This window comes from Citrobacter sp. Ce119 (assembly GCF_030334525.1).
Classification (GTDB): Bacteria; Pseudomonadota; Gammaproteobacteria; order Enterobacterales; family Enterobacteriaceae; genus Citrobacter; species Citrobacter europaeus.
This window is the reverse complement of the sequence record NZ_JAOWDR010000059.1, coordinates 126,664-588,036: the sequence shown is the minus strand read 5'-3', so window position 1 is coordinate 588,036 and position 461,373 is coordinate 126,664. Positions and strand designations below refer to the sequence as shown.

Genomic DNA, 461,373 nt, shown 5'->3' with positions numbered 1-461,373 from the left:
CGTTCCCGTTGTTTCGCTGTGATCGTAGTCACGTGATTTGAATTAAATAACTATTGTAAATACGAAAATGGTCAGCCAGACAAATGTACTGCTATACCTGACTTAACCCGTGAGCAATTAGCGAATGAATTTCCAAACAGAAGTTGGAATCTTGTCGTAGAGCTTATTCATAGTCAATTCAGCAAGGCGGTGATCTGCTGCTGAGTAAAATACAGCCAGTTCGTTGTCGGACAATTCATATTTATTTTTTTCAATAACGCGCTCAAGTGTGTCAATTGTCTGACAACGTCGCAGGCGCATCAAATAATCAGTTTTAGTTAATGGTTTATCGGACATAACTCTTACCTATGATTGTAATAATTTTTAACAAGACAAACTAACAGGATTAGCCCTGGTGGCATTGACAAAACAGCGAAACAGACGATTACCTGACTTCCGCCATTTCTGCAGATCCTGCGTATTAATACCATAACTGCTGAACAACATAAAAGTGTCATCCAGGTATTCATCTATCTGCGCAATCAGCTTATTGTCTTCATTGTACTTAATTTTATAATTAAGTGCGAAGGTTGCAATATGCTCTATCAGTTCATTGAGCTGCAAGCTGGTGGCAGAGGTAGGGTCATTAACCCAGCCATGGTTACTTTGTTCAAGGTTTGCAAGACAGTCATGATACAGGGTTTCGCAGAGAAATTTAAGCTGCGCGATATCATGTCTTTTGGGTGAGTATTCATCCATAACGCATCCCCTTCTTAGTGGCTTAAACTAACCGAACACCTTTCGGGATGGATACAACAAACTACCTGGAACTTGCCCGCGACTCCTGATGATTTAACTATAATCTACTCTAAAAAAGATTTCATCGTCATATCACGAAAAATTACAATTATGCAAAATTATGATGTCAGGTCATTTTTACATTTTAACAGATACGTACGGCTATTCGGAATGGGACAACTTCTTTATTCTTCGGGCAATCATCGGGTTATCTTGATTAGGTTTAGCAACGCAAGGTAACAGTTGACAATGCCAGTCAAAAGCTAGGAATAATCTTAATATTTATTAAAGTAAATAAGAACTCTCAATGTTTTTTAAGAATAGCCTTTAAGCCTACAGGGATTATATCGCTTATTTACCCCAGAGAAAATAAACGATATCGCAATAAGTGGTTTTTATGATTTTTCCAGAAAAAAGGCCGCTTGCGCGGCCTTATCTTTAGAGAGCTATCAATGATGGTCTACTGAGTGGCTATGCTCAACATCTTCGCTTTTGCGGCTAAAGCGGCGGCGTACCACCACAAAGAACACCGGAACAAAGAAGATAGCCAACACGGTTGCCGTTACCATCCCGCCCATTACGCCTGTACCTACTGCGTTCTGCGCGCCGGAGCCTGCGCCGGAGCTGATTACCAGCGGCATTACGCCCAGAATAAAGGCCAGCGATGTCATCAGGATTGGACGTAAACGCATACGTACCGCGTCCAGCGTCGCCTCTATCAGACCTTTACCTTCTTTATCCATCAAGTCTTTGGCGAATTCGACGATAAGTATCGCGTTCTTCGCCGACAACCCAATGGTTGTGAGCAGGCCTACCTGGAAGTAAACGTCGTTGGTCAGGCCGCGGAACGTCGCCGCCAGCAATGCGCCAATAACACCCAACGGTACTACCAGCATTACGGAGAACGGAATTGACCAGCTCTCGTACAATGCCGCCAGACACAGGAATACGACAATCAGTGAAATGGCATACAGGGCAGGGGCCTGGTTGCCGGACAGTCGTTCCTGGTAGGACATACCGGTCCAGTCATAGCCGATACCGGATGGCAGTTTACTGGCCAGTTGCTCCATCATTGCCATCGCTTCACCGGTACTTTTACCCGGTGCGGCCTGGCCTAAGATTTCCATAGAAGGCAGACCGTTATAGCGTTCCAGACGCGGTGAACCATATTCCCAACGTGAGGTAGAGAAGGCGGAGAACGGCACCATCTGCCCGTCGCTGCCGCGAACATACCAGTTGCCAATATCTTCCGGCAACATACGGTATTTCGCTTCAGACATGACGTAAACTTTCTTCACACGACCACGGTCGATGAAGTCATTCACGTAGCTTCCGCCCCATGCTGCACCCAGCGTTGTATTAATGTCACTAATGGAAACACCCAGAGCCTGCGCTTTTTCCTGATCGATATCGATCTTGAACTGCGGCGTATCTTCCAGACCGTTAGGACGTACGCCGACTAACAGATCGGGATGCTTCGCAACTTCACCAAACAGCTGGTTACGCGCCTGGGTTAGTTTCTCATGACCTAAACCTGCCTGGTCAATCAGCTGGAAGTCGAAACCGGTGGCGGTCCCTAACTCCACAATGGCTGGCAGGTTAAAGGCAAAGACCATTGCGTCTTTAATCTGCGAGAATGCGCCCATCGCACGTTGAGTAATCGCCTCAACCTTGTTCTCTTCGCCAGGACGTTCACTCCAGTCTTTCAGAGAAACGAACGCGATACCGGTGTTCTGACCACGACCAGCAAAGCCAAAGCCGTTAACGGCAAACACCGATTCAACGTTCGCTTTTTCTTTGGTCAGATAGTAATCCGTCATTTCGTCCAGCACCTTCTGGGTACGCTCTTGCGTTGCACCCGCTGGCAGCTGAGCCATTGACAGGAATACCCCCTGGTCTTCATCCGGCAGGAACGAGCTTGGCAGACGAACGAACAGATAGGCCATGCCCACGACGATTATCAGATACAGCGCCAGATAACGACCGGTGCTGCGCAGAATTCCGCCCACGCTGTCGGTGTAATGGTGCGTGCTCTTATCGAACATGCGGTTAAACCAGCCGAAGAAGCCTTTTTTGCCTTCTCCGTGATCGCCTTTAGCAATCGGTTTAAGCATGGTCGCACACAGGGCAGGGGTCAGAATCAATGCCACCAGGACTGACAGCGCCATCGCCGAAACAATGGTGATGGAGAACTGACGGTAAATTGCGCCGGTAGAACCCCCGAAGAAAGCCATCGGGATAAATACCGCTGACAGCACCATCGCGATACCAACCAGTGCGCCCTGAATCTGGCCCATCGATTTACGCGTTGCTTCCTTCGGCGGTAGCCCTTCCTCAGCCATTACACGTTCAACGTTCTCGACCACAACGATGGCATCATCCACCAACAGGCCGATGGCGAGCACCATCCCGAACATCGTCAGCGTGTTTATCGAGAAGCCGAAAATCGCAAGGACGGCAAACGTACCCAATAGCACCACCGGCACGGCGATAGTCGGAATCAGCGTCGCGCGGAAGTTCTGCAGGAACAGATACATTACCAGGAACACGAGAATGATTGCTTCCGCCAGCGTTTTCACTACTTCGTGAATAGAAATTTTCACGAACGGCGTGGTGTCATACGGATAAACGATCTTCAGACCTGACGGGAAGAACGGTTCCATCTTCTTCAGTTCTTCGCGGATAGCGTTGGCGGTGTCCAGGGCGTTAGCGCCTGTCGCCAGCTTGATACCCAGACCGGATGCAGGTTTACCGTTGAACTTCGCAATGATGTCGTAGTTCTCGCCACCCAGTTCGACTTTCGCTACGTCACGCAGACGCACCTGAGAACCGTCCTGATTCACTTTCAGCAAAATTTTGCTGAACTCATCGGCAGAGGTCAGACGGGTTTGCGCGATGATCGACGCGTTAAGCTGCTGGCCTTTCACCGGCGGCGTACCGCCTAACTGACCGGCTGCAACCTGGGCGTTCTGCGCTTTGATGGCGCTGATCACATCAACCGGCGTCAGTTGGAAGTTATTCAGTTTGTTCGGATCCATCCAGATACGCATCGCGTACTGGGAACCGAACAACTGAACGTCACCCACACCTGAAGTACGGCTGATGGCGTCCTTCATGTTGGCGCCCACGTAGTCGGAAATATCCTCCTGCGTCATGGTGCCGTTGGTGTTGATAACACCGACAACCATCAGGAAGCTGCTGGATGATTTCTCAACGCTCACGCCCTGTTGTTGTACTTCCTGCGGCAAAAGCGGCATTGCCAGCTGCAGTTTGTTCTGCACCTGTACCTGTGCGATATCCGCGTCAGTACCAGACTGGAAGGTTAGGGTGATCTGCACGGTACCCGTGGAGTCACTGTTTGAGGACATGTACATCAGGTTATCGATACCGTTCATATTCTGTTCGATAACCTGCGTAACAGTATCCTGTACTGTTTTGGCATCAGCGCCAGGATAGGTCGCGGAGATCGTCACTGCAGGCGGTGCAATAGTTGGATATTGCGCTACCGGCAATTTGAGGATCGCGAGCCCCCCTGCCAACATGATGATAATGGCGATCACCCACGCAAATATTGGGCGATCGATAAAGAAATTAGGCATGTCTTAACGGCTCCTGTTTAAGTTAAGACTTGGACTGTTCAGGCTGGCTACCGCTTGCTGCTTGCTGGTTGTTATCAGCGGTGATTTCCTGCGCTTTTACCTGCGCGCCAGGACGTACTTTTTGCAGCCCAGTGACAATCACGCGGTCGCCCGGTTTAAGTCCATCAGTGACTAACCATTTGTCGCCAATCGCTTGTGAGGCGACAATTTGACGAGTTTCAACTTTGTCGTCTGCACCGACAACCAATGCACTGGCATCGCCACGCGGTGTGCGGGTAACGCCTTGCTGTGGAACCAGTAATGCAGTTGGGTTAGTCCCTTCTTCCAGACGTGCGCGAACGAACATACCTGGCAGTAAGGTGTGATCCGGGTTAGGGAAGATTGCGCGTAACGTAATCGATCCGGTGGTTTGATCAACCGTCACATCAGAAAATTCCAGCGTACCGGACTGCGGGAATTTAATACCGTCATTGGTCACCAGTTCGACTTTCGCTTTACCGTTTTCTTGCTTCAGCGTGCCGTTGGCCAACTCTTGTTTCAGGCGCAGGAAGTCGTTACTTGACTGCGTCACGTCCACATAGATTGGGTCAAGCTGCTGAACGGTCGCCAGTGCGGTCGCCTGACCATTTTGCACCAGAGCGCCTTCAGTAACGGATGACTTACCAATGCGGCCGCTGATCGGCGACGTCACTTTGGTATAGGCCAGATTGATGCGTGCAGTTTCTACCGCGGCTTTCGCGGCGACAACGGCGGCGTTCGCCTGCTGTGCGTCTGCCAGCGCGCTATCGTAATCCTGTTGACTAATGTACTTAGTCCCCAACAGTTTCTGATAACGTTTGACCGTCAGTTGAGCGATATTTGCTGCGGCTTGTGCTTTGGCCAGATCGCCTTTTGCGCTTTCATAAGCGGCCTGGTAAGTAGCAGGATCAATCTGATAGAGAGATACACCCGCTTCGATGTCACCACCTTCCGTGAAATTACGCTTCAGGATAATACCGCTAACCTGAGGACGAACTTCAGCAATGCGATACGCACTGGTGCGACCCGGGAGTTCGGTTGTTATCTGTAGAGGTTCAGTTTTGAGCGTAACAACTCCAACCTCTGGCATCTGCTGGCCCCCTTGTTGGGCCTGTTTGTCGTCACATCCTGTTAGCGCTAAGCTGCCTGAGAGCATCAGAACGACTGCCAGAGGCGTTAACCCTCTGTTTTTGTTCATATGTAAACCTCGAGTGTCCGATTTCAAATTGATCAATGGCTAAAAGCCCATAAACCCATTGCTGCGTTTATATTATCGTCGTGCTATGGTACATACATTCACAAATGTATGTAAATCTAACGCCTGTAAATTCACTGACCTATGGCACGAAAAACCAAACAACAAGCACAGGAAACACGACAGCACATTCTCGATGTCGCTCTGCGTTTGTTTTCGCAACAAGGGGTATCATCCACCTCGCTTGCGGAGATCGCAAAAGCCGCTGGTGTCACGCGCGGCGCAATCTATTGGCATTTCAAAAACAAATCGGATTTATTCAGTGAAATCTGGGAGCTAGCAAAACCTAACATTGATGAGTTAGAGATTGAGTATCAGGCAAAATTCCCCGACGATCCACTATCAGTATTAAGAGAAATTTTAATTTACGTTCTTGAAGCTACCGTGACAGAAGAACGCCGACGTTTGTTGTTGGAAATTATATTCCACAAATGCGAATTTGTCGGGGAAATGGCCTCTGTTCAGTTAGCTCAACGTAGTCTGTGTATTGAAAATTACGACCGTATCGAACAAACATTGCGGCACTGCATGAATGCCAACATGCTGCCAGAAAATTTGAACACGCGTCGCGTGGCGGTGCTGCTGCGTAGCTACGTTACCGGAATTATAGAGAACTGGTTATTTGCCCCAGAATCTTTTGATCTGAAAAAAGAGGCCCGGGAATACATCGCTGTACTGCTGGAGATGTGTCTTCTCTGCCCAAGCCTGCGGGTTAACGTGGCGAAAACCTGCTAACGCTTTGGGTCTGGACCAGGAATTCTCCTGGTCGTTTTGCCTGCTGCTATTCTGCCGGTCACAGCCGTGATATTCTTGCCGCTTGACTATTTTCGGTCACTTTTCCGGTTCAGAAACGTTCATTCTCATGACTATGTTGCAGCTCTATAAACGTTCACAGCATCTTATTGCTATTACCATTCTTTTCTTCATTCTATTGCTATCCTGCCAGTCATCTGCATTTGCGCGGGCGCAACAGAGTGGTGAACTGCCGACGAAAGCGGATATTCAGAGCCAGTTAGACACGCTGAATAAACAAAAAGATCTCTCCGCGCAGGATAAGCTGGTCCAACAAGATCTCATCGATACCATTGCCACGCTGGATAAAATCGATCGCGTGAAGGATGAAACCGTACAGCTTCGGCAGAAAGTTGCCCAGGCGCCGGAAAAAATGCGTCAGGCGACGGATGCGCTAAATTCGCTTAGCGATGTTGATAATGACGATGAAACGCGAAAAACGCTGAGTACGCTCTCCTTACGACAGCTTGAGTCGCGCGTGGCGCAGGTTCTGGATGACCTGCAAAGTTCGCAAAACGATCTTGCCGCTTACAACAGCCAACTGGTGTCGCTGCAGACGCAGCCAGAGCGCGTACAAAATGCGATGTACACTGCGTCGCAACAGATGCAGCAAATTCGCAATCGACTTGATGGCACCAGTGTGGGAGAGGCGGCTTTACGCCCCAGCCAGCAGGTGCTGCTGCAGGCGCAGCAGGCGCTGCTGAATGCGCAGATCGACCAGCAGCGTAAGAGCCTCGAAGGTAATACGGTTTTGCAGGACACCCTGCAAAAACAACGCGATTACGTGACGGCGAACAGTAACCGCCTTGAACATCAGCTTCAGCTCTTGCAAGAAGCGGTGAACAGCAAACGACTGACGTTAACCGAAAAGACGGCGCAGGAGGCGGTAACGCCGGACGAAGCCGAGCGTATCCAGTCCAATCCGTTAGTGAAGCAGGAGCTTGATGTTAACCATCAGCTCAGCCAGCGCCTGATTGCCGCGACTGAAAACGGCAACAGCCTGATGCAGCAAAATATCAAAGTTAAAAACTGGCTTGACCGCGCCCTGCAATCCGAACGCAACATTAAAGAGCAGATCGCCGTTCTGAAAGGCAGTCTGCTGCTGTCGCGCATTTTATATCAGCAACAACAAACGCTGCCGTCGGCAGATGAGCTTGCCGATATGACCAACCGGATCGCCGATTTGCGTCTGGAGCAGTTCGAGGTCAACCAGCAGCGTGATGCGTTGTTCCAGAACGATGCGTTTGTCGCCAAACTGGAAGAAGGGCACAGCAACGAAGTTAATCCTGAAGTCCACGATGCCCTGATGCAGGTCGTGGATATGCGTCGTGAACTGTTGGATCAGCTAAATAAGCAGTTGGGCAACCAGTTGATGATGGCGATTAATCTGCAAATCAACCAGCAACAGTTAATGAGCGTGTCGAAAAACCTGAAAGGGATCCTCACGCAGCAAATTTTCTGGGTTAACAGTAACCGTCCGATGGACTGGGACTGGATCAAAGCCTTCCCACAAACGCTAAAAGACCAGTTTAAGTCGATGAAAATCACGGTGAACTGGGAAAAAGCCTGGCCAGCCGTATTTATTGCGTTCCTGGCAGGGCTGCCGCTGCTGCTTATCGCCGGGTTAATCCGCTGGCGTTTGAGGTGGCTGAAGGATTATCAGGCAAAATTAGCCGCCGCGGTGGGGAACCTGCGTAACGACAGCCAGCTTAATACACCCAAAGCAATTCTGATCGATCTCATCAGAGCCTTGCCGGCATGTCTGATTATCCTCGCGGTGGGCCTGATTTTGCTGACCATGCAGCTGAATATCAGTGACCTGCTGTGGGCGTTTAGCAAGAAGATGACCATCTTCTGGCTGGTGTTTGGTCTGTGCTGGAAGGTGCTGGAAAAAGATGGCGTGGCGATTCGTCATTTTGGCATGCCAGCGCAGCAGACCAGCCACTGGCGCCGCCAGATTGTTCGTATCAGCCTTGCGTTGTTGCCGCTCAACTTCTGGTCGGTCATTGCTGAGCTGTCGCCGCTTAATTTGATGGACGATGTGCTTGGCCAGGTGGTCATTTTCCTCAACCTGCTGCTGATCGCCTTTCTGGTATGGCCAATGTGCCGCGAAAGCTGGCGTGACAAAGAGTCGCATGGTCTACGTCTGGTCACCATTACCGTGCTGTCTATTATTCCGATTGCACTAATGGTGCTGACGGCGACAGGGTATTTCTACACCACGCTGCGCCTGGCCGGTCGTTGGATTGAAACGGTCTATCTGGTTATCCTCTGGAACCTGCTGTACCAGACGGTGCTGCGTGGATTGAGCGTAGCGGCACGCCGTATTGCCTGGCGTCGTGCGCTGGCGCGTCGTCAGAACCTGGTTAAAGAAGGGGCTGAAGGCGCAGAACCACAGGAAGAACCGACCATTGCGCTGGAGCAGGTTAACCAGCAAACGCTGCGTATCACCATGCTGGTGATGGTTGCCCTGTTTGGGGTTCTGTTCTGGGCTATTTGGTCTGATTTGATAACCGTATTCAGCTACCTCGACAGCATAACGCTCTGGCATTACAACGGCACCGAAGCAGGGGCTGCGGTGGTGAAAGACGTCACCATGGGCAGTCTGCTGTTTGCGATTATTGCCTCAATGGTCGCGTGGGCGCTGATCCGTAACTTACCCGGCCTGCTGGAAGTGCTGGTGCTTTCGCGACTGAAGATGCGTCAGGGCGCTTCCTATGCGATCACTACGATCCTTAACTACGCCATCATCGCCATCGGCGCGATGACGGTCTTCGGATCGCTCGGCGTCTCGTGGGATAAGCTACAGTGGCTGGCAGCTGCTCTGTCGGTTGGTCTTGGTTTTGGTCTGCAGGAAATTTTCGGTAACTTTGTTTCCGGTCTGATTATTCTGTTTGAACGTCCGGTCCGCATCGGCGATACCGTGACTATCGGTACGTTTTCAGGAACGGTCAGCAAGATCCGTATCCGTGCCACCACCATTACCGACTTCGATCGCAAAGAAGTGATCATCCCGAACAAAGCATTCGTGACGGAGCGTTTGATTAACTGGTCGCTCTCTGATACCACCACGCGTCTGGTGATCCGCATTGGTGTGGCCTACGGTTCGGATCTGGACAAAGTGAAGAAAGTGTTGCTGCAGGCGGCGATGGAACACCCGAAAGTCATGCACGATCCGGAGCCTGCGGTGTTCTTTACCGCCTTTGGCGCCAGTACGCTGGATCATGAACTGCGTTTATACGTACGTGAACTGCGCGATCGTAGTCATACGGTTGATGAACTTAACCGTGCGGTGGATCGTTTGTGCCGTGAAAACGACATTGATATTGCCTTTAACCAGCTCGAAGTGCACCTGCATAATGCGAAAGGCGACACCGTGACTGAGGTTAAGCGTGACATCATCAAGGGTGACGATCCGACGCCTTCGGTAGGTTAATAGAAAAAATCATCAGGCCCGCGAGCTTTGATTCATTCGTAGGCCTGATAAGTGCAACGCCATCAGGCATTTCAGCTATAGCGCTTTTTTAGAAGAAGAGAGCTGTTTCCTTTCGTAATCCCGTTTAATAATCTCTAGCGCCTTCAGCACTGTTTCAGGCGCAACCTGATTTTCTTCAAGTAAAACAATCAGGTCGACGGCCAGTTTGACCTCGTCTGGGGCGTTCTCTAATGACATAAATTCTCCGGGGATTAGCGGGTTAAACGCGCCAGCACGTTTTCTATTCTTGCCAGTGCATGACGACAACGCGCGAGTCGCGCTTCGAATGCTTCTACTTCACGATGCAGTTTTTGCTGTTCTTCAAAGCCGGTAGCCTGAGCCAGGCGCTCTTTGCGTTCTCGCGTCATTTCAACCAGACGGCGTTCAAACTCCTGGTGTTGTACTCGCTTGCGCTGCCAGCGCGCAAGACCTGGAGATGCGCTGTCCCACTCCCGGAGCGACCAACTGGCGGTTTCACGTGAAATCGCCTCTAACTGTGAGGCAAGGTGTTCCGCAAGCCAGCTAATTTGTGGTAGTTGCTGCTGCTCGACTGCGCGGCGCAGGGCCGCGAGATTATCATCTGCTTCATCCAGACAGGCCTGCAGCAACGTGCTGCGGGTGTGAAACAGATGTCTGTCAAAGCGGGCGCTAAGCGTTGCATGGTGCGCCAGCGGGGCACAACGCTGGCGTAGGCGGTTAAGCTGGTTTTCGAGCGTCTGAAGCAGCATGACGGTTTTCACGACAACACTCCGATGAAAATGAGAACTGTTATGCTAAAGTAGCGATTCTCTGTGTTAAGTACTCATATTATGCAACGCATTATTCTAATCATCATTGGCTGGATAGCGGTAGTGCTAGGTACGCTGGGCGTTGTATTGCCTCTGTTGCCGACGACGCCGTTTATACTTCTGGCTGCCTGGTGTTTTGCCCGCTCATCGCCGCGTTTTCACGACTGGCTGCTGTACCGTTCGTGGTTCGGCGGGTATCTGCGCCACTGGCAAAAACACCGCGCGATGCCGCCGGGAGCGAAGCCGCGCGCTATTTTGTTGATCCTGGTGACGTTTGGTATCTCACTGTGGCTGGTCAATATGATGTGGGTACGCGGCCTGCTGCTGGTCATCCTCGCCTGTTTACTGATTTTTATGTGGCGGATCCCGGTGATTGATGAAAAACAACAAAAGCAGTAAAGCGCAATAAACGCTGTTGCAATTGTCTCCCACAGTCAGTAAATTCGACCGTTTTCGAGCACAGGCGCAGGTGGTCAAAGGTTAAGCAAGTGTAACCTTGACTCATATATAGACACAAAATCATTCAAGATACGTCGAGGATGAAGTGTATAGTGCGCCGTGAAGTAATACTGTATTAATCAGGCACAAACTTATGACCGCGACTGCACAGCAGCTTGAGTTTCTCAAAAATAGCATCAAAAGCATCCACGACTACCCAAAACCGGGCATTCTCTTTCGTGATGTCACCAGTTTACTGGAAGACCCGAAAGCCTACGCCCTCAGCATTGAATTGCTGGTTGAACGCTACAAAAATGCGGGTATCACAAAAGTGGTTGGCACCGAAGCGCGTGGCTTCCTGTTTGGCGCGCCGGTAGCGTTGGGTCTGGGCGTCGGCTTTGTTCCAGTACGCAAACCCGGTAAGCTTCCGCGTGAAGTTATTGCTGAGAGCTATGAACTGGAATACGGCACCGATCAGCTGGAAATCCACGTTGATGCCATCAAACCTGGCGATAAAGTCCTGGTTGTGGATGATCTGCTGGCAACCGGCGGCACGATTGAAGCGACCGTGAAACTGATCCGCCGTCTGGGTGGTGAAGTGACCGATGCCGCTTTTATCATTAACCTGTTTGATCTGGGCGGCGAACAGCGTCTGGAAAAACAGGGGCTGACCTGTTATAGCCTGGTTCCATTCCCGGGCCACTAAGTCGGGCTATCTTATCCCGGTTGAAGTAATACCGAGACACACAACCTCGCCGTCGCTGCGAGGTTGTGTTAGCATTATCCCCCTGTGAATCCACCCTCCAGCCTTTCAGAGCCTGCCAATGAGTTATCAGGTCTTAGCCCGAAAATGGCGCCCACAAACCTTTGCTGACGTCGTCGGCCAGGAACATGTGCTGACGGCACTGGCGAACGGCTTGTCGCTAGGGCGTATTCATCATGCTTATTTGTTTTCCGGCACCCGTGGCGTCGGGAAAACCTCTATCGCCCGTTTGCTGGCGAAGGGATTAAACTGTGAAACCGGCATCACCGCGACGCCGTGCGGCGTGTGCGATAACTGCCGCGAAATCGAGCAGGGGCGTTTTGTCGATCTGATTGAAATCGACGCCGCCTCACGCACCAAAGTCGAAGACACCCGTGACCTGCTGGATAACGTCCAGTATGCGCCTGCGCGCGGTCGCTTTAAGGTCTACTTGATCGACGAAGTGCACATGCTGTCGCGCCACAGTTTTAACGCCTTGCTGAAAACGCTCGAAGAGCCGCCCGCGCACGTTAAGTTCCTGCTGGCGACTACCGATCCGCAGAAGCTGCCGGTGACTATCCTGTCGCGCTGTCTGCAATTCCATCTTAAAGCGTTGGATGTCGATCAGATTCGTCATCAGCTTGAGCATATTCTCAAAGAAGAGCATATCGCGCATGAACCACGTGCGCTGCAACTGCTGGCTCGCGCCGCGGACGGTAGCCTGCGCGATGCGCTGAGTCTGACCGATCAGGCGATCGCCAGCGGCGATGGTCAGGTCTCGACCGACGCGGTCAGCACCATGCTCGGCACGCTGGACGACGACCAGGCGCTCTCGCTTGTTGAAGCGGTTGTGGCTGCGGACGGTGAACGCGTTATGACGCTGGTTAACGATGCCGCTGCGCGTGGAATCGAATGGGAAGCGCTGCTGGTTGAGATGTCGGCTTTGCTGCACCGTATTGCTATGGTTCAACTTTCACCCGCCGCGCTCGGTAGCGATATGGCCGCCATTGAACAGCGTATGCGCGAGCTGGCGCGGATCGTCCCGCCAACCGATGTGCAGCTTTACTACCAGACTCTGTTAATCGGGCGCAAAGAACTGCCGTATGCGCCGGACAGGCGAATGGGCGTCGAAATGACGCTGCTGCGTGCGCTGGCTTTTCATCCGCGCATGCCGCTCCCGGAACCTGAAGTCCAGCGACAGTCGTTTGCCCCGGTCGCACCCACTGCGGTGATGACCCCGACGCAGGTGCAGCAGCAGCCAGCGCCTGCGCAACAGCAACAGAATGTGCCGCTCTCCGATGCCACCAGCCAGGTGCTGGCGGCGCGCAGTCAGTTGCAACGTGCTCAGGGAGCAACCAAACCAAAAAAGAGTGAACCGGCAGCCGCTTCCCGCGCGCGGCCGGTGAATAATGCTGCGCTGGAAAGACTGGCTTCGGTGTCGGAACGTGTTCAGGCGCGTCCGGCAGTTTCTGCGCTGGAAAAAGCGCCAGCGAAGAAAGAAGCGTATCGCTGGAAAGCGACCAATCCTGTTGCAGAAGTTAAAGAAGTCGTCGCCACGCCGAAAGCGCTGAAAAAAGCGCTTGAGCATGAAAAAACGCCGGAGCTGGCGGCAAAGCTTGCGGCTGAAGCCATTGAACGCGACCCGTGGGCTGCGCAGGTAAGCCAGCTCTCGTTGCCAAAACTGGTGGAGCAGGTGGCGCTCAATGCCTGGAAAGAAGAGAATGGCAACGTGGTTTGCCTGCACCTGCGTTCCACGCAGCGACACCTTAATTCCAGCGGCGCGCAGCAAAAACTGGCTGAAGCACTGAGTTCCTTAACGGGGTCAACGGTTGAATTGACCATCGTTGAAGATGATAATCCAGCGGTGCGTACGCCGCTGGAGTGGCGTCAGGCCATTTATGAAGAGAAGCTCGCGCAGGCGCGTGAGTCGATTATTGCGGATAATAACATTCAGACGCTGCGTCGTTTTTTCGATGCGGACCTGGACGAAGAGAGTATTCGCCCCATTTGATCGTGAGCCTAATGGTTTGACGGTCGTCATCCCTTAACGTGATTGAGAGAGAAGCCTATGTTTGGTAAAGGCGGTCTGGGTAACCTGATGAAACAGGCCCAGCAGATGCAAGAAAAAATGCAACAGATGCAGGAAGAAGTCGCCAAGCTGGAAGTGACCGGTGAATCTGGCGCGGGCCTGGTTAAAGTGACCATCAACGGCGCGCACAACTGCCGTCGCGTGGAGATCGATCCAAGCCTGCTGGAAGACGACAAAGAAATGCTGGAAGACCTTGTCGCTGCGGCATTCAACGACGCGGCGCGTCGCATTGAAGAGACGCAGAAAGAGAAGATGGCTTCTGTTTCCTCCGGAATGCAGCTGCCGCCTGGCTTTAAGATGCCGTTCTGATGCAAACCAGCCCGCTGTTAACTCAGCTTATGGAAGCATTGCGCTGTCTGCCGGGCGTTGGCCCGAAGTCTGCGCAGCGCATGGCGTTCACGCTGCTTCAGCGCGATCGCAGCGGCGGGATGCGTCTGGCGCAGGCGTTAACGAAGGCGATGTCGGAAATCGGCCACTGTGCCGATTGCCGCACCTTCACAGAGCAGGACGTCTGCAACATCTGCTCGAACCCGCGTCGCCAGGAGAACGGTCAGATTTGCGTGGTGGAAAGTCCGGCGGACATCTACGCCATTGAGCAAACTGGGCAATTTTCCGGACGTTACTTCGTGCTGATGGGACACCTGTCGCCGCTGGACGGTATTGGCCCTGATGATATCGGGCTGGATCGTCTCGAACAGCGACTGGCGTCTGAGCAAATCAACGAACTGATCCTGGCGACCAATCCCACGGTCGAAGGAGAGGCGACCGCCAACTATATTGCTGAGCTTTGCATGCAGTATGGCGTTGAAGCCAGCCGTATCGCCCATGGCGTTCCGGTAGGCGGCGAGCTGGAAATGGTCGATGGCACCACGCTGTCGCACTCTCTGGCAGGACGACACAAGATTAAATTCTGAACAAACGGAGGCCGCGACGGCGGCTTCCGCTTGAAATCCTTCCCGCTTGTCCCCATTTCACCCTCAACGTGTTTTTACCATTGAAAATGGCATTGTTGAGGTAGATCTACATGAAAGGACAAGAAACTCGTGGTTTTCAGTCAGAAGTAAAACAGCTTCTGCACCTGATGATCCATTCTCTGTATTCCAATAAAGAAATCTTCCTGCGTGAGCTTATCTCTAACGCCTCGGATGCGGCAGACAAGCTGCGTTTCCGCGCTCTGTCTAACCCGGATCTGTATGAAGGTGATGGTGAGCTGCGTGTACGTGTTTCCTTCGATAAAGATAAGCGTACGTTGACCATTGCCGATAACGGCGTGGGGATGAACCGCGATGACGTTATCGATCATCTGGGGACCATTGCAAAATCCGGCACCAAATCTTTCCTCGAATCCATGGGCTCCGATCAGGCGAAAGACAGCCAGTTGATCGGCCAGTTCGGGGTTGGTTTCTACTCTGCGTTCATCGTGGCGGACAAAGTTACCGTACGTACCCGCGCTGCGGGCGATAAACCGGAAAACGGCGTGTTCTGGGAATCTGCGGGCGAAGGCGAGTACACCGTAGCCGACATCACCAAAGACGATCGCGGCACCGAAATCACTCTGCATCTGCGCGAAGGCGAAGACGAGTTCCTGGATGACTGGCGCGTACGTTCCATCATCAGCAAATATTCCGACCATATCGCGCTGCCGGTAGAGATCGAAAAATCCGAAGAGAAAGACGGCGAGACCGTGGTTTCCTGGGAAAAGATCAACAAGGCGCAGGCGCTGTGGACCCGTAACAAGTCGGAAATCAAAGACGACGAGTACAACGAATTCTACAAGCATATCGCCCACGACTTCACTGACCCGCTGACCTGGAGCCACAACCGTGTGGAAGGTAAGCAGGAGTACACCAGCCTGCTGTACATCCCGTCCCAGGCACCGTGGGATATGTGGAACCGCGATCACAAGCATGGGCTGAAACTGTATGTTCAGCGTGTGTTCATCATGGACGACGCCGAGCAGTTCATGCCGAACTATCTGCGCTTTGTGCGCGGCCTGATAGATTCCAACGATCTGCCGCTGAACGTTTCTCGTGAGATCCTGCAGGACAGCACCGTCACCCGTAACCTGCGCAGCGCGCTGACCAAACGCGTACTGCAGATGCTGGAAAAACTGGCGAAAGACGACGCGGAAAAATACCAGACCTTCTGGAAACAGTTCGGCCTGGTGCTGAAAGAAGGACCGGCGGAAGACCATGCCAACCAGGAAACGATCGCTAAGCTGATGCGCTTCGCGTCTACGCACACTGACTCCTCCGCGCAAACCGTGTCGTTGGAAGATTACGTGTCGCGGATGAAAGAAGGGCAGGAGAAAATTTACTACATCACTGCAGACAGCTATGCGGCGGCGAAGAGCAGCCCGCACCTGGAACTGCTGCGTAAGAAAGGCATCGAAGTGCTGCTGCTTTCTGACCGCATCGATGAGTGGATGATGAACTACCTGACCGAGTTCGACGGTAAGGCATTCCAGTCCGTCGCCAAAGCTGACGAGTCCATCGACAAATTGGCGGATGAAGTTGACGAATCGGCAAAAGAAGCGGAAAAAGCGCTGACGCCGTTCGTTGAGCGCGTGAAAACCCTGCTGGGCGACCGCGTAAAAGAAGTGCGACTGACCCACCGCCTGACCGACACGCCGGCCATCGTCACCACCGATGCGGACGAAATGAGCACCCAGATGGCGAAACTGTTCGCCGCTGCGGGCCAGGCCGTACCGGAAGTGAAATACATCTTTGAACTGAACCCGGACCACGTGCTGGTAAAACGCACGGCGGATACCCAGGATGAAGCGCAGTTCAAAGAGTGGGTTGAACTGCTGCTGGATCAGGCGCTGTTTGCCGAGCGCGGCACGCTGGAAGATCCGAACCAGTTCATCCGTCGTATGAACCAGTTGCTGGTGTCCTGATAGCCGTAATGTAATGCCGGATGGCGCTAACGCTAATCCGGCCAACGAGCAGGCAGCTTATGAAAGCCCGATGTGCGTAGCGCCATCGGGCGTTTTTTTATCCTCTCTTTTCTTCATTTTCCTCCGTTAACCGTTTCAGCGTCGGGCGTCTTCCTTGAGCCAATTGCGTGATGGTGGTATCGTTTAGCGCTTTTTAAAAAATATCGACAACCTTTAAGGGGATTTTCGTAATGCGTATCATTCTGCTTGGCGCTCCGGGCGCGGGTAAAGGAACTCAGGCTCAGTTCATCATGGAGAAGTATGGTATTCCGCAAATCTCCACCGGTGATATGCTGCGTGCCGCCGTGAAATCTGGCTCCGAGCTGGGCAAACAAGCGAAAGACATCATGGACGCCGGTAAGCTGGTGACTGATGAGCTGGTGATCGCGCTGGTAAAAGAGCGTATTGCTCAGGAAGACTGCCGTAATGGTTTCCTGCTTGATGGCTTCCCGCGTACTATTCCGCAGGCTGACGCCATGAAAGAAGCAGGCATCAACGTGGACTACGTTCTGGAGTTTGACGTACCTGACGAGCTGATCGTTGACCGTATCGTGGGGCGTCGCGTACACGCTGCTTCTGGCCGCGTTTACCACATCAAATTCAACCCGCCTAAGGTTGAAGGTAAAGACGACGTGACCGGCGAAGAGCTGACCACCCGTAAAGACGATCAGGAAGAGACCGTACGTAAGCGCCTGGTGGAATACCATCAGATGACCGCTCCGCTGATCGGCTATTACTCTAAAGAAGCGCAGGCGGGTAACACCAAATACGCGAAAGTTGACGGCACCCAGGCCGTGGCTGACGTGCGCGCAGCGCTGGAAAAAATCCTCGGTTAATTTTTTAACGCGGTTAATGCCGGATGGTGGTGTATACACCGCCATCCGGCAAATTCTCGTCTTACCTCTCACAGCAATTAGTTCTTCTTTATCGCTTTTCCGCTACAATTATCAACAATTTGAATCGATAAGAGGCGGTAATGCGTCAGACGAAAACCGGTATCCTGCTGGCAAACCTCGGTACTCCCGATGCCCCAACCCCCGAAGCCGTTAAGCGCTATCTGCGCCAGTTTTTAAGCGATCAACGCGTAGTCGATACGTCACCTGTGCTGTGGTGGCCACTGTTGCGCGGCGTTATTTTGCCGCTGCGTGCCCCGCGAGTGGCAAAACTGTACCAGTCAATCTGGATGGAAGACGGTTCCCCGCTGATGGTCTACAGCAAGGCGCAACAGCAGGCGCTGGCACAACGTTTGCCAAATACGCCTGTCGCGCTGGGGATGAGTTATGGTTCGCCGTCGCTCGAAAGCGCGGTTGATGAGCTGCTGGCAAGCGGGGCAGAACACATAGTGGTGTTACCGCTGTACCCGCAATATTCCTGTTCGACGGTAGCGGCGGTCTGGGATGAACTGGCGCGCATCTTAGCGCGTAAACGCGGTATTCCTGGCGTCTCGTTTATTCGTGATTACGCCGATGACAGTAGCTACATTGATGCGCTGGCCAAGAGCGCCCGGGATTCATTTGCTCAGCATGGCGAACCTGATTTACTGCTGCTCTCCTACCACGGCATTCCGCAGCGCTACGCCGATGAAGGCGATGACTACCCGCAGCGCTGTCGCGATACGACGCGTGAGCTGGTTTCAGCGCTTGGTCTGCCGCCGGAAAAAGTCATGATGACCTTCCAGTCTCGCTTTGGCCGCGAACCGTGGCTGACGCCGTATACCGACGAAACGTTAAAAATGCTGGCGGAGAAAGGGACCCGACATATCCAGGTTATGTGTCCGGGCTTTGCGGCCGATTGCCTCGAAACGCTGGAAGAGATAGCGGTACAAAATCGGGAGATTTTCCTCGAGGCTGGCGGTAAGCAATATGAGTATATCCCGGCGCTGAACGCCACGCCGGAACATATCGAAATGATGGTCAATCTGACTGCAGCTTACCGTTAAAGCTGTGCCCTGAAGTAACGCGCGCCCTCCCGCAACGCATCGTCGGCGGTTTTCATCATCCGCGAATAGTGCAGGAAGGCGTGCAGCGTGCCGGGGTACATTTTGTACTGGCAGGGCTGCTGATGCGTCTGTAGCGTCTGGAATAATAAGCGGCTATCGTCAATCAGCGGGTCAAACTCCGCGCCGGCAATAAAACACGGCGGCACATCGCGCGTCAGATCGTTATTAAACAGGCAATAATACGGTGACTCGCGATCGTCGGTGCTACGCAGGTACGCGTTTTCGTACATCTGCAAGTCCTCGCGGGTTAAACCATCCCACGCTCCGCCCATCAGCCGTCGGCTCAGTGAATCCTGCAGGCCGTAAAGTCCATACCACAACAGCACCCCAGCCACCTTGCCGCAGACAATGTGTTTATCCCGCAGCCACAGTGCGCTGGCCAGCGCCAGCATGGCCCCGGCGGAATCACCGGCAAATCCAATATGATCCACATTAAGGGAATAGTCGCCAGCGTGCTGATGAAAATACTGGCAAACGGCGACAATCTCTTCGATGGCTTGCGGGAAACGAGCTTCCGGCGAGAGTGAATAGTCGATACCAATTACCGTGCACTGCGTATAGTGCGCCAGTAAGCGCATAATGCGATCGTGGGTATCCAGATTACCGAGAATAAAACCGCCGCCGTGCAGGTAATATAGCGTCGCCTGGCTATGGGGCTGCGGAGCGTAAATGCGTGTGGCAACGGGGCCGCACGCGGTAGAAATAACGCATTCACGGGTATTCATCTGTGGCGCATCGGCATTCCACAGCTGTCGTTCATGAATATAGTGTTGGCGCTGGGCCACGAAGTCATCGGCAGCGGGCCACGGCGGCAAATCGTCGCGATGAAAATTCACCACGCTTTTCATTTCATCCGAAATTTTGTCGAGTACGGGGATCTTGTTTTCCGGCTTCATAAAACGCTCCTTGTGAAGGTGAGTTATTGTAGAAATTAATCCCGTTTAAACTGCGATCTCACCGTCCGATATTGAAACTCAGCGCCGCATCGCATGCGCAGCAGGGAATGTGCTACCATGCATCGCTCAGTTAACCACCTGTAAAATCGACCATGAAATTTCCCGGTAAACGCAAATCCAAACACTATTTTCCCGTCAGCGCGCGCGATCCGTTGCTGCAACAAATTCAGCCAGAAAATGAAACCAGCGCAGCCTGGGTGGTGGGTATTGACCAGACGCTGGTGGATATAGAAGCCAAAGTGGATGATGGCTTTGTAAAACGTTATGGATTAAGCGCGGGGCATTCTCTGGTGATTGCCGATGATGTCGCAGAAGCGCTCTATCAGGAGCTGGTGCGTGAAAATTTGATCACCCATCAGTTTGCGGGCGGTACTATCGGTAACACGATGCACAACTACTCCGTGCTGGCGGATGACCGCTCGGTGCTGCTGGGCGTGATGTGCAGCAATATCGAGATTGGCAGCTATGCGTACCGCTATTTATGCAATACCTCCAGCCGTACCGATCTGAACTATCTGCAAGGCGTTAATGGACCGATTGGCCGCTGCTTTACGCTGATTGGCGAGTCAGGTGAGCGTACCTTCGCGATCAGCCCAGGGCATATGAATAAGCTACGGGCAGATAGCATCCCTGAATCGGTGATTGCCGGAGCGTCCGCGCTGGTGCTGACGTCCTATCTGGTGCGCTGCGAGCCGGGCGAGCCGATGCCGGAAGCGACCATGAAGGCAATTGAATATGCTAAAAAACACAATGTGCCGGTGGTACTGACGCTGGGCACCAAGTTCGTCATTGCCGATAACCCGCAGTGGTGGCAGGCGTTCCTCAAAGAGCATGTCTCTATTCTGGCGATGAATGAAGAAGAGGCCGAAGCGCTGACAGGCGAGAACGATCCGCTGCTGGCGTCCGACAAAGCGCTGGATTGGGTGGACCTGGTGCTGTGCACCGCGGGTCCGGCGGGTCTGTATATGGCGGGCTTTACGGAAGAAGAAGTTAAACGTAAAACCCAGCATCCGCTGCTGCCCGGGGCTATTGCCGAATTTAACCAGTACGAATTCAGCCGCGCCATGCGCCATAAAGACTGTATCAATCCGCTGCGCGTGTATTCGCACATTGCACCGTATATGGGCGGGCCTGAAAAGATAATGAATACCAACGGCGCGGGTGACGGCGCGCTGGCGGCATTGCTGCATGATATCACCGCCAACAGCTATCACCGCAGTAACGTGCCTAACTCCAGCAAGCACAAGTTCACCTGGCTGACCTATTCGTCGCTAGCCCAGGTGTGTAAATATGCTAATCGCGTGAGTTATCAGGTGCTGAACCAGCATTCACCGCGCCTGACGCGCGGTTTGCCGGAACGTGAAGACAGTCTTGAGGAGTCTTACTGGGACCGTTAAATCAGGCACAGGCCGGATAAGCGACAGCGCTATCCGGCACGTACATTAACTGGCGGTAGCAACTTCACCGGCAGGCGGCGTTTCAATTAGCTCCAGCATGGTACGGGCGATTTCACGCTCACCCATGACGACCTGATTGGCGCCGCGTTCGGTAATATATTCCACCTCATCGTCATAATGCGCGCGGGCGATAATCTCAATCGACGGGCATTTCTCACGTGCAGAAGCGACAATTTCACCCGCTTCATAACCATTGGGAATGGTCAGCAACAGCCAGCGTGCGCAATCCAGATGCGCCAGATTCATAATCTCTTCGTTGGCGGCATTTCCCAGTACTGCGCGGATCCCGCGCTCGCGCAGTTCATCTACCCGGGTACGCGAGGTTTCGATAACCACCAGCGGGATCCCCGCAGCCATCAATTTCTCACCCAGCAGGCTACCGACACGACCAAAGCCAACCAGCAGGGCGTGATTACAGATATCCACCGGAATTTGCTTCTCTTCTTCGATGGCCTCTTCCAGCGTCTGCTCTTCCAGCGTTTCTGTTTTGGCGAGGTATTTTTCTAACACCGCGAACAGCACCGGGTTAAGCATGATGGACAGGATTGCCCCGGCCAGCACCAGATTCTGTCCGGCCTGCGGCAGCAGGTTTAACGCCATTCCCAGACCCGCCAGGATAAAGGCAAATTCACCAATCTGCGCCAGGCTGGTGGCAATGGTGAGCGCCGTACGTTGGGAGTGTCCAAACAGGCGCACCAGGAAATAGGCAGCAAGGGATTTACCAAAGATAATAATCGCCAGCGTGCCCAGCACCGCCAGCGGCTGCTGGATCAGGACTAACGGATCGAACAGCATCCCGACGGAAACGAAGAACAGTACGGCGAACGCATCGCGCAGCGGCAGGGTGTCATGCGCCGCACGGTGACTCAGTTCCGATTCATTCAGCACCATACCGGCGAAGAACGCGCCCAGCGCAAAGGAGACGTCGAACAACTCTACAGCGCCAAAGGCGATACCTAATGCGAGGGCGAGGACCGACAGGGTAAACAGTTCACGTGAACCGGTAGCGGCGCTGCGGGCCATAATCCATGGCACCAGGCGACGACCCACCAGCATCATAATCGCGATAAACGCCACCACCTTACCGATGGTTATGCCCATATCGACGGCCAGCGAGGCGAAGCCGACATCTTCTTTTTCCAGCATTCCGGCGACGGCTGGCAGGAGAACCAGCGTCAGTACCATCATCAGGTCTTCGACAATCAGCCAGCCGATGGCGATTTGCCCGCGCTGGCTGTCAATGAGCTGTCTTTCTTCAAGGGCACGCAGTAGCACCACGGTACTGGCGGTTGATAGACACAGACCAAACACGATCCCTACCATTAACGACCAGCCCATCACCGCTGAAAGCGCCATACCCAGCAGCGTTGCCACCGCTATCTGAGCAATCGCGCCGGGAATGGCGATAGCCTTTACCGCCATCAAATCTTTCAACGAAAAGTGCAACCCCACGCCGAACATCAGCAGGATTACGCCAAGCTCGGCCAGTTCAGGCGCTAACTTGGTATCCGCAACAAAACCAGGTGTAAATGGACCGGCCAGAACGCCCGCTAACAGATATCCCACCAGAGGAGAAATACGTAGTTTATTGGCAATCATGCCTAATATAAAAGCGAGCACAAGGCCGCCGACAATGGTGGTGATAAGCGGGGTGGCGTGATGCATTCCGTCTCCTTTGGTTGCTGTGATGATCCTGAAAACTCAAATTACGAGTAATAGTTTATGACAATTTTGATGTTTATGTTTATGAATAATTATTGAATTTTGAAGAAAACGGGATTTTAGGCGTAAAAAAGCACGGATCGGAAAAGTAAGGTGATATCTGAGAGGTAAAGGCTGATGGCAACTGTAAGTGATGACGGCCAAAATTTACTTTTGGCCGTCAGAAAATCAGGCTTTGTGTCGGTTATCAGGTAAGAATATGGTCAGTATCCCCAGAAGAGGCAGGAAAGCACATATTTTGTAGACCAAATCGATACTGGTATGGTCGGCTACCAGCCCTAACACCGCGGCTCCCAAGCCACCCATGCCGAAGGCAAAACCGAAAAATAGCCCAGAAACCATGCCGATACGCCCAGGAAGCAGCTCTTGTGCGTAGACCAGAATGGCAGAAAACGCCGATGCGAGGATAAAACCAATGATCACGGTTAAAATCCCGGTCCATTCCAGCGTTGCGTAGGGCAAAACGAGGGTAAATGGCGCTACACCGAGGATAGAGCCCCAAATAACATATTTTCTGCCAATTTTATCGCCTAATGGTCCACCAATCACCGTCCCGGCCGCGACGGCAAACAGGAAGGCAAACAGGTGAAACTGGGCATTTTGTACCGATAATCCGAATTTTTGCATCAGATAAAAGGTGTAATAGCTGCTGATGCTCGCCATATAGAAGTATTTGGAGAAAATCAGTACCAGCAGGATGCTTACCGCCAGCACCACTTTATTGCGCGGTAACGGATTTACGATGGCGACTTTCGGTTTTCCTTTACTCATCCGATGCTGCGCAGCGTACCAACGGCTGATTTGCGCCAGGACGACAATCGCTAATAACGCAGCCAGAACAAACCAGGCCACATTACCCTTACCATATGGCGCGATGATGACAGCCGCCAGCAAGGGGCCCAGAGAGCTACCGAAGTTGCCGCCAACCTGGAAAATTGACTGGGCCAGGCCGTGACGACCGCCGGAGGCCATTCGCGCCACGCGGGATGATTCCGGGTGAAACACCGAAGAGCCGGTGCCAACCAGCGCCGCGGCGAGCAACACCATATGGAAGCTGCCGGCCATGGCCAGCAAAACAAGTCCGCTCAGCGTGAAGCACATCCCAATGGGCAGCGACCACGGCATCGGGTATTTGTCCGTCCAGTAACCCACGACCGGTTGCAGCAGCGAGGAAGCTAGCTGGAAGGTCAGGGTAATCATACCTATCTGCATAAACGTCAGTGAGAACTCTGACTGCAACAGCGGATAAATCGCCAGGATCAGCGACTGGATCATATCGTTTAGCAGATGGGAGAGACTGATCGCGCCTAAAATGCCAAATGAGGTGCGTGCTTTAGCAACCGACGCTGACGCGCCAGCCACAGGCTGGGTTTGTTCACTTATTGCCATAGAAAGTCACTTCTGTTTGGGTTGCGATTATGAGGGTAATCTATTTTGTTATTATTACCTGACTAACATACCTGCGGAAGGTGTTTGAAGGAAGTCTCATTTCTGAAAACATTTTCGACTATTATTTCATATCATTGTAATTTCAGTCGTTGATTTTGGCTCAGGGAGAGAAATATGAAGTTTTTGAAACGGGGCGTGGCGCTGGCGTTATTAGCCGCATTTACGCTGGCAGGTCAGCCTGCGCAAGCGTACGAAAAAGATAAAACCTACAAAATTACCATTCTGCATACCAACGATCATCACGGTCACTTCTGGCGCAGTGAATACGGGGAATATGGACTGGCGGCGCAAAAAACGCTGGTGGACGGTATTCGTAAAGAGGTGGCTGAGGAGGGGGGAAGTGTACTGCTGCTTTCCGGTGGCGACATTAATACCGGCGTACCGGAGTCCGATCTGCAGGATGCGGAACCTGATTTTCGCGGGATGAATCTGATTGGCTACGACGCGATGGCGGTCGGAAACCACGAGTTTGATAATCCCATGACCGTTTTGCGTCAGCAGGAAAAATGGTCCAAATTCCCGTTTCTCTCGGCCAATATCTATCAGAAAAGCACCGGCGAACGTTTGTTTAAGCCGTGGGCCATCTTTAAGCGCCAGGATTTAAAAATAGCCGTACTCGGTTTAACCACTGACGATACGGCGAAAATTGGCAACCCCGAATTCTTTACCGATATTGAGTTCCGTAAACCTGCCGATGAAGCCAAACTGGTAATCCAGGAACTGAATATGGGGGAAAAGCCAGACATCATTATCGCGACCACCCATATGGGGCATTATGACAATGGCAATCACGGATCGAACGCCCCTGGCGATGTCGAAATGGCGCGCAGCCTGCCGGCGGGATCGCTGGCGATGATTGTCGGTGGTCACTCGCAGGATCCGGTGTGTATGGCTGCGGAAAACAAGAAGCAGGTTGATTACGTACCGGGTACGCCATGTGCGCCAGACAAGCAAAATGGGATCTGGATTGTGCAGGCGCATGAGTGGGGGAAATACGTGGGCCGGGCGGACTTTGAGTTCCGTAACGGCGAAATGAAAATGGTTAATTACCAGCTCATTCCTGTCAACCTGAAGAAAAAAGTGACCTGGGACAACGGTAAAAGTGAACGCGTACTCTACACCCCAGAAATAGCTGAAAATCAGCAAATGCTTTCGCTGCTGACGCCGTTCCAGAATAAGGGTAAAGCGCAGCTCGACGTGAAAATCGGTAGCGTCAATGCGCGCCTTGAAGGCGATCGGAGCAAAGTCCGTTTCGTGCAGACCAACATGGGGCATTTGCTGCTGGCTGCGCAAATGGCGCGAACCAGCGCTGATTTTGGCGTGATGAGCGGCGGCGGCATCCGTGATTCCATCGAAGGCGGTGATATCACCTATAAAAGCGTGCTGAAGGTACAGCCGTTTGGCAATATCGTGGTATACGCCGACATGAGCGGGAAAGAGGTGATTGACTATCTGACCGCCGTGGCGCAAATGAAGCCGGACTCCGGGGCCTATCCGCAGTTCGCCAACGTCAGCTTTGTGGCGAAAGACGGCAAGCTTAACGATTTGAAAATCAAAGGCGAACCCGTTGACCCAGCCAAAACCTATCGCATGGCAACGCTAAGCTTCAACGCGACCGGCGGCGATGGCTATCCGCGAATTGATAATAAGCCAGGCTATGTGAATACCGGGTTTATTGATGCGGAAGTGTTGAAAGAGTACGTGCAGAAGAACTCACCGCTGGATGCCAGCGCGTATGAGCCGAAGGGCGAAGTTACCTGGCAGTAACAGGGCGAAGTGCCGGATGGCGGTGCTGGCACCTTATCCGGCCTGCTGACTGTAAGAGTCTTCGGTTGTAGGCCTTAAAGCTGCTCGCCATCAGGCATTCATTCTAAAACCGCTTAATCACGGCGTGCGATGTCGGCGAATTTCGCATCCAGAATTTTCGCCAGATCGCCCGCTGCCAGTTCGATATCCAGCCCGCGTTTGCCACCGGAAATATAAATGGTGTCAAACGTTTGGGCGGGAGCGTCGATCAGCGTCGGCAATCTTTTTTTCTGCCCCAGCGGGCTGATGCCGCCGACCAGATAGCCGGTGGTTCGCTGCGCAACCATTGGATCGGCCATATCGACTTTTTTGGCGCCTAATGCTTTGGCGACTTTTTTAAGATCTAATTGACCTGCCACCGGCGTAACGGCCACCGCCAGGTGCTTCATATCGCCATTCACGGCAACCAGCAGCGTTTTGTAAACCTGGTCCGCATTCAGACCTAGCTTGCGCACCACTTCGTCACCAAAGTTCGTCTCGGACGGATCGTGATCGTAGGTGTGGATCTGGAAAGAAATTTTGTTTTTTTCGAGTAATTTAACGGCGGGTGTCATAGCAATTTTCCTGGACCAGACAAAATACGACTCAAGCATACGCCTGATGTCTGTCTAAAAAATAGTACCATCTTGCGCAATAGTATTGGCAGGATGATGACTTTGAGCGACAATCGAACTACACCGACGCTTTAAGCGTTGGGATCATAATAATGATGAAATTCCTCTTTGACGGGCCAATAGAAATATTGGCCATTTTTTTTACCGTAACATCTCCGGCAAATTTCCTTCCCCATACAAATGCAGCGCGCCTACGGCCACGACATAGTGACCGGCGGGCATCGCTCTGAGTCGATCGCGCCAGGCTGCGTTACGCTGATGCATTAAAACGTCATACAGCGACTGGCTAAACGTATTGGGTAGCGTGAGTTCGCTATTGCGCGGCGGCGTTTTAAGCCACCAGCCCATCATCTGTTGGAGCAGTCTGGCATTGGTATGCCAGTGTGTCAGGGTATCGTCCAGTAGAGCCAGGCCGTTATCGGGCAACTGGCATAACAGCTCGATTTGGCTGGATGCGCCTTCCAGTTCGATGACCGGTTTATGCGCCTGTTTTGCCGCATTCAGCAGTTGGTAATCAATCCCGTATTCCGCCCGCAGCCCCAGCTGTTGCGCCTGCGTTGCCTGTAATACCATGGCGATTTGCCACAACGGCTGGGTAGACAGCAGGGAAGGGGAAATCCCCAGTTCGCTGGTGACCTTGTGTAGATTGTCTAACTGCTCCGGGCTGATGCGCTCTTCAAGGGCGGCAAAGGTCGGAAGGTTGGCAAACGGCGCGTCGTCGCCGGAAACATCGGCTTCAACGATCAGCGCATCGGCACGCTTGAGCTTTTTGAGTAATTTGGCAGGCAGAGGCGCCATTTCGCGGCTGCCCATGTGAATGCTGCCTATCAGATGAAAATGGCGGTTGCCGGGCAAGGATATATCGATGGCAGGCCAGGTATAGGGGTTACCGCGTAGCGCGGTGAAAAATGTTTTTACCCGGTACAACAGATCCATACGGCCTCCCTAAGTAGACTTCCATGCTAGCGCGTGGTCCAGGAAGGTGCAATGCGTGAATCGCCGGATGGCGATGCGAAACCCTCTTATCCGGCCTACAAAGTGCAGATAACATTGTAGGTCGGATAAGCGTGAGCGCCATTCGGCAATGGGTTACTCTTTCGGTTTGAAGCGCAGCAGTCGGTTAGCGTTGCTCACCACGGTAATGGAGGAGAGTGCCATCGCCGCCCCGGCAACGACCGGGTTGAGCAGCGTTCCGGTAAACGGCCACAGGATCCCAGCGGCAACCGGAATACCGATGCTGTTATAGATAAACGCGCCGAGCAGATTCTGCTTCATATTACGCAGCGTTGCCCGTGAGATAGACAGCGCATCCGCCACGCCCATCAGACTATGGCGCATTAGCGTAATCGCGGCGGTTTCAATCGCCACATCGCTACCGCCACCCATGGCAATCCCTACATCAGCCTGAGCCAGCGCAGGCGCATCGTTGATCCCGTCACCCACCATGGCAACCTGACGCCCCTGGCTTTGCAGACGCTTAATCGCCTCGGCTTTACCGTCCGGCAGGACGCCCGCAATCACCTCATCAATACCCGCCTCTTTGGCAATGGCGTTGGCGGTCGTTGGATTGTCGCCGGTGAGCATCACCAGACGATACCCGGCGCGATGCAGACGCTGGAGCGCTGCCACGCTGTCGCTACGTAATGGATCACGTACCGCTAACAGAGCCGCCGCGTGACCATCAATCGCCAACAGGACCGGGGTTGAACCCTGGGAAGCCTGAGCGGTAATTTCAGCTTCCATTTCAGTGGTATCTACCTGCTGTTCATTGAGCAACGCCTGGTTGCCCAGCAGCAACGTATGACCTTCCGTCTCACCGCTGACGCCTAACCCACGCAGCGTACGGAAACCGTTGACCTGCGGCAGCGAGATATCACCGGCTCTGTCCAGAATCGCCCTGGCCAGCGGGTGGCTGGAACCCTGTTCAAGGGCTGCAGCCAGACGAATTGCCAGCGCTTCATCGGTGTTGCCAAACGTTTTGATGGCGACAACCTGCGGCTTGCCTTCCGTCAGCGTCCCGGTCTTATCAAACACGATGGTATCCAGCGTGCTGGCGCGCTGCAGCGCATCAGCATCACGTACCAGCACCCCAAACTCCGCGGCACGCCCAACGCCGGAAATAATCGACATCGGCGTTGCCAGACCTAGCGCACAAGGACAGGCAATAATCAGAACGGTGGTGGCAATCACCAGCGTATAAACAATCTGCGGAGCCGGCCCAAAGAAATACCAGATAGCCGCACTGACCAGCGCAATGGCGACCACGACCGGAACGAACACCGAGGAGATGCGGTCGGCCAGTTTACCTATTTCCGGTTTGCTGCTTTGCGCCTGGCGCACCATACGAATAATGCGTGACAGCGTGGTGTGGCTGCCAACGGCGCTGGCGCGGAACAGCACGCTGCCGTCCTGTACGACCGTACCGGCGTGGACGCTATCGCCTTCGCCTTTTTGTTGCGGAATCGGCTCACCGGTCAGCATGGCTTCATCCAGCCAGGCTTCGCCCTGAGTGATTTCGCCATCAACCGGAACGCGATCGCCGGTGGTCAGGCGCAGCAACATTCCCGCCTGAACATCTGCCAGCGGCACGTTCTTTTCACCTTCGTCGGTAACAACACGCGCGGTCGGCGGCGTCAGATCGAGCAATTTTTCCAGTGCTTTGGACGAGCGCTGGCGAGCCCGCGCTTCCAGCATGTGCCCGAGGTTAATCAGACCGATAATCATCGCACTGGCTTCATAATAGAGGTGTCGCGCTTCCATCGGGAACCATTGCGGCCAGAGGTTGACGCTCATGGAATAGAGCCATGCCACCCCCGTACCCAGCGCCACCAGCGTATCCATGGTCGCGGTGCCGTTCATCAGGCTTTTCCACGCATTGCGGTAAAAGTGACCGCCCGCGAAAACCATCACGGCAAGCGTTGCCAGACCAATCGCCAGCCACAGGCTGCGGTTGTCGTCACTCACCATCATGTTATCGCCAATCATTCCCCATACCATGACCGGAATACCCAGCAGCAGCGCGACGGCCGCCTGCCAGCGAAAACGTTTCATGGTTGCCACGGCGGTTTCTTGCTGACGTTCGCGACGCTTAGCATCATCTTCAATGGCTTCTGCGCCGTAACCTGCTTTCTCCACCGCTTTCACTAATTGGTCGGCGGACGCACTGCCCATTACCAGCGCAGTACGTTCCGCCAGATTTACCCGTGCCTGTGTGACACCCGGTACGTTTTGCAGAGCATCTTGTACGCGGATGACACAGCTGGCGCAGCTCATGCCGTTTAACAGCAACTGCTGGCTGTCATCATCAGCCGTAGCTGCCGGAAGCTCGGAAGGGACCGCTGCCAGTGCTTCCGACGGGATTGATGACTCCGTCAGCGGTTTAGCCTTTGGGTGGCTTAACTCCGCGCCGTAACCGGCTTGTTTGATGGTTTCAATCAGCGCTTCTGCACTGGCGCTCCCGGTGATGTGCGCTTCAGTCACGGTGACATCCGCTTGTTCAACATCCGGACGTTGTTCCAGACTTTCTTTGACGCGTTTAACGCAGTGACCGCAGGACAGTCCGTCCAGGGTCAGGTCGATGGTTTGAGACATAACACACTCCTTTATTACGGGATTAACTGACTGTGATAAAGGTTAAACCTTCCAGCAAGGGGAAGGTCAAGGGCGTTTTAAAAAAAGATGAAAAAGCAGGAAAAGGAGAAAAACGGGAACGTCAGGTCAGGACGTTCCCGGTCTGTTATTGATTGAGAACGATAAGCGGCGTTCGATGCTCCGGTTCATTCATCACTGTGAGATCGGCGCCGTACAGCGCATTTAGCGAGGGTTGCAGCAGAACATCCTGTGGGCGACCGTTATCAACTATCCTGCCGCGTTCCATCAATACCACGCGGTCAGCATAGCGCGCTGCAAGATTGAGATCGTGCAGGACGCAGCAGACGCTGAACTGTCGTTCACCTACCAGGCGACGCAGCAGACGAAAAAGATGCTGTTGGTGGTGAATATCCAGGGCAGAGGTGGGTTCATCGAGAAACAACCATTTTGGTCTGGGCTCGGGCTCCCAAAGCTGAACCAGCAGGCGCGCCAGTTGTACCCGTTGTTGTTCTCCTCCCGACAGATGCCGGTAATCGCGCGCGGCCAGCGCCTGGCAGTCGCACAGCGTCATGATGTGCTCCGTTTCATCGCCCGTGTTGCGCGTCCGATACGGATGCCTGCCCATGCGGATGACCTCCTGCACGCTAAACGGGAAGGCCATATGACTGTTCTGGCGCATCACAGCACGGGTTTTTGCCAGCTCGGTGATTGACCACTCGTTCAGCGGCTTGCCAAACAAGCTGCAACGTCCGCTATGGGGCTGCAGATAGCCCGTAAGCTGGCGGAGTAGCGTCGATTTTCCTGCCCCATTCGGGCCAAGAATCGCGATGATTTCTCCATCAGGTAGCGTCAGGGAAACGTCATCGGTCAGTCGTCTGCCCTGAATGTGGTAGACCAGATTTTCAGCGACGATCATGACACCCTCCGGCTACGCAGTATTAACCACAGGAAATACGGTCCACCGATCAGGCTGGTTAACAGGCCAACAGGCATTTCGGCAGGCTGAACAAGAGTGCGGGCCAGCGTATCGGCAATCAGAAGTAAACAGGCGCCGGCCAGCGTAGAGCAGGGAATCAACCAGCGATGATCGGCGCCGGTAGTCATTCTGATCAGATGTGGGATCACCAGGCCAATAAAGCCAATCACGCCGCTGACGGAAACGGCAGCGCCAACCAGGAGCGAGCTGAGCAACAGTAACTGCTGGCGCTTACGTTTGACGTTTACGCCGAGGTAATGCGCCTCTTCATCACCCAATTGCAGCAAATTAAGTGTTCCTGCCATACAGACGGTGACAGCAATGGCTGGAAGAACAAACGTGCTGGCAACCAGCAGCGTCGGCCATTGGGCCTGGCCGAGATTCCCCATCATCCACAGCGTAAGTTGACGTAGCTGCTGTTCGTCACCCACATAGCTCAGCACGCCAATAGCCGAACCGCACAGAGCATTGATAGCGATACCGGCTAACAGCAGTTGCATCATTCCGCCGTGGTTATGACGCTGGCTTATCAGAAAAATAATCGTGCAGACCACCATGCTGCCCGCGACGGCAAAAATCATCTGCTCATACAACACCAGCACCACGGGGAATGAAAAGGGGATAACTATCGCGATGCCGACCATCAGCGCGGAGCCGCTGCTGACGCCAAGCAGGCCGGGATCGGCCATTGGATTGCGAAAAAGCCCCTGCATAATGACCCCTGCCGTAGCCAGCGCAGCACCGACCAAAACGGCCAGCAGCACGCGAGGCAGGCGGATGTTCAACCAGATATCACGGTATTCGTCGTTGAACAGGGCGCTGAAGCTAATATTCAACGCCCCCTGACTGGCACCGAACAGCATCAGAGCGACCAGCAAGAGAGAAAGGCCCGTCAGAATGCTGACGGAAGAAAGCGAGTCCTTAAGCACGCAACGCTCCATAACGTCTTTGCGGCGCGAATTTTCCGCGCCGCGAGGGGTTTACGCGGGTTTCAGTCCCGGCTCAACCAAACTGTAAATCTGGTTATTGAGTGCCGGCGCCGTGGCCAGTTCGTGAATGTGCCTGGCAACATCTGCGCGCATCACAAAGCCATGACACTCTTCGGCCTGTAATCGTTGCGCCAGGCCTGTGGCTTCACCGTTCAGCAAACCGCCGGGGCGGAGAATGGCGTAGTCCAGTTGACTGGTTTGTAGCCAGCTTTCAGCCAACGATTTTTCCCGTACAGCCTGGCCAAATGCGGCCCTGGCACGTGGGGACAAAAAGGCCCAACTGTCGCCACAGCCCAGGGAGGTGACCAGAATCATGCGTTTGATCTCAGCTTTTTCTGCTTCATCAATGACGGTTCTGTGCGCCAGATAATCCTGGGCACCGCCCATGGAGGAGATCACTGTGGCATGCTGACCCGCTGCGCGACAGGCGCAGGCGGTGACCTGGCTGTCGCAGGCATCGCCAATAAAGACCTGCACACCTTTTTCCTGCAGCCCGGCAGCGACCTGGGGATTGCGAACGACAGCAATCACCGGACGATGCTCCGCCAGCGCGAGTTCCAGCGTTTTCGCGCCGACGCCGCGACCACCTGCACCAAAAATGAGCCATGGAGCCATCAGGCATGTTCCTTTAAAGATGAAGACAACGCGTGAAAGGCGCTGACCTGTTCGGCCAGTAGCTGTCGATGCTCATCGCGACCGAGGAAAATTTTGAACATAGCGCTACCCGCCTGGTTGAAGAAGAGAATGGACGCAGTGTCCATTCCCATAAATTTGCGTTCAATCAGGGCAATATGCGTGCAGTTTTCTGCCTTGATATGACCGGTCATGCCTTTTTTGCCGCGCAGGTTGAAGTAACCGTGGCGGTGGAACCCGGAAGGTAATTCACCGGTGAATTCCAGAATGACATCAGCAGTATGGACCAGGGTGGTGACTTTGCCCCATTCGCAGACGTTTTCCCAGACGGTATCAAATTGACTGCCGGAAACCAGCGTCGGGGAAGGGAGGTTTTTCACCACCTCCAGCAATGTAGTGTTGTACTGGGCGGCGATAGCTTCCAGCGTACCGTCCGGCTCAGTTTTCAAAAAATCCTGTAAAGAGACATGGCTCATAATTCACTCCTTTTATGGTTGCTCTACCGCAATGCGCGGCGCGTTAAGTGCCTGAATCAGTTCATCAAGAGACTGCAAAATATTGCTCGCCCAAAAACGCCCTTCATTGGTCAGGCGTACACAGGTGCTGGCATCTCGCGTCAGTCCTGCGTGATGCCATTGGGTCAGTAGCGGGGCCAGTTTTTGTGCATGAGGCGTCAGCTCATCCAGCGGAACGCGGGCCGTCTCAATACCGGCCTGGAGAGTGTGTCGCCACTGGAAACCACGCTCGGCGGTGCGCATCATCATCATTAGCGGTTTTTTTCCGGCGGCGATAGATTCATGCCATGTATTCAGGTTGCGCTCGACCATCCAGGAATAGCCATTGACTGATCCTCCTGCCCCAGAGCCGAATGCCAGACAGTCTGCACCCTGTTTAATCAGCAGGTTGTACAGATTGCGTTCCCGTGTGGTGCGCGCCCAGTGGCTGTTGCTGATGCAGCGCCAGCCCGCGCTGTCCATGAAATCGCAGCCCTGAAGATAGAGATCGCGGCGTTCGGCGGGAGAGGGAACGGTTGTGCGCCCGGTTTCAACCGCTTTGCCTAGCGGTGTATTAGGGATCAGATTCAGCGCATAAAGATCTACGCCGTCGAGGCCGATGTCGCGGGCAATCGCCAGATCCTCGCCCCACAGTTTTGCGTCTTGTCCTGGCAGACCAAACAGCAGATCGCACACCACGGCGGCACGATCCCGTTTTACCAGTCCTTGCATAAAGGCTGTCGCGGTCGGGCCGTCCGAAGTACGCGCCATTTTCTTGCGGATTCGGCTGTTAAAAGACTGAATACCGATCGAAAATCGATTGGCGCCAGCGTCAAGGCAGGCATCGATTCGCGCATCGTCAAAATTGAGCACCCGTCCCTCAATGGTGATTTCGCAGTCCGGCGCCAGCGGCAGCTTGTCGCGCAGCGTGGTGATAATTCTGGCCAGATCCTGTGCAGACAGCGCAGAAGGCGTACCGCCGCCAAAATAGACGGCGTGAATGGGGGCCGACTGATGTAATGCGCTATCAGCTTCCATCTCTATTTCGCGCAACAGCGCGTTGGTGTAGCGGGTGCAGTTGTCTTCTTCAAACCGGTTTTGATAAAAACCGCAGAAAGTACAATGCGTTGCACAAAAAGGGATATGCAAGTACACCAGCCGTTTACGCGGCGGGGTTGGCTGGCTGATGACCTCCTGCCAGGTTTGTGACAATAGCTCTTTGGCAACCGGGATCGCCCCACGCCAGGGCATCGTGGCGCGGCGATCCTTAAATGGCTGACGTCCCTCGAGCGCAAAATGCGCGGTGAGATCCAGCGAGTGTTCAGTTTTCATTCTTCTTAATAAATCCAGTTAGTGAGGCCAGAATTGCTGGTGCAGGGCTTCAACCGCATCGGCGACGCGAGGCCCCATCCCCAGAATCAGCGCCTGGTCTACCGCCACAATGCGCTGGTTTTTCCAGGCTGCAGTATGGGTAATACCGGCAATCGCGCTCAGGCGATCCAGACCGCCATCCACCATTTGCGACGTCACCACGATCACCTCCGGGTTGGCGGCGATCAGTGATTCCGCGCTGTAGCTTTTATACTGCTCATGGGTGGCGACATTTTGTGCGCCGGCGAGGGTCATAATGGCATCGGCAACGCTGCCTTTTCCGGCGACCTGCGGCGCGCTGCCGCCAGCGGAGAGAATGAACATGGCTTTGACCGGCACGTTTTTCGCCGCCACGCTGTGCTGAACACGCTCCAGACGTTGCTGCAGGCGATTGACTAACGCCTCGCCTTGCTCAGGAATGTGCAGTGTTGTAGCCAGTTCTCGAATGTTGGCGTACATCTGTTCGACGGTGGCCGGCACGCGTGGCAACGTCACGACGTTAACCTTTTGCGCTCGCAGCTGATCCAAGACGATTTGGGGACCAGCATCCTGCCAGGTGATAAAGCTGTCCGGATGTAGCGATAAAATGCCCTCGCTGCTTAACTGCTTCCAGTAGCCGATATGCGGGAGTGCGGCAGTTTCAGGCGGATACGAGGTGGTTTCATCAACGCCGACCACCCGGTTGCCGACGCCCATGGCGTATATCAGTTCGCTAAGCGAGCCGCCCGCCACCACCAGGCGGTCGGCGGACTGGGCATTGAAAACGCAGGCGAGGCTCAGTAAGCCAATCATGAGTTTTTTCATTGTCAGAAATTCCACGCAAAGCCAACGGCGGCATTGAAACCAGCGTCTGGAATAGATTCATGCGCGGTTCTGTAACGCTTGTCGGTCAAGTTGTTGAGCGCGAGGTTGACCTGATACTGATCCTGCGGACCGAACTCGGTGTTAAATGCGAGGTTAAGTGTGGCCCAGCCTGGGTAGTTGATTTCCGTGGTGCCGGTATTATCTTTGGCGCTGGACGCCGCGCGGATAAAGACATCGGACGTCAGGTTAGCGACGTTCATCAACCAGGTATGTTTCAAGCCGACGCGGCCGGTCAGCGTGGGTTCGCCGGTATCCCAGGTTTTAAGGGTATTGCCTTCGTACTGACGGCGAATGAGATTACCGCTCAGGTAAGGTGAAACCGCCCAGCCGTTGTATTCTGCGGTGAGTTCCATGCCCCAGGTTTTGGCCCGATCGATGTTGTCGTAGTAGTAATAGCCGCCCCGTGAAGAGGTGGTATTACCGTTGCATACGGGTTGACCTGAACAGGCCAGGCTGGCGATATAGTCTTTGGCTTCGGAGTAATAAATGGCGCCGTCAATCAGCCACATATTCCCTTTATACCGTGCGCCCAGCTCATAGTTATTCGAGTGTTCCGCCTTCAGGTTTGGGTTGCCGTAGGTCACGCTGCCGCCTGCGGACGTCTGCATAAATAGCTGAGTCAGCGTGGGGAAGACATAGCCCTGGGCATATGCAGCCCGGAGTTCAAGATCTTTAAAACCGGAATAGCGTAGGCTGGTTGAGGTCACCAGTTCATCATCGTGAACGGAATTTCCTCCAGTGGATTGCCAGGTGCTGCCGCTGCTTTGCAGGGTTTGCGTATCGTTGCGATTGAGCTTCGAAGACAGCCAGTACTGGCGTGCGCCCACGGTCCACGTCCAGTCATCGGCAAAGCGCCAGTCGTTTTGCGCGAACAATGAGGTGTTGCTTTGCTCCGCTTCGTTGTATGACAGGGTACGGGTTTGCGTATCGAAGAAGCCGGTAGCTGCGGTCTGGCGCGTACTGCCGTCCGCGTCCTGTTTTATTTTGTCATGCTGATATTGAGTGCCAATCACCAGCTCGTTGTTAGCGGGAAGGGTGAAATTGCCCTGCAGCGTTACCCCCTGGGTATACTGTTTGTCGTTGGTATTGGTTTGATTGTTTATCGTCAGCGCTTTAATCGCCGGGCTGGGGATTATCTGGGTCGTTTTGACCCGGTTTTCAAATTTGCGCTCTATTGTCTGGCTGTATGCGTCAAGATGGATTTTCTTCAGGTAATCCCCGTCAGCCGCATAGTCGTAGAAAAGACCGATTTTCTCGCGTTCCAGCTTAGGTATTTTGACGCTAAAGTCGTCGAACTGGCCCTCTGGATCGTCAAACCAGGTTTGAGTAGACAATTTGTAACGATCGAGGGAAAGTCCGATTTTGTGGCGATCGAAGTTGTAGCCAAGCCACATGCCCTGGCCGTTATTACGGAAATTGGTGTCGGGCAATCTTCCATCAGGCGTATCGCGGTCCCCCTGGTCGGAATAGCTGCCATTGATGCGGTAGTCAAAGTTTCCGATGCTGCCCCAGGCCGCAGCTGATTCTTCCCATCCTGCCGTTGCGGAGTTATAGACGGCCTTAACGCTGCCGCCGAGAGGCTTATCGCCGCCTTTTTTGGTAATAAAGTTTACGACGCCGCCAATCGCCTGCGAACCATAGAGGACAGAGTAAGGGCCTTTGACCACTTCAATCCGTTCCAGCGCGGATTCGTCAATCAGCAAACCGGCCCCGTAGTTTTGCCCGGCGCGCTGGTAGCTGACGACCTGGCCGTCTATCAAAATCAGCACCCGCGAAGAGGCTTCGCCACGAATACGGATTTGTTTCCGGCCAGCGAGGGCGTTATCGGTGACTTCAACGCCGGGAATATCTTGTAAATCATCAGCAATAGAAACGCTGGTGGAGTTTTGCAGCGTCTGGCGATCGATAACCTGAATGGTTGCCGGGCTATCCCAGAGACTACTTTCAGAGCGGTTAGCCGTGACGATCACCGTATCATCGCCGGGCGTTGAAGCGTGTGTTGTAGAGGTAGCTGCAGAAGCAGCGCCGGACATGCATAATGTCAGGGCTGAAAGAATAAATGGCCTTTGGTTAATCCGTGGCAACATAAGGGAACCTTTATTGAATGTAAATGATCATCATTATCATTCGCGTTTATATATAAAATTGTTTCCCTTTGTTCAATATGAAAGATGTAGAATCAATGCATCTTTTGATTTGAGTCAATTTTGTGCGGTCAACAAATACTGAAATGTGATCTGTGTCGCGTATAACAATGTGAATCAAAAGGATTTATTCATTTCTTTATTGGCTGAAAATGTGCAGGTCACTCGGGTAAATGATTACGGCAATCTGGGCTATAATGTGGCTCAGCACCAACAAGCACCGCGGGGGAAAAGTGAATATTAGCGATGTTGCGAAAAAAACCGGTTTAACCAGCAAAGCCATTCGCTTTTATGAAGAGAAAGGACTGGTGACGCCGCCGCTGCGTAGTGACAATGGCTATCGCACTTACAACCAACAGCATCTGAATGAACTGACGTTGCTGCGTCAGGCGCGCCAGGTTGGTTTTAACCTGGAAGAGTGCGGCGAGCTGGTAAACTTATTTAACGATCCGGCGCGTCATAGCGCGGATGTGAAAAAGCGTACGTTAGAAAAAGTGGCGGACATTGAGCGGCATATCAGTGAGCTGCAGGCCATGCGCTTGCATTTGCTGGCGCTGGCGGACAGTTGCCCGGGCGATGACAGCGCCGAATGTCCAATCATGGATAATCTCTCCGGCTGCTGCCATCACCAGGCGAAGGCTTAACGGCGAGAAGGATTAAGCATAAACACCACCGTACCGCGATACCACGGGGATTTCTCAAGCTGCGCTTCAGCCTGAGGGTCCCTGCTACCATTTTGTACCAGTCCCAGCTTAAACGGAATGCGCAGACGAGCGAGCGCAGGCAGATACGCCTGATAATTTGTTACCGTGTGACGGCCCTGATAGCTCTGCACCACCAGTTCATCGACCGCCAGCGCGTTCAACGTGGCGACGTCGCCCGTTTTTGCCCAATCCAGTAATCCGGTTACGCCAAGTGCAAATTCAGTGGGTAACCTCTGGCGCAACTGCTGTAGAAAGTGCGCGTAGTCGGCAAGCTGATGGGTCGCCGCGTCAAAATCAACCTGCAGGCCGACAACGTGATTCCCGGCGGCCTGCCAGCGTTGCATCAACCGTATGATACGCGCCGGGATTTCCTCCGGTACGTCGAGCGTGGTAAAGCGTACGGTCAGCCAGATTGACGGAAAAGACAGACGGCTGACCGGCAGTCCGAGACGCTGGAAAACCACGTTACCCGAACGAACCAGTACCTCGCCCTGATGCAGATAGACCGTTTGCGCGTTTTTCAGCTCGTCACTGGCCTTCACTCCGGACCACAGCCAGAAGGCGGGATGCTCACGGGCGGCGACGATATCCGCCGCCTGTGCCTGGCCCAGCAGCAGTGCGGTTACCAGTAGTATTTGAGTTTTTGCGCCCACGGGCTTCCCGGATACTGCGTTTTCAGTTGGGTGAACCAGCCCTTACGCTGCAGTTTATCCACTTCCTCGCCGCCGCACTCGTTAGCGCCTGAAGGCGCATAGCACATGATGGCGCGATACAACGCGAAGCTCTTATCTTCGACTTCAGCGGTGGGCGAGGTGATTACCTGCTGATAGTAGCTTTGTCTGTCGAACTGGCCGAAGGGTTTCTTGCGCGAGATTGCTGATTCAAGCTCGTCATTGCCAGCGCTGTTTTTCCACAGATCAACATGCGTTTGCGTGGTGCGGAAGAATTCGCCTAAGCAGTTCAATGCGTGGGCATCATCCGCTTTTTTGCTCAATACCGTTACCGTTTCATTGAGGCTGCGACACGTATAGCCCGCCTGCGCCGCGTCGCCATTCCAGTCGAATATGCTCAGGTTAACGTCAGCAAACGCTTCGCCAATGACCGGAGGCGTAATCGCGCTGGCCAGTTTTTTGTCATTCAGCCAGTCGCCAAAGCGATCCTCAGTAAGATCCCGCACCAGCAGCGTATGCAGGGCGATGGTACGCTCTTCGTTATTCGGACCGTGGACGGCCTGCTGACGCAGCAGTTCAGGTGTGGCCTGTGTTTTTAGCACCTGCGAGCGAAAGCGCAGGTTGGTCACGGTACTTTCTGGGGCAAAAACTGCCTCCACGTCGCCGCTATAAACCAGGGTCGCAGCGAGCTTAGCCTGCACATACTGCTGCTGTTCGTTGTCCTGACTAAGTTTTAACAACTGCTGCCAGAAATCACGCGCAGCGCTCCAATTCTTCTGGCCCATTAGCGCTTCGCCGTACAGCACCTGTTCGCTGAAGGCGAGAGTATCGTGAGCGGCAAGTTTCTGCGCTGGTGTAACTGCCTGAATAATTGCCGCGTAGTTGCCCGTTGCCTGCCACAGATTCAGTTGCAGATCGCGCCATAGCGGCAATTTTTGGCTCTGTTCAAACACCGGCTTGCTGGCGTCGAGTTGTTCCTGGGTCAACGTAGGTTTACTGTTGTTATCCAGGCGCAGCGCGCGCAGCAGTTCGATATAGCTGACCAGCGGCGCGTCGGGGAAGGCCTCCACCACGGGTCCTTCAAAGAATTGCATACCGAATACATTATCGTATTCGATAACGATTTCACGCAGTTGCTGTGCGTCAGCCGACTGCTGGAGCGTCTGCTCATACAACCCGGCCAACTGCGGCCACGCCTGTAAATACCAGTTTATGCGACGCAACATACCGCGGGTGGAATTGGCGTAGAGTCCTTCCGGCCAGCGTTGCAGATAGTTCTGCGCCTCTTTTTGCGCCTGAGCGGCGTCTTTGAGTTTGATATTGTCGATATTAAATTCGCCGTACTGCCCGTCGCTAAACTTACTGCTTTTGTTCAGTGCTGTGCGCATCAACATGTATTGCGCGGTTTCCATCAGCCAGGGGGAGCCGTTGTGCAACACGATGGTAAAGTCTTGCTCGGCCCCTTCGTAATTTTGATCGTAAAAATGCGCGGCACCGGTCAGATACGTTTTGTACAGAAGTGAAGTCGAATCAGCCGGAAGTGCAGCAAGGGACTCGGCGATCTGTTCTTTGGTCGCGCGCCCCCATAAATCCAGGCGCGCTTGCGCAAGTAATCGGCGCTGGTCGATATTTAACGTCTCGTCCGTCATCAGCGCAGCGATAAACTCGCTTACGCTCTGGCGATTATTCGACACATAACGGTTTTCCAGGTCGGCATCATAGCCGTTTTGTTTGGCAAATAGCGGAGGTTCGATTTCCAGAACAGCCAGTTGCTGACTCAGAGTGGTATCTTCACTTTGCACCGGGGCAACCGCTGGCTGCGGGACAGTCTCATCCCATTGTGGGTGATACGCAAAATAGAAATCGCGGGAGCGGGTGATATCCGCTGGCATCGACTGCACCGGCAGAACAAATGATTTTTCCTGACTCAGCAGCCGCAGCAGGTTGTCGCGGCTGTCGTTTTCAGGGTTAAAGGTCGGCGTGCCTTTCAGCAGGCAGCTGTCGTCGCTCCATTTACAGTCTTCCATATCGAAAGAGGCGAGTGCCTGCGGGGCGGCGGTCAGTAATGTGCAAAGGGCAAAGGCAAGGGGTGTCTTCCTGACCATAGTCTTATTTCCTGTCTTTTTAGTGTGATACCGCTTTAATAATCAGGGTAATTCCCTCAACGGCAATGACCTCAACCTGCGTTCCTGCGCTCAAATCGTCGCGGGCGCTAACGGGCCAGGAGCTGTCGCCGACGCGCATATGTCCGCGACCATTGACCAGGGCGGTTTCCAGAATAAATCGACGGCCAACCAGCTGCTGACCGCGCTGGTTAAGATGGCTGTCGGCGGGTTTCTGCTCTTTCACGCGTTTTGCCAGCCACTTCCACCACAGCCAGGCCGCCAGTAGCGTGAGTACAGCGAACATCGCCCCCTGCCACGCCCAGTCAAGCGGGACGAGCCACACCACCAGGCCAGTAATTACCGCCGCCACGCCGCTCCACAGCAGATAGCCGTTACCGCCCAGCATCTCGGCGGCGAGGAGCAAACCGCCGAGGCTGAGCCAGAAGATGTGCGGGTGTACCAGAATCATCGCTATCATGATTTTTTCCGCTCGCTGGCGCTGTCCTTAACCAGTTCGGCGATCCCGGCAATGGAGCCCATCAGGCTGCTGGCGTCCAGCGGCATCATCACCACTTTGCTGTTATTTGACGAACCGATATGCTGCAGCGCTTCGGTGTATTTCTGCGCCACGAAGTAGTTCACGGCCTGGATATCCCCGGCGGCAATGGCCTCAGAAACCATCTGCGTTGCACGGGCTTCTGCTTCTGCGGAACGTTCACGCGCTTCAGCCTGTAAAAACGCGGACTGACGTTCACCTTCCGCTTTGAGGATTTTCGACTGCTTCTCACCTTCGGCCTTGACGATTTCCGCCTGACGGATCCCTTCTGCTTCAAGAATGTAGGCGCGTTTTGTTCGTTCGGCTTTCATCTGTGCGTTCATGGCGTCGATAAGCTCAGCCGGAGGACGGACGTCGCGGATCTCAATACGGGTGATTTTGATGCCCCAGGGATTGGTGGCCTCATCAACGATGTGCAGCAGGCGCGTGTTGATGTTGTCGCGTTGGGAGAGCATTTCATCGAGTTCCATCGAGCCGAGAACGGTACGAATGTTGGTCATGGTCAGGTTGATGATCGCCAGTTCCAGGTTGCTGACTTCATAAGCCGCTTTCGGCGCGTCGATCACCTGAATAAAGCACACGGCATCAATCGCGACGTTGGCGTTATCTTTGGAGATGACTTCCTGAGAGGGGATATCAAGCACCTGTTCCATCATATTGATCTTACGACCAATGCGGTCCATGAACGGTACAACAAGGCTTAAACCCGGCTGCAGGGTTTTGGTGTAACGGCCAAAACGCTCTACCGTCCACTGGTATCCCTGCGGGACGATTTTGACGCCTGCGCCGACGATGACCAGCGCGACAAAAATAAGAATAGGAATAAAAATGAGCATTGATGAAACCTCCTGTTGTGCTGTCCTTTACTGCTTCATTAGTCAAATTATACCCGATTTATCAAGGTGGGCTCCCCTATAATAAATTACAGAGATAGACTATCTGCACGAAAGAGGTAAAAAAGGGATTGGTAATGGAAGAAAGCAGCATTCTGCTTCAGTTAAAAAATGTCGCATGGCAGGCAGGGGCGACGCAGGTTCTCAATAACATCTGTTTTGATCTCCGCGCCGGAGAATTTAAGTTGATTACCGGCCAGTCCGGGTGCGGTAAAAGTACGTTACTCAAGATAGTCGCGTCGTTAATAAGTCCGAGTTCCGGTGAAATCCTTTTTGAGGGTAAGGAGATAAATACCCTCAAGCCGGAAGCGTATCGTCAGCAGGTCTCTTATTGCGCGCAAACGCCCGCTTTGTTTAGTGATACCGTCTACGACAACCTCATTTTCCCGTGGCAAATTCGCGATAAACGCCCGGAACCGGATGTGTTTCTGGAAGATCTGGCCCGATTTGAGTTACCTGAGGCAATCCTCAAAAAAAATATCAATGAGCTGTCCGGCGGCGAAAAGCAGCGCGTCTCGTTAATTCGTAATTTGCAGTTTCTGCCGAAAATCCTGCTGCTTGATGAAATCACCAGCGCGCTGGATGAAGCCAACAAGCGTAATGTGAACGAATTAATTCACCACTATGTTCGCGATAAGAATATTGCTGTGCTGTGGGTGACGCATGACAAAGATGAAATTGATCATGCGGATAACGTCATAACCCTTCAACCGCACGCCGGTGAAATGCAGGAAGTAAGCAATGAACGAGCATAATATTACCAATGAATCCCTGGCATTAGCGATGATGCTGGTGGTGGTCGCAATACTGATCAGCAACAAAGAAAAGCTGGCGCTGGAAAAAGATATTCTCTGGAGCGTGTGCCGGGCGGTGGTTCAGCTTATTATCGTTGGCTACGTGCTGAAATATATTTTCGGCGTCAACCACAGCATTCTGACCTTATTGATGGTGCTGTTTATTTGCTTTAACGCGGCCTATAACGCGCAAAAGCGCAGTAAATTTATTGATAAGGCTTTTCTCTCGTCGTTTATCGCCATTACGGCGGGGGCGGGGTTAACGCTGGCGGTGCTGGTTCTGTCAGGCTCTATCGAGTTCACGCCGATGCAGGTTATCCCTATTTCCGGCATGATTGCAGGCAATGCGATGGTTGCGGTAGGGCTTTGTTACAACAATCTGGGGCAGCGGTTTAACAGCGAACAGCAGCAAATTCAGGAAAAACTCAGCCTCGGCGCGACGCCGAAAGTGGCCTCCGCGCCGCTGATTCGCGACAGCATTCGTGCCTCGCTGATCCCGACTATCGATTCAGCGAAGACCGTGGGGCTGGTGAGTTTACCGGGGATGATGTCCGGATTGATTTTTGCAGGTATTGATCCGGTAAAAGCGATTAAGTATCAGATTATGGTAACGTTTATGCTGCTTTCGACGGCCAGCCTGTCGACCATTATTGCCTGCTACCTGACCTATCGGAAGTTCTATAATTCACGTCACCAATTAGTTGTAACGCATTTGAAGAAGACGTGATCTGATGCCGGGAGCGGTATTTGTCGAATTTCCAGGCCCGATAAGCGCAAGCGCCATCGGGCAAAATCAAACGGATTAGTACAGCAGCGCGTACAGCTGGCGGCGGTACTTCGAGGCCAGCGCATCGCCCGTACCCAGTGCGGCAAGGATCTCCTGGAAAGTTTTACGCGCCTGGCCGTCGGCTGCAGTAAGATCTTTCTTCAGGTGGCTAAACAGCAACTCCAGCGATTCTTCGTTGCGTCCGACCTGGTGTAACTGAATGGCAAGTTGAGTTGCCAGCGCCGCATCCTGCGGATTGCTGGCGACCTGCTGCTGCAACTGTTGGATTTCCGGCGTATCAGCCGCCTGCTTCAGCAATTCGATCTGTGCCACCAGCCCCTGATAACGGGTGTCCTGATCCTGCAACGGAATGGTTTTCAGCACCGCTTCGGCTTCGTCAGAACGATTGAGGGCGATTTGCGTTTCCGCCAGCAGCAGACCAATTTCGCTGCTCTGGTTGGAGATCTGCCAGGCTTCTTTCAGCAGCGGCAGCGCATCAGCGTGATTACCCGCTTCGATAAATTCGATAGCCTGGCGCGCTTTCAGCTCTTCTTCGCTCGGCAACACTTTTTCCAGCAGCGCACGAATAACCTCTTCCGGCTGCGGGCCCTGGAATCCATCTACCGGCTGACCGTTCTGGAACAGATAAACCGTGGGGATCGCGCGCAGACCAAACTGGGAGGCGATCATCTGTTCAGCGTCACAGTCGAGCTTAGCGAGTATAAACTGGCCGTTGTACTGGGCAGCAAGACTCTCCAGTACCGGTGTTAACTGCAGACAATGCTGGCTGCGCTCAGACCAAAAATAGAACAGGACCGGCGTGGTCATCGACTGTTCAAGGGTCTGCTGTAGGTTCGATTCGTTAATGTTAACAATATTCTGTGTGGACATGGAGTTACTCTCTTTTGTCGATTTCTTGTTACATGGGGGCTGACGCGCGAGCTTCAACTCAACCCTGTAAAATTTTGTCCATTATGCGGCCTGGCAACAGGCGTTTAAGCAGCATCACTGCCCAGGTCACCAGCGTAACTGGATAACGTAGCTTCGGTTTATCGCTCTCAAACGCATGACGCACTTTGGCGACAACCGCTTCTGGTCCCAGCGTAAAACGCGCGGCAATGCCGGGATTTTCCACGGGAGCATCGCTCTGGGTCTGGTTGACGTTTTCAGTAAAGCGGGTGCGGATAGGGCCGGGCTCAATCAGGCTGACCTTAATCCCGCTGTAGCGCAGCTCCATACGCAGTGCGTCGGACCAGGCTTCCAGCGCATATTTGCTGGCGGCATAGGCCCCGCGTCCCGGCGTTGAGATCAATCCCATGACCGATGAGGTCATCACTATACGTCCTTCGCCGTGGGGTAACATAGCGGGCAAAAGGCGCATGGTAAGCTGATGTGCGCCAAAGAAGTTGGCGGAAAACTGCTGCTCCATTTGCTCGCGGCTGATGGTGGGCAGGGGGCCATAGACGCCGTATCCGGCGTTGTTAAAGATCCCATACAAACGATTATCGGTCAGGGCGATCACCTCATCGGCGGCGCGATCCACGCTTTCGGGTGAATCCAGATCCAGCAATACGCCGGTGAATCCCATGCTGTTCATTCGCGCGACATCGTCAGGTTTGCGACAGCCTGCCAGAATTTGAAAACCCTGGCGCTTTAGCTCAAGCGCGCTTTCCAGACCGATTCCGCTGGAACATCCTGTTATTAAGACCGATTTTTGCATAACTTTACCTGTCAGGATCTCCGTTGTTTTACGAGTCGTGATTTACTATATCCGTCATACTTCAAGTTGTCTGTGCGTTGGCTACGCTCGCTCACCCCAGTCACATAGTTATCTATGCTCCTGGGAACTCTCTCACTTGCCGCCTTCATACAACTCGAATTATTTAGGATAGAAAAGGGGTGAGATGTTGCGCCATCCAGTCGGCAATAAACGGCTGGGCGTCACGGTTAGGATGAATACCATCATCCTGCATCCACTGGGGTTTCAGATAAACCTCTTCCATGAAAAAGGGCAGCAGAGGGATATCAAACTCTTTGGCGAGCTTTGGATAAATCGCGCTAAAGGTTTCATTATAACGGCGACCGTAGTTTGCCGGCAGACGAATTTGCATTAATAGCGGTTCGGCATTTGCCGCTTTCACGTCCTGCAAAATCGTGCGCAGAGTTTGTTCGGTTTGCGCAGGCGCAAAGCCGCGCAGGCCATCGTTGCCGCCAAGTTCGACCAGTACCCAACGCGGCTGGTGCTGCTTGAGTAATGCAGGCAGACGGGCCAGGCCCTGCTGCGAGGTGTCGCCGCTGATGCTGGCATTCACCACTGGCGTTTTGGTTTGCCATTTATCATTAAGTAGCGCAGGCCACGCGGCGCTGGCGGACATACGGTATCCGGCGCTCAGGCTGTCACCCAGAATTAATAACGTGTCCGCAGCGGCGGCGCGGAAAGTTAACAGGACCAGGAACAGGAAAGGCCAATGCCAGCGGAAAACATTGTTGAAGTTCATCATCTTAAGAAATCCGTCGGTCAGGGTGATCATGAGCTATCCATCCTTACCGGAGTTGAACTGGTTGTCAAACGCGCCGAGACCATTGCGCTGATTGGCGAGTCGGGATCGGGGAAATCCACGCTGCTGGCGATCCTCGCCGGGCTGGACGATGGCACCAGCGGTGAAGTCAGCCTCGTGGGGCAGGCGCTGCACGCCATGGACGAAGAAGCCCGGGCGCAACTGAGAGCCCGACACGTGGGCTTTGTCTTCCAGTCGTTCATGTTAATTCCGACCCTCAACGCGCTGGAAAACGTCGAATTGCCTGCGCTGTTGCGCGGCGAAAACAGCGGAAAAAGTCGCGATGGGGCAAAAACACTGCTGGAGCAATTGGGACTGGGAAAACGTCTTGATCATCTTCCAGCTCAACTTTCCGGAGGGGAGCAGCAGCGTGTGGCGCTGGCGCGGGCCTTTAACGGTCGCCCTGACGTGCTGTTCGCCGATGAACCAACGGGCAATCTGGACCGCCAGACCGGAGAGAAAATCGCCGACCTGCTGTTTTCTCTGAACCGGGAACACGGCACCACCCTGATACTGGTGACCCATGACCCGCAACTGGCGGCGCGTTGCGATCGGCGTTTACGCCTGGTGAACGGACAGTTGCAGGAGGAGGCATGATTGCACGCTGGTTTTGGCGCGAATGGCGCTCGCCTTCATTACTGATTGTCTGGCTGGCGCTGAGCCTGGCGGTAGCCTGCGTGCTGGCGCTGGGCAATATCAGCGATCGTATGGAAAAAGGGCTAAGCCAGCAAAGTCGTGAGTTTATGGCGGGAGATCGGTCGCTGCAAAGTTCGCGCACCGTGCCGAAAGCGTGGATTGACGAGGCGCGACAGCGTGGCCTGAAGGTGGGCGAACAACTGACCTTTGCCACCATGACCTTTGCCCAGGATACGCCGCAACTGGCGAACGTCAAAGCGGTGGATGAAGTGTATCCGATGTACGGCACATTGCAGACCAATCCGCCGGGGCTGAAACCACAGCCAGGCTCGGTGCTGCTGGCCCCGCGTCTGATGGCGCTGCTCAACTTAAAAATCGGTGATTCCATCGACGTTGGCGATGCCACGCTGCGCATCGCCGGGGAAGTGGTACAGGAGCCGGACTCAGGTTTTAATCCGTTCCAGATAGCGCCGCGCCTGATGATGAACATTGCGGATGTCGAAAAAACGGCGGCAGTCCAGCCGGGAAGCCGCGTGACCTGGCGCTATAAATTTGGCGGGACGCCGTCCCAACTGGAAGCCTATGAAAAATGGCTGCTGCCGCAGTTAAAGCCGGAACAGCGCTGGTACGGGCTGGAGCAGGATGAAGGCGCGCTGGGGAAATCACTGGAGCGTTCGCAACAGTTCCTGCTGCTCTCGGCGCTATTAACGCTGCTGCTGGCGGTGGCCGCGGTTGCCGTGGCGATGAGCCATTATTGCCGCAGCCGTTACGATCTGGTGGCGATTCTGAAAACCCTCGGTGCGGGCAGAGCGCAACTGCGCAGGCTGATTGTTGGTCAGTGGCTGATGGTGCTGGTGCTGTCTGGCGTGACCGGCGGGTTGTTCGGGCTGTTATTTGAGCGCGTGCTGGTCGTGCTGCTCAAACCGGTTCTGCCCGGCGAACTACCGCCTGCCAGCCCCTGGCCGTGGCTATGGGCATTAGGTACCATGACGGTTATTTCGCTGCTGGTGGGGTTACGCCCTTACCGTTTGCTGCTGGAGACGCAGCCGCTGCGGGTGCTGCGCCGTGACGTGGTAGCAAACGTATGGCCGCTGAAGTTTTATTTGCCGGTGGTATTGTTAGTTGTGATTGCACTGCTGGCCGGACTGATGGGCGGAAGCCCGCTGCTGTGGGCGGTGCTGGCTGGCGCGGTAGTGCTGGCGTTGTTGTGCGGGGTACTCGGCTGGATGCTGCTCAACGTGCTGCGCGGTCTGACGCTCACCTCGCTGCCGCTGCGTTTGGCGGTCAGTCGACTGTTGCGCCAGCCGTGGTCAACGCTCAGTCAGCTGTCGGCCTTTTCACTTTCCTTTATGCTGCTTGCGCTGCTGCTGGTGCTGCGCGGCGATCTGCTCGACCGCTGGCAGCAGCAAATGCCGCCGGAAAGCCCGAACTATTTTCTGATCAATATTGCCACCGAGCAGGTGGTTCCGCTGAAGGCTTTCCTGTCTGAGCATCAGGTGATCCCGGAATCGTTCTATCCGATTGTGCGGGCGCGTCTGACGGCGATCAATGAGAAGCCAACCGAAGGCAACCAGGATGAGGCGCTGAACCGCGAGCTTAACCTGACCTGGCAGGATACCCGACCGGATCATAACCCGATAACCGCCGGAAGCTGGCCGCCAAAAGCAGGCGAAGTGTCGATGGAAGAGGGGCTGGCGAAACGGCTGAACGTCAGGCTTGGCGATCGGGTGACCTTTATGGGCGATACTCAGGATTTCAGCGCCAAAGTCAGCAGTCTGCGCAAAGTAGACTGGGAAAGCCTGCGACCTAATTTCTTCTTTATCTTCCCCTCCGGCGCGCTGGACGCTCAGCCGCAAAGCTGGTTAACCAGCTTTCGCTGGGAGAATGGCAACGGCATGCTGACGCAGCTTAACCGTGAATTTCCGACCATCAGCCTGCTGGATATTGGCGCCATCCTCAAACAGGTGGGCCAGGTGCTGGAGCAGGTAAGTAGAGCGCTGGAGGTGATGGTGGTGCTGGTTACCGCCTGCGGCATGTTGCTGCTATTAGCGCAGGTCCAGGTCGGTATGCGCCAGCGTCATCAGGAACTGGTGGTCTGGCGCACGTTGGGAGCAGGCAAGAAATTGCTGCGTACCACGCTGTGGTGCGAGTTCGCCATGCTCGGGATGGTAGCCGGATTGGTGGCAGCCATCGGTGCGGAAACCGCATTGGCGGTGCTGCAAACCAAAGTGTTTGATTTCCCGTGGGAGCCAGACTGGCGACTGTGGGCCGTGTTGCCACTTTGTGGGGCATTGCTGCTTTCTTTATGCGGCGGGTGGCTCGGTTCACGTCTGCTAAAAGGCAAAGCGCTGTTCCGTCAGTTCAGTAGTTGATTCATATCCGTGATGATTACGCACCGGTTTTTTTAATCGGTGCGTTTTTTTATCTATGTAGCACAAATTGACAACTCCTTGATATTTAACAGCACAGAACAATAAAAACCCGACAACACGAGTGTATTAATAAACGTTAATATTTGTATGCTGAATAATTGGCAGGCTATCTATCAAGGTACAAATAATGACTATAAAAAAAACGGCGCTGGCGGTATCGATCGGCGCAGCAGTGGCATTAACGACCTTCGCCTCCCAGGCGGAAATCACGGTCCTGAAACAAGATCCGCAGGCGGGCGACCCGCTGAGCCGTCTTAACTTCACCGTCGGCGGGAGTATTCGTCCGCAGTTCCAGAATATGGCCGGTGACGATGGTAAGAATGGCTACAAACGTAATGGCTTCGACGGCGGGACGCGTTTCCGCTTCGCTGCTGACTACTATCTGTTTGATGACATCAGTTGGGTGAGCTACTACGAGCTGGGCGTTAACTTCCCGGCGATGTTCAACTGGGACAACCACTACGCTAACGGCGCCAACGATACCACGCGTCGTATGCTGTACACCGGTCTGAAGAGCGCGACCTGGGGTACGCTGACCTTCGGTCAACAGAACAGCATTTACTATGATGTGGTTGGTGCGAAAACGGATATCTGGGACTACGACATGATCGGTCAGGCGCCAGGTAACGGTATCAATGGCGACTATGACGGTTCCTATCGTACGCGTAAATCACTGAAGTATAAGAAAACGGTTGGCGATGTCGATCTCTACGCCTCTTATCTGTTCAGCGATGATTACAACCCGAACAACGGTCTGCGCTACAAACGTAAAGGCGGCGGCTCGTTGGGTGTGGATTATCACATCACCGATGACCTGACCTGGGGTACGGCGTGGAACTACACCCGTGCGGAAATGCGTGGCGACACCAGCAAAACCTACGATCAAAACATCGTTGGTACCGCGTTGAGTTGGAAACCGGACAACTGGACCTTCTCGATGGGCGGCGGTTGGTATCAAAACTTCATGACCACCAAAAAAGTGTCTGTTAATGACTACTTTGCCGGTGATGCCTGGGGTCTGGAATACTTCGCGGGTTACACCTTCCCGGTTGGTCAGTATGCGCTGAAATCTGTTCAGCCCTACTTTATGGGAGACCGTATTGAGTATGTGAATGGCCGTAACTACCTGCGTACTGACAACGGTGTGGGTATCAGCTTCCAGCTGGATTACGGTTTCCGTGTTGATTACGAACACGTATTCACCTCCAGCACCGACAATCTGGGTGATATGAACCTGGTTCGTCTGCGTTACGACTTCTAATCGAACGCCTGTCAAACGGAACGCCCGATGCGCTTGCGCTTATCGGGCCTACGGGAGCAGGGTGATCACGTTATTTGTAGGCCGGATAAGGCACTTGTGCCGACATCCGGCTTTTTCATGCCTTCTCTCATTTGAAAACACATTTCGCAACATCATGAAATAATTTCAAGGACAGCAGGTTGTGATCTGTGTCATGTTAACAATCAGCCTGTTAACGGGCCAACAAGAACAACGCCGCAAGAACGGCGTGAGACATGACACCACAACGTTAAAATGGAGAGATTATGGGATTGCGTCAGAGTTTACGCGTCGCGACCGGAGCGCTATTGCTGGCCTGCGGATTACAATTTGCTCATGCGAACAGCGATCCGCATACCATCGTGTTTGGCGTCGCGCCTGGGCCGTACGGTGATATGGTGAAACAGGCCATTGCCCCTACGCTGAAAGAGAAAGGCTATAAGGTCGTGGTGCGCGAATTCAGTGACTACGTGCAACCGAACATGGCGCTATCCAACGGCAGCATCGATGCCAACCTGTTCCAGCATTCACTCTACTTTGACAAATTCACCGCCGATAAAGGACTTAAGCTGAGCAAGCTGATTGTGGTCCCGACGGCCGGGATGGGTTTTTACTCACATAAAATCAAAAGCCTGGATGAGTTGAAAAAAGGGGATGTGATCACGCTGTCCAACGATCCGACCAACCTGGCCCGCGGTCTGCGTTTCCTGCAATCCATTGGCCTTATCACCATCAAAGACAATATCGATCCTACGAAAGCCTCCGAGCGCGATATCGCCAGCAACCCGAAAGGACTGGTGTTTAAACCGCTGGAAGCCGCGCAGCTGCCGCGCACTTTGGACGGTGTGACCGGCGCGTTGGTCAACGGTAACTTTGCCGTGGCGGCAAAACTGGATCTTTCCAGCGCCATCAAGCAAGAGCATCTGGACGAAAATCTGAAAAATATCATTGCGGTACGCAGTGAAGATGCGGATAAACCGTTCGCGAAAGATATTGTTGAAGCGGTGAAATCTCCGGCGTATCGCGCGGTGATTGATGATCCGCAAAACATCTACAGCGCCTTCCAGAAACCGGAATGGATGTCGGCAGCCCAATAATTGCTGCGCACAAGGGTTAACAGGGGCAGCGGCGACTGCCCTTTTCGCATTTCTGAGGTGGCTATGATTGAAATAGAAAAGGTATGCGTGGATTTTAGCGCAGGCCGTGGACCGTCAACCCGGGCGGTTGATGACGTCAGCTTGCGCATCGGCGCAGGTGAGATATTTGGCATTGTCGGGACCAGCGGCGCGGGGAAAAGTACGCTGCTGCGCACCCTGAACGCCTTAACGCGACCGAGTCAGGGAAGCGTGAAGGTGAACGGCGTAGAAATTTCCGCGCTGGAAGGCGCGCATCTACGTAAAGCTCGTCAACGTATCGGGATGATTTTTCAACATTTTAATCTGATGCATACCCGTACCGTGGCGCAAAACGTCGCCTTTAGCCTGAAGGCTGCCGGATGGGAGCGCAGTAAAATTGGCCCGCGCGTTAGCGAAATCCTGGCGCTGGTGGGGCTGTCTGACAAGGCAAACCGCTTTCCGGTTCAGCTCAGCGGCGGGCAAAAGCAGCGTGTGGGTATTGCCCGCGCGATTGCCAATCACCCGGATGTACTGCTATGTGATGAACCTACCTCCGCGCTGGATCTGGAAACCTCGGCCACGATTCTGGCGTTGCTTAAGCAGATCAATCAACAGTTGGGGATCACGATCGTACTGATCACTCACGAGATGAACGTGATCAAATCGATTTGCGATCGCGTGGCGGTGATGTCCGGCGGCAAGGTGGTTGAGTCCGGTGAGGTGTTTGACGTTTTTGCTCACCCACAGCACGCTTTCACGCAGCAACTGGTGTCGCATACCCTCAATTTGACGCTGCCCGAGCGTCTGCGCCAGCATCTGCCCGGTCAACTGCTAAAAATTCTGTTCATTGGCGATTCGGCGGAACAGCCGGTGTTGTCAGAAGTCGCGGTTAAATTTGGCGTGGCGGTGAACATTCTGCACGGCAAAATTGAATATATTGGCGAACGCGCGCTGGGGATTTTGGTGGTGCAACTGACCGCGCCGCATAACCCTTCAGCGGTGGAAGTCGCCGTGGAACATATTCGTCAACGTACTGCACAGGTGGAGGTGATTCGTGGATGATTTATTGCCTGATTTGACGCTGGCGTTTAATGAAACCTTCCAGATGCTGAGCATCTCTACGGTGCTGGCAATTATTGGCGGTCTGCCGCTCGGTTTCCTTATTTTTGTCACCGACCGGCATTTATTCTGGCAAAACCGTTTTGTGTATCTGCTCAGTTCCGTGCTGGTGAATATCATTCGTTCGGTGCCGTTTGTGATCCTGCTGGTGCTGCTGTTGCCGCTAACCCAGTTTTTACTTGGGAATACCATTGGCCCGATTGCGGCGTCGGTCCCACTCTCTGTGGCGGCAATCGCCTTCTATGCCCGTCTGGTCGACAGTGCGCTACGTGAAGTCGATAAAGGCATTATCGAGGCGGCGGAAGCGTTTGGTGCCAGCCCGATGCGCATCATCTGCACTGTTCTGTTACCGGAGGCGAGCGCGGGTCTGCTGCGTGGGTTGACGATAACGCTGGTGAGTCTGATCGGTTACTCCGCGATGGCCGGTATCGTTGGCGGCGGTGGAGTCGGCGACCTGGCGATTCGCTTTGGTTATTACCGCTACGAAACCCAGGTCATGGTCGTTACCGTGGTGGCGCTGATTATTCTGGTGCAGGTCGTTCAGGTGCTGGGCGACTGGCTGGCAAAACGCGCAGATAAGCGCGACAGACACTGATCACTGTGCGTTAAGCCAGTCGGCAACGTCCTGCCAGGTGCCGCGAAAGACGATTTTCGCGGCTTTCTTTTCCAGTTGATAGCGATACATCGGGTCGTAATACTCGTTGAGCAACGGCACCAGCCAGCCCATATGGGCGTCGGTGCTGCCCGTCGCCTGCTGTTCGCGCAGAGCCACGTCGAGCAGGGCGGTCAACTCGGCAAAACGTTGTAAACCCAGGCGACGGCGGATAGCAAACAGGCCGTGGTGCAGATAGTCACTGTACTCCTGCCAGCCCTGGCTCTCGCCATAAGCATGGGTAAAATCGTGGTGCATTCGCACGAAATACTCTTCGCGCAGTCGCTCCAGACGACGCTCAAAAGGATCGTCAACCACCGCTATAGATGCCTGGGTCATACGCTCTCGCAGGCATTCGGGCAGATGATTAGCCCCGATCATGCGGCCTTCATCTTCCAGTACCCACAGGCGTAGAGCCTGACGGCTGTCGGTTTTGAGCATTTCGACCGCCAGCAGGTTTTCAAAACTCGCCTGGCTTAGCTGCGGTTCCACGGTACGTCCAAACGAGGAGCCGCGATGGTGAGCCAGTCCTTCGAGATCCACACCGTTCGGCTGCTGTTGTACCAACTGCGTTTTGCCGTTCCCGGTACAGCCGCCGATTAAGACGATCGGTTTTTGCACCAGTTCTTCAGTCAGTTGAATCGCTGCCTGACGCAATGCTTTATAACCACCTTGTATCAGCGGGTAGTCAATGCCGGACTCGTGCAGCCACTGCTGCACAATATGCGAACGCTGACCGCCGCGTGCGCAGCATAGGTAGCCCGCAGGATTTTGACGACAGGCATCCTGCCAGGCACGTATTCTCTGCTGGCGGGTTTCACCCGAGACCAGTTGATGGCCCAATTCGAGCGCAGCCTCAGGCCCCTGACGTTTATAACAGGTACCCACGGCGGCACGTTCGTCATCGTTCATTAAGGGGAGATTGACTGCCCCCGGCATCGCGCCTTGTTGAAATTCGACGGGGGCGCGTACATCGATTATAGGCGTACCGGCGAGCAGAATTGCGCGATAGTCCGTTCCATCGTTCATGTTTGATCCTGAAAATACAAAACAGCAATGGAGGGGATTTTACGCGCCAGAGGAGGGGCCGGGGAAGGATAAAATCAACTCCCCGGCATTAATGGTTTATTTCAGCTTTGACTGCGCCCAGATGATACCGCTGGCATATTCCGGCGGCAGCAGGGGAATAAGCGCTTCCAGCGTGGCGCTAAGGCGCGCGGTATCGCTGTCGCTCAGGTTCAGGTGACCCACCTTACGCCCTTCACGCACTTCTTTGTCATACCAATGCAGGTGCACCAGCGGTAGCTTCAGCCAGTCGTAGTTCAGGTCGCTGCCGATTAGGTTTACCATCACCGAAGGATTGTTCACCACCGGCGTCGGCAGCGGCAGGCCGGTAATGGCGCGCAGATGCAGTTCAAACTGGCTGATGCTGGCGCCGTTTTGCGTCCAGTGCCCGCTGTTGTGCACGCGGGGAGCCAGTTCGTTAATCAGCAGACCCTCTGGGGTGATGAAACACTCCATTGCCATCACGCCGACATAGCCCAGCTCCTGCATGATGGCAGAGAGCATCGCTTCGGCCTGTTCCTGCTGTCTGGCGTTAGCCTGCGGGAAGACTACGCTGGTGCGCAGAATGCCGTCCTGGTGCAGGTTATGGGTCAGCGGATAGAAGACGGTGCTGCCGTCGTGCGCACGAGCGCCAACCAGGGAGACTTCACCGGAGAAGTTGATTCCCCGCTCAACGATGCATTCGCCGTAGCAATCGTCCGGCAGTTGTTCGATTTCATTTGCGCGCAAACGCCACTGCCCACGACCGTCGTAGCCGCCGACGCGACGCTTCACAATCGCCAACTCGCCGAGTTTGTCAAACACCGCAGACCATTCGCTTTGATCCGCCAGCAGCTGCCATGGCGCGGTCGCCAGGTTGAGTTTGTCAAAAAGCTGTTTTTGCGTCAGACGGTCAGCAATAATCGGGAAGACGTCGCGGTTAACAAACGCCGGATGACGCGCCAGTTCGCGGGTTAGCGCCGTTTCCGGCCAGCGCTCAATCTCAGCGGTGATCACGCTTTGTTGAAAAGGAACGGCAGCCGGTTCAGCGTCCAGCCCGACGGGCCAGACCGCAATGCCCAGCGGCTCGCCGGCCTGGCGCAGCATGCGTCCTAGCTGACCGTTACCGAGTACGCAGACCTGCTTCATGCGACACCTCGCGGGTCCGGGTTCTCCAGCACCTCATCGGTTTGCGCTTTGCGCCAGTCGTTCAGACGCTGGTGTAAGGCTTTGTCGTGTGTTGCCAGAATTTGCGCGGCCAGCAGGGCCGCATTGGCCGCGCCCGCTTTGCCGATCGCCAGCGTGCCCACCGGAATACCGCGAGGCATTTGAACGATGGAATAAAGGCTATCTACGCCGCTCAATGCTGCGCTTTGTACCGGAACGCCTAAAACAGGCACCAACGTTTTCGCCGCAATCATGCCTGGCAAATGTGCAGCACCACCGGCACCGGCAATAATCACCTGATAGCCGTTCTCTTCAGCGCCTTCAGCGAAACTGAACAGTTTGTCTGGGGTACGGTGGGCAGAGACGACCTCAACATGGTGTGGAACGTCCAACATTTCGAAGATTTCGGCGGCGAACTGCATGGTAGCCCAGTCGCTTTTGGACCCCATCACGATGGCGACACGCGCCGGATTATTGCGGGAAGACATGCGTCTGAAAACTCCTGTGGTGCACTACACTCGACTTTTGAGGGCACAGAGAATAGCATAATTCATCGTCAAGGAAAACGATTGCGCGCTTTACACTTCACTCTTCAAGCTGCCTCTTTGTTGGCTGCATCTGCTCACCCCAGTCACTTACTTTTGTAAGCTCCAGGGGATTCACAGATTTGCCGCCTCGATGCAACTCGAATAGTTTTGTGTAAAGAGGAACTGCATATCTGCAGAATTAAAACGGAAATACGATCAGTTCAACGTCGTCTGGTGTGACTTTGATCATCGAACCTTCGCTGTGCCATGCGCCTAATACCACGCGGAAAGCAGGTTGCTCATTGGCAGAAAGTTCGTGGACCGCCGGGCGGTGGGTATGGCCGTGAATTAACCACTGAACCTGATGTTTTTCCATCTCAGCGATAACGGCCTGCTGATTCACATCCATGATCTCCAGCGACTTGCTGCTGTTGGCCGCTTTGCTGTTGGCGCGCATTCTCGCAGCGATTCGCTGGCGAACGAACAGCGGCAGGGCGAGGAACAGTTTCTGTAACCAGGGTTGATGCACTTTGGCGCGAAATGCCTGATAGCCCGCGTCGTCGGTGCATAAGGTGTCGCCATGCATGATCAGCACCCTGCGGCCATACAGGTCGAGCACTTTTTCTTCGGGAAGCAAGGTCATGCCGCTCTCACGGGCAAAACGTTTGCCGAGCAGAAAATCACGGTTGCCGTGAATAAAAAAGCAGGGAACGCCGGAATCCGCCAGCGATTTTATCGCCGCGGCCATTTCATGATGCAGCGGATTAGGATCGTCGTCGCCAATCCAGGCTTCAAACAGGTCACCGAGAATGTACAGCGCATCGGCCTTTCGCGCATCGCCGGCTAAAAAACGCAGAAAACCGGCGGTGATCGCCGGTTCTTCTGTGCAGAGGTGAAGATCTGCAATAAACAGTGTCGTCACGATTACTCGCTGACGGTCACGTTTTCGATGATGACGTCTTCTTTAGGCACATCCTGGTGCATACCGCTGCGACCGGTGGAAACGCCTTTGATTTTATCAACCACGTCCATGCCTTCAACAACTTCAGCGAACACGCAGTAACCCCAACCCTGCATGCTTTCGCCGGAGAAGTTCAGGAAGTCGTTGTCTGCAACGTTGATGAAGAACTGTGCGGTTGCGGAGTGCGGAGCCTGAGTACGCGCCATCGCCAGCGTACCACGGGTGTTTTTCAAACCGTTGTTCGCTTCGTTTTTGATCGCTTCTTTCGTGGCTTTTTGCTTCATGCCTGGCTCGAAACCACCGCCCTGGATCATGAAACCGTTAATAACACGGTGGAAAATGGTGTTGTTGTAAAAACCTTCGCGGCAGTAGTCCAGGAAGTTTTTAACTGTTTCAGGCGCTTTATCATCAAACGTTTTGATTACGATATCGCCGTGATTAGTGTGGAAAGTAACCATTTTTGCATCCTGTTCCGATAGATTGGTGCTTCGACCCCGTCAAGGGTCAGAGTTAGGGGTGTGTTATAGCATAACCGCAAGCTGCGATCACCTCGCAAAGTGTGCTGCTTCCGGTCTAAATTATGGGTATTATACAGACTTTACTATCCACACACGTCTACACGGAATCTTCGATGTTAAAAATCTTTAATACACTGACGCGCCAAAAAGAGGAATTCAAACCTATTCATGCCGGGGAAGTCGGCATGTACGTGTGTGGTATTACCGTTTACGATCTCTGTCATATTGGTCACGGACGTACCTTTGTTTCTTTCGACGTCGTCGCGCGCTATCTGCGCTTCCTCGGCTATAAGCTGAAGTATGTGCGCAACATTACCGATATTGATGACAAAATCATCAAACGCGCGAATGAAAACGGCGAAAGCTTTGTGGCGTTAGTCGACAGAATGATCGCGGAAATGCATAGCGATTTCGACGCGCTGAATATTCTGCGCCCGGACCTGGAGCCGCGCGCTACACACCATATCGCTGAGATTATTGAAATCACTGAACAGCTGATTGCCAAAGGTCACGCTTACGTGGCTGATAACGGCGACGTGATGTTCGACGTGCCGACTGACCCGAATTACGGTCAACTATCACGTCAGGATCTGGAACAGTTGCAGGCGGGTGCGCGCGTTGACGTGGTTGATGTGAAGCACAACCCTATGGACTTCGTGCTGTGGAAAATGTCCAAAGAAGGCGAGCCGAGCTGGCCGTCTCCGTGGGGCGCAGGCCGTCCGGGTTGGCACATTGAGTGTTCGGCAATGAACTGCAAACAGCTGGGCAACCATTTCGATATTCATGGCGGCGGTTCAGACCTGATGTTCCCGCACCATGAAAACGAAATCGCTCAGTCCACCTGCGCGCATGACGGTGAATACGTCAATTACTGGATGCACTCCGGGATGGTAATGGTTGACCGCGAGAAAATGTCCAAATCGCTGGGCAACTTCTTTACCGTGCGCGACGTACTTAAGTACTACGACGCCGAAACCATCCGCTACTTCCTGATGTCGGGTCATTACCGTAGCCAGTTAAACTACAGCGAAGAGAACCTGAAGCAGGCGCGTTCTGCGCTGGAGCGTCTGTATACCGCGCTGCGCGGCACCGACAAATCCGTTGCTCCTGCTGGTGGCGAAGCCTTTGAGGCGCGCTTTATTGAAGCGATGGACGATGACTTCAATACGCCGGAAGCCTACTCAGTGCTGTTTGATATGGCGCGTGAGGTTAACCGTCTGAAGGGTGAAGATATGGCGGCGGCGAACGGCATGGCTGCGCATCTGCGTAAGCTTTCCAGCGTGCTGGGACTACTGGAACAGGATCCAGAAGCGTTCCTGCAAAGCGGTGCGCAGGCGGATGACGGTGAAGTTGCTGAAATTGAAGCGTTAATCCAACAGCGTCTGGACGCCCGTAAGGCGAAAGACTGGGCGGCAGCCGACGCCGCGCGTGACCGTCTCAACGAGATGGGCATCGTGCTGGAAGACGGCCCGCAGGGCACCACCTGGCGTCGTAAGTAACTCTCTATTGCCGGATGGCGTCTAACGCCTTATCCGGCCTACGATGTAATGATCGGTAGGCCTGATAAGCTTAGCGCCATCAGGCACTATTAATGACGTCTATACCACCACAGCACACCCATCATCATCACTCCCGGTAGCCACACCCATAATAATTCCGAAATAATCACCTGGTGCCCGTAAGGGGTCGCGTAGCGTGATAGCGCGAACGGGGCGACTTTAATCACCTGCCACGGCGCGAAGAAGCGTTCATCCGACCACGGCCACAGCCAGCCAACGCCTTTGCCGCCGGTGGTGACCGAATCCAACAGACTGTGCGACAGCAGTGATACCGTCAGGAATAGCCAGCAGCGAATCAATCCCGCCTTAAACCATCGTCGGCCAATCACTACGCAAAGCAGCGGCACGACAAAAGCAAACAGCAGGGAGTGGGTAAAACCACGGTGACCAAACACGTTGCCGTAGGCGACGCCAAGTTTAAAAGACAGTACGTCGGCGTCCGGCAGCATAGCCAGAATGACGCCTGTAAACAGTAATCGCGGGGGGATGACTTTAAGTCCGAGACCTAACCCTAAACAGAGCGGAACGGCTGCGTGCGTGACGATAGTTGGCATGATGATCGCTTCATGTGGAAAAACAACATGCTAACAGTTCACTGTGAAGCGGCGGTGAAGTCATTATCTGAAAAAGAGAGGGGAGGTGGCCGGACAAGAAATGACCTTATCCGGCACCGGGATCACGCTACGACGTTAATGCTGTGGCCTTCAAAGCTGACGGTCTGACCGGCAACGATTTTGCAGCGTTTACGCGTTTCAACAGCGCCATCGACCTTCACTAACCCTTCGCCAATAGCAATTTTTGCCTGAGCACCGCTTTCGCTCCAGCCTTCCAGCTTCAGCAAATCGCAGAGTTCAACGTGTGGGTGTTTACCCAGTGAAAATGTGGCCATTTTAAACGTCCTTTACATCATGATATTCAACACACGCCTGCAGCGTGTTTTCGATAAGTGTGGCGACCGTCATTGGGCCTACGCCGCCGGGTACCGGCGTGATATATGACGCGCGTGCGGCAGCATCTTCAAAGACCACATCGCCAACAACTTTACCATTCTCCAGACGGTTGATGCCGACATCAATCACAATCGCACCTTCTTTGATCCACTCGCCGGGTATAAAGCCAGGTTTGCCGACGGCAACAATCAGCAGGTCAGCATGTTCAACATGGCGGCGCAGATCTTTGGTGAACCGGTGGGTGACGGTGGTGGTGCAGCCTGCCAGCAGCAGCTCCATGCTCATCGGGCGACCAACAATATTCGACGCGCCAATGACGACCGCATTCAGACCGTAGGTGTCGATGTTGTAACGTTCAAGCAGGGTTACAATGCCGCGTGGGGTACACGGACGTAGGCGTGGCGCACGCTGGCACAGGCGACCGACGTTATACGGGTGGAAACCGTCAACGTCTTTATCCGGCGCAATACGCTCCAGCACTTTAACGTTGTCGATACCCGCAGGTAACGGCAGCTGTACCAGGATACCGTCGATGGTGGTATCTGCATTGAGCGTATCGATCAGCTCAAGAAGCTCCGCTTCGCTGGTGGTTTCAGGCAGGTCATAGGAGCGGGAGACAAACCCCACCTCGTCACAGGCTTTGCGTTTACTCGCAACATAAATCTGCGAAGCCGGGTTGCTACCTACCAGCACAACAGCCAGGCCTGGGGCGCGTAATCCAGCCGCTAAACGCGCCTGAACTTTTTGAGCAACCTCAGAGCGCACCTGCTGCGCAATCGTTTTACCGTCAATAATCTTTGCTGCCATCAGAGAGAGGATTCCGTCTGTTACGTTAAACCGAAGGGGATGCCGCTATTTTGTCAGAAGCGGGACGTGCTGTCAGTTTTCGTTTGCGTTTTTACGTGCGATAGGAGGCGTTACTGTCGGCGAAAGGGGTCAGGTCAGAGGCTAAAGCCTTACGGGTAATTAATGAGCATGCTAATTAAAGTTAACGTGAATGAAACAATTCATCACCCTGGTCTTTTCATGGGTAATATGTCGCAAACCAGTCTGTTACGCTTAATTTTGGGTGATTTTACCTCATTTTCACCCAGATTTTTCCTGGGGCCTATTAAGAATTAGCCAGGGCCATTAAAAGGAATTGCAGGTATTTTTCATTAATTGAAATGTTTAATTTATCGCTGTGACGAATAGTCATATTCGCGAAGATAAATTAGTGAATCAAATACTCAGGAGAGTTGGGGTAAACGGTTAGCTAATTCTCTTGCGAGATATATCTTTACAGGATGCAGAGATAATTAGCCTGACATTTAATGTCGATAATGAGTCAAACGGATCCCGCAGGACGCCGGAGCCGGATGTGTGTAATTCAAGGGAAATCCATGAAACGTAAATTAATGACCTCTTCTGTTATTGCCAGCCTGATGTTAGTCGCAGGTGCGGCGGTTGCGGCCGATCCGGTAAGCGTTAGCGGCGGAACTGTGCATTTTGAAGGTGAACTGGTCAATGCAGCCTGTGCAGTCAGTACTCAGTCATCCGATCAGGTTGTCACCTTAGGCCAGTATCGTACTGCAAGTTTTGCCGCAGTGGGTGATACGACGGCACAAATTCCGTTCTCTATCGTCCTGAACGACTGTGACCCGAAAGTTGCCGCAACCGCAGCCGTTGCTTTCTCTGGTCAGTCTGATATTACCAATAACAACCTGCTGGCCGTCACTTCTGCAGACAACGGTACTACTGCCAGCGGCGTCGGGATTGAAATTCTGGACAATACGTCCACCGCGCTGAAGCCGGATGGAGCCACCTTCTCTACCGCTCAGGCGCTGGTTGAAGGGACCAACACCCTGCGTTTCTCTGCGCGTTATAAAGCCACTGCTGCAAGCGCAACGCCGGGTCAGGCAAATGCTGACGCGACGTTCATCATGAAGTACGAATAAGCCGTTTTGATTTGCGCAAGGATGCAGTACGCCTCATTGGATGAGGCAATATCCGGGGATGATGAAGGATGCGGCAGATGATAGGGAAAGGCGTGGCGCTGGCGGGAATGCTGTGCGTAATGCCCGTGTTTGCACATACGGTAATACTGGAAAGTGGCCGCGTCCACCTACGCGGGCAACTGGTCAACGGGGCCTGTACGGTCGCCACTGACAGTCAGAATATGCGGGTGCAAATGGGGCAGTATCGCACTAATGCTTTCTCCGGGACGGGAAGCTTTGCCTCTACCAGCGTACCGTTTTCACTGCGTTTAACCTCGTGCAGTTCTGATGTCTACGACCATGTTGGGATTGCGTTTGCGGGCGTGACGCCAGCGGAAGATCCGCAGGTTTTCCTTGCCAGCGGCGATGCTTCTGCGGCTTCGGGGATCGGTCTGGCATTATTTGACGAGCGCCAACGGCAAATTATTCCAAATGCGCTGCCGCTTCATTATGCGCCGATTATAACGCAAGAGATGACGTTTCATTTCACTGCTCGTTATCGGGCTGTCTCGGAAAATATAACGCCGGGAATGCTTCGTTCAGACGTGTGGTTTACGTTGGTTTATCCCTGATTTATTTCCCAACGATAATCGCATCAAAGGTATTTGTAGCTATGTCTAATTATCTGAAATCAGGTTTTATCCTTTTACTGGCCTTATTTTCTGCTGCCAGTGTTCAGGCTGCCGGCGGTATTGCATTAGGCGCCACTCGCGTTATTTATCCGGCTGATGCCAAACAAACATCCCTGTCTATCAGCAATAGCGATACCAAAGAGCGTTACCTGGTAAATTCCTGGATTGAGAATAGCGCAGGCGTTAAAGAAAAATCATTTGTGGTTACGCCTCCACTGTTTGTCAGCGAGCCCAAAAGCGAAAATACGCTGCGTATCATCTATGCCGGCGAACCGCTGCCCAAAGATCGTGAGTCTCTGTTCTGGATGAATGTGAAAGCCATTCCGTCAGTCAATAAAAACAGCCTTGAGGGCAAAAACGTTCTGCAACTGGCGATTCTGTCACGTATCAAACTTTTCGTCCGTCCGAATAATTTGCCGCAAATCCCAGAAGATGCGCCTGGGATGCTGACGTTTTCCCGTTCCGGTAACCACCTGAAAATCAATAATCCGTCAGCGTATTACGTCACATTGGTCAATCTCAATGTGGGGAAAACAAAGGTCGATAACGTGATGGTTGCGCCGAAAAGCGATGCGCAGATCCAACTACCAACGGGCGTTCAGGGCAACGTCACGTTCCAGACGGTCAATGATTATGGCGCTGTGACTCCGGCCAAAACGGTTAGCGTGCGTTGAGATAACGATGAATAAGACAACGTATTTTCCTGGCCTGTTACCGGGGGTTACGCCACCGCTGGCAGGGGTGGCGTTGTCCACGCTGGCGGCGCTCTTTCCCTCTTTAAGCCATGGGGAAAGCTATTTTAATCCGGCCTTTTTATCTGCGGATACGGCAACCGTGGCGGATTTATCACGCTTTGAAAAAGGCAATCACCAGCCTGAAGGCGTTTATCGCGTGGATATCTGGCGCAACGATGAGTTTGTGGCCACTCAGGATATTCGTTTTGCGACCAGTGCGGGAAAAGCCGGGGAGAAGTCTGGTGGGCTGATGCCGTGTTTTGGACTCGACTGGGTGAAACGCCTTGGCGTCAATATCGCCGCGTTTCCGGCACTCAGTAAGGACCCGAACGATACCTGCATCAATCTGCCTGAAGCGATTCCAGGCAGCGAGATTGCATTTGATTTTTCTACCTTGCGCCTCAACGTCAGCCTGCCGCAAGCGTCGATGTTAAACAGCGCGCGTGGCTATATCCCACCAGAAGAGTGGGATGAAGGGATCCCGGCTGCGCTGGTTAACTACAGTTTTACCGGCAGTCGCGGCAGTGATGCGGACAGCTATTTCCTGAGTATGCTCAGTGGTCTGAACTATGGCCCATGGCGGTTGAGAAATAACGGCGCGTGGAGCTATTCCAGGGGCGATGGATACCATTCACAAAGCTGGAAAAACATCGGTACATGGCTTCAGCGCGCGATTATCCCGCTGAAAGGCGAACTGGTGATGGGCGACAGCAACACCGGCAACGACGTTTTTGACAGCGTCGGGTTTCGCGGTGCGCGGCTCTATTCCTCAGACAGTATGTATCCTGACAGCTTACAAGGCTATGCGCCTACCGTTCGCGGCATTGCGCGTACCGCAGCGAAACTGACCATTCGTCAGAATGGCTATGTGATTTATCAAAGCTATGTTTCACCCGGCGCGTTCTCGATAACCGATCTCAACCCGACGTCATCCAGCGGTGACCTTGAGGTCACTGTGGATGAGAAAGACGGCAGTCAGCAACGCTATACGGTGCCGTACTCAACGGTTCCCTTATTACAGCGAGAAGGGCGTTTCAAGTATGACGTGGTCGCCGGGGATTTTCGCAGTGGCAATAGCCAGCAATCCTCACCGTTCTTTTTCCAGGGAACATTAATTGCCGGGTTACCAGAAGGCTACACCGCATATGGTGGTACGCAGTTGGCTTCACGCTACACCGCGATGGTTTTAGGCACTGGTCGAAATCTCGGGGACTGGGGGGCGGTTTCTGTCGATCTTACCCACGCGCGTAGCCAACTGGCGGATGACAGTACGCACCAGGGGCAGTCTTTGCGTTTCCTGTATGCGAAATCGTTGAACAATTTTGGCACTAACTTCCAGCTGTTGGGGTATCGCTACTCAACGCGTGGCTTCTATACCCTCGATGACGTCGCGTACCGCAGTATGGAAGGCTATGAGTACGAATACGACAGTGAGGGCAATCGCCACGACGTGCCCAATGTGAAGAGCTACCACAACCTGAGCTACAGCAAAAAAGGTCGTTTCCAGATAAACATTTCGCAGAATCTGGGGGATTACGGATCGCTGTATGTCTCGGGTAGCCAGCAAACGTACTGGAATACCTCAGATACCAATACCTGGTACCAGGTAGGCTATGCCAGTGGCTGGCAGGGGATTAGCTATTCACTCTCCTGGTCGTGGAATGAATCGGTTGGCATCTCCGACACCGACCGTATTCTGGCGTTCAATATGTCAGTCCCGTTCAGCCTGCTAAGCGGGCGGCGCTACTCGCGTGACAACGCCCTCGATCGCACCTACGCCACCTTTAATGCCAACCGCAATAGCAACGGACAAAACAGTTGGCAGAGCGGAGTCGGCGGTACGCTGCTGGATGGACGCAACCTGAGCTACAGCGTGAATCAAGGGCACAGTAGCACCAATGGCTATAGTGGAAACGCCAGCGCCAACTGGCAGGCGGCCTATGGCACGCTCGGCGTGGGATACAACTATGACCGCGACCAGCATGACTACAACTGGCAACTCTCCGGCGGCGTGGTGGGTCACGCGGACGGCATTACGCTCAGTCAGCCTCTGGGCGATACCAACGTGCTGATTAAAGCGCCTGGCGCGCAGGGGGTGCGGATAGAAAACCAGACCGGCGTTCAAACCGACTGGCGTGGATACGCGGTGATGCCGTATGCCACCGTCTATCGCTATAACCGCGTCGCGTTAGACACCAATTCCATGAACAACAATACCGATGTGGAAAATAACGTCAGCAGCGTAGTGCCAACGCAAGGGGCGTTGGTGCGGGCGGCGTTTGATACGCGAATCGGCGTGCGGGCACTGATTACCGCGAAATATGCCGGTAAACCCGTGCCGTTTGGTTCCGTTGTGCGGGAGAACACCAGCGGTGTGACCAGTATGGTGGGTGAAGACGGGCAAATTTATCTCAGTGGTCTGCCGCTAAAAGGCGAGTTGCTGATCCAATGGGGAGAAGGCGCAAAAGCTCGCTGCACGGCGCGCTATGCCTTGCCTGAAGAGAGCCTGAAACAGGCGGTGACGATCACGAACGTGACGTGCGAATCTCCAACGGCACGACAGGAATAATACGATGAAACGACAAACGGGTTTGTTACTGGGAAGTGCTTTACTGCTGATGGCCCATTCGTCCTGGGCGACGGTCTGCCAAAACTCGAATGGCACACCAACGGATGTTTTTTACGATCTGTCGAACGTGTTTAACAGCAGCAACAACCAGCCGGGTCAGGTCGTGACGTTACCGGAAAAATCGGGCTGGGTTGGCGTTAATGCCACCTGTCCGGCTGGGACAACGGTAAATTACACCTATAGAAGCTATGTGACTGAACTGCCGGTTCAAAGTACCGAGGGTGGATTTCAGTACCTGAAGCTCAATGACTACCTGCTGGGGGCCATGAGCATCACCGACAGCTACGCTGGGTTGTTTTATCCTCCTCGTAATTATATCCGCATGGGGACTCACCCTAACGTATCTAAGCAGCAGCCTTTTGGCGTAATGGATTCAAAGCTGGTGTTTAAACTCAAAGTGATCCGCCCGTTTATTAACATGGTGCCGATCCCCCGGCAGACGATGTTCAGCGTTTATGTTACGACCAGTACCGGAGATGCGTTAAGCACGCCGGTTTACACCATCAGCTACAGCGGCAAGGTGGAGGTTCCACAAAACTGTGAGGTGAACGCCGGACAGATTGTCGAATTTGATTTTGGTGATATTGGCGCATCACTGTTTAGCAAGGCGGGGGCGGGAAACCGGCCAGAAGGCATTAATCCGCAGACCAAAACGGTGGCGATAAAATGCACCAACGTCGCCGCACAGGCCTACTTAACCATGCGTGTAGAGGCCGAGAAAGCCACCGGGCAAATGATGGTTTCTGATAACTCAGATTTAGGTTTTATTGTCGCCGACGGCAATGGCAGACCGCTGACGCCTAATAATCTGTCCAGCACGATTCCGTTTCAACTGGACGACAACGCCGCGGCAAGCGTGGGCATTCGGGCATGGCCGGTCAGCGTGACGGGCAATAAGCCCACCGAAGGACCCTTTACAGCCCGTGGCTATCTGCGAGTGGATTATGACTAACAAGCAAACGCCCGCCGCAGGGACACTCCTGGCAATGGTGTCTCTGCTGACATTCAGTTCGTTGTGCCATGCCGCTTCGTCGCTGGGAGAAATCAATATTGAACTGCGCGGTAACGTGGTGGACTTTACCTGTGCGGTAATTGCCAGCGACAGCAACAAGTCTGTGGAGCTAGGCACCTGGCCGACAAAGCAGCTTCAGACCAGTGGAGAGACCACGCAACCGGTCGCGTTTACGCTGAAGCTGGAAGGCTGCCCGCCCGGATCCGCTTCGATAACGTTTTCCGGAACACCGGCCCCAGGCACGACGTTGCTGGCGCTTGATGATGCGGTGATGGCGCAAAAGGTGGCGATCGAATTGCATGACAGCGATCGCACGCGATTGCCGCTCGAACAGGCCAGCCAGACCGTGGGGATTGATGAGAACGGCAATGCCACGCTGACCTTTTTCGCCAACTATATCGCGTTAGCAGACGGGGTTCAGCCTGGTCTCGCCAGGGCTGATGCCACGTTTATGATTAACTATAACTAATCAATGTGCTGACAAAACACTCCCGAACGACATCTCGCCGGGAGTGTTATTACATTAATTCATGCATTTTTGCGTAATCAATCAGCTCAACGATGGTGTGTAATCCGAGCTTGGAGTAGATATTCGCCTTGTGAGCGCTAATCGTTTTATTGCTGAGTAACAACTGCTCAGCAATTTCCTTATTGGACAGCCCGTTTGCCAGATAACGCAAAACGGTAACCTCGCGGTTAGAGAGCGGCATGTCATTCAAGACGCCTTTCTGTGCATTTATATTGTTAATGAAATTAAGGGTATCCGAAGGGAAAAAAGAATATCCCGATAAAATCATTTTTACCGCATTGTAGATATCATTGAGATCCTTTCGTTTACTGACAAAACCATTTGCACCGGCCCTGATAGCACGCCCGGCATAAAATGACTCAGATTTTGAGGACAGAAACAGTACCCGAGTTTTCTCCTGCAATGACTTTATTCTTTTGAGTAATGTAAACCCATCAGAGCCAGGTAGTTCAATATCCAGAATGACAAGATCGACCGGGTGCGTGCGCAGGTGTTCTATTGCCGTACGGCTGTCATCGGTTTTCAGCACTACTTGAATATTACTGTTTTTCTCGAGTAGTACTTCTATCGACATTCTGACAATAGGGTGTTCGTCCATAATGATAACGGATGCTGGTTTCATTGTTGTATGCCTCAAACTGTTTGCGTATCTTGCGAATTTGATAAAACATCAGGCGTTATAATATTGTCAAATAGCCAAGAATTGTTCTGAGGGAGAGCCGAATAAATATTATTTCATCCTTGTTTATTCGGTTGTTCTTCTGCAGAACAATGAATTTGTGGAAAATCCATTTCACACCGGGAAAACTAACAATTAATCAGGAAACTGTGGGGATTATACCTGCTCTGTTCTTTCGGAAAAGACTTACAACATCCCGGTTGTTAATGTCAGTTAGGATGTTCTGAAAGATCCAGGTGTCTTAATGGCTATTGGCATTATTTATCTGCAGTTCGAATTATGGCAGATTGAAAAATTTTTTTAAACAGTAAAAACGATATGATAAACTAATTGTTTAGGTTTTGTTAAGGCGGCATTAAGGTGGTTTTATATTGAAATGCACAGAATCTGTAAGGTTTACTGTGACAGTCGCACCAGACATAATACCAGGAATAGTTGTAAATATTAAATTTTTGTAAAAATTAGATCTGTTTTCTTATTCAAGAATAAGTAATTTCTTAAAAAATCTTATGGGACAGGAGGTTATGGTGTTAATTAAAATGAGGAGAGGTAACGTTGAGGCGATGTATCAGATGTAAGAAGCGTTGCCTGCTGGGCAATCCCAGGCGCGTAATCAACTTGTTCAGACGATAGATGATGCGGTGGTAGGGGAGAGTCTGTAACAATGCAATCTTTTTTAATGAGTTACCTTGTAAAAGTAAGGCAATCATCTCCCAATCGAGCTGGTTTATGCGCCTGGAATGAATATAGTTTAGAGCCGGATATAATAAGGCGTGACGCATCTCCGGGAGGCGTAAATTGCGTGACAAGATATAAAATGGACCAGACAGTGAAATAAAAGAGGTAAGGTCTTCATCGCGATTCGATAGCATTATGAAGATTTGAATGTCATTACGCTTCTTAATTAATTGACGCAGACCTTCAAGTATATCGAAATAAGGAGTTGTTAAGCCTTCTATGTCAATCACTAACTGGCTAATTACCGGCTCTTGCATGCTGAGCAACGCCGATTCAACGCTCTGGAAGATCCCCGTGCGAGTGCCTGAAAATAAATGCCGGCTCAGCGCATAGGCCAGATAGTAGTCTGTCGTAATTATCGCCTGAGATATAGTGTCGTCCGGTAATGTGTATTCGAGTTTTTGCGCCAGATACTCGAGCCGGTCAAATACCTGTGAGGTACAGTGGGGATATTGCCAGGTACAGTTAGCGTTTCGTATACGGCGATAGCGGTCCCGGCGTTTTGCGCTGTGCATCCTTTTCCATTCCATTTCTGTTGCGGCAGGTCTGGATAAATTGCTGACTACAAACATCCCTGAACCAAACTTTTGCCAGCGCAAAGGTGAGTTTACTTGTGCCGTTGGGTTTCAGTGCTTCAACAATCATCAGACTGGCAATTGCGTATCCCATCAGAATAATCTGCCGGAAGTTTTCTGATGTCTTACTCAATGCCCAAAAGCTTGTTTTATCCAGTTCAGCCTCTCTCTGAGATTAGATAAAATATTACCGGGTATGTCTTTCTGTTACCCCGGAAATAGTATGGCTCGATAATTCTGGCAGCCTGAAGCCAGGTACAGTAGGAGCCGATACTTAATCGATGATGAGATATTTCTCAATAAAAATTAGGCAGAACTACTCCGACTAATTTTGTAGAAAGTTCAGATGCGCGCGGATGTATCTTAAGAATTGCTGATCGTTTTTCACATGCAGCTTTTTCATAATGCTGCGGCGGGTAGCTTTGGCCTGGAGATCGCTTACCGAGAGCAGGTGGGCCGTTTCGGCTAAGGTATACCCACTGGCGAGAAACATTAAGAACTGACGTTCTTCGATTGAAAAGTTACGAGTGGTGCAGTAATGGCAGATAGTTGCGGGCACGCTATTGCGCAGCGCGCGTTTTTGCAGGATGAGAACCAGTTTTTTGGTTATCTCGTCTACGTCATCTTCCCGATAAATCAGTGGCAGCATGTACAAGCAGGGCCGGAACATCAGCTTATCTTTATCGTTTTTGCTACAGATGACCACCCGGTGTTGGCGCCTGGTGTGGACAGGAACCTGGTAGCAATCGGCGCTGAGCCAATCTTCATCCAGGGAGATAAACGCGATGTCAGCGCGATCGATATCTTCGACCGGTAAAAAGCAAATCTCCTGGTGCCATTGATTTGCCAGATGGGAGATGATGATTTTCAGTCCATGTTCAAAGTGACTGTTTTCTTCCTTGATGGCGATACTTAACATTAAAGAGTTCCTGAACCACGGGAGAGGGGATAAAGGAATGTTAAGCAAAATCATAAATATTCTAAATACATGTATCCCTAAATCTGACGTTTTGCGGGCTGAGTTGTTACCAGGTGATTTCCTGGATACCCTTGAACGAGCAGAAAAAATCAACATTCGTACACTTCGCCAGCAACCGAAACAAAAGGCATTGACTCAGCAAGCGCTGACCGTATAATTCACGCGTTTCATCTGCATGAAGTAATCACTTCGCAATGCGCCCTTAGCTCAGTTGGATAGAGCAACGGCCTTCTAAGCCGTAGGTCGTAGGTTCGAATCCTACAGGGCGTACCATCTCAACATCACTTCAGATGTCCAGCTTCAGCGAATTGCGATGAATTTTCCTTTTCCAACCACGTTTCCACTTCCTTAAGACTGAGTTGTACCTCCTCCCTGAGTGAAAAATCAGCTAACGGCTGTTGTTCAAGTGCGGCACAAACGCTGCTGGCAGAACGCATTCCCATGCTGGCGCAACTGCTTTTTAGCTGATGCGCCAGACGTTTTATCTTCTCGCGATCGTGTGCTGCGCGCGCATTATCAATCTCATCTAATACAGGAAGGGTATGTTGCTTAAAGAGCGCTAACCATTCGTGTACCTTTTGCCATCCCATTAGCTGAATATCTCCGGCTAATTGCTGGGTATCTAACCGTTTGTTGTCATTTTCTGATGCAACCGGGAGAGGCGCGTAACCGTACAAATAATGCATAATTAACCGACTGAGTTCATCCCGGGGAACCGGTTTTTGAATAACGCCGAGAAACAGGGTACTGGTTCTTTGGTTTAGCGTTTCGTCGATGACGTGCGCGCTAAAGCCTATCAGATTTAGCATTGGGTATGCGCAGGTTAACTGCTGCGCCAGCGTGATGCCGTCGATATCCGGAAGATCGAAATCAACCAGGGCGGCATCATAATGGGCGTCTTGCTGCAGTATGGTTAGTGCCGCAGCGGCATTGTCGGCAGCGGTAACCTGTGCGCCATTGAGGGTGAGCATTTCTGTGCTGATGCGCTGCGTGAGAGGGTTATCCTCGATAAGCAGTATGCGTAAACCCTGTAATGATATCGCTCGTGGAACGGATTTCGCTACCGGCATCGCGCCTGCCCGTAATGGCAGACGCAAACGAAAGCAGCTTCCTACCCCTGGTGTGCTGGTGACGCTGAGTTCTCCCAGCATCGCCTGCGCGAGGCTGGCGCTGATGGTGAGTCCAAGCCCGGTTCCCCCACGTTTACCGCTTACCTGAACAAACGGCTGAAAAATGTCGCCCTGACGGGCAGGATCAATCCCGCATCCCGTGTCCTCAACCTCAATGTACCAATCCTGGTCTTCACACCGACTACGCAGGATGATGTGCCCCCGATCGGTAAAGCGCAGTGCGTTGTTTAATAGGTTAGTTATGATTTGCCGGATGCGGCGCGGATCGCCGCGTAAGGAGTCGGGTACGTCGTCGGCAAAATCCATAATCAATGCGACCGGGCGACCCGCAACGCGACTGTGCATGAGCTGAAGCGTACTTTCCAGCAATGGCCTGGGCTCAAAGGGTTCATCACCGATGGCCACATTTTTTCCGCCCGCTTCGATGGCGGAATAGTCAAGAATATCGTTGAGGATGGTCAGCAGAGACTCGCCAGAGTCGGTGATTGCGCGCAGATTCTCCTGATGCTGCGCCAGTGCGGGATTGTCTGAGAGCAACTGCGCAGTGCCGAGGATTCCGTATAGCGGGGTGCGTATTTCATGGCTCATGGCGGCAAGAAACGCCGATTTTGCCTGGTTAGCTTTTTCGGCTTCCGCACGCGCCAGCCGATGTTCAGACACCATCGACCGCAGCTCGGCGGTGCGTGCTTTAACCTGAGCGGCCAAATGTTCGCGGTGGCTATTCAGGGCGTGAACGCTGGCGCGAAAGGCATCCATCAACCGCCCAATGGTGTCCAGTTCGCGAACGCCTGCGGTTTCCGGAAATGGGGAGTCGATATCACCTTCAAGCAGACGCTGTAACGCCTGGGTTTGCTGCGCCAACGGACGCGTGACCGAGCGGTAAACCACGCGCCAAAGAATGAGAATTAACAAGCATAATGATACCGCACCTAACAGCAGCAGCAGCGTTTGCCCGCGCTGGCTGGCCTGTTTGAGATGCGCCAGCCCGGTCTGATTGCGTTGGCCGATGATTTCCACCAACTGACTGACTTCGCTACTGAAACGGGTAAATTGCTCGATATTGTTTTGCGATAAGATCTGTAAGCGGGTAGTAATGTCATTGTCCTGACGATACAGGGCCAGCAGATCGACATAACGGCTAATTGAATTTACTGCGTCGGCAACCTGAGCGCGTACCACCGGATCTTCAATGCGTATTTGTCGGCGATGAAGCACTCTGACGGCGGCATTCAGCTGGTTTTCCAGCGCCGCCAGGTTATTCTGCGCCTGGTTATTCCCCAGATTCATCACCATTTGCTGCACGCGTAGCGCGCTCAGGCGCAGCTCATTCATCTGGTTATAATATTCCAGATCAATATCGATAAGCCTGTCGAGAGCGTGTTCAGCCGCCTGCCCCTGATGGCTTTCAATTAAATCATAAATGCTTGCCTGCGTAGCGCCCGCCGAGGTGGCGGCATTACTGGCCTGCCCGCGCGCCATTTCGGCAACGTTGGCGGTAGCCTCAACAAGTTGTTGGCTGAGTTGTTGCTGTTGCTCGCGCAGTTTCAGCCGTTCGCCAACCATTTCCCCCTGATGGCTTAACGACTGGGCGATCTCTTTTTCCTGTTGTTCAATGGCCGAAGTATCAAAGCCCTGTTCGCGAAGAGTTTTCAGTAATGCGGTTATTTTCAGACTTTGGGCGGTTAACATACGCCCCTGAGCCAGCCACATATTTTCATTATCTGCGGTGGTCAGATTCTGCGCGGAAAACAGTTCCCAGGCGCTGGCTTCGCTGAGCTGGCGCGCCATGTCCATGGTCGGGATCAGCGCCTGGGTATTGGCCTGCTCAACCTGGCTGACAAAACGCAGGTTATACCAGCCTACCAGCGTACTCATGAGGGTCAGCGCCGCCATCAGCGCAAAGCCTATCCACAGTCGTTTGGTCAGAGATAAATTCACTGTCTGGTCGCCACAGATTAAAAAGGTTGAGTCGAAAAGAGGAAAGCAACTAGGATAAAGCCTTATCAATGATGAGGCTATCATGCGCGTATTGGTTTTCCTGCTTATCACGCTTTTTCCCGGTCTGGGTCACGCGACCGTGCCCGCACTACTGCGCTGGCAGGATAGCCAGCAGGCTGTCCCGGCGCCGCAAACGGACGTTACTGCAAACAAAATCTGGAAACTGTGCGCGCTGTATCCCAGCCTGAAGGATTCTTACTGGCTTTCCGTAAATTACGGCATGCTTGAGGCGGCGAAAAAATACGGAGTGAGCCTGAAGGTGCTTGAAGCGGGAGGGTATCGTCAGTTAAACATGCAAAAATCTCAAATCGCTCAGTGCCAGCAATGGGGCGCGGATGCCATTTTGTTAGGCAGCAGCACGACGACTTTTCCAGATTTGCAGACCCAGGTTGGATCGCTGCCTGTTATTGAGGTGGTGAATGCGATCCATGACGCGACGGTAAAGGCGCGGGTTGGGGTTCCGTGGTTTCAGATGGGGTATCAGCCAGGCCGCTATCTGGTTAAGTGGAGCGGCGGTAAACCGCTAAAGGTCTTATTATTGCCCGGGCCTGACGACGCCGGAGGCAGTCGTGAGATGGTGGAAGGATTCCGCCAGGCGATTGCCGGCAGTCAGGTGCACATTGTGGATGTGGCGTTAGGGGATAATGATATTGAAGTTCAGCGCAACCTGTTGCAGGAGATGCTTGAGCGTCACCCGGATGTTGACGTAGTGGCCGGTACGGCAATTGCTGCGGAAGCCGCCATGGGGGAGACGCGGAATCAGGGCACGCCGCTAACCGTAGTCTCTTTTTATCTGTCGCACCAGGTGTATCGCGGGCTTAAACGCGAAAGAATCATAATGGCTGCCAGCGATCAGATGGTCTGGCAAGGTGAACTGGCGATTCAGCAGGCTATCAGGATATTACAAGGGCAACCGGTGTCGGAAAATATCAGCCCACCGATCCTGGTGCTCACCCCGAAAAATGCCGACAGCCAGCATGTTAAGTGCTCGCTGTCACCCGGCGGATTCCGTCCTGTTTATCTGTATCAGTACACGTCAGCCGCTAAAAAATAGCCTTCCCCATGCTGCGTCACCAGTAAATCCGCTCGTAGCTTGTGGCGTAAACGGCGGATCAGCACATCTACGGTGCGTAAGTCTGGATTGTCCACCCGTCGTGCCGAAAGCATGCGCAGTAAACGTTCGCGGCTGAGAATCTCCCCCGGATTGGTGACAAAAGCGACCAGCATTTCATATTCGGCGCGGGTGAGTTTGATCGCCTCTTCACCCAGTTCCAGGGTATGACGAGAGACATTCAGACAATACCCGGCAAACTGATAGCAGTTGTCTTTGGCCTCCGGCTGCGCCTGACGGGCAAGGTCGATCCGCCAGAGCAAGTTTTTCACCCGTACCACCAGTTCACGTAGCTCCAGCGGCTTGGTGACATAATCATCAGCGCCCATTTCCAGGCCAACGATACGGTCAATTTGGTCACTACGGCCCGTTACCAGAATGATCCCTACCGTTGAACGTTCTCGCAGGGCACGGGTCAGCATTAAGCCATTTTCATCCGGGAGGTTAATATCCAACAGAATAAGATCCACAGGGTGCTGCGACAGGATTTCACGCAGGCCGGCTCCGCTGGCGGTGACAGAGACATGATAACCTTCCTGTTCAAAATAAGCCTGTAACCGTGCCTGGGTCACGGGTTCATCTTCAACAATTACAATGTGATGCGACATCCTGGTTGCTGTCTCTTTCTGTTCATATCTGTTCACATTTTGCCGTAAGCCATTCATCCTGACCAGTGTTGCTGTTCACATTTGAGAAATAAGATCCTCTGTAACTAAACCATATAATTACAGGGGCTATTATGCGGGAACTTTGGAGGGCGCTACTCAGACCGAGCGCACGTTGGTCAGTGTTGGCGCTGGTCGTCATCGGGATTGTGGTTGGTATCGCGCTGATCGTTTTGCCGCACGTTGGCATCAAATTAACCAGCTCTACCGAGTTTTGCGTGAGCTGCCACAGCATGCAGCCGGTTTATGAAGAATATAAACAGTCCGCGCATTTTCAGAATGCCTCTGGAGTGCGCGCAGAATGCCATGACTGTCACATTCCTTCAGATATTCCGGGCATGGTGAAGCGTAAGCTGGAAGCAAGCAACGATATTTATCAGACCTTTGTTGCCCACTCTATAGATACGCCTGAAAAATTCGAGGCCAAACGCGCCGAGCTGGCGGAGCGAGAATGGACACGGATGAAAGAGAACAACTCTGCTACCTGCCGCTCCTGTCATAACTATGATGCGATGGATCATGCTAAGCAGCATCCTGAAGCCGCACGCCAGATGAAGATTGCGGCCAAGGACAACCAATCCTGTATCGACTGCCATAAAGGTATCGCGCACCAGCTTCCCGATATGAGCAGTGGTTTCCGCAAACAGTTTGACGAGTTACGCGCCAGGGCGAACGACGATGGCGATACGCTCTACTCTCTGGACATCAAGCCTATTTATGCCGCTAAGGGTGATAAAGAACCTGCTGGCTCACTGCTACCCGCCTCTGAAGTAAAAGTGTTAAAGCGTGATGGTGATTGGCTGCAAATTGAAATTGTGGGCTGGACCGAGAGTAACGGACGCCAGCGCGTGTTGGCGCAACTGCCGGGCAAGCGCATTTTTGTGGCCTCCATTCGTGGTGACATCCAGCAGCACGTGAAAAATCTGGAGCAAACTACCGTCGCGGAAACGAATACGCAGTGGAGCAAGCTGCAGGCCACCGCCTGGATGCAAAAGGGCGATATGGTCAACGACATCAAACCTATCTGGGCCTATGCCGACTCGCTCTATAACGGAACCTGTAACCAATGCCACGGCGCGCCAGAGAAAGAACACTTTGACGCTAACGGCTGGATTGGCACGTTGAACGGCATGATTGGATTTACCAGTCTGGATAAACGTGAAGAACGTACCTTGCTGAAATATTTGCAGATGAATGCCTCTGACACTACGGAGAAGCCGCATGGCGATAAGGGAGAAAGCAATGAAAAATAACGATCTCTTTCAGGCATCTCGCCGACGTTTTCTACTGCAGTTGGGCGGCTTGACCGTAGCCGGTATGTTGGGACCTTCTCTGCTTACGCCCCGTAGCGCCAATGCTGCAGAGGTGCAGGGAGCTGGCGTCAAAGAGGGGATCCTGACCGGTTCTCACTGGGGGGCAATCCGTGCCACTGTTGTTGATGGCCGTTTTATTGAGGCCAAACCGTTTGAGCATGATAAATACCCGTCAAAAATGATCGCCGGACTGCCGGATCACGTACATGGCGGCACGCGTATTCGCTATCCCATGGTCCGCGTCGACTGGTTGCGTAAACGCCATCAGAGCGATACCACACAGCGCGGAGATAACCGCTTTGTGCGCGTTTCGTGGGATGAAGCGCTGGACTTCTTCTATCAGGAGCTGGAGCGCATTCAGAAGACCTATGGTCCGAGCGCGCTGCTGACGGCCAGCGGCTGGCAATCAACCGGCATGTTCCATAATGCTTCCGGGATGCTGGCGCGCGCCATTGCGCTGCATGGCAACAGCGTGGGTACCGGGGGCGACTATTCCACCGGTGCTGCTCAGGTGATCCTGCCGCGCGTGGTCGGGTCAATGGAGGTATATGAACAGCAGACTTCCTGGCCGCTGGTACTGAAAAATAGCAAAACGATTGTGCTGTGGGGTTCCGACCTGATTAAAAATCAGCAGGCGAACTGGTGGTGTCCGGATCATGATGTCTATGAATACTACGAGCAACTGAAGGACAAAGTGGCGCGCGGCGAGATCTCGGTTATCAGCGTTGATCCGGTCATCACCTCGACTCACGACTACCTGGGCCGCGACAAGGTTAAGCACATCGCCGTGAACCCGCAGGCTGATGTGCCGCTACAGCTGGCGCTGGCGCACACGCTCTTTACCGAGAAGCTCTACGATAAGCATTTTCTTGATAACTACTGCGTTGGGTTTGAGCAATTTCTGCCTTATTTGCTGGGCGAAAGTGACGGACAGCCTAAAGATGCGCAGTGGGCGGAAAAAATATGCGGGATTGATGCCGATACGATTCGTGAACTGGCACGGCAGATGGCGGGCGGCAGAACGCAGATTATTGCCGGCTGGTGCGTGCAGCGTATGCAGCACGGGGAGCAGTGGGCATGGATGATTGTGGTGCTGGCCTCAATGCTTGGACAAATCGGCTTACCCGGCGGTGGGTTTGGCTTTGGCTGGCACTACAACGGCGCGGGCACCCCGGGGCGTAAAGGCGTTATCCTGAGCGGATTTTCTGGTTCCACTACCGTTGCGCCTGTACATGACAGCACCGATTTTAAGGGCTACAGCAGCACTATTCCGATCGCACGTTTTATCGATGCGATTCTGGAACCGGGCAAAAAAATTAACTGGAACGGAAAAACCGTCAAGCTGCCGCCGTTAAAGATGTGCGTTTTTGCCGGGACTAACCCTTTCCATCGTCACCAGCAGATCAACCGTATTATTGAAGGCTGGCGTAAGCTGGAAACCGTTATCGCCATCGATAATCAGTGGACGTCGACCTGTCGATTCGCCGATATCGTCTTGCCCGCAACGACCCAGTTTGAGCGTAACGATCTCGACCAGTATGGCAACCACTCTAACCGCGGCATTATCGCTATGAAACAGCTGGTGCAGCCGCAGTTTGAAGCGCGTAATGATTTCGATATTTTCCGCGATCTTTGCCGCCTCTTTAATCGTGAAGAAGCCTTCACCGAAGGGCTGGATGAGATGGGGTGGTTGAAACGGATCTGGCAGGAAGGTAGCCAGCAGGGGAAAGGGCGCGGGGTTCATCTCCCGGCTTTTGACGTTTTCTGGAATCAGCAGGAGTATGTTGAATTCGAACATCCACAGATGTTTGTTCGTCATCAGGCCTTCCGCGAAGATCCCGATCTTGAGCCGTTGGGTACGCCGAGTGGTTTGATCGAGATTTTCTCAAAAACGATTGCCGATATGCAGTATGACGACTGCCAGGGGCATCCGATGTGGTTTGAGAAAATCGAACGTTCCCACGGTGGGCCGGGGTCGCAGCGTTGGCCGCTGCATCTGCAATCGGTTCACCCGGATTTCCGTCTGCACTCGCAGCTTTGTGAATCTGAAGCGCTACGTAAACATTATGCGGTAAGTGGTAAAGAGCCGGTATTTATCAACCCGCAGGATGCCAGCGCAAGGGGGATTCGCAACGGTGATATTGTCCGTGTGTTTAACGCACGTGGACAAGTACTGGCCGGAGCGGTTGTCTCCGATCTTTACACTCCGGGCGTGGCGCGTATTCACGAAGGTGCCTGGTACGATCCTGACAACGGTGGAGAAACCGGGGCGCTGTGTAAATACGGCAATCCGAACGTGTTAACGTTAGATATCGGCACGTCTCAACTGGCGCAGGCAACCAGCGCCCATACTACGCTGGTGGAAATTGAGAAATATACCGGCAAAGTGGATAACGTGACGGCGTTCAGCGGCCCGATAAAAATGGTGGCGCAGTGCGAATATGTCCCGGCAGAGAAGGTGACGTCATGATGAAACGCTCTTCCCTGACCACAGAACAGATAGCCTGCGTTTACGCCTGGCTGGCGCAGTTGTTTTCCCGGGAGCGTGACGACCAAAGCCTGGCGCTTTTACAGGCCAGCGAAATGGCTGAGTGGTTCGCGGTGCTAAAAGATGAACCGTCGCTTGAGGCGGAAGTTCTTTTGCTGGAGGAGAAAATTGCTGCGCTTCAGGTGCGCGAAGACGCTACCCTGGAACTGGCGGCTGATTTTTGCAGCCTGTTTCTGATGTCGGACAAACATGCGGCGTTACCCTATGCGTCGGCTCATCTGGAAGGCGGGCAGAATTACGGAGTTATTAAACAATTGTTATCTGATGCGGGCATGCAGGTAAGCGATACGTTTAGCGAGTCAGCCGATCATCTGGCGATTTTTATCGAACTGTTAAGCCATCTGCATTTTTCTCTCGGAGAGTCCGGGCTTAGCCGCCAGCGTATTGATGCACTGCGCAGAGAAACGCTGGTGGGGCTGTTACGCTGGTTACCGACGTTCACCGCCAAATGCCGCCGCTATGATGACTTTGGTTTCTACGGCGCGCTGAGTCAGCTGTTGCTGGCGTTGGTCAGACTGGATAATCAGAACTGAGTGATGGCCTAAGCCACAAAAAACGGGAGCAAATTCGCTCCCATTTTAACCCTATCACCGCACAACCAGCACTGGGCATTTCGCGTGGCGTACGACGGCTGCCGCCGTTGACCCCAGCAGATATGTGCTAAAACCGGGCTTATGTGAGGCGATGACAATAAGCTCGGCGTCAACCGCTTCCGCTAGCTTGAGGATCTGGTCCTTCGGCGGGCCATAAACGACATGAGTCTGACTCCTGCCAGCAGGAATATTGAACTGCTTAATAATTTCTTCGAGTTTTTCGCTGGCCTTGGCCTGCAGACCACTTCTGTCCGGAAATTCGGTAGAGTAGGCCAGCCCCAGCGAGGCATAAAACGGAACGGTAGGAATAACGGCTAAAAAGTGGACCTTAGCGGTTTTGGCATGCGCCTGGACCTGGGGAACAACATGGCGGGTTAAATCGGTTTCAGAGATATCAATGGGCACCAGAATTGAGCGATACATATTCACTACCTCCTGTTTGTTTACCTCTACCCTGAGTGTAGCGAAAGTTGGCTCTGTATAATAAGTGACCAGATCAAGGTTGCGTGCATAAATGCGCGTCAATGAAAGGCGTGTGTCGCAAGTCTGCTCATAAATGTATATCTGAGCAACACTGCAAGACAGATATCTTCATTAATACGTGTAATCAAAAAACAGAAAAGGGTTCTTTTTTATGTGTTTTCATTATATATTTAATTATATAACGGGTGTCACCAAGGGGTTAATTTCAGCAGCTTTTAATATTTATCAAACTTTTATTCTGATGTTTATTAAATTAATAGTTAATCCAACCTTATGCTTGGTTTAAAATTCTGATTTTAAACGAAATTTGATATTTACATTTCGTTCTCATTAATTATGCGAACCCCTTCAAACTTACCCGCATGCTGATTCTCATTTTCCTCTGTGTTTGATGAATATCAATAAGTAGCCGCGTTAGGGTAATTATTGTCTACCCATTAAAGAGTATTCGTCTTGTGGGAATAAAAGATGAGAAAAATAAATAAAACCATCCTCTGGACGATGCTGCTGTCCATTGTTCTTGGGGCTGTTATCGTTTTGGCAGGGCAATGGACCCTGCACAAAACGTCAAGCACGGAATTCTGTTTATCGTGCCATACAATGCAGGCCCCCTATGAGGAATATACCGGTTCGGTTCACTTTCAGAATCAGAAAGGGATTCGTGCAGAGTGCGCGGATTGTCATATCCCGCAAGGCGGCCTGGATTATCTGGTGGCTAAACTGCGGGCCTCAAAAGATGTTTATCATCAGTTCATAACCAAAAAAATCGATACCCCGGAAAAATTTGAAGAACACCGTCTGGAGATGGCGCAAACCGTCTGGGCACAGCTCAAGGCGAGTGATTCTGCGACCTGCCGTAGCTGTCACAGCATGGACGCGATGGATCTTGCCGCACAAAGCGCAGATGCGCAGAAAATGCACAAAATGGGCATCGCGGAAAAGCAAACCTGTATTGATTGCCACAAAGGCGTCGCCCATTTCCCACCTGAAGTAAAAATGGATGACAGCGCGCTCAAAGGGCTTGAAGCACAGTCAGCCTCCACTCCTGCCTCGGCAACTGAGCTTTATGCCGTAAGCAACACCGCGCTTGGCGATTTGGGAACCGTTTACCCTGCAACAAAAATGCAGGTCCTGAAATCAACGGACAATACGCGACAGGTCGAGATTCGCGGGAGCCAGATGCAGGGAAGTGAACAGGTCATTTACTACGCGGCAGGACAGCGTTTGATTCTTGCCAGCCTGAGTGAAAAAGGTCAGCAGTCGCTGAAAATCCTCTCCGACTGGAAAAAAGATGATTACGGCAATGCGTGGCGAGATGTGGTACTGCAGGGTGAATGGAGCGGTTCCGCTCTCGCCAGCCGCGAACCCATGTGGGATTACGCACGCAAACTCGACAATGTGTATTGCGCGGGCTGCCATGCGCCAATTCCGGCGAATCATTTTACGCTCAACGCCTGGCCTTCAGTAGCGAAAGGGATGGGCGCTCGCACCAATATCAGTGAAACCGAACTGGATATCCTGAGCCGTTACTTCCAGTACAACGCTAAAGACATGAACAAATAAGCGATAAATCAGGAGAAATCATGAAACTCACAAGACGTGACTTTATCAAGACGGCTGGCGCGGCAACCGGGACAATGGCGATTTCTTCGGTGATCCCAATGCCAGCCTGGGCCGAAGGCCAAAATGGCGGAGCGATTCTGACGGCTGCACGTTGGGGTGCGGTATACGTGGAAGTAAAAGACGGCAAAGTGGTTTCCTCAAAAGGGGCATTGCCGAAAACGGTGCCGAACTCGTTACAGCAAACCGCGCCGGATCAGGTTCATACCAATATCCGCGTTAAATATCCGATGGTGCGCAAAAGCTATCTGGAAAACCCGGGTAAAGCGGATGGTAAACGTGGCAACGATCCTTTCGTGCGGGTGAGCTGGGAGCAGGCGCTGAAGCTCATTCATGAGCAGCATAGCCGGATCCGTAGCAGCTATGGGCCGTCCTCAATATTTGCCGGTTCCTATGGCTGGCGCTCCAGCGGCGTTCTGCATAAGGCGCAAACCTTACTGCAACGCTATATGAGCATGGCCGGTGGCTACGCCGGTCATACCGGAGATTATTCAACCGGGGCGGCGCAGGTGATCATGCCTTATGTCGTGGGATCGGTTGAAGTCTATGAGCAGCAAACCACCTGGCCGATGGTGCTTGAGCACAGTCAGGTCGTGGTGCTGTGGGGGATGAACCCGCTCAACACCCTCAAAATTGCCTGGAGCAGCACGGATGAACAGGGGATTGAATACTTTAATCTGCTGAAAAAATCAGGAAAAAGCGTTATCGCCATCGATCCAATGCGTTCTGAAACCATTGAGTTCTTTGGTGATAATGCCACCTGGATTGCGCCACATATGGGGACCGATGTGGCGATGATGTTAGGGATCGCCCATACGCTGGTGAAGAAAAATCTCCATGACAAAGCCTTCCTGGAAAAATACACCACCGGTTATCCGCAGTTTGAGGAATACTTGCTCGGCAAGAGCGATAAAATAGAGAAAACCGCCGAGTGGGCTTCCGGCGTGTGCGGCGTGCCTGCTGAGCAACTGGAAAAACTGGCGGAAATTTTCTCCAGCAATAAAACCATGCTCATGGCAGGTTGGGGGATTCAGCGCCAGCAATACGGTGAGCAAAAACACTGGATGCTGGTGACTCTGGCGGCGATGCTGGGGCAAATTGGTACCGAAGGCGGCGGCTTTGGATTCTCGTATCATTATTCCAACGGCGGTAACCCAACGCGCACGGGTGGGGTATTGCCAGCAATTTCCGCCAAAATTGAGGGGGGGTCATCAGCGGGTAACGACTGGGCGGTTTCCGATGCGGTAACCAGCCTGCCGGTAGCGCGAATTGTTGAAGCGCTGGAAAACCCAGGCGGTAAATATCAGCATAATGGTAAAGAGCAAACCTTCCCGGATATCAAAATGATCTGGTGGGCAGGCGGTGCTAACTTTACCCATCATCAGGATACTAACCGCTTAATTACAGCCTGGCAGAAGCCTGAACTGGTTGTCATCTCTGAGTGCTACTGGACCGCAGCGGCTAAACACGCTGATATAGTCCTGCCGATCACCACCTCGTTTGAGCGTAACGATCTGACCATGACCGGTGATTACAGTAACCAACACCTGGTGCCGATGAAGCAGGTCATCGCGCCGCAGTTTGAATCCCGCAGCGATTTTGACGTATTTGCCGATCTGGCTGAGATGCTCAAGCCGGGAGGTAAGGCGGTCTACACCGAAGGCAAAGACGAAATGGCGTGGCTGAAGCAGTTCTATGATGCCGCGCAAAAAGCCGCCCGCGCCCAACGTGTCGCTATGCCTCAGTTCAACGCGTTCTGGCAGCAGAATAAACTGATCGAAATGCGTGAGAATGAAAAGAATAACAAATATGTGCGCTACGCGGATTTCCGCAGCGATCCGGTGATGAATGCGCTGGGAACGCCGAGCGGTAAGATAGAAATCTACTCGAAAACGATTGAAGGCTATCAATATAAAGATTGTCCGCCGCATGCGTCATGGATTGAACCCGATGAATGGAAAGGAACTGCGGATAAAGATCAACTGCAACTGCTGACTGCGCACCCGGCGCATCGTCTGCATAGCCAGCTGAACTACGCGTCGCTGCGCAAAGAGTACGCTATTGCCAATCGCGAGCCGGTCACCATTCACCCGGATGACGCGAAAGCCAGAGGGATTGCCGAAGGCGATCTGGTCCGCGTATGGAATGCGCGTGGGCAGGTGCTGGTGGGGGCGCACGTTAGTGACGGCATTAAACCGGGAATTATCTGTATCCATGAAGGTGCATGGCCGGATATTGAAAACGGTATCTGTAAAAATGGCGGCGCGAACGTACTGACGGCAGATATCCCGACTTCAAGGCTGGCGAATGGCTGTGCGGGGAATACCAGCCTGGTATACGCAGAAAAATTCACCGGTGAAGCGCCAAAACTCACCGTCTTTGATGAGCCAGCCATTGTCACTATGTAACGAAGGCTGATAAACGGGAGCCGCGAGGTTCCCGTTTTTTATTGCTGTTTTGGCCATGTTTACTGTCGTTACTCTGCCAGCACAATTACATCTCCCGTTGCCGGGGCGTCAGTTCCCGGTAGCCATAATCGCCCCCACGAACCGGTGCAATGACAGCCGAGTAGTTTTTCGGGTTGCTGTTGCTTAATAAATTGTCGGGTTCGCCATAGCTTAGCGGGGGAGGCGGCACGTAAATGAAATCCACCGACGAGGGCGTAAATTTGATTAATGCCGGTAATGTTCTGGCAATGGCGTACGATATTCTCTATTCCCCGATGCCCGCATCCGGTAATGATGACTAACCCGCGCTCCGATTTATATATCAATACGCCTTCATCGCTGATGTAATCCGGTTGGGGCGTCTCCTTACTAATAACACCATAGGCCTGCGGAGTGGGGACACTGATTTCCCCGGACCACAAAAAGCGCTCGCTGATAGTCAGCGGCTCGCGGGTGTATTCCATGATGAGCCGAGAGTAGTCGTTATCACGCGAGAGTTTTTTTATTTTCCTTGTCGTTCCTGCCAGGGTTATTGAAGCGTACCGCTCGCAGGCTATTTGGGGATGGCAAATGATACGGCTGTTATCCGCAAGCCACGGCACGCCGCCGCAGTGATCGTAATGACCGTGCGACAGTACCACGGCGGTCAATTGCGTCAGGTCTACGCCCATTTGTGCGGCGTTAAGTATGTAGCTGTCGTCCGGCCCGGTATCAAACAGTATGCTGGTGGTTTCATCCTGAACTAACAGACTTAACCCAGGCTTTGCCCGTAATGATTTATCCGCGCCCGCCGCACGCCGGTTTTCAAGCAATACCGTGAGGGTTAAAGCCATACCTGTCTCCAGAATTCAAACGGCATACTGTAATGCATGGTTTTTGAGAGCGCTGTGATCGCAGCGCCCTTTGGCGTTATCCGTTATCGTGTAGAGCTTGCCTGCGCACGGTGTTTTTCCGCCTGCTGCTCATGGGCATAGGAATGAGCATTATTTGTCGACTGATGTACTACCATTGCCTTTTCATGTTCATTCATTTGTGAAAATGATTGTGCATGGGGTGACGTCTCTGCCGCATTAACGCCAGCTGAAATAAAAAACGCGATAGCTAAAAAAGAGGACATCTTATTCATCATATTTCTCCTGTATGGGTTTACGGAAGAAATTATAATTGGCGAGGTCGGTCAGCGGCGTGACTGAATTATGACGGTTGTGTCAGACAACAGGTGATGACATATATCTGTCATCACCCGTAATTATTTCGCGTGCTTGGGCAGCGTCAGAATAAATCGGGTAGCAAGCTGATCGGATGAAACCGAGACTTTTCCCTGATGGGCGATGACGATTGATTTCACTATCGCCAGGCCAATACCGCTGCCTTCGCCTTTGCGCTGTCGCGAAGGGTCTACCCGATAAAATCGGTCAAAGAGCCGGGGGAGATGCTGTGGGGGAATGGGGGGGCCAGGATTTTCCACGATTATCTGCACCTGACTGTCCGCCTCTTTCACCCGTACGGTTACCGACTCGCCTTTTGGCGTATAGCGCATAGCATTTGATAGAAGATTGCTCACCGCCCGGCGTAGCATTAACGGATCGCCCGAAACCCAGCACGCGCGTCCTTCAAAACGTAAGCCAACCTCGCGCTCTTCTGCCCAGGCCTCGAAGAAGTCGAACACTTTACCTACCTCATCAGCCAGATTAAGCGCTGTCTTTTCCGGGATGAGCTGATTGTTGTCCGCCTGCGCCAGAAACAGCATGTCGCTGACCATTTTCGACATACGACTAAACTCTTCGAGATTGGAATACAGCACATCTTCCAGCTCTTTTTGGCTGCGGGTCTGGCTGAGCGCAATTTCCGTTTGCGTGACGAGGTTAGTTATTGGCGTGCGGATCTCATGGGCAATATCTGCCGAGAAGTTCGACTGACGTTTAAATACGTCCTCAATGCGCTCGATCATGTGATTAAACGAACTTACCAGCTGTTCCAGCTCAATAGGAACAGCTTGCGGATCGAGGCGTACATCCAAATCTTTTGAGGTGATATTTTGGATGCGGCGACTGACGTTACGGATCGGTTCATGGCCTTTATAGACAGCGAACAGCACGATAAAAACAATCATCATGCTAATCAGTGATGCCGTCATAATCAGTTTGTTTTTCAGGTCGTTAATATAGTGCAGATGAAAATCGATCGATAATGCCAGATACAGCGTATATGCCGGTTTTCCATCGGTAAGCTGTCCTACAGGCAGGCGAATCATTCGCCAGTTAGACGACGTTTTCTGCCCGTGGACATGTCTGGGCGTTTGTAGCGTTGGGCCGGAGATAATAAAAACATCGCTGGCATGGGCATTTTTATCCGGCCTTGCACTGGAAATAAATTGCCGGAGATCGGGTGCATTGGGCGAATGAAAAATGGCTTTCTGATTACTATCTTCCAGAGAAATAATGACGTTCGAGTAACCCGCTACCACGTTTTTTAGCGTTTCCAGACGGCGTGATTCTGGCTCGTTAGGTTGGTTAATAATCCGCTCCAGCGTGGCGCTGATCTCTTGTAGATCATTGATGTCCTGCTCGGCGAAATGGACCTTTACAGAGTGGATCATTATCCAGGCAAAGGCGAAAAATGACGCGATCGTCGCCAGACTGATAAAAAATGTCAGCCGTGTCGCCAGCGAAAAAGGGCGTCGCCATCGTTTACTGGCCATCAGGAACCTCAAGCATATATCCCACGCCGCGCACGGTCTGGATCAGTTTCGGCTCAAAGTCGTTATCGATTTTGGCGCGCAGACGTTTCACGGCCACGTCGATAGCATTGGTATCGCTGTCAAAATTCATATCCCAGACCTGAGACGCGATCAGCGAGCGGGGTAAAACTTCCCCCTGATGGCGCAGGAAAAACTCAAGCAACGTAAACTCTTTGCTGGTCAGGGTGATGCGCGTACCGCTGCGGGTGACTTTTCTGCTGACCAGATCGACCATTAAATCCGCGACCTGAAACTGGCTCTCGACAATCACCGCCGCACCCCGGCGTAGCAGCGTTCTGACCCGTGCCAGCAGCTCGGCGAAGGCGAACGGTTTGACCAGGTAGTCATCCGCGCCTAATTCCAGACCTTTAACCCGATGTTCAATGGTGCCCAGCGCGGTGAGAAGAAGAATTGGCATCCCTTTGTTAGCGGATCGCAGCATCCGCACGATATCCCAGCCGTTTACATCCGGCAGCATGATGTCGAGTATGAGCAGGTCGTAATCACTGGTCATCGCCAGGTGATACCCGTTCAGGCCGTTATCCGCTAAATCCACGACAAAACCCGCTTCCGTCAGGCCTTTCGTCAGGTATTCACCGGTTTTTTTCTCATCTTCGACTATCAAGACCTTCATCGCATTCTCCTTCTCGCACTGGTTGTGCGGACTTTCAATTCTAGGGAAGCGGGATCGGATAGCAATCGGTTATTGGGAAAATGACAGTTTTGTCATTTTCCTGTCACCGGTTAAACAGAGTCAGTTGGTTAAAGTACAACACTATAAATTCCTACACATTTTAGGGTCATCAGTCCGGTCAGGACGAGAAGAACTATGAGCAAATTTAAGCTTCTTACCCTCAGCGCTGTATTCGTTCTCGCCGGTTGTTCATTGGCGCCGGACTATCAGCGTCCGGCATTGCCGGTGCCGCAGCAATTCTCCTTAAGCCAGAATGCGTTGGTTTCTGCGCCGATGGGATATCAGGATACGGGCTGGCGGACTTTCTTCGTTGACCCCCAGGTAAAGGCGCTGATCGGCGAGGCGCTGATTAATAACCGCGATTTACGTATGGCCGTGCTGAAAGTTCAGGAAGCGAGAGCGCAATATGGCGTCACCGACGCTGACCGCTATCCGCAACTCACGGCAGGCTCCAGCGGCACCTACAGCGGTAAATTAAAAGGCGATAGCAGCACCAACCGCGAATTCGAAGCCGGGCTGAATCTCAGTTTTGATCTCGATTTCTTTGGCAGGCTGAAGAATATGAGTGAAGCCGAGCGACAGAACTTCTTTGCCAGCGAAGAGGCGCGTCGGGCGGTGCATATCTCATTAATCTCCAGCGTGTCACAAAGTTACTTCAATCAGCGTCTGGCTTATGCGCAATTGCAAATTGCCGAAGAAACGTTGCAAAACTATCAGCGCTCATACGCTTTTGTGGAGAAACAGTTGCTGACCGGCAGCACCAACGTACTGGCGCTGGAACAGGCGCGCGGCGTAATTGAAAGCACGCGCAGCGAAATCGCGAAGCGTAAAGGTGAACTGGCGCAAGCGAACAATGCGCTGCAGCTGTTGCTGGGTACGTACGGGAAATTACCCAACGACCAGATGCGCAGCGGCGGGGATATTAAACCGGTAACGCTGCCGCCATCGTTGTCATCGCAAATACTGTTGCAGCGCCCGGATATTTTGGAAGCTGAGCACGGATTAATGGCGGCGAATGCCAATATCGGCGCCGCGCGGGCGGCATTTTTCCCGTCGATTACCCTGACCAGTTCAGTTTCCAGTAACAGCAGCGATCTCTCCAGCTTATTTAATGCCGCCAGCGGAATGTGGAATTTTGTTCCCAAAATAGATATTCCAATTTTCAATGCCGGACGTAATCAGTCGAATCTCGACCTCGCCGAAATACGCCAGCAGCAGTCGGTGGTGAATTACGAACAAAAAATTCAGAACGCCTTTAAAGAGGTGGCGGATGCGCTGGTATTGCGCCAAAGCATTGCCGATCAAATTCGCGGTCAGCAGCGTTATCTGACCTCATTGCAAATCACCTTACAGCGCGCCAGAGCGCTTTATCAAAATGGCGCGGTTAGCTATATCGAAGTTCTGGATGCCGAACGTTCCTTATTCGCCACGCAGCAATCACTGCTCGATCTTAATTACGCCCAGCAGGTTAATGAAATTAAGCTGTTTGCTGCCTTAGGCGGCGGTTGGGTGGAGTAATCCTTAATATTAACTTTTCAGGAGCATCAATTATGAATATTACCGCCAAAGCCGTGCTGTTTAGCCTTTTTTCTCTGGTCATGTTTAACGCTCAGGCCAATGAGCATCAGCATGGCGAAATGATGGATATGCAGCCAGCGGCTCAACAGGAACAACTCATTAGCGCCACGGGAGTGATTGAAGCTGTTGATAGGGACAGTAAAAAAATCACGATTAAGCATGACCCTATTCCTGCGGTGAACTGGCCAGCCATGACGATGCGTTTTACGCTGGTTGCCGACACGAAGGCTGATGATATTAAACCCGGCGATAAGGTTGCATTTACGTTTGTTCAGCAGGGAAATCTCTCTGTATTACGTGATATTCACATCAGTAAATAACGTTCTCGCTGGTCTCTTTTATTCTTACCCGGATTCTTCGCAATGCGGGTGAGACTATCGCGCAATGGAAATCACTATGGCGTCTTTAAATATTAAAACTACCGCGCTTATTCTCGCAGGCATGATTGCCGGTGGGGTTATTTCTGTCGGTATTTATACTTATTATTCATCCGCACAAGCAACGGCTGAAACCGGGCAGGCTGCGCCAAAAGAAGACAGAAAAGTTTTGTTTTGGTACGACCCCATGTACCCGAACACGCGCTTTGATAAGCCGGGTAAATCGCCATTTATGGATATGGATCTTATCCCGAAATATGCCGATGAAGAGACCGCGAGCGCGTCAGCGCCTGGCGTACGAATCGATCCCACCCAGACCCAGAATTTGGGGCTAAAAACAGAACCTGTGCGCCGTGGGCCGCTGCACTACGCGCAAACTTTCCCGGCTAACGTTAGCTATAACGAATACCAGTTCGTTATTGTCCAGGCACGCTCCGCAGGCTTTATCGAAAAGGTTTACCCGCTAACCGTGGGCGACAAAATTAAGCAAGGCGCGCCGCTTATCGACCTGACGATTCCCGACTGGGTTGAGGCGCAGAGCGAATATTTATTGCTGCGTGAGACCGGCGGTAGCGCGACACAGGTGGAAGGCATTCTGGAGAGGTTACGCCTGGCCGGTATGCCTGAAGCGGATATTCAGCGCTTAAAATCGACGCGTAAAATTCAAACCCGCTTCACCCTGAAAGCCCCCATTGATGGGGTGATCACTGCATTCGATTTGCGTACCGGTATGAACATTTCCAAAGACAATGTGGTCGCGAAAATTCAGGGCATGGACCCAGTATGGGTCAGCGCGTCGGTCCCGGAATCTATTGCCTGGCTGATTAAAGACGCCTCGCAATTTAGCATCACTGTGCCAGCCTGGCCGGACAAGACTTTCACCATCAGCAAATGGAATATCTTACCCAGCGTCGATGCCACCACGCGGACGTTGCAGATCCGTTTGCAGGTCGAAAACCGCGACGAGGCGCTCAAACCGGGGATGAATGCCTACCTGCAACTGAAAACGCAAAGTAAGCCGATGTTGCTGATCCCGTCTAAAGCGTTAATTGATACGGGTACCGAACAGCGGGTGATTACCGTTGATCATGAAGGTCGATTTGTGCCGAAGCAGGTTTCGGTATTCCATGAATCACAGGGACTAACGGCTATTCGCTCCGGCCTGAGCGAAGGTGAAAAAGTGGTGTCCAGCGGTCTGTTCCTGATCGACTCCGAGGCGAATATCTCCGGCGCGCTGGATCGTATGCGCGCCCAGAATAGCGGTGCACAAGACGCAGTCGCTAGCCCAGCCCCGGCGGCCCATTCACACTGAGGATATGATAAATGATTGAATGGATTATCCGCCGCTCAGTAGCAAACCGTTTTCTGGTAATGATGGGGGCGCTGTTTCTCAGTATCTGGGGAACCTGGACCATCATCAATACCCCGGTTGATGCGCTGCCCGATCTCTCTGATGTTCAGGTGATCGTCAAAACCAGTTATCCGGGGCAGGCGCCGCAAATCGTTGAGAATCAGGTGACCTACCCGTTAACCACCACCATGCTGTCAGTTCCGGGCGCGAAGACGGTGCGCGGCTTCTCGCAGTTTGGCGATTCCTATGTATACGTCATTTTCGAGGATGGCACCGATCCTTACTGGGCGCGCTCGCGCGTGCTGGAGTATCTCAACCAGGTTCAGGGCAAATTACCGGCAGGCGTTAGCGCGGAAATGGGGCCGGACGCCACGGGCGTCGGCTGGATTTTTGAATACGCGCTGGTCGATCGCAGCGGGAAACATGACCTGGCGGAATTACGTTCTCTGCAGGACTGGTTTTTAAAGTATGAGTTAAAAACGATTCCGAACGTGGCTGAAGTAGCCTCGGTAGGCGGCGTGGTTAAACAGTACCAGGTCGTTATCGACCCGATGAAGCTCACGCAATATGGCATTAGCCTGGCGGAGGTGAAATCTGCGCTGGACACGTCGAATCAGGAAGCGGGCGGTTCGTCAGTTGAGATGGCTGAAGCGGAATACATGGTTCGCGCCAGTGGCTATCTGCAAACGCTTGATGATTTCAATAACATCGTCCTGAAAACAGGGGCCGACGGTGTGCCTGTTTACCTGCACGATGTCGCGCGCGTGCAGATTGGGCCGGAAATGCGCCGTGGGATCGCCGAGCTCAATGGTGAAGGCGAAGTGGCGGGCGGGGTGGTTATCCTGCGTTCCGGTAAAAATGCGCGTGAAGTTATCTCCGCTGTTAAAGCCAAACTCGACACGTTAAAAAGTAGCCTGCCGGAAGGCGTGGAGGTAGTTACAACATACGATCGCAGTCAGCTCATCGATCGCGCCATTGATAACCTGAGCTATAAGCTGCTGGAAGAGTTTATCGTTGTTGCACTGGTGTGCGCTCTGTTTCTGTGGCATTTGCGTTCGGCGCTGGTGGCGATTATTTCCCTGCCGCTGGGGTTGTGTATCGCGTTTATTGTGATGCATTTCCAGGGACTGAACGCCAATATCATGTCGCTTGGGGGAATCGCCATTGCCGTCGGGGCGATGGTCGATGCCGCGATCGTGATGATTGAAAACGCCCATAAGCGGCTGGAAGAGTGGGGGCATCAGCATCCGGATGAAAAACTGGATAACGCAACGCGCTGGAAGGTCATTACCGACGCCTCGGTAGAAGTCGGCCCGGCGTTGTTCATCAGCCTGCTGATTATCACCCTGTCATTTATCCCTATTTTCACGCTTGAGGGGCAAGAGGGGCGACTGTTTGGCCCGCTGGCGTTCACCAAAACATATGCCATGGCAGGCGCGGCGTTTCTGGCCATTGTGGTAATTCCAATCCTGATGGGATTCTGGATCCGTGGCAAGATTCCGGCGGAAAGCAGCAACCCGCTAAACCGCTTCCTGATCCGTATTTACCATCCGCTGCTGTTGAAGGTGCTGCACTGGCCTAAAACTACCCTCCTGGTTGCGGTGCTTTCAATACTGACGGTGATCTACCCGCTGAATAAAGTTGGTGGGGAATTCCTGCCGCAGATTAACGAAGGCGATTTACTGTATATGCCTTCAACCTTGCCAGGAATTTCGGCGGCGCAGGCGGCGGATATGCTGCAAAAAACCGATAAGCTGATCATGACCGTTCCGGAAGTCGCACGCGTGTTTGGTAAAACCGGTAAGGCGGAAACCGCAACGGATTCCGCGCCGCTGGAAATGGTTGAAACGACAATCCAACTGAAGCCGCAGGATCAGTGGCGTCCGGGAATGACGATGGACAAAATCATCGCCGAGCTGGACAAAACCGTGCGCTTGCCGGGGTTGGCGAACCTGTGGGTTCCGCCTATCCGTAACCGTATCGACATGCTCTCTACCGGTATCAAAAGCCCAATTGGCATTAAGGTGTCAGGTAACGTTCTGACTGATATCGACGCCACGGCGGAACAAATCGAAGAGGTGGCCAGAACCGTACCGGGCGTCTCTTCGGCGCTGGCTGAGCGTCTGGTGGGAGGGCGCTATATCAACGTAGACATCAATCGGGAGAAAGCAGCGCGTTATGGCATGACCGTAGGCGCAGTGCAGCTGTTTGTCACCTCAGCGGTGGGGGGCGCGATGGTGGGCGAAACGGTGGAAGGGATTGCACGTTATCCTATCAACCTGCGCTATGCGCAGAGCTATCGCGATAGCCCAGAAGCGCTGCGTAATCTGCCGATTCTGACGCCCATGAAGCAGCAAATTACGCTGGCAGATGTTGCAGATGTGACGGTAGTTTCTGGTCCGTCAATGTTAAAAACTGAAGATGCGCGACCAACCAGCTGGATTTATATCGACGCCCGCGACCGTGACATGGTTTCGGTGGTGAACGATCTGAAAAAGGCTATTGCTGAAAACGTACAGTTAAAACCGGGGACCAGCGTGGCTTTTTCCGGGCAGTTCGAGCTGCTTGAACGCGCCAGCCATAAGCTCAAACTGATGGTGCCGATGACGCTGATGATTATCTTCGTTCTGCTTTATCTGGCTTTCCGTCGCTTTGGCGAGGCGCTGCTGATTATCACCAGCGTCCCCTTTGCGCTGGTGGGCGGCATCTGGTTTCTCTACTGGATGGGGTTTCATATGTCGGTTGCAACCGGAACCGGGTTTATTGCGCTCGCCGGCGTTGCCGCAGAATTTGGCGTGGTGATGCTGATGTATCTGCGTCACGCCATTGAAGCTGAACCTGCACTGGAAAATCCGCAAACCTTTACCGCTGATAAGCTGGATGAGGCGTTGTATCACGGCGCGGTGCTGCGTGTGCGTCCGAAAGCGATGACCGTGGCGGTAATTATCGCGGGTTTGCTACCCATCTTGTGGGGGACGGGGGCAGGCTCAGAAGTCATGAGCCGTATAGCCGCACCGATGATTGGCGGTATGATTACTGCGCCATTGCTGTCGCTGTTCATTATCCCGGCAGCTTATAAGCTGATGTGGCTGCACAGGCATCGCAGCCAAAAGTAATGCTCTGAAGCGCTCGCCTGCGTCGGTTTGGTCGCCGAAGCAGGCGTAGCTTTATGCTTCCAGGGCTTTCACGCGTTTGCGGTACTCGCCCGGCGTGCAGCCAAATTCCCGTAAAAAGACTTTATGGAACGACGATTCGCTGGCGTAGCCTACCGACTCGGCGACGACAATCAAAGGCTGCGACCCGCGTGACAACATCTGGGCGGCGAATTGCAGACGTAAGGTGGTTAACACCGCCAGCGGTGTGGAATTTGACACTTCACGGAATAGCTGTGCGAAGCTGGCCCGCGACATATGTGCCCGTTTTGCCAGCTCTTCAACGGTCCAGGCAAAAGCCGGTGACTCCAGCATCAGGAATACCACGGCCCCCAGTTTGGGATGCAGCAATAAATTCAACACGTTCTGTGCGGGCGTCGCTTGGGTTAGCCACTCGCGAACGGCGAGTGTGAACAGTGTGGCGCATTGTTGGCTACATACTACACTGGAGCCCGGCAGCGCACTCATGGATTCCTGTTGCATCAGTGCGATCATAGCCTTGAGCCAGTGGCTGACGGGGCTGTTTTCATCAGGCGCCAGAACCAGAACTTCCGGCAGCGCAGTTAAAAAGTAACGAGAGGAAGCATGCAGTCGCAGGCTACCGCATACGATATGCGTTTGTTCATCGCCGGACTGGCACAACCGGTGCGCGGAGTTTTGCGGCAGGATAACAAGAGTGCCTGGCCGCAGGGTGAATGATGTCCCGTCGGGCATCTCCAGTAGGACGGCTCCCTGAGTGACCGTATGCCAGCGGATAACGGACAACTCTCCCGCCGCGTGTGGCAACTGCCAGTCTCTGCTCAGTAGACAGTTCTTGTCGATCGAGCCTTGCGGGTCGTTAAGCATCAGTAATCGGCTAAGGGTATCCATGAAGACTCCTGAACAGTTTTATTTATTGTTTGTTGAAACGGCATTATCTCTTTAATTAGTTATTATTTTAATACCTTCAAAGTGTTAGTGTGTTTTTTCATTCTATAAACGTTAGTCATCTTTAATGATGATTTAGACGATTTGACAGTTAATCGCGCGTTATGGATACGTTGTTTTGTCAGGGTTCAACCTATACTTCAGTTCATCAAACGAACAGTGACCTGGCGGAGAGACAGCATGAATCAGTATCAGGCGATTATTATCGGATTTGGCAAAGCAGGGAAAACGCTGGCGGCTACCCTGGCGAAAACGGGCTGGCGTGTGGCGATTATTGAACAGTCAAACACCATGTATGGTGGGACATGCATCAATATCGGCTGCATTCCAACCAAAACCATGGTACATGATGCTGAACTTCAGCATGACTTTGCTGCGGCCATGCAGCGCAAGGCCTCCGTTGTCAGCTTTTTGCGTGATAAAAACTTCCATAATCTTGCCGATCTGGAAAACGTGGATGTGATTGAAGGGCGGGCCGAATTCGTTGATAACCATACCGTGCGGGTCATGCAGTCAACCGACGCGATTGAGCTAAGCGGTGAGAAGATCTTTATTAATACCGGCGCGCAGTCAACGATTCCGGACGTAGAAGGATTAACGACTACACCGGGTGTGTTTGACAGCACTGGTCTGTTGAATTTGACGCAACGTCCTGAGCGTTTAGGTATTTTGGGCGGCGGTTATATTGGCGTTGAATTCGCATCGATGTTTGCCAACTTCGGCAGTAAGGTCACTATTTATGAAGCGGCCCCGCAGTTTTTACCCCGCGAAGATCGGGATATTGCTGACGCTATCGCTAATATTCTATGCGACAAAGGGGTTGAGATTATCCTCAATGCCAGGGTTCAGGCGGTTTCATCCGAGGACGGCGAGGTACGGCTGCAAATGCCGGAAGGCGCACACACAGTGGATGCGCTGCTGGTGGCATCGGGTCGCAAACCTGCAACTGAAAATCTACAGTTGCAGAACGCGGGTGTGGATGTAAATGACCGTGGCGCCATTATTGTGAATAAATACCTGCGTACCTCGGCAGACAATATTTGGGCAATGGGCGATGTCACGGGGGGATTACAATTTACCTATATCTCGCTGGATGATTTTCGCATTGTGCGTGACAACCTGTTAGGCGAGGGATTACGTCATACCGGCGATCGCCAAAACGTACCGTATTCCGTCTTTATGACGCCACCGCTTTCCCGCGTGGGGATGACCGAAGAACAGGCTCGCGCCAGCGGCGCGGCGATGCAGGTAGTTACACTACCTGTTGCGGCTATCCCGCGTGCACGGGTGATGGATGATACGCGTGGTGTCCTTAAAGCGGTGGTGGATAGCGAAACGAAACAAATATTAGGCGTATCGCTGCTGTGCGTGGATTCTCATGAGATGATTAATATCATTAAAACCGTAATGGACGCGGGTTTACCGTATACCACATTGCGCGATCAAATATTTACGCATCCGAGCATGAGTGAATCACTGAACGATCTCTTTTCTCTCGTTAAATAATAAAAGCGTAGTCTGCATGTTTGCCCCGCCCGTGTGGGGCTTTTTTTATCTATTTATCGGCTGGATACTAATTGACAGTTATTCTGGCGTGATGGATGAAATGAAATAAGTCGACGTATTTTATTATATTGCTACTGAAACTACTGGTTAATGGAAATACACATGAACATGTTTAAAAGTATCTTACTAATGACCGCGTTATTGACTGCGCCGGTGACATTTTCCGCATTGGCGCAAACCGAGGTTGCCCACGTTAGCGTGTCTGGCATAGCGGATTCACCTTCCGTGATAGAGGATGCTATTGCGAAACTGGCTCAGGAAAATAATGCAACTTCCTGGAAAATAACCTCAATGCGCATTGATAGCAGTACTCACGCAACGGCAATTTTGTACAAGTGAGGAGAGTCTGAATGGAAAAATATCTGCATTTACTCAGTAAGGGCGATAGAATTGGATTAACCCTAATTCGCCTGAGCATTGCAATTGTTTTTATCTGGATTGGCTTATTAAAGTTTGTACCTTACGAGGCCGACAGCATTACGCCGTTTGTCGCCAATAGCCCGGTAATGTCATTTTTTTATGAACATCCAGAAGAGTATAAGCAGCATTTAACCCACGAAGGTGAGTTTAAGCCGCAGGAACGTGAGTGGCAGACTGCGAATAATACGTATACGTTTTCCAATGGTCTGGGCGTAGTCGAGGTGCTTATCGCTTTGCTGGTGCTGGCTAATCCTGTTAGCCGTTGGTTGGGATTAATTGGCGGCGTTCTGGCATTTGCTACACCAATTGTAACCTTATCATTTTTAATAACCACGCCTGAAGCATGGGTAATGCCGCTGGGTGATTTACACCACGGATTTCCATACTTGTCAGGCGCCGGGCGGTTGGTGTTAAAAGATACGTTAATGTTGGCGGGAGCAGTGATGATCATCGCAGACTCATCCCGTTCAATAATTAAGCAGCGATATTGAATTTTTAACGTTGTACCCTCTGTAAGATAGTAAGCCACTATAGTTAGATTCGGTAATTACCGGGCCAGCAGGATGCTGGCTTTTTTTCTGCCTTAAGGGAAATTTATTTAATATGTATGAGTTGCAATTATTCAGTTTATAAGAATAACGAGTCAGAGCTATATTTTTGACTAATGATACAGTGTCGTAAGTATTTTTTCTTTCTTCTTGTAAAAGCGTGCCACCCCGCGTACGGCATAGCCCTCCCGCCAGGATAGCTCCATTTTTCTCAAATTTTATCTATGCAATTCTTGCTATTTGTTATCTCAAAACCACACTTCAAAAAAGATTGTTATTCACTTTTGTTATAGTTAATCAACAAGTTCGTGTGGTTTTAGGCATGTCTTAAGCTAGAATTAATCCTGATTAAACGTTTTTACGTATCAATAAATGACTAAAGATAGTTAAAAACTTAATTTTTAACCAACTGTTTGACATGGAATCCACTATGGTAATTAAGCACCAGGGGTGGATGCTGATCTCGCGTTTTGTGAGTAACCAAAAGCGAGACATATCTTAAATATGGAAATAAGGGTTTTAGAATGAGCTTTGGATTAGCAAAGGAAAACAAGTTTGAAATCATAGCTACCCTTCGAGAAGAGCTGCACAAGAAAACGAAACTGGAAGTCTTATGCGAAAACAGTAGCGTTATCACGCAGTTAGAGAAGGTCGATTTCGAGCGGTTTGTGATCTCCGGGCACGAAGACATTGTTCCTGAAAAGGTCCAATACTTTATCCTGCACAGCGAAAGCGGGATTGTGAAATTTAGTGCCAGATTCGAACAAACCTCATCAGCAGGTGCGGAAGCAGGATTATCCTACCTCATCCCGGATATGATTTTCTTTGCCCAGCAGCGACAAAATCAGCGTTTTTCCTTCCTGAAGGGTTACGACTTTTTCTGTTTTGGTCGTTACAAAAACGGAGAAAACTACTCTCTGAAGATTAAAAACATCTCGCAGGGCGGTTGTGCATTAATTGTTAAAGATGTGAACTCCCGTTTTCTTTATAAAGATGCGGTGATTAAAAATGCCACACTGGATTTTGATACGTTTGGCAGTTTACAGCTGGATTTAAAAGTGATCGATGTCGTCATGATCAATGAATTTGATGATGATAATCAATTGTATTCCTGTCATCAGATCTCATGCGGGTTCGATTTTAAAAACCGTCGCGAAGAGACTGAGGTCGAGAAAATTATTATTAAATTTTTAATGAGTAACAAGATTAGAAGCTTATAAGGAGCGGTGAACAGGATGTTGATGTGTGGCAGTGATAATTTTGTAGGCAACGGTCTGTTTACCTACCTGACAAGCAAACATGTACCGATACAAACATTCCCGTTTGAGGATATGTTGCATCAGACATCATTATGCCAGCATCAAACCATGGTTTTTAATATCATTGATAATGAACAACCGTGTTCAGCGATCGTGCAGTTTCTGAATAAAAACCGCTTTAAGTTTTATAATAACGTCGTGGTAATTGTTGCTGATAGCCTGGTGGCAAAATTATGCGTCGAGTTGTTATATGTTGAAAAAACAATAGTTTTGACTGAGAAATCTTCGCTGCGTGATTTCGGTCAACTGGCGTCGTTAACGGTCGGGAAATGGAATCCCCGACTATATCGTTCGCAGAAAAGATTAACCGAGAGAGAACAGCAGATCCTGAATTTGTTGGTAAGCGGTTATTCCGCTAAAGAAATTTCAGAGTTAGTTAGTCTGAACTATAAAACTATTCAGGCGCATAAGATGCGGGTCGTCGCCAAGCTGGGACTGACCAATACCTCTGAGTTAAATAAATTAATTGTCAGATTTACCCATCGTATGTCTTTTTTACCCTAAGTTGGCCATTCTTTTCTGATGTAACACACCTAATAGTAGATACAATTCGGGAGTGATGTTGACTGGTTTTTAATTTCTATGATTTATTGAGGGGGAGCGGAATGTTTAATTCCAGTGAGGTGCTAACTGCGCTTGAAAGGGCATTGAATACCAGTCAGCTTTATATGGTTTATCAGCCTATTTTTAACTTGCGTACTCAGAGTATTAGTGGGTTTGAAGCATTAATGCGTTGGAATAGCCCTCAGATGGGTATGATCTCTCCCGATGTTTTTATTACATTACTGGAAGACAGCGGCAATATCATTTCAATTGAAGATATGGTTATCCACACTCCCTGGGATGTGGCAACCTGTTGGCCAGACCCCCTTGTACTATCAGTCAATATTTCCGCGCTTGAATTTTGCGATCCTCTGTTACCCCAACGTGTCAGAAAAAACCTTACCGCCTGCGGACTGCCGCCCCATCGATGCCAGATAGAGGTCACGGAAACGTCGCCGCTGTGCGACAGTCAGATAGCGGCTAAAAATATGATGGAGTTGAAGGCGATAGGGGTCAAACTTGCCCTTGATGATTTTGGAACCGGCCACGCTAATCTTAACTATCTGTTGAAATATCCTTTTGATACCTTAAAAATTGACAAGGAATTTGTCACCGGCATTGAACCCGACACCCGCTCAACAAAGATTGTGGAGGGTATCATTTCACTGGCGCATAATTTTGGGATTGAAGTTCTGGCCGAAGGGGTGGAAACCCAGTCCGAACTGGACCGCCTGATGCAGATTGGTTGTGACAAAATTCAAGGCTTTTTCATTTCTCCTCCGGTGTTGGCAGAAGAGATCCCTACACTCTTAGTACAATATAATCATTAATCCCTCCTTTTTACGTTTCCCAAACCCTTGATTGTGCCGCGTTGCCGGTAAGTCCGCAGACCTGAAAGCGTAGCGCATCAGGCCGCCCTGAAAGACAAAAAAAAGCCCCCTGTAGAACAGAGGGCGGGTAAGTTTATATCTGCTTAGAACGATTTCTTAAAGCCGATAGAGGCATTGACCGGCGCTTCAACCTGCGACTTACTGCCGCCGTTGCTGAATTGCGTACCCAATTCACCGTAGACCTGCAGGTTTCTGTCGATAGACCATGACAGACCGGCGGCAACTTCAGTGCTGGAGTACTGTTGTGAAGATTCCAGCGTGGTGGTGGCGACCGCATTGCTAAAGTGCGTTTTGTCTTTTGACCCCAGTCCCTGCCAGACGTTGACCCTACCGTACGGCTGGAATTTGCCATGGTTGGTGTCATAGTCTGCGACCAGGCGCACGCCCAGACGAGCGGTAAAGGAATCAGCGGTATCCATTTTCACTTTCGTTTGGGTCACACCATCGAGATGCCCGTTATCGAAGTCGCTGTATTGATAGATCAACTGCGCCTGAGGTTCCAGACTCCATGCGCTGGCGCCCAAACGGAATGATTTACCCACTTCTGTCGACGCCGTCAGCGTGTTGCCTCTGACGGTATACGATCCGTTATTGCCGGTCGCCGCCAGGCGGGATTTATGGTTACCGTATTGCAGGACGTTATCAACATACATTCCGTCGCCCGAGAACCAGGTGGCATAGCCGCCGACATAAAACGCGTTGTCGTCGATGTTACCGCCTTTGCCGTCGCTGCCTGTCTTCGTGCCTTTCACGTTGCTGTCGATGTCAAGAATGCTGGTATACAGTCCGGCTTTCCAACTGTCGTTAGCATACATGTCAACGCCGACCTGAATACCCATGGTATGGGAGCTGGTTTGTGTCCCGGCCGCATCATCCAGTTTGGTTTTTCCGGAGTAACCAATCATTCTTGCCCAGGCGCGATTATCTTCATCAATACCCGGTTTAACTTCGTCGCCCATACGCTGGTGCATGTTGCCTAGCAGGCTGATGTCGCCCTGACGAACGACGCTGGCGAGACCAGAATACAGCATAGTTTCTGGACGATATTCGCTTCTCAGGTACCAGTTTTCACCCTGACCTTGAGCATTACCCGCATGCAGTTGATACTCAAATGCGCCAGCAGCCATACGGTCGGCGGCAAGATGGAAGGCGTCACGCGACGTTTGGGCCGTGGTGGTCGCGCCATTGAGCGCCGTCACCACTTCGATGCCATCGCCAATGGTCGGCGCGCCGAGACCAGAGCCGTCGACATCCAGCAGCGTACTACCGCTGGCTTTACCGCCATCGATAATCAGACGGTCGGCAATGCCTGCGCCGCTACCATTCTGGATTGCCGCCATGTTGATAGTCCCTTTTTCGCCGGTGTAATCCCCTTTGACGGTTAACGTTGTGCCAGTCTGCTGGCCGATGAGTGAAACATCGCCGCCGTTGCTCAGGCCCGCTACCGTCTGGTTGTAACCCTGCGTGTTCAGGGTGGTGTCAGCGACAACGTAGTGGTGTGACGCACTACTCAGGGTGTTGGTGTTACCCGCCCGCAGTACGCCGTTGGCAATCAGCGTTGCGCCGCTGTAGCTGTTTTCACCTTGTAGCTCCGTCACACCGCTACCGGTCTGATGCAACTGGCCTTCGCCGCTGATATTACCGGTCAGCGCCAGGGTATCGCCACGATTAACATTGAGTACGCCGTTATCAACGATATCCCCCTGAATGCTACCGATATTACCGCCGTTACCCAGCTGTAAAACGCCTTGTTCGATGGTGGTGCCACCGGTATAGGTGTTATCCAGCGTCAGAGTCAGGGAGCCTTTACCGGTTTTGGTCAACTGACCGTTACCTTCGACTTCCGTTAGCAGGGAAACGTTATGTCCGTTGGTATCGAATGTCCCGCCGCCGGATTCCAGCGTCACCTGACGGGCAGTATCAAACGCTTCGCCATATTTCAGCGTACCGCCATTAAAAGTAATTCCCGTTTCTGGCGCGCCAAGGTTGGTATCGCCCGCCACCTGCAGCGTCCCTGAAGTGATGGTGGTTCCACCGCTATAGGTATTGTCGCCAGTGAGGATGAGCGTACCAAGATCGCCTTTATTCAGGCCGCCGGTACCGCGGATCACGCTGTCGATAGTGGCGGTGTAGTTAGCGCCGTCTACTGTGCCATCGCCGACGCGAATCAGCGTGTTGGCCGTATCGGTGGTAATGGCCTCACCGCCTACGCGATAACCATCGGTAGCGAACTGTGCGCCGCTAATGATAACGTCGCCTTTGCTGTTATCGACGGTGACGTTGCCCGCTTCACCCTGGAAGACGGCAAACGCGGCATCGGTAAACGGTGCGTTCAGCGCGCCTTCTGGCGTTGATTCATCCGTAGTCCAGTTGTCGTTACCCTGGCTTGATTGCCAGATACCGTCGCCGCCGTTGATGACGCCGTTGTTTTTCCACTCGCCATTCTCACCGCCGGTGCCGTCCCAGAAGCGCAGCGTCAGTCCGGCATGGTTGACCAGGTTAACCTGGTTTTTAACCGAGGTTTGAACGTACAGGCTGTCTGCGGCTTCCGGCGCGTTGGCAATGTCCATCACATTGTTGGTCAAGGTGCCGGTGTAGTTGATGACACGATAAACGCCAACGTCAAAACTACCGCCCGGAGAGGTCTCGATATTGAGCTTACCGTCGAGCGTCAGATCGCCATTCACATCAATCAGGTCGTTGAAAGCTCCGCCAGGGGTATAGGCCTGACCAAACTGGTAATCAAGCTGTGCGTTATCGCTGAGCGTCAGTGAACCGGTAGTGAGTTTACCCACGCTGTTGATGGCGGCACCTGCGGTAATATGGCCATCGTCCAGCACATCAACCGCGCCGCCGATAATACCGTTACCGCCGAGCGTTGCCCCTGATTTCACTGTCACCTGACCGGTTGCGGCAGACTGATTACCGTTGACCAGCAGCACACCTTCATTGACGTCCGTGGCGCCGGTCCAGGTATTATCGCCGGTCAGCGTTAATGTGCCGTCGCCGATTTTCACCAGACTGCCGCCGTTGCCGCTGATAATGCCGCTAATGGTGTCATCAAGATGCAAATTACCCAGCGACAATTCTTTATTCCCCAGTTCAACGTTACCCGCACCGGACAACGAACCGATAGACGTAGCGCTGTCGACTGCGCTGATATCGACCTTGCCACCCGCCAGGTTTTTAACGACGGTATCTTCAGCCATCGCCTGGTCGGCTAAGGTCATCAGTCCGCTGTTATTCACCGTAGCATTGCCGCCGCTGGCGTTTTCTTCCAGCGCCAGGGTGCTGTCTTGTGACACGTTAACCTTCGCGTTGCCCGCGGTAGCGTTGTTGGTTAACACCGCTTTTGCTGCGCCCGTCAGGTTCAGTTTTGCGCTCGCAGCGGTGACGTTATCTGCCAGCGTTAACAGGCTGTCGGCAATGTTCATGGTCAGGGACTGCAGACTGGTATCCGTTCCGCTGACATTGAGCGTCGCCCCCTTATTGACGTTCACAGTGCTGCTTTCATTGCTACCAAAGGCCCCGGTTTTGCTGACGTTGACCGTTACATTGTTGGCATTTCCGGTACCGGCAATTTCGGTATCGCCTTTGTAGCTGTTCGCGCGGTCGAGCGACAGGGTGCTGCCCGCATCGCTTGAACTGCTGGTGACTTTCAGTTTACCGTCGCCGGTAATCTCACCTGTTGGCGTGAAGTGGTGTGAATTGAGGTCGAACACCGCCGCGTTATCATGTGCTCCCAGCTCAATGGTGCGATTGCTGGTCAGGTCCGCGCCCATTTGCAGCGTGGAGCCATTGTTGATAGCTAAGTCGGTTCCGCTCTGGCCGAGGTTGCTGTCGGAGGAAATCTGCAACGTACCGCCATCAATGCGCGTGCCGCCACGATACTCGTTATCGCCGCTGAGGATCAGACGACCAAGGTCGGTTTTCACCAGCGTCAGCTTGTCAGTCGTGCTGGCTTCGCGGATAACGGACTCAATGGTCGCGGTGTAGTTTTGCCCCGCGCCACCGGCGCCAACGCGCAGCAGCAGTTCACCGGTTCCAGGCGTCTGGCCTGCGTGGGTCGCGTTTTCCGTGGTGGCATAAGCGTTAAGCGCATCGCCTTTAACGACATAGCCATCGGCGTCAAACTGTGCCCCGGAGAAGTTAACTTCTCCCACGGCGTTATCAACGGTAACGGTTCCGCCTTTGGTGGTGAAGACAGCAAAGGACTTCTGCGCCCAAGGGGCGTTACCTTCACCGGTTGCTGTGGTCCAGTTGTTATCACCCTGGCTGCCGATCGCCATCCATTTGCCATCGCCACCGTCAATTTTGTTGTCGCCTTCAATGCCCGACGCGCCGTGGCTCTGATTGACGGTTGCGCCGTCCCAGAACTGCAGGGTAACGCCGTTGGCGTTCACCAGGTTGACCTGTTTGTCGATGGAGGTCTGGACAAAAATATTGCTCTTATCCTGGCTATCCGGTATCGCGCCTAATTCCAGCGTCTGGTTATTCAGCGTGCCGCCGTAGTTATAAATACGGTACACACCCGGTCCGAAGTTGCCGCCCTGTGAAGTCGTCACATCCAGGGTTCCGTCCAGTTGCAGATCGCCTGCGACGTTAATCAGATCGTTTAGCGCACCGCCTGGCGTATATGCCTTGCCCAGTTCAAAAGCGGAGGTCGTTTTGCTGCCGAGCTGCAGATTACCGTTGATGGATAACGTACCCGCACCGCCGTCACCGGCGCTGAGGGTCGTGGCATCGTTCATCAGCACGTTGCCGCCGATAACGCCATTGCCGCCAAGTGTGGATGTGCCGCTGACGGTGGTGGCGCCGCGCGCTGCGCTTTGATCGCCATTGACCAGCAGCGTACCGTCAGTGACAGTGGTCTCACCGGTATAGGTGTTGTTGCCGTTCAGTCGGGTAATGCCGCTACCGATTTGCTGTAGCGCCCCGATGCCGGAGATCACACCATTGAGCAGCACGGTGTTGGCGCGGTTAATCGCCAGAACGCCGTTGTCGATAATGTCAGACACGGCGCTGACTTCGCCTTCATTTCCGCCGTCACCTAACTGCAGCGTACCAGTTTGATCAATGGTGGTAGAGCCGGTGTAGCTGTTGTTGGCGGTAAATACCGTAGTACCGCCTGCCGCACGTTCGAATTTCCCGTCGCCGCTGATGATGCCGCGATAGATCTGTGCTGCTGACGTATCCCCCTGGGTATCGAAGATAACCTTGCTGCCTGCGCCCTGGGTGGTGATATCGTAATCGCCAATGCTTGCGGCAGTACTGGTTGGCTCGACGTGGTCGCCGGTGCGCAGCGTTGCGCCATTGTTTACGGCGATGGTTTTGCTCGCCAGATTAAGGTTTTCAACGACGCGCACATCCGCATTTGACCCGCTAATGGTCAGTGAATCCCAGCCGGTGCCAATATTGGTGCCGGTATTTAGGTTGTCGCTGGCCAGCGTACCAATCTTCGCATCTTTCGTATCGGTGAAGGTGAGGGCGTTGCCTGTACCCGCAGCGGTCATGATGTGGCGCGTTTTATCCAGCGTCACATTGCCAATGTTGGCCTTATTGTTACCACCGGTACCCGCGAAATTCACTTCGCCGGCATAGGAGCCACTGCGCCAGTTGAAGGTGTCCGCACCTTCGCCTGTGTTGATTACACCACTGGTCACACCGCCGCTGATATCAATGGTGTCGTTACCTTTACCAGACTGAATGGCTACCGCCGTGTCGTTGATAGCCTGCAGGGTTCCCGTGTTGGTAATGGTTTTGCTGCTATCGCCGCTGGCGTCGATCACCGGTGATGTGGTGCTGGCCGAGATAATCTTGCCGCTGTTGGTTAATGCGCTGACGTTTTTCGCGATGATCGCCGAACCGCCTGCGCTATCATGCACGTTGATGTCAGCATTGGTGGTGACACGACCGTCCGTATTGGCGCGAATCCCGCTCCCTTCACTGTTTTGTACTTCAATGGTGTAGCCTTTGCCGATAGTAAGGTCGCCCGTCACCGCATCGCCATTGCGTTGTTCAAAAGCGAAGCCGGTACCTTTACCATTGACGTTAAGGATGTTGTTCAGCCCATCTTTCATGTTCAGCGCCACGCTGGTACGGATCCCCGGGCCATCGTTGGCATTGATGGTCACGTCATTGAGCGTGATATCGGTATTGTTGGCATCGTTTTGAATACCGGCACCCGTCCCTTTAGCGCTGATAGTCACACCTTTTGCAGCCAGCTTACCCGCTCCCGTCTCGAGACGAATGCCGTCTGCTGAACCATTGGTCGTGATGGCATCGCCGGCATTACCGGTAATACTCAGGCTTGCACCATTGGTCAGCAGAACCCCTGCGGTTCCGTCATCAACGGTTACCTGGCCCAGTTTTTTAATCTGTGCGCTGTCACCTGAAGCCCGTACGCCGATGCCGTTGCTGACGTGCAGGGCGCTGGAGGCGTTATTGGTTAAACTCCCGCCTTTTTGAACATCAACACCGATGCTGTCGACGCTGGCCAGATCGATAATCGCTTTGGTATCGAGGATCAGGTTGCCCAGATTTCTCGCCACATAGGCGATAACCTTGTTGCCGCTGACTTCAGAGGTGATCTTCGCGTCCGAGGTGAGGGTGGTGCTCGTGGCATTACCCTGCGTATTGCCATTCAATTGATGCGCCTGACCATCCACAACCCCGGCAACGGTTCTTTCACCGGTCAGATTAATGGTGGTTTTATCGCTGATAGTTCCTTTCGCGCCGCCCTCGATAACCAGTGCCGCGGAGTCGGTACCCTGAACGGTGAACGTTGCTTCACCAGTATCTACGCTACTGCCAGCCCCGGTGGCGAGAACGCCAACAGAATTGTTACCGCTGAGAGTCAGATTCAGGTTGGAAGTGGACTGATCTTTCGGGTTAGTGGTATTACCGGCCAGCAATGCGCCATTGGCGATACGGAAAATGGTGGTGCGATCCTGACCGTTGTCATTCATCACCGCCTGACCAATATTGGCGGTAGCGCCTTTACCATACAGGTAATAACCAATCTGATCGGTGCTGTTGAATGACGGGCTACTCAGGCTGTCAACGTTAGCGATGGCGTTATCACGCACGTGTACGCCGATGTTACCGGCCTTATCCAGCGTGATGTTGGAGTAAACGTTGACCACTGCCTGGCCGTTAGCGCCGCCTTCTGCCCAGATGGCGTAGTTACGGTTACCGACGCCGCCTTCTCCGTCCACCACGATAGAGCCTGCCGCGCTGGTGGTGACTTCGGCATTTTTGTTATTGGCGCTAACGTGGATCCCCACGTTGTTGGTGCCATTTACGTTAATCTTGCCGTCGTTGCGGATTTCCTGATTATTTTCCGCGCCACTGTCGCGTACGGAAATGCCGTAGTTCTTACTGCTACCTCCTTCAGAACCGCCATTGATCACGATGTTGCCGGTATTGAGGACGTTGCCCGTGGCATTCCCGACCAGAATCCCCGCGGCGTTACGTATGCCGGTTCCCAGCGTGATAAGGCCGTTGTTAATAACTTCTTTAGCACTCTTGGTCATAATACCAGCGCTCAGGCTGGAACCGCCCGCCATGGTGACATCTTTAGACGGATCGCTTGCGTCGCGACCAAGATAAATTGAGGCATTCTGAGCGTTGGTAAAGGTGGCATTCCCGGCGACTTCTACGCCATAAGCGGTGCCTTTGGCAAAGGATGCACCGCTTTTACGCCCATCTACGACGTTGATATCGCCGTTGTTGACCCCTTGCGCATCGTCAGACAATTGCATACCAATAGCCAGCGTCAGCGAAGAGTCGGGTACGTCTTTGCTCCAGGGATCGGCTGCCGACGCGGTACCAAAGTTATCGGTGGTGATCGCCTGGTTGATGGTGCCATTGTTCGCTATCTGGCTGGCGCCTTGCCCCTGCATGCCAAATGCGCCATAGCTGTTGACGTTTTGGTTGCCGTCTTTGTCGATAAACAGCCCGGAATTGATGATCCCGTTGTTGGTTGCCGTAGCGTCTTTTGCCAGCATGCCAATCGCCAGACTCTGTCCGGTAGAAGTACGTAATGCGTTCAGTTGGCCGAGGTTGTTGATAACCCCGCCATCAATGGCTTTCATGACGCCATTAATACTGCCGTCAACGGCAATAATCGCATCTTGGTTCAGGGTGCCGGTGGTGCCTGCACCGTTGGCGTAAATAGCATGCAGCTCACCGCGGCCAGCGGTCGCGTTATTGCTATGTGACAAGCCGTCGGTCCAGACGTCGTAATCCCAGGTGAGCACGTCTGAGGGCTTGCTGGAGTTGATAAGATCATCAATCAGCTCGGCATATTTCGTTTGTGCGGCGGTGGAGGTAGTGACAACATTTGCATCCAGCCACAGCTGGATTTGGCTGACTTTTTCGCCTTCCGGGTTTTCTGCTGCATCGCTGCTGTTGCCCAACAGCCAGTCGTTAAAATCGGCCAGATCCTGCGTGTTGGTAATGCTAAATGTGCGCTCACCCGTTTCGACGACATTGCCGTCTGTATCATAACCGTAGGTCATGAGCTTCACATCATCGCCAAACACAGAGGTTTGCGCCGAGCCGGCGAAGGTTTTTTCAGGAATAACCGGAGCAGCGTTAAATTTTATGTAGTTATCGGATTGCCAGTTAACCTGGCTACCAGCGTCCTGAGCCTCCAGTAAGGAGGAGTCTTTGGCCAGCAACTCGATAGTATTGGCTTTGTCGCGGACATTGAGCGTGTCGTTGCCAATATCCAGATTGGCTATGGAGCCATTTGTCGCCAGCGCGATGCCAAATTGTTTATAGATTTTAGACAACGTTGGATCGTAGGTGTTTAATGCCGAATCGCCAATCTGCGATTCGGTAAGGAAATTATTTAAGTCATTGGTGTTAAAGACTTTAATAGTTGTAGGTTCGCCAGGGAAGGCCGGGTCGTTAATATCAAATTCTGTGCTTTGTGATGGTGTCGACGATTGGTTATACGTCAGGTATTCCGCCAGTTCTTCAGCGGTAGTAATCGTTTTTACGCCCTGGTCAGGGCTGGTGGCCTGCAGGGTGATTTTGCCGGTTTGCAGTAGCTCTCTGATGGTCGTTGATTCAACAACACCACTTTGGCCTGGGGCAATCGTTGGGATCGCGCCGCTGATATTGAGCGCCTGACCAGCAGTGATATCTTTATATAAGAATCCGTAGTCGTGGATACCCTCATAATCTCCAACGGAAATACCTGCCTGGTAGTCGGTGAAAATATTGTGCTCACCGATATCGATAATCGGATCAGCGGAAGCCGGCATTGAAGCAGCGCTTAATGCGCCGGCCGCCAGTACGGCGACAGTTTTACGCGAGCTGCTTTTTTTCTTTCCTTTAGTTAATTCGGAAACGACCACCCAGATACCGAGTACCGCGTTCCAAATAATGCTGTAAACTTTGTTCATATATAACCCTCGTCTACATTCCTGTTATGTATGTGTTAATACGTTGAGTTGTTGGCTATGGTTGGCACGCGGATGTGCTACCCGGTAATAGATTTCGGAAAATAGGGTTCCTTTCCGTGCGATGCGGAATTAAAAATTTGAGCAGAAAGAAAACCTTTTAAATGGTAAGCGTGATAATCGTCCTTAAAAAGTCAGTTATGGCTGGCTATAGTGGGAAATGGTGTACTTGAGTCGCGAGTTATTTTTGCCGAGTTTTCTGGCAATGTTGCTTTTGTACGCCCCGATGGTTTTTTCACTTTTTTGTGATGCTCCGGCGATTTGCGTCAGTGACCAACCCCGGGCCAGCATCATCATTACGCTGAATTCGTTTGCTGTGATTTTATTGTGTAGTTCTTTGTTATTGCTTGGTTTTTTGTTTTGTGTAATACGCGTTACGGCATGCAGTAACCGATCAAGGCTGGCGTCTTGATCGAGAAACAGCATGTTCTTCCCGCAAACGGTTTGAAAAATAGAAAAAGTAGCTTCATCTGCCAATACAATGATTCTTGTGGCAGGGCGTAAAGCCATGTTGCGGATAATCCTGGCATATTTTAAAAAATCTGTGTTGTCAGGATTAATAATGATGCAATCCGTTTCATAAGGGATTATGTTGACGGCAGAAAGCGTCTGAGAGGAGTAATACGCGATATCAATATATAATGATGAACCACGTAGGATTTCTCGCATGCCTAGCCAGGGGTAAATTGAGTCACCCAAAAAAATAGCCTTAGACATAACGATCTCCTTGAAATTTTGATGCAGGCGACCGCCTCTTTTTTTAAGAAGAAAAAGAGTTTCTTGCGACGCATGAAATGTTAATTAAATCTCGTATAACGTTCTCTGGTGTGAACGCATCCTTATTTATTACAGATTCCACAGATATTTCTGTATTAATTCGAATCATTAACTATTCTTAAAGTAGATATTACACTTTGTTAAAATTTAAGATAAATCGTTTATTTCAGCTCTGCGTAAATGATTGATAGATTTCGCTTATGGATCACGCTAATAATGATTGAGTGATATCGATAAAGACAGGTTATTCCTATTCATTGTGCAGGGGATTTATATGGAAAACTTTATATTTCATACAGATACCTGTTTTTCTTGATGAGATGATTGGTGACCAGGAGAATTCTTAATCAAGACCAGGACAAAGAGAAGGGGAGCCAGGGGGAAGAGAGAAATATCGCTCAATTTGTAGTTATCGACCTGAAATTAGAATTTTCAGGTCGATAATTCTTAGTGGTGTTAAGTTTTTAGGGAATTATCCTATTTTGGGCTTTTTGTGCTTAATTTTAAAATCTCACCTGAAGAGGTTATTTTTTCTGATTGCATTGCTGATAACGCTTAGCCCGCCAACAGGTCCTGTTCAACCTGATGCACCTGTTGTTCCAGCGTATTGCGGATTTCCGTAAGCGCCCGTTGTTGATCGCAGAAGTAGGCCTCTTTATCTGTGACGGAGGTGGCAAGCCGCCAGGCGTTCTCAGCTTCCAGTTCGGTAATTTCTTTGAGCAGCGCATTAATTTGTTCTCTGAGCTGCTGTATTTTGCTGCGTAAATGCTGCAGATCGTTCAATCGGTCACTCGCCATCATCGGTTCGAGGCCACTTTGTAATTGAGTCAGTAGCGCCCGAACGGCGGCAAGATCGGCATTTTGGCGCGCCTGGTTAAGCTGAACCATCATCTGATGCGCTTTCTCTTTCAGACAATCTGCCACCACATCCGGATGACAAAGACGGCTGGCCTGACGCCACAGGCGTTTTAACTCGTTACGTTCATCAGATGAAAGTCGCTGGTCACGGTTATAACGATGTTGCGCATCCTGCTGCTGCTCCTGAAATTCATCATATTCATGGCTGGTCTCTTCCTGAGCCTGGCGGGTTGCGCTGTCGTCCTGGCGAGAAAAGTCGTTTTCCAACTCACGAATCTCCGCCAGCAGGGCGGTAATCAGTTCCGTTTGTTGCTGAATACGTTGGCGTGTTTCCACCGATTCGCGCGAATCTGAATTAAGGTTCATCCAGTGCTGCTTGAGCCTGGCAAGTTGATCAACAGCCTGGGAAATATAGTGCTGACAGGACTGATAGTCTTTTTCCCGACGTTTTCGCTCCGCTTCCTGTTTACGCTGGGCGCTGGCGGCGAGCTGTTTACGTAACTCGAGGATCCGGCTCATTAGCGGTCCAAGGCGAAGATGATACAGATCGTTGAAATCATCGAGGATTTGAATGCGCGTGTTGCGCTTATCGATCAGGTCACGCAGCTGTGTTTCGAGCGCTTTAAGTTCCAGCTTACTGGCGGCAATGGCGGGATCCTGCCACGTAGAGACTGCCCGTTGAGATTGCAGCCAGGCTGAGATTTCACGCAGGGCATCACTAAAGCGTCGTTCTTCGATCGCCTGCACAATGGTGCCTGGCACGACGGATAAAGGCTCATTTTTCAGATGTTCTACCTGCTGGAAAATAATTTCCTCATCTTCCAGTTCAATAGCGCTTTTGACGATTTCCAGTCGTTTAATGATCTTATTCATGACAGTCGTTGCCTGGCCTGGCTCAAAAACGAGTGACTAAAACACAGCCGGTTCACCCGTTTGAAAATGTTAGAAAAACAGTAAAGCGCATTCTGTGGCCTGCGATGCCTTTTCGTCCAGAATAATTCACTGTAATTATGAAAAACCGGAAGTCGCGCGCACCTGTTTGCATCTTCAAACCTCTGTTTCATGTTTTTTATTATCGGGTAATTATTCTTGATTCAAAAAAGATAATGCGTATAGTTCTCATTCTCTTTTGTTATTAACTCTCTGTATTACTTCTGGTAAGGATCCCGACAATGAAAAAAACAACATCCGCGCTGGCATTGCTGATTGCTGCGGCGTTAAGCGGTTGTGCGGCGCACTCCACGCCAGCCAGCAACGTCAGCGTTACGGAAAAAACAGCACAACCTGCCGTTACCGATGTACAGCAACGCGCGCTGGCGGATGGGTTATATGAAATGGCGCTTAGCCCGGCAGGGGATGCGTTGTACGTTGCCAGCGCCGAAGGATTTAAAGATGTGCAGGGCGGCGTGGTTTACAAGTTGGATCCGAAAACGCTCAAAACGCTTGGATTGAGTCATACCGATATGAAAAACTTTGGTATGGCTATCTCGCCGGACGGTAAAACGGTGTATGTCACCAACTCACTGGACGGTGGCCTGAGCGCGCTGAATACCGCTGACGGCAAGGTGAAAAATCGCGTATTGTTCCCGGAACGTAACCCAGAAGGTTTCCCGTATGGTGCCCGTCAGGTGCTGTTGCATAACGGTTTGCTCTATATTGGCGCCGTGGCGGATCCGGCGGTGATTTGGGTGGTTGATGCCGAAACCCTGAAGCTGAAAACCCGCATTAAAAACACGGGTAAATGGATGACCGGACTGCATTATTCAGCGGTGACGCAGCGAATTTATGCAGCTAACGGCGGCGGTGAAATTCTCGTCATCAACCCGCGTAATCAGCGTGTTGAGAAACGCTGGCAGCCGCTGGGTGAACAACCTGCGCTGCTGCTGAATATGGCGGAGGACGCACAAACGGGTCGTCTGTTTGTCACCGACAACTCAAAAGCGAAAACCACTCTGGTTCTGGATATTCATACGGGTAACCTGCTGAAAAAACTGGATGTGGGTGATTCGCTGGCGGTGAAATTCAACGCAAAACGCAACGAAATCTATATTACGCAGCGTGATTCAGGGAAATTGCTCAGCCTGAATGCGACTGATTACAGCGTGAAGAAAAGTTGGGATTTACCCCCTAACCCAAACAGCCTGCTGCTCTCGGCGGATGGACAAACGCTGTTTGTGACGGTGAAGCAAAAATTTAATAAAGACCACTCTACGTCTGCGCCAGATAACGTGGTACGTATTGACTTGAATAAACAATAACAACTCGCCTTCTTTTTATTGTTTTTCTCCCGAGCCTCGGTGCGTTGGGCAAGGAAGCCCGGCGCATCCAATCGATTGCGCCTTGCGACAACCAGGTTGAAATGTTAAAAGAAGCCCCTTCAATAAAAACGACACAGGGGAAGGGCGTGAAAAACGCGTCAACTGCATCTGACACCAGCGTGTCTGATGCCGCGTCGACGAACGAGCCGACGCTTCAACGAGGGTTGCAAAACCGCCATATTCAGTTAATTGCGCTGGGCGGTGCAATTGGTACGGGCCTGTTTTTGGGCATTGGTCCGGCTATTCAGATGGCGGGACCTGCGGTGTTACTGGGTTACGGCGTTGCCGGGATCATCGCTTTTCTGATTATGCGTCAACTGGGCGAAATGGTAGTGGAAGAACCCGTTTCCGGATCCTTCGCTCATTTTGCCTATAAATATTGGGGACCGTTCGCGGGTTTTCTGTCCGGCTGGAACTACTGGGTGATGTTTGTGCTGGTCGGTATGGCGGAACTTACAGCGGCCGGGATCTATATGCAGTACTGGTTGCCCGATGTCCCAACCTGGATTTGGGCCGCGGCATTTTTCGTGATCATCAATGCCGTCAACCTGGTCAACGTACGTCTGTATGGCGAAACGGAATTCTGGTTCGCGCTGATTAAAGTGCTGGCCATTATCGGCATGATTGGTTTTGGCGTGTGGATGCTGTTTTCCGGTAACGGCGGGGAACATGCAAGCATCGATAACCTGTGGCGTTACAACGGCTTTTTTGCTACCGGCTGGAACGGATTAATTCTGTCGCTGGCGGTGATTATGTTCTCCTTTGGCGGACTGGAGCTTATCGGGATTACTGCCGCAGAAGCGCAGGACCCGCAGAAAAGCATTCCAAAGGCGGTAAACCAGGTGGTGTACCGTATTCTGCTGTTTTACATCGGTTCTCTGGTGGTGCTGTTAGCGCTCTACCCGTGGGTAGAGGTGAAATCCAACAGCAGCCCGTTTGTGATGATTTTCCATAATCTTGACAGCAACGTGGTGGCTTCTGCGCTGAACTTTGTCATTCTTGTGGCTTCGCTGTCGGTGTATAACAGTGGTGTTTACTCTAACAGTCGTATGCTATTTGGTCTCTCGGTTCAGGGGAACGCGCCGAAGTTCTTAACCCGCGTCAGCCGTCGTGGCGTACCGGTGAACTCACTGATCCTCTCCGGCGCTATTACGTCACTGGTGGTCCTGATCAACTATGTTCTGCCGCAAAAGGCCTTTAGCCTGCTGATGGCGCTGGTGGTGGCGACGTTACTGCTGAACTGGATTATGATCTGCCTGGCGCATCTGCGGTTCCGGGCGGCGATGCGACGTAAGGGACGTGACACGCAGTTTAAAGCACTGCTGTACCCGGCAGGGAACTACCTGTGTATTGCTTTCCTTGGCATGATTCTGGTGCTGATGTGTACGATGGATGAAATGCGCCTGTCAGCTATCCTGCTGCCGGTGTGGATCCTGTTCCTGTTTGTTGCCTTCAAACTGTTGCGTCGTAAACCTCGCTAAGCTATGGCCGATCTCATATTAATAATGGGATCGGCCATTTTCTCTCTGTCCGGTTTATCGCTGAAACGCGCCAGACAGTGCGCGAATATCGTTTCCGGTAGGCGACTGATGAATGCGTAAACCAAACTCTTCGACCACGGCAAAGATATGGTCGAAGATATCAGCCTGAATACTTTCATATTCCAGCCAGACTACCGTATTAGTAAAGGCATAAATTTCGATCGGTAAACCGTGATCGTCCGGCGCAAGCTGGCGTACCATTAACGTCATATCTTTGCGAATACGCGGATGATGACGCAAATATTCGTTCAGATAAGCGCGGAAGGTGCCAATATTCGTCATCTGGCGGTGATTCAATACCGATTCAGGCGCATCTAATTGCTGATTCCACTCGTCAATTTCCTGGTGGCGTGTTGTTAAATACGGTTTCAGCAGGTGGGCTTTATGCAGACGCTGGCGCTCATCCTCATCAAGAAAATGGATGCTGGTGGCATCGATGCTGATGCTGCGTTTTATTCTCCGCCCACCGGAAGCCGACATTCCACTCCAGTTTTTAAAAGAGTCTGAGACCAGTGACCAGGTTGGGATAGTGGTGATGGTGTTATCCCAGTTGCGCACTTTCACGGTGGTTAAGCCAATATCAATAACCGCGCCATCGGCACCATATTTCGGCATTTCCAGCCAGTCACCCAACTTCAACATATCGTTGGCTGAAAGTTGTATTCCGGCAACCAGTCCGAGGATTGGATCTTTAAACACCAGCATTAACACGGCGGCCATGGCGCCCAGACCGCTTATCAGTATTGCCGGTGACTGACCAATCAGCAGGGAAATCATCAATATTCCGACGAGAATTGCGCTGATGAGTTTGATGCCCTGGAATATGCCTTTTAGCGGTAATTGCGATGCGGCAGGGAGTTTTTGCGACAGATTGAGAATAACGTCCAGCAGGGAAAACAGGGACAGCAGGGCGTACATCATGATCCACAACTGAGCGCAGGTCACTAATATTTCTGCTGCTTCGCTGCCTTTCTGTAGCCAGAGTGCGGCCTGTATATTGACAATGATACCCTGCAGGGTGAATGCCAGCCGGTGAAATAACTTGTTCTGCGTGATGATTTGTAGCCACAGGCGGGAGCTGGCGCTGGCACGCTTTTCAAATGCGCGTAATACCACCCAGTGCAAAATAACGTGAACAATAATGGCGGTGATAAAAATAATGCCAAAAATCATCACCAATGAGGTGGTGTGATTTATTTCAATGCCGAGTTCTTCTACCTGAGATATCAATTCCTGCATAACGTCTCCTTAATAAACAGCGGTCTATGATGACCGCTGTGCGGAGCTTATGCAAATGCGGAGGATTAGACTTCCGTCAGCGTCGTTTCCAGCGGCAGACGAGATTTCGGCAGTGCGGCGTTGAAATCTTCTACGCTGTGATGACCCACCGGAACCACCACTACGCTGGTGAAACCTTTCTCTTTCAGGCCAAATTCTGCATCCATGACCGCTGAATCAAAGCCTTCGATCGGCACAGCATCCAGGCCCATAGCCGCAACGCCCAGCAGGAAGTTACCGACGTTGAGGTACACCTGTTTTGCCATCCAGTGGTTGTCATCCTTCAGCTCTTTGCGATGCATGTCGGCAAAGAAGGTACGGCCTTTATGGTTTGCGGCTTTAGCTTCAGGCGTAGCGAAACGACCATCGCTCTCTTCTTGATCCACCACGCGCTCCAGCCACGCATCGTCCATCGCCGTTTTGGCGCAGAACACCACAACGTGGGAAGCATCCAGCATTTTGCGTTCGTTGAATACAAAACCGCCGGCTGCGGATTTAGCTACACGCGCTTTACCTTCGTCAGTGCTGGCGACAATAAAGTGCCATGGCTGAGAGTTGGTGCTGGACGGGCTAAACTGCAGCAGCGTTTTTAATTTTTCGGCCTGCTCAGCGGTCAGCTTTTTATTCGGATCGAATGCCTTAGTGGAGTAACGTTTTAAGGCGACAGAAACAATATCCATAACTACTCCTGGTGATTTTTTATACCCTGCGGGTGCGTTTTGTTTCAGCAGGGTACAGGGTTAGCGGGAAAAAGATAAGACAGGAAAATGCAAAAACACTTATCGGGGTTAACGATAAATCAACCTGGACGTAGACGTTTTTGATCCCGCTTCGCCAGACCGTCTACGACGCGGTGCCATGAATCATTCACCAGCTCTGCCAGTAATGATTCGGTAATGTCGTCGCCAGGGTAGACCGAGATCCAGTGTTTTTTATTCATGTGATAGCCGGGTTTAATGCTGGGGTAGATCTGCTGGTTTAACAGTGACTTCTGCGGGTCTGATTTTAGGTTAACCAGCGGGCGTCCGCGAAGCTCAGTGACCAGCATAAAAATTTTGCCGCCGACTTTGAAGACGTCGTATTCCGGGCCGAATGGCCAGCAGTGTTCGGTAAAAGGCTGTTCGAGCGCCAGGCGCTTCGCACAGGCATGCAGGGTCTGGCCGTCCATTATTTTTCCTCGCGGGTCAGTGCGCGCCACATGGCTTCAAACCCCATCGATATATAGTCTTTTGCGCGGGCCGCGTCGCGGGCGGCGAACTCCATGGTGGTCTCCGCCAGAGAAAGAAACAACGCGTCGCCAAAGGCGCGATACTCGTCAGACATAAACTCGGGTCGTACGGAACGATGACAAAGATCGCGTAATTCCGGGAACATATCGTCAGCCTGTTGTTCTGTTTCTTTGCTGATTTTCTCGCTGACGGCCAACTGGCGAATCGTGCGATGCCCGCAGGTGTGGTTCAGGCCCCAGCTAATGTAGCTGTTCCAGATGTAGTGAGTCATGGTTTTGGCATCGGTCACTGAGCGATCCAGATTTGCCATCATCGACTGACATAGATCTTGCTTCAAAAAGAGGTAAAGCTCGTTGATCAAATCATCTTTGGTCGCGAAATAGCGAAACAAGGTTCCCTCCGCAACCCCTGCATTGCGGGCTATCACGGCGGTAGAGGCCGCAATACCTGATTGTGCAAATGCTGTGGTTGCAGCTTCCAGTAATGCCAGTTTTTTGTCTTCACTCTTCGGACGAGCCACTACACTTTACCCTTAAGTCTGTAAAAAACATGATTGAATCACGGCCTTTGCTGCACCGCAACGGCGAATGTCAAAGATTGAAAATCATCTTGACGGCGAACTTTCGATTTCTATAATGAGTGCTTACTCACTCATAATCAAGAGTCAGTCGCGCAAACCAGCGGAAAGGGGGCGCGTTTAAGGTCAGGATATGAAGCGTCTCACAGTTTGTGTGGTTGTTATTATGCTTATTGCCGCAGCTGCAAGTTTACCGTTTGTACTCAATGCCGGGTTTGGTCAGGCACCGCAAGGGGCACAACTGAGTCAGGTTGAACAGTCACCACACTATCGTGATGGACAGTTTCATAACCAGGTGCCGACACCGGGCTATACCGGCAACAAAGGTATGCTGGCGGCCTGGTGGGAGTTTCTGGTTGCAAAGCGTGAAAATGCGCGTCCGGCGCAGCCGTTACCGCTGGTGGCGACCGATCTCGCCGGGCTTGCGCCGCTGCAGGATACGCTGGTCTGGCTCGGCCACTCCTCGTGGTATTTACAGCTGGCGGGTCAGCGTATCTTGATTGATCCGGTGTTTAGCAATTATGCCGCACCGTTTTCATTCCTGAATAAAGCCTTCGCCGGAGATTATCCGTGGAGTGCGCAGACGATGCCGGAGATCGATCTGCTCATCATCTCGCACGATCACTATGACCATCTGGATCTCGCCACTATCAAGGCGCTAATGCCGAAAATTAAGCGGGTGATTACGCCGCTCGGCGTCGGATCGCATCTGCGTTACTGGGGGATGCGCAGCGAGATAATCGAAGAGCGCGACTGGAATCAGTCTGTCAGAGTGACGGATTCGCTGATCGTTCATGTGCTGCCTGCTCGTCATTTCTCGGGACGCGGTATCAAGCGCAACCAAACGCTATGGGCGAGCTTCATGTTCGAAACGCCGGAGCAGAACGTTTATTACAGTGGCGATTCCGGCTATGGACCGCATTTCAAAGCCATTGGCGAGCAGTTTGGCTCGGTTGACCTGGCGATTATGGAGAACGGTCAGTATGACCAGGACTGGAAGTTTATTCACATGATGCCGGAAGAGACGGCACAGGCCGCGGCAGATTTGCATGCGAAAGCCGTGTTGCCAGGGCATGCCGGCCGTTTCGTTCTGGCGAAACATACCTGGGATGATCCTTACAAACGACTGGCGCTTGCCAGCCGTCATCAGGATTACCGCCTGCTGACGCCCATGCTGGGTGAACCGGTAGTACTGTCCGAACCGGACCAACCGTTTACGGCCTGGTGGCAACAGGCGACTCAATGAATACAGGGGAGAGCATGATGACGATTTCTGCTCAGGTAATTGATACGATTGTTGAATGGATTGATGAGAATTTGAATCAGCCATTGCGCATTGATGATATTGCGCGCCATGCGGGATATTCCAAATGGCACCTGCAGCGTCTCTTTATGCAGTACAAAGGTGAAAGCCTCGGGCGTTACATCCGTGAGCGTAAGCTGCTGCTGGCGGCGCGCGATCTACGCGATACCGACCAGAAAGTGTACGACATTTGTTTGAAGTACGGATTTGATTCGCAGCAGACCTTTACGCGTATTTTCACCCGAACGTTCAGCCAGCCGCCGGGTGCTTATCGCAAAGAAAATCATAGCCGAACGCATTAACGACGAAGAGTTCTCGCGGGCCTAATCCGCCAGCGAGAACCAGTGCCGCCAGATGAAGCGCAACAGCAAATACTCAAGCACCCCCAGCAGTAAAAACCACAGGCAATACAGCAAAGTATAAAACTGGTTGAGATCCATCAGATGAAAGGTGGTGACGACCTTTTGCGCCAACAGCAGGCCAAGCGAGGGGGCGGGTAGCAGCAGGCAGGACAAAAAAGCCAGCAGCAGGATCCCTGCGACGGTCATCAGTGATTCAAGCGGATGTTTCATAGCATTGTTAAACTTGAGTTAAAAAGCCATTGTCCGGGATCTCTGCGGGCAACGCAAATTCCCACGCTTATAACCCTGCCCAAATCTCACAATGCTTTTTCACCAGACCACTCAACGACCCGCCGTCGGCGACGAAATCACGCATATTTTGTGCTTCATCATGACCATTTTTAACCTGCAGGCCTATAGCTTCAATCGCGCTGGCCGCGCCCACTTTATCTGCAGAGGTAGCGATATTCTCCAGTAGCCGCAATGTGTCATCTGACAAGCGGCAGCCGTCGCCGGTGTTGACGTCGGTGACGATTCCCGCCATACCAAAGCGGCAAGCCTGGAAACGGTTGAATTTATACAGCAGGTAATCACGCTCCTGGTGTTTGAACGGGCGTTTGGTGAGTAACCAGTGGGCGGTAGCCTGAATAAGTCCTGCCATATTGACTGCATGATCAAGGGTCAGCGACGTATCCATTACCCGAACCTCTACTGTGCCAAAGTGCGGGCTGGGGCGGATATCCCAGTGTAAATCTTTAATGCTGTCAATCATGCTGGTGTAAGCCAGCCGACGGAATAGCCCCTCGAATTCCTGCCAGTTATTCACCCATGGCATCGGGCCATTATCGGGAAATCCGGAGAATATATTTAGTCGCGCGCAAGCAAACCGCGTGTCGGACGTCTGCATATAAGGTGAGGCGGCGGAGAGCGCAATAAAATGGGGAACAAACCGCGACAGCCCGTGCAGGAGATAAATGGCATCATCGCCGTTTGCGCAGCCGATATGCACATGCTGGCCGAACACTGTCGCCTGCTGGATAAGATAGCCAAAATTTTCCAGGTTGCGTCGATAGCGTTCGTCATCGCACACTTCCTGACGTTGCCATTTTTGAAATGGATGCGTACCACCACCACAGATGGCGAGGTGATGCTTTGCAGCAACCCGCGAGATTACCTGCTGCATGGCGGATAATTCAGCACTCGCCTGGTCGATATCGCGACAAACCCCGGTCGCCATCTCCAGCATACTTTCCGTGATATCGTGCTTTACTTCTCCGGCGGTAAGCAGCGGCTTTACGGCGTCAATCAACCGGGAAGAATCCTGGCTCAGGTCGTAGCCCGGAGGATTGACTACCTGCATTTCCAGCTCAATGCCTAACGTGAAAGGGTCAGAAACATGAAAATCGGGTAGTGGCATAGGGTTCTCTTCAGCGTTGATTGAATCCTTAGAGTATAGAAGCGCTGCTGATTTTCTGTTCGTTGTCAAAATCTTCTGGCGACGCTTTGAAGGCGAAATGGCCGGTGTTATAACTATTTTTTACTTCGCAAAAGGGGTTGAAAGGTGCCGGAACTAAATCTTTATGGACAGACCGTCGGCGATGTTGTGCCGGGCTGGAATGGCGCCGCCGTGCTGCCACGGGAAACGCTTACAGGGCAATATTGTCGACTGGTTCCTCTGGATGCCGACAGCCATGCTGCCGATCTGTTTGATGCTTATGCGCAGGCACCGGACGATCGCGACTGGACCTGGCTTGCCAGCTCTCGCCCCACAAGCGTTGAGGCCGCAGCTTGCTGGGTACAGGGGAAAGCTACTGATGCATCTCTGGTTCCCTATGCCGTCATTGAGCAGCGTTCCGGACGTGCCGTTGGACTGGTGTGCTTTATGGCAATTGAACGAGAGCACGGTTCGGTCGAAATTGGTCATGTGACCTGGTCACCGCGCATGAAAAATACGGTACTCGGCACCGAAAGTATCTGGCTGCTGCTGCGCCAGGCGTTTGCGTTGGGCTATCGTCGCGTGGAGTGGAAATGTGATTCCCTGAACACGGCTTCCCGTCGGGCGGCTGAGCGCCTTGGGTTTATCTTCGAAGGACGCTTTCGCCAGAAGATTGTGCGCAAGGGGCGTAATCGCGACAGCGACTGGTTATCGATGATTGACGGCGAATGGCCCCAGTGTGACGCCGTGTTACAGCGCTGGCTGGCTGCCGACAACTTTGATGAAAACGGCCGGCAACGAAAAACGCTGGCTGCCTGTAGCGGAGAATAAATTAATGCCCGCAGCTAACCATGGCTGCGGGCGTAATGCTGTTTACCAACAGATAAATCCACCATCTACAACCAGGTCTACACCGGTGCAAAATGAAGCAGCATCGCTGGCCAGAAAGAGTGCCGGGCCCGCCATCTCTTCCACTTTTGCCATGCGCTGAATCGGCGTCTGGCTTTCAAACTCCCGCGTCTGATGAACCATTTCCGGTCGAGTGTTCATCGGTGTGGCGGTATATCCAGGGCTGATAGAATTCACGCGGATCCCTTTTCCAATCCACTCCATCGCCAGGCTTTTTGACAGATGAATGACCCCAGCCTTAGCGCTATTGTAATGGGCTTGTTCAAGACCTCGGTTAACAATAATTCCGGACATGGATGCGATGTTAATAATCGAGCCACCACCGGATTCCAGCATCAGCTCCGCTTCGGCTTTACAGGAATTCCACACGCCAGTGAGGTTAATGTCGATAACGCGTTGCCACTGCTCGCTTTCCATTTCCAGCGCTGGGTTGGCGTTGGCAATGCCTGCGGCATTGACCGCAATATCCAGACGACCAAAGCGTTCCTTCGCCAGGGCTACCGCGGCGCGAAGGTCGCTAAGCTGACGGACATCACCCGTATAGAGCGCAGCCTGGGCGCCAATAGCGGTAATAGTATCAACGGTCGCGTTCAGCCCGCCGTCTTCGCGCAAATCAAAACAGACTACGTGTGCGCCCGCGCTGGCGAGTGCGCAGGCGATAGTCTGACCGATGCCGCTGCCTGCGCCAGTAACAAAAGCGACGCGCCCCTCAAGATTAAACAGTTGTTGAGCAAAATCTTTTGCAATCATAGTGATGACTCTCTTAACAGATACCCTGGCGGGCATTAAGACATAATCAGGCCGCCATCGATGTTGATGGTTTGTCCGGTGAGATAACGCGCATCGTCAGAGGCGAGAAAAGCGACCAGCCCGGCGACATCTTCAGGTTTGCCCGCGCGTTTCATTGGGATGCCTTTAACCCATTCCGCCATCAGTTCACCTTTGCCATAGCGTTTTTCATCTGTACTGAGAATCTCGCCCCAGACACGATCGTTGTAATCCCACATTTCGCTTTCGATTATCCCCGGGCAAAAGGCGTTGACGGTGATATTCCATGGCGCTAACTCATGGGCCAGACTTTGCGTAATGCCAATTACGCCCATCTTGCTGGCGGCGTAGTGTGGGGTATAGATGAAACCCTGACGTCCCTGACCGGAAGAGGTATTAATCAGGCAGCCCTGGTTTTGCTTAACCATATATTTTGCGGCTTCCCGGCAGCAGAGCCATACGCCAGTGGTATTTACGGCGAGGACTTTTTCGAAATCTGCTTTCGGCATGCGGTCGAAATAGTCGATGGTGATAACACCCGCGTTTTGAATTGAGACATCAATGGTGCCAAAGCGCGCTGCGGCCTGCTCGTACAGAGATTGCACCTGCGCTTCATTGGTGACATCCACCTGCAAAGATAAAATATCTGCCTGATAGCGCTGACGAAGCTGTTCCGCTGTTTCGTGGACGCGCTCTGCATTAGATACCATCACCAGATTTGCGCCGTCGCGGGCAAAACGTTCGGCGATACCTGCGCCAATCCCTCGACAAGCACCAGTGATGACAATTGTCTTACCATGAAAATCACGTTGCATATTTTTATCCCCTGTATGGGCCGGGCAAAAGATGCCCGGCGGAATGTTGCTGCTTAACTGGATACGGTATTTACTGAGGGTGCTGCCGCCAGCTTTTCGTCGTGGCGACGCATCAGAATGACTTTGTTCTGCAGCTTTTGCTGGAACTGATCGACAACAACGGCGGTGACGATAACCACACCTTTGATGACCATTTGCCAGAAGTCGCTGACGCCCATCATCACCATGCCATCGGCGAGGAAGACAATTACGAAGGCACCGATAATGGAGCCGGAGACACGTCCACGTCCTCCCGCGAGGGCCGTTCCACCCAGCACAGTTGCGCCAATGGCATCCATCTCAAACATGTTGCCGGTCATCGGATGTGCGGTTTGCAGTTGTGAAGCCACAATCAGCCCAACAAAAGCGGCACACAGACCGGAGAAGGCGTAGACAAAGATCTTCGCTTTTACGATAGGGACACCCGCCAGACGTGCGGCGGATTCGTTCCCTCCAATCGCGTAGATGTAGCGGCCTAATGGGGTTTTGGTGGTTACCCAGTAGCCCAGCAACAGGAAGGCAATCATCAGCCAGATAGGAAGATAAATCCCCAACAAAGTACCTGAACCCAGCGTGGCAAAACCGGTATTGCCCAGCGCATCCATGCCGTTCAGATTTGGGTAAGTGCTGCCGTCGTTAAACAGAAGAGCAGACCCTCTGGCAACGTACATCATGCCGAGCGTACAGATAAACGGTGCAACGCCGAAACGCGTGATGACGGCACCGTTGACAAAACCAACGACAACGCCGAAGAGGGCAACACAGATTATGACCTCTGGTACGTTGAAGAAGATGATGTTGCCACCCCAGATGGGCAGACCGTTGGTAAGCAAGGCGCCTGCAACCATACCGCAAATACCCGCTACCGCCCCGACGGACAGATCGATACCGCCAGTCAGTATCACCAGCGTCATACCAATTGCCAGTAAGCCTGTGATGGCGACGTGCTGGGTCATGATCAACAGGTTAGAGGTGGTCAGGAAATTAGGTACCATCACGCTAAAGAATGCGATAACCAGCAGCAGTGCGATAAACGTTCTGGCCTTCAGCAGGTACATATAAATCATATATTTCTGGTTCATGATGGATTCCAGCCTGATTAATCTTGAGGTGTAGAAGCCGCGATTAATGCCTCGCGGGTGACCGCATGACGGGGGACATCAGCGGTGATTCGGCCATCGGCCATCACCAGAATACGGTCCGCCAGCGCCATCACTTCGTCCAGCTCTGATGAAGAGAACATCACCGCCAGCCCTTGCTGCGCCATTTTGCCAATAAGGTGATACACGTCGGTTTTCGCGCCCACATCAATGCCTCGGGTAGGTTCGTCAAGGAAAACCACCTGCGGTTGCGTCATCAATGCCTTACCCAGCACCACTTTTTGCTGATTACCGCCGCTTAATGAGGTGATAGGCAATTCGGGATCGCTCACTTTGATAGCCAGTTGCTGGATCATTGCCTTCACACTGGCCTGCTCTTTGTGCGGGTTCAGCCATTTCCAGGCACGGCGAAAGCCTTGCAGGCTGAAGTCAGACAGCGTCATGTTGGACTGAATCGACATCATCTGAACAACGCCTTCACCCTGTCGGTCTTCAGGCACCAGCGCCAGCCCCTTTTTAAGACGTGACTGAAAATGGGCTTTATCAATGCATTCGCCGTTAAGCTGCACGCTCCCACTCTGGCAGGGCATGAGTCCCACCAGTCCTTTGAACAGTTCAGTTCGTCCTGCGCCCAGCAGACCATAGATTCCGATGACTTCGCCTTTACTGAGGCTAAACGTCACGTCATTAAGCTTATAGCCACCGCTCGGATGAAGGGCTGTGAGACCCTGTACGGATAGAACCGTTTCACCTTTTGGTGCGGGTTGATAATCAAAATGTTTTTTCTTATCACCTACCATTTGTTCAATGATCCACGGAATACTGGCATCATTGACTGGACGTTCACTGATAAAACGGCCGTCGCGGAAAATCGTGATGTAATCGCCAATTTCCATCAACTCTTCCAGACGGTGGGATATATAGATGATGGTGACGCCGCGTCGTTTGAGTTGCTCAATGACGTTAAACAACACTTTCACCTCAGACTGGCTGAGGGCGGAGGTCGGTTCATCCATGATTAAAACACGGGTGTCTTTGGAGAGCGCACGCGCAATCTCGACCAGTTGCTGATGACCGATCCCTAGTTCTTCCAGTGGCGTATACGGATCAACATCCAGTTCGAGTCTTTCCAGTAAGGATTTTGCCAGAGCGTATTGGTATTTTTCGTTGATTTTCCCTTTCTGAAAAAACTCGTTTGCCATGAAAATATTATCCATGACATTCATGTTTGGGAATAAATTCAACTCCTGAAAAATAATACTGATACCCAGTTTTTCGGCCTGATGGGTCGAATTTAATGTAACGGGTGTGCCATCCATAATAATTTGCCCGGAAGAAGGGCTTTCGACACCAGCAAGCATTTTCATCATGGTGGACTTACCCGCACCATTTTCTCCGATCAGCACGTTTACTTTATTCCGATATACCCGATAGTTGACGCTATCTAACGCCACTACCCCAGGGTAAACACGCGATAAATCGTGTGTTTCGATAATAACTTCAGATTCGACGGAATGAGGAGTGACGATATCTTGCTGCTGCATGTTATTGTCCTCCTACAGATTCAATTTTCGCTGGTGTAATATCCGGGATGGATCCTGGAATCTCCCACTCAGAAAAAACACCATAAACGTGTACTGACTCGCCGGTTTTAAGCTGCGCAGATTGGAGCATCTTTATTGCTTGTTCGTTAATTCCCCGACCATATTCACCAAATAATACCTGGTCATTGAAATCACTATAACTTGCGCCTTTAAAGGCATCGCGTAATTGTGTGCCGCGTAGCGTCGGACCAATCTGTACAATAATGTTGTTGCCGCTTTTATCGGCGATAGTCATTTTCCCATTGCGAGAGGCGGTATCCAGAGTGCTAATTTTTCCCTCAACTTTAACGTAAAAGATGCAGGGATTCTCTTCCTGGGAACGATAGCCGAGGTTTTTACAGGCGCTATCAAAATCTTTTTCAGCTTGCAAGGCCATCAGTAAATCAGCCACCGGACGAGCCTGCCCGACAATTTGCGGGACAATTTTGTTTTGCCACGTTTGATCTATATTGGCCATGTGTGGATTCGGTGGCGACTTGAGGTCCGCAAGTTCCTGCTGCGAGACGATGCGGCATCCTCCCACGGTCAACACGACCAGCGCAAGCCAGGCTTTTTTAGACATAATATTCTCCTCTGCGCCTCCTGAGAGGCGCAACAACCCGGGATCAGGACTTGATATTGAAATCCTGTACTTTATCTGCGTTTTCTTTAGTGATAAGAATTCCGCGGAACATGACGCGTTGTTTTTCTGGTTTTATGCCTTTTTGCAGGTAGTTATCCAGATCGGTAACCCCTTGTGCTGCGATAGCCTGTGCCTGGAGCATGACGGTTGCCTGTAGAGTGCCAGCCTTCACCGCATCACGTTCGTCGTTGCTGCCGTCGATACCGACCACGACCACGTCGCTGCGGTTCGCCGCTTTTAATGCAGCAATAGCGCCCAGTGCTACTGGACCGTTACCGCAGATAATACCTTTCACGTCCGGGTGAGCTTGTAGGATGCTGTCCATAATACGTTTACCGTCGATAAGCGTACCTTTGGCATCCTGTCTGGCAACACTAACCATATCCGGGAACTGATCGATAACCTGGTGGAAGGATTTGGAGCGCGTAACACAATTATTATCGGCAAGGTTACACGTCAGTTCAGCATATTTACCTTTTTCGCCCATCTTCTCGACGAAAATATTTGCAACTTCGGAACCAGCCTGGAAGTTATTGTGGGTAATTTGCACCAGTGCAACATCATCAACGGGAATTTCACGGTTGATTAATATGACGGGAATTCCAGCTTTTTTCGCTTTTTCAATTGCCGCGACGCTGGCCGTTGAATCTGCATTATCCAGAACGATACCCTGGACTTTTTTGCCGATTGCTGTATCAATCAATTCATTCTGTTTTTTCACATCTTCACTGTGCGACAAAATTGTAGTTTTGTAGCCCAGTTCTTGGGCTTTTTCACTGGCACCTTTTGCTTCTGAGGCGTAATACGGATTATCCAGTGAATTCACCATAATCATGATTGTCCCTTTTTCCGCTGCATGAGCAGTAAAAGACAAAGCAGTCAGGGTTGCAGCAGTTAACAGCGTTAAACGTAATTTCATGACAATGTTCTCTCTGTGTTGTTATTGTCGGGTACGGTGAAACAACGTAAAGCTTGAATTTTTTATGGTCCGGTATCCTCCTGTATATGTGGTAAATAACGTCGCGCTTTTTCCCTGGTGAGGCGTCAGGCGGACGAGGCCGGTTTCCATAATGTTCTGTTTACCGCATGGCGCCATTCCTGCCATCTTTTTTGCAACCGATGATGGCGATCCATGTCGGGTTGAAATGTGCTATGTACGGTTAAAAAAGCTTTTAAATCAGTCAGTGAGCCAGGGTAAAGCGCTTTACGCGCCAGTAATGCCGCGCCAATGGCGGAAAGTTCTGGCACATCGCTACGCATAACCGGATAACCAAGCAAGTCTGCCTGGTATTGCATTAGCCAGTCGTTTTTAGTGGGGCCACCGTCAACCATTAATGCAGTTAACTTGAAATCATCGTGCTGCTGCATGGCAACTACAACATCGGCGATTTGATAGGTAATCGACTCAAGTGCGGCACGAATGAGATGTGCTCGTTTAACTCCCCGGCTGAGTCCGCAGATGACTCCACGGGCACTGTCGTCCCACCATGGCGCGCCAAGCCCGGTCAGTGCTGGCACAAAATAAACGCCGAGGGTTGAATCAACGGTGGCGGGAAGGGTGTTGAGTTCGTAGGTCAGTTCGGCATCAGAAAGTTCGCTCAGACCCGTACTGTCTGCCATCCATGCCACCGCATCACCCGTGTGCGGGATATTGCCTTCCAGTCCGTATATGATGCTGTTTCCATCGTGCCAGGCGATGGTGGTAGCCAGTGCGTCAATATCACATTGGGCTGATTTGACCGGCGCCATCACCGATGACCCGGTACCGTAAGTTGCTTTAACGCATCCCATTTCGCCAAGAGCATGGCCAAACAGAGCGGCATGTGAGTCACCCACCATCGACATCACAGGAATGCCGTCTGGAATGCCATTCAGTCCACGTGTATGACCAAATAATCCACTGGAGGGTTTTATTTCCGGTAAGGCGGCGCGTGGAATGTGGAAGAGTGCCAGCATGGCTTCATCCCACTCCCCAGAGTGCAGGTTTAGCAACTGTGTGCGGGCGGCGTTGGAATAGTCACAGCAGAAGGCTTCACCAGCGGTTAAATTCCAAAGCAACCAACTGTCGATCGTTCCCAGGCAAATTTGTCCCTGCGCAGCCAGCTGTGGCCCATCGGTCACGGATTCCAGTAGCCAGCGCATTTTTGATGCGGAAAAAAGGGGGGCGATTGGCAGACCTGTGGTTGATTTTATCAGTTGTTCTTTATTTTCATGCCGCAGCTCCTCGCAGTAAGCCGCGCTGCGCGTACATTGCCAGGTGATTGCGGAATTTAGAGGTCTGCCAGTCTGACGATACCAGCCTATGGCGGTTTCACGCTGATTACTAATAGCCAGTGCCGCGACGTTTTCAGCACCAACATGATTCACAGCTTTGGCAATGACGCCAATAGAAGCATCAATCAACACCTCGCCAGATTGTTCAACCCAGCCATCCCGAGGGGTCTGAATCGCCAGTGGCTGAGAAAACTTTGCGACCACATTGCCCTGTGCATCAAGCGCGACTGCTTTGGCGTTAGTTGTGCCTTCATCCAGCGCAATAATGAACTCTTTCTTCGCTGCACACATAGATTATCTCCTGAGTCACATTGCGTCCCGGTTTGGAGGATAAAGCCCCTCTCATTGTCGCGTCATTACTACATCAGGCCTGGCTGTGACATCGTTTTTTTAATTATTGAATATATATTCGGTGTTGATTATTTATTTAATACCTTAGCTACAATCTTTCCGTTGGGCTACAGAAAAAATCATCAATTGTGCTGAGAATCACACTTACATAGACGGGATAATAACAGAAAGAAGAATAAATTAAGGCGAGGTGAAACCTTTCAGTTCATTGAAATATATAGATTTTAGTCACAGCCTTTGCTTTTTATCTTTCGTGCAAAGGCTATCAGCGAATCGAGGATCAGGAGGTGACCAGCATCCGGGCGGTAGGATAGTCGGTAATAAGCACGTCGATATAACCTCCGTTCAACGCCCCTTTAATTGCCGCGACTTTGTCTGTACCGCCAGCAAGGGCCACGACATTCGGGCATTTTTTTACCTTGTCCAGGGCCATGCCAATTACGGGATCTTCGTCATCTTGCAATACCGGCTGGCCCTTGTTGTCGTAGTAATGCAGGCAAATGTCTCCGACCGCGCCGCGATCAGCCAGTACCTGCAACATATCTTCGTGGTAGTAGTTGCCTGATGTTTTCAGCAATTGGGACGGTTCGAGGATCCCGACGCCAACAATGGCGATGTCTACGTTATCAAAGCGTGAAATCACATCGGCGACATCTTTGCTGGCAACGAGACGATTTTTCTCTTCAACCGAGCCTTCGATACTCTGCGAAGGCAGCAGCCAGGCTTCACAATTCAGATGTTGTGCCAGCGTCTGCGTCAGTATTGTGGCCTGTACGTTGCCGTTAGGACCCACGCCGCCCAACAATTGAATTACGCCGCCGGCTTTCAGGTTCTGCGTATGGACTTCATCCACCATCGCTCGGATCGTCGAACTCCATGAGGAAACGCCCACCAGATCTTTGGGGCGCAGTCGGGTTTCCAGATAGTGGGCTGCGGCAGAACCAATGGCGCGTTTGATGGTGTGGTCGCTGGCATCCTCTTCGGTATCGACCACAATGGCCTGCTTAATGCCGTAACGTTCCTCGATCCCTTTTTCAAGATTCAGGAAGATATTTGAGGGCTGGACAACGCTGATTTTCACCACCCCTTCTTTCTGACAGCGGGTGATGGCGCGGGAGATAAACGACTGAGAAAGCGAGAGAAGTTGAGCAATATCGGACTGTTTGCGTCCTTCAAGATAGTAAAGGGTAGCGATTTTAACCAATAGCCGTTGTTCGTCCTGCTTAGCCATATATTTCCTCGAAAATCATTTACGTACCGCCATTATCTTAATGCGTTTTATCATACGCGAAAATTGAAGACAGGTAAGTGTGATAAAGCTCTAACTTTAACCAATCCTCCAAAACAGCTATGGACAAAAACGAAAATTAGGTTGCATAATTGAATAAAGAATCATTTATGAATATATATTCATGGTGGTTACAGGTCAACTTATTATTACCAGCGTCAGTGTGGTCGCGGTAAGGAGGCAGAATGCTCCTGAGTATGAAACAACGGCGTAAGCCCGAAGATGTGACGTATGGGAAATTCTGGTTTTTTTAGTCCCATACGGAATAAATATTCCATATTGAAAATAAATTCAGAGGTGCTAAATGAATCCCTGGAACTATGATATCCAGACTCTTGAGCGCAAAGCGCGGGCGGTTCGCCGTCACATCGTTAGATTAAATGCTAACAGCCCTGCGGGTGGGCATACTGGTGCGGACTTGTCTCAAGTTGAGCTGTTGACGGCACTCTATTTTCGTATACTTAATGTCGCTCCGGAGCGTATCGCTGATGAGGCTCGGGATATCTACATCCAGTCTAAAGGTCACGCGGTAGGCTGTTACTACTGCGTTCTGGCGGAGGCGGGTTTTTTTCCCGTTGACTGGCTGGAAACCTATCAACATGCCAATTCCCATCTTCCCGGACACCCGGTGCGCCAGAAAACGCCGGGTATTGAACTGAATACCGGTGCTCTTGGCCACGGTTTACCTGTTGCGGTGGGACTGGCTCTGGCTGCGAAGAAAAGTAACAGTTCACGCCGCATCTTTTTAATCACAGGCGATGGCGAACTGGCCGAAGGAAGTAACTGGGAAGCGGCGCTGGCTGCTGCTCATTATGGCCTCGATAACCTGATCATAATTAATGACAAGAACAATCTTCAATTAGCCGGACCGACTCGCGAAATCATGAATACCGATCCGCTTGCCGCAAAATGGCAGGCATTTGGTATGACGGTGACTGAGTGTCAGGGGAATGATATGGCGTCGGTTGTCGCCACGCTGGAAGGACTTAAGCAGGATGGCAAACCTAACGTCATCATTGCCAATACCACGAAAGGCGCGGGTATATCGTTTATCCAGGGGCGCCCTGAATGGCACCATCGGGTGCCAAAAGGTGAAGAGATCGAACTGGCTCTGGAGGAGTTAAAAGATGAGTAATGCAGAACACCTCGCGAACGTCATGGTTCAGGCGTTCATTGATGCAGTGGAACAAGGTGTTGACCTGGTGCCGGTCGTAGCGGACTCGACATCAACCGCGAAAATTGCTCCTTTTATAAAGCAGTTTCCCGGTCGCCTGGTCAACGTAGGTATTGCCGAACAAAGCATGGTTGGAACGGCGGCAGGACTTGCACTTGGCGGTAAGGTCGCCGTCACCTGTAACGCTGCGCCATTTCTTATCTCCCGTGCCAATGAGCAAATTAAAGTCGATGTTTGCTACAACAATACCAATGTGAAGCTATTCGGTCTTAATGCTGGTGCCAGCTATGGCCCGCTGGCGAGCACTCACCATTCGATCGATGATATTGCCATTATGCGAGGCTTCGGCAATATCCAGATTTTCGCCCCATCTTCGCCACGAGAGTGCCGACAGATTATCGATTATGCGATTGGCTATCAGGGACCGGTATATATTCGTCTTGATGGAAAAGCACTGCCGGAACTTCATGACGAGAGTTACCGTTTTGTTCCGGGGGCGGTGTTGACGCTGCGTGAAGGGGAGCATGTGGCGCTGGTGGCAACGGGCTCGACAGTTCATGAAATTGTTGATGCCGCTGCGCTGTTGGCTGATGCCGGTATTCAGGCGAAGGTGGTCAGTGTACCTTCAATTCGACCATGTGATACCAAAGCCCTGTTGTCAGCACTACAGGGCAGCAAAGCGGTGATTACCGTAGAAGAGCACAACATTAATGGTGGGTTGGGAAGCCTGGTGGCAGAAGTGCTGGCTGAGGGCGGAGTCGGGGCGGTGTTAAAGCGTTTAGGCATTCCGGATGGAGAGTATGCAGCGGCAGCGGATCGTGGCTGGCTACGTCAGCATCATGGTTTTGACGCCGCAGCTATCGCTGCTCAGGCGCGAGAACTGCTGTGACGTTCACACTGTTGCCAGTGTGATTACATCATTACCCGAGAACCGCCATTGCACGCGATACGCCTGGCTGTGAGCACGTAGTATCATTTGGTTGTGTTGCAACTCAACGATTTGATACTGCGTAAATTCGGCGACTGATTGTTGTGACGCCTGGGTTGCTTTAAAGGCACTTTCTTTGGCGGAAAATGCCAGCGTGAGAGCCTGCTCCACAGACAGACCGCTATTAGCCAACCACGCTTTTTCTGTATTGGTGACAATACTACTTACCAGTTCGTTCGCCATTTGCTGCGTAAAAATAGTTTCTATATCCAGCCCGACGGGATGCGTTGATACCGCCGCCAGGGCGATTGTTCCGCTATGACTGATGCTGCCAAACAGATTTTGCGGCCACAACGGTTGGCGTTGCGCGCCGATGCCGGGTACGGTTTTGTGACCAAACTCACGCAGCGCGTGTACTGCGGCAATACGCCCAGCTAAGTGCTCAGCTTTACGCTTACGTCCACAGGACTGAAGCTGAGTGTGGTGGGGGAGCCAGAGCAGGTCGTGCTCATGGACGCTGGCGGGATCGAACTCGACAATGTGCAGCGTGTGGTCTGCGAAAGTGAGCGGTGTGTGCGTGGTGTGCATGATAGTTATAATTTCCCTCTCCCCGCAGCGAGGAGAGGGAAAACGTTATCAGAAGTGCGTGTTAACGCTCATGAACCACGTCCGGCCCGGTTCGTTATAGGTGTATGCGCCAGCGCCCGCCATATAGTTCCCGGTTACAATATCTCCCGTGGTCTGGGCATTACCTTCACGCCACAGACGTTTGTCGAAGACGTTATCCACGCCGCCAGTCAGGCTGACGTTTTTCGTCACATCCCAGGTCGCGCTCAGGCCGACGATGCTGTACGGGCTGACTTCATTCGCCGAACTACCGGTTACCGGTTTACCCTGGTAATCGTACTTCTTCGGCTGCTGTTTGCCGTACCAGGTGAAGGTGGACTGCAGCGACAAATCTTCGCGTGCCTGCCAGCTCAGAGTCGAGTTCAGCGTGTACTCAGGAATAATCGACAGGCGTTCGCCGGTCTCTTTATTCTTACTTTGCAGCATGTAAGTGATGTTGTTGGTCCAGTTAACGGTTTCGCTAACCGGCACGTTCAACGTACCTTCCAGGCCCTCAACCACCGCTTTAGGAATGTTTTCCCACTGGTAGATATCGGTGTAAGTTGTCTTCCCTTTGTTGGTGATAGACGTTCTGTCGAACGGTACCGTACCTGCTTCAATTTTGTTGCGATAATCGTTGCGGAACCAGGTTACCCCAGCCAGCCAGCCGTCGCGCTTGAACTCAAGACCAATCTCTTTGTTGATACTGGTTTCGGCCTTCAGATCGTCGTTGCCCATCATGTAGCAACCAATACCGGTCGCGGAACCGGTGGCGTAGCAACCCTGCCCCTTGCTGTACAGAATGTAGTTCGGGTTAAGTTGATACAGGCTTGGCGCTTTATAGGCGCGCGCGATGCCCATTTTCAGCGTAAAGTCGTCACCCAGACCCTGAGACAGGTTCAGGGACGGACTCCAGTTGTCGCCGACGATGCTGTGATGGTCGAAACGCAGACCTGGCGTCAGCATCGTGCTGTCGGTCAGCTCCATGTTATTTTCAGCAAACAGAGAGAAAATCTCTGCATCTGAGTACGGGCTACGGTTAGTGCTGCTGGCCCCTGGAATATCACCGCCCATAAAGGTCTGTGAATTAGATAACATGTCTTTCATGCGCTGCTGGTTCCATTCGGTACCAAGCGTCAGATTTTGGTTAACCAGCAGATCTAACGGAATGCTGACCTCACTGTGCAGCATGACGTCACTCAGGTCGGCGTCGAGATATTTTTGTGACGCATTCGGGTCGAAAATCCCTTCAGTACCACCTGCCAGGCCTTCCGGTGTACGGGAGTTACGCGTGTGTTCGTACTGCACCCAGTTGCTGGTGGTGACGCCGTTATCCCAGCCGCCGTTCCAGGTCAGAGAGTAGTTCTGGCGGTAAAGACGGTTGGTCTCTTTCCCGTAGTTATCTTTCACCAGTTGGTTGGTGTTGGTGTTTTGGGTGTCACCCGCATACAGGTTGCCCTGGCGGCTATAGCCGGCTTCCAGTTCCAGTGACTGGAGCGGGGCGAAATCCCAGCGAACCACGCCGTTAATGTCTTTGTTGATTACCCCTTCACGACCGGCGGGTAAGGTGTTGGAGTAGGTGCCGGTACGTTCAGACTGATGGCCCTGGTTGATGTCCCACGCGTCGGCCTGAGTTTTATCGAGATTACCGTACAGACGGAAGCTGAAATCCCCGCCCAATGGGCCATTCAGGCTAAAGTTGGTCCGCTTGGTCGAACCTTCATCTTTGTGTTCCGGGGCATTGAAATAGGTATCCCAGGAGCCGTGCCATTCATTGCTGCCTTTTTTGGTGATGATATTCACCACGCCGCCAGCCGCACCGTTGCCATAGCGTGCCGCGGCAGGACCGCGCAGCACTTCAATACGTTCGATCATTTCCGGTGGGACCCAGGCGGTATCGCCGCGGGTATCACGCTCGCCGCGCCAGCCCTGGCGTACGGAGTTACGGCTGGTAACCGGTTTACCGTCGATCAGAATCAGGGTGTTTTCTGGCCCCATGCCGCGGATATCGATCTGACGGTTGTTGCCGCGCTGTCCGCTGGTTGAGTTACCGGTCAGGTTAACGCCAGGCATGGTACGGATGATTTCCGACACATCGCGAGCGGGAGGATTCTTACGAATCTCATCAGCGGTAATGGTTGAAACGCCCGGCGCCTGCAGGTTCTGCTGGGCAGCGGTAACGACGATGGTGTCTTCATGAGAGACTGCGGCGCTATCGGTTTGATCTTCTGCCATTGCTGGCAGGGCTACCCCGTAAATCCCTAAATTGACCAATAAGGCCAGTGAATGAATCTTGTTGTTCATTGTATGTCCTGCTGTTCTTTTAGCCACGAGTTCCAATGTGCCGTGTTGCGGCATTTGGCCTGATGTCGCCCGCATCCGCGTAAACCCTCCATTCCAGAAAAAGTACGCAGCGCCAGGTCGGTTTATAAGTGGTGAAAAACTGTGCGCGCTTCCCACAGCGCGACAATACGCTATTGCAAATGCAAATAGTTATCAATAATATTATCAATGTATTTCACGCTAGATCATAAAATTTCACGATAAACATGGGGTTATGGCGGTGACGACGTTAAAGATGGGAAGCGAGGCGTGGTGGCAGTCAAAAAAAGGCCCGGAGTGGGAGCGTGAAGACAACGGAAATTATCGGGTAACCTTCTGGTGGCGTGACCCGCAGGGAACGGAGAAAGAGTCAGCCATTCATCACGTTTGGGTTTATATCACCGGCGTCACCGACCACCATCAAAATGCTACCCCTCAGTCGATGCGACGCATTGATGGAACGAATATTTGGTGCTGGAGTGTTTCCCTCAGCGCCAACTGGCGTGGCAGTTACTGTTTTATCCCAACAGCGCGCAACGATATTTTTGCACCGCAGGCGCTGGGCGACACCCCTGACCGAACCGCGCTGCGTGAAGGCTGGCGGCAATTACTGCCGCAGGCTATTGCTGACCCCCTTAATTCGCAGAGCTGGCAGGGCGGTCGTGGCCACGCGGTGTCTGCGCTGGAAATGCCGGAGGCACCCGTACAGCCAGGATGGGATCGACCTGAAAACCCCGATTCACCCGCAGTGTGTCTGCAATGGCGTAGCGCCAGGCTCGGCAATACGCGTCGCGTATGGGTGTTTACCACCGGTGATGCTCAACCCGAAACGCGTCCGTTGGCTATCCTGCTGGACGGACAGTTTTGGGCGCAGAGTATGCCGGTCTGGCCTGCGCTAACTTCACTTACGCATCGTGGGCACCTTCCTCCTGCCGTTTATCTCCTGATTGATGCCATCGACACGGCTCACCGTAGCCGCGAACTGCCGTGTAACGCGGATTTTTGGTTGGCGGTACAAGAGGAGCTGTTGCCGCTGGTGAAGACGACAACCGCGTTCAGTGATGACCCGCAGCGCACGGTGGTCGCCGGACAAAGTTTTGGCGGATTGTCATCGCTGTATGCCGGGCTAAACTGGCCCGCGCGCTTTGGCTGCGTACTCAGCCAGTCGGGCTCTTACTGGTGGCCGCATCGCGGTGGTTATCAGGATGGGACGATCGTTGAGCAACTGAAGAGCGGGAAGGTCAGTGCTCAGGGGCTGCGTATTGTCCTGGAAGCCGGGATCCGCGAGCCCATTATTTTTCGCGCTAATCAGGCGCTATATGCCCAGTTACCCTCTGCACCACAGTCTATTTTCTGGCGTCAGGTTGATGGCGGACACGATGCGCTTTGCTGGCGCGGCGGTTTGATGCAAGGGCTGATAACGCTCTGGCAACCGCTTACTGACACGATTTAACCGGACGACGTTCCACGACAGGAGTTGAGTATGGAATTCAGTAACCCCTTCGATAATCCGCAGGGCCAGTTTTACATTCTGCAAAATCCCCAACGTCAGTTTAGCCTTTGGCCGCGACAATGCTCACTTCCTGCTGGTTGGACGGTCGCGTGCGAACCCCAATCCCAGGAAGCCTGCCAGCAATGGCTGGATGCAAACTGGACCACGCTGACGCCAGCAAATTACGTCGATGTGCAGGAGGCTCCATGACTCAGCGTTTACCATTAGTCGCGGCTCAGCCGGGGATCTGGATGGCGGAAAAACTCTCCACATTGCCCTCGGCATGGAGCGTGGCGCACTACGTAGAATTAACCGGCGAACTGGACGCGCCGTTACTGGCAAAAGCGGTTGTGGCGGGTCTGGAGCAGGCAGATACCCTACGGATGCGGTTTAGCGAAGATAACGGCGAGGTCTGGCAATGGGTAGACCCTGCGCTCGCCTTTGCGCAACCCGACGTTATTGACTTGCGTGAAAAATCCAATCCCCATGAGGCGGCACGAGCGTTGATGCAGGCAGACCTGCAGCAGGACATACGTGCTGATAGCAGCAAACCGCTGGTTTTTCACCTGCTCATTCAGGTGGGAGACAAGCGCTGGTATTGGTATCAGCGTTACCATCATCTGCTGGTTGATGGCTTCAGTTTCCCGGCCATTACCCGCCAGATAGCCGCGATTTACCGTGCATGGCTGCATGGCGAGTCCACGCCAGAATCACCTTTTACGCCATTTGCTGAGGTGGTGGAAGAGTATCAACAGTATCGTCAGAGTGATGCCTGGCAACGCGACGGCGCCTTCTGGAGCGAGCAACGAAAGCAACTCCCACCTCCGGCATCGCTATCTGATAAACCACTGCCGGGGCGGTCAGCCAGCGCGGATATCATTCGTCTGAAGTTAACCGCGCCTGAAGGGGAGTTTCGCCGGCTTGCGGCACGTATGCCTGACGTTCAGCGTGCGGATCTGGCCCTCGCGCTGGTGGCGTTGTGGCTGGGACGTTTGTGCAGCCGAATGGATTATGCAGCCGGGTTTATCTTTATGCGGCGCATGGGATCGGCGGCGCTGACGTCCAGCGGACCCGTTTTAAACGTTTTGCCATTTGGTGTGCAACTGGATGCGGCAGAAAGCTTGCCTGCGCTTGCACAACGACTGGCCGGACAGTTAAAGAAAATGCGCCGACATCAGCGTTATGATGCCGAGCAAATTGTTCGCGACAGCGGGCGCGCAGCCGGTGCTGAACCTCTGTTTGGCCCGGTGCTGAACGTGAAAATATTCGACTATCAGCTCAATATTCCCGGCGTGCAGGCGCGAACTCATACGCTGGCGACGGGGCCGGTGAACGATCTTGAGCTGGCGCTGTTCCCGGATGAAAACGGCGGTCTGAGTATTGAAATCCTGGCCAATAAACAACGTTATGAAGCCGAGACGCTGGCGCAGCATGCATCACGTTTAATCGGGCTTATCGAGCAGTTTGCCGACAATCCGGCGCTATGCTGCGGCGACGCCGGGATGCTGTTGCCAACAGAACATGAGCGGCTGGCGAAGATTAACGACACCACCGTGGAGATCCCGTCCACTACGCTGAGCGCGCTGGTGGCGCAGCAGGCTGATAAAACGCCGGATGCCCCGGCGCTGGCCGATGCCCGTTATCAGTTTAGCTATCGCGAAATGCGCCAGCAGGTCGTGGCGCTGGCGCAGCTTCTGCGCGAGCGTGGCGTCCGCCCTGGCGACAGCGTAGCCGTGGCATTACCGCGTTCCGTGTTCCTGACGCTGGCATTGCACGGCATTGTTGAGGCGGGAGCCGCCTGGCTGCCATTGGATACCGGATACCCGGACGATCGCCTGAGGATGATGCTCGAAGACGCAAAACCGAAATTGCTGATCGCGACCGAAGAGCAACTGGCGCGCTTTAGCGATATTCCGGCGCTGGAAAGTCTGTGCTACAACGCGCCGCTGCCAGCAGAAGATGCAGCTCCGCTGGCGCTATCTCAACCCAATCATACGGCCTATATCATTTTTACTTCCGGTTCTACCGGCAGACCAAAAGGGGTAATGGTTGGGCAAACCGCCATCGTTAACCGTTTGCTGTGGATGCAAAATCACTACCCGCTGGCCGCAGATGATGTGGTGGCGCAAAAAACGCCATGCAGTTTTGACGTCTCGGTATGGGAGTTTTTCTGGCCGTTTATTGCCGGGGCAAAACTGGTAATGGCGGAACCTGAGGCGCACCGCGATCCGCTGGCGATGCAGCAATTCTTTGCCCAATACGGGGTGACGACCACGCACTTCGTTCCTTCGATGCTGGCCGCTTTTGTCGCTTCACTGACGCCGGAAACCGCGCGGGAGAGTTGCGCCTCGCTGAAACGGGTATTCTGCAGCGGTGAAGCCTTGCCTGCAGATTTATGTCGCGAGTGGGAGCAGTTGACTCGTGCGCCACTGCACAATTTATACGGGCCAACGGAAGCGGCGGTCGATGTGAGCTGGTATCCGGCCTGTGGGGATGAACTTGCCGCCGTAACCGGCAACAGCGTGCCGATTGGTTATCCGGTATGGAATACAGGTTTACGCATCCTGGATGCCATGATGCGCCCGGTGCCTTTCGGCGTGGCGGGTGACCTGTATCTGACGGGGATCCAACTGGCGCAAGGATACCTGGGGCGAGCGGATCTGACCGCAAGCCGCTTTATCGCCGATCCGTTTAACGCCGGCGAACGCATGTACCGTACCGGGGATGTGGCGCGCTGGCTGGAAAATGGCGCGGTGGAATACCTTGGGCGCAGCGATGACCAGCTTAAAATTCGCGGACAACGCATTGAGCTTGGTGAGATTGATCGGGTGATGCAGCAGTTGCCTGATGTCGAGCATGCCGTTGCCCATGCCTGCGTATTCAACCAGGCGGCGGCGACAGGCGGCGATGCGCGTCAACTGGTGGGGTATCTGGTGTCGCAATCGGGGTTACCGCTGGATACGTCCGCATTGCGGGACAGTCTGCGTGAAAAACTGCCTGCGCATATGGTGCCAACGGTATTGTTGCAACTGGCGGAGCTACCGCTTAGCGCGAACGGTAAACTGGATCGTAAAGCGCTGCCGATGCCGCAGTTGACGTCGCGTACTTCCGGGCGCGCGCCGCGTACAGGGACTGAAACTACCATCGCACAGTCTTTTGCGGCTTTGCTGAGTTGCGAGGTGAATGACGTGGAGGCGGACTTCTTTGCGCTTGGTGGTCATTCGTTGCTGGCGATGAAGCTGGCAGCGCAGTTGAGCCGGGCTTTTGAGCGTCAGGTGACGCCTGGGCAGATAATGGTGGCTTCTACCGTTGAACAACTGAGCGCACTGCTGGAGAGCAATGATGATGAGCAGTCGCAGCGTCTGGGATTTGAGACGCTGCTGCCGCTGCGCCAAAGTCACGGGCCAACGCTGTTTTGCTTCCATCCGGCGTCGGGTTTTGCCTGGCAGTTTAGCGTGCTGTCGCGCTACCTCAGCCCGCAATGGTCGATTACCGGCATTCAGTCTCCACGGCCGGATGGCCCTATGCAAACGGCGGAGAACCTTGATGCGGTATGTGAACATCATTTGGCAACGCTGCTCAGCCAGCAGCCTCATGGTCCCTACTATTTATTAGGTTACTCGCTGGGAGGCACGCTGGCGCAGGGGATTGCCGCGCGCTTACATGCCAGAGGAGAGACAGTTGCATTCCTGGGACTGCTCGATACCTGGCCGCCGGAAACGCAAAACTGGCAGGATAAAGAGGCCAATGGGTTAGATCCAGCGGTACTGGCGGAGATCGCGCGCGAGCGTGAAGCGTTTCTGGCTGCGCAGCAGGGTAATGCGTCAGAGACCTTATTTAACGCAATCGAAGGTAACTACGCCGATGCGGTTCGCCTGCTCACCACGGCACACAGCGTGCCGTTTGCTGGTCACGCCACGCTGTTCGTCGCTGAGCGTACCTTAGTGCCGGGAGTCAGTCCGGAGCGCAGCTGGTCGCCGTGGATATCCAGTCTGGATGTCTATCGTCAGGACTGCGCGCACGTTGATATCATAACCCCTGAGGCGTTTGAGAAGATTGGGCCAGTCATGTGTGACCTGCTCAAAGACATTCAGTAAATGGTCTCGCCACCTCTGCGGAGGTGGCGGTGTTTACCTGTTCGCCGTACGTCCTAATGGCACCACTAACGGCGTTCCGGCAACCGGATCGTCGATAATCATACAGCGCAGACCGTAGATTTTTTCAATAAGCTGCGCGGTGACTATCTCCTTTGGCGCACCCTCGGCAATAATTTTTCCGTCACGCAGCGCAATCAGATGCGTCGCATAGCGACAGGCCTGATTGAGGTCGTGCAGAACGGCGGCCAGCGTATAACCTTTCTCCCGATTGAGCTCACTCAGCAGCTCCAGCAAATCGATCTGATGGCTGATATCCAGCCAGGTGGTGGGTTCATCAAGCAGCATAATCGACGTTTCCTGCGCCAGCACCATCGCAATCCATGCGCGCTGGCGTTGTCCACCGGAAAGGGTATCCACACTTTGTGATGCAAGATGTGTGATACCCGTCGCCTGCATTGCGTTAGATACCGCGATTTCATCTTCATTGCGCCAGCGGGTAAACAATGGCTGGTGCGGGTAGCGCCCGCGGGCAACCAGTTCCTGTACCGTAATATCACCCGGCGTGGTGGCGTTTTGCGCCAGCAAACCTATTCTGCGGGCAACCTCTTTGCTGGCATAGTGCTGAATATGCTCGCCGTCGAGCCAGACCTTGCCATGCGCGGGCGTCATCAAACGACTCAGCGTGCGCAGTAGCGTTGATTTCCCGCAGCCGTTTGGCCCGATGATTGCGGTGAAGTGACCGTCGGGAATCGACACATTGAGGTTTTCCGCCACGGTAAACTTGCCATAACCCAGCGTTAACTGGTCGCCACGCAAACGGGCTACTGATTCGATCATTTTTTGCGGGACTCCTGAATTAACAAGACGATAAGATAAATACCGCCGAGGCTTACGGTGACAACGCCCACCGGAAGCTGATAAGGCATAAAGAGCTGTTGGGCGCATAAATCAGCCATCAGCAGCAGCAACGCGCCGCACAACGCCGACAGGGTTAATCCCCAGCGCGATGTGCCGCTAATCCGCCGCGCGATATGCGGGGCGACAAGGGCAATAAACGAGATTGGACCTGCCAGCGCGGTGGCGGAAGCGGTCAGTACAACCGCTACCAGCATCATCATCAGACGTGAGCGTTCTACACTGACGCCAAGCGCGCAGGCGCTGTCATCACCCATTTCCAGCAAACGCATCCGGCGTACCAGCAGCGTGGCGCACACCAGCATGATGATAATCAGTGGGGCAGAAGGCCAGGTCTTGGCCCAGGTCAGGCCATTGAGCGAACCGGCGTTCCACAGCCCGGCCGTCAGCGCGGTTTCTAATGATGCTTTCAGCAATAGCCAGGTGTTGAACGCGACCAGCATAGCGCGTATGCCGATACCAATAATAATCAGCCGGAAGGTGTCGATACCATTGCGCCAGGCGAGCGCCCAGACTATCAGAGAGGTCAGGACCCCACCCAGCATGGCTGCCAGCGCGATAGCGGTAAGATGCTGTCCGAACAGTACCATTGCCACCAGCACACCGCTCCAGGCCCCGGTATTGAAACCCATCACATCCGGGCTACCCAGCGGGTTGCGCATCAGCGACTGAAATATTGCGCCGCTCACGCCGAGTGCCGCGCCAATCAATAGCGCCATGAGCACGCGTGGTAAACGCCATTCGGTCACCACCAGTGTAATGCTACGCGGCGCATCGCCGAGCAGGGCAGCAATAATTTGCTGGGTTTCCAGCGTAACGACGCCGCTACGCAGGCTCCACAAGCCAACGGCGAGACATCCTACAACCAGCAGCAGGCTGCTGATTATCAGGCGGCGAGGGAGGTGCATCATGCGCCACCTCCACGCGGTTTCCGCCGTACCAGAAAGATAAGCACCGGCGCGCCGATGAAGGCGCTGACCACCGAAACGCGCAGCTCACCGGGGACAATCAGACGACCGATGATATCGGCAATCAGTAACAGAGAAGGGGTTGCCAGCAGGGTTACGGGCAGTGACCAGCGGTGATCAGCCCCCACCAACCAGCGCGCCATATGCGGCATCATCAGGCCAATAAAAGCGATAGGGCCGACAATCGCGGTTGCACTGCCGCACAATACGGTAATCACCAGCAGGCCAATAAACTGCGTGCGAGCGACTTTACTGCCAAGCGCGGTAGCGGTGTCGCTGCCAAGGCTCAGACTATTCAGTGCCCGGCTGAGGAATAACGCGACAGCCGCAGCAATCAGTACCGGTACCAGAACAACCTTTAGCGTTTGCAGGCTACGGATATCCAGTGAACCGGCCTGCCAGAAACGCAACTGGTCGTAGACGTCCGGATTGAGCAGGGCGATGCCGGTAGATAATCCTTCCAGCACCGCGCCCAGCGCTACGCCCGCCAGCGTCAGACGTACCGGGCTTAACTGTCCGCCGCCCTGGCTACCGGTAAATGCAACGATCAGTGATGCGGCCAGCGCCCCGCAAAAGGCCATCAGCAGTTGCTCTTGCGCAGAGGAAAAGCCGAACAGCGCGGCTCCCAGCACAATAGCGAAGCTGGCGCCAGAGTTGACGCCCAGAATACCGGGATCGGCGAGAGGGTTACGCGTGAGCGTTTGCATTAATGCGCCAGCCAGGCCAAGCGCGCCACCCGCGAGCAGCCCCGCCAGCGTGCGCGGCAGGCGCGCGTCCAGCACGATGGTGCAATCAGCGCTTTGACAACTGCCGGTGAGCGCATCCAGCACCACGGAGGCAGGTAGCGACTTGGCGCCAATAACCAGACTTAATACCGTGGTGAGAACAAGTAATAACAATAGTCCGGGCACGGCGAAGGCGCGTGTCGCGGAAACAGAGCATGACATATCAACTTCCCTGATAATGATAGTAATTATCGTTATCGATCTTATTTGGATATGTTAGCATGTGCAGCCATCGAATGGATATTGAAAAAGTACCTGGTAAGGCTCTGTAATGAATCGACAATCCTGGCTGCTCAATCTCAGCCTGTTAAAGACCCACCCTGCATTTCGCGCCGTCTTCCTCGCCCGTTTTATTTCCATTGTCTCTCTGGGGCTACTCGGCGTGGCGGTTCCGGTACAGATCCAGATGATGACTCAGTCGACCTGGCAGGTAGGTTTATCGGTGACGCTGACCGGCAGCGCAATGTTTATTGGCCTGATGGTGGGCGGGGTGCTGGCCGATCGCTATGAGCGTAAAAAAGTGATCCTGCTGGCGCGTGGAACCTGCGGCGTCGGCTTTATTGGTCTATGTCTGAATGCGCTGCTGCCCGAACCATCGTTACTGGCCATTTATCTGCTTGGCTTATGGGACGGTTTCTTTGCCTCGTTGGGCGTAACCGCTTTGCTGGCGGCAACGCCGGCGCTGGTCGGGCGCGAGAATTTGATGCAGGCCGGGGCAATTACCATGCTGACGGTACGCCTGGGTTCGGTAATTTCGCCGATGCTTGGCGGGGTGCTGCTCGCGACCGGCGGCGTGGCCTGGAACTACGGGCTGGCGGCGGCGGGTACTTTCATTACCTTGCTGCCGTTGTTGAGTCTTCCCGCGTTGCCGCCTCCGCCACAGCCGCGTGAGCATCCGCTGAAATCGCTGCTGGCAGCATTTCGCTTTCTGCTTGCCAGCCCGTTAATTGGCGGCATTGCGCTGCTCGGCGGTCTGCTGACTATGGCGAGCGCCGTGCGCGTGCTGTATCCGGCGTTGGCAATTAACTGGCACATGTCGAGCGCGCAAATTGGTCTGCTGTATGCCGCCATTCCTCTTGGCGCGGCAGTGGGGGCATTGACCAGCGGACAGTTGGCGCACAGCGTTCGTCCGGGACTGATCATGCTGGCATCAACCGTAGCGTCGTTCCTGGCAATTGGTCTGTTTGGCTTGATGCCGGTCTGGCAGCTTGGGGTTGTCTGCCTGGCGCTGTTCGGCTGGTTGAGTGCGGTCAGCTCTTTGTTGCAATACACCCTGTTACAGACGCAGACGCCGGAAGCAATGCTTGGGCGAATTAACGGTTTGTGGACGGCGCAGAACGTTACCGGCGATGCGATTGGCGCGGCGCTGTTAGGTGGTCTGGGCGCGATAATGACGCCGGTCGCTTCGGCAAGCGTGAGTGGCTTTGGGCTGGTGATTATCGGTCTGCTACTGCTGCTGCTGTTGGGTGAAGTGCGCCGATTCCGACAAATGCCCGTGAATGCCAGCTAACGTTATGCCCAGGGGAGGCCGGATAAGGCATTAGCCGTATCCGGCGCGGGCGATTAAAACAGAGCCGACAGACGCTGCAGCAGCAACGTCGCGCTGTAGTAGTCGAGACGGAAGGTTTCCGTACCCAGAGCATAAACACGTTTATTCTGCACGGCTGGCAGATGCGCCAGAAGCGGATTGGCATAAATGGCATCGACATCTTTGCTGTCGCCAGCAAACAGGAACAGCGCTTCGCCGTTCAGGCCAGCCGCCAGGTTCTCACCGCCAAGCTGGATGATATCGTGGCGTTTGCCCTGACTCTGGCTGGTGTGCAAATCGGCAGGCAACGGGGCCAGAGTGAAACCTAATTGCTCCATCAGTTTGCCCTGCGCCGACTCAGGGGTCCACAGGTTGGCGCTGTGCGCCGCGGCGGTATACACCAGCGCGCTGACCGGTTGCGGCGGCAGGGTGATACGTTGCTTAACCGCCTGCAGTTGCTTATCAAACTCGGCAATACGGGATGCCGCCTGTTGTTCCTGACCGGTAATTTCACCTAACTGGGTCAGCAGCGACTGCCAGCTTTTATCGTCGTAATTAATGATGAGCGTTGGCGCAATGGTGGACAGCTGATCGTAAAGCGCGAGGGCTGAATCGCCCCCAGTGGCGCTTATCAGAATCAGATCCGGCATTTGTGCCGCTACGGCCTCAGCGCTCGGTTCCCCGATGTACAAACGGCTCAGTTTGCGCGCCTTTGCCACTTCGCTCCACTGGCGTAAAAAGCCCTGTGCATCGCCGATGCGGTTGTTCGGCGTAGTGGCACCGCTGGCGATGACCGGAGCATCAATCGCCAGCAGCGAGCCGGTGAGGGTGACGCTGGTGGAGACAATTCGCTGTGGCTTATGCTCCAGCGTATGCGTGCCGCGACTGTCGGTAACCTGACGCGGCCAGTCGGCGGCATGACCTGAAGAAATTCCTGAAATAGATAAACCAGCCAGTAAGAGCACGGTGCGACAAAAAGAGGGGAGACTCACGTATCAGCATCCTGTTATCAGTATAAGTAATGCTTCTCATTTTCATTGTTAGCGGGCAAGGATGCAAGCCAAAGTCGCACATTGTGCTACCACAAGAGTTGACATACCGGCGCTTTGCTTTTAGGTTAGCGACCGAAAATATAAATGATAATCATTATTAGAGTCTTTATCATTTTTGGAGGATGATATGGATACGTCACTGGCCGAGGAAAAAACGCAGACTATGCCGACGCTCGCTCCCGACAGTTTTTTCTTTATGTCGCCGTATCGTAGTTTTACGACGTCAGGATGCTTCGCCCGCTACGCGGAACCGGCAATTGATGGCGATTCGCCAGACAGCCCATTCCAACAAAAAATGCATGCACTGTTTGCGGATGCCAAATCGCAGGGTATCGCGAACCCCATCATGGTAGGGGCGATTCCTTTTGATACCCGCCAGCCGTCATCGCTGTTTATTCCCCGCTCGTGGCAGACGTTCTCCCGAACGGCGAAGCAGCAGTCATCACGTTACTTTAACGCGCATCAGTCGCTGAACGTTGTTGAACGTCAATCGATCCCGGAACAGGATTTCTTTGAAGATATGGTCAGCCGGGCGGCTGCGCTGACGGCAACCCCGGAAGTCGACAAAGTGGTGTTGTCACGCCTGATCGATATCACCACCGATGCCAGCATTGACAGTGGCGCGCTGCTGGAGCGCCTGGTGGCGCAAAATCCGGCCAGCTACAATTTCCATGTGCCTCTGGAAGACGGCGGCGTATTGATTGGCGCCAGCCCGGAACTGCTGTTGCGCAAAGAAGGCGATCGTTTTAGCTCACTGCCGCTGGCAGGCTCGGCACGTCGTCAGCCAGATGATGTGCTGGACCGAGAGGCGGGGATCCGCCTGCTGGCCTCCGAGAAGGATCGCCATGAGCACGAACTGGTGACGCAGGCGATGAAAACCGTACTGCGCGATCGCAGTCGTGAACTGCAATTGCCTTCTTCACCGCAACTGGTTACCACGCCAACGCTCTGGCACCTTGGCACACCGTTTGAAGGTAAAGCCAACGCGCAGGAAAACGCCCTGACGCTGGCGTGTCTGCTGCATCCGACGCCTGCGCTGAGCGGTTTCCCACATCAGGTTGCACGCAACATTATCGCCGAGCTGGAGCCGTTCGATCGCGAACTGTTCGGCGGCATTGTTGGCTGGTGCGATGCCGAAGGTAACGGTGAATGGGTGGTGACGATCCGCTGCGCGAAGCTGCTGCGTAATCAGGTTCGTTTCTTTGCTGGCGCCGGGATTGTTCCTGCCTCTTCTCCGGTTGCGGAATGGCGTGAAACGGGGGCCAAGCTCTCCACGATGTTGAATGTTTTTGGACTGCATTAAGAGCCTTATTGACCAGGCTTCTGAGGAGCGATAATGAGTATTCCTTTCACCCGCTGGCCGGAGGAGTTTGCCCGCCGCTATCGTGAAAAAGGTTACTGGCAGGATTTGCCGCTGACCGACATTCTGACCCGTCACGCAGAAAGCGATCATACGGCGGTAATTGATGGTGAACGCCATCTGAGCTATCGCCAGCTAAATCAGGCCGCTGACAATCTCGCCTGCAGCCTGCGCCGTCAGGGGATCAAACCCGGTGAAACCGCGCTGGTACAACTGGGCAATGTGGCTGAGCTGTATATCACCTTCTTTGCGCTGCTCAAGCTGGGCGTAGCCCCGGTGCTGGCGTTATTCAGCCATCAGCGTAACGAACTAAACGCCTATGCCAAACAGATTGAACCGGCGCTGCTGATTGCCGATCGCCAGCATGCGCTGTTTAGCGGGGACGATTTTCTAAACGCTTTTGTGGCTGAACACAATTCAGTGCGCGTGGTGCAACTGCGTAATGATGAAGGTGAACACAATCTACAAACGGCGATAAGCCAACCTGCGACTGATTTTACCGCCACGCCGTCGCCCGCTGATGAGGTGGCGTACTTCCAGCTTTCCGGCGGGACGACCGGGACGCCAAAGCTAATACCTCGTACCCATAACGATTACTACTACAGTGTGCGTCGCAGCAATGAGATTTGCCGCTTCACCGGGGAAACGCGTTATCTGTGCGCGATCCCGGCGGCGCATAACTATGCCATGAGTTCGCCTGGCGCGCTGGGCGTATTCCTGGCCGGCGGCACCGTGGTGCTGGCGGATGACCCGAGCGCAACCCTCTGTTTCCCGCTAATAGAACGGCATCAGGTTAACGTCACGGCGCTGGTACCGCCTGCGGTGAGCCTGTGGTTGCAGGCTATTGCGGAATGGGGCAGCAATGCGCAATTGGCTTCGCTGACGCTGTTGCAGGTTGGTGGGGCACGTCTTTCCGCCACGCTTGCGGCGCGTATTCCTGCAGAGATTGGCTGCCAGCTGCAGCAGGTCTTCGGCATGGCGGAAGGGCTGGTGAACTACACCCGTCTGGATGATAGCCCGGAGCGCATCATCAATACCCAGGGTCGCCCAATGTGTCCCGATGATGAAGTTTGGGTGGCGGACGCTGACGGCAACCCATTAGCCCAGGGTGAAACCGGACGCCTGATGACGCGTGGCCCTTACACCTTCCGCGGCTACTTCAAAAGTCCAGAGCACAATGCCAGCGCCTTTGACGCCAACGGTTTTTATTGTTCCGGCGATCTGATCGCTATCGATCCGGATGGTTATATCACCGTTCAGGGACGCGAGAAGGATCAGATCAACCGTGGTGGGGAGAAGATCGCTGCTGAAGAGATTGAAAACCTGCTGCTGCGCCATCCATCGGTGATCCATGCCGCGTTGGTCAGTATGGATGACGAACTGATGGGCGAGAAAAGCTGTGCCTGGCTGGTGGTAAAAGAGCCGCTGCGCGCGGTGCTGGTGCGTCGTTTTCTACGTGAACAGGGCGTGGCGGAATTCAAATTACCTGACCGCGTTGAATGCGTTGAGTCATTACCGCTGACCCCGGTTGGGAAAGTGGATAAAAAACAATTACGTCAGTGGCTGGCAGCACGTTCACTGGCCTGAAGGAGAAAAAGAGATGGCAATTCCTAAACTGCAGGCTTATGCGCTACCCACGGCGCTTGATGTTCCGGTGAACAAGGTCGACTGGGCGTTTGACCCTGAACGCGCCGCGCTGCTGATCCACGACATGCAGGATTATTTTATCGGCTTTTGGGGTGATAACTGCCCGATGATGGAGCAGGTTGTCGCTAACATCGCCGCACTGCGTCAGTACTGTAAAGAGCATAACATTCCGGTGTATTACACCGCTCAGCCGAAAGAACAGAGTGATGAAGACCGCGCTCTGCTCAATGATATGTGGGGACCGGGTCTGACGCGTTCACCGGAACAGCAAAAGATTGTTGAGGCGCTGGCCCCGGATGAAGCGGATACCATTCTGGTGAAATGGCGTTACAGCGCATTTCATCGCTCCCCGCTGGAACAGATGCTCAAGGAAACCGGTCGTAATCAACTGATCATTACCGGGGTGTATGCGCATATCGGCTGTATGACCACCGCAACGGACGCCTTTATGCGTGATATCAAGCCGTTTATGGTTGCCGATGCGCTGGCGGACTTTAGCCGTGACGAGCACCTGATGTCGCTGAAATACGTGGCAGGGCGTTCCGGGCGCGTAGTGATGACTCAGGAATTATTACCGACCCCGGTCCCGGCCACTAAGGATGCGTTGCGCAGCGTTATTCTGCCGCTGCTGGACGAGTCTGAAGAGCCGATGGATGATGAAAACCTGATCGACTACGGGCTGGATTCTGTGCGCATGATGGCGTTGGCGGCGCGCTGGCGTAAAGTTCATGGCGACATTGATTTCGTGATGTTGGCGAAAAATCCGACCATTGACGCCTGGTGGACGCTGCTCTCCCGCGAGGTGAAGTAATGGCCGGATTTGATTTTGCAGGGAAAACCGTCTGGGTCACCGGCGCGGGAAAAGGCATTGGTTACACTACGGCACTGGCATTTGTGAAAGCAGGTGCGCAGGTGACTGGCTTCGATCGTGAATTTCCTCAGGATAACTACCCGTTTGCGACCGAAGTGCTGGATGTGGCCGATGCCGGGCAGGTGGCTGAGGTGTGCCAGCGCGTCCTTAAAGCGTGCGAGCGGCTGGATGTGTTGGTCAATGCCGCAGGTATTTTGCGTATGGGGGCTACCGATGCGCTGAGCGCTGAGGAGTGGCAGCAGACGTTTGCGGTAAACGTTGGCGGGGCGTTCAATCTGTTTCAGCAGACGATGGCGCAGTTTCGTCGCCAGCAGGGCGGGGCGATCGTGACCGTCGCGTCGGATGCTGCGCACACACCGCGTATCGGCATGAGCGCCTACGGCGCGTCAAAAGCCGCGTTGAAAAGCCTGGCGCTGACCGTCGGACTTGAGCTGGCGGGTAGCGGTGTGCGTTGTAATGTGGTTTCACCAGGCTCGACCGACACTGACATGCAGCGTACGTTGTGGGTCAGTGATGACGCGGAGCAACAGCGCATTCGTGGGTTTGGCGAGCAGTTCAAGCTTGGTATTCCGCTGGGGAAAATCGCCCGGCCGCAGGAAATCACCAACACCATTTTATTTCTCGCCTCTGACCTTGCCAGCCACATTACGCTGCAGGATATCGTGGTGGACGGCGGCTCTACGCTGGGGGCATGACCATGATCTGGAAACGTCATTTAACGCTGGATGAACTGAATGCTACCAGTCAGAACACGATGGTGGCGCATCTTGGCATGGTTTATACCCGACTGGGGGATGATGTGCTGGAAGCCGAAATGCCGGTGGATAGCCGCACGCATCAGCCGTTTGGCCTGCTGCACGGCGGCGCGTCGGCGGCTCTGGCGGAAACACTGGGTTCGATGGCGGGTTATCTGATGACGCGCGACGGGCAGTGCGTGGTGGGGACGGAACTGAACGCTACCCATCATCGGGCGGTTGCGCAGGGGAAAGTGCGCGGTGTCTGCCAGCCGCTGCACCTCGGGCGTCAGAGTCAAAGCTGGGAAATCGTTATCTTTGATGAACAGGGACGACGCTGTTGCACCTGTCGTTTAGGCACTGCAGTGATGGGGTGAAGATAAGCGCGTCGTTTAGACGCGCTTCGTGACACCAGTTACCAGCTATAGCGCAGATTAAAACTCCCGTTGAGATCGCGGTAGTCGTTATTACCTTTCTGACCTGCCGCCTGGACGCTGACGTTCCACTGGCTATTGAGATTCGCCTGAATTCCCACTTTTAGCTCGCTGCGATCGGCAGGAAGATCCTGTTTTACCGTTGCGTTATCAAATGATACGGCCAGATCGTCGGTGGAGTGTAGCCAGTTAATCTCTGCGAATGGCCGGACGGTTGCATCGACGAATGAAAGCTGGCTATCAATTCGCAGACCAAGACGTGTGGTCCAGCTATCGCCATTTTGCCCGTCTATGCGTGTACCATTTGTCTCAACGCTATCTGCCTCGTAGCGTTGCCAGATAACCTGCGCCTGTGGCGTCAGGCTTACTGTGTTAGCGCTGCTCATATTCATGTCGTAGCGATAACCGCTTTCCAGCGAAATCGCGTGAGCCAGGGAGTCGTAATGCGTTGAACCGGCATTGCCATTCTCGACGCTGTTATTGTAGAAGCCATACTGATACCACGTATCAACATACCAGCCGCGATGTTGCCGGGCATCAGAGAACCAGGTGGCATACGCGCCAAGATTGTAACCGTCGATATCGCCTGTGGCTGTAAACTGACTGCCATCCGCGCCACGATTTCCGGTGCTGTCGGTACTGCCGTCAAGGTAACTGGCCATCAGGCCAAACGTGATGCTTTGCTGATCATCGCGCCAGGTTGCAATGTCGCTGCCAAGCTGAAACTGGGTGTAATCGCTGTCCATGTCGATATTGCCGTTTACAGCCGATGTGTTCGTTTTTCCGCCTTTCATTCGCGCCCAGACGCTTCCTTCGGCCGAGCGGTACTGGCTCCCTTCACGATCGAACAGCGTTTGCATCTGCAGGCTACGCACCAGCCACTGGTTGCCCAGATAAGCGCCTATATCGGCGCGATATTGTGGATTTGACGGGGTAACGTCGCTACCGCCGTCATCAGGATCAACCGGTGTGACGTCGCTGCCGCCGTCATCAGGATCGACCGGTGTGACGTCGCTGCCGCCGTCATCAGGGTCAACCGGTGTGACGTCGCTGTCGCCGTCATCAGGATCAACCGGTGTCACGTCGCTGTCGTCAGGATCGATCGGAGTGACGTCATCATCCGGGTCGTCGGGTGTTTCTGCTTTGGAACGCAAATACCAGCTTTCGTTATCTTCATACAGACGATACTCATACAGGCCGATTTGAATCTGATTGCCAAGAGAAAACGCGTTATCTGATGACACCCCACCGACGTCAACAATCTCGATACCTTGATCGGTATATGCACCCACGCCATCCACATTATTGATGTAGAGCGTGGTGCTGCCGTTAACATTACCCGAGACAATGAGCTGGTCGGTTGGTGAATTATCATCGCCTAAACTGGCGTTAAGTGAGAGCTGACCGCCGTTGCCCGTGTAGTCGCCGTTGATGATTAACGCATTCCCGGGAGTCGAACCACTGCTGCGGATTACGCCCTGGTTGGTCACATTGCCATTAACGATAAACTGGCTGTCTGGCGTTGTGCTATCGCCAAAACTTAGCAGGCCGAGGTTATTCACCGCGCCGTTGATTACCCCGTTGCCGCCGAGGGTGGCTCCGGCTTTGACATTGACGCTCTGCTTGCTGCCTTCAGCGCCGATAGCGCCCGATTCAGTCAACCACAGCGCTCCCTGCTGAATGTCTGTGACTCCGCTCCAGGTATTCTTTGCGGTAAGGGTGAGCGTGCCGTCTCCTTTTTTGGTCAGACTTTTACCGTCCCATCCATTGGTGGCGTTGGGTGAGGTATCTGCCAGCAACCCATTGACGGTAAATGTCTGGCCCGCGTCAAGGGTAAACGTACCGTGTGCAGGCGTAGAGACCGCGGCGGAGTCTCCGGCGTACCAACTGAGCCCCACGCCCAATTCATATTGGGTATTATCAAGGGCGTTAACCTGACCAGAAATCGCGATATAGTCGGGTAGGGTATCCGGATCGGTTGAGATCGAAGCGAAATCGCTCACGATTGCGGAGTCGGCATCAATTAGCGTAACCGTGTCGATGTCTGCCAGTTGATTGTCTGAGGTCAGCGCGTTGAGATCCAGCGCATTACCCGAATTGCTGATGTGTAGATCGCCGCCGGGATTAACCTGTCCGCCGGTAATTAGCGGGTTAGCGGACCGACTGGCCAGCGCCGCGGCGCTTAAATCGACGCTGAGAATACTGCTTTCTTTCAGCGTGACCGCGTCAGCATGCACGGTGCTGTAAGTTCCGGCTGCGTGGTCTGCCACCAGCTCAAGGGTTCCTGCGTTAGTCAGCGTCGTGAGCGTGGAATCATCGGTAACCCGCCACAGGCTCTGGTCGGCAAGGTTAAGGTTGAGGATTGAATCAATACCCTGGTCGTTGAAGCTTTCATTAACCGAGGTTGCCCCGGCGAAATAAGAATCCGCGTCCATATTGAGGTTGATATATCCCCAGCCGCTGTTAACGATGTCGCCGGTTATGGTCATTTTCCCTGAGCCATTTACCGTCCCGCCAGGTAGAACATTCCCGCCCGAAGAAACTTTCGGATTCCAGATGGCAACGCCGCCGTCGGCGATAATGGTGGTATCGCCCGTCAGATTCACGATACCGCCTTCTTGCACTATCACGCCGTAACCACTGCCGTTAGCGCCGGTCATATCAATAGTCAGGTTCTCACCATTGATGATGCCTGCATGGGTAAAATCCCCATTGCCGATGGCCCAAAGACCGTAAGGATCGTTACCGCTCATGATGATATCCGTATTGGATATATTGATCGTCGCGCCGCTGTATTGGGCTGATGCGCCATAGCCGTTCACCGCGTAGATAGTGTTTCGCCGTTCTGCGGAACCGTTGAAATTTATGGTTGTCGGGGCGCTGTAAGGGGTGTTGGCCACAATACCGTTGGTCGTGTGACCTGTGGAATTTCTTCCATCAATAGTACTGCCTTCGCCAATGTTGGCGACGGCGGCATGCATGCTGCTCATTAGTGTAAGGGCGGTGGACTGCGCGGTCGTGACGGTCAGATTTTTGGCATTGAATTCACTGTATCCTCGGCCGGTCAGGTAAATTGTGGATGCAGTCCCGTTTGCGCTAATGGCGCTGTCTGACCCTAAATCAACCACGCCGCCTTCTATTCGAAGCCCTTCCGTCTTCTGGCCGGTGACGTCAATGGTGAGATTGTTGGCCTTTACTGTCCCAATGGCATCATCTTTGCTGGTTGCTGAATAATCATCAACAACCATCCCGTATCCTTCGTAGAAACCGTGCAAGGTAATGGTGGAATCATTGCCAAAATCCACGTTGCCGCTGATGTCCGCGCCCGTACCGTTTGCGCGCTCGGTAGAGGTTGTGGAAAGGGTGATATCAAGGCTATCTGCCGTAAAATAACTTTGTGAACCAGAAACGAGTCCATATGCCGTACCTCCAGGCATTGAGAGCGTAATTGCGCTGTTCTTGCCCAGATTAACTTGGCTGTATTGCCCCTCCTGGATACCATAAATCGTGGTGCCTGTTCCTGCCTCTGATACGGTGAAATCAATGTTCAGCCCGTTCGCGTTAACCTGGGTGTTTTTTCCAAGATAGAGCGCGCTGCCGCCGGCTGTGCCGCTGGTTAATTCTATGCGGCTGTCATCCCCAAAATTGAGCGTGGTACCATTTGCCCAGTATGTGTCGATACCGACAGCCTTACCGGTTGCTTCGGTGTTAACCTGGATTAATCCAGCATTCATGGTTAACGTATTATTGTCGTCATAGAAATAGACGCCCGTCGCATTACCATTTTGGGATTCGGTGACAATTTTACTCTTGTTGCCGAAATTCAGCGTGGCGTTTTCTGTATGAACGTTAATTCCGTAAGCATCTTTTTTACTAATGGTATTAATTGATATATTCTCGGCGTTTATATTTGTACCTGGACTGGTGTTGTTAATATAAAGACCTGTGGTTGATGCTGTTTTCGCCGTTCCTGTGTCCGTAACGTTAATCTGTGTACCGTTACCTAAATTATTACTGGCGCTGTTATCAAGCTTTACCCCAACAGAACCACTATCCCCGGTAACGTTAATGGTGGCTTTACCATTAATCTGTACGCCTTGCCCCCCTGAGGACAGGCTTTCGATACCCGTGGTGCCATCAACAGACGTCACTGTATCGCCATCATTTAAACTGATGGTTTCACCGCTAAGCGGACCGTAGTCGCTGGCATGAACGCAGTTTGCCGTTAATCCAACCACCGATAACACCAGGCCCGCGACGGTTGCGCGGACCCGATGATCGCCCTGCGAGAGTTCTGACGTCACCACAAACATATTTCTCGCGATATTCCAGACGATGCGATAGCATTTATTCATAATTTATATCCTTATATGGCCATCCTGAACAACCTGGCGCTGAAAATTCTGCTGGATTAATTTTATTTTTTATGTGAGTGATTTTGTCATTAAAACTGGTGGTGCGGGTATATTCTTTATTTTGAAATCGGTGATTAAAATGAAATAAAGCACTAACTGCATACAAAATCAGGATAGTCTGAATCCATGAGTGCATAATCGTATAAGTTGAGAAATTCAGGTTAATATTGTTAATTAATATCCTTATTAATAATAAAAATATTAAGTGACACGCTCTGCATCATGCCGGGAGGAGATGTGGACAAAACATTGAGGGGTTGGCACATAGCGCGCAATTTTTTCAGTTGTCTCTGCGTTGATAGTGATCAAGTTAACAATACAATGTAAAAAATCAGTGATATATCCGCTTTACATGGTTGTCAGGTTGTTAAATCAAGAAAAGATGTTATAGAAACAAAATGTAACATCTCTCTGACCAGGATAACGGATACAACTATGAACAAATCAGGGAAGTACCTCGTCTGGACATTGCTCTCCGTAGTGGGAGCATTTGCCCTCGGCTATATCGCATTAAACCGTGGTGAACAGATCAACGCGTTGTGGATAGTCGTGGCGTCGGTCTGTGTCTACCTAATCGCTTACCGTTTTTATGGCCTGTACATTGCGAAAAATGTACTGGCGCTGGACCCGACGCGTATGACGCCAGCCGTGCGTCATAACGATGGTCTGGACTATGTTCCTACCGATAAAAAAGTGCTGTTTGGTCACCATTTTGCGGCGATTGCCGGAGCGGGTCCGTTAGTTGGACCTGTGCTGGCGGCGCAAATGGGCTATCTGCCAGGTATGATCTGGCTGCTCGCCGGGGTAGTGCTGGCGGGAGCTGTGCAGGATTTCATGGTGCTGTTTGTTTCTACCCGTCGCGATGGTCGTTCCCTTGGCGAACTGGTGAAAGAAGAGATGGGCCCTACGGCGGGCGTTATTGCGCTGGTAGCCTGTTTTATGATCATGGTGATTATCCTTGCGGTACTGGCGATGATCGTCGTGAAAGCGCTGACCCACAGCCCATGGGGCACTTACACCGTCGCGTTTACCATTCCGCTGGCGATCTTTATGGGGATCTACCTGCGTTATCTGCGCCCGGGCCGCATTGGTGAAGTGTCGGTCATCGGTCTGGTATTCCTGGTGTTTGCTATTATTTCCGGCGGCTGGGTCGCTGAAAGCCCGACCTGGGCGCCGTACTTTGACTTTACCGGAGTACAACTGACGTGGATGCTGGTGGGCTACGGCTTTGTCGCTGCCGTGCTGCCGGTATGGCTGCTGCTGGCGCCGCGTGATTATCTTTCTACTTTCCTGAAAATCGGCACCATTGTTGGTCTGGCGGTAGGGATTCTGATCATGCGTCCGACGCTGACCATGCCTGCGCTGACTAAGTTTGTTGATGGTACTGGCCCGGTCTGGACTGGTAACCTGTTCCCGTTCCTGTTTATTACCATTGCCTGTGGCGCGGTATCGGGCTTCCATGCGCTGATCGCTTCCGGTACCACGCCGAAGATGCTGGCGAATGAAGGGCAGGCCTGCTTTATCGGCTACGGCGGGATGCTGATGGAATCCTTTGTCGCCATCATGGCGCTGGTTTCTGCGTGTATCATCGATCCGGGCGTGTACTTTGCGATGAACAGCCCGATGGCGGTGCTGGCTCCGGCGGGGACGGTTGACGTAGTCGCTTCTGCGGCGCAGGTGGTCAGCAGTTGGGGCTTTGCCATTACGCCGGACACCCTGCATCAAATCGCCAATGAAGTCGGTGAACAATCCATTATCTCCCGCGCAGGCGGAGCGCCGACGCTGGCTGTAGGGATGGCGTACATTCTGCACGGCGCGCTGGGTGGTATGATGGATGTGGCGTTCTGGTATCACTTCGCCATTCTGTTTGAAGCGCTGTTTATTCTGACGGCGGTAGATGCCGGTACACGTGCCGCGCGCTTTATGCTGCAGGATCTGCTGGGCGTGGTGTCACCGAGTCTGAAACGTACCGATTCGCTGCCTGCGAACCTGCTGGCTACAGCGCTGTGCGTGTTGGCCTGGGGTTACTTCTTGCACCAGGGGGTGGTGGATCCACTGGGCGGTATTAATACTCTGTGGCCGCTGTTTGGTATCGCCAACCAGATGCTGGCCGGTATGGCGCTGATGCTCTGTGCGGTGGTGTTGTTCAAGATGAAACGTCAGCGCTACGCATGGGTGGCGCTGGTGCCAACGGCATGGCTGCTGATTTGTACCCTGACCGCTGGCTGGCAGAAAGCGTTTAGCCCGGATGCGAAAATCGGCTTCCTGGCTATCGCCAACAAATTCCAGGCGATGATCGACAGCGGCAACATTCCGGCGCAGTACACCCAGTCGCAGCTGACGCAACTGGTATTTAATAACCGACTGGATGCGGGACTGACCATCTTTTTCATGGTGGTCGTTGTGGTGCTGGGTCTGTTCTCCATCAGAACTGCGCTGGCAGCGCTGAAAGAGGACAAACCGACGTCGAAAGAAACGCCGTACGAACCGATGCCTGAGAATGTCGAAGAGATCGTGGCGCAAGCGAAAGGCGCGCACTAATATTCTCTTAACCAACGAGCCCTCTCCTGAACGGGGAGGGCGTTTGTACGACAGGGAAACACTATGTTTGAAACGCTCTCCAAAGCTGGGAAATATTTAGGTCAAACCGCCCGATTAATGATAGGTGTGCCGGATTACGACAACTATGTTGAACATATGCGCGTCACGCATCCGGACCAGATGCCAATGACCTATGAAGAATTTTTCCGCGAGCGTCAGGATGCGCGCTATGGGGGGAAAGGCGGCGCGAAGTGCTGTTAATTTTTTGCCGGATGCGCTGACGCTTATCCGGCCTACAACAATGCTTTGACCGTAGGCCTGATAAGGCGAAGCCGCCATCAGGCAACCCGCACCCTAATCACACCGTAAACGACTCTACCTTTTCGAACGCTGCGCGCAGGGTCTGCGGCGTTAACGTTACCGGCAGCGCGTGAATGGACTCCACAGGGCGCAGAGTGTGCGCGATAACCTTATCGAGTTCGACGCGGTTATTGATGTTCACTTCCAGTTGAGCTAATCGGGTTGGCAGGTTGAAGCGCTGATAAGCGGTAATCAACTGCGCCAGCACATCATCTTGTCCCAGCAGCGCGCTCTGCACCAGTATGCCGTACGCCACTTTGGTGCCGTGTAAAAACTTCTCCGTTTGCGGGAGGACGGTCAGGCCATTGTGTACCGAATGCGCGGCCGCCACGCGGGTATAGCGCTCGCCCAGACCGCCAACCATGCCGCCTCCGGCAATAATAGCATCCACCACATCGCAAAACGTTCGGCTTAGCGTGCCTTGTTGTTTGTCTGCCAGCGCCTGCTCGCTGCTTTCCAGCAGGACGTCGCGGATCGTCTGCGCAGCATGGATACCCAGACGCACGGTAAGCGGCAGGGTTTCCGGTTGAGGTGCGAGCACGACGGCCTCGTACCATTTCGCCAGCGTGTCGCCAATCCCCGCCAGTAAGTATTCTTCTGGCGCATGGAGAACGATCTCGGGTTCTACCAGTACGAGGAAGTTGGCATCCGCGAAAATTTCAAAATGTAGCGCCTGTCCAGCATCGTTATACCAGACGGAGAGCGGTGTCCAGGCGGCGCAGGTCGCCGCGATAGTAGGAATACCGACAAAAGGCAGACCCAGACGACGGGCCAGCGCTTTGGCCGTGTCGAGCAATGTTCCGCCGCCCACGCCAATCACCACGCTGCGATTCTCTCCTGACTCTTTTGCCAGTTGAGCGACATCTGTTTCACTGCAATGACCCGTAAACAGCAGACGTTTAGCCCCGGCAAGATGAAAGGCCTCTGGCAGATAAGGTCGGGCTGCATCGATGGCGCGCTGACCATATACCCAGACGGCGCGTGAGAGTTGATCCCCGGTGAAAAAATCGTTGAGTCTCGACAGGCTGCCGGGATGGGAAAAATAGTTGGCCGGGCCGGTGACGACGCGAATCTCGGTATTACTCATGTTGTGTTGTCCTTTTGGCTGTCCTGTCCAGGCAGGTTATTTTTATATAGACGTCTGAACGTCTTGATTGCCAAATACTAGCATCGTGCTATAGTGGCTTCAACCACAACATCACATGCTGGGATAACTATAATGAGTAATAACCCGCTGATTCCGCAAAGCAAACTGCCTAATCTGGGCACCACTATTTTCACGCAAATGAGCGCGCTGGCGCAGCAGCACCAGGCCATTAACCTCTCGCAGGGATTTCCTGATTTTGATGGTCCGCTCTTTTTACAAGAACGTCTGGCGTATCACGTCGCGCATGGCGCAAACCAGTATGCGCCGATGACGGGCGTACTGCCGCTGCGCGAAGCTATTGCGGATAAAACCGCGCAGCTGTACGGCTATAAACCTGATGCGAATAGCGAAGTGACCGTCACTGCGGGGGCTACAGAAGCATTGTACGCCGCGATTACGGCATTGGTTCGGCCTGGCGATGAGGTGATATGTTTTGACCCGAGCTACGACAGCTATGCGCCCGCGATCGAATTATCCGGCGGCGTGGTCAAACGCATCGCGCTGCAACCGCCGTCTTTTCGCGTCGACTGGCAGGAATTTAGCGCGTTACTTAGCGAACGGACCCGGCTGGTGATCCTTAATACACCGCACAATCCTTCCGCCAGCGTGTGGCATCACGCCGATTTCGATGCCCTGTGGCAGGCGATTAAAGAACGCGATATTTTTGTCATCAGCGATGAAGTGTATGAACATATCTGCTTCGCCGGACAGGGACATGCCAGCGTGCTGGCGCATCCACAGCTGCGTGAACGTGCCGTTGCCGTTTCATCGTTTGGTAAAACTTATCATATGACCGGCTGGAAAGTCGGCTACTGCGTAGCGCCTGCCGCCATTAGCGCGGAATTGCGCAAGGTACACCAGTATCTGACGTTTTCCGTCAATACGCCGGCACAGCTGGCTCTGGCGGATATGCTGCGCGAAGATCCCACGCATTATCGTGAGTTGCCAGCCTTTTATCAGAAAAAACGCGATGTACTGGTAAATGCGCTGCGTGAAAGCCGGCTGGAAATTCTGCCGTGTGAAGGCACGTATTTTCTGCTGGTTGATTACAGCGCCGTCTCCACGCTTGGCGACGTTGAGTTTTGTCAGTGGCTGACCAAAGAAGTGGGCGTTGCGGCGATCCCGCTATCGGTTTTCTGCGCCGATCCTTTCCCGCATAAGCTGATTCGCCTATGTTTTGCCAAGCAGGAATCGACGCTGATAGCGGCAGCCGAACGTCTGGTTTCGCTGTAGCTATTTAACCGTCCAGGCTTTGGAGAAGCGACGGTCGGCAAATAATTCTTGCAGGCCGTTAATTTGTTTCAGGCGTAAAACCTCGTCACTATCCATGCCGAGATCTTTGCCAATTTTTTCTTCACTCCAGCCCAGCAATGATAATTCACGGACGATTTCGGACATGGCATGAATTTGGTGACGTCCGCGAGCGCGGTTATGGCGGATGGTCGCAGCCATACGCTCATGACGCTCACGCTCTAAACAGGAGACCGGCAAATATCCTTTTAGCCTTGTGCGCAGCGAGGCTTTGGCTTTCCCTAGTTCATGGCGGTGGAAACCATCGACAATTTCGTATTCTTCAGCCGTGGAGTGGACCACCACGATGGGTTGCGTGAATCCGTCAGCTTCCAGAGATTTCAGCAGCAGCTTTTTCTCCGGTGGCGCAACGTTATTGGGATTGTAGTCATTGGGTGAGATGTGATCATTTTTAACCCACAGCACGCAGTCTACAGGCTCTTCGCGAAAAGGACTGACGCTGTGTATCGCCTGTCTGAATTCATTGATGGCTTCAATTCTCTCTTTTTCTGACAGATCAGAAAGAAAGCCAACGAGTTCCTGAGTTAATCGTTGTTGCATAAGATCCCCCATTCCTGGCGTTTGGTTTTCATGCGTTCGTTATAACGTTGGTAGTTTTTGGGTTTTGTTGGGCTGAATGACAGCGCCCGACACCAGTAGTCGTTATTCAGCAGGACTTTACAGATACGCCGCCACGACGGGATATCCGTTGAGCCAATATCTCGTTCCTGAGTTTGCGGAATATTTTCCATGCCCTTTTTCTTATACCACTGCAAATAGACGGCGATTTTATTGCGATAATGTTCGGCGGTCGTTTCCGGCATGCTGTTGAGCAGCAGCATGGCATATTCCTGCCAGCTTAAATGTTCGGGTTTCAATATTTTTCGATGACCATAAAAATGGTTATCGAGACCCGCATAAATCCCGCCGCTTTTTACGCCGCTGACGCGCGCGCACATTGTCGCCCAGCGTTCAGGCTCAATAACATGGTAGAGCCAAAGTCCCTGACGCTGCTCTGGCCCAAAGGGTTCGCAGATGCGCATATATCGTGTAGGAACACCGGCCTGATACATCAGGTTATACAAGGGGTTGCATGGCAACTGGGTTTTAGCAAACCAGGTCCAGATGTCGGCGGTTTTCCAGTCATAAAGTGGATAAATATACCAGGTATGCCCGCCGGGGGCGCTGGTGGTCCAGGGTTTATCATCGGCAAAGCGTTGCTTTTGCGAATTAGCAATGGCGACAAAACGATTATATGACTCATCGGCGCGGATCCCGACCATCATCGCGGCTGGTCGTTTCTCTGAATACCAGTCAGCGAACTCGCGAACAAATTGTTCAAACGTCATGCCGGGCTGGTAAAAAGAGAAATACTCAGGATCGGTTATGGCATCTTCCGGAGGCTGGCGAACCCACGGCGTGCCCGGTTCCCAACACTGCCATTCAGGTTGAAATTGGGAGAGGGAATTTTGCGTAGTGAGCGGTAATGCGACCCAATAAAAGCGTTCGATGACATCGGAATAACGTTCGCGAAGCGCCTGTACATAGTCGATAGTGCAGGAAAACTGGGCTTCCCAGTCGATAAATAACACGTCAATTTTTTTACCTGACTGGCGGGCGCTTATGGCCGTCAGGTGTAACATCAACCCAGAATCTTTACCCCCAGAGAAAGAAACGCAAATGCGTGGCAGAGCCTCAAGCGTCCAGGCAATACGTTCCTGTGCGGCTTCGAGAACGTTTTGATTCAGTGGTATTTTATAAACAGACATATCAAGTCCATATCCAGATTTTATTATTTACAGCTATAGTAAATACTTTCAATAAGATATGCTAATTTCACCAGGATGCAATACTTAAACATATTCACGGTTTAAATATTGCCGTCTAATTTATAAAAAATATATATTGTTGCGTTGTTATTTACAGAGCCTATGGGGTGATCGTTTTAATGTACTCAGCAAATGATTTGTTATTAAGTGAGGAGCGATTATACATTAGAAATAGCTTAACTGATGGTAATTTGAAATCAACACTGATCTCTTTCAGGTTAAGCGCAGCGGCGTTTTGCTTATAAACTATTTTGGGAAGGATGCCAATAATATCCGTGCTGGCAATAATATTGGCAATAGAAGTCAATGAATCACTACTAAAACCTATTTTACGGTTGAGAAAGAGATTATTAGCTGCTGACTGTTGCTCCTGGACGCCAGATTGAGTTGTGATAAACAGTGTAAACTGCTCGCGCATGATTTCTTCAAGCGTACTGTGTTCAACCATTCTGGGATGATTCCTGCTGCATACTAAAACACTTTCAACTGTTTTAAACAGGGTACATACGATAGAGCGGTTGTGCACAGGTACTGTCGAGATGATTAGATCAGCCTTGCGGTACGCCAGAATATTTTCTGCGGTTTCTGTCGACATTAATATATCGTGGTGTTCAATTTCGACATCGGAGTTTTTTCTTAATGAGTTTATTAATTCCGTTACGCCCAGCGTGGTGGTGATTTGTGGACTGTAGATTACGAATTTATTTTTCAGACTGGAACCGTGCATAATATTAATGGTTTGTTCCAGTTTATTTAGATTTTGCTCAAGGTGCTGATGAAGATTGACGCCTGTCACCGTAGGCGTAATGCCTTTGCCGGAGCGAATAAACAAAGGGTCGTTAAACTGCGTACGCAGTCGTTGTAATGACTGGCTTACGGCTGATGGTGTGATGTACAACGTTTCTGCAGCTTTGCTGATGCTCAAATGTTGATATATGCATTCAAATATAACCAGCAGATTGAGATCGAACTTTTTGAGGTCATAGAGGTTAGCCATGCATACCTTCCTGTGATGGTAATGTATTGAAAAATTCAATTGTGGAATAGTTTAAATGCTAGTTATTCTTGGAATTTATGTTTCTGTGCTTAATGAATAATTAACTTTAGCTAAAATAGCACAGATTGCGTAATTTTTACCAGCAAAGTTAATTCTAATGAGTGATTGAAATGAGAACGATAACAATCACTCATCTTGTTACCTTTATTTATTTCCCATGATAATATTTAATTTTTCTTTATCCGGTAAGCCTACTTCCTGTTGTAACGTATCGTCTTTACTCATGTAATAGATAGCCGGCGTTACGTTGGCCCCCAAATCATCCATCAACTTTTGGTTGATATTCAGTACCTTCATTTGCTCCGCAGGGACCGAAGCCGGGATTTCCAGCTTCATTTTCCCACCGGATGCCTCATAGTCATGCCAGGTTTTGGCCGGATCTTTGGCTGCCAGAATTGCAGCAGCGGTGGCCGGACTTTCAGGTTTTATTACGCCAACCAATAATGTACGCAACTGAACTTTACCGGCGTCCACCCATGGACGCGCCTGCTGCCAGAACTGTTTGCAATAGGGACAGAAAGGATCGGCAAACACGTAGACGATGACCGGGGCCTCTTTTTTCCCGTCCAGAATCCATGCTGCTTTTTCCATTCGCTGCCACATTTCTCGTCCGGCAGGAGCATAGATCTCTTTTTCGATTAGCGCATTGCTGAGATTTTCGCCTTTTTCGTTGTACATGTAGCCGGAGATGGCATGTTTACCGTCAGGCGTGACATAGATAGTGACCCCCATGTCCTGGTATTTTCCCAGATAGCCTTTCATTCCTCCCGGCGCGTCGAAGGGTTTCAGGATAGTAATACCCTGTTTCTCAATAGCTTTAACGGGTGCAGGCAGTTCTTCGGCATGCACCACTGCAGGGAGCAGGGTTAACAGTAAGGTACGTTTAAACATTGATTTTCCTTATAAAATCAGAAGGAAAGGGGACTTAGTTGCAAAACCTATCGCAGCCATAGGTAAGATCGACCGTCCGTCGATTGCCCTTTCTTGAGTTGGGTGATGTAATCCCAATCGCTGTTACGACCTTTGTTAAGGTAATGTAGAGCGCAACACATAGCCAGCCCTGCTGGCACTGACGTTACCTGCGGGTAGCTCGGGTAATGAGGCTCCCTGCAAAGGGGGCCTTTTTTACTTTCACCTTTAGGTTCACAACATGTGTTTGAGTGGGTTGTTAGTTATCGCTTATTGATTTGATAAAGGAAACGCATTAGCCCTGCGAAGAGATTTTCGTTAACTTATCTCTCAACGAAAACACGGAGGAAGTACAGATGTCTTTGATTAATACCAAAATTAAACCTTTCAAAAACCAGGCGTTCAAAAACGGTGAGTTCATCGAAGTAACCGAGAAAGATACCGAAGGTCGCTGGAGCGTCTTCTTCTTCTACCCGGCTGACTTCACTTTCGTATGCCCGACCGAACTGGGCGACGTTGCAGACCATTACGAAGAACTGCAGAAACTGGGCGTAGATGTGTATTCCGTATCTACTGACACCCACTTCACCCACAAAGCATGGCACAGCAGCTCTGACACTATCGCGAAAATCAAATACGCGATGATCGGCGACCCGACTGGCGCTCTGACCCGTAACTTCGACAACATGCGTGAAGATGAAGGTCTGGCTGACCGCGCAACCTTCGTTGTTGACCCGCAGGGTATCATCCAGGCAATCGAAGTTACCGCTGAAGGTATCGGCCGTGATGCGTCTGACCTGCTGCGCAAAATCAAAGCGGCTCAGTACGTCGCTTCTCACCCAGGTGAAGTTTGCCCGGCAAAATGGAAAGAAGGTGAAGCCACGTTAGCCCCATCTCTGGACCTGGTCGGTAAAATCTAAAATTCGCTACGCCTTTCGCGCTACAGGTGCGTTGGCTACGCTTAATCACCCCGGTCACTTACTTATGTAAGCTCCCGGGGATTCATAAGCTTGCCGCCTGCCTGTAACACGAAATTCTTGCGAATTAATTCTTAAGCGGGTGCGTCGTGCCCGTTTTATTCCAACACCATGATGCAAACGTATTCAGACTGCCTGAACGAGGCCGCTTGCATGATGATGTTTTCAGAGAGGGAAGAAGAATGCTCGACACAAATATGAAAACCCAGCTCAGGGCTTACCTTGAGAAACTGACCAAACCTGTTGAGCTGATTGCTACGCTGGATGACAGCGCTAAATCGGCAGAAATTAAGGAACTGCTGACTGAAATTGCTGAACTGTCAGAAAAAGTCACCTTTAAAGAAGACAATACTCTGGCGGTACGTAAGCCATCGTTCCTGATTACCAATCCTGGTTCTCACCAGGGGCCGCGCTTTGCCGGTTCTCCGCTGGGCCATGAGTTTACCTCGCTGGTACTGGCGCTGTTGTGGACTGGCGGTCATCCGTCAAAAGAGGCGCAGGCGCTGCTGGAGCAGATCCGCGATCTCGACGGTGATTTTGAATTTGAAACCTATTATTCGCTCTCCTGCCATAACTGTCCGGATGTGGTACAGGCGCTGAACCTGATGTCGGTATTGAACCCACGCATCAAGCATACGGCGATTGACGGCGGTACATTCCAGAACGAAATCACCGATCGTAATGTGATGGGCGTTCCGGCGGTATATATGAACGGCAAAGAGTTTGGCCAGGGTCGTATGACGCTGACTGAGATTGTCGCGAAAGTGGATACTGGCGCAGAAAAACGTGCGGCCGAAGAGCTGAATAAGCGAGATGCCTACGATGTGTTGATTGTTGGCTCCGGTCCTGCGGGAGCGGCTGCGGCGGTGTACTCTGCACGTAAAGGTATTCGCACCGGTCTGATGGGCGAACGCTTTGGCGGTCAGGTTCTTGATACCGTTGATATTGAAAACTACATCTCGGTACCGAAAACTGAAGGCCAGAAACTGGCGGGCGCGCTGAAAGCACACGTTGATGATTATGATGTTGATGTGATCGACAGCCAGAGCGCAAGCAAACTGGTTCCGGCGGCGCAGGAAGGCGGTTTGCACCAGATTGAAACGGCATCCGGCGCGGTGCTGAAAGCGCGCAGCATTATCATCGCCACCGGCGCGAAATGGCGCAACATGAACGTTCCGGGCGAAGATCAGTATCGCACCAAAGGCGTAACTTACTGCCCGCACTGCGATGGCCCGCTATTTAAGGGCAAGCGCGTGGCGGTGATTGGCGGCGGTAACTCTGGTGTTGAAGCAGCTATTGACCTCGCAGGCATTGTTGAACATGTGACGCTGCTGGAGTTTGCTCCTGAAATGAAGGCTGATCAGGTGCTGCAGAATAAGCTTCGCAGCCTGAAAAACGTCGACATCATTCTGAATGCGCAAACGACAGAAGTGAAAGGCGATGGCAGCAAAGTCACTGGTCTGGAGTATCGCGACCGCGTGAGTGGCGATGTTCACAGCGTGGAACTGGCAGGTATCTTTGTACAGATTGGTCTGTTGCCAAACACCAACTGGCTGGAAGGTGCCGTTGAACGTAATCGCATGGGTGAAATCATCATCGATGCCAAATGTGAAACCAGCGTGAAGGGCGTTTTCGCCGCCGGTGACTGCACCACCGTACCGTATAAGCAGATCATCATCGCGACCGGTGAAGGCGCGAAGGCCTCGTTGAGTTCGTTTGATTATCTGATTCGCACGACAGTAGCATAAAAAAGTAAGACTCACCTGCAATGTCAAAACCGCCAGTCATCCGCTGGCGGTTTTTTATTTCCACGCTCTCATATTGTCAATTCTTGAAACAATTAACCGCATAAAACATTCACTTAATTAGTCTGATCATTAGTTTTATCAAAGAAAGATTAGACGTTTTCTTTATTATATTAACCTGCATTATGTTTTCATTTGTTGTATGAATAAATGGTTGGTTAATTCATGGGTGAAATATATGAAACCCTGACGATCTTTGAATCGACAGGGTTGTTGTTGCGTGATTTTTTTATTTCTCACGATAGTCACACGCTGAAAGCGGCTTATTCAGCTTTGGATACAAATGCCTCGCTGCTAACAGAGCAGGAGTGGCTGGAAGCGGAGTATGACTTCAATGCGCTATTTGTCGGGCCGCAGACGCTAAAGGCCGCGCCATTCGCTTCGGTTTATCTCGAAGAAGATGCCCTCGTAATGGGTAAATCAACGCTGAGCATGCGGGAATTTATGGCAAACATAGGTTTGTCTATAAGTCATGTAAATAACATCCCGGATGATCATATTTCCTGTGTATTGGAATTGGCGGTTTTATTATCGGCTAATGCCAGAACATCAGCAGAATACCAGGTCGCCCTTACTCAATATGTAAGTGAGTATATAGCGATATGGGTGCCCGAGTATATAGAAAAAATAAATATAAATGCACAGACCGCCACGCTGAAAACCGTCGCGGAAAGGTTGTCTTCTTGGCTTGATGAATTAAACACGAGAGTATCAATATGAGTAATGAACCGGGAATTCTGAACAGACGTTCATTTTTGAAAGGCTTAATTGCCCTTGGAACAGTGGCTGCCCTGCCAGGGGGATTGCTGACTTCACGCTGCGCATTGGCGCAACCGCCCATTCCGTTTAACCCCAAAACCTACAAAATTTCTCGCAACGCCTGTCCGCGTAACTGCTATGACACCTGTAGCCTGAAAACCTGGGTCAAGGATGACGTTATCACCTTTGTGGAAGGCGCGCCTGAGTCAACGTTTACGCACGGAACACCGTGTGTAAAAGGTCTGACTTATCCTCGCCGGGTATATAGCCCGGATCGCATTAAATATCCGATGATTCAGGATGTTCGTGGCAGCGGTAACTGGCGTCGTATCTCCTGGGACGAAGCAATGCAGCGCATTGCAACCAAGATGCTGGAGATCAAAAAGAAAGACGGCTCAATGCTTGGGCTGGCGCTGTCAAAATACTCAGGCAATCTTGGGGTGATGGGCTATGCCGTTGAAGGGATGATGTCTTCGCTGGGTTACACCACCCGTTTTGCCGGGACGCCTTGCTGGCCAGCGGGTATCGATGCCCAGAACTACGACATGGGCGACATGTGGTGTAACGACCCGGAAGATTTTGTTAAAGCAAAATACATCATCATCTGGGGCGCTAACCCGGCATGGTGCTCTATGCACACCATGAAGTACATCTATCAGGCGCGGGAGAAAGGCGCAAAAGTGGTCGTTATCGATCCGCTGTTAACGCAAACCGCCGCGAAAGCCGATCTCTATTTACGTGTTCGTCCAGGCTCTGATGGCGCCCTGGCGCTGGGCATGGCGCGCCACCTGGTGGATAAAGGTTTGGTGGATCAGAATTTCGTCACTCACTATTCCCACGGATACCCGGAATTCGAAGCGTATCTACGCAACAGTGTGACCGTAGAGTGGGCTGCTGAAATTTGTGGTCTGTCGGCGGATGTGATTCGCCAGTTGGCGGAAGAGTTTACGGCGGTTAATCCTGCCACCGTGTGGATTGGCTACGGCATGCAGCGCCATGTTAACGGCGGCGCTAACGTACGTGCGATCGATGCCTTTGTGGCGATGACCGGCAATATTGGTATTGAGGGCGGCGGCGCTCGCTACGGCCATCTGCAGACATGGGGCTATAACTACCACGGAATGATGCAAAAGCCTCCTGCAGGTTCTGTCGGCATGAAAGGCGCTGGTGGTCCGGTGGGCGAGTTTGTTAGCGATAGCGGTGAGAAGAGCGAATACTCCGATCGTGCGCTGAACATCAACCAAACGGCGCAGGGGATCCTCGACGCCAGTGAACCGCCGGTACGTATGCTGTGGGTGGCCTCTAAAAACCCATTTGCTCAGGATTTCGACCGCAACAAGATGATCAAAGCGTTTGATAAACTGGAAATGGTGGTTTGTGTCGACCAGTTCTTCAACGAAACCGTCCAGCATGCGGATATCGTGCTGCCCGTCACAACAACTTTTGAGCAATGGGATGTCTCTTCGTCCTATTGGCACTATTGGTTATCCGTCAACGAACCGGCTATTAAACCGCTGTATGAGTGCAAGAGCGATCCTGAAATAGCGGCGCTGTTGTCCAAAACCATCAATAAACTGGAACCCGGTTCATGTACCTTCCCGCAGGAGTTTGATGCTAAACGTTGGTTGGATCAGGAATTCAATGAGGGAATGGGCAAACAGTTCGGCATAGCGGGCTGGAATGACCTGCTGGAAGGACCCCGCAAAGCAAAAATGGTCAGCAGCGCGGCCTGGTTCGATCGCAAATTCAAAACGCCGTCAGGCAAGTATGAGTTTAAATCAGAACGCTGCGCGGAAAACGGTCACACGGCTTTGCCTGAATATAAAGCGGGTGCGCAGGGAGCGCTGCCGTTCCACCTGTTTACACCTCACCTGCAGTACGGTCTGCACTCGCAGTTTGTCAATTTGGACTGGATGCAGGTTTTCTGGCCAGAACCCTTTGTCTATATCCACCCGCTTGCTGCGCAGAAAAAGGGCATCACTGAGGGCGCTCACGTCAAAGTTTTCAACGAGGCGGGTCATGTTGAGCTGCGCGCCAAAATCACCACCAACGTGCCGGAAGATTTTCTTGTGATGTACGAGTCCTGGTTCAATAAGCTTAGTTACAACGTACAGAATGTGGTTAAAGATACGCCAGCCGATATGGGGAAAATGGCGACAGGCGCACCTGGTGCGGCCATTCACAGTCAATTTGTAGATATTACTCTGTCAGGAAATGAAGGAGCAGCGGCATGAGACGCGCGTTTTTAGTTAATAGCGATAAGTGCATCGGCTGCCGTGGCTGTGCGATGGCGTGTAAAAGTTTTAACCAGCTGGAGCCAGAACGTTTCTGGCGCTATGTCTACCCGCTGGATAAAGAAATTTATCCGCATGAGGAGCGAGCGTTCTATTCGCTGGCCTGTAACCACTGCGAAAATCCGGCCTGCCTGGCAGCTTGTCCGGTAGAGGCGTACACCAAACGTGAGGATGGGGTTGTCGTGCATAACCCGGAACGTTGTATCGGATGCAAAAACTGTATCCGCAACTGTCCATACGGTGCGCCGCGCTTTAATGAAGAAACGAAAAAAGCGGAAAAATGCAGCATGTGCTACGAGCGTCTTGATGTTGGCATGCAGCCGGCGTGCGTGAATGCCTGTCCGGTAGGTGCGCTGACGCTTATTGACCTCGATGCCGATCCGATACCTGACAATGCGGTGCAGTATCCGCCGGGATTCCCGCGTATGCCGCAGCTTAATCCTGGCACGCGTTTTATCCTCGCGCGTCAACCGAAGCAACCGGAGGGCAAGTAATGGAAAAGTATGAACTTCCTCTGGTTATTTTTACCGTCTTGAGCCAGATGTCGGTCGGTATAACGCTCATTCTGACGCTGCGCGCGTTGCAAGGAAAACTGGAAAGCAAACGCCTGTACTGGTTGGTTAGCGGGCTGATTCTGGCAGCGGCTTCCGTGGCGGCGGTATTGCACCTTGCGCATCCGGATCGCGCCTACAACGCCCTGATCAACCTGCAGCACGCCTGGCTCAGCCGTGAAATTCTCGGCGCAACGTTATACGGCGCGGCGGTGGGCGTGACGTTTTTGGCAAAAGGACATAAAGTGCCGGCGGTTCTGGCTTCTGTTCTCGGGATCGCACTGGTGGCGGTTCAGGGGATGACCTATGCCGCCCCGGCAATGGTGGCGATCGCCAACGGTCTGACAATGCTGCTGTTTTTCATTACGGTGTGGGTGATGGGCTGCGCGGCGATTCCGCTGCTTAATCTCGCGCCTGCCGTTGCCGCATTGCGCCAGGGAATTATTGTTTGTATGGCGGTCATGATTGCCGCGCCTGTTATCTGGCTAAGCGGCGGCACTATCATGCAGATGACGGCGCATGCCTGGCTGACGTCGCCGCTTTATCTCGCAAGCCTGGTGTGTCTGGCGGTGGCCTTTGCGCTCAGCCGCCAGGGCGAGCGTCGTGCAAAAGCGCTCTTTGTCCTGCTGTTTGTTGGCGTATTCCTGAGTCGTTTGACGTTCTTTGGCGATACGGTCAGCACTATCGTCAATATCGGTCATTTGTACTGATCGTGAGGTAATAAAAACCCCTGTCAGGCGTTAACCTGGCAGGGGTTTTCTTTAGTAACGGTGAGGCTGTTAACGCACGACCAGCACCGGCAGCGTCGCGTGGCGAACTACGCTGGAAGCATTTGAGCCGAGCAGATGGGTGCTGATTGATGGGTTACGCGATCCAATGACGACCACATCCGCATTCAACTCTTCACCCAACTCGTTGACCACGTCACGGACGCTGCCAAAGCGGACGTGTTGTTTAATACGGGAAGGATCGATGCTGAAGTGACCAACCATCGTTTGTAGACGGGTTTCCGCTTCGTGTTGCAGATGCTCTTCAAAACGACGGACATCGGCCGCAAAGCGGTGCAGGCTTAAGCTCGCTGAGCCTGGCAGCACATGCAGCAGATGGATAACCCCTTTATCCTGGGCCAGAAATTCTGCATGGCGAATAGCCTTGTCGCTCAGTTCCATTTCGAATACATCAACAGGCATTATGATTGTGTTGTACATAAACATTCTCCTTGTCATTACATGAACACATAACAGCATAGTATTAAAAATGATTCTGTCAGTCACGACACAGATTTATGTTTTGCGAACAGGAAAGAAAGCGAGGAGCAGGGAAATCTAACCGGAAAGAGGATGCGGATGCATCCCCTGTAAGATAAAGCGCGTGGCTTTGATAAGACAGAGTTAGCGCAGGTAGTCGCCTGCAGCTTCAGGCTGGTACTCAAGCTCGATGACTTCGAGGTGCGTTGAGGTCCCGCCAGGCAGTTCCCAGTGAATAGTGTCGCCAACGCGCAGGCCCAGAAGTGCAGCGCCGACAGGGGCCATTACCGAAAGCTGTGTGCTGCTGTCAGTCATATTGGCCGGATACACCAGGGTACGCACACGGACTTCGCCATCACTCAGATTGCGGAATTTCACGCGGCTGTTCATGGTTACGACATCGTGCGGCATGGTTTCTGGAGAACACATTTGGGCACGATCCAGCTCGGCGTTCAGGGCGTCGGCAATCGGTAAACCAGCAAACGCAGGTTGCTCCAACAGGCGGTCAATGCGTTCCGCATCGAGGTCGTTAATGATGATAGTTGGTCTGGACATTTATTACTCCATGTCGTCGAAACTGCGGGTGCGCAGGTAAATAATCCCAAAAGAAAACCCTCACCGTCAGGCGGCAAGGGTTTAGCTTTTATGATGATACTGAGACTTACCCCATGTTTGAAGTGATTTAGTTCACATTCAGGTAAATCATCAATTTTGTCGCATATAGTGTGATTTTAGCCGAAAAACGTGATCGTTCTCCAATTTGCATTATGCTTTTTAAGCGCTCGCTACGGGCGCGTCAAACAACTCAGTGTTCCGCGACAGGAGATCTCATGAGCGAGTACGACAAACTTACCTTGAAAGACGGCAGCTATTTGCATTTTAAAGACTGGGGAAGTGGACAGCCTATCGTCTTCAGCCATGGTTGGCCGTTGACGGCAGATGCGTTTGAAGATCAGATGCTGTTCCTCGGGTCGAAAGGATTTCGTGTAATCGCCCATGACAGGCGTGGGCATGGGCGTTCGGCCCAACCCTGGGATGGCCACAATATGGATCAGTATGCTGACGATCTGGCTGAACTGACCGCGCATCTCAATCTTAAAGATGCTGTTCATGTCGGACACTCTACCGGCGGTGGGGAAGTGGCGCGCTACATAGGTCGCCATGGAACGCAGCGGGTGGCAAAAGCGGTGTTAATCGGCGCGGTGACGCCCATTATGATCAAGACCGACTTTAATCCAAATGGCGTGCCGAAAGAGGTGTTTGATGGCATCCGTGAAGGGGTGATAAACGATCGCGCTGCCTTTTTCTATGAACTGACCGCAGCATTCTATGGCTACAACCGCCCGGGTGCGAACGAGTCAAAAGCCGTTCGCGAAAGCTTTGTTGAACAGGGCTTACAAGGTTCCATCAAAGCGTTGTACGACTGTATTCACGCGTTTTCAGAAACCGACCTGCGTGAGGACCTCAAAAAAATGACCATTCCGACGCTGGTTATCCACGGTGATGACGATCAGATTGTCCCGTTTGAAACCTGCGGAAAGGTCGCGGCGGAAATACTGCCGGACTCGCAGCTGAAGGTGTATGTCGGCGGCTCGCATGGTATTTGCACCACCCATAAACAACAGATCAACGGCGATCTGCTCAACTTTATTCAATCGTAATCTTTTGAGAACGTATAACGCTGATCCGCCCGATGGGGATCAGCGTTATGCCCGGTCGCGAGTTTCAGTATCCCACTTTATCGATAATAAACTGTTTACCGCAGTTACCCGGATGCGGCTGCGGTAAGAATGACTGTGGGGATAACGTCTGGTTGATGGTGTCGGCCTTCAGGGACAACTGGATCTCGGTGAGATACGCCGGATTGCCGTGGCAGCTTAGCTTCACGGCTTTGACGCTCTCTTGGCCCCAGCTTTTGGCGATGGCGGCGTCAAATGCGCTACGGCTGACGGTTTTGCCGTAGTTTTCCGCCAGGAACTTGCCCGCCTCACTGTTCTTAACCTCGTTATTTAGCCGTACCATCGTGCCGAAATACTCGTCGGGATCAAAGCCGAAACAGGCGCCATGTTTGGCATACTCGTAACGTTCCAGACAAGTTCTCCCGCCTGCGCCGGGCATTACGGCGCTGAGTTTTGCCGCGCTTTCCAGCGACAGCCCGGTTTCGGGGGCCGCGCATTTACGGCTGGCGCGTGCTTCAGGCAGGTTGGGAATAGGGCGAGTCGCGCAGCCAAAGCGCATCCAGCGGCGGTTGTCTACTCCACGGGCGGCGATGGATTTTGGCAGGCTGGGCCATAAACCGTGAACGGTCAGGAAATCTGCTTTGTTCGCGCTCTCTTTTTGCAGACGACATTCGTCAGGCTCCTGACGATTACGCTCGTGTTGACTCTGACAAAATCCGGTTTGCCAGGAGAGGGCCAGCACGTAGCTGTCAAAATCAGCGTACTGTTTTGCCAGAAGTTCATCGGCCTGAGCCGCAGAAACGGGCAGCAGGAGTGCTGCCAGCAACGAAGAATAACGCCATGTTGATGTCATGATGATTTCGGATACTTATATAAATTCTGAATATCATCTATTTAATCATAAAAAATGCCAGTCAGGTTTAGCTGACTGGCATCATTTTCATCAGGCGTGAACCAGGATGATTAGCTCCACATTGCCAGAATCGGCCAGCCGACCAGCAGAAGCATAGAGATGTAGATAACGCCGAAGATAGCACCCAGACGCCAGTAGTCTTTGGACTTCACATAACCACAGCCGTAGATGATAACGCCAGGGCCCGTTGCATACGGAGTCAGACAGCCCATGATACCGATAGACAGTACCAGCAGGATACACAGGTGTTCCATTGGAACGCCCGGGATGCCTTTACCGACGGCCAGAATAACCGGCAGCATGGTGGCAGTGTGTGCAGAAAGGCTGGCAAACAGGTAGTGAGCAAAATAGAACACCAGCACCAGAACGATCACGGTCGCGTTAGGCGAGAAGCCTTCCAGGTGCGTGCTCATGGTGTTGGCGAACCAGTCGATGAAGCCTGAACGGGTTAAACCATTCGCCATAACGACCAGCGTGGCGAGGTTGACCAGGGTGTTCCATGCGCTGTTATAGCGGGTAATGTCTTTCCACGGTACCACGTGCAGCGCCAGCATCAGGGACACGGCGAGCAGGCCTACTGCGGTTGCATCAATCAGTTTACCACCGAAGACCCACAGACCCAGGCTGAGCAGAACCAGACCGATCAGGGTCAGCTCTTTGCGCGTCAGTTTACCCATGGTTTTCAGTTCATCACCGGCCCATGCGGCAACTTCAGCACTGTGAGTGACTTCTGGCTTGTACAGAACATAGGACAGCCACGGAGCAACGATCAGCAAAATAATACCCACCGGCAGGAAGCTGAGGAACCATTGCAGCCAGCTGATTTGAATACCGGCAATTTTGTTGACGAATTCCAGACCCAGCACGTTAGGCGCAGCGCCGGTAACGAACATAGAGGAGCTCAGGCTGGTACTGATGACCATCATCCACATCAGATATCCGCCGATACGGCGCGCGGAAGGATCGTTCGGGAATGACTTAAACAGCGGCGGCAGGTTTTTAATTACCGGGAATACGGTGCCACCGGTACGCGCGGTGTTGGACGGTGTAAACGGCGCCAGCAGAATGTCGATGATAACAATCGCATAGCCCAGCGTCAGGGTACGTTTACCCATGAATTTCACCAGGAACAGTGCGATACGACGACCCAGACCGGTGACTTCATAACCCAGTGCGAAGATAAACGCACCGAACACCAACCACACGGTGGTGCTGGAGAAGCCTGCCAGACCCCATTTCAGCGCTTGCTTACCCGCTTTAAACGCCGGGTCGGCCAGTTCGGAAGCATCAAACAGCAGATAGTTGCTGCCGATAACGCAGATCGTGACGGCGATAAAGCTGATCGCTGTTGCCGGAATTGGCTCAAGGATCATACCTACGATCATCGCCACAAATACAGCAAAGTAGTGCCAGGCCTGTGGGGGCATTCCATCGGGTACAGGGATAAGAAACATGACGCCCATTACAACCAGCGGGGCCAATAACTTCCATATTTTATCTTTTGCTAAAGACATGTGTGTGATTCTCCGGAAAGGATCTTTAATTGTGATAATGATGAACTTGTGAAATCTGAGCTAAGAACCAGGTGACGATCAGCAGATCGGCGCAGCCTCCAGGACTGAGGTTGCGTTCAATGCACTGTTGGTCGAACTGGCGCAGGTATTCGAGATCGGCAGGGGTGCGAACTCCCCCTTGCTGCAACAGGGAGGTGGCCTGCTGCTGTAGCCAACGCAGACCTTCTGCGCCGCCACGTGAAGCCACGTTGGTGTCGCCGTTGATAGACATCAGCAGCAATAATGTGTCGAGTAACGCCAGTTCAGGGTCGCGGCCCTGAGTCAGCAGTGCGCGGTAATGCGGCAGGGCATGCTGGATGACTAGCGGGTACCCCGCTTCGGCTTCGCCCCGTGCGCCGGTTAATCCCAATTGCTGATAAAGACGTTGGCCAGCCGTGAGTTGTTGATTGTTCTGGCGCAGTTCGCGCTCGGTCAGGCCACGGCAAAATGTTGCTGCCGTAGAGCAAATGGTTTCAGCGGTGACAGTCAGTTGGAGCTGGTGTAGGCGGCCAATGGCGGCGCACAGCAGCCCCAGTGAAAAGATGCTCCCTTTATGGGTGTTTACCCCGGCGGTGGCGCGAAACATATCGGCTTCGCAGGCCATGCCCAGCGGACGCAGTCCTTTCAGCACATCTTCAGGCGACAGCTGCGCGCTAAACGCCCCATATTCAATAAAACGTGGTAGCCATGCCTGAATCGCTTCAGCACTGCGATGAAAATCTTCCAGCGCCATATCTTTATGCGCGCCGTTGTTAATACGATCCACCAGACCGGGTTTGGGCGACAGGTTGACTTCAGTCAACATAGCCCGCCACGCAAGCGTTGCGTAAGCATCAGGCAGATCCAGAGGAAGGACAGCGTTATTGGTTGATGTTGCGGGAATCGGCATCATGCAGCAGTGCCTCCATCTGAGAAAGTAAGTCGGAAAGCGCGTGGGTTTTACCCCGCGCACAGTCGGCAGCACTTTGCTCGCACAACAGACAGCGGCGGGCAGGGAGTGCGAAATGACGCCGGGACAGAATTTCCCCTTCAGGGGTCAGGACATCGATGTCCCATAACCGTCCCAGCGGATGTGAATGCTCAAGTTCAATCGTGGCGAGCTTGAGGTCGTGGGCCGGAGCCTCAACAGACAAAAGACCTTCCGGACCGCTGGCTGAAACCAGCGCCGTTTGCTCCCTGACAATCCAGGCGGATTTTTCCGCCAGCGCGAGCAGGGCGGTGACGCCGTGATTAAAGATGCGACGAGTTAATTCGCTGTCTTTAATCGGACCCGGTGCGACCACGGTAAACGAGACCAGCGCCGCGTGGTGGCGGGTCAGCCAGGCATGTTGCCTTGCTTGCCTCTCATCACGGCTGGCGAGCAGCTCGGGAATAGAAACCGCGTGTTGGGTGGCGTGTTCAGGGAGCAGGTGCATGGCTTATTCCTTCACCTGATGCACAACGTCAATCACCGAGCCATCGCGGTAACGCACAACGGCAATCACGCGGTCGGTAAAGTCGATAGCGCGTGGCTGACCGGTGAGCTGCTGTGCGCGTTCGCGCAGCCATTCAATGGAAACCACTTTCATACCGGCTTCTTTCAGACGTTCTGCCAGTTCCGGACGCGCAGGGTTAACGGCGATACCGTGGTCAGTGACCAGAATGTCTACGCTGGAGCCTGGCGTTACGCAGGTCAGCACGTTATCAACCAGCGTCGGGATGCGCCCACGAACCAGCGGAGCGACGATGATGGAAAGCGCAGCCGCAACCGCGGTATCGCAGTGACCACCGGATGCGCCGCGCAGTACGCCGTCAGAACCGGTCAGTACGTTCACGTTGAAGCTGGTATCAACTTCCAGCGCGCTCAGCACCACGACGTCCAGACGATCGACAGATGCGCCTTTCGAGCCCCAGTTGGCATACTGGTTAGCGCTGATCTCAATGTGGTTTGGGTTGCGGGCCAGAGACTCCGCCGCGTTACGGTCAAAGCTCTGTACGTCCAGCAGTTTGCGGATCAGGCCTTTTTCGTGCAGATCAACGATGGTCGCGGTGATGCCGCCCAGCGCAAAGTCAGCGCGGATATCGCGGCTGCGCATTTTGTCTTCCAGGAAACGTGTAACGGCCAGAGAAGCGCCGCCGGTTCCTGTCTGCAGTGAAAAGCCTTCATTGAAGTAACCGGAGTTAGCAATGACGTCTGCCGCACTTCGGGCGATTAACAGTTCACGCGGGTTGGTGGTCATGCGGGTCGCATCGGCACCGATTTTGTCCGCATCGCCGACCTGGTCGATCTGCACGATCAGATCCACCTGATCTTGTGTAATGCTGGCCGGGTTATGCGGATAGGTCAGCAGCTGTTCAGTCAGCAGGACAACCTGTTTCGCGTTTTCGGCATCGACGCGGGCATAGCCCAGTGAGCCGCAGCACGCTTTACCGGTATAACCGTTGGCGTTGCCAAACGGGTCGCAGGACGGTACGCCGAGGAACGCCACATCAATGCTGAGTTCGCCGCTTTGTACCAGGTGTACACGGCCGCCGTGGGAGTGAATCTGTACCGGCTCGGCCAGCAGGCCACGTGAGATCTCTTCCGCCAGCGGACCACGCAGGCCGGAGGTATAAATACGGCTAACCACGCCCTGGCGGATGTGCTCAACCAGCGGAGCATGGCAGTCGCTCAGTGAGCTGGAGGCCAGCGTCAGATTTTTAAAGCCCATACTGGCGATGGCGTCCATCACCAGGTTAATCGTCAGATCGCCGCCGCGGAAAGCGTGGTGAAAAGAGATGGTCATGCCGTCCTGTAAACCGGAACGGCGAATGGCGTCTTCCAGGTTAGCGCACAGCTTTTTGTCGCGCGGTTTTTGCGCCTGCAGTTCTACTTTTGCGGTGCTCTGATAAGCGGAAAGCTCACTTTCTGCATGACGGCTCCAGGTCGCCACGCGATCCTGGCGTTGAGACTGTTCGATTTTCTGCGTCATTTTTTTGCCTTATTCTTCGCGAATGCCGGAAAGTTCTGCACGGGAGATAACCAGAAGGGCGCGCTCGATAACCGGGCTGTCGACCATTTTGCCGTTCAGGGAAACTACGCCACGGCCTTCGCGAGCGGCGGCTTCAGCGGCTTCTACCACCAGGCGCGCGTGAGCCAGCTCTTTACGCGTCGGGGCGTACAGGTTGTGCAGTAGTTCGATCTGGCGCGGGTTGATGAGCGACTTGCCGTCAAAACCCAACTGCTTGATGTGTGAGGCTTCGTGCAGGAAACCTGCTTCGTTGTTGGCATCGGAATACACGGTGTCGAACGCCTGAATGCCGGCAGAGCGTGCCGCCTGCAAAATAGAGCAGCGGGCAAACAGCAGTTCAGTCCCTTCCGGGGAGCGTTCAGTGCGCAAGTTACGCACATAATCTTCCGCGCCCAGGGCAATACCGATCAGGCGCTCGGAAGCGTGGGCAATTTCTACCGCACGGGTAATGCCTAACGGCGATTCAATAGCGGCTAACAGACCAGTGCTGCCGGGTTCACGGCCACAGGCTTTCTCGATACGCAGGATTTCGCTTTCGATGTCGATAACATCCTGCGCGGTATCGGTCTTCGGTAAACGCACGATGTCTGCGCCGCCACGTACCACGGCTTCGAGATCGTTAATGCCCCATTCGGAGTCGAGGGCGTTTACGCGCACGATAGTTTCAACGTCGTGATACAGCGGATGCTGCAGCGCGTGGTACACCATACGACGAGCAGTATCTTTCTCGCGCAACGCGACGGAGTCTTCGAGGTCGAACATCAGCGCATCTGCCGGGTAGATGAACGAGTTGCTGACCATGGCGGCATTGGCACCCGGTACGAACAGCATGCTGCGGCGGGTACGGGTTTTACGTTGCTGCAAAGATTCGCTAATCACTGGCAATCCTCCCATGGCAGTGCCGGAATACCGCCAGCGCGGGCCAGTAGTGCTTCCAGTCGCGCACGTAAAATGCAGTCCAGTGCGCCTTTATCATCAACATTTAATTGCACGCCGCGTACGTTGTAGCGGGACAGAACGTCCAGGATGGTGGCCCGAATGGCATCACCGAACTGCTTTTCGACGCTACTGTTAACCTGCAGGTCAATATCCTGCGAATCGAGCGGGGCGATGCGAATCATCACATCACCGGACTCGAGTGTGCCTGCGACGGCTGCCTGGTTTATTTTCATTTTTCACCTGTTGCTAATGCGGGGGTATTTTGGCGGACTGCCGCACCCGATGAGGCTCGCTCAACCATGCTTTGCAGATAATGCAGCGTGGCGTCAGGGACCAGGGATGCGATAGCCGTGAGATCTTTTTTAACCAGCAGCTTGCGCACCCAGGAGGCGGAAATCGGCATCTCCTGGAAGCACAGCCGCTCAATTTCCACCAGTTCAATCGGTGGGGCGGGAAGCGTTGGGGTCTCCAGCCAGTAGCGCATATCATTGTTGTACTGGGAGGTGACGGTGCAATACGGCTCCGTACCGACGAAGCGGTGCGTAACGCCGAGAGCCGGGGCCAGATACTGGCGGAAGATTTTCAGGTCTATTTCGGTGTAGCAGTGGTTAATAACGCTCTGCTCTTTGATGAAGTAGCACGGGAACGTGGCGCGGGAAATGATGTATTCCGAACCGCGATGTACGGTTAAACGTGGAATGTCTTTGGTCCCTTTAAGCACCAGATCCAGTCGGTCTTCATACGGAAAACGCGAGGTATCTTCTTTCACCAAAAACAGATGCAGCCAGTCGCATTGCGCGGCCGCCTGTTGGATCAGAAAACGGTGTCCGTTGGTGAAGGGGTTGGCGTTCATGACGATACAACCAATTTTTTTCCCTTCACGACGCTGTTTCGCCAGTGATTCTGCATAGCGTTTCAGACGTGTGGTGCTGTTTTCCATGAGCACCATAATGCCGGGGACGCTGGTCAGAGTAGAAAAACCACACTGCTTAAACAGCGACTCGTACTCGGTTTTTGTATAGATGAAGAGGTGCGTGCAGTGGCGCTCATAGGCGAGGTTGATTAACTCGGTCGCCAGCGTCAGCGCTAAGCCTTCACCCCTTACGGATTCGCAGATGGCGACGCATTTTATGATATTGCCGGCAATGCCGCCGCAGGCGATCAGGCGGTCATCACGGGTAACGGTGATAAATACTTCGACGGTGGTATCAACGCTCAAATCATTCTCTTTCAGAAATTGCGCGATAGCCGCCATCTTTTTATTTTCTGAGCGTTTAACTTGCGTGAATATATTATTACCGAACATAGTAAATAGAGCCCCGATGCTATATTTGTTACTGGGTTTCTGTTTTTGTTGCCCTGTTTAGCAACCTGATAACGTTTTGTTTGCAATTGAAGGGGGTGTTTTTTTATTACGACGTATTTCTTTTTTCCCCTGCTGCATACATCGTAAGGAGTATTTTGGAGGTAATTTTTGATTTATTTCACAATAAGTTAGAAGGTTTTAATGTGTTTTATGGTTTTAAGTTTTTTAATTAATTTAACTCCGAAATAGCGTGTGGTTTTAATTTGTTTAATTGATTTAAGGTGGGGAATCTGCAACGATCCTGTTTTATACCGTGACTTGTAAATAAAACATTTTCATTACAACTACAATAAAAAATAAGTTTCGGATAACGTCGCTGAGGAAGAAATATGGCAAAGCAGAAAAATAAAACACGGTTTCCTTTTTTTCGCAGTCTGGCGTTTCCACTGCGTATCTTTCTGCTTATTTTGGTCGTTTCTGTTTTTATTATCGCCGCGTTAGCACAATACTTCACCGCCAGCTTTGAAGATTATCTGGCAACGCATGTCCGCGATATGGCGATGAATCAGGCCAAAATCATCGCCTCTAACGACAGTATCATCACGGCGGTGAAGCATCGTGATTACAAGCGTCTGGCGACCATTGCCGATAAACTGCAGAGCGGGACAGACTTCGACTATGTGGTTATCGGAGATACCCACTCTATCCGTCTTTATCATCCGAATCCGGAAAAAATTGGCTACCCGATGCAGTTCACGAAACCCGGCGCGCTGGAAAAAGGGGAGAGTTACTTTATTACCGGCAAAGGGTCAATCGGGATGGCGATGCGTGCCAAAACGCCCATCTTTGATGACGATGGCAAAATCATTGGCGTGGTCTCAATTGGCTATCTGATCAGTAAAATTGATAGCTGGCGCTCTGACTTCTTACTCCCAATGGCAGGCGTGTTTATCCTGCTGTTGCTGGTACTTATGCTGCTCTCCTGGTTTTTTGCCGCCCATATTCGACGGCAGATGCTGGGGATGGAGCCCAAACAAATCGCGCGGGTGGTGCGTCAGCAGGAAGCGCTATTTAGCTCGGTGTATGAAGGATTGATCGCCGTGGATCCTGATGGGTATATCACCGCCATAAACCGCAGCGCGAGGAAAATGCTGGGGCTGTCTTCGCCTGGGCGAAAGTGGCTGGGAAAACCGGTGAGTGAGGTGGTTCAGCCGGCTGACTTTTTCATCCAGCAGATTGCGGAACAACGACAGGACGCGATGGTGAACTTTAATGGCCTGAGCGTTATCGCTAACCGTGAGGCGATTCGCTCCGGCGATGAACTGCTTGGAGCAATCATCAGTTTTCGTAGTAAAGATGAAATTGCTACCCTTAATGCGCAATTAACGCAGATCAAACAGTATGTAGAGAGCCTGAGGACGCTGCGTCATGAGCACCTGAACTGGATGTCGACCATTAACGGCCTGCTGCAAATGAAAGAATATGATCGGGTACTGGCAATGGTGCAGGGGGAGTCACAGGCACAGCAGCAACTGATTGACAGCCTGCGCGGCGCGTTTGCCGATCGTCAGGTAGCCGGTCTGTTATTTGGCAAGGTGCAGCGCGCGCGGGAGTTGGGCCTTACCATGACCATCGTTCCAGGCAGCCAACTGCATCAACTTCCCGAGGGGCTGGACAGCACAGAGTTTGCAGCAATTGTTGGCAATCTGCTTGATAATGCATTTGAAGCGAGCTTGCGCACCCAGCAAGGCAACAAGGTCGTCGAGCTCTATTTAAGCGATGAAGGAGATGACGTGATCATCGAAGTTGCCGATCAGGGATGCGGTGTACCGGAAGCATTGCGTGAAAAAATATTTGAGCAGGGTGTGAGCACCCGTACCGATGAACCCGGTGAACATGGCATCGGTTTGTATCTGATTGCAAGTTATGTGAGGCGCTGTAACGGGGTGATTACGCTCGAAGATAACACTCCCTGCGGCACTTTATTTTCTTTATTTCTTCCGAAAGTGAAAAAAAATAATGACGGAACCATTAACGCTGTTGATCGTTGAGGATGAAACGCTACTGGCGGAAATGCATGCTGAATATATCCGCCATATACCGGGCTTTAGCCAGATATGGCTGGCGGGTAATCTTGCGCAGGCGAGGATGATGATTGAGCGTTTTAAGCCCGGTCTGATACTGCTCGACAACTACTTGCCGGACGGCAAGGGAATTACGTTGTTGCATGAGCTAACCCAGGCGCGATATCCGGGGGGCGTGGTGTTTACCACGGCGGCCAGCGACATGGAAACGGTCTCCGAGGCTGTGCGCAGCGGCGCGTTCGATTACCTGGTCAAACCCATTGCCTACGAGCGTCTGGGACAGACGCTGACGCGCTATCAACAGCGCAGACGCATGCTGGCCGGTAATGACAGTGCCAGCCAAAAGCAGATTGATGAAATGTTCAATGCCTACGCGCGCGGCGAGCCGAAAGGCGATTTGCCGACCGGCATTGACGCCTTAACGCTGAATGCGGTGTTGAAATTATTTGCCGATCCGACGGTACATCATACTGCGGAAACGATCGCTCAGGCGCTCACTATCAGCCGTACAACTTCCAGGCGTTACCTGGAATACTGCGCCAGCCGTCATTTGATTATTGCGGAGATTATTCACGGTAAGGTAGGCAGGCCGCAGCGTATTTATCACGGCGGCTAAATGCTGATTTCTGACGTAGGCCGGATAAGATGCTTTAGCATCGCCATCCGGCAACGGGTTGAAATGCCGGATGCGGCGTAAACGCCTTATCCGGCCTACATTTAGCTGAGTGTCAGCCGCCAACGACGGCCGAAGAAGAGCCAGGTACCATCACTTCAGTGGCGATAATCACCACCAGTAGTCCAACCAGGACCGGAACCGAGGTACGTTTCACCACTTCGAACGGAGAAATCTTTGCCATGCCTGCGACAGCCACAACCACGCCGGAAACCGGGGAAATTGTGCGCCCAAGGTTTGATGCCTGCAGCATCGGGATAACAAGATAAGCCGGGTTAATGCCGGAAGAATGTGCCAGCTTAGGGATCATCTCAACGAAGGCATAGAACGGGGCGTTACCGGAGCCTGTAGTCATTGCTGCCAGCATCGTCAGGATCACCAGCACCATCATCAGAATAATGCTTGCTGAGCCAAACGAGGTAGCGATAGAGATCAGACTCTGGATAAAGCCGATTGTGCTCAGACCCTGGGCAAAAACCCCCGCCGCGACTAACAGCATTACCACGTTAGCAAAGGCATCCGCCATGCCACGGTAGGCGACTTCCAGGCCAGAGAAAACCTTCTGGGTGTTGAATCCGCGAACGAACTCCAGGACCGCAGCGATGAGCATGCACAGCACCAGAATTGTAATAATATGCAGCTGTGGACCCCATTTACCATCGAAAATCAGGACGCCAACGATCGGGGTAAACGGCAGGATTGCGTAAAACGAAGGGGCGGTAGTGGTGATTTCAGCCACATCTAACATTTCATGAGAAATGTTCTCTTTTTTATCCAGATAACGCTGCCAGAAAAAGTGGGCAATCGCCATAGCAATGATGGCGGCAATGGAAATGGGCAGCGTGGTTTTAAACGCGAAATCGATCAGCGGCATTTCCGCAGCTTTGGCAGCCAGCACCACATCACCGGATGTAGGAGAAAGGATGATTGCAGCGGGAGAGGCACAAATGGCCGCCGCGGCGCCACGGCTGATCCCAACGTTAACCATCACCGGGAACAGCGTTGCCATCAGCAATACGCCCAGGCCGGTAGCTGACGAGACTGCCAGCGACATCAGGCAGGCGACAAAATAGGCGGCAATCATCAACAGATAAGGTGAGTTGATATATTGCAGCGGTTTGGAGGCCAGCTTAACTACCATATCGTTCGCGCCAATATGGGTCATATAGGCGGCAAAACCACACAGCATCATAATCATCATGCCGAGATCGCCACCGCGGCTCATCAGCAAAATTTTAATATATTCAACAATGTCTGTTGCCGTATAGCCCGTCGTTGCTGCGCTGGAAGGCAGAACTTTATGACCCATCAGCGCACTGATAATCAGTAAAACCAGACCGCCAACAAACAGTACGCCTGTCGCGGAATAACCTTTAATGATGTAGCGCGCTACACCCACAATAACCACAACTCCAATAAGGAGTTCAATAAATGTCAACATTGTTTCCCCTGTCGCATTGCTGCCCAGAAAGTAAAAAAACTAAAAAAAGTAAAAAGTGGTGACAGAATGTGCCTAATAAAACGATAACTCTTGCTGATTGAAATCAATAAAAATACGGATTCAAGCGATGGCTAAGCCATTTTTTCAGCATCGTGGTTAAAAAAGAATCTCACAATAAAAAACTGTGAAGCGCGGCGTTGGCGTGTCTGTTTTGTGGTAATATTGATAATTAATTGTTATTTTGTTGTTGTCTTATTTGGCGTTTTCTGGAGGGAAGAGCTATTTATTGGCAATAAAGAGAAAATTGTTCCTATGAAATGACTCAATAAATAAAGGGATAATTATCTTAAAATTTATAAGCTGAGGAATATTCTGATTTTTTATCTGCGTTTTTTTGTTAAGCTAACATTAAGGTTGGGTTTGCTATAATTAATAATAAATCCCAGGATGGTAATTAAGTTGTGATTGTCGCTAAACGATATTTTCTCATTTTTTCATTTCTTTTTATTCAGTTAGCTTTCATTCCCCAGGGTGCTGCTGAAGACAAAGGCTGGTTCGCTACTTTTAAAGATAATGTCAGTGAGACCTGGCAGCAGCCGGAACATTATGATCTGTATGTACCTGCTATTACCTGGCATGCACGTTTTGCCTACGATAAAGACAAAACGGATCGCTACAATGAACGCCCATGGGGGGCAGGATTTGGCCAATCCCGTTGGGATGATAAAGGTAACTGGCACGGGCTCTATATAATGGCCTTTAAGGATTCCTACAATAAATGGGAACCGATCGGCGGCTATGGCTGGGAAAAAACCTGGCGGCCGCTGGCCGATGAAAACTTCCATACAGGTCTCGGTTTTACCGCCGGTTTTACCGCGCGTGATAACTGGAACTACATTCCTGTACCCGTGCTGTTACCGCTGGCATCAATTGGCTATGGTCCGGCAACGTTTCAGATGACCTACATTCCAGGAACGTATAACAACGGCAACGTCTACTTTGCCTGGATGCGTTTCCAGTTTTGATAGACTACCTGTATTGTCAGGTGGTTTATTAAAAATACTTTTAAAAACATATTGTTATGAAGTTTAACTGAAAAATAACGCGACATTTATCACTTTTTGATAAAGTTCGACTGGACAAAGTGCACCACAATTGTTGTACTGATACCCGACACAGCATTTGTGTCTATTTTTCATGTAAAGGTAATTTTGATGTCTAAGATTAAAGGTAACGTTAAGTGGTTTAATGAGTCCAAAGGATTCGGTTTCATTACTCCGGAAGATGGCAGCAAAGACGTGTTCGTACACTTCTCTGCAATCCAGACCAATGGTTTTAAAACTCTGGCTGAAGGTCAGCGTGTAGAGTTCGAAATCACTAACGGTGCCAAAGGCCCTTCTGCTGCAAACGTAATCGCTCTGTAAGCATACGACAGCAAGCATTCAAAACCCGCTTAATTGCGGGTTTTTTTCGCTCTAATGTGCGGGCGAGGCAGAAACCAGCCAGAATGCGAGGGCGGTCATCGCGAATGACCCCAATAGATTCACCAGCACATTCACCATAGCCCAACCAAAGCGTCCTTCCTGTAGCAAAAACACCACTTCTGCAGAGAAAGTGGAAAATGTTGTTAGTCCCCCGCAAAAGCCAGTGGTAATCAGTACCTTCCACATTGGGTCAATGTTTGTCATGCGATTAAACCATGCCAGGCCCATACCAATGATAAATGCCCCAATTAAGTTTGCAGCCAGCGTACCGAATGGAATGGCCTGATGCAGCGGGTTAAACCGCATGCTCAGCATCCATCTTGCTACGCTACCTGTACCACCACCAATAAAAACCGCTAAAAGGAGTTGTAACACTGCGTAATCCTGCTATTTGATTGTATAGAGAGTGAGTGTAACGCTGAATAATCGTTGTTGGCGAGCTTAACAAAGTTTTCTGGAGGGAATATGTTCGTTGCTGCAGGGCAATTTGCCGTGGGCCCTTCATGGGAGAAAAATGCAGAAACCTGTGCCTTACTGATGTCTCAGGCAGCAGGCGAGGGAGCATCGCTACTGGTATTACCGGAGGCATTGCTGGCGCGTGACGATTTTGACCCTGACATGTCAGTGAAATCAGCCCAACTGTTAGAAGGTGGGTTTCTGACGCGTTTGTTGCGAGAAAGTGCGCAAAATGAGATGACAACAATCCTGACCATTCATGTTCCCTCTGTGCCTGGTCGTGCCTATAACATGCTGGTGGCATTACGGGCAGGGCAGGTTGTGGCCCATTACGCGAAATTACATCTCTATGACGCCTTTTCCATTCAAGAATCACGTAATGTGGATGCAGGGGACGCCATCGCGCCGCTGCTGGACGTAGACGGATTAAAAGTAGGGCTAATGACCTGCTATGACCTGCGCTTCCCCGAGCTGGCGCTGGCGCACGCGCTGCAGGGGGCTGAAATCCTCGTTTTACCCGCGGCCTGGGTGCGGGGATCGTTAAAAGAGCATCACTGGGCTACACTTTTGGCAGCAAGAGCGCTGGATGCCACGTGTTATCTGGTGGCGGCTGGAGAGTGCGGTAACAAGAATATTGGCCAAAGTCGGGTTATCGATCCTTTAGGCGTGACCATTGCAGCAGCGGCAGAAACGCCCGCGCTAATCATAGCCGAGGTTTCCGGCGAGAGGGTGAGGCAGGTCAGGGCGCAACTTCCGGTATTAAGTAACCGACGCTTTGCGCCACCGCAATTATTATGACGTTTTTTTAAACAAGGCTTGATTCACCTTGTTACAGATTGCTATTGTGTGCGCGCGTCGAAAGGCCGTTAATATTCTCAGGTTAATATGGCGCTTTATGCAGCCTGGTTTAAGTCAAGAAGGTATCTATGGGTGAGATTAGTATTACCAAACTGCTGGTGGTTGCCGCACTGGTTGTTCTGCTGTTTGGTACCAAGAAGTTACGTACACTGGGTGGAGACCTGGGAACGGCAATCAAGGGCTTCAAGAAAGCGATGAACGACGATAATGCCGATGCCAAGAGAGAGGCTGATGGTAGCGTTCAGGCTGAGAAGCTTTCTCATAAAGAGTAATGTCAGGAGCATGATGCTCATACTGCAAACTCTGAATGAAAAAAAACCGGCGATTTGCCGGTTTTTTTATTGCTGATATGTAAGTGATTATTACACGATTACTTCACTTCCAGCCCTTTGGCTTGCATGTCAGCATGGTATGAAGAGCGAACGAATGGACCACACGCAGCATGGGTAAAGCCCATAGCCATAGCTTCTGCTTTCATCTCATCGAACTCATCCGGGCTTACATAGCGTTGCACCGGCAGGTGATGGCGGCTTGGCTGTAAATACTGCCCCAGCGTCAGCATAGTCACGCCATGGCTGCGCAGGTCGCGCATGACCTCAATGATTTCAGCATTGGTTTCGCCCAGACCCACCATCAGACCCGACTTGGTCGGAATCTCCGGATGTGCTTCCTTGAAACGTTCCAGAAGCTTCAGCGACCAGTTATAGTCAGCCCCAGGGCGTACATTGCGATAAATACGCGGTACGTTTTCGAGGTTGTGGTTAAACACGTCCGGCGGTGTGGCGGTGAGGATATCCAGCGCGCGATCCATACGACCACGGAAGTCAGGCACCAGCGTTTCGATTTTAATCGACGGGCTTTTCTCACGAATAGCGGTGATGCAGTCAGCAAAGTGCTGGGCGCCGCCGTCACGCAGATCGTCGCGGTCAACGGAGGTAATGACCACATAGCGCAGCGCCATGTCCGCAATTGTCTGAGCCAGTTTTAACGGCTCGTTAGCATCAGGAGCAACCGGACGGCCATGGGCAACGTCGCAGAATGGGCAACGGCGGGTACAGATTGCGCCGAGGATCATAAAGGTTGCAGTGCCGTGATTGAAACATTCAGCCAGGTTAGGGCAGGAAGCTTCTTCGCAGACAGAGTGCAGGCCATTTTTGCGCATTGCCGCTTTGATGCCCTGGATGCGAGTGGAGTCCGCTGGCAGTTTTATTTTCATCCATTCCGGTTTACGCAGCAGGGCTTCACGCTCTGTTGCCACATTTTTTACCGGGATAAGAGCCATCTTATCGGCATCGCGGTATTTAACACCGCGTTCCATCACAATGGGTTTACTCATAGCTTGCGTGTTCCAGTTGCGAATTACGAAGGAAAGCGTTTCAATTCAAGGGAATGTTGCATTTATCAACTATTTTTGAATTAGTGATACGCAGTATATCATTGAAACGGGCCAGAAAGCAGCCTGACAGGCTGGCAAAATGTAAAATAGTTGTTGTTTTGTGCCATTTGCCACAACATATGCCGTGGCAAAGTATGACCGCATTTTTAGTCCGCAACGTATTCGTGCGGTGGGTTACCCAACAGCGCCAGAATGTTGGCCAGCAGGCGTGGGCGAATGCTCTCAGTGGTGGCCGCGCTATCCCACTGCGATACTTTTGCCATCTCCATTCCGGCATAACCACAAGGATTGATACGCAGGAAAGGCGACAAGTCCATATCCACGTTAAGCGCTAAGCCGTGAAATGAACATCCTTTACGAATACGTAACCCCAAAGAGCAGATTTTCTTCTCTCCAACGTAAACGCCAGGCGCATCGGCTCGCGGGTGAGCGTCAATGCCGATTTCCGCCAGGGTATTGACGACGGTTTGCTCTAACAGCGTAACCAGTTCGCGAACGCCAAGTTTACGACGCTTCAGGTTTAACAGCACATACATGACCTGCTGGCCCGGCCCGTGGTAGGTCACCTGGCCGCCACGATCGCTCTGGATCACCGGAATATCTCCGGGCATCAGTACGTGTTCTGCTTTACCTGCCTGACCCTGGGTAAAGACAGGATAATGCTCTACCAGCCAGATTTCATCATGGCTGTTTTCATCGCGGGTATCGGTAAATTCGTGCATGGCCAGAGAGACTGGCTCGTAAGGTTGAAGACCGAGCTGGCGGACCAGAATTTTATCCTGATACAAAACGGCATCTCCGTAAATACTCACACAGAGTAGAGAATGTTAAAGAGGGGAAAAGTATATCACAGGAGGGAGGGGTTACCCGAGCGGGGATGCAGCGGGTAACCGACAGGTTTTTACAGCACCATGCGTACGATATCGATGTTACCTAATTCTTCGTACAGCGTTTCAACCTGCTCAATGTGTGTAGCAGTGATGGTGATAGAGACCGAGTGGTAGTTGCCTTTGCTGCTCGGTTTTACCGTCGGAGAGTAATCACCTGGCGCATGGCGCTGTACCACTTCAACCACCTGATCAACCAGCTCAGGCAACGCCTGCCCCATTACTTTGTAAGTAAATGGAGTAGGGAATTCAAGCAGTTCGTTAAGTTTGGTTTTCATGTCAGCTCCGGCGTTACATCAAAAAATAATAACTCCCACAGTGCGTGGGAGTTATCAGGATACCTAGTATATGGGGACGTAAATCACACTTTCAAGTGTTCGATTTTTAGCCAAACCAGTGATGGAACATTAATTTAATGTAATCAATGATTTTCCCAAAGAAGTTGCCTTCAGGGATTTCCTGCAGAACCACCAGCGGGCGCTGCTCAATGGTTTTGCCATCCAACTGGAAGTTGATAGTACCGACAACCTGATTTTTCTGCAGCGGTGCGTGCAGTTCAGTGGTGTTCAGCACATAGCTTGCTTTCAGATCTTTCATGCGACCGCGTGGAATGGTCAGATAGACGTCTTTATCAACACCTAACGACGCACGATCGGTGTTACCAAACCAGGCAGGTTCTGAGGCAAATTCTTTACCTACTTTCAGCGGGTTGACGGTTTCGAAGAAACGGAAGCCCCAGGTCAGCAGTTTTTTACTTTCGGTTTCGCGGCCTTTATAGGTGCGACCACCCATGACGGCGGAGATCAGACGCATCTGGCCTTCAGTTGCTGATGCAACGAGGTTATAGCCAGCCTTATCGGTGTGACCGGTTTTGATACCGTCGACATTCAGGCTGTTATCCCACAGCAGGCCGTTGCGGTTTAGCTGACGAATGCCGTTAAAGGTGAACTCTTTTTCTTTATAGATAGAGTATTCGTTAGGCACGTCACGAATTAGCGCCTGACCAATCATCGCCATGTCGCGAGCCGAGCTGTACTGGCCGTCAGCATCAAGACCATGAACGGTCTGGAAGTGGGTGTTTTTCAGGCCCAGCGCATTCACATAGCTGTTCATCAGTCCGACGAAAGCATCCTGGCTACCGGCGGCGAAGTCCGCCATTGCCACGCACGCGTCGTTTCCGGATTGCAGGTTAATGCCACGGATCAGCTGAGAAACAGGAACCTGCATGCCTGGCTTAAGGAACATCAGCGATGAACCTTTGAAGACCGGGTTGCCCGTAGCCCATGCGTCATTACCGACGGTAACCAGATCGGTTTCTTTGAATTTCCCGGCTTTCATCGCCTGGCCGATGACGTAGCTGGTCATCATTTTGGTCAGGCTGGCGGGATCGCGGCGAGTATCGGCGTTCTGTTCTGCGAGAACCTTACCTGAATTGTAATCAATCAGGATATACGACTCCGCATCGATCTGCGGAACGCCCGGGATCATGGTTTTAATATTCAGGTCATCGGCATGGGCAGCAGAGAGAGAGGCTGCGCAGAGAGCCGCGGTGAGCGCCATACGCTGCACGAAACGAGCGGAAAAAGTGGTCTTCATGGTCTGAACTACGACGTCCGTGATGAAATTAAAAAAAGTGCCCTACTATAGCAAATGCATAACTGGCAGGCATCTGACTTTCCGCGTGACTTTGTTAATGTCATTTACAGAAACTGACAGTTCAGATACCTGATTTACGTTATTACACGCCGGTGATGAAGGACTGTAATTGCGCCTCGGATTGAAGACGCTGCTGCAATGCGGAAGCTTCAGTTTTGCTGGCGAACGGCCCCATCTGGATACGCCAGACTGCGCCGTTTTGTACTACCCGGCCAGGGACGCCAAACTGCTGGCTTAAACGCTTTTGATACTGCTGTGCGCGCGACTGCTCGCTGACAGCGCCAACCTGCACCACGTAGCGTCCGTTAGCGGTTGCCGCTGGAGCAGGTGCTGCGACGGCTGCTGGTGTCGCTGCCGGTGCGGTGGTAGTCGGTTGTGGCGCCGGGGTCGGCTCGCTGCCTTCCAGCACACCTGCTGCGAGCGTGGTCGGCGCACCGAGGAATCCACCGCTGTTGACTGGCGCGCCGGTTGGATCATCGCTTTTCAGCGTGGAATTGCTGATTGGACGAATATCACCTTGCGGCTGACCTGCATCCGATGGCGAAGGCATGCTTCCCATATTGCCGCCACCGCTTAAATCTGGACGTGCCGGCAGGGCATAAGTTTGTTTCGCGACCGTAGTACAAGCCATTCCCGGCCCCGACAAGGAACCATCCTGGGCGACGATGATCGGGTCGATACGTACTTTGGTGTTGTTGGAGGTGTTCAGACGATCGGCAGCGGCACGCGAAAGTGAAATCACGCGATCGTTGCCATAAGGGCCGCGATCGTTAATGCGTACGACGATCATCCTGCCGTTTGCCAGGTTGGTAATTCTGGCATAGCTTGGGACTGGCAACGTCGGATGCGCAGCGGTCAGTTGCATCGGGTCGAACGCTTCGCCAGACGCGGTTAAATTGCTTCCGGGTTCCGCATCATAAATAGCGGCGAGCCCGGCCTGACTAAAGCGGGAGGGATCCTGGACGATTTTGTAGCTTTTACCATCACGCTGGTAGTCCTGATTCGCCGTTGGGTTCAGGGGTTCAAAGCGCGGATCGGCCCCGCTGATTTCAACAATCGGACCATTACACACCGCAGGCTGCGGCGCGACAGCAACCTGTTGCTGACCATCATCACTCGAACACGCCGCGAGCATTCCTGCTGCGATGCAGATACCAAGCCACTGCTTACGCATTGCGTACCCCTTACACGCTTTTCGACAACATTTTTCTATGGGTGTGGATCGACATAACAATCCCGAACCCGGCCATCAGCACGATAAGTGCCGAGCCTCCGTAACTGACCAGTGGGAGTGGAACCCCAACCACGGGCAGAATACCGCTCACCATACCAATATTTACGAAGACATAAACGAATAATATCAACATTAAGCCACCCGCCATGACGCGACCAAAGGTGGTTTGCGCGCGAGCAGCGATCCATAATCCGCGCATAATCAGCAAAATGTACAGCGTCAGCAGAATCAATATCCCCACCAGACCCAGCTCTTCCGCCAGGACTGCGAAGATAAAGTCCGTGTGGCGCTCCGGTAAAAACTCAAGCTGCGACTGCGTACCATGCAGCCAGCCCTTGCCGCGTAGCCCGCCAGAGCCAATAGCAATTTTAGACTGAATGATGTGATAGCCCGCGCCCAGCGGGTCGGTTTCCGGGTCGAGCAGCATCATGACGCGCTGACGCTGATAATCATGCATCAGGAAGAACCACAGTATCGGAATAAACGCTGCGACCAGAACCACCGCAACGCCGATTAAGCGCCAGCTCAAACCAGAAAGGAACAGGACAAACAGACCTGAAAGGGCAACCAGAATTGAGGTGCCGAGGTCAGGCTGGGCTGCGACCAGCAGCGTGGGCATAAAAATCAGCACCAGCGCAATGGCGGTATTTTTTAGCGATGGCGGGCAAACGTCTCGGTTAATAAAGCGCGCGACCATCAGTGGCACGGCGATTTTGGCGATTTCTGAGGGCTGAAAACGCACAATACCTAAATCCAGCCAGCGCTGCGCGCCTTTGGAAATGGCGCCGAAGGCGTCTACCGCCACCAACAGAATAATGCAGAAGATATAGAGATAGGGCGCCCAGCCCTCATAAACCCGGGGCGGAATTTGCGCCATCACGACCATGATGACCAGACCCATTGCGATTTGACCGACCTTGCGCTCCATCATGCCAATATCCTGGCCGCTGGCGCTCCAGATGACCAGTGAGCTGTAGACCAGCAGAGCCAGCAAAATCAGTAACATGGTGGGATCGATGTGGATTTTGTCCCAGAATGTTTTTTTGTTCGGATTATCCGTCACGATTATTGGTCCTCCGCTGCTGCAACCGCGGGGTTTTCTGCAGGCAGATTGGTGTTGTTGTCGCCCAACATAATGTGGTCAAGGATTTGGCGCATAATAGTGCCCACCGCCGGACCCGCACCGCCGTTTTCAAGGATCATGGCGACAGCGACCTGGGGTTTATCATAAGGGGCGAAGGCCGTCATCAGCTTGTGGTCACGTAAACGCTCGGCGATCTTATGTGCGTTATAGGTTTCATTGGCTTTCAGGCCAAAGACCTGTGCGGTACCGGATTTCGCCGCAATTTTGTAAGGCGCGCCAGCAAAATACTTGTGCGCAGTCCCGTTAGGGCGGTTCGCGACACCATACATACCGTCTTTCGCGATTTCCCAATAACCGGAATGAATATCGCCAACGGGCGGTTCGTGCGGCTGTACCCACGGCACCTGCTTGCCGTCTTCTGCCGTACTCATCAGCAGATGCGGGACTTTTACCAAACCGTCGTTGATAAGGATCATCAGCGCTTTACTCATCTGGATAGGGGTTGCAGTCCAGTAACCCTGACCGATGCCGACGGGAATGGTATCACCCTGGTACCATGGTTTTTTAAACCGTTTTTGCTTCCACTCGCGGGTTGGCATATTGCCGGAACGTTCTTCGGCAAGATCGATACCCGTGTATTGGCCGTAGCCAAACTTGCTCATCCACTCTGAAAGCCGGTCTATCCCCATATCATAGGCGATTTGATAGAAAAACGTATCTGCGGACTCTTCCAGAGAACGGGTGATGTTCAGATGACCGTGCCCCCACTTTTTCCAGTCGCGGTAACGTTTCTCAGAGCCCGGTAGCTGCCACCAGCCCGGATCGAACAGGCCGGTGTTGCGGGTAATGACGCCTGCGCTTAACGCAGAAACAGCGACGTAAGGTTTTACCGTCGAAGCAGGGGGGTAAACGCCCTGCGTGGCGCGGTTAACTAATGGGGTATTCGGATCATTGAGCAACCCGGAGTAATCTTTGCTGGAGATGCCATCTACAAACAGGTTCGGGTCGTAGCTCGGCATGGATACCAGCGCCAGAACGCCACCGGTACGCGGATCGGTAACCACCACGGCGGCACGACTGCCCGCCAGCAGCGTTTCAATGTACTGCTGGAGTTTCAAATCCAGAGTGAGATAGATATCGTGCCCGGCCTGCGGGGCCACTTCTTTCAGCTGGCGAATGACGCGGCCGCGGTTGTTCACTTCAACTTCTTCATAACCGGTCTGGCCGTGAAGGACGTCTTCGTAATAACGTTCAATACCCAGCTTGCCGATGTCGTGCGTCGCCGCGTAGTTAGCCAGCTTGCCGTCTTTGTCCAGGCGGTCCACGTCTTTATCGTTGATCTTCGATACGTAGCCAATCACGTGGGTTAGCGCAGAGCCGTAGGGGTAATAGCGACGTTTATAGCCTTTAACTTCGACGCCCGGAAAGCGATATTGATTAACGGCAAACCGTGCGACCTGAACTTCAGTCAGGTTGGTTTTTACCGGAATAGAGGTGAAACGGTGTGAACGGGCGCGCTCTTTTTTAAAGGCGGCAATATCATCGTCCGTCAGGTCTACGACGTTACGCAGCGCGTCGAGCGTATCCTGAATGTTGTCGACCTTTTCCGGCATCATTTCTATCTGATAAATGGTGCGGTTAAGGGCGAGCGGAATGCCGTTGCGGTCATAAATGATGCCGCGACTTGGCGCGATAGGGACCAGTTTGATACGGTTTTCGTTCGAGCGAGTCTGATAATCAGTAAAGCGAACGATTTGCAGATTATAAAGGTTGGCGATCAGCACGCCGGTGAGCAGCAAAATCCCCAAAAAAGCGACCAGCGCCCGGCGCACAAACAGCGCGGACTCAGCCGAATAGTCGCGAAAAGAATTCTGTAGTTTCATCCGCTGCTTAATCTACTCAAGAATCAATGATCACTCACGGTGATAAGGATGGTTGGTGGTAATGCTCCACGCCCTGTACAGACTCTCCGCTACCAGAACCCGAACAAGAGGGTGAGGAAGGGTTAACGCAGAGAGTGACCAGCTTTGTTCCGCTGCCGCTTTACAGGCGGGAGAGAGCCCTTCTGGCCCGCCAATCAACAGGCTGACGTCACGACCGTCCAGTTTCCAGCGCTCCAGTTCGGTCGCCAGCTGCGGCGTATCCCAGGGTTTCCCGGGGATATCAAGGGTGACGATGCGGTTTTTGCCGGCTGCGGCCAGCATCTGCTCACCCTCTTTGTCGAGAATGCGTTTAATGTCCGCGTTCTTGCCGCGTTTTCCTGCCGGGATTTCGATCAGCTCAAAGGGCATATCTTTCGGAAACCGACGCAGATACTCGGTAAATCCGGTTTGCACCCAGTCAGGCATTTTCGTTCCCACAGCGACAAGTTGCAGCTTCACGCATTAACTCCAGAGTTTTTCCAGTTCATACAGGCGACGACTCTCTTCCTGCATCACGTGGACAATCACATCGCCGAGGTCAACGACGATCCAGTCAGCGACATTCTCGCCTTCCACGCCGAGCGGCAGCAGGCCAGCAGTGCGGGACTCCTGAACAACGTGATCTGCGATAGACATAACGTGACGGCTGGATGTGCCGGTGCAGATAATCATGCAATCAGTGATGCTGGACTTGCCCTGAACGTCTAAGGCGATGATGTCTTGACCTTTCAGGTCATCAATTTTGTCGATTACAAAATCCTGGAGTGCTTTACCCTGCAAGTGTTCCCCCTGGGTGAAAAGAGTTAAAAACGTCTGTTAGTATACCTGAACCAGAGGCGATATCGGGACAAATGTCTCCGAAAGCGCTTGTGAAGTGCGCTATCATCCCATCCCACGCTACAGAATGCATCGCCATTTTTGTAAAACAATTTCTGCAAAGCTCTGAAGGGCGGGAAAAGTCAGGTTGCGGAGAATAACAGCCTGTCATGGGGTGTCAATGGGAGAGAGCCCCTTCGAGATAAAAAACAGCGCTTTCACTCCCCGTCGTGCCATACGGCACGGCTGTTGAGCACTTTCAGAACCGCAAAATCGTCACAAAAATCAATTGCGCTCCAGCAGCCTTGTTCGACGCGGAAATGCCACATTGCCGCTGCTGGCATGGATAGCAGACGGGCGATCAATACGCTCAGTACGCCCTGATGACTCACCACCAGCAGATTCTGGCAGGCTTTGTAATCAGCGAGTTGCGCAATGAAGCGTTCCACGCGCAGGGAAAATGCCTGAAAACCTTCGCCATTTGTGGGCGTCGCATTCTGCCAGTCGTTACACCACACGGCGTAGTTTTCGGCGTCTTCGCGCGCCAGATCGCGATGATGGCGCATTTCCCAGTCACCAAAAAACATTTCATTGAGTTCAGGCATATTGCGCACCGCAACCTCGCGATCCCCTAAGACCAACTGTGTTGTATGGCGGGCGCGTTCCAGCTCGCTGCACAAAACGTTGTCGACAGGCACATTGCGTAACAGCCTACCCAGCGTTTGCGCCTGAGCGATCCCCCGTTCCGTTAGCGGTGTGGGGGCGTGGCCACTGTATAAACCAGCGACATTGGCTTCGGTTTCTCCATGACGTACTAACCAGAGTCTCATGTTTTCCTCATCAGGCTATTCGCACAAAATATGATGTTTGCCCTGATTGCGCAGAGATTTTTCACTAAAATACCCTCTTTTACGTGGAGCGGCACGATGTCTTTATTGAAGAGCGCGCATGGTGGTAATACCCGAGAAGCCGCCGAATTGTTGGGCATCTCGCCTGAGCATTTGCTGGATTTTAGCGCGAATATTAATCCGTTGGGTATGCCGGCAAGTTTAAAACGCGCGATCATCGACAACCTGGACTGCGCGGAGCGTTACCCGGATGTCGATTACGCTAAACTGCATGCGGCGCTGGCGGAGCATCATCAGATTCCGGCCTCGTGGATCCTGGCTGGAAACGGCGAGACCGAGTCTATTTTTACCCTGGTGCATGGCCTGAAGCCACGCCACGCGATGATCGTGACGCCCGGGTTTGCGGAATATCGTCGGGCGCTGCAATGGGGAGACTGTACGATCCATGAGTTTGCGCTGCGCGAAGACGACGGCTGGCAGCTTACCGATGCGATCCTCGATGCGTTAACCTCAGAGCTGGACTGCCTGTTTCTCTGTACGCCCAACAATCCCACCGGGTTACTACCGGATAACCGCCTGCTACGTGAGATTGCCGCACGTTGTGAGCGGCTTGGGATCGCTCTGATCCTCGATGAAGCCTTTATCGATTTTATTGCCGGGGAGCCGGGGTTTATTCCGCTGCTGCGGGATAACCCACATATTTGGGTGCTGCGCTCTCTCACCAAGTTCTATGCGATACCGGGGCTGCGTCTGGGGTATCTGGTCAACAGTCACGAGCAGGCCGTTGCACAAATGCGCAGCCGACAAATGCCGTGGTCAATTAATACGTTTGCTGCCCTGGCAGGCGAGATTATCTTACGCGATAGCGCATATCAGCAGGCAACGTGGAAGTGGCTGGAACAAGAGGGGGCGCGGTTTGATCAACAGCTGCAAGAATTGCCCGGCCTGACGACGTATCCCGGCCGGGCAAATTATCGTTTATTACGCTGCGATTGCGCGGATATTGATTTGCAACGCGCGTTGCTGGAACAACACGTCCTGATTCGCAGTTGTGCTAATTATCCGGGGCTGGATGCGCGCTATTATCGGGTAGCCGTTCGCAGCCTGGAAGAGAATAACCGCCTGTTGACGGCCTTACGCAAGGTGCTTAGCGGTACAATCCCTGCTGATTGATATAGTCAAGCACTGCGCCTGGCATCAGGTCGTCGCACGGCTCGCCTTTTTCCAGACGCTCACGGATGAGCGTGGCGGAGATGTTAAACCACGGCGTTTCGGCCAGGTAAATTTTTCCGCAAGGCAGGTTGTGCAGGTCATCTGCTGAATGGGTCAGATGATCCTCCAGCCATTGCTGGTGTTTTTCCTGCGCCATTTCGAGCGGATAGCCCGGACGTCGGCACACGATAAGATGGGTATTCCCCAGAATGGTGTGGTAGTCATGCCAGGAAGGGAAGGTAAGCAGTGAATCCTGACCAATGATAAACGCTAATGGCACGTTTGGGCCTTGCTCCTCGCGCCACTCTTTTAGCGTTTGTGCGGTGTAGGAAGCGGTATCGCGTTTCAGTTCGCGTTCATCCAGGGAAAATAGCGGCTTGTCAGCAATGGCCAGTTCAACCATACGCTTACGTTGCTCACCGGACGCTTCAGGTTGCGCACGATGCGGCGGGACGTTATTGGGCATGATGATGACCCGGGAAAGCCCAATCAGATTCGCCAGAATTTCAACCGGTTTAAGATGACCATAATGCACCGGATCAAAGGTGCCACCGAACAGAGCCTGCAATGATTTCATATCAACCATCAATAAAAACATCGGCCAGCGATTTATGACAGAGCAAAAGGGAAAGTCCCTCAAGTTCTGCCCACACTGACTGACCATAGTCTTGTTTAAGCGTAATTTCCGTACGCGTTAACAGCGTTACCGCCTGACGCAGTTGCGCGGGGTTCAGCCGGTTTAGCGCATCGCCCATCATACCCCGGCGATTCTGCCACACCCGGTGTTTATCAAACAACGAGCGCAAAGGCGTATGGGCCGACTGCCGTTTTAAGTTAACCAGCAACAGCAACTCTCGCTGTATCGTACGCAACAAAATAACCGGCTCACTGCCTTCCAGGCGTAGCTGCTGCAGAATGTGCAGCGCGCGTTTGCTTTTGCCCATCAGCAGCGCGTCCACCCAGTGGAACGGGGTAAAGTGCGCGGCATCATTAACGGCTTTCTCCACGCGAGGCAGCGTTAGCTTGCCATCTGGCCAAAGCAGCGCTAGCCGTTCCAGCGCTTGCGCCAGTGCTAGCAGATTACCTTCATAGCAATAGCACAACAGCTGATTGGCTGCGTCATCCAGTTGCAGATTGTTAAGCTTTGCTCTGGCGGCGACCCAGCGCGGGAGCTGTGCTTGCTCCGGCGTCTGGCAGCTAACCTGAACCGCGTTTTTCGCCAGCCCGGTATACCATGCGCCGTTTTCCTGCGCCCTGGTGAGTTTGTTGCCGCGAACAATCAACAGCAGATCGTCATGTAGCAAAGTGACGAGTGAAGCAAGCTGTTCGTTAATGGCGGCATTCGGGCCATTTTCTGGCAATTGCAAAAGCAGGGTTTGACGACTGGCAAACAGGCTCATCGCCTGGCAGAGTGAAAAAATCTCTCCCCAGTCGGTGCTGTTGTCCAGAGTGAAAGCATGGTGTTCTTCGAATCCTTGCGTTGCTGCAGCCTGACGGATGGCGTCCTGGCTTTCCTGCAATAAGAGAGGATCGTTACCTAAGAGTAAATACGCCGCGCGCAGCCCTTCATCGAGCTGTGCGCGGAGTTGTTCAGGGTACAACTTGAGCATCAGTTACCCAGCGTGGTGGAAACACGCGCCGGAGATGACGCAGGCGTCGCGGCTTTATTCACCGCAGGCTCAGCATCAGCATTGGATGACTGAGTATCGGCCAGATGTACGCTCGGCAGCTTACGAATCAACTGCTCAGCCGCTTTGTCATACATCTCTTTGATAATCATGTCCTGCTCGTTATCCTTCGCCAGTGCAGCCTGTGGGTTGTCAAAGAACGAGCGATAAACTTTGGCGCTGATTGGATAAATATCATGACCTGGGATCAGCACGGTTGCGCTTACGGACATCACCATCTGGTATTCAGCCGTTTGACCGTTCTGGAATACCGATGCCGTATCCTGCGAAATGCTGACCGCGCCAAGGCGTAAGGACGTCACATCTTTACGCATTGTACCGTCTTCAAGCAGCGTAACGCCGTTCAGACGTAGCTGATTACGAACCGCGCGGCTTAACGGGCCGTTCGGATCGCCAGTGTTCAGGATCATGGTTTTCATTGAGGGTGGAACCTGCGTAGTACTACGCAGATGCCAGCCGCACCCGGCGGTGACAAGCACCGCCAGAGATAACAACAATGTTGTCAGAAGTCGCACGCTTCCTCCCGCGCTTAGCCAACGACCAGATTGAGGAGTTTACCCGGTACATAAATCACTTTACGTACGGTAACGCCATCAAGATATTTTGCTACCAGTTGCTCCTGGCCAGCACGCTCACGAACCTGCTCTTCAGTGGCGTTTACCGGAACGGTGATTTTTCCACGTACTTTACCGTTTACCTGGACCACAACCAGCGTTGAGTCTTCAACCATTGCCGCTTCGTCCGCCACCGGCCACGGCGCGTTGTCGATATCGCCTTCGCCTTTCAGCGCCTGCCACAGGGTGAAGCAAACGTGCGGGGTGAACGGGTTGAGCATGCGTACAACAGCCAGCAAGGCTTCCTGCATCAGGGCTCTGTCTTGTTCGTCTTCCTGCGGTGCTTTCGCCAGCTTGTTCATCAGCTCCATAATCGCCGCAATCGCGGTGTTAAAGGTCTGACGACGACCGATATCATCGGTGACTTTAGCAATAGTTTTGTGCACGTCGCGACGCAGCGCTTTTTGATCTTCGCTCAGCGCATCGGCGTTCAGGGCTGCAACATCCCCCTGAGAAGTATGTTCGTAAACCAGTTTCCAGACACGTTTCAGGAAGCGGTTTGCCCCTTCAACGCCGGATTCCTGCCATTCGAGCGTCATATCAGCCGGAGAAGCGAACATCATGAACAGACGAACGGTGTCAGCACCGTAGCGTTCAACCATAACCTGCGGGTCGATACCGTTATTTTTCGACTTGGACATTTTGCTCATGCCGGTATACACCAGCTCATGGCCTTCTGCGTCCTTCGCCTTAACGATACGACCTTTTTCGTCACGCTCAACGATGGCATCAACCGGAGAAACCCAGTTACGTTCACCGTTTGCGCCAACATAGTAGAACGCGTCAGCCAGCACCATCCCCTGACACAGCAGCTGTTTAGCTGGTTCATCAGAGTTAACCATGCCTGCATCGCGCATCAGTTTGTGGAAGAAGCGGAAGTAGAGCAGGTGCATGATGGCGTGTTCAATACCGCCAATGTAGATATCAACCGGCAGCCAGTAGTTAGCGGCGTCGGAATCCAGCATGCCTTCCTGATACTGCGGGCAGGTGTAGCGCGCGTAGTACCAGGACGACTCCATAAAGGTATCGAAGGTATCGGTTTCACGCAGGGCAGGCATACCGTTAACGGTGGTTTTCGCCCACTCCGGATCGGCTTTGATTGGGCTGGTAATGCCGTCCATAACCACGTCTTCCGGCAGAATAACCGGCAACTGGTCTTCTGGCGTAGGCAGTACGGTACCGTCTTCCAGCGTCACCATCGGAATCGGCGCACCCCAGTAACGTTGACGGGAAACACCCCAGTCACGCAGACGGTAGTTAACTTTACGCTCACCCACGCCTTTGGCTACCAGCTTGTCAGCAATGGCGTTGAAGGCCGCTTCGAAGTCGAGGCCGTCAAACTCACCGGAGTTAAACAGCACGCCTTTTTCGGTCAGCGCCTGTTCTGACAGGTCCGGCTCTGCGCCTTCAGCGGTCAGAATTACCGGCTTGATGGTCAGGCCATATTTGGTGGCAAATTCGTAATCGCGCTGATCGTGGCCCGGAACGGCCATGACTGCGCCCGTACCGTATTCCATCAGGACGAAGTTTGCTGCCCAAACGGGGATCTCTTCGCCAGTCAGCGGGTGAACGGCTTTAAAGCCAGTATCGACGCCTTTTTTCTCCATGGTCGCCATTTCAGCTTCTGCAACCTTGGTGTTGCGGCATTCGTCAATGAAGGCGGCCAGTTCAGGATTATTTGCAGCGGCTTTCTGCGCCAGCGGATGACCTGCGGCAACGGCCAGGTAGGTCGCACCCATAAAGGTGTCCGGGCGGGTGGTGTAAACGGTCAGCGTATTCTCATAACCATTCACATCAAAGGTGATTTCCACGCCTTCAGAACGGCCAATCCAGTTGCGCTGCATGGTCTTAACGGTGTCAGGCCAGTGGTCCAGGTTATCCAGATCGCGCAGCAGTTCGTCAGCGTAGGCGGTGATTTTAATGAACCACTGTGGGATCTCTTTACGCTCAACTTTGGTATCGCAACGCCAGCAGCAGCCGTCGATAACCTGTTCGTTCGCCAGAACGGTCTGGTCGTTCGGGCACCAGTTGACCGCAGAGGTTTTCTTGTACACCAGGCCTTTTTTGTACAGCTCGGTGAAGAACTTCTGTTCCCAGCGGTAGTATTCCGGGGTGCAGGTCGCCAGCTCACGGCTCCAGTCATAACCGAAACCCAGCATTTTGAGCTGGTTTTTCATGTAAGCGATGTTGTCGTACGTCCACGGTGCCGGCGCGGTGTTATTTTTAACCGCAGCGCCTTCCGCAGGCAGGCCGAACGCATCCCAGCCAATTGGCTGCAGTACGTTTTTGCCCAGCATACGCTGGTAGCGGGCGATCACGTCACCGATGGTGTAGTTACGTACGTGGCCCATGTGTAGTCGACCAGAAGGATAGGGAAGCATAGACAGGCAGTAATACTTCTCTTTGCTCTCGTCTTCGGTAACTTCAAATGTGCGCTTCTCATCCCAGTGAAGCTGTACTTTGGATTCTATCTCTTCCGGGCGGTATTGCTCTTGCATGGCAGCCAGTGGTCCTGTTTTCAATACAGCTACAAACGTAGCTCTAGATGTGGTGTTTCAGATCCGCATAGCATAGCCCAAACGCCCGCGCCAAAACAGCCTTTCGCGCATTCAGCGTTGAATTCCCGCAAGGATAATTCTTGCACGAATTTACACACTCTGTGGACAGTCTTGCAAAGCGTAGCGTAAATAACGTCTATTATTATAGACAGTTAACGACCCAGGAGGCGAAGCGATGAACAAGGTTGCTCAATATTACCGTGAACTGGTGGCTTCACTGAGCGAACGTCTGCGTAATGGCGAACGCGATATCGATGCGTTGGTGGAGCAGGCGCGTCAACGAGTTATGCAGACCGGGGAGTTAACGCGAACCGAGGTGGAAGAGGTCACCCGGGCAGTCAGACGTGACCTGGAAGAGTTTGCTCTGAGCTATGAAGAAAGCCTCGATGAGGAGACAGACAGCGTCTTTATGCGGGTTATCAAAGAGAGTATCTGGCAGGAACTGGCCGATATTACCGATAAAACGCAGCTCGAATGGCGCGAAGTGTTCCAGGACCTCAGTCATCACGGGGTTTATCACAGCGGCGAGGTGGTCGGATTAGGTAATCTGGTCTGCGAGAAGTGCCACTTCCATTTGGCGGTTTACACCCCGGATGTGCTGCCGTTATGTCCGAAATGCGGACACGATCAGTTCCAGCGCCGACCGTTTGAGCCGTAATCGCTTATTGCCGGATGGCGACGCAAAGCGTCTTATCCGGCCTACAAATTGCACGATTTTGTAGGCTGGATCAGCGTTAGCGCCATCCGGCGTGTATTAGGCGTAAAACTTCAGCCGTTCTGCCAGCAAATCGACAAACCCCTGGCGATCAACATCCACCATCACGGTGGCGTTTGGCTTATTGCCGCTCAGGAAGTAGTAGTCCACCACGGTCATTCCCTGGGTATATTTACCCTGAGTCTCCACGCCAACCCAACGATCAACGGTGGTAAACAGTTCTGGTTTCAGCAGCCAGGCAATGGTGCATGGGTCATGCAGCGGTGCGCCGATGAATCCCCACTTTTCATCTTTGTGATATTCAAAGAAGAAGTCGAGTAGTTCTGCAACAATCGTCGAAATGGGATTGCCGATAGCGCGGAATCGTTCGGTATCTTCGCGATGTATTTGCGCTTTATGCGTGACGTCCAGACCAGCCATCACCACTGGAATGCCAGACTGGAATACGATTTCAGCGGCTTCAGGATCCACGAAAATATTGAACTCGGCGGCAGGGGTCCAGTTTCCGAGGCCCATTGCGCCGCCCATAATCACGATACGGGCGATTTTGGCGTGCAGCTCAGGATGGCTATTCAGAAGCAATGCTACGTTAGTTTGCGGCCCGGTGGAGACAATGGCCACCGGTTCCGGGCTGTCCCGCAGGGTTTTTGCCATCAGTTCCACAGCGGTACAGTCAAGTGGCGCAAAAGCGGGTTCCGGCAGCGCGGGGCCATCCAGCCCACTCTCACCGTGGACGTTATCGGCAATAATCAGATCGCGCATCAGTGGTTTCACTGCGCCACCGGCCACTGGGATATCCGTACGGTTGAGTAACGTTAACATGCGTAATACGTTACGCAGCGTTTTGTCGGGCGTCTGGTTACCGGCAGATGAGGTTATCGCTTTCACATCCAGTTCAGGTGAGGCGAGGGCGAGAACAATTGCGATAGCGTCGTCATGACCTGGATCGCAATCAAACAGGATAGGAAGTGCCATTGTTGCTCCTTGTAAGTGGGACTTTGTGACAAGGTTAACGCTGGGCTGTACCTGTTTCGAGAAGTGAAGAGATAAATCGTGAGGTGGCGCGCACATGGAGGTGCGCGCCAGCAAGATTAATGCAGGATTTTCGCGAGGAAGTCTTTGGCGCGGTCTGATTTCGGATTGGCGAAGAACTCTTCTTTCGGCGAGTCTTCAACAATTTTCCCTTCATCCATGAAGATCACCCGGTTCGCCACTTTACGCGCAAAGCCCATTTCGTGGGTGACTACCATCATGGTCATCCCTTCATTGGCCAGTTCAACCATGACGTCCAGCACTTCGTTGATCATTTCAGGATCAAGCGCTGATGTCGGTTCGTCAAACAGCATGGCGATAGGATCCATACACAGCGCCCTGGCAATGGCGACACGCTGTTGTTGGCCCCCGGAGAGCTGAGCCGGAAACTTATCGGCGTGCGCTGACAGACCAACGCGTTCCAGTAACTTTTGCGCTTTGTCGCGGGCCGGCTTTTTATCGCGTTTAAGCACTTTTACCTGCGCCAGAGTCAGGTTCTCAATGATCGACAGGTGGGGGAACAGTTCAAAGTGCTGGAACACCATACCAACGCGTGAACGCAGTTTAGCCAAATCGGTTTTTTTATCATTCACCACGGTGCCATCAACGGTGATAACGCCCTGTTGTACCGGCTCCAGCCCGTTCACCGTTTTGATAAGCGTTGATTTACCTGAGCCTGACGGGCCGCAGACCACCACCACTTCCCCTTTTTTCACTTCCGTGGAGCAGTCGGTCAGCACCTGAAAGTGACCATACCATTTAGAAACATTTTTCAGGGTAATCATTAAACTGTCCTTTTCTTCAAATAGCTGACCAACAACGATGCGCTCAGACTGAATACAAAATAAACGGCGCCAGCAAACAGGATCATTTCAACCTGCGTGCCGTCACGCTCGCCAATGGTGGAGGCGGTACGGAAGAAGTCTGCCAGACTTAATACATAAACCAGCGAGGTGTCCTGGAAGAGTACGATGCCCTGGGTGAGCAGCAGCGGCACCATTGCGCGGAATGCCTGCGGCAGAATGATGAGCTTCATCGACTGCCAGTGGGTCATCCCCAGCGCCAGCGCGGCGCTGGATTGCCCACGAGAAATACTCTGGATACCGGCACGGATAATCTCGGAATAGTATGCGGCTTCAAACATCGAAAACGCGACCATTGCTGAGATCAGGCGAATATCGGTTTTTGGCGACAGACCCAGTACGTTTTGCAGGAAGCCTGGCACAATCAGGTAGAACCACAGCAGCACCATTACCAGTGGAATGGAACGGAACACGTTGACGTAGCCTTTCGCAAACCAGGCAATAGGTGCGAAGCTGGACAAACGCATCACTGCAAGGATGGTTCCCCAGACAATACCAATGACCACTGCCGTAACGGTGATTTTCAGCGTGATAATCAGCCCATCCAGCAAATACGGCAGGGAAGGGACGATAGAACTCCAGTCAAATTCGTACATTATTTGCCTCCCAAATTGCCAGGCAGGCGGATTTTACGTTCAACGAGATTCATCACCAGCATGATGACGGCGTTAATCAGGACGTAGGCCAGAGTGATGGCGGTAAACGATTCCCATGCGTGGGCGGAGTAATCCAGCAGCTTACCCGCCTGCGCCGCCATATCGACCAGGCCGATAGTGGAGGCGATCGCGGAGTTCTTCACCAGGTTCATCATCTCTGAGGTCATTGGCGGAACAATCACGCGGTAAGCGTTTGGCAGCAGCACATAACGGTAGGCCTGCGGCAACGTTAGCCCCATCGCCAGCGCAGCGTTTTTCTGCCCACGAGGCAGAGACTGAATAGCGGCACGAACCTGTTCACAGACGCGCGCGGCGGTAAACAGCCCCAGACAGAGCATCGATGAGAGGAAGAACTGGATGTTGGGATCCAACTCAGCTTTGAACCACATCCCAATGTTTTCCGGCAGCAGTTCGGGAATGACCAGATACCAGGTAAAAAACTGGACGATGAGCGGAACGTTACGAAACAGCTCAACGTACAGCGTGCCGATCCCAGAAAGGAAACGATTTGGAACGGTACGTAAGATGCCGAATAAAGAGCCTATGAGGAAAGCGATAATCCAGGCGGTGATGGATAACGCGACCGTGACCTGGAAACCACTCCAGAGCCAGCCGAGATAGGTGGTGTTGCCGAACGGGGCTTGTTGTAAAAAAATACCCCAGTTCCAGTCTATAGACATAAATCTACTCCAGAAAAAAAAGGGTAGCAGCGCTACCCTCGAAGATTGTTATTCGGCGTTTTGCGGTTTTCAGGCCTGATGGGGAACGACCATCAGGCTTATAGTCTGTCCGTGCCGAGTAGCAATCGAGAGGGCAAGGTGAACTCGCCCCATTTATTTTAGTTAGTTAAGCGCTTTATCATTCGGTTCTTTGAACAGGGCTTTCATCTCGTCCGACAGTTCGAAATTCATGTTCAGGTTCTTCGGTGGAATTGGATTTTTAAACCACTTATCAAACCATTTCTCAGCATCGCCTGAGGTCTGCGCCTTGGCGATAGTGTCGTCCATCAGCTTTTTGAACTCAGGGTCATCTTTGCGCAGCATACAGCCGTAGGCTTCCTGAGACTGCGGTTTGCCGACGATCTCCCAGTTGTCTGGTTTCTTCGCCTTCGCGCGCTCGCCAGCCAGCAGGGCGTCATCCATCATAAAGGCAACGGCGCGGCCGCTTTCCAGAGTACGGAAAGAGTCACCGTGGTCTTTCGCGCTGATGATGCGCATATCCATTTTTTGTTCTTCGTTCAGCTTGTGCAGCAGCACTTCTGAGGTGGTACCCGAGGTCACGACTACGGCTTTACCTTTCAGATCGGCGAAATCTTTGACGTCGCCGCCTTTTTTCGCCAGCAGACGAGTGCCGACAACGAAAATGGTGTCAGAGAAAGCCGCTTGTTTTTGGCGCTCGACGTTGTTGGTGGTGGAGCCACATTCAAAGTCAAAGGTGCCGTTTTGCAGCAGCGGGATACGGTTTTGTGAAGTAATCGGGATCAGTTTCACCTGCAGGTCAGGCTTGTTCAGCTTTTTCTTCACGGCTTCAACGATTGCGTTGGAGTAATCCTGTGAATAACCGACCACTTTTTGCTGATTATCGTAGTAAGAGAACGGTACCGATGATTCACGGTGGCCGACCACAATCACGCCGTTTTTGGCGATCTTGTCCAGCGTGCTGCCTGCCGCTGGTACTGCGTCTTCTGCGTGCGCCAGGCCGGCGGACATTCCCATAACCAGCATGGCAGTGGCGAGCTTACGTAATTGCATATCCAACTCCTTTATCGTCTGCGCCAGTGACGCATTGATACCCATTGTGATGTTGTTATTGTTTGCTACTAAAACGTGCAGTCTTGTATGTGTTTGTTAACATTTAGTTTGGATGAATGTAAAGAATTTGCTGTGTTATTGTTTATTTTTGCGAAGTGCGCCGCACCATTTGGGGGCAAAAATATCTTGTTGCACTTTTCAGGTGCTACCGGCGCTCAACTTTGGTGCGACCAGGTTGCACATTCAGCCAAAACAGCGTTTGCCTTGTAGAACAAAGCAATAGACGTGCCAGAATGGGAAGAGAGATGTGTTTTGGGCCGGATAAACGAGACGTTATCCGGCCAGGAGAGGTGGATTACTTACGACGTTGGCGCAGGCTCATTACCACAGCACCAAAGCCAAACAGCGCGGTAAGCAGCCAGAGCGGCCAGTTACCGGTTCGGGCATAAGGGGTTAAGCCCGTCGTTGGCGTCACGCTGGTGGTCAGAACCTGGCGGGTAAACTGCGGGATCATCGCCTGAATCTCACCCTGTGGACCAATCACCGCCGTAATACCGTTATTGGTGCTACGCAGCAGGGGACGCGCCAGCTCGAGGGAACGCATCCGCGCCATCTGGAAGTGCTGCCACGGGCCAATGGATTTACCAAACCAGGCATCGTTGGAGATAGTCAGCAGGTAGTCCGTATCCGGGCGGAAGTTATCACGTACCTGTTCGCCAAGAATGATTTCGTAGCAGATGGCTGCCGTCAGCTTAAAGCCGTGCGCATGCAGTTGTGGCTGCACATAAGGGCCACGGCTGAACGAAGACATTGGCAGGTCAAAAAACGGCGCTAACGGGCGCAGGATTGATTCCAGTGGAACAAACTCGCCAAATGGTACCAAATGGTTTTTGTTATAGCGGTTGCTGGAGTCGTAGCTGTACGGACTGTCTTTACCCAACGTGATGATGGTGTTGTAGGTGTCGTAACGATTCTGCTTGTTCAGCCGCGCGTCTACAATACCGGTAATCAGCGTGCTGTTTTTCGATTTCAGCAGGTCATCCATCATGCTCAGAAAACGCTGCTGGTTAATTTCCAGGTCCGGAATAGCGGATTCTGGCCAGATGATTAGCTGTGATTTGCCCATTTCGGGCTGGGTGGCGTCGAGATAAATCTTCAGAGTGTTGAGTAACTGACCTTCATCCCATTTGAGCGACTGAGGAATGTCACCCTGCACCATCGAAACCTGAGTGGTTTTTTCCGGCTCAAGCGTGAACCACTGGATATAGCGCAGCGGAAAGGGCAGGGCGAATAGCACGACGCCGACGACCAGCGGACGCCAGTTACGCGTCACCAGCGCCAGCGCCAGCAGACCGCTAACCATCATCAGCAGGAAGTTAATCGCCTCAACACCCATTACCGGCGCCAGTCCTTTTAACGGACCGTCGATCTGGCTGTAACCAAACTGCAGCCATGGGAAGCCGGTCAGTACCCAGCCGCGCAGGAATTCAGTGATTTGCCAGACTACCGGCGCGGCAATCGCCACGCGTAGCCAGGTGGTTTTCGGCCACAGACGCGCCAAAACGCCGGCAAACAGGCCGGTGTAGAGGGAAAGGTATGCGGCAAGCAGAACCACGAGGAAGACGTTAACCGGGCCCGGCATACCGCCAAACTGCGCGATGCTGACGTAAACCCAATTGATGCCGGAGCCAAACAGCCCCAGCCCCCAAAAGTAGCCGATAGCGGCAGACTGGAGCGGGCGGCGGTTGAAGGTGAGAGCCTGCAGGCCCATCAGCGAAACGATCGCGGCTGGCCAGATGTCATACGGAGAGAAAGCCAGCGTCCCGCAGGCACCGAATAATAACGCCAGCAGCAGGCGAATGCGCTGGCGTTCAATTAATGGGGCAAATGCCATGTAGTCTTAGATCCAGTTTCGGGTTTATTCGTCCAGTTTGGGCTGGGGTGAGTCGTCCGGAATTCTGACATGAACCTGAATAATACGACGGCTGTCGGCCATTGCCACTTTGAACTGGTAACCATCAATGTCGATAGTCTCCCCGCGCGCGGGAAGATGCCCAAAGGCCTGCATGACCAACCCGCCGATGGTGTCGACTTCTTCATCGCTGAAATGCGTGCCGAAAGCTTCGTTGAAGTCTTCAATCGGCGCCAGTGCGCGAATAGTCCAGGTGTGGCGGCTGAGCTGACGGAAATCAATATCGTCTTCTTCGTCGTACTCATCTTCAATTTCACCCACGATCAGTTCAAGGATGTCCTCAATGGTCACCAGACCTGAGACACCACCGAATTCGTCGATGACGATAGCCATATGATAACGCTGGGAGCGGAACTCTTTCAGCATGCGGTCAACCCGCTTGCTTTCAGGGACGACAACCGCCTGGCGTAACACTTTCTCCATGCTGAAGGCTTCGGCATCGCTGCGCATAAACGGCAGCAGATCTTTGGCCATCAGAATCCCTTCGATGTGATCTTTGTCTTCGCTGATCACCGGGAAACGCGAGTGGGCAGACTCGATGATGACATCGAGACATTCGTCCAGGGTCTGGTTGCGTTTCAGGGTAATCATCTGAGAGCGAGGGATCATGATGTCGCGCACGCGTTGGTCCGCAATGTCCATCACCCCTTCGAGCATATCGCGCGTATCTTCATCGATAAGGTCGTTTTGCCCGGAATCACGGATCAGCTCCAACAGTTCGTCGCGGTTTTTCGGTTCACCGTGGAAAAGTTGGCTCAGTAACAGGGAAAAAAATCCCTTTTTGCTGGTTAAGGTGTCACTACTGTGTGAATTGTCGTCGCTCATGGCGTCGTATGGGTTCTCATGTTAGTTAATCCAAAGCGCGTCATGCGTGTACTCAGCTGTTGACGGCATGTTTCTTCAACGTACTTCGAGTCAGGTCGACAGTATAAGGCGCAATACCTGATGACGGCTGCGCCTTTTCAGGCCTACCAGACTTCGAAATACTTATTCTTTCTCGGCAATGTACGGATCCTCATAGCCCAGAGCAAGCATAATCTCTGTTTCTAAGGATTCCATCTCTTCCGCTTCATCGTCTTCGATATGGTCGTAGCCGAGTAAATGCAGGCTACCGTGCACCACCATGTGCGCCCAGTGGGCCTCAAGCGGTTTGCCTTGCTCCTGCGCTTCTTTCTCGACGACCTGACGGCAGATGATCAAATCGCCCAGCAAAGGCATCTCAATGCCCGGTGGTGCTTCAAATGGGAATGAGAGCACGTTGGTTGATTTATCTTTCCCGCGATAGGTCAGGTTCAGCTCGTGACTTTCCGTGTCATCGACCAGACGAATGGTCACCTCTGACTCTTCCTGAAACTGCGGGATCACCGCATCCAGCCAGCCCTGAAACTGACTTTCTGTTGGTAAACCGGATTCGTCTTCACATGCCAGCTGTAAATCGAGAATAACCTGACTCATTTTTGTTCCTGCTCCTGAGCTTCACGCTTGCGTTCTGCTGCCTGCTCGGCTTTGCGTTTCTGTTCTGCTTCTTCCCAGGCTTCATACGCCGTGACGATACGGGCAACCACCGGATGGCGAACCACGTCTTCGCTATGGAAGAAATTGAAACTAATTTCGTCGACTTCAGCCAGCACTTCAATAGCATGACGCAGACCGGATTTGGTGCTACGCGGCAGGTCAATCTGGGTGATATCGCCAGTGATGACCGCTTTGGAGTTAAAGCCGATACGGGTCAGGAACATTTTCATCTGTTCGATGGTGGTGTTCTGGCTTTCATCAAGAATGATGAACGCATCATTTAACGTACGACCGCGCATATAGGCCAGCGGCGCAACCTCAATGACGTTACGCTCAATCAGTTTTTCGACCTTCTCAAAACCGAGCATTTCGAATAGCGCGTCATACAGCGGTCGTAAATACGGATCGACTTTCTGGCTGAGATCTCCCGGCAGGAAACCGAGTTTTTCACCCGCTTCAACTGCCGGACGGGTCAGCAGAATTCGACGGATCTCCTGACGCTCAAGCGCATCGACCGCAGCGGCAACCGCGAGATACGTTTTACCCGTACCCGCAGGGCCAACGCCAAAGGTGATGTCGTGGTCGAGGATATTCGCAATGTACTGTGCCTGGTTTGGCGTACGCGGCTTGATTACCCCGCGCTTGGTTTTGATATTCACCGCTTTGCCAAATTCCGGCACGCTGTCAGCGCTTTGCTCAAGCACACGCGCTTCTTTAATTGCCAGATGAATTTGTTCAGGCTCAATGTCCTGCGTCTGACCGCGCATTGGGGCGGTATCGACATACAGGCTGCGTAAAATATCTGCCGCTGCGGTGACGCAAATTGGGCGACCGGTCAGCTTAAAGTGGTTATCACGACGGTTAATTTCGATGCCGAGACGACGTTCCAGCTGTTTGATGTTGTCATCAAAGGGGCCGCAAAGGCTCAACAGGCGGGCGTTGTCTGCGGGTTCAAGGGTGATTTCGCGAGTGTCTATGTTCAAACTGTTCCTCTTATGCATGTCTCGCCGGACGCTGAACATTTACCGGCATCTAAGGAAATTATTCACGCCATGGGGGAAAGGCGCAAGCATTGCAATAAATATGGGGATGACAGGGCTGATTACAAGGCCCGCTGGAGCAGCGAGCCTGGGAGTGTTGGCCCGATAAGCATAGCGCCATCGGGCCTTGTTTACGTTTTTCAGCAGGATTAAGGCTGATAAATACCGACGCCCAGATCGTTTTCTTTGCGGGTACGCGCAATAACCGACTCAGGGGATTCTGCGATGCGCAGGCCCATTTCGTCCTCGGTGCGCACCACTTTACCGCGCAGGGAGTTAGTCCAGACATCGGTAATTTCTACATCAACAAACTTACCGACCATCTCCGGAGTGCCTTCAAAGTTCACCACACGGTTATTTTCGGTACGGCCTGACAGTTCCATGATGCTCTTACGCGATGTGCCTTCAACCAGAATGCGCTGGGTCGTGCCGACCATACGACGGCTCCAGGCCATGGCTTGCTGGTTAATACGCTCCTGCAGAATATACAGACGCTGTTTTTTCTCTTCTTCCGGCACGTCGTCAACCATATCGGCAGCAGGGGTGCCAGGACGCGCAGAGAAGATAAAGCTGTAGCTCATGTCAAAGTTGACGTCAGCGATAAGCTTCATGGTCTGCTCGAAATCCTGCGTGGTTTCACCCGGGAAACCAACAATGAAGTCAGAACTAATCTGGATATCCGGACGCGCTGCGCGCAGTTTGCGGATGATCGCTTTATATTCCAACGCGGTATGGGTGCGCCCCATCAGATTCAGCACGCGATCTGAACCGCTCTGTACCGGCAGGTGCAGGAAGCTCACCAGTTCCGGCGTATCACGATAAACTTCAACGATATCATCGGTGAATTCGATCGGATGGCTGGTGGTGAAGCGGATACGGTCAATGCCGTCGATCGCCGCGACCAGACGCAGCAGATCGGCAAACGATCCTGTCGTGCCGTCGTAGTTCTCACCACGCCAGGCGTTCACGTTTTGCCCCAGCAGGTTCACTTCACGCACGCCTTGCGCCGCAAGCTGGGCAATTTCAAACAGGATATCATCCGCCGGACGGCTGACTTCCTCACCGCGGGTGTATGGCACCACGCAGTAAGTACAATATTTATTACAACCTTCCATGATGGACACAAACGCGCTTGGGCCTTCAGCACGCGGCTCCGGCAGACGGTCGAACTTTTCGATCTCCGGGAAACTGATATCAACCACCGGGCTACGGGTGGTGCTTCCACGCACTTTGTTGATCATTTCCGGCAGACGGTGCAGGGTTTGCGGGCCAAAAATAATATCGACATAGTGGGCGCGCTGGCGAATGTGGTCGCCTTCCTGAGACGCAACACAACCACCGACACCGATGATGAGCTTGGGATTCTTCTCTTTTAACAGCTTCCAGCGACCCAACTGATGGAAGACTTTTTCCTGAGCCTTCTCACGGATAGAGCAGGTATTCAGCAGCAGCACATCCGCTTCTTCGGCCACGTCGGTCAGTTGATACCCATGAGTGGCATCCAGCAGATCGGCCATCTTCGATGAATCGTATTCGTTCATCTGACAGCCCCAGGTTTTAATATGGAGTTTTTTGGTCATCGACTTGCTCTTGCGAAATTGTGGCTGAAATGCAGGGCGCATAGTGTACTGCTTTGGCGCGGTTGTGACCAGTATGACGGATGTCAGCCTCAAGGGGTAAAAAATCCTGTAAACTTACGCAATACATGTAACAGGATAATTGACCATGACAAATCAACCAACGGAAATTGCCATTGTCGGCGGGGGGATGGTCGGCGGCGCGCTGGCGCTGGGACTGGCGCAGCATGGATTTGCGGTAACGGTCATTGAACATGCCGTTCCTGCGCCGTTTGTGGCAGACGGACAGCCTGATGTCAGAATTTCGGCCATTAGCTCTGCCTCGGTGTCGCTGCTGAAGGGGCTGGGCGTCTGGGATACAGTTCAAGGGATGCGCAGCCATCCTTATCGTCGTCTGGAAACGTGGGAATGGGAAAATGCCCATGTGATGTTTGATGCCGCCGAGCTTAAGCTACCCTTGCTGGGTTATATGGTGGAAAACACGGTTCTGCAACAGGCACTCTGGCAGGCGCTGGAAGCCCACCCTAAAGTCACGTTGCGCGTGCCTGCGTCGCTTCTCTCTTTGCATCAACATAACGATCGACATGAGCTTGAACTGGCAGGCGGTGAAAAGATCAGCGCCAGGCTGGTCATCGGTGCGGATGGCGCAAATTCTCAGGTGCGGAAAATGGCAGGGATTGGTATCCATGCCTGGCAATACGCGCAGTCCTGTATGTTGATTACCGTGCAATGCGAGAATTCACCGGGAGACAGCACCTGGCAGCAATTTACCCCAGACGGTCCGCGCGCGTTTTTACCGCTGTTCGATAACTGGGCCTCGCTGGTGTGGTATGACTCACCGGCGCGAATCCGTCAGTTGCAGGGGTTAAGCATGTCGCAACTGCAGGCGGAGATCGCCAAACATTTCCCTACACGACTCGGTAACGTAACGCCTGTGGCTGCGGGGGCATTCCCGCTTACGCGCCGTCACGCGCTGCAATATGTGCAGCCAGGCCTTGCGCTGGTAGGTGATGCCGCGCATACCATTCACCCGCTGGCGGGGCAGGGCGTTAATCTGGGGTTCCGTGATGTGGATGCGCTGATTGATGTGCTGGTGAATGCGCGCAGCTATGGCGAGTCCTGGGCTAGTCAGCCGGTGCTGAAGCGTTATCAGAACCGTCGTATGACTGACAATTTCATCATGCAAAGCGGCATGGATCTGTTTTACGCCGGATTTAGCAACAACCTGCAGCCGCTACGTATCATGCGTAATCTCGGGTTAATGGCCGCAGAGCGCGCAGGCGTGCTGAAGCGTCAGGCGCTGAAGTATGCGTTAGGATTGTAGCTCGAGTGGTGCCTGATGGCGCTACGCTTATCAGGCCTACGAGTCATGTAGGTCGGGTAAGGCTTGCCGTCACCCGGTGTTAGAAAAGCAAAAAGCTCGCCGAAGCGAGCTTTTTTAATATGGCTGGGGTACGAGGATTCGAACCTCGGAATGCTGGTATCAGAAACCAGAGCCTTACCGCTTGGCGATACCCCAACGGGCGCACCCACTGAGTGGATGACTTTTTGAAATTGGCTGGGGTACGAGGATTCGAACCTCGGAATGCTGGTATCAGAAACCAGAGCCTTACCGCTTGGCGATACCCCAACAATTTTTTGGATTTACCGAACGAGTCGATACGTCCTTAATATGGTGGCTACGACGGGATTCGAACCTGTGACCCCATCATTATGAGTGATGTGCTCTAACCAGCTGAGCTACGTAGCCAAATACTAACATATTCTTCGATGGCTGGGGTACCTGGATTCGAACCAGGGAATGCCGGTATCAAAAACCGGTGCCTTACCGCTTGGCGATACCCCAATGACCGTTGCGGTGAACCGCTATATCGAAGAAAAAATGGCTGGGGTACCTGGATTCGAACCAGGGAATGCCGGTATCAAAAACCGGTGCCTTACCGCTTGGCGATACCCCATCCGTGCAACGCTTACGGGTGAATGGTGCGGGAGGCGAGACTTGAACTCGCACACCTTGCGGCGCCAGAACCTAAATCTGGTGCGTCTACCAATTTCGCCACTCCCGCAAAAAAGATGGTGGCTACGACGGGATTCGAACCTGTGACCCCATCATTATGAGTGATGTGCTCTAACCAGCTGAGCTACGTAGCCATCTTTTTTTCGCGTAACCTTATCGGCGTTGCGGGGCGCATTATGCGTATTGAGCCTTGAAGCGTCAACCCCTTTTTCATTGAAAATAGCTGTAATGTGACTGTTTGGTTAGGTTGCGAACAGCATGGCGCAATATTCGGCAATTATTAGTTATTAATTGTTTTTTTGCACAGAAAACAGACATAAAAAAAGAGCCCTGCAGGGCTCTTTTCTAAGGATTGACTTATTTGTACGCGGACTGATGCACGCCAACCGCACGACCAGATGGATCGTTCATGGTTTTAAACGCCTCATCCCATTCGATCGCTTTGGCAGAAGAACAGGCAACCGACGGCCCGCCCGGTACGCATTCCGCAGCGCTCGCAACCGGGAACAGCTCTTCGAAAATCTCACGGTACAAGTACGCTTCTTTCGACGATGGCGTGTTGTAAGGGAAGCGGAAGCTGGCGGTTTCCAGTTGTTGGTCAGAAACTTGCTCAGCAGCCACCTCTTTCAAGGTATCAATCCAGCTGTAACCGACACCATCAGAGAACTGCTCTTTCTGACGCCATGCGACGCTTGCCGGCAGGTAGGACTCAAAACATTCGCGCAGAACGTGTTTTTCCATTTTGCCGTTGCCGCACATTTTATCCTGTGGGTTGATGCGCATCGCCACATCAAGGAATTTCTTATCCAGGAAAGGCACGCGAGCTTCAACCCCCCAGGCTGACATCGCTTTGTTGGCTCGGGCGCAGTCGAACATATGCAGCGCCTGCAGCTTGCGCACGGTTTCTTCGTGCAGTTCTTTTGCATCTGGCGCTTTGTGGAAATAGAGATAGCCGCCAAATACTTCGTCAGAGCCTTCACCCGACAGCACCATTTTAATGCCCATCGCTTTAATTTTACGCGACATTAAGTACATTGGCGTCGAGGCGCGAATCGTCGTGACATCGTAAGTTTCGATGTGATAAATCACGTCGCGGATAGCATCCAGGCCTTCCTGCACGGTGAAGTGGATCTCATGGTGCACGGTACCCAGATGGTTCGCTACTTCCTGTGCGGCTTTCAGATCCGGTGCGCCTTCCAGGCCGACTGCGAAGGAGTGCAACTGTGGCCACCAGGCTTCGCTACGTTCCTGATCTTCAACACGGCGCGCCGCGTATTTTTTAGTGATCGCGGAAATGACGGAGGAATCCAGACCGCCGGACAGCAGTACTCCATAAGGAACATCTGACATCAGGTGGCTTTTCACCGCATCTTCCAGCGCCTGACGCAGCTCGTTTTTATCGGTAACGTTGTCTTTTACCGCATCATATTCAAACCAGTCGCGCTGGTAATACTGACGAATTTCGCCGTCTTTACTCCATAAATAGCTACCGGCCGGGAATTCTTTGATTGTGCGGCACACGGGAACCAGGGCTTTCATTTCAGACGCGACGTAGAAGTTACCGTGCTCGTCGTAACCCATATACAGTGGGATGATCCCGATATGATCGCGGCCGATCAGATAAGCGTCTTGCTCGCTGTCATACAGGGCAAAAGCAAACATGCCTTGCAGGTCATCCAGAAACTCTGGGCCTTTTTCCTGATACAGCGCGAGGATAACTTCGCAGTCGGAACCCGTCTGGAACTGATAGCGATCGCCGTACTCAGCGCGCAGCGCCTGGTGGTTATAAATTTCACCGTTAACCGCCAGGATATGCGTTTTCTTCACGTTGTACAGCGGCTGAGCACCGGCGTTGACGTCGACGATGGACAGACGTTCGTGTGCCAGAATGGCGTTATCACTGGCGTAAATTCCCGACCAGTCCGGGCCGCGATGGCGCATCAGACGAGACAATTCCAGGGCTTTTTTACGCAGTTCAACTGCGTCAGTTTTAATATCGAATACGCCAAAAATAGAACACATAACCTTCTCCGTTAACCTGTTGCGTGATGCTTTTTATGTTTGCTTGATAAAGAAAATGCCGCAAAGCTGGAGAGGGCGCAAGCGAATTACGGGCCAGAAAATAAAAAACGCAATGGTCATTGTGGATTGGTGAAAAAAGATTACAGAATAGACGTGTTTATTGACGAATCGGTATTTTTATGGCGGTTTTATTAAATGAAAGGGTTTCCGTATGCAGGATAAGGTATTGATACCGCCAACCGGCAATAACGCCGCAAATTTGCCGAACAAGACGAACTCACGTCTTATCCGGCCTGCGAATCAAATCACATCAATTTCAGCGACGGACGGGTAAATCCAGCTTGGTCTGAACGGCATGCTGTCAATGTCGTCGAGCGTCGAAACGCCAGACAATACCAGGATGGTTTCGAGACCGGCCTGGAAGCCCGCCAGAATGTCGGTACGCAGGTTGTCGCCAACGATAACGGTCTCTTCCGAGTGCGCCTGCATTTTATTGAGCGCCGCGCGAATAATCCACGGGCTGGGCTTGCCGACATAAAACGGCTTGCGGCCAGATATTTTTTCGATACCCGCGCACAGCGCACCGCAGGCGGGATAAAAGCCGCGACCGTGAGTATCCGGGTTTGTGGCAATGAAACGCGCGCCGTTGGCCACAAAATATGCCGCTTTATGCATCATGTCCCAGTTATAGGAACGCGTCTCGCCAACAATCACAAAATCGGGGTTCACGTCGGTAATGGTAAATCCGGCTTTATACAGTTCGTGAATTAACGCGCCTTCACCCACCACATAGGCTTTTTTCCCTTCCTGGCGGCGTAGAAAGTCAGCGGTAGCCATGGCGGAAGTATAAAAGACGCTATCAGGGACATTTACACCCGCGGTGGCGAAGCGGTTCGCCAGATCTTGCCCGGTCTGTGAAGGGTAATTGGTCAGCAGAACTAACGGCAGGCCTTTTTCCAGGATCCCAGTCAGAAATTCTGCCGCACCTGGTACGGCAACATTGTCGTGCATCAGCACGCCGTCGATATCACAAATTACATTCTTAATGGCCATGGACAATCCGACATTAAAAAAAGAAGGCATTACTATACACAAAATACACTACATCATTCGAGTTGCATCAAGGCGGCAAGTCTGCGAACCCCTGGAGCTTACTGAAGTAAGTGACCGGGGTGAGCAGATGCAGCTAACGCAGAGGCAGCTCGAAGGATGACGTGTATTAGTTTTCCAGCAAACGTTGCAGCAGTGTACCGTTGAGCATCGCACGCTTCACCAACGCAAAGGCGCCAATGGCAGAGCGGTGATCCAGCGTGGAACGAACCACCGGTAAATTGTGGCGAAACGCTTTCAACGCCTGCGTGTTGATACAGCTTTCTATTGCAGGCAGCAGCACTTTATCAGCCTCGGTAATTTCGCCCGCAATGACGATTTTTTGTGGGTTAAACAGGTTGATAGCGATGGCGATGGTTTTACCCAGGTGGCGACCAACGTGCTCAATGACTTCTGCTGCCAGATTATCGCCTTTATTTGCCGCCTTACAGATAGCTTTAATGCTGCAATCATCCAGCGTTAGCCGGCTTGGATAACCCTGTTTCAATAAGTTCTGCACGCGGTGTTCGATGGAGGCATTGGCGGCAATGGTTTCCAGACAGCCGAAGTTACCGCAGTGACAGCGCTCACCCAGCGGTTCAACCTGAATGTGACCAATCTCGCCCACGTTGCCATTGCGACCGATGAAAATTCGGCCATTGGAAATAATTCCCGCCCCGGTTCCGCGGTGAACTCGCACCAAAATGGAGTCTTCGCAATCCTGACTTGCCCCGAAATAGTGCTCAGCCAGCGCCAGACTGCGGATATCGTGACCGACAAAGCAGGTAACCTTGAAGCGTTTTTCGAGCGCTTCGACCAGCCCCCAGTTTTCGACCTGAATGTGCGGCATATAGCGGATGACGCCGCTTTCAGGATCAACCAGGCCAGGCAGAATGACGGAAATCGCAATCAGCTCACGGATTTTCCGCTGGCAGCTCTCAATAAACGTTGCAATGGTGTTGAGCAGGGCATGCTCCAGCGTTTCCTGGGTGCGCTCCGGGAGAGGGTAATGCTCTTCGGCGACCACTTTACTGCTCATATCATAGAGCGTGAGCGTCGTGTCGTGACGGCCCAGGCGTACGCCGATGGCGTGGAAGTTGCGGGTTTCGGTGACGATAGAGATAGCGCGGCGGCCTCCGGTGGAGGCCTGCTGATCGACTTCTTTGATCAGCCCGCGTTCGATCAACTGACGCGTAATTTTGGTTACGCTGGCGGGGGCAAGCTGGCTTTGCTCGGCAATTTGAATTCGCGAGATTGGCCCATGCTGGTCAATCAGGCGATAAACCGCCGCGCTGTTAAGCTGTTTTACGAGATCAACATTACCTATTTGAGCTTGTCCGCCTGGTGTCATTCTTTCTCTTACTCAGTAACGACCTCGTTGCCATTAACGATGGTCTTGATGATTTTAAAGTCGTGCGTGAACGCAGTCAGGTTGGCTACTTTGCCTGGCGCGATGCTGCCGAGTTGTTTGTCGACGCCAATGGCGCGAGCAGGGTAGAGCGTTGCCATGCGTAAGACTTCGTCGAGAGCGATATTCGCATGTTCGACCAGATTGCGTACGCCTTCAATCATGGTTAATGATGAACCGCTCAACGTACCGTTCTCATCAACGCACAATCCATTCCGGTAGTATATTGTTTTACCAGCGAAAATGAACTGTTCAATGTTTGCACCTGCCGGCGCGGTCGCATCGGTGACCAGGCACAGCTTGTCGCCTTTCAGGCGTTTGGCATTACGAATGTTAACGTAGTCAACGTGCAGGCCATCGGCGATGATACCGCAATAGATATCGGCTTCATCAAGAATCGCACCCGCCAGACCGGGCTCACGGCCGGTAATATACGGCATCGCGTTGAACAGATGTGTCGCAAAGGTGATGCCTGCGCGGAAGCCGATTTTTGCTTCTTTTACCGTCGCATTTGAGTGACCTGCAGAAACAACAATACCTGCATTTACCAGTTTGGTGATGACCTCGACCGGGACCATTTCTGGCGCCAGCGTCACTTTGGTGATCACATCGGCATTATCGCACAGGAAATCGACCAGCGCAGCGTCCGGCTGACGGACAAATCCCGGATTATGAGTACCTTTTTTCACCAGATTCAGCCACGGACCTTCAAGATGAAGCCCTAATGCCTGATTCGGGTGTTTCGCCAGGTATTCACGCATAACGCGAACGCCTTGTTTCATCAGGTCATCGCTGGTGGTAATAAGCGTTGGCAGGTAGCTGGTGCAGCCGGATTTTTCATTGGCTTTCTGCATGATTTCCAGCGTCTCAACGGTCACGGCTTCTGCCGTATCGTTAAACTGTACGCCGCCGCAGCCGTTTAGCTGTACATCAATAAAACCGGGGGAAACAATGGCCCCATTCAGTGAGCGCTGTTCAATTCCTGACGGTAACTCAGCCAGTGGGCAAACGCTGTCAATCAGGCCATTGGCGACAACAATCGCATGGTCATCAAGAATTTCGTGACCGGTAAAGATCCGGCCCTGGGTTAAAGCATACATTCCGACCCCCGATTTCAAAAAATGCCGCCCTGCAACTTATCGACAGGGCGGAGACATCAATTACAGACCTTTAATATTTTCCGCTTCTAACTCGTTAAAGTATTTCAGCGTTTTCACTTTCAGTTCCATGGTGGAAGGCTCATCGCACACCACAACGGCTTTCGGATGCAGCTGCAGACAGCTGATGGTCCACATGTGGTTAACGTTGCCTTCAACGGCAGCTTGCAGCGCCTGCGCCTTCTGGTGACCCAGTACCAGGATCATCACTTCTTCGGCATCCAGCAGGGTGCCCACGCCAACGGTCAGGGCGTATTTAGGCACCTGGCTTACGTCGCCGTCAAAGAAGCGTGAGTTAGCAACACGCGTGTCGTGAGTCAGCGTTTTGATGCGAGTACGGGAAGCCAAAGAGGAGGCCGGTTCGTTGAACGCGATGTGACCATCGTTGCCTACACCGCCCATAAACAGGTGGATTTTACCGTAAGAACGAATTTTTTCTTCATACTGGCGGCATTCTGCATCAATATCGGGCGCGTTACCATTGAGGAGGTTGATGTTTTCTGCTGGAATATCAACGTGATCAAAGAAGTTGCGATGCATGAAGCTATGGTAGCTTTCCGGATGTTCTTTCGGCAGGCCAACATATTCATCCATATTGAAAGTTACAACATGTTTGAAGCTCACCTGGCCCGCTTTGTGCATTTCAACCAATGCTTTATAAGCTGTCAGCGGAGTACCGCCAGTCGGCAGGCCCAGAACGAACGGACGATCTGCCGTTGGTTTGAACGCGTTAATACGGTTAACGATATGGCGAGCAGCCCATTTGCCGACTTGTTCAGCGGTATTCAGGGGGATCAGTCTCATTCTTCACCTCAAAAGTAAATGTAAGCAGTTGGCGGATTGAGTCTCTGTGCAGTATTAAGCGTAACCTGGTTTTGCATCGGTAAGGATCAATCCGTTTCGATTTTTTGAATGATAAAATAAGTTTTCGTAGTTAGCCAGTGGAAGGGAGGCTTAATAACGATATTTGGTGACTGAAATCACAAAAAACACGCGTTTAATTTGCGATACGAATTAAATTTTCACACACTCTGAATGTAGATGAATGGTTAATATCGTTGCTCCAGAATCTTGCTGTCAGGAATGGTCGCACAATAAAAATATGGCTTCAAAGAAGCCTAATCGGGGTCTCGTAGGGGGAATAAAATGAATATTTTAGGTTTTTTCCAGCGGCTGGGTAGGGCGTTACAGCTCCCCATCGCTGTGCTGCCAGTCGCGGCACTGCTGCTGCGATTCGGCCAACCAGATTTACTTAACGTACCCTTCATCGCGCAAGCGGGTGGGGCCATCTTTGATAACCTCGCGTTAATTTTCGCTATCGGTGTGGCTTCCAGCTGGTCAAAAGACAGCGCGGGCGCGGCAGCGTTGGCGGGTGCGGTCGGTTATTTCATATTGACCAAAGCAATGGTGACCATTAACCCGGCCATCAATATGGGTGTGCTGGCGGGTATCATCACCGGTCTGGTCGGCGGTGCGGTGTATAACCGTTGGTCTGGTATCAAACTGCCTGACTTCCTGAGCTTCTTTGGCGGCAAACGCTTTGTGCCGATCGCCACTGGCTTCTTCTGTCTGGTGCTGGCTGCTATCTTCGGCTACGTGTGGCCACCGGTGCAGAACGCCATCCATGCGGGTGGTGAGTGGATTGTGGGCGCAGGCGCACTGGGTTCCGGTATCTTTGGTTTCATCAACCGTCTGTTGATCCCAACCGGTCTGCATCAGGTTCTGAACACCATCGCCTGGTTCCAGATTGGCGAATTTACTAACGCCGCTGGTACCGTATTCCACGGTGACATCAACCGCTTCTACGCGGGTGACGGCACTGCGGGTATGTTCATGTCTGGTTTCTTCCCGATCATGATGTTTGGTCTGCCGGGTGCGGCGCTGGCGATGTACTTCGCGGCTCCGAAAGCACGTCGTCCGATGGTTGGCGGTATGCTGCTGTCCGTTGCGATCACTGCATTCCTGACCGGTGTTACCGAGCCGCTGGAATTCCTGTTCATGTTCCTGGCTCCACTGCTGTACCTCCTGCACGCACTGTTAACAGGTATCAGCCTGTTCGTTGCAACACTGCTGGGTATCCACGCAGGCTTCTCCTTCTCCGCAGGTGCTATCGACTACGTGTTGATGTACAACCTGCCGGCAGCAAGTAAGAACGTCTGGATGCTGGTTGCGATGGGTCTGGTGTTCTTCGTTATCTACTTTGTGTTGTTCAGCGCGGTTATCCGTATGTTTAACCTGAAAACGCCGGGCCGCGAAGATAAAGAAGACGACATCGTTACTGAAGAAGCCAACAGCAACACTGAAGAAGGTTTGGCTCAACTGGCAACCAGCTACATTGCAGCGGTTGGCGGTACCGATAACCTGAAAGCGATTGATGCCTGTATCACTCGTCTGCGTCTGACCGTTGCCGATTCCGGTCGCGTAAACGATGCGATGTGTAAACGTTTAGGTGCATCTGGAGTGGTTAAGCTGAACAAGCAAACTATCCAGGTCATTGTGGGTGCGAAAGCTGAATCCATCGGCGACGAAATGAAAAAAGTTGTCGCGCGTGGCCCGGTGGCGGCAGCGTCTGGCGAAACTGCGCCAGCAGCAGCGACTCCGGTTGCAAAACCGCAGGCTGTAGCAAACGCAGCAACCGTTGAAGCGCTGGTTTCTCCGATTACCGGTGACGTCGTTGCGCTGGAGCAGGTTCCTGATGAAGCCTTCGCCAGCAAAGCGGTAGGCGACGGCGTGGCGGTGAAACCAACGGATAAAATCGTGGTTGCTCCGGCTGCGGGCACCATCGTGAAAATCTTCAACACTAACCATGCGTTCTGTCTGGAAACCGTGAAAGGCGCGGAAATCGTGGTCCATATGGGTATCGATACCGTCGCGCTGGAAGGTAAAGGCTTTAAGCGTCTGGTTGAAGAAGGCGCGGAAGTGACTGCAGGCCAACCGATTCTGGAAATGGACCTGGAGTACCTGAACGCCAACGCACGTTCCATGATTAGCCCGGTTGTGTGCAGCAACAGCGATGATTTCGGCGCTCTGGTCATTAAAGCCGAAGGTCATGTGGTTGCCGGTCAAACACCACTGTATGAGATTAAAGGTAAATAACTGCTCCTGAGTAAAGTGAGTTAAGTGCCTTAAGCGGCGGGGGATCTTCCTCCGCCGCTTTTTTTTGCAGCAAATACCCTCATATATCCTGTTGAAACACCTTTTTTGTGCAACTAATAGTTGTCTCCTGACGTCGCTTATAAGATCATGTTCCGTTATACGTTGTTTACGCTTTGAGGAATCCACGATGAGTGAGGCTGAAGCCCGCCCGAGTAACTTTATTCGTCAGATCATCGATGAAGATCTGGCCAGTGGTAAGCACACCACTATCCATACACGTTTTCCGCCGGAGCCAAATGGCTATCTGCACATTGGCCACGCGAAATCCATTTGTCTGAACTTTGGCATTGCGCAAGATTACCAGGGCCAGTGCAACCTGCGTTTTGATGATACGAACCCGGTTAAAGAAGATATCGAGTACGTTGAGTCGATTAAAAACGACGTTGAATGGTTAGGTTTCCACTGGACTGGCGATATTCGCTACTCTTCGGATTACTTCGATCAGCTTCACGCCTATGCGGTAGAGCTTATTAATAAAGGTCTGGCATACGTTGACGAACTGTCAGCGGACGAAATCCGCGAATACCGTGGCACGTTGACTCAGCCTGGCAAAAACAGCCCGTACCGCGATCGTAGCGTCGAAGAGAACCTGGCGCTGTTCGAAAAAATGCGTACCGGGGGTTTTGAAGAAGGTAAAGCCTGCCTGCGCGCGAAAATCGATATGGCTTCGCCGTTTATCGTAATGCGCGATCCGGTGCTGTATCGTATTAAATTCGCCGAACACCACCAGACCGGCAACAAGTGGTGCATCTACCCGATGTACGACTTTACCCACTGCATCAGCGATGCGCTGGAAGGCATTACGCATTCACTGTGTACGCTGGAGTTCCAGGATAACCGTCGTCTGTACGACTGGGTGCTGGACAACATCACTATTCCGGTTCATCCGCGCCAGTACGAATTCTCGCGCCTGAATCTGGAATACACCGTGATGTCCAAGCGCAAGCTGAATCTGCTGGTGACTGACAAGCACGTTGAAGGCTGGGACGATCCGCGTATGCCAACGATCTCTGGTCTGCGTCGTCGTGGTTACACCGCCGCCGCTATCCGTGAGTTTTGCAAACGTATTGGCGTGACCAAGCAGGACAACACCATTGAGATCGCTTCTCTGGAATCCTGTATTCGCGAAGATCTGAATGAAAACGCCCCGCGCGCGATGGCGGTTATCGATCCGGTGAAACTGGTTATCGAAAACTACCCGCAGGGCGAAAGCGAGCTGGTTACCATGCCTAACCATCCGAATAAACCGGAAATGGGCAGCCGTGAAGTGCCGTTCAGCGGTGAAATTTGGATCGATCGCGCAGACTTCCGTGAAGAAGCCAACAAGCAGTACAAGCGTCTGGTGATGGGCAAAGAAGTACGTCTGCGTAACGCTTACGTGATCAAGGCCGAGCGTGTAGAGAAAGATGCGGAAGGGAATATCACCACCATTTTCTGCACTTACGATGCGGACACTCTGAGCAAAGATCCAGCCGATGGTCGTAAAGTAAAAGGCGTTATTCATTGGGTAAGCGCGTCCCATGCGCTGCCGATTGAAATCCGTCTGTACGACCGCCTGTTTAGCGTACCAAATCCAGGTGCGGCGGAAGATTTCCTGTCCGTCATCAACCCGGAGTCGCTGGTCATTAAACACGGCTACGGCGAGCCATCACTGCAGGCCGCGGTTGCAGGCAAGGCGTTCCAGTTTGAACGTGAAGGCTACTTCTGCCTCGACAGCCGCTATGCAACGGCTGACAAGCTGGTGTTTAACCGCACCGTTGGTCTGCGTGATACGTGGGCTAAAGTGGGCGAATAAGCTGCCTCATATCCTGTCTAAACGCCGCTTCATGCGGCGTTTTTTTTCGCAAAAAAACCGTGCGCCAGGCTCCGTTTGCGGAGCGAATTAATTACATGTCTGTAATAATGGATTGGCTGAATGTTTTTGCGTTTAAATAACTTACCTCAATATGAAATGGGCTGAAACCGATTTCATCTCCATGGAAAACAAGCCTTTTTTTCATTTTCTCAACGCTTTTTTATCTCCCAATGAAAATGTAACAGAAAGCAATGAAATATGTGCGGTTGCTCATACTATTACATACTCGTTACAGAAAGAGATTGATAATTCGCGTCGCGAAAAATAGTCTATTCATTGTAGTCACTGAGGTTTTCTTAGCGCTACTTTTTTAATTTTTGTTTTTTCGCTGACCGCTTTTATCGGCAGCATTTAATACCCAATGGATTTCGAGTTGCATCAAGGCGGCGACGCAGCGAATTCCCGGGAGCGTACATCAGTACGTGACTGGGATGAGCGAGGAAAGCCAACGCAGATGCGGCTTGAAAGACGAAGGGTTATACGTCAAAGAGGATTAACATATGCGTACGTTTAGTGGCAAACGTAGTACGCTGGCGCTGGCTATCGCCGGTATCACAGCAATGTCGGGTTTTGTTGTTGCTCCCCAGGTACACGCCGAAGGTTTCATTGATGATTCCACTTTAACCGGCGGCATCTATTACTGGCAGCGTGAGCGTGACCGTAAAGATGTGACCGATCATGACAAATACAAAACCAACCTTTCTCACTCCACCTGGAACGCTAACCTCGACTTCCAGTCCGGTTATGCGGCCGATATGTTTGGTATTGATATCGCAGCATTCACCGCTATTGAAATGAACGAAAGTAGCGAAAGCGGCCATCCAAACGAAATCGCATTCTCTTCAAAAAATAAAGGCTATGACGAAGATTACTCCGGCGATAAAAGCGGAATTAGTCTTTATAAAGCAGCAGCCAAATTTAAATACGGCCCAACCTGGGCGCGTGCCGGTTACATTCAACCAACCGGACAGACTCTGTTGGCTCCGCACTGGAGCTTTATGCCAGGGACCTATCAGGGTGCTGAAGCCGGTGCCAACTTCGACTATGGTGATGCGGGTGCACTGAGCTTCTCCTATATGTGGGCCAACGAATATAAAGCACCGTGGCACACCGAAGTCGATAAATTCTATCAGGCTGATAAAAAGACCAGCGTAGATTACCTGCACTCAATCGGCGCGAAATATGACTTCAAAAATAACCTGTTGCTGGAAGCGGCATTTGGTCAGTCTGAAGGCTACGTCGATCAGTACTTCGCAAAAGCCAGCTACAAATTCGATTTAGGCGGTAACCCGTTTACCACCAGCTACCAGTTCTACGGCGCGCGTGACAAAGTTGATGACCGCACCGTGAACGATATTTATGACGGTACGGCCTGGCTGCAGGCGTTGACCTTCGGCTACAAAGTGGCGGAAGTGGTTGACCTGCGTCTGGAAGGGACCTGGGTTAAAGCGGACGGGCAGCAGGGTTACTTCCTGCAACGTATGACGCCGACCTACGCCTCATCCAACGGTCGCCTTGATGTCTGGTGGGATAACCGTTCCGACTTCAACGCCAACGGCGAAAAGGCAGTCTTCTTCGGCGCAATGTATGACCTGAAGAACTGGAACCTGCCGGGCTGGGCAGTGGGCGCGTCCTACGTTTACGCATGGGATGCCAAACCTTCTACCTGGCAGCTCAACCCGGATGCGTACTACGACAAAAACCGGACTATCGAAGAGTCTTCTTACAGCCTGGATGCGGTTTATACCCTGCAGGACGGTCGTGCGAAGGGCACCATGTTTAAACTGCACTTCACCCAGTACGACAACCATTCAGATATTCCGAGCTGGGGCGGTGGTTACGGCAACATCTTCCAGGATGAGCGTGACGTGAAATTCATCGTTATTGCTCCGTTCACCATCTTCTAATGCCAACAGCGGCAGGCCTGGCGCCTGCCGCATCGTTGAGGAAAGTGTTATGAAAAAACTGATACTCATCGCCGTTATGGCATCAGGGCTGGTGGCTTGTGCACAATCCCCTGCGCCGAAAGAAGACAGCCGTCTGAAAGAAGCCTACAGCGCGTGTATTAATACCGCGCAAGGATCGCCGGAGAAAATAGAAGCCTGCCAAAGCGTGTTGAATGTGCTGAAGAAAGAAAAGCAGCACCAGCAGTTTGCCAATGAAGAAAGCGTACGCGTACTGGATTATCAGCAGTGTATCCAGGCCACGCGCACGGGTAACGATCAGTCTGTTAATGCTGATTGCAACAAAGTCTGGCAGGAAATTCGTAGCAAGAATACTGCGCAGTAAATCGAAAAATGAAAATACAACGGGCGGAGAATTTTTCCGCCCGTTTGCTTTTCAGAGCTTATGTTCCACCGGTTGATAACCCCGACTCAGCCGCACAAACAGCATTGCCGTGGCGGCGAGTCCGCAAAGTGCCGCGCACATCAGCCACCATCCTGGTGAGCTTTTATCCCCGGTGAGCTGAACCAGCGCTGTGGATATGACCGGCGTTAGGCCGCCAAAAATCGCCGTGGCAAGACTGAATGCCAGTGAAAAGCCCACCGTACGCACATAGACCGGCATCACCTCGGTGAGTGCGGCTACCATTGCCCCGTTATACATCCCAAAAAAGAACGAGAACCAAAGCAGGACCAGCGTCATGCGCATAAAGTCTGGTGCGGCGGTGAGCCAGTGCATTACCGGCCAGGTGGTGATCAGTGCGAGTACGGTAATCCCCATCAACACTGGACGACGACCAATTCGGTCAGAAATTGCCCCGCCAATCGGCAGCCAGATAAAGTTAGAAATACCGACCAGCATGGTGACTACCAGGCTGTCGCGCGCGCTCAGGTGGAGTACAGCCCTGCCGTAGGTCGGGGTGTAGACGGTAATGAAATAGAACGTGGTGGTGGTCATCGCTACCAGCAGCGTACCCGCAGCAATGAGGCGCCAGTTTTTGATGATAGTGGTGAAAATTTCCCTGGTGTCGGGCCGATGTGTTCGTTGTAAAAATGCGTCGGTCTCCTGAAGCGAACGGCGCAGGACGAAGATCAAAGGAATAATCATGCAACCAATAAAGAAAGGAATGCGCCAACCCCATTCAGAGATCTCATCGTGCCCCAGCGTGGCGTTCAGGCCGTAACCAATCAATGCCGCTACCACAATCGCGACCTGTTGGCTGGCGGACTGCCAGCTTGTGTAAAAGCCTTTATTGCCAGGCGTGGCGATTTCAGACAGATAAACCGAGACGCCGCCCAGCTCCACGCCCGCAGAGAAGCCCTGTAATAATCGACCGACTAATACCAGCACAGGAGCCAGCAGGCCAATACTTTGATAACCGGGAACCAGGGCAATCAGCAGGGTACCGCAGCCCATAATCGCCAGCGTCACCATCAGTCCTTTGCGGCGACCAATTCTGTCGATGTAAGCGCCCAGCACGATTGCCCCAACCGGTCGCATTAAGAAACCCGAGCCGAATACTGCGAAGGTCAACATGAGCCCGGCAAATTCACTCTCCGCAGGAAAGAAAGTCCTGGCGATATAGGTGGCGTAAAAACCGAACAGAAAAAAGTCGAACTGTTCGAGAAAATTACCGCTGGTTACCCGCAGTATTGCGCCGAAAGTTCCGGCGCGCGATGGTTGTTGTGTCATTGGGTTTGCTCCACTGTCTTATCATAATATTTATAGAGGTAAGAGTTTGCGGGTTAGTCGCCTGTGACCCCCGCCTGTTTGCCGCGCCGTTTCTCAATCGCCCACTTGAGTAAGGCTGCGCAGCGGTAAAATCCATGGGCAAATTTTCCGTAAGGAATGGTCAGAAAAAGCGCCATGACCACACCGAGATGAATGGCCAGTAAAATAGCCATCCATGAAGTGTCTCTTCCCGCCAGCAGCGCCAGACCGGTCAGACTGGTCAGCAGCAGCAGCAAAATAAAACCGCGATCCATCGGTTTCTGCCTTGCGTCGCCATGTAGCGGTGAGCGTTTGAGATTGAGCCATAGCAAGCCAGCCGGGCCGACAACCAGGCCAATGCCACCCAACGTGCCCAGCATCACCGGAACGCTGAAGAACGGATAGGGCGCTTCTATGCCGGCAAAGTAGTGATAGCCCGTTGCGACCACGGTGGCGGCAAAGCAGAGCATAAAACCGTAGAAGGTGAAGTGATGGAAACGGCGGCGCATCAGGGTGAAGGCATCATCCGCTTCGTTACACCCTTTGCCGTGGCCACCATCGAGATATTTCAGCGTCAGCGCATCGTGTGAGGCTTCAGCAATCTCGGCGGAACGCGGCATACCCGGAGAGATCTCGCGCCAGAAGCGGATCACGCCCGCCATCAGCAAACCGATCGCCAGAATAAAGACCGAACCAAACATCCAGGCCAGCAGGTTATGCGGGAAAATTTGATAGAAATCCCCAGCCAGCGGAGGATGGAATAGTGAACCTTTCAAACCGATGGCGAGAAGTAAAAACAGGATCAGACCGAAAACCAGCGCCAGCGTCACGGTGACGCCTGCGCGACGATAAAGCGCGCCAAAGGCGGCGGGTTGCGCGTAGTGCTGATAGGTTTCGAGCCGGACTTCCGCCATCGCTTTCGGTACGTTGATGGCAAATTCATGAGGTGGGGCATACTGACACGCGTGCAGGCAAGCGCCGCAGTTATGGCACAAGTTTGCCAGATAATTGATATCCGCTTTACCGAATTCCAGGCGCTGCGTCATGGCCGGGAACACGGCGCAAAATCCTTCACAATAGCGACAGGCATTGCAGACCTGCATCACGCGTTCAACTTCCGCTTCCGGTTCAGTGATAATTTGCGCTTCGATAATCAGTTTCTCAAGCTGCCTCATGACGAGTCTCCTTACGTGCGGCCAGCGCGGCTTCTTTTCCGGCAATACGGCCAAAGGTTGTGCCGATTGACATGCCCACACCTGCGGTGTAACCCTTGCCCAGCACGTTGCCTGCCATCATCTCTCCGGCGACGAACAGGTTACGGCTTGGTTGCCCGGCAAAGTGAACGGCAGCGCGCTCGTTCACTTTTAACCCGAGATAGGTGAAGGTGATCCCTGGCCGCAGGGCATAGCCGTAGTATGGCGGCTGGTCCAGCGGTCGTGCCCAGTGCGTTTTCGCGGGTAGCAAATCTTTGGTGGCGCAGTTATCCAGAACGGTATGGTCGAACTGGCCGGGCTGGCAGGCGTTGTTGTATTCCGTCACGGTGTGAGTAAAGCGTTCGGCATCCAGTCCTAACTGAAGGGCCAGCTCTGCCAGCGTATTGGCCTGTGCGCCAGGAAAGACCGGAGGCATGAAGTGGCCGATGGCTTTACTGTCGATGATGGAGTAACCAATCTGCCCTGGCTGTTGAGCGACCAGACGTCCCCAGATGGCGTAGCGTTTCGGCCAGAAATCTTCGCCTTCATCATAAAAACGCTCAGCGTCACGGTTGACGACTATGCCGAGCGAAACACAGTCCACGCGTGTACAAATCCCGCCGTCATATAATGGCGCTCTGGCGTCAATGGCTACGCAGTGTGACTGGGAGGGTTCGCCGATAATGTCGGCTCCGGCATCCATCATAAATTTGAGCAGTACGCCCTGGTTAAAGCGCGTACCGCGAATCAGGAAGTTATCCGCGGGCCATTCGCCGCGCTCGTTCTCTCCCCACGCTTCTCGTAGCCATTCGCGGTTAGACTCAAACCCGCCCGCGGCAAGCACGCAGGACTTAGCGGTGATGCGCTCTTCGCCTGCCAACGCTGCCACGAACTCGCCGTTGTGCAATTCAAGCGCCTGCACCGGTGTGTTATAGCGGATTTGTACGCCCAGCTTTTCTGCGCTGCGATAATAGGCATTCACGAGAGCTTTACCGCCCCCCATAAAAAAAGCGTTGGTTCGTGCCACGTGTAAAGCGCCAGAGAGTGGAGGCTGAAAATTGACGCCGTGCTGGCGCATCCAGTCGCGGCAATGTGATGAGGTACGGATCACCAGACGCGCCAGGGCTTCGTTGGTTTTTCCTTCTGTGACGCGCTGCAGGTCTTGCCAGAACTCCTCTTCCGGATAGCTTTCCACCAGCACATCCTGCGGCGCATCATGCATACAGCGCAGATTACGCGTGTGTTGGGAATTTCCCCCACGCCATTCCCGGGGAGCCGCTTCGAGTAGTAAAACGGAAGCGCCTTGCTCCCGGGCGGTAAGGGCAGCGCATAAGGCAGCATTGCCACCGCCAATCACCAGAACATCAACCATCGTATACTCCATTACCATTTAACTAATTGTTAAATTTGTAATTGAAATGTATACGTACGGCTTGTGCGGGCGCTATGACGTAGCGCTAAAGAGGGCTTTAGTTATTGTAAAGGATGGCACCTGGCCAGCTTCCGGCTTCCACCAGTTGATGCATAACTTTCGTCAGTACCACACGGGCGGCGAGGCCTGCCGGGGTAAGTTCATCGTCAGAGAGACTGACCAGAAAGTTGGGGCGGCTAAGTATCGGATTATGGACGCCGATCACTCTTAGCGTCTCTTTATCGAGATGGGAAATCGCCGCTCCGGGTTGAAGAGTGGCGCCAATGCCACTGCGCACGGCGCGCATCAGCAGCGCCAGACCATCAATTTCTGTAGCGATCTCAATGTTCAGCGCGTGTTCCTGACTAATTGCCTCCAGCCTGCCGCGCAGACCGTGGCCAGGGCTTGGCATTATCAATGGAATACTCGCCAGTTGGGCAGGCGCAATATTGTCATCGGCAATATCAGCCAGTAGGGTATGGGTCCCAATCAAAAACAGCCGTTCTTCGAGAATCGGTCTGGCACTCCAGCGCAGGATCTTTTCTTTTTGAAACACCACAGCCAGATCAATCTGGCGGGTATTAATCATCCGTTCCAGATTACCAGAGAGACTTTCCACCACGTGCAGGCGAACATCGCTATAGCTTTCCCGCATGGCGTGAATAAAAGGCATACCGAGAACGGAAGCGGTACTGGGAGCCATACCGACGCTGACGTGCCCGGAAAGCCGGGACTCTCGTGCGGCGAGGATCGCATCGTCTGCGTGACGGAGCGCCAGCTGCGCCTGGGAGTAAAAAGCCAGTCCGGCGCTGGTCGGCGACACGCCTCGCGAGGTGCGCTGCAGCAGGCGAATAGCGAGTTCGTTTTCCAGACGCGACATTTGCTGGCTGAGTGCCGAAACCCCGATATTGAGATCGAGCGCCGCGCTACCCATGCTGCCGGTTTCTACAATGCGCACAAAATAGCGTAGCTGGCGAAGTTCCATTTCGACTCTCCGGAAGGGGCAATTGATTTTTACATTAAAGCAACACAGGAGCGGAGGGAAGGGGAAAAGGGCAGGTAACGCCCATAAAAAAAGCCAACCGGAGGGTTGGCTTTTCAGAAAGCATTACATTATTTGCCGTCGTGGGCGTGCTCATCTTCGCGGCAATCGCCTTCGGCGCAGTGACCGTAAAGATAGAGGCTATGGTTAGTTAAGCGAATGCCATGTTTAGCCGCAATCTCACGCTGGCGGGCTTCGATGGAATCATCGCTGAACTCGACCACTTTGCCGCAGTCAAGGCAGATGAGGTGATCGTGATGATGCTGTTGAGTCAGTTCGAAGACGGATTTACCACCTTCAAAATTATGGCGGGTCACGATACCGGCATCATCAAACTGGTTCAGCACGCGATACACGGTCGCCAGACCAATTTCTTCACCCATATCGATCAGGCGTTTGTATAAGTCTTCCGCACTGACGTGATGGTTATCCGGTTCCTGAAGAACTTCCAGAATTTTTAAACGAGGAAGCGTTACTTTCAGGCCAGCCTTCTTTAATGCGGTATTGTTGTCAGTCATGCGGAATCTGTCCTGTAGCTAAACGATTCACTTCATTAACAGAAGTGACAGAAATTGCACTTGAGATAATGCGATTCATTATAGAACTGCCATGGCTAAATGAAAACTGCAAGTCTCTGGCATATATTGTTAATCAAAACGTGGTATCGCCGACAAACACACTGTGCAACACCCGATTGGCATCCAGCCATTGTACAGGGTCAGACGAAAAAGTTACAAATTTGTAGCAATTATTTTGATTGGTTTTATCTATTGATGCGGCGCAGATGGAAATCTGCGCCGCACGAAATCAGGCATTGATGATTTCGTCGAGGTGCAGCTCTTCAGAGATCTGCTTAACCCATTTTTCTACGCGCTCAGCGGTCAGTTCAGGCTGGCGATCTTCATCGATAGCCAGACCGACAAAGTGGTCGTCGTCAGCCAGACCTTTGGACGCTTCAAAGTGATAACCCGCTGTCGGCCAGTGACCAACGATGGTTGCGCCGCGCGGTTCGATGATGTCGCGAATTGTGCCTAACGCATCGCAGAAATATTCTGCGTAATCTTCCTGGTCGCCGCAGCCGAACAATGCAACCAGTTTGCCGTTAAAATCAATGTCTTCGAGGGTAGGGAAGAAATCGTCCCAGTCACACTGCGCTTCACCGTAGTACCAGGTTGGAATGCCGAGCAGCAGAATGTCATACCCTTCGAGGTCTTCTTTGCTGCTTTTTGCAATGTCATGAACATCGGCAACGTCTTTACCAAGCTGTTTTTGAATCATTTTTGCGATGTTTTCGGTGTTACCGGTGTCGCTGCCGAAAAAGATGCCAGTGATTGCCATGAGTAAAATAACCTCTTGAAACTTATTGAAATGGTGGTGGCGCATTGCCCACGGATAAGGGCAATCATAGCAGAACAGTCAGGCATGCGGAAACAGCAAACACGCGGGACTGCACTCTGTGCTACACGATTTATGATTTAGAGCAGAAATTCAGACTATGCCTGACCGCGCAATGCGCTGAGTTGGGCCATCAGCATCTCTTCGATGAGTTCACTGCGACTCATATTGCGCGCCTCGGCCAGCTCGTTCAGAGCGTCAACGGCATCAGCGTTCAGTTTCAGTTCGACACGCTTAAGCCCGCGAACTTTATCGCGTTTAAGCTGATTACGTTTGTTAATACGTAACTGTTCATCACGCGAGAGCGGATTAGTTTTGGGTCGTCCCGGGCGACGCTCCTGCGCGAACAGATCTAATGTCGTACGGTCCGTTTGTTCTTTGGCCATGATCTTGGTGACTTCGGGGAAACAATCAGCCAGGCGTCTGCCCGGATGGATAGCGCGCCATAATACATCAGCAGGGGGGACACGCCAACGCCCACGCGCGTAATCGCGCGCAGACGCTGAGTTTTTAATCAGTTAGCCTGCTCGTCCAGATAACGACGGATGGCGCGCAGCACCGCCTCCGGTTTTTCTGCATGCACCCAATGACCCGCGCCAGCAATAACGTGCGCCCGAGCCTGCGGGAATTGCGCCAGCAGCTGTTCGCGATACGCTTCGGTAACATACGGTGAATTGCCGCCAGGGATAAACAGCGCCGGGTGCTCCCACGGCGGAATGGTCTCCCAACCGACGATATGGGGATATTGATCCCACAGCACGGGAACGTTAAAACGCCACTCGCCGTCGACAAATGATTTCAGCAGAAATTGGATAACGCCTTCTTCTTGCAGATGTTGACGCATGACGCTCGCCGCCTGCTGACGCGAAGTGGCCTGCGCATCGGTTACAGCATTGATTGCCGCAAAAATCTCATCGTGACGGCGCACATGATAGTCAACGGGGGCGATGTCGATGGCCACCAGCCGTTCGACACGCTCCGGGGCCAGTGCGGTCAACGCCATGACGGCTTTACCCCCCATCGAGTGACCAATAAAGATCGCTTTATCTATCTGCCGATCGTCCAGCGTATCCAGCAGATCTTGCGCCATGGCCGGATAATTCATCTCAGGCGAGCGAGGGGAGAGGCCATGATTTCGCATATCAACCTGGATGATATCGTGATCGGCTACCAGGGAGCGCGCCAGGATCCCCAGGTTATCCAGACTGCCAAACAGGCCGTGAACCAGGACGATGGGAGAATTATTGTGCAGGTTTTGCGCAGATTGCGCTCGGATATTCAATTTCATGGCAAAGTTCTTTTTTTCACACTCACGGGTTAGGGTATCATGTTGACCATTCTGCCACATGGCTGCAACAACTACGGTTACTCCGAGTTTTGCCCGCCACCAGGCTTGACGCTATCCGCTGTTGGGATTTGTCTTTACACTACGCGTGTTGACCCAACAACTTGTATTCAGCTAAACACTGCACTGGATTAAGATGAAAACGATTGAAGTTGATGATGAACTCTATAGCTATATTGCCAGCCACACCAAGCATATCGGCGAGAGCGCATCCGACATTTTACGGCGTATGTTGAAATTTTCCGCCGCATCACAGCCTGTCACTCCGGTAGTTAAAGAAGTCCGCGCTGTGCAAGCCGTCGTGGAAGCGAAGCCGGTTAACCCCGTAAAAGATAAAGTGCGCGCCATGCGTGAACTGCTGCTGTCCGACGAATACGCGGAGCAGAAGAAAGCAGTAAATCGCTTTATGCTGGTGCTGTCTACACTCTATTCACTGGATCAAAACGCGTTCGCCGAAGCAACAGAATCGTTGCATGGTCGTACGCGCGTTTATTTTGCAGCGGATGAACAGACGCTGCTGAAAAATGGTAATCAAACCAAACCAAAACACGTGCCAGGCACGCCGTACTGGGTGATCACCAATACCAATACCGGCCGTAAATGCAGCATGGTTGAGCACATCATGCAGTCAATGCAATTCCCTGCGGAATTGATTGAAAAGGTTTGCGGAACAATTTAATCCTTGCATTAGAAGGACCAGGCAATGGCAATCCACAACCGTGCAGGTCAACCTGCGCAACAGAGTGATTTGATTAACGTCGCCCAACTGACGGCACAGTACTATGTACTGAAACCAACGGCAGGGAACGCTGAGCACGCCGTCAAGTTCGGTACGTCCGGACATCGCGGTAGTGCAGGTCGTCATAGTTTTAACGAGCCGCATATTCTGGCTATCGCTCAGGCGATTGCTGAAGAACGTGCGAAGAACGGGATTACTGGCCCGTGCTATGTGGGCAAGGATACCCACGCGCTGTCTGAACCGGCTTTTATCTCTGTACTGGAAGTGCTGGCGGCGAACGGCGTTGACGTCATCGTGCAGGAAAATAACGGCTTTACGCCAACCCCTGCCGTGTCGAACGCTATCCTGGTCCACAACAAAAAAGGCGGCCCGCTGGCGGACGGCATTGTGATTACGCCGTCCCACAACCCACCGGAAGATGGCGGCATTAAATACAACCCGCCAAACGGTGGTCCGGCAGATACCAACGTCACCAAAGTGGTGGAAGACAGGGCTAACGCCCTGTTGGCTGACGGTCTGCAAGGCGTGAAGCGTATGTCGCTGGACGCTGCGCTGGCATCGGGTCATGTCAAAGAGCAGGACCTGGTTCAGCCGTTTGTTGAAGGACTGGCTGACATCGTCGACATGGCGGCAATCCAGAAAGCTGGCCTGACCTTGGGTGTCGATCCGCTGGGCGGTTCCGGTATCGAATACTGGAAACGTATTGCGAAGCACTACAACCTGAACCTGACTATCGTTAACGATCACGTTGATCAAACTTTCCGTTTCATGCATCTCGACAAAGATGGCGCAATCCGTATGGACTGCTCCTCCGAGTGCGCGATGGCGGGCCTGTTGGCGCTGCGCGACAAGTTCGATTTGGCTTTTGCTAACGATCCGGACTACGACCGTCACGGTATCGTCACCCCGGCAGGGCTGATGAACCCGAACCACTACCTGGCGGTGGCGATCAACTACCTGTTCCAGCACCGTCCGCAATGGGGCAAAGACGTTGCCGTCGGTAAGACGCTGGTGTCATCGGCGATGATTGACCGCGTGGTGAATGATTTAGGGCGTAAACTGGTCGAAGTTCCGGTTGGCTTTAAATGGTTCGTTGATGGTCTGTTTGACGGCAGCTTTGGCTTTGGTGGTGAAGAGAGCGCGGGGGCTTCTTTCCTGCGCTTCGACGGTACACCGTGGTCGACCGACAAAGACGGTATCATCATGTGCCTGCTGGCGGCAGAAATTACCGCTGTGACCGGTAAGAACCCGCAGGAGCACTACAATGAGCTGGCTGCTCGCTTTGGCGCGCCAAGCTACAACCGCCTGCAGGCGAGCGCGACCTCCGCGCAGAAAGCGGCGCTGTCTAAGCTGTCTCCGGAAATGGTGAGCGCCAGCACGCTGGCGGGCGACCCGATCACTGCGCGTCTGACGGCGGCACCGGGCAACGGTGCTTCTATCGGTGGTCTGAAAGTGATGACTGACAACGGCTGGTTTGCCGCGCGTCCGTCAGGTACGGAAGACGCTTATAAAATCTACTGCGAGAGCTTCCTGGGTGAAGAACACCGCAAGCAGATCGAAAAAGAAGCCGTTGAGATCGTCAGTGAAGTGTTGAAGAACGCGTAAACCGCAGGCCGGATAAGACGTAAGCGTCGTGATCCGGTATGAATGATGAAAAAGCCGGATCGCGCATAAGCTGATCCGGCTTTTTTATTCGGCTTAGATTCACGGCATAAACCGATAACCGATCCCGGTTTCGGTCAGAAAATGACGCGGGCGGGCCGGATCCAGTTCCAGCTTCTGGCGCAAGTGTCCCATGTAAATTCGCAGATAATGACTGTGTTCGACGGCGTTTGGCCCCCAAACCTGATTTAACAACTGGCGTTGCGTTAGTACCTTCCCGGCATTATTCAGCAGTACCGCTAACAGACGAAACTCAATCGGCGTCAAATGAATTTCCTCGTCATCTCGGTGTACGAGGCGGGCGGCGAGATCCACTTTTACATTGGCAAAATGCACCACCGGTTCGGGAGATGCGCCGCTGGCGTGACGACGCAATGCCACGCGTAATCGTGCCTGTAGCTCACCAATACCAAAGGGTTTACTGAGATAGTCATCGGCACCGGCATCCAGGGCGGCGATTTTATCGCTCTCTTCGCTGCGGGCAGAGAGCACAATTACCGGGATTGCGCTCCATTGTCGCAGGTCGCGAATAAAATCAATACCGTCGCCGTCCGGCAGGCCGAGATCGAGAATGATGAGATCGGGTTTTCGCGTGGCAGCTTCCAGCAGACCACGTTGCAGCGTTTCCGCTTCATATACACGCAGGCCATCAGTTTCCAGCGCGGTGCGCAGAAAACGGCGGATGGCCTGTTCATCTTCAACAATCAGTACGTTCGTCACATATCCTCATGAAAATCTTCAAGTTCAGGGGGGATTTCCTGGGGCAGTGTAACACGAAAACTCGCTCCTCCCTGGGCACGATTATGGGCGGAAATCGTACCGCCGTGCACGTCCACAATCGCCTGGCAAATTGCCAGTCCCAGTCCAACGCCCGGTACCGATGACTCTTTGTTTCCCCGGGAAAACTTGTCAAAAACTTGTTGTTCCATACCCGACGGAATACCCGGCCCATTATCCCAGACGTCCAGCTGCAGGTGTTCACCATCGACGCTGGCATCAATACCGATTTGCGCCGCTGGACCTGCGTATTTAACTGCGTTTTCCAGCAGATTAATCAGCACCCGTTCAAAGAGTGGGCCATCGACGTGGATCAGCGTCAACGGTGCTGGTAGCGACAAATTAATAGGAGCAGAGAGTCCTGGCTCCAGCATCTGCAGGGCGCTGCCGACCACCTCTTCCAGTGTTAACCACTCCTTCTTAAGATTAAAGCCGCCAGACTGAATTCGCGCCATATCCAGCAGGTTATTAACCAGTCGGGTCGTATTCAGGACGTGCTGGCGAATCTCACTGGCCTGGCGCGCGTGCGGAGATCCTTCGCTTGCCAGATCCAACGTTAAGATCTCTGCCTGACCAAACAGCACCGTTAACGGTGTACGTAAATCGTGGGAAAGGGCAGCGAGCAAGGCATTGCGAATACTTTCGCGCTCGCTGGCAAACCGGGCCTGCTCTTCGCTGGCGGTTAGCGTCAGGCGCTCCAGCGCGCTGGCAACAAGCAAGGTGAAAGTTTCCAGCAGGCGTTGCTGTTCGGGGATCATTAGCTGGCGTAAATTTCCCGGTTCCACCACCAGCAGCCCATGCGTTTTGTCAGCACTTTTTAACGGTAAAATTTGATACGGCACACCTGGCAACGTGTCAGTACCTGCGCCAGCCGGTTGCCCTTTATCAAAGCTCCATTGGGCAATGGCATCATCCCACGGCGTCATGCCCTGTTGATGAGTGAGAGGGGCCAGCTTACCGTTCTCACCGGGCAGTAAAACCTGGCTGCGGGCCTGGAACGTTGAGGCAATAAACTGTTCGCTGGTGGCGGCAATATCTTGCTGACTACGCCCAACGGCCAGCGCTTTCGACATCTCATACAAATGGCGCGTACGTTGTTCACGATAACGGGCCACCCGCGCCTGATAACGCACTCCGGCGGTCAGATTACCAATAACCAGCCCTACCGTGAGCATCACGGCGAAGGTGAGCAGGTACTGGACATCGGAAACGGCCAGCGTGCCACGCGGAGCAATAAAGAAGAGATCGAAGCTGGCGACGTTAATAAAAGTTGCCAGCACCGACGGCCAGCGTCCGTAAAAGAGGGCGATAACCACCACGCCCAATAAATAGATCATCACCAGGTTGGCGGCGTCAAAGGCCATCAACCACTGCATGGCAATCACTGTAATAATGGCGCACAGCGCGACGGCAAGCACGCAACCCTGAATTTGTACCCGCCATTTATCCTTAAATGTGCGGCTATCTGCAGTTTGCGGCACAGAGCGCGAAGGTGGCTCATCGAGCGCAACAATCATCAGGTCGAGATCCGGTGCGCGATGGGCCAGTTTGTCGGCAAAAGAGTCGCTGCGCCACCAGCGACGCGTAGTTGGACGCCCGAGGACAATTTTTCCCAGATTATGCTCACGGGCGTAACGGATCACCGCTTTGTCTTCGGTAGGGTCGGAAAGGGTGGCGGTTTCTGCACCCAGCTCCTGGGCTAACCGCAGAGCGCTTAGGATTGCCCGGCGCTGTTTTTCGGGCAGTCGGTGCAGCGCTGGCGTTTCGACATACACTGCATGCCAGACGCTGCCGAGGCGCGCTGCCAGACGCGCGGCAGCACGCACCAGTTTTTCGCTGCCGGTATTGTGTCCAATGCACAGTAAAATGGCGTCGCGGGTATGCCAGACTTTCTCCTCTCCCGGACGTCCACGCCAGGCGCGCATCTGATCGTCTACCCGATCGGCCGTGCGGCGCAAGGCCAGTTCACGGAGCGCGATCAGATTACCTTTGCGAAAGAAATGCTCGATGGCTCTTTCTGCCTGACCGACGATATAGACCTTGCCTTCATTCAAGCGCTGGCGCAAATCATCGGGGGGAAGATCGACCAGCACGACATCGTCGGCGGCATCGAAAAAAGGATCGGGGACGGTTTCGCGCACCTGAATACCGGTAACGCCGCTGACCACATCATTGAGACTTTCCAGATGCTGCACGTTGACGGTAGTAAAAACGTCAATACCGGCTTCCAGCAGCTCTTCAATGTCCTGCCAGCGTTTTGGATGGCGCGAGCCTGGCGCATTACTGTGCGCCAGTTCATCCATTAAAATGAGCGCCGGACGGCGGGCCAGCGCCGCGTCGAGATCGAACTCGCTGATATGACGACCATGGCGCGCCTGTCGCTTTAGCGGCAGGATGCTGAGACCGTCCAGTAGCGCGGCGGTCTCTTTACGTCCGTGGGTTTCCACCACGCCAATCAGCACATCTAACCCCTGCGCCCGCAGCCGCTGGGCCTCTGCCAGCATGGCCCAGGTTTTGCCGACGCCCGCGCAGGCGCCGAAGAAAATTTTCAGTTTTCCGCGGTGCGGGGCGGTGGTCTGCTCCAGCAGGCGATCGGGATTGGGGCGTAAGGGTTCGCTATGCATGTCCTTTTTCTCAGTGCTTATCCAGCGCTAAATTAAGTTCCACCAGGTTCACCACCGGCTGGCCGATAAAACTGACCAACGGCTTTTGCGTATATTGTGCAACCAGGCGCGTGACCTCTTCAACGCTGAGGTTGCGAGCCTGCGCCACGCGGGGGATTTGCCAGGCTACCGCGGCTGGCGTCAGGTTGTTGTCCAGCCCGCTGGAAGATGCCGTTACCAGCTCTACCGGAACGGCAGGATTTGCCTGCGGGTTGGCGGCACGCAGCGCGGCTATCCGGCTTTGCAGCTGTTTATCCAGTTCCGGGTTGCTGACGGCCAGATTACTGCCGCCAGAAGCCATGGGATTATAGGGCATTTCCGCCGTCGCAGACGGACGCCCCTGAAAATAACCCGCGGCGGTAAAATGTTGCCCAATAAGTTCAGAACCGCGAACAACCTGATCTTCGCGGATCAACGAGCCGTTAGCCTGGTGGGGAAACCACCACTGCCCCAGCGCGGTGGTCAGCAGCGGGTATGCCCCGCCGGTAATAAGCATCAGGAAAATCAAAGTTGATAATGCAGGACGTAATCCATTCATCTGAAACCTCACACCAGACCCAGCAGGGTCAGCAGTAAATCAATTGCTTTGATACCGATAAACGGCACAACCAGACCACCCAGACCATAGATCCACAAATTACGGCGCAACATCGCCGAGGCGGATAATGGTTTGTAGCTCACGCCCTTAAGCGCCAGTGGGATCAGAAAGACGATAACCAGTGCGTTAAAGATAACCGCGCTGAGGATCGCCGAGTCCGGCGAATGCAGACTCATCACGTTAAGTGCATTGAGCTGCGGATAGGTGGCGGCGAACGCGGCCGGGATAATGGCGAAATACTTCGCCACGTCGTTGGCGATACTGAAGGTGGTCAGCGAACCGCGCGTCATCAGCATCTGTTTACCAATGTGCACCACTTCAATCAGTTTGGTGGGGTTGGAATCGAGATCCACCATGTTGCCTGCTTCTTTCGCCGCCTGGGTTCCTGAGTTCATGGCGACTGCCACGTCGGCTTGCGCCAGCGCCGGGGCGTCGTTGGTTCCATCGCCGGTCATCGCCACCAGACGACCTTCCGACTGATACTGACGAATCAGCGCCAGCTTGGCTTCCGGCGTGGCCTCCGCTAAGAAATCATCCACCCCGGCTTCAGCGGCGATCGCGGCGGCGGTCAGGCGGTTGTCGCCGGTGATCATCACCGTTTTAATCCCCATTTTGCGCAGTTGGGCAAAACGTTCTTTGATCCCGCCTTTCACAATATCTTTCAGGGCTATCACGCCCAGTACGCGGGAGCCTTCGGCCACCACCAGCGGCGTAGCGCCAAGGCGGGCAACGTTCTCGACCTTCTGCTCCACGTCGGCGGGGAAATGGCCGCCGTTGGCTTCGACGTGACGACGGATGGCATCAACCGACCCTTTGCGGATCATTCGGTTGTCGATGTTGATCCCGCTCATCCGGCTTTGGGCGGTAAACGGCACAAAGGTAGCGTGCAGCGATTGCACGTCGCGGATACGCAGATTGAAGCGCTGTTTAGCCAGGATAACGATGCTGCGGCCTTCCGGCGTTTCATCGGCCAGCGATGAAAGCTGAGCGGCGTCGGCCAGCGTTTTTTCATCCACGCCGTGGGCAGGCAGAAAATCCGAAGCCTGGCGATTACCCAGCGTAATGGTGCCGGTTTTATCCAGCAGCAGTACGTCCACGTCACCCGCGGCCTCTACTGCGCGTCCGCTGGTGGCGATAACGTTCGCACCCAGCATGCGGCTCATCCCGGCGACACCAATCGCAGAGAGCAGCCCGCCTATCGTGGTGGGAATCAAACACACTAACAGGGCAACCAGCACCGTGACGCTGACCGCGCTCCCGCCCCAGGCGGAGAACGGCCACAGGGTGGCGGTCGCCAGTAAAAAGATAATGGTCAGGGCAATCAGCAGGATCGTCAGGGCGATCTCATTGGGCGTTTTACGCCGCTGCGCGCCTTCAACCATGGCGATCATCCGGTCGAGGAACGTTTCGCCGGGGTTTACGCTGCATTCGATTACCAGCCAGTCGGAGAGGATGCGGGTCCCGCCGGTGACGGAGGCGAAATCGCCACCGGATTCACGAATCACCGGCGCGGACTCACCGGTAATGGCGCTTTCATCTACCGACGCGCCACCTTCGATCACCTCGCCGTCACACGGGATAATATCGCCCGCTTCCACCAGCACGATATCGCCTTTACGTAAATCATCGGCAGGAACGTGATCCATGGCCGAGCCGTATTTAGGTTCGCGAAGTTTGCGGGCAAAGGCGGTTTTTTTAACACCTTTCAGACTGTTAGCCTGCGCCTTACTGCGTCCTTCCGCCAGCGCCTCAGCAAAGTTGGCGAACAAAACGGTAATCCACAGCCACAGACTTATCGCCCCGGTAAACCACGGATTGCCCTGCATATGGCTCGTTGCCATCGCCACTGTTAACAAGGTCGTTAACAGACTGCCCAGCCAGACGATAAACATCACCGGATTACGCCATTGGGTATGGGGGCTTAATTTTTTTACGGCGTCCATCAGCGCCTGTGCGACCAGAGAGGGTTCGAACAGCGCCAGTTGCTTGCGACTCATAGTAATGTGCTCCGCATCACTCAGTGTAATGACAGGTATTCTGCGACCGGACCAAGCGCCAGGGCAGGAACAAAGGTGAGAGCGCCAACCAGTAACACCGTACCGATTAACAACCCGACAAACAGTGCGCCGTGGGTAGGTAGCGTGCCCGGGCTTGCTGGCTGGATCTTTTTACTGACCAGCGACCCGGCGATAGCCATCACGGGAACGATCACGCCAAAGCGACCGAAGAACATGCACAGAGCCAGCAGGCAGTTCCAGAACGGGCTATTGGCGCTTAATCCGGCAAAGGCGCTACCGTTGTTGTTGGAAGCAGACGACACGGCATACAACACTTCACTAAAGCCGTGTGGACCTGGGTTAAGCATGGCGCTGCGCCCGGCATCGCTCATCATGGCGATCGCCGTACCGAGCAGTACCAGCGCAGGGGTGACCAGAATCGCCAGCGCGGTCATTTTCATTTCGCGCACGTCGATTTTCTTACCCAGATACTCCGGCGTACGACCAATCATCAGCCCGGCGATAAATACCGCCAGTAGCACAAACAGCAGCATGCCGTACAGACCTGAGCCGACTCCGCCGAAGACGACTTCGCCAATCTGCATTAGCCACATCGGCACCATCCCACCCAGTGCGGTAAAGGAGTCATGCATCGCATCGACAGCGCCGCAGGAGGCGGCTGTCGTGACGACGGCAAACAGACTCGTGGCCAGCACGCCAAAGCGGCTCTCTTTGCCTTCCATGTTGATATTGCTGTCTGCACCGAATGTCATCAGGTGCGGGTTGCCCTGAACTTCAGCCCACATTACTACGGCCACACAGACCACAAAAATCACCGACATAGCCCACAGCAGGGTCCGGCCCTGGCGACGATCGCCCACCACATCACCAAAGGCAAAACACAGCGCGGTGGGAATTAAGAAAATAGCCAGCATCTGCACCAGGTTGGTCAATGCGGTAGGGTTTTCAAACGGATGCGATGAGTTGGCATTAAAGAAACCGCCCCCGTTAGTGCCAAGCATCTTAATAGCTTCCTGGGAAGCGACAGGCCCCATCGGCAGCAGTTGTTTTACCCCTTCGAGAGTAGTGATGGGCTGATAGGGCAATACGTTTTGCAACGTGCCTTGCTGAATGAAGAACAGCGCAATGAGTAACGCAACAGGGACCAGGATCCACAGCGTAATGCGAACCAGATCGACCCATGCGTTGCCCAGCGTGTTGATACTCTGGCGCGAAAAGGCGCGGGTCAGGGCAAAAATCACCGCTATCCCGGTCGCCGCTGACAGGAAGTTCTGCACGGTCAACCCGGCCATCTGGCTGAAATAGCTTAAGGTGGTTTCGCCAGCATAGGATTGCCAGTTGGTATTAGTGACAAAACTCACCGCCGTGTTGAGCGCCAGATCCCATGAAAGCCCCGGTAGCTGCTGAGGGTTGAGCGGCAGCAGATTTTGCGCCATCAGCATCGAAAACAGGACCAGCAGACCCAGCACATTGAGCGCGAGGATTGCCAGCAGATACTGCCGCCAGTTCATCTCCTGCTGCGAGATGCCCAGACCACGCCAGAGCCAACTCTCCACGCCAGCGAGGCCTGGCAGGGACGTATTATTGATGAGTCGAGCCAGCCCAAACCCCAGCGGTCTGGCAATGACAAACAGCACCAGCAAGAAACTGGCAATGAGTAAAAATCCTTGTGCCGCCATCAGAACGCCTCCGCATTAATCAGGGCATACACCAGATAACCTAATAAGAAAATGACCAGCACAATGCCGGTTATCACGCCTGCACTCACAGTGCACCTCCAGTGGCATAAATGTGATAACCAGAGCGTAGATTTTTGCTTGCAAAGATTTCGCAAAAATCAGCGGGCGGGGTGTAAAAAAAGTATAAAAATGGCAAAGACCATTATTTAACTAATGGTTAGTATTAATTTAACTTTTATGTAACTTAATTACGATTTTAAGCTAAACGGAGCATCAATAGACAAAAATAAGTGGTCGGATGAGTAGCAAAATTACACACAAGGCGGTATTATTTTCATCAGTTAACCAAGTTTATTTTTCTGGTGCCATTCACCGAACAGATATATGGGAGAGGATTATGGACCTTTATAAAGAGTATCCAGCACACATTGTTTTCTTACGCCGTACCTTTGCCGTTGTGGCGGGCGTGCTGGCGCTACCGGTCATGCTGTTCTGGAAAGACCGCGCCCGTTTTTACAGCTATCTGCATCGCGTCTGGTCCAAAACCAGTGATAAACCGGTGTGGATGGAACAGGCTGAAAAAGTTAGCTGCGATTTCTACTGACAGTTTGCGAAGCCCAAAAAGCCGCTGATATCAGCGGCTTTTTTGTGCACTGAAACTAGAGATAGTTGCTGCGGCGTTCTCTGAGCGAGAGGGGAGAAGCCGTTGGTTGTCTGCTGTCCGGCATGCGGATGGACTTCAGATACAGTGAAAGTACCGAGACGGACTTTGGGGTATTAGGCATTCCCATTTTCTTCATCAGGTTACATTTGTGACTACTGATGGTTTTGCAGTTTTTATTTTTAATTTTCGAGATTTCTGAAACCGTAAAGCCCTCGGAAAGCATCATCAGAATTTGCGACTCGAGTCCGGTTAGCTGAGGTTTCAACCCATAGCTTTCTTCATCATTATTGTGCAGTAACGTGTTTACGATTACCGGATGAAGTTCCTTTAAAGTTATATTTCGTGGCAGGTATAAGCATGAGATGTTAAACACAGAATAAAGGACATTCATCATTATCAGATCGCTGAGGATGATTAAGTTTTTAGCGCCACTTTTCAACATTCTATTCTTCAGATAAAAAATGTCATCATAGATGATATCTTTCTCATCTATCGCAGCAATCGTGAGTAACTCATTGCTGTTTTCTTTGATCTCACTGAAACGTCGATAAAAAACAATTTTACTGTAAAAGAAACAGTCAAGAAGCGAGGCAATGCCCAGCGATGTATACTGGCATGTTCCAACTATTATAATTGTGTTTGTAGTCTTTTTATTCATAAATTACCCCATCCATAGATAAATTTTATCAGCATTTGCAGATTACAATAAACCTACTAAATTATTCCAGTGATAAGCATGTTGAGATAATCCAGGCGTAGACTTTTGGTGGTTGATTTTGCAGTGAATCCAGGATTAGTCTTAAAAGGATGTTTATGTAACTCTTTGAAAGATAATGGTGCCTGTTGAGATTTGTTTCGTATTTTGAATGATTTCTTATTTAATAATTCACGTATATTATTTATCGATTTATTACGTTAACATTTTTATCGGTCTTTAATCGGGCCATTTTTGCTTTTTACGAAATTAAAAATGGATAAAGGGAGGCTGCATATGCAGAAAATGGCAATCATTACCGCATCTGGGAAAAGTACGTCTGTGCCTGCTGGGGGAAATCACGTTAAAATTATTCAACCAGGAACGACGGTTAAAATTACTGTGGCAAAGGAGATGATTAGCGGGTCACAGAAAGAGGGTAACAATCTTGTTTTGGTGGAGAAAAACGGGTCGAAGATAACAATTGAAGATTTCTTTAAAACGGACGGCACTTTAAAAAATAAGCTGATTCTTGAGGATGGTGGAAAAGCGTATGAAGCAAAATATAATGCCGAAAATTTTGCTGGGCTGGCTTTCTTCCCGGTAAAACAAGCAGTAGATGAAAATACTGATAGTGGGGAAATGAATACAGCCGTCTGGCTGGTGCCACTGCTGGTCGCTGCCGCCGCAGGTATTGGTATCGCCATTTATAACAACAAGGATGATGGTAATTCGCACGATAACAAATCCAGTGACAGCAAAGAAAAGCAGGCATTAAGCGATGCGCAAAAAGATGTTGTGAATAAAGACAACACGTTTATCAATGCGCAAAAGACGCTGGCTGAAGCGGTGAAAGCGATGCAGGCTAATCCGTCAGTTGCAACTATCAAAGCGGTTGAGGAGGCAAGCGCGGCGGTGAAAACCGCGATGGATGCAATGAATAAGGCCAATACAACGCTGAAAACGGCGGTTGATGCGGCAAAAGCCAAAGGGATTGATACTACTGCGGCAGAAAAAATCCAAAAACAGGCGGCAGAGGATGCGACCAGTGCGAAAAACGCCATCGACAAAGCGGCTGAACTGGTCAAAACGGCGATCGCCTTAATCGATGAAAGTGCGCAAGCTATTGCCGGACAGGTCAAACTTGACTATCAATCTGCCAGTGATGCAGCCACGATTGCCAACAAACAGCCAGCTCAGAGCGCCATAGAAGTATCGAAAGCTAAGTTGACCGCTGCCGATGCCTCGCTGGGTAAACTGTATACACAGATTGAGCAATTATCGCAGCTAATTGCGAACGCGAAAGTGCAGGGGTTTAACGTAGATAATGCCGCTGCGCGTCTGAAGGATTTACAGGAACAATACGCTTCGTTCAGTATGGAGAGTACAGCGCTGGCTGACTCTGTTGCTCAGGCGGAGCAAAGTCTGCTGGATCTGAATGCGGCGCGTATGGCCGTTGACGCGGCAAACGAAGCGGTGAAACAGGCGGTAGCGCAGAAGTCGCAGGCCGCAGAGAAACTGGCCTCTGCCCTTGCGTTGAAAGAAGAAGTCCTGAAAAACAATCAGCTTGATCGCGTTGATGAAGTGAATAAGGCTATCGCTGCGGCAAATAAAAGCCTGGAGGCGGCGCGTCAGGCTACAGAAGCAGCTAATGCCGCAGCGACAAAGGCGAATGCTGATATTAATAAGCTCAATCCTGCGATTGATCCTGCGATAAAACCGCAGAACGTTACGCCGCTTGATATGCCTGATGTGAAACCGATTGATAAAGGCCTGCAAGTTGATGATAACAAAACGTTTGTTGAGTCCGTACAGGCCTTTATCAAGAGCCTGGTTGATTCGGTTAACAGCGTCTGGACGACGATTGCGAATTCAAAATCACTGGCATTTCTCAGTAATGTCATTTCTGAGATTACCGCCGGATTTAAAACCGTTAGTGAAGTCCTGGGTGAAAAAGTTGTCTCTGCCGTAAAAGCGATCAAAACAATAGAAAAAGCTTTAGTCGAGATCTTCATCAATAAACCAATTGAATTTATTAAAGATATACTGAAAGTTACCGGACAGAAGATTGCTGAAGCTATCGGTGAAACGGTCTCGGCGATTAAAACAGGGTTCGAGAACCTCGTTTCGAATGTGGGTAAAAATATCGCCGATGCTTTAAAAGGTATGAGTCTGACTGATTGGGTCAATCCGCTCAAATGGAACGCTCTGGTTGGTGAAGTGATTTCTAAGACCGCAGGTAATATCGTAAAAAGCATAGCCGATTTGGTGATGTCGTTACCGACAAAAATTATTGATTTCTTCACTGATGCTATCACTAAATATGCCGGGATAATTAGTGATAAAATCAAGAGTGAACTCAGTGTCGCTAAAGAAGCGATAACTAATGTTCTGAAAACGCTATTTGATGGCTTTATTAAAAATCCAATCGATAAACTGCTCACGCCAGTCCTTGATAAAATTAAGGAATTCATCAGTCATCCCGTTGAGTCGATTCAAAAATTGCTGTCAACGATTACCGATCTGGCGAAGGATGCTTTTAATATTATCAAGGATATCATTAAATTACCTGGTGAGTGGCTTAAGGATTCCTTCCAGTTGATTAAGGATATCTATAACTCATTTAAAGGCGATAGCGTTAAAAATGGCGATGGCAGTGAATTGCATAAATTAATGGACAAGATACTTCACGATCAACAATCTGACGCTGCAAAGGTCGTCAGCGCATTACTGAAATCTGACGCCAGCAGCGGCGACATTAACTTAAGCAAACTGCTCCCGGAATCTTTAACGAATAAGATCCAGTCCGCACCAGAGTCCAGTTCGTCTTCAGTAACTCATTATCACACAGCCTCAGCAATGGATGACATGCACTCGTCACTTCCTGTCGCTGCGTAATAAAAGGTATGCGTGTTTCAACTAATGGAACACGCAATACCTTGCGGTTACTCAATTCGTACTGAATAAGGGAAACAACATTCATGGAAACTCGCCATTTACCGCGAGCGGCATTGCTGTTGGCGATCGTCACGTCATGTGTATTCAAAAGTCATAGTGCGCAGGTGGCGACATGGCCCGTTATATTTGAGGATGCTGCAGAACCCAATACGTCAGAAACCCAACCGGAGCCTCTGTTTCGCCCTGCGGTAGGGGCCGTGGAAAAACGTAGTGGTGAAAGACAAAAAACCGCAGTGGCTTCTTCCGGTGTACCGGTTAAAGGGCATGACATAACGCTTGCCGAGGCGGTGCAACTGGCAATGGGCTGGCATCCGGTGATTAAACGTGCAGAGCGCGAATATGTGCAGAGTAAAGAGTCAGTCAATGAAGCGAAGGCCGGGTGGTATCCCTCTCTTAGCGCCAGAGTAAAATCCGGCCTCGAGCAGGATAATTACAGGCGAGAAGATAGCAAATCGAATACGTTAGCGCTGAACGCCAGCCAGACGCTGTTTGATTTTGGGAAAATCGCCAGCAAAGTCGATCTCGCGGATGCGACGACACAGCGTTCGGGGTCTAACCTTGAGAAAAGTATTAATGATATTGCTTATGAGACGGCGACCAGTTTTACCCAGGCAATTCGTTATCAGCAGTTAACTGAAATTGCCCAGGGACAGGTTGCAGGTCTCCAGCTTATTAACCGTCTGGCTGAAAAAAGAGCCTCATTAGGGGCTAGCGCGGAATCTGACTATTCCCAGTCGAAGGTCCGGCTGGCAGCCGCTATTGCCCTGCAACATGATTATGAGGCGCAAGCCCGACGTTGGAATGCGAACCTGGATATCGTCACCAACGCTTCTGTTTCTACTGCCCTGAATATGCACATGCCGCAGACGATGGACACAGCTTGCCATCGTGTTGATATCGAAGAGTTAACCTCGCCTGCTATCGAACTGGCGCAGGCGCAAATTAAGATGGCGAAACAGCAGGTTAATGCCTTTAAAGCGGAATATTATCCGACGATTTCACTTAACCCAGTCTGGGAATATGAGCTGGAAAACCAGAACGATAATCGTGGGAATCGGGCTAAAAAGGGCGAGTGGGGGATCTTTGTTAACGTGAGTGCGCCACTGTATGAAGGCGGGGCACGTATATCGCGTACTCAACAGGCGGAACAGGCGTTGCTCGCGTCACAATTTAATCTGGATACCGAAAAGACGGAGGCCCGGCGTAAAATTGTCGAGTCGACCAGCCAGATTTCCAGCCTGTATGAAAGTATGAAGGCTAAGCAAGTACGGGAGAAAGAGGCTATCCGCACGCGTGACCTCTATAAATTACAATATCTGGAACTGGGTAATCGTTCATTTTCCGATTTACTTAGCGCCGAATCTGAAATTCATCAAACCAGAATGGATATATTAAACAGCCAATTTACCGTGTCGTCGCTGTCAATTGAATGTCTCTATTATTCCGGAAGTCTGGTGCGTTATTTTTCTCAATAAGAGGCTCAATGGAATGACATCATCCAGTACCGTTGATATGTCTTGTACAATTAAAGACAAAGACGTTGAATATTATTATTTCCAGTTGTGGCAAGAAGCCATTGTACAGATTGCCCATCATTATCGTCTTGATATTTCAGAACAGAATATTTTAGTTGCCTCGCAGTGGTACCAGGAGTGTAAGAAAGAAGATGTATTAAAAACGATGGCCAGACAAGCTGGACTGCTGATGAAGTGCACGCCAGTGACGCAATTCCAGTTCAGCACCTGGCTGTTGCCTGTGGTTATCGAAATGCGTGATGGACGCTTTGCGTTGGTTAAAAATATTGAAAATAACCAAAACGTTACTTGCGCCTACGTTGACGAACAAGGGTTGTTGACGACCTTCACCCGTGAGGAGCTTCTCGAGGCCGGCCTGCGTGTGATATTGCTGCGACCGTTAACTAATTCGGCAGATCCGCGCGTCGATGACTATATCCGCCCTGTGGAAAAACATTGGGCGTGGCAGATTATTTTTCAGGACATGCGTCCCTATTATTACGTTATTCTGGGGTCACTTTTTATAAATATTCTAGGTCTGGCTGGGATTACCTACTCAATGCAGACCTATGACCGTATTATTCCAGCGCAGTCCTGGCCTACGCTGTGGGTGCTTTTTTCTGGCGTTATATTAGCGTTTGTTTTTGATCTGATATTACGCCTGATGCGCTATAGCATTATTGATATCGTGGGTAAACGAGCAGACCTGCGTATTGCCGATCGGGTGTTTGGTCGCGTATTGCGTATTCATTCCGCCCATCGTCCGCAGTCTACCGGAACATTTATTTCGCAGGTGCGTGAATTGGATCAGATCCGGGAGATGATTACCTCCACGACCGTGGTTGCGATGGCCGATCTACCCTTTTTCTTTCTGTTCTTAGTGGTGATCTATCTGTTGGGAGGCATTCTGTTTCTGGTCCCGTTGGCTGGAATGATCCTGATGGTGCTGCCGGGTTTTTTATGTCAGAAAAAACTCGCATTGCTGGCGCGTAGTGCAATGCGTGAATCAAACCTGCGTAGCGCGATGCTAGTCGAAAGCATTCAAGGGCTGGATGATGTGAAATCCCTGCAGGCGGAATATCGTTTTCAACAGCAATGGTTGAATTATACCGCAACCACGGCCAGCAGCAGTCTGGACCTCAAACACCTGACGCACAAACTTACCTCGTGGTCTTATCTGATTCAAAACGCTGTGTTTGTTTGTGTTGTTGCTGTGGGGACGCCTTTGGCGATGAATGGTGAATTGTCTACCGGTGCGCTGGTTGCCGCGTCAATCCTCAGTTCGCGGATGATGGCGCCTGTCGCACAGGTCGCCAATATCCTGACGCGCTGGCAGCAAACAAAGGTCGCCATTGTCGGATTAGACAGCATCATGAAATTACCAACGGATGACGCCCGTGGCGGCAGGCGGGTACACAAACCCTATTTACGTGGCCATTTTGTGCTAAAGGATACGGCGTTTCGTTATCACACCACTAGTCGTCAGAACGCGATCGCTATTGACGATCTGGAGATTAAGGCCGGCGAGAAGATTGCTCTGTTGGGACGAAATGGTTCCGGAAAATCTTCACTATTGAATGCGTTGGCAGGAAATATGTTGTGTGTTAACGGCGTAACGACGCTGGACAACATTCGGCTTGATAACCTCGATCCCGGAGATTTACACCGTGACATCGGTTTGTTGTCCCAACGCTCACGCTTGTTTCACGGTTCAATTCGGGAAAATCTGGCGCTCGGAATGCCGCTTGCCAGCGATGAAGAGCTTGAAGCGGCGCTGGAGAAAACAGGGGCGCTCACTTTTATCAATCAGCTTGCGGATGGGCTGGATCATCTGATAGCCGAAGGCGGAATAGGTTTGTCGGGAGGACAGCAGCAGGCGCTGTTGCTCAGTCGTCTGATTCTCCGCGATCCGCAGATCGTATTATTGGATGAACCCACAGCCGCAATGGATGAAGAGACCGAAGCCGAGTTTATCCGTCGAATGAAACCGTGGATGGCCGGGAAGACGGTTATCATCGCTACCCATCGAAAAAGAGTGCTTGAACTGATCGAGCGCACCATCGTTATGTCGCAAGGAAGCATAGTAATAGACGCCCCTCGCGAGCAGTTTTTTGGTGAGTATTCCCAGGAGGCTGAAGCATGAACAAGGGTAACAAGAGGGGGATCCGTGGTTTGTGGCGACAGGTTGCTGACGGTGTTGTCTTCACCCGGCGCATTCTTCTGCAACATAAATCAGATCCTTCGGATGCTGTAATTGACAATGCTCTCTCGCTGGATCATGAGAACGAACTGACGCTCAGTGGCGCGAAATGGATAGTATTTTGCGTAGTATTTTTTTTGCTGCTTTTTGCATTGTGGGCCTCATTTTTCAGCATTGAAGAAGTCACCAAAGGCAATGGAAAAGTTATTCCCAGTTCACGAGAGCAGATTATTCAGTCGCTGGATGGCGGTATTCTGCAACGCATTCATGTTAAAGAGGGGCAAATTATCCAGGCGGGGGAAGTATTGGCGCAACTGGATAGCGTGCGGACCGCCTCCAGCCTGAAAGAATTTGAAGCTAAATACCGCGCAATGCTGGCCCAGCAGGCGCGACTGAATGCGGAAGTGAATGACAATGAACTGGTATTTTCTGACGAGCTGGATCTGTATCCTGAGTTAATGACGGCGGAAACTCGCTTGTATACCTCACGTAAAACACAGTTTGCTGATGCGATTAAAAATATTCAGGATGCGCGTCGATTAATTAACAATGAGTTGTCGATTAATTCCCGCCTGGCTCAGGAAGGCGCTTCCAGCACCGTTGATGTTATTCGTTTGAAACGTCAATTGGTGGATTTGAATATGAAAGAGGAAGAGCTGCGCGGTAACTATTATTTGCGGTCACGCGAAGAACTGGCAAAAGTGTCAGCGGAGATTGCCTCGCTAAAGCATGCTCTGCGTGGTCGCTCCGACTTAGTGGCTAAATCAACGCTGCGTTCACCCGTTCGTGGCATCGTGAAAGATATTCAAAATAATACTGTTGGTGGTGTTATTCCGCCTAACGGTGTTTTGATGCATATCGTTCCACTGGATGACACGTTACTGATTGAGGCGCAAATATTGCCGCGTGACATTGCGTTTATTCATCCAGACCAGAAGGCGAAAGTTAAAATCACCGCTTATGACTATGCCATTTATGGTGGTCTGGATGGCAAGGTAGTGACTATTTCTCCCGATACTATTAAGGATGAACGCAAGCCGGATTTAGTTTACTACCGGGTTTTAATTAGAACCGACCGCGATCATCTTCTTAATAAACGTCAGCAGAAATTGTTTATTTCTCCAGGTATGGTGGCTTCCGTTGACATTGTTACCGGTAGTAAAACGGTCGCCCGCTATTTAATTAAACCATTCAATAAAGTAAATGAAGCTTTGCGGGAAAGATAATTGACCTGCAGATACTAATATAAGGATGACTAAAATGACGACAACAGCAAAAGAGGTGATGGTTGGTGATAAGACGCTTACCGTTGTGCAACTGGAGCCCTGGCAGCGTCTGGCGTTTATTGCTGATTTACAGAAAGATTTCCTGGCACCTCTGCTTAAAAATGCAGAAACAAACGATCTGAATATGCTTTTTTCTGGGGGTAAAAATGGCGATTTTGACGTGATGGCATTGATTTCAGCGTTTTCTGGTTCTCTTGACGGTCAGCGTATTGAGAAATGGACCCGCCGTGTGCTGACGGAGGGCATGGTCATCTATACGCGCCCTGACGGTCAGCGGGCAAAGCTCAGCTTTGGCGAACTGAATAAGTTTTTCACCCACCCCAGCCAAATTATTCTGCTACTAAAAGAGGTTATCGTCTGGAATCTGGCCGATTTCAACCAATTGATGGGCACCTTCACGCCGAAAGCGACCACGGTGGTGAAAGAGAGGGAATAACCGTTAAAAACCCTTTTTGCTCATGATAGCTACACTTAACTCAGTAATGAGATAAGGGTTGTCATGAGCGAGACAGTCCCTGTTGGCATCAGGGATTGTTTGTCGTGGGGTGATTTTGAACCTGCATTGCCTGAAATGGGGAGAGGGTGACAGATACCCCCCCGACAAGAGGAGTGACTTTCAGTCTGCGACAGTAACTGTGGTCCAACCGCTGCTTGCACCATTAACATTACTCAAACACTATATGGCGCAATAGCCGGGTGCTTATCTTTCAGGACTGCGCTATTTCAATCCCTGGCCAGAGGTAATGGGTCTGCGCTACGGGCGTTAAGTCTTTTTCTTCAGGAGTATTATGACCACGCATCTGGTCTGGTTTCGACGTGATTTACGTCTGCATGACAACCTCGCGCTGGCGGCGGCTTGTCGGGATCGTTCTGCACAGGTTTTGGCGCTATATATCTCGACGCCTGAACAGTGGAAGGCACACGAAATGGCCCCACGTCAGGCGGCATTTATCAGCGCCCAGCTAAATGCGTTGCAAACGGCGCTGGCAGAAAAAGGCATTCCGCTTTTGTTTCATGAAGTCGCCGATTTTGCGGGCAGCGTGGAAATCGTCAAAAACGTCTGCGCAGAGCATGGCGTTAGCCGATTATTTTATAACTATCAGTACGAAATTAACGAACGCCAGCGTGATGCTGCCGTCGAGAAGTCATTACCTCATGCGGTGTGTGAAGGGTTTGACGACAGCGTGATCCTGCCTCCGGGGGCGGTCATGACCGGCAATCACGAGATGTATAAAGTTTTTACGCCGTTTAAAAATGCCTGGCTGAAGCGGATTAAAGACGGTGTTCCAGAATGCGTTAGCGCGCCGACGGTGAGAGAAAAAGGCGCTCTTGATGCTCCGTTAACACCTATAACACTGGGCTACCCGCAGCAAGATTTTGATGCGCAGCTGTTTGCGGCGGAAGAAAAATTGGCTATCGCGCAATTACGCCAGTTTTGCCTGCAGGCTGCGGGAGAATATGAGCAGTTGCGTGATTTCCCGGCGGTTGAGGGCACCAGTCGATTATCTGCGAGCCTGGCGACGGGAGGATTGTCGCCGCGCCAGTGTCTGAATCGACTGCTTACAGAGCAACCTCAGGCGCTTGAGGGCGGGGCTGGCAGCGTCTGGCTGAACGAGCTTATCTGGCGTGAATTTTATCGTCATCTGATGACTTACCATCCGGCGCTGTGTCGGCATCAACCCTTTATCCGCTGGACCGAACGCGTGCAATGGCAAAATAACCCTGCGCATTTGCAGGCCTGGCAAACGGGAAAAACGGGGTATCCGATTGTGGATGCGGCGATGCGCCAGCTCAACGCCACGGGCTGGATGCATAATCGTTTACGCATGATTGCGGCCAGTTTTTTGGTGAAAGACCTGCTGATCGACTGGCGTAAAGGCGAACAGTATTTTATGTCGCAACTGATAGATGGCGACCTGGCGGCCAATAACGGCGGCTGGCAGTGGGCTGCCTCAACCGGAACCGACGCTGCGCCGTATTTCCGTATCTTTAACCCCACAACTCAGGGCGAAAAATTTGATCGTGACGGTGAGTTTATCCGCCAGTGGCTGCCGGAACTGCGCGACGTGCCGGGTAAAGCTATTCATGACCCGTGGACGTGGGCTGAAAAAACGCAGGTGACGCTTAACTATCCTCGTCAGATTGTCGATCATAAACAAGCCAGACTGGCGACGCTGGCGGCATATGAGACGGCGCGTAAAGAGTAAAGGCATGGTGGATTTTGCGTAATGCCTTCCAGCAGAATGAAAGTGTTGCGGTCTGGGGCTTTTAGCGCTGAAGCGTGCGCGCAAGGTTGTTAATGCCCTGATGCAGATGCTTTTATCTGGCAGTAAAGTTCCGTCATCTTCATTCAGGTGATGGAACTTGATGACAATGCCAACAACCTCCACACCGCACGATGCGGTGTTTAAAACGTTTTTACATCACCCCGAAACCGCGCGGGATTTTCTCGACATTCACCTGCCAGCTGAACTGCGGACGCTTTGCGATTTGAATTCGCTGAAGCTGGAGTCAGAAAGTTTTATTGAAGCGGATTTACGTTCGCGCTACTCCGACGTGCTCTGGTCTTTGCACACACGCAACGGTGACGGTTATGTCTATGTGGTGATAGAGCATCAAAGTTCAGCCGAGCCGCATATGGCTTTTCGTCTGTTGCGTTATGCGATGGCGGCGATGCAGCGCCATCTGGACGCAGGGCATAAGGAACTGCCACTAGTGATACCGATGCTCTTTTATCATGGCTGCCGAAGCCCCTATCCGCACTCATTGTGCTGGCTGGATGCCTTTGCCGACCCCGTGGCGGCAAGACAGCTTTATTCCAGCGCATTTCCGTTGGTAGACATAACGGTGGTACCCGATGATGAGATCATGGCTCACAGACGAATGGCGCTGCTGGAATTAATGCAAAAACATATCCGTCAGCGGAATTTGCTGGGGCTGGTAGAGCAACTGGCCACGCTGCTCCTTACTGGATGCGCTAATGACACGCAATTACAGGCGATGTTTAATTACATCCTACAATCTGGCGACGAATCTCGTTTTAATGAATTTATGCAGGAGATAGCGCAACGGATCCCCCAACATAAGGAGAGGCTGATGACTATTGCAGAGCGGTTACGGTTAGATGGATTACAGGAAGGGTTACAGCAGGGATTACAGCAGGGATTACAGCAGGGATTACAGCAGGGTAAACAAGAAGCCGCATTACGTATAGCGCAAACAATGTTGGAGCAGAAAATAGATCGCGAAATGGTGCTACTGGTTACAGGTCTTACTGAAGAGGAACTCGCAGCCATTCATGCATAATTACCTGAAAAAACAGGCCCGAATCTTATCACATCATCGGGCCTGTACACTCAGGACTCTACCGCTAACGCACGGTTTCTGAATTTCAGCGACTGGTACAGCCAAATCAGCAGCACCAGCACCACGCAGGCCAGTGCGCCCCAGGTAATTTCGCTAAAGACATCAATGTATGCATTGATGGAGTAGTTGATAGCGCCCGCAGCGTCAAACGAACCTTGCGAGGTCTGATCGGCGATAACGCCTGCCAGGTAGTTGGCGATGGCGCCGGAAAGCAGCATATAAATGCCGGTTAACACGCCGGTTACACCAGGGATCTCAATACGCGTAATTTGCGACATTGCCACCGGGTCAATAAACAGTTCGGCAAAGCCCATGACCGCCAGTCCCAGTACCATCAACGGCATGGAAGAGTGGCCGTAAGCCGCGGACCAGCGAGCGCTCAAGGTCAGAATACAGAAGCCTGCGCTCATTAAACCGAGCCCGAGAGCAAATTTACCCCAGATTCGTACGGTACGATTGCCGCCAACGCTTTCTTTGAGCACCCAGGCCAGCACGATACCGCAGAGCATCACGGCAAAAGCGTTAACCGACTGGAACATCGCAGTAGGGACGGAATACCCCAGAATATCGCGGTTAACGAAGCGGTCGATATACAGGCTGATCGAGCTTCCGCCCTGTTGAGCAAAGGCCCAGAACAACAAGCTGAAGAAGGTCAGTGTGACGATAAGCCCCAGCTCTTTGCGCTGCTTCTGAGTCTGCGCCTGGCGATAAATCTTTGCCAGAACAGCGAGGCCAATAACAGTGGCAACGATCAGGGCGTAAACGGACCACTCTTTCCAGAACAGGACAGTAATCAGCAGCGGTGCTGCAACCAGCAGAACTAACAGCCAGGCCCAGTTTGGCAGCACATATTTTTTCGCACACAGGACGGCCTTGTTGACACCGGTAGTATGGGCGAAATGGCGATTACCGCATAAGAAAATCACCAGCCCCGCCAGCATACCAATCGCGGCCAGCGCAAAACCCATCGCCCAACTGTACTCTTCCTGCACGTAGCCGCAGGCAATGGGCGCGATGATTGAACCAATATTCCCGGCAGCGTAGAGCAGAGAGAATCCACCGTCGCGGCGCGGATCTTCAGGTTGATACAATTCGCCCAGCAGGCAACTGATGTTGGATTTAAACAGACCATAGCCGCAGACAATTATCGCCAGAGACAAATAGAGGAACGCTGGAGCCATTTCGCTGGCGCCCAATACCAGATGCCCCACCGCCATTAAAAATGCGCCTATCATTACCGCCATCCGGTTGCCGAGCACTTTATCGGCCAGGTATCCCCCAAGAATCGGCGTGACGTAGACCAGCGAGCAGTAGGCGCTGAACAGTTCATAAGCGTGATTATCGTCGTACTTAAGCTGGTTAGTGAGATACAGGATCAGTAGCGCACGCATACCGTAAAAACTGAAGTATTCCCAAATTTGTAGCGCGACGACGTAATAAATCGCCCGTGGTTGAGATGCTTGTTTATTCATTATTTTCTCGAAGTAAATGCCTCACGACAGGCTGAACGTGCTGCGCGAGTGTGTTTCCTTAAAGTTGTAACTTTGATACAGATCTGATTATTTTTGCAATATGCTGTCTGATTGCATAAATATACATGAATTAGATCGCGTAGTGGTAAGCAAATCACGTTCAAAGCAGGTGTGATTGTTTCTTGATGTGTCAGTGAAATGGCTATCGACGAACGCAGGCGAGGACGCTATTTTAACCTAAGCTGTGTAGCTGTTTGAGCAAGCAGAATTTATGACTACGAGGACGATGATGAAAAACACCGAACTGGAACAACTGATCAACGACAAACTGAACAGCGCCGCCATTAGCGACTACGCGCCGAATGGTTTGCAGGTTGAGGGCAAAGAGACGGTGCATAAAATCGTGACCGGCGTGACCGCAAGTCAGGCGTTGCTGGACGAGGCAGTGCGCCTTGAGGCGGATGCGGTCATCGTTCATCACGGTTATTTCTGGAAAGGCGAATCTCCGGTAATTCGCGGCATGAAGCGGCATCGTCTGAAAACGCTGTTGGAAAATGATATCAACCTGTATGGCTGGCACCTGCCGCTGGATGCCCACCCGGAACTGGGGAATAACGCGCAGTTGGCCGCGCTGTTAGGGATTACCGTAATGGGTGAAATCGAGCCGTTGGTGCCATGGGGGGAACTCTCCATGCCGGTTCCGGGACTGGAGCTGGCATCGTGGATTGAAGCGCGTTTAGGCCGTAAACCGTTATGGTGTGGTGATACCGGGCCGGAGAAAGTTCAGCGCGTCGCCTGGTGTACAGGCGGCGGTCAAAGTTTTATTGATAGCGCAGCCCGATTTGGCGTCGATGCCTTTATCACCGGTGAAGTCTCAGAGCAAACCATTCACTCAGCCCGCGAGCAGGGGCTGCATTTTTATGCTGCCGGTCACCATGCGACCGAACGCGGCGGCATTCGCGCTTTAAGCGAGTGGCTGAATGAAAACACCGATCTGGACGTAACATTTATCGATATTCCTAATCCAGCCTAATAAAGAGGGACGAAAGTGCAGCGAGCGCGTTGTTATCTGTTAGGTGAAACGGCGGTGGTTCTTGAGCTGGAACCGCCCATTACGCTGGCGACTCAGAAACGCATCTGGCGTCTGGCCCAGCGTCTGGTTGATGCCCCGAATGTGCTTGAAGCTATTCCGGGCATGAACAATATCACGGTGACCTTGCGCGACCCGCAAACGCTGGCGCTGGATGCGATTGAACGCCTGCAGCGCTGGTGGGAAGAGAGTGAGGCGTTGGAACCGGATTCGCGCTTTATAGAAATTCCCGTGACCTATGGCGGTGAGTTTGGCCCCGATCTGGCTGAGGTCGTCCGGCACAGCGGATTAAGCGACAAGCAGGTTGTGGAACTTCATGCATCGGTTGATTACGTGGTGTGGTTTATCGGCTTTCAGCCGGGATTTCCCTATCTTGGGAGCTTACCTGAACAACTCCATACCCCAAGGCGTGCGGAACCTCGCCTGATTGTTCCGGCAGGTTCAGTGGGTATTGGCGGATCCCAAACGGGCGTTTATCCGCTTTCCACGCCAGGCGGATGGCAACTGATTGGTCGTACCCCCGTTGCGTTATTTGATCCAAAACGAGAGGAACCAATTCTGTTACGGGCTGGCGATACCGTGCGTTTTGTCCCGCAGAAGGAGGGGATATGTTAAACATTATTCGCGCGGGCATGTACACCTCAGTACAGGACGGGGGACGCCATAATTTTCGTCAATCCGGAATCAGTCACTGTGGCGCACTGGATAAACCGGCGCTGAACGTCGCTAACCTGCTGGTGGGTAATGATGCGAATGCTGCAGCGCTGGAAATTACGCTGGGGCAACTGGTGGTGGAATTTGAAACCGATGGCTGGTTTGCCCTGACCGGTGCGGGATGCGAAGCGCATCTGGATAATTCTCCCGTGTGGAGCGGATGGCGGCTACCGATGAAAGCCGGCCAGCGCCTGACGCTAAAACGGCCGCATCACGGTATGCGCAGCTACCTGGCGGTTGCGGGCGGCTTTGATGTCCCCGAAGTCATGGGCTCGCGCAGTACCGATCTTAAAGTTGGCATTGGCGGGCTGGAAGGGCGTTTGCTGCGCGATGGCGATCGGCTGGCAATTGGCGTATCTACCCGGCAATTCAGCGGACCGCAGGGTGTAAAACAGCTCATGTGGGGCAACCATATTCGTGCGCTTCCCGGACCTGAATATCAGGAGTTTGACGAGGTATCACAGGCTTCTTTCTGGCGCTCGCCGTGGCAGCTTAGCCCACAAAGTAACCGTATGGGGTACCGCCTGCAGGGGCAGCCGCTGACGCGCATGACCGATCGTGAACTGCTGTCACATGGTTTGCTCCCCGGCGTGGTACAGGTTCCGCACAATGGTCAGCCGATCGTGCTGATGAACGATGCCCAGACGACGGGCGGCTATCCGCGCATCGCCTGTATCATTGAAGCGGATATGTATCATCTGGCGCAGATCCCGCTCGGCCAGCCGATTCATTTTGTGCAGTGTTCGCTGGAGGAAGCGCTTAAGGCGCGACAGGAACGGCAGCGTTACCTGGAACAATTAACATGGCGACTTAACAATGAAAATTGATCTCAACGCGGACCTCGGTGAGGGATGCGCTAACGATGCGGCGCTGCTGCAACTGGTGTCTTCAGCCAATATTGCCTGTGGGTTTCACGCCGGAGATGCGCAAACCATGCTCTTAAGCGTGCGCGAAGCGCTAAAAAATGGCGTGGCGATAGGCGCGCATCCGAGCTTTCCGGATCGGGAAAATTTTGGCCGTAGCGCCATGACCCTGCCCGCACAAACGGTGTATGCGCAGACGCTGTATCAAATTGGCGCCCTGGCTGCCATCACGCAGGCGGAGGGCGGCGTAATGCGTCATGTCAAACCGCACGGTATGCTTTATAACCAGGCGGCGAAAGATCCTCAGTTGGCTGATGCGATTGCGAAAGCGGTTCATGCCTGCGATCCATCGCTGGTTCTGGTAGGACTGGCAGGAAGCGAACTGATTCGTGCCGCAGAACACTATGGCCTGGTAACGCGTCAGGAAGTTTTTGCCGATCGGGGTTATCAGGCCGATGGCAGTCTGGTGCCGCGTAACCAGCCGGGAGCACTGATTGAGGATGAAGAGCAGGCGCTGGCGCAAACGTTAGAAATGGTGCAATCCGGCAGAGTAAAAAGCCAGAGTGGAACATGGGCGAGCGTGACGGCCCAGACGGTATGCATTCATGGGGATGGCGAGCACGCACTCGCTTTTGCCCGTCGCTTGCGTAGCGCCTTTAATGCATGCAATATTCAAATTAGCGCATAAATTTTTATATAAAACAATAATATATTACACAACAACATAAGGGATTTAATTATGGGAGAGGCTATTTCTCTCTGGCCATTGACGGGTATCGCCGTCATTGTGGTCGGATTTCTTTTACGTTTTAACCCGGTATTGGTGGTCATTATTGCCGGGATCGTCACGGGACTGGCGGCGCATATGCCGGTAGCCACCATCCTTGAGAAACTGGGTGAAGGTTTTCTTAACACCCGCAACCTGCCGTTTATCCTGCTGATCCCGCTGGCGGTTATTGGCCTGCTGGAACGTCACGGACTCAAAGAGCGCGCTCAGGCGTGGATTGCAAAAATCCGCAGCGCCACCAGTGGCCGTCTGCTTATTGTCTACCTGTTCATACGCGAAGCGACCGCCGCGTTAGGACTGACCAGTTTGGGGGGGCATCCACAGATGGTGCGTCCGCTGCTGGCGCCGATGGCGGAAGGGGCTGCTGAAAAAAATCATGGTGAGATACCGGGCGCGGTACGCTATCGCCTGCGCGCAATGTCAGCTGCGACCGATAACGTTGGGCTGTTTTTCGGGGAAGATATCTTTGTTGCCTTCGGTGCCATCATATTCATGCACAACTTTATGCTGGAGTCTGGTGGGATCCAGACCGAACCGTTGCATATCGCCTTGTGGGGGATCCCAACGGCAATTTGTGCCTTTCTGATCCACGGCACGCGTCTGTGGCGTCTGGATAGCTATTTGCAACGTGAGGTGGCGAAAGCGAATGCCGCAGCGAAAGGAGAAGCGAAATGAATTTTCAACAAAGCTATCTCTATTGGCTGGCGGGAGCGGTATTACTGATTGTGGCGCTGATGTCGTGGCAGGACAAGGCGAACCCGCGCCGCTTCACTACAGGCCTGTTTTGGGGCATATACGGCGTATTGTTTTTGCTTGGCGACTGGACATACTCGCTGTTTGGCGACAAACGCGCGGTGCATATTGCCGTTGGTGTTGCGGTGGTCGTTCTGGCCCTGATCGCCGGTTTTGGCGGCGTGAAGCTGGGAAGCTACCATCAACGGACGCCGCAACAGCGAGAAGAAAGCGCCAGTCGCCTGGGCAACCGCCTGTTTTTCCCGGCGCTGGCGATTCCGGTAGTAACGGTGATCGGCGTGCTGATGTTCAACCATATTCCGGGCTTACAGGATGCGCTGTTTGGGCCGGGTAATCACGCCACGCTGGTGACGCTTTTTTCCATGACAGCGGGCTCGTTGATTGGTCTGGCGATGGCGATAAAAATGACCCATGAGCGGGTGCATCAGCCGATTCAGGAGGCGCGCCGTCTGCTGGATTCCATCGGCTGGGCGTTCATCCTGCCGCAAATCCTCGCCACGCTCGGGCTGTTGTTTACGGCGGCTGGCGTAGGCAGCGGCATTTCATATCTGACGCAGGAATATCTGGCGGTAGACAGTCGCTTTATCGCGGTGGCGGTGTACACCATCGGCATGGCATTGCTGACCATGGTGATGGGCAATGCATTTGCTGCTTTCCCGATCGTGACCGCTGGGATTGGTATTCCGATCCTCGTACTGCAACACGGCGGCAATCCAGCGGTAATGGCGGCGATTGGTATGTTCTCCGGCTATTGCGGGACACTGATGACGCCGATGGCGGCGAACTTTAACATTGTCCCTGCTGCGCTGCTGGAGCTGCCGGATAAAAACGCGGTGATTAAAGCGCAGGTGCCAACCGGCATACTGCTGCTGTTGGTCAACGTGTTCCTGATGTATTTCCTGATGTTCTTGTAAGGTGACAGGATGAAAACAGTACTCATCACGGGATTTGAACCCTTTGGCGGCGAGTCAGTTAACCCTTCCTGGGAAGTGGTCTCGGGACTCGACAATGCTATTATCGGTGGATGCCGCGTCGTTGCCCGCCAGCTGCCGTGCGTCTTTGGCGAATCTCTTGCCGTACTCAATGGCGCGATTGATGCGCTGTCGCCATCGTTGGTGCTGGCTGTGGGGCAGGCGGGCGGGCGCTCGGATATCACCGTGGAGCGCGTGGCGATCAACGTTGATGATGCACGTATTGCGGATAACCAGGGACAACAGCCGGTAGATGTGCCGATTGTCGTCGATGGTCCTGCGGCATGGTTTAGTACGTTGCCGATCAAAGCGATGGTTGTGGCTATGCGCAACGCGGGAATTCCGGCCTCGGTTTCCCAGACCGCAGGTACCTTTGTGTGTAACCACGTAATGTATGGTCTGCTGCATAAATTACGCGACGTGCCGGCGGTGAAGGGCGGTTTTATTCATATCCCTTATCTGCCGCAACAAGCTGCACAGCATCCCGGAGCGCCAAGTATGGCGGCTGAAACCGTTCGCCGGGCGCTGGAAGTCGCCATTGCCACCGCCTTGCAGGTGGAAAGCGATATCACAGTGACGGGCGGCGCAACACATTAACAAAGGACAGTATTATGCCTGAAGGCCCGGAGATCCGCCGCGCGGCGGATAACCTGGAGGCGGCAGTCAAAGGCAAACCCCTGACGGATGTCTGGTTTGCCTTTGAGCAGTTAAAACCGTATCAATCTCAACTAATTGGGCAGAGTGTTACTCAGCTTGAAACGCGAGGGAAAGCACTGCTGACTCATTTTTCTAATGGTCTGACGCTGTACAGTCACAATCAGCTCTACGGCGTGTGGCGAGTCGTGGATACTGGCAAAATCCCGCAGACTTCGCGGGTTCTGCGTGTCAGGCTGCAAACAGCCGATAAAACCATCCTGCTCTATAGCGCGTCTGATATCGAAATGCTGACGCCAGAGCAGCTTACCACTCATCCGTTCCTGCAACGAGTTGGGCCGGATGTGCTGGATTTACGTTTAACGCCCGATGAGGTTAAAGCGCGTCTGTTATCTCCGCGTTTTCGTAATCGCCAGTTTTCTGGCCTGCTACTGGACCAGGCGTTTCTGGCGGGATTAGGTAACTACCTGCGGGTAGAGATCCTTTGGCAGGTAGGGTTGACCGGGCAGCATAAAGCGTCTCAGCTTAATGACGAACAGTTGAATACGCTGGCGCGTGCGCTGCTTGATATTCCTCGTCTGTCCTATAATACCCGTGGGCTGGTGGATGAGAACAAACACCACGGTGCGTTGTTTCGCTTTAAGGTCTTTCACCGGGACGGTGAAGCCTGCGAGCGCTGTGGTGGAATCATCGAAAAAACGACGCTCTCTTCGCGCCCTTTTTACTGGTGTCCGGGATGTCAGAAGTAGATCTATACCGAAGCATACGTTTTGCGATATTGCAGCGGGGTTTTACCCATGTTTTTGCGAAAACAGGTAATAAACCAGGCGTATTCGGAGAAACCAACCTGAGCAGCAATATCGCGTACCGAGCTATTGGTATGTAACAGCAGTTCGCAGGCCTGACGAATGCGGCGCATCATCAGGTATTCCTGAATCGTACCGCCGGTTTCTTCGTGAAAACGGCGGGAGGCATGGCCCCGCGAGCACCCCATCTCGCTGGCGATATCTTCCAGCGAGCAGCGCTGGTGAAAGTGTGTTTCGATCCAGCGGATAATGCTGACCGAAAATGTATTTTGTCCCGTGGCCTGCGCCTGATGTGGCAGCAGGCTAATGAGCTGCATCACCAGAAATGCGCTGTCGCTGATGCTGAAGGTCTGACTTTTGAGCTGTTCTTCAAAACGGCTCAGCAACGTTTCAATCACCGGTTGAACGTCACCGACGTCAAACACCCGTGCTTTCTCTCCCCTGGCGCACAGCTGACGCAGTAGCATTTGCTGCCGAGGAAAATCCCGCAGGTACTGCTCAATTTGTGGAGCATTAAAGTGCAGCGTCGTGCGGTGATAAATATTACGTGCATCCTGTTCGACAAACACTTTATGCAACTTTCCCGGCGGGAAAATAAAAATACGCCCGGGTTTGACGGTGTACTGTTGGTGCTCCATAAGCGCGATGCCTACTCCCTGAGAAACCGACAATATCTCCACACACTGGTGCCAGTGATAGTAGTTGGCTGGCATATCCTTCATACGATTAAAGTAAATCGACTTGTCGTTGAGGTTTATATGCTCAAGATAACTACTGTCTTCCGTCCGCTGCATTTATGTCTCGCCTGTTCATGTGAACATACTTAAGTTTTTATCACTGTAATCGAATTTTCTCCGCAAAATGCAGATGAATGTTGTACTTCATCACCAGCGTTGTGTGGAAATACGACGATTATCACATTTGTATGTCAGCTCAAATCCTTATTATGCGCCCAATACTTCATCAAATGAAACGAGGTTTCATTATGCGAGCAAGGCAAGAGTATGCAGAAAAGGCGCGGCAATGGTTGGCATCAGCCATTCCTCATCTCTCATGCGATAACACGCGTTTGGACGTGGGCGAAACGTCCGCACAATATCCAATGGACATCGCCGGTATGGAGGGGTTTGCACGTCTGTTATGGATCCTTTCACCGCTGTTAAGCGCAGGAGACGCGGGTGAGTATCGTGAGGCTTTTATTCGCGGTATTCGCCATGGCTGTGACCCCGAACATCCAAACTATTGGGGTAATCTGGTCGATAACGATCAGCGCTGCGTGGAAATGGCTGCCTTTGGCGTAGCGCTGGCGCTGCCGAATACCGGATTATGGGATGCGTTAACCGCCGATGAGCAGGATAATCTGGAGCGCTGGTTACGACAAAGTGCTGATATCCAAATCCCGGATAATAACTGGCACTTCTTCCCGGTATTGGTGCAGGTCGGTCTTAAATGTGTCGGACGCCACTATGACATGATGGTCATTGATAAGCATCTGAACGCGATTGAGCCATTCTGGCTTGGTAACGGCTGGTATTCCGACGGTGCAGGTAAACCGCGCGATTACTATATCTCCAGCGGGTTTCATTTTTACAGTTTGCTGTACAGCCATCTTATGCAGGACGCTGATCCTGAACGTTGCCTGCGCTATCGCCAGCGCGCGCGTCAGTTTGCCAGAGATTACATCTATTACTTTACCAGTGACGGGGATGCAATTCCGTTTGGCCGCAGCCTGACTTACCGTTTTGTTCAGGTTGCGTTCTGGAGCGCCGTCGTCTGGACAGGATTGGATGTCTTTACGATCCCTATCGTCAAAGGCGTGATTTTACGCCACCTCGACTGGTGGTTAGCGCAGCCTTTCATTGGCCCGGATGGTTTATTCACGCTGGGATATACCTACCCGAATCTGGTGATGACCGAAGACTACAACAGCCCATGCTCACCCTGGTGGGCATGTAAGGCGTTGCTGATTCTGGCGCTGCCGGAACAGAGCGCATTCTGGCAAGCCGAGTCAGCCCCGTTGCCTGAACCTGAGCCGATTCATCCGATAAAGGAAGCCGGACAATTTATCGTTCATGATGATGCAAACCGACACGCCTGGATGCTGATGTCCGGGCAGTACGACCGCAATAACTTTGTCAATTTCGATGCCAAATACGGCAAATTTGCTTACTCCAGCCACTTCGGTTTTACCCTGGAGCGCGGTCATTATGGTCTGAACCATGCTGCCTGTGATTCGATGCTGGTGTTCAGCGAACAGGATAACTACTGGCGTGGACGTCGTGAGTGCGACGCTGTTGAAATGACGGATGCGTTAATCCGAAGCCGTTGGCACCCGTGGTCAAACGTCGTCGTCACGACCTGGCTAATCCCGTTTCAGCAAGGACATATTCGCATTCATCGCGTTGAAACTGCGCGCCAGCTTGACTGTGTCGAGGGGGGATTCGCGCTTAACCGGCATCAACTCATCGATACCAAAACTGCACCGCACGGGGTCACGCTTCGTGCCAGCTCCGGCGTATGCCAGATAACCGATCTGTTGGCAGAGCGTCAACCGGAGATCGTCACAACGCCACCCAACAGCAACATTCTGTATGCATCACCGGGGGAGATCCCCTGTCTTCGTAGCACGCTTACGCCGGGCACGCACTGGCTGGCCTGCGCCGTCAACGCCACATCGTTTTCCTCGCTGTCACCTGCGGCAGCAATGGCGTTCGACCGTGAGAATCAGGTGCTAACGCTGGGTGTGAAAACGCTGGAAATCATTTAACTGACGCATGTGCGGAGAAAAATAATGACTAACCCTGTTCAGTCGACGCGCTCGGCTTACATCAAACTGAGTCTGTTTGTATTTCTGTTTACCTTTACCTGGGCGGCCAGTTTTGGCCTGTATGCTATCTGGCTGGGAGATAAAGCCGGGTTGGATGGTGTGGAGATCGGCACGGTATTTGCCGTGAACGGCGTTTTTGCGGTAGTTATCAAACCTGTTTACGGTTACATCATGGACAAAATGGGCATGAAAAAACATCTGCTCTATTTTGTCTGCCTCGTTTCGGCCCTGATGGCGCCATTTTTCATCTGGTGTTACCTGCCGCTATTACAAACGCATTTTATCAGCGGGATGATCGTCGGTGCGCTTTTTTTCAGCCTCGGCTGGTATGCGGGGGTGGCGGCGGAAGAGTCCTATGTTGACCGTTTCAGCCGTTTGTACGCGATGGAGTTTGGCCGGATCCGCATGTGGGCCGCGCTGGGATGGGCAACGGCGTCTTCATTCTCTGGGTATCTCTACAATATTTCGCCCAAAATCAACTTTGTAATCAGTAGCGTTTCCGCGCTGTGCATGTTTGCGGTTCTGCTGACGCTGAAAGTTGATCACTTTGGCCAGGAAGAGAATGACGTCCTGTCGAAAGAGAAGATTGTCATTGGCGATGTGTTCGAGTTGCTGCGCAATAAGAAATTCTGGACCTTTGCGCTGTATATCGCGGGAGTGGCATGGATGATGTTTATTGCCGAACAGCAGTTCTCTCGCTATTTCGTCACCTTCTTTAGCACTAAAGAAGAAGGCAACGCCATGTTTGGCTACATGAGTACCGCGCAGTCAGCCGCAGAGTTTTTCGGCATGATGCTGGTGCCTGCCATTATTAATCGCATTGGCGCTAAGCAGGGGATGATCCTGACCGGTCTTGTGATCAGTCTGCGTTTGATTATTTCCGGATTAACTAACGATCCGCTGATCATCTGCCTGGTGAAGCCTTTGTATGGGATTGAAATCGCCCTGATTCTGGTGTCGGTCTTCAAATACATTGCCGAACATTTCGACAAACGCGTTAACGCCACGATGTACCTGTTGGGCTATCAGGCCATGATTTACGTCGGTTCTATTGTCGTGGCACCGCCCGCCGGCTATGCCTACCAAAAAATTGGTTTTGAGCATACCTATCTGATTATGGGCGTGGTTGCTCTGGTATTTACCGGAATCTCCGCCATCACGCTTTCTACTTGCTATCAGCACAAAAAAAACACTGCAGCCCCTGTCCATGGGCAAGAAGCCACCCATTAAAGTGAAGAAAACGAGAGAATTATGTCTGTGACTATCCGTAAAGAACCGATCGTTCCTGTTGTCCTGCGAAGCGGCGAGCGCGCTGCTATTGCGCAGAAGATTCGCCGCGCTTTACCGGTCATTTTATCTGCTATCGATCGTAACAGCGATTATTTTGGCACGCGTTTTCCGGATGCGGCATGTGAAAATGGTCGCTACCCAATTATCGATAATCAGGAATGGACCACCAGTTTCTGGACTGGCCAGCTGTGGCTGGCGTGGGAATGGACGCGTAATGATGCGTATCGTACGTTGGCCGAACAACATGTCCGTTCTTTTGGCGAACGTATTGCCAGTAGGGATCATACCAATCACCACGATCTGGGTTTTCTGTACAGCCTTTCATGTATAGCGGCCAATAAACTAACCGGCAATCGCGAGGCGACTTATATCGCGCAGCAGGCGGCAGAAGTGCTGATGGAACGCTATCACGAGAAATGCGGCATTATTCAGGCGTGGGGCGAACTGGATAATCCGGAGCAGCAGGGCAGGATGATTATAGACTGCAATATGAATCTGCCCTTGCTGTATCAGGCAAGCGCCAGCACCGGCGATCCACGCTATGCTGAAGCGGCGAAAAATCATATAGAGCAGGCGCGACGTTATATTGTGCGCGAGGACGGCTCAACGTTTCATACGTACTATATGGATGTGCGCACCGGGGAACCGCGGTTTGGCAATACGCATCAGGGTTTTTCCGATGATTCCTGCTGGTCGCGCGGGCAGGCATGGGGTGTTTATGGCTTTCTGCTGAATTATCTCTATACCGGAGATGAGCGGCTTCTGGAACTGAGCCAGACGCTGGCAAATTACTTTATTAATCGTTTGCCGGAAGATCTTATCTGTTATTGGGATTTGGCGCTTACCGATCCCAACAGTGAAAGGGATAGCTCTGCCAGCGCGATTCTCGCCTGCGCGCTGCTGGAGCTGGTAAAACAGCTACCGGCAACCCATCCGGAACGTGAAAGTTATGAAGCGTTGGCATTAAGGATGATTGCGCGAATGCTTGATGATTATCTAAATGCTGCGCATGAAGCAGGCGAAGGATTATTAAAACACTCTGTTTATTATTTTAAAGGTAACGTCGGTGTGGATGAGTGCTGCGCGTGGGGGGATTATTTCCTGATGGAAGCGATGACCCGTGCAATATCCTGCTGGAAAAGTTACTGGTAATATTCCGCTCCCTCGGTTAAATATTCAGGCTATTGATTTAGCAGGGGGGGATTTTATCTCTGTACGGCGAGGAAAATATAATGAAAAGCAATAATATTAATACAGCCATATTAATGGCTGCACTGGTCATGCCTGTAACTGGCGCTATGGCCGCGGAAAATAATACGACTACTGCCCCTCAGGCGAGATCGACACCCTTTACTACCGTGTATTTTGCACCGCGTACGCAGTACCGTACGGCCAGCAAAGGTTTTTTGCAGCGGTTAATGTTAACCGGGGTGGTACAGGACTCAGACAGTATATTTAAAAGCATGTACTGGAGTTTTGAAACCGATGCCGATCTTGGTAAAAATATGGACCAGTGGAAAAGCAGCTATCAGGAAGCCGAGTTTAACAAGCCTTTTGCTCTGGGTGATAGTGACTTCTGGCTTGAGCCCGGCGTGGTGTTTCACTGGGAGTCTGCAGGTTCACGTGTCGACCCTTATATTGGTATTGGCTATCATTTTGACCCAACGCTGGGGGCTGTACTACGCTACCGATATAACCATCAAAACCATGACAGCGAAACGCTGCAAGGCGACTGGGATGACTCTTCAGAGCACCGCGTTGATATTTATTTAACCAAGTATTTTACGCCAAATTTCTGGGTGCAATATAATCCAACGTATTACAGTAAAACCCATGGCGATAAATTTGAGTATGCTAACGGCAAGAATCATACTCTGCAGCATAACTTTGTATTTAATTTTCATGCCACACCGCGGTTTTATCCATTTTTTGAATTAGGCTATCTTGATAAATATAAAGATGGTGATGATACAAAAAATGAATATCAAATCAGGGTAGGGTTTAAATATAACTTAAACTAATTCCGGCTTACGATGATAATTGCTTTGGCGCGTGCACTGAAATAAACCGCGCCACCGCCGGGCCGGTTAATAAAATGCTGAACAGCCGCAGGGTTTGCATCGCCATGATCAACGCCATATCGGCGTGACTCCCTGCGGCAATCACCGCAACAGAATCCACCCCACCGGGACTGGTCGCCAGATAGGCGGTGAGAAAATCTATCTGCATGTAATGCGCCAGCCCCCAGGCCATAGCGGCGCAGATCGCCATCAGTGAAAAAATGGACAACAGGATCTGCGGTAAGGGGCGCAACGCCGTTAAGAAAATCTGCTTGTCAAAGCCAAGGCCGATTTGCCAGCCGATGGCCATATAAGCTATTGCCAGCAGCCATTCCGGCAGTTCAATCACCATTACGCCACTGGCATTCAGCAGTGCGCCTGCCAGCATAGGCAGCAACATCGCGCCTGAGGGGATGCGCAGTAAGCGCCCGGCTATACCGGCAACGGCGGCCAGCGCCAGGGTACTGAACAGATTACCGCTCAGTGGCGGAAACCAGACGATTTGTTCACTGACCGCCTGCGCCTGATCGCCCATCATCAATCGGGTGACCAGCGCTGCTGCCCCGACCACCAACAGTACGCGCAGATACTGCATAAACGCCACCAGCCGGATGTCGGCGCCAAATTCCTGGGCCATCGCGACCATCGCCGCCGCGCCGCCAGGCGAAGAACCCCACGCGCCGGTGTTCCCCGGTAGATTACTGTAGCGCACCAGCAGCCAGCCGATTACCGCGCTGCTGATAAGGGTCGCCAGCAGGACAACAATCACCATCGGCCAGTGGGCCGCAAGGGTTGTGAAGATTGAACCGGTCAGATTTTGGGCAATCATGCAGCCGAGAATCGCCTGCGCACCAAGAAATGTGCAGCGGGGAGGGTGCAGCGAAATGCCGCGCATACTGAAGATGATGCCGACGATCATCGAACCGAGCAGCAATGGTCCTGGAAGATGGATAAACAGAAAGAGCAGGGAAAGAAGGAGCGATAGCAGAAACAACAGGCTCCACTGCAAAACAGGCATCCCATGCTCCTGAGTGAAATGACGGAAATCTCAGTAAATCATAGAGAAAGCGCGATGAGAATAAAATAATGTGGATCAAGAAAAAACAGGTCGGATTCTGGCGTTACTGCCTTATCCGACCCGGGAGAATTAATAGCTGAAAGCCGGACAGGCGCAAGCGCCATCCGGCAGACAATTAACGCTTAATTGCAGATTTAAAATCGCGCTTGTCGTAGCCGGTGTACAGCTGACGCGGACGAGCGATTTTCATGCCGTCGGTGTGCATTTCGTTCCAGTGCGCAATCCAGCCAACGGTACGCGCCATGGCGAAGATAACGGTGAACATGGAGGACGGAATACCCATCGCTTTCAGGATGATGCCGGAGTAGAAGTCTACATTCGGGTAGAGTTTCTTCTCGATGAAGTACGGGTCGTTGAGCGCAATGTGCTCAAGTTCCATCGCCACTTCCAGCAGATCGTCTTTGGTGCCCAATTCTTTCAGCACTTCGTGGCAGGTTTCACGCATGACGGTAGCGCGCGGGTCATAGTTTTTGTAAACACGGTGACCAAAGCCCATCAGGCGGAAGGAATCATTCTTGTCTTTCGCGCGGCGAACAAATTCCGGAATGTGTTTAACAGAGCTGATTTCTTCCAGCATTTTCAGCGCAGCTTCGTTTGCGCCGCCGTGTGCCGGTCCCCACAGGGAAGCAATACCGGCCGCGATGCAGGCAAACGGGTTAGCGCCAGAAGAGCCCGCGGTACGTACGGTAGAGGTTGAGGCGTTCTGTTCGTGGTCAGCGTGCAGGATTAAGATACGGTCCATTGCGCGTTCCAGAATCGGATTGACTTCGTATTTTTCGCACGGCGTGGAGAACATCATGTTCAGGAAGTTACCGGCGTAAGAGAGGTCATTACGCGGGTACACGAACGGCTGTCCAATGGAATATTTATAACACATTGCTGCCATGGTTGGCATTTTGGACAGCAGACGGAAAGCGGCGATTTCACGGTGACGCGGATTATTCACATCCAGCGAGTCGTGGTAGAACGCAGCCAGCGCCCCGGTAACACCGCACATAACGGCCATCGGGTGAGAGTCGCGGCGGAAACCGTGGAACAGACGGGTGATCTGCTCGTGGATCATGGTATGGCGAGTGACTGTGGTTTTGAACTCGTCGTACTCTTCCTGCGTCGGTTTTTCACCGTACAGCAGGATGTAACACACTTCCAGATAGTTAGACTCGGTCGCCAACTGATCAATCGGGAAGCCGCGATGCAACAAAATACCTTCGTCACCATCAATGAAAGTAATTTTGGATTCGCAGGATGCGGTAGAGGTGAAACCTGGGTCAAAAGTAAACATCCCTTTTGAGCCAAGGCTACGAATATCAATAACATCTTGACCGAGCGTACCTTTCAGCACATCCAGTTCAATAGCAGCGTCACCATTTAGAGTGAGTTTTGCTTTAGTATCAGCCATTTACGGTCTCCTTAGCGCCTTATTGCTTAAGACTGCCGGAACTTAAATCTGCCTTCGTACATCAATAAACCGTTACCAGTTTGTTATTTGGCTCGCCGCTCTGCGAAAGAGGGGATGACCTGGGTACAGAGCTATGGGCGCTTGCAGGTAAAACGGTCTTTTCATGGCGAATAAACTGCAAATCAAGAACTTAGCAATCCGAATTATTAAACCTGTCTATCACTAATAACTGTCCTGACGGTATTGGTCAATACTTCCACACTGTTACATAACTAAATCTCCGGTGAAAGAGTGACCCCATAACTTTTACGCATTATATGCTTTTTCTGGTGTCGTTTGTAACAACTTTGTTTAATGATTGTCAAATCAGATGATTAAAAATTAAAATAATGTTGTTATCGTGACCTATGTCACTGTTCGGGATAAAACCCGACAAACTATATGTAGGTTAATTGTAATGATTTTGTGAACGTCCTATACTGCCGCCAGGTCTCCGGAATACCCTGCAATCCCGAGCCAACCAGCGTTGTATCGTGTCGTTTTAGCATCTGGAAGCAGTGTTTTATATGACGCGTAGTTATAGTAAGGACGCTGTCTGACCCGCACGCAGACCGGAGGAAGGAAATCCCGTCGTCTTTCAGGCTACAGGTGTCTTCATCTTCTGTACCCGAAGTCCAAAGGGAATAATAAGAACAGCATGTGGGCGTTATTCATGATAAGAAATGTGAAAAAACAAAGACCTGTCAATCTGGATCTGCAAACGATCCGGTTCCCAATCACGGCGATAGCGTCCATTCTCCATCGCGTATCCGGAGTGATCACCTTCGTGGCGGTCGGGATTCTGTTGTGGTTATTGGGTACCAGCCTTTCCTCCCCTGAAGGTTTCCTCATCGCGTCATCCATTATGAATAACTTCTTTGTGGAGTTAATTCTGTGGGGGATCCTGATTGCGCTGGCATATCACGCCGTAATGGGCATTCGCCATCTGTTGATGGATTTTGGCTATATCGAAGAAACCCTCGAAGCAGGGACACGCTCCGCCAAAATTTGTTTCGTTATCATTGTCGTGCTTTCACTTCTCGCAGGAGTCCTCGTATGGTAAGCAACGCCTCCGCATTAGGACGCAACGGCGTACATGACTTCATTCTGGTCCGTGCTACCGCTATCGTTCTGACGTTATACATCATCTATATGGTCGGCTTCTTCGCCACCAGCGGCGAGCTGACGTTTGAAGTCTGGACCGGTTTCTTCTCATCGGCATTCACCAAAGTCTTCACCCTGCTGGCACTTTTCTCCATCTTGATTCATGCCTGGATCGGCATGTGGCAGGTGTTGACCGACTACGTTAAACCTCTGGCTGTGCGCCTGATTCTGCAACTGGCTATCGTCGTTGCGCTGGTGGTTTACGTCATTTATGGATTTGTTGTGGTGTGGGGTGTGTAATGAAACTGCCAGTCAGAGAATTTGATGCTGTTGTGATTGGTGCCGGCGGCGCAGGTATGCGCGCGGCGCTGCAAATTTCCCAGAGCGGTCAGACCTGTGCGCTGCTCTCCAAAGTGTTCCCAACCCGTTCCCATACCGTATCCGCGCAAGGTGGCATCACCGTTGCGCTCGGTAATACCCATGAAGATAACTGGGAATGGCACATGTACGACACCGTTAAAGGGTCGGACTACATTGGTGACCAGGACGCTATTGAATATATGTGTAAAACCGGTCCGGAAGCGATTCTGGAGCTGGACCACATGGGGCTGCCGTTCTCTCGCCTCGACAATGGCACAATTTATCAACGTCCGTTTGGCGGCCAGTCGAAGAACTTCGGCGGCGAGCAGGCGGCACGTACCGCGGCAGCGGCAGACCGTACCGGTCATGCGCTGTTGCACACGCTGTATCAGCAGAACCTGAAAAACCACACCACAATTTTCTCCGAGTGGTATGCGCTGGACCTGGTGAAAAACGCCGATGGCGCCGTTGTCGGTTGTACCGCGCTGTGTATCGAAACCGGTGAAGTGGTTTACTTCAAAGCCCGCGCAACCGTGCTGGCGACCGGCGGTGCTGGTCGTATTTATCAGTCCACCACCAATGCCCACATCAACACCGGTGACGGCGTGGGTATGGCTATCCGCGCTGGCGTGCCGGTGCAGGATATGGAGATGTGGCAGTTTCACCCAACCGGCATCGCCGGCGCAGGCGTTCTGGTAACAGAAGGCTGCCGTGGTGAAGGTGGCTACCTGCTGAACAAACACGGCGAGCGCTTTATGGAGCGTTATGCCCCGAACGCGAAAGACCTGGCGGGTCGTGACGTGGTGGCGCGTTCCATCATGATCGAAATCCGTGAAGGTCGCGGCTGCGACGGCCCGTGGGGTCCGCATGCCAAATTGAAACTCGACCACCTGGGTAAAGAAGTGCTGGAATCCCGTCTGCCGGGCATTCTCGAACTGTCTCGTACCTTTGCTCACGTTGACCCGGTCAAAGAGCCGATTCCGGTTATCCCAACCTGCCACTATATGATGGGCGGTATTCCGACCAAAGTGACTGGCCAGGCGCTGACTGTAAACGAACAGGGCGAAGATGTGGTGATCCCGGGGCTGTTTGCTGTCGGCGAAATCGCGTGCGTGTCGGTTCACGGCGCCAACCGTCTGGGCGGCAACTCGCTGCTGGACCTGGTGGTATTTGGTCGTGCGGTGGGGCTGCATCTGCAGGAATCTATCGCTGAGCAGGGTGACCTGCTGGATGCGACCGAAGATGAAATCGATGCTTCTCTGGCGCGTCTGAATCGCTGGAACGGTAACCGCAACGGTGAAGACCCGGTGGCAATTCGCAAAGCGCTGCAGGAATGTATGCAGCACAACTTCTCGGTATTCCGCGAAGGCGATGCGATGGCGAAAGGTCTGGAAGAGCTGAAAGCGATCCGCGAACGTCTGAAAAATGCCCGCCTGGACGATACCTCCAGCGAGTTCAACACCCAGCGCGTTGAGTGTCTGGAGCTGGATAACCTGATGGAGACCGCGTACGCCACTGCAGTATCTGCAAACTTCCGTACCGAAAGCCGTGGCGCGCATAGCCGCTTCGACTTCCCGGAACGTGATGATGAAAACTGGCTGTGCCATTCCCTGTACCTGCCAGAGTCGGAATCCATGACGCGACGTCAAGTCAATATGGAACCGAAGCTGCGCCCGGCATTCCCGCCGAAGATTCGTACTTATTAATGCGGAGACAGGACAATGAAACTCGAGTTTTCAGTTTATCGCTATAACCCGGATGTTGACGACGCTCCGCACATGCAGGATTACACCCTGGAGGCAGAAGAAGGGCGCGACATGATGCTGCTGGATGCATTGATGCAGTTGAAAGAAAAAGATCCGTCGCTGTCGTTTCGTCGCTCCTGCCGTGAAGGGGTTTGTGGCTCCGACGGTCTGAACATGAACGGCAAAAATGGACTGGCCTGTATCACACCTATTTCTGCGCTGAATCAGCCGGGCAAGAAAATTGTCATTCGCCCGCTGCCAGGTTTACCGGTTGTGCGCGATTTGGTGGTAGACATGGGGCAATTCTACGCACAGTATGAGAAGATTAAGCCTTACTTGTTGAATAATGGGAAAAATCCGCCGGCTCGTGAGCATTTACAAATGCCTGAGCAGCGTGAGAAGCTCGATGGGCTGTATGAATGTATTTTGTGTGCATGCTGCTCAACGTCCTGCCCATCATTCTGGTGGAACCCAGACAAGTTTATTGGCCCGGCAGGCCTGCTGGCAGCGTATCGCTTCTTAATTGATAGCCGCGATACCGAGACCGACAGCCGCCTGGAAGGTTTAAGTGACGCTTTCAGCGTATTCCGCTGCCATAGCATCATGAACTGCGTCAGCGTATGTCCGAAAGGGCTGAACCCGACGCGCGCCATCGGCCATATTAAGTCGATGCTGCTCAAACGTAGTGCGTAAGTTGTTGTAGTGGTTGCCGGATGGCGACGTAGCGTCTTATCCGGCCTACAGGTGAAATCCCGTAGGCCTGATAAGCTAAGCGCCATCAGGCAATATAAGTGCAGGAAACCTCTAAAAACTGCCTCTTATCTCTGACAGTTTTTAAAGGTTCCTTCGCGAGCCAAATAAAAAGAGCTCGCAAGTGAACCCCGGCACGCACATCGGTGTGCGTGGTAGTATCCACGGCGAAATACTCGTCATAGATCACGTTGCATGTGCGTTGGCTGCACTTGCTCACCCCGGTCACTTACTGGATGTAAGCTCCCGGGGATTCGCAAGCTTGCCGCCTTCCTGAAACGTGATCTATTTAGAGTATTAAATAAGCAGAAAAGATGCTTAAGGGATCACGATGCAGAACAGCGCTTTGAAAGCCTGGTTGGACTCTTCTTACCTCTCTGGTTCTAACCAGAGCTGGATAGAACAGCTCTATGAAGACTTCTTAACCGACCCTGACTCGGTAGATGCTAACTGGCGTTCGACGTTCCAGCAGTTACCTGGTACCGGAGTCAAACCGGATCAACTCCACTCAAAAACACGTGATTATTTCCGTCGACAGGCGTTGATTACCCCACGTTACTCTTCTTCTATTTCCGACCCTGATGCCAATGTGAAGCAGGTTAAAGTCCTGCAGCTCATTAACGCCTATCGTTTCCGCGGTCATCAGCATGCGAATCTCGATCCGCTGGGACTGTGGCAACAAGAAAATGTGGCCGATCTGGACCCGTCTTTCCACGATCTGACCGATGCGGATTTCCAGGAAAGCTTTAACGTAGGTTCTTTTGCCGGCGGCAAAGACACGATGAAGCTGAGCGACCTGGTTGTCGCGCTGAAACAAACCTACTGCGGCCCGATTGGCGCCGAGTATATGCACATCACCAGCACCGAAGAAAAACGCTGGCTTCAGCAGCGTATCGAGTCTGGCCGTGCCGCGTTCAGTAGTGAAGAGAAAAAACGCTTCCTTAGCGAACTGACCGCAGCAGAAGGTCTGGAACGCTACCTGGGCGCTAAGTTCCCGGGCGCAAAACGCTTCTCGCTGGAAGGCGGTGATGCGTTAATCCCAATGCTCAAAGAGATGATCCGCCACGCTGGTAACAGCGGTACCCGTGAAGTGGTGCTGGGCATGGCGCACCGTGGTCGTCTGAACGTTCTGGTTAACGTGCTGGGCAAACGCCCGCAGGAACTGTTCGACGAATTTGCGGGCAAACATAAAGAACACCTCGGCACTGGCGACGTGAAGTACCACATGGGCTTCTCATCGGATATCGAAACCGAAGGCGGTCTGGTGCATTTGGCGCTGGCGTTTAACCCATCGCACCTGGAAATCGTTAGCCCGGTGGTTATCGGTTCCGTACGCGCACGTCTGGACAGGCTGGACGAGCCGAGCAGCAATAAAGTCCTGCCAATCACCATTCACGGTGACGCGGCAGTTACCGGGCAGGGCGTAGTTCAGGAAACCCTGAACATGTCGAAAGCGCGTGGTTACGAAGTGGGCGGTACCGTTCGCATCGTCATCAACAACCAGGTGGGCTTTACTACCTCTAACCCGCTGGATGCGCGTTCCACACCATACTGCACCGACATCGGTAAGATGGTTCAGGCGCCGATTTTCCACGTCAACGCGGATGACCCGGAAGCGGTCGCTTTCGTGACGCGTCTGGCGCTGGATTTCCGTAATACCTTTAAACGCGATGTCTTCATCGATCTGGTGTGCTACCGCCGTCACGGCCACAACGAAGCTGACGAGCCGAGCGCAACCCAGCCGCTGATGTATCAGAAAATCAAAAAGCATCCGACCCCGCGTAAAATCTACGCTGACAAGCTGGAAGCGGACAACGTCGCCACGCTGGAAGATGCGACCGAAATGGTCAATCTGTATCGTGACGCGCTGGATGCTGGTGAATGCGTGGTGAAAGAGTGGCGTCCAATGAATATGCACTCCTTCACCTGGTCGCCGTACCTCAACCATGAGTGGGATGAAAACTACCCGAACAAAGTTGAGATGAAGCGTCTGCAGGAGCTGGCAAAACGCATCAGCACCGTGCCTGAAGCGGTTGAAATGCAGTCGCGTGTTGCCAAAATTTACGGCGACCGTCAGGCCATGGCCGCAGGCGAGAAGCTGTTCGACTGGGGCGGCGCAGAGAATCTGGCCTACGCCACGCTGGTCGACGAAGGCATTCCGGTTCGTCTGTCGGGTGAAGATTCCGGTCGCGGAACCTTCTTCCACCGTCACGCGGTGATTCACAACCAGGCGAACGGTTCAACCTACACGCCGCTGCAGCATGTGCATAACGGACAGGGCACGTTCCGCGTATGGGACTCAGTACTGTCTGAAGAAGCCGTGTTAGCGTTCGAGTACGGTTATGCCACCGCAGAACCGCGTACGCTGACCATCTGGGAAGCGCAGTTTGGCGACTTCGCCAACGGTGCGCAGGTGGTTATCGACCAGTTCATCTCTTCCGGCGAGCAGAAATGGGGCCGTATGTGTGGTCTGGTTATGCTGCTGCCGCACGGCTATGAAGGTCAGGGTCCGGAGCACTCCTCCGCGCGTCTGGAACGTTATCTGCAACTTTGCGCTGAGCAAAACATGCAGGTTTGCGTCCCGTCTACCCCGGCACAGGTTTACCACATGCTGCGTCGTCAGGCGCTGCGCGGTATGCGCCGTCCGCTGGTGGTGATGTCACCGAAGTCGCTGCTGCGTCATCCGCTGGCGGTGTCTACGCTGGACGAACTGGCAAATGGCGCCTTCCTGCCAGCCATTGGCGAAGTCGATGAACTTGATCCTAAAGGCGTGAAGCGTGTCGTGATGTGTTCTGGTAAGGTTTATTACGACCTGCTGGAGCAACGCCGCAAAAACGACCAAAAAGATGTCGCCATTGTGCGCATCGAACAGCTCTATCCGTTCCCGCATAAAGCGGTGCAGGAAGCGCTGAAACCGTTTGCTCATGTACATGATTTTGTCTGGTGCCAGGAAGAGCCGCTCAACCAGGGCGCATGGTACTGCAGCCAGCATCATTTCCGTGAAGTAATTCCATTTGGGTCAGCTCTGCGTTATGCAGGTCGCCCGGCCTCTGCCTCTCCGGCAGTAGGATATATGTCTGTTCACCAGAAGCAGCAGCAAGATCTGGTTAATGACGCGCTGAACGTCGATTAAATAAAGGATAAATAATGAGTAGCGTAGATATTCTTGTTCCCGACCTGCCTGAATCCGTAGCGGATGCAACGGTTGCAACCTGGCACAAAAAACCGGGCGATGCAGTACGTCGTGATGAAGTACTGGTAGAAATCGAAACTGACAAAGTGGTACTGGAAGTACCGGCATCAGCGGACGGTATTCTTGATGCGGTTCTGGAAGATGAAGGGACGACCGTCACTTCTCGCCAGATCCTCGGTCGCCTGCGTGAAGGCAACAGCACCGGTAAAGAGACCAGTGCCAAGTCTGAAGAAAAAGATTCTACCCCGGCGCAGCGCCAGCAGGCATCTCTTGCTGAGCAGAATAACGATGCCCTGAGCCCGGCGATCCGTCGCCTGCTGGGTGAGCATAACCTCGAAGCCAGCGCTATCAACGGCACCGGCGTTGGCGGTCGTATCACCCGTGAAGATGTTGAAAAACATCTGGCCAAAGCTCCGGCTGCGAAAGCAGAAGCAAAAGCACCGGCAGCAGCACCAGCCGCACAGCCTGCGCTGGGCGCTCGTGGTGAAAAACGTGTTCCGATGACCCGTCTGCGCAAACGCGTAGCCGAGCGTCTGCTGGAAGCGAAAAACTCCACCGCCATGCTGACCACGTTCAACGAAGTCAACATGAAGCCAATCATGGATCTGCGTAAGCAGTACGGCGACGCGTTCGAAAAACGCCACGGTATCCGTCTGGGCTTTATGTCTTTCTACGTGAAAGCGGTCGTTGAAGCGCTGAAACGCTATCCGGAAGTGAACGCGTCCATCGACGGCGATGACGTGGTTTACCACAACTACTTTGATGTTAGCATGGCGGTTTCCACGCCGCGTGGCCTGGTCACGCCGGTCCTGCGTGATGTGGATCTGCTGGGTATGGCTGATATCGAGAAAAATATCAAAGAACTGGCAGTTAAAGGTCGCGACGGCAAGCTGACGGTCGAAGATCTGACGGGCGGTAACTTCACCATCACTAACGGTGGCGTGTTCGGTTCCCTGATGTCTACGCCGATCATCAACCCACCGCAGAGCGCCATCCTGGGTATGCATGCCATCAAAGATCGTCCGATGGCCGTAGACGGCAAGGTTGAAATCCTGCCGATGATGTATCTGGCGCTGTCTTATGACCACCGTCTGATCGATGGTCGTGAGTCAGTGGGCTTCCTGGTAACCATTAAAGAGTTGCTGGAAGATCCAACGCGTCTGCTGCTGGACGTGTAGTTAATAAGAGTATCACCTGCCCCGTAGGTCTGGACGCTTATCAGGCCTACGGGTAAAAGATAACGATTACCTGAAGGATGGACAGAACACATGAACTTACATGAATATCAGGCAAAACAACTTTTTGCCCGCTATGGCTTACCGGCACCGGTGGGTTATGCCTGTACTACTCCGCGTGAAGCCGAAGAAGCTGCATCAAAAATTGGCGCAGGCCCGTGGGTAGTGAAATGTCAGGTTCACGCTGGTGGCCGTGGTAAAGCGGGCGGTGTGAAGGTGGTAAACAGCAAAGAAGACATTCGCGCTTTTGCTGAGCACTGGCTGGGTAAACGTCTGGTTACTTACCAGACAGACGCCCATGGTCAACCGGTAAATCAGATTCTGGTTGAAGCCGCGACCGACATTGGTAAAGAACTCTACCTCGGCGCAGTTGTTGACCGTAGCTCCCGTCGCGTGGTCTTCATGGCCTCCACCGAAGGCGGCGTGGAAATCGAAAAAGTGGCGGAAGAAACCCCGCACCTGATCCACAAAGTGGCGCTCGATCCGCTGGCAGGTCCGATGCCTTACCAGGGCCGTGAGCTGGCGTTCAAACTGGGCCTGGAAGGTAAGCAGGTTCAACAGTTCACCAAGATCTTCATGGGTCTGGCGACTATCTTCCTGGAGCGCGACCTGGCGCTGATCGAAATTAACCCGCTGGTGGTGACCAAACAGGGTGACCTGATCTGCCTCGACGGCAAACTGGGCGCTGACGGCAACGCGCTGTTCCGCCAGGCTGACCTGCGTGAAATGCGCGACCAGTCTCAGGAAGATCCGCGTGAAGCGCAGGCTGCACAGTGGGAACTGAACTACGTCGCACTGGACGGCAACATCGGTTGTATGGTTAACGGCGCGGGCCTGGCAATGGGCACCATGGACATCGTTAAGCTGCACGGCGGCGAACCGGCTAACTTCCTCGACGTGGGCGGCGGTGCGACCAAAGAGCGTGTAACCGAAGCGTTCAAAATTATTCTCTCTGACGACAATGTTAAAGCCGTACTGGTTAACATCTTCGGCGGTATCGTACGTTGCGACCTGATCGCTGACGGTATCATCGGCGCGGTAGCAGAAGTGGGCGTTAACGTTCCGGTCGTGGTCCGTCTGGAAGGTAACAACGCTGAACTCGGCGCGAAAAAACTGGCTGATAGCGGCCTGAATATTATTGCAGCGAAAAGTCTGACGGATGCAGCTCAGCAGGTTGTTGCCGCAGTGGAGGGGAAATAATGTCAGTTTTAATTAATAAAGATACCAAGGTTATCTGCCAGGGCTTCACCGGTAGCCAGGGGACATTCCACTCTGAACAAGCGATTGCTTACGGAACACAAATGGTCGGCGGTGTAACGCCTGGCAAAGGCGGCACCACGCACCTGGGGCTGCCGGTGTTTAACACCGTACGTGAAGCGGTAGAAGCGACCGGCGCCACCGCCACCGTTATCTACGTTCCGGCACCGTTCTGCAAAGACTCCATTCTGGAAGCGATTGATGCAGGCATCAAACTGATCATCACCATCACCGAAGGCATCCCGACGCTGGATATGCTGACCGTGAAAGTGAAGCTCGATGAAGCCGGCGTGCGCATGATCGGCCCGAACTGCCCAGGCGTTATCACCCCGGGCGAATGCAAAATCGGCATCATGCCGGGCCATATTCATAAGCCGGGTAAAGTGGGCATCGTTTCCCGTTCCGGTACGCTGACCTATGAAGCGGTTAAGCAGACCACCGACTACGGTTTCGGCCAGTCTACCTGTGTGGGCATCGGCGGCGACCCGATCCCTGGCTCTAACTTCATCGACATCCTGAAGCTGTTCCAGGAAGATCCGCAGACTGAAGCGATCGTCATGATCGGTGAGATCGGCGGCAGCGCGGAAGAAGAAGCGGCGGCTTATATCAAAGATCACGTGACCAAGCCGGTTGTGGGCTACATCGCTGGCGTTACCGCGCCGAAAGGCAAACGTATGGGACACGCGGGGGCAATCATCGCAGGTGGTAAAGGTACGGCGGATGAGAAATTTGCTGCGCTGGAAGCCGCAGGCGTGAAAACTGTTCGTAGCCTGGCCGATATTGGCGAAGCGCTGAAAACCGTTATTAAGTAAGAACTAAAAAAAACAGCCCTGACTCTCTGCATAGTCAAGGGCTGGTCCCGTTTCGACATGGTTGGCCATCTGATGATGGCCTTTTTTTTGCCCGTAACTCAGCTTTCCGCCAGCGCCTTCAGCCAGCGAATGCCGCTTTCCGGTGAGGTCATTACCGGTACCGGCGGGGCAGGGAGCTGCCGTAACACCCGCGCCATCGAGGCCTGCGCCAGCATCACGACATCCGCCTGGCTAAAGGCGCTCTGTAATCCTTCACTGACGATACGGTCATGGGTGTCCATATCTCCTGCTAACAGCGCATGGAAGGCGTCTTCCATTAATATCGGCGTGATAGTGCGCTGCTGACCGCTCTGTTGGACTTTGCGCTGCACGTAATCCAGCGTCGGCTTCAGCGTGGTGGCGACGGTAGCCAGCACGGCGATCCGCTCGCCTTTTTCAATCGCCTCTTCCACCATCGCGCAGTCAATGCGCGCGAGCTGGAGTGTGGTCATAAACTGGCATTGTTCCACCGCAGTACCAATTGAGGAACAGGCGGTAATAAAGATATCGCAGTCCGCCTTTTCAGCAATATGCACATAGTCGGCGATACGAGCGGCAATATCTGGCGTCACGCCCTGGGCCTTCATTACCTGCTTGATCATGGATTCTTCAACCAGGTGCATAACTTCCACGTCCGGCATAATGTCGGCGATCAGTTGTTGCATCATCGCAAGCGTGGCTGCACTGGTATGCAGCATGGCGACTTTTTTCATTGGGCAATCTCCTTGAGTAACGTTTCCGCGACGGCCAGCGCCGCATCATGATCTTCCTGTGCGGATAAACCGCCTACCGCGACGGCTCCGAGGCATTTCCCTTGGTGCAGAATCGGGATCCCGCCCGGCAGCGCTGTAAAACGCGGGTCGGCAAAATAGCTAATATCCAGTTGCTCTTTCTGCAGACGCTGTAAAAATGCCTGCGTTGTGCAACCCAGGCGGCTACTGGTGCGCGCTTTACGCTGGGTTAACTCGATGGTTAACAGTTTGGCGTTATCCATCCGCGCAAAGCTAAGCAGTTCTCCATTGGTATCGCATACGGCCACGCTTAATGGGCGATCTGCGTAACATGTTTCGGCGAGCTCTAGCGCACAGGTTACGGCGCGCAGGGCGTGTCCCAGAGTGAGAGTTTTCATCGTGATTATCCTTTCGACAGATTTTCGCAAGCGGGTTGAACGGGATCTTTGGCTGCAGCTGCCTGCGCCTGTCTGGCGTCTTTTTTGCGCCAGTAGTTGGCGAGCAGCGAGCCGCTAACGTTGCCCAGCGGTGTCATCACCGCTGATGCGAGGCCAACGGTTGCCAGTTTGCCCATCGCCGCGGCAAGCCCGGACGCCATACCGCCGTTTTGCAGTCCGACTTCAAAGGCCACGGTACGGGCAGACTGCACGTCCATGCGGAAGATCCAGCGGCTCATCAGATAGCCAATCAGGAAACCACCGAGGTTGTGCATCAACATGGCGAAGCAGAGCAGGAAGCCGACCTGTACCAGGTTGTCGCGTCCGGCTGCGGCTGCGGTGGTGGTAAAGAAAATGATCCCCATCATTGAGATGGTTGGCATGACCTTCTTCACGCCCGCCACGCGGCCATACAGCCAGTTGTAGAACAATGCCCAGACGAAACCGCCTGCCATGAAGTTGAGGACTACCGCGTACATCTGCGCTTCGGCGCTGGCGTGACCAAACAGCGCGTCCCAGCCGCCGGCAATCATATACAGCAGCCAAAGTGCGCCGATCCCGGCAAGCACCTGCACAACACGGCGACCGCGTACGCCTGCATAGGTTTTCAGATAGTCATGCAGAATTGCCGCGCCGATGGGAATTAATACGATTTTCACCACGTCCATCACCATCGCGGTGAGCTGGATATCGATCATCGAACCCGCCAGCAGATTAACCCACAGCGGCGTCATCACCGTTGCCGCCAGCGTTGAGACGGCGGCGATTGACACCGCCAGCGCGAGGTTGGCGTTGGCGATGTAAACCATCACCGTCGACGAGAGACCGCTGGGGCAAGCGCCAATCAATAAAATGCCTACCGCGACTTCAGGCGGAAAATTGAATACCAGAGTGATGGTCAGGCCGAGCAGGGGCATGATCACGAAATGGCAGAAGGTACCGATAAACACGGCCCACGGCATTTTGGCGACATCAATAAAATCCTGGATTGTTAGTTTAGTGCCCATGCTGAACATGGTGGCCTGAATCACGAGGAACACGATCCATTTATGGGTGATATTGAAACCGCCCCAGACGATCAGATCCGTAGACCAGGTCATGGCGGCAACAAAACCGGCGATGATCCACAGCGTAAACTGATAGCTGCGTAAACCAGGCCAGTAGCCTGCACCGGCGGCGAATCCGGCGGTGAACATCACCAGCCCCGGCTGCCACAGGGACGCGGACTGGATGAGTGCGCCGATAATCGCCAGCGCCGCGCCCGCAACGCTGACGCCGAGTCCGGTTTTGTGAATAACAGTGGTCATAGTCATGTTGAAATGTCCTTGCTGTTGTTATTGCTGCCGGGGAGGAATAGATAACATGCGCCGCGCAATTTCCGGTGTGGCGACTTTTTTATCCATACTCTGAATGAGCGTAGCGAGTTTGGCGACCTGCTGATAATTATGCTGCGCTTTTTCTTCGGTGCTTAAATAATAACTATCTTCAAAGCCGATTCGCACTTCACTGGCCCCCATAGCGACGGCAGCAGCGATAATATCGAAATTCTTTCTGCCAAAATGGGTAATTCCCCATAAGGCGTCGCGTGGAATCATGCTACGCAAAGCAATTAATGCGTCAACGGTAGCAGGCGTACTGCCGCGGTGACCGAGAACGATATTAAAGAGCATGGGTTTTTGAAATTTTATTTTATCTTCAAGCATCAGGATGTTATTAATCATGCCGATTTCAAAAACTTCAAACTCTGGAATAATATGGCGTTCGGTTATTTGCCGGGAACAATATTCCACATCCGGAGCGGGATTAAAGTACACCGCATCACCAAGGTTGACGGAACCGACGTTCAGCGAAGCCATTTCCACGCCGGGGCAGTCCAGTGGCGCGCAGCGTTCGGCGATGGACATTGAAGAGACGCCGCCGGTAGAAGCCTGAATAATCAGGTCCGAATGGCGCATTACGCGGTCGATGGTTGCCTGAAAGTCGGTAGTATCTGGTGTCAGGCGTCCTTGTTTATCGCGAACGTGTAGATGCACGATGGACGCGCCATGTTCTACGCTGGCGAGTATTTCCTGCGCCAGTTCTTCGGGTATAACTCTGGGGCAATCCGCGGCAACAGGTGCCAGCGAAATAATAACAGTATCCGACATTTTTTCCTCCGGTACAGAGATATTAAAATTATAGGTAAGGCGTCATCCATTTTAATGAGTCGGGCCCTGATGTTGACGGTTGATATTCACAGCCAATCCAGTCCTGGTAATTCATTTTTCTTATAAAATCAAATAACCATGTTTCATTTAATTCCCCGGTTCCCGGTTCATGACGATAAGGAACAGAAGCGATTTGAAAATGTTTAATAAGGGTAAAATAGCGTTCGATATTTTTCGCCACGTTGCCATGAATTTTCTGACAGTGGTAAATATCAAACTGTAAGCCGATATTTTTCCTGGCAACTTCGTGAATAATTGACTCGGCCAGCGGAAAACTGTCAATAAAATAACCGGGCATATCCTGCGAATTTAATGGTTCAATCAGTACATCGATTTTCGCGTCTGCCATCACATCGCAGGCGATGCGCAGCCGGTTCGTCAGGAGATCGCGCTGGGCGTGTAGCGTCAGGTCGTCGCAGCGCAAGCCGGCCATAACGTGAACCCGGCGACAGCCCAGCGCCGTGGCATAATCGCGCGCTACGTTCAGGCTATGGCGAAATTCTTTGTCTCGATCGGGCTGTGCGGCCAGCCCTCGTTCACCTTGCGCCCAGTTGCCAGCCGGGGCGTTCATCAGCACAACCGGCAGGGATGTTTCCCGCTGAGCGGCTCGCAAATGCTCCAGCGGGTGCTGCCAGAGAAACAGCCCTTCTACGCCGCGAAAACCGGCCGCCTGCGCCGCCGCAAATCGCGCCGCTATCGGTAAATCTGTAAACAACCAGTCTAGATTAGCCGCTAACTTCAGCATGGCGCGCACCCTCCCGGCCATCAACCAGATGCAGCTTAACGCCCTGACTGGCAATAGTTTGCTGAGCGTTCTCCGGTAACCGATTATCAGAAATAATGTCGGTCAACTGCTGCAGACCGCAGATGTGAAACATGCCGTATTTGCCAAACTTACTGCTGTCGCAGACCAGCACCCGACGCCGGGAGACGGTGAGCACCGCTTCTTTGACCGAGGCTTTCCCTTCACTCGGTGTCGACATACCGCGTTCGGTATCCCATGACGAGGAGCTCAGAAACGCCACGTCAATATTAATGGTACGCAGAAAACTGGCGGCGCTTTTTCCAAGACATGAGCGGTTACGTTGATCCACCAGACCGCCGGTGTGATAGAGCGTAATGTGCGGCATATCCATCAAGTAGTGGCTGATGGAAAAATCGTTGGTGACTACCGTCAGATTGAAACAGTGGCTGGCGGCGACCGCTTTCGCCACTTCAAACAACGACGTTCCGGCATCCAGATACAGCGTTTGTCCGGGCTCAATGAGCATTGCGGCAAGCTGGCCCATTTTGCGCTTCACGTCATGATTCAACTCAGCTTTTTCCCGCCATGGCAGTTCCGATTTCAACAGGTTATTGAGCTTCACACCGCCGTTAATGGCGATAACTTTGCCTTCTTCTTCCAGCAATTGAATGTCGCGGCGCACGGTCATATGCGACACGCTCATCAAATCTGCCAGTTCATTAAATGAGGCGGCATTTTTTTCGTGCACGTAGCGGTAGATAAAATCACGTCGTTGCTCGGGGATCATCATCTCACCTCACGCTTGTCGGGAATGTTCAAGTTCGGCCACCGCCTCTTCTGAGAGCGGAACATAGCCGAGCGGTTTTAACGTCAGCCAGATGCGGGCGCTGTCTTCCAGCTCTTCGGCGTTAAACACTGCCTCACGCAGCGAGCGACCGCTTACTACCGGCCCGTGGTTGGCCAGCAGCGCTGCCGTATGGTCTGCTGCAATTTCACTCAGCGCGCTGGCAATACCTTCATGGCCTGGCTTGAAATAAGGCAGCAGCGGCAACTGCCCGACGCGCATCACGTAGTACGGCGTTAATGGCGGCAGACAGTTTTCCGGCGTGGTGCACGGCAGGCAGGAGAGCGCGGTCAGCCATGGAGAATGCAGGTGCACGACCGCGCCGCAGGATGGGCGATGCCGATACCACGCCAGATGCATGGGCACCTCTTTTGAGGGGCTGTCACCGCTTAGATGAACGCCGTTGGCATCAAGCCGACTTAGCGTGGCCGGATTAAGCTCGCCCAGACAGGAGTTGGTCGGGGTCACCAGATAGCCGCCATCCGGCAGTTTGGCGCTGAGATTGCCGGAACCGCCGCTACTGTAGCCGCGCATAAACAGGGAACGGCCATAATGGACGAGTAGTTCGCGCAGTTGGTGTTCACTCACCGGATTCATAATGCGTACTCCTGGGCAGTAAAAAAGAAATCTTCGTCACCAAAGTTGCCTGACTTCAGCGCCAGCGCCAGACCGGAAGAAAAGACCCACGGCACGCCTGGCGCGATGGCTTTGCCAACGGAAAGACGCTTCACCTGCAAGGCTTCCACCACGGTGCCGGATGTTTCTCCGCCTGCGACAATAAAAGTGTTTACACCTGCAGCCTGTAGCCTGGCGCTCAGTCGGGCAAAAGCGTGTTCGATTGCCTGGCTGGCAGCCTGTTCGCCGTACTCCTGTTGAATGCGTGTGAGTACGTCTGGCGGTTGGGTGGCGTATATCATCGGCGCGAATGGGTCGTTGATATGCGTCATCGTCCAGGCACACAGTTCATCGGTGTAGCGTTCTGCATCAGACAGGCAGCGAGCGACATCGAGTACTCGAGATGCTGCCGCGGCCTTATAACGAGTAACCTGACGATTGCTCATCGCCGAGCAACTACCGGAGAACACCACCGTTTTGGCAGGCAGTGGAAAAGCGTCCGACGGCTGGGGTTGCTGACCTCTGGCGCAGGCGGCCAGCGCGCCGCCAAGCCCGGAGCCCCCGGCTAACAGAGGACTGGCATGGAGTGCTTGCGCCAGCGTGTTGAGATCTGCTTCATCCAGCGTATCGACGATAATGTGACGCATACCTTCAGCCTGAAGTTGGGCCAGAGCGTTAGTGACCGCTTCCACACCTTGATGCAGCGTCCTGAGGTTGATGCAGCCAACCGCGCCTGGCGTTTGCGCGCTCAGCAGGCGCGGCAGGCTGGCATCGGTCATGGGATTGAGCGGATGCTTTTCCATTCCGGACTCGTTAAGCAGTACGCCGTTTACAAAAAGATGGCCGTGCACCACCGTGCGCCCGTTTTGCGGCAGGGCGGGGCAGTGGACGATCACAGGAGTCTGCAGGTCGTTCATCAACGCATCGCTGACTGGTCCAATGTTGCCTGTTGGCGTGGAGTCAAACGTTGAACAATATTTAAAATAGATCTGGCGGACGCCTGCCTTTTGTTTCAGCCAGCGGGCACAGGACAGAGACTGTGCGACGGCCTGTTCTGCGGGTAAAGAGCGACTTTTTAGCGAGATGACGATAGCGTCAACCTCTTCATTCCAGCATTGAGCGGGATCAGGCATTCCAGGCAATAGCGCAACGCGCCACCCCTGCTGCGCCATAAAGCTTGCAATGTCCGTTGCGCCGGTGAAATCGTCGGCGATAACGCCTGTGGTGACGGCCATGGATCAACTCCGTTCAGATTGTTTGCTAATTGAACATATTATTCAGGAGGGCCTTTCACATTCACATGATGATTATCACAAATAAGCACATCATTGATTCACAGTAAAAATGAGTAATCTATTGAAAATAATAGAGATAGATGTTGAGTGTTGCGAAAAGAGTCTCACAAGAGAGTGTGAAGATTCGTTAATCTTTGAGAAAGTGAAGTCAGCGGTGTGCAACGGAGTATTATCGTGGTCGCATAATTCTCTTGCCGATTGATCATAATCATCTGCATAAATGAGATTATTTTTTGCGGTGAGCATCATTCTTTCTTGAGACTAAATTTTGCATATTAGCGACTTTAATATTGTTAATGCCGGAGGATAACGTGCCGCTGAAAATCCAGGATGACTATTTACAACGTTTTTTCTCTATCGCAGAACTCTTCTCCCGTGCAACCGGGTTAGCTACGGTCGTCGTTGATATTAATGGTAAGGCGGTGTCTAAGTGTCATAATTTTAATTCGTTTTGCTCATTAATGCGTGCGGATGAACGCTATCGAGCGGGTTGCCAAAAATGCGACAAGTATTGTGCTTTTGAGGCGTTAAAACAGCTTAAACCCAGAATACTCACCTGTCATGCGGGACTAAGCCTGTTCTCGATGCCATTAATTCGAGAGGGGCATCTTTACGGTTTTATTATCTGCGGGCAGGTGCGGGTAAAGTTTCAGGAATATAAGGCTATCGTTATTGATAATAAATTCTCATGGGTTGATAACCCCATGCTTAAAGCTGAGTGGGGCCAGTCTGCGGTAGTGGATAATAATGCGCTGGCGGCAGCAGCAAATTTGTTAAGTTTTATTGTTGATAATTTTGAGAAACAACAGTTGATTACTGAGGAGATTTCAGTTCCGCCAACCCGTTACGCTCGTCATTATTTTACTGAACCTTCGCGTCACGAGAAAAAACTTATGGCGGCGCTGCGTTACATTGATGAAAATCTGTATGGTGAATTGTCTTTGGAAGCCGTCGCTGCTCATGTTTGTTTAAGCGCAAACTATTTCAGCCGGTTTTTCAAGAAACGCCAGGGCGTTAATTTTAAAACCTGGGTAAGTCAGAAAAGAATGCAAAAAGCGGGGGAGTTATTACACGATCCGGTTCATTCTATAGACAGTATTGCGCGGAAACTGCAATACGCACAAACCAGCTACTTTTGCCGCGTTTTTCGGGCGGCGCATCAAACGTCGCCCCAGTCTTTTCGTCACGCCAGACTTTCGCAGTAAAGGTTTTCTGGCAGTGTGATGGCTTCAGGTATAAAAGAGAGCCGATCGCTCAGGGTCACTACATCACCGATGACAATCAGCGCCGGTGGAAGGATGTTTGCTTCCTGAGCTTTACTCAGTAATGAACCGAGCGTACAGGTCAGGCGGCGTTGATTTTCTCGGGTCGCGGACATAATTAGCGCGGCGGGCGTGTCTGCTGATTTCCCACCCATCAACAGCTCTTCACAGATAAACGCCAGATTGGCGATACCCATGACGATGACCAACGTACCGTTAAGCTTCGCCAGTTGACGCCAGTCCTGCTGCTGATTGCCTTCCCGTGTATGACCCGTTACCACGTGAAAGCCAGAGGCAAAATCGCGATGTGTCACTGGGATCCCGGCATAGGTCAGGCCACCAATAGTAGAACTAATACCCGGTACGACTTCGAAAGGGATGCCAGTCTCAACCAGGTCCTCTACCTCTTCAGCCCCACGGCCAAAAACATAGGGATCACCACCTTTGAGGCGCACGATGTTGTGATGCGTGTGGGCATACTGGACCAGCAGAGCATTGATTTCATCCTGGGGAACACAATGGAAGCCTGGGTTTTTGCCGACATTCACGAGCAGGCAATCAGGTAATGCCCATTCCAAAATTTTAGGATTGACCAGCCGATCGTAAATAATGACGTCAGCCTGTTTAATGCACATCATCGCTTTGAGAGTCAGTAATGAAATATCACCGGGACCTGCTCCAACGAGCCAGACCTTTCCGAAAGTTTTCACAGTGTGTCCTTTATCACGTCTATCAAAAAGTGGCAGAAACTACATCAAGGAATGATTAAAAGCAGTCGTTTGCCCGTAAGTTATAACGTGAAATTATCCAGAATTATCGCATGGATAATATTGATTAATCTCGCAAAGTTTTTTCTGCAATAAACAAGATGACTTGAAAAATTATTAAGAACTTATTGGCACTATTTACTTAGGTTTAACCTTATTTAAATTGTGTTTATTGTTGTGCTTGAGTATTATTGGTTAATATTTATCCGCCATCAGTGTGAGTAAATCATGGATTGGATCAATGACATCAATGGATAAAATAAAATATAACTCTCGATGCTTATCTGGGTGTCTTGAATTATTTTTTATTTATTAAACTATTTTTGTACGCTGCATATGGAAGAGGTTATGAGAGGAAAAATACCCAAGACGGAGTTGCTGGTAACTTTTGAAGTGGTTGCGCGTCACGAAAGTTATACCCGGGCAGCCGAAGAGTTGGCTTTAACACAAAGTGCTGTTTTCCGCCAGGTGAATGCGCTGGAGGATTTTCTTAATACCGCGCTATTTAATCATGCGAAAAAACGTATTTTTTTAAATGCGGCCGGCAAACATTATTTAAATATCGTTAAGGAAACGTTAAATAAGCTCGAGCGCGATACGACCACAATAATGACCTGGCAGCCGACCGTACAGGTTATTGAGCTGGCGGTGAATCCGACGTTCAGTACGCACTGGCTGATCCCAAACCTGCGCGAGTTTAACAAACTCAATCCAGATATTATCGTAAACATCCATTCGCTGGCGAATAAGGGTGATTTTCTCAATCGTGAGTATGACGCGGCAATTATGCGCGAAGACTTCTACTCGCCGTGGTCAGGGGTTGAGTATCTGTTTGAAGAGGAAATTCTGCCGGTATGCAGCCGCTGTCTGCTGGCCGAACCGGAACGGAAACTGGCTGTTGAAGAGCTGCTGAACGAATACCCGCTCTTGCACCAGAGCACACGAATCAAAGGCTGGCAGGAATGGTTTGCGCTGTCCGACGTCAGCAGCCCGCTGGTCAATAAAGGCCCGAGATTTGATCTGTTGTCGATGCTGATTGCGGCGGTCCGTTCTAATCTTGGGGTTGCGCTGCTTCCCCGTTTTGCCATTCAGCACGATCTGGATAGTGGTGATATGGTCATTCCTTGCGATGTTCCGATGCGCACCGGGAACCGTTTCATCATGACGTGGCGTGAAGAGAAATCGGAGTCCGCGCATTTACAGATCTTCCGCGACTGGCTGTTGAATAAATCCGTGGTATCGGCTGCCTGATGGTGGCTTATCAGGCCTACAAGATTGGTAGGCCGGATAAGACGCCTTAGCATCGTCTCCGGCAAAAGAACAACTACCAGTCGATCCCAACCTGTGCCTGAATTCCACTGTCAAACGCGTGCTTGACCGGGCGAATTTCACTGACCGTATCGGCCAGCTCCAGCAACAGCGCATGGCATCCGCGCCCGGTAACGATGACGCTTTGCTCCGCAGGGCGATTTTCGATAGCGCTGATGACCTCCTGGGTATCCAGATAGTGGTAAGCCAGCATGTAGGTGAGCTCATCCAGCACCACTAGATCGTACTGCGCATCAGCCAGCATGCGCTTACTTTCCTGCCAGACTACCGTCGCCGCCTCAATATCCGCTTGCCGATTTTGGGTTTCCCAGGTAAATCCGGTGCCCATAATATGAAATTCGACGCCGAGAGGTTGCAGCGTGTTGTACTCGCCATTATCCCACTGGCCCTTAATAAACTGCGCGATGCCAACGGTTTTTCCGTGACCAACCGCGCGTGTTGCTGTGCCAAAGGCTGCGGTGGATTTGCCTTTACCGTTGCCAGTGAAGACCATCAGGATCCCTTTTTTCTCCGTTGCCGCCGCCACGCGGGTATCAACTTGTTCTTTCAGTTTCTGCTGACGCTGGCGGTGCCTGTCATTATTGGCTCGCGCTTCCATGATGACTCCTTAATGTCCTGCCGGACAGGTTGCGCAGCGATGCTGCTGTTCAAACTGGCTAAAGAAATTATTGCCTTTGTCATCCACCAATACGAAGGCAGGCATATTTTTAACTTCCATCATCCACACCGCTTCCATTCCCAGCTCTGGATACTCAAGGCACTGCAGGCTTTTCACGTACTGCTGAGCCAGCAGGGCTGCGGCACCGCCAATGCTGCCGAGGCTAAATCCACCGTGTTTGTGGCAGGCATCAGTGACCTGCTGGCTGCGGTTACCCTTGGTGAGCATAATGAGGCTGCCGCCTTGCGCCTGGAAAGCATCGACATACCCATCCATACGCCCGCCGGTGGTGGGACCCATTGAGCCACAGGCCTGATTTTCCGGGGTTTTGGCGGGACCTGCGTAATAAACGATATGCTTTTTCATGTATTCCGGCATCGGTTCGCCGTTATCCAGTCGCGCTTTGATGTTAGCGTGGGCGATATCGCGAGCGACAACAATCGGGCCGCTTAACGACAAACGCGTGCCTATTGGCAGGGTGGAGAGATCATGCAGGATCTCGCGCAGCGGACGATTCAGATCCAGTTGTACGGTCTGGGCACCGTTTTCTACTCGCTGTGAATCAGGAATGAATTTGCCCGGATTATGCTCGAGTTTCTCCAGCCAGATTCCGTGTTTGTTAATTTTGGCCTTGATGTTGCGGTCGGCTGAGCAGGAGAGGGCCATCGCGATAGGGCAGGATCCGCCGTGACGTGGCAGGCGAATAACCCGGATATCGTGGGCAAAGTATTTGCCGCCAAACTGCGCGCCGATGCCAAATTCACGGCTGGCATTGAGCAGCTCGGCTTCCAGTGCTGTATCGCGGAATGCCTGACCCAGTTCGTTGCCGCTGGTGGGCAGGTTATCGTAATATTTGGTTGAAGCCAGTTTGGCAACCTTGAGCGCCTGGTCGGCGGACAAGCCGCCAACGACGAAAGCGATGTGATACGGCGGGCAGGCGGCTGTGCCCAGTGATTTCATTTTTTCGATCAGAAACGCGGTGAGTTTTTCCGGCTGCAGAATGGATTTTGTTTCCTGGTACAGCGCCGCTTTGTTGGCAGAGCCACCGCCTTTGTTGACGAACAGGAAACGGTATTCGTTGCCCGGCGTGGCGCTAATGTCGATTTGTGCCGGCAGGTTAGTCTGGGTATTGACCTCGGTATACATGTCCAGCGGGGCATTTTGCGAATAACGCAGGTTGTTTTCGATGAAGGTGGTGTACACGCCTTTGCTTAATGCTTCTGCGTCATCGCCGCCAGTCCAGACATGTTGTCCTTTGCAGGCCACAATGGTTGCTGTCCCGGTATCCTGACAGTTGGGCAGGACGCCTTTGGCCGAAACTTCAGCATTGCGGAGCAGTTGTAATGCGACGTACTTATCGTTACTGCTGGCCTGAGGGTCGTGCAGAATGCTGGCAATTTGTTTTAAATGTCCGGCGCGCAGGAAAAATGAAGCCTCATAAAACGCCTGCTGTGCTAATAAGGTTAACGCTTCTGGCGCAACCTTAATCACTTCCTCTCCGTCTAACTCCGAGACCGTTACGTGCTGGTTACTCAGTAATTCATATTCTGTATTATCTTTACTCTGAACAAAGAGTTCCTGCCAGACAAATGGTTTAGACATGTTTACTTCTCACCTCTTCATTTTTGCCGCATCACGGCGTAAATAAATGCGCTACTCGTAGGCCGGATAAGCGAAGCGTCATCCGGCATCAAGTTATTTTGCTAAAAAGACATTGGCCTGCGTCGCTTCAGCGACGTATTCGATTGTTTTCTGGGCGCGAACGCTGTTACCGGCTTCATCCAGCGGCGGAGAATAGACGGCAATCGCATATTCCCCCGGGACAATGGCCACCATTCCGCCGCCGACGCCGCTTTTCGCCGGGATGCCAACGGTGTACAGCCATTTACCGCTGCCGTCGTACAGTCCGGCAATCGCCATTTCTGCCAGCACCTGTGGAACATATTTTTCATTCAACAACTGCTTGCCGTTGAATGGAGATTTGCCTTTGTTCGCCAGTACAGCACCCATTTTGGCCAGTTGCTCAACGGTGATATCTACCGAGCACTGGCGGGTATAAATTTCGACGGCTTCGTCAGTGTTGCCATAGAAGCTGTTATAGGATTCCATCAGCTTCGCCAGCGCCTGATTGTGCTGGTTGGTTTCCATCTCGGATTGGAAAACCGGCTCGTTAACCGTGAGTTTGGCATCGGCCCAGACGTTCAGGTTGTCGAGGATTTTGTTCCAGCGATCGGTTTTGTCTTTGGCTTCAATCAGGCTTACGGCGCTCATCGCCCCGGCGTTAACCAGCGGGTTCTCTGGCGCGCCTTTGGTTAGCTCAACCGCTAAACCGGAGTTGAAAGGCATGCCGGTGGCATTGGCCCCGAGTTTATCCAGCACGACCTGAGGACCGTGCTGTTCCATGGCGAGCGCCATGGTGAATACTTTACTCAGGGATTCCATTGGGAAGGGTTTGTTAACATCGCCAACCTGATAGATCTTGCCGTCCACCGTGGCAATGGTGATGGCAAAATTATTCGGGCTGTAGGTCGCCAGGGCAGGGATGTAGTCGGCGACTTTACCATCGTTGTTACTTTTATATTTTTGATGTGCCTGGTCGATAAGCTTTGCGTAATCCGGCGTGGTTTGCGCGAGAGTCGTTGCGCTAAACAAAACGCTGAAGGAAAAAATACTCACGCCGAGAAGAGTTTTAGTCATGGTGCTTTCCTGTTGGTGTGCTCATCTTGGTGCCGGATGGCGGCGTACCGCCTTATCCGGCCTACGGATAGTTAAACGTTATGTAGGCCGGATAAGCGCAAGCGCCATCCGGCATTAACGTAGTATCAGGACAAAGCGACTTCTGTTTCGGTAACCGGGCGTTCCTGCTCCGGGGTCTTCACTGGCGCTGTTCCACGGCAACCCTGGCCGAAGTGTTCACCTTCCCAACGGCCCACGATGGCAGCACCCATTGCGTTACTCATGACGTTGGTGGCGGAACGACCCATATCGAGGAACGGATCGACGCCCATCAGCAGGATCAGACCGGCTTCCGGGATATTGAACTGATTCAGGGTTGCGGCGATAACCACCATGGATGCACGCGGTACGCCCGCCATCCCTTTAGAGGTCAGCATCAGGATTAACAGCATGGTAATTTGCTCGCCCATGCTCAGTTCGATGTTGCACGCCTGGGCAATAAAGACGGTAGCAAAGGAGCAGTACGCCATGGATCCGACCAGGTTAAAGGAGTAACCGATAGGCAGAACGAAGCTGGCGATTTTTGAAGAAACACCGAATTTTTCCAGCTTGTCCAGCGTGCCCGGGAAGGCGGCTTCAGAACTGGAGGTCGTAAAGGCCAGCAGCGCCGGCTCGAGGATTGATTTCGTTAAACGTGCGATGCAAGGCCCGACTATCATAGTTGACAGGCCAATCAGGATCGCCCACAGCATACCCAGCGTCAGGTAGAACTCACCCATAAAGATCCCGGCGCTGACCATCACGCCCAGACCACGTTCGGCAATCAGACCTGAAATAGCGGCAAAAACGGTCAGTGGCGCAAACAGCATGACGTAGCCAGTCAGTTTCAGCATGACGTGCACCAGTGAATCCAGAACCTTCACAATCGGTTCGGCTTTTTCACCAATTGCGGCCAGGCTGCAACCGAGGAAAATTGAGAACACCACGATCTGCAGAATTTCGTTACGCGCCATTGCGTCGACAATACTGGTCGGCACTGCGTGCGAGATGAACACTTTCAGCGTAAACGGCTCTGATTTAACGGCGGCAACAGCTCCGACGTCATGCGGAACAAAGTTGATGCCAGCGCCTGGCTGGAAAATATTAACGATAACCAGACCCAGTGCAATTGACACCAGAGAGGCGCAAATAAACAGGAAGAAGGTTTTCGAAAATATACGTCCCAGCGTTTTGGCATCGCCCATTTTGGCAATACCAACAACCAGAGTTGAAATAACCAATGGCGCGATAATCATTTTCACCATGCGTAAAAATATAGTGGTGAAAATGGAAATATCTGCTGCATAGGATTTTGCTGTTTCAGCCGCGGCCATATTATTTATGGCCACCCCGGCAATCATGCCGAGTATCAGGCCTAATATGATCATCTTCGTTAAACTTATTTTCTTCATGTGTACTCCATCGGATAAAGGCTGGTAATTGGAATTGTGTAGGGTGGTGCGCGCCTGAGCCTGGACAGCAGCTCAGACGCACGCCTGTTGTGACCAACCGCATGAATAATTCGAAGCACTGTGATACCGCTGAATTCTGTGCTCCAATGGTTGTTATTGTGTTTTTTGTTACAAGTCGAACTCAATACTTAATAATGGGGCGTGTTGCTGCGCACCATAAACATCATTGTCACCAACGTTGCCGGAAATAATATCGCGCGGCATGACTATTTTTACGGCATTCGCCGGATCGAACCACACGATATTATGAATAAAGTCTGGTTCAACATTATATAAACTGGCAATCAGCTGCGGCGTTAATTGCTCGCAGGCTTTTACCCGCTGATAGTCTTCCCTGGTTTTAAATAAAATATCTAAAACCAGTTCGTACGGTCCGGCGTTTTTGGAGCGAATAACCTGCGCCAGTGAACAAATTGAGTGTTTCATGCCTGAACTCCTTCTGGCGTCACCTGTTCAATGTGGAAATCAAAACGCAGCGCATCGCTCGCTTCAATCAGGTGATAGATCGAGAACTCATACACCGGTCCACTTTGAATATCAGATGGCGAGAACGGGAAGGCGAGGTTGCCCGCAGTCGCAATACGATTTTCATAGCCGTAATGCAGCAGGGTAGAGCGCACCAGCGAGCAAACGCTGTTGGCGATATCCTGCGTCGGCGCAACGACATCCAGTAAAATCCCCAGTTCATGACCGGCGGTTTTCATTGGTTCATGGTTGCCCATCACGCCGTTCTTACCATACAGGTGGAATGTCATGCGGATACTGTCGTCATTCAGTGAGAGGTTACGCGCAACGCTTGCCTGTACCTCTTCGAGAATGGTGTCAATCCCGGCAATCATAATCGGGTCGCGCGTTCCGGCGATGGTCAGGCAGCGGAAGCCAACCTGACGCGCGCCTTCCAGTTTCAATGCATACGGTGTTTCTTCATGACGTGAACCGCTGACATACACCTCACCCTCGTTAACCTGGGTAAAGGTGCACGCTTTCAGGTTCAGTACGCCGCCTGGTCCTGGCAGGAAGTACGGATCGGACTTCTCATACAGCGTGTGCGCCGCCGCGGACGTTTCTGTGAACTTACGCTTGGGATTGAACGCCTTCAGCGTAAAGCCGTTGTCGTCAATGATCCCCATCGCACAATCTGAGCCAGAGCCTGGGGTGGCAGCAATGGCAGCACACTCAAGGATCTTACCGCAATGAAGCGCCAGACCTTCATCAAAGCCCTGCATTATCGGCAGCGCGGCGAAGCAGGCGGGATCGTAGGCGCGTCCGCCCAGGACCACCTGCGCGCCAGCTTCTAGCGCACGCTGAAAAGGCTCGACGCCCATCTGCGCGACAATGTAGGTGCTCTCTTCAATTGCCTCGTGAGTTAATTCAGGCACAAAATCGAGCGCAGTAATCTTGCCGTTATCCAGTGCCTGATGGACGATTTCTTTGTCGACATCAGACGGGATCAGCGCCATTGAGAAGGTCAGTTTTTCTTCCTGTGCGATCTCATGGATTATCTGGCGACACCACTCCAGATGCGGCGCTGCGCCAGAACCACCGGCGGTGCCGATCACGACAGGGATGTTGTTCTTAACGCCCGCCACAATCATATAGCGCAGATCGCGTTTCACGCCGGCCCGGTCGGTAAAGGGTTTACCTGCCCCCAGGTAGTGGGGGCCTGGATCGGAGGAACCTGCGTCAACAGCAATAAGATCCGGTGACTCTTCCATGGCTTTACGAAAACTTTCTTCCGGGAAGCCATAACCCAGGATAGCCGTAGGCGATAAGATCTTAAATGTGCGTGCCATCTCTTAATCCTTAGTTTGCAACAACGCGATGGTGCGATTCATCTCGTTAAACACGATGTTGAGACCTTCATCGAAACCCATACCCGGTTTAACCAGCATGCGCATTGGACGCGCGGCAAGTGCCACGTGTACGCAGGTGCGGGCACTGATTTCCGTTTCGTTACAGGTACCGCCCTGATAGGCTTCCATGGCGTGTTTGTTGCAGTACAGCACTGCATCAACAATGTTATGAATGCCGCCAAGATCTGGAGTCTTGATCTGTACCATGTGGCAGCTGCCCGCATCGGTAAAGTCCACGATATCCTGATAGGTGTTACACCATTCGTCGGCGACAATTTTCACGCCGGAACCCAGACGAGTCAGCTCTTTGGTGATGGCGGTCAACATGCGGATCTGATCCGGCTTGTTACCGGCATCAACCGGACCTTCGATATACAGCGGCAGACCCTGGGCTTCGACTTCCAGGCTGGCGATGTATTCAGCGCAGCGCACCGGATCCATATCGAAGATCAGACCGATCGTGCCGTACACATCAATGTGCAGCGTCGGGTGATAACGTTCGCTGGTGCGCAGGCTTAAGATGCGGTCGGATAACCAACGTACATACTCACGCAGTTTTTCGCCTTTAAAGCCCAGCTTCTCTTCCACGTTGTTGATCAGCGCATGCGGCAGGACGTCCACACCTTTAAGGATCATCTTATCAACGGCGATATAACGGTCGTCGCCGCTCTGACCAAATAATGGAATGGCTTCCGGCACGCACGGCAGTTGCCATTCATCGCAAACCACTTCAGTTTTCAGACGACCGGTAGCCAGCGCCGCAGCGTCGAGCAGCGCCTGAGACAAACCATAGCGGACGGCGGTATGCAGCAGATGACCGTCAATACGCAGTTGGTCAAAGAAACGGGCGTTCGGCAGGAACGCATCAACGTCACGGCCTTCCAGCAGCGGTTTGATGTGATCGTTGAGGAACGGAATAAAGTTTTCAGCCAGGAACAGCGGGTCACGACCGCCTGCGCCTGAATATTGCACCGCTGCGCAATCGCCCACCGCTACCGCGCCATTTTCCAGAATCAGCTGCACGGAAACGCATTCACCCGCCTGACGAACAGAGGTAAATCCAGGCGTTACCGGATCGCCGGTATAGATAAACCCGTCATGACCGGCGCCATTTTTGATGGCCTGCTGATCGTCAAAATAAAACGAGGAGTAGCCAGCGGTGAAAAGGGCCTTTTTGATTTTCATTATGGTCTTCCTATTAATTTACTGTGGGATACGGCGTTGATGTCATCAATGACCATCTGGAAAGAAGGCTTGCGGCCTTCAAAATGTGCGCGCTCTGCGACATAGTCGTGGTGCAGGGCGAGAATATCTTTCGGCAGCGGAACGGCACCGGCTTCAAGAATACGGATTGCGCCTGTGTTATCGCGAACAGGCAGGATCTTACCGGCGTTACAGGCGGCAGGAGCGAAAGGTACATCCAGCACGCCAGCTTCAAAGGCCAGCACCGTGCCGCGCGCAATGTCGCCATTGCCCAGCTCGAAGACTTTTTTCAGTACCGCGCGGACTTCGCTCTTAATCAGATCTACTTCCTGTTCCACGGCAGCGCACTGCGGGAATTTCTGGTCGCTGACCATGTTGAGCATCTGGCGTGACGCTTTCAGGCCCTGAGCGTTAGCTGCTGCCGTTGGGATACCGAACGCTTCGTGCGGGCTTTTGGTGATCACTTTTGTAGCGCCCGACATACCTGCAACCGCTGCGCCCCAGGCGATAACGGAGAAGGCTTTCGCTTCATCTTCCGGGAATCCGCCCATCCACTGGTGGAAAACGGTGCTCAGTTCGTAATCGTCGAAGCCGTGGTTATGGAAGTATTCGTGAGACAGTTCGCGCAGCGCCTGAATAGCGGCGATATCCTGCGTCAGGCTGCCGACCTGGCCGTAGCCGACGGTAATTGACTTCACGCCTTGTTCCAGCGCCAGAAGACCTTCGATAATGGCCACCGAATGGGATATAAACGGCGGGATCAGAGTGCCGGTCAGCGGGCCAAACGGTTCACGGTTGATGCGAATGCCGTTCTCTTCATACAGGCCCATCAGGCGGTCGCAGTACTGCCAGTCGCGGATGGATTTTTCCAGGGTGACGCGTTTAGCGTAAGGGATGTTGTAGGAGATACCGCCGCCTTCGTAGCTGGTAAAGCCACTGGCCATTGCGATTTCTGCCAGCAGGCGCGCATCCGGCGTACCGTGGCGAACCTGGATCGGTTTTTCCAGCGATTCAGTCATCCGGCGGCAGGCAGCAACCCCGTGATTGACAACCGGTAAACCATTCAGTTTGGAAGTACCTGCTTCGATAGATTTCTGGATCCCGACAGCGGCTTCTTCATAGCGGTTCAGACGGGTATAGGCATCGATTGTGCTCGGCAGGAGGTCGCACTCTTCCTGCAATGTTTTGAGCAGCGCAATATGCTCATCCATTAATGCTACGCCTGCGCGCGGCTGGCTCAGGGTTTTTCCTTCCTGATCGGCCTTCAGCAAGGCAAGGGAGAAGCGCTTTTTATCTGGAATTGATTGCTGGTACTTCACGCCATCTTCGAAGTTCTCAACGTCTTTGCCGGTTTCCCAGGTTTGTAACACCTGATGCCTTTCGGTCATGAATTCGTCATGGGTCAATTTTTTATTTCGAAGTTCCATTCGTAGCTGCCTTAAGTTTTATAGGGTTAAACACTGAATGCTGGTGCGAGCAGCGGCTTGCGGGTACAGCCTGGCGACGTTTGCCAGTAGCGGGAGCAGGCCATTTGAATCGCGGTAATACTCAAACTGATTCGGTAACAGAATTCTTTTACCCTGGTCGTCCAGCTCCCGGTATTTGAGCCAGTTATGGATATCGAACTGGCTGGCGCGAGAGAGCCATCCCCCTGAACCGACGACTTTGCGTACGGTGGTGAGATCGCGACCCATCTGTAAATCCACGTTACCCACGCAGGTGCAAACCTGCTTTTTAGTGCCCGCGTGGCGCTCAGCGGCATAGCCCACGCACAAACCTGCCAGCAGGGTGTCGAAATATTTCTCCTCCTCGCTGAGTGGCAGGTAATCCGGTTGCCCAACCAGGTGACGCAGGTAGCGGTAAAACGCTTCCTCGCGCTGCGGTTGTTGGGCGAAGATGACTTTCACCATTTCCTGCGTGCTTTCTCCCACCACGACGGCGGAAACGCGCATTCCCAGGTCGCCTTCAACGGTACGTTTAACGAACGGTTCAGGAACACCATGCAGGACGGTATCGGGGGAGAGGGTATTCGCGCTGGCCGAATAGACATCCGTGGTGGCTCCGCCCATATCAATCAGCATGAATTCCTTCCATGCGCTGTCGTAATCGCTAATGGCTTTAACTAACTCATATACCGTCCATGGCGTCGGCATTGGCTCTTCGCCTGTTTCGCCGACAATGACGTCCAGACCTTTGCCTTTGACAATGCGTGACAAGAACACATCGCAAATCGCCTGGCGCGCGGCAAACGGATTCGGGTGATCGAGGTCTGGCAGAATGTTGTCTACCGTGGTCAGATCCTTATGTCCGAGAATCGTTTGTATTTCGTCCTGAATGTCCCGGTTTCCGGCGTAGATAATGGCGCAATCAAGCTTTGAGCCTGCCAGCGCGTGCGCATTCGCCAGGCCATAGCTTTCTTCGCCACCGTCTGTACCGCCGGTAAACAGCAGAATGTCTGGGGGGGAAGATTCCAGCTCCTGAATGTCATGACGGTTGAGCTTGTACGAATAATATTGCGCGATTTTCGCTCCTGCCGAATGGGCGGTAACTTTGGCCGATTCCAGCGTAATGGAAGGCACCAGCCCCATTGCTGCAACGGCGAGTCCACCTTTGGCCGAAGAAGAGTATTTCAACTGCACTTCACCACTTTTCAGTAACGGGCGAGCATCGGCAACGTTCAGCACCTGATTCAGGCTGGCAAAAAAACCGTCTGCCAGATGATGTGTGGTGGTTGGGGTCAGGACATGGTTTACCAGGGTTAATTCTTCGCCTTCATGGGCGAAGAGGGCAGCCTTGGTCCATGTCGAGCCGATATCGACAGAAACTGTTTGCATCAGATAGCCTCTTCCAGGCAACGCTGCTCAAGGCCATTGTGTTGGTGAATATCATTAGTGATAAGCGCGCAGACATCTTCCAGGTCATGGCTTGGTGCGAAGACGCGGTTAAATCCCATCTCTTTAAACTTCACTTCCACATCGGCGAAGTCATGCTTACCGACGACCAGGTTGCCGCCGACGTACAGCAGAATGTCGCCGAGGCCACGTTCTATGCAGCGCTCACGTAACCCGAGGCAGTCAATGTCGCCGTGACCGTAGATAGAGGACACCACGATGGCATCGGCGCCTGTTTCAATCGCGGCATCAATATATTCATCCTGGCTCACCATCACCCCGAGGTTGATTACGTGAAAATCATGAGCTGTAAAAACGCGATCCAGAACTTTATTACCTACTGCATGGCAGTCAGCACCGATGACGCCAATAACAAGTGTAGATTTCTTCATGGGTAATCCTCTGTAGGGCTGATGGTCAATAAGTGAAAATTGTTTTCTAATATTTAGAACATGGATTGTGGCAACCTCTTAATAGGGTTGAAGTTTCTGTGGAAGCGGAAAAGGAAGCAATTGATCTATTTTCAAAATATCCTGCGCAAAATGATTGTTATATTATTTTTTTATAAAATCACTTTACTATCAGTGTCTTATGATTTGTTTTTGCGATGATTTTTAATTTGTTAGGAAATTGGGTAATAAATAACTTGCCATGTTTGTGATCGAAATCTTATTTTGTTGCGCGCCTCGTTTATGCACCATTTTTAATAATTTAAAAAATCACATTTACTAAATAACTTGTGAACGGGATAACGGTTTTTTATTTTTTAATCTTATATGTCATAATTATCTTTTGTTAAATTTAGGATAAAAATGATAATGAATTGTTTGTGGCATATTTAAACATTGCCATATAAGAGAAGAAGATAGGTGAATGATAACTTTAAGTGATGATTTAAGCGGAACGGCTGCGCTCTGCGGGAGAACGCCAAACGCAATGCGTCTGTCAATGAGCTACGCTTTCGCTTCAATTTGAGATAGTTACATCTTGGTGTTAATTATAAGTGAAATTTAAATGAACAATTTGTATGAAATAACAAATCCATGACTTGCTAAACAAAAAACTGTGAGCTACCCAGCAATAGTGACTCTTTATCTGCGGACAATTTTGTCAGCCAGGCGAGTTAAAAGATCGTGTAGATTTAAATAAATAACCTATCATTTGTAGTAACGGCAATTACTCATTGAAAAACATGTTGTTAACATGATGTTCACTAGTCATCTTACTGCTAAACACTATTAACATTAAATTTGAAAATTGATTTAAATCAATGTTTAAAACTTGGTAAACGGCATCAAAAGAGGTTAAATTGCTGCAGATCAAATTGGTCTGAAGGTGGTAAATTAGCTATAAATTGATCACTATCGAAAAATGCAAATTTACCTCGATAAAAACCTGTTTATTGTAAGGATTTTACGGCGTAATATAATTGCGGGATCAATTTGAGTGTTTTATTAACATGTTTGTAACCTTTCATCATTGTCCTTTCTTCAAATGAGAGGAAAGGGCAGCGGTGGGGGGAAGCAGATAAATTTGTATTGGGGCATGCGTGTGACCCTTTCTAACGGGGTTCACTCTCGGAGTCTTCATGCGATGAGCAAGGAGTCATGATGTTAGATATAGTCGAACTGTCGCGCTTACAGTTTGCCTTGACCGCGATGTACCACTTCCTGTTTGTGCCACTGACGCTCGGTATGGCGTTCTTGCTGGCCATCATGGAAACGGTCTACGTCCTTTCCGGCAAACAGATTTATAAAGATATGACCAAGTTCTGGGGCAAGTTGTTTGGTATCAACTTCGCTCTGGGTGTGGCAACCGGTCTGACCATGGAGTTCCAGTTCGGGACTAACTGGTCCTACTACTCCCACTATGTAGGGGATATTTTCGGTGCGCCGCTGGCGATCGAAGGTTTGATGGCCTTCTTCCTCGAATCCACCTTTGTAGGTCTGTTCTTCTTCGGCTGGGACCGTTTGGGTAAAGTCCAGCATATGTGCGTCACCTGGCTGGTAGCTCTGGGTTCTAACCTGTCCGCGCTGTGGATTCTGGTTGCGAACGGCTGGATGCAAAACCCAATCGCCGCGGATTTCAATTTCGAAACCATGCGTATGGAGATGCTGAGCTTCTCTGAACTGGTGCTCAACCCGGTTGCACAGGTGAAATTTGTTCACACTGTGGCATCTGGTTATGTCTGTGGCGCGATGTTCGTTCTGGGGATCAGCTCCTACTATATGCTGCGCGGTCGTGACTTCGCGTTCGCTAAACGTTCTTTTGCCATCGCCGCCAGCTTTGGTATGGCTGCAATTCTGTCTGTTATCGTTCTGGGTGATGAATCCGGTTACGAAATGGGCGACGTGCAGAAAACCAAACTCGCTGCGATTGAAGCAGAATGGGAAACTCAGCCTGCACCGGCTTCCTTTACGCTGTTCGGTATTCCGGACCAGGATGCGCAGGAAAACCATTTTGCGATTCAAATTCCTTATGCGCTGGGCATCATTGCCACCCGCTCTGTTGATACACCGGTCATTGGTCTGAAAGATCTGATGGTGCAGCACGAAGAGCGCATCCGTAACGGGATGAAAGCGTATCAACTGCTGGAAGAGCTGCGTGCTGGTACGACCGATCAGGCCGTTCGCGATCAGTTCAACAGCATGAAGAAAGACCTGGGTTATGGTCTGCTGCTGAAACGCTATACGGATAACGTCACCGACGCGACCGAAGCGCAAATTCAGCAGGCAACGAAAGATTCTATTCCTCGCGTTGCGCCGCTGTACTTCGCATTCCGTATCATGGTGGCATGCGGCATTCTGATGCTGGCAATCATCGCTGTGTCCTTCTGGACCGTACTTCGTAACCGTATCGGTGAGAAAAAATGGCTGCTGCGCACTGCGCTGTATGCGATTCCTCTGCCGTGGATTGCGATCGAATCCGGTTGGTTTGTCGCAGAGTACGGTCGTCAACCGTGGGCGATTGGTGAAGTGTTACCAACAGCCGTAGCGAACTCTTCGCTGACCGCTGGCGACCTCATCTTCTCGATGCTGTTGATTTGCGGCCTGTATACCCTGTTCCTGGTGGCTGAACTGTATCTGATGTTCAAGTTCGCACGCCTTGGGCCGAGTAGCCTGAAAACCGGTCGTTATCACTACGAGCAGTCCACTGTGACTTCTCAGCCGGCACGCTAAGACAGGAGTCGTCAAATGATCGATTATGAAGTATTGCGTTTTATCTGGTGGCTGCTGGTTGGCATTCTGCTGATTGGTTTCGCGGTCACTGATGGCTTCGACATGGGGGTGGGCATGCTCACCCGTTTCCTCGGCCGTAATGATACCGAGCGTCGAATTATGATTAACTCCATCGCCCCACACTGGGACGGTAACCAGGTTTGGCTCATCACCGCAGGCGGCGCACTGTTCGCAGCCTGGCCGATGGTGTATGCCGCCGCGTTCTCCGGCTTCTATGTGGCGATGATTCTGGTACTGGCATCGTTGTTCTTCCGTCCGGTCGGTTTTGATTACCGCTCCAAGATTGAAGACATGCGCTGGCGCAACATGTGGGACTGGGGCATCTTCATTGGTAGCTTCGTTCCACCGCTGGTTATTGGCGTGGCATTCGGCAACCTGCTGCAAGGGGTTCCGTTCCACGTAGACGACTACATGCGTCTGTACTACACCGGTAACTTCTTCCAGTTGCTGAATCCGTTTGGTCTGCTGGCGGGTGTCGTGAGTGTTGGGATGATCATCACCCAGGGCGCGACCTATCTGCAGATGCGTACGGTAGGTGAGCTGCATCTGCGTGCACGTGCAACTTCGCAGGTTGCGGCACTGGTGACTCTGGTCTGCTTCGCGCTGGCCGGTGTATGGGTGATTTACGGTATTGACGGTTATGTTGTGACCTCCGCACTGGATCACCATGCCGCCTCAAACCCGCTGACCAAAGAAGTGGCTCGCGAGGCTGGCGCATGGATGGTGAACTTTAATAACGCACCTATCCTGTGGCTGGTTCCTGCACTGGGCGTCGTTCTGCCGCTGTTGACTATCCTGACTTCTCGTATGGAGAAAGGGGCATGGGCGTTCGTCTTCTCCTCACTGACGTTAGCCTGCATCATCCTGACTGCCGGTATCGCAATGTTCCCGTTTGTGATGCCATCCAGCACCATGATGAACGCAAGCCTGACTATGTGGGATGCCACCTCCAGCCAGCTTACATTGAACCTGATGACCTGGGTCGCGGCGGTGTTTGTACCCATCATTCTGTTGTACACCGGCTGGTGCTACTGGAAGATGTTCGGTCGCATCACTAAAGAAGATATTGAAAGCAACACCCACTCTCTGTACTAAGTAAGGAGCTTAAAATGTGGTATTTCGCATGGATTTTGGGAACGCTTCTTGCCTGTGCATTTGGGATAATCACAGCGCTGGCGCTTGAGCACGTTGAATCAGGCAAAGCCGGACAAGAAGATAGCTGATGACCAACATTATCGCGATGGTATACAACGCGATGGACAAGCGCCCCCTGCGGGCGCTTTCCTTTGTGCTGGCAATCGTGTTGGCTGGCTGCATATTCTGGGATCCGTCACGTTTTGCGGCCAAAACCAGTGAGCTTGAAATCTGGCATGGTTTCCTGCTGATGTGGGCGGTCTGCGCAGGCATTATTCACGGCGTTGGCTTCCGTCCTCGCGCGGTGCACTGGCAGGGCATCTTCTGCCCGCTGATCGCGGATATCGTCCTCATTGTTGGACTGTTTTTCTTCTTCTTTTGAATAAGAAACATCCTTAAATATTTATGGGCTTGCATAAGCCCATAATTTTTTACTCTCCGTTTACTTTCCCCCATTCCAAAGCACCATTCCCGCGCGTATAGTAGCGAAGTTTGAAAGCACTAACCTTTTGTTGCATTACCGGGATGTACAGTGAAGACAGCGCGATATACAACGACATTCTTGATGCATCGCGGCGGCAAGAACGCGAGTCACCAGGCGCTTACCAGGGTAAGCAACTGGTGTGAGTGGGCGAAGCCAACAAAGAGGCAGTAGGAATGAATAAGTATATGTTTCGATGGCCGGTTCGTGTCTACTATGAAGATACCGATGCCGGTGGGGTGGTTTACCACGCCAGCTACGTCGCTTTTTATGAAAGAGCTCGTACAGAGATGCTGCGTCATCATCACTTCAGTCAGCAGGTCCTGTTGGCCGAACGTGTAGCCTTTGTGGTGCGCAAGATGACCCTCGAGTATTTTGCGCCTGCCCGGCTCGACGATATGCTCGAAGTTCAAACCGAAATTACGTCAATGCGTGGCACCTCATTGGTTTTCACGCAACGCATTGTCAACGCAGAGAACACCGTGCTGAATGAAGCCGAAGTTCTGATCGTTTGCGTTGATCCACTCAAAATGAAGCCTCGTGCGCTTCCCAAGTCTATTGTCGCGGAGTTTAAGCAGTGACTGACATGAATATCCTTGATTTGTTCCTGAAGGCAAGCCTTCTGGTTAAACTTATCATGTTGATTTTGATTGGTTTCTCAATCGCATCCTGGGCCATTATTATCCAGCGGACCCGTATTCTTAATGCTGCTTCACGTGAAGCCGAAGCATTTGAAGACAAGTTCTGGTCTGGCATTGAATTGTCGCGTCTGTATCAGGAAAGCCAGGGGCGTCGTGATAATCTGGCGGGCTCAGAGCAAATTTTCTATAGCGGATTCAAAGAGTTTGCGCGTCTGCATCGGGCGAATAGCCATGCGCCGGAAGCGGTCGTTGAAGGAGCATCCCGTGCGATGCGTATCTCGATGAACCGTGAACTGGAAACGCTGGAAACGCATATTCCATTCCTCGGCACCGTCGGCTCCATCAGCCCGTATATCGGTCTGTTCGGTACCGTTTGGGGGATCATGCACGCATTTATCGCGCTGGGCGCGGTAAAACAGGCCACGCTGCAAATGGTCGCGCCGGGTATCGCGGAAGCGTTGATCGCCACGGCTATCGGTCTGTTTGCGGCAATCCCGGCGGTTATGGCTTACAACCGACTGAATCAGCGCGTGAACAAGCTGGAACTGAATTACGACAACTTTATGGAAGAGTTCACCGCGATTCTGCACCGCCAGGCGTTTACCGTTAGCGAGAGCAACAAGGGGTAAGCCATGGCCAGAACGCGTGGACGAGGTCGTCGCGAACTCAAGTCCGAAATCAATATTGTACCGCTGCTCGACGTACTGCTGGTGCTGTTGCTGATCTTTATGGCAACCGCGCCGATCATTACGCAGAGTGTGGAAGTCGACCTGCCGGATGCGACCGAATCGCAAGCCGTCAGCAGTAACGACGAACCGCCGGTCATTATTGAGGTTTCCGGTATTGGGCAATACAGCGTGGTCGTTGAGAAAGACAGGATGGATCAACTGCCGCCGGAGCAGGTTATCGCGGAAGCGAAAAGCCGCCTGCAAACCAATCCGAAAACGGTCTTTTTAATCGGTGGTGCGAAAGACGTGCCTTATGATGAAATAATTAAAGCGCTGAACTTGTTACACAGTGCAGGCGTAAAATCGGTTGGCTTGATGACGCAGCCAATCTGATGACCGCGTTTTGCTGGCTTGAAAGATAGCGCGTAACAGGCGAACAGTTTTTTGGGAACCGAGAGTGTCAAAGGCAACCGAACAAAACGACAAGCTCAAAAGGGCGATAATTATTTCAGCGGTGCTGCATGTCATTTTATTTGCAGTACTGATCTGGAGTTCGTTCGATGAGCACATTGATGCTTCAGCTGGCGGCGGTGGCGGTTCGTCCATCGACGCCGTTATGGTCGATCCTGGCGCCGTTGTGCAACAGTACGACAGGCAGCAGCAGCAGCAGGCAAGTGCGAAACGTGCAGAAGAACAGCGTGAAAAACAGGCGCAGCAGCAAGCTGAGGAACTTCGCGAGAAGCAGGCGGCTGAGCAAGAGCGACTGAAGCAGCTGGAAAAAGAACGTTTAGCCGCGCAGGAAAAAGTGCGCGAACAGGCGGAACAGCAAAAGCAGGCCGAAGCCGCCGCCGCGAAAGCGCAAGAGCAACAGAAACAGGCTGAAGAAGCTGCGGCGAAGGCTGCTGCAGATGCGAAGGCCAAAGCTGATGCTCAGGCGAAACAAGCGGCAGATGCTGCGAAGAAAGCCGCTGCGGACGCACAGAAAAAAGCTGAGGCTGAAGCCGCTAAATCCGCCGCTGATGCGAAGAAAGCTGCAGAAGCACAAGCTGCTAAGGCAGCAGCAGACGCTGCGAAGAAAGCGCAGGCTGAGGCCGCTAAGCAAGCTGCAGCCGAGAAAGCTGCCGCTGAGAAAGCAGAAAAAGCCGCCGCCGCGAAAGCTGCCGCTGCTGAAAAAGCGGCGGCTGATAAGAAAGCCGCGGCTGAAAAAGCAGCTGCAGATAAAAAAGCTGCAGCCGAGAAAGCCGCTGCCGATAAGAAAGCTGCGGCTGATAAAGCGGCTGCTGCGAAAAAGGCTGCGGCCGAAAAAGCCGCAGCAGCCTCTGGCGTTGACGACTTGTTAGGTGACCTAAGCTCCGGTAAGAATGCACCGAAATCGGGTGGTGGAGCGAAAGGAAGCGGTCAACCGGCGAAAGATAGTGGTACAAGTGGTGCTAATGGCGGTGCATCTGGCGCTGATATCAGTGCTTACGCATCTCAAATTCGTAATGCGATCCAGAGTCGTCTGTATGGTGCCGATTTGTATGCAGGTAAATCTTGCGTATTACATATCAAGTTAGCACCCGATGGTCTGTTACTGGATGTGACCGAAGAGGGCGGAGATCCGGCATTGTGCCAGGCTGCGCTGACGGCTGCGAAAACAGCCAGAATTCCTAAACCGCCTAGCCAGGCTGTTTATGAAAAAGTAAAAGATGCCAAACTGGACTTTAAACTGTAATAACGCCCCCTGAGAATTCAGGGGAAACGGTCTAAGGTTGAGACAGAGTTCTGGTAGTTTTGTGTATTTGAGTTTGTTAACATTCTGCTAAATTATCGTGGGCTTTCCGTCCAGATAAGGGAGATATGATGAAGCAGGCATTACGAGTAGCATTTGGTTTTCTGATGCTGTGGGCAGCGGTGCTGCACGCAGAAGTACGTATCGAGATCACCCAGGGGGTGGACTCGGCACGCCCGATTGGTGTTGTCCCCTTCCAGTGGGCAGGGCCGGGTGCTGCACCTGAAGATATCGGTGGCATCGTAGGCGCTGACCTGCGTAACAGCGGTAAATTTAATCCGTTAGACCGCTCTCGTCTGCCTCAGCAGCCGGGTACCGCGCAGGAAGTTCAACCTGCCGCATGGTCTGCGCTGGGTATTGATGCCGTGGTCGTCGGTCAGGTTACACCGAATCCGGATGGTTCCTACAGCGTCGCTTATCAACTGGTAGATACCGGTGGCGCGCCGGGTACCGTACTGGCGCAGAATACTTATAAAGTGAACAAGCAGTGGCTGCGTTATGCGGGCCATACTGCCAGTGACGAAGTGTTTGAAAAACTGACCGGTATTAAAGGTGCATTCCGTACCCGTATCGCTTATGTTGTTCAGACTAACGGCGGTCAGTTCCCGTACGAATTACGTGTGTCTGACTACGATGGTTACAACCAGTTCGTGGTACACCGTTCTCCGCAGCCGCTGATGTCACCGGCGTGGTCTCCGGACGGTTCAAAACTGGCATACGTCACTTTCGAAAGCGGTCGTTCTGCACTGGTTATTCAGACGTTGTCTAATGGCGCGGTTCGTCAGGTAGCGTCGTTCCCACGTCACAACGGTGCACCTGCGTTTTCTCCGGATGGCAGCAAACTGGCGTTTGCCCTGTCTAAAACCGGTAGCCTGAACCTGTATGTTATGGACATTGGTTCCGGTCAGATCCGTCAGGTTACGGATGGTCGTAGTAACAACACGGAACCTACCTGGTTCCCGGACAGCCAAAACCTGGCCTTTACCTCTGACCAGGCCGGTCGTCCGCAGGTATATAAAGTTAACGTCAACGGCGGTGCTCCGCAGCGTATTACCTGGGAAGGTTCGCAAAACCAGGATGCAGATGTGAGCAGCGACGGTAAGTTTATGGTAATGGTAAGCTCTGCCAATGGTCAGCAGCACATTGCCAAACAAGATCTGGTAGCGGGTGGCGTACAAGTCCTGTCGTCAACGTTCCTGGATGAAACGCCAAGTCTGGCACCTAACGGCACTATGGTAATCTACAGCTCTTCTCAGGGGATGGGATCCGTGCTGAATTTGGTTTCTACAGATGGGCGTTTCAAAGCGCGTCTTCCGGCAACTGATGGTCAGGTTAAATTCCCTGCCTGGTCGCCGTATCTGTGATAATAAATAATTGATTAATAAAGGAATCATTGAAATGCAACTGAACAAAGTGCTGAAAGGGCTGATGATTGCTCTGCCTGTTATGGCTATTGCAGCGTGTTCTTCTAACAAGAACGCCAGCAATGACGGCAGCGAAGGCATGCTGGGTGCCGGCACTGGTATGGATGCAAACGGCAGCGGCAACATGTCTTCTGAAGAGCAAGCGCGTCTTCAGATGCAACAGCTGCAGCAGAACAACATCGTTTACTTCGATCTGGACAAGTACGATATCCGTTCTGACTTCGCTGCAATGCTGGATGCTCACGCTAACTTCCTGCGTAGCAACCCATCTTACAAAGTCACCGTAGAAGGTCATGCGGACGAACGTGGTACGCCTGAGTACAACATCTCCCTGGGTGAGCGTCGTGCGAACGCCGTTAAGATGTACCTGCAGGGTAAAGGCGTTTCTGCTGACCAGATCTCCATCGTTTCTTACGGTAAAGAAAAACCTGCAGTACTGGGTCATGACGAAGCGGCTTACGCCAAAAACCGTCGCGCCGTACTGGTTTACTAAGAGAATTGCATGAGCAGTAACTTCAGACATCATCTGTTGAGTCTGTCGTTACTGGTTGGCATAGCGGCCCCCTGGGCCGCTTTTGCACAGGCGCCAATCAGTAGTGTCGGCTCTGGCTCGGTCGAAGACCGTGTCACTCAACTCGAGCGTATTTCTAACGCTCACAGTCAGCTTTTAACCCAACTCCAGCAACAACTCTCCGATAATCAGTCCGATATTGATTCCCTGCGTGGTCAAATTCAGGAAAATCAGTATCAACTGAATCAGGTTGTTGAGCGCCAGAAGCAAATATTGCTGCAGATGAATAATCTTGGCAGCGGTAGTGCGCCTGCGGCACAGTCTACGAGTGGCGATCAGAGTGGGGCGGTAACTCCTACACCTGATGCGGGAGCTGCGGCAACGTCAGGGGCTCCCGTGCAAACTGGCGATGCGAATACCGATTACAATGCAGCAATTGCCCTGGTACAGGATAAATCCCGCCAGGATGACGCGATTGAAGCATTCCAGAACTTCATCAAAAAGTACCCAGACTCTACTTACCTGCCAAATGCGAATTACTGGCTGGGTCAGTTGAATTACAACAAGGGTAAAAAGGATGATGCTGCGTTCTATTTTGCTTCGGTAGTTAAAAACTTCCCAAAATCACCTAAGGCTGCAGACGCGATGTATAAAGTCGGCGTTATCATGCAGGACAAAGGTGACACAGCAAAAGCTAAAGCGGTTTATCAGCAGGTTATCACTAAATATCCTGGCACTGATGGCGCGAAACAAGCGCAAAAACGCCTTGGCGCGATGTAATGACCACCATGCGACCAGAAATCGTGTTATTTCTGGTCGTGTCGTGTGATTCCTAAGCAGTTGAGTTATTTACATCGAAATTTTTGTTGCGCTAAAATCTGAAATCAGTAATATATGCCGCCGTTGCCAAGGGATATCAAACAGCCCGAAAGCGGCGAAAAAAGTGGGTCGTTAGCTCAGTTGGTAGAGCAGTTGACTTTTAATCAATTGGTCGCAGGTTCGAATCCTGCACGACCCACCACTAACTCAGTTAGTAAGTAGTATCCAGCGTAGTATCGGGTGATTAGCTCAGCTGGGAGAGCACCTCCCTTACAAGGAGGGGGTCGGCGGTTCGATCCCGTCATCACCCACCACTCGGGGCGTTAGCTCAGTTGGTAGAGCAGTTGACTTTTAATCAATTGGTCGCAGGTTCGAATCCTGCACGCCCCACCAACTTTAACATCGTACTCAGATGTTAAACGTGAAGGATAACGTTGCTTTAGCAACGGCCCGTTAGGGCGAGACGAAGTCGAGTTATCCTGCACGCCCCACCACTATTTTGGTGGTTTCGAGTAAAAATTTTTCAGGTTACATCCGAGCGGGTCGTTAGCTCAGTTGGTAGAGCAGTTGACTTTTAATCAATTGGTCGCAGGTTCGAATCCTGCACGACCCACCAATGTTTCTGGTGAAAGCAATAGTAAACCGTGAAGGATAACGTTGCGTAAGCAACGGCCCGTAGGGCGAGGCGAAGCCGAGTCATCCTGCACGACCCACCATCCTGAATAATTGAAGTAGTACACCCCATATGGGGGCGTTAGCTCAGTTGGTAGAGCAGTTGACTTTTAATCAATTGGTCGCAGGTTCGAATCCTGCACGCCCCACCAGTGTAAAAAGGCGCCCTAAAGGCGCCTTTTTGCTATCTGCGATTTATAAGATTCGAACCTGCTTGCCTGATGCGCTTCGCTTATCAGGCCTACGGGTGCCAAATGTAGGCCGGATAAGACGCCAGTCGCCATCCGGCACTCATCACACGCAATTATTGTGACTTTTCTGCGCCAATTCGCTATCTTGTTTAGCATATAAAACAAATCAAACCGAATATGGCGTGCGTCACGCTTTTAATCGGTTATTTCGTTAAGCCAGTAAAACGAGAAAGCAAGATGAGCGTGATGTTTGATCCAGAAGCAGCAATTTATCCGTTTCCGCCGAAACCAGCGCCGCTGAGTGTGGATGAAAAGCAATTTTATCGTGAAAAAATCAAGCGCCTGCTGAAAGAGCGTGATGCCGTTATGGTCGCGCACTATTACACCGATCCTGAAATTCAGCAGTTGGCAGAAGAGACCGGCGGCTGTATCTCCGATTCTCTGGAGATGGCGCGGTTTGGTGCAAAACATTCTGCCTCTACGCTGCTGGTTGCCGGCGTGAGGTTTATGGGAGAAACCGCCAAAATTCTCAGCCCGGAAAAGACTATCCTGATGCCGACCTTACAGGCGGAATGTTCATTAGATCTGGGCTGTCCGATTGACGCGTTCAGCGCATTTTGCGACGCGCATCCGGATCGTACCGTGGTGGTTTACGCTAATACCTCAGCCGCCGTTAAAGCACGTGCGGACTGGGTTGTCACTTCCAGTATCGCAGTAGAACTTATTGAGCATCTTGATAGTTTAGGTCAAAAAATCATCTGGGCCCCGGACAGGCATCTGGGCAACTACGTGCAAAAACAGACCGGTGCAGACGTTCTTTGTTGGCAGGGAGCTTGTATCGTCCACGATGAGTTTAAAACCCAGGCTTTAACACGCATGAAAGGGCTTTACCCTGATGCCGCTGTGCTGGTGCACCCGGAGTCCCCTCAGTCTATCGTAGATATGGCTGATGCGGTTGGCTCAACCAGCCAGCTAATTAATGCAGCAAAATCGTTACCGCACAAGCAGCTGATTGTGGCGACTGACCGGGGCATTTTTTACAAAATGCAGCAAGCCGTTCCGGATAAAGAGCTACTTGAAGCTCCGACGGCCGGTGAGGGGGCAACTTGTCGCAGCTGCGCGCATTGTCCGTGGATGGCGATGAACGGCCTCAAGGCGATTGCTGAGGGCCTGGAGGAGGGTGGTGCGGCTCATGAGATACATGTTGATGCCGCACTGCGAGAAGGGGCGTTGTTGCCGTTAAACCGTATGTTGGAATTTGCGGCTACACTTCGAGCTTAATTATTTATTTTTTTGCTCTGGGGGAAAAGATGGACTTTTTTAGCACGCAGAACATTCTGGTACATATTCCGATTGGCGCGGGCGGTTACGATCTGTCATGGATCGAAGCCGTGGGGACGATCGCCGGGTTGCTGTGTATTGGCCTCGCGAGTCTTGAGAAAATCAGCAATTACTTCTTTGGTCTGATAAACGTCACGTTGTTTGCGATTATCTTCTTTCAGATCCAACTCTATGCCAGCCTGTTGCTGCAAGTTTTCTTCTTTGCCGCCAACATCTACGGCTGGTATGCCTGGTCCCGGCAAACCAACCAGCATGAAGCGGAACTGAAAATTCGCTGGCTGCCGTTACCAAAAGCGATCGGCTGGCTGGCGGCTTGCGTGGTGGCGATTGGCCTGATGTCGGTCTATATCGATCCGGTCTTTGCGTTCCTGACCCGTATCGCGGTGAACATCATGCAGGCATTGGGATTACAGGTTGTTGTGCCTGAACTGCAACCCGATGCATTCCCGTTCTGGGACTCCTGCATGATGGTGCTGTCGATTGCGGCGATGATCCTGATGACGCGTAAATACGTTGAAAACTGGCTGCTGTGGGTGATCATTAACGTCATCAGCGTGGTGATCTTTGCCCTGCAAGGCGTATATGCCATGTCGCTGGAATATGTGATCCTGACGGTTATCGCCCTGAACGGTAGCAGGATGTGGATTAATAGCGCGCGTGAGCGGGGTTCCCACGCGCTGTCCCATTAATGGTGGTGATGTGAATGGCCGGACACGCCCTGATACAGGTGGCAGTCCGGCCCATTGCACGGCTGATACTCCATCTGGATCGTCGCATGCTCAATCTGGTAGTGATGGATAAGGAAATGTTGAATACGCTCCAGCAGCGCATCGTGATCGTGCGGCGGGATCACCTGCACATGCAGCGTCATCACCGGTTTTTCACCCACCATCCAGACATGGACATGGTGTACGTTGCGCACTTCAGGGATGTCCCGGCTGAGATGGCGCTGTAGTGCGGCGATATCCAGCGCCAGCGGGGCGCCTTCCAGTAATTCATTAACGCTATCTTTTAATAATCGCCAGGCACTGCGCAGCACCAGCACGGAAACCAGGATCGACAGGATCGGATCCGCAGGCGTCCAGCCCGTCCAGATGATAATCAGTGCCGCGATAATTGCCCCAACAGAACCGAGTAAATCGCCCATCACATGCAGCGCTGCGGCGCGGACGTTCAGGTTTTTCTCTTCACTGCCGCGATGTAAAACCCAAAAAGCGAGCACGTTGGCCAGTAGGCCTGCGACAGCTATAACCATCATCATGCCGCCAGCCACAGGGCGAGGCGTCTGGAAGCGTTCAACCGCCTCCCAGACGATTAAAATGGTGATAACGACCAATGCGATGGCATTAACAAATGCAGCCAGCGTCGTGAGCCTCAGCCAACCGAAGGTGTGGCGGATTGTGGGTGGGCGGCGGGAAAACTGGACCGCCAGCAACGCGAAAAGGAGCGCTGCGGCATCCGTGAGCATATGCCCGGCGTCGGCCAGCAAGGCCAGCGAGCCGGAGAGTATTCCCCCCACCACTTCAACCAACATAAATCCGGCTGTAATGCAAAATGCGAACATCAGTCGGCGGGCATTATTGTCCTTCGGTTGCTCAGAGGAAGTATGAGTATGTGCGTGCGCCATTATGCCATCCCTTTGTTATTCTCATCTTTACTGTATGCCATGATACCGTTTTTGGGATGATAAAATTAAAAAGGAGAGCTATTGCTCTCCCGTTATTAGCTTTATTTTCAGCGTTACTGGGTGGTGCCGTCAGTTTTGGTATCAACATCATTATTGATGCCGTTTCCGGTCTCAACCTTCTTATTCACATCGGGGCAGCGGCCGTCTTTACACATGGTATTTTTGTGCACCTCGTCTTTGGTCATCCCCTCATGGTTCATTGACGAACCGTCCGGGTGAAGCATTGTGCCACCTGAATTCACGTTACTGTTGTCGACATTATTTGGCGCTACGTTTTCGCGGGCGTCAGGGGCGACTTGTCCGGCGTCAGCCGAGGAATTTGCCTGGCCGTTATTGGACTGAGCGTTGGTGTCCGCAGCCAGCGCCGCGCCGCTGGCGAGGCTGAGTGTAGCGGTAAGAAAGAGTGAAGCGAGCTTTGTCATATGCATAATATGCTCCTGTTAAGGTCGATATGTCGGATAACGTCTTCCAACAGTGCATGTGGCAGATACATCATCAATATGTGGTTAATAGTTTTGCTGTTGAAATTAAAACCAGCATAGAATCTTGAAAATTATGAAAATTAAAGCTGTTACAGTTATAAATTGTAGATTGGATCTCGTTTTTCGCTACTTTATTGCGTTTTTTTGGCCAATTCCAGGATTAATCCGTCCAAAGTGTAAAACCCCGTTTACACTTTATGACTGAAGATATAGATTGGAGGGATTGCATTCATTTATATAAGTATGGCAACGCTGGAATAATCATGAATTATCAGAACGACGATTTACGCATCAAAGAGATCAACGAGTTATTACCGCCAGTCGCACTGCTGGAAAAATTCCCCGCTACTGAAAATGCCGCAAATACGGTGGCTCATGCCCGTAAGGCGATTCATAAAATTCTGAAAGGAAGCGACGATCGCCTGCTGGTGGTGATTGGACCGTGTTCAATTCATGATCCGGCCGCTGCCAAAGAGTATGCCGCTCGCCTGCTGGCGCTGCGCGAAGAGTTAAAAGGCGAGCTTGAAATTGTCATGCGCGTCTATTTTGAAAAGCCACGTACTACCGTTGGCTGGAAAGGGCTTATCAACGATCCGCACATGGACAACAGCTTCCAGATCAACGATGGGCTGCGCATTGCGCGTAAACTGCTGCTGGATATCAACGACAGCGGATTGCCGGCTGCGGGTGAATTCCTCGATATGATCACCCCGCAATATCTCGCCGACCTGATGAGCTGGGGCGCGATTGGGGCACGAACTACTGAATCTCAGGTGCACCGTGAACTAGCATCTGGTCTGTCTTGCCCGGTTGGTTTTAAAAATGGTACCGATGGCACCATCAAAGTGGCGATTGATGCAATCAACGCCGCAGGAGCGCCACACTGCTTCCTGTCGGTGACCAAATGGGGTCATTCGGCGATCGTGAATACCAGTGGCAATGGCGATTGCCATATCATTCTGCGCGGCGGCAAAGAGCCGAACTACAGCGCTCAGCATGTTGCCGAGGTGAAAGAAGGTCTGATCAAGGCAGGACTCTCAGCGCAAGTGATGATCGACTTTAGCCATGCCAACTCCAGCAAGCAGTTCAAAAAGCAGATGGATGTTGCGAAAGATGTTTGCGGGCAAGTCGCCGGTGGCGAAAAAGCGATTATCGGCGTGATGATCGAAAGCCATCTGGTAGAAGGCAACCAGAACCCGGATAGCGGCGAACCGCTGACCTACGGTAAGAGTATCACCGACGCCTGCATTGGTTGGGAAGATACCGATGCGGTGCTGCGCCAACTGGCGGATGCGGTAAAAGCGCGCCGCGGTTAAGTTTTAATGCCTCTCTCATAGGCAAAAAAAAGCGCGGATAATCCGCGCTTTTTGTATCCTGCGAAGAAATTACTTCGCTTTACCCTGGTTCGCCACGGCGGCGGCTTTTGCTGCGATCTCGTCAGCGTTACCCAGATAGTAGTGTTTGATCGGCTTGAAGTTTTCGTCGAACTCATACACCAGCGGTACGCCGGTCGGGATGTTCAGTTCAAGGATCTCATCTTCACCCATGTTATCCAGATATTTCACCAGCGCACGCAGAGAGTTGCCGTGAGCGGCAATAATCACACGCTCACCGCTTTTCATGCGCGGCAGAATGGTTTCATTCCAGTAAGGGATAACACGATCGATGGTCAGCGCCAGGCTTTCGGTAACCGGTAACTCTTTGTCGGTCAGCTTCGCATAACGCGGATCGTGACCCGGATAACGCTCGTCGTCTTTGGTCAGTTCTGGCGGGGTAACCGCAAAGCCGCGACGCCATTGCTTAACCTGCTCATCACCGTATTTTTCTGCGGTTTCCGCTTTGTTCAGACCCTGCAGCGCGCCGTAATGACGTTCATTCAGTTTCCAGGATTTCTCAACCGGCAGCCACGCCTGATCCAGTTCGTCCAGTACGTTCCACAGGGTGTGGATGGCACGTTTCAGCACAGAGGTATAAGCAAAATCGAAGCTGTAGCCTTCCTCTTTCAGCAGTTTACCTGCCGCTTTTGCTTCGCCTACACCTTTCTCGGACAGATCAACGTCATACCAACCGGTAAAACGGTTCTCGTTGTTCCACTGACTTTCACCGTGACGTACCAGAACCAGCTTAGTTACAGCCATACACTCACTCCTATAAATCATATTGAATGATAATAATTCTCATTATATTGCCGTAATTCGTCAGCGGCAATGCTTACGCATAACCATAGCGAAAATAGCGCCACAGTGTAAGGTTCTTGTGAATTCAAGGTTGCGATTTTGTCTTTGAGTGGTGGGGATTTGAGCGGGTCTGTTGTGATAAACAAGCAACAGGCCCGATACGTTACGTCATCGGGCCTGTGACGGGGAAGGCTCAGACGGGAATAAACTGATATTCCGTTACGCTGGCGTACTCGTCCCCCGGACGCAGGAAGCAGTCCGGCTGTGGCCACTCTGGATGGTTCGGGCTATCAGGCAGAAACTCACTTTCCAGCGCCAGACCTTGCCAGTCTTCGTAGGCGTCTGGCCCACGAGATGGCGTACCGCCGAGGAAGTTGCCGGAGTAAAACTGCAATGCCGGGGCCGAGGTGTAGACCACCATTTGCAGTTTTTCATCCTGTGACCATAGCTGAGCCACCGGTGTACGTGCATTACCCTGAGCCTGAAGCAGGAAGGCATGATCGTAACCTTTCACCTTGCGCTGATCGTCATCGGCCAGAAATTCACTGCTGATGATTTTAGGCGTGCGAAAATCGAAAGTGCTACCGGCGACGGATTTCAGTCCATCATGCGGGATGCCCATTTCGTCCACCGGTAAGTACTCGTCCGCCAGAATTTGCAACTTATGCTGGCGCACATCCGTTTTATCGCCGTCGAGATTAAAGTAGACGTGATTTGTCAGATTTACCGGGCAGGGCTTATCGACCGTGGCGCGGTAGGTTATCGAAATACGATTATCGTCAGTCAGGCGATACTGCGCGGTAGCGCATAGATTACCAGGGAAGCCCTGATCGCCATCTTCAGACGTTAAGGCGAACAGTACCTGACGGTCATTCTGATTGACTATCTGCCAGCGGCGTTTGTCGAAACCATCCGGCCCGCCGTGCAGTTGGTTGTCGCCCTGACTTGGTATTAATTCGACGGTTTCGCCGGCAAAGGTATAACGACTGTTGGCGATACGGTTAGCGTAGCGACCAATCGAGGCCCCCAAAAATGCAGCCTGTTCCGGGTATTGTTCCGGGCTGGCGCACCCGAGTATGGCTTCGCGCACGCTACCATCGCTAAGCGGAATACGCGCAGAGAGCAGGGTTGCGCCCCAGTCCATGAGCGTGACCACCATCCCTGCGTCATTGCGCAGGGTGAGCAGGCGAAACGGCTGACCGTCCGGAGCCTGCACAGGGATTTCGTTTAACATTGTCCAGCTCCTTGAGAAGGTTTGCAGACGTAGAATGTTTCTTTGATACCGGTTTTTGCTTCGTACTGCTCGGCGACAGCCTGCTGAACGGCAGGTACCAAATCTTGCGGGATCAGCGCCACGATGCAGCCGCCGAAGCCGCCGCCAGTCATACGTACACCGCCTTTATCGCCGATGGTCGCTTTGACAATCTCTACCAGAGTATCAATTTGCGGCACGGTAATTTCAAAGTCATCGCGCATTGAGGCGTGAGATTCCGCCATCAGTTGGCCCATACGCAGCAGGTCGCCTTTTTCCAGCGCCTGCGCGGCTTCAACGGTACGCGCATTTTCTGTGATGACGTGGCGGACGCGTTTGGCGACAATCGGATCCAGTTCGTGGGCGACGGCGTTAAACGCTTCAAGGCTGACATCACGCAGCGCTGGTTGCTGGAAGAAACGCGCGCCGGTTTCACACTGTTCGCGACGAGTGTTGTATTCGCTGCCGACCAATGTGCGTTTAAAGTTGCTGTTGATGATTACCACCGCGACACCCTCAGGCATCGAAACGGCTTTAGTGCCCAGCGTACGACAGTCGATCAGCAACGCATGATCTTTCTTGCCAAGCGCAGAGATCAACTGATCCATAATGCCGCAGTTACAACCGACAAACTGGTTTTCAGCTTCCTGACCATTCAGGGCAATCTGCGCGCCGTCGAGCGGCAGATGATAGAGCTGCTGGAATACCGTACCAACAGCGACTTCCAGCGAGGCGGAAGAGCTTAAACCCGCACCCTGCGGGACGTTACCGCTAATCACCAGATCCGCGCCGCCAAAAGCATTATTGCGCTTTTGTAGATGTTTCACCACGCCACGCACGTAGTTTGACCACTGCTGGGTGTCATGGGCGATAATCGGCGCATCGAGAGAGAACTCATCAATCTGATTGTCGTAATCAGCGGCGACTACGCGGACTTTTCGATCGTCGCGCGCCGCACAGCTGATGACGGTCTGATAGTCGATGGCGCAGGGCAGAACGAAGCCGTCGTTATAATCGGTATGTTCGCCGATCAGGTTTACGCGACCCGGCGCCTGAATAATATGGGTGGCAGGGTAGCCAAACGTTTCTGCAAACAGAGATTGTGTTTTTTCTTTCAGACTCATTATTTAAACTCCGGATTCGCGAAAATGGATGTCGCTGACTGCACGCAGTCGCTCAGCCGCTTGTTCTGCCGTCAGGTCACGCTGGGTCTCCGCCAGCATTTCATAACCGACCATAAATTTACGCACGGTCGCAGAACGCAGCAGCGGCGGGTAAAAGTGTGCGTGCAACTGCCAGTGTTCGTTTTCTTCACCGTTAAACGGTGCGCCGTGCCAGCCCATAGAATAGGGGAATGAGCACTGGAACAGGTTGTCGTAACGACTGGTCAGTTTTTTCAACGCCAGCGCCAGGTCTGTACGCTGTTCATCGGTCAAATCAGTAATACGCAGCACGTGCGCTTTCGGCAGCAGCAGCGTTTCGAACGGCCACGCGGCCCAGTAAGGTACAACTGCCAGCCAGTGCTCGGTTTCAACGACCGTACGGCTGCCGTCCGCCAGTTCACGCTGGACGTAATCAACGAGCATCGGCGCGCCTTGTTCGGCGAAGTACGCTTTCTGCAGGCGATCTTCACGTTCGGCTTCGTTAGGCAAAAAGCTGTTGGCCCAAATTTGTCCGTGTGGGTGCGGGTTCGAGCACCCCATCGCTGCGCCTTTATTCTCAAAGACCTGCACCCAGGGATAGGTTTTGCCTAAGTCTTCAGTCTGCTCCTGCCACGTTTTTACGATTTCTGTCAGCGCAGGGACGCTGAGTTCCGGCAGCGTTTTGCTGTGATCGGGTGAGAAGCAAATCACGCGGCTGGTACCGCGCGCGCTCTGGCAGCGCATCAACGGATCGTGACTGTCCGGCGCGTCCGGGGTATCGGACATCAGCGCCGCAAAGTCATTGGTGAAGACATAGGTCCCGGTGTAATCCGGGTTTTTGTCACCGGTAACGCGCGTATTACCAGCGCACAGGAAGCAGTCCGGGTCATGCGCAGGCAGTACCTGCTTAGACGGGGTTTCCTGCGCCCCTTGCCAGGGGCGTTTGGCGCGATGCGGTGATACGAGGATCCACTGCCCGGTGAGTGGGTTAAAACGACGATGTGGATGATCGACAGGATTGAATTGCGTCATGATTGGTCCTTAATCCGAATATCCTTGTGGGTGGCGTGACTGCCAGTGCCAGGTGTCTTGTGCCATTTCATCCAGAGTGCGGGTCACGCGCCAGTTGAGCTCGCGATCGGCTTTGCTGGCATCAGCCCAGTAGGCCGGAAGATCGCCATCACGGCGCGGAGCGAAATGGTAATTAATGGGTTTACCGCAGGCTTTGCTGAAGGCGTTGACCACGTCCAGCACGCTGCTGCCGATGCCTGCCCCAAGGTTGTAAATATGTACACCCTGTCTGCCAGCCAGCTTTTCCATGGCGGCAACGTGGCCGTCGGCGAGATCCATCACGTGGATGTAGTCGCGAACGCCGGTGCCATCTTCAGTGGGGTAGTCGTTGCCAAATATGGCAAGGGATTCGCGGCGACCTACGGCAACCTGTGCGATGTATGGCATCAGGTTGTTTGGAATACCTTGCGGATCTTCCCCCATATCTCCCGACGGATGAGCGCCAACCGGGTTGAAGTAGCGCAGCAAGGCGATGCTCCAGTCGGGCTGTGCTTTTTGCAGGTCGGTGAGGATCTGTTCCACCATCAGCTTACTTTTGCCGTACGGACTTTGCGGCGTGCCGGTGGGGAAGCTTTCAACATAAGGAATTTTCGGTTGATCGCCATAGACGGTCGCGGAGGAGCTGAAAATGAAGTTTTTCACGTTGGCGGCGCGCATTGCATTCACCAGACGCAGAGTGCCGTTGACGTTGTTATCATAATACTCCAGCGGCTTGGCAACGGATTCTCCCACGGCTTTTAAACCAGCAAAGTGGATGACCGTGTCAATGGCATGATCGTGCAGAATTTCGGTTATCAGCGCCTCGTTGCGGATATCTCCTTCCACGAAAGTTGGATGCTTGCCGCCTAAACGCTCGATGACGGGCAGAACGCTACGCTTGCTGTTGCAGAGATTATCCAGAATCACTACTTCGTGACCGTTTTTCAGCAACTGCACGCAAGTGTGGCTTCCAATGTAACCGCTACCACCTGTAACCAATACTCTCATAATTCGCTCCGTTAAGCCTATGGTATGCAATAACCATAGCATAACAAAGATGCGAAAAGTGTGACATGGAATAAAATAGTGGAATCGTTTACACACTGGCATTTTCAGGTGTACGTAGTGGTTATTATATTTTAAATCATTACGTTAGATTGTTTTCTCAGCGTTTGTCTGAAAAAAAGGCCAGAAAAAGGGCGTATTCAACGCCCTGGTATGAAAATTAACGCAGAGAGGTTTGTCGATAGGTGTAGATATCGCCCTCGGGGACAAACTCCAGTCGATGGGTAATACAGGCTGGGGCATCTTCGGCATGATGAGAGACGAACAGCAGTTGAGTTTCACCTTCACCGATTAGCACATCCACAAACCGACGAATCAGTTGGCGATTGAGAGGATCTAATCCTTGCAAAGGCTCATCAAGAATCAACAACGTAGGATGTTTAACTAATGCGCGAACAATCAATGCCAGCCGCTGCTGTCCCCAGGAAAGACTATGAAACGGCGCATCCGCGGTACGCTTATCGATGCCCAGGATTTCCAGCCACTGCTGTACCAGCTTGTGCTGCCTGTCGGAGACGGCCTGATAAATGCCGATTGAATCAAAATAACCAGAGAGAATAACGTTGCGTACCGTCGTACTTACCCGGTAATCCAGATGCAGGCTGCTGCTGACGTAACCGATGTGTTTTTTGATATCCCAGATAGTTTCACCGCTGCCCCGACGGCGGCCAAACAGGGTCAGGTCGTTGCTGTAACCCTGGGGATGATCGCCGGTGATTAAACTGAGCAAGGTTGATTTTCCCGCACCGTTGGGGCCGACAATTTGCCAGTGTTCCCGCGGATTTACCCGCCAGCTCAGATGATGAAGGATAGGGCGATCGTTATACGAGACGGTGCCATCGTTAAGCACAATTCGCGGCGCGTTTTCTGACAATGTGCGCCGCACCGAAGGCTCATCCGGCTCGGGTAACTGAATGCCTTCCAGCCGCTCGCTATGGGCAAGCTGAGCGATTAATGCTTGTTGCAGAAGGTCGGTTTTTGCGCCGGTGTCCGTCAGCGTGCAATCGGCAAGTACGCCAGCAAACTGCACGAATTCGGGAATTTCATCAAAACGATTAAGCACCATCACCAGCGTTAAACCGGCCTGGTGCAGTTCAGCGAGCAGTTCTGCTAACTGCCGACGGGACGCCACGTCCAGCCCGTCAAAGGGTTCATCCAGGATCAGTAAATCTGGCGAGGACATTAACGCCTGGCAGAGCAGGGTTTTACGTGTTTCACCGGTCGAAAGGTATTTGAAACGTCTGTTAAGCAGAGCTGAAATGCCAAACTGCTGCGCCAGCACAGCGCAGCGGGCGGGATCGTTGACCTCATCCTGAATGATTTCAGCGGTGGTGCGCCCGGTGTCGTCTTCGCCGGGGCTAAGAAGGTCGGTGTTGTTTCGCTGCCATTCGTCGCTGACCAGCTTTTGGAGTTGCTCAAAAGAGAGTCGGGTAATACGCGCGAACTGACAGTGGCGCTCGCCTTTCAGGAGCGGCAACTCTCCCGCCAGCGCGCGGGCCAGCGCGGATTTCCCGCTACCGTTAGAACCAACAAACGCCCAGCTATCACCCGCGTTTAACGTCAACGCATCTATCTGGAGCATTTTTGTGTCGCTAAGACGAAACGTGCCTTGCGAAATTTGCAACGATGACATTTTGTATCCCATTATTTGCAGCGATTAATAACAGGGATACGTGTTCTTCAGGCTGATGTCAATTAACTCAGCACAGTGTGGCGATAATCACCCGGTCAGCATTAAACCATGCGGTGACGTTAGCGCCTTCTTGCAGCGTTGTGGCGTCCTGGGCCGGGACAGTGGCGCACAGCGTCTGGCCGTCTGGTAACGTCATCAGCACTTCACACTGTTCCGCTCCGCGTTCTATATGGCTGATCGTACCCTGCAACTGGTTATCGGCGGCCTGGGCAATGGCGTCGTCCTGAGTAATTCCTACCCATGGTGCTTTCAGCAGAATCAACACTTCTTTACCTTCCTCCAGGCCCAGACGCTCGCCGCTTTGCGCAGTGATCGCGACTTTCAGGCGCGTTTCGCCATCGGCCAACAGCACGTCGACATGCTGTTGAACCTGATCGTGGTCGCGGGCGGTTATTGTGCCAAACCACTGGTTACGGGCGCTGGTTTGCAGTGAAAAACGAGAGATAGCCGCCAGCAGGCTATTGAGCGGCAGCGCATCGTCATCGCTCAAAACATCAAAGGCTTTTTGTTGGATTTGCGCCAGTAAATCGTACAGCTGGATTAAGCGTTGGCCGTAGCGTGTTAACACCGCGCCGCCGCCGCCTTTGCCGCCTGTTGCGCGCTCAACCAGCGTCTGCTCGCTGAGCTGGTTCATTTCATTAATCGCATCCCAGGCGCTCTTGTAGCTAATACCTGCATCCTTCGCGCCCTGACTGATGGAGCCGGAAAGCGCAATGTGCTTAAGCAGAGAAATGCGACGGGGATCGGCAAACAGTTTTTGCTGAAGTTTCAGCGTAAGAAGGATTTCGGCCTGCATCACAAGCTCCTGGCAAAAAAGGGTATTGTGACGGAAAACCGCGCCTGAGCAAAGCCGACCGCACAAAAGGGGAGTGCTTTTCTGCGTTATGTGGTTAGAATACAGCTAAGGACTATATCTGGAGTTGACCATGTTAGAGTTATTGAAAAGTCTGGTATTCGCCGTAATCATGGTACCTGTGGTAATGGCCATCATTCTGGGTCTGATTTACGGACTGGGTGAAGTGTTCAACATTTTCTCCGGTATCGGTCAGAAAGACCAGTCCAGACAGAATCATTGATTCCCCAAACGCCCGCTCAGTCGGGCGTTTATATTTTTCGCCTGCCAACCCGTTTTCGCTGACTACAGTTTCTCAAGATCCTGCTTTCCCTGCCGATATTTTCTTTGTCTAACCTCTAATTGGTATCAATAACCTCTGGGAAAATCCTGATTTACTCGTTATATTTGCGCCTACATAACGAAACGCAAAGGAGTTACAGATGGCACGTACATGGTTACGCTTGTTTGCAGGGGCAACACTTTCTCTTACCGTTGCCGGGCATGCGCTGGCGGATGAAGGCAAAATTACGGTGTTTGCCGCGGCTTCACTGACCAACGCGATGCAGGACATTGCGACGCAATACAAAAAAGAGAAGAACGTTGATGTTGTCTCCTCTTTTGCCTCTTCATCCACACTGGCGCGTCAGATTGAAGCAGGCGCACCGGCCGATCTGTTTATTTCTGCCGATCAGAAATGGATGGATTACGCGGTAGACAAAAAGTCGATTGATACCGCAACGCGTGCAACGCTGTTAGGTAACAGCCTGGTGGTGGTCGCGCCGAAAGCCAGTGCACAGAAAGACTTCACTATTGACAGCAAAACCAACTGGACCAGCCTGTTGAACGGTGGACGTCTGGCCGTTGGCGATCCGGAACATGTTCCGGCGGGCATTTATGCCAAAGAAGCGCTGCAAAAACTGGGTGCATGGGATACCCTGGCCCCGAAACTGGCACCTGCTGAAGATGTGCGCGGTGCGCTGGCGCTGGTAGAGCGTAACGAAGCGCCGCTGGGTATCGTCTATGGTTCCGATGCCGTCGCCAGCAAAGGCGTAAAAGTCGTTGCGACTTTCCCGGAAGATTCGCACAAAAAAGTGGAATACCCTATCGCGATTGTTGATGGGCACAAAAACGCAACGGTTAGCGCGTTCTATGATTACCTGAAAGGACCGCAGGCTGCTGAAATCTTTAAACGTTATGGATTTACGACCAAGTAATGATACTGACCGATCCTGAATGGCAGGCCGTCATACTGAGCCTGAAAGTTTCTTCCCTGGCCGTCTTGTTTAGCCTGCCGTTTGGGATCTTCTTTGCCTGGCTGCTTGTGCGATGCAAGTTCCCGGGCAAAGCACTGCTCGACAGCGTTCTGCATTTGCCGCTGGTTCTGCCGCCGGTGGTGGTGGGCTATCTGCTGTTGATTGCTATGGGGCGGCGCGGATTCATTGGCGAATGGCTGTACGACTGGTTTGGCATCACCTTTGCCTTTAGCTGGCGCGGTGCGGTGCTGGCCGCAGCGGTGATGTCCTTCCCTCTGATGGTAAGGGCTATTCGTCTGGCGTTGGAAGGTGTTGACGTCAAACTGGAGCAGGCGGCCCGCACGCTGGGAGCCGGACGCTGGCGCGTATTTATGACCATTACGCTACCGCTGATGCTACCCGGCATTATTGTCGGTACGGTGCTGGCGTTTGCGCGTTCCCTCGGGGAATTCGGCGCAACAATTACCTTTGTCTCCAATATTCCTGGCGAAACCCGCACTATCCCTTCGGCGATGTATACCTTGATCCAGACCCCCGGCGGCGAAAGCGCGGCGGCAAGGTTATGTATTATTTCTATTGTGTTAGCGCTGATTTCACTGCTGATCTCTGAATGGCTGGCGCGTATTAGCCGTGAACGGACGGGGCGATAACCATGCTGGAACTTAATTTCTCTCAGACGCTGGGAACGCATTGCCTGACGCTCAACGAAACGCTGCCAGCCAGCGGGATCACCGCTATTTTCGGTGTTTCCGGCGCGGGAAAAACCTCACTGATTAACGCCATCAGCGGTCTGACCCAGCCGCAGTCCGGGCGTATCGTGCTCAACGGTCGGGTCTTAAACGACGTCGAGAACGGTGTCTGTTTAACGCCTGAAAAACGCCGGGTGGGCTATGTTTTCCAGGATGCGCGCCTGTTCCCGCATTATAAAGTACGCGGTAACCTGCGTTATGGAATGGCGAAAAGCATGGCCGGACAGTTTGACAAGCTGGTGGCGCTGTTGGGCATTGAGCCGCTGCTTGACCGTCTGCCCGGCGGTCTTTCTGGTGGCGAAAAGCAGCGCGTCGCGATCGGCCGGGCGTTGCTTACCGCGCCGGAACTGTTGCTGCTTGATGAGCCGTTAGCCTCGCTGGATATTCCGCGTAAGCGCGAACTGCTGCCTTATCTGCAACGCCTGGCGCGAGAAATCAATATTCCGATGCTGTACGTCAGCCACTCGCTCGATGAAATCTTGCACCTGGCGGACAAAGTGATGGTACTGGAAAACGGGCAGGTCAAAGCGTTTGGTTCGCTGGAAGATGTCTGGGGCAGCAGCGTGATGCACCCCTGGCTGCCTAAGGAACAGCAAAGCAGCATTCTGAAAGTCAGCGTGCTGGAACATCATCCACACTACGCGATGACCGCGTTGGCGCTTGGCGATCAGCATTTGTGGGTCAATAAGCTGGATCAACCGCTGCAAACCGCGCTGCGTATTCGTATTCAGGCATCTGATGTTTCACTGGTGCTCCAACCGCCGCAGCAGACCAGTATTCGTAACGTTCTCCGGGCGAAAGTCGCGCAGTGCTATGACGATAACGGCCAGGTGGAAGTTCAGCTTGAAGTTGGCGGCAGGACGCTGTGGGCGAGGATTAGCCCATGGGCCAGGGATGAACTGGGTATCAAACCTGGCCTGTGGCTGTACGCGCAAATTAAGAGCGTGTCGATTACCGCCTGATTACAGCAGGTGCGAGTAAATAAATTTCGCGATGCTGTCGGTGGTGTTGTCACCAATCACGATGTTGGCGCGGGCTTTTACCGCGTCATCCGCATTGCCCATCGCCACGCCAGTGCCTGCGGCTTCCAGCATGCTGATATCGTTGAAGTTATCACCAAAGGCAATCACGTTTTCCATTGATCCGCCCTGTGCTTCAATCCATTGGGTAAGGCGTCGTCCTTTGCTGTTGCCTTTACGGGCAATGTCGACCTGATCGTGCCAGGACCATTCACACTCCAGCCCCAACTGTTGCTCGACGTACTGACCAAACTGCTGCAGTTTCGGAATATCTTCGTCGGTCAGCGCAAATTTCCAGACGGCGTTAACGTCATGTGCGGCCTGTGCCAGCGAAGGCACCTGGGTGAAGGTTGGGCGCTGTTCCGGCGGCAGAGTTTGCGCCCAGTTAGCGGTACGTACTACATGCCCGGTCGGGCGCTCATACAGCATGGCCTCATCGACATACATCAGCCCGTGGATCTGATGTTCATCCAGCATTTCGATCAGCTGTAATGCCTGGTCTACCGGAAGAGGATCGGAATCCAGTACCTTTTTTGCCTGATAATCATACAAGTAGGTGCCGTTACAGCAAATTGCAGGTGTATCCAGCGCCAGTGCCTGATAAAAAGGATGAATAGCAACGTGATGGCGACCTGTGACAATGATAAGTTGGTATCCTGCTTCTCTGGCGCGCGAGAGCGCTTCCAGAGAGGATGGCAGCAAGGTTTTTTTCGGGGTCAACAGGGTACCGTCTAAATCCAGGGCAATCACGCGTGCGGTCATAGTTTTTTCCAGATTAAGGTTGAGAATTTCGTCTGCTGGAATGGTACACCGAGACGGGAGCCGGACAAAATTCTGAGCCTTAATTAAGCATTCACCGTTAAAAGCGTCTACCTTAGGCGTGTGTCAGGCAATTGCAGCCACCTGCCAAAAAGCAAAGGAGTATTCATGAAGCAAACCGTTTATACCGCCAGCCCTGAAAGTCAGCAAATCCACGTCTGGAGCCTGAATCACGATGGTTCTCTGACGCTGACGCAGGTGGTTGATGTGCCGGGTCAGGTACAGCCGATGGTCGTCAGCCCGGATAAGCGCTACCTGTATGTAGGCGTGCGCCCGGAGTTTCGCGTGTTGGCTTACCGTATTGCGCCTGATGACGGTGCGCTGACTTTCGCGGCGGAGTCTGCGCTGCCGGGCAGCCCGACGCATATTTCTACCGATCATCAGGGACGTTTCGTGTTCGTTGGCTCTTATAACGCTGGCAGCGTGAGCGTCACGCGTCTGGAAGATGGTCTGCCGGTGGAACTGGTTGACGTGGTTGAAGGTCTGGATGGCTGTCACTCGGCCAACATCTCTCCGGATAACCGTATTCTGTGGGTTCCTGCGTTGAAGCAGGATCGTATCTGCCTGTTTGAGGTAAGCGATGATGGTCATCTGGTCGCGCAGGAACCGGCTGAAGTAAACACCGTTGAAGGTGCGGGCCCACGTCATATGGCGTTCCATCCGAATAAACAATATGCCTACTGTGTGAATGAACTGAACAGCTCCGTTGACGTCTGGGAGCTGAAAGATCCGTACGGTAAGATCGAGTGCGTGCAGACGCTGGATATGATGCCTGCTGATTTCGCTGATACCCGTTGGGCCGCAGATATTCACATCACGCCGGATGGGCGTCATCTGTATGCCTGCGATCGCACCGCCAGCCTGATTACGGTCTTTAGCGTGTCTGAAGATGGCAGCGTGCTGACCAAAGAGGGTTTCCAGCCTACCGAGACTCAGCCGCGCGGTTTTAATGTCGACCACAGTGGTAAATACCTGATTGCCGCCGGGCAAAAATCGCACCATATCGCGGTGTACGAGATTGCAGGCGAGCAAGGGCTGCTGACAGAGAAAGGACGTTATGCGGTAGGTCAGGGCCCAATGTGGGTCGTGGTTAACGCGTATTAATTCTGCGTCGAATGCCGGATGAGCATCCGGCATACTGCCCGGCAGAGCATGATTCTGCCGGGTTTACATAAGAGAATGACGTTTACTTCTTAGGTTCAGCAACCACTTTACTACCGATACCGCGGTTGTTGTATTCCCACATGCGGTTGAAATTGGTGTCGTTCAGGTTACGCTGGATTTCACCTTTATCATCTTCTGCACCTGTATTTCCGGCAAACGGGTGTTTTGCGATAACGCTGTCAGCCCATGGTTTTGCCATGTTAAAGCCTTCGTTAATTACGCTGTCACGAATCACGACCTGACCGTTAGTGTTGGAATCGACATCCAGCGAACGGCCCAGTTGCGCCACGCCATCACCACTTGCCGTGAAGCGGCTATTGATAGCCAGGAAACCGTAGTAGATGTTTGACAGGGTAGCCGGTGCGAACACATAGGCTTCCTGCTGGGTACGGGAATTCACTACACGGAATTCGGTGTTATCGAACACCACTGCGCCGCGACCGGACACAATATCCACATCGCCTTCAATGTAGCTGTTGGTAACCAGCGTACGCGGCTGACGATCGTTTTCCAGACGGTTTTGCACACCGCTGTTGGTGACGAAGAAGGTATTCTGGCGGCCCAGGATGTTAACCTTGTTAATCTGCACTTTATCGCCATCGGTACGCAGCGCAACGGCCGGGTGGTTGCCCGCATCAACGCTGTCACCGAGGTTGTTCTCGATGGTCAGGTTTTGCAATTGCAGACCGTTATTTTGCGACCAGACGACGGCGGAACACATCACGCCAATATTTGCGCCACGTTTGTTCTGGCAATTATCAAACATATACCACGCAGGTTTACCCGGCATGTATTTACCGCCCGGGTTCACCGTACGACGCCAGTCTGCGGTGCTCATGTCACCGTCAATGGCCTGGCCGATTTTTACATCCAGCGGTTTTTCGCCCATACCGTACAGCGTCAGGCTACCCGTTGCTGCCGGAATGTATACCGTACCCTGATACTCGCCCGGCATAATCGCGATGTACTGACGTTTGTTAGTACGTTTGATGATTGCCGCATCAACCGCAGCCTGAATGCTGGTATGGGTGACGCCCTGAGTGCCTGCCGGGCCAACGACGAAGTCAGGCTGCGCAGGCAAAGAAATAGCAGAAGGGCTCCACGGCGCGGTGTTTGGCGTCAGTGCGGAAAAATAGTGCGCAGCAACGAAGTTTTTCGCTTCATTGGCCGACAGGATCGGGCGCGAAGAGGTGCCTGGCGCGGTCTGATCGGAAGGAATTTGATCGGGCGGCGTAGAGCTACAGGCGGTCAGCGTCACGCCAAAAGCCATAGCCAGCGCCAGACGGGAAACTGATGATATGTTCACAGGTTGCTCCGGGCTTTGAAAGTTATCCATTGAAGCCTGCTTTTTTATACTAAGTTGAGCGAAACGGGAAGGTTAAAAGGTAAAAAGTTGTTTTTATCACCACAAAGCCCGGCGCGGAGAGTCCTTATATCACAAATACATAACAATTACGGTCCTTCAGGTTGACAACATCCCTATAATCAAAAATAAATGTCTATACAACCTATGACAAGTGGTGAGTCGAATGCAGCAATTCTTCCCTGATGATGTTATCTGGCGCAATGTTCGTCTGGCGACTATGGATCCTGAACGAGGCACCCCGTATGGGCTGGTGGATGGCCATGCGCTGATCGTCCGCCAGGGTAAGATTCGCGATATCGTCCCGGAGTCATCGTTATATCTGACTCATGATAATACCTTTGATATGCAGGGCAGATTGATTACGCCTGGCCTGATTGACTGCCATACGCATCTGGTTTTTGGCGGAAACCGCGCAGGTGAATGGGAGCAACGGCTAAACGGTGTCTCCTACCAGCAGATAAGCGCCGAGGGCGGGGGGATTAATGCCACCGTGTCGGCGACCCGCAGCGCCACGGATGAACAACTCTTACACGTAGCCCATCAGCGGATGGAACAGTTGATCAAAGAAGGCGTTACGCTGCTGGAAATAAAATCGGGTTACGGCCTGGATTTACAGACAGAAGAGAAAATATTGCGCGTGGCGGCGGCGCTGGCGGCAGAGAATATCGTTGAAATCAGCCCGACGCTGTTGGCTGCGCATGCGACTCCAGCGGAATACCGTGATGACCCTGACGGCTATATTACGCTGGTTTGCGAGACCATTTTGCCGCAGTTGTGGGAACAAGGGCTTTTCGAGACCGTCGACCTGTTCTGTGAAAGCGTTGGTTTTTCGTTGGCGCAGAGTGAGCGGGTGTTTCAGGCTGCGCAGGCGCTGGGCATCCCGATTAAAGGTCATGTCGAACAACTGTCATTGCTTGGTGGTGCGCAATTAGTAAGCCGCTACCACGGGCTATCCGCCGATCATATTGAATACCTCGATGAAGCGGGCGTGGCGGCGATGAGCCAAAGCGGTACGGTCGGCGTGCTGCTGCCCGGCGCGTTCTATTTCCTCAAAGAGCAGCAGCGCCCACCGGTAGCGTTGCTGCGACAATATCAGGTACCGATGGCGGTAGCGACAGATTTTAACCCCGGTACCAGTCCGTTTATTAGCCTGCACTGGGCGATGAATATGGCCTGTGTTCAGTTTGGCCTAACGCCGGAAGAAGCATGGGCGGGCGTAACCCGTCATGCGGCCCGGGCACTGGGGCGTCATGCCACTCACGGTCAATTGAAGGCCGGGTTTGTGGCCGATTTTGTGGTGTGGGACGCAACTCTCCCGGTCGAGATCTTGTATGAACCCGGACGCAACCCGCTCTACCAACGCGTATTCAAAGGACAAATAGCATGACTAACTGGCAACCTGCTTCACCTGCGCTGTGGCAGGGACGTGATGACCGCGCCGAATCGCCGAATGCGCTGCGCCTGTTTCAGACTATCACCCTGAGCCCGACGTTTAGCCCGGAAATGTATCGCGAGCAGATAGCGTTGCTTGGTTTTGCCTGTGATGAAGGCGTGAAACGTAATCAGGGGCGCACGGGAGCTGCCGGAGCGCCAGACGCGCTGCGTAAAGCGCTGGCGAATTTAGCCAGTCACGACGGGCATCAGCGGCTGGTGGATCTGGGAAATATTGTGGCGCAGGCTCCCGATCTTGAGGGCGCGCAGCAGGCGTTACGCAATGCGGTACAGCGCTGTCAGCAGGAGAACATGCGTACCTTCGTTCTGGGTGGAGGACACGAAACCGCCTTTGCGCACGGCGCTGGCGTACTGGATGCGTTCCCTCAGGCGAAAGTGGGGATAGTCAACTTCGATGCGCATCTCGATTTGCGCCATGCCGGGCAGGCCACGTCCGGTACGCCGTTTCGCCAACTGGCGCAACTGTGCGACGAACAGCAGCGTGAATTTCACTATGCCTGTATCGGCGTCAGCCGGGCGGCAAATACCCAGGCGCTATGGGATGAAGCCCAGCGACTCGGTGTGACCGTAGTGGAGGATCTGCATTGTGATACGGCGCAGGCTCAGCTGGCGCAGTTTGCCGCCAACCTGGATGTCGTCTATCTGACTATCGACCTCGACGTGATGCCAGTATGGGAAATGCCCGGCGTGTCGGCCCCCGCCGCGCTTGGCGTACCGTTGGCGACGCTGCTGAGACTGATTGAGCCCCTGTGCCGTAGCGGTAAACTACAGGCGGTGGATATGGTTGAATTTAATCCACGCTTTGACGATGATGGCAGGGCGGCGCGGGTTGCGGCGCGATTAGGCTGGCAAATCGCACACTGGTGGCACTGACATACCTGATGGCGTTGCGCTTATCAGGTTCGGGTAATGCCTGTAAACTGTACCCACTCACATTCTCAGCTTAAGGAAGGCTCACGCATGCTCCCATCCCGTTCTGCTCCGGCTCCTTTTTACGAAAAGGTCAAACAGGAGATCAGCGAAAAAATTGCCAGTGGTATCTGGCAACCTCACGATCGCATTCCGTCTGAGGCTGAGCTGGTGGCGCAGTATGGTTTCAGCCGCATGACCATCAACCGTGCGCTGCGTGAGTTAACGGATGAAGGTCTACTGGTGCGTTTACAGGGCGTGGGGACGTTTGTCGCCGAACCAAAAGGCCAGTCCGCGCTGTTTGAAATCCGCAGCATCGCGGATGAAATCAACGCCCGTCAGCATCAGCACCGGTGCGAAGTGCTGACGCTGGAAAGAACCCAGGCAAACGCGCAGCAGGCTTTGGTGTTAAACGTCAAAGAAGGCACCTCCATTTTTCACTCTGTCATGGTGCACTTCGAGAACGATTTGCCAGTGCAGATTGAGGATCGCTGCGTGAATGCCGAAATTGTGCCGGAGTATCTGGCGCAGGATTACAGCCAGACCACGCCGCACGCTTACCTGTCGCTGATAGCCCCTTTAACGGAAGGTGAACATATTGTTGAAGCGGTGCGTGCCAGCGCCGAAGAATGTGTACTGCTGAATATCAAAGAACACGATCCCTGCCTGCTAATCCGTCGTAAAACCTGGTCTGCGTCATCCATTGTATCTCATGCCCGTTTGCTGTTCCCGGGTTCCCGCTATCGTCTGCAAGGGCGCTTCATGTCCTGAAAATCGTGATTGCTGCCGCAGTATGGCAAAAATGTAGCTCAGTTGTTAACTGCGATCTTGCGTTTAATTGTATAGACAAGTATATACTTTTAGCTAATGTGACCGTTAATCGTAGGCCTGATAAGACGCGTTAGCGTCGCCATCAGGCGCTGTGCCGGATGGCGGCGTACACGCCTGATCCGGCCTACATTCAGCCTGAGGAGTTTTCTGTCATGTCCCATAGCAAATATCGTCAGCAGGATATTCGTGCCCCACGTGGCACTGCCTTAACGGCCAAAAGCTGGCTGACCGAAGCGCCATTGCGCATGTTAATGAACAATCTCGATCCCGACGTGGCGGAAAATCCCCATGAGTTGGTGGTTTACGGCGGGATCGGTCGTGCGGCGCGGGACTGGGAGTGCTATGACGCCATCGTCAACGCGCTGACCAAACTGGAGACCGATGAGACCCTGCTGGTCCAGTCCGGTAAACCGGTTGGCGTGTTCAAAACTCATGACAATGCGCCGCGCGTGCTGATTGCTAACTCCAACCTGGTGCCGCATTGGGCTACCTGGGAACACTTCAACGAACTGGACGCCAAAGGGCTGGCGATGTACGGCCAGATGACCGCCGGAAGCTGGATCTACATCGGCAGCCAGGGCATCGTGCAGGGGACTTATGAAACCTTCGTTGAGGCCGGGCGTCAGCATTATCAGGGGAATCTGAGCGGACGCTGGGTACTGACCGCCGGACTGGGCGGTATGGGCGGGGCGCAGCCGTTAGCCGCTACGCTGGCAGGCGCTTGTTCGCTGAACATTGAATGCCAGCAAAGCCGAATCGATTTCCGTCTGCGTACCCGCTACGTGGACGAGCAGGCGACATCGCTTGACGACGCGCTGGCGCGTATCGACAAGTATACCCGTGAGGGTAAAGCGGTCTCTATCGCGCTATGCGCTAACGCCGCCGACGTTGTACCGGAAATGGTGAAACGCGGTGTGCGCCCGGATATGGTCACCGACCAGACCAGCGCCCACGATCCGCTGCATGGTTATCTGCCGTCCGGCTGGAGCTGGGAAGAATACCAGGCGAAAGCGGTGTCCGATCCTCAGGGCACGGTACAGGCGGCGAAACGTTCAATGGCAACGCACGTCGAGGCGATGCTGGCTTTCAGCAAAATGGGCGTGCCGACGTTTGATTACGGCAACAACATTCGTCAGATGGCCAAAGAGATGGGCGTGGAAAACGCCTTTGATTTCCCTGGCTTCGTACCTGCTTATATTCGCCCCCTGTTCTGTCGCGGCATAGGGCCATTCCGTTGGGTGGCGCTGTCCGGCGATCCGCAGGATATTTATAAGACAGATGCCAAAGTGAAAGAGATCGTGGCTGATGATAAGCATCTTCATCACTGGCTGGATATGGCGCGTGAGCGGATTAACTTCCAGGGCTTACCGGCGCGTATCTGCTGGGTCGGCCTGGAGTGGCGTCAGAAACTGGGGCTGGCGTTTAATGAAATGGTGCGCAGTGGTGAAGTATCTGCGCCGATTGTTATTGGTCGCGATCATCTGGACTCCGGCTCTGTTGCCAGCCCGAACCGCGAAACCGAAGCTATGCGCGACGGGTCAGACGCCGTATCCGACTGGCCGCTGCTGAACGCGCTGCTTAACACTGCCAGCGGCGCGACCTGGGTATCGCTGCATCATGGCGGCGGGGTCGGCATGGGCTTCTCCCAGCATGCCGGGATGGTCATTGTTTGCGATGGCACCGATGAAGCAGCCGCGCGTATCGCCCGGGTATTGCATAACGATCCGGCCACTGGAGTAATGCGTCACGCTGACGCCGGGTATGATATTGCGGTTGAGTGCGCCGTCGAAGAAGGGCTGAATTTGCCGATGGTTGCTGCGACGCAGGAGAAACGCTGATATGAACGCCATGACACTCACGCCGGGCCATCTGAGTTTTACCCAGCTACGCGACATCTGGCAGCAGCCGGTTAAACTGAGCCTGGATGCCGGAGCGATTGATGCTATCAACGCCAGCGTCGCCTGCGTCAATAATATTGTCGCTGAAGGCCGTACGGCATATGGCATTAATACCGGCTTTGGCCTGCTGGCCCAAACCCGTATCGCCACGGAAGATTTACAGAATTTACAGCGTTCGCTGGTGCTTTCCCATGCGGCAGGCGTTGGCGAGGCGCTGGACGACGCGATGGTTCGCCTGATTATGGTGCTGAAAATCAACAGCCTGGCGCGTGGTTTTTCCGGCATTCGCTTGAACGTGATTGAGGCGCTGATTGCGCTGGTAAATGCTGAGGTGTATCCGCTGATCCCGGCGAAAGGATCGGTGGGCGCTTCAGGCGATTTGGCCCCGCTGGCGCATATGTCTCTGACGTTGCTGGGTGAAGGTAAAGCGCGCTGGCAGGGGGAATGGCTCCCGGCGACCGAGGCGCTGAAAAAGGCCGGGCTGGAGCCGATAACGCTGGAAGCGAAAGAAGGGCTGGCACTGCTCAACGGAACTCAGGCGTCCACCGCCTTTGCCCTGCGCGGGTTAATTGAAGCTCAGGAGCTGTTCGCGTCTGCGACGGTGTGCGGGGCGTTAACCACCGAAGCTGTGCTCGGTTCCCGCCGCCCGTTTGATGCCCGCATTCATGCGGCGCGAGGACAGCGGGGGCAGATTGATGCCGCTGCACTTTATCGCCATGTGTTGACCGACACCAGCGCGCTTTCCCAGTCGCATCATAACTGTGAAAAAGTGCAGGATCCGTATTCTCTGCGCTGTCAGCCGCAGGTGATGGGGGCGTGTCTGACGCAAATGCGCCAGGTATTGGATGTCCTGCTGGTGGAAGCTAACGCGGTTTCCGACAACCCGCTGGTGTTTGCCGAAGAGGGCGATGTGATTTCAGGCGGCAACTTCCATGCCGAACCGGTGGCGATGGCGGCAGATAACCTGGCGCTGGCGATTGCGGAAATCGGCGCGTTATCAGAGCGGCGCATTGCGCTGATGATGGACAAACATATGTCGCAGTTGCCGCCGTTCCTGGTGAAAAACGGTGGGGTTAACTCCGGCTTTATGATTGCTCAGGTAACCGCCGCCGCGCTGGCGAGCGAGAACAAAGCGCTGGCGCATCCGCACAGCGTGGACAGCTTGCCGACCTCCGCCAACCAGGAAGATCACGTATCTATGGCGCCTGCGGCGGGTCGCAGATTGTGGGAGATGGCGGCGAATACGCGCGGCGTGATTGCCGTGGAGTGGCTGGCGGCGTGCCAGGGGATCGACCTGCGCGAAGGGTTAACCTCAAGTCCGCTGCTGGAGCAGGCGCGTCAGGCATTACGTGAACAAGTTGCCCACTATACCCAGGACCGCTTTTTCGCCCCGGATATTGAGTGCGCGACCGAATTGTTAGCGCAAGGAACGTTGCTGAAATTGTTGCCTGAATTTCTGTAGAAAATTGCCTGATGGCGACGCTGACGCATCTTATCAGGCCTACTGTCTGCTTTGTTGTGCCGGATGAGGCGAAGCCGACATCCGGCACAACAAAGCTTAGCTAAACATCGCCGTAATCGAGGCGCTGGCGAGCGAATGGAAGTGAACGTTAAATCCGACCATCGCGCCGCTGGCGTCTTCATCGACATCAATACGCTCCACATCCAGCGCGTGAACCGTGAAGATATAGCGATGGGTTTCCCCCTTCGGCGGCGCTGCTCCACCATAACCGGCTTTACCAAAATCCGTACGGGTCTGAATCACGCCATCCGGCACTGCAACCAGCCCGGAGCCGAATCCTTGCGTCAGTACGCGGGTATCAGCCGGCAGATTTACCACCACCCAATGCCACCAGCCGGAGCCAGTTGGCGCATCAGGATCAAAGCAGGTCACGACAAAGCTTTTGGTTCCTGCGGGCACGTCATCCCACGCCAGATGTGGGGAAATATTATCCCCGTCATACCCCATGCCGTTAAAGACGTGGCGATGTCCAAGCTTATCGCCATCGCGCAGATCGTTACTGATTAGTTTCATGCTGACTCCTCTCGTTAGCCAAAAAGTGTAGCCAGAAACCGTGGAGCTTACCGCTGATTAATCGCTAAAAAATGTTGCACTGCGCACAGCCTCGTTCACGGCCAGGGTCAGGCGACGCAACTGATCGGGCTTGATAATGTACGGCGGCATCAGATAAATCAGTTTACCAAATGGTCGTACCCAGACGCCCTGTTCGACAAAGAACTTCTGTAACGCCGCCATATTCACCGGATGGGTGGTTTCGATGACGCCGATGGCGCCGAGTACGCGTACGTCCGCTACCCAACTGGAATCCGCCGCCGGGGCAAGTTCTGCCCGCAGCTGCGCTTCAATGGCCGCGACCTGCGAGCGCCACTCGCCGGTTTCGAGTAACGACAGGCTGGCGGAGGCGACGGCGCAGGCCAGCGGATTGCCCATAAAGGTTGGGCCGTGCATGAAGCAGCCCGCTTCGCCGTTGCTGATGGTTTCTGCGACCTGACGCGTGGTCAGGGTTGCTGAAAGAGTCATTGTCCCACCGGTTAACGCTTTACCCAGGCACAAAATGTCCGGAGTGATGTCGGCGTGCTCGCAGGCAAACAGCTTACCTGTACGGCCAAATCCGGTGGCGATTTCATCAGCAATCAGCAGGATCCCTTCACGGTCGCACATTTTACGGATGCGCTTTAACCATTCGGGATGATACATGCGCATACCGCCAGCGCCCTGTACGATTGGCTCAAGGATCACCGCCGCAATCTCGTGGCGATGCGCGGCCATCAGGCGGGCAAAAGGCACCATATCCAGTTCGTCCCACTCGCCGCCCATGCGGCTTTGCGGGGCGGGTGCAAACAGGTTTTCCGGCAGATATCCCTTCCACAGACTGTGCATCGAGTTGTCGGGATCGCAGACCGACATCGCGCCGAAGGTATCGCCATGGTAGCCGTTACGAAACGTCAGGAAACGCTGACGGGATTCGCCTTTAGCCTGCCAGTATTGCAGCGCCATTTTCATTGCGACTTCTACGGCGACCGACCCTGAATCCGCGAGAAAAACACACTCCAGCGCCTCTGGCGTCATCGCCACCAACTGACGGCACAGCGCAATGGCCGGGGCATGGGTAATGCCGCCAAACATCACATGCGACATGGCATCAATCTGCGTTTTCATCGCGGCGTTCAGCTGTGGGTGATTGTAACCGTGGATAGCCGCCCACCAGGACGACATGCCGTCAATCAGCTTCTCACCGCTGGCTAAAATCAATTCACAGCCTTCGGCACGCGCCACCGGATAAACCGGCAGCGGGGAGGTCATGGAGGTGTAAGGGTGCCAGATATGGCGTTGGTCAAACGCAAGATCGTCCGTTGTCATAATCGACTTGTAAACCAAATTAAAAAGATTTAGGTTTACGAGTCTACACCAAACTAACAACGAAACGTATACCAATATGGCTCATTCTTCTCGCTGGACAATGTCGCAAGTCACCGAATTATTTCAAAAACCGCTGCTGGATCTGCTATTTGAAGCGCAGCAGGTTCATCGTCAGCACTTCGATCCGCAGCAGGTTCAGGTCAGTACGCTGCTGTCGATTAAGACCGGCGCCTGCCCGGAGGACTGCAAATACTGCCCGCAAAGTTCCCGCTATAAAACCGGTCTGGAAACGGAGCGTTTGATGGAGGTTGAACAGGTACTGGACTCGGCGCGTAAGGCGAAACAGGCCGGTTCAACGCGGTTTTGCATGGGCGCGGCGTGGAAGAACCCTCACGAACGCGATATGCCTTACCTGGAACAGATGGTTCAGGGCGTGAAAGCGTTGGGGCTGGAAGCCTGTATGACGCTGGGCACGCTGGACGAAACTCAGGCCCAGCGCCTGGCCAATGCGGGTCTGGACTACTACAACCACAACCTCGACACCTCGCCGGAATTCTACGGCAATATTATCACCACTCGTTCGTACCAGGAGCGCCTGGATACGCTGGATAAAGTGCGTGAGGCGGGCATTAAAGTCTGTTCCGGCGGAATTGTGGGGCTGGGGGAAACGGTGACCGATCGCGCGGGTTTACTGCTGCAATTAGCTAATCTGCCGACGCCGCCGGAAAGCGTGCCGATCAATATGCTGGTAAAAGTGAAGGGCACGCCGCTCGCCGATAATGACGACGTAGATGCCTTTGATTTCATTCGTACTATTGCCGTGGCGCGCATCATGATGCCGACCTCGTACGTGCGTCTTTCTGCCGGGCGCGAGCAAATGAACGAACAAACCCAGGCAATGTGCTTTATGGCCGGGGCCAACTCGATTTTCTACGGCTGCAAACTGCTTACTACACCCAATCCGAACGAAGACAAAGATTTACTGTTGTTTCGCAAGCTGGGCCTTAATCCGCAGCAAACGGCGGTACTGGCGGGCGATAACGAACAGCAGCAACGCCTGGAGCAGGCGCTGCGTACTCCGGATACTGACGATTACTACAACGCGGCAACCGTATGACCTGGCAGCAAAAAATAGACGATGCGCTAACGGCGCGTCGTCGTGCTGATGCGTGGCGTCAGCGCTATGCAGTGACGCAGGGCACCGGTCGCTGGCTGCAGGCTGATGGTCGCCAGTATCTGAATTTCTCCAGCAACGACTACCTTGGCTTGAGCCACCATCCGCAGATTATCTGCGCGTGGCAGCAGGGTGCTGAGCGTTTTGGCGTCGGTAGCGGCGGCTCGGGCCATGTCAGCGGTTATTCCGTTGCTCATCAGGCACTGGAAGAAGAGCTGGCGCAGTGGCTCGGCTACTCCCGGGCGCTGCTGTTTATCTCCGGTTTTGCCGCTAATCAGGCGGTCATTGCCGCATTGATGGGAAAAGAGGATCGGATTGTTGCAGACCGGCTCAGCCATGCTTCGCTGCTGGAAGCTGCCAGCCTTAGCCCCGCCGTGTTACGTCGCTTTACCCATAACGACTCGCAACATCTGGAGCGTTTGCTGACTACTCCCTGTCCGGGGCAGCAGCTCGTGGTGACTGAAGGCGTGTTCAGCATGGACGGCGACAGCGCGCCGCTGGCTGAAATTCACGCGGTGGCGAAACGGCATAACGCGTGGCTGCTGGTGGATGACGCACACGGGATCGGCGTGTGCGGCGAGGAAGGGCGCGGCTCCTGCTCTCGACAGCAGGTAAAACCTGAGCTGTTAGTGGTGACGTTTGGCAAAGGGTTTGGCGTTAGCGGCGCAGCAATCCTGTGTTCCGATAGCGTAGCCGATTATCTGCTGCAGTTTGCCCGGCATCTGATCTACAGCACCAGTATGCCCCCGGCACAGGCTCAGGCCTTGCGCGCCGCGCTGGCGGTGATCCGCAGCCGCGAAGGCGATGAGCGCAGAGAAAAGCTGGCGATGCTGATCCAGCGTTTTCGTGCTGGGATTAATACGCCGGACTTAACGCTGGCGCATTCAGACAGCGCTATTCAGCCGCTGATCGTTGGCGATAACCATAAGGCCTTGCAACTGGCACAGACGTTACGGCAACAGGGATGCTGGGTGACGGCGATTCGTCCACCGACGGTGCCGGCGGGTACGGCCAGGCTGCGGCTTACGCTGACTCAGGCGCATGAAGCCCAGGATATCGACAGCTTACTGGAGGTGCTGCATGGCGCAGATCAATAAGCAGGCGATTGCCGCGGCGTTTGGTCGTGCGGCCACGCACTATGAGCAACACGCTGAGCTTCAGCGTCAGAGCGCCGATGCGTTACTGGCGCGACTCGATGGTCGGGTGTTCTCTCAGGTACTGGATGCGGGCTGTGGGCCAGGACGTATGAGTCGTTACTGGCGGGAGCAGGGGAGCGAGGTCTGCGCGCTGGATCTGTCGGCGCAAATGCTGACGCAAGCGCAGCGTCATGATGTCGCCCACCGCTATCTGCTGGCGGATATCGAAGCCATTCCGCAGGCCGCCGGTACTTTCGACCTGGCCTGGAGCAATCTGGCCGTACAGTGGTGCAGCGACTTTCGAGGCGCATTAAGCGAGCTTTACCGTGTGGTGCGCCCTTGCGGGGTGGTGGCGTTTAGTACTCTGGCGCAGGGTTCAATGCCGGAGCTTCGTCAGGCCTGGCAGGCGGTTGACGATCGGGAGCATGCCAACCGTTTTTTGCCCGTGGAACAACTGGAAAACGCGCTGCATGGCTGGGATGCGGAATACCAGTCTCATGCCGTCACGCTGTGGTTTGATGATGCGCTGAGCGCCATGCGCTCGCTAAAAGGCATCGGCGCGACGCATTTGCATGATGGACGCGAGCAGCGCGTGCTTACCCGTTCGCAGTTGCGTCAGCTACAGCTAGCCTGGCCCTGTCAGCAGGGGAAATATCCGCTGACTTATCAACTATTTTTGGGAGTGATTCAACGTGACTAACACCTATTTTGTCACCGGGACGGATACTGAGGTGGGTAAAACTATCGCCAGTTGTGCGCTGCTTCAGGCGGCGGGACAGCTGGGGTTACGAACCGTTGGTTATAAACCCGTGGCGTCAGGCAGTGAAATGACGACTGAAGGTCTGCGTAATAGCGATGCCCTGGCATTACAGCGCAACAGCGTTGTGCCGGTGGATTATGCGGCTATCAACCCCTATACCTTCGCAGAACCTACCTCACCGCATATCATCAGCGCTGACGAAGGCCGCCCGATTCAGGCCTCAGTGATATCTGCAGGTTTACGCGCGCTGGAAGAGCAGGCTGAGTGGGTGCTGGTGGAGGGCGCTGGCGGGTGGTTTACGCCGCTTTCGCCAACGCTGAGTTTTGCTGACTGGGTAACAGCAGAGCAACTGCCGGTGATTCTGGTGGTTGGCGTTAAGCTCGGGTGCATCAACCACGCTATGCTGACCGCCCAGGCGGTGCAGCAGGCCGGACTGAAGCTTGCCGGATGGGTTGCCAATGATGTGACGCCACCCGGCAAGCGTCATGCTGAATATATGGCAACGCTCAGACGTGTACTTGCGGCTCCAATGCTGGGGGAAATTCCCTGGCTGGCAGAAGAGCCGGAGCAGGCATCGACAGGGCGTTATATCGATCTTAGCGTTTTATCTCTGGCGTCCCCCAGTCATTGATTAACGGGTCGCCGAACGGTGTTATTTCCCCCTGAGCCACGTTGCGCCCCCGGTGTAACAAGCAGTAGCAGTCGGCGACCCGACGAATAAACGGCAGGCTCTGCTCCGCGAGCATAATGGCGATGCCAAGCTCCTGGCTTAGCCTCACAATCAGGTTTCCCAACTTGTGGATATACGCCTGGCCACTGCCTCGCGTGGGCTCATCGAGGATCAGCAGGCGCGGGCGAGTGACCAGCGCGCTGGCGAGCGCAAGCTGGTGCTGATTATCCTCTGATAATGCCGCTCCTTTGGCCTGACGCAGTACAAACAGCTGTGGAAACAGGCGGTAAATATCGCTGCTGTTCATCGTTTCGCTTTCTTCAACAGCCTGGCGGGCAATATGCAGATTTTCCTCGACCGTCAGTTGCGAAAAAATCCGTCTTTCTTGTGAAACGGAGTTAATACCCAGCGCAATGCGATTTGCCGCCGGGATCGGACTCAGATCGCGTGGCGGCGCGCCTGCCTGATGCCAGAACATGGTGCCGCTTTCGATCGGTAGGTTGCCGATGATGCAATTGGCCAGCGTAGTCTTTCCCATCCCCGGAAGCCCCAGCACGCCGGTACATTTGCCGGGCAGCAGGTCGAGATCCACATCCCACAATGAGTGCTGATTGCCGTAATAGTGATTCACTGCGCGAAGACTCAACATAGATTTCTCCATCATGATGTTATCCGGCACACGGACAGGTCGTCGGAAGAAAACTGCAATTCTCTTGCCAGAAGAGGGCTTCGGGACAAAAACAGTGGGATAACATGCTAAGTGGGTCGAAATATCTGGTTTGTCAGAAGGAGAGCGCTGTTTTGTGCACATTACCAGTGCCTGGCGGTGCCGTGATGGTGCAGGCAGGAAAATGATGAAAATGCGAGCAAGATCCCGGCCATTCCAGGCCGCTTCGTTAGCTGATAAATATCAAAAAATAGCGATAATTTTTTTTTATGCCACCGGAAAAGGGAGTAAGGGCGTTTTTGCCAGGCTACAGTCCATACGGGCTGGAGGCAGTTATCCACTATTCCTGTGGATAACCTTGTGTATTAGAGTTAGAAAACACAATGTAAGCGAGAGAAGACGCGGCCTGCGACTAAATTGGTGCGAAAGACGGCTCGGGATAATAGTCATTAAATTACAGGATGTTAGATAAAATCAATGGCTGTCGCAGAAGTGTCATGCGTTGCCACAAAACTTTCATCGAGTGGCTTGACAAATGTTAAAAAAGTCATTGCTTTGGGGATAACGCATTTTTACTGGTGTTTTATCTCGCCTGAGGCCAAATTTTAGTCGCCCGTCACGGCCGTTCTGATGGCGTATCAGAAATATTATGGCGCGTTACTGTTTTTTCATCCAGTATATTTTACTGGCAAAATATACCACTGCGAGTAAAATTACACACCTGCCCGCCCATTGCTTCAGGTAGCTGCTCATGAGTAAACCGTTCAAACTAAATTCCGCTTTTAAACCCTCTGGCGATCAGCCTGAGGCAATTCGTCGTCTGGAAGAAGGGCTGGAGGATGGTCTGGCGCATCAGACGCTGCTGGGGGTGACAGGGTCGGGGAAGACATTCACCATCGCTAACGTGATTGCGGACTTGCAGCGTCCTACCATGGTGCTGGCGCCCAATAAGACGCTTGCCGCGCAGCTGTATGGAGAGATGAAAGAATTCTTCCCGGATAACGCGGTTGAGTATTTCGTCTCCTACTACGACTATTATCAGCCGGAAGCCTACGTGCCAAGTTCTGACACCTTCATCGAGAAGGATGCCTCGGTCAACGAACACATTGAGCAGATGCGTCTGTCGGCGACCAAAGCGCTGCTGGAACGTCGTGACGTCGTTGTTGTGGCGTCGGTTTCCGCTATCTATGGTCTGGGTGACCCGGATCTGTATCTGAAAATGATGCTGCATCTGACGGTGGGGATGATTATCGACCAGCGCGCGATCCTGCGCCGCCTGGCGGAACTGCAGTATACCCGCAACGATCAGGCATTCCAGCGCGGAACCTTCCGCGTGCGCGGTGAAGTGATCGACATTTTCCCGGCAGAATCCGACGACATCGCGCTGCGTGTGGAACTGTTTGATGAAGAGGTCGAACGTTTATCGCTGTTTGACCCGCTAACCGGGCAGGTCGAATCCACTATTTCGCGCTACACCATTTATCCTAAAACGCACTATGTGACGCCGCGTGAACGTATCGTGCAGGCGATGGAAGAAATCAAAGTTGAACTGGCAGAGCGGCGTAAAATTCTGCTGGCAAATAACAAACTGCTCGAAGAGCAGCGGCTCAGCCAGCGTACGCAGTTCGATCTGGAAATGATGAACGAGCTGGGTTACTGCTCGGGGATTGAAAACTATTCCCGCTATCTCTCCGGGCGTGGCCCCGGCGAGCCGCCGCCGACGCTGTTTGATTACCTGCCTGCCGATGGTCTGCTGGTGGTGGATGAATCCCACGTCACTATTCCGCAAATTGGCGGCATGTACCGCGGTGACCGGGCGCGTAAAGAGACTCTGGTCGAGTACGGTTTCCGTCTGCCGTCGGCGCTGGATAACCGTCCACTTAAATTTGAAGAGTTCGAGGCGTTGGCACCGCAGACCATCTACGTCTCAGCGACACCGGGCAACTATGAGCTGGAGAAATCCGGTGATGAAGTGGTCGATCAGGTCGTACGACCGACCGGCCTGCTGGATCCGGTTATTGAGGTGCGTCCGGTGGCGACGCAGGTCGACGATCTGCTGTCTGAGATCCGCATTCGTGCGGCGATTAACGAACGTGTGCTGGTCACCACGCTCACCAAACGGATGGCGGAGGATCTCACCGAGTACCTCGAAGAGCACGGTGAACGGGTGCGTTATTTGCACTCTGACATCGATACCGTGGAACGTATGGAAATCATTCGTGACCTGCGTCTGGGTGAGTTTGACGTGCTGGTGGGTATCAACCTGTTACGTGAAGGTCTGGACATGCCTGAGGTCTCACTGGTGGCGATTCTGGACGCAGACAAAGAAGGGTTCCTGCGTTCTGAACGTTCGCTTATCCAGACCATCGGTCGTGCGGCGCGTAATATCAACGGTAAGGCGATTCTCTACGGCGATAAAATTACCGCCTCAATGGCCAAAGCGATTGGTGAAACCGAACGTCGTCGTGAGAAACAGCAACTCTACAACGAAGAACACGGTATTACGCCGCAGGGCCTGAACAAGAAAGTGGTCGATATTCTGGCGTTGGGTCAGAATATCGCGAAGACCAAAGCGAAAGGCAAAGGGAAGTCACGCGCAGGCGCGAAGTCTGAAGTTGTCGAGCTGGATATGACACCAAAAGCGCTGCAGCAGAAGATTCACGAGCTGGAAGGGCAGATGATGCAGCACGCGCAGAATCTCGAATTTGAAGAGGCAGCGACGATCCGCGACCAGTTGCATCAACTGCGCGAGTTGTTTATTGCGGCATCGTAAGGCGGTGTCGGATGCGGGGTGGATAGCATTCGTAGGCCGGATGCCGGAGCAAATCGTTTTGTAGGCCTGATAAGCAAAGCGCATCAGGCATTGTTTGATGCCGGAGCAATTCGTTTTGTAGGCCTGATAAGCGCAGCGCATCAGGCAAATACGTTCAACCTAACGCCTGTACCGCTTTCTCCAGCGCGTTGTGCAATAGCTGGCGGTCATGGCGGTAGGGAATATCGCTGGCTTCCAGCACCTCCTGAATAACCACGCGGTCGGAAACGGTGGATACATCTACTTTCGGGCCCACAACCACCGCATCAATCACTTTTCTGCCAACATACTGTTCAATGATTGCCAGCTTATCGTTAAGCGTCAGGCCGGCTGCTGGCAGGCTTAACTCGCGGCCCAGATTGCCGATGTACACCATCGGAGCGGGAGTGCGACGTAATGCCTGCGCCAGTTCGTCGAGCAGCAGGAGCGGCATCAGGCTGGTGTAAAAACTGCCGGGACCTATCAGAATCAAATCCGCTTCAGCGATAGCTTCTACCGCCTCCCGCGTGGTGGGAACTTTTGGCGACAGCATCAGTTCCTGAGGTGGGATGGTAAGCTGATCGATATTCACTTCGCCATAAACTTCATGCCCCTGATCGTCGATAGCCATCAGATCTACCGGCAGCTCCGACATCGGAATTAAATGCGCGTCAACTTTCAGCAGACTACGAATTAAATTGATAGCCTCCAGAGGCCGCACGCTGAGGTGATCGAGCGCCTTTAACATCAGGTTTCCGAGGTTATGCCCGGAAAGTTCGCCATTACCGCCAAAACGATACTCAAACATGGCGGATGCAACGCTGGGTTGAGTGATTAACTGGTTCAGACAGTTACGCATGTCTCCCCAGGCAATCCCGCCTTCAGAGCGGCGAATACGACCTGTCGACCCGCCGTTATCGGTCGTGGTGACGATACCCGTCAGGCGCGAACCTAAAGGGGAAAGTGAGGAGAGAACGCGTCCCAGTCCATGCCCTCCGCCGAGAGCGACAACGCGGTCCAGATCTGCCAGCGTGCGAGTGCGCATAAATTTTCCTGATATCAATTAATCGGCGCTACAGTAACGTAAATAGCGTGTTTTCAGCAATTATCCAGTCGGCATCTGCCGTAATTTTTTTCTGCCATCTACTCCTTTCTGACGAGATCCACCTGACGGCAAGATGATGTATATCAATGCAAAACTGTGGTTTTTGCTTATTCTGTAGCGAAATTGCACGATCATGTCGTTATGTATGTATTTATATAGCGAAAGTGTACATGGCAAAAGCGTCATTTACACGCTAGTATCGGCATAACCACTAAGTACTCTAAATAATTTGAGTTGCCGAAAGCCAACGCATCTGCAACACAAAGTATGACGAGTATAAACACTCTAGCCTCTGCACCTGGGTCAAATGATACGGTGCTTTGGCCGTGACAATACTTGAAAAAGTTTGTCACCAGGGCGCAGGAAGAAATGACTACGTCTCCCGTATTTGGAAAGGTGTACATGGGCTCTCAACTTACCGATGCTTTCGCACGTAAGTTTTACTACTTACGTTTGTCGATTACCGATGTGTGTAACTTTCGTTGCACCTACTGCCTGCCGGATGGCTATAAGCCCGGTGGGGTCACCAATAACGGCTTTCTGACCGTTGATGAAATTCGCCGCGTTACGCGCGCATTCGCCAGCCTGGGAACGGAAAAAGTGCGTCTGACGGGGGGCGAACCGTCTCTTCGTCGCGACTTCACTGACATTATCGCCGCCGTGCGCGAAAACGACGCCATCCGTCAGATTGCGGTAACCACCAATGGTTATCGTCTGGCGCGCGATGCTGCTGCCTGGCGCGATGCCGGACTGACCGCGCTTAACGTCAGCGTCGACAGCCTCGATGCCCGCCAGTTTCACGCCATTACCGGGCAGGACAAATTTCAGCAGGTGATGGCGGGCATTGACGCCGCCTTTGAAGCCGGTTTTGAAAAAGTGAAAGTCAACACCGTGCTGATGCGCGACGTGAATCATCATCAACTGGACACCTTCCTGGCGTGGGTTCAGCCCCGTCCTATCCAACTGCGCTTTATTGAACTGATGGAAACGGGCGAGGGCAGTTCTCTCTTCCGTAAACACCATATTTCAGGCCAGGTACTGCGCGATGAGCTGTTGCGTCGCGGCTGGATCCACCAGATTCGACAGCGCAGCGACGGCCCGGCTCAGGTTTTCTGTCATCCTGACTATGCCGGCGAAATTGGTCTGATCATGCCTTATGAGAAAGACTTCTGCGCCACCTGCAACCGTCTGCGCGTTTCATCTGTCGGCAAGCTTCATCTGTGTTTATTCGGTGAAGGCGGCGTAAGCCTGCGAGATTTGCTGGAAAACGACGCTCAGCAGCCAGCGCTGGAAGAACGCATTTCAGCCGCGCTGCTGGAGAAAAAGCAGACCCATTTCCTGCATCAGAACAATACCGGTATTACGCAAAACTTATCTTACATTGGCGGCTGATCGCTAAAAGGAGTTTTTCATGAGTCAGGTAAGCGCTGAATTTATCCCGACACGCATTGCTATTCTTACCGTTTCAAGCCGTCGCGGCGAAGAGGATGATACCTCCGGCCATTATCTGCGTGACTCGGCGCAAGAAGCGGGTCATCAGATTGTCGACAAGGCGATTGTCAAAGAGAACCGCTACGCCATCCGTGCCCAGGTTTCTGCCTGGATTGCCAGTGACGATGTTCAGGTGGTGCTTATTACCGGCGGCACTGGGTTAACCGAAGGGGACCAGGCGCCAGAAGCGCTGCAGCCGCTGTTCGACAGAGAAGTCGAAGGGTTTGGTGAAGTATTCCGTATGCTGTCGTTTGAAGAGATTGGCACCGCGACGCTGCAATCCCGGGCGATTGCCGGAGTAGCCAATAAAACGCTGATTTTCGCCATGCCGGGGTCGACGAAAGCGTGTCGTACCGCCTGGGAAAATATCATTGCGCCGCAGCTCGATGCCCGTACGCGTCCGTGTAATTTCCACCCACATTTGAAGAAATAAGTATGTCGCAACTGACTCATATTAACGCCGCTGGCGAAGCGCATATGGTGGATGTCTCCGCCAAGGCGGAAACCGTACGCGAGGCGCGTGCAGAAGCATTCGTGACCATGCGTAGCGAAACGCTGGCGATGATTATCGACGGCAGCCACCATAAGGGCGACGTTTTCGCCACGGCGCGTATTGCCGGTATCCAGGCTGCCAAACGCACCTGGGATCTTATCCCGTTGTGTCATCCGCTGATGTTGAGCAAGGTTGAAGTCAATCTGCACGCTGAACCGGAACATAACCGCGTACGTATTGAAACGCTGTGTCGCCTGACCGGTAAAACCGGCGTTGAAATGGAAGCGTTAACGGCGGCCTCCGTGGCGGCGTTGACCATCTACGATATGTGCAAAGCGGTGCAAAAGGATATGGTGATTGGGCCGGTGCGTCTGCTGGCAAAAAGCGGCGGAAAATCGGGCGATTTTAAGGTGGATGCGCATGATTAAGGTTCTTTTCTTTGCTCAGGTACGGGAACTGGTGAACACGGATGCGTTAGAGGTTGCTGCCGGGTATGCAACGGTAGAAGCCCTGCGCCAGCATCTGGCAGCGCAAAGCGATCGCTGGGCGCTAGCCCTGGAAGACGGTAAGCTGCTGGCGGCGGTAAACCAGACGCTGGTCAGTTTTGACCATCCCCTTAACGCGGGTGACGAAGTGGCTTTCTTCCCGCCGGTAACCGGAGGCTAAGATGGCTGAAACGCGAATTGTTGTTGGCCCTGCGCCGTTCAGCGTTGGGGATGAGTATCCCTGGCTGGCCGAGCGTGATGAAGACGGCGCGGTCGTCACTTTCACCGGTAAAGTGCGCAATCACAATCTCGGTGATAGCGTGCGGGCGTTAACGCTGGAACACTATCCGGGAATGACTGAAAAAGCGCTGGCGGAGATTGTCGACGAGGCGCGTTCGCGCTGGCCGCTGGGTCGGGTGACGGTAATTCATCGCATTGGCGAACTGTGGCCGGGTGACGAAATCGTTTTTGTTGGCGTGACCAGTGCGCATCGCAGCAGCGCGTTTGATGCCGGGCAGTTCATTATGGATTACCTGAAAACTCGCGCGCCGTTCTGGAAGCGCGAGGCTACGCCGGAAGGTGAGCGCTGGGTTGATGCCCGCGACAGTGATAAGCTAGCAGCAAAACGCTGGTAGAGTACAATTGTTGTAGGCTCATACTGATTCAGGAGATTGTCATGGACCGATTCCCACGATCCGATTCTATTGTACAGGCCCGTTCCGGCCTGCAAACGTATATGGCGCAGGTGTACGGCTGGATGACCTGCGGACTGTTGCTGACGGCGTTTATCGCCTGGTATGCGGCAAATACGCCCGCGGTGATGATGTTTGTCTTCTCCAGCAAAATCACCTTCTTTGGCCTGATCATCGCTCAACTGGCGCTGGTGTTTGTCCTGTCCGGCATGGTGCAAAGGCTCAGCGCAGGTATGGCGACAACGTTGTTTATGCTCTATTCGGCATTAACTGGTTTGACGCTATCAAGCATTTTTATCGTCTATACCTACTCGTCTATCGCCAGCACCTTCGTGGTCACCGGCGGGATGTTCGGGATCATGAGTCTGTATGGCTACACCACCAAACGCGATTTGAGCGGCTTCGGCAATATGCTGTTCATGGCGCTGATCGGTATTGTGCTGGCCTCGCTGGTTAACTTCTGGCTCAAGAGCGAAGCGCTGATGTGGGCGGTAACCTATATCGGGGTGATTGTGTTTGTTGGCCTGACCGCCTATGACACGCAGAAGCTGAAAAATATCGGTGAGCAGATCGACCTGCGCGACAGCTCCAATCTGCGTAAATACGCGATTCTTGGAGCCCTAACGCTGTATCTGGACTTCATCAACCTGTTCCTGATGCTGCTGCGTATTTTCGGCAATCGTCGTTAATCGTCTGTTGCCGGATGGCGCTGCGCTTATCCGTCCTACAGTTGTGTATCGAAAGTAGGCCGGATAAGGCGTTAAGCCGCATCCGGCAAATCATTTCGCCATCGCCTTCTCGTTTTTTACCCGCAGCTTTTTCGCCCGACTCTCCAGCAGCAAATAACACACCAGCGCCAGCAGTAGCGGAATAAAATAGTACAGCACGCGATACGCGAGCAGCGCGGCAATGATCGTGCCCTGAGACGTGTCCTCTCCTGCCAGCAGCGCCATAAACACCGCCTCCAGCACGCCAATTCCCGCCGGAATATGTACGATAACGCCGGCAATACTGCTCACCAGTAGCACGCCCAGCACGAAGAAATAGTTAATATTCTGACCCAGCAACAACCAGATAATCGCCCCCATTACCATCCAGTTAGCCCCGGATATCGCCATTTGTGCGAGGGCAAATTTCCAGGAGGGTAGCACCAGTTTTTGGCCCTTGATGGTGATGTGGCGATGTTTAGCGAAGGCGCAAAACCACAGATAAACGCCAATTATCAACAGCAGCGCAATGCCTAAGATACGCAGCGTACCTTCATCGATATACCAGTGCGCGGGCAGTTCGACGACGCCGAAAGTAAAAATAAAACCGCCCAGCAGAATATAGCCCAGCCAGTTGGTGGTAATGCTCAGTGAAAAAATTCGGGTAATTGTGCTCCCCGGCAACCCGAGACGCGAGTAGAGCCGATAGCGCATCCCAATACCGCCCACCCAGGTGCTTAACGTCAGGTTGAAGGCGTAACAGATAAACGACACCAGCATGACCTGGCGTTTTGCCAGCTTGTGCCCACAGTAGTAGCGCCCGAGCAGGTCATAACAGCCGTAAAGTAAATAACTGACGATCACCAGCCCCACGGCACTGAGCAGGGCAATCCGGTTATAATCGCGGATTACCGTCCATACTTCCTGCCAGTTGACCTTGCTGGCATAAACGACCAGCAATACGATCACCGCAATAAAAAAAAGCCATGTGAGGATCTTTTTCGCTGACCGCCAGCGTCGGTGGTTTTTTGTCATCAGGTTTTCCCTCCTGCATCCTCAGTTTGTATACGGTCCTGGGTTTCCAGAGCGGGCTGTGCGGGCGGCTCTACCTCGGCCAGAAGCGGGGTATGCGCCGGCAGCCAGCCGACCAGCGCCGGGAAGTGGCGTAAGAAGTGGAAGGCCAGCACGCTCTTTGTCAGGTTCCACCAGGTGCGTTTTGGCAGCATAGATTCGTCAACCCGCTTGCAGTCCTTGGCAATAATGGGATTCAGGTTGTCACGCAGAGTCTGGTTAAATGTGCGGTCATGAATAATCAGATTTGCTTCCAGATTCAGCGACAGGCTCAGCGGATCGAGATTGCTGGAGCCCACCGTCGCCCAGTGATCGTCCATCAGCGCTACTTTGCCATGCAGAGGTTTACGACGGTATTCATAGACATGGACGCCGCCCTTGACCAGATAGTTATACAACAGGCGGGCGCCCACTTTTACAATCGGCATGTCCGGTTCGCCCTGCACGATGAGTTTTACCCGGACGCCGCGCCGCGCTGCTTTACGCAGGGCATGCAGCAGGCGATATCCGGGAAAGAAATAGGCATTGGCGATAATCACTTCCCGCCGGGCCTGGGTCAGCATTTTCAGATAATGGCGTTCAATATCATCGCGATGCTCTTCGTTATCGCGCCAGACAAACAGCGCCTGCGCTTCGCCGGGACGATGATTGTCGATTGCCCGGTGATGACGTCGCCACCAGCGGCGTACGGCGCTTTGCCCGGGCAGGTTTTCCAGTGCAAAATTCAGAATGTCAGCAACGACTGGACCTTCAACGCGCACGGCGTAATCCTGCTTGGCCTCAGGGCCGTAATCAGACATATGTTCAGCGGAGTAATTGATGCCGCCGACAAAGGCAACACGATCATCAATGACCACAATTTTGCGATGCATACGGCGAAAGAGATTGGTGCGCATTCCAAACAAACGTGGACGCGGATCGTAGTAGCGGAAAACAACGCCGGCTACGGTGAGCTCTTCGACAAAACTGTCGCTAAGATCCGGCGAGCCGTAGCCATCCAGCAGCACCTCTGCTTTGATTCCTCGCTGGGCGGCCCCGAGTAGCGCGGCATGCAGCTGTTTTCCGACCGCATCCTCAAACCAGATAAAGGTTTCGAGGATAATTTTTTGCTGTGCCTGCTCAATGGCCTCAAAGACGGCGGGATAAAATTGATCGCCGTTTTCCAGCAGTTGTATTTGATTGCCTTCACGCCAGCCATATTTCATAAATGAATCTCCGCACTCAGGGGGGCATGATCGGACAAATGTCGCCAGTGGCGCAGCGCCAGCGTCGTTGGAGTACTGGCATTGGCGTTTTTCACGTAGATCCTGTCCAGACGCAGCAGGGGAAACTGCACCGGAAAGGTTCGCGCCGGGCGACCGTGGGCGCGGGTAAAAATCTCATCAAGGCCGGCCCTGGCTTTCAACGGGCGATTGGCCGTTTGCCGCCAGTCATTAAAATCTCCGGCGATCACCACGGGCTCCGTGTCGGGCAGGGCGTTGACCCAGTCTGCCAGCATAGCGAGCTGAGCCTGGCGGTGAGCTTCACGTAAACCGAGATGCACGCACATCACATGGATGGGGTGGGAGAGCATTGGCGGTACGATTCGGCAGTAAAGGACCCCGCGCTTTTCACTCGCGCCGACGGAAACATCACGATTTTCATAATGCTCAATGGGATACCGCGACAGCACCGCATTACCGTGATGTCCCTGCGGGTATACGGCGTTACGCCCGTAGGCGAAGTCGCTCCACATCGTGTCCGCCAGAAATTCGTAGTGGCTGGTATCCGGCCAGTTCTCAATATGCAACGAATGAGCTTCGTGCGCGCCCATGACTTCCTGCAGACACACAATGTCTGCACCAACCGTTCTGACAGCCTCCCGTAGCTCAGGCAAAATAAAACGCCGGTTGAAGGCGGTGAACCCTTTGTGAGTATTAATGGTGAGCACATTGAATGAAAATTGAACTCCCGATCCGCTCATGAGCCTCCCGATGGCGTCACTTCCTAAATAAAATAGTGTAGTCGTCGTCACAAAAAGATGCGGTGTTGCGGAATTTTCCGTAAAGTCCGGTACTCTGAACAATTAGTCGAAAATCCTTCAGGAGAATAGCCATGAGGTGGCAACAACGTGTTCGTGTCGCAACGGGTCTAAGTTGCTGGCAGATAGTGTTGCATTTACTGGTAGTGGCGTTGCTGGTAATGGGCTGGATGAGCGGCACGCTGGTGCGCGTCGGCCTGGGATTATGCGTCGTTTACGGCGTAACGGTTTTATTAATGCTGGCCTTGCAACGTCACCATGAACAGCGCTGGCGCGACGTCGCTGACGTGCTGGAAGAGCTGACTACCACGTGGTATTTCGGTGCCGCAATGATCGTACTGTGGCTGCTGTCGCGTGTGTTGCAAAATAACGTCTTGCTGGCACTGGCGGGGCTGGTGATCCTTGCCGGACCCGCCGTGGTCTCGCTGCTGGCGAAAGACAAAAAGCTACATCACCTTGCGTCTAAACATCGCATACGCCGCTGAGCCGGTCGTGGCCGCTATCACTAATAGCGGCCACAAACTTCCCCAGACAATCTGCAGACTCGCATCCTTCAGGTAAATTTGTTTGGTGATGTCCGTAAAATGACGGATTGGGTTTATCCACGTCAGATTCTGCAACCAGACCGGCATGTTTTCGACCGGTGAAACATAGCCCGAGAGTAAAATCGCTGGCATCATAAACACAAACACCCCGATAAATGCCTGCTGCTGGGTGGCGCACAGCGATGAAATCAGCAGACCAAAGCCGACCAGCGACAGCCCGTAAATTACCATCGTGAAATAGAACAACCCCAGTGAACCGGCAAATGGGATGTGATAAGCCCAGATGCCGATCGCCAGCACAATGGTGGCCTGAAAAGTTGCCACAATTAACGCAGGCACCGCTTTGCCGATGAAAATCTGCCAGGTGGTAAGCGGGGAAACCAGCAGTTGATCCAGCGTGCCTTGCTCGCGCTCGCGGGCAACCGAGAGCGAGGTGACGATCATTACGCCGATAGTGGTGATCATGGCGATCAGCGACGGAACCACAAACCATTTATAATCCAGATTCGGGTTATACCAGTTACGCACTACCAGCTCGCTGTTGTTCGGCTTCGGCTTGCCGTCCATCAGCTTCTGCTGATACTCCTTAACGATTTGCTGCAGGTAATTCGCGGCAATTTGCGCGCTGTTGGAGTTACGTCCGTCGAGGATAATTTGCATGGGAGCCTGCTGGAAGGTATCCAGATTACGCGAAAAGTTAGCCGGGAAACGCACCAACAGCAGGGCTTTTTGCGTGTCGATGGTGGGCTGGATCTCCTGCGGACTTTTCAGCAGCAGAACATGCGTAAAGGCGCTGGCGCGGGCGAAGCGCTGGGTGAGCTCCACCGAATGTTTACCGTTATCTTCGTTATAGATAGCGATAGTCGCGTTGGTGACTTCCAGCGTTGCCGCGAACGGGAACAGGATAACCTGAATCAGCACCGGTAAAATCAGAATGGCTCGCGTCTGCGGTTCGCGTAACAGCGATTGCAGCTCTTTGCGAATTAATGTCCATAATCGATGAAACATGCCCGTCCCCTTAATCCAGCCGACGTTTGGTTTTAAGCCACGTCAGGCCGATAAACATTACTGCCGAAGCGATTAAAAACAGCACGTTGACAATCAGCACTACCGGAATATTTCCCGCCAGAAACAGGCTTTGCAGGGTGCTGACGAAATAACGAGCCGGAATAATGTAGGTCACCGCCCGAATAATCGCGGGCATGCTGTCTATCTGGAAGATAAAACCCGACAGCATAATCGAGGGCAGGAAGGCGGCATTCAGCGCGACCTGCGCGGCGTTAAACTGGTTGCGAGTGATGGTGGAAATAAGCAACCCCATGCCGAGCGTACTGAGCAGAAACAGGCTGGTAATAAAAAACAGGATCAGCAACGAGCCACGATAGGGCACGCCAAGAATAAACACCGATACCAGCATACACAGCAGCATCGCCAGCATGCCCAGAAAGTAATAGGGGATCAGTTTGCACAGTAGGAGTTCGACGCGGGTGACTTCGGTAGACAGCAGCGCTTCCATGGTTCCGCGCTCCCATTCGCGTGCCACCACTAATGAGGTGAGGATGGCGCCAATGACCGTCATTATGATGGTTACTGCCCCAGGAATAATAAAGTGCTGGCTGATGGCCGCCGGGTTAAACCAATAGCGGGTCTGCACATCGATCAATGGCTTGAACGATTCTCCACGATCTTCCGCCCGCTGTTGCTGCCAGATTTGCCAGATGCCTTCGACATAACCCTGCACAAAGTTGGCGGTATTCGGCTCACTGCCGTCGGTAATCACCTGGATCGGCGCCACGTCGTTGGGCCGCGCCATCTGCTGGGCGAAATCCACCGGGATCACCACCAGCCCGCGAATGCGCCCGGCCTGCATTTTCTCAATCAGTTCCTGACGGTTATCGCTGATGGTGGCGTCAATATAGGGCGAACCGGTCATAGTATGGGTAAAATCCAGCGCCTCTTCGCTTTGCTGTTCGAGCAAAATCCCTACCCGCAGCTTGCTGGTGTCGAGGTTGATCCCGTAGCCGAAGATAAACAGCAGCAGCAGCGGGATCACCACCGCAATCAGCCAACTGCTGGGATCGCGGACGATCTGGCGCATCTCTTTTACGCACAGCGCACGTACGCGACGCCAGGAGAGAGCGGAGTTACTCATGCGTATGCTCCTTATCCCAGTCATTGATTAGCGTAATAAACGCCTGCTCCATGGTCGGATCCGGCGTGTCGCTGTCGGCAGCCTGAGCTTTCAGGTCGTCCGGCGTACCGCTGGCAATCAGTTTGCCGCGATACACCAACCCGATGCGATCGCAGTATTCCGCCTCATCCATAAAGTGGGTGGTCACCATCACCGTGACGCCTTTTTCCACCATGCTGTTGATATGCAACCAGAACTCGCGGCGGGTGAGGGGATCGACCCCGGAAGTGGGTTCATCAAGGAACAGAATGTCGGGTTCATGCATCAGTGAGCAGGCCAGCGCCAGACGCTGCTTAAAGCCCAGCGGCAATTCGTCGGTGGCGTGGGAGGCGATGCTCTTCAGGCCGAATGCCTCGCTCATACGGTCAATTTTCTCTTTCTGCGCCCGACCGCGCAGGCCGTAGACACCGGAGAAAAAGCGCAGATTCTGTTCAACCGTCAGGTTGCCATACAGGGAGAATTTCTGCGCCATATAGCCCAGATGCTGACGCGCTTTGCCGGAGCTGACTTTCAGATCCATATCCAGCACCAGCGCTTTGCCGGAAGTGGGGACCAGCAGGCCGCACATCATTTTAAACGTGGTAGACTTACCGGCGCCGTTGGGTCCTAACAGACCAAAAATCTCGCCGCGCTGCACGGCAAAGTCTACGTGGTCGGTAGCGGCAAAATCGCCAAATTTCTTGGTCAGCGCTTTGGCCTCGATCACCGTTTCGCCAGGCGTGCCTTCCACGGTATGCAGGATAGCCCCCAGCGGGGACTCTGATGTTCCGGCCCCACCGAGTAAATCGATAAAAGCATCTTCGAAGCGCGGCGCAGTTTCGTTGATGGTTATCTCCGGCATGCCGTCAGCGCGTTGAATCTGCTGAGCTGTAGCCTCTTTTTTCAGGATTAAACGGACTGATTTCCCCTGAATCATCCCATCGCTGACCTGCGGCAGTTTTAATGCGCGTTGCAGCAGCCGGCGGTTGTTTTCCTGCGGACTGCTCATCAGGAAGCTGCGACCTGCCATGGTTTGCGTAAGCTGAGTGGGATCGCCCTGGTATAATAATTCCCCTTCGTTCATCAACAGCACATCACGGCATTGTTCAGCCTCATCCAGATAGGATGTACTCCAGAGGATCAGCATGCCGTCCCCGGCCAGTTCGTGGACCATTTGCCACAGTTCGCGACGGGAAATAGGGTCGACGCCGACGCCTGGCTCATCCAGCAGCAACACTTTGGGTTCGCCGACCAGCGTACAGGCAAGCCCGAGCTTCTGTTTCATGCCACCGGAAAGCTTGCCAGCCAGTCGTCCGGTAAACGGCCCCAGCGAGGTGAATTCCAGTAGCCGGGCAAAGGTTTTTTCTCGCGTTTCACCGGTGACGCTGCGCAAATCAGCATAGAGATTGAGGTTCTCCATGACCGTCAAATCTTCATACAGACCAAATTTCTGCGGCATATAGCCGAGCACTGCATGCAGCGCGCTGTCGTCTCTGATGGGATCAAAACCAATCACCGCAGCACTTCCGGCATCGGGTTTTAACAACCCCGCCAGCATTCGCATCAGCGTAGTTTTGCCCGCGCCGTCGGGTCCGACAAGTCCGGTCACGTAGCCCGCATGGACGGTGCAGTCGAGTGGGGCGACAGCCGGTTTTTCCATTCCGGCAAAGTTTTTCGTCAGCCCTTTAAGCGTAATGACGGCGTCATTCATGCCGTGCCTCATCGGCAAACTTAATTGTTACCGGCATTCCCTGGCGTAGCGCATCGTCCGCGTCGGTGACGACAATTCGCAGTCGATAAACCAGGTCGGTGCGCAGGTCAGGGGTCTCAACCGTTTTCGGCGTAAACTCGGCGGTAGGGGATACGAAGCCGATTTTACCGTGATACGGTTTGTCCGGGCGACCATCGGTATAGAGCTGGATTTCTCGTCCTGGCTGCGCCTGGCTCAGATTTCGTTCGTCAACGTAGGCGCGAACCCATACCGGACGCGTGAGCGACAGCGTCAGTACCGTGCCCCCTTCGTTCAGCATGCTGCCGGGTTCAACCGCACGGGTGAGAAGCGTGCCATCTGACGGCGAGGTCAGCGTGGTGTCATGCAAATTAAGCTCTGCCTGCGCCAGCTCGGCCTGGGCCTGTTCGAGCGCGGCTTTTGCCTGTTCGATGTCCTGTACACGATTACCGCTGCGATATTGCGTGAGCTTATCCTGCGCGGATTTCAGTGAGGCCAGCGCCTGATCCCGTGATGAACGGGCGTTTTCCAGATCGTTGGCGGAAATGGTGCGGCTTTTCCACAATCCTACCTGCCGATTGTAAAAGTTCTGCGCGTAATCATAGGCCGCCTGCGCCTGTTTGACAGCCGCCGCGGTTTGCGCGATCTCTTCTTCGCGATATCCTGCCAGCATCAGATCGTATTGCGCCTGCGCAGCGGCAACATTGGCTTTTGCCTGCATTAATGCGTTTTCATACGGCGCGCGATCCAGTTCGCCCAGCACCTGACCGGCGGTAATCGCATCGCCTTCGTCAACAGCCAGCGAGGCCAGCCTGCCGCCGACGCGAAAACTCAGGTTGACGCTACGGATGTCGACATTGCCGTACAGCGTCAGGCCGTTATCTTGCCGGCTTTGATACCACCACGTTCCACCGGCAATCACGGCAACGAGGGCCGCGATGACCAGCCCGAGAACGACAGGTTTTTTCATGACTCCAGACTCCTTTGCGTTAAACCTTGCAGAATAAGATCGATGTGACAGGTGATCGTTTGGTCAATCAGCGCGGTTTTATCCTCATCAAATTGTGACCAGCCCGTACGCAACAGAATGGTTTCTTTCCCCAGACGAAAGGCCAGCACTTCGCCGAGTATGGCGTGGGTGTGCAGAATCATTTGGGTATCGTTGGCATCGCCGCCGGTATAGGCGGCAATCAGGCGTGTCAGGTGTGTATGCAGCGGATTGATAACCTGGTCGTGCACCAGTTGATAAGCCGCGGTGGGGGAAAGCTGTTCACGCGAGATAAATTTGCTCAGGTTAACGGTGTCGTCCTGAGTTAACAGCATGATCATATTTTTGCAGGCGCGCAGGATCAGTTCGCGCATCGCGCCGCGATCAGGCTCCGGCTGCGCAAACAGACGCTCGGCTTCTTCAGCGTGCGGGCGAAACTGTGAGCCGATAAAATCTGCAATCCACTGGGCGCAGGCGAGATATAAATCCTCTTTTGAGCCAAAATAGTAGGTGATGGCCGCAATATTTTGCCCGGCCTGAGCGGCGATATCGCGCGTGGTGGCATGTAGACCATACTCGCCAAACTGCGCCAGCGCGGCGGCAATGAGCTGATTTTTCGCCTGTTCACCTTTGGTTGTCATGGTGGGTGTATTCATGGCACAACTCTAATCTTAATCAATCGATTGATTAAGATTATGACTGATGTGCAACCTTGTCCAGTCCAGACCGTTATTTTCCTGCACAGGGATAATTTATGCGGCACATCACAAAAACTGCTACACTCCGCCCCTTCATGACATTGTGGTTTTTGTCATCTCTATTATATGTATCTCCCTGAAAACGACACCGGTAACGGTCAGGGTGGTTCGGAGTTGTTATGTCTTTTGATTCCCTTGGTTTAAACCCTGATATTTTACGTGCCGTTGCCGAGCAGGGTTACCGTGAACCTACCCCTATTCAGCAGCAGGCGATCCCTGCCGTGCTGGAAGGCCGCGATCTGATGGCCAGCGCCCAGACCGGCACGGGGAAAACGGCAGGTTTTACCCTGCCGCTGTTGCAGCACCTGATTACTCATCAGCCGCATGGTAAAAGCCGTCGTCCGGTTCGTGCGCTGATCCTTACGCCAACCCGCGAACTGGCAGCCCAGATTGGCGAAAACGTCCGTGATTACAGTAAGTATCTGAATATTCGCTCGCTGGTGGTTTTCGGCGGCGTCAGTATTAACCCGCAGATGATGAAGCTGCGTGGCGGCGTGGATGTGCTGATTGCCACTCCGGGTCGTTTGCTCGATCTGGAGCACCAGAATGCGGTGAAACTGGATCAGGTTGAAATCCTGGTGCTGGATGAAGCTGACCGCATGCTGGATATGGGCTTTATTCACGACATTCGTCGCGTTCTGGCGAAATTGCCGGCAAAACGTCAGAACCTGCTGTTCTCAGCCACGTTCTCTGACGATATCAAGTCGCTGGCCGAAAAGCTGCTGCACAATCCGCTGGAAATCGAAGTGGCGCGTCGTAATACCGCGTCCGAGCAGGTGACTCAGCACGTTCATTTCGTCGATAAGAAGCGTAAACGCGAACTGTTGTCGCAGATGATAGGTCAGGGCAACTGGCAGCAGGTGCTGGTGTTTACCCGTACCAAACACGGTGCGAACCATCTGGCGGAACAGCTGAATAAAGACGGTATCCGCAGCGCGGCGATCCACGGTAACAAATCTCAGGGAGCGCGTACGCGTGCGCTGGCTGATTTTAAATCCGGTGATATTCGCGTGCTGGTGGCGACCGACATTGCCGCGCGCGGCCTGGACATTGAAGAATTGCCGCATGTGGTGAACTACGAGTTGCCAAACGTCCCGGAAGATTACGTGCACCGTATTGGTCGTACCGGTCGTGCGGCCGCTACTGGCGAAGCGTTGTCTCTGGTGTGCGTCGATGAACATAAGCTGTTGCGCGACATCGAGAAGCTGCTGAAAAAAGAGATCCCGCGTATTGCAACGCCAGGCTATGAGCCAGACCCGTCCATCAAAGCCGAGCCGATCCAGAATGGTCGCCAGCAGCGTGGCGGCGGCGGCCGTGGTCAGGGTGGAGCAGGGCGTGGCCAACAGCCGCGTCGTCAGGATGGCGGTGCGCCAAAAGCGAAACCGCGTAGCGGCGAAGGCAAACCGGCAGGCGACAAGCCTCGTCCACCGCGCCGTCCGCGCAAACCTTCTACAGCGCAGTAATTCCCTTACTGTATGGCTGTATAAACACGCTATCCGGTCTACACACTGTGTAAGCCGGATAGGTCAATCACTCCCCCGAATTTTGCGATTTCAGCACGATCGAGCAGGTATATCGTCCTGCCGGGTGAATCGAAATCGTCGTCTCAAATACTTTCCCGTTCCTGTCCAGATAACGACGCACAATTCTCATCGCTGGCGAATCAGGCGCTACATTGAGAATCTTTGCCACCTTTTTGGGCACTCCGACAGCCGTAATTGTCTGATGCACCTCATGACTTTTGATACCGTAATGCGTTTCGATCAAATCGCTGATTAATGAGTGTGGATCGTCACGGATGTACGTGCGCAACTTGGCGTAATCCGTGCTGGCATAGCTGTCCGTCCAGCAGATTGGCGCGTCGGGGTTGTGCGCATCTTCGCGAGTGCTGGCAATGTGCAGCCATCGAGAACCTGGCGGGCAGCCAATCATCTGGGACAACTCTATGTCCGCCACAATCTCATCGATTTTCTTGATGACGCGCAGATTGTTTTTGGCCAGCAGCAACAGATCCTCAAGATGCGATAGCGGGTGATTGACGCCGTTCGCCTTAGGTTCGCAAACGCGAGTACCCGCACCTTTACGCCGTGAAATCAGACCTTGCTCTGTTAATTCCCTTAACGCCTCACGCATGGTGTGGCGGCTGACCTGCCATGTTTCGCACAGTTCCATTTCCGTAGGAAACAGCGAGCCGGGGGCGAAGGTTCCCACCGCAATTTGCTGCGCCAGTTCACGTGCTATTCGCTTGTACAGAGATTCTTTCATCGCAGTTTCATCAAAATATTAGTGATCTTTATCACGAAAATTTGTACGGACTATTCCCTACATTTCTTATGAATACTATAAATGTCCGTACATTTAAATGTACGGACATTTTGTTATGTCTGGACATTATGGCGACGTTTGGACATTCAACAAACTGCCGTAAACACGCATCTTATCATTATCAGATTTTCCAGGGGGATTTATGGCTTCGAATGTACTTGATTCTGTTCTGTTCAGGGATTCTTTCGGTACACCGGCGATGCGCGCGGTGTTTGACGATCGCGAACTGGTGCGCAAATACGTGGAAGTGGAAGTGGCATTAGCCAAAGCCCAGGCACGCTGCGGTGTGATACCCGAGGCTGCGGCGCTGGAAATTGCTGAAAAATGTAATGCCGACACGCTCGATTTCGATTTATTGCGCCACGAAACCGAAATCGTGGGTTATCCGATCCTACCGCTGGTCCACCAGATTTCTAAACAGGCTGGCGAGTCCGGCGGTTATGTGCACTGGGGGGCAACCACTCAGGACATTATGGACACCGCAGTAGTGCTGCAAATTCGTGATGCTTTTGCGCTCATTGAATCCGATATGGACAAACTCCGCGCCACGCTGGCCGATCTTTCACGCCGCTACCGTGATACGCCGATGGCCGGGAGAACCCATTTACAACAGGCTTTGCCGGTGACATTCGGTTACAAAGCGGCCATCTGGCTGGATATGTTTGAACGCCACGCGGAACGTCTTACCCAGGCGCGTCCTCGTGTATTGGTTGGCGAATTTGCGGGGGCGGCCGGTACGCTGGCATCGCTGGGGGATAAAGGGCTGGCGGTACAAAAAGCGATGATGGAAGAGCTTGGTCTGAATGTTCCAACCTCCACCTGGCACGTCGCGCGTGATGGTTTTGCCGAAGCGGTGAACCTGTTAGCGGTGATTACCGGGTCGCTGGGTAAGATTGCCTACGACGTAATGCTGCTGGCAGCTAACGAGTTTGGTGAGCTGTATGAGCCGTTTGTTAAAGGGCGTGGCGCCAGCAGTACCATGCCGCAGAAACGCAACCCTATTTCCAGCGAGCTGATGCTGGCCTGTGCCAAAGGTGTTCGCCAACAGGCAGGGTTGATGCTTGATGCGATGGTACAAGATCTGGAGCGTGCAACCGGGCCGTGGCATGCCGAATGGATTGCCATCCCGGAAAGTTTCGTTCTCAGCGCGGGGGCGTTGCATCAGGCCAATTTTATGCTGGCGGGGCTGGTGGTCGATGAAGCGGCGATGAAACGTAACCTCGGTATGACCAACGGATTGATTGTAGCTGAGGCAGTCATGATGGGATTGGCCCCGTACATCGGTCGTCAGGATGCACATGACGTGGTGTACGACGCCTGCCGTATCGTCAACGAACAGGGTGGGCGATTGGCTGATGTGCTGAATGCGATGCCCTCTGTCTCTGAACGACTGGACCCACAGTTGATTGAAAAACTGACCGACCCGGCAAATTACCTTGGAATGGCACCGGCGATGGTGGATCAGGTATTAGCAAGATATATGTCGCGGAAATGAACGTTCTCGGGCTAATGGAATAAGGATATTTTTATGTCAACGAATTCTGTCACGGGAAAATCCATTCTGTCGTTCCTGATACCGCTGGCGATAGGCGCGATCGTTTGGTTTTATCCCGTACCTGATGGTCTGACGCCTCAGGCCTGGCATATGTTCGCGATATTTGCCGCGACCATTGCCGCCATTCTTACTCAGCCGCTCCCTTCGGGGGCGGTGATGTTGGTTGCACTTTGTGTGGTTATTTTCACCAAAACATTACCAGAGGCAAAGGCGCTGTCAGGGTTTGCGTCCGGTACGGTATGGCTCATTTTCTGTGCTTACGTCTTGTCTCTGGGGTTTGTAACGTCAGGACTGGGGAAACGTATCGCGTATAAAATGTTATCGCTCTTTGGTGGTAGCAGCCTGGGTATCGCTTACTCACTGGGGGTTTCCGATCTGATTATGGCCCCGGCAATGCCGTCAGTAACCGCGCGGTCCGGGGGCATTATTTTTCCCATCACTCGTTCCATCAATGATGTATTGGGTTCCGCTCCAGGGGTTACTGGCAAGCGCATTGGCGATTTCTTAACCATGGTGTGCTTCCAGTTTACGCCGATTACCGGGGCGATTTTCCTCACCGGGATGGCGGCGAATCCGCTGGTAGCCAGTCTGGCTAAATCGTCATTGGGTATAGAGATAACCTGGGGCGGATGGTTTATTTCCGCAGTGGTTCCTGCGATGGTCTGTTTCTGCCTGATGCCACTTCTGGTTTACAAGTTATTGGATCCCGAGCTTAAGCGTACGCCAGAGGCAAAAGCGATGGGTAAGCAGGCGCTCGGTGAACTCGGTTCGATGAGCAGCAATGAGAAAAAGGTTGCGTTTGGGTTTGTGCTGGCGCTGGTTGGCTGGGGCACTAGCTTGATTACTGGATTGTCTGCCACATCTGTCGGACTGGGGCTGGCTGCTTATCTGTTCGCCTCGGGTGCCGTTAGCTGGAAAAGCCTGCTTAATGACCATGCGGCATGGGATACGGTAATCTGGTTTAGCGTTATAATTAGTCTGGCGACCGGACTTGCCGATCTGGGCTTTATTAAATGGATGACCGTAAAGCTAGGCAGCGGTATTCAAGGGTTTGGCGCGATCGAGTCCTTTATTGTCCTGGGGATCCTTTACATTTACGTCCATTATCTCTTTGCTACGGCTACCGGGCACGTGGCTGCGCTGTATGCCCCTTTCGCGGCCACGGCGATCGCTGCAGGTGCGCCGCCGATGATGGTCGCTATTTGCTTCGGTATCTTTAGTAACCTGATGTGGGGGAATACCGAGTATGGCGGCGGACCTGGCCCTATTTATTTTGCCCAGGGCTATTTTGAACGGCCGCGCTTTTACAAGATTAACCTCTGTGTGGTGACGGCAAATGTGATCATCATTTTTGCCGTGGGCATGCTGTGGTGGAAGCTGCTGGGGTACTATTAATCGACACGTTTATTCGGCCTGCAATGAACCTGGCTGTAGGCCGGATAGCATGTAAGCCGCCATCCGGAAATTTAAGTCAAAGCTGCGAAGCGCTTTCCAGAATGGGGGAAAAAGGTACATTCAACGACTGAAATGTGCCACAATAGTGGCTGTTTATACAGTACTTCAGGTTTTCTCATGGCACTAACGGCTGCGTTAAAAGCGCAAATCGCCGCCTGGTATAAGGCGCTTCAGGAACAGATCCCCGACTTTATCCCCCGTGCGCCGCAGCGGCAGATGATTGCTGACGTTGCGAAAACACTCTCCGGGGAAGAAGGGCGACATCTGGCGATTGAAGCGCCGACCGGGGTGGGGAAAACTCTGTCTTATCTGATTCCCGGTATTGCCATAGCGCGTGAAGAACAAAAAACGCTGGTGGTTAGTACCGCCAACGTCGCTTTGCAGGATCAGATCTACAGCAAAGATTTACCGCTGCTACGCAAAATTATCCCTGACCTGCGTTTTACCGCCGCGTTTGGTCGCGGACGCTATGTCTGTCCGCGTAACTTAGCGGCGCTGGCCAGTACCGAACCCAATCAGCAGGATCTACTGGCCTTTCTCGACGACGATCTGACGCCCAATAACCAGGAAGAACAAAAGCGCTGCGCCAGGCTAAAAGGCGATCTCGACAGCTACAAGTGGGACGGGCTGCGCGATCACACCGATATCGCTATCGACGACGGACTCTGGCAACGGCTGAGCACTGATAAAGCCAGCTGTCTGAACCGTAACTGTCACTACTATCGTGAATGCCCTTTTTTTGTTGCCCGCAGGGAGATTCAGGAAGCCGAAGTGGTGGTTGCCAACCACGCGCTGGTGATGGCGGCCATGGAAAGCGAAGCCGTTTTGCCGGAGCCGAAAAACCTGCTATTGGTGCTTGATGAAGGCCACCATTTGCCCGACGTCGCGCGCGATGCGCTGGAGATGAGCGCAGAAATCAGCGCCCCCTGGTACCGACTGCAGTTGGATCTGTTTTGCAAATTAGTGGCTACCTGCCTGGAGCAGTTTCGGCCAAAAACCACGCCTCCGTTGGCGAATGCCGAGCGTCTGAATGGTCACTGTGAGGAACTGTATGAGCTGATTTCCTCGCTCAATAACATTCTTAATCTGTACATGCCGGCTACCCAGGAAGCGGAACACCGCTTCGCGATGGGGGAGCTACCTGCGGAAGTGATGGAGATTTGTCAGCGTCTGGCAAAACTAACGGAAATGCTGCGCGGTCTGGCGGAACTGTTCCTCAACGATCTCAGCGAAAAAACCGGCACTCACGATATTGTGCGTCTGCATCGGGTTATTTTGCAGATGAATCGGGCGCTGGGCATGTTTGAGGCACAAAGCAAATTGTGGCGGCTGGCATCGCTCGCGCAATCATCGGGCGCGCCGGTGAGTAAATGGGCGACGCGCGAGGTGCGTGACGGGCAGATCCACGTCTGGTTTCACTGCGTGGGGATCCGCGTGAGCGATCAGCTCGAACGACTGCTGTGGCGCAGCGTACCGCATATTATTGTCACTTCCGCCACGCTACGCTCGCTCAACAGCTTCTCGCGTCTGCAGGAAATGAGCGGCCTGAAGGAAAAAGCAGGGGACCGGTTTGTTGCGCTGGATTCACCGTTTAATCACGTTGAACAGGGCAGAATCGTCATTCCGCAGATGCGCTACGAACCGCTAATTGAAAACGAAGAGCAGCATATCGCGGAAATGGCCGCCTACTTCCGCGAACAGCTGGAAAGCAAGAAGCATCAGGGGATGTTGGTACTCTTTGCCAGCGGCCGGGCGATGCAGCGTTTTCTGGAGCACGTTACCGATCTGCGCCTACTGTTGCTGGTTCAGGGCGACCAGCCGCGCTATCGTCTGGTGGAGCTGCACCGCAAGCGGGTGACCAACGGCGAGCGTAGCGTGCTGGTTGGGCTGCAATCTTTTGCCGAAGGTCTGGACTTGAAAGGCGACCTGCTGACTCAGGTGCATATTCACAAAATTGCTTTTCCGCCTATCGACAGCCCGGTGGTGATCACCGAGGGCGAGTGGTTGAAAAGCCTGAACCGCTACCCCTTCGAGGTGCAGAGCCTGCCCGCGGCGTCGTTCAATTTGATCCAGCAGGTAGGGCGACTCATCCGTAGCCATAGTTGCTGGGGAGAAGTGGTTATTTATGATAAGCGTTTATTGACCAAAAACTATGGCAAGCGTTTACTGAATGCATTACCCATATTTCCGATAGAGCAACCTGCTGTGCCAGACGTTATAGTAAAACCAAAAGAAAAAGCGAAACCCACACGCCGCCGTCGGCGTTAACGACGCGAGCAACAGGCAAGGAGTTAACGATGGATTACCGCAAAATCATTAAAGAGATTGGGCGAGGAAAAAATCACGCGCGTGACCTGGATAAGGATACTGCTCGCGGACTGTATACCCATATGATGAACGGCGACGTACCTGACCTTGAAATGGGCGGGGTACTGATTGCGCTACGTATTAAAGGCGAAGGCGAAGCGGAGATGCTGGGCTTTTACGAAGCGATGCAAAACCACACCATTCGCCTGACTCCGCCGGTAGCGAAACCCATGCCGATTGTCATTCCCAGTTATAATGGCGCGCGCAAGCAGGCGAATTTGACTCCGCTGCTGGCGATTTTACTGCATAAGCTCGGCTTTCCGGTGGTGGTACATGGCGTCAGCGAGGATCCAACCCGCGTGCTGACAGAAACCATTTTCGAGCTGATGGGAATTGCGCCGACGCTGCATGCCGGGCAGGCGCAGGCAAAGCTGGATGGTCATGAGCCGGTGTTTATCCCGGTGAGCGCGCTGTGTCCTCCGCTGGAGAAACAGCTGGCGATGCGCTGGCGAATGGGCGTGCGTAACAGTGCGCACACGCTGGCTAAATTAGCCACGCCGTTTGCTGAAGATGCCGCGCTGCGTCTTTCCAGCGTGTCCCACCCGGAATACGTTTCGCGCGTGGCGAAGTTCTTCGGCGATATCGGTGGGCGTGGCCTGTTGATGCACGGTACCGAGGGCGAAGTGTATGCCAACCCGCAGCGCTGCCCGCAGATAAGTCTGATAGATTCATCCGGTGTGCGAGTGTTACAGGACCGACAGAGCGAGATGCCTGATGAGCCGGTACCGCTACCGGTAGCAAAAGACCCGGAAACCACCGCGCGCTGGATTGAGCGTTGTCTGGCGGGCAGTGAGCCTGTTCCGGCATCGTTGAAAATCCAGATGGCCTGCTGCCTGGTGGCAACCGGTGAATCCGCCTCACTGGCTGAAGGACTTGCCCGCGTCGAGCAAAGTTTCTAATTAATTTGTTATCCCGACGGGCCATTTACCAGGCCTGTCGGTTCTCTCATTTCAGCAACGTGAAATTTCTGCACGTTTATTGACCTCCGGAGCGCCGTGGCGCAGCATAGTTTGTTGAAAAATAAGAAACACAACAAACACGCGACACAACAGGAGATAACAATGAACAGTGGACATCGCTTCCATGTGCCAACGCTGCACGCCTTTATCCAGGCCGTTTTTCATCAGATGGGAAGCAATGAGCAGGAGGCGAGGCTGGTGGCAGATCATCTGATAGCCTCTAACCTTGCTGGTCACGACTCCCACGGCATCGGCATGATCCCAAGCTATATTCGCTCATTCTCACAAGGGTACCTGCAGATCAACCGTCATGCCAAAGTGGTCAAAGATGCGGGAGCGGTGATAACGTTTGACGGCGACTGTGCGTTTGGTCAGGTGGCGGCGCACGAGGCAATCACGCATGGAATCGAAAAAGCGCGCCAGTACGGTATCGCCGCCGTGGCATTACATAATTCGCACCATATCGGACGCATTGGCTACTGGGCGGAACAATGTGCGGCGGCAGGTTTTGTTTCGGTGCACTTTGTGAATGTGGTAGGTATCCCGATGGTCGCACCGTTTCATGGCCGCGATAGCCGTTTTGGCACCAATCCCTTCTGCGTTGTGTTCCCGCGTAAAAATACTTTCCCGTTGTTGTTGGACTATGCGACCAGCGCCATCGCGTTTGGCAAAACCCGTGTGGCATGGCATAAGGGCGAACCGGTGGCACCTGGATGCCTGATTGACGCAAATGGAGTGCCTACGACCGATCCTGCCGTAATGCAGGTTTCTCCGCTGGGGTCGTTACTGACATTCGCCCAACATAAGGGTTATGCGCTGGCGGCGATGTGCGAAATTATGGGCGGGGCGCTTTCTGGCGGTAAAACAACACATGAAGAAAGCCTGCAGACCAGCGCGGATGCCATCATTAACTGCATGACGACCATCATTATAAATCCTCAACTGTTCGGCGCGCCGGACTGTGATAACCAGGTTGCGGCATTTGCTGAGTGGGTGAAAGCGTCTCCGCATGCTGAAGGTGCCCCGATCCTGTTACCAGGGGAGTGGGAGGTGAATACGCGTGAGGAACGGCTGGCGCAAGGTATTCCGCTGGATGCCGGGAGCTGGAAAGCGATTTGCGAGGCGGCGCTGCAAATAGGGATGCCAGACGTCGTGTTACAGGAGTTCCGTCAACGTCTGGAACACTAAGCAAAAAAAAGCCCGTCCAGTGGCGGACGGGCAAACAAAGGGTAACAAACAGGGTCAATGAGGGTTGGAGCATTGGGTCGTACAGGTAATTTCTCGGTTATTTATAGATAACCGCGGTGCCGCTCATTTTATCTTTGCCGATAGCGGAAGTGATGCTGTATCCCGTTGCGCCAGCAGCATTTGCTTTCTCAGCGAGTTTGGCTTCCAGGCCGTCCAGCGTAGTGGCGCCGTCAGCAGATACCACACCAATTTTGTTCATGTTTTGTGCCTGAGTAGAGGAAACCGGCTCGGCAGCGAAAACGCCAAATGACAGGGTAGACAGAGCGATGGCGGCAACAGCAAATTTGATATTTTTCATGATTAATTTCTCGCAGGGTTGTTCTGTTAGTCAGTGTTCTTTAAGAAGACGTTGTTTCGTCGATGTGAGAAGTATCACGTTTTTTTATGCGAGATAAAATCGAATAGAATTGACGGCATCAATCAAAAAAATTGAATGACAAATAACTTATTGAATATTAATAAATTCGAAAGAGGGATTTACAGTTCTTGTCATTGCGCTTTACAGAGACACCGACAACGGCACATTTTGCTACACAGAGTGCAAAAAAGCGTGCTCGTAAAGGAAATTGTATACGCTAAAGCTTTTGGTAAAGATAAGTCAGCGTAGCTGGCTGTCTTTTGAACCTCTGCGATTATATCCTGAAAATGCCGCACTATGTGAATCTTTATCCTGTTGGCAAGTGATGCACAAGCGTACGCCTGGCACGGCCTCACGTCTGGCCTGAGGGATAGGATTGCCACATTCTTCGCATTCATACAGACTTTCCCCCGTCGGTAATTCACCGCGGGCGCGGGCTACAGCATCTTCAATAGTATTGTTGATCTGTTCGTTAACCGCGTCATCATTTGCCCATCCGGATGCCATGCTTACCTCCTGCTGATGTCTACAGAATAAGTATAGCGAATGTGATGGCTGAAAAACGACCACGCGTTACCACTATCAGATTTCAGACCATTCGCGCAGCAGGTTATGGTAGAGATTGAGAAGCGAGAGGATCTCGCTACTCTCCCCATGACGTGTTTTCAGGGACTGGATGTTTTTATCCAGTTCAAAAAGCATGGCGCGATTTTTGTCGTCACGGATCATCGACTGGATCCACATAAATGACGCCACACGAACGCCTTGGGTCACCGGCGTGACGCAGTGCAGGCTGCTGGAAGGGTAAAGCACCAGATCGCCCGCCGGCAGCTTTACCGCATGCTGGCCGTAGGTATCATTGACCAACAACTCTCCTCCTTCATAATCATCAGGATTACTCAGGAATAAGGTGGCGGAAAGATCTGTGCGCATCCAGCCGTTTTCCGGATGGCTACGCACCGCGCCGTCAACGTGAAAACCGTAAGTCTCGTTGTCCTGGTAGCGATTAAACAGCGGTGTGGAGAGTGTTTTCGGTAATGCTGCGGCGAAGAATAGTGCGCTGCTATTCACCGCAGTTTGTACCGCCTGTTGTAAAACGCCATAACGCGCACTTTGCGTATCCACCTGCTGGTTGTTTTTAACCTGTGCGCCCTGAGCGCCGGTGGTTGCACGGCCATCAACCCAGTCGGCAGCGTCCAACTGTTCGCGAAACCAGGCAACATCCTGCGCTGTCAGAACGCCGGGAATGTGGTACATCATCAGTGTTTCTCCTGAAAGTGGGGCTGACGCCCCACGTAAAAGATCAGAAATGCATATTTGCAGTGAGCAGGAAGGTTCTTGGCTCGCCCGGATGGTAACGGTATCCACTCTTGTTAATGGAGGATACGTAATCGGTGTCGAACAGGTTATAGACGTTTAGCTGGAAATCGAGATTGCGATTCACGCGATAGCCCAGTTTGGCGTCGGCGACCCAGTAACCTTCAGTGTAGGATGGCGTACCGACCGCACCGTCGGAACCGCGATGCATGCTGCCCACGTAACGAGCGCCCGCGCCAACAGAGATATCATCGGTAGCCTGATACTGGTTCCACAGCGTGAACGCATGTTCAGGCGTATACGGCAGGGATGAAGACCCATCCTGAGCAACGTTTTTACCATTGTGGATGGTAGCGCGTTGCTGGGTGTAGCCACCAATAACCTGCCATGCGGGGGTGATGTTGCCTGCTACCGAGAGCTCGTAGCCTTCAACGCGTTTCTCTCCGTACTGGGAATATGTTCCGTCGTCGTTCTGCTCAACTTCGTTCTCAATATCCGTGCGGAAAATCGCGGCGGTTAACAGCAGGCGCTTATCCAGCACCTCCCATTTGGTGCCGATCTCGCTGGTTTTCGCTTTCTGCGGTTTGAAATCGGTACGGTTCGCACTGTTACCGCTGCCGCCCTGGGCAAGGGCAAAGTTGCTGCCGCCTGGCGGTTGCTGAGAAACGGCATAGTTGATGTACACGTTACCATTATCGGTCAGGTGATACAGCGCACCCGCTTTCCAGTTAACCAGATTGCCTGATTTGGCTGTATCCACAGTGGTGACCGGGGAACCTTTGACCACACCTGTCGGGCACGCGACAGCGCCACGCCCGGAGGCGCCGCAAGCGGTGGCGCTGTCATATTCAGTGCGGTAATTGTCGAGGCGAATACCACCGTTTAGCTCAAACTCACGGGTAACTTGTAGCGTATCAAAAGCGTATATACCGAAGGTATCGGTTTGTCCGTTAGCGTTGGCGCCGTTACGCGACAATCCGCCGATATTCACATTGCTGTCGGGATGATAGATATTCACCGGTGGTGGGGTGATCGGCGCCACGCCATAATTGGTTTGCGTTTCGCGCGTTAGCTCCACGCCGGTACTGATGTCGTGACCGATGGATCCCGTGTAAAACTTTGAGGTCAGATTAGTCTGGTTGGTGAGGATTTTATTGCTGACATCTTTGGTATTTGCCAGGCGTGACCAGGTCCAGGTATCGACACTACTGGTTGGTTGAGTGATGTTAGACGCGCCGCCCATCACCGCCGTCATCAGATAATCTTGTTTAATACGCGACCAGCGGGTGGTGTTGCGAATAGTGGTGCTGTCGTTCAGGTCATGTTCAAAACGCATCGTTGCGGTATCGGTCGTCGAATCGTCGTAATCCGAGTTGGTGCCGTAGAAGTTATGCGTATCTACTTTTCCTGAATGATTCAGTGCAGAAGTCCCCGCGGATGGTGCGGAATACCCCGGCAGGCCAATGGTAGGGATACCGCCATCCGGCGTGTTGTGCTGGGTGACATGAAGATAGTTCAGGTACAGTCGGTTCTCAGTCCCTAAGCCAAAAGCGAGAGAGGGGGCCACACCATAACGTTCATTCTTAACATTATCGCGACCCGCATCATGGGTTTTTTCACCCATCAGGTTTAAACGTGCGGCGGTGGTCTCGCCGATGACCTGGTTAATGTCCAGCGTACCACGACGGAACCAGGCGCTACCGACGCTGGCTGACGCATCGATCCCGGAATCGGTGCGCGGCTGTTTGCTGATCATATTGATGGAACCCGTCGGCGCGCTACGTCCATAGTCGGTACCGGAAGGACCTTTGATCACTTCCACCTGTTCTGTATTGAAGGTGTCGCGCGTGACGCTGCCAATATCACGAACACCGTCGATATAAATACTGTTCGAGGTATCCGCACCACGCATGTAAACCGCGTCGCCTGTGCTGGAGTTTCCGTTCTCACCGGCAAAAAATGCGCCAACGCCCGGTACGTTTTTCAGCGCATCGGTCAGATTTGTTGCGCCTTGATCCTTAATCACCTGCTCAGAAATCACCGTCATGGTGCGGGTGGTATCCGCTACCGGGCGGGAGAATTTAGGATCGGCAGACTGCGTTGGGGCGTACAGCGAAGGTTTGGCCGCTTCAACAACCAGAGTGTCTTCTTGTTTTTTATCCTGATTGCCCGCGGCGACAGCCTGAGCTACCGGGGACAGACCAATGCACAGACCGGCAAAAAAAGTCAGTGAGTGAAAACTACTGGACGGCAAGTTGCGATTTTTATCCATGTTAATGAGTGACTTATTATTGTTTGAGTAAACGGTTTCACTCGCGCGAAGGGACATCTCTATGGATGTTATACCCTGCAGGCCTCGCGGAAGTGGACTTGTAATTGATAATGATTTTGATAAGCATTACTAATCAGTGCGACGTTTTAGCATTCATCACTTCAAAAATAAATACATTTGTTTACATTGGATTCAAAATTACTACACGGTGATTACAATTCGCACCGGGAATGACGTGAATTGCGGACAGCTAACTGCATTCGGGATGAATGCAGTTGGGCTAAGGTGAGGGGGTTACTTATAGATAGTTGCGGTGCCGTACATCTGGTTTTTACCGCCCGCAGAATTGACGACAAAGCCTTTGGCGCCTTGCTCTTTCGCTTTCTCAGCCAGCTTGTCTTCGAGATCGCTCAGGTTAGAGGCGCCGGTAGCGAAAACTGTGCCGGAAGCCTGTAGCTGACCGGTAGCAGGGCTGGTGTAGGGCTGTGCAGCAAAGGACGCAAATGTCATGCCGGTCAGGACGGTAGCGGCAAGTAATGTGAGGCATTTCTTCATAGTGATATCCTCTGAAAAACAACAGGTGTGCCTGATAAGTTTAGGTCGTCAGCACAGGACATTTACCGCAAAAAACTGGTGAAGACCTGTCTGTTTTTTGAACAAATGGCAAGGCATTAAACAGGCGTGAAAAATCAAATTTCCTTGTTGCATGTGTTTACCGCGTGGCGTTATGCGGGTATCTTACGCCGCTGTTAAAAGGAGAATGCTATGTCCGCCCAGAAACCGGGATTACACCCACGCAACCGCCACAACGGCCGTTATGATCTTGCGACTTTATGCCAGGTTACGCCCGAGCTGACGCAATTTCTCACCCTCACGCCCGGCGGCGAGCAGAGTGTTGATTTCGCGAATCCGCAGGCAGTGAAGGCGCTCAATAAAGCACTGCTGGCGCATTTTTATGCGGTGAAACACTGGGATATTCCAGACGGTTTTCTGTGCCCGCCGGTTCCTGGTCGTGCAGACTATATCCACCATTTGGCCGATCTGTTAGGTGAAACCAATGGAACCATTCCGGCAAATGCGAGCGTACTGGACGTGGGAGTAGGGGCCAACTGTATTTATCCGCTGATCGGCGTGCATGAATACGGCTGGCGATTCACCGGGAGTGAGACCAGCAACGAAGCGTTTAACAGCGCTCAGGCGATCGTAAATGCCAATCCGGGGTTAACCCGTGCTATTCGCCTGCGTCACCAGAAAGATGTTACGGCAATCTTCAACGGTATCATTCACAAAAATGAGCAGTATGAAGCCACATTGTGTAACCCGCCATTCCATGATTCTGCGGCCTCAGCCCGCGCCGGAAGCGAGCGCAAGCGCCGTAACCTGGGCCAGGATAAAGATGATGCGCTGAACTTTGGTGGACAGCAGCAGGAGCTGTGGTGTGAAGGCGGCGAAGTGGCGTTCATCAAAAAAATGATCGCCGAAAGCCAGGCCTTTGGACGTCAGGTGATGTGGTTCACCACGCTGGTTTCGCGCGGTGAGAATTTGCCGCCGTTGTACCATGCATTAACGGATGCGGGCGCGGTGAAAGTCGTCAAGAAAGAGATGGCCCAGGGGCAAAAGCAGAGCCGCTTTATTGCCTGGACCTTTATGGATAACGATCAGCGCCGACGTTTTATGGCGCGTAAACGCTAAAGCGTGGGCTCGGTTGGCGGCAGCGGTTCGCTTGCCGTCGATACAGGGCCATTCACCGGTGCAGGCAAGACCTGATACGTTTGTACCGGGGCGCGTATGTTGGCCAAATCGAAGTATTTCTTCACCTGGCTGTCAAGGGCAAAACGTACCGTCCACTGCTTCAGCGGTAAAGTAGTAAACGAGACCCTGAGCGTGAAAGCCGTATTGGTTAATCCCACGATCCCGGCAAACGACGGTTCGCCGATAATAAGCCCGCGGATATCTTCTTTTTCCATCACCGCAGCAACCGCGTCTTTCAACGCCTGATTCGCTTTATCCGCATCCTCATGACGGTCTACGTCGTAATTGGCGACGACCGATCCAATTCCACGCACAAAGTTGGCGAAGGTCGTTATCGATGACCAGGGAATGATATGGTACGCCCCGGTGTCCTGACGCACGCCCACAGAGCGGATGGACATTCGTTCAACCGTACCGGTGAGTGGGCCGATGGTCACCAGGTCGCCGGTGTTCATACCATTTTCGAACTGAATAAAGATCCCAGTAATAATATCTTTTACCAGCGTTTGCGAGCCGAAAGAGATAGCCAGCCCCAACGCCCCGGCCCCGGCCAGTAAGGGGGCGATATTGACGCCAATTTCGGACAGCACAATCATGATGGTGATCGTGCTGATTATTACCGCCAGCGCATTGCGAAACAGCGTCAGCAAAGTGCGGGTTCTGGCGCTGGGTAGCGGGCGGCCATGAATATCGGAAGCCAGACGATTTTCAATCAGGCTGGCAAGGATCGTCCAGCCGATGGCGGAGAAGAATAAAATCAGCGCGATACGGATCAGAATATCCACCGTTTTTTCTCCTGCGCCGTAATGCAGCCAGTTCCAGAAGTCGAACAGTCCCCAGGCATTCAATAGCAGCATCACCGCAACGCACACCGTCAGGATCCTGGCCACGCTTAACGCCGTCGACAGCCAGCCATTCAGTCGTTTTTGTAATTCCGGATAGCTGCGCTGGGTGTGTGGCGAAAGGGTAATAGTCTTGGCTATCCAGCGGGAAAACATGCCGGACACAAAGGCAGCAATCCCGATAATCACGAGGCTGCGCAGCGTAGCGCCCATCATGAATTTCAGGCTGTTGCCAGGATCAAATAGCGAGAAGAAAAACAGCACAATGAAGTAGGCGCTGGCCAGCCAATGCCACACCAGCGCAAAAGCGCGGATAAACAGGCTGAAGAAAGCTAACGATCTTTCCGCCAGATTCTGTAAATGCTGTGTTATCTCTTTCTTGTTTCTGAAAATCAGGTACAGCGCCCATAGCGTAATACACAGCATGATGATGACGTTTGCCATCGCGCCGACCTGCACGTTGACCTGATTGGAGATAATGGGAACGGCAACGATCAGTCCGTAACCAATCAGACTGCTCAACGAACTCAAACGGCGATTCCAGTAGCGAGCACCAGCATCCTGAATGTTAAACGGGCGCAGTTCAGCCACCGTTGGGCAAAATATCAGACGTAGAATGGCTTTGAAGAATTCAATCAGGGCAAAGGCATTGAGAAACAGGCTTTGCTGAAAGGCGATCGTGCGACTGCCGGTGTTCATTCGGTCGCTCAGTATTTGCCCGACAAACAATGTCAGCGCCAGCAGAAGCAAATCGATAATGAATGCGCCGATTATCATCGCCGGAAGCTGGAGCCAGTTGCTGCGTTCACGGTTTTTCCGTCGTGCCCATTGCCCCATTTTGCGATACAGCGGAAGCGCGCACAGGCGAATCAACCAGAAAAAACCGAACACTGACGCCGCCAGCATTAAAAAATGGGTCAGGGCATTGGTGAAAGTTTGTGGGTTAAAACTCTTATGCGGTGCGTCGGTAATATTACGGTAAAGTTGGGCAAAGCGGCTGGAGAGCGCCTCACCGTAGTGCCGTGTGACATCCGTGACGTTTTCCAGCACCGTTTTTTCTTCTGTTAATGTGGGTGGAACAATGGTTGGCACAGGCTCGGCAGGGGGCGCTGTCGCCACTTTGCGTAACTGATCGATCAGTTCCTGACGTGAGGCGTCATTTTCCAGCACATCCGCCAGTGCGCCGTAGGCCGCTTTCTTCTGTTCAACATCCGGCTCTTTCGTTGGCGCGGCTTGTGCGTTGGTTGACGTTGGCGAGGTGACGCCAGGTATCGTCACCGCCTGAGCCGGAATACTAAGCAGACAAACAAAGATGAACAGGATCCAGCGCATGACTCCTCCCATGAGAAAATAAATTCAAAAGGATAAGTATAGATGTCAGGGCGGGGGAGAAATGAAATGAGAGGATTCTGGTGAAAAACCTCCCTTCGGGCGAAGGGAGGCTGAACTATCAGGAAACGTGCTGCAAAAATTCCTGTAAGCGTTGGCTGGGCGGATTTTCAATCAGGGCCTGCGGATTACCGTCTTCGGCAATACGTCCCTTATCAATGAAAATCAGGCGTGAAGCCACTTTTTCGGCAAAGCCGATTTCGTGGGTTACAATCACCATGGTCATCCCTTCTTCCGCCAGATCCTGCATAACTTTCAGAACTTCATGACGCAGTTCCGGGTCCAGCGCTGAGGTTGGCTCATCAAACAGCATCATTTTCGGCTTCACCGCCAACGCACGGGCGATAGCCACACGCTGTTGTTGACCACCGGACAGTTCAGAAGGGTAGTGATGCGCACGCTCAGCCAGACCCACTTTCGCCAGCAGCTCTTTAGCCAGTTTCTCAGCCTGCTCTTTATTCGCCCCGCGTACGCGCTGCGGTCCGAACATGACGTTTTCCAGCGCCGTCAGATGCGGGAACAGATAGAACTGCTGAAACACCATCCCAGCTTCCTGGCGGATTAACCGCTCGTCTACCTTCGGATCGTTTACTTTCAGACCATCGACGATCAAATCGCCGGAGGTGATTTCTTCCAGTTTGTTAATACAGCGCAGCAGGGTAGATTTACCGGACCCGGACGGACCGATAATCACCACCACTTCGCCCTGCTGAATGTTCAGGTCAATATTGTGCAGCACCTGAGTTGGACCAAAGTGCTTAGAAACGTTTTTAAATTCAATCACAGGATTTTCATCCTTCTTTCCAGACGACGCAGAATGAAGCTCAGCACCAGCGTAATGATCAGATAGAACACCGCAACGGCGCTCCAGATTTCCAGTGCGCGGAAGTTACCGGCAATGATTTCCTGGCCCTGACGGGTCAGTTCAGCGACGCCAATGACAATAAACAGCGAGGTATCTTTTATGCTGATTATCCACTGGTTACCCAGCGGCGGCAGCATACGACGCAGTGCGAGAGGCAAAATTACGTGGCGGATAGTCTCTGTGCGTGAAAGTCCAAGCGCCAGTCCGGCTTCGCTGAATCCTTTATGGATTGAGAGCACCGCACCGCGGGTGATTTCCGCAATATAGGCCCCGGAGTTGATCATGATGGTGACAACGGCGGCGCTAAAGGGATCAATGCGTAAATCGTTAAATGCCATTGGCAGGGCGAAGTAAATAAACATCACCTGCACAACGATTGGCGTACCGCGAATGACTTCGATAAACACCAGCGCTACGTGGTTGGCTATCCAACCGCCGAAAGTACGTGCAAACCCCGCTGCAAGCCCGATTACCAGACCGCCAGCCAGACCGAGGACCGAAATCCACAGGGTCATTTTGGCGCCTTCAATCAAAAGCGGGATGGCGGGCCAGATGGCACTCCAGTCAAACTGCATATGTCGTTCCTGTTACCGTGGTGTAAATATTCAAATGCCTGTTTTACCGGATTCACTGTGTGGTTATTCGGCCTACAGGTCTCAAAAATCCCGGCGTAAGCCCGGTAAGCATCGCGCTACCGGGCAACGCTGTCGGTTATTATTTAGGTTCAGTACCGAACCATTTTTTGTAGATTTCGTTATACGTGCCGTTCTCTTTCAGCGTTTTCAGCGCGCCGTTCACTTTCTCGCGCAGTTCATCGCTGCCTTTCGGGAAGGCGATACCGTACTGCTGGGCTTCCAGGGATTCACCTACGGCTTTGAACTGGCCGTTACCCGCAGTTTTGATGAAGTAAAGAATGTTTGGAGTGTCGTGCAGCACGGCGTCTGCGCGGTTGGTGCCCAGTTCCATATACGCGTTATCGATATTCGGGAACTGACGCAGGTCTTTGGTTTTGATGTTAGCTTTTGCGTAATCAACGGAACCGGTGCCGCTCTTCACAGCGACGACTTTACCATCCAGATCTTTCACGCTTTTCACGTCGTTATTATTCGCTTTGACCATCACTAACAGACCGCTTTTGTAGTAGCCGTCAGAGAAGTCGATCGCTTTTTTACGCTCATCAGTGATGGTGATACCCGCCAGTGCCAGGTCGATATTTTTGGTTTGCAGAGCCGGGATGATGCCGCTGAAATCCATTGGTTTCAGTTCATAATCCAGCTTCAGTTCTTTGGCCACGGCAGCCCACAGATCCACATCAAAACCAACGTATTTGTCACCCTGTTTGAATTCGAACGGTACAAACGCGGTGTCGGTTGCGACAACCAGTTTCTTATCTGCGGCATGGGAGGACACCGCAAAAGCCAGGGTAAGTGCAGCCAGTGAAACTTTTAATACAGACTTCATAGGATTTCCTTTTATATCCACGGGGCGATCCCCTGCGAGAACATATGGCTTAATGAAAAAATCGTGCCAATTTTGCAACTCATTGTTTTAACAAGAAGGTGTCTTGTTTCTCTGCACAATAAGTAGGGCAAAGCGGGCGATCTGCACTATTTTGGGGCACTCATTTGGTGCGCGCCTGACACGGTGCAAACGGTATGACTATTTAGCGTAAAAATTGTTGATAAAACAATCTTTCGTTAACGATTGTGTGAGGTGATTATTACAATTAATTTACTTTGGGGTGACGAATGATCAATGTTATGCACCATAGAAGTGCAAAACCCCCGCCAGGGCGAGGGTTATATAGGTAATTCTTATGTCTGCTGTTATTCAATATTGGCTTCGATAAACCACAGGAATTTGTCGAGATCGCGTGACGCGGCGGTGAAGATATCTGCAGTATCTTCGTCTTTAGCTTCGCTAATGGCTTTACGTACGCTATTCGCGACGACGGCATAACGATCGGCCAGCTCTTTTAAGTGGTCCTGCACGCTATGGATATCCAGCGGGTAGCTTTTCAGAGGCGTTTTGCTGTTAATCACCTGGGTTGTACCCAGTGCGACTCCGCCCAACTGTACGGCGCGCTCAGCCATGGTGTCGAGGTGATCGGTCAGGGCTGTGCGGAAGCCATCCAGCATTTCATGTACGGCAATAAAGTTGGTGCCGCGCATGTTCCAGTGAGCCTGTTTGGTGATCAACGACAGGTCGATGAACTGGATCACTTGCTGATTCAGCAGCTCTACGGTCGCTTTCTTTTCGCTATCTGTCACATCGTTGCGGGTATATAGGAGGGCAGATGCTTTTGTTTTTACCAATTTTGCGGTACTCATATTTTCATATCCTCTTGATATTTATGTCCCAGCTCTTCAACGGGATTAAGTATAGCGCTAAATTTGGATTTGTTTTTCCGATCTTGCCTATCACTTTAATAGCGAAGAGAGATGTTGGTATAAAATAATTAATGAAATCATGGTGATATGATGGTTGTTGCCGGGGCGATGTTATTTTTATGTTAATGTAAAAAGTAAAAGAAATATGCGGATGAGAAAAATATATTTATTAGAATAATTATCACGCAGATTTACAATTGGATATTCTGCATGATTATGCAAACCATGCAGAATATTAAGTGGTTAATTCACGTCAACTTGCTTAATTTGCGGTTCTTTGCGAATAGTGAGCGTAGACCCCATTGATGCGACGATAATGGCGCCCAAAGCGAGCGTCTGGATAAGCGTCAGCGTTTCACCGAGGAAGATCATTCCGGAAACCGCTGCCAGTGCGGGCTCCATGCTCATCAGCGTCCCAAAAGTACGGGTTGGCAGCCGCGTCAATGCAATCATCTCCAGCGAGTAGGGAAGCGCAGTGGAGAGGACCGCAATGGCGAGGCCTAACGGCAGAATGGACCAGTGCCACAGGGCATCTCCAGCCTGGATCGCGCCGATGGGGACAAAAACCAGCGCCGCAATTAATGACCCAACCGCAACGGTCGCCGGACCATGTTCCGCGCCTGCACGCTGCCCGGTAAGAATATAGATTGCCCAACAGGCGCCAGCCCCCAGCGCCAGCGCGGCGCCGGTTAAATCCACGTGAGAAACGTCCTGACCTAACGGCAGCAGGAACCACAGCCCGAGAACAGCCAGTGCAACCCAGATGAAATCCACCGGACGCCGGGATGAAAACAGCGCTACCGCGAGCGGACCGGTAAACTCCAGCGCCACGGCAATTCCCAATGGCACGGTCTGGATTGACAGGTAGAAGAGATAGTTCATCCCGCCCAGAGACAGGCCATAAAACAGCAGGGGCAGGCGCTGTTCTTTGGCGAATCGCAAACGCCAGGGTTTAAAGAAGGCGATAAGGATGAGGGTGCCCAACGCAAGGCGCAACGCGGTAACGCCCGGCGCGCCAACGAGCGGGAACAGCGATTTCGCCAGAGATGCTCCGCTTTGAATGGATGACATAGCAATGAGCAAAACCAAAATAGGCAACCAGACTGGCGCTTTACGTGACGACCCCGGCATCCTTTCTCCTGTCAATGATGATTACACGCCTTCATCTGCGCGACGTTGCAGTTTTGCTACGACACGGATGACTTTATGTATAGAAAAGTAAAACAGCGAGTGTAATGGAAATACGCATCGCTGGTTGACTATTCGTTGAAAAAAAAAGTGCTCAGTTCCGTACAATGGCATGAAAATGATGGATTAATAATCTGTGTGATTAGGATTAATCTGGATGAATGTGCCATATTGTGCGCGCAATAATGGCATTTTACGTTAGAAAAGTGATGTTAATTGAAAGAGATAGCGGGTTTCTGAAATGTTCTGTTACATGAAAGACCCCGTTAGACATCGCGAATCGCAAAGAGTTTCCCATCAATTTTTGGTATATTTAAAACTTAAGATTTACTTGAAGCACATTTGAGGTGGTTATGAAAAAAATTGCATGTCTTTCAGCACTGGCCGCTGTTCTGGCTTTCTCCGCAGGTACTGCAGTAGCTGCTACTTCTACCGTTACCGGTGGTTACGCTCAGAGCGATGCTCAGGGCGCAGCGAACAAAATGAACGGTTTCAACCTGAAGTATCGCTACGAGCAGGACAACAACCCGCTGGGTGTTATCGGTTCCTTCACTTACACTGAAAAAGATCGTACCGATGCTTCTGGCGACTACAACAAAACCCAGTACTACGGCATCACTGCTGGTCCGGCTTACCGTCTGAACGACTGGGCAAGCATCTACGGTGTAGTGGGTGTTGGTTACGGTAAATTCCAGAACGCAGCATCCCCGGCTGACAACCACACCACCAGCGACTACGGTTTCTCTTACGGTGCTGGTCTGCAGTTCAACCCGATCGAAAACGTTGCTCTGGACTTCTCCTACGAGCAGAGCCGTATTCGTAGCGTTGACGTTGGCACCTGGATCGCTGGCGTGGGTTACCGCTTCTAATCACTCCGGTGATATGAAAAATCCGCCTTTTAGGGCGGATTTTTTTTGCGTGTAATTTAGAGATTAACGAGATTTGGTCTCAAAGATATCGGTACCAAGATGGTTGTAATCCACCTTCTGCAGTTTGAAGTTGGTGATGTACACCGGGCCGGCCTTTTTCTCTGAAATAAAGCGGTAGCTGTTGGTAATTTCCTTTGCGCTTATCCCTGTCCACTGTGAGAAAAAACTGAGGAAATCATTCGCAGAGCGACGGGCTTTAATCACCCGATGCGCTTTATCATCGCTCGACAGCACCATGAAAGGCACCTGGAAATTCTGCTGGAACTGATCGTCATGCGCCAGGTACTGCACCTCTTTTCCTCGCTCTTTAAACGCGAGGCCATGATCGGAAAAATAGACCATCGAGAAGCTGGTACCGCTGTTACGTAGCTGATCGTATAGCTGACGCAGCAGGTCATCCGTCTGCGTCATAGTGTACAGGTAGCAGGATGTCTCTTTTGACTGGACGAAGGTCTCGTATTTACCCTGCGTACGGTCGCAGGCCTGTGGATGTGAGCCCATTAAATGCAGCACGATGAGCTGTGGCTGGGTTCGCTCGGTTGCCAGCACCTGGGCGGTCATCTTCAACAGCGCTTCGTCACGGGTGTTTTTATCCGCTTCGAAATCACCGCTTTTGAGAAACTGAACTTCATCAGCGCGTTTCGCGATGCTGGCGATGGCCGTATCGTATTCACCAATCTGTCCCTGATTGGAAAACCACCACGTCTGGAATCCCGCTCGGTTGGCCAGGGTGACAAAGTTATCCTGGAACTGGGGCTTATTGTCGACCACCCGATTCAGCGTCAGGCCGAGTGATTTTTGCGTCGAACCGCTTGCCGCAATGTAATCCGCGAAGATGTAGCCGTTAACGGAGCTGGCAAACGGGGTGTTATCCCAGTGGCCGCCAAACGCGCCTAACGCATCGCGGCGGGCGCTTTCGCCGATCACCACGACGTAGGTGTGATACTTCGGCTTGACGGCGGTTACCGTCCAGCTGTCTTTTACGCTCGACAGTTTCGCCATACGCTCTTGTTCATCGAGCACTTCGTTGTTATTGACGATAACGTCCTTGGCAAAGCGGAAAACCGGATAGCCAGTATCTTTCAGCTTGAACACGCCGCCCCAGGCCAGGTTTTGCATCGGGGTAACAAAGAATGCGACAACGCTGAACAGCAAACAAACGCTGTCGAACTTGTTCCAGCCACGCTGCTGTACATCTTTTTTACGGCGTACGGCGATAACGCCGAGGGCGAAAATAAATACCCCAACCAGATAACTGTACCAGGGGAAGATGGTCAGGATTTCAGTAGACTCTTCCATATTGGTTGAGTGCAGCGCCAGCAAAGTATTGAAGTTCGGCGCACCATAAGCCTGGCCGAACGGAAAGTACATTGCCGCAATGAGTGAGCAAATGCCAATCAGTGCTTTCTGCACGCGCGGCGCGCTACGCCACAGCAGCATCAATATACAGGTGAAAGCAACGCTATAGAGCAGGCTAAGCGGATAGCCCAGCGCAAGGTTGATCAGCAGAGACTGTAAGAAATAGAGGCCAGTCCACGGACTAATTGCCCGGCTACGAGCAATGATTGAATCTTTGAGGGTTAAATTCATATGCCACTGTTACAAAAACGCCATGTGCTTACCCTGGCGCTAAGGGTCATTGCCTGCCTGAGAGAGCGAGAAGAGGGATAGGGTCCGCATCCGCGAGCCGCAATATACGCAGGGCTGCGAAAAGATAGAGTGTGCGCAGGAGAAGGTCAACTACTACAAAGAAATTGTTTTGCGAGGGACGTGGCAAAACTGACAAAAAGAAGGGTTATTAGCAGGAAAACGATCGCCGTATCCGAGTTACGGCAGGAAAAAGAAGCGGCGTACCGCGACGCCGCATTATTTTTCTGAAGGTTTATCCTGCTCTGGTTTGCTGTTAATCATGTCGCACAGCATAGAGATAAGCATTAACCGTACTTTAAAGGGAGAGTGGCTAAACACGCGTATACACCTCTTAAATTCATTCATATAAACCTCCTGACTTCACGATCCCATCAGTCCTTGAGGGATGTCTTTATTATATACAGATATAGCACAGGCTATATTATATAGCTATTGCTAAAACGTTAATTTTTTGTGCCCACGCAACTCTGGTTTACAATGAGCGCTCTCTAATCAGATGCCGTTAACGCGTCACAGGAACGAGGAAGCATAATGAGTCGTCGCGCAGGTACGCCAACAACAAAAAAAGTGACGCAATTGGTGAATGTCGAAGAACACGTTGAAGGATTTCGTCAGGTCCGGGAGGCACATCGCCGTGAGCTGATTGATGACTACGTAGAGCTGATTTCCGATCTCATTATTGAGGTTGGTGAAGCGCGCCAGGTAGATATGGCCGCGCGGCTTGGGGTTTCCCAGCCGACGGTTGCTAAAATGCTTAAGCGTCTTGCTTCAGTCGGATTGATTGAAATGATCCCCTGGCGAGGCGTGTTTTTAACCGCAGAAGGTGAGCGACTGGCTCAGGAGAGTCGGGAGCGTCATCAGATTGTAGAGAATTTCCTGTTGATGTTAGGTATCAGCCCGGAAATTGCCCGTCGCGACGCTGAGGGAATGGAGCACCACGTCAGTAAGGAAACGCTGGAAGCTTTTAGCCGGTTTACGCAACAGCAAGGAACAGGCTCTGAATGAGTTTTCCTTTATTACGCGCCCTACAGCGCGATCGTTTTTTTCAGTTGTTAATCATCGTCGGGATTGTACTAAGCCTGTTTACGCCATTTGCGCCCCGGTCGTGGCCTGGGGCGATTGACTGGCACACGATTATCACGCTTAGCGGGCTGATGTTACTGACCAAAGGGGTGGAGCTAAGCGGTTACTTCGATGTGTTAGGGCGCAAGATGACCCGCCGCTTCAATACTGAACGCCAATTGGCGATATTTATGGTGCTGGCGGCGGCGCTGCTGTCGACGTTTCTGACCAACGATGTTGCGCTGTTTATTGTGGTTCCGCTGACCATCACCCTGAAAAAATTGTGCGCCATTCCGGTGAATCGCCTGATTATCTTTGAGGCGCTGGCGGTAAACGCCGGATCGTTACTCACGCCAATAGGCAATCCACAAAACATTCTGATGTGGGGACGCTCAGGCTTATCGTTTAGCGCGTTTATCTGGCAAATGGCACCGCTTGCGGGGGCCATGATGCTGACGCTGGTGGTGCTGTGCTGGTTCAGTTTCCCACACAAAGCCTTGCACTATCATACCGGTACGTGCGCGCCTGACTGGCAACCGCGCCTGGTGTGGGGCTGTCTTGCGTTGTATATCATCTTCCTGACGGCACTGGAGTTAAAACATGGGCTGTGGGGCCTGGCGGTTGTGGCGGCAGGTTTCATGGTGCTGGCTCGCCGCGTGATCCTCAGCGTGGACTGGACGTTGCTGTTGGTGTTTATGGCGATGTTCATTGATGTGCATTTGCTGACGCAGCTCCCGGCCTTACAGGGGATGACCCATCAGATTGGCACCCTCTCAGCGCCGGGGCTTTGGTTGACCGCCATTGGCCTGTCGCAGTTTATCAGTAATGTTCCCAGTACGATTTTGCTGCTGAACTACGTCCCGCCAACGCTGCTGTTAGCCTGGGCGGTCAATGTGGGCGGCTTTGGGCTGTTGCCGGGGTCGCTGGCGAATCTTATTGCTTTACGGATGGCAAACGACCGACGGATCTGGTGGCGTTTTCATTGGTATTCGGTGCCGATGCTGATATGGGCGGCGCTGGTGGGATATGGTTTGTTGTTACTAATGTAATAGCGGCATTGAGGCAATAAAAAAGGCGGATGAATTATCCGCCTTTTTCGTGTCAGGTATGTGCTTAGTTCAGACGAACCGGCATACCTGAACGGTTCTGAACCGCCTGCTCAACGACGGCCTGATCGACGTCAGACTGACCGGTGATGCTGGTAATGCTCTTGTTCAGCGTAATCGGTACGATTTCCCCGCCCTCAAACTGTGCTTCAGTAGTAGACAGTGGGTTATGTACCTCGATGTAACGGCTGCCGTCTGGTTCGGTAGTGGCTTTTACCGGCTCATCGATAAACTGTACGCGGGTGCCGACTGGTACATTTTCAAACAGGAATTTGATGTCGTCGTTACGCAGACGCACGCAACCGTGGCTGACGCGTAAGCCGACGCCGAAGTTAGCATTGGTGCCGTGGATGGCATACAGACGACCAATATACAGCGCGTACAGACCCATCGGGTTATCCGGACCTGCCGGAACAACGGCTGGCAGCGGTTCACCCGCAGCGCGGTATTCCGCATGCATTTTCGCCGTTGGCGTCCAGGTTGGACCCGCTTTTTTACGTTCTACTTTAGTAGTCCAGTTGATTGGCGTGTCTTTGCCCAACTGGCCGATACCAATCGGCAGAACAATAACGGTGTTGGTGCCTTTCGGGTAATAGTACAGGCGCATTTCAGCGCTGTTGATAACAATACCTTCATGCACGGTATCCGGCAGGATCAACTGCTGAGGAATGTTCAGCACCGTGCCGCCTTTCGGCAGGAAGGTATCCACGCCCGGGTTGGCTTCCAGCATGTTAGACAGACCCATCTGATACTCCGCCGCAAAATATTCCAGCGGTTGGGTGTTGCCTTCAGGAATCGTGATGACCTGGTTTTGCCCAATTAAACGGCTGCCATCGGTAGGCAGCGGGTACGTGACGGCAGAAGCTGTGTTACAAAAACCAACTATTGCGAGTGCCGCCGCGAAAAGCGTTGTTAATTTCATATTCATGTTCATGTATGCGAGATTCAGTGCCAGGCAGGCTAGTGGGTTGAGATTTATGTAGTGTTGGGCACGCATTATATGTGCAATCTGAGCAACAAGGAATTCGGATGTGTACTAAATCACATTTTTTTCCTTTTACTCTCATTTTAGCCCTTCAGCATCAGGGGGCGATCTTATTGCAGACTTATGGCATAATAAGCGGTTTGTCACATATTTCTTTCTCTTTCAGGATACGCCAGTGTTAGTTTCCAGCAACGTCACCATGCAGTTCGGCAGTAAGCCGCTGTTTGAAAATATTTCCGTCAAATTTGGCGGCGGCAACCGTTACGGCCTGATTGGCGCGAACGGTAGCGGTAAATCTACTTTTATGAAAATTCTCGGCGGCGACCTCGAACCGACGCTGGGCAACGTTTCCCTCGATCCGAACGAGCGCATCGGTAAGCTGCGTCAGGATCAGTTCGCCTTTGAAGAGTTCACCGTGCTTGACACCGTGATCATGGGTCACGGCGAACTGTGGGAAGTGAAGCAGGAGCGCGATCGCATTTACGCCCTGGCTGAGATGAGCGAAGAAGATGGCTACAAAGTTGCTGACCTTGAAGTTCAGTATGGCGAAATGGACGGCTACTCTGCGGAAGCGCGCGCGGGTGAACTGCTGCTGGGCGTCGGTATTCCGGTAGAACAGCATTACGGCCCGATGAGCGAAGTCGCGCCCGGCTGGAAGCTGCGTGTGCTTCTGGCGCAGGCGCTGTTCTCTAACCCGGACATTCTGCTGCTCGACGAACCAACGAACAACCTGGATATCGACACCATCCGCTGGCTGGAGCAGACGCTGAACGAGCGTGACAGCACCATGATCATCATTTCGCACGACCGTCACTTCCTGAACATGGTCTGCACGCACATGGCGGATCTGGACTACGGTGAACTGCGCGTTTATCCGGGTAACTACGACGAATACATGACGGCGGCAACCCAGGCGCGTGAACGTCTGCTGGCTGATAACGCCAAGAAGAAAGCACAGATTGCCGATCTGCAATCCTTCGTCAGCCGCTTTAGCGCCAACGCGTCTAAATCTCGACAGGCGACTTCTCGTGCGCGTCAGATTGATAAGATTAAGCTCGACGAAGTGAAAGCGTCCAGCCGTCAGAACCCGTTCATTCGCTTCGAACAGGATAAGAAACTGTTCCGTAACGCGCTGGAAGTGGAAGCGCTGGCGAAAGGTTTTGATGAAGGCCCGCTGTTTAAAAACTTCAACCTGCTGCTGGAAGTGGGGGAGAAGGTTGCCATCATTGGCGCCAACGGCGTGGGTAAATCCACCATGCTGAAAACGTTAGTTGGCGATTTGCAGCCGGACAACGGTACCGTTAAGTGGTCTGAAAACGCCCAGGTCGGTTACTACGCGCAGGATCATGAATACGAGTTCGAAAACGATCTGACCGTTTTCGAATGGATGAGCCAGTGGAAACAAGAAGGCGATGATGAGCAGGTTGTGCGCAGCTTCCTTGGCCGTCTGCTGTTCAGTCAGGACGATATCAAGAAACCTGCGAAAGTGCTCTCCGGTGGTGAAAAAGGCCGCATGCTGTTCGGTAAACTGATGATGCAGAAACCGAATATCCTGGTCATGGATGAACCAACCAACCACCTGGATATGGAATCTATCGAGTCGCTGAATATGGCGCTGGAAATGTACCAGGGCACGCTGATCTTCGTTTCTCACGACCGTGAGTTTGTCAGCTCGCTGGCCACCCGCGTGATTGAAATTACGCCGGAACGCGTGATCGACTTCACCGGTAACTACGAAGATTATCTGCGTAGTAAAGGCGTCGAATAATTTTCCCGCCGTCTTTCGCGTTACAGGTGTGTTGGCTACACCTGTAACGCGAGATTCTTAGGGAAAAGGGTATAAGTTACAGATTAAATAATCCCCAACGCGCGTTTACCGTGGATATTCAAATCCTCCAGCGTGAAGCGTCCTTCCCAGTTAGTTTCATAATCCTCACGCGGGAAATCACCCGGCGACGCGCCTTTTTCCAGTGCGGCTTTCACTTTGTGGGCATAAGCCAGATTCTTTTCGCACATTGGTGCGGCAGGAATGTACATCACGTTGCCCCAGCCCTGCTGATTTTCCACCGGGGCGACGGAGTGAATCACGTCGCAATGCCACCAGACGGAGTCTCCGGCGTCCAGTTGCGGAATGCTGGTTAATGCCTCAATCAGCAGCGGATGCCATTGTGTGGAAATCGGCAGGACTCTGCCGGGCGCGACGCCGCAAAGTTCATCTTCCGGCACATCATCAAGCAATGGGCGTAACAGCACATATGCCATCGCTTCAGGAATAGGGACCACGTGCAGCAATCCCTGACCCGGCAGCATATCGGACAGTGCAGTCCAGCCCTGGAAGGTACGGAAGACCGAACATTTGGTGGTGTTATCCACCGTGTACTCTTCTACCTCGGTGCGATGCGCCGCCTGCCATGGATCATAATCTTCCAGCTTACCATTGAAAACATTAGCAAAGACCTGCTGATACGCCGGAAGAAGCCAACGCTCCAGCGCGCCGGAATCCGTATGCGCACCCAGCCCTTTGGACGTCGTTCCCGGCGGGCGACGGCGTATCCGGTCAGGGTAGATAACGCTGACATCCGGGTTAAACCATTGCTTACCTGCGCTTGAAAATGTCCAAAGACGATTAAGGAAAGACTGTGCATTGGCCATTTCTTCACTCTGACGGGCCTGCATCTGCGCCAGGGACCAGTAGATGGGGTAGATTTCAGGCCGCGATGCGCTCAGGGTACCAAAGAAATTATCGCCCGGTCCTTTATAGACATCGTCAAAATGGTTGCGGTCCAGATAGTCCAGCATTGACCGATCCCAATCGAGGGCCTGTTCTCGAGGGAAATGGCCTTTAATCACCGCGCATCCGCGACGCTTAATTTCTTCACGCTGCTCTGCACTTACGCGACCCGCGTTGATATCTGCATAAGACACCACGGGCCAAACCGGGGAGCCTTGCGCTTTGAGGGCGTTGATTTCCGCCACGCGATTGGCAATGGCATCGCTCAACTGATTGAAAATCAACTGAACATCTCCAAGCTGTTCACGCAGTTGCTGTTTCATCTGCCGGATTGTCGCTTTGTGATCGGCGGGCAACGTGTCGCTGGTAAAAGTAAAAGCCATATCCACCTCACATTAACTTTCATTCGAAACTCATTTAACTTACAGATGATAATATAAGTTAAAATTTAGTTATCGCAAGTTTAAAACTTGATGGAGTGAGCAAAATGGAAAAAGAGTGAAAACCGGGGTAAGGGATACCCCGGTTGGCAGGATTAGATGTTAAAAGGCGAAGTGTTATCCAGCACCGCCTGAATCACGTTCAGCGCGCCCTGATGGTTGTTGTCGTCGGTCTGATAGCGAGCAATCGCTTTGATACTCTCTGCAGCGTTGGCCATAGCGAAAGAGTAGCGTGCCATTTTCAGCATTTCCGCGTCATTACCGCTATCGCCAATCGCGACCACGTTTTGCGGTGACAGGTTCCAGCGCTTTAGCAGACGGCTGATCCCGTTGGCTTTATGTAAACCAGGAATGATCAGGTCGATAAACCCAAAGCCGCTGGTAACGGGCTTCATAATACCGTCAAGGGCTGAATGAAGGTGATCGATAACTAATGGGATCTGTTGGTCAGGTAGATTTAGCGAGAACTTGAACAGTACATCGTCGATGTCCTGATAATCCTTCACGGGTTTCAGGCGATGATAGTGTTTTGACATCAACGCGACAAAGGACTCTGGGGCATTTTCGCTAACGTAGGCGCTTTGCAGGCCGCAAGCCACAAAGTTGAGATGCTTATCTTTTAGCAGTTCGCCAATAACAATGCGGGATTCGTGGCGGGTTAGCTCACCGTGAAACAGCTGTTTGCCATGTTCAAAGACTAACGCCCCGTTCTCGGCGACAAAAGAAATCTCATCTTTGAGCTCCGGGAAAAAAGAGATCAACTGGTAATACTGGTTGCCGCTGGCCACGACAAATTCGATATCTCGTTTTTTTAGTTCCTGATACTGCGCCATAAAACGTGCACGATCGTATTGCTTGGCATCGTCGAGAAAAGTTCCGTCCATATCGGTGACGATAACTTTGATGGTCATATTTGCTCCTGGCTTATAACTGCAACCAGAAACATTCTAATAACAATGTGACCTGTGGCACAAATTTAATTTCGAATGAAAGTAAAAGGCCGGGTGACAGCTTCGCCTTACCCGGCTAAGGGGGAGATATGAAGGCCCGGTAAGCGCAGCGTCACCGGGCGGGGGTTTTACAACATGTGTTCAGTACGGGCGATGATATCGTCCTGCGCATCCGGAGACAGCGCGGTGAAGAAGGCGGAATAACCTGCTACACGGACCACCAGGTCGCGGTACTGATCCGGGTGTTTTTTGGCTTCCAGCAGCGTTTCACGCGAGACAATGTTGTACTGAATATGCCAGCCTTTGTGCTCTTCAAAGAAGGTACGCAGCAGGATCATCAGCTTTTGCTTATCGGATTCATTCTCCAGCGTGGCCGGGTTCAGTTTCTGATTTAACAACACACCGCCGAGGATTGAACCGGTCGGCAGTTTTCCCACCGAGCCAATTACCGCCGTTGGGCCGAGATGGTCCGTCCCGGAGGCCGGACTTGCGCCTTCCGCCAGCGGGGTGTACGCCTTACGGCCATCCGGCGTTGCCATCGTTGCCGCGCCAAACGGTACGTTTGCGGAGATAGACGAGGTGCCGGCGTAGTAATTGCCGCCAACCGGGCCACGTCCGTAACGCGGATTATGATACTGTTTCAATTCACTGATATAGGTCTGATAAGCGCGGGCCAGCAGCGTATCAACGCTATCGTCATCGTTGCCGTATTTCGGCGCGCCGTTGATCAGTCGCTGGCGTAATTGCTCATGGGTCAGACCGTCAAAATCGTCGGCCAGCGCGGCGGCCAGCTGTTGCTGACCGATAGCACCTTGTTCAAAGACCAGTTTCTTCACAGCCGCCAGACTGTTGCCGAGGTTGGCGATACCCACTTGCAAACCTGATACCCAGTCATACTTCGCGCCGCCTTGCTTAATGCTTTTCGCGCGCTCGATGCAGTCGTCTACCAGCGCGGAGCAGAGAATATCATGTACATTCTCTTCCAGCATGGTGTCGACGACATACTCGATTTCGATAGATTTACGCGTGTAGTAGCGAATCTGCGCATCCCAGGCGTCCATCACTTCGTCGAAATTGTTGAAGTTACCGGCTGAGAGCGCTTTTTCCTGTGGCAGGAAGACTTTGCCGCTGGTGGCATCACGACCACCTTCCAGCGCCGCCAGCATTACGCGGGCAAAGTTAATAAAGCTCATGCCGGTGCAGCGGTAGCCCCATTTGCCGCCAACGGCGGTTTCGATGCAACCAATAGCTGCATAGTCATAGGCGTCCTGCGGTTCAATGCCAAGCTTAATGAATTCCGGGATGACGATTTCATCGTTGTTAAAGGCTGGCATCCCGAAGCCGCAGCGGATCACCTGCACGCAGGCATCCAGGAAGTCATTACTCATCCCTGCGTGATAACGCACGCTCAGGTTGGGCTGCGTAGAACGCAGTCGGCCGCAGGATTCCAGAATCGCGTAGGAGAGCGGGTTGACGGCATCCATCGCCTGACCGTTAACCAGATTCTGTCCACCAATGGTCACGTTCTGATACAGCGGGCTGCCCGCCGATGCTTTGGAGTGGGAACCGGAGCGGATTTTGTTCACTTCCAGCAGCTTCAGCCAGCAGCTGTGCAGCAGCTCAATGGCGTGCTCGCGATCGAGGCTCTGGTTCAGTTCTACGTCACGACGATAGAACGGATAGAGATACTGATCCATACGACCAAACGACACCGAGTGACCGTTAGATTCAATTTGCAGGATCAACTGAATGAAATAGCACAACTGCAGCGCCTGCCAGAACGTTTTTGGCGGCTCATGGGCGATCACATCGCAGTTTTCCGCAATGGTCAGCAGTTCATCACGACGGCTGGCGCGAGTTTCTGTGGACGCCATTTTACGTGCCAGCGTGGCGAAGCGCTCAATGTGCAGGCTGACGGCCTCCAGCACGATACCTATCGCTTTCAGGAACTGATCGCCATGGAGGTCTTCCAGACATGTCAGATTGATGCGGGAACGACGTTCATCGACTTTGTGGCGTAGGCCGTCGAGACCTTTTTCCAGCAGCAGCGGGAAGTTTACCGCCAGGTGTGCGTCGCCGGAGGTCATGTTACCTTCGGCTTTGATAATGCCGGTTTCCAGCAGCCCTTTCTGTTCGTCGGTAAACATCCCGTAGCAGCGATCCTGCACGGTCTGACCACGCCACCACGGACACACCTCGTGCAATACACGTTTATTCTCCTCGCTTACCGAGAAACCTGCGCCCGGCCTGTCGGCGAGGTCGTCGATCTCTTTTTCAATCCAGGAGACGGTGTATTCCGGGAAGATAGGCGCAGCACGTACTTCACTCGCCTGGTTGCCAACGATCAGCTCGTCATGCTTAATCCAGATGGTACGTTCCGCCAGATGATGGGCCAGCGCCAGCGCGCGGCGAACCGGGATGGGTTTATCCAGATGCTGTTGGTACATCTCGGTATAGTGCTGGGCGCGCTCGGTACAAACCGGCGGCTTTACGATGTGGATCAGGGCCGTTTTATGCGCTTTGATACGGTCGCTGAGTGTGTCCAGTTTCAGTGTGGTCATGGCGATTATCCTCGTAGGGTCGCGGTTAAACCTTTAAGGCTGGCGTACTGCTGGGCAAATTCGAGCAGTGCAGGCGCATCAAGCGGTTTATCCGGTGCGTTGTAGGGTTGACTGAGTAAGTGGTATTTGTTGATGCCCAGGGTGTGGTAGGGCAAAAAATGGATCTCACCGACGTGAAGCTCGTCGGCGGCAAAATCGGTAATGGCTTGAATAGCGGCTTCGTTAGCGTTGAATCCCTGAATCAGCGGTACGCGGATGATCATTTTTTTACCAGCGGCGGCCAGTTTTTTTAGATTTTCCAGTACGCGAGAGGCACGCCCATCGGTCCACTGTTTAAACGGGGCGTCGGCCACATGTTTTAAATCGGCCAGGAACAGATCGACGTCAGGTAATGACGGTTCAATATACTTCCACGGAACATGCAGACACGTTTCTACCGCCGTATGAATGCCGGCATCGTGGCTGGCTTTGAGCAACGCTGTCGCCAGCTCAGGCTGCATAAACGGTTCTCCGCCGGATAAGGTGAGGCCCCCTCCGCTGCGGTCGTAAAACGGTTTGTCACGCAATACGGTCGCCATGATCTCGTCCACACTTTTTATCTCTCCGCAGACGGTCAGTGCCTGCGTCGGACAGCAGTGGGTCAACGCGGTAAGCGCGTCATCGGTCAGTTTTTCGCGATGAATCAGCAATCCGCTTAGCGCCCGTTCAATCACCTCCGATGCTGCCTGAGCACAAAGATCGCAACCCTCGAGGCACAAACGCGCGTCATAGAGCAGATCCTGCGTGCGTGCGCGGCTTTCCGGATTCTGGCACCACCGACAGCCCAGGGAGCATCCCTTAAGGAACACCACGGTACGGATCCCGGGACCATCATGCGTGGAATAGCGCTGGATATTGAAAATCATAAGCGGCCTCTTTTCTTTCGTATAAAGATTAAATTACTTTCGAATGAAAGTTATATTGACGTGCGTCAACTAACTGTGAGGTTTCGCCGTGCTACCTTTTATCCATGCAATTATTCGTTTGAGGAAAGGTTATGGAACTCTATTTAGATACGTCTGACGTTGCCGCGGTAAAAGCGCTGGCGCGTGTTTTTCCGCTGGCAGGGGTGACCACTAACCCAAGCATTGTGGCGGCAGGTAAGCAGACGCTGGAGGTGTTACTGCCGCAACTGCAGGAGGCGATGGGAGGGCAAGGACGACTGTTTGCTCAGGTAATGGCGACCACCGCCGAAGGTATGGTCAGCGATGCGCGTAAACTGCGGGCAATCATCGCGGATATCGTAGTTAAAGTGCCGGTGACGGCAGAAGGTCTGACGGCCATTAAATTGCTGAAAGAAGAGGGCATCCCGACGCTGGGTACCGCCGTATACGGCGCCGCTCAAGGGCTATTCGCTGCGCTGGCGGGGGCGGAATACGTGGCGCCCTACGTTAACCGCGTGGATGCGCAGGGGGGAGACGGCATTCAGACGGTGAACGATCTGCAGGCCTTATTGAAAATGCATGCCCCACACGCCAAAGTCCTGGCAGCCAGTTTCAAAACACCGCGTCAGGCGCTGGATTGCCTGCTGGCGGGTTGCGAGTCCATCACGCTGCCGCTGGATGTCGCTCAGCAGATGATTAGCTCTCCGGCCGTTGATGCCGCCGTAGCGAAGTTCGAGCACGACTGGCAGAGTGCATTCGGTCGTACATCGATCTGATGCTGTTGCCGGGTGGCGCTAACGCTTACCTGGCCTACGTTCGAGCCGTTGTAGGTCGGGTAAGCGNCGCCACCCGACTTTATTACCGACTACAAACCTCACACCCCGGGTTACGCATCAGCTTCATTTCGCGAAACTGGCAGGTCATGGCGTCGTACATGACGATTTTTCCCGACGCCGGTTTACCGTAGTTTGCCAGCAGCTTAATGGCCTCCATCGCTTGTAATGAGCCGATCACGCCGATCAGCGGGGCCATCACTCCGGCCTCGACGCAGGTCAGGGCATTTTCACCGAACAGACGGCTCAGGCAGCGGTAGCAGGGCTCCCCTTCCTGATACGTAAATACGGTAATTTGTCCTTCCATGCGAATTGCCGCACCAGAAACCAGCGGAACCCTGGCGGCAAAGCATCCGGCATTCAGTTGATTGCGGATGCTGACGTTATCCGTACAGTCCAGCACCAAATCGTGCCCGGCAATAAGCGCGTGAATCTCGCTATCTTCCAGCAGAGCATTCACCGGCGTAATGGCGATGTATGGATTAATCCGCGTCAGTGCGTCGCGGGCGGAGAGCACCTTTGGCTGTCCAACGGTCGCATCGCTGTGCAGTGTCTGGCGCTGGAGGTTCGACACGGAGACCGTGTCAAAGTCGAGCAGGGTTAAATGCCCGACGCCAGCGCCCGCAAGGTACTGGGTTGCTGCACATCCCAGCCCCCCCAGACCAACGACCAGTACCCGCGCCTCCTTGAGCGCTTCCTGGCCTTCAAAATCGAAGCCGCGCAGAATGATTTGCCGGTTATAGCGCATCATCTCCTGGTCGCTGAGTTCCGCCATTACAGGCCTCCAAACAGTGCGTTAAACGGCTCGACCTCAACCCATTCTCCGGCTTCGACGTTACCGCGATCGCGCTCCAGCACGATAAAACAGTTGCCGAGGCTAAAGGAGCTAAAAATATGCGAGCCCTGATGTCCGGTGGTGGTGACTTCCAGTTCGCCTTCTGCGGTGCGCTGCAACACACCGCGCTGAAAATCCAGACGGCCAGGCGTTTTCTTCAGGCGTGATGCGGTACGTACGCGCTGGCGCGCAGGCAGCCCGCAGGCGGTGTTGCCGCTGAGTTTTGCCAGCAGCGGTTGTACCAGTTGATAAAAGGTGAGGGCTGCAGACACCGGGTTACCCGGCAGGCCGCAAAACCAACTGTTGCTCAGTTTGCCAAAGGCGAACGGTTTGCCCGGTTTGATGGCCAACTTCCAGAAGGCAATTTCTCCCAGCTCTTCCAGAATGGTTTTGGTGTAATCCGCTTCGCCTACGGAAACGCCGCCGGAACTGATGACGACATCGGCCTGGCTGTCGGCTTCGATAAACGCGGCGCGTAGCGCGTTGGGATCGTCGCGAATGATCCCCAGGTTGATCACTTCGCAGCCCAACTGCTGCAGCATCAGGTGAACGGTCAGACGGTTGGTGTCATAAATCTGTCCGTCGCCCAGCGGTTGACCCGGCAACTGCAGCTCATCGCCTGTAGAGAACAGCGCCACGCGGACTTTACGCACAACGGGGACTTCGGCAATACCGAGCGAAGCCAGCACGGGAAGCTCGGCGGTGGTCAGGCGCGTCCCGGAGGGAAACACCACCGCGCCATTGGCAATATCTTCGCCGCGCAAACGAATATTTTGTCCGCTGCGGACCTCGGCGGTAAAACGCACACCGTCGTCGGTTTGTTCCGTTTGCTCCTGCATCACCACCGCGTCACAACCGACAGGCACCGGGGCGCCAGTCATAATGCGGATGCAGGTTCCCGCAGGCCACTCGCCATGGAAAGGCTGACCGGCAAAAGCTTTGCCTGCCACAGCCAGAGGCTGGTCAGACTGTAAATCGGCTAATCGCACCGCATAGCCATCCATTGCCGAGTTATCGAATCCCGGCACATCAATCGGGGAGACGACATCGGTGGCCAGAATGCGGCCAAAGCATTGAACCAGCGGCAGCGTTTCAACAGCGGTAAGCGGGGTAATACGCGACAGCATCTGAGAGAGAGCCGTTTCAAGCGGCATCAGTCCGGCGGTAAATTCCATGAGAAGACTCCTGCGGGGCAAAATCGAATCCGCTCATTATGTCAGAAAATGGACGCGGACAGTATGCCACCTCAGTCTTAGGTGCTGGCCTTTACCTTTACATGACGTCTGCATCTTTCTATATTCAAAAATCGAATCAATAAGTCACAGAAATTCTGATATTTATAACCCCGGTATCTGCCACCTGATGGACGAAAAAAATGGGTAAAGCAGTCATTGCAATTCACGGCGGCGCAGGGGCTATCACCCGTTCGCAGCTGAGCCAGGAGCAAGAGTTGCGTTATATACAGGCGCTGTCGGATATTGTTGAAACCGGCCAGCGGATGCTTGAGGACGGTCGTAACGCACTGGATGTAGTGACCGAAGCCGTGCGCTTGCTGGAAGAGTGTCCGTTGTTTAATGCCGGAATTGGCGCGGTATATACCCGTGATGAAACCCATGAACTGGACGCCTGCGTGATGGACGGCAATACGCTGAATGCGGGAGCCGTCGCCGGGGTCAGTCATCTGAGAAATCCGATTCTCGCGGCGCGCCTGGTGATGGAACACAGCCCGCACGTCATGATGATCGGTGAAGGGGCTGAAAAATTTGCCATTGCGCACGGTATGGAGCACGTATCGGCGGATATTTTCTCGACGCCAGAACGCTATGCTCAACTGCTGGCGGCGCAAGCGGCAGGTGAAACGCTACTGGATCATAGCGCGAGCCCACTGGATGAAAACACCAAAATGGGTACCGTGGGGGCGGTCGCGCTGGATATGTATGGCAATCTGGCGGCGGCAACATCGACCGGCGGAATGACCAACAAATTACCCGGTCGGGTGGGGGACAGTCCACTGGTCGGCGCAGGCTGTTATGCCAATAATGCAAGTGTGGCTGTCTCCTGCACCGGAACCGGGGAAGTCTTTATTCGTGCGCTGGCGGCCTATGATATTGCGGCGTTGATGGACTACGGCGGCCTGAGTTTATCGGAGGCGTGTGAACGCGTAGTAATGGAAAAATTACCGGCGCTCGGCGGCAGCGGCGGTTTAATTGCCATCGACCACGAGGGCAACGTCGCCCTGCCATTTAACAGCGAAGGCATGTATCGCGCCTGGGGATACGCAGGCGATACGCCAACCACCGGTATTTATCGGGAAAAAGGAGATACCGTTGCCACACAGTGATGAGCTTGACGCCAGCGACGTGCTGGCAGTCAACAATCTGAATATTGCCTTTGAACAGGAGCAGCAGCGCGTCAGTGCGGTGCGCAATCTGTCATTTCGCCTGAAGCGTGGCGAAACGCTGGCGATCGTGGGCGAATCCGGTTCAGGAAAATCGGTAACAGCCTTGTCGCTGATGCGTCTGATTGAACAGGCAGGCGGCGAGGTGAGTTGCGATGAAATGCTGCTACGACGCCGTAACCGACAGGTTATTGAGCTGGGTGAGCAGAGCGCGTCGCAGATGCGTCACGTACGCGGCGCGGATATCGCCATGATCTTCCAGGAGCCGATGACATCGCTCAATCCGGTATTCACCGTGGGTGAGCAGATTGCCGAGTCAATCCGTTTGCATCAGGGGGCCAGTCACGAAGAGGCGATGGTGGAAGCTAAACGGATGCTCGATCAGGTCCGTATCCCTGAGGCGAAGGCGATTTTATCGCGTTATCCGCACCAGCTTTCCGGCGGCATGCGTCAGCGGGTGATGATCGCCATGGCGCTGTCTTGTCGCCCTGCGGTTTTAATTGCCGATGAGCCGACCACCGCGCTGGATGTCACTATCCAGGCGCAGATCCTGCAACTGATAAAAGTGTTGCAGCAGGATATGTCGATGGGCGTGATTTTTATTACCCACGATATGGGCGTCGTGGCGGATATTGCCGATCGCGTGCTGGTGATGTATCAGGGTGAGGCAGTAGAAACCGGCAGCGTTGAGCAGATTTTTCATGCTCCCCAGCACCCCTATACCAAAGCGCTGTTGGCCGCTGTGCCGCAGCTTGGCGCGATGTGTGGACAAGAGTATCCGCGCCGTTTCCCACTTATATCATTACACGATCCCAGTCATGTAGAACCGCAGACCGAGCAGGACACCGTGGTTGAAGGCGAGCCTATTCTGCAGGTACGTAATCTGGTAACGCGTTTTCCTTTGCGCAGCGGCATTCTTAATCGGGTGACTCGCGAGGTGCATGCGGTTGAAAACGTCAGCTTTGACCTGTGGCCCGGAGAAACGCTCTCGCTGGTGGGGGAGTCGGGTTGCGGGAAATCCACCACCGGGCGGGCGCTACTGCGTCTGGTAGAGTCTCAGCGTGGAGAAATCATCTTCAATGGCCAGCGTATCGATACCCTGGCCGCCAGTAAGCTACAGCCGCTGCGTCGGGATATTCAGTTTATCTTCCAGGACCCCTATGCTTCGCTCGATCCGCGTCAGACCGTAGGATATTCCATTTTAGAGCCGTTGCGCGTGCATGGATTACTGCAAGGGGATGCGGCGGCAAAACGAGTTGCCTGGCTGCTGAAGCGCGTAGGATTGCTCCCTGAGCATGCCTGGCGCTATCCGCACGAGTTTTCCGGTGGTCAGCGTCAGCGTATCTGCATTGCCCGGGCGCTGGCGCTCAATCCCAAGGTGATCATTGCCGATGAATCCGTTTCGGCGCTGGATGTCTCGATTCGCGGGCAAATTATCAACCTGTTGCTCGACCTGCAGCGTGAACTGGGGATCGCATACCTGTTTATTTCCCACGATATGGCGGTGGTGGAGCGGATCAGTCACCGTGTGGCGGTAATGTACCTTGGGCAGATTGTCGAGATCGGCTCCCGGCGCGCGGTGTTTGAAAATCCGCAGCACCCATACACCCGCAAACTGATGGCGGCGGTCCCGGTTGCCGATCCATCGCATCACCGGCCCCAGCGCGTGCTGTTGTCGGATGATATCCCCAGTAATATCCGCAAACGCGGCGAAGAGATTCCCCCCGTTTCACTACAGTTAGTTGGCCCGGGGCATTATGTCGCGCGTGGGCAACCAGAAAATGCGCTTTCGCGTTTATAACAGGCAGGCAGGGTTTAAGGAGAATAACATGACAAAAATTGTTGCTCGAAAATGGCTGGTTGCTGTGGGTGTGGCCTCTGCGCTGGCCGCAACACCTGGCTGGGCCGCCAAGGATGTGGTGGTGGCGGTAGGATCTAATTTCACCACGCTCGACCCCTACGACGCGAACGACACGCTGTCGCAGGCGGTAGCGAAGTCGTTTTATCAGGGGCTGTTTGGCCTTGATAAAGAGATGAAGCTGAAAAACGTGCTGGCGGAGAGCTATACGGTTTCTGATGATGGCCTGACTTACACCCTTAAGCTGCGTCAGGGCGTGAAGTTTCAGGATGGCACTGACTTCAACGCCGATGCGGTTAAAGCTAACCTCGACCGGGCCAGTAATCCGGAAAACCATCTGAAACGTTACAATCTGTATAAGAATATCGATAAAACCGAAGTCGTCGATCCGTCGACGGTGAAGATTACGCTGAAACAGCCGTTCTCTGCCTTTATCAATATTCTGGCGCATCCGGCAACGGCGATGATTTCTCCCGCCGCGCTGGAGAAATACGGTAAGGAGATAGGTTTCCACCCAGTGGGGACCGGGCCGTACCAGCTTGATACCTGGAATCAGACGGATTTTGTGAAGGTTAAGAAGTTCGTGGGCTACTGGCAGCAAGGGCTGCCAAAGCTGGATACGATTACATGGCGTCCAGTGACCGACAACAACACGCGTGCGGCCATGCTGCAGACCGGGGAAGCGCAGTTTGCTTTCCCGATCCCTTACGAGCAGGCGGCGTTACTGGCGAAGAACAAAAACCTGGAACTGGTGGCTAGTCCGTCTATCATGCAGCGTTATATCAGCATGAACGTCACGCAAAAACCATTCGACAACCCGAAGGTGCGTGAAGCGCTGAATTATGCCATCAACCGCCAGGCGCTGGTGAAAGTGGCTTTTGCCGGTTACGCGACGCCGGCAACCGGCGTTCTCCCCCCGTCGATAGCCTATGCGCAAAGCTATACGCCATGGCCATACGACCCGGCGAAAGCGCGCGAACTGCTGAAAGAAGCAGGTTATCCGAACGGTTTTACCACCACGTTATGGTCTTCGCATAACCACAGTACGGCGCAGAAAGTGCTGCAATTTACCCAGCAGCAGCTGGCGCAGGTGGGTATTAAGGCTCAGGTAACAGCGATGGATGCCGGACAACGCGCCGCGGAAGTTGAAGGAAAAGCGCAAAAAGAGAGCGGAGTACGGATGTTCTACACCGGCTGGTCTGCCTCTACGGGTGAAGCTGACTGGGCGTTGTCACCGCTGTTTGCATCACAAAACTGGCCGCCGACTCTGTTTAATACGGCGTTCTACAGCAACAAGCAGGTGGACAGTGATTTAGCGGCAGCGTTGCAAACCAACGATCCTGCGCAGAAAGCGAAGCTGTACAAGGATGCGCAGGATACTATCTGGAAAGAGTCGCCGTGGATCCCGCTGGTAGTGGAAAAACTGATTTCGGCGCACAGCACCAGGTTGACCGGGTTCTGGATTATGCCGGATACCGGATTTAGCTTTGATGATGCGGATTTAAAATAAGCTATTCATTCGGCCCCGCAGCCCAGGGGCCGACGAAGGGAGTGTGATGCTTAACTATGTTTTCAAGCGCCTGCTGGGGTTGATTCCAACTCTGTTGATTGTTGCGGTGCTGGTGTTTTTATTTGTTCACCTGCTACCCGGCGATCCGGCCCGGCTGATTGCCGGACCGGAAGCTGACGCCGAGGTGATTGAACTGGTGCGCAAGCAACTGGGTCTGGACCAGCCGCTGCATGTTCAGTTCTGGCATTACATGACCAATGTATTGCAAGGCGATTTTGGGACCTCGATGGTTTCTCGTCGCCCGGTTTCAGAAGAGATAGCCAGTCGTTTTATGCCATCGCTATGGCTGACTATTGCCAGTATGGCGTGGGCGGTGTTATTTGGCATGACGGCAGGGATTATTGCCGCGGTATGGCGCAATCGCTGGCCGGACAGATTGAGTATGACGCTGGCGGTCACCGGGATCTCGTTCCCGGCATTTGCGCTTGGCATGCTGCTCATGCAGATATTCTCCGTTGAGCTCGGTTGGTTACCCACCGTTGGTGCTGACACCTGGCTGCACTATATCCTCCCGTCTATTACGCTGGGCGCGGCGGTGGCTGCGGTGCTGGCCCGGTTTACCCGCGCGTCGTTTGTCGATGTGCTCAGTGAAGATTATATGCGGACCGCGCGGGCTAAAGGAGTGAGTGAAACCTGGGTGGTGTTAAAACATGGTCTGCGTAATGCGATGATCCCGGTGGTCACCATGATGGGGCTACAGTTTGGCTTTTTGCTCGGCGGATCTATTGTGGTTGAGAAGGTATTCAACTGGCCAGGGCTTGGGCGGCTGTTGGTGGACTCAGTTGAAATGCGCGACTACCCGGTGATTCAGGCCGAGGTGCTGTTGTTTTCTCTGGAGTTTATTCTTATTAACTTAGTGGTGGATGTGCTCTACGCCGCCATTAATCCGGCTATCAGGTACAAGTAAGGATGCGATTTTTTAACTGGCGCCGACAGGCGATTTTAAATGCGATGCCCCTTGTTAAGCCTGAGCAAATCCGCACGCCGTGGCATGAATTCTGGCGTCGTTTCCGCCGTCAGCGCATGGCGATGTTTGCGGGGCTGTTTGTCCTGTTGCTGATAGCGGTGGCGATTTTTGCGCGCTGGCTGACGCCATTTGATGCCGAGAACTACTTCGATTATGACCGTCTGAATGACGGACCGTCGATGCTGCACTGGTTTGGGGTTGACTCACTGGGACGGGATATCTTTAGCCGCGTGCTGGTTGGCGCGCAAATCTCGCTGGCGGCAGGGGTCTTTGCCGTGTTTATTGGTGCGGCGATTGGCACGGTGTTGGGTCTGCTGGCAGGATACTATGAAGGCTGGTGGGACAGACTGATTATGCGTATCTGCGACGTGCTGTTCGCCTTTCCGGGGATTTTGCTGGCGATAGCCGTCGTCGCCGTGTTGGGCAGCGGCATTGCGAACGTGATCATTGCCGTGGCCGTTTTCTCCATTCCTGCCTTCGCACGCCTGGTGCGCGGAAATACGCTGGTGCTGAAGCAGCAGACCTTTATTGAGTCTGCGCGCAGTATTGGCGCCAGCGATGCGACCATCATTTTTAACCATATCCTGCCGGGTACGGTTTCATCGATAGTGGTCTTTTTTACCATGCGAATTGGCACGTCGATTATCTCTGCCGCGAGCTTGTCATTTCTGGGCTTGGGTGCGCAGCCGCCGACCCCGGAGTGGGGGGCCATGCTCAATGAAGCACGCGCTGATATGGTGATCGCGCCGCACGTGGCGATTTTCCCCGCAGTGGCGATATTCCTGACGGTGCTGGCGTTTAACCTGCTGGGAGATGGTCTGCGCGACGCGCTGGACCCGAAAATTAAAGGGTAAATCACAGGCCTGATAAGACGCATTGGCATCGTTATCAGGCCTTGCCGGATGCGGCGAAACGCCTAATCCGGTCTGCAGTTGGCTTACGCTTATTTAAACGCGGGTGCCCCACAGATCGTATTCATCTGCGTTTTCGACTTTCACGCGGATGATATCGCCAGGTTTCACCTTAGTTTCGCCATTCAGGTATACCGCGCCGTCGATTTCCGGGGCGTCAGCCATACTGCGACCAATCGCGCCTTCTTCGTCAACTTCATCAACGATAACCAGAATTTCGCGGCCCACTTTCTCCTGCAAGCGTTCAGCAGAGATCTGCTGTTGCAACTGCATAAAGCGGTTCCAGCGTTCTTCTTTCACCTCTTCCGGGATTTGGTCCGGAAGATCATTGGCGCCAGCGCCTTCTACCGGGCTGTATTTAAAGCAGCCCACGCGATCCAGACGTGCTTCCTTCAGGAAGTCGAGCAGCATCTGGAAGTCTTCTTCCGTTTCACCCGGGAAACCGACAATGAAGGTGGAGCGCAGCGTCAGTTCAGGGCAGATTTCACGCCACTGCTTGATGCGCGCCAGCTGTCTGTCCACGGAACCTGGGCGTTTCATCAGTTTAAGAATACGCGGGCTGGCATGCTGCAGCGGGATGTCCAGATACGGCAGGATTTTGCCTTCCGCCATCAGTGGGATCACGTCATCAACGTGCGGGTAGGGATAGACGTAATGCAAACGCGTCCAGATCCCCAGTTTTGATAACTGCTCGCACAGATCAACCATGCTGGTTTTGACCGGCTCGCCGTTATGGAAACCGGTGCGATGCTTCACATCCACGCCGTAGGCGGAGGTATCCTGAGAAATGACCAGGATCTCTTTTACGCCTGCATCCACCAGACGTTTGGCTTCGCTGAGGACGTCGCCAATCGGGCGGCTCACCAGATCGCCACGCATCGACGGAATAATGCAGAACGTGCAGCGGTGGTTGCAGCCTTCAGAAATTTTCAGATAGGCATAATGGCGCGGAGTCAGCTTGACCCCCTGCTCAGGAACCAGACTCTGAAACGGGTTGTGCTTAGGTTTTGGCACATAGTGGTGAACGTGCTCCAGAACCTGTTCGTAGCTGTGCGGCCCGGTGATTTCCAGTACCTTTGGGTGAACTTCACGGATCTGATCGACTTTCGCGCCCAGACAGCCGGTGACGATCACCTTGCCGTTTTCGTTCAGCGCTTCGCCGATTGCTTCCAGGGACTCCTGAACCGCGCTGTCGATAAAACCGCAGGTGTTAACGATAACCATATCCGCGTCGTCGTAGCTTGGCACAACATCATAGCCTTCGGTACGAAGTTCGGTCAGGATGCGCTCGGAATCGACGAGGTTTTTCGGACAACCTAGTGATATAAAACCAATTTTTGCCATTTTCTTATACTGTACATTGCTCGTAATCGGGCGATTATACAGATGCCTTCACGGTACATCTATATCTGATCAGCATAAGACCGGGAGAATAAGGACCAATACCCATAAATAGTGGATCGGTTAGCGGAAGGTGTTTAGCGAGTCTAATTCCGGCTTTAAGTGCCACTTCTTGGCTGTAGAAATTAATTATCGTAAATTTTATCTCGTCGAGCGTTATTAATGAGGTTAAATTTGAAAGATATTGTTTTGCAGTCGAAACTTGAAATGGCGAAAACTCTTTATGCTAATGGTGTGAGTTTATATTATATCTCACTGGCTACAGGCTTAAGTTGGCGTGTATTAATGACAGAATTAACGTTTATCGCCAGTCATGAAATTATTCGGCAAAAAACTGACGCTCGCAAACCCAGAGTTTAAATAATTCACCTGTCTATTACCCATCCTGCAAAATTTGAAAGGTAACGTTAATATGTATATTTCGCCACTACCGCTCGCGACGGACTCTGATGTTGATAAACTGAGAGACGATATTGCTAATAAACTCTTATTTACTGTTGGCAAAGATCCCGCCATCGCGACGAAGCGGGAGTGGCTTAATGCGACGTTATATGCGGTTCGCGATCGAATGGTCGAGCGTTGGCACCGTTCTAATCGGGCTCAATTCTCTCAGGATGCGCGCCAGGTTTATTATCTGTCGATGGAGTTTTTAATTGGCCGCACGCTGTCGAATGCGCTGCTGTCGTTAGGTATTTACGATGAAATCAGAAGCGCGCTGGAGGCAATGGGACTTGAACTGGAAGAGTTGATTGACGAAGAAAACGATCCCGGACTTGGGAATGGCGGTCTTGGTCGTCTGGCGGCTTGTTTCCTTGATTCTCTGGCAACGCTTGGCCTGCCGGGATGTGGATACGGCATTCGCTATAACTACGGTATGTTTAAACAAAATATCGTCAACGGCGTACAAAAAGAGTCGCTGGACTATTGGTTAGAATACGGTAATCCGTGGGAATTCAAACGTCATAATACACATTATAAAGTGCGTTTTGGCGGGCGACTGCAACAAGAAGGGAATAAAACCCGCTGGCTTGAAACTGAAGATATTCTGGCGGTGGCCCATGACCAAATTATTCCCGGCTATGCGACGGATACCACCAACACATTACGGTTGTGGAACGTTCAGGTAAATAGTGAGGTTAATGCGGGCAAACTAAATCAGCAGGAAGACTTTGCTACGGAAGTGGAAAACAAATACCACTTTGATCGGATCTCGCGAGTACTGTACCCGGATGATTCGACCGATGCAGGACGTGAGCTGCGTTTACGCCAGGCCTATTTCCTGGCATCGGCTACGATTCAGGACATCCTGAGCCGTCATTATCAGTTGCACCGCACATACGATAATCTGTGCGATAAAATCGCGATTCACCTCAATGATACGCATCCAGTGCTGGCGATCCCTGAGCTGATGCGTTTGCTGATTGATCATCACCAGTTTAGTTGGGATAACGCGTTTGACGTGACCTGTCAGATTTTTTCTTATACCAACCATACATTGATGAGTGAGGCGCTGGAAACCTGGCCGGTAGAAATGTTAAGTCGAATTTTGCCGCGTCATTTGCAGATTATTTTTGAGATAAACGATCGCTTCCTGAAGACGTTACAGGAGCGCTATCGCGATGACAGCGAACTGTTGCAGCGCGTATCGCTGATTGATGAATCTAATGGGCGCGTGGTGCGCATGGCCTGGCTGGCGGTGGTTGTCAGTCATAAGGTAAATGGCGTGTCGGCGTTGCATTCAAAGCTGATGACCGACTCCCTGTTTGCTGACTTTGCGCGTATCTTTCCTTTGCGTTTCACCAACGTAACCAACGGTGTTACGGCGCGGCGTTGGTTGGCGCTGGCAAACCCTGCGCTAGCCAATGTACTGGATGATAATATTGGTGAAAGCTGGCGGACCCAATTAATGCAATTAGGCGAGTTGAAGCAGTATATAGACTATCCGACGGTGAATGAGGCGGTACGCCGGGCGAAGCATGAAAATAAGCAGCGACTGGCGCAACATATTGCCAGCCATTACGGCGTGGTGGTGGATCCAAATGCGCTGTTTGATGTGCAGGTGAAACGTATTCACGAATACAAGCGGCAGCTTATGAATGTGCTTCACGTGATCACGCGCTATAACCGGATTAAAGCCGCGCCGGATGCCAATTGGGTTCCACGTGTCAATATTTTTGCCGGAAAAGCCGCCTCGTCTTACTACATGGCGAAGCAAATTATTCGCTTAATTAACGATGTGGCGCAGCTAGTCAATAATGACCCGCAAACAGGCGGCAAACTGAAGGTGGTCTTTATTCCGGATTACAGCGTTAGTCTTGCTCAGCTAATTATTCCGGCTGCCGATCTGTCAGAACAAATTTCCCTGGCCGGGACGGAAGCCTCCGGGACCAGCAATATGAAATTTGGTATGAATGGCGCGTTGACCATTGGCACGCTCGACGGTGCGAATATTGAAATGCGCGAATATGTTGGGGAAGATAACATCTTCATCTTTGGTAACACGGCTAATCAGGTTGAAGCCTTACGATGTGATGGCTATGACCCGCGACGGATCTTTGAAAATGATGAAGAACTGCACCAGGCGCTGACGCAAATCGGTACAGGTATGTTCAGCCCGCAGGAGCCTGGACGTTACAGAGACGTGCTGGATTCATTGATCAACTTTGGTGACAACTACCAGGTGTTGGCGGATTACCGCAGCTATGTGGACTGCCAGGATGCGGTGGATGAGTTGTATCGAACTCCTCGCGAGTGGACGACAAAGACGATGCATAATATTGCCAACATGGGGTATTTCTCATCGGACAGAACGGTGCAGGAATATGCCGACCATATCTGGCGCATAGCTAAAATTCGCGTATAGCAATTTCCCTAACGCTGGGCCTCCCTGGATTTTATAACAGGGAGGCAGTTTGCAAATCGGCGAGAATGGGGGAGAGGATCTTATGGGTATTGCTGTCTTTGCGCGATGAAGCAAACACACTAAATTGCGGCAGGGGAAACGGCGTGTTTATTTTTTTCAGCCCATACAGATGAGCATGTGTTGCAAATACCTTTTCCGGGATCACCCCTATACAATGGGTATTGGAGACAATCGTCAGTATCGCCGTAAATGATGAGGTAAGCAGGCAGCGCTCCCCGGTTCTGAATTTTTTATCCACAATGCTGCGATGGTAAATGATTTTTTCATTCTTGGTATTATAACCCACCAGGTTCGCGTTTCTGAATTGCGCTTCACTAATGGTGCTGCCGTATAAAGCGTTATTTTTTGATGCCGCCAGTACCAGCCGCATATCGCATATTTTCTGGCATGAAAGGCTTGCTGACTCAACGGAAAAAGTTGAAAAAACGGCATCTGCCTGGCGCATATTCAATAACTCAATAATGCTCTGTTCATTCAGGTCGGCGGTGAGGTGCAGGAGACTGATATCGGCGTCGGTATCGATTATCCTGGCGGTAACTTCAGGAATGACGATAGGGGAAATAAAAGATTCCGTGTAGAGCGTTAGCCTTTTTTTGGCGGCAGGCGTGGAAAGCGGCATCAGCGACGACAGTTTGTCGATAATTGGGATTGTATTATCATAAAGCTCATCAGAGTAGACCGTCGGTAACAGCGCATTTCCGCTGCGGACGAACAGATTATCCCCCATCATTTCTCGCAGTTTTCTCAGGGACTGGCTGACGGCAGAGGGCGAAATGTTCAACATGTCCGCGACCCTGGAAATGCTGCCGACGCTATAGATCAAGCAGAAAATCGTCAGTAGATTGAGATCAATTTTTGATAGCGTGCGAATTTTCTCTGCATCATTTGCTTTCGACATACACCCCTCATAATCAGCGCCACGGCAGTAATCACATCAGGTATAGCAAAAAATGTCAGGCCAGTCAGACACTGACCATTTTCGCTGAGCACACCGTCTGGAGTTGTAACATTGTAAATTATGTTAATCAATTGAGCTTTGTTGATGTAGGACATCTATTTGTTCAAAAAACAACCATACTATTAAGTTGCACCATGGTTGGAAAGAGGAGGAACAAAGTATGGTTGTTGACAGACTGAGAACCGATCTTCTCAACAAATTGATAAACGCCCGTATCGAACTTGCCGCTTATCTGCTGTTGAGAAAAGCGAAAGGCTACATGTCAGTTAGCGAGAGCGATCGTCTGCGTGATAATTTTTTTGTGCTGAATCGCGAATTGCACGAACAATCACAGCTTCACGGTATGCATCTTGATCAGGAAGAGTGGAATGCCCTTCATCGTGCTGAAGGGGCGTTAGCCGCCGCAGCTGTTTGTCTTATGAGTGGACATCACGATTGTCCAACCTTCATCGCCGTTAACGCAGAGAAACTGGAAAACTGCCTGACAACGCTGACGCTGAGTATCCAGTGTTTGCAATCTTATCCAACGCTGGAACACGTCTGAATCAGGGGGAGGGCGCTCCCCCTTTTCGTTAAGATTATGTAAATATGGCAGGATAATTCCCCTTGCTGGCTACGCTTTATGCAGAGCTATTCAGGAGGTGTTATGCGTCGACTCTTTCTCTGTACTATTCCACTTGCGCTATTTTCCACTTATGCCGCCGCGGTAAAAGTGGAAGTGCTGCAAACCAAACTCGATCACCCGTGGTCGCTGGCTTTTTTACCCGACAATCGCGGTATGCTCATTACGCTTAAAGGCGGCCAGCTTCGACTCTGGCAGCCAGATAAGGGGATTTCCGACCCACTGACCGGCGTGCCCAAAGTCTGGGCAAATGGTCAGGGAGGACTGCTTGATGTGGCGTTAGCACCGGATTTTGCACAATCTCGCCGGGTATGGCTGAGCTTTGCTGAAGCTGATAGTGAAGGTAAAGCCGGCACGGCGGTAGGTTACGGGCGGCTGAGCGACGATCTCAAACATCTGCAAGGATTCCAGACCGTTTTTCGCCAACAGCCGAAGCTATCTACCGGAAACCATTTTGGCGGACGTATGGTATTTGATGGTAACGGCTATCTGTTTATTGGCCTCGGTGAGAATAACCAACGAGCCAGCGCACAGGATCTGGATAAGCTGCAGGGTAAGGTGGTACGACTGACCGACGAGGGGAAAATTCCGCCGGATAATCCGTTTGTGGGCAAGACAGGGGAGCGGGCAGAGATTTGGTCATATGGTATCCGCAATCCGCAGGGCATGGCGATGAATCCCTGGAGCGATACCCTGTGGCTCAATGAGCATGGTCCACGCGGGGGCGATGAAATCAATATCCCGGAGAAAGGGAAAAACTACGGCTGGCCGATCGCGACCTGGGGTGTTAACTACAGCGGTCTTAAAATTCCGGAAGCAAAAGGTCAAATTGTTGCTGGCACTGAGCAACCCATCTTTTACTGGGAAAAGTCACCGGCAGTCAGTGGAATGGCTTTTTATAACAGCGACGCCTTCCCTCAGTGGCGGCAGAAGTTGTTCATCGGCGCGTTGAAAGATAAAGAACTGATTGTGCTGAGCGTCAAAGGGAATACCGTCACCGAAGACGGTCGTCTTTTACAGGAACGGGGGCAGCGGATCCGTGATGTCCGCGTCGGACCAGACGGTTATTTATATGTATTAACCGACGAGTCCGACGGGGAATTACTAAAAGTGAGTCCCTGACCTGGTTAGCTGACCGGGATCATCACGACTTTTTGAAACGCCGGGCGCTCGGTCAGTTGTTGATACCAGCGCTCCAGATGTGGGCGTGGGGTCCAGCTCAGGCCAACATTGAACAGGTTGTAGATGAACGGCGCAACGGCAATATCTGCGGTACCAAATTCAGCTCCGGAGAACCATGACTGGTCCGCCAGCGCGTTATCCAGAATGGCAAACAGGTTATCGCAAACCTGAGCGCCCGCCTCGATGGCCGCCGTGTCGCGCTGATCGGCAGGTGTTCTGACCAGACCAAATAAGATAACCCGATGCGCAGGGCTTAGCGTCTGGTTCGCCCAGTCCATCCATTTTTCACCGACAGCGCGCGCAGCCGGAGCATCAATCCACAAACGCTTTTGTCCGTACTGAGCGGCCAGATAGCGGACAATGGTATTGGATTCCCACAGAACAACGCCCGTTTCATCATCGCGTAGCAGCGGGACAAGTCCGTTGGGGTTCAGTGCCAGATAGTCGGCATCGCGGTTACCGCCATGCTGTCCGCCCGCCAGAATTTGGTTATACGGCAGTTCCAGTTCCTCGAGCGTCCACAATACTTTTTTTACGTTGGTCGAGTTATTGCGACCCCACAGTGTAATCATAGTAACCCCGCAAATTAATTGAGCAGCTTTATGGCTGCAGATGCCATCTGACGAGCTCACATGGTGGGGTAAACCTAATATTTACGCAACAAAGTCTAAAAAAATCGTGCCAGGAGCAGCGCAGCGCGGCGTTATTGCATAAACTTTAAAAACTTTACCAACTTACGGTTTCTTTAAGCTCGTTAGTGCGTTATTACTCACCGCACTTATTTTACACGTCATCCATCAGACCTTTTCTGCATGGGTTGGCCGAGGTCGTTTGGCCGGTTTTGTGTAAACACGGTGTGGTATGACGTGGTTTTTTGGAATGGATACTCGGGTGGCATTTATGACGCAATACTTCTCTTCACTTCGCAGCTTTGCTGCAGGTTCTGCACTCTTAATCCTCTTGGCGCCGACCGTACAGGCGGCGGAGCAACCGACGGCCCCACCGAGCGTGGACGCGCGCGCGTGGATCCTGATGGATTACGCCAGCGGCAAAGTGCTGGCGGAAGGTAATGCTGATGAGAAACTGGACCCTGCCAGTCTGACCAAAATCATGACCAGCTATGTGGTTGGTCAGGCGCTAAAGGCCGGGAAAATTAACCTCAACGACATGGTCACGGTGGGCAAAGACGCCTGGGCAACCGGTAACCCGGCCCTGCGCGGTTCGTCGGTCATGTTCCTCAAACCTGGCGATCAGGTTGCGGTGTCCGATCTGAACAAAGGCGTTATTATTCAGTCCGGGAACGATGCCTGTATTGCACTTGCTGATTACGTTGCCGGTAGTCAGGAATCCTTCATTGGCCTGATGAACGGCTACGCGAAAAAACTGGGGCTGACCAACACCACTTTCCAGACGGTGCATGGCCTGGATGCCGCAGGACAGTTCAGTACCGCACGTGATATGGCGCTGCTCGGGAAAGCGCTCATCCACGATGTACCGGAAGAGTATGCTATCCACAAAGAGAAAGAGTTTACCTTTAATAAAATCCGCCAGCCGAACCGCAACCGTCTGTTGTGGAGTACCAACCTGAACGTGGACGGTATGAAAACCGGGACCACTGCCGGGGCGGGATACAACCTGGTGGCTTCCGCAACTCAGGGCGATATGCGCCTGATCTCCGTGGTGCTGGGAGCGAAAACCGACCGCATTCGTTTTAATGAGTCAGAAAAGCTGCTGACCTGGGGCTTCCGCTTCTTTGAAACCGTTACGCCGATCAAGCCGGATGCGACTTTCGTGACCCAGCGCGTCTGGTTTGGTGATAAGAGCGAAGTTAATTTGGGCGCTGGAGAAGCGGGTTCGGTGACCATCCCGCGTGGTCAGCTCAAAAACCTGAAGGCCAGCTTTACCCTCACCGAGCCACAGTTAACCGCGCCGCTGAAGAAAGGTCAGGTTGTGGGCACTATCGACTTCCAGTTGAACGGGAAATCCATCGAGCAGCGTCCGCTGATGGTGATGGAAGACGTTGAAGAGGGCGGATTCTTTAGCCGCATGTGGGACTTTGTGATGATGAAATTCCACCAGTGGTTTGGTGGCTGGTTCTCTTAATCTTCGCGTTTGCCGGATGACGCTATCGCCATCCGGCAGCATCTCTTAATAAATCAGCTTTATACGTTGCGCTTTCGCGTACTCAACAAACGCCTCGTCAGGACGGCTGTCGCTGATGATGGTATCAAAGCATTTTACTTCACCCATCCTCGCAGGGCGCACCTTACCAAATTTGCTGTGATCGACCACCAGCACGTGATGCTGCGCCATCGACATCGCCCAGTGTTTCACCGGCAGCTCTTCCAGGTTAAAACAGGTCGCGCCTTTCTCAATATGAACGCCTGCCGCGGAATAAAAGGCGATATCCGGACACAGATTGTTCAGCGTTTCCTGGAAATCGAGCGGTTTGAAAATCGCGTTGCTGGCATGGAATTCGCCACCACACAGAATAACGCGGCACTGCGGTTTTTCCTGCAACACCAGAAACGTATTTAACGAGTAGCAGATTGCGGTGAAAGGCACTTCATTGTCGATGGCTTCAATGATCCACGGCGTGGTGGTGCCACAGTCGAAAAAGATGGTCTGGTGCGCCTGAACGAGGCTTGCCGCCTGTAGGGCGGCGCGGCGTTTTTCATCAACCAGCCGGGATTTTTGATCGCTGATTAAATAGTGATTTGCGCTGCGGGGTTCCAGAACAATATAGCCCCCGAGCAGGACGACGGGAGCATCGTTATTATTCAGGTCGCGACGAATGGTCATCTCGGATACACCCAGCAGCGTCGCGGCTTCTTTGAGGTGTAATTTATCGCTGCGTTTCAGCGCCTGCAGTAATTGACCAATACGCTCATCGCGTCGAGTTTCCATAGTTCCCCTGGAGAGTAGAATAAGTGCTCTGTGCCGCGCTTAATATTACTCTTTTTACCGTGGGTTAGTCACGCACCCAGCCTTTACGGATGGGCAGAGCGAAGCAGGCGCGATAGCAATTTTGCAAGCCGAGATACAGGGGTGCGCCAAAGCGCTGCCAGATCATCTGGGCACTCAGACAGCCAATCAGTCCGGCGAGTAATCCTCCCAGCATATCCAGCGGCCAGTGTACGCCAAGGTAGACCCGCGACCAGGCAATTGCTACGGCAACGCCCATCAGCAGAGCGCCCGTCCAAAGGCGATGCCAGAACAGGAAAGCGAGGGCAAAGGTAAAGATAACCGTACCGTGATCGCTCGGGAAAGAGTCATCCGCTGCATGATGCAGGAAGTTGTAACCGATGTGGTTAACAAACGGACGATCGTGGGGGAACAGATGTCCCATCAGCCATGAAATCGTCAGCCCGACGATGAGCGCAATCGCCATTTTGATGACCAACTGACGCTGGAGCATAACCTGGTCGCGCGGTCCCCAAAGCCAAAGTACAACGGCTAACAATGGCACGATGTTAATCAGGTCTTTGGCAATAAAAATCGCCAGCGATATCATCCATTGCGCAGAGTCCGGCGTGGCATTGATGAGATAAAAAAGTGAGTTGTTCAGATTTTCCAGCATAACGTCCAGACTCAGTGTAATCGTTTAAAGGCCCATAGGGGGGAGAGCATAAAATTGCTTTCACGGAATAAAAAGCGGTCTTGTCTTATTTGTCTGCTAAATGACTATTTTTAAGACAGTTAATGAGACTTATTGAGCATGATAGCGGCCTCAACTTAAATTAACCTTAAAGCAAAATGTTCTTGAGCAAATGAGTGTAAAAATGTGCGCATTTTGCTTTCAAATCACATAATTCACTATCACCAGTACGGCGCATTTATTACACTTTGCGCGATTTTTCTATAGTTAAGAGATTGCATGCAGAACCGTTTATCTTCAGGCGCCCGTTTGGGGCGTCAGGCATTACTTTTCCCTCTCTGTCTGGTGCTTTACGAATTCTCTACTTATATCGGCAACGATATGATCCAGCCCGGAATGTTGGCGGTGGTGGAGCAATATAACGCCGGATTAGATTGGGTACCCACATCGATGACCGCCTATCTGGCTGGCGGCATGTTTTTGCAGTGGTTGTTAGGACCGCTGTCGGATCGTATTGGACGTCGCCCGGTGATGTTAACCGGTGTGCTGTGGTTCATTGTGACCTGCCTTGCGACCCTGCTTGCGCAGAATATTGAGCAGTTTACCTTCCTGCGTTTTTTACAAGGGATAAGCCTGTGCTTTATTGGCGCGGTGGGTTACGCCGCAATTCAGGAATCTTTTGAAGAAGCGGTGTGCATAAAAATAACCGCGTTGATGGCAAACGTAGCGCTGATTGCGCCACTTCTGGGTCCGTTGGTCGGCGCAGCCTGGGTACATATTCTGCCGTGGGAAGGGATGTTTATCCTGTTTGCCGCTCTTGCCGCCATCTCCTTTTTTGGTCTGCAACGGGCGATGCCGGAAACGGCAACCCGACTTGGCGAAAAGTTATCCATTAAAGAGCTGGGCAAAGATTATAAGTTGGTGCTGAGGAATGTGCGCTTCGTGGCTGGTGCGTTGGCATTGGGGTTTGTCAGCCTGCCGTTACTGGCGTGGATTGCGCAGTCGCCGATTATCATCATTAGCGGTGAACATCTCAGCAGCTACGAATATGGCCTGTTGCAGGTGCCGATTTTTGGCGCGCTGATTGCCGGTAACCTGGTTCTGGCGCGCCTGACTTCGCGCAAAACCGTACGTTCGCTGATTATCATGGGCGGCTGGCCAATCGCCGTCGGGCTGGTGATTGCCGCAGCGGCTACGGTGGTATCATCCCATGCATATCTATGGATGACGGCAGGTTTGAGCATCTATGCGTTTGGCATTGGCGTGGCGAATGCGGGACTGGTACGTCTGACGCTGTTCGCCAGTGAAATGAGTAAAGGTACGGTTTCCGCCGCCATGGGGATGTTGCAGATGCTGATTTTTACCGTTGGTATCGAGTTGAGTAAACACGCTTATCTGCTGGGAGGGAACGGTTTGTTCAGCCTGTTCAATCTGGCAAGCGGCGTACTGTGGCTGATTCTGATGGTTATCTTCCTGAAAGATAAACGGGTAGGGGATTCACGGGAAGGTTAAAGCCCGGTTGCCCGGGCCTGGCGACAACTTAGTGGTGATCGTCAATCTGATGTTCGATAACCATCCCTTCACCGACGCTTGCAACATGTCGCGCATAAGGATGTGCGCGATAAACAGGAGCCGGGGCAGGTGCCGGAGCAACATACACCGTTTGCGGCGCGGAAGTCACACTGACCGCCTGCGGAACGCTGACGGAAGAGGGTACAACCACCACCTTGTAACCGCTGGGAACGTCAACAGTAACGCTTTGCGCAAATGCTGTTCCCGCAAAACCCAGCAACAATGTCGCCATCAGTATACTTTTCTTCATAATCCGCTCGCCTGAAATATTCACCGGAAGTAATAATCCAGTGGGTTAATTTGAGGCGGATTATGAATAGATCATGCCATTATTTTGTTGCCGTCTGTGCTGAGGCATTAATGCGTAAACGGTGCTTCATTCTTTAACACGCGGTCGATAATATCCAGCACAGCCTCTTCGTTGTTCGACCCCGCGCGATATTTAGCCGCCTGGATAACCGGCTCATGGGCGTTGGCCATTGCAAAACTAAATCCTGCCTGACGCAGCATCTCAATATCATTTCCGCCATCGCCAAACACAACAACCTCATCGTCGTTAATATTCCAGCGGTGTTGCAGCAGGCGCAGACCATTTGCCTTATGCACGCCGGGAATAATTAAATCGATACTGCCGTAGCCGGTATGCACCGGCACCATAATGTCGCCAATGGCTTCATGCAGATCAGCCTGCACCTGCGGGATACGGTCGTCGGAAATATTCAACCCGAACTTGAAGAAAACGTCGTTAAGATCGTCAAAATTATCTACAAATTCAAGACGATGATAATACATGGCGGAAACAGTTTTATGCTCGTCGCTGTACTGCTTCAGCGTATAGGCGCTGCTTTTACCACAGGCGATAATGTCGATGTCCGTGCGGGTCAGCAGATGCTGCACGATGGCATGAAAATCGTCTTTCGCCAGCTCGCCGTTAAAAACATCTTCGCCTTCACTGACCACCCAACCGCCGTTTTCGGCAACAAAAGAGATTTCACTGGCCAGTTCAGGGAAAAAGGAGATGAGCTGGTAATACTGGTTGCCGCTGGCGACCACGAAGCGGATCCCTTGTTCTTTCATCTGACGATATTGCGCCATAAAGCGCTCACGGTTATAGGTTTTTTGGTCGCTTAAAAATGTGCCGTCCATGTCGACCGCAATTAATTTGATACTCATTAGCTGTTCTCCATCACAGTGGTATTTTTGAGATCTGGTTTCGCCACCGCTTTTGCGACGATGGCGGCGACAAGCACCAGCGCCAGCACCACCAGCATAGCGCTGCGCAGGCCGTAGTGTTCACCCAGGTAGCCCAGCAGTGGCGGTCCTACCAGGAACGCCAGATAGCCGGTCGTTGCGACAACGCTGACGCGGGTTGGCGCATCGGGGCCGGTGTCGCTGGCAGCCGAAATGGTCAACGGGAAGCCCAGTGATGCGCCGAGTCCCCACAGAATAACGGAAACACCTGCCACCCAGGAGCTGTCGACAAAAATAATCAGGCTAATTCCGAGTGCGCCCATCAGCGCACTGGCACGCACCACCGCGACGCGGCTATAGCGGTCGATGAACCAGCCGCCGGTAAATCGTCCAACGGTCATACCCAACGTAAAGCCGGCATAAATCAGCGAGCCTGATGTCGGGCTAAATCCATGTCCGTCCACCATTAGCAGCGGAAGCCAGTCGTTGGCGGAACCCTCAGCAAATGCCATCGCCAGCACCACGACGCCAATCAGCAATAGCTGGATATCGCGATAAAAAGGCAACCCTTTTTCGCCGGAGTGAGTTCCGTCAGCGGCATTTTTACCCGTGCCGTCAGGAATCGCTTTGATAGCGATGAAGATAGGGGGGATTGCAACCATCGCCGCCAGCAGAATATGCGCGGTCGCTGGGACGCTGAAGGCGGTAAGCATCATTCCGACCCCTGCACCTGCCAGCGTTCCCAGGCTGTAAAAACCGTGCATCATCGGCAGCACGGTTTTATTCATTTCGCGCTCAACTGCCGCACCTTCGACGTTGATGGCGACTTCTGCCGCGCCAAAACTGGCACCAAATACGCCCAGGCCAAACGCGAAAAGCCAGGCGGAATGCAGCCAGAGCGCCCCGCTGAGGATTGCCATTCCGAGAACTGCGCAAGACATGGTGGTGCGGATCACTTTACGCGTGCCAAATCGTTTCACCAGCCAGGCCGAACAAAGAATGCCACTCATCGAACCGATAGAGAGTCCAAATAGCACCGCGCCCATTTCAGCGGTGGAGATGGAGAGAATATCTCTGATGGCAGGGGTACGCGTTGCCCAGGAGGCCATTAATAATCCTGGTAAAAAGAAGAACGTGAACAGCGCCCAGGTACGACGTCTTAAGGCTTTGCGTGATGAGATGCCAGTCATGAATTCGAGCCAAAGAAAAGAGGAAAGAAGACAACATTAGCAAGGTTGTGTACATTTGTACACAAATGCAAGAAGAGGTAATGCAGTGCGACGTGCGAACGATCCGCAGCGGCGGGAAAAAATAGTTCAGGCAACTCTGGATGCGGTAATAGCCCATGGTATTCATGCGGTTACACATCGCAAGATTGCGACAATTGCTCAGGTGCCCCTAGGGTCTATGACCTATTACTTTTCGGGTATCGATGAGCTTTTGATGGAGGCGTTTGGCCGTTTTACTGACAGGATGCTGCTGCAGTATCAGGCCTTTTTTGCCGACGTTAAGGATGCGTCGCAGGCTTGCCAGGCTATTACCGATATGATTTACAGCTCTCAGGTCACCACGCCTGACAACATGGAGCTCATGTATCAGTTATATGCCTTCGCCAGCCGTAAACCGGCGCTAAAAACGGTGATGCAAAACTGGATGCTACGCAGCCAACAAACGCTGGAGCAGTGGTTTGACCCGGTGACGGCGCGGGCGCTGGATGCGTTTATTGAAGGGATGACGCTGCATTTTGTCACGGACAAAAAACCGCTGCAGCGAGAAGATATTTTGCTGATGGTGGAGCGTATAGCGGGCTTGTCCGCGACAGTCAGCTCTGGGTAGCGCCCCCGGTAATATTCACCACCGTGGCGGTGATTGCTGCTGCATGGTCTGAAGCCAGAAAGGTCATTACCTCAGCAATTTGAGCAAGCGTAGGCAGGCGCCCGAGCATGGTGCTTTGCGCCGCGCCCGCTAACAATTGATCGACGGTTATACCCATTGATTGCGCTTTTGCGGAGAAAATCTCTCCGGTATACGAGCCGGCCGCTACCGCGTCCACAATCGCATGTGATCGCACGCCGACGACCCGAACATTTGCCGGCCCCAGTTCGCTGGCGAGCGCTTTAATAAATGCCTCTGTTCCCGCACAGCCGACGATGTGACCCAGATGTCCAGGCATCGCCATCGGGGCCGCGGGCGCGACAACGGTGAGAATGACACCCGCTCGATCGCCGCCCATGTGCGGCGTTACAGATTTTGCGATATTGAACTGCGCCGAGAGGAAAGGGGTGATACCGCCCATATACTCAGGGAGGGATAATGCCTCAATGCGCTTACCCTGCTCATGCATAAAGCCGGTCGCGTTAACTACCACATCTATTCCACCGGTTTGCTGCGCAAGTTGAGTAATTTGTTTTGATGCGTCGTGTTCGTCGAGTACATCGGTGATAAAGGTATCGACGGTACCGCCTGCTGTTCGAAGGCGACTGGCCGTCCAATCCAGCTTTTCCTGACTGCGCGCGCCCAGGTACACATGGGCACCTTCGCGCGCCATGGCCTGCGCAACCGCACTACCAATAGCCCCGCTGCCACCGAAGATCACCGCGACTTTGCCTGCGAGCAACATAGCTTACTCCCGTCACCATTAAGCACCGAGTAAAAGTATGTGCCATAACCGGCGTGCTGCAAATATAGGGCGACATTTCCTGGGAGGAAGGAGGGAGGCAAAATACAGGCAACAAAAAACCCATCAACCTTGAACCAAAACGGCGGGGTTGATGGGCTCCACAAATTGGGGACATCAAAGAAAAGCAGTGGCAATAGTTATGACTGACGCCTTGAAGAAAAGTTCTGCTTACCTGCAAAAAATTTTCGTTAAAGGGTAAATCTCAGCGCTAACCAAGGCCAGGCCAGACAATGACGATGAGTGTCCCCGCTAATGTCAGCAGAACGTTGGCAATCGCGTAGGTCCCGGCATAGCCTAATGCGGGGATGTTACTGCGAGCCGTGTCGCTGATGATTTCCATTGCCGGAGCGCAGGTACGCGCGCCCATCATGGCGCCAAACAGCAGGGCGCGGTTCATACGTAATACGTAAGCACCGAACAAGAAACAGATGACAACCGGCACCAGGCTGACCACCAGACCGGCAATCAGCATTTGACCACCGACAACGCCAAGGCCATTGCCAATGCCGCTGCCCGCGCTTAAACCGACGCCTGCCATAAATACCATCAGGCCAAACTCTTTGACCATGTTCAACGCCCCCTGCGGGATATAGCCAAACGTTGGGTGGTTGGCACGCAGGAAGCCCAGCATGATCCCGGCGAACAGCAGTCCAGCCGCATTCCCGATGCCGAAGCTGAAATTACTGAACTGGAAGGTGATCATCCCGATCATCAGACCGATGATAAAGAAGGCGCAGAAGGCCAGGAGATCGGTCACCTGACTGTGAATGGAAATGAAGCCGATACGGTCGGCAATGGTTTTCACGCGGCGGGCATCCCCACTGACCTGTAGCACATCACCTTTATTAAGCACGACGTTGTCATCGATAGGCATTTCAATCTGGCTACGGATCACGCGGTTGAGGAAACAGCCGTGGTCGGTCAATTTCAACTGGGCCAGGCGACGGCCAACGGCATTGTGGTTTTTCACCACAATTTCTTCAGTGACGATGCGCATATCGAGCAGATCGCGATCGAACACCTCTTTCCCATTACGGAAGCTGGGGTCGAGGCGGGCATGTGCGTCCGGATAACCCACCAGGGCTATTTCATCGCCCATTTGCAGTACCGCGTCGCCATCCGGGTTGGCCAGGATGCCGTTGCGACGGATGCGTTCAATATAACAACCGGTCTGGCGATAGATACCCAGTTCGCGCAGATTTTTGCCATCGGCCCATGCCACCAGCTCCGGACCAACGCGATAGGCGCGGATCACCGGCAGATACACTTTGCGGTTGGCGTCTGTGTCCAGACCCCGTTCACGTGCGATTTGTTGGGCGCTGGTTTGCAGGTCCTGATGCTGAAGTTTTGGCAAGTAACGCGCACCAACAATCAGACTGACCAGACCAATCAAATAGGTGAGGGCGTAGCCGAGGCTCAGGTTATCAAGGGCGGTTGAAAGCGATGTTCCCGACATTCCCGAATGGCGCAAGGTGTCACCTGCGCCGACCAGCACCGGCGTGGAGGTCATCGAGCCAGCCAGCATACCCGCCGTCAGGCCGATGTCCCAGCCAAATAGCTTACCCAGCCCCAGGGCGATCAGCATTGCGCTACCGACCATCACCAGAGCAAGCATTAGATAATTTTTCCCATCGCGAAAAAAAATCGAAAAAAAGTTGGGGCCGGCTTCGACGCCGACACAAAAAATAAACAGCATAAAGCCGAGATTTAATGCGTCAGTGTTAATACTAAAGTGCTGCTGACCTAATAATAGGGACACCACTAAAACGCCAATGGAATTACCGAGTTGGACTGAACCCAGGCGTAATTTACCCAGACACAGGCCCAGTGCCAGGACCACAAATAATAACAGGATGTAATTCCCATTTAACAAATCTGCGACGTTTATATTCACGGAGACTAACTTCTTGTTTACTAGTAAGCTATTGAAAGAAATGGCAATTTACGCTAATGTTTTTGCCAGAAATTAAGGGGGCGACAGCTTCGTACACAGCCCCGAATAATGCAGCGTAACAATATATGCGGCTAGTTTAATCTCATTACGTATCAACGGCTATAAGAATCGTGTGAGTGTGTTTTTGGCATGGAATGCCAGGTTACTTTATCTGACTGGACGCCTGCGGGCGAAAAGAGTGTTCGATAGAGAATGTGTCAGGAGGAACGATTGAAACATAAGCAAAGTTGGGCGGGTGCGGTCTGCTGCTTTGTGCTCTTTATTGTGGTGTGTCTTTCATTAACGCTGAACGTGAAAGGGGCATTCAGGGCGGCAGGGCATCCTGAGGTCGGATTGTTGTTTTTTATCCTGCCTGGTGCTGCAGCAAGTTTTTTCTCCCATCGTCGGGAGGTGCTCAAACCCCTTCTTGGTGCCATGTTGGCGGCGCCGTGCTGTCTGTTACTGATGCGGTTCGTTTTTATGCCGACGCGTTCATTGTGGCAAGAGCTGGCGTGGTTGTTTAGTGCGGTGTTTTGGTGCGCGCTTGGCGCATTATGTTTTTTGTTTATCAGTAGCCTGTTCAATCAGCATCAACGACGGAAAAAGAACTGATGACGCCCTCCAGCGGAGGGCGTAGAAACAGCTATCAGGCGAACAGATTCATGTTCTCTTTTGCCCACGCTTCAAAATCCGTGCAGCCGCCGATGTGTTTTTGATCAACAAAAATCTGCGGAACGGTTTCGACTGGCTTACCTACCGTCTTTTCCAGATCGGCTTTCGTAATACCTTCGGCATGGATATCAATGTAGCGGAAGTTAAAATCGTCATGCTCATTGCTTAATTTTTCTGCTAATTCTTTTGCGCGCACGCAATACGGGCACCCTGGACGACCAAAAATAACGGCAAACATCTCTCTCTCCTCGAACTTATCAGGCCGGATGGCAATACTGTTTATGATGCCGCGATTTGTGACGGATGAAAAGCAGGTTCAGCCTGTTGCTTTGATATCCTCAAGCTATAACTGTTAAACACGACAAGCCGGAACGTTTTATAATGAAAGCCATTTTGCCGGGAGGCCGCTTATGCGCACAATTGGTACATTACCCAAAAGCGTATTGATGCTGGAAATCATAGGGATGGTTTTGTTATCGCTGGCGTTGCTATCGCTTAACGATTACCTCTCTTTACCCGCGCCGCTTAGCAGTCCGTTAGCCTGCGTGGTGATGATATTTCTGGGTGTGCTGCTGATGCTCCCCGCTGCGGTGGTATTAACGTGGCGTATTGCTCAACGGCTTGCGCCGCAGCTGATGTCACGAGCCCCCGGCGATTCTTCCCGTTCAGACAGAGAAAAAAGAGATGACGCCAACCATTGATCTACTTCGTAGCCATCGTTCCATTCGCCATTTCACCGATGATACCATTTCGGATGCGCAGCGAGAGGCGATAATTGCCGCCGCTCAGGGTACATCAAGTTCCAGTTTTTTACAGTGCTCGACGATTGTTCGCATAACGGATAAAGCCCTGCGTGAATCACTGGCTACTTTATCCGGTGGACAAAAACATGTGGCGCAGGCCGCTGAATTCTGGGTATTTTGCGCTGATTTTAATCGCCATTTGCAGATTTGCCCTGACGCGCAACTCGGGTTGGCGGAACAACTGCTGCTGGGCGTGGTTGATACCGCGATGATGGCGCAAAACGCGCTAACAGCTGCAGAGTCTTTGGGGCTTGGCGGCGTGTTTATTGGCGGCCTGCGTAACAACATTGAGCCAGTCACCGAACTGCTGAAGCTTCCGCAACACGTTCTGCCGCTGTTTGGGCTGTGTCTCGGCTGGCCTGCCGATAACCCGGATATCAAGCCGCGTCTGCCCGCATCGCTTGTGGTGCACGAAAACCAGTATCAGCCGCTCAATAAAGAGGCTTTGTCGCAATATGATGAGCAGCTCGCGCAGTACTATCTGACCCGAGGCAGTAATACGCGCCGTGACACCTGGAGCGACCATATTCGCCGTACCATCATTAAAGAAAGTCGCCCCTTTATCCTGGAATATTTGCATAAACAGGGATGGGCCACGCGCTAAAGATTTTAACCCAGTGTATGATACGCCAGCTTTTACCAGGTCATTCAGAGAGGTGCAGGGTGAAAATTGCCATTTTATCCCGGGACGGAACGCTCTATTCTTGTAAACGCCTGCGTGAAGCGGCGATGCATCGCGGTCACCTGGTAGAAATTATCGATCCCCTTTCTTGCTATATGAACATTAGCCCGGCGGCGTCCTCTATTCATTACAAGGGCCGGCAGCTTCCCCATTTCGACGCGGTGATCCCAAGGATTGGTTCAGCGATTACCTTTTACGGTACGGCGGCGTTGCGCCAGTTTGAGATGCTGGGTAGCTATCCGCTGAATGAATCAGTAGCGATTACACGGGCGCGCGACAAGCTGCGTTCGCTGCAGTTGCTGGCGCGTCAGGGCATCGATTTACCCATCACCGGGATCGCCCACTCTCCGGACGATACCAGCGATATGATTGATATGGTTGGCGGCGCGCCGCTGGTGGTGAAGCTGGTTGAAGGCACGCAGGGGATTGGCGTGGTACTGGCGGAAACGCGCCAGGCCGCAGAAAGCGTGGTGGATGCCTTTCGTGGGTTGAATGCCCATATTCTGGTTCAGGAATATATCAAAGAAGCGAAAGGGCGAGATATTCGCTGTTTCGTGGTAGGTGACGAGGTGGTGGCGGCCATTGAGCGCCGGGCGAAAGAGGGCGATTTTCGTTCTAATCTCCATCGCGGCGGGGTTGCCACGATTGCGAACATTACGCCGCGCGAAAGAGAAATTGCGCTCAAAGCCGCTCAGACAATGGGCCTGGACGTTGCAGGCGTTGATATTCTGCGCGCTGAACGTGGGCCGCTGGTTATGGAAGTCAACGCGTCTCCCGGACTTGAAGGGGTGGAGAAAACCACCGGAATAGATATTGCAGGCAAGATGATCCAGTGGATCGAGCGTCACGCTACGCCTGAATTTTGCCTTAAAATCGGCGGCTAAGCACAATATCGATTTCGATCGTGGTATGACACGATCTTTTTGCGTAAGCTGTGCCGGTATTTTTTTCATCAATAGAGGTCGCACATTATTATGACATCACTGGTCGTTCCCACTCTGGATACGTTGCGTCAATGGCTCGACGACCTGGGCATGAGTTTTTTTGAATGCGATACCTGTCAGGCGCTGCATTTGCCGCATATGCAGAATTTTGACGGCATCTTTGATGCAAAAGTTGATTTGGTCGATAACGTCATTCTGTTTTCCGCGATGGCGGAAGTCAGACCTTCTGCACTGCTGCCACTGGCCGCCGACCTGTCTGCGATTAATGCCAGTTCACTGACGGTGAAAGCCTTTCTGGATATGCAGGATGATAATCTGCCAAAGCTGGTGGTTTGCCAGTCTTTATCCGTTACGCCAGGCGTGACGTTTGAGCAGTTTGAATATTTTGTTCGCCAGAGTGAAGAGCAAATATCGATGGTGATCCTCGAAGCCGGTGCGCATCAGCTGTTATTTAACGCTGAAGAAGATGCGCAAAACAGCAGCGCTGAAGTTCATTTCCTCCATTAATTCTTCCTGAATCTGGACATATATTGCGCAGCCGCTGCCAGAGCGGTTGCGTATTGCCCGTTTTTATTCTGCGTTTAACCTTTCATTAAAGAATTATTCACCTCGATTCAGCGCATTCCGCTTTATGTCATAGACAATTCTTGCATAAAAAATTGATAAAAGACGTTTTTTAATCTGGGCTATATCCACAATTCCTGGCTAAAGTTATTCTTGCGAAGCTTACCAACGCCATCATTTAAACAGCCCCTTGTGACCTGAGCTGCGGCCACAATGTATGTTGAATGCATAGGCGGATGCCAGCGAGCAATAGCGGCGTGAGGAGAGGCCTCTCTTTTCATTGGTGCCGCATGAAAGAATATGCACGTTTCTTGCATATGATTAGAGTGTGACATTTTTGTTCGTTTGTTAACGAACTTTCAGAAGGAAAGAGATTATGACCGCCTTAAATAAAAAATGGTTATCAGGCCTGGTTGCGGGCACTCTGATGGCTATCTCTGCCGGTACGCTCGCTGCTGAACAAAAAACGCTGCATATTTATAACTGGTCTGATTATATTGCCCCGGATACGGTGGCTAATTTTGAAAAAGAGACCGGAATTAAGGTTATCTATGACGTATTTGATTCCAATGAAGTGCTGGAAGGTAAGCTCATGGCTGGCAGTACCGGCTTTGACCTTGTTGTTCCATCCGCCAGTTTCCTTGAGCGTCAACTGACTGCAGGCGTCTTTCAGCCGCTGGATAAGAGCAAATTGCCGGGCTGGAAAAACCTCGATCCTGAACTGCTAAAGCTGGTGGGTAAACACGATCCGGACAACAAGTTTGCGATGCCGTACATGTGGGCCACGACCGGCATTGGCTATAACGTGGATAAAGTCAAAGCGGTGCTGGGGCCGGATGCGCCGGTTGATAGCTGGGATTTGATCCTCAAGCCAGAAAATCTGGAAAAACTCAAAAGCTGCGGCGTCTCTTTCCTTGATGCTCCCGAAGAGGTGTTCGCCACGGTGCTGAACTATTTGGGTAAAGACCCAAACAGTACCAAAGCGGATGATTACACCGGGCCGGCAACGGATCTGCTGCTAAAACTGCGTCCGAATATTCGCTATTTCCACTCCTCGCAGTACATCAACGACCTGGCAAACGGTGATACCTGCGTCGCGATCGGCTGGGCCGGGGACGTATGGCAGGCAGCAAACCGTGCGAAAGAAGCGAAAAATGGCGTCAATATCTCATTCTCCATTCCTAAAGAAGGTGCAATGGCGTTCTTTGACGTGTTCGCGATGCCAGCCGATGCGAAAAACAAAGATGAAGCCTATCAGTTCCTTAACTACCTGCTGCGCCCTGATGTGATTGCGCATATTTCCGACCACGTGTTCTATGCCAATGCCAACAAAGAAGCGACAGCACTGGTCAGCCAGGAAGTTCGTGACAACCCGGGCATTTACCCGCCTGCGGATGTTCGCGCCAAGCTGTTCACGCTGAAAGTTCAGGATCCGAAGATCGATCGTGTCCGTACTCGCGCCTGGACGAAGGTAAAAAGCGGAAAATAACCTGATGTATGGGACGTGACCCGGCAGGATTTACGCCTGCCGGGCAGTATCGATCCCGGACACACAAAACCCGGCAATACGCACCACCGTGGTGCGTTATTTGCACCGTTTCTTTGTTTTATGCCGGAGAGCACCTGAGTGAATGATGCAACCCCACGCCCACAAGCGAAAATCCGCAAGGCGCTGACCCCGCTGCTTGAAATTCGCAATCTGACCAAGTCATTTGACGGTCAGCACGCCGTTGATGACGTCAATCTTACTATCTACAAAGGTGAAATATTTGCTCTGCTCGGCGCGTCCGGCTGTGGCAAATCGACCCTGCTGCGGATGCTGGCGGGATTTGAACAGCCGACAACCGGGCAAATTATGCTTGATGGCGTCGATTTAGCGCACGTTCCGCCTTATCTACGTCCGATTAATATGATGTTTCAATCCTATGCCTTGTTTCCGCATATGACGGTAGAGCAAAACATTGCCTTTGGCCTCAAGCAGGACAAACTGCCGAAGGCTGAAATCGCCAGCCGGGTGAATGAGATGCTGGGCCTGGTGCATATGCAGGAGTTTGCCAAACGTAAACCGCATCAGCTTTCTGGCGGTCAACGCCAGCGTGTGGCGTTGGCGCGTAGCCTGGCGAAAAGGCCGAAGCTGCTGCTGTTGGATGAACCGATGGGAGCGCTGGATAAAAAGCTCCGTGACCGCATGCAACTGGAAGTGGTGGATATTCTTGAACGCGTCGGCGTGACCTGCGTGATGGTGACGCACGATCAGGAAGAAGCCATGACGATGGCGGGGCGCATTGCGATCATGAACCGTGGCAAATTTGTCCAGATCGGCGAACCGGAAGAGATCTACGAGCATCCGACCACGCGTTACAGCGCAGAGTTTATCGGTTCGGTTAACGTCTTTGAGGGGCTGCTGAAAGAACGGCAGGAAGATGGTCTGGTTATTGAGTCTCCAGGTCTGGTGCATCCACTGAAAGTTGACGCCGATGCTTCTGTTGTCGATAACGTCCCGGTGTATGTTGCGCTGCGCCCGGAAAAAATTATGCTCTGCGAAGCTCCTCCGCCAGAGGGATATAACTTCGCGGTAGGCGAAGTGGTGCACATTGCCTACCTGGGTGATTTGTCGGTGTACCACGTACGTTTGAAAAGTGGCCAAATGCTGAGCGCTCAGCTACAAAATGAACATCGTTATCGCAAAGGATTACCAACCTGGGGTGACGAAGTCCGTTTATGTTGGGATGCGGACAGTTGTGTGGTGTTGACGGTTTAAGGAGCGAAGATGAGTACACTTGAACCTCCGGCACGCGTAGATAAAGCGGGGCGATTCACGCTGTTTATGTCGCGGCTGCAAATGAAGCACGGGCGCAAGCTGGTGATCGCGCTGCCGTATGTGTGGCTATTGCTCCTGTTCCTGCTGCCGTTTCTGATCGTCTTCAAAATCAGTTTGGCTGAAATGGCGCGCGCTATTCCACCGTATACCGACCTCGTTTCATGGGCTGATGGTCAGCTCTCCATCACGCTCAACTTAGGAAATTTCCTGCAACTGACGGACGATCCGCTCTATTTTGATGCGTACCTGCAATCGTTGCAGGTGGCGGGAGTTTCGACTGTCTGTTGCCTGCTGCTGGGGTATCCGCTGGCATGGGCGGTCGCGCACAGCAAGCCCTCGACGCGCAATATTCTGTTGCTGCTGGTGATCCTGCCGTCCTGGACGTCGTTTTTGATTCGTGTTTACGCCTGGATGGGGATCCTGAAAAATAACGGCGTGTTGAACAACTTCCTGATGTGGCTGGGTGTTATCGACCAGCCGTTGACGATCCTGCATACCAATCTGGCGGTTTATATCGGTATTGTTTACGCCTATTTGCCCTTTATGGTGCTGCCGATTTATACCGCGCTGACGCGTATTGATTACTCGCTGGTGGAAGCGGCGCTCGATTTAGGCGCCCGACCGTTGAAAACCTTCTTTAGCGTGATCGTGCCGTTGACCAAGGGCGGGATTATCGCAGGGTCAATGCTGGTGTTTATTCCGGCTGTTGGGGAGTTTGTGATCCCGGAACTGCTGGGTGGCCCGGACAGCATTATGATTGGCCGTGTACTTTGGCAGGAGTTTTTCAATAACCGCGACTGGCCGGTGGCTTCTGCCGTCGCCATTATTATGTTGTTGCTACTGATTGTGCCGATCATGTGGTTCCACAAATATCAGCAAAAAAGCGTGGGGGAACACGGATGAATAACTTACCGGTCGTTCGCTCGCCGTGGCGTATTTTTATCCTGGTGCTGGGCTTTACCTTCCTGTACGCGCCGATGCTGATGTTGGTCATCTATTCGTTTAACAGCTCGAAGCTGGTGACGGTATGGGCGGGTTGGTCAACCCGTTGGTATGGTGAGCTTTTCCACGATAGCGCGATGATAAGCGCCGTCGGCATGAGCTTAACGATTGCCGCGGGCGCTGCAACGATGGCGGCAATCCTCGGAACCATAGCCGCCGTGGTCATGGTGCGCTTTGGTCGTTTTCGTGGTTCGAATGGTTTCGCCTTTATGATCACCGCGCCGCTGGTTATGCCCGATGTCATTACCGGTTTGTCGCTGCTGCTGCTGTTTGTGGCACTGGCGCACGCCATCGGCTGGCCTGCGGATCGCGGTATGTTGACCATCTGGCTGGCGCACGTCACCTTCTGCACGGCCTATGTCGCGGTGGTCATCTCTTCACGTTTGCGCGAACTGGATCACTCCATTGAAGAAGCGGCAATGGACCTTGGTGCCACGCCGCTGAAGGTCTTTTTCGTCATCACGCTGCCGATGATTATGCCGGCGGTGATCTCCGGGTGGCTGCTGGCCTTTACGCTGTCGCTCGATGACCTGGTTATTGCCAGCTTTGTCTCTGGTCCTGGCGCCACAACGTTACCGATGCTGGTGTTCTCCAGCGTACGTATGGGGGTTAATCCGGAGATCAACGCGCTGGCGACGCTGATACTTGGCGTGGTAGGAATTATCGGATTTATCGCGTGGTATCTGATGGCGCGAACAGAAAAACAACGGATTCGCGATATCCAACGTGCAAGACGTGGCTGAAAAAACTAAAATCTGCCAACCTGTCTATACGGCGCAGCTGTGGTGGCTGCGCCGTTTTCATGGAAGACGACGCGTTGGGATTTTTTAAGAAATCATCCACATCACATGCCCGCTTAAACGTCCCTGCTTTGGTGCAGGTGGCGGCGCTGGCTATTATTATGATCCGCTGTCTCGATCTGTTGATGATTTTTAATACGCTCGGGTTTCGCGGAACCAGCGAATTTATTCATCGCAGCGTACAGACCTGGAATTTGACGCTGGTGTTTCTGGGTAGCCTGGTGCTGCTGTTTGTCGAAATTTACTGCGCATTTTCGCTGGTCAAAGGACGAAACTGGGCGCGCTGGATCTATCTGCTGACCCAGATTATCGCTAGCGTCTATCTGTGGGCGGCTTCGTTGGGCTACGGATACCCGGAACTGTTCAGTATTGCGGGGGAGTCCAGGCGTGAAATCCTGCGTACGCTGGTGATGCAAAAATTGCCGGATATACTGGTGTTACTACTGCTGTTTGTTCCTGCGTCCAGCAGACGGTTCTTCCGTTTGCAATAACGTTAATACCCTAAATAATTCGAGTTACAGGAAGGCGGCAAGAGAATGAATCCCCAGGAGCTTACATAAGTAAGTGACTGGGGGGAGTGAGCACAGCCAACGCACCTGTAACTTGAAGTATGACGGGTATATAATCTTGGCCCCCTGTTAATTTGTAGGTTTTTGTATGCAGTGCGCACTTTATGACGCCGAACGCTGTCGCTCCTGTCAGTGGATAACACAGCCAGTCGCCGATCAACTCCTCTCAAAAACAGCCGATCTGCAGAATCTACTGGCTGATTATCCGGTCGGAGAATGGTGCGCGCCGGTCAGCGGCCCGGAAAGCGCTTTTCGTAATAAAGCCAAAATGGTGGTCAGCGGCAGCGTGGAAAAACCGCTGCTGGGGATGCTGCATCGTGACGGTACGCCGGAGGATTTGTGCGACTGTCCGCTCTATCCTGCGTCTTTTGCGCCCGTATTTGCCGCGCTCAAACCGTTTATCGCCCGTGCGGGGTTAACGCCCTATAACGTGGCGCGTAAACGCGGGGAGCTGAAGTATCTGCTGTTAACGGAAAGCCGGTTCGATGGCGGCATGATGCTGCGTTTTGTCCTGCGTTCCGAGGCAAAACTGGCCCAACTGCGCGCGGCGCTGCCATGGTTACAGGCACAGCTGCCGCAGTTAAAAGTGATCACCGCCAATATTCAGCCTGTGCATATGGCGATTATGGAAGGGGAGAGTGAAATCTTCCTGACGGAACGACAGGCGCTGGCGGAACGCTTTAACGATGTGCCGTTGTGGATCCGCCCGCAGAGCTTTTTCCAGACCAACCCGGTGGTGGCGGGGCATTTATATGCCACGGCGCGCGACTGGGTGCGTCAGCTTCCGGTTAATCATATGTGGGATCTGTTTTGCGGCGTCGGGGGCTTTGGTCTGCACTGCGCCACACCGCAGATGAAACTGACGGGGATTGAAATTGCACCAGAGGCGATTGCCTGTGCGAAACAGTCTGCGCAGGAGCTTGGGCTGCAGAATCTGCATTTTCAGGCGCTGGATTCGACCCAGTTTGCTACCGCCCAGGGCGAAGTGCCTGACCTGGTGCTGGTGAATCCGCCGCGTCGGGGGATTGGAAAGCCGCTGTGTGATTTTCTTTCCCGCATGGCGCCGCGTTTTATCGTTTATTCCAGCTGTAATGCCCAAACCATGGCGAAGGATATTCGCGAGTTGTCTGGATATCGCATTGAACGTGTCCAGCTTTTCGATATGTTTCCACACACCGCGCACTACGAAGTATTAACGCTTCTCAGCCGACAAAACTAACTTGCCTGATGGCGCTTCGCTTATCAGGCCTACAGGCTGTTCGTCATTAGTAGGTTTATTAAGCGAAGCGCCGTATCCGGCAAATGCAACATGCGAAAAAAAAGCCCGTACTTGCGTACGAGCTCTTCTTAAAATATGGCGGTGAGGCGGGGATTGACTCGCTTCGCTCGCCCCTTTGGGGCAGCCCGTTCGCTGCGCTCCCGGTCTGTCCAACTGGCTACGCCAGTAGTCGAACCCCGGTCGGGGTTTCTCATCCCCCCGCAGATGTGCAACATGCGAAAAAAAAGCCCGTACTTGCGTACGAGCTCTTCTTAAAATATGGCGGTGAGGCGGGGATTCGAACCCCGGATACGTTGCCGTATACACACTTTCCAGGCGTGCTCCTTCAGCCACTCGGACACCTCACCATATTGTATTGCTGCCTGACCGCTTGGGGGGCAACGGGGCGCTACTATAGGGAGTTGCGCTAAAACGGTCAAGCAGAATTTACGTGTTCACTCTCGTTTGGTTACGCAATGTACACATTCCTCCGCCCGGGCTGGCGCGGAGGATAGGATTAGCGCTGAGAGTCCAGTTTTTCGCCGTTAGTCACGACTTCCTGAGCTTTGCCGTAGCTCTCGATCAGCAGCTGATAAGCCGGGAAGACTTTGGTATACACTTCCGCCCATTCGGCGGCGTCTTCACGGTTCCATGTACCCTGAATTTCAGAAGCGACGGCGGCAGTATCCATTGGCACGACACCAGCCTGAACAACGCGAGCCAGGGTGATTTCCTGCGCCATTTTGCTGTAAGTACCGGAAGCGTCTATCACAGCGAAAACCTTGTAGCCTTCCGCAACCGCGCTGATGGCCGGGAAAGCCATGCACACGCTGGTAATCGTACCGGCGATAATCAGCGTTTTACGCCCCGTCGCTTTGACCGCTTTCACGAAGTCCTCGTTATCCCAGGCGTTGATTTCACCTTTACGCGCCACGTATTGGGCATGCGGCGCATTGGCGTGGATCTCTGGAATCAATGGACCGTTAGGCCCCTGTGGTACGGATGCCGTGGTAATCACCGGCATCTTTGCCAGGGTCGCCATTTTAGCCAGCGCGGCGGCACGCGCACGCAGTTCTGGCATTGGCATATCGCCGACGGTCTGGAACAGCCCGCTCTGATGATCGATAAGCAGCATGACGGAATCATTCACATCGATGACCGGACGTGAGCCATTAAAGTTTGCAGGACTGGACATATTCTTCTCCTTCGATTCAGATTTGGCCAAAGCGGCCGGAGTTAAAATCGCGTACGGCTTCAGCGATTTCTTGTTTCGTGTTCATCACAAACGGACCGTAACCCACAATCGGCTCGTTCAACGGCTCGCCAGACAGCAGCAGCACGCTGGCGTCGCTGGTGGCTTCAATGTGTAGCGTCTTGCCCTGCTGGCTTAGCACCACCAGTTGCGCTTCGCTGGCAGACGTGGTGCCGTTTACGGTGATATTGCCTTTTAATACCACCAGGGCGGTGCTCCATCCTTCAGGCTGGGACAACGTAAGCTGATGATTACGTTGCAGGCGCATATCCCAGACGTTCAGCGGCGAAAAAGTATGTGCCGGGCCTTTCGTATCCTGATAGCTGCCTGCAATCACACGAACGCTGCCTGCTTCATTGGGCAGGGCGACGGTCGGAATAACATCGCTGCTGATGCCCTGATAACCCGGTACGGCCATTTTGTCTTTTGCCGGTAGATTGACCCACAGTTGCACCATTTCCAGTTCGCCACCCTGACGGGTAAATTCAGGTGAATGGAACTCTTCGTGTAATATTCCTGCACCGGCAGTCATCCACTGCACGTCGCCGGGGCCGATAATGCCGCCGCGACCGGTTGAATCACGGTGTTCAACTTCGCCGCTGTAAACGATGGTCACCGTCTCAAAACCACGGTGCGGGTGTTCGCCTACGCCGCGTTTTTCGTTACCCGGAGTGAATGTATGCGGACCGGCGTAATCCAGCAGCAGGAACGGGCTTAGTTGCTCAGCATGAGACTGGTAAGAGAACATCGAGCGGACCGGAAATCCATCGCCAACCCAGTGTGGGCGAGGTGCGGTGTAGACGCCTGTTACTTGTTTCATATGTGTCTCCTCTAAGGCGTTGTCTTGATGTGAATAAGCTTATATTCATGACAGCGAGCTGAGTAGTAGCTAAAATAATCCTCACTGTCTCATTAATAGGACAATAAAATGACGAAGCCGGATCTCAATGATTTTGCATGGTTTGTGCATGTTGTAGAGGAAGGGGGATTTGCAGCGGCGGGTAGGGCGCTTGATGAACCAAAATCAAAACTGAGCCGACGTATAGCGCAACTGGAAGAGAGGCTGGGAGTCCGACTGATTCAGCGAACCACCCGCCAGTTTAACGTGACGGAAGTTGGGCAAACCTTTTACGAACACTGTAAGGCGATGTTGGTTGAAGCGCAGGCGGCGCAGGATGCCATCGCCGCGTTACAGGTTGAACCGCGTGGGATTGTGAAGCTGACTTGTCCTGTTACGTTGCTGCATGTGCATATCGGGCCAATGCTTGCCCGTTTTATGGCGCGTTATCCTGACGTATCCGTACAACTGGAGGCCACTAACCGCCGCGTGGACGTTGTTGGAGAAGGCCTGGACGTGGCGATCCGCGTCAGGCCCCGGCCATTTGAGGATAGCGATCTGGTGATGCGCGTGCTGGCGGACAGGGGACATCGTTTATATGCCAGTCCGCAGTTAATTGAGCAAATGGGGGCGCTACACTCTCCGGCGGAGCTGACACGCTGGCCGGGCCTGAGTCTGGCCTCAGGTAAACATGTGCATCGGTGGGAGTTATTTGGCCCGCAGGGTGCGCGGGCAGAGGTACATTTCACGCCGCGAATGATTACCACCGATATGCTGGCGTTACGTGAAGCCGCAGTCGCTGGCGTAGGTGTTGTGCAACTTCCGCAGTTGATGGTAAAAGATCAATTAGCCGAGGGTGAACTGGTCGCGTTGCTTGACGGCTGGGAACCTAAGCGAGAAATTATTCACGCCGTCTTCCCATCACGCAGGGGATTATTACCTTCAGTGCGCGCATTAGTGGATTTCTTAACGGAAGAATATGCGCGGATGATTGAGGATTAAATACCTGACCTCAGCCCACAAAAAAGGCCGGTTAAACCGACCTTTTATAATCTGGACGCCATTCGGGCGTTAAAAACAATCAGCGACTACGGAAGACAATGCGGCCTTTGCTCAGGTCGTACGGGGTCAGCTCAACAGTCACTTTGTCGCCCGTCAGGATGCGGATATAGTTTTTACGCATTTTACCGGAGATGTGTGCAGTAACCACGTGACCGTTTTCTAACTCTACGCGGAACATGGTATTAGGTAACGTATCGAGAACGGTACCCTGCATTTCAATATTGTCTTCTTTGGCCATCTAATCCTCTGGGGTATCACTACCGTAATTTGAACCGGCAAGATAATGCCGAAGTTCTTTTAATAAGTAAAGATTTGTGCGTTTAAAACACAGCAAATCGGGTTTGGCGCATTACTCTAACCACACAGCAAAGCTGCACTTAAAGCGCAACGTGTAAGGGAACGAGGAGATAAACGATAGGCGTTGCCTGACGCGAACTGTTCCTTAACGGCGGCGGGGTAATGGGCTAAACCAACTCTGCGCGACAATTATAACACCCCGACAAAAAATGTGCCGAAAACATTCACCTCTGAGGTAAAAATAACGTCCTGGGAACCCAGAAATGGCTCGGTAGCCGCTGCTGACGCAGTCTGCTCAGGTGCTCAAGGTACTCCCGACGCGGTGTTTCGACCGCCCCCAGCGAAGCTGTGTGGCTATTTAATACCTGGCAGTCGATTAATTTTCCGCCCTGACGGATAAATTCAGCGCAAAAAACAAGCAGTGCGGTTTTGGACGCATTTTCCTGACGGCTGAACATCGATTCGCCACAAAACAACGTGCCTTGCGCCACACCATACATACCGCCCACTAATTCATTGTGTCGCCACACTTCAATAGAGTGCGCATGCCCCAGTTCGTGCAGGCGATGGTATGCGTCCACCACATCATGCGTTATCCAGGTGCCTTCCTCCCGGTCATTCGCGCAGCCTTCAATCACCTGACCAAACGCGTAATTGAGCGTCACGCGATAAGGCGAATTTTTATGAAAGCGTTTCATGCTGCGGCTGAGGTGAAATTTCTCGGGCCAAAGAATAGCGCGCGGATCGGGCGACCACCAGAGGATGGGGTCGCCGGGTGAAAACCATGGGAAAATACCGCGCTGGTAGGCCATCAGCAGGCGGGCGGGACTGAGATCGCCGCCAAGCGCCAACAAACCGTTAGGCTCGCGTAAAGCGCCTTCCGGTGACGGGAAGGCTATAGAATGGCGGGACAGTTGCACCAGGCGCATGACAGCGAAACTCCACTACGCGAGTTTGATCGTTCAATAATAGCTTACAGACGTTGCTTAAACTGGTAATAACGCCCCTGCCTGGCTAACAGATCTGCGTGATTACCTTGCTCAATAATTTGTCCGTTGTCCATTACTATTATTTGATCAAAACGCGACAACCCGCGCAGGCGGTGTGTCACCATCAGTACGGTTTTATTGCGCATGACATCGCTAATTAATTCAAGCATTTGGCTTTCCGTTGTGGCATCAAGCCCTTCGGTAGGTTCATCCAGCAGCATTAGCGGAGCATCGTGCAATAAGGCGCGGGCGATAGCCAGACGACGGAGCTCACCGCCAGAAAGCTGACGACCGCCTTCACCCAGCCAGGCGTTGAGTCCATCATTCTCAAGCAGTTTGTCCAGACCGACGCGGCGCAACATCGCGGCTAATGCGTCATCGTCGGCGTGCGGTGCCGCCAGCAGCAGGTTATCGCGAAGGGTTGCGCTGAACAGGTGTACGCGCTGCGGCACGACGCTGATGCACTGGCGCAGCGTGGCTTCACTAAGGGTAGCAATCGGCTGCTCGTTAATCAGGATTTCGCCACCCTGCGGATCCCATGCGCGGGTCAACAATTGCAGCAGCGTTGATTTGCCGCAGCCGGTACGACCAAGAATCGCAATGTGTTCACCGGGTGAGGCTTGCAGGGAAAGGGTATCGAGCGCTTTTTGTGCCTGACCCGGGTAGCTGAATGACACATCGCGTAGCGTAAGGGTGACCTGCTCAGGAACCGGAGAGCCGGCATCCGGGAAGGTAACTTCTGGCTGCTGTTCGGTTAACTCGGTGATGCGCAGCGCGGAGGCAATGACCTGACCGAGATGCTGAAACGCACCGGTGACTGGCGCCAACGCTTCGAACGCCGCCAGCGCACAGAAAACAAACAGCGCGATCAGTGCGCCTGGCTGGGTGTTGCCGCCCACGCCGCCTGAGGCCATCCATAACATCATTATTACCGCCAGCGCGCCAACTAACAGCATGACCGCCTGTGACAGCGCGGTTAATTCAGACTGGCGTCGCTGGGCTTCGTGCCACTGTAACTCGGTGGCTTCCATTTGAGCGCGGTAGCGTTCACTGGCGCCAAAAATGGTCAATTCAGCCTGGCCTTGCAGCCAGGACGTTAACTGCTGACGATATTGTCCACGCAGATGCGTCAGACTTTGTCCGGTGCTCTTGCCTGCCTGATAAAAGAGCGGGGGCAGGATAAATAAGGTCAGCAGCATAATACCGCCGAGAGTGATAGCCAGCGTGAAATCGAGAACGCTTAGCCCCAGTGTAACTACCATAATGACGACAAAAGCGCCCACTAGCGGAGAGAGTACGCGTAAGTACAGATGATCGAGCGTGTCGACATCTGCTACGATGCGGTTGAGCAATTCCCCCTGTCCATAACGAGACAGGCCAGCAGGCGAGAGCGGCAAGAGTTTGCTGAAGGTATAAATACGCAAATGTTGCAGCACGCGGAACGTGGCGTCGTGGCTGACCAGGCGCTCGAAATAACGCCCCGCGGTACGGGTGATTGCTGCACCACGTACGCCTGCGGCAGGAAGCATATAGTTAAAGCTGTAAATCCCGGTGACACCAACCACCGCAGAAGCCGACAGGAACCAACCTGAAAGCGTCAGCAAACCAATACTTGCCAGCAGCGTGACGATCGCCAGAACGATCCCCAGCGTTAACATCCATTTGTGACGTTTATACAGCGTCAGATAAGGTAGCAAAGCGCGCATTCAGATATCCTCCTGACGATGAGCCAGTAATGTCGCAAAAGCCCCGTTGGCTGAGCTAAGTTCGGTCCCGGTACCTTGTTCAACGATCTGCCCGTCCTGCATCACCCAGATAGCGTCCCAGTCGGTAAGATCTTCCAACTGGTGTGTCACCATCAGCGTGGTCTGGCGGCGTGATGCCGCGTTCAACGCCTGCATCACGCGTTGTTCGCTGTGCGCATCAAGGCTGGCGGCGGGTTCGTCCAGCAGCAGTAACTGACAGGGATTGAGTAAGGCGCGAGCCACGGCAACGCGTTGCGCTTGTCCGACGGAAAGTCGAGCCGCCTGATCGCCTACTGGCGTATCCACGCCCTGCGGAAGCAGGGGTAAAAACTCGCTGACCCAGGCGCTGTCGAGTGCGGCCTGTAGCTGCTCCTCGCTGGCATCGGGGCGAGCCAGCAGCACGTTTTCACGTAACGTGGCGGCTGGAAGCTGCGGGTTTTGCCCGACCCATGACAGTTGTTTACGCCAGCAATCAGGCGACAGATCACGTAGCTCAAAGCCGTTAATTCGCAGCGATCCCTGATAAGAGAGGAAACCAGACAGGACATTGAGCAGCGAACTTTTGCCGGAACCGCTGCGTCCAACCAGTACAGCGCGTTGACCGGCTGCCAGGGTAAAGTTGAGCGGCCCGGCCAACACTTTGCCTTCCGGCGAGGTGATGACCAGATCTTGCGCTTCAATTGAAACGGCGTCTTTCGTCGCCAGCTCAATGTCGCCACGCTCTGGATGAGCCAGCGGGGTTTCCATAAAGGTTTTCAGGCTGTCTGCTGCACCAACGGCTTGCGCTTTGGCGTGATAAAAGGTGCCCAGATCGCGCAGTGGCTGGAAAAATTCCGGCGCAAGAATGAGCGCGAGGAAGCCAGCAGCCAACGTGACGCCCGTCCCGTAGTGGCCGAAATCGAGCTCTCCGAGGTAGGAAAAACCGAAGTAAACCGCGACCAACGCAATAGAAAGCGATGTAAAGAACTCAAGGACACCGGATGACAGGAATGCCAGGCGCAGGACTTCCATGGTGCGCTGGCGGAAATCCTGTGACGCAGCGCGGATGCTTTCCGTTTCGGCTTCACCACGACCAAATATTCTTAGCGTCTCCATGCCCCGCAGACGATCAAGAAAATGGCCGCTGAGACGAGCAAGAGCCTGAAAATTGCGGCGGTTAGCATCGGCTGCGCCCATACCGACCATTGCCATAAACAATGGGATCAGCGGAGCTGTTCCGAGCAGTATAAGAGCGGCCACCCAGTTTGACGGGAACACCGCAGCCACAATCAATAACGGGACGCATACGGCCAGCGCCATTTGCGGCAGATAACGCGCATAGTAGTCATGCATATCGTCAATCTGCTCCAGGATAAGCGTAGCCCAGCTCCCGGCTGGTTTACCCTGTATCCAGGCAGGACCTGCCTGTTGCAGACGGTCAAGCACCTGGCGGCGAATTTCAAAGCGAATATGCTGCCCTGCGTGAAACCCGACCCGCTCGCGTAACCAGACGACCCATGCCCGCAGGATGAAAATCAATACCAGCACGATGAAAGGAAGCAGAAGCGCCTCTCGGGGAATATTGGCCATTATCATATGGTCCAGAATTCGGGCCATGAGCCAGGCCTGAGCGACGATTAACAGACCGCTCACGAATCCCAACAGGCGTGAAATGTTCAGCCATCGTTGGGAAATTACACTTTGCTGTTTTAACCAGCGGGTCAGCTCTTTTTGACGGGTTTTATTCATTGCACGCTTAGCAGGTGAGTTATTGGAATTTTTGGGCAGGGCAATGTTACAACGAGGCAAAAATAAAGGCGACTTATAGTCGCCTTTTTTACTTTTGTTACTGATTTGTAAAACTTATTTGCAAGCGTCCGCCAGGCCGTCGAGATAACGTTCGGCATCAAGCGCAGCCATACAGCCCGTGCCCGCAGAGGTGATCGCCTGGCGATAAATATGGTCCATCACGTCACCGGCTGCGAAGACACCCGGAATGCTGGTTTGTGTGGCATTACCGTGAATACCGGACTGAACTTTGATGTAGCCATTTTCCAGCTCAAGCTGACCGTCAAAAATGGCGGTATTCGGGCTGTGACCGATAGCGACAAACAAACCGGCAACGTCCAGTGACTCCACGTTGTCAGTGTTTTGCGTATCGCGCAGACGCAGTCCGGTAACGCCCATTTGATCGCCGGTCACTTCTTCCAGCGTGCGGTGGGTGTGCAGCACGATGTTGCCGTTTTCAACTTTATCCATCAAACGTTTGATGAGAATTTTTTCGGCGCGGAAGCTGTCGCGGCGGTGAATCAAATGCACTTCAGATGCGATATTTGCCAGATACAGCGCTTCTTCAACAGCGGTGTTGCCGCCGCCGATCACCGCAACTTTTTGGCTACGGTAGAAGAAACCGTCGCAGGTCGCGCAGGCGGAAACGCCACGGCCTTTGAATGCTTCTTCCGAGGGTAGACCCAGATAACGCGCTGAAGCGCCGGTAGCGATGATCAACGCGTCACAGGTGTATTCACCGCTGTCGCCGGTCAGACGGAAAGGACGATTTTGCAGATCAACTTTGCTGATGTGATCAAAAATGATTTCAGTATCAAATTTGGTCGCATGTTCGTGCATACGCTCCATCAGTAGGGGGCCCGTGAGATCGTGCGGATCGCCAGGCCAGTTTTCCACTTCTGTCGTTGTGGTCAACTGACCACCTTTTTCCATACCGGTAATCAGTACCGGTTGCAGGTTAGCGCGAGCAGCGTAGACCGCAGCGGTATATCCTGCAGGGCCAGAGCCCAGAATAAGAAGTTTACTGTGTTTGGTTGCGCCCATGAGATCCCCATAGTTGTTGGCAGGCAATGAGCAGGATTGTAGGGAATTTGCAGGCGTAAAAAAAGAGTATGGCGATTTTGTTAACAATATGTGTAATAGCAGAAACCGATGAGCGGGTGGATTAGGCGTAATACTATAACGATTTCTACTTAAAATCGGTCAGTTATAAGGTGATAAAATGACGATTTTCCATCACTGCGAATGAATAACTGGCATGTTGTACTAAAAATCGATGTTTTGCTTTGACAATCACCTGCTGTTTTGCGAAAACATTCAAGGAAGAAAAAAACTGTGTCATGTATATGCTGCATAATCATGCATGTAGATACCATGTTTACCGTGTTAGCGAAATCTACGCATGGTGTGGACAGATGCCATTCGTGATGTCGATAGCCGCCGACAGGCAACGGTCTTCTCACCATAAGCCCAGGCATTGCGAACCGAAAATCCCTCTGGGTTGCGGTTTATTTTGATGGGTAGCGGCTCTGAACAGTGATGTTGGTAGAGTCAGGCAGGAGTAGGGAAGGAATACAGAGAGACAATAATAATGGTAGATAGTAAGAAGCGCCCTGGCAAAGATCTCGACCGTATCGATCGTAACATTCTTAATGAGCTGCAAAAGGATGGGCGTATTTCTAACGTCGAGCTTTCTAAACGTGTGGGACTTTCACCAACGCCCTGCCTTGAGCGTGTGCGTCGGTTGGAAAGACAGGGTTTCATTCAGGGCTATACAGCGCTGTTAAACCCACATTATCTGGATGCATCACTTCTGGTTTTTGTTGAGATTACTCTGAATCGTGGCGCCCCGGATGTGTTTGAACAATTTAACTCTGCGGTACAAAAACTTGAAGAAATTCAAGAGTGTCATTTGGTTTCCGGTGATTTCGACTATTTGCTGAAAACACGCGTACCGGATATGTCGGCATATCGTAAGCTGTTAGGGGAAACCCTGCTGCGTCTGCCTGGCGTGAATGACACACGTACCTATGTAGTAATGGAAGAAGTCAAACAGAGCAATCGTCTGGTAATTAAGACGCGCTAACACGGAACAGGTGCAAAATCGACGCAGTTTGATTACACTCCTGTTAATCCATACAGCAACAGTGCCGGGGTGACCCGGTGCTGTTGTCCGTTTTAGCATCGGGCAGGAAAAGCCTGAAACCTGGAGAGCCGTTTTTGAGCCAGGAATACACTGAAGACAAAGACGTCACATTGACGAAGTTAAGCAGCGGGCGCCGACTTCTGGAAGCGCTACTGATTCTTATTGCCCTTTTTGCCGTCTGGTTGATGGCTGCCTTACTCAGCTTTAACCCTTCGGATCCCAGTTGGTCGCAAACCGCGTGGCACGAACCTATCCATAATCTGGGCGGAATACCCGGAGCATGGCTGGCGGACACGCTGTTCTTTATTTTCGGCGTCATGGCCTACACCATTCCCGTCATCATTGTCGGCGGCTGCTGGTTTGCATGGCGACACCAGGCCAGCGACGAATACATCGATTATTTTGCCGTTTCGCTGCGCATTATTGGCGTTTTGGCACTGATTCTCACCTCCTGCGGGCTTGCCGCAATCAATGCCGATGACATCTGGTATTTCGCCTCTGGCGGCGTGATCGGCAGTCTGCTCAGTACGACGCTGCAACCCTTACTGCACAGCAGCGGCGGTACGCTGACGCTATTGTGCATTTGGGCTGCGGGATTAACGCTGTTTACCGGCTGGTCGTGGGTGAGTATTGCGGAAAAACTGGGCGGTTGGTTACTCAATATCCTGACCTTTGCCAGCAACCGTACCCGCCGCGACGATACCTGGGTCGATGACGAAGAATATGAAGATGAAGACGAGTCTGTCGATGCCGCTGATGGCAAACCCCATGAATCGCGCCGGGCTCGTATTCTGCGCGGTGCGTTAGCGCGTCGTAAGCGTCTGGCGGAGAAATTTACCAACCCGCTTGGCCGTCATACCGATGCGGCGCTGTTCTCCGGCAAACGCATGGATGATGAAGACGAAATTGAATACAGCGCCCGTGGCGTTGTTGCCGATCCTAACGATGTGCTGTTTTCTGGTAATCGCGCGACGCTGCCTGAATATGACGAACTCGACCCACTGCTGAATGGTCATTCGGTGACAGAGCCAGTAGCCGCCGCCGCGGCAGCTACAACGGCCGCGCAGGCCTGGAGCGCGCCGGTTGATCCGCTGCTGCAAACATCGCCCGTGACCAGCACTGTTCTGGAACAACAGGCCCCAGCCGTAGCCTGGCAAACCGCGCCTGGCCCGCAAACCGGTGATGCGGTGATTGCACCAGCGCCAGAAGGTTATCCGCAGCCAACCCAGTACGCGCAACCACCGGTACAACAGCAGTATGAGCCATGGCAGCAGCCGGTTGTGGAGCAGAATTCGCAGCCGCAATATTACGCGCCACAGACCGCTGAACCCGCTTATGCGCAACCCGTTGCGCCGCAACCGCAGGCGTTCACCACGGAGCAAAACTGGCAACCTGAATCCACTTTTCAGCCGGAACCTGTGCAACAACCTGTGTATCAGCAGGAAGCAACCTTTCAACAAAATTCCACGCTCCAGCAGCCTGTTTATCAGCCGGAGCCCGTGCCGCAACCTGTGTATCAGCAGGAATCAACTCTTCAACAGAACAATACGTTCGAGCAGCCTGTAGTTGAACAACCTCCTGTGGTGGAATCTGAACCGCTGCTAGAAGAGGTTAAACCGACTCGTCCGCCGCTCTACTATTTTGAAGAAGTGGAAGAGAAACGTGCGCGCGAGCGCGAGCAACTGGCTGCCTGGTATCAACCGATACCAGAGCCTGTTCAGGAGCCTGAACGTGTTAAGCCGTCTATGCCATCTATGCCGACGGCTGCATCCATTCCGCCCGTTGAGTCTGTTGCTGCCGTTGCGCCGCTGGCTGCCGGATTAAAAAGCGCCGCATTGGGGGCGGGCGCCGCTGCCGCAGCACCTGTCTTTAGCCTTGCGGGTAGCGGTGCGCCGCGTCCACAGGTGAAAGAGGGTATTGGTCCGCAGTTACCGCGTCCGAATCGTGTGCGCGTACCTACTCGTCGGGAATTGGCGTCGTATGGCATCAAATTGCCGTCACAGCGTATGGCTGAAGAGAAAGCGCGCGAAGAGCAGCTTGATACAGATGCGTACAGTGACGATGAAATTGATGCGATGCAGCAAGATGAGCTGGCGCGTCAGTTTGCCCAATCGCAGCAGCACCGCTATGGCGAAGAGTATCAGGATGATACCAATCACACTGATGACGAAGATTCAGCCGCAGAAGCGGAACTGGCTCGCCAGTTTGCCTCTTCCCAACAGCAACGCTATTCCGGTGAACAGCCTGCCGGGGCAAATCCGTTCTCGCTCGATGACTTTGAATTTTCGCCGATGAAAACGCTGGTGGATGAGGGCCCGCATGAGCCGTTGTTTACGCCAGGCGTAATGCCGGAGTCTGCGCCACAGTACCAGGAACCTGTCGCACCGCAGCAGCATTATCAGCAACCGACGCAGCCAGTCGCACCGCAGCAGCATTATCAGCAACCGGCGCAGCCAGTCGCACCGCAGCAGCATTATCAGCAACCGGCGCAGCCAGTCGCACCGCAGCAGCAATATCCGCAACCGGCGCAGCCAGTCGCAGCGCAGCAGCATTATCAGCAACCGGCGCAGCCAGTCGCACCGCAGCAGCATTATCAGCAACCGGCGCAGCCAGTCGCTCCGCAGCAGCACTATCAGCAGCCAGCACAGCCGGCTACACCGCCAACGCAGGATAGTCTGATCCATCCGCTCCTGATGCGTAATGGCGACAGTCGTCCGGCGCACCGTCCAAGTACGCCGCTGCCATCGTTAGATTTGCTCACACCGCCGCCGAGCGAAGTTGAGCCGATAGATACTTTCGCGCTGGAGCAAATGGCACGTCTGGTGGAAGCGCGTCTGGCGGATTTCCGCATTAAAGCCGATGTGGTGAACTACTCTCCAGGCCCGGTGATTACCCGCTTTGAGCTTAATCTGGCTCCTGGGGTTAAAGCGGCGCGTATTTCTAACCTGTCGCGAGATCTGGCGCGTTCGTTGTCCACCGCGGCGGTACGTGTGGTTGAGGTTATACCAGGCAAACCGTATGTCGGACTGGAGTTACCGAATAAAAAACGTCAAACCGTTTATCTGCGTGAAGTGCTGGATAACGCTAAATTCCGTGATAACTCATCTCCGCTGACCGTGGTGCTGGGTAAAGATATTGCGGGCGAACCGGTGGTGGCCGATCTGGCAAAAATGCCGCACCTGCTGGTAGCAGGGACAACCGGATCCGGTAAGTCTGTTGGGGTGAACGCCATGATCCTCAGCATGCTGTACAAGGCGCAGCCGGAAGACGTTCGCTTTATCATGATTGACCCGAAAATGCTGGAACTGTCGGTTTATGAAGGCATTCCGCATCTGCTGACAGAAGTCGTGACCGACATGAAAGATGCTGCTAACGCCTTGCGCTGGAGCGTCAATGAAATGGAACGTCGCTACAAGCTGATGTCAGCGCTTGGCGTGCGTAACCTTGCTGGTTATAACGAGAAAATCGCCGAAGCCGCCCGCATGGGACGTCCGATTCCGGACCCGTACTGGAAGCCGGGCGACAGCATGGATGTTCAGCATCCGGTGTTGGAAAAACTGCCGTATATCGTTGTGCTGGTGGATGAATTCGCCGACCTGATGATGACAGTTGGCAAAAAGGTGGAAGAACTGATTGCTCGTCTGGCGCAAAAAGCGCGTGCGGCGGGGATCCACCTGGTGCTGGCAACCCAGCGGCCGTCGGTTGACGTTATCACCGGTCTGATTAAAGCAAACATCCCGACGCGTATCGCTTTTACCGTGTCGAGCAAAATTGACTCGCGTACCATCCTTGACCAGGGCGGAGCGGAATCGCTGTTGGGTATGGGTGACATGCTTTATTCCGCACCGAACTCGACGATCCCAGTGCGTGTTCACGGCGCCTTTGTCCGCGATGAAGAAGTTCACGCAGTGGTTCAGGACTGGAAAGCGCGCGGTCGTCCACAGTACGTCGACGGCATTACTTCTGACAGCGAAAGCGAAGGCGGCGGTGGCGGCTTTGATGGTGGCGAAGAGTTGGATCCGCTGTTCGATCAGGCGGTAAACTTTGTGACCCAGAAACGCAAAGCCTCAATCTCCGGCGTCCAGCGTCAGTTCCGTATCGGATACAACCGAGCGGCGCGCATCATCGAGCAGATGGAAGCGCAGGGTATTGTCAGCGAACAAGGGCATAATGGTAATCGTGAAGTGCTGGCTCCGCCGCCCTTCGAATGATTGCAAAGTTAAGTAATTCAGTATTTTCTACTTTCCTCATGCTGATTTTTGGCCTGAAATGGATAGCAGAGGGATCTCCCCGTTGGGAGTGACGTATTTTGAGGAATAACGATGAAAAGAATCGCAATCACCTGTGCATTACTGTCGAGCTTTATGGTGAGCAGCGTCTGGGCTGACGCTGCCAGCGACCTGAAAAGCCGCCTGGATAAAGTCAGTAGCTTCCATGCCAGCTTTACTCAGAAGGTCACGGACGGTAGCGGCGCGGCGGTGCAGGAAGGTCAGGGTGACTTATGGGTTAAACGTCCTAATCTGTTTAACTGGCATATGACGCAACCTGATGAGAGCATCCTGGTTTCCGATGGTAAAACGCTGTGGTTCTTCAACCCGTTTGTTGAGCAGGCGACTGCGACCTGGCTGAAAGACGCTACGGGCAATACGCCATTTATGCTGATTGCGCGTAACCAGGCAAGTGACTGGCAGCAGTACAACATTAAGCAAAACGGCGATGATTTCGTGCTGACGCCAAAAACCAGCAGCGGCAACCTGAAGCAGTTTACTATCAATGTTGGGCGTGACGGGACTATCCACCAGTTTAGCGCCGTTGAACAAGACGATCAGCGCAGCAGCTATCAGCTGAAATCTCAGCAGAATGGTGCGATTGAACCCTCTAAATTCACCTTTACCCCGCCGCAAGGTGTAACGGTTGACGATCAACGTAAGTAGAGGCGTGTGAGTGAGCAATCTGTCGCTCGACTTTTCTGATAATACTTTTCAGCCACTGGCCGCGCGTATGCGGCCAGAAAATTTAGCGCAGTATATCGGCCAGCAGCATCTGCTGGCTGCGGGTAAACCCTTGCCGCGCGCTATCGAGGCCGGACATCTGCACTCCATGATTTTATGGGGGCCGCCGGGGACGGGGAAAACTACGCTTGCCGAAGTTATTGCCCGTTACGCTAACGCCGATGTCGAACGAATTTCGGCAGTGACCTCTGGTGTAAAAGAAATTCGTGAAGCGATTGAGCGTGCGCGTCAGAATCGTAACGCGGGCCGGCGTACGATCCTGTTTGTGGATGAAGTTCACCGTTTTAATAAAAGCCAACAGGATGCGTTTTTACCGCATATTGAAGACGGTACCATCACGTTTATTGGCGCAACCACTGAAAACCCCTCGTTTGAGCTGAACTCGGCGCTGCTGTCGCGTGCGCGCGTTTACTTACTGAAATCGTTAACCACCGACGATATTGAACAAGTGCTGGACCAGGCGATGTCAGACAAAGCGCGGGGTTACGGCGGCCAGGATATCGTACTGCCTCCAGAGACGCGTCGGGCGATTGCTGAACTGGTCAATGGTGACGCGCGTCGGGCGCTGAATACGCTGGAAATGATGGCCGATATGGCCGAAGTTGATGATTCTGGCAAGCGCGTATTGAAGGCCGAGTTGCTCACTGAAATTGCCGGTGAACGCAGCGCGCGTTTCGATAATAAAGGCGATCGTTTTTACGATCTCATCTCCGCATTACACAAGTCGGTACGCGGCAGCGCCCCGGATGCGGCGCTTTATTG

General features: G+C 52.7%; 409 protein-coding genes, 14 tRNA genes, 1 pseudogene, 1 riboswitch and 1 other annotated feature (1 of these 426 only partly in view). Of the genes and pseudogenes, 199 read left to right on the top strand and 225 right to left on the bottom strand.

Annotated features, from left to right (window positions below; genetic code table 11):
• Positions 1-117 precede the first annotated feature (117 nt).
• The 4 genes from hha to acrA all read right to left on the bottom strand — a co-directional run bounded on the left by hha (position 118) and on the right by acrA (position 5,592).
• Complete coding sequence (gene hha / locus OGV80_RS19755; protein ID WP_002892050.1) at positions 118-336, bottom strand: hemolysin expression-modulating protein Hha; 219 nt, start codon at positions 334-336, stop codon at positions 118-120.
• Between the two features lie 27 nt (positions 337-363).
• Positions 364-738 carry an Hha toxicity modulator TomB gene (tomB, locus tag OGV80_RS19750; RefSeq protein WP_003021733.1) on the bottom strand — a complete coding sequence of 125 codons (375 nt, stop codon included), beginning with the start codon at positions 736-738 and terminating at the stop codon, positions 364-366.
• 488 nt (positions 739-1,226) lie between these two features.
• Positions 1,227-4,376: an efflux RND transporter permease AcrB gene (acrB, locus tag OGV80_RS19745; RefSeq protein WP_043015417.1), complete on the bottom strand. Its 3,150-nt coding sequence runs from the start codon at positions 4,374-4,376 to the stop codon at positions 1,227-1,229.
• Positions 4,377-4,398: 22 nt separating this feature from the next.
• Positions 4,399-5,592, bottom strand: coding sequence for a multidrug efflux RND transporter periplasmic adaptor subunit AcrA (gene acrA / locus OGV80_RS19740; protein WP_043015418.1), 1,194 nt, complete (start codon positions 5,590-5,592; stop codon positions 4,399-4,401).
• Positions 5,593-5,733: 141 nt separating this feature from the next.
• Here acrA and acrR point away from each other — a divergent pair, with 141 nt between their 5' ends.
• Both acrR and mscK read left to right on the top strand, forming a co-directional pair.
• A complete protein-coding gene (gene acrR, locus OGV80_RS19735; protein ID WP_043015419.1) occupies positions 5,734-6,384 on the top strand; it encodes a multidrug efflux transporter transcriptional repressor AcrR in 651 nt (216 codons plus the stop codon).
• 127 nt (positions 6,385-6,511) lie between these two features.
• Complete coding sequence (gene mscK / locus OGV80_RS19730; RefSeq protein ID WP_043015420.1) at positions 6,512-9,877, top strand: mechanosensitive channel MscK; 3,366 nt, start codon at positions 6,512-6,514, stop codon at positions 9,875-9,877.
• A 75-nt stretch (positions 9,878-9,952) separates the two neighbouring features.
• Here mscK and rsmS read toward each other — a convergent pair whose 3' ends face one another.
• A complete protein-coding gene (rsmS, locus tag OGV80_RS19725) occupies positions 9,953-10,114 on the bottom strand; it encodes a pleiotropic regulatory protein RsmS (RefSeq protein ID WP_064507026.1) in 162 nt (53 codons plus the stop codon).
• Positions 10,115-10,128: 14 nt separating this feature from the next.
• Positions 10,129-10,656, bottom strand: a complete 528-nt coding sequence (gene priC / locus OGV80_RS19720; protein ID WP_043015421.1) for a primosomal replication protein N'' — start codon at positions 10,654-10,656, stop codon at positions 10,129-10,131.
• A gap of 69 nt (positions 10,657-10,725) precedes the next feature.
• On the opposite strand from priC, the gene OGV80_RS19715 reads away from it, so the two are divergent.
• The 8 genes from OGV80_RS19715 (at position 10,726) to hemH (ending at position 18,850) form a co-directional block, all read left to right on the top strand.
• Positions 10,726-11,103: a DUF454 family protein gene (locus OGV80_RS19715; RefSeq protein WP_008783969.1), complete on the top strand. Its 378-nt coding sequence runs from the start codon at positions 10,726-10,728 to the stop codon at positions 11,101-11,103.
• Between the two features lie 193 nt (positions 11,104-11,296).
• Entirely contained in the window at positions 11,297-11,848 is a 552-nt protein-coding gene (apt, locus tag OGV80_RS19710; RefSeq protein ID WP_043015422.1) for an adenine phosphoribosyltransferase, read from the top strand.
• Positions 11,849-11,966: 118 nt separating this feature from the next.
• Positions 11,967-13,895 (top strand): DNA polymerase III subunit gamma/tau, encoded by a 1,929-nt coding sequence (dnaX, locus tag OGV80_RS19705; protein WP_087053071.1) that lies wholly within the window; start codon positions 11,967-11,969, stop codon positions 13,893-13,895.
• Positions 13,228-13,292: a sequence feature (DnaX frameshifting element), on the top strand. It overlaps the preceding gene by 65 nt.
• Before the next feature lie 57 nt (positions 13,896-13,952).
• A complete protein-coding gene (locus OGV80_RS19700; protein WP_003021764.1) occupies positions 13,953-14,282 on the top strand; it encodes a YbaB/EbfC family nucleoid-associated protein in 330 nt (109 codons plus the stop codon).
• Entirely contained in the window at positions 14,282-14,887 is a 606-nt protein-coding gene (gene recR, locus OGV80_RS19695; protein ID WP_003021767.1) for a recombination mediator RecR, read from the top strand. Before OGV80_RS19700 ends, recR begins: the two co-directional genes overlap by 1 nt.
• Positions 14,888-14,997: 110 nt before the next feature.
• On the top strand, positions 14,998-16,872 hold the full coding sequence (gene htpG, locus OGV80_RS19690; RefSeq protein WP_032942554.1) for a molecular chaperone HtpG: 1,875 nt from the start codon (positions 14,998-15,000) through the stop codon (positions 16,870-16,872).
• Between the two features lie 230 nt (positions 16,873-17,102).
• Complete coding sequence (gene adk, locus OGV80_RS19685; protein WP_003021773.1) at positions 17,103-17,747, top strand: adenylate kinase; 645 nt, start codon at positions 17,103-17,105, stop codon at positions 17,745-17,747.
• Positions 17,748-17,887: 140 nt separating this feature from the next.
• Positions 17,888-18,850: a ferrochelatase gene (gene hemH, locus OGV80_RS19680; RefSeq protein ID WP_286515579.1), complete on the top strand. Its 963-nt coding sequence runs from the start codon at positions 17,888-17,890 to the stop codon at positions 18,848-18,850.
• Here hemH and aes read toward each other — a convergent pair.
• Positions 18,847-19,806: an acetyl esterase gene (gene aes / locus OGV80_RS19675; RefSeq protein WP_043015426.1), complete on the bottom strand. Its 960-nt coding sequence runs from the start codon at positions 19,804-19,806 to the stop codon at positions 18,847-18,849. The two genes, hemH and aes, sit on opposite strands and share 4 nt — an antisense overlap.
• Before the next feature lie 152 nt (positions 19,807-19,958).
• Between aes and gsk the strand changes: the two genes are divergently transcribed.
• Positions 19,959-21,263: an inosine/guanosine kinase gene (gene gsk, locus OGV80_RS19670; RefSeq protein ID WP_043015427.1), complete on the top strand. Its 1,305-nt coding sequence runs from the start codon at positions 19,959-19,961 to the stop codon at positions 21,261-21,263.
• 45 nt (positions 21,264-21,308) lie between these two features.
• On the opposite strand, the gene ybaL is transcribed toward gsk, so the two are convergent.
• Positions 21,309-22,988 (bottom strand): YbaL family putative K(+) efflux transporter, encoded by a 1,680-nt coding sequence (gene ybaL / locus OGV80_RS19665; protein ID WP_043015428.1) that lies wholly within the window; start codon positions 22,986-22,988, stop codon positions 21,309-21,311.
• 225 nt (positions 22,989-23,213) lie between these two features.
• The gene (fsr, locus tag OGV80_RS19660) at positions 23,214-24,434 is read right to left on the bottom strand and encodes a fosmidomycin MFS transporter (protein WP_043015429.1); all 1,221 of its coding nucleotides are present in this window, start codon (positions 24,432-24,434) and stop codon (positions 23,214-23,216) included.
• Positions 24,435-24,608: 174 nt separating this feature from the next.
• Here fsr and ushA point away from each other — a divergent pair, with 174 nt between their 5' ends.
• Positions 24,609-26,261 (top strand): bifunctional UDP-sugar hydrolase/5'-nucleotidase UshA, encoded by a 1,653-nt coding sequence (gene ushA, locus OGV80_RS19655; protein ID WP_043015430.1) that lies wholly within the window; start codon positions 24,609-24,611, stop codon positions 26,259-26,261.
• A gap of 113 nt (positions 26,262-26,374) precedes the next feature.
• Here the strand turns inward: ushA and ybaK are convergent, their stop codons facing one another.
• From ybaK to OGV80_RS19605, 10 genes are all read right to left on the bottom strand, one after another.
• Complete coding sequence (gene ybaK / locus OGV80_RS19650; RefSeq protein ID WP_043015431.1) at positions 26,375-26,854, bottom strand: Cys-tRNA(Pro)/Cys-tRNA(Cys) deacylase YbaK; 480 nt, start codon at positions 26,852-26,854, stop codon at positions 26,375-26,377.
• Positions 26,855-27,055: 201 nt separating this feature from the next.
• Positions 27,056-27,850, bottom strand: coding sequence for a TraB/GumN family protein (locus tag OGV80_RS19645; RefSeq protein ID WP_075145056.1), 795 nt, complete (start codon positions 27,848-27,850; stop codon positions 27,056-27,058).
• A gap of 153 nt (positions 27,851-28,003) precedes the next feature.
• Positions 28,004-30,505 (bottom strand): copper-exporting P-type ATPase CopA, encoded by a 2,502-nt coding sequence (copA, locus tag OGV80_RS19640; protein WP_075145055.1) that lies wholly within the window; start codon positions 30,503-30,505, stop codon positions 28,004-28,006.
• Between the two features lie 145 nt (positions 30,506-30,650).
• The gene (locus tag OGV80_RS19635) at positions 30,651-31,421 is read right to left on the bottom strand and encodes a heme ABC transporter ATP-binding protein (protein ID WP_047412979.1); all 771 of its coding nucleotides are present in this window, start codon (positions 31,419-31,421) and stop codon (positions 30,651-30,653) included.
• Entirely contained in the window at positions 31,418-32,410 is a 993-nt protein-coding gene (locus OGV80_RS19630; protein WP_087053066.1) for a FecCD family ABC transporter permease, read from the bottom strand. Before OGV80_RS19630 ends, OGV80_RS19635 begins: the two co-directional genes overlap by 4 nt.
• A 51-nt stretch (positions 32,411-32,461) precedes the next feature.
• The gene (gene chuY / locus OGV80_RS19625) at positions 32,462-33,085 is read right to left on the bottom strand and encodes an anaerobilin reductase (RefSeq protein WP_087053065.1); all 624 of its coding nucleotides are present in this window, start codon (positions 33,083-33,085) and stop codon (positions 32,462-32,464) included.
• Positions 33,085-33,579: a heme utilization cystosolic carrier protein HutX gene (gene hutX / locus OGV80_RS19620; protein WP_043015437.1), complete on the bottom strand. Its 495-nt coding sequence runs from the start codon at positions 33,577-33,579 to the stop codon at positions 33,085-33,087. The genes chuY and hutX overlap by 1 nt, the downstream gene beginning before the upstream one ends.
• A 12-nt stretch (positions 33,580-33,591) precedes the next feature.
• Positions 33,592-34,929: a heme anaerobic degradation radical SAM methyltransferase ChuW/HutW gene (gene hutW, locus OGV80_RS19615; protein ID WP_087053064.1), complete on the bottom strand. Its 1,338-nt coding sequence runs from the start codon at positions 34,927-34,929 to the stop codon at positions 33,592-33,594.
• A gap of 18 nt (positions 34,930-34,947) precedes the next feature.
• Positions 34,948-35,772: a heme/hemin ABC transporter substrate-binding protein gene (locus OGV80_RS19610; RefSeq protein WP_087051618.1), complete on the bottom strand. Its 825-nt coding sequence runs from the start codon at positions 35,770-35,772 to the stop codon at positions 34,948-34,950.
• Positions 35,773-35,774: 2 nt separating this feature from the next.
• A complete protein-coding gene (locus OGV80_RS19605) occupies positions 35,775-37,919 on the bottom strand; it encodes a TonB-dependent receptor plug domain-containing protein (protein ID WP_080625609.1) in 2,145 nt (714 codons plus the stop codon).
• A 290-nt stretch (positions 37,920-38,209) separates the two neighbouring features.
• Between OGV80_RS19605 and cueR the strand changes: the two genes are divergently transcribed.
• Positions 38,210-38,620, top strand: coding sequence for a Cu(I)-responsive transcriptional regulator (gene cueR, locus OGV80_RS19600; protein WP_043017858.1), 411 nt, complete (start codon positions 38,210-38,212; stop codon positions 38,618-38,620).
• Here the strand turns inward: cueR and OGV80_RS19595 are convergent.
• Genes OGV80_RS19595 through OGV80_RS19580 form a run of 4 tightly spaced genes read right to left on the bottom strand, consistent with a single transcriptional unit; the run spans position 38,617 to position 42,848 of the window.
• Positions 38,617-39,333 (bottom strand): DUF3142 domain-containing protein, encoded by a 717-nt coding sequence (locus OGV80_RS19595; RefSeq protein ID WP_087053063.1) that lies wholly within the window; start codon positions 39,331-39,333, stop codon positions 38,617-38,619. The genes cueR and OGV80_RS19595 overlap by 4 nt on opposite strands.
• Positions 39,303-41,456 carry a PA5441 family protein gene (locus OGV80_RS19590; protein WP_087053062.1) on the bottom strand — a complete coding sequence of 718 codons (2,154 nt, stop codon included), beginning with the start codon at positions 41,454-41,456 and terminating at the stop codon, positions 39,303-39,305. Before OGV80_RS19590 ends, OGV80_RS19595 begins: the two co-directional genes overlap by 31 nt.
• 19 nt (positions 41,457-41,475) lie before the next feature.
• On the bottom strand, positions 41,476-41,934 hold the full coding sequence (locus OGV80_RS19585; protein WP_087053061.1) for an NfeD family protein: 459 nt from the start codon (positions 41,932-41,934) through the stop codon (positions 41,476-41,478).
• Positions 41,931-42,848: an SPFH domain-containing protein gene (locus OGV80_RS19580; protein WP_003021835.1), complete on the bottom strand. Its 918-nt coding sequence runs from the start codon at positions 42,846-42,848 to the stop codon at positions 41,931-41,933. The genes OGV80_RS19585 and OGV80_RS19580 overlap by 4 nt, the downstream gene beginning before the upstream one ends.
• A gap of 134 nt (positions 42,849-42,982) precedes the next feature.
• Between OGV80_RS19580 and fetA the strand changes: the two genes are divergently transcribed.
• Both fetA and fetB read left to right on the top strand, forming a co-directional pair.
• Positions 42,983-43,660, top strand: coding sequence for an iron efflux ABC transporter ATP-binding subunit FetA (fetA, locus tag OGV80_RS19575; RefSeq protein WP_043015444.1), 678 nt, complete (start codon positions 42,983-42,985; stop codon positions 43,658-43,660).
• Positions 43,647-44,426: an iron efflux ABC transporter permease subunit FetB gene (fetB, locus tag OGV80_RS19570; RefSeq protein WP_043015445.1), complete on the top strand. Its 780-nt coding sequence runs from the start codon at positions 43,647-43,649 to the stop codon at positions 44,424-44,426. The genes fetA and fetB overlap by 14 nt, the downstream gene beginning before the upstream one ends.
• A 75-nt stretch (positions 44,427-44,501) precedes the next feature.
• Here fetB and OGV80_RS19565 read toward each other — a convergent pair whose 3' ends face one another.
• The 3 genes from OGV80_RS19565 to tesA form a co-directional block, all read right to left on the bottom strand.
• On the bottom strand, positions 44,502-45,356 hold the full coding sequence (locus tag OGV80_RS19565; protein WP_080625608.1) for a co-chaperone YbbN: 855 nt from the start codon (positions 45,354-45,356) through the stop codon (positions 44,502-44,504).
• A gap of 58 nt (positions 45,357-45,414) precedes the next feature.
• On the bottom strand, positions 45,415-46,185 hold the full coding sequence (locus tag OGV80_RS19560) for an SDR family oxidoreductase (RefSeq protein WP_043015447.1): 771 nt from the start codon (positions 46,183-46,185) through the stop codon (positions 45,415-45,417).
• Positions 46,186-46,348: 163 nt separating this feature from the next.
• Positions 46,349-46,963 carry a multifunctional acyl-CoA thioesterase I/protease I/lysophospholipase L1 gene (tesA, locus tag OGV80_RS19555; RefSeq protein ID WP_043015448.1) on the bottom strand — a complete coding sequence of 205 codons (615 nt, stop codon included), beginning with the start codon at positions 46,961-46,963 and terminating at the stop codon, positions 46,349-46,351.
• On the opposite strand from tesA, the gene ybbA reads away from it, so the two are divergent.
• The 6 genes from ybbA (at position 46,934) to OGV80_RS19525 (ending at position 54,199) form a co-directional block, all read left to right on the top strand.
• Positions 46,934-47,620, top strand: coding sequence for a putative ABC transporter ATP-binding protein YbbA (gene ybbA, locus OGV80_RS19550; protein ID WP_043015449.1), 687 nt, complete (start codon positions 46,934-46,936; stop codon positions 47,618-47,620). The two genes, tesA and ybbA, sit on opposite strands and share 30 nt — an antisense overlap.
• Positions 47,617-50,031 (top strand): putative ABC transporter permease subunit YbbP, encoded by a 2,415-nt coding sequence (gene ybbP / locus OGV80_RS19545; protein ID WP_286515573.1) that lies wholly within the window; start codon positions 47,617-47,619, stop codon positions 50,029-50,031. The genes ybbA and ybbP overlap by 4 nt, the downstream gene beginning before the upstream one ends.
• A gap of 187 nt (positions 50,032-50,218) precedes the next feature.
• Positions 50,219-51,352, top strand: coding sequence for a porin (locus OGV80_RS19540; RefSeq protein ID WP_043015451.1), 1,134 nt, complete (start codon positions 50,219-50,221; stop codon positions 51,350-51,352).
• A 284-nt stretch (positions 51,353-51,636) separates the two neighbouring features.
• Positions 51,637-52,467 carry a MetQ/NlpA family ABC transporter substrate-binding protein gene (locus OGV80_RS19535; protein ID WP_038638419.1) on the top strand — a complete coding sequence of 277 codons (831 nt, stop codon included), beginning with the start codon at positions 51,637-51,639 and terminating at the stop codon, positions 52,465-52,467.
• A 63-nt stretch (positions 52,468-52,530) separates the two neighbouring features.
• Positions 52,531-53,547 carry a virulence-associated ABC transporter ATP-binding protein SfbB gene (sfbB, locus tag OGV80_RS19530; RefSeq protein WP_043015452.1) on the top strand — a complete coding sequence of 339 codons (1,017 nt, stop codon included), beginning with the start codon at positions 52,531-52,533 and terminating at the stop codon, positions 53,545-53,547.
• Positions 53,540-54,199 (top strand): methionine ABC transporter permease, encoded by a 660-nt coding sequence (locus tag OGV80_RS19525; RefSeq protein ID WP_043015453.1) that lies wholly within the window; start codon positions 53,540-53,542, stop codon positions 54,197-54,199. The genes sfbB and OGV80_RS19525 overlap by 8 nt, the downstream gene beginning before the upstream one ends.
• Here the strand turns inward: OGV80_RS19525 and mnmH are convergent, their stop codons facing one another.
• From mnmH to ppiB, 5 genes are all read right to left on the bottom strand, one after another.
• Positions 54,200-55,285 (bottom strand): tRNA 2-selenouridine(34) synthase MnmH, encoded by a 1,086-nt coding sequence (gene mnmH / locus OGV80_RS19520; RefSeq protein ID WP_087053059.1) that lies wholly within the window; start codon positions 55,283-55,285, stop codon positions 54,200-54,202.
• Between the two features lie 96 nt (positions 55,286-55,381).
• On the bottom strand, positions 55,382-56,449 hold the full coding sequence (gene purK / locus OGV80_RS19515; protein ID WP_043015472.1) for a 5-(carboxyamino)imidazole ribonucleotide synthase: 1,068 nt from the start codon (positions 56,447-56,449) through the stop codon (positions 55,382-55,384).
• Positions 56,446-56,955 carry a 5-(carboxyamino)imidazole ribonucleotide mutase gene (gene purE / locus OGV80_RS19510; RefSeq protein ID WP_043015473.1) on the bottom strand — a complete coding sequence of 170 codons (510 nt, stop codon included), beginning with the start codon at positions 56,953-56,955 and terminating at the stop codon, positions 56,446-56,448. The genes purK and purE overlap by 4 nt, the downstream gene beginning before the upstream one ends.
• 238 nt (positions 56,956-57,193) lie before the next feature.
• Positions 57,194-57,916, bottom strand: a complete 723-nt coding sequence (lpxH, locus tag OGV80_RS19505) for a UDP-2,3-diacylglucosamine diphosphatase (protein ID WP_043015474.1) — start codon at positions 57,914-57,916, stop codon at positions 57,194-57,196.
• Between the two features lie 2 nt (positions 57,917-57,918).
• Positions 57,919-58,413, bottom strand: coding sequence for a peptidylprolyl isomerase B (gene ppiB, locus OGV80_RS19500; protein ID WP_003021875.1), 495 nt, complete (start codon positions 58,411-58,413; stop codon positions 57,919-57,921).
• A 173-nt stretch (positions 58,414-58,586) separates the two neighbouring features.
• On the opposite strand from ppiB, the gene cysS reads away from it, so the two are divergent.
• A complete protein-coding gene (cysS, locus tag OGV80_RS19495) occupies positions 58,587-59,972 on the top strand; it encodes a cysteine--tRNA ligase (RefSeq protein WP_047412902.1) in 1,386 nt (461 codons plus the stop codon).
• An 89-nt stretch (positions 59,973-60,061) separates the two neighbouring features.
• On the opposite strand, the gene OGV80_RS19490 is transcribed toward cysS, so the two are convergent.
• The 3 genes from OGV80_RS19490 to folD all read right to left on the bottom strand — a co-directional run bounded on the left by OGV80_RS19490 (position 60,062) and on the right by folD (position 61,789).
• Positions 60,062-60,586 (bottom strand): metal-dependent hydrolase, encoded by a 525-nt coding sequence (locus OGV80_RS19490; RefSeq protein ID WP_075145043.1) that lies wholly within the window; start codon positions 60,584-60,586, stop codon positions 60,062-60,064.
• A gap of 122 nt (positions 60,587-60,708) precedes the next feature.
• Positions 60,709-60,921 carry a ribosome-associated protein YbcJ gene (gene ybcJ, locus OGV80_RS19485; RefSeq protein ID WP_016152124.1) on the bottom strand — a complete coding sequence of 71 codons (213 nt, stop codon included), beginning with the start codon at positions 60,919-60,921 and terminating at the stop codon, positions 60,709-60,711.
• Between the two features lies 1 nt (position 60,922).
• The gene (gene folD / locus OGV80_RS19480) at positions 60,923-61,789 is read right to left on the bottom strand and encodes a bifunctional methylenetetrahydrofolate dehydrogenase/methenyltetrahydrofolate cyclohydrolase FolD (protein ID WP_003021887.1); all 867 of its coding nucleotides are present in this window, start codon (positions 61,787-61,789) and stop codon (positions 60,923-60,925) included.
• Between the two features lie 575 nt (positions 61,790-62,364).
• On the opposite strand from folD, the gene fimA reads away from it, so the two are divergent.
• From fimA to sfmF, 6 genes are all read left to right on the top strand, one after another.
• Positions 62,365-62,919 carry a type 1 fimbrial major subunit FimA gene (fimA, locus tag OGV80_RS19475; protein ID WP_043015478.1) on the top strand — a complete coding sequence of 185 codons (555 nt, stop codon included), beginning with the start codon at positions 62,365-62,367 and terminating at the stop codon, positions 62,917-62,919.
• A gap of 77 nt (positions 62,920-62,996) precedes the next feature.
• The gene (gene fimI / locus OGV80_RS19470; RefSeq protein ID WP_047412895.1) at positions 62,997-63,530 is read left to right on the top strand and encodes a type 1 fimbrial protein subunit FimI; all 534 of its coding nucleotides are present in this window, start codon (positions 62,997-62,999) and stop codon (positions 63,528-63,530) included.
• 41 nt (positions 63,531-63,571) lie between these two features.
• Entirely contained in the window at positions 63,572-64,264 is a 693-nt protein-coding gene (gene fimC, locus OGV80_RS19465) for a type 1 fimbria chaperone FimC (RefSeq protein WP_047412892.1), read from the top strand.
• A 7-nt stretch (positions 64,265-64,271) separates the two neighbouring features.
• Entirely contained in the window at positions 64,272-66,893 is a 2,622-nt protein-coding gene (locus OGV80_RS19460) for a fimbrial biogenesis usher protein (RefSeq protein ID WP_087053058.1), read from the top strand.
• A gap of 4 nt (positions 66,894-66,897) precedes the next feature.
• Entirely contained in the window at positions 66,898-67,905 is a 1,008-nt protein-coding gene (gene fimH / locus OGV80_RS19455; RefSeq protein ID WP_043015482.1) for a type 1 fimbria D-mannose specific adhesin FimH, read from the top strand.
• 34 nt (positions 67,906-67,939) lie between these two features.
• Positions 67,940-68,434 carry a fimbria assembly protein gene (sfmF, locus tag OGV80_RS19450; RefSeq protein ID WP_087051608.1) on the top strand — a complete coding sequence of 165 codons (495 nt, stop codon included), beginning with the start codon at positions 67,940-67,942 and terminating at the stop codon, positions 68,432-68,434.
• A gap of 49 nt (positions 68,435-68,483) precedes the next feature.
• Here the strand turns inward: sfmF and fimZ are convergent, their stop codons facing one another.
• The 3 genes from fimZ to fimW all read right to left on the bottom strand — a co-directional run bounded on the left by fimZ (position 68,484) and on the right by fimW (position 71,405).
• The gene (gene fimZ / locus OGV80_RS19445) at positions 68,484-69,116 is read right to left on the bottom strand and encodes a fimbria biosynthesis transcriptional regulator FimZ (protein WP_043015484.1); all 633 of its coding nucleotides are present in this window, start codon (positions 69,114-69,116) and stop codon (positions 68,484-68,486) included.
• A 587-nt stretch (positions 69,117-69,703) separates the two neighbouring features.
• Positions 69,704-70,426, bottom strand: a complete 723-nt coding sequence (gene fimY / locus OGV80_RS19440; protein WP_043015485.1) for a fimbria biosynthesis regulator FimY — start codon at positions 70,424-70,426, stop codon at positions 69,704-69,706.
• Positions 70,427-70,811: 385 nt separating this feature from the next.
• Complete coding sequence (fimW, locus tag OGV80_RS19435) at positions 70,812-71,405, bottom strand: fimbria biosynthesis transcriptional regulator FimW (protein WP_043015486.1); 594 nt, start codon at positions 71,403-71,405, stop codon at positions 70,812-70,814.
• Positions 71,406-71,442: 37 nt separating this feature from the next.
• Here fimW and OGV80_RS19430 point away from each other — a divergent pair, with 37 nt between their 5' ends.
• The gene (locus OGV80_RS19430; protein WP_043015487.1) at positions 71,443-71,622 is read left to right on the top strand and encodes a hypothetical protein; all 180 of its coding nucleotides are present in this window, start codon (positions 71,443-71,445) and stop codon (positions 71,620-71,622) included.
• Between the two features lie 39 nt (positions 71,623-71,661).
• Positions 71,662-71,738, top strand: a tRNA-Arg gene (locus OGV80_RS19425).
• Positions 71,739-71,746: 8 nt separating this feature from the next.
• Here OGV80_RS19425 and torS read toward each other — a convergent pair.
• On the bottom strand, positions 71,747-74,533 hold the full coding sequence (gene torS / locus OGV80_RS19420) for a TMAO reductase system sensor histidine kinase/response regulator TorS (protein ID WP_087053057.1): 2,787 nt from the start codon (positions 74,531-74,533) through the stop codon (positions 71,747-71,749).
• A gap of 82 nt (positions 74,534-74,615) precedes the next feature.
• Between torS and torT the strand changes: the two genes are divergently transcribed.
• Complete coding sequence (gene torT / locus OGV80_RS19415) at positions 74,616-75,647, top strand: TMAO reductase system periplasmic protein TorT (RefSeq protein ID WP_043015488.1); 1,032 nt, start codon at positions 74,616-74,618, stop codon at positions 75,645-75,647.
• On the opposite strand, the gene torR is transcribed toward torT, so the two are convergent.
• Positions 75,620-76,312 (bottom strand): two-component system response regulator TorR, encoded by a 693-nt coding sequence (gene torR, locus OGV80_RS19410; RefSeq protein WP_047412878.1) that lies wholly within the window; start codon positions 76,310-76,312, stop codon positions 75,620-75,622. The genes torT and torR overlap by 28 nt on opposite strands.
• Positions 76,313-76,443: 131 nt before the next feature.
• Between torR and torC the strand changes: the two genes are divergently transcribed.
• The 3 genes from torC to torD are packed head-to-tail and all read left to right on the top strand — an operon-like array spanning position 76,444 to position 80,763.
• A complete protein-coding gene (torC, locus tag OGV80_RS19405) occupies positions 76,444-77,622 on the top strand; it encodes a pentaheme c-type cytochrome TorC (RefSeq protein WP_087053056.1) in 1,179 nt (392 codons plus the stop codon).
• Entirely contained in the window at positions 77,612-80,152 is a 2,541-nt protein-coding gene (gene torA, locus OGV80_RS19400) for a trimethylamine-N-oxide reductase TorA (RefSeq protein ID WP_286515567.1), read from the top strand. Before torC ends, torA begins: the two co-directional genes overlap by 11 nt.
• A complete protein-coding gene (gene torD / locus OGV80_RS19395; protein WP_080625590.1) occupies positions 80,149-80,763 on the top strand; it encodes a molecular chaperone TorD in 615 nt (204 codons plus the stop codon). Before torA ends, torD begins: the two co-directional genes overlap by 4 nt.
• Positions 80,764-80,817: 54 nt before the next feature.
• Here the strand turns inward: torD and uspF are convergent, their stop codons facing one another.
• The gene (uspF, locus tag OGV80_RS19390; protein ID WP_003021923.1) at positions 80,818-81,246 is read right to left on the bottom strand and encodes a universal stress protein UspF; all 429 of its coding nucleotides are present in this window, start codon (positions 81,244-81,246) and stop codon (positions 80,818-80,820) included.
• A 528-nt stretch (positions 81,247-81,774) separates the two neighbouring features.
• On the opposite strand from uspF, the gene OGV80_RS19385 reads away from it, so the two are divergent.
• Both OGV80_RS19385 and OGV80_RS19380 read left to right on the top strand, forming a co-directional pair.
• Positions 81,775-82,869: a NapC/NirT family cytochrome c gene (locus OGV80_RS19385; RefSeq protein WP_043015494.1), complete on the top strand. Its 1,095-nt coding sequence runs from the start codon at positions 81,775-81,777 to the stop codon at positions 82,867-82,869.
• Positions 82,870-82,889: 20 nt separating this feature from the next.
• Entirely contained in the window at positions 82,890-85,334 is a 2,445-nt protein-coding gene (locus OGV80_RS19380; RefSeq protein ID WP_043015495.1) for a trimethylamine-N-oxide reductase 2, read from the top strand.
• 68 nt (positions 85,335-85,402) lie between these two features.
• On the opposite strand, the gene OGV80_RS19375 is transcribed toward OGV80_RS19380, so the two are convergent.
• From OGV80_RS19375 to cusR, 4 genes are all read right to left on the bottom strand, one after another.
• Positions 85,403-86,206 carry an MBL fold metallo-hydrolase gene (locus tag OGV80_RS19375; RefSeq protein ID WP_080625589.1) on the bottom strand — a complete coding sequence of 268 codons (804 nt, stop codon included), beginning with the start codon at positions 86,204-86,206 and terminating at the stop codon, positions 85,403-85,405.
• An 83-nt stretch (positions 86,207-86,289) separates the two neighbouring features.
• Positions 86,290-86,499 (bottom strand): PcoE/SilE family metal-binding protein, encoded by a 210-nt coding sequence (locus OGV80_RS19370; RefSeq protein WP_047412863.1) that lies wholly within the window; start codon positions 86,497-86,499, stop codon positions 86,290-86,292.
• Between the two features lie 123 nt (positions 86,500-86,622).
• Positions 86,623-88,074 (bottom strand): Cu(+)/Ag(+) sensor histidine kinase, encoded by a 1,452-nt coding sequence (locus tag OGV80_RS19365; RefSeq protein ID WP_087051605.1) that lies wholly within the window; start codon positions 88,072-88,074, stop codon positions 86,623-86,625.
• The gene (cusR, locus tag OGV80_RS19360) at positions 88,064-88,747 is read right to left on the bottom strand and encodes a copper response regulator transcription factor CusR (protein ID WP_047412857.1); all 684 of its coding nucleotides are present in this window, start codon (positions 88,745-88,747) and stop codon (positions 88,064-88,066) included. The genes OGV80_RS19365 and cusR overlap by 11 nt, the downstream gene beginning before the upstream one ends.
• Positions 88,748-88,942: 195 nt before the next feature.
• On the opposite strand from cusR, the gene OGV80_RS19355 reads away from it, so the two are divergent.
• The 4 genes from OGV80_RS19355 to OGV80_RS19340 all read left to right on the top strand — a co-directional run bounded on the left by OGV80_RS19355 (position 88,943) and on the right by OGV80_RS19340 (position 95,229).
• Entirely contained in the window at positions 88,943-90,325 is a 1,383-nt protein-coding gene (locus tag OGV80_RS19355) for an efflux transporter outer membrane subunit (protein ID WP_087053054.1), read from the top strand.
• Between the two features lie 32 nt (positions 90,326-90,357).
• Positions 90,358-90,705, top strand: a complete 348-nt coding sequence (gene cusF, locus OGV80_RS19350; protein ID WP_043015501.1) for a cation efflux system protein CusF — start codon at positions 90,358-90,360, stop codon at positions 90,703-90,705.
• 76 nt (positions 90,706-90,781) lie between these two features.
• Positions 90,782-92,074 carry an efflux RND transporter periplasmic adaptor subunit gene (locus OGV80_RS19345; protein ID WP_087053053.1) on the top strand — a complete coding sequence of 431 codons (1,293 nt, stop codon included), beginning with the start codon at positions 90,782-90,784 and terminating at the stop codon, positions 92,072-92,074.
• Positions 92,075-92,085: 11 nt separating this feature from the next.
• Positions 92,086-95,229 (top strand): CusA/CzcA family heavy metal efflux RND transporter, encoded by a 3,144-nt coding sequence (locus OGV80_RS19340; protein ID WP_043015503.1) that lies wholly within the window; start codon positions 92,086-92,088, stop codon positions 95,227-95,229.
• Positions 95,230-95,280: 51 nt separating this feature from the next.
• Here OGV80_RS19340 and rclR read toward each other — a convergent pair whose 3' ends face one another.
• Positions 95,281-96,135: a reactive chlorine-specific transcriptional regulator RclR gene (gene rclR, locus OGV80_RS19335; protein WP_043015504.1), complete on the bottom strand. Its 855-nt coding sequence runs from the start codon at positions 96,133-96,135 to the stop codon at positions 95,281-95,283.
• A 237-nt stretch (positions 96,136-96,372) separates the two neighbouring features.
• Here rclR and rclA point away from each other — a divergent pair, with 237 nt between their 5' ends.
• From rclA to OGV80_RS19305, 6 genes are all read left to right on the top strand, one after another.
• Positions 96,373-97,698, top strand: a complete 1,326-nt coding sequence (gene rclA, locus OGV80_RS19330) for a reactive chlorine resistance oxidoreductase RclA (RefSeq protein WP_087053051.1) — start codon at positions 96,373-96,375, stop codon at positions 97,696-97,698.
• A 168-nt stretch (positions 97,699-97,866) separates the two neighbouring features.
• The gene (gene rclB / locus OGV80_RS19325) at positions 97,867-98,097 is read left to right on the top strand and encodes a reactive chlorine resistance periplasmic protein RclB (protein WP_047413558.1); all 231 of its coding nucleotides are present in this window, start codon (positions 97,867-97,869) and stop codon (positions 98,095-98,097) included.
• Positions 98,098-98,108: 11 nt separating this feature from the next.
• Positions 98,109-98,669, top strand: coding sequence for a reactive chlorine resistance membrane protein RclC (gene rclC / locus OGV80_RS19320; protein ID WP_043015506.1), 561 nt, complete (start codon positions 98,109-98,111; stop codon positions 98,667-98,669).
• A gap of 581 nt (positions 98,670-99,250) precedes the next feature.
• Complete coding sequence (locus tag OGV80_RS19315; protein ID WP_043015507.1) at positions 99,251-99,946, top strand: flagellar brake protein; 696 nt, start codon at positions 99,251-99,253, stop codon at positions 99,944-99,946.
• A gap of 21 nt (positions 99,947-99,967) precedes the next feature.
• Entirely contained in the window at positions 99,968-100,549 is a 582-nt protein-coding gene (locus tag OGV80_RS19310) for a helix-turn-helix transcriptional regulator (protein ID WP_170928040.1), read from the top strand.
• A gap of 101 nt (positions 100,550-100,650) precedes the next feature.
• The gene (locus OGV80_RS19305) at positions 100,651-101,418 is read left to right on the top strand and encodes a putative bifunctional diguanylate cyclase/phosphodiesterase (protein WP_087053050.1); all 768 of its coding nucleotides are present in this window, start codon (positions 100,651-100,653) and stop codon (positions 101,416-101,418) included.
• A 143-nt stretch (positions 101,419-101,561) separates the two neighbouring features.
• On the opposite strand, the gene OGV80_RS19300 is transcribed toward OGV80_RS19305, so the two are convergent.
• The 3 genes from OGV80_RS19300 to OGV80_RS19290 form a co-directional block, all read right to left on the bottom strand.
• Positions 101,562-110,894, bottom strand: coding sequence for an autotransporter outer membrane beta-barrel domain-containing protein (locus tag OGV80_RS19300; protein ID WP_087053049.1), 9,333 nt, complete (start codon positions 110,892-110,894; stop codon positions 101,562-101,564).
• A 195-nt stretch (positions 110,895-111,089) separates the two neighbouring features.
• Positions 111,090-111,668, bottom strand: coding sequence for a helix-turn-helix transcriptional regulator (locus tag OGV80_RS19295; protein WP_043015511.1), 579 nt, complete (start codon positions 111,666-111,668; stop codon positions 111,090-111,092).
• Positions 111,669-112,283: 615 nt separating this feature from the next.
• The gene (locus OGV80_RS19290) at positions 112,284-113,459 is read right to left on the bottom strand and encodes a coiled-coil domain-containing protein (RefSeq protein ID WP_286515541.1); all 1,176 of its coding nucleotides are present in this window, start codon (positions 113,457-113,459) and stop codon (positions 112,284-112,286) included.
• Positions 113,460-113,758: 299 nt separating this feature from the next.
• On the opposite strand from OGV80_RS19290, the gene OGV80_RS19285 reads away from it, so the two are divergent.
• Positions 113,759-114,844 carry a YncE family protein gene (locus OGV80_RS19285; protein WP_181633997.1) on the top strand — a complete coding sequence of 362 codons (1,086 nt, stop codon included), beginning with the start codon at positions 113,759-113,761 and terminating at the stop codon, positions 114,842-114,844.
• A gap of 146 nt (positions 114,845-114,990) precedes the next feature.
• A complete protein-coding gene (gene pheP, locus OGV80_RS19280) occupies positions 114,991-116,385 on the top strand; it encodes a phenylalanine transporter (protein WP_043015514.1) in 1,395 nt (464 codons plus the stop codon).
• Positions 116,386-116,439: 54 nt separating this feature from the next.
• On the opposite strand, the gene OGV80_RS19275 is transcribed toward pheP, so the two are convergent.
• From OGV80_RS19275 to OGV80_RS19260, 4 genes are all read right to left on the bottom strand, one after another.
• Complete coding sequence (locus OGV80_RS19275) at positions 116,440-117,684, bottom strand: mechanosensitive ion channel family protein (protein ID WP_043015515.1); 1,245 nt, start codon at positions 117,682-117,684, stop codon at positions 116,440-116,442.
• Between the two features lie 65 nt (positions 117,685-117,749).
• Positions 117,750-118,403, bottom strand: a complete 654-nt coding sequence (gene nfsB / locus OGV80_RS19270) for an oxygen-insensitive NAD(P)H nitroreductase (protein ID WP_003831162.1) — start codon at positions 118,401-118,403, stop codon at positions 117,750-117,752.
• A 119-nt stretch (positions 118,404-118,522) separates the two neighbouring features.
• Entirely contained in the window at positions 118,523-118,891 is a 369-nt protein-coding gene (locus tag OGV80_RS19265; RefSeq protein WP_043015516.1) for an MmcQ/YjbR family DNA-binding protein, read from the bottom strand.
• Positions 118,891-119,472: a TetR/AcrR family transcriptional regulator gene (locus tag OGV80_RS19260; RefSeq protein WP_087051593.1), complete on the bottom strand. Its 582-nt coding sequence runs from the start codon at positions 119,470-119,472 to the stop codon at positions 118,891-118,893. Before OGV80_RS19260 ends, OGV80_RS19265 begins: the two co-directional genes overlap by 1 nt.
• A 190-nt stretch (positions 119,473-119,662) precedes the next feature.
• On the opposite strand from OGV80_RS19260, the gene OGV80_RS19255 reads away from it, so the two are divergent.
• Complete coding sequence (locus OGV80_RS19255; protein ID WP_043015517.1) at positions 119,663-120,775, top strand: MBL fold metallo-hydrolase; 1,113 nt, start codon at positions 119,663-119,665, stop codon at positions 120,773-120,775.
• Positions 120,776-120,792: 17 nt separating this feature from the next.
• Positions 120,793-121,134 carry a RamA family antibiotic efflux transcriptional regulator gene (locus OGV80_RS19250; RefSeq protein ID WP_100194920.1) on the top strand — a complete coding sequence of 114 codons (342 nt, stop codon included), beginning with the start codon at positions 120,793-120,795 and terminating at the stop codon, positions 121,132-121,134.
• Positions 121,135-121,155: 21 nt separating this feature from the next.
• Here the strand turns inward: OGV80_RS19250 and OGV80_RS19245 are convergent, their stop codons facing one another.
• Positions 121,156-121,404 carry a DUF1158 family protein gene (locus tag OGV80_RS19245; RefSeq protein ID WP_286515536.1) on the bottom strand — a complete coding sequence of 83 codons (249 nt, stop codon included), beginning with the start codon at positions 121,402-121,404 and terminating at the stop codon, positions 121,156-121,158.
• A gap of 67 nt (positions 121,405-121,471) precedes the next feature.
• A complete protein-coding gene (locus OGV80_RS19240; RefSeq protein WP_286515534.1) occupies positions 121,472-122,590 on the bottom strand; it encodes a YbdK family carboxylate-amine ligase in 1,119 nt (372 codons plus the stop codon).
• 144 nt (positions 122,591-122,734) lie between these two features.
• On the opposite strand from OGV80_RS19240, the gene OGV80_RS19235 reads away from it, so the two are divergent.
• Positions 122,735-123,439 carry a GNAT family N-acetyltransferase gene (locus tag OGV80_RS19235; protein WP_075145024.1) on the top strand — a complete coding sequence of 235 codons (705 nt, stop codon included), beginning with the start codon at positions 122,735-122,737 and terminating at the stop codon, positions 123,437-123,439.
• A 42-nt stretch (positions 123,440-123,481) separates the two neighbouring features.
• Here the strand turns inward: OGV80_RS19235 and OGV80_RS19230 are convergent, their stop codons facing one another.
• The 8 genes from OGV80_RS19230 to OGV80_RS19195 all read right to left on the bottom strand — a co-directional run bounded on the left by OGV80_RS19230 (position 123,482) and on the right by OGV80_RS19195 (position 132,321).
• Positions 123,482-124,267 (bottom strand): SDR family oxidoreductase, encoded by a 786-nt coding sequence (locus OGV80_RS19230; RefSeq protein ID WP_075145023.1) that lies wholly within the window; start codon positions 124,265-124,267, stop codon positions 123,482-123,484.
• 35 nt (positions 124,268-124,302) lie between these two features.
• A complete protein-coding gene (locus OGV80_RS19225) occupies positions 124,303-125,100 on the bottom strand; it encodes an SDR family oxidoreductase (RefSeq protein ID WP_003831170.1) in 798 nt (265 codons plus the stop codon).
• 53 nt (positions 125,101-125,153) lie between these two features.
• Positions 125,154-126,221 carry an ABC transporter permease gene (locus tag OGV80_RS19220; protein ID WP_043015522.1) on the bottom strand — a complete coding sequence of 356 codons (1,068 nt, stop codon included), beginning with the start codon at positions 126,219-126,221 and terminating at the stop codon, positions 125,154-125,156.
• Positions 126,222-126,238: 17 nt separating this feature from the next.
• Complete coding sequence (locus OGV80_RS19215; RefSeq protein WP_100194078.1) at positions 126,239-127,783, bottom strand: sugar ABC transporter ATP-binding protein; 1,545 nt, start codon at positions 127,781-127,783, stop codon at positions 126,239-126,241.
• 1 nt (position 127,784) lies between these two features.
• Entirely contained in the window at positions 127,785-128,405 is a 621-nt protein-coding gene (locus OGV80_RS19210) for a DUF2291 family protein (protein WP_200000284.1), read from the bottom strand.
• 43 nt (positions 128,406-128,448) lie between these two features.
• Positions 128,449-129,384: a D-ribose ABC transporter substrate-binding protein gene (locus OGV80_RS19205; protein WP_043015525.1), complete on the bottom strand. Its 936-nt coding sequence runs from the start codon at positions 129,382-129,384 to the stop codon at positions 128,449-128,451.
• A gap of 125 nt (positions 129,385-129,509) precedes the next feature.
• A complete protein-coding gene (locus OGV80_RS19200) occupies positions 129,510-131,030 on the bottom strand; it encodes an FGGY family carbohydrate kinase (protein ID WP_286515529.1) in 1,521 nt (506 codons plus the stop codon).
• A gap of 340 nt (positions 131,031-131,370) precedes the next feature.
• Entirely contained in the window at positions 131,371-132,321 is a 951-nt protein-coding gene (locus tag OGV80_RS19195) for a sugar-binding transcriptional regulator (RefSeq protein ID WP_003831176.1), read from the bottom strand.
• Between the two features lie 361 nt (positions 132,322-132,682).
• On the opposite strand from OGV80_RS19195, the gene OGV80_RS19190 reads away from it, so the two are divergent.
• Together OGV80_RS19190 and OGV80_RS19185 are read left to right on the top strand one after the other, a co-directional pair.
• Complete coding sequence (locus tag OGV80_RS19190; protein ID WP_003831177.1) at positions 132,683-133,513, top strand: transketolase; 831 nt, start codon at positions 132,683-132,685, stop codon at positions 133,511-133,513.
• Positions 133,506-134,441, top strand: a complete 936-nt coding sequence (locus tag OGV80_RS19185) for a transketolase family protein (protein ID WP_008784049.1) — start codon at positions 133,506-133,508, stop codon at positions 134,439-134,441. Before OGV80_RS19190 ends, OGV80_RS19185 begins: the two co-directional genes overlap by 8 nt.
• 3 nt (positions 134,442-134,444) lie before the next feature.
• Here OGV80_RS19185 and entD read toward each other — a convergent pair whose 3' ends face one another.
• A complete protein-coding gene (gene entD, locus OGV80_RS19180; protein WP_286515527.1) occupies positions 134,445-135,068 on the bottom strand; it encodes an enterobactin synthase subunit EntD in 624 nt (207 codons plus the stop codon).
• Positions 135,069-135,116: 48 nt separating this feature from the next.
• Positions 135,117-137,390: a TonB-dependent siderophore receptor gene (locus tag OGV80_RS19175; RefSeq protein ID WP_080625578.1), complete on the bottom strand. Its 2,274-nt coding sequence runs from the start codon at positions 137,388-137,390 to the stop codon at positions 135,117-135,119.
• Positions 137,391-137,643: 253 nt separating this feature from the next.
• On the opposite strand from OGV80_RS19175, the gene fes reads away from it, so the two are divergent.
• From fes to entF, 3 genes are read left to right on the top strand one after another with little or no spacing between them, the layout of a single operon-like run.
• Positions 137,644-138,861: an enterochelin esterase gene (gene fes / locus OGV80_RS19170; protein ID WP_193144634.1), complete on the top strand. Its 1,218-nt coding sequence runs from the start codon at positions 137,644-137,646 to the stop codon at positions 138,859-138,861.
• A 30-nt stretch (positions 138,862-138,891) separates the two neighbouring features.
• Positions 138,892-139,110 (top strand): MbtH family protein, encoded by a 219-nt coding sequence (locus OGV80_RS19165; RefSeq protein WP_047412796.1) that lies wholly within the window; start codon positions 138,892-138,894, stop codon positions 139,108-139,110.
• The gene (gene entF, locus OGV80_RS19160; RefSeq protein WP_286515525.1) at positions 139,107-142,997 is read left to right on the top strand and encodes an enterobactin non-ribosomal peptide synthetase EntF; all 3,891 of its coding nucleotides are present in this window, start codon (positions 139,107-139,109) and stop codon (positions 142,995-142,997) included. Before OGV80_RS19165 ends, entF begins: the two co-directional genes overlap by 4 nt.
• A gap of 33 nt (positions 142,998-143,030) precedes the next feature.
• On the opposite strand, the gene fepC is transcribed toward entF, so the two are convergent.
• From fepC to fepD, 3 genes are read right to left on the bottom strand one after another with little or no spacing between them, the layout of a single operon-like run.
• Positions 143,031-143,834 (bottom strand): iron-enterobactin ABC transporter ATP-binding protein, encoded by an 804-nt coding sequence (gene fepC, locus OGV80_RS19155; protein WP_075145017.1) that lies wholly within the window; start codon positions 143,832-143,834, stop codon positions 143,031-143,033.
• Positions 143,831-144,823: an iron-enterobactin ABC transporter permease gene (gene fepG / locus OGV80_RS19150; protein WP_167373436.1), complete on the bottom strand. Its 993-nt coding sequence runs from the start codon at positions 144,821-144,823 to the stop codon at positions 143,831-143,833. Before fepG ends, fepC begins: the two co-directional genes overlap by 4 nt.
• A complete protein-coding gene (gene fepD / locus OGV80_RS19145) occupies positions 144,820-145,827 on the bottom strand; it encodes a Fe(3+)-siderophore ABC transporter permease (protein ID WP_043015534.1) in 1,008 nt (335 codons plus the stop codon). The genes fepG and fepD overlap by 4 nt, the downstream gene beginning before the upstream one ends.
• Before the next feature lie 109 nt (positions 145,828-145,936).
• Here fepD and entS point away from each other — a divergent pair, with 109 nt between their 5' ends.
• Positions 145,937-147,175, top strand: coding sequence for an enterobactin transporter EntS (gene entS, locus OGV80_RS19140; protein WP_043015535.1), 1,239 nt, complete (start codon positions 145,937-145,939; stop codon positions 147,173-147,175).
• Between the two features lie 53 nt (positions 147,176-147,228).
• Here the strand turns inward: entS and fepB are convergent, their stop codons facing one another.
• On the bottom strand, positions 147,229-148,185 hold the full coding sequence (gene fepB / locus OGV80_RS19135) for a Fe2+-enterobactin ABC transporter substrate-binding protein (protein ID WP_286515523.1): 957 nt from the start codon (positions 148,183-148,185) through the stop codon (positions 147,229-147,231).
• 187 nt (positions 148,186-148,372) lie between these two features.
• Here fepB and entC point away from each other — a divergent pair, with 187 nt between their 5' ends.
• Genes entC through entH form a run of 5 tightly spaced genes read left to right on the top strand, consistent with a single transcriptional unit; the run spans position 148,373 to position 153,234 of the window.
• A complete protein-coding gene (gene entC / locus OGV80_RS19130) occupies positions 148,373-149,548 on the top strand; it encodes an isochorismate synthase EntC (protein WP_087051585.1) in 1,176 nt (391 codons plus the stop codon).
• Between the two features lie 33 nt (positions 149,549-149,581).
• Positions 149,582-151,192 carry a (2,3-dihydroxybenzoyl)adenylate synthase EntE gene (gene entE, locus OGV80_RS19125; protein ID WP_286515521.1) on the top strand — a complete coding sequence of 537 codons (1,611 nt, stop codon included), beginning with the start codon at positions 149,582-149,584 and terminating at the stop codon, positions 151,190-151,192.
• A 13-nt stretch (positions 151,193-151,205) separates the two neighbouring features.
• Positions 151,206-152,063, top strand: a complete 858-nt coding sequence (locus tag OGV80_RS19120) for an isochorismatase (RefSeq protein WP_043015539.1) — start codon at positions 151,206-151,208, stop codon at positions 152,061-152,063.
• Positions 152,063-152,818, top strand: a complete 756-nt coding sequence (gene entA, locus OGV80_RS19115) for a 2,3-dihydro-2,3-dihydroxybenzoate dehydrogenase EntA (protein WP_286515517.1) — start codon at positions 152,063-152,065, stop codon at positions 152,816-152,818. The genes OGV80_RS19120 and entA overlap by 1 nt, the downstream gene beginning before the upstream one ends.
• A gap of 2 nt (positions 152,819-152,820) precedes the next feature.
• On the top strand, positions 152,821-153,234 hold the full coding sequence (gene entH / locus OGV80_RS19110) for a proofreading thioesterase EntH (RefSeq protein ID WP_029139447.1): 414 nt from the start codon (positions 152,821-152,823) through the stop codon (positions 153,232-153,234).
• Positions 153,235-153,272: 38 nt separating this feature from the next.
• On the opposite strand, the gene OGV80_RS19105 is transcribed toward entH, so the two are convergent.
• Complete coding sequence (locus OGV80_RS19105; RefSeq protein ID WP_286515515.1) at positions 153,273-157,646, bottom strand: autotransporter outer membrane beta-barrel domain-containing protein; 4,374 nt, start codon at positions 157,644-157,646, stop codon at positions 153,273-153,275.
• Positions 157,647-158,141: 495 nt separating this feature from the next.
• On the opposite strand from OGV80_RS19105, the gene cstA reads away from it, so the two are divergent.
• Both cstA and OGV80_RS19095 read left to right on the top strand, forming a co-directional pair.
• Positions 158,142-160,247, top strand: coding sequence for a pyruvate/proton symporter CstA (gene cstA, locus OGV80_RS19100; RefSeq protein WP_043015542.1), 2,106 nt, complete (start codon positions 158,142-158,144; stop codon positions 160,245-160,247).
• A 63-nt stretch (positions 160,248-160,310) separates the two neighbouring features.
• The gene (locus OGV80_RS19095; protein WP_043015543.1) at positions 160,311-160,508 is read left to right on the top strand and encodes a YbdD/YjiX family protein; all 198 of its coding nucleotides are present in this window, start codon (positions 160,311-160,313) and stop codon (positions 160,506-160,508) included.
• 97 nt (positions 160,509-160,605) lie between these two features.
• Here the strand turns inward: OGV80_RS19095 and OGV80_RS19090 are convergent, their stop codons facing one another.
• Positions 160,606-161,694 (bottom strand): oxidoreductase, encoded by a 1,089-nt coding sequence (locus OGV80_RS19090; RefSeq protein WP_087053039.1) that lies wholly within the window; start codon positions 161,692-161,694, stop codon positions 160,606-160,608.
• Positions 161,695-161,826: 132 nt separating this feature from the next.
• Between OGV80_RS19090 and OGV80_RS19085 the strand changes: the two genes are divergently transcribed.
• Complete coding sequence (locus OGV80_RS19085; RefSeq protein ID WP_193144640.1) at positions 161,827-162,987, top strand: pyridoxal phosphate-dependent aminotransferase; 1,161 nt, start codon at positions 161,827-161,829, stop codon at positions 162,985-162,987.
• Here the strand turns inward: OGV80_RS19085 and OGV80_RS19080 are convergent, their stop codons facing one another.
• The 4 genes from OGV80_RS19080 to dsbG all read right to left on the bottom strand — a co-directional run bounded on the left by OGV80_RS19080 (position 162,988) and on the right by dsbG (position 166,821).
• Positions 162,988-163,605 (bottom strand): IbrB-like domain-containing protein, encoded by a 618-nt coding sequence (locus OGV80_RS19080; protein WP_043015546.1) that lies wholly within the window; start codon positions 163,603-163,605, stop codon positions 162,988-162,990. It lies immediately after the preceding gene.
• Complete coding sequence (locus OGV80_RS19075; RefSeq protein WP_047412757.1) at positions 163,590-164,813, bottom strand: phosphoadenosine phosphosulfate reductase; 1,224 nt, start codon at positions 164,811-164,813, stop codon at positions 163,590-163,592. Before OGV80_RS19075 ends, OGV80_RS19080 begins: the two co-directional genes overlap by 16 nt.
• 160 nt (positions 164,814-164,973) lie before the next feature.
• Complete coding sequence (gene citR / locus OGV80_RS19070) at positions 164,974-165,870, bottom strand: DNA-binding transcriptional repressor CitR (RefSeq protein WP_200000297.1); 897 nt, start codon at positions 165,868-165,870, stop codon at positions 164,974-164,976.
• Positions 165,871-166,074: 204 nt separating this feature from the next.
• Positions 166,075-166,821 carry a thiol:disulfide interchange protein DsbG gene (gene dsbG / locus OGV80_RS19065; RefSeq protein ID WP_043015549.1) on the bottom strand — a complete coding sequence of 249 codons (747 nt, stop codon included), beginning with the start codon at positions 166,819-166,821 and terminating at the stop codon, positions 166,075-166,077.
• Positions 166,822-167,195: 374 nt separating this feature from the next.
• Between dsbG and ahpC the strand changes: the two genes are divergently transcribed.
• The 6 genes from ahpC to OGV80_RS19035 all read left to right on the top strand — a co-directional run bounded on the left by ahpC (position 167,196) and on the right by OGV80_RS19035 (position 173,935).
• The gene (gene ahpC, locus OGV80_RS19060) at positions 167,196-167,759 is read left to right on the top strand and encodes an alkyl hydroperoxide reductase subunit C (protein ID WP_004859485.1); all 564 of its coding nucleotides are present in this window, start codon (positions 167,196-167,198) and stop codon (positions 167,757-167,759) included.
• Positions 167,760-167,998: 239 nt separating this feature from the next.
• Positions 167,999-169,564: an alkyl hydroperoxide reductase subunit F gene (gene ahpF / locus OGV80_RS19055; protein ID WP_043015550.1), complete on the top strand. Its 1,566-nt coding sequence runs from the start codon at positions 167,999-168,001 to the stop codon at positions 169,562-169,564.
• Positions 169,565-169,786: 222 nt separating this feature from the next.
• Entirely contained in the window at positions 169,787-170,341 is a 555-nt protein-coding gene (locus OGV80_RS19050; protein WP_286515509.1) for a TorD/DmsD family molecular chaperone, read from the top strand.
• Positions 170,338-172,614, top strand: coding sequence for a molybdopterin-dependent oxidoreductase (locus tag OGV80_RS19045; protein WP_047412742.1), 2,277 nt, complete (start codon positions 170,338-170,340; stop codon positions 172,612-172,614). Before OGV80_RS19050 ends, OGV80_RS19045 begins: the two co-directional genes overlap by 4 nt.
• Positions 172,611-173,168, top strand: coding sequence for a 4Fe-4S dicluster domain-containing protein (locus OGV80_RS19040; protein ID WP_003022094.1), 558 nt, complete (start codon positions 172,611-172,613; stop codon positions 173,166-173,168). Before OGV80_RS19045 ends, OGV80_RS19040 begins: the two co-directional genes overlap by 4 nt.
• The gene (locus OGV80_RS19035) at positions 173,168-173,935 is read left to right on the top strand and encodes a dimethyl sulfoxide reductase anchor subunit family protein (RefSeq protein ID WP_047412736.1); all 768 of its coding nucleotides are present in this window, start codon (positions 173,168-173,170) and stop codon (positions 173,933-173,935) included. Before OGV80_RS19040 ends, OGV80_RS19035 begins: the two co-directional genes overlap by 1 nt.
• Before the next feature lie 69 nt (positions 173,936-174,004).
• Here the strand turns inward: OGV80_RS19035 and uspG are convergent, their stop codons facing one another.
• Both uspG and rnk read right to left on the bottom strand, forming a co-directional pair.
• Positions 174,005-174,433: a universal stress protein UspG gene (uspG, locus tag OGV80_RS19030; RefSeq protein WP_003022101.1), complete on the bottom strand. Its 429-nt coding sequence runs from the start codon at positions 174,431-174,433 to the stop codon at positions 174,005-174,007.
• 183 nt (positions 174,434-174,616) lie between these two features.
• Positions 174,617-175,027: a nucleoside diphosphate kinase regulator gene (gene rnk / locus OGV80_RS19025; protein ID WP_005120853.1), complete on the bottom strand. Its 411-nt coding sequence runs from the start codon at positions 175,025-175,027 to the stop codon at positions 174,617-174,619.
• A gap of 275 nt (positions 175,028-175,302) precedes the next feature.
• Here rnk and OGV80_RS19020 point away from each other — a divergent pair, with 275 nt between their 5' ends.
• Positions 175,303-176,133, top strand: coding sequence for an alpha/beta fold hydrolase (locus OGV80_RS19020; protein WP_043015554.1), 831 nt, complete (start codon positions 175,303-175,305; stop codon positions 176,131-176,133).
• Between the two features lie 64 nt (positions 176,134-176,197).
• Here OGV80_RS19020 and rna read toward each other — a convergent pair whose 3' ends face one another.
• The 8 genes from rna to citC all read right to left on the bottom strand — a co-directional run bounded on the left by rna (position 176,198) and on the right by citC (position 183,852).
• A complete protein-coding gene (rna, locus tag OGV80_RS19015) occupies positions 176,198-177,004 on the bottom strand; it encodes a ribonuclease I (protein WP_181230644.1) in 807 nt (268 codons plus the stop codon).
• A gap of 110 nt (positions 177,005-177,114) precedes the next feature.
• The gene (gene citT / locus OGV80_RS19010) at positions 177,115-178,578 is read right to left on the bottom strand and encodes a citrate/succinate antiporter CitT (protein ID WP_043015556.1); all 1,464 of its coding nucleotides are present in this window, start codon (positions 178,576-178,578) and stop codon (positions 177,115-177,117) included.
• A gap of 25 nt (positions 178,579-178,603) precedes the next feature.
• Positions 178,604-179,509 (bottom strand): triphosphoribosyl-dephospho-CoA synthase CitG, encoded by a 906-nt coding sequence (gene citG, locus OGV80_RS19005; protein ID WP_043015557.1) that lies wholly within the window; start codon positions 179,507-179,509, stop codon positions 178,604-178,606.
• Positions 179,478-180,032 carry a citrate lyase holo-[acyl-carrier protein] synthase gene (citX, locus tag OGV80_RS19000; protein ID WP_043015558.1) on the bottom strand — a complete coding sequence of 185 codons (555 nt, stop codon included), beginning with the start codon at positions 180,030-180,032 and terminating at the stop codon, positions 179,478-179,480. The genes citG and citX overlap by 32 nt, the downstream gene beginning before the upstream one ends.
• Positions 180,033-180,035: 3 nt before the next feature.
• The gene (gene citF, locus OGV80_RS18995; protein WP_043015559.1) at positions 180,036-181,568 is read right to left on the bottom strand and encodes a citrate lyase subunit alpha; all 1,533 of its coding nucleotides are present in this window, start codon (positions 181,566-181,568) and stop codon (positions 180,036-180,038) included.
• A gap of 9 nt (positions 181,569-181,577) precedes the next feature.
• Positions 181,578-182,486: an aldolase/citrate lyase family protein gene (locus tag OGV80_RS18990; protein ID WP_043015560.1), complete on the bottom strand. Its 909-nt coding sequence runs from the start codon at positions 182,484-182,486 to the stop codon at positions 181,578-181,580.
• Entirely contained in the window at positions 182,483-182,779 is a 297-nt protein-coding gene (citD, locus tag OGV80_RS18985; RefSeq protein WP_003831276.1) for a citrate lyase acyl carrier protein, read from the bottom strand. The genes OGV80_RS18990 and citD overlap by 4 nt, the downstream gene beginning before the upstream one ends.
• On the bottom strand, positions 182,776-183,852 hold the full coding sequence (gene citC / locus OGV80_RS18980) for a [citrate (pro-3S)-lyase] ligase (RefSeq protein ID WP_047412710.1): 1,077 nt from the start codon (positions 183,850-183,852) through the stop codon (positions 182,776-182,778). The genes citD and citC overlap by 4 nt, the downstream gene beginning before the upstream one ends.
• A 389-nt stretch (positions 183,853-184,241) precedes the next feature.
• Between citC and dpiB the strand changes: the two genes are divergently transcribed.
• Together dpiB and dpiA are read left to right on the top strand one after the other, a co-directional pair.
• Complete coding sequence (dpiB, locus tag OGV80_RS18975) at positions 184,242-185,903, top strand: sensor histidine kinase DpiB (RefSeq protein WP_047412709.1); 1,662 nt, start codon at positions 184,242-184,244, stop codon at positions 185,901-185,903.
• On the top strand, positions 185,872-186,552 hold the full coding sequence (gene dpiA / locus OGV80_RS18970; protein WP_003831279.1) for a two-component response regulator DpiA: 681 nt from the start codon (positions 185,872-185,874) through the stop codon (positions 186,550-186,552). Before dpiB ends, dpiA begins: the two co-directional genes overlap by 32 nt.
• A gap of 112 nt (positions 186,553-186,664) precedes the next feature.
• On the opposite strand, the gene dcuC is transcribed toward dpiA, so the two are convergent.
• Complete coding sequence (dcuC, locus tag OGV80_RS18965; protein WP_043015564.1) at positions 186,665-188,050, bottom strand: anaerobic C4-dicarboxylate transporter DcuC; 1,386 nt, start codon at positions 188,048-188,050, stop codon at positions 186,665-186,667.
• Between the two features lie 461 nt (positions 188,051-188,511).
• On the opposite strand from dcuC, the gene pagP reads away from it, so the two are divergent.
• Complete coding sequence (gene pagP / locus OGV80_RS18960; protein WP_043015565.1) at positions 188,512-189,075, top strand: lipid IV(A) palmitoyltransferase PagP; 564 nt, start codon at positions 188,512-188,514, stop codon at positions 189,073-189,075.
• A gap of 189 nt (positions 189,076-189,264) precedes the next feature.
• Positions 189,265-189,474 (top strand): transcription antiterminator/RNA stability regulator CspE, encoded by a 210-nt coding sequence (gene cspE, locus OGV80_RS18955; RefSeq protein WP_000034825.1) that lies wholly within the window; start codon positions 189,265-189,267, stop codon positions 189,472-189,474.
• Positions 189,475-189,525: 51 nt separating this feature from the next.
• Here cspE and crcB read toward each other — a convergent pair whose 3' ends face one another.
• Positions 189,526-189,909 carry a fluoride efflux transporter CrcB gene (gene crcB, locus OGV80_RS18950; protein WP_043015566.1) on the bottom strand — a complete coding sequence of 128 codons (384 nt, stop codon included), beginning with the start codon at positions 189,907-189,909 and terminating at the stop codon, positions 189,526-189,528.
• Between the two features lie 90 nt (positions 189,910-189,999).
• On the opposite strand from crcB, the gene OGV80_RS18945 reads away from it, so the two are divergent.
• Both OGV80_RS18945 and tatE read left to right on the top strand, forming a co-directional pair.
• On the top strand, positions 190,000-190,788 hold the full coding sequence (locus tag OGV80_RS18945; RefSeq protein ID WP_087051573.1) for a deaminated glutathione amidase: 789 nt from the start codon (positions 190,000-190,002) through the stop codon (positions 190,786-190,788).
• 128 nt (positions 190,789-190,916) lie between these two features.
• Positions 190,917-191,120 carry a twin-arginine translocase subunit TatE gene (gene tatE, locus OGV80_RS18940; RefSeq protein ID WP_200000305.1) on the top strand — a complete coding sequence of 68 codons (204 nt, stop codon included), beginning with the start codon at positions 190,917-190,919 and terminating at the stop codon, positions 191,118-191,120.
• Between the two features lie 98 nt (positions 191,121-191,218).
• Here tatE and lipA read toward each other — a convergent pair whose 3' ends face one another.
• The 10 genes from lipA to OGV80_RS18890 all read right to left on the bottom strand — a co-directional run bounded on the left by lipA (position 191,219) and on the right by OGV80_RS18890 (position 200,673).
• Positions 191,219-192,184 (bottom strand): lipoyl synthase, encoded by a 966-nt coding sequence (gene lipA / locus OGV80_RS18935; RefSeq protein WP_003022702.1) that lies wholly within the window; start codon positions 192,182-192,184, stop codon positions 191,219-191,221.
• A gap of 206 nt (positions 192,185-192,390) precedes the next feature.
• On the bottom strand, positions 192,391-193,032 hold the full coding sequence (lipB, locus tag OGV80_RS18930; protein ID WP_042309816.1) for a lipoyl(octanoyl) transferase LipB: 642 nt from the start codon (positions 193,030-193,032) through the stop codon (positions 192,391-192,393).
• Between the two features lie 113 nt (positions 193,033-193,145).
• Positions 193,146-193,409 carry a DUF493 family protein YbeD gene (ybeD, locus tag OGV80_RS18925; protein WP_003022706.1) on the bottom strand — a complete coding sequence of 88 codons (264 nt, stop codon included), beginning with the start codon at positions 193,407-193,409 and terminating at the stop codon, positions 193,146-193,148.
• 106 nt (positions 193,410-193,515) lie between these two features.
• Positions 193,516-194,727 (bottom strand): D-alanyl-D-alanine carboxypeptidase DacA, encoded by a 1,212-nt coding sequence (gene dacA / locus OGV80_RS18920; protein WP_003022711.1) that lies wholly within the window; start codon positions 194,725-194,727, stop codon positions 193,516-193,518.
• Positions 194,728-194,869: 142 nt separating this feature from the next.
• Positions 194,870-195,961, bottom strand: coding sequence for an endolytic peptidoglycan transglycosylase RlpA (gene rlpA, locus OGV80_RS18915; RefSeq protein WP_286515503.1), 1,092 nt, complete (start codon positions 195,959-195,961; stop codon positions 194,870-194,872).
• A 10-nt stretch (positions 195,962-195,971) separates the two neighbouring features.
• A complete protein-coding gene (mrdB, locus tag OGV80_RS18910) occupies positions 195,972-197,084 on the bottom strand; it encodes a peptidoglycan glycosyltransferase MrdB (RefSeq protein ID WP_006685529.1) in 1,113 nt (370 codons plus the stop codon).
• 2 nt (positions 197,085-197,086) lie between these two features.
• Positions 197,087-198,988: a peptidoglycan DD-transpeptidase MrdA gene (mrdA, locus tag OGV80_RS18905; protein ID WP_043015570.1), complete on the bottom strand. Its 1,902-nt coding sequence runs from the start codon at positions 198,986-198,988 to the stop codon at positions 197,087-197,089.
• Between the two features lie 30 nt (positions 198,989-199,018).
• Complete coding sequence (gene rlmH, locus OGV80_RS18900) at positions 199,019-199,486, bottom strand: 23S rRNA (pseudouridine(1915)-N(3))-methyltransferase RlmH (RefSeq protein WP_003022725.1); 468 nt, start codon at positions 199,484-199,486, stop codon at positions 199,019-199,021.
• A gap of 3 nt (positions 199,487-199,489) precedes the next feature.
• Positions 199,490-199,807, bottom strand: coding sequence for a ribosome silencing factor (gene rsfS, locus OGV80_RS18895; RefSeq protein ID WP_003022728.1), 318 nt, complete (start codon positions 199,805-199,807; stop codon positions 199,490-199,492).
• Between the two features lie 254 nt (positions 199,808-200,061).
• Positions 200,062-200,673 (bottom strand): adenosylcobalamin/alpha-ribazole phosphatase, encoded by a 612-nt coding sequence (locus OGV80_RS18890; protein ID WP_047412698.1) that lies wholly within the window; start codon positions 200,671-200,673, stop codon positions 200,062-200,064.
• A 96-nt stretch (positions 200,674-200,769) separates the two neighbouring features.
• Between OGV80_RS18890 and cobD the strand changes: the two genes are divergently transcribed.
• Positions 200,770-201,864 (top strand): threonine-phosphate decarboxylase CobD, encoded by a 1,095-nt coding sequence (cobD, locus tag OGV80_RS18885; RefSeq protein ID WP_100194091.1) that lies wholly within the window; start codon positions 200,770-200,772, stop codon positions 201,862-201,864.
• On the opposite strand, the gene nadD is transcribed toward cobD, so the two are convergent.
• Genes nadD through leuS form a run of 4 tightly spaced genes read right to left on the bottom strand, consistent with a single transcriptional unit; the run spans position 201,839 to position 206,703 of the window.
• Entirely contained in the window at positions 201,839-202,480 is a 642-nt protein-coding gene (nadD, locus tag OGV80_RS18880; protein WP_087051702.1) for a nicotinate-nucleotide adenylyltransferase, read from the bottom strand. The genes cobD and nadD overlap by 26 nt on opposite strands.
• A gap of 1 nt (position 202,481) precedes the next feature.
• Positions 202,482-203,513, bottom strand: a complete 1,032-nt coding sequence (holA, locus tag OGV80_RS18875; protein WP_043015573.1) for a DNA polymerase III subunit delta — start codon at positions 203,511-203,513, stop codon at positions 202,482-202,484.
• Positions 203,513-204,106, bottom strand: coding sequence for an LPS assembly lipoprotein LptE (gene lptE, locus OGV80_RS18870; protein WP_047412692.1), 594 nt, complete (start codon positions 204,104-204,106; stop codon positions 203,513-203,515). The genes holA and lptE overlap by 1 nt, the downstream gene beginning before the upstream one ends.
• A 14-nt stretch (positions 204,107-204,120) precedes the next feature.
• A complete protein-coding gene (leuS, locus tag OGV80_RS18865) occupies positions 204,121-206,703 on the bottom strand; it encodes a leucine--tRNA ligase (protein WP_286515500.1) in 2,583 nt (860 codons plus the stop codon).
• 235 nt (positions 206,704-206,938) lie between these two features.
• Here leuS and OGV80_RS18860 point away from each other — a divergent pair, with 235 nt between their 5' ends.
• On the top strand, positions 206,939-207,421 hold the full coding sequence (locus OGV80_RS18860; RefSeq protein WP_006685521.1) for a zinc ribbon-containing protein: 483 nt from the start codon (positions 206,939-206,941) through the stop codon (positions 207,419-207,421).
• A gap of 96 nt (positions 207,422-207,517) precedes the next feature.
• Here OGV80_RS18860 and rihA read toward each other — a convergent pair whose 3' ends face one another.
• The 10 genes from rihA to miaB all read right to left on the bottom strand — a co-directional run bounded on the left by rihA (position 207,518) and on the right by miaB (position 217,887).
• Positions 207,518-208,453, bottom strand: a complete 936-nt coding sequence (gene rihA / locus OGV80_RS18855; protein WP_286515498.1) for a pyrimidine-specific ribonucleoside hydrolase RihA — start codon at positions 208,451-208,453, stop codon at positions 207,518-207,520.
• A 116-nt stretch (positions 208,454-208,569) separates the two neighbouring features.
• Positions 208,570-209,295, bottom strand: a complete 726-nt coding sequence (gltL, locus tag OGV80_RS18850; RefSeq protein WP_043015577.1) for a glutamate/aspartate ABC transporter ATP-binding protein GltL — start codon at positions 209,293-209,295, stop codon at positions 208,570-208,572.
• On the bottom strand, positions 209,295-209,969 hold the full coding sequence (gene gltK / locus OGV80_RS18845; RefSeq protein ID WP_003022757.1) for a glutamate/aspartate ABC transporter permease GltK: 675 nt from the start codon (positions 209,967-209,969) through the stop codon (positions 209,295-209,297). The genes gltL and gltK overlap by 1 nt, the downstream gene beginning before the upstream one ends.
• Positions 209,969-210,709, bottom strand: coding sequence for a glutamate/aspartate ABC transporter permease GltJ (gene gltJ / locus OGV80_RS18840; RefSeq protein WP_003831316.1), 741 nt, complete (start codon positions 210,707-210,709; stop codon positions 209,969-209,971). The genes gltK and gltJ overlap by 1 nt, the downstream gene beginning before the upstream one ends.
• Positions 210,710-210,871: 162 nt before the next feature.
• Positions 210,872-211,780 (bottom strand): amino acid ABC transporter substrate-binding protein, encoded by a 909-nt coding sequence (locus tag OGV80_RS18835; protein WP_087051567.1) that lies wholly within the window; start codon positions 211,778-211,780, stop codon positions 210,872-210,874.
• Between the two features lie 355 nt (positions 211,781-212,135).
• Complete coding sequence (gene lnt / locus OGV80_RS18830; protein ID WP_043015579.1) at positions 212,136-213,674, bottom strand: apolipoprotein N-acyltransferase; 1,539 nt, start codon at positions 213,672-213,674, stop codon at positions 212,136-212,138.
• Positions 213,675-213,698: 24 nt separating this feature from the next.
• Positions 213,699-214,577 carry a CNNM family magnesium/cobalt transport protein CorC gene (gene corC, locus OGV80_RS18825; RefSeq protein WP_038638785.1) on the bottom strand — a complete coding sequence of 293 codons (879 nt, stop codon included), beginning with the start codon at positions 214,575-214,577 and terminating at the stop codon, positions 213,699-213,701.
• A 162-nt stretch (positions 214,578-214,739) separates the two neighbouring features.
• Positions 214,740-215,207, bottom strand: coding sequence for an rRNA maturation RNase YbeY (gene ybeY, locus OGV80_RS18820; protein ID WP_075144996.1), 468 nt, complete (start codon positions 215,205-215,207; stop codon positions 214,740-214,742).
• Positions 215,204-216,250 carry a PhoH family protein gene (locus OGV80_RS18815; RefSeq protein ID WP_003022776.1) on the bottom strand — a complete coding sequence of 349 codons (1,047 nt, stop codon included), beginning with the start codon at positions 216,248-216,250 and terminating at the stop codon, positions 215,204-215,206. The genes ybeY and OGV80_RS18815 overlap by 4 nt, the downstream gene beginning before the upstream one ends.
• A gap of 206 nt (positions 216,251-216,456) precedes the next feature.
• The gene (gene miaB / locus OGV80_RS18810) at positions 216,457-217,887 is read right to left on the bottom strand and encodes a tRNA (N6-isopentenyl adenosine(37)-C2)-methylthiotransferase MiaB (RefSeq protein ID WP_043017864.1); all 1,431 of its coding nucleotides are present in this window, start codon (positions 217,885-217,887) and stop codon (positions 216,457-216,459) included.
• Positions 217,888-218,032: 145 nt separating this feature from the next.
• On the opposite strand from miaB, the gene ubiF reads away from it, so the two are divergent.
• The gene (ubiF, locus tag OGV80_RS18805; protein ID WP_087051566.1) at positions 218,033-219,208 is read left to right on the top strand and encodes a 3-demethoxyubiquinol 3-hydroxylase; all 1,176 of its coding nucleotides are present in this window, start codon (positions 218,033-218,035) and stop codon (positions 219,206-219,208) included.
• A 120-nt stretch (positions 219,209-219,328) separates the two neighbouring features.
• Here the strand turns inward: ubiF and OGV80_RS18800 are convergent.
• The 12 genes from OGV80_RS18800 to nagB all read right to left on the bottom strand — a co-directional run bounded on the left by OGV80_RS18800 (position 219,329) and on the right by nagB (position 226,381).
• Positions 219,329-219,403, bottom strand: a tRNA-Gln gene (locus OGV80_RS18800).
• A gap of 36 nt (positions 219,404-219,439) precedes the next feature.
• A tRNA-Gln gene (locus tag OGV80_RS18795) sits at positions 219,440-219,514 on the bottom strand.
• Between the two features lie 43 nt (positions 219,515-219,557).
• Positions 219,558-219,634, bottom strand: a tRNA-Met gene (locus OGV80_RS18790).
• Between the two features lie 21 nt (positions 219,635-219,655).
• A tRNA-Gln gene (locus OGV80_RS18785) sits at positions 219,656-219,730 on the bottom strand.
• Positions 219,731-219,767: 37 nt separating this feature from the next.
• Positions 219,768-219,842: transfer RNA gene (locus tag OGV80_RS18780), tRNA-Gln, on the bottom strand.
• A 23-nt stretch (positions 219,843-219,865) separates the two neighbouring features.
• Positions 219,866-219,950, bottom strand: a tRNA-Leu gene (locus OGV80_RS18775).
• Positions 219,951-219,958: 8 nt separating this feature from the next.
• Positions 219,959-220,035 (bottom strand) — tRNA-Met (locus OGV80_RS18770).
• 223 nt (positions 220,036-220,258) lie between these two features.
• Positions 220,259-221,923, bottom strand: coding sequence for an asparagine synthase B (gene asnB / locus OGV80_RS18765; RefSeq protein ID WP_003835552.1), 1,665 nt, complete (start codon positions 221,921-221,923; stop codon positions 220,259-220,261).
• Positions 221,924-222,223: 300 nt separating this feature from the next.
• Positions 222,224-222,976 carry a ribonucleotide monophosphatase NagD gene (gene nagD / locus OGV80_RS18760; protein ID WP_005121413.1) on the bottom strand — a complete coding sequence of 251 codons (753 nt, stop codon included), beginning with the start codon at positions 222,974-222,976 and terminating at the stop codon, positions 222,224-222,226.
• A 166-nt stretch (positions 222,977-223,142) separates the two neighbouring features.
• Positions 223,143-224,363: a DNA-binding transcriptional regulator NagC gene (gene nagC / locus OGV80_RS18755; protein ID WP_075144993.1), complete on the bottom strand. Its 1,221-nt coding sequence runs from the start codon at positions 224,361-224,363 to the stop codon at positions 223,143-223,145.
• Positions 224,364-224,371: 8 nt separating this feature from the next.
• Positions 224,372-225,520: an N-acetylglucosamine-6-phosphate deacetylase gene (gene nagA, locus OGV80_RS18750; RefSeq protein WP_043015582.1), complete on the bottom strand. Its 1,149-nt coding sequence runs from the start codon at positions 225,518-225,520 to the stop codon at positions 224,372-224,374.
• Between the two features lie 60 nt (positions 225,521-225,580).
• On the bottom strand, positions 225,581-226,381 hold the full coding sequence (gene nagB, locus OGV80_RS18745) for a glucosamine-6-phosphate deaminase (protein WP_003022803.1): 801 nt from the start codon (positions 226,379-226,381) through the stop codon (positions 225,581-225,583).
• Between the two features lie 342 nt (positions 226,382-226,723).
• On the opposite strand from nagB, the gene nagE reads away from it, so the two are divergent.
• From nagE to OGV80_RS18725, 4 genes are all read left to right on the top strand, one after another.
• Positions 226,724-228,673, top strand: a complete 1,950-nt coding sequence (gene nagE / locus OGV80_RS18740) for a PTS N-acetyl glucosamine transporter subunit IIABC (protein WP_043015583.1) — start codon at positions 226,724-226,726, stop codon at positions 228,671-228,673.
• 187 nt (positions 228,674-228,860) lie between these two features.
• Positions 228,861-230,528, top strand: a complete 1,668-nt coding sequence (gene glnS / locus OGV80_RS18735; RefSeq protein WP_043015584.1) for a glutamine--tRNA ligase — start codon at positions 228,861-228,863, stop codon at positions 230,526-230,528.
• A gap of 560 nt (positions 230,529-231,088) precedes the next feature.
• Complete coding sequence (chiP, locus tag OGV80_RS18730; protein ID WP_047412667.1) at positions 231,089-232,495, top strand: chitoporin ChiP; 1,407 nt, start codon at positions 231,089-231,091, stop codon at positions 232,493-232,495.
• 49 nt (positions 232,496-232,544) lie between these two features.
• Positions 232,545-232,877 carry a ChiQ/YbfN family lipoprotein gene (locus OGV80_RS18725; protein ID WP_047412664.1) on the top strand — a complete coding sequence of 111 codons (333 nt, stop codon included), beginning with the start codon at positions 232,545-232,547 and terminating at the stop codon, positions 232,875-232,877.
• A 51-nt stretch (positions 232,878-232,928) separates the two neighbouring features.
• Here the strand turns inward: OGV80_RS18725 and OGV80_RS18720 are convergent, their stop codons facing one another.
• The 9 genes from OGV80_RS18720 to ybfF all read right to left on the bottom strand — a co-directional run bounded on the left by OGV80_RS18720 (position 232,929) and on the right by ybfF (position 240,571).
• Positions 232,929-234,224, bottom strand: coding sequence for an MFS transporter (locus OGV80_RS18720; RefSeq protein WP_286515496.1), 1,296 nt, complete (start codon positions 234,222-234,224; stop codon positions 232,929-232,931).
• A 53-nt stretch (positions 234,225-234,277) separates the two neighbouring features.
• Positions 234,278-235,417, bottom strand: coding sequence for a tricarballylate utilization 4Fe-4S protein TcuB (gene tcuB / locus OGV80_RS18715; RefSeq protein ID WP_043015588.1), 1,140 nt, complete (start codon positions 235,415-235,417; stop codon positions 234,278-234,280).
• Complete coding sequence (gene tcuA, locus OGV80_RS18710) at positions 235,404-236,807, bottom strand: FAD-dependent tricarballylate dehydrogenase TcuA (protein ID WP_286515493.1); 1,404 nt, start codon at positions 236,805-236,807, stop codon at positions 235,404-235,406. Before tcuA ends, tcuB begins: the two co-directional genes overlap by 14 nt.
• 97 nt (positions 236,808-236,904) lie before the next feature.
• Positions 236,905-237,831 carry a tricarballylate utilization LysR family transcriptional regulator TcuR gene (gene tcuR, locus OGV80_RS18705; RefSeq protein ID WP_087053026.1) on the bottom strand — a complete coding sequence of 309 codons (927 nt, stop codon included), beginning with the start codon at positions 237,829-237,831 and terminating at the stop codon, positions 236,905-236,907.
• A 128-nt stretch (positions 237,832-237,959) separates the two neighbouring features.
• A complete protein-coding gene (fur, locus tag OGV80_RS18700) occupies positions 237,960-238,406 on the bottom strand; it encodes a ferric iron uptake transcriptional regulator (protein WP_003022836.1) in 447 nt (148 codons plus the stop codon).
• Positions 238,399-238,485, bottom strand: a complete 87-nt coding sequence (locus tag OGV80_RS18695; RefSeq protein ID WP_049259739.1) for a ryhB-regulated fur leader peptide — start codon at positions 238,483-238,485, stop codon at positions 238,399-238,401. The genes fur and OGV80_RS18695 overlap by 8 nt, the downstream gene beginning before the upstream one ends.
• 210 nt (positions 238,486-238,695) lie before the next feature.
• Positions 238,696-239,226 (bottom strand): flavodoxin FldA, encoded by a 531-nt coding sequence (fldA, locus tag OGV80_RS18690; protein WP_003022839.1) that lies wholly within the window; start codon positions 239,224-239,226, stop codon positions 238,696-238,698.
• 155 nt (positions 239,227-239,381) lie between these two features.
• Positions 239,382-239,669, bottom strand: a complete 288-nt coding sequence (gene ybfE, locus OGV80_RS18685) for a LexA regulated protein (protein ID WP_043015591.1) — start codon at positions 239,667-239,669, stop codon at positions 239,382-239,384.
• 128 nt (positions 239,670-239,797) lie between these two features.
• Complete coding sequence (ybfF, locus tag OGV80_RS18680) at positions 239,798-240,571, bottom strand: esterase (protein WP_043017865.1); 774 nt, start codon at positions 240,569-240,571, stop codon at positions 239,798-239,800.
• 193 nt (positions 240,572-240,764) lie between these two features.
• On the opposite strand from ybfF, the gene seqA reads away from it, so the two are divergent.
• The gene (seqA, locus tag OGV80_RS18675) at positions 240,765-241,307 is read left to right on the top strand and encodes a replication initiation negative regulator SeqA (RefSeq protein WP_016152261.1); all 543 of its coding nucleotides are present in this window, start codon (positions 240,765-240,767) and stop codon (positions 241,305-241,307) included.
• Positions 241,308-241,331: 24 nt separating this feature from the next.
• On the top strand, positions 241,332-242,972 hold the full coding sequence (gene pgm, locus OGV80_RS18670) for a phosphoglucomutase (alpha-D-glucose-1,6-bisphosphate-dependent) (protein ID WP_016152262.1): 1,641 nt from the start codon (positions 241,332-241,334) through the stop codon (positions 242,970-242,972).
• 99 nt (positions 242,973-243,071) lie between these two features.
• Here pgm and kdpE read toward each other — a convergent pair whose 3' ends face one another.
• Genes kdpE through kdpF form a run of 6 tightly spaced genes read right to left on the bottom strand, consistent with a single transcriptional unit; the run spans position 243,072 to position 250,853 of the window.
• Positions 243,072-243,749: a two-component system response regulator KdpE gene (gene kdpE / locus OGV80_RS18665; protein ID WP_087053025.1), complete on the bottom strand. Its 678-nt coding sequence runs from the start codon at positions 243,747-243,749 to the stop codon at positions 243,072-243,074.
• A complete protein-coding gene (gene kdpD, locus OGV80_RS18660; RefSeq protein WP_087053024.1) occupies positions 243,746-246,430 on the bottom strand; it encodes a two-component system sensor histidine kinase KdpD in 2,685 nt (894 codons plus the stop codon). Before kdpD ends, kdpE begins: the two co-directional genes overlap by 4 nt.
• Before the next feature lie 10 nt (positions 246,431-246,440).
• Complete coding sequence (gene kdpC, locus OGV80_RS18655) at positions 246,441-247,007, bottom strand: potassium-transporting ATPase subunit KdpC (RefSeq protein WP_087053023.1); 567 nt, start codon at positions 247,005-247,007, stop codon at positions 246,441-246,443.
• 8 nt (positions 247,008-247,015) lie between these two features.
• Entirely contained in the window at positions 247,016-249,064 is a 2,049-nt protein-coding gene (gene kdpB / locus OGV80_RS18650; RefSeq protein WP_087053022.1) for a potassium-transporting ATPase subunit KdpB, read from the bottom strand.
• Between the two features lie 20 nt (positions 249,065-249,084).
• Positions 249,085-250,764: a potassium-transporting ATPase subunit KdpA gene (gene kdpA / locus OGV80_RS18645; RefSeq protein WP_087053021.1), complete on the bottom strand. Its 1,680-nt coding sequence runs from the start codon at positions 250,762-250,764 to the stop codon at positions 249,085-249,087.
• Entirely contained in the window at positions 250,764-250,853 is a 90-nt protein-coding gene (gene kdpF / locus OGV80_RS18640; protein WP_072033319.1) for a K(+)-transporting ATPase subunit F, read from the bottom strand. The genes kdpA and kdpF overlap by 1 nt, the downstream gene beginning before the upstream one ends.
• Positions 250,854-251,161: 308 nt before the next feature.
• Between kdpF and OGV80_RS18635 the strand changes: the two genes are divergently transcribed.
• Positions 251,162-251,368, top strand: coding sequence for a YbfA family protein (locus OGV80_RS18635; protein WP_043015600.1), 207 nt, complete (start codon positions 251,162-251,164; stop codon positions 251,366-251,368).
• Between the two features lie 55 nt (positions 251,369-251,423).
• On the opposite strand, the gene OGV80_RS18630 is transcribed toward OGV80_RS18635, so the two are convergent.
• A complete protein-coding gene (locus OGV80_RS18630; protein ID WP_043015602.1) occupies positions 251,424-252,086 on the bottom strand; it encodes a LuxR C-terminal-related transcriptional regulator in 663 nt (220 codons plus the stop codon).
• 333 nt (positions 252,087-252,419) lie between these two features.
• On the opposite strand from OGV80_RS18630, the gene OGV80_RS18625 reads away from it, so the two are divergent.
• The 8 genes and pseudogenes from OGV80_RS18625 (at position 252,420) to OGV80_RS18590 (ending at position 263,386) form a co-directional block, all read left to right on the top strand.
• Positions 252,420-255,020 carry a BapA/Bap/LapF family prefix-like domain-containing protein gene (locus OGV80_RS18625; RefSeq protein ID WP_087053020.1) on the top strand — a complete coding sequence of 867 codons (2,601 nt, stop codon included), beginning with the start codon at positions 252,420-252,422 and terminating at the stop codon, positions 255,018-255,020.
• A gap of 83 nt (positions 255,021-255,103) precedes the next feature.
• Positions 255,104-256,555 (top strand): TolC family protein, encoded by a 1,452-nt coding sequence (locus OGV80_RS18620; protein WP_087053019.1) that lies wholly within the window; start codon positions 255,104-255,106, stop codon positions 256,553-256,555.
• 13 nt (positions 256,556-256,568) lie between these two features.
• Positions 256,569-258,737 (top strand): type I secretion system permease/ATPase, encoded by a 2,169-nt coding sequence (locus tag OGV80_RS18615; protein WP_236019715.1) that lies wholly within the window; start codon positions 256,569-256,571, stop codon positions 258,735-258,737.
• Complete coding sequence (locus OGV80_RS18610) at positions 258,734-260,020, top strand: beta-barrel domain-containing protein (protein WP_087053018.1); 1,287 nt, start codon at positions 258,734-258,736, stop codon at positions 260,018-260,020. The genes OGV80_RS18615 and OGV80_RS18610 overlap by 4 nt, the downstream gene beginning before the upstream one ends.
• 34 nt (positions 260,021-260,054) lie before the next feature.
• Positions 260,055-260,516 (top strand): phage tail assembly chaperone, encoded by a 462-nt coding sequence (locus OGV80_RS18605; protein WP_087053017.1) that lies wholly within the window; start codon positions 260,055-260,057, stop codon positions 260,514-260,516.
• Between the two features lie 205 nt (positions 260,517-260,721).
• Positions 260,722-260,847: pseudogene (locus tag OGV80_RS18600) on the top strand (DUF1722 domain-containing protein); the annotation flags it as partial.
• A 21-nt stretch (positions 260,848-260,868) separates the two neighbouring features.
• Complete coding sequence (phrB, locus tag OGV80_RS18595; RefSeq protein WP_087053016.1) at positions 260,869-262,287, top strand: deoxyribodipyrimidine photo-lyase; 1,419 nt, start codon at positions 260,869-260,871, stop codon at positions 262,285-262,287.
• Positions 262,288-262,447: 160 nt separating this feature from the next.
• The gene (locus OGV80_RS18590) at positions 262,448-263,386 is read left to right on the top strand and encodes an Rpn family recombination-promoting nuclease/putative transposase (RefSeq protein ID WP_286515485.1); all 939 of its coding nucleotides are present in this window, start codon (positions 262,448-262,450) and stop codon (positions 263,384-263,386) included.
• 50 nt (positions 263,387-263,436) lie between these two features.
• Here the strand turns inward: OGV80_RS18590 and dtpD are convergent, their stop codons facing one another.
• The gene (gene dtpD / locus OGV80_RS18585; RefSeq protein ID WP_087053014.1) at positions 263,437-264,918 is read right to left on the bottom strand and encodes a dipeptide permease DtpD; all 1,482 of its coding nucleotides are present in this window, start codon (positions 264,916-264,918) and stop codon (positions 263,437-263,439) included.
• Between the two features lie 289 nt (positions 264,919-265,207).
• Here dtpD and ybgI point away from each other — a divergent pair, with 289 nt between their 5' ends.
• Genes ybgI through nei form a run of 8 tightly spaced genes read left to right on the top strand, consistent with a single transcriptional unit; the run spans position 265,208 to position 271,499 of the window.
• Positions 265,208-265,951: a radiation resistance protein YbgI gene (gene ybgI, locus OGV80_RS18580; RefSeq protein ID WP_043015609.1), complete on the top strand. Its 744-nt coding sequence runs from the start codon at positions 265,208-265,210 to the stop codon at positions 265,949-265,951.
• Between the two features lie 15 nt (positions 265,952-265,966).
• A complete protein-coding gene (pxpB, locus tag OGV80_RS18575) occupies positions 265,967-266,623 on the top strand; it encodes a 5-oxoprolinase subunit PxpB (RefSeq protein ID WP_286515482.1) in 657 nt (218 codons plus the stop codon).
• Entirely contained in the window at positions 266,617-267,549 is a 933-nt protein-coding gene (gene pxpC / locus OGV80_RS18570; protein WP_286515481.1) for a 5-oxoprolinase subunit PxpC, read from the top strand. The genes pxpB and pxpC overlap by 7 nt, the downstream gene beginning before the upstream one ends.
• Positions 267,539-268,273, top strand: coding sequence for a 5-oxoprolinase subunit PxpA (gene pxpA, locus OGV80_RS18565; RefSeq protein ID WP_043015612.1), 735 nt, complete (start codon positions 267,539-267,541; stop codon positions 268,271-268,273). Before pxpC ends, pxpA begins: the two co-directional genes overlap by 11 nt.
• Before the next feature lie 51 nt (positions 268,274-268,324).
• Positions 268,325-269,047, top strand: a complete 723-nt coding sequence (locus tag OGV80_RS18560; protein WP_075144978.1) for a DUF969 domain-containing protein — start codon at positions 268,325-268,327, stop codon at positions 269,045-269,047.
• Complete coding sequence (locus OGV80_RS18555; RefSeq protein WP_043015614.1) at positions 269,044-270,039, top strand: DUF979 domain-containing protein; 996 nt, start codon at positions 269,044-269,046, stop codon at positions 270,037-270,039. The genes OGV80_RS18560 and OGV80_RS18555 overlap by 4 nt, the downstream gene beginning before the upstream one ends.
• A gap of 9 nt (positions 270,040-270,048) precedes the next feature.
• Positions 270,049-270,693, top strand: a complete 645-nt coding sequence (gene pcp / locus OGV80_RS18550; RefSeq protein ID WP_047412626.1) for a pyroglutamyl-peptidase I — start codon at positions 270,049-270,051, stop codon at positions 270,691-270,693.
• A 14-nt stretch (positions 270,694-270,707) separates the two neighbouring features.
• Positions 270,708-271,499 (top strand): endonuclease VIII, encoded by a 792-nt coding sequence (gene nei / locus OGV80_RS18545; protein WP_286515479.1) that lies wholly within the window; start codon positions 270,708-270,710, stop codon positions 271,497-271,499.
• A 2-nt stretch (positions 271,500-271,501) separates the two neighbouring features.
• Here the strand turns inward: nei and OGV80_RS18540 are convergent, their stop codons facing one another.
• On the bottom strand, positions 271,502-272,350 hold the full coding sequence (locus OGV80_RS18540) for an AraC family transcriptional regulator (protein WP_043015617.1): 849 nt from the start codon (positions 272,348-272,350) through the stop codon (positions 271,502-271,504).
• Positions 272,351-272,541: 191 nt separating this feature from the next.
• On the opposite strand from OGV80_RS18540, the gene OGV80_RS18535 reads away from it, so the two are divergent.
• The 4 genes from OGV80_RS18535 (at position 272,542) to OGV80_RS18520 (ending at position 277,694) form a co-directional block, all read left to right on the top strand.
• The gene (locus OGV80_RS18535) at positions 272,542-274,323 is read left to right on the top strand and encodes a DUF2264 domain-containing protein (RefSeq protein WP_286515476.1); all 1,782 of its coding nucleotides are present in this window, start codon (positions 272,542-272,544) and stop codon (positions 274,321-274,323) included.
• Between the two features lie 24 nt (positions 274,324-274,347).
• A complete protein-coding gene (locus OGV80_RS18530) occupies positions 274,348-275,613 on the top strand; it encodes an oligosaccharide MFS transporter (protein ID WP_075144975.1) in 1,266 nt (421 codons plus the stop codon).
• Positions 275,614-275,634: 21 nt separating this feature from the next.
• Positions 275,635-276,825 (top strand): glycoside hydrolase family 88 protein, encoded by a 1,191-nt coding sequence (locus OGV80_RS18525; protein WP_043015619.1) that lies wholly within the window; start codon positions 275,635-275,637, stop codon positions 276,823-276,825.
• 80 nt (positions 276,826-276,905) lie between these two features.
• Positions 276,906-277,694: an oligogalacturonate-specific porin KdgM family protein gene (locus tag OGV80_RS18520; RefSeq protein ID WP_286515475.1), complete on the top strand. Its 789-nt coding sequence runs from the start codon at positions 276,906-276,908 to the stop codon at positions 277,692-277,694.
• Positions 277,695-277,701: 7 nt separating this feature from the next.
• Here OGV80_RS18520 and OGV80_RS18515 read toward each other — a convergent pair whose 3' ends face one another.
• The 3 genes from OGV80_RS18515 to OGV80_RS24535 form a co-directional block, all read right to left on the bottom strand.
• Positions 277,702-278,751 carry an AbrB family transcriptional regulator gene (locus OGV80_RS18515; RefSeq protein ID WP_075144974.1) on the bottom strand — a complete coding sequence of 350 codons (1,050 nt, stop codon included), beginning with the start codon at positions 278,749-278,751 and terminating at the stop codon, positions 277,702-277,704.
• A 175-nt stretch (positions 278,752-278,926) separates the two neighbouring features.
• A complete protein-coding gene (locus tag OGV80_RS18510) occupies positions 278,927-280,210 on the bottom strand; it encodes a citrate synthase (protein ID WP_087053009.1) in 1,284 nt (427 codons plus the stop codon).
• A gap of 206 nt (positions 280,211-280,416) precedes the next feature.
• Positions 280,417-280,470 (bottom strand): hypothetical protein, encoded by a 54-nt coding sequence (locus tag OGV80_RS24535; protein WP_418135082.1) that lies wholly within the window; start codon positions 280,468-280,470, stop codon positions 280,417-280,419.
• A 437-nt stretch (positions 280,471-280,907) separates the two neighbouring features.
• Here OGV80_RS24535 and sdhC point away from each other — a divergent pair, with 437 nt between their 5' ends.
• The 8 genes from sdhC to sucD all read left to right on the top strand — a co-directional run bounded on the left by sdhC (position 280,908) and on the right by sucD (position 290,705).
• Entirely contained in the window at positions 280,908-281,312 is a 405-nt protein-coding gene (sdhC, locus tag OGV80_RS18505) for a succinate dehydrogenase cytochrome b556 subunit (protein ID WP_047412583.1), read from the top strand.
• Complete coding sequence (gene sdhD / locus OGV80_RS18500) at positions 281,306-281,653, top strand: succinate dehydrogenase membrane anchor subunit (protein WP_005122550.1); 348 nt, start codon at positions 281,306-281,308, stop codon at positions 281,651-281,653. The genes sdhC and sdhD overlap by 7 nt, the downstream gene beginning before the upstream one ends.
• Positions 281,653-283,419: a succinate dehydrogenase flavoprotein subunit gene (gene sdhA, locus OGV80_RS18495; protein ID WP_003831409.1), complete on the top strand. Its 1,767-nt coding sequence runs from the start codon at positions 281,653-281,655 to the stop codon at positions 283,417-283,419. The genes sdhD and sdhA overlap by 1 nt, the downstream gene beginning before the upstream one ends.
• Before the next feature lie 15 nt (positions 283,420-283,434).
• Positions 283,435-284,151 (top strand): succinate dehydrogenase iron-sulfur subunit SdhB, encoded by a 717-nt coding sequence (gene sdhB, locus OGV80_RS18490; RefSeq protein WP_032948848.1) that lies wholly within the window; start codon positions 283,435-283,437, stop codon positions 284,149-284,151.
• Positions 284,152-284,539: 388 nt separating this feature from the next.
• Positions 284,540-287,341, top strand: a complete 2,802-nt coding sequence (gene sucA, locus OGV80_RS18485; RefSeq protein ID WP_043015623.1) for a 2-oxoglutarate dehydrogenase E1 component — start codon at positions 284,540-284,542, stop codon at positions 287,339-287,341.
• A gap of 14 nt (positions 287,342-287,355) precedes the next feature.
• Positions 287,356-288,579 (top strand): 2-oxoglutarate dehydrogenase complex dihydrolipoyllysine-residue succinyltransferase, encoded by a 1,224-nt coding sequence (odhB, locus tag OGV80_RS18480; RefSeq protein ID WP_043015624.1) that lies wholly within the window; start codon positions 287,356-287,358, stop codon positions 288,577-288,579.
• Between the two features lie 90 nt (positions 288,580-288,669).
• Positions 288,670-289,836: an ADP-forming succinate--CoA ligase subunit beta gene (sucC, locus tag OGV80_RS18475; RefSeq protein ID WP_003022927.1), complete on the top strand. Its 1,167-nt coding sequence runs from the start codon at positions 288,670-288,672 to the stop codon at positions 289,834-289,836.
• Positions 289,836-290,705 carry a succinate--CoA ligase subunit alpha gene (sucD, locus tag OGV80_RS18470; protein WP_003022929.1) on the top strand — a complete coding sequence of 290 codons (870 nt, stop codon included), beginning with the start codon at positions 289,836-289,838 and terminating at the stop codon, positions 290,703-290,705. Before sucC ends, sucD begins: the two co-directional genes overlap by 1 nt.
• Before the next feature lie 98 nt (positions 290,706-290,803).
• Here the strand turns inward: sucD and OGV80_RS18465 are convergent, their stop codons facing one another.
• The 8 genes from OGV80_RS18465 to otnK are packed head-to-tail and all read right to left on the bottom strand — an operon-like array spanning position 290,804 to position 297,558.
• Positions 290,804-291,457, bottom strand: a complete 654-nt coding sequence (locus OGV80_RS18465) for an aspartate/glutamate racemase family protein (RefSeq protein ID WP_087053007.1) — start codon at positions 291,455-291,457, stop codon at positions 290,804-290,806.
• Entirely contained in the window at positions 291,454-291,873 is a 420-nt protein-coding gene (locus OGV80_RS18460; protein ID WP_087053006.1) for a GlcG/HbpS family heme-binding protein, read from the bottom strand. The genes OGV80_RS18465 and OGV80_RS18460 overlap by 4 nt, the downstream gene beginning before the upstream one ends.
• 5 nt (positions 291,874-291,878) lie before the next feature.
• Positions 291,879-293,225 (bottom strand): bile acid:sodium symporter family protein, encoded by a 1,347-nt coding sequence (locus OGV80_RS18455; RefSeq protein ID WP_286515471.1) that lies wholly within the window; start codon positions 293,223-293,225, stop codon positions 291,879-291,881.
• A gap of 21 nt (positions 293,226-293,246) precedes the next feature.
• Complete coding sequence (locus OGV80_RS18450; protein ID WP_075144972.1) at positions 293,247-294,059, bottom strand: beta-keto acid cleavage family enzyme; 813 nt, start codon at positions 294,057-294,059, stop codon at positions 293,247-293,249.
• Between the two features lie 28 nt (positions 294,060-294,087).
• Positions 294,088-294,864, bottom strand: a complete 777-nt coding sequence (locus OGV80_RS18445; protein WP_286515469.1) for a hydroxypyruvate isomerase family protein — start codon at positions 294,862-294,864, stop codon at positions 294,088-294,090.
• Positions 294,845-295,654, bottom strand: coding sequence for a DeoR/GlpR family DNA-binding transcription regulator (locus tag OGV80_RS18440; RefSeq protein WP_170928037.1), 810 nt, complete (start codon positions 295,652-295,654; stop codon positions 294,845-294,847). Before OGV80_RS18440 ends, OGV80_RS18445 begins: the two co-directional genes overlap by 20 nt.
• Before the next feature lie 6 nt (positions 295,655-295,660).
• Positions 295,661-296,305 carry a 3-oxo-tetronate 4-phosphate decarboxylase gene (gene otnC / locus OGV80_RS18435; protein WP_087053003.1) on the bottom strand — a complete coding sequence of 215 codons (645 nt, stop codon included), beginning with the start codon at positions 296,303-296,305 and terminating at the stop codon, positions 295,661-295,663.
• Positions 296,302-297,558, bottom strand: coding sequence for a 3-oxo-tetronate kinase (otnK, locus tag OGV80_RS18430; RefSeq protein WP_087053002.1), 1,257 nt, complete (start codon positions 297,556-297,558; stop codon positions 296,302-296,304). Before otnK ends, otnC begins: the two co-directional genes overlap by 4 nt.
• Positions 297,559-297,929: 371 nt before the next feature.
• Between otnK and OGV80_RS18425 the strand changes: the two genes are divergently transcribed.
• On the top strand, positions 297,930-298,823 hold the full coding sequence (locus OGV80_RS18425) for a PocR ligand-binding domain-containing protein (protein ID WP_087053001.1): 894 nt from the start codon (positions 297,930-297,932) through the stop codon (positions 298,821-298,823).
• On the opposite strand, the gene cobA is transcribed toward OGV80_RS18425, so the two are convergent.
• Complete coding sequence (gene cobA, locus OGV80_RS18420) at positions 298,802-299,590, bottom strand: uroporphyrinogen-III C-methyltransferase (protein WP_075144969.1); 789 nt, start codon at positions 299,588-299,590, stop codon at positions 298,802-298,804. The two genes, OGV80_RS18425 and cobA, sit on opposite strands and share 22 nt — an antisense overlap.
• A 405-nt stretch (positions 299,591-299,995) precedes the next feature.
• Here cobA and OGV80_RS18415 point away from each other — a divergent pair, with 405 nt between their 5' ends.
• Positions 299,996-300,898, top strand: a complete 903-nt coding sequence (locus OGV80_RS18415) for a LysR family transcriptional regulator (RefSeq protein WP_043015635.1) — start codon at positions 299,996-299,998, stop codon at positions 300,896-300,898.
• Between the two features lie 73 nt (positions 300,899-300,971).
• Here the strand turns inward: OGV80_RS18415 and cobO are convergent, their stop codons facing one another.
• From cobO to glmS, 10 genes are all read right to left on the bottom strand, one after another.
• A complete protein-coding gene (gene cobO / locus OGV80_RS18410; RefSeq protein ID WP_047412559.1) occupies positions 300,972-301,574 on the bottom strand; it encodes a cob(I)yrinic acid a,c-diamide adenosyltransferase in 603 nt (200 codons plus the stop codon).
• Positions 301,575-301,583: 9 nt separating this feature from the next.
• Entirely contained in the window at positions 301,584-303,236 is a 1,653-nt protein-coding gene (locus tag OGV80_RS18405; RefSeq protein ID WP_043015637.1) for a class I fumarate hydratase, read from the bottom strand.
• A gap of 93 nt (positions 303,237-303,329) precedes the next feature.
• The gene (glsA, locus tag OGV80_RS18400) at positions 303,330-304,331 is read right to left on the bottom strand and encodes a glutaminase A (RefSeq protein WP_075144968.1); all 1,002 of its coding nucleotides are present in this window, start codon (positions 304,329-304,331) and stop codon (positions 303,330-303,332) included.
• A gap of 125 nt (positions 304,332-304,456) precedes the next feature.
• Positions 304,457-305,761, bottom strand: coding sequence for a dicarboxylate/amino acid:cation symporter (locus OGV80_RS18395; protein ID WP_016152302.1), 1,305 nt, complete (start codon positions 305,759-305,761; stop codon positions 304,457-304,459).
• Between the two features lie 168 nt (positions 305,762-305,929).
• Positions 305,930-306,247 carry a DUF4387 domain-containing protein gene (locus OGV80_RS18390; RefSeq protein ID WP_016152303.1) on the bottom strand — a complete coding sequence of 106 codons (318 nt, stop codon included), beginning with the start codon at positions 306,245-306,247 and terminating at the stop codon, positions 305,930-305,932.
• Positions 306,244-307,614: an acyclic terpene utilization AtuA family protein gene (locus tag OGV80_RS18385; RefSeq protein WP_047412553.1), complete on the bottom strand. Its 1,371-nt coding sequence runs from the start codon at positions 307,612-307,614 to the stop codon at positions 306,244-306,246. Before OGV80_RS18385 ends, OGV80_RS18390 begins: the two co-directional genes overlap by 4 nt.
• Before the next feature lie 3 nt (positions 307,615-307,617).
• Complete coding sequence (locus tag OGV80_RS18380; protein ID WP_043015641.1) at positions 307,618-308,859, bottom strand: methylaspartate ammonia-lyase; 1,242 nt, start codon at positions 308,857-308,859, stop codon at positions 307,618-307,620.
• Positions 308,859-310,304 carry a methylaspartate mutase subunit E gene (locus OGV80_RS18375; protein ID WP_087053000.1) on the bottom strand — a complete coding sequence of 482 codons (1,446 nt, stop codon included), beginning with the start codon at positions 310,302-310,304 and terminating at the stop codon, positions 308,859-308,861. Before OGV80_RS18375 ends, OGV80_RS18380 begins: the two co-directional genes overlap by 1 nt.
• Before the next feature lie 18 nt (positions 310,305-310,322).
• Positions 310,323-311,711: a methylaspartate mutase accessory protein GlmL gene (gene glmL / locus OGV80_RS18370; protein ID WP_043015642.1), complete on the bottom strand. Its 1,389-nt coding sequence runs from the start codon at positions 311,709-311,711 to the stop codon at positions 310,323-310,325.
• Positions 311,711-312,160, bottom strand: coding sequence for a methylaspartate mutase subunit S (gene glmS, locus OGV80_RS18365; RefSeq protein ID WP_003022963.1), 450 nt, complete (start codon positions 312,158-312,160; stop codon positions 311,711-311,713). Before glmS ends, glmL begins: the two co-directional genes overlap by 1 nt.
• A 1,218-nt stretch (positions 312,161-313,378) precedes the next feature.
• Between glmS and cydA the strand changes: the two genes are divergently transcribed.
• From cydA to pnuC, 18 genes are all read left to right on the top strand, one after another.
• Positions 313,379-314,947 (top strand): cytochrome ubiquinol oxidase subunit I, encoded by a 1,569-nt coding sequence (gene cydA / locus OGV80_RS18360; protein WP_003022965.1) that lies wholly within the window; start codon positions 313,379-313,381, stop codon positions 314,945-314,947.
• 15 nt (positions 314,948-314,962) lie between these two features.
• On the top strand, positions 314,963-316,102 hold the full coding sequence (cydB, locus tag OGV80_RS18355; protein ID WP_043015643.1) for a cytochrome d ubiquinol oxidase subunit II: 1,140 nt from the start codon (positions 314,963-314,965) through the stop codon (positions 316,100-316,102).
• Between the two features lie 14 nt (positions 316,103-316,116).
• The gene (gene cydX, locus OGV80_RS18350; protein WP_003022970.1) at positions 316,117-316,230 is read left to right on the top strand and encodes a cytochrome bd-I oxidase subunit CydX; all 114 of its coding nucleotides are present in this window, start codon (positions 316,117-316,119) and stop codon (positions 316,228-316,230) included.
• A complete protein-coding gene (gene ybgE, locus OGV80_RS18345; protein ID WP_043015644.1) occupies positions 316,230-316,523 on the top strand; it encodes a cyd operon protein YbgE in 294 nt (97 codons plus the stop codon). The genes cydX and ybgE overlap by 1 nt, the downstream gene beginning before the upstream one ends.
• A gap of 275 nt (positions 316,524-316,798) precedes the next feature.
• Positions 316,799-317,203: a tol-pal system-associated acyl-CoA thioesterase gene (gene ybgC, locus OGV80_RS18340; RefSeq protein ID WP_003831439.1), complete on the top strand. Its 405-nt coding sequence runs from the start codon at positions 316,799-316,801 to the stop codon at positions 317,201-317,203.
• Positions 317,200-317,892: a Tol-Pal system protein TolQ gene (tolQ, locus tag OGV80_RS18335; protein ID WP_003022976.1), complete on the top strand. Its 693-nt coding sequence runs from the start codon at positions 317,200-317,202 to the stop codon at positions 317,890-317,892. The genes ybgC and tolQ overlap by 4 nt, the downstream gene beginning before the upstream one ends.
• A 3-nt stretch (positions 317,893-317,895) precedes the next feature.
• Complete coding sequence (gene tolR, locus OGV80_RS18330) at positions 317,896-318,324, top strand: colicin uptake protein TolR (RefSeq protein WP_003022978.1); 429 nt, start codon at positions 317,896-317,898, stop codon at positions 318,322-318,324.
• 64 nt (positions 318,325-318,388) lie between these two features.
• Positions 318,389-319,645 (top strand): cell envelope integrity protein TolA, encoded by a 1,257-nt coding sequence (gene tolA, locus OGV80_RS18325; protein ID WP_087052999.1) that lies wholly within the window; start codon positions 318,389-318,391, stop codon positions 319,643-319,645.
• Between the two features lie 128 nt (positions 319,646-319,773).
• Complete coding sequence (gene tolB, locus OGV80_RS18320) at positions 319,774-321,066, top strand: Tol-Pal system beta propeller repeat protein TolB (RefSeq protein WP_003022981.1); 1,293 nt, start codon at positions 319,774-319,776, stop codon at positions 321,064-321,066.
• 34 nt (positions 321,067-321,100) lie between these two features.
• A complete protein-coding gene (gene pal / locus OGV80_RS18315) occupies positions 321,101-321,619 on the top strand; it encodes a peptidoglycan-associated lipoprotein Pal (protein WP_003022983.1) in 519 nt (172 codons plus the stop codon).
• A gap of 9 nt (positions 321,620-321,628) precedes the next feature.
• Positions 321,629-322,417: a cell division protein CpoB gene (gene cpoB, locus OGV80_RS18310; RefSeq protein ID WP_043015646.1), complete on the top strand. Its 789-nt coding sequence runs from the start codon at positions 321,629-321,631 to the stop codon at positions 322,415-322,417.
• Positions 322,418-322,582: 165 nt separating this feature from the next.
• Positions 322,583-322,658, top strand: a tRNA-Lys gene (locus OGV80_RS18305).
• A gap of 36 nt (positions 322,659-322,694) precedes the next feature.
• A tRNA-Val gene (locus OGV80_RS18300) sits at positions 322,695-322,770 on the top strand.
• A gap of 3 nt (positions 322,771-322,773) precedes the next feature.
• A tRNA-Lys gene (locus OGV80_RS18295) sits at positions 322,774-322,849 on the top strand.
• Between the two features lie 147 nt (positions 322,850-322,996).
• Positions 322,997-323,072, top strand: a tRNA-Lys gene (locus OGV80_RS18290).
• Between the two features lie 132 nt (positions 323,073-323,204).
• Positions 323,205-323,280, top strand: a tRNA-Lys gene (locus OGV80_RS18285).
• Between the two features lie 276 nt (positions 323,281-323,556).
• On the top strand, positions 323,557-324,600 hold the full coding sequence (nadA, locus tag OGV80_RS18280; protein WP_043015647.1) for a quinolinate synthase NadA: 1,044 nt from the start codon (positions 323,557-323,559) through the stop codon (positions 324,598-324,600).
• A 29-nt stretch (positions 324,601-324,629) separates the two neighbouring features.
• Positions 324,630-325,349 (top strand): nicotinamide riboside transporter PnuC, encoded by a 720-nt coding sequence (gene pnuC / locus OGV80_RS18275; RefSeq protein ID WP_003831446.1) that lies wholly within the window; start codon positions 324,630-324,632, stop codon positions 325,347-325,349.
• On the opposite strand, the gene zitB is transcribed toward pnuC, so the two are convergent.
• Complete coding sequence (gene zitB / locus OGV80_RS18270) at positions 325,346-326,287, bottom strand: CDF family zinc transporter ZitB (protein ID WP_043015648.1); 942 nt, start codon at positions 326,285-326,287, stop codon at positions 325,346-325,348. The genes pnuC and zitB overlap by 4 nt on opposite strands.
• A gap of 113 nt (positions 326,288-326,400) precedes the next feature.
• The gene (locus OGV80_RS18265; protein WP_043015649.1) at positions 326,401-326,775 is read right to left on the bottom strand and encodes a YbgS-like family protein; all 375 of its coding nucleotides are present in this window, start codon (positions 326,773-326,775) and stop codon (positions 326,401-326,403) included.
• A 317-nt stretch (positions 326,776-327,092) separates the two neighbouring features.
• Here OGV80_RS18265 and aroG point away from each other — a divergent pair, with 317 nt between their 5' ends.
• Positions 327,093-328,145, top strand: a complete 1,053-nt coding sequence (aroG, locus tag OGV80_RS18260; RefSeq protein WP_047412543.1) for a 3-deoxy-7-phosphoheptulonate synthase AroG — start codon at positions 327,093-327,095, stop codon at positions 328,143-328,145.
• 69 nt (positions 328,146-328,214) lie between these two features.
• On the opposite strand, the gene gpmA is transcribed toward aroG, so the two are convergent.
• The 7 genes from gpmA to modE form a co-directional block, all read right to left on the bottom strand.
• Positions 328,215-328,967: a 2,3-diphosphoglycerate-dependent phosphoglycerate mutase gene (gene gpmA, locus OGV80_RS18255; protein WP_003022999.1), complete on the bottom strand. Its 753-nt coding sequence runs from the start codon at positions 328,965-328,967 to the stop codon at positions 328,215-328,217.
• Between the two features lie 232 nt (positions 328,968-329,199).
• Positions 329,200-330,240, bottom strand: a complete 1,041-nt coding sequence (gene galM, locus OGV80_RS18250) for a galactose-1-epimerase (RefSeq protein WP_087052998.1) — start codon at positions 330,238-330,240, stop codon at positions 329,200-329,202.
• Entirely contained in the window at positions 330,234-331,382 is a 1,149-nt protein-coding gene (galK, locus tag OGV80_RS18245) for a galactokinase (RefSeq protein WP_043015652.1), read from the bottom strand. Before galK ends, galM begins: the two co-directional genes overlap by 7 nt.
• 3 nt (positions 331,383-331,385) lie before the next feature.
• The gene (gene galT, locus OGV80_RS18240; protein ID WP_047412540.1) at positions 331,386-332,432 is read right to left on the bottom strand and encodes a galactose-1-phosphate uridylyltransferase; all 1,047 of its coding nucleotides are present in this window, start codon (positions 332,430-332,432) and stop codon (positions 331,386-331,388) included.
• A 9-nt stretch (positions 332,433-332,441) separates the two neighbouring features.
• The gene (gene galE, locus OGV80_RS18235; protein WP_087052996.1) at positions 332,442-333,458 is read right to left on the bottom strand and encodes a UDP-glucose 4-epimerase GalE; all 1,017 of its coding nucleotides are present in this window, start codon (positions 333,456-333,458) and stop codon (positions 332,442-332,444) included.
• Between the two features lie 217 nt (positions 333,459-333,675).
• Positions 333,676-335,148 (bottom strand): molybdate ABC transporter ATP-binding protein ModF, encoded by a 1,473-nt coding sequence (gene modF / locus OGV80_RS18230; protein ID WP_087052995.1) that lies wholly within the window; start codon positions 335,146-335,148, stop codon positions 333,676-333,678.
• A 67-nt stretch (positions 335,149-335,215) separates the two neighbouring features.
• Complete coding sequence (gene modE / locus OGV80_RS18225) at positions 335,216-336,004, bottom strand: molybdenum-dependent transcriptional regulator (RefSeq protein ID WP_043015656.1); 789 nt, start codon at positions 336,002-336,004, stop codon at positions 335,216-335,218.
• Positions 336,005-336,134: 130 nt separating this feature from the next.
• On the opposite strand from modE, the gene OGV80_RS18220 reads away from it, so the two are divergent.
• From OGV80_RS18220 to modC, 4 genes are all read left to right on the top strand, one after another.
• Positions 336,135-336,284, top strand: coding sequence for an AcrZ family multidrug efflux pump-associated protein (locus OGV80_RS18220; RefSeq protein ID WP_003023026.1), 150 nt, complete (start codon positions 336,135-336,137; stop codon positions 336,282-336,284).
• Positions 336,285-336,483: 199 nt separating this feature from the next.
• Positions 336,484-337,257 (top strand): molybdate ABC transporter substrate-binding protein, encoded by a 774-nt coding sequence (modA, locus tag OGV80_RS18215; protein WP_032942749.1) that lies wholly within the window; start codon positions 336,484-336,486, stop codon positions 337,255-337,257.
• Positions 337,257-337,946 (top strand): molybdate ABC transporter permease subunit, encoded by a 690-nt coding sequence (gene modB, locus OGV80_RS18210; RefSeq protein WP_032942750.1) that lies wholly within the window; start codon positions 337,257-337,259, stop codon positions 337,944-337,946. The genes modA and modB overlap by 1 nt, the downstream gene beginning before the upstream one ends.
• Before the next feature lie 2 nt (positions 337,947-337,948).
• The gene (gene modC / locus OGV80_RS18205) at positions 337,949-339,007 is read left to right on the top strand and encodes a molybdenum ABC transporter ATP-binding protein ModC (RefSeq protein ID WP_043015657.1); all 1,059 of its coding nucleotides are present in this window, start codon (positions 337,949-337,951) and stop codon (positions 339,005-339,007) included.
• Here modC and OGV80_RS18200 read toward each other — a convergent pair whose 3' ends face one another.
• Complete coding sequence (locus tag OGV80_RS18200; RefSeq protein WP_043015658.1) at positions 339,008-339,826, bottom strand: pyridoxal phosphatase; 819 nt, start codon at positions 339,824-339,826, stop codon at positions 339,008-339,010. It lies immediately after the preceding gene.
• Positions 339,827-339,991: 165 nt separating this feature from the next.
• On the opposite strand from OGV80_RS18200, the gene pgl reads away from it, so the two are divergent.
• Positions 339,992-340,987 (top strand): 6-phosphogluconolactonase, encoded by a 996-nt coding sequence (pgl, locus tag OGV80_RS18195; RefSeq protein ID WP_043015659.1) that lies wholly within the window; start codon positions 339,992-339,994, stop codon positions 340,985-340,987.
• Positions 340,988-341,069: 82 nt separating this feature from the next.
• Here pgl and OGV80_RS18190 read toward each other — a convergent pair whose 3' ends face one another.
• Positions 341,070-342,353 (bottom strand): putative acyl-CoA thioester hydrolase, encoded by a 1,284-nt coding sequence (locus tag OGV80_RS18190; protein WP_043015660.1) that lies wholly within the window; start codon positions 342,351-342,353, stop codon positions 341,070-341,072.
• 223 nt (positions 342,354-342,576) lie between these two features.
• On the opposite strand from OGV80_RS18190, the gene hutI reads away from it, so the two are divergent.
• The 5 genes from hutI to hutH all read left to right on the top strand — a co-directional run bounded on the left by hutI (position 342,577) and on the right by hutH (position 348,965).
• Positions 342,577-343,800 (top strand): imidazolonepropionase, encoded by a 1,224-nt coding sequence (hutI, locus tag OGV80_RS18185; protein WP_105179629.1) that lies wholly within the window; start codon positions 342,577-342,579, stop codon positions 343,798-343,800.
• Entirely contained in the window at positions 343,797-344,738 is a 942-nt protein-coding gene (gene hutG / locus OGV80_RS18180) for a formimidoylglutamase (protein WP_286515454.1), read from the top strand. Before hutI ends, hutG begins: the two co-directional genes overlap by 4 nt.
• Positions 344,739-344,825: 87 nt before the next feature.
• The gene (locus OGV80_RS18175; protein WP_043015663.1) at positions 344,826-345,545 is read left to right on the top strand and encodes a histidine utilization repressor; all 720 of its coding nucleotides are present in this window, start codon (positions 344,826-344,828) and stop codon (positions 345,543-345,545) included.
• 212 nt (positions 345,546-345,757) lie between these two features.
• Positions 345,758-347,443 (top strand): urocanate hydratase, encoded by a 1,686-nt coding sequence (gene hutU / locus OGV80_RS18170; protein WP_043017869.1) that lies wholly within the window; start codon positions 345,758-345,760, stop codon positions 347,441-347,443.
• Between the two features lies 1 nt (position 347,444).
• Positions 347,445-348,965, top strand: coding sequence for a histidine ammonia-lyase (gene hutH, locus OGV80_RS18165; protein WP_286515451.1), 1,521 nt, complete (start codon positions 347,445-347,447; stop codon positions 348,963-348,965).
• Between the two features lie 96 nt (positions 348,966-349,061).
• On the opposite strand, the gene OGV80_RS18160 is transcribed toward hutH, so the two are convergent.
• Both OGV80_RS18160 and bioA read right to left on the bottom strand, forming a co-directional pair.
• Positions 349,062-349,538, bottom strand: a complete 477-nt coding sequence (locus OGV80_RS18160) for a kinase inhibitor (RefSeq protein WP_043015665.1) — start codon at positions 349,536-349,538, stop codon at positions 349,062-349,064.
• A gap of 57 nt (positions 349,539-349,595) precedes the next feature.
• Positions 349,596-350,885 carry an adenosylmethionine--8-amino-7-oxononanoate transaminase gene (bioA, locus tag OGV80_RS18155; RefSeq protein WP_126956699.1) on the bottom strand — a complete coding sequence of 430 codons (1,290 nt, stop codon included), beginning with the start codon at positions 350,883-350,885 and terminating at the stop codon, positions 349,596-349,598.
• Positions 350,886-350,961: 76 nt separating this feature from the next.
• Between bioA and bioB the strand changes: the two genes are divergently transcribed.
• Genes bioB through bioD form a run of 4 tightly spaced genes read left to right on the top strand, consistent with a single transcriptional unit; the run spans position 350,962 to position 354,586 of the window.
• Positions 350,962-352,002: a biotin synthase BioB gene (gene bioB, locus OGV80_RS18150; RefSeq protein ID WP_043015667.1), complete on the top strand. Its 1,041-nt coding sequence runs from the start codon at positions 350,962-350,964 to the stop codon at positions 352,000-352,002.
• Positions 351,999-353,156 (top strand): 8-amino-7-oxononanoate synthase, encoded by a 1,158-nt coding sequence (gene bioF, locus OGV80_RS18145; protein ID WP_286515448.1) that lies wholly within the window; start codon positions 351,999-352,001, stop codon positions 353,154-353,156. The genes bioB and bioF overlap by 4 nt, the downstream gene beginning before the upstream one ends.
• Positions 353,140-353,895 carry a malonyl-ACP O-methyltransferase BioC gene (gene bioC, locus OGV80_RS18140; RefSeq protein WP_047412500.1) on the top strand — a complete coding sequence of 252 codons (756 nt, stop codon included), beginning with the start codon at positions 353,140-353,142 and terminating at the stop codon, positions 353,893-353,895. Before bioF ends, bioC begins: the two co-directional genes overlap by 17 nt.
• On the top strand, positions 353,888-354,586 hold the full coding sequence (bioD, locus tag OGV80_RS18135) for a dethiobiotin synthase (RefSeq protein WP_043015670.1): 699 nt from the start codon (positions 353,888-353,890) through the stop codon (positions 354,584-354,586). The genes bioC and bioD overlap by 8 nt, the downstream gene beginning before the upstream one ends.
• On the opposite strand, the gene OGV80_RS18130 is transcribed toward bioD, so the two are convergent.
• Positions 354,552-355,274: an ABC transporter ATP-binding protein gene (locus tag OGV80_RS18130; protein WP_043015671.1), complete on the bottom strand. Its 723-nt coding sequence runs from the start codon at positions 355,272-355,274 to the stop codon at positions 354,552-354,554. The genes bioD and OGV80_RS18130 overlap by 35 nt on opposite strands.
• Before the next feature lie 769 nt (positions 355,275-356,043).
• Between OGV80_RS18130 and uvrB the strand changes: the two genes are divergently transcribed.
• Positions 356,044-358,065: an excinuclease ABC subunit UvrB gene (gene uvrB / locus OGV80_RS18125; RefSeq protein WP_075144956.1), complete on the top strand. Its 2,022-nt coding sequence runs from the start codon at positions 356,044-356,046 to the stop codon at positions 358,063-358,065.
• 154 nt (positions 358,066-358,219) lie between these two features.
• Here the strand turns inward: uvrB and yvcK are convergent, their stop codons facing one another.
• Positions 358,220-359,128, bottom strand: coding sequence for a uridine diphosphate-N-acetylglucosamine-binding protein YvcK (gene yvcK, locus OGV80_RS18120; RefSeq protein WP_043015674.1), 909 nt, complete (start codon positions 359,126-359,128; stop codon positions 358,220-358,222).
• A gap of 329 nt (positions 359,129-359,457) precedes the next feature.
• Positions 359,458-359,603, top strand: a riboswitch (molybdenum cofactor riboswitch).
• Between yvcK and moaA the strand changes: the two genes are divergently transcribed.
• The 6 genes from moaA to OGV80_RS18090 all read left to right on the top strand — a co-directional run bounded on the left by moaA (position 359,591) and on the right by OGV80_RS18090 (position 363,038).
• Positions 359,591-360,580, top strand: a complete 990-nt coding sequence (gene moaA, locus OGV80_RS18115) for a GTP 3',8-cyclase MoaA (protein ID WP_043015675.1) — start codon at positions 359,591-359,593, stop codon at positions 360,578-360,580. It overlaps the preceding riboswitch by 13 nt.
• A 19-nt stretch (positions 360,581-360,599) precedes the next feature.
• Positions 360,600-361,112, top strand: coding sequence for a molybdenum cofactor biosynthesis protein B (gene moaB / locus OGV80_RS18110; protein WP_043015676.1), 513 nt, complete (start codon positions 360,600-360,602; stop codon positions 361,110-361,112).
• A gap of 2 nt (positions 361,113-361,114) precedes the next feature.
• Positions 361,115-361,600 (top strand): cyclic pyranopterin monophosphate synthase MoaC, encoded by a 486-nt coding sequence (gene moaC, locus OGV80_RS18105; RefSeq protein WP_003035188.1) that lies wholly within the window; start codon positions 361,115-361,117, stop codon positions 361,598-361,600.
• A complete protein-coding gene (gene moaD / locus OGV80_RS18100; protein ID WP_286515446.1) occupies positions 361,593-361,838 on the top strand; it encodes a molybdopterin synthase sulfur carrier subunit in 246 nt (81 codons plus the stop codon). The genes moaC and moaD overlap by 8 nt, the downstream gene beginning before the upstream one ends.
• A 1-nt stretch (position 361,839) precedes the next feature.
• Positions 361,840-362,292, top strand: a complete 453-nt coding sequence (moaE, locus tag OGV80_RS18095) for a molybdopterin synthase catalytic subunit MoaE (RefSeq protein WP_043015678.1) — start codon at positions 361,840-361,842, stop codon at positions 362,290-362,292.
• Positions 362,293-362,333: 41 nt separating this feature from the next.
• The gene (locus tag OGV80_RS18090) at positions 362,334-363,038 is read left to right on the top strand and encodes a Bax inhibitor-1/YccA family protein (protein ID WP_003831536.1); all 705 of its coding nucleotides are present in this window, start codon (positions 362,334-362,336) and stop codon (positions 363,036-363,038) included.
• Positions 363,039-363,128: 90 nt separating this feature from the next.
• Here the strand turns inward: OGV80_RS18090 and OGV80_RS18085 are convergent, their stop codons facing one another.
• The 3 genes from OGV80_RS18085 to OGV80_RS18075 are packed head-to-tail and all read right to left on the bottom strand — an operon-like array spanning position 363,129 to position 366,090.
• Complete coding sequence (locus OGV80_RS18085) at positions 363,129-364,091, bottom strand: lysylphosphatidylglycerol synthase domain-containing protein (RefSeq protein WP_043015679.1); 963 nt, start codon at positions 364,089-364,091, stop codon at positions 363,129-363,131.
• On the bottom strand, positions 364,091-365,332 hold the full coding sequence (clsB, locus tag OGV80_RS18080; RefSeq protein WP_043015680.1) for a cardiolipin synthase ClsB: 1,242 nt from the start codon (positions 365,330-365,332) through the stop codon (positions 364,091-364,093). The genes OGV80_RS18085 and clsB overlap by 1 nt, the downstream gene beginning before the upstream one ends.
• On the bottom strand, positions 365,329-366,090 hold the full coding sequence (locus OGV80_RS18075; protein ID WP_047412486.1) for an endonuclease/exonuclease/phosphatase family protein: 762 nt from the start codon (positions 366,088-366,090) through the stop codon (positions 365,329-365,331). Before OGV80_RS18075 ends, clsB begins: the two co-directional genes overlap by 4 nt.
• Positions 366,091-366,221: 131 nt before the next feature.
• Here OGV80_RS18075 and OGV80_RS18070 point away from each other — a divergent pair, with 131 nt between their 5' ends.
• A complete protein-coding gene (locus OGV80_RS18070; protein WP_016152353.1) occupies positions 366,222-366,632 on the top strand; it encodes a YbhQ family protein in 411 nt (136 codons plus the stop codon).
• On the opposite strand, the gene OGV80_RS18065 is transcribed toward OGV80_RS18070, so the two are convergent.
• Genes OGV80_RS18065 through cecR form a run of 5 tightly spaced genes read right to left on the bottom strand, consistent with a single transcriptional unit; the run spans position 366,594 to position 372,235 of the window.
• Positions 366,594-367,700, bottom strand: coding sequence for an ABC transporter permease (locus tag OGV80_RS18065; RefSeq protein WP_286515444.1), 1,107 nt, complete (start codon positions 367,698-367,700; stop codon positions 366,594-366,596). The two genes, OGV80_RS18070 and OGV80_RS18065, sit on opposite strands and share 39 nt — an antisense overlap.
• A 10-nt stretch (positions 367,701-367,710) precedes the next feature.
• Positions 367,711-368,844, bottom strand: a complete 1,134-nt coding sequence (locus OGV80_RS18060) for an ABC transporter permease (RefSeq protein WP_286515443.1) — start codon at positions 368,842-368,844, stop codon at positions 367,711-367,713.
• Positions 368,837-370,573, bottom strand: a complete 1,737-nt coding sequence (locus tag OGV80_RS18055) for an ATP-binding cassette domain-containing protein (protein WP_043015683.1) — start codon at positions 370,571-370,573, stop codon at positions 368,837-368,839. The genes OGV80_RS18060 and OGV80_RS18055 overlap by 8 nt, the downstream gene beginning before the upstream one ends.
• Positions 370,566-371,561 (bottom strand): secretion protein HlyD, encoded by a 996-nt coding sequence (gene hlyD / locus OGV80_RS18050; protein ID WP_047412484.1) that lies wholly within the window; start codon positions 371,559-371,561, stop codon positions 370,566-370,568. Before hlyD ends, OGV80_RS18055 begins: the two co-directional genes overlap by 8 nt.
• Positions 371,558-372,235 (bottom strand): transcriptional regulator CecR, encoded by a 678-nt coding sequence (gene cecR, locus OGV80_RS18045; protein WP_003035216.1) that lies wholly within the window; start codon positions 372,233-372,235, stop codon positions 371,558-371,560. Before cecR ends, hlyD begins: the two co-directional genes overlap by 4 nt.
• A gap of 221 nt (positions 372,236-372,456) precedes the next feature.
• On the opposite strand from cecR, the gene rhlE reads away from it, so the two are divergent.
• Positions 372,457-373,800, top strand: coding sequence for an ATP-dependent RNA helicase RhlE (gene rhlE / locus OGV80_RS18040; protein WP_043015685.1), 1,344 nt, complete (start codon positions 372,457-372,459; stop codon positions 373,798-373,800).
• 67 nt (positions 373,801-373,867) lie between these two features.
• Here the strand turns inward: rhlE and OGV80_RS18035 are convergent, their stop codons facing one another.
• Positions 373,868-374,602 (bottom strand): GntR family transcriptional regulator, encoded by a 735-nt coding sequence (locus OGV80_RS18035; protein WP_200000351.1) that lies wholly within the window; start codon positions 374,600-374,602, stop codon positions 373,868-373,870.
• A gap of 202 nt (positions 374,603-374,804) precedes the next feature.
• Between OGV80_RS18035 and OGV80_RS18030 the strand changes: the two genes are divergently transcribed.
• The 5 genes from OGV80_RS18030 (at position 374,805) to OGV80_RS18010 (ending at position 382,186) form a co-directional block, all read left to right on the top strand.
• Entirely contained in the window at positions 374,805-376,157 is a 1,353-nt protein-coding gene (locus OGV80_RS18030) for a class-II fumarase/aspartase family protein (protein WP_286515442.1), read from the top strand.
• Between the two features lie 33 nt (positions 376,158-376,190).
• Complete coding sequence (locus OGV80_RS18025) at positions 376,191-377,612, top strand: DASS family sodium-coupled anion symporter (RefSeq protein ID WP_043015687.1); 1,422 nt, start codon at positions 376,191-376,193, stop codon at positions 377,610-377,612.
• 177 nt (positions 377,613-377,789) lie between these two features.
• Positions 377,790-379,940 (top strand): ATP-dependent DNA helicase DinG, encoded by a 2,151-nt coding sequence (gene dinG / locus OGV80_RS18020; protein ID WP_043015688.1) that lies wholly within the window; start codon positions 377,790-377,792, stop codon positions 379,938-379,940.
• Positions 379,941-379,969: 29 nt separating this feature from the next.
• A complete protein-coding gene (ybiB, locus tag OGV80_RS18015) occupies positions 379,970-380,938 on the top strand; it encodes a DNA-binding protein YbiB (RefSeq protein WP_043015689.1) in 969 nt (322 codons plus the stop codon).
• Positions 380,939-381,100: 162 nt separating this feature from the next.
• Positions 381,101-382,186 (top strand): malate/lactate/ureidoglycolate dehydrogenase, encoded by a 1,086-nt coding sequence (locus tag OGV80_RS18010; RefSeq protein WP_087052985.1) that lies wholly within the window; start codon positions 381,101-381,103, stop codon positions 382,184-382,186.
• 97 nt (positions 382,187-382,283) lie between these two features.
• On the opposite strand, the gene ybiJ is transcribed toward OGV80_RS18010, so the two are convergent.
• The 5 genes from ybiJ to mcbA all read right to left on the bottom strand — a co-directional run bounded on the left by ybiJ (position 382,284) and on the right by mcbA (position 386,748).
• Positions 382,284-382,544 carry a DUF1471 family protein YbiJ gene (ybiJ, locus tag OGV80_RS18005; protein WP_003831561.1) on the bottom strand — a complete coding sequence of 87 codons (261 nt, stop codon included), beginning with the start codon at positions 382,542-382,544 and terminating at the stop codon, positions 382,284-382,286.
• Between the two features lie 300 nt (positions 382,545-382,844).
• Positions 382,845-383,111 carry a DksA/TraR family C4-type zinc finger protein gene (locus tag OGV80_RS18000; protein ID WP_003035233.1) on the bottom strand — a complete coding sequence of 89 codons (267 nt, stop codon included), beginning with the start codon at positions 383,109-383,111 and terminating at the stop codon, positions 382,845-382,847.
• Positions 383,112-383,186: 75 nt separating this feature from the next.
• Entirely contained in the window at positions 383,187-383,864 is a 678-nt protein-coding gene (gene ybiX / locus OGV80_RS17995; protein WP_047412476.1) for a PKHD-type hydroxylase YbiX, read from the bottom strand.
• A 43-nt stretch (positions 383,865-383,907) separates the two neighbouring features.
• Positions 383,908-386,193, bottom strand: a complete 2,286-nt coding sequence (locus OGV80_RS17990; protein ID WP_043017870.1) for a catecholate siderophore receptor Fiu — start codon at positions 386,191-386,193, stop codon at positions 383,908-383,910.
• Positions 386,194-386,487: 294 nt separating this feature from the next.
• Positions 386,488-386,748, bottom strand: coding sequence for a DUF1471 family periplasmic protein McbA (gene mcbA, locus OGV80_RS17985; RefSeq protein WP_043015692.1), 261 nt, complete (start codon positions 386,746-386,748; stop codon positions 386,488-386,490).
• A gap of 210 nt (positions 386,749-386,958) precedes the next feature.
• Between mcbA and rlmF the strand changes: the two genes are divergently transcribed.
• Positions 386,959-387,885: a 23S rRNA (adenine(1618)-N(6))-methyltransferase RlmF gene (rlmF, locus tag OGV80_RS17980; protein ID WP_286515441.1), complete on the top strand. Its 927-nt coding sequence runs from the start codon at positions 386,959-386,961 to the stop codon at positions 387,883-387,885.
• Here rlmF and ybiO read toward each other — a convergent pair.
• The 6 genes from ybiO to rhtA form a co-directional block, all read right to left on the bottom strand.
• Positions 387,882-390,119 carry a mechanosensitive channel protein gene (gene ybiO, locus OGV80_RS17975; protein WP_286515440.1) on the bottom strand — a complete coding sequence of 746 codons (2,238 nt, stop codon included), beginning with the start codon at positions 390,117-390,119 and terminating at the stop codon, positions 387,882-387,884. The two genes, rlmF and ybiO, sit on opposite strands and share 4 nt — an antisense overlap.
• Positions 390,120-390,237: 118 nt before the next feature.
• Entirely contained in the window at positions 390,238-390,960 is a 723-nt protein-coding gene (glnQ, locus tag OGV80_RS17970; protein WP_003035246.1) for a glutamine ABC transporter ATP-binding protein GlnQ, read from the bottom strand.
• A complete protein-coding gene (gene glnP, locus OGV80_RS17965; protein ID WP_043015695.1) occupies positions 390,957-391,616 on the bottom strand; it encodes a glutamine ABC transporter permease GlnP in 660 nt (219 codons plus the stop codon). The genes glnQ and glnP overlap by 4 nt, the downstream gene beginning before the upstream one ends.
• A gap of 139 nt (positions 391,617-391,755) precedes the next feature.
• Positions 391,756-392,502: a glutamine ABC transporter substrate-binding protein GlnH gene (gene glnH / locus OGV80_RS17960; RefSeq protein WP_016152370.1), complete on the bottom strand. Its 747-nt coding sequence runs from the start codon at positions 392,500-392,502 to the stop codon at positions 391,756-391,758.
• Between the two features lie 365 nt (positions 392,503-392,867).
• Positions 392,868-393,371 carry a DNA starvation/stationary phase protection protein Dps gene (gene dps / locus OGV80_RS17955; protein WP_043015696.1) on the bottom strand — a complete coding sequence of 168 codons (504 nt, stop codon included), beginning with the start codon at positions 393,369-393,371 and terminating at the stop codon, positions 392,868-392,870.
• 303 nt (positions 393,372-393,674) lie between these two features.
• Positions 393,675-394,562 carry a threonine/homoserine exporter RhtA gene (rhtA, locus tag OGV80_RS17950; RefSeq protein ID WP_003035255.1) on the bottom strand — a complete coding sequence of 296 codons (888 nt, stop codon included), beginning with the start codon at positions 394,560-394,562 and terminating at the stop codon, positions 393,675-393,677.
• A 410-nt stretch (positions 394,563-394,972) separates the two neighbouring features.
• On the opposite strand from rhtA, the gene ompX reads away from it, so the two are divergent.
• The gene (gene ompX / locus OGV80_RS17945; RefSeq protein ID WP_003035257.1) at positions 394,973-395,488 is read left to right on the top strand and encodes an outer membrane protein OmpX; all 516 of its coding nucleotides are present in this window, start codon (positions 394,973-394,975) and stop codon (positions 395,486-395,488) included.
• Between the two features lie 63 nt (positions 395,489-395,551).
• On the opposite strand, the gene OGV80_RS17940 is transcribed toward ompX, so the two are convergent.
• Positions 395,552-397,138, bottom strand: a complete 1,587-nt coding sequence (locus tag OGV80_RS17940) for a phosphoethanolamine transferase (protein WP_047412464.1) — start codon at positions 397,136-397,138, stop codon at positions 395,552-395,554.
• A gap of 276 nt (positions 397,139-397,414) precedes the next feature.
• On the bottom strand, positions 397,415-397,543 hold the full coding sequence (gene mntS / locus OGV80_RS17935) for a manganase accumulation protein MntS (RefSeq protein ID WP_003831584.1): 129 nt from the start codon (positions 397,541-397,543) through the stop codon (positions 397,415-397,417).
• 186 nt (positions 397,544-397,729) lie between these two features.
• Here mntS and mntR point away from each other — a divergent pair, with 186 nt between their 5' ends.
• Both mntR and OGV80_RS17925 read left to right on the top strand, forming a co-directional pair.
• Entirely contained in the window at positions 397,730-398,203 is a 474-nt protein-coding gene (mntR, locus tag OGV80_RS17930) for a manganese-binding transcriptional regulator MntR (protein WP_003035264.1), read from the top strand.
• Positions 398,200-399,309 carry an anion transporter gene (locus OGV80_RS17925; protein ID WP_181633954.1) on the top strand — a complete coding sequence of 370 codons (1,110 nt, stop codon included), beginning with the start codon at positions 398,200-398,202 and terminating at the stop codon, positions 399,307-399,309. Before mntR ends, OGV80_RS17925 begins: the two co-directional genes overlap by 4 nt.
• A 64-nt stretch (positions 399,310-399,373) precedes the next feature.
• On the opposite strand, the gene ldtB is transcribed toward OGV80_RS17925, so the two are convergent.
• Positions 399,374-400,294, bottom strand: coding sequence for a L,D-transpeptidase (ldtB, locus tag OGV80_RS17920; protein ID WP_003035268.1), 921 nt, complete (start codon positions 400,292-400,294; stop codon positions 399,374-399,376).
• 232 nt (positions 400,295-400,526) lie between these two features.
• Between ldtB and OGV80_RS17915 the strand changes: the two genes are divergently transcribed.
• Positions 400,527-402,119 carry an ABC-F family ATPase gene (locus tag OGV80_RS17915; RefSeq protein WP_047412459.1) on the top strand — a complete coding sequence of 531 codons (1,593 nt, stop codon included), beginning with the start codon at positions 400,527-400,529 and terminating at the stop codon, positions 402,117-402,119.
• An 83-nt stretch (positions 402,120-402,202) separates the two neighbouring features.
• Here OGV80_RS17915 and OGV80_RS17910 read toward each other — a convergent pair whose 3' ends face one another.
• The 4 genes from OGV80_RS17910 to OGV80_RS17895 form a co-directional block, all read right to left on the bottom strand.
• Entirely contained in the window at positions 402,203-403,465 is a 1,263-nt protein-coding gene (locus OGV80_RS17910; protein WP_087052982.1) for a DUF1479 domain-containing protein, read from the bottom strand.
• Between the two features lie 152 nt (positions 403,466-403,617).
• Entirely contained in the window at positions 403,618-404,433 is an 816-nt protein-coding gene (locus tag OGV80_RS17905) for a Cof-type HAD-IIB family hydrolase (protein WP_087052981.1), read from the bottom strand.
• Between the two features lie 167 nt (positions 404,434-404,600).
• The gene (locus OGV80_RS17900; RefSeq protein WP_087052980.1) at positions 404,601-407,033 is read right to left on the bottom strand and encodes a glycyl radical protein; all 2,433 of its coding nucleotides are present in this window, start codon (positions 407,031-407,033) and stop codon (positions 404,601-404,603) included.
• Between the two features lie 5 nt (positions 407,034-407,038).
• Positions 407,039-407,938, bottom strand: coding sequence for a glycyl-radical enzyme activating protein (locus tag OGV80_RS17895; protein ID WP_286515438.1), 900 nt, complete (start codon positions 407,936-407,938; stop codon positions 407,039-407,041).
• Between the two features lie 131 nt (positions 407,939-408,069).
• Between OGV80_RS17895 and fsa the strand changes: the two genes are divergently transcribed.
• Complete coding sequence (gene fsa, locus OGV80_RS17890) at positions 408,070-408,732, top strand: fructose-6-phosphate aldolase (RefSeq protein ID WP_043015706.1); 663 nt, start codon at positions 408,070-408,072, stop codon at positions 408,730-408,732.
• A gap of 82 nt (positions 408,733-408,814) precedes the next feature.
• Here fsa and moeB read toward each other — a convergent pair whose 3' ends face one another.
• Together moeB and moeA are read right to left on the bottom strand one after the other, a co-directional pair.
• The gene (moeB, locus tag OGV80_RS17885; protein WP_087051503.1) at positions 408,815-409,564 is read right to left on the bottom strand and encodes a molybdopterin-synthase adenylyltransferase MoeB; all 750 of its coding nucleotides are present in this window, start codon (positions 409,562-409,564) and stop codon (positions 408,815-408,817) included.
• Positions 409,564-410,799 carry a molybdopterin molybdotransferase MoeA gene (gene moeA / locus OGV80_RS17880; protein WP_075144944.1) on the bottom strand — a complete coding sequence of 412 codons (1,236 nt, stop codon included), beginning with the start codon at positions 410,797-410,799 and terminating at the stop codon, positions 409,564-409,566. The genes moeB and moeA overlap by 1 nt, the downstream gene beginning before the upstream one ends.
• A gap of 200 nt (positions 410,800-410,999) precedes the next feature.
• Between moeA and iaaA the strand changes: the two genes are divergently transcribed.
• Genes iaaA through gsiD form a run of 5 tightly spaced genes read left to right on the top strand, consistent with a single transcriptional unit; the run spans position 411,000 to position 417,271 of the window.
• The gene (gene iaaA, locus OGV80_RS17875) at positions 411,000-411,965 is read left to right on the top strand and encodes a beta-aspartyl-peptidase (RefSeq protein ID WP_080625514.1); all 966 of its coding nucleotides are present in this window, start codon (positions 411,000-411,002) and stop codon (positions 411,963-411,965) included.
• Complete coding sequence (gene gsiA, locus OGV80_RS17870; RefSeq protein ID WP_043015710.1) at positions 411,952-413,823, top strand: glutathione ABC transporter ATP-binding protein GsiA; 1,872 nt, start codon at positions 411,952-411,954, stop codon at positions 413,821-413,823. Before iaaA ends, gsiA begins: the two co-directional genes overlap by 14 nt.
• Before the next feature lie 28 nt (positions 413,824-413,851).
• The gene (gsiB, locus tag OGV80_RS17865) at positions 413,852-415,390 is read left to right on the top strand and encodes a glutathione ABC transporter substrate-binding protein GsiB (RefSeq protein ID WP_043015711.1); all 1,539 of its coding nucleotides are present in this window, start codon (positions 413,852-413,854) and stop codon (positions 415,388-415,390) included.
• A 46-nt stretch (positions 415,391-415,436) separates the two neighbouring features.
• Complete coding sequence (gene gsiC / locus OGV80_RS17860) at positions 415,437-416,357, top strand: glutathione ABC transporter permease GsiC (RefSeq protein ID WP_032942797.1); 921 nt, start codon at positions 415,437-415,439, stop codon at positions 416,355-416,357.
• 2 nt (positions 416,358-416,359) lie between these two features.
• Positions 416,360-417,271: a glutathione ABC transporter permease GsiD gene (gsiD, locus tag OGV80_RS17855; protein WP_043015712.1), complete on the top strand. Its 912-nt coding sequence runs from the start codon at positions 416,360-416,362 to the stop codon at positions 417,269-417,271.
• 93 nt (positions 417,272-417,364) lie between these two features.
• Here the strand turns inward: gsiD and rimO are convergent, their stop codons facing one another.
• Complete coding sequence (rimO, locus tag OGV80_RS17850; RefSeq protein WP_003831616.1) at positions 417,365-418,672, bottom strand: 30S ribosomal protein S12 methylthiotransferase RimO; 1,308 nt, start codon at positions 418,670-418,672, stop codon at positions 417,365-417,367.
• A gap of 231 nt (positions 418,673-418,903) precedes the next feature.
• Between rimO and OGV80_RS17845 the strand changes: the two genes are divergently transcribed.
• Both OGV80_RS17845 and glgP read left to right on the top strand, forming a co-directional pair.
• Positions 418,904-419,089 carry a glycine cleavage system protein T gene (locus OGV80_RS17845; protein ID WP_227093261.1) on the top strand — a complete coding sequence of 62 codons (186 nt, stop codon included), beginning with the start codon at positions 418,904-418,906 and terminating at the stop codon, positions 419,087-419,089.
• 52 nt (positions 419,090-419,141) lie between these two features.
• Positions 419,142-421,592 (top strand): glycogen phosphorylase, encoded by a 2,451-nt coding sequence (glgP, locus tag OGV80_RS17840; protein ID WP_043015714.1) that lies wholly within the window; start codon positions 419,142-419,144, stop codon positions 421,590-421,592.
• A gap of 31 nt (positions 421,593-421,623) precedes the next feature.
• On the opposite strand, the gene OGV80_RS17835 is transcribed toward glgP, so the two are convergent.
• On the bottom strand, positions 421,624-422,550 hold the full coding sequence (locus OGV80_RS17835) for a LysR family transcriptional regulator (RefSeq protein WP_047412423.1): 927 nt from the start codon (positions 422,548-422,550) through the stop codon (positions 421,624-421,626).
• A gap of 220 nt (positions 422,551-422,770) precedes the next feature.
• Here OGV80_RS17835 and bssR point away from each other — a divergent pair, with 220 nt between their 5' ends.
• Both bssR and OGV80_RS17825 read left to right on the top strand, forming a co-directional pair.
• On the top strand, positions 422,771-423,154 hold the full coding sequence (gene bssR, locus OGV80_RS17830; protein ID WP_006685335.1) for a biofilm formation regulator BssR: 384 nt from the start codon (positions 422,771-422,773) through the stop codon (positions 423,152-423,154).
• Between the two features lie 102 nt (positions 423,155-423,256).
• Positions 423,257-424,354, top strand: coding sequence for a PQQ-dependent sugar dehydrogenase (locus OGV80_RS17825; protein WP_087052915.1), 1,098 nt, complete (start codon positions 423,257-423,259; stop codon positions 424,352-424,354).
• Positions 424,355-424,359: 5 nt separating this feature from the next.
• Here OGV80_RS17825 and OGV80_RS17820 read toward each other — a convergent pair whose 3' ends face one another.
• A complete protein-coding gene (locus OGV80_RS17820) occupies positions 424,360-424,986 on the bottom strand; it encodes a glutathione S-transferase family protein (protein WP_075144939.1) in 627 nt (208 codons plus the stop codon).
• Positions 424,987-425,314: 328 nt separating this feature from the next.
• Here OGV80_RS17820 and dacC point away from each other — a divergent pair, with 328 nt between their 5' ends.
• Positions 425,315-426,517 carry a serine-type D-Ala-D-Ala carboxypeptidase gene (gene dacC / locus OGV80_RS17815; protein ID WP_032944358.1) on the top strand — a complete coding sequence of 401 codons (1,203 nt, stop codon included), beginning with the start codon at positions 425,315-425,317 and terminating at the stop codon, positions 426,515-426,517.
• Positions 426,518-426,562: 45 nt separating this feature from the next.
• Here the strand turns inward: dacC and deoR are convergent, their stop codons facing one another.
• Positions 426,563-427,321, bottom strand: a complete 759-nt coding sequence (gene deoR, locus OGV80_RS17810; RefSeq protein WP_087052916.1) for a DNA-binding transcriptional repressor DeoR — start codon at positions 427,319-427,321, stop codon at positions 426,563-426,565.
• 64 nt (positions 427,322-427,385) lie between these two features.
• Positions 427,386-427,994: an undecaprenyl-diphosphate phosphatase gene (gene ybjG / locus OGV80_RS17805; protein WP_087052917.1), complete on the bottom strand. Its 609-nt coding sequence runs from the start codon at positions 427,992-427,994 to the stop codon at positions 427,386-427,388.
• A 297-nt stretch (positions 427,995-428,291) separates the two neighbouring features.
• Here ybjG and OGV80_RS17800 point away from each other — a divergent pair, with 297 nt between their 5' ends.
• Positions 428,292-429,524, top strand: a complete 1,233-nt coding sequence (locus OGV80_RS17800) for an MFS transporter (RefSeq protein WP_043015720.1) — start codon at positions 428,292-428,294, stop codon at positions 429,522-429,524.
• 28 nt (positions 429,525-429,552) lie between these two features.
• On the opposite strand, the gene OGV80_RS17795 is transcribed toward OGV80_RS17800, so the two are convergent.
• From OGV80_RS17795 to OGV80_RS17785, 3 genes are all read right to left on the bottom strand, one after another.
• Positions 429,553-429,834, bottom strand: a complete 282-nt coding sequence (locus OGV80_RS17795; RefSeq protein ID WP_043015721.1) for a hypothetical protein — start codon at positions 429,832-429,834, stop codon at positions 429,553-429,555.
• 107 nt (positions 429,835-429,941) lie between these two features.
• Complete coding sequence (locus tag OGV80_RS17790; protein WP_043015722.1) at positions 429,942-430,757, bottom strand: Cof-type HAD-IIB family hydrolase; 816 nt, start codon at positions 430,755-430,757, stop codon at positions 429,942-429,944.
• Positions 430,757-431,965 carry an MFS transporter gene (locus OGV80_RS17785; RefSeq protein WP_075144936.1) on the bottom strand — a complete coding sequence of 403 codons (1,209 nt, stop codon included), beginning with the start codon at positions 431,963-431,965 and terminating at the stop codon, positions 430,757-430,759. The genes OGV80_RS17790 and OGV80_RS17785 overlap by 1 nt, the downstream gene beginning before the upstream one ends.
• A gap of 85 nt (positions 431,966-432,050) precedes the next feature.
• On the opposite strand from OGV80_RS17785, the gene OGV80_RS17780 reads away from it, so the two are divergent.
• Positions 432,051-432,611 carry a TetR/AcrR family transcriptional regulator gene (locus tag OGV80_RS17780; protein WP_043015724.1) on the top strand — a complete coding sequence of 187 codons (561 nt, stop codon included), beginning with the start codon at positions 432,051-432,053 and terminating at the stop codon, positions 432,609-432,611.
• Here OGV80_RS17780 and OGV80_RS17775 read toward each other — a convergent pair.
• Entirely contained in the window at positions 432,598-433,395 is a 798-nt protein-coding gene (locus OGV80_RS17775) for an SDR family NAD(P)-dependent oxidoreductase (protein WP_087052918.1), read from the bottom strand. The genes OGV80_RS17780 and OGV80_RS17775 overlap by 14 nt on opposite strands.
• A gap of 268 nt (positions 433,396-433,663) precedes the next feature.
• A complete protein-coding gene (locus tag OGV80_RS17770) occupies positions 433,664-435,349 on the bottom strand; it encodes an aspartate:alanine antiporter (RefSeq protein ID WP_043015726.1) in 1,686 nt (561 codons plus the stop codon).
• A 270-nt stretch (positions 435,350-435,619) separates the two neighbouring features.
• Between OGV80_RS17770 and OGV80_RS17765 the strand changes: the two genes are divergently transcribed.
• Positions 435,620-436,000, top strand: coding sequence for an inner membrane protein YbjM (locus OGV80_RS17765; RefSeq protein ID WP_043015727.1), 381 nt, complete (start codon positions 435,620-435,622; stop codon positions 435,998-436,000).
• Between the two features lie 34 nt (positions 436,001-436,034).
• Here the strand turns inward: OGV80_RS17765 and OGV80_RS17760 are convergent, their stop codons facing one another.
• Complete coding sequence (locus OGV80_RS17760) at positions 436,035-436,298, bottom strand: GrxA family glutaredoxin (protein ID WP_016152408.1); 264 nt, start codon at positions 436,296-436,298, stop codon at positions 436,035-436,037.
• Positions 436,299-436,470: 172 nt separating this feature from the next.
• On the opposite strand from OGV80_RS17760, the gene OGV80_RS17755 reads away from it, so the two are divergent.
• From OGV80_RS17755 to rlmC, 10 genes are all read left to right on the top strand, one after another.
• Positions 436,471-436,761, top strand: coding sequence for a YbjC family protein (locus tag OGV80_RS17755; protein ID WP_080625477.1), 291 nt, complete (start codon positions 436,471-436,473; stop codon positions 436,759-436,761).
• Entirely contained in the window at positions 436,745-437,467 is a 723-nt protein-coding gene (nfsA, locus tag OGV80_RS17750; protein WP_087052945.1) for a nitroreductase NfsA, read from the top strand. Before OGV80_RS17755 ends, nfsA begins: the two co-directional genes overlap by 17 nt.
• 59 nt (positions 437,468-437,526) lie before the next feature.
• Positions 437,527-438,429: a 30S ribosomal protein S6--L-glutamate ligase gene (gene rimK / locus OGV80_RS17745; protein WP_043015730.1), complete on the top strand. Its 903-nt coding sequence runs from the start codon at positions 437,527-437,529 to the stop codon at positions 438,427-438,429.
• A 90-nt stretch (positions 438,430-438,519) separates the two neighbouring features.
• Entirely contained in the window at positions 438,520-438,996 is a 477-nt protein-coding gene (locus tag OGV80_RS17740) for a type III secretion system chaperone family protein (RefSeq protein ID WP_047412390.1), read from the top strand.
• 433 nt (positions 438,997-439,429) lie between these two features.
• Positions 439,430-440,542 carry a spermidine/putrescine ABC transporter substrate-binding protein PotF gene (gene potF / locus OGV80_RS17735; protein ID WP_080625475.1) on the top strand — a complete coding sequence of 371 codons (1,113 nt, stop codon included), beginning with the start codon at positions 439,430-439,432 and terminating at the stop codon, positions 440,540-440,542.
• A gap of 138 nt (positions 440,543-440,680) precedes the next feature.
• A complete protein-coding gene (gene potG / locus OGV80_RS17730) occupies positions 440,681-441,814 on the top strand; it encodes a putrescine ABC transporter ATP-binding subunit PotG (RefSeq protein WP_043015733.1) in 1,134 nt (377 codons plus the stop codon).
• A gap of 9 nt (positions 441,815-441,823) precedes the next feature.
• Entirely contained in the window at positions 441,824-442,777 is a 954-nt protein-coding gene (gene potH, locus OGV80_RS17725; protein ID WP_043015734.1) for a putrescine ABC transporter permease PotH, read from the top strand.
• Positions 442,774-443,619 carry a putrescine ABC transporter permease PotI gene (potI, locus tag OGV80_RS17720; protein WP_003831669.1) on the top strand — a complete coding sequence of 282 codons (846 nt, stop codon included), beginning with the start codon at positions 442,774-442,776 and terminating at the stop codon, positions 443,617-443,619. Before potH ends, potI begins: the two co-directional genes overlap by 4 nt.
• Before the next feature lie 59 nt (positions 443,620-443,678).
• The gene (locus OGV80_RS17715; RefSeq protein ID WP_087052946.1) at positions 443,679-444,167 is read left to right on the top strand and encodes a YbjO family protein; all 489 of its coding nucleotides are present in this window, start codon (positions 443,679-443,681) and stop codon (positions 444,165-444,167) included.
• 166 nt (positions 444,168-444,333) lie between these two features.
• Positions 444,334-445,464: a 23S rRNA (uracil(747)-C(5))-methyltransferase RlmC gene (gene rlmC / locus OGV80_RS17710; protein WP_286515429.1), complete on the top strand. Its 1,131-nt coding sequence runs from the start codon at positions 444,334-444,336 to the stop codon at positions 445,462-445,464.
• Between the two features lie 319 nt (positions 445,465-445,783).
• Here the strand turns inward: rlmC and OGV80_RS17705 are convergent.
• From OGV80_RS17705 to OGV80_RS17695, 3 genes are all read right to left on the bottom strand, one after another.
• Positions 445,784-445,871 (bottom strand) — tRNA-Ser (locus OGV80_RS17705).
• 149 nt (positions 445,872-446,020) lie between these two features.
• On the bottom strand, positions 446,021-446,698 hold the full coding sequence (locus OGV80_RS17700; RefSeq protein WP_043015737.1) for an isochorismatase family protein: 678 nt from the start codon (positions 446,696-446,698) through the stop codon (positions 446,021-446,023).
• A gap of 16 nt (positions 446,699-446,714) precedes the next feature.
• Positions 446,715-447,575, bottom strand: a complete 861-nt coding sequence (locus OGV80_RS17695; protein ID WP_047412377.1) for a pirin family protein — start codon at positions 447,573-447,575, stop codon at positions 446,715-446,717.
• A gap of 108 nt (positions 447,576-447,683) precedes the next feature.
• Between OGV80_RS17695 and OGV80_RS17690 the strand changes: the two genes are divergently transcribed.
• A complete protein-coding gene (locus OGV80_RS17690) occupies positions 447,684-448,595 on the top strand; it encodes a LysR family transcriptional regulator (RefSeq protein ID WP_087051494.1) in 912 nt (303 codons plus the stop codon).
• 79 nt (positions 448,596-448,674) lie between these two features.
• Here the strand turns inward: OGV80_RS17690 and infA are convergent, their stop codons facing one another.
• From infA to trxB, 5 genes are all read right to left on the bottom strand, one after another.
• A complete protein-coding gene (infA, locus tag OGV80_RS17685) occupies positions 448,675-448,893 on the bottom strand; it encodes a translation initiation factor IF-1 (RefSeq protein WP_002211347.1) in 219 nt (72 codons plus the stop codon).
• A 283-nt stretch (positions 448,894-449,176) separates the two neighbouring features.
• Positions 449,177-449,881, bottom strand: a complete 705-nt coding sequence (gene aat / locus OGV80_RS17675) for a leucyl/phenylalanyl-tRNA--protein transferase (protein ID WP_075144931.1) — start codon at positions 449,879-449,881, stop codon at positions 449,177-449,179.
• A 44-nt stretch (positions 449,882-449,925) separates the two neighbouring features.
• Complete coding sequence (gene cydC, locus OGV80_RS17670; RefSeq protein WP_043015740.1) at positions 449,926-451,647, bottom strand: heme ABC transporter ATP-binding protein/permease CydC; 1,722 nt, start codon at positions 451,645-451,647, stop codon at positions 449,926-449,928.
• Positions 451,648-453,414: a heme ABC transporter permease/ATP-binding protein CydD gene (gene cydD, locus OGV80_RS17665; RefSeq protein WP_087052949.1), complete on the bottom strand. Its 1,767-nt coding sequence runs from the start codon at positions 453,412-453,414 to the stop codon at positions 451,648-451,650.
• A 114-nt stretch (positions 453,415-453,528) separates the two neighbouring features.
• The gene (gene trxB / locus OGV80_RS17660) at positions 453,529-454,497 is read right to left on the bottom strand and encodes a thioredoxin-disulfide reductase (RefSeq protein ID WP_087052950.1); all 969 of its coding nucleotides are present in this window, start codon (positions 454,495-454,497) and stop codon (positions 453,529-453,531) included.
• 547 nt (positions 454,498-455,044) lie between these two features.
• On the opposite strand from trxB, the gene lrp reads away from it, so the two are divergent.
• The 4 genes from lrp to rarA all read left to right on the top strand — a co-directional run.
• A complete protein-coding gene (gene lrp / locus OGV80_RS17655; RefSeq protein ID WP_002439523.1) occupies positions 455,045-455,539 on the top strand; it encodes a leucine-responsive transcriptional regulator Lrp in 495 nt (164 codons plus the stop codon).
• A gap of 134 nt (positions 455,540-455,673) precedes the next feature.
• Positions 455,674-459,810, top strand: coding sequence for a DNA translocase FtsK (gene ftsK, locus OGV80_RS17650; protein ID WP_286515426.1), 4,137 nt, complete (start codon positions 455,674-455,676; stop codon positions 459,808-459,810).
• A 111-nt stretch (positions 459,811-459,921) separates the two neighbouring features.
• The gene (gene lolA / locus OGV80_RS17645; protein ID WP_043015744.1) at positions 459,922-460,533 is read left to right on the top strand and encodes an outer membrane lipoprotein periplasmic chaperone LolA; all 612 of its coding nucleotides are present in this window, start codon (positions 459,922-459,924) and stop codon (positions 460,531-460,533) included.
• Positions 460,534-460,543: 10 nt separating this feature from the next.
• Positions 460,544-461,373, top strand: partial view of a replication-associated recombination protein RarA gene (gene rarA, locus OGV80_RS17640; RefSeq protein WP_048212145.1) — the 5' portion only. The gene runs 514 nt beyond the window's last position; only the first 830 of its 1,344 coding nucleotides appear in the window; its start codon is at positions 460,544-460,546; the stop codon falls past the right edge of the window.

Coding starts and splice junctions, on each gene's coding strand:
- OGV80_RS19315 (WP_043015507.1), top strand. CDS start 99,251: ATGAGCTTTGGATTAGCAAAGGAAAACAAGTTTGAAATCATAGCTACC.
- OGV80_RS18605 (WP_087053017.1), top strand. CDS start 260,055: ATGACGACAACAGCAAAAGAGGTGATGGTTGGTGATAAGACGCTTACC.
- ahpC (WP_004859485.1), top strand. CDS start 167,196: ATGTCTTTGATTAATACCAAAATTAAACCTTTCAAAAACCAGGCGTTC.
- moaC (WP_003035188.1), top strand. CDS start 361,115: ATGTCGCAACTGACTCATATTAACGCCGCTGGCGAAGCGCATATGGTG.
- OGV80_RS19075 (WP_047412757.1), bottom strand. CDS start 164,813: ATGTCTGTTTATAAAATACCACTGAATCAAAACGTTCTCGAAGCCGCA.
- OGV80_RS19590 (WP_087053062.1), bottom strand. CDS start 41,456: ATGGTCAGGAAGACACCCCTTGCCTTTGCCCTTTGCACATTACTGACC.
- ybjG (WP_087052917.1), bottom strand. CDS start 427,994: ATGCTGGAAAATCTGAACAACTCACTTTTTTATCTCATCAATGCCACG.
- seqA (WP_016152261.1), top strand. CDS start 240,765: ATGAAAACGATTGAAGTTGATGATGAACTCTATAGCTATATTGCCAGC.
- OGV80_RS18450 (WP_075144972.1), bottom strand. CDS start 294,059: ATGTCGGATACTGTTATTATTTCGCTGGCACCTGTTGCCGCGGATTGC.
- OGV80_RS19050 (WP_286515509.1), top strand. CDS start 169,787: ATGGGTGAAATATATGAAACCCTGACGATCTTTGAATCGACAGGGTTG.
- rlmF (WP_286515441.1), top strand. CDS start 386,959: ATGTCCGCCCAGAAACCGGGATTACACCCACGCAACCGCCACAACGGC.
- OGV80_RS18620 (WP_087053019.1), top strand. CDS start 255,104: ATGGAAACTCGCCATTTACCGCGAGCGGCATTGCTGTTGGCGATCGTC.
- OGV80_RS18440 (WP_170928037.1), bottom strand. CDS start 295,654: ATGATGATCCCCGAGCAACGACGTGATTTTATCTACCGCTACGTGCAC.
- modA (WP_032942749.1), top strand. CDS start 336,484: ATGGCACGTACATGGTTACGCTTGTTTGCAGGGGCAACACTTTCTCTT.
- OGV80_RS18890 (WP_047412698.1), bottom strand. CDS start 200,673: ATGAGACTCTGGTTAGTACGTCATGGAGAAACCGAAGCCAATGTCGCT.
- OGV80_RS19375 (WP_080625589.1), bottom strand. CDS start 86,206: ATGGCTTTAACCCTCACGGTATTGCTTGAAAACCGGCGTGCGGCGGGC.
- torT (WP_043015488.1), top strand. CDS start 74,616: ATGCGCGTATTGGTTTTCCTGCTTATCACGCTTTTTCCCGGTCTGGGT.
- moaD (WP_286515446.1), top strand. CDS start 361,593: ATGATTAAGGTTCTTTTCTTTGCTCAGGTACGGGAACTGGTGAACACG.
- OGV80_RS19290 (WP_286515541.1), bottom strand. CDS start 113,459: ATGAATAAGATCATTAAACGACTGGAAATCGTCAAAAGCGCTATTGAA.
- mcbA (WP_043015692.1), bottom strand. CDS start 386,748: ATGAAGAAATGCCTCACATTACTTGCCGCTACCGTCCTGACCGGCATG.
- rlmC (WP_286515429.1), top strand. CDS start 444,334: ATGCAGTGCGCACTTTATGACGCCGAACGCTGTCGCTCCTGTCAGTGG.
- nagD (WP_005121413.1), bottom strand. CDS start 222,976: ATGGCCATTAAGAATGTAATTTGTGATATCGACGGCGTGCTGATGCAC.
- OGV80_RS19585 (WP_087053061.1), bottom strand. CDS start 41,934: ATGATAGCGATGATTCTGGTACACCCGCACATCTTCTGGCTCAGCCTC.
- dsbG (WP_043015549.1), bottom strand. CDS start 166,821: ATGTTTAAACGTACCTTACTGTTAACCCTGCTCCCTGCAGTGGTGCAT.
- OGV80_RS18385 (WP_047412553.1), bottom strand. CDS start 307,614: ATGGCACGCACATTTAAGATCTTATCGCCTACGGCTATCCTGGGTTAT.
- tesA (WP_043015448.1), bottom strand. CDS start 46,963: ATGAACTTCAACAATGTTTTCCGCTGGCATTGGCCTTTCCTGTTCCTG.
- OGV80_RS19365 (WP_087051605.1), bottom strand. CDS start 88,074: ATGGCCAGTAAACGATGGCGACGCCCTTTTTCGCTGGCGACACGGCTG.
- OGV80_RS18615 (WP_236019715.1), top strand. CDS start 256,569: ATGACATCATCCAGTACCGTTGATATGTCTTGTACAATTAAAGACAAA.
- OGV80_RS18835 (WP_087051567.1), bottom strand. CDS start 211,780: ATGCAATTACGTAAGCTCGCCACTGCCATGCTGGTTATGGGAATGTCC.
- OGV80_RS18025 (WP_043015687.1), top strand. CDS start 376,191: ATGTCAACGAATTCTGTCACGGGAAAATCCATTCTGTCGTTCCTGATA.
- galT (WP_047412540.1), bottom strand. CDS start 332,432: ATGACGCAATTCAATCCTGTCGATCATCCACATCGTCGTTTTAACCCA.
- kdpD (WP_087053024.1), bottom strand. CDS start 246,430: ATGCATAGCGAACCCTTACGCCCCAATCCCGATCGCCTGCTGGAGCAG.
- acrA (WP_043015418.1), bottom strand. CDS start 5,592: ATGAACAAAAACAGAGGGTTAACGCCTCTGGCAGTCGTTCTGATGCTC.
- rsmS (WP_064507026.1), bottom strand. CDS start 10,114: ATGTCATTAGAGAACGCCCCAGACGAGGTCAAACTGGCCGTCGACCTG.
- OGV80_RS18010 (WP_087052985.1), top strand. CDS start 381,101: ATGAACAGTGGACATCGCTTCCATGTGCCAACGCTGCACGCCTTTATC.
- cpoB (WP_043015646.1), top strand. CDS start 321,629: ATGAGCAGTAACTTCAGACATCATCTGTTGAGTCTGTCGTTACTGGTT.
- OGV80_RS19605 (WP_080625609.1), bottom strand. CDS start 37,919: ATGTTGCCACGGATTAACCAAAGGCCATTTATTCTTTCAGCCCTGACA.
- yvcK (WP_043015674.1), bottom strand. CDS start 359,128: ATGCGCACTCGCACGCTGGCAGATCTGGACCGCGTTGTCGCTCTCGGC.
- nagC (WP_075144993.1), bottom strand. CDS start 224,363: ATGACACCAGGCGGACAAGCTCAAATAGGTAATGTTGATCTCGTAAAA.
- OGV80_RS18265 (WP_043015649.1), bottom strand. CDS start 326,775: ATGCATATGACAAAGCTCGCTTCACTCTTTCTTACCGCTACACTCAGC.
- uvrB (WP_075144956.1), top strand. CDS start 356,044: ATGAGTAAACCGTTCAAACTAAATTCCGCTTTTAAACCCTCTGGCGAT.
- cydB (WP_043015643.1), top strand. CDS start 314,963: ATGATCGATTATGAAGTATTGCGTTTTATCTGGTGGCTGCTGGTTGGC.
- OGV80_RS18060 (WP_286515443.1), bottom strand. CDS start 368,844: ATGAGTAACTCCGCTCTCTCCTGGCGTCGCGTACGTGCGCTGTGCGTA.
- deoR (WP_087052916.1), bottom strand. CDS start 427,321: ATGGAAACTCGACGCGATGAGCGTATTGGTCAATTACTGCAGGCGCTG.
- lnt (WP_043015579.1), bottom strand. CDS start 213,674: ATGGCATTTGCCCCATTAATTGAACGCCAGCGCATTCGCCTGCTGCTG.
- galM (WP_087052998.1), bottom strand. CDS start 330,240: ATGTTAAACGAAATCCCTGTGCAGGCTCCGGACGGTCAGCCGTTTCGC.
- OGV80_RS19305 (WP_087053050.1), top strand. CDS start 100,651: ATGTTTAATTCCAGTGAGGTGCTAACTGCGCTTGAAAGGGCATTGAAT.
- nagB (WP_003022803.1), bottom strand. CDS start 226,381: ATGAGACTGATCCCCCTGAATACCGCTGAACAAGTCGGCAAATGGGCT.
- OGV80_RS19345 (WP_087053053.1), top strand. CDS start 90,782: ATGGCGTCTTTAAATATTAAAACTACCGCGCTTATTCTCGCAGGCATG.
- OGV80_RS18085 (WP_043015679.1), bottom strand. CDS start 364,091: ATGACAAAAAACCACCGACGCTGGCGGTCAGCGAAAAAGATCCTCACA.
- gsiB (WP_043015711.1), top strand. CDS start 413,852: ATGACAAAAATTGTTGCTCGAAAATGGCTGGTTGCTGTGGGTGTGGCC.
- fimH (WP_043015482.1), top strand. CDS start 66,898: ATGAAACGACAAACGGGTTTGTTACTGGGAAGTGCTTTACTGCTGATG.
- OGV80_RS17800 (WP_043015720.1), top strand. CDS start 428,292: ATGCAGAACCGTTTATCTTCAGGCGCCCGTTTGGGGCGTCAGGCATTA.
- ppiB (WP_003021875.1), bottom strand. CDS start 58,413: ATGGTTACTTTCCACACTAATCACGGCGATATCGTAATCAAAACGTTT.
- rhlE (WP_043015685.1), top strand. CDS start 372,457: ATGTCTTTTGATTCCCTTGGTTTAAACCCTGATATTTTACGTGCCGTT.
- OGV80_RS17740 (WP_047412390.1), top strand. CDS start 438,520: ATGACATCACTGGTCGTTCCCACTCTGGATACGTTGCGTCAATGGCTC.
- otnK (WP_087053002.1), bottom strand. CDS start 297,558: ATGGCCGTCACCACAGGCGTTATCGCCGACGATTTCACCGGCGCAACG.
- recR (WP_003021767.1), top strand. CDS start 14,282: ATGCAAACCAGCCCGCTGTTAACTCAGCTTATGGAAGCATTGCGCTGT.
- torR (WP_047412878.1), bottom strand. CDS start 76,312: ATGTCGCATCACATTGTAATTGTTGAAGATGAACCCGTGACCCAGGCA.
- OGV80_RS18695 (WP_049259739.1), bottom strand. CDS start 238,485: ATGAATCGCATTATCTCAAGTGCAATTTCTGTCACTTCTGTTAATGAA.
- OGV80_RS19430 (WP_043015487.1), top strand. CDS start 71,443: ATGTTAAGCAAAATCATAAATATTCTAAATACATGTATCCCTAAATCT.
- glnS (WP_043015584.1), top strand. CDS start 228,861: ATGAGTGAGGCTGAAGCCCGCCCGAGTAACTTTATTCGTCAGATCATC.
- cusF (WP_043015501.1), top strand. CDS start 90,358: ATGAATATTACCGCCAAAGCCGTGCTGTTTAGCCTTTTTTCTCTGGTC.
- folD (WP_003021887.1), bottom strand. CDS start 61,789: ATGGCAGCAAAGATTATTGACGGTAAAACGATTGCGCAGCAGGTGCGC.
- aroG (WP_047412543.1), top strand. CDS start 327,093: ATGAATTATCAGAACGACGATTTACGCATCAAAGAGATCAACGAGTTA.
- OGV80_RS19085 (WP_193144640.1), top strand. CDS start 161,827: ATGAGTAATAACCCGCTGATTCCGCAAAGCAAACTGCCTAATCTGGGC.
- OGV80_RS19300 (WP_087053049.1), bottom strand. CDS start 110,894: ATGAACAAAGTTTACAGCATTATTTGGAACGCGGTACTCGGTATCTGG.
- dinG (WP_043015688.1), top strand. CDS start 377,790: ATGGCACTAACGGCTGCGTTAAAAGCGCAAATCGCCGCCTGGTATAAG.
- OGV80_RS19120 (WP_043015539.1), top strand. CDS start 151,206: ATGGCAATTCCTAAACTGCAGGCTTATGCGCTACCCACGGCGCTTGAT.
- ushA (WP_043015430.1), top strand. CDS start 24,609: ATGAAGTTTTTGAAACGGGGCGTGGCGCTGGCGTTATTAGCCGCATTT.
- OGV80_RS19090 (WP_087053039.1), bottom strand. CDS start 161,694: ATGAGTAATACCGAGATTCGCGTCGTCACCGGCCCGGCCAACTATTTT.
- OGV80_RS18465 (WP_087053007.1), bottom strand. CDS start 291,457: ATGAAAAAAGTCGCCATGCTGCATACCAGTGCAGCCACGCTTGCGATG.
- OGV80_RS18445 (WP_286515469.1), bottom strand. CDS start 294,864: ATGCTGAAGTTAGCGGCTAATCTAGACTGGTTGTTTACAGATTTACCG.
- OGV80_RS19250 (WP_100194920.1), top strand. CDS start 120,793: ATGACGATTTCTGCTCAGGTAATTGATACGATTGTTGAATGGATTGAT.
- OGV80_RS19370 (WP_047412863.1), bottom strand. CDS start 86,499: ATGAATAAGATGTCCTCTTTTTTAGCTATCGCGTTTTTTATTTCAGCT.
- tcuA (WP_286515493.1), bottom strand. CDS start 236,807: ATGGTTGATGTTCTGGTGATTGGCGGTGGCAATGCTGCCTTATGCGCT.
- OGV80_RS18630 (WP_043015602.1), bottom strand. CDS start 252,086: ATGAATAAAAAGACTACAAACACAATTATAATAGTTGGAACATGCCAG.
- adk (WP_003021773.1), top strand. CDS start 17,103: ATGCGTATCATTCTGCTTGGCGCTCCGGGCGCGGGTAAAGGAACTCAG.
- glmS (WP_003022963.1), bottom strand. CDS start 312,160: ATGAAGAAATCTACACTTGTTATTGGCGTCATCGGTGCTGACTGCCAT.
- bioB (WP_043015667.1), top strand. CDS start 350,962: ATGGCTCATTCTTCTCGCTGGACAATGTCGCAAGTCACCGAATTATTT.
- OGV80_RS18720 (WP_286515496.1), bottom strand. CDS start 234,224: ATGACACAACAACCATCGCGCGCCGGAACTTTCGGCGCAATACTGCGG.
- ybaL (WP_043015428.1), bottom strand. CDS start 22,988: ATGCATCACGCCACCCCGCTTATCACCACCATTGTCGGCGGCCTTGTG.
- gsiD (WP_043015712.1), top strand. CDS start 416,360: ATGCGATTTTTTAACTGGCGCCGACAGGCGATTTTAAATGCGATGCCC.
- odhB (WP_043015624.1), top strand. CDS start 287,356: ATGAGTAGCGTAGATATTCTTGTTCCCGACCTGCCTGAATCCGTAGCG.
- bioA (WP_126956699.1), bottom strand. CDS start 350,885: ATGACAACGGACGATCTTGCGTTTGACCAACGCCATATCTGGCACCCT.
- OGV80_RS17825 (WP_087052915.1), top strand. CDS start 423,257: ATGCGTCGACTCTTTCTCTGTACTATTCCACTTGCGCTATTTTCCACT.
- OGV80_RS18375 (WP_087053000.1), bottom strand. CDS start 310,304: ATGGAACTTCGAAATAAAAAATTGACCCATGACGAATTCATGACCGAA.
- OGV80_RS18455 (WP_286515471.1), bottom strand. CDS start 293,225: ATGACTATGACCACTGTTATTCACAAAACCGGACTCGGCGTCAGCGTT.
- OGV80_RS18220 (WP_003023026.1), top strand. CDS start 336,135: ATGTTAGAGTTATTGAAAAGTCTGGTATTCGCCGTAATCATGGTACCT.
- pnuC (WP_003831446.1), top strand. CDS start 324,630: ATGGACTTTTTTAGCACGCAGAACATTCTGGTACATATTCCGATTGGC.
- sdhD (WP_005122550.1), top strand. CDS start 281,306: ATGGTAAGCAACGCCTCCGCATTAGGACGCAACGGCGTACATGACTTC.
- uspG (WP_003022101.1), bottom strand. CDS start 174,433: ATGTACAACACAATCATAATGCCTGTTGATGTATTCGAAATGGAACTG.
- mntR (WP_003035264.1), top strand. CDS start 397,730: ATGAGTCGTCGCGCAGGTACGCCAACAACAAAAAAAGTGACGCAATTG.
- pgl (WP_043015659.1), top strand. CDS start 339,992: ATGAAGCAAACCGTTTATACCGCCAGCCCTGAAAGTCAGCAAATCCAC.
- torD (WP_080625590.1), top strand. CDS start 80,149: ATGATGAAACGCTCTTCCCTGACCACAGAACAGATAGCCTGCGTTTAC.
- OGV80_RS18525 (WP_043015619.1), top strand. CDS start 275,635: ATGTCTGTGACTATCCGTAAAGAACCGATCGTTCCTGTTGTCCTGCGA.
- cobO (WP_047412559.1), bottom strand. CDS start 301,574: ATGGAAGCGCGAGCCAATAATGACAGGCACCGCCAGCGTCAGCAGAAA.
- rclA (WP_087053051.1), top strand. CDS start 96,373: ATGAATCAGTATCAGGCGATTATTATCGGATTTGGCAAAGCAGGGAAA.
- nagE (WP_043015583.1), top strand. CDS start 226,724: ATGAATATTTTAGGTTTTTTCCAGCGGCTGGGTAGGGCGTTACAGCTC.
- entE (WP_286515521.1), top strand. CDS start 149,582: ATGAGTATTCCTTTCACCCGCTGGCCGGAGGAGTTTGCCCGCCGCTAT.
- fimZ (WP_043015484.1), bottom strand. CDS start 69,116: ATGAAACCAGCATCCGTTATCATTATGGACGAACACCCTATTGTCAGA.
- kdpA (WP_087053021.1), bottom strand. CDS start 250,764: ATGGCGGCACAAGGATTTTTACTCATTGCCAGTTTCTTGCTGGTGCTG.
- OGV80_RS19295 (WP_043015511.1), bottom strand. CDS start 111,668: ATGTCTAAGGCTATTTTTTTGGGTGACTCAATTTACCCCTGGCTAGGC.
- acrB (WP_043015417.1), bottom strand. CDS start 4,376: ATGCCTAATTTCTTTATCGATCGCCCAATATTTGCGTGGGTGATCGCC.
- galK (WP_043015652.1), bottom strand. CDS start 331,382: ATGAGTCTGAAAGAAAAAACACAATCTCTGTTTGCAGAAACGTTTGGC.
- OGV80_RS18560 (WP_075144978.1), top strand. CDS start 268,325: ATGGGAGAGGCTATTTCTCTCTGGCCATTGACGGGTATCGCCGTCATT.
- torA (WP_286515567.1), top strand. CDS start 77,612: ATGAAAAATAACGATCTCTTTCAGGCATCTCGCCGACGTTTTCTACTG.
- rihA (WP_286515498.1), bottom strand. CDS start 208,453: ATGGCACTTCCTATCCTGTTTGATTGCGATCCAGGTCATGACGACGCT.
- ldtB (WP_003035268.1), bottom strand. CDS start 400,294: ATGAATATGAAATTAACAACGCTTTTCGCGGCGGCACTCGCAATAGTT.
- OGV80_RS18460 (WP_087053006.1), bottom strand. CDS start 291,873: ATGAAAACTCTCACTCTGGGACACGCCCTGCGCGCCGTAACCTGTGCG.
- OGV80_RS19200 (WP_286515529.1), bottom strand. CDS start 131,030: ATGTGTGCAGCGAAGAAAGAGTTCATTATTGCGCTGGATGAAGGCACA.
- OGV80_RS18390 (WP_016152303.1), bottom strand. CDS start 306,247: ATGAAACACTCAATTTGTTCACTGGCGCAGGTTATTCGCTCCAAAAAC.
- mscK (WP_043015420.1), top strand. CDS start 6,512: ATGACTATGTTGCAGCTCTATAAACGTTCACAGCATCTTATTGCTATT.
- entC (WP_087051585.1), top strand. CDS start 148,373: ATGGATACGTCACTGGCCGAGGAAAAAACGCAGACTATGCCGACGCTC.
- nadA (WP_043015647.1), top strand. CDS start 323,557: ATGAGCGTGATGTTTGATCCAGAAGCAGCAATTTATCCGTTTCCGCCG.
- cobD (WP_100194091.1), top strand. CDS start 200,770: ATGTCTTTATTGAAGAGCGCGCATGGTGGTAATACCCGAGAAGCCGCC.
- OGV80_RS19265 (WP_043015516.1), bottom strand. CDS start 118,891: ATGGACGGCCAGACCCTGCATGCCTGTGCGAAGCGCCTGGCGCTCGAA.
- ybfE (WP_043015591.1), bottom strand. CDS start 239,669: ATGGCCAAAGAACAAACGGACCGTACGACATTAGATCTGTTCGCGCAG.
- entH (WP_029139447.1), top strand. CDS start 152,821: ATGATCTGGAAACGTCATTTAACGCTGGATGAACTGAATGCTACCAGT.
- OGV80_RS19385 (WP_043015494.1), top strand. CDS start 81,775: ATGAGAAAAATAAATAAAACCATCCTCTGGACGATGCTGCTGTCCATT.
- acrR (WP_043015419.1), top strand. CDS start 5,734: ATGGCACGAAAAACCAAACAACAAGCACAGGAAACACGACAGCACATT.
- OGV80_RS17715 (WP_087052946.1), top strand. CDS start 443,679: ATGGAAGACGACGCGTTGGGATTTTTTAAGAAATCATCCACATCACAT.
- OGV80_RS18380 (WP_043015641.1), bottom strand. CDS start 308,859: ATGAAAATCAAAAAGGCCCTTTTCACCGCTGGCTACTCCTCGTTTTAT.
- OGV80_RS18000 (WP_003035233.1), bottom strand. CDS start 383,111: ATGGCATCCGGATGGGCAAATGATGACGCGGTTAACGAACAGATCAAC.
- OGV80_RS17795 (WP_043015721.1), bottom strand. CDS start 429,834: ATGAAGAAAAGTATACTGATGGCGACATTGTTGCTGGGTTTTGCGGGA.
- OGV80_RS19205 (WP_043015525.1), bottom strand. CDS start 129,384: ATGAAATTACGTTTAACGCTGTTAACTGCTGCAACCCTGACTGCTTTG.
- fes (WP_193144634.1), top strand. CDS start 137,644: ATGGCGGTGACGACGTTAAAGATGGGAAGCGAGGCGTGGTGGCAGTCA.
- entA (WP_286515517.1), top strand. CDS start 152,063: ATGGCCGGATTTGATTTTGCAGGGAAAACCGTCTGGGTCACCGGCGCG.
- rhtA (WP_003035255.1), bottom strand. CDS start 394,562: ATGCCGGGGTCGTCACGTAAAGCGCCAGTCTGGTTGCCTATTTTGGTT.
- hutX (WP_043015437.1), bottom strand. CDS start 33,579: ATGAGCCATGTCTCTTTACAGGATTTTTTGAAAACTGAGCCGGACGGT.
- nfsB (WP_003831162.1), bottom strand. CDS start 118,403: ATGGATATTGTTTCTGTCGCCTTAAAACGTTACTCCACTAAGGCATTC.
- bioF (WP_286515448.1), top strand. CDS start 351,999: ATGACCTGGCAGCAAAAAATAGACGATGCGCTAACGGCGCGTCGTCGT.
- rlpA (WP_286515503.1), bottom strand. CDS start 195,961: ATGCGTAAGCAGTGGCTTGGTATCTGCATCGCAGCAGGAATGCTCGCG.
- glnP (WP_043015695.1), bottom strand. CDS start 391,616: ATGCAGTTTGACTGGAGTGCCATCTGGCCCGCCATCCCGCTTTTGATT.
- OGV80_RS17925 (WP_181633954.1), top strand. CDS start 398,200: ATGAGTTTTCCTTTATTACGCGCCCTACAGCGCGATCGTTTTTTTCAG.
- glmL (WP_043015642.1), bottom strand. CDS start 311,711: ATGCAAACAGTTTCTGTCGATATCGGCTCGACATGGACCAAGGCTGCC.
- OGV80_RS17900 (WP_087052980.1), bottom strand. CDS start 407,033: ATGACCACACTGAAACTGGACACACTCAGCGACCGTATCAAAGCGCAT.
- OGV80_RS18415 (WP_043015635.1), top strand. CDS start 299,996: ATGAGAGGAAAAATACCCAAGACGGAGTTGCTGGTAACTTTTGAAGTG.
- holA (WP_043015573.1), bottom strand. CDS start 203,513: ATGCTCAAGTTGTACCCTGAACAACTCCGCGCACAGCTCGATGAAGGG.
- htpG (WP_032942554.1), top strand. CDS start 14,998: ATGAAAGGACAAGAAACTCGTGGTTTTCAGTCAGAAGTAAAACAGCTT.
- ybeD (WP_003022706.1), bottom strand. CDS start 193,409: ATGAAAACCAAACTTAACGAACTGCTTGAATTCCCTACTCCATTTACT.
- sfmF (WP_087051608.1), top strand. CDS start 67,940: ATGGTGTCTCTGCTGACATTCAGTTCGTTGTGCCATGCCGCTTCGTCG.
- ybcJ (WP_016152124.1), bottom strand. CDS start 60,921: ATGGCCACATTTTCACTGGGTAAACACCCACACGTTGAACTCTGCGAT.
- OGV80_RS19040 (WP_003022094.1), top strand. CDS start 172,611: ATGAGACGCGCGTTTTTAGTTAATAGCGATAAGTGCATCGGCTGCCGT.
- dcuC (WP_043015564.1), bottom strand. CDS start 188,050: ATGTTGACATTTATTGAACTCCTTATTGGAGTTGTGGTTATTGTGGGT.
- entD (WP_286515527.1), bottom strand. CDS start 135,068: ATGCACACCACGCACACACCGCTCACTTTCGCAGACCACACGCTGCAC.
- zitB (WP_043015648.1), bottom strand. CDS start 326,287: ATGGCGCACGCACATACTCATACTTCCTCTGAGCAACCGAAGGACAAT.
- pcp (WP_047412626.1), top strand. CDS start 270,049: ATGAAAACAGTACTCATCACGGGATTTGAACCCTTTGGCGGCGAGTCA.
- citT (WP_043015556.1), bottom strand. CDS start 178,578: ATGTCTTTAGCAAAAGATAAAATATGGAAGTTATTGGCCCCGCTGGTT.
- OGV80_RS17895 (WP_286515438.1), bottom strand. CDS start 407,938: ATGATTTTCAATATCCAGCGCTATTCCACGCATGATGGTCCCGGGATC.
- rclB (WP_047413558.1), top strand. CDS start 97,867: ATGTTTAAAAGTATCTTACTAATGACCGCGTTATTGACTGCGCCGGTG.
- fetA (WP_043015444.1), top strand. CDS start 42,983: ATGGAAGAAAGCAGCATTCTGCTTCAGTTAAAAAATGTCGCATGGCAG.
- OGV80_RS19230 (WP_075145023.1), bottom strand. CDS start 124,267: ATGATTGCAAAAGATTTTGCTCAACAACTGTTTAATCTTGAGGGGCGC.
- OGV80_RS18945 (WP_087051573.1), top strand. CDS start 190,000: ATGTTCGTTGCTGCAGGGCAATTTGCCGTGGGCCCTTCATGGGAGAAA.
- OGV80_RS18540 (WP_043015617.1), bottom strand. CDS start 272,350: ATGCAGCGGACGGAAGACAGTAGTTATCTTGAGCATATAAACCTCAAC.
- citD (WP_003831276.1), bottom strand. CDS start 182,779: ATGAAAATAAACCAGGCAGCCGTCGCAGGCACACTCGAGTCCGGTGAT.
- ompX (WP_003035257.1), top strand. CDS start 394,973: ATGAAAAAAATTGCATGTCTTTCAGCACTGGCCGCTGTTCTGGCTTTC.
- OGV80_RS18090 (WP_003831536.1), top strand. CDS start 362,334: ATGGACCGATTCCCACGATCCGATTCTATTGTACAGGCCCGTTCCGGC.
- OGV80_RS18535 (WP_286515476.1), top strand. CDS start 272,542: ATGCGAGCAAGGCAAGAGTATGCAGAAAAGGCGCGGCAATGGTTGGCA.
- hutU (WP_043017869.1), top strand. CDS start 345,758: ATGTCCCATAGCAAATATCGTCAGCAGGATATTCGTGCCCCACGTGGC.
- gpmA (WP_003022999.1), bottom strand. CDS start 328,967: ATGGCTGTAACTAAGCTGGTTCTGGTACGTCACGGTGAAAGTCAGTGG.
- glnH (WP_016152370.1), bottom strand. CDS start 392,502: ATGAAGTCTGTATTAAAAGTTTCACTGGCTGCACTTACCCTGGCTTTT.
- hutW (WP_087053064.1), bottom strand. CDS start 34,929: ATGAAAACTGAACACTCGCTGGATCTCACCGCGCATTTTGCGCTCGAG.
- OGV80_RS18070 (WP_016152353.1), top strand. CDS start 366,222: ATGAGGTGGCAACAACGTGTTCGTGTCGCAACGGGTCTAAGTTGCTGG.
- entF (WP_286515525.1), top strand. CDS start 139,107: ATGACTCAGCGTTTACCATTAGTCGCGGCTCAGCCGGGGATCTGGATG.
- OGV80_RS18610 (WP_087053018.1), top strand. CDS start 258,734: ATGAACAAGGGTAACAAGAGGGGGATCCGTGGTTTGTGGCGACAGGTT.
- OGV80_RS19035 (WP_047412736.1), top strand. CDS start 173,168: ATGGAAAAGTATGAACTTCCTCTGGTTATTTTTACCGTCTTGAGCCAG.
- corC (WP_038638785.1), bottom strand. CDS start 214,577: ATGAGCGACGACAATTCACACAGTAGTGACACCTTAACCAGCAAAAAG.
- ybgC (WP_003831439.1), top strand. CDS start 316,799: ATGAATAAGTATATGTTTCGATGGCCGGTTCGTGTCTACTATGAAGAT.
- chuY (WP_087053065.1), bottom strand. CDS start 33,085: ATGGCTCCATGGCTCATTTTTGGTGCAGGTGGTCGCGGCGTCGGCGCG.
- sdhC (WP_047412583.1), top strand. CDS start 280,908: ATGTGGGCGTTATTCATGATAAGAAATGTGAAAAAACAAAGACCTGTC.
- sdhB (WP_032948848.1), top strand. CDS start 283,435: ATGAAACTCGAGTTTTCAGTTTATCGCTATAACCCGGATGTTGACGAC.
- citG (WP_043015557.1), bottom strand. CDS start 179,509: ATGATGCCGATTCCCGCAACATCAACCAATAACGCTGTCCTTCCTCTG.
- cydD (WP_087052949.1), bottom strand. CDS start 453,414: ATGAATAAAACCCGTCAAAAAGAGCTGACCCGCTGGTTAAAACAGCAA.
- miaB (WP_043017864.1), bottom strand. CDS start 217,887: ATGACCAAAAAACTCCATATTAAAACCTGGGGCTGTCAGATGAACGAA.
- galE (WP_087052996.1), bottom strand. CDS start 333,458: ATGAGAGTATTGGTTACAGGTGGTAGCGGTTACATTGGAAGCCACACT.
- OGV80_RS18520 (WP_286515475.1), top strand. CDS start 276,906: ATGAAAAGCAATAATATTAATACAGCCATATTAATGGCTGCACTGGTC.
- dacA (WP_003022711.1), bottom strand. CDS start 194,727: ATGAAGACCACTTTTTCCGCTCGTTTCGTGCAGCGTATGGCGCTCACC.
- OGV80_RS18515 (WP_075144974.1), bottom strand. CDS start 278,751: ATGCCTGTTTTGCAGTGGAGCCTGTTGTTTCTGCTATCGCTCCTTCTT.
- OGV80_RS18635 (WP_043015600.1), top strand. CDS start 251,162: ATGGACCTTTATAAAGAGTATCCAGCACACATTGTTTTCTTACGCCGT.
- fldA (WP_003022839.1), bottom strand. CDS start 239,226: ATGGCAATCACTGGCATCTTTTTCGGCAGCGACACCGGTAACACCGAA.
- OGV80_RS19255 (WP_043015517.1), top strand. CDS start 119,663: ATGAAGCGTCTCACAGTTTGTGTGGTTGTTATTATGCTTATTGCCGCA.
- ybgE (WP_043015644.1), top strand. CDS start 316,230: ATGACCAACATTATCGCGATGGTATACAACGCGATGGACAAGCGCCCC.
- apt (WP_043015422.1), top strand. CDS start 11,297: ATGACCGCGACTGCACAGCAGCTTGAGTTTCTCAAAAATAGCATCAAA.
- fsr (WP_043015429.1), bottom strand. CDS start 24,434: ATGGCAATAAGTGAACAAACCCAGCCTGTGGCTGGCGCGTCAGCGTCG.
- clsB (WP_043015680.1), bottom strand. CDS start 365,332: ATGAAATATGGCTGGCGTGAAGGCAATCAAATACAACTGCTGGAAAAC.
- OGV80_RS18530 (WP_075144975.1), top strand. CDS start 274,348: ATGACTAACCCTGTTCAGTCGACGCGCTCGGCTTACATCAAACTGAGT.
- OGV80_RS17790 (WP_043015722.1), bottom strand. CDS start 430,757: ATGAGTATCAAATTAATTGCGGTCGACATGGACGGCACATTTTTAAGC.
- infA (WP_002211347.1), bottom strand. CDS start 448,893: ATGGCCAAAGAAGACAATATTGAAATGCAGGGTACCGTTCTCGATACG.
- glsA (WP_075144968.1), bottom strand. CDS start 304,331: ATGACTAAAACTCTTCTCGGCGTGAGTATTTTTTCCTTCAGCGTTTTG.
- purK (WP_043015472.1), bottom strand. CDS start 56,449: ATGAAGCAGGTCTGCGTACTCGGTAACGGTCAGCTAGGACGCATGCTG.
- modE (WP_043015656.1), bottom strand. CDS start 336,004: ATGCAGGCCGAAATCCTTCTTACGCTGAAACTTCAGCAAAAACTGTTT.
- nei (WP_286515479.1), top strand. CDS start 270,708: ATGCCTGAAGGCCCGGAGATCCGCCGCGCGGCGGATAACCTGGAGGCG.
- moeA (WP_075144944.1), bottom strand. CDS start 410,799: ATGGAATTTACCGCCGGACTGATGCCGCTTGAAACGGCTCTCTCTCAG.
- sucD (WP_003022929.1), top strand. CDS start 289,836: ATGTCAGTTTTAATTAATAAAGATACCAAGGTTATCTGCCAGGGCTTC.
- OGV80_RS18130 (WP_043015671.1), bottom strand. CDS start 355,274: ATGTTGAGTCTTCGCGCAGTGAATCACTATTACGGCAATCAGCACTCA.
- ahpF (WP_043015550.1), top strand. CDS start 167,999: ATGCTCGACACAAATATGAAAACCCAGCTCAGGGCTTACCTTGAGAAA.
- OGV80_RS18175 (WP_043015663.1), top strand. CDS start 344,826: ATGCTCCCATCCCGTTCTGCTCCGGCTCCTTTTTACGAAAAGGTCAAA.
- ubiF (WP_087051566.1), top strand. CDS start 218,033: ATGACAAATCAACCAACGGAAATTGCCATTGTCGGCGGGGGGATGGTC.
- rnk (WP_005120853.1), bottom strand. CDS start 175,027: ATGTCCAGACCAACTATCATCATTAACGACCTCGATGCGGAACGCATT.
- OGV80_RS18075 (WP_047412486.1), bottom strand. CDS start 366,090: ATGAGCGGATCGGGAGTTCAATTTTCATTCAATGTGCTCACCATTAAT.
- OGV80_RS19245 (WP_286515536.1), bottom strand. CDS start 121,404: ATGAAACATCCGCTTGAATCACTGATGACCGTCGCAGGGATCCTGCTG.
- OGV80_RS18725 (WP_047412664.1), top strand. CDS start 232,545: ATGAAAAAACTGATACTCATCGCCGTTATGGCATCAGGGCTGGTGGCT.
- OGV80_RS18030 (WP_286515442.1), top strand. CDS start 374,805: ATGGCTTCGAATGTACTTGATTCTGTTCTGTTCAGGGATTCTTTCGGT.
- OGV80_RS19225 (WP_003831170.1), bottom strand. CDS start 125,100: ATGCAACGTGATTTTCATGGTAAGACAATTGTCATCACTGGTGCTTGT.
- bioC (WP_047412500.1), top strand. CDS start 353,140: ATGGCGCAGATCAATAAGCAGGCGATTGCCGCGGCGTTTGGTCGTGCG.
- aes (WP_043015426.1), bottom strand. CDS start 19,806: ATGAAGCCGGAAAACAAGATCCCCGTACTCGACAAAATTTCGGATGAA.
- asnB (WP_003835552.1), bottom strand. CDS start 221,923: ATGTGTTCTATTTTTGGCGTATTCGATATTAAAACTGACGCAGTTGAA.
- nadD (WP_087051702.1), bottom strand. CDS start 202,480: ATGAAATCATTGCAGGCTCTGTTCGGTGGCACCTTTGATCCGGTGCAT.
- tolR (WP_003022978.1), top strand. CDS start 317,896: ATGGCCAGAACGCGTGGACGAGGTCGTCGCGAACTCAAGTCCGAAATC.
- OGV80_RS19210 (WP_200000284.1), bottom strand. CDS start 128,405: ATGTCTAAAAAAGCCTGGCTTGCGCTGGTCGTGTTGACCGTGGGAGGA.
- cecR (WP_003035216.1), bottom strand. CDS start 372,235: ATGAATACACCCACCATGACAACCAAAGGTGAACAGGCGAAAAATCAG.
- OGV80_RS19490 (WP_075145043.1), bottom strand. CDS start 60,586: ATGCCAACTATCGTCACGCACGCAGCCGTTCCGCTCTGTTTAGGGTTA.
- OGV80_RS18160 (WP_043015665.1), bottom strand. CDS start 349,538: ATGAAACTAATCAGTAACGATCTGCGCGATGGCGATAAGCTTGGACAT.
- OGV80_RS18200 (WP_043015658.1), bottom strand. CDS start 339,826: ATGACCGCACGCGTGATTGCCCTGGATTTAGACGGTACCCTGTTGACC.
- OGV80_RS18065 (WP_286515444.1), bottom strand. CDS start 367,700: ATGTTTCATCGATTATGGACATTAATTCGCAAAGAGCTGCAATCGCTG.
- OGV80_RS17910 (WP_087052982.1), bottom strand. CDS start 403,465: ATGGCTTTTACTTTTACCAGCGACACGTTGCCCGCCGATCACAAAGCG.
- potF (WP_080625475.1), top strand. CDS start 439,430: ATGACCGCCTTAAATAAAAAATGGTTATCAGGCCTGGTTGCGGGCACT.
- pxpC (WP_286515481.1), top strand. CDS start 266,617: ATGTTAAACATTATTCGCGCGGGCATGTACACCTCAGTACAGGACGGG.
- OGV80_RS18405 (WP_043015637.1), bottom strand. CDS start 303,236: ATGTCTAAACCATTTGTCTGGCAGGAACTCTTTGTTCAGAGTAAAGAT.
- entS (WP_043015535.1), top strand. CDS start 145,937: ATGAATCGACAATCCTGGCTGCTCAATCTCAGCCTGTTAAAGACCCAC.
- OGV80_RS19355 (WP_087053054.1), top strand. CDS start 88,943: ATGAGCAAATTTAAGCTTCTTACCCTCAGCGCTGTATTCGTTCTCGCC.
- chiP (WP_047412667.1), top strand. CDS start 231,089: ATGCGTACGTTTAGTGGCAAACGTAGTACGCTGGCGCTGGCTATCGCC.
- OGV80_RS19185 (WP_008784049.1), top strand. CDS start 133,506: ATGAGTAATGCAGAACACCTCGCGAACGTCATGGTTCAGGCGTTCATT.
- lolA (WP_043015744.1), top strand. CDS start 459,922: ATGAAAAGAATCGCAATCACCTGTGCATTACTGTCGAGCTTTATGGTG.
- torC (WP_087053056.1), top strand. CDS start 76,444: ATGCGGGAACTTTGGAGGGCGCTACTCAGACCGAGCGCACGTTGGTCA.
- OGV80_RS19380 (WP_043015495.1), top strand. CDS start 82,890: ATGAAACTCACAAGACGTGACTTTATCAAGACGGCTGGCGCGGCAACC.
- modB (WP_032942750.1), top strand. CDS start 337,257: ATGATACTGACCGATCCTGAATGGCAGGCCGTCATACTGAGCCTGAAA.
- purE (WP_043015473.1), bottom strand. CDS start 56,955: ATGTCTTCCCGCAATAATCCGGCGCGTGTCGCCATCGTGATGGGGTCC.
- nagA (WP_043015582.1), bottom strand. CDS start 225,520: ATGTATGCTTTAACCCAGGGCCGGATCTTTACCGGTCACGAAATTCTT.
- OGV80_RS19275 (WP_043015515.1), bottom strand. CDS start 117,684: ATGCAGGAATTGATATCTCAGGTAGAAGAACTCGGCATTGAAATAAAT.
- cspE (WP_000034825.1), top strand. CDS start 189,265: ATGTCTAAGATTAAAGGTAACGTTAAGTGGTTTAATGAGTCCAAAGGA.
- tolB (WP_003022981.1), top strand. CDS start 319,774: ATGAAGCAGGCATTACGAGTAGCATTTGGTTTTCTGATGCTGTGGGCA.
- gltK (WP_003022757.1), bottom strand. CDS start 209,969: ATGTACGAATTTGACTGGAGTTCTATCGTCCCTTCCCTGCCGTATTTG.
- OGV80_RS19105 (WP_286515515.1), bottom strand. CDS start 157,646: ATGAATAAATGCTATCGCATCGTCTGGAATATCGCGAGAAATATGTTT.
- OGV80_RS17755 (WP_080625477.1), top strand. CDS start 436,471: ATGCGCACAATTGGTACATTACCCAAAAGCGTATTGATGCTGGAAATC.
- uspF (WP_003021923.1), bottom strand. CDS start 81,246: ATGTATCGCTCAATTCTGGTGCCCATTGATATCTCTGAAACCGATTTA.
- fetB (WP_043015445.1), top strand. CDS start 43,647: ATGAACGAGCATAATATTACCAATGAATCCCTGGCATTAGCGATGATG.
- hlyD (WP_047412484.1), bottom strand. CDS start 371,561: ATGAAAAAACCTGTCGTTCTCGGGCTGGTCATCGCGGCCCTCGTTGCC.
- OGV80_RS18590 (WP_286515485.1), top strand. CDS start 262,448: ATGACAATGCCAACAACCTCCACACCGCACGATGCGGTGTTTAAAACG.
- fepC (WP_075145017.1), bottom strand. CDS start 143,834: ATGATCGAATCAGTAGCCCGTTTGCGTGGCGACCAGTTAACGCTGGGT.
- rclC (WP_043015506.1), top strand. CDS start 98,109: ATGGAAAAATATCTGCATTTACTCAGTAAGGGCGATAGAATTGGATTA.
- fur (WP_003022836.1), bottom strand. CDS start 238,406: ATGACTGACAACAATACCGCATTAAAGAAGGCTGGCCTGAAAGTAACG.
- fimI (WP_047412895.1), top strand. CDS start 62,997: ATGATAGGGAAAGGCGTGGCGCTGGCGGGAATGCTGTGCGTAATGCCC.
- ybbP (WP_286515573.1), top strand. CDS start 47,617: ATGATTGCACGCTGGTTTTGGCGCGAATGGCGCTCGCCTTCATTACTG.
- moaA (WP_043015675.1), top strand. CDS start 359,591: ATGGGCTCTCAACTTACCGATGCTTTCGCACGTAAGTTTTACTACTTA.
- copA (WP_075145055.1), bottom strand. CDS start 30,505: ATGTCTCAAACCATCGACCTGACCCTGGACGGACTGTCCTGCGGTCAC.
- dacC (WP_032944358.1), top strand. CDS start 425,315: ATGACGCAATACTTCTCTTCACTTCGCAGCTTTGCTGCAGGTTCTGCA.
- OGV80_RS17820 (WP_075144939.1), bottom strand. CDS start 424,986: ATGATTACACTGTGGGGTCGCAATAACTCGACCAACGTAAAAAAAGTA.
- rclR (WP_043015504.1), bottom strand. CDS start 96,135: ATGGATACCCTTAGCCGATTACTGATGCTTAACGACCCGCAAGGCTCG.
- cydC (WP_043015740.1), bottom strand. CDS start 451,647: ATGCGCGCTTTGCTACCTTATCTGACGCTGTATAAACGTCACAAATGG.
- gsiC (WP_032942797.1), top strand. CDS start 415,437: ATGCTTAACTATGTTTTCAAGCGCCTGCTGGGGTTGATTCCAACTCTG.
- hutG (WP_286515454.1), top strand. CDS start 343,797: ATGACTAACTGGCAACCTGCTTCACCTGCGCTGTGGCAGGGACGTGAT.
- OGV80_RS18510 (WP_087053009.1), bottom strand. CDS start 280,210: ATGGCTGATACTAAAGCAAAACTCACTCTAAATGGTGACGCTGCTATT.
- OGV80_RS19165 (WP_047412796.1), top strand. CDS start 138,892: ATGGAATTCAGTAACCCCTTCGATAATCCGCAGGGCCAGTTTTACATT.
- ybiO (WP_286515440.1), bottom strand. CDS start 390,119: ATGCGCTGGATCCTGTTCATCTTTGTTTGTCTGCTTAGTATTCCGGCT.
- OGV80_RS19095 (WP_043015543.1), top strand. CDS start 160,311: ATGTTTGAAACGCTCTCCAAAGCTGGGAAATATTTAGGTCAAACCGCC.
- trxB (WP_087052950.1), bottom strand. CDS start 454,497: ATGGGCGCAACCAAACACAGTAAACTTCTTATTCTGGGCTCTGGCCCT.
- OGV80_RS17905 (WP_087052981.1), bottom strand. CDS start 404,433: ATGACCATCAAAGTTATCGTCACCGATATGGACGGAACTTTTCTCGAC.
- OGV80_RS19340 (WP_043015503.1), top strand. CDS start 92,086: ATGATTGAATGGATTATCCGCCGCTCAGTAGCAAACCGTTTTCTGGTA.
- fimW (WP_043015486.1), bottom strand. CDS start 71,405: ATGTTAAGTATCGCCATCAAGGAAGAAAACAGTCACTTTGAACATGGA.
- ybaK (WP_043015431.1), bottom strand. CDS start 26,854: ATGACACCCGCCGTTAAATTACTCGAAAAAAACAAAATTTCTTTCCAG.
- OGV80_RS19715 (WP_008783969.1), top strand. CDS start 10,726: ATGCAACGCATTATTCTAATCATCATTGGCTGGATAGCGGTAGTGCTA.
- mntS (WP_003831584.1), bottom strand. CDS start 397,543: ATGAATGAATTTAAGAGGTGTATACGCGTGTTTAGCCACTCTCCCTTT.
- OGV80_RS19580 (WP_003021835.1), bottom strand. CDS start 42,848: ATGCTCATTTTTATTCCTATTCTTATTTTTGTCGCGCTGGTCATCGTC.
- OGV80_RS18055 (WP_043015683.1), bottom strand. CDS start 370,573: ATGAATGACGCCGTCATTACGCTTAAAGGGCTGACGAAAAACTTTGCC.
- tcuB (WP_043015588.1), bottom strand. CDS start 235,417: ATGAGGCAGCTTGAGAAACTGATTATCGAAGCGCAAATTATCACTGAA.
- OGV80_RS17695 (WP_047412377.1), bottom strand. CDS start 447,575: ATGAAACAAGTAACAGGCGTCTACACCGCACCTCGCCCACACTGGGTT.
- kdpB (WP_087053022.1), bottom strand. CDS start 249,064: ATGAGTCGCAAGCAACTGGCGCTGTTCGAACCCTCTCTGGTCGCACAG.
- OGV80_RS19565 (WP_080625608.1), bottom strand. CDS start 45,356: ATGTCCACACAGAATATTGTTAACATTAACGAATCGAACCTACAGCAG.
- citC (WP_047412710.1), bottom strand. CDS start 183,852: ATGTTCGGTAATAATATATTCACGCAAGTTAAACGCTCAGAAAATAAA.
- citF (WP_043015559.1), bottom strand. CDS start 181,568: ATGACGCAGAAAATCGAACAGTCTCAACGCCAGGATCGCGTGGCGACC.
- cusR (WP_047412857.1), bottom strand. CDS start 88,747: ATGAAGGTCTTGATAGTCGAAGATGAGAAAAAAACCGGTGAATACCTG.
- OGV80_RS17835 (WP_047412423.1), bottom strand. CDS start 422,550: ATGTCGAAAGCAAATGATGCAGAGAAAATTCGCACGCTATCAAAAATT.
- gsk (WP_043015427.1), top strand. CDS start 19,959: ATGAAATTTCCCGGTAAACGCAAATCCAAACACTATTTTCCCGTCAGC.
- tcuR (WP_087053026.1), bottom strand. CDS start 237,831: ATGGAACTTCGCCAGCTACGCTATTTTGTGCGCATTGTAGAAACCGGC.
- rimO (WP_003831616.1), bottom strand. CDS start 418,672: ATGGCAAAAATTGGTTTTATATCACTAGGTTGTCCGAAAAACCTCGTC.
- fepG (WP_167373436.1), bottom strand. CDS start 144,823: ATGATGCACCTCCCTCGCCGCCTGATAATCAGCAGCCTGCTGCTGGTT.
- citR (WP_200000297.1), bottom strand. CDS start 165,870: ATGGCTAACCTCTATGACCTCAAAAAGTTCGATCTCAATCTGCTGGTT.
- OGV80_RS19535 (WP_038638419.1), top strand. CDS start 51,637: ATGGGATTGCGTCAGAGTTTACGCGTCGCGACCGGAGCGCTATTGCTG.
- OGV80_RS17775 (WP_087052918.1), bottom strand. CDS start 433,395: ATGTTGCTCGCAGGCAAAGTCGCGGTGATCTTCGGTGGCAGCGGGGCT.
- hemH (WP_286515579.1), top strand. CDS start 17,888: ATGCGTCAGACGAAAACCGGTATCCTGCTGGCAAACCTCGGTACTCCC.
- potH (WP_043015734.1), top strand. CDS start 441,824: ATGAGTACACTTGAACCTCCGGCACGCGTAGATAAAGCGGGGCGATTC.
- glgP (WP_043015714.1), top strand. CDS start 419,142: ATGTATATTTCGCCACTACCGCTCGCGACGGACTCTGATGTTGATAAA.
- OGV80_RS17990 (WP_043017870.1), bottom strand. CDS start 386,193: ATGGATAAAAATCGCAACTTGCCGTCCAGTAGTTTTCACTCACTGACT.
- cydA (WP_003022965.1), top strand. CDS start 313,379: ATGTTAGATATAGTCGAACTGTCGCGCTTACAGTTTGCCTTGACCGCG.
- potI (WP_003831669.1), top strand. CDS start 442,774: ATGAATAACTTACCGGTCGTTCGCTCGCCGTGGCGTATTTTTATCCTG.
- dpiA (WP_003831279.1), top strand. CDS start 185,872: ATGACGGAACCATTAACGCTGTTGATCGTTGAGGATGAAACGCTACTG.
- leuS (WP_286515500.1), bottom strand. CDS start 206,703: ATGCAAGAGCAATACCGCCCGGAAGAGATAGAATCCAAAGTACAGCTT.
- OGV80_RS17940 (WP_047412464.1), bottom strand. CDS start 397,138: ATGAATTTAACCCTCAAAGATTCAATCATTGCTCGTAGCCGGGCAATT.
- kdpC (WP_087053023.1), bottom strand. CDS start 247,007: ATGAATGGATTACGTCCTGCATTATCAACTTTGATTTTCCTGATGCTT.
- OGV80_RS17690 (WP_087051494.1), top strand. CDS start 447,684: ATGACGAAGCCGGATCTCAATGATTTTGCATGGTTTGTGCATGTTGTA.
- dnaX (WP_087053071.1), top strand. CDS start 11,967: ATGAGTTATCAGGTCTTAGCCCGAAAATGGCGCCCACAAACCTTTGCT.
- nfsA (WP_087052945.1), top strand. CDS start 436,745: ATGACGCCAACCATTGATCTACTTCGTAGCCATCGTTCCATTCGCCAT.
- ybgI (WP_043015609.1), top strand. CDS start 265,208: ATGAAAAACACCGAACTGGAACAACTGATCAACGACAAACTGAACAGC.
- dpiB (WP_047412709.1), top strand. CDS start 184,242: ATGGCAAAGCAGAAAAATAAAACACGGTTTCCTTTTTTTCGCAGTCTG.
- OGV80_RS19645 (WP_075145056.1), bottom strand. CDS start 27,850: ATGGATCTGTTGTACCGGGTAAAAACATTTTTCACCGCGCTACGCGGT.
- sdhA (WP_003831409.1), top strand. CDS start 281,653: ATGAAACTGCCAGTCAGAGAATTTGATGCTGTTGTGATTGGTGCCGGC.
- OGV80_RS19560 (WP_043015447.1), bottom strand. CDS start 46,185: ATGCAAAAATCGGTCTTAATAACAGGATGTTCCAGCGGAATCGGTCTG.
- OGV80_RS19700 (WP_003021764.1), top strand. CDS start 13,953: ATGTTTGGTAAAGGCGGTCTGGGTAACCTGATGAAACAGGCCCAGCAG.
- fimY (WP_043015485.1), bottom strand. CDS start 70,426: ATGCACAGCGCAAAACGCCGGGACCGCTATCGCCGTATACGAAACGCT.
- OGV80_RS19460 (WP_087053058.1), top strand. CDS start 64,272: ATGAATAAGACAACGTATTTTCCTGGCCTGTTACCGGGGGTTACGCCA.
- rna (WP_181230644.1), bottom strand. CDS start 177,004: ATGACATCAACATGGCGTTATTCTTCGTTGCTGGCAGCACTCCTGCTG.
- pxpA (WP_043015612.1), top strand. CDS start 267,539: ATGAAAATTGATCTCAACGCGGACCTCGGTGAGGGATGCGCTAACGAT.
- OGV80_RS18860 (WP_006685521.1), top strand. CDS start 206,939: ATGAACAAGGTTGCTCAATATTACCGTGAACTGGTGGCTTCACTGAGC.
- gltJ (WP_003831316.1), bottom strand. CDS start 210,709: ATGTCTATAGACTGGAACTGGGGTATTTTTTTACAACAAGCCCCGTTC.
- mnmH (WP_087053059.1), bottom strand. CDS start 55,285: ATGAACGATGGAACGGACTATCGCGCAATTCTGCTCGCCGGTACGCCT.
- cysS (WP_047412902.1), top strand. CDS start 58,587: ATGTTAAAAATCTTTAATACACTGACGCGCCAAAAAGAGGAATTCAAA.
- mrdA (WP_043015570.1), bottom strand. CDS start 198,988: ATGAAACTACAGAATTCTTTTCGCGACTATTCGGCTGAGTCCGCGCTG.
- fepD (WP_043015534.1), bottom strand. CDS start 145,827: ATGTCATGCTCTGTTTCCGCGACACGCGCCTTCGCCGTGCCCGGACTA.
- tatE (WP_200000305.1), top strand. CDS start 190,917: ATGGGTGAGATTAGTATTACCAAACTGCTGGTGGTTGCCGCACTGGTT.
- phrB (WP_087053016.1), top strand. CDS start 260,869: ATGACCACGCATCTGGTCTGGTTTCGACGTGATTTACGTCTGCATGAC.
- dtpD (WP_087053014.1), bottom strand. CDS start 264,918: ATGAATAAACAAGCATCTCAACCACGGGCGATTTATTACGTCGTCGCG.
- OGV80_RS19020 (WP_043015554.1), top strand. CDS start 175,303: ATGAGCGAGTACGACAAACTTACCTTGAAAGACGGCAGCTATTTGCAT.
- sfbB (WP_043015452.1), top strand. CDS start 52,531: ATGATTGAAATAGAAAAGGTATGCGTGGATTTTAGCGCAGGCCGTGGA.
- OGV80_RS18395 (WP_016152302.1), bottom strand. CDS start 305,761: ATGAAGAAAATAAGTTTAACGAAGATGATCATATTAGGCCTGATACTC.
- OGV80_RS19310 (WP_170928040.1), top strand. CDS start 99,968: ATGTGTGGCAGTGATAATTTTGTAGGCAACGGTCTGTTTACCTACCTG.
- citX (WP_043015558.1), bottom strand. CDS start 180,032: ATGCACCTGCTCCCTGAACACGCCACCCAACACGCGGTTTCTATTCCC.
- OGV80_RS19215 (WP_100194078.1), bottom strand. CDS start 127,783: ATGCAGCAGCAAGATATCGTCACTCCTCATTCCGTCGAATCTGAAGTT.
- ybiX (WP_047412476.1), bottom strand. CDS start 383,864: ATGATGTACCACATTCCCGGCGTTCTGACAGCGCAGGATGTTGCCTGG.
- OGV80_RS19080 (WP_043015546.1), bottom strand. CDS start 163,605: ATGCAACAACGATTAACTCAGGAACTCGTTGGCTTTCTTTCTGATCTG.
- moaE (WP_043015678.1), top strand. CDS start 361,840: ATGGCTGAAACGCGAATTGTTGTTGGCCCTGCGCCGTTCAGCGTTGGG.
- pgm (WP_016152262.1), top strand. CDS start 241,332: ATGGCAATCCACAACCGTGCAGGTCAACCTGCGCAACAGAGTGATTTG.
- OGV80_RS19175 (WP_080625578.1), bottom strand. CDS start 137,390: ATGAACAACAAGATTCATTCACTGGCCTTATTGGTCAATTTAGGGATT.
- moaB (WP_043015676.1), top strand. CDS start 360,600: ATGAGTCAGGTAAGCGCTGAATTTATCCCGACACGCATTGCTATTCTT.
- OGV80_RS19285 (WP_181633997.1), top strand. CDS start 113,759: ATGAAAAAAACAACATCCGCGCTGGCATTGCTGATTGCTGCGGCGTTA.
- tomB (WP_003021733.1), bottom strand. CDS start 738: ATGGATGAATACTCACCCAAAAGACATGATATCGCGCAGCTTAAATTT.
- ybbA (WP_043015449.1), top strand. CDS start 46,934: ATGCCAGCGGAAAACATTGTTGAAGTTCATCATCTTAAGAAATCCGTC.
- ybfF (WP_043017865.1), bottom strand. CDS start 240,571: ATGAAATTGAATATCCGAGCGCAATCTGCGCAAAACCTGCACAATAAT.
- OGV80_RS19540 (WP_043015451.1), top strand. CDS start 50,219: ATGACTATAAAAAAAACGGCGCTGGCGGTATCGATCGGCGCAGCAGTG.
- OGV80_RS18625 (WP_087053020.1), top strand. CDS start 252,420: ATGCAGAAAATGGCAATCATTACCGCATCTGGGAAAAGTACGTCTGTG.
- OGV80_RS19195 (WP_003831176.1), bottom strand. CDS start 132,321: ATGGCTAAGCAGGACGAACAACGGCTATTGGTTAAAATCGCTACCCTT.
- hutH (WP_286515451.1), top strand. CDS start 347,445: ATGAACGCCATGACACTCACGCCGGGCCATCTGAGTTTTACCCAGCTA.
- moeB (WP_087051503.1), bottom strand. CDS start 409,564: ATGGCGGAACTCAGCGACCAGGAGATGATGCGCTATAACCGGCAAATC.
- sucC (WP_003022927.1), top strand. CDS start 288,670: ATGAACTTACATGAATATCAGGCAAAACAACTTTTTGCCCGCTATGGC.
- fimA (WP_043015478.1), top strand. CDS start 62,365: ATGAAACGTAAATTAATGACCTCTTCTGTTATTGCCAGCCTGATGTTA.
- gltL (WP_043015577.1), bottom strand. CDS start 209,295: ATGATTACCCTGAAAAATGTTTCTAAATGGTATGGTCACTTTCAGGTG.
- pal (WP_003022983.1), top strand. CDS start 321,101: ATGCAACTGAACAAAGTGCTGAAAGGGCTGATGATTGCTCTGCCTGTT.
- ybeY (WP_075144996.1), bottom strand. CDS start 215,207: ATGAGTCAGGTTATTCTCGATTTACAGCTGGCATGTGAAGACGAATCC.
- OGV80_RS17785 (WP_075144936.1), bottom strand. CDS start 431,965: ATGACTGGCATCTCATCACGCAAAGCCTTAAGACGTCGTACCTGGGCG.
- OGV80_RS19045 (WP_047412742.1), top strand. CDS start 170,338: ATGAGTAATGAACCGGGAATTCTGAACAGACGTTCATTTTTGAAAGGC.
- OGV80_RS17700 (WP_043015737.1), bottom strand. CDS start 446,698: ATGTCCAGTCCTGCAAACTTTAATGGCTCACGTCCGGTCATCGATGTG.
- ybiB (WP_043015689.1), top strand. CDS start 379,970: ATGGATTACCGCAAAATCATTAAAGAGATTGGGCGAGGAAAAAATCAC.
- cstA (WP_043015542.1), top strand. CDS start 158,142: ATGAACAAATCAGGGAAGTACCTCGTCTGGACATTGCTCTCCGTAGTG.
- otnC (WP_087053003.1), bottom strand. CDS start 296,305: ATGAATCCGGTGAGTGAACACCAACTGCGCGAACTACTCGTCCATTAT.
- OGV80_RS19635 (WP_047412979.1), bottom strand. CDS start 31,421: ATGATCGTCGCTGAAAATCTGGTCTACCACATTCAGGGCAGACGACTG.
- aat (WP_075144931.1), bottom strand. CDS start 449,881: ATGCGCCTGGTGCAACTGTCCCGCCATTCTATAGCCTTCCCGTCACCG.
- OGV80_RS19190 (WP_003831177.1), top strand. CDS start 132,683: ATGAATCCCTGGAACTATGATATCCAGACTCTTGAGCGCAAAGCGCGG.
- lrp (WP_002439523.1), top strand. CDS start 455,045: ATGGTAGATAGTAAGAAGCGCCCTGGCAAAGATCTCGACCGTATCGAT.
- hha (WP_002892050.1), bottom strand. CDS start 336: ATGTCCGATAAACCATTAACTAAAACTGATTATTTGATGCGCCTGCGA.
- modF (WP_087052995.1), bottom strand. CDS start 335,148: ATGTCATCGTTGCAAATTTCGCAAGGCACGTTTCGTCTTAGCGACACA.
- fimC (WP_047412892.1), top strand. CDS start 63,572: ATGTCTAATTATCTGAAATCAGGTTTTATCCTTTTACTGGCCTTATTT.
- OGV80_RS19220 (WP_043015522.1), bottom strand. CDS start 126,221: ATGAACCAGAAATATATGATTTATATGTACCTGCTGAAGGCCAGAACG.
- fsa (WP_043015706.1), top strand. CDS start 408,070: ATGGAACTCTATTTAGATACGTCTGACGTTGCCGCGGTAAAAGCGCTG.
- dps (WP_043015696.1), bottom strand. CDS start 393,371: ATGAGTACCGCAAAATTGGTAAAAACAAAAGCATCTGCCCTCCTATAT.
- hutI (WP_105179629.1), top strand. CDS start 342,577: ATGCAGCAATTCTTCCCTGATGATGTTATCTGGCGCAATGTTCGTCTG.
- sucA (WP_043015623.1), top strand. CDS start 284,540: ATGCAGAACAGCGCTTTGAAAGCCTGGTTGGACTCTTCTTACCTCTCT.
- OGV80_RS19240 (WP_286515534.1), bottom strand. CDS start 122,590: ATGCCACTACCCGATTTTCATGTTTCTGACCCTTTCACGTTAGGCATT.
- bssR (WP_006685335.1), top strand. CDS start 422,771: ATGGTTGTTGACAGACTGAGAACCGATCTTCTCAACAAATTGATAAAC.
- OGV80_RS18035 (WP_200000351.1), bottom strand. CDS start 374,602: ATGAAAGAATCTCTGTACAAGCGAATAGCACGTGAACTGGCGCAGCAA.
- modC (WP_043015657.1), top strand. CDS start 337,949: ATGCTGGAACTTAATTTCTCTCAGACGCTGGGAACGCATTGCCTGACG.
- lipA (WP_003022702.1), bottom strand. CDS start 192,184: ATGAGTAAACCCATTGTGATGGAACGCGGTGTTAAATACCGCGATGCC.
- OGV80_RS18555 (WP_043015614.1), top strand. CDS start 269,044: ATGAATTTTCAACAAAGCTATCTCTATTGGCTGGCGGGAGCGGTATTA.
- iaaA (WP_080625514.1), top strand. CDS start 411,000: ATGGGTAAAGCAGTCATTGCAATTCACGGCGGCGCAGGGGCTATCACC.
- ybiJ (WP_003831561.1), bottom strand. CDS start 382,544: ATGAAAAATATCAAATTTGCTGTTGCCGCCATCGCTCTGTCTACCCTG.
- OGV80_RS19610 (WP_087051618.1), bottom strand. CDS start 35,772: ATGAAAAAACTCATGATTGGCTTACTGAGCCTCGCCTGCGTTTTCAAT.
- cydX (WP_003022970.1), top strand. CDS start 316,117: ATGTGGTATTTCGCATGGATTTTGGGAACGCTTCTTGCCTGTGCATTT.
- OGV80_RS17760 (WP_016152408.1), bottom strand. CDS start 436,298: ATGTTTGCCGTTATTTTTGGTCGTCCAGGGTGCCCGTATTGCGTGCGC.